The organism is Pontibacter populi (assembly GCF_019336435.1).
In the GTDB taxonomy this organism is placed as follows: domain Bacteria; phylum Bacteroidota; class Bacteroidia; order Cytophagales; family Hymenobacteraceae; genus Pontibacter; species Pontibacter humidus.
Genome location: NZ_JAHWXQ010000002.1, coordinates 403,701 through 865,073 on the forward strand (window position 1 = coordinate 403,701; position 461,373 = coordinate 865,073).

The 461,373-nt window shown below is 44.6% G+C and carries 392 protein-coding genes, 2 tRNA genes and 1 pseudogene (2 of these 395 running past the window's edge); 216 read left to right on the plus strand and 179 right to left on the minus strand.

The genetic code is table 11. The annotated features are described in order from the left end of the window. The 12 genes from KYK27_RS08305 to KYK27_RS08360 all read left to right on the plus strand — a co-directional run. Positions 1-326: the 3' portion of a hypothetical protein gene (locus KYK27_RS08305; protein WP_199109571.1), read on the plus strand. 145 nt of this gene lie to the left of the window's left edge; the window shows 326 of its 471 coding nt (coding positions 146-471); the start codon falls outside the window, past its left edge; its stop codon occupies positions 324-326. A gap of 201 nt (positions 327-527) precedes the next feature. Then, positions 528-1,076 (plus strand): DUF4142 domain-containing protein, encoded by a 549-nt coding sequence (locus KYK27_RS08310; protein WP_199109572.1) that lies wholly within the window; start codon positions 528-530, stop codon positions 1,074-1,076. Next, positions 1,073-1,420, plus strand: coding sequence for a plastocyanin/azurin family copper-binding protein (locus tag KYK27_RS08315; protein ID WP_199109573.1), 348 nt, complete (start codon positions 1,073-1,075; stop codon positions 1,418-1,420). The genes KYK27_RS08310 and KYK27_RS08315 overlap by 4 nt, the downstream gene beginning before the upstream one ends. Before the next feature lie 533 nt (positions 1,421-1,953). After that, positions 1,954-2,976 (plus strand): rod shape-determining protein, encoded by a 1,023-nt coding sequence (locus KYK27_RS08320; RefSeq protein ID WP_199109574.1) that lies wholly within the window; start codon positions 1,954-1,956, stop codon positions 2,974-2,976. A 172-nt stretch (positions 2,977-3,148) separates the two neighbouring features. Next, positions 3,149-3,571 (plus strand): RrF2 family transcriptional regulator, encoded by a 423-nt coding sequence (locus KYK27_RS08325; RefSeq protein ID WP_199109575.1) that lies wholly within the window; start codon positions 3,149-3,151, stop codon positions 3,569-3,571. A gap of 104 nt (positions 3,572-3,675) precedes the next feature. Further along, complete coding sequence (locus tag KYK27_RS08330; RefSeq protein ID WP_199109576.1) at positions 3,676-3,966, plus strand: DUF2061 domain-containing protein; 291 nt, start codon at positions 3,676-3,678, stop codon at positions 3,964-3,966. Continuing rightward, on the plus strand, positions 3,932-4,648 hold the full coding sequence (locus KYK27_RS08335) for a phosphoadenylyl-sulfate reductase (protein ID WP_199109577.1): 717 nt from the start codon (positions 3,932-3,934) through the stop codon (positions 4,646-4,648). Before KYK27_RS08330 ends, KYK27_RS08335 begins: the two co-directional genes overlap by 35 nt. A 7-nt stretch (positions 4,649-4,655) precedes the next feature. Then, positions 4,656-5,561, plus strand: a complete 906-nt coding sequence (gene cysD, locus KYK27_RS08340) for a sulfate adenylyltransferase subunit CysD (protein WP_199109578.1) — start codon at positions 4,656-4,658, stop codon at positions 5,559-5,561. A gap of 3 nt (positions 5,562-5,564) precedes the next feature. After that, positions 5,565-6,812 carry a sulfate adenylyltransferase subunit 1 gene (locus KYK27_RS08345; RefSeq protein ID WP_199109579.1) on the plus strand — a complete coding sequence of 416 codons (1,248 nt, stop codon included), beginning with the start codon at positions 5,565-5,567 and terminating at the stop codon, positions 6,810-6,812. A gap of 297 nt (positions 6,813-7,109) precedes the next feature. Continuing rightward, positions 7,110-7,337 carry a hypothetical protein gene (locus tag KYK27_RS08350; RefSeq protein WP_199109580.1) on the plus strand — a complete coding sequence of 76 codons (228 nt, stop codon included), beginning with the start codon at positions 7,110-7,112 and terminating at the stop codon, positions 7,335-7,337. A 181-nt stretch (positions 7,338-7,518) separates the two neighbouring features. Continuing rightward, on the plus strand, positions 7,519-8,022 hold the full coding sequence (locus KYK27_RS08355) for a YkgJ family cysteine cluster protein (RefSeq protein ID WP_199109581.1): 504 nt from the start codon (positions 7,519-7,521) through the stop codon (positions 8,020-8,022). Positions 8,023-8,228: 206 nt separating this feature from the next. Continuing rightward, positions 8,229-8,879, plus strand: coding sequence for a CatA-like O-acetyltransferase (locus KYK27_RS08360; protein WP_199109582.1), 651 nt, complete (start codon positions 8,229-8,231; stop codon positions 8,877-8,879). A gap of 32 nt (positions 8,880-8,911) precedes the next feature. On the opposite strand, the gene KYK27_RS08365 is transcribed toward KYK27_RS08360, so the two are convergent. Both KYK27_RS08365 and KYK27_RS08370 read right to left on the minus strand, forming a co-directional pair. Beyond that, positions 8,912-9,826, minus strand: a complete 915-nt coding sequence (locus tag KYK27_RS08365; RefSeq protein ID WP_199109583.1) for a pirin family protein — start codon at positions 9,824-9,826, stop codon at positions 8,912-8,914. 30 nt (positions 9,827-9,856) lie between these two features. Beyond that, positions 9,857-10,804 carry an aldo/keto reductase gene (locus KYK27_RS08370; protein WP_199109584.1) on the minus strand — a complete coding sequence of 316 codons (948 nt, stop codon included), beginning with the start codon at positions 10,802-10,804 and terminating at the stop codon, positions 9,857-9,859. A 1,207-nt stretch (positions 10,805-12,011) separates the two neighbouring features. Here KYK27_RS08370 and uvrA point away from each other — a divergent pair. The 4 genes from uvrA to KYK27_RS08390 all read left to right on the plus strand — a co-directional run bounded on the left by uvrA (position 12,012) and on the right by KYK27_RS08390 (position 18,383). Further along, on the plus strand, positions 12,012-14,558 hold the full coding sequence (gene uvrA / locus KYK27_RS08375; RefSeq protein ID WP_199109585.1) for an excinuclease ABC subunit UvrA: 2,547 nt from the start codon (positions 12,012-12,014) through the stop codon (positions 14,556-14,558). Between the two features lie 21 nt (positions 14,559-14,579). Next, complete coding sequence (locus tag KYK27_RS08380) at positions 14,580-15,521, plus strand: DUF808 domain-containing protein (protein ID WP_199109586.1); 942 nt, start codon at positions 14,580-14,582, stop codon at positions 15,519-15,521. 360 nt (positions 15,522-15,881) lie between these two features. Further along, positions 15,882-16,685 carry a pseudouridylate synthase gene (locus tag KYK27_RS08385; protein WP_233150340.1) on the plus strand — a complete coding sequence of 268 codons (804 nt, stop codon included), beginning with the start codon at positions 15,882-15,884 and terminating at the stop codon, positions 16,683-16,685. Positions 16,686-17,288: 603 nt separating this feature from the next. Further along, the gene (locus KYK27_RS08390) at positions 17,289-18,383 is read left to right on the plus strand and encodes an endonuclease/exonuclease/phosphatase family protein (protein ID WP_199109587.1); all 1,095 of its coding nucleotides are present in this window, start codon (positions 17,289-17,291) and stop codon (positions 18,381-18,383) included. Positions 18,384-18,392: 9 nt separating this feature from the next. Here the strand turns inward: KYK27_RS08390 and KYK27_RS08395 are convergent, their stop codons facing one another. The 4 genes from KYK27_RS08395 to KYK27_RS08410 all read right to left on the minus strand — a co-directional run bounded on the left by KYK27_RS08395 (position 18,393) and on the right by KYK27_RS08410 (position 24,945). Further along, positions 18,393-18,821 carry a response regulator gene (locus KYK27_RS08395; protein ID WP_199109588.1) on the minus strand — a complete coding sequence of 143 codons (429 nt, stop codon included), beginning with the start codon at positions 18,819-18,821 and terminating at the stop codon, positions 18,393-18,395. Positions 18,822-18,825: 4 nt separating this feature from the next. Continuing rightward, the gene (locus KYK27_RS08400; RefSeq protein WP_199109589.1) at positions 18,826-20,223 is read right to left on the minus strand and encodes a sensor histidine kinase; all 1,398 of its coding nucleotides are present in this window, start codon (positions 20,221-20,223) and stop codon (positions 18,826-18,828) included. A gap of 274 nt (positions 20,224-20,497) precedes the next feature. Further along, entirely contained in the window at positions 20,498-21,133 is a 636-nt protein-coding gene (locus KYK27_RS08405; RefSeq protein WP_199109590.1) for a response regulator transcription factor, read from the minus strand. A gap of 2 nt (positions 21,134-21,135) precedes the next feature. Then, complete coding sequence (locus tag KYK27_RS08410; RefSeq protein WP_199109591.1) at positions 21,136-24,945, minus strand: ATP-binding protein; 3,810 nt, start codon at positions 24,943-24,945, stop codon at positions 21,136-21,138. 313 nt (positions 24,946-25,258) lie between these two features. Here KYK27_RS08410 and KYK27_RS08415 point away from each other — a divergent pair, with 313 nt between their 5' ends. Beyond that, on the plus strand, positions 25,259-25,690 hold the full coding sequence (locus tag KYK27_RS08415) for a response regulator (RefSeq protein ID WP_199109592.1): 432 nt from the start codon (positions 25,259-25,261) through the stop codon (positions 25,688-25,690). Positions 25,691-25,720: 30 nt separating this feature from the next. On the opposite strand, the gene KYK27_RS08420 is transcribed toward KYK27_RS08415, so the two are convergent. Then, positions 25,721-26,953 (minus strand): serine hydrolase domain-containing protein, encoded by a 1,233-nt coding sequence (locus KYK27_RS08420; RefSeq protein WP_233150341.1) that lies wholly within the window; start codon positions 26,951-26,953, stop codon positions 25,721-25,723. Between the two features lie 239 nt (positions 26,954-27,192). Beyond that, positions 27,193-28,221 (minus strand): synaptic vesicle VAT-1 family membrane protein, encoded by a 1,029-nt coding sequence (locus KYK27_RS08425; protein ID WP_199109593.1) that lies wholly within the window; start codon positions 28,219-28,221, stop codon positions 27,193-27,195. A 237-nt stretch (positions 28,222-28,458) separates the two neighbouring features. Between KYK27_RS08425 and KYK27_RS08430 the strand changes: the two genes are divergently transcribed. Then, positions 28,459-28,872, plus strand: coding sequence for a hypothetical protein (locus KYK27_RS08430; protein ID WP_199109594.1), 414 nt, complete (start codon positions 28,459-28,461; stop codon positions 28,870-28,872). A 112-nt stretch (positions 28,873-28,984) separates the two neighbouring features. Here the strand turns inward: KYK27_RS08430 and KYK27_RS08435 are convergent, their stop codons facing one another. The 12 genes from KYK27_RS08435 to KYK27_RS08490 all read right to left on the minus strand — a co-directional run bounded on the left by KYK27_RS08435 (position 28,985) and on the right by KYK27_RS08490 (position 48,275). Beyond that, positions 28,985-30,016 (minus strand): DUF4249 domain-containing protein, encoded by a 1,032-nt coding sequence (locus tag KYK27_RS08435; RefSeq protein ID WP_199109595.1) that lies wholly within the window; start codon positions 30,014-30,016, stop codon positions 28,985-28,987. 6 nt (positions 30,017-30,022) lie between these two features. Further along, positions 30,023-32,371: a TonB-dependent receptor gene (locus tag KYK27_RS08440; protein ID WP_199109596.1), complete on the minus strand. Its 2,349-nt coding sequence runs from the start codon at positions 32,369-32,371 to the stop codon at positions 30,023-30,025. A 431-nt stretch (positions 32,372-32,802) separates the two neighbouring features. Continuing rightward, complete coding sequence (locus KYK27_RS08445) at positions 32,803-34,209, minus strand: alginate export family protein (RefSeq protein WP_199109597.1); 1,407 nt, start codon at positions 34,207-34,209, stop codon at positions 32,803-32,805. Between the two features lie 48 nt (positions 34,210-34,257). Further along, the gene (locus tag KYK27_RS08450) at positions 34,258-34,878 is read right to left on the minus strand and encodes an SCO family protein (RefSeq protein WP_199109598.1); all 621 of its coding nucleotides are present in this window, start codon (positions 34,876-34,878) and stop codon (positions 34,258-34,260) included. 41 nt (positions 34,879-34,919) lie between these two features. Continuing rightward, positions 34,920-35,621 (minus strand): formylglycine-generating enzyme family protein, encoded by a 702-nt coding sequence (locus tag KYK27_RS08455; protein ID WP_199109599.1) that lies wholly within the window; start codon positions 35,619-35,621, stop codon positions 34,920-34,922. Positions 35,622-35,713: 92 nt separating this feature from the next. Continuing rightward, positions 35,714-37,189 (minus strand): copper-containing nitrite reductase, encoded by a 1,476-nt coding sequence (nirK, locus tag KYK27_RS08460; protein WP_199109600.1) that lies wholly within the window; start codon positions 37,187-37,189, stop codon positions 35,714-35,716. 174 nt (positions 37,190-37,363) lie between these two features. After that, positions 37,364-37,669: a hypothetical protein gene (locus tag KYK27_RS08465; protein WP_199109601.1), complete on the minus strand. Its 306-nt coding sequence runs from the start codon at positions 37,667-37,669 to the stop codon at positions 37,364-37,366. Positions 37,670-37,858: 189 nt separating this feature from the next. Continuing rightward, positions 37,859-38,266: a response regulator gene (locus KYK27_RS08470; RefSeq protein ID WP_199109602.1), complete on the minus strand. Its 408-nt coding sequence runs from the start codon at positions 38,264-38,266 to the stop codon at positions 37,859-37,861. A gap of 85 nt (positions 38,267-38,351) precedes the next feature. Next, complete coding sequence (locus KYK27_RS08475) at positions 38,352-42,446, minus strand: chemotaxis protein CheB (RefSeq protein ID WP_199109603.1); 4,095 nt, start codon at positions 42,444-42,446, stop codon at positions 38,352-38,354. Positions 42,447-42,513: 67 nt separating this feature from the next. Beyond that, positions 42,514-44,067: a GAF domain-containing protein gene (locus KYK27_RS08480; RefSeq protein WP_199109604.1), complete on the minus strand. Its 1,554-nt coding sequence runs from the start codon at positions 44,065-44,067 to the stop codon at positions 42,514-42,516. A gap of 905 nt (positions 44,068-44,972) precedes the next feature. After that, positions 44,973-45,605, minus strand: coding sequence for a response regulator transcription factor (locus KYK27_RS08485; protein WP_199109605.1), 633 nt, complete (start codon positions 45,603-45,605; stop codon positions 44,973-44,975). 30 nt (positions 45,606-45,635) lie between these two features. Further along, positions 45,636-48,275, minus strand: coding sequence for a PAS domain-containing protein (locus KYK27_RS08490; protein WP_199109606.1), 2,640 nt, complete (start codon positions 48,273-48,275; stop codon positions 45,636-45,638). Positions 48,276-48,727: 452 nt separating this feature from the next. On the opposite strand from KYK27_RS08490, the gene KYK27_RS08495 reads away from it, so the two are divergent. The 4 genes from KYK27_RS08495 (at position 48,728) to KYK27_RS08510 (ending at position 50,572) form a co-directional block, all read left to right on the plus strand. Continuing rightward, positions 48,728-48,928 carry a hypothetical protein gene (locus KYK27_RS08495; protein ID WP_199109607.1) on the plus strand — a complete coding sequence of 67 codons (201 nt, stop codon included), beginning with the start codon at positions 48,728-48,730 and terminating at the stop codon, positions 48,926-48,928. Between the two features lie 24 nt (positions 48,929-48,952). Continuing rightward, the gene (locus KYK27_RS08500; RefSeq protein ID WP_199109608.1) at positions 48,953-49,690 is read left to right on the plus strand and encodes a PRC-barrel domain-containing protein; all 738 of its coding nucleotides are present in this window, start codon (positions 48,953-48,955) and stop codon (positions 49,688-49,690) included. A gap of 77 nt (positions 49,691-49,767) precedes the next feature. Beyond that, positions 49,768-49,989 carry a hypothetical protein gene (locus KYK27_RS08505; protein WP_199109609.1) on the plus strand — a complete coding sequence of 74 codons (222 nt, stop codon included), beginning with the start codon at positions 49,768-49,770 and terminating at the stop codon, positions 49,987-49,989. A 160-nt stretch (positions 49,990-50,149) separates the two neighbouring features. Further along, a complete protein-coding gene (locus tag KYK27_RS08510; RefSeq protein ID WP_199109610.1) occupies positions 50,150-50,572 on the plus strand; it encodes a hypothetical protein in 423 nt (140 codons plus the stop codon). Positions 50,573-50,766: 194 nt separating this feature from the next. Here KYK27_RS08510 and KYK27_RS08515 read toward each other — a convergent pair whose 3' ends face one another. Together KYK27_RS08515 and KYK27_RS08520 are read right to left on the minus strand one after the other, a co-directional pair. Further along, positions 50,767-50,943: a hypothetical protein gene (locus KYK27_RS08515; RefSeq protein WP_199109611.1), complete on the minus strand. Its 177-nt coding sequence runs from the start codon at positions 50,941-50,943 to the stop codon at positions 50,767-50,769. Between the two features lie 126 nt (positions 50,944-51,069). Next, positions 51,070-53,256, minus strand: a complete 2,187-nt coding sequence (locus KYK27_RS08520) for a glycoside hydrolase family 97 protein (RefSeq protein ID WP_370583622.1) — start codon at positions 53,254-53,256, stop codon at positions 51,070-51,072. A 476-nt stretch (positions 53,257-53,732) separates the two neighbouring features. Between KYK27_RS08520 and KYK27_RS08525 the strand changes: the two genes are divergently transcribed. The 14 genes from KYK27_RS08525 (at position 53,733) to KYK27_RS08590 (ending at position 72,257) form a co-directional block, all read left to right on the plus strand. Further along, positions 53,733-54,518 (plus strand): polysaccharide biosynthesis/export family protein, encoded by a 786-nt coding sequence (locus tag KYK27_RS08525; RefSeq protein ID WP_199109612.1) that lies wholly within the window; start codon positions 53,733-53,735, stop codon positions 54,516-54,518. Between the two features lie 15 nt (positions 54,519-54,533). Next, positions 54,534-56,861, plus strand: coding sequence for a GumC family protein (locus tag KYK27_RS08530; RefSeq protein WP_199109613.1), 2,328 nt, complete (start codon positions 54,534-54,536; stop codon positions 56,859-56,861). A 211-nt stretch (positions 56,862-57,072) separates the two neighbouring features. Next, on the plus strand, positions 57,073-57,591 hold the full coding sequence (locus KYK27_RS08535) for a UpxY family transcription antiterminator (protein WP_199109614.1): 519 nt from the start codon (positions 57,073-57,075) through the stop codon (positions 57,589-57,591). A gap of 6 nt (positions 57,592-57,597) precedes the next feature. Further along, positions 57,598-58,899: a hypothetical protein gene (locus KYK27_RS08540; RefSeq protein WP_199109615.1), complete on the plus strand. Its 1,302-nt coding sequence runs from the start codon at positions 57,598-57,600 to the stop codon at positions 58,897-58,899. Then, positions 58,899-60,344, plus strand: a complete 1,446-nt coding sequence (locus KYK27_RS08545; RefSeq protein ID WP_199109616.1) for a lipopolysaccharide biosynthesis protein — start codon at positions 58,899-58,901, stop codon at positions 60,342-60,344. The genes KYK27_RS08540 and KYK27_RS08545 overlap by 1 nt, the downstream gene beginning before the upstream one ends. 47 nt (positions 60,345-60,391) lie before the next feature. Next, positions 60,392-61,195 carry a hypothetical protein gene (locus KYK27_RS08550; protein WP_199109617.1) on the plus strand — a complete coding sequence of 268 codons (804 nt, stop codon included), beginning with the start codon at positions 60,392-60,394 and terminating at the stop codon, positions 61,193-61,195. Between the two features lie 50 nt (positions 61,196-61,245). Beyond that, entirely contained in the window at positions 61,246-62,136 is an 891-nt protein-coding gene (locus KYK27_RS08555; RefSeq protein WP_410524784.1) for a glycosyltransferase family 2 protein, read from the plus strand. Further along, positions 62,130-63,395 carry a hypothetical protein gene (locus KYK27_RS08560; RefSeq protein ID WP_199109619.1) on the plus strand — a complete coding sequence of 422 codons (1,266 nt, stop codon included), beginning with the start codon at positions 62,130-62,132 and terminating at the stop codon, positions 63,393-63,395. Before KYK27_RS08555 ends, KYK27_RS08560 begins: the two co-directional genes overlap by 7 nt. 89 nt (positions 63,396-63,484) lie before the next feature. Then, complete coding sequence (locus KYK27_RS08565) at positions 63,485-64,525, plus strand: glycosyltransferase (protein WP_199109620.1); 1,041 nt, start codon at positions 63,485-63,487, stop codon at positions 64,523-64,525. 133 nt (positions 64,526-64,658) lie between these two features. Beyond that, complete coding sequence (locus tag KYK27_RS08570; protein ID WP_199109621.1) at positions 64,659-65,711, plus strand: DUF354 domain-containing protein; 1,053 nt, start codon at positions 64,659-64,661, stop codon at positions 65,709-65,711. A gap of 420 nt (positions 65,712-66,131) precedes the next feature. Then, complete coding sequence (locus tag KYK27_RS08575) at positions 66,132-67,418, plus strand: GNAT family N-acetyltransferase (protein ID WP_199109622.1); 1,287 nt, start codon at positions 66,132-66,134, stop codon at positions 67,416-67,418. A gap of 131 nt (positions 67,419-67,549) precedes the next feature. Continuing rightward, complete coding sequence (asnB, locus tag KYK27_RS08580) at positions 67,550-69,463, plus strand: asparagine synthase (glutamine-hydrolyzing) (protein ID WP_199109623.1); 1,914 nt, start codon at positions 67,550-67,552, stop codon at positions 69,461-69,463. Between the two features lie 90 nt (positions 69,464-69,553). After that, entirely contained in the window at positions 69,554-71,089 is a 1,536-nt protein-coding gene (locus KYK27_RS08585) for a lipopolysaccharide biosynthesis protein (protein WP_199109624.1), read from the plus strand. A gap of 55 nt (positions 71,090-71,144) precedes the next feature. Beyond that, the gene (locus tag KYK27_RS08590) at positions 71,145-72,257 is read left to right on the plus strand and encodes a polysaccharide pyruvyl transferase family protein (protein WP_199109625.1); all 1,113 of its coding nucleotides are present in this window, start codon (positions 71,145-71,147) and stop codon (positions 72,255-72,257) included. Positions 72,258-72,339: 82 nt separating this feature from the next. Here KYK27_RS08590 and KYK27_RS08595 read toward each other — a convergent pair whose 3' ends face one another. From KYK27_RS08595 to KYK27_RS08620, 6 genes are all read right to left on the minus strand, one after another. Then, positions 72,340-74,055, minus strand: coding sequence for a GNAT family N-acetyltransferase (locus tag KYK27_RS08595; protein WP_199109626.1), 1,716 nt, complete (start codon positions 74,053-74,055; stop codon positions 72,340-72,342). Between the two features lie 73 nt (positions 74,056-74,128). Beyond that, positions 74,129-75,283, minus strand: coding sequence for a DegT/DnrJ/EryC1/StrS family aminotransferase (locus KYK27_RS08600; protein WP_199109627.1), 1,155 nt, complete (start codon positions 75,281-75,283; stop codon positions 74,129-74,131). Positions 75,284-75,366: 83 nt separating this feature from the next. Further along, positions 75,367-76,341 carry a polysaccharide deacetylase family protein gene (locus tag KYK27_RS08605; protein WP_199109628.1) on the minus strand — a complete coding sequence of 325 codons (975 nt, stop codon included), beginning with the start codon at positions 76,339-76,341 and terminating at the stop codon, positions 75,367-75,369. Between the two features lie 145 nt (positions 76,342-76,486). After that, on the minus strand, positions 76,487-77,161 hold the full coding sequence (locus KYK27_RS08610; protein ID WP_199109629.1) for a polysaccharide lyase: 675 nt from the start codon (positions 77,159-77,161) through the stop codon (positions 76,487-76,489). 296 nt (positions 77,162-77,457) lie between these two features. Next, positions 77,458-78,837, minus strand: a complete 1,380-nt coding sequence (locus KYK27_RS08615) for an undecaprenyl-phosphate glucose phosphotransferase (RefSeq protein ID WP_199109630.1) — start codon at positions 78,835-78,837, stop codon at positions 77,458-77,460. A 1,009-nt stretch (positions 78,838-79,846) separates the two neighbouring features. Further along, entirely contained in the window at positions 79,847-81,094 is a 1,248-nt protein-coding gene (locus tag KYK27_RS08620; protein ID WP_199109631.1) for a polysaccharide lyase, read from the minus strand. Positions 81,095-82,311: 1,217 nt separating this feature from the next. Between KYK27_RS08620 and KYK27_RS08625 the strand changes: the two genes are divergently transcribed. The 24 genes from KYK27_RS08625 to KYK27_RS08740 all read left to right on the plus strand — a co-directional run bounded on the left by KYK27_RS08625 (position 82,312) and on the right by KYK27_RS08740 (position 109,824). Continuing rightward, positions 82,312-83,166: an ABC transporter permease gene (locus KYK27_RS08625; protein WP_199109632.1), complete on the plus strand. Its 855-nt coding sequence runs from the start codon at positions 82,312-82,314 to the stop codon at positions 83,164-83,166. A gap of 10 nt (positions 83,167-83,176) precedes the next feature. After that, complete coding sequence (locus tag KYK27_RS08630) at positions 83,177-84,457, plus strand: ABC transporter ATP-binding protein (protein ID WP_199109633.1); 1,281 nt, start codon at positions 83,177-83,179, stop codon at positions 84,455-84,457. A gap of 18 nt (positions 84,458-84,475) precedes the next feature. Further along, the gene (locus tag KYK27_RS08635; RefSeq protein WP_199109634.1) at positions 84,476-85,732 is read left to right on the plus strand and encodes a glycosyltransferase; all 1,257 of its coding nucleotides are present in this window, start codon (positions 84,476-84,478) and stop codon (positions 85,730-85,732) included. 27 nt (positions 85,733-85,759) lie between these two features. Beyond that, positions 85,760-87,388 (plus strand): glycosyltransferase, encoded by a 1,629-nt coding sequence (locus KYK27_RS18355; protein WP_233150342.1) that lies wholly within the window; start codon positions 85,760-85,762, stop codon positions 87,386-87,388. Then, a complete protein-coding gene (locus KYK27_RS08650; RefSeq protein WP_199109635.1) occupies positions 87,385-88,404 on the plus strand; it encodes a polysaccharide deacetylase family protein in 1,020 nt (339 codons plus the stop codon). Before KYK27_RS18355 ends, KYK27_RS08650 begins: the two co-directional genes overlap by 4 nt. A 7-nt stretch (positions 88,405-88,411) precedes the next feature. Next, positions 88,412-89,344 carry a glycosyltransferase family 2 protein gene (locus KYK27_RS08655; RefSeq protein WP_199109636.1) on the plus strand — a complete coding sequence of 311 codons (933 nt, stop codon included), beginning with the start codon at positions 88,412-88,414 and terminating at the stop codon, positions 89,342-89,344. Then, positions 89,332-90,390 (plus strand): glycosyltransferase family 2 protein, encoded by a 1,059-nt coding sequence (locus tag KYK27_RS08660; RefSeq protein WP_199109637.1) that lies wholly within the window; start codon positions 89,332-89,334, stop codon positions 90,388-90,390. Before KYK27_RS08655 ends, KYK27_RS08660 begins: the two co-directional genes overlap by 13 nt. 193 nt (positions 90,391-90,583) lie before the next feature. Beyond that, the gene (locus KYK27_RS08665; RefSeq protein WP_199109638.1) at positions 90,584-91,489 is read left to right on the plus strand and encodes a glycosyltransferase family 2 protein; all 906 of its coding nucleotides are present in this window, start codon (positions 90,584-90,586) and stop codon (positions 91,487-91,489) included. After that, the gene (locus KYK27_RS08670) at positions 91,486-92,556 is read left to right on the plus strand and encodes a glycosyltransferase (protein WP_199109639.1); all 1,071 of its coding nucleotides are present in this window, start codon (positions 91,486-91,488) and stop codon (positions 92,554-92,556) included. The genes KYK27_RS08665 and KYK27_RS08670 overlap by 4 nt, the downstream gene beginning before the upstream one ends. 417 nt (positions 92,557-92,973) lie before the next feature. After that, the gene (locus KYK27_RS08675) at positions 92,974-94,401 is read left to right on the plus strand and encodes a T9SS type A sorting domain-containing protein (RefSeq protein WP_199109640.1); all 1,428 of its coding nucleotides are present in this window, start codon (positions 92,974-92,976) and stop codon (positions 94,399-94,401) included. Positions 94,402-94,684: 283 nt separating this feature from the next. After that, positions 94,685-97,297 (plus strand): LamG-like jellyroll fold domain-containing protein, encoded by a 2,613-nt coding sequence (locus KYK27_RS08680; RefSeq protein WP_199109641.1) that lies wholly within the window; start codon positions 94,685-94,687, stop codon positions 97,295-97,297. A 275-nt stretch (positions 97,298-97,572) separates the two neighbouring features. Then, the gene (locus KYK27_RS08685) at positions 97,573-98,004 is read left to right on the plus strand and encodes an HYC_CC_PP family protein (RefSeq protein ID WP_199109642.1); all 432 of its coding nucleotides are present in this window, start codon (positions 97,573-97,575) and stop codon (positions 98,002-98,004) included. Positions 98,005-98,160: 156 nt separating this feature from the next. Beyond that, positions 98,161-99,447 (plus strand): efflux RND transporter permease subunit, encoded by a 1,287-nt coding sequence (locus tag KYK27_RS08690; RefSeq protein WP_199109643.1) that lies wholly within the window; start codon positions 98,161-98,163, stop codon positions 99,445-99,447. Between the two features lie 129 nt (positions 99,448-99,576). Further along, positions 99,577-101,475 carry an efflux RND transporter permease subunit gene (locus KYK27_RS08695; RefSeq protein ID WP_199109644.1) on the plus strand — a complete coding sequence of 633 codons (1,899 nt, stop codon included), beginning with the start codon at positions 99,577-99,579 and terminating at the stop codon, positions 101,473-101,475. 10 nt (positions 101,476-101,485) lie between these two features. Next, positions 101,486-102,844, plus strand: coding sequence for a TolC family protein (locus KYK27_RS08700; protein ID WP_233150343.1), 1,359 nt, complete (start codon positions 101,486-101,488; stop codon positions 102,842-102,844). Between the two features lie 98 nt (positions 102,845-102,942). Next, a complete protein-coding gene (locus tag KYK27_RS08705) occupies positions 102,943-104,241 on the plus strand; it encodes an efflux RND transporter periplasmic adaptor subunit (protein ID WP_199109645.1) in 1,299 nt (432 codons plus the stop codon). Between the two features lie 113 nt (positions 104,242-104,354). After that, on the plus strand, positions 104,355-105,554 hold the full coding sequence (locus KYK27_RS08710; RefSeq protein WP_199109646.1) for an efflux RND transporter periplasmic adaptor subunit: 1,200 nt from the start codon (positions 104,355-104,357) through the stop codon (positions 105,552-105,554). A gap of 105 nt (positions 105,555-105,659) precedes the next feature. Next, entirely contained in the window at positions 105,660-105,785 is a 126-nt protein-coding gene (locus KYK27_RS18410; protein WP_255532020.1) for a hypothetical protein, read from the plus strand. 3 nt (positions 105,786-105,788) lie between these two features. Beyond that, positions 105,789-106,268, plus strand: coding sequence for a hypothetical protein (locus tag KYK27_RS08715; RefSeq protein ID WP_199109647.1), 480 nt, complete (start codon positions 105,789-105,791; stop codon positions 106,266-106,268). A gap of 97 nt (positions 106,269-106,365) precedes the next feature. Next, positions 106,366-106,995 (plus strand): DUF3347 domain-containing protein, encoded by a 630-nt coding sequence (locus tag KYK27_RS08720; protein ID WP_233150344.1) that lies wholly within the window; start codon positions 106,366-106,368, stop codon positions 106,993-106,995. A gap of 247 nt (positions 106,996-107,242) precedes the next feature. Beyond that, the gene (locus tag KYK27_RS08725) at positions 107,243-108,304 is read left to right on the plus strand and encodes a sialidase family protein (protein WP_233150345.1); all 1,062 of its coding nucleotides are present in this window, start codon (positions 107,243-107,245) and stop codon (positions 108,302-108,304) included. 56 nt (positions 108,305-108,360) lie between these two features. Beyond that, positions 108,361-108,696: a hypothetical protein gene (locus KYK27_RS08730; protein ID WP_199109648.1), complete on the plus strand. Its 336-nt coding sequence runs from the start codon at positions 108,361-108,363 to the stop codon at positions 108,694-108,696. Positions 108,697-108,821: 125 nt separating this feature from the next. Beyond that, on the plus strand, positions 108,822-109,064 hold the full coding sequence (locus tag KYK27_RS08735; RefSeq protein WP_233150346.1) for a DUF3820 family protein: 243 nt from the start codon (positions 108,822-108,824) through the stop codon (positions 109,062-109,064). A gap of 58 nt (positions 109,065-109,122) precedes the next feature. Further along, positions 109,123-109,824, plus strand: coding sequence for a DsbA family oxidoreductase (locus tag KYK27_RS08740; RefSeq protein ID WP_199109649.1), 702 nt, complete (start codon positions 109,123-109,125; stop codon positions 109,822-109,824). 133 nt (positions 109,825-109,957) lie between these two features. On the opposite strand, the gene KYK27_RS08745 is transcribed toward KYK27_RS08740, so the two are convergent. Continuing rightward, complete coding sequence (locus KYK27_RS08745) at positions 109,958-110,974, minus strand: NADP-dependent oxidoreductase (protein ID WP_199109650.1); 1,017 nt, start codon at positions 110,972-110,974, stop codon at positions 109,958-109,960. 232 nt (positions 110,975-111,206) lie between these two features. Here KYK27_RS08745 and KYK27_RS08750 point away from each other — a divergent pair, with 232 nt between their 5' ends. After that, positions 111,207-111,749, plus strand: coding sequence for a hypothetical protein (locus tag KYK27_RS08750; protein ID WP_199109651.1), 543 nt, complete (start codon positions 111,207-111,209; stop codon positions 111,747-111,749). 3 nt (positions 111,750-111,752) lie between these two features. Here KYK27_RS08750 and KYK27_RS08755 read toward each other — a convergent pair whose 3' ends face one another. From KYK27_RS08755 to KYK27_RS08770, 4 genes are all read right to left on the minus strand, one after another. Next, the gene (locus tag KYK27_RS08755; RefSeq protein ID WP_199109652.1) at positions 111,753-112,433 is read right to left on the minus strand and encodes an ABC transporter ATP-binding protein; all 681 of its coding nucleotides are present in this window, start codon (positions 112,431-112,433) and stop codon (positions 111,753-111,755) included. Between the two features lies 1 nt (position 112,434). Then, positions 112,435-113,694, minus strand: a complete 1,260-nt coding sequence (locus KYK27_RS08760; RefSeq protein ID WP_199109653.1) for an ABC transporter permease — start codon at positions 113,692-113,694, stop codon at positions 112,435-112,437. Next, positions 113,691-114,770 carry an efflux RND transporter periplasmic adaptor subunit gene (locus KYK27_RS08765; protein WP_199109654.1) on the minus strand — a complete coding sequence of 360 codons (1,080 nt, stop codon included), beginning with the start codon at positions 114,768-114,770 and terminating at the stop codon, positions 113,691-113,693. Before KYK27_RS08765 ends, KYK27_RS08760 begins: the two co-directional genes overlap by 4 nt. A 95-nt stretch (positions 114,771-114,865) precedes the next feature. After that, positions 114,866-115,426 (minus strand): DUF1543 domain-containing protein, encoded by a 561-nt coding sequence (locus KYK27_RS08770; protein WP_233150347.1) that lies wholly within the window; start codon positions 115,424-115,426, stop codon positions 114,866-114,868. Between the two features lie 403 nt (positions 115,427-115,829). Between KYK27_RS08770 and KYK27_RS08775 the strand changes: the two genes are divergently transcribed. The 4 genes from KYK27_RS08775 (at position 115,830) to KYK27_RS08790 (ending at position 120,688) form a co-directional block, all read left to right on the plus strand. Continuing rightward, complete coding sequence (locus tag KYK27_RS08775; protein ID WP_199109655.1) at positions 115,830-117,884, plus strand: PA14 domain-containing protein; 2,055 nt, start codon at positions 115,830-115,832, stop codon at positions 117,882-117,884. A 117-nt stretch (positions 117,885-118,001) separates the two neighbouring features. After that, on the plus strand, positions 118,002-118,496 hold the full coding sequence (locus tag KYK27_RS08780) for a VOC family protein (RefSeq protein WP_199109656.1): 495 nt from the start codon (positions 118,002-118,004) through the stop codon (positions 118,494-118,496). Positions 118,497-118,564: 68 nt separating this feature from the next. Then, on the plus strand, positions 118,565-120,046 hold the full coding sequence (locus KYK27_RS08785) for an N-acyl-D-amino-acid deacylase family protein (protein WP_199109657.1): 1,482 nt from the start codon (positions 118,565-118,567) through the stop codon (positions 120,044-120,046). A 33-nt stretch (positions 120,047-120,079) separates the two neighbouring features. Then, a complete protein-coding gene (locus KYK27_RS08790) occupies positions 120,080-120,688 on the plus strand; it encodes a pseudouridine synthase (protein ID WP_199109658.1) in 609 nt (202 codons plus the stop codon). 300 nt (positions 120,689-120,988) lie between these two features. Here KYK27_RS08790 and KYK27_RS18415 read toward each other — a convergent pair whose 3' ends face one another. From KYK27_RS18415 to KYK27_RS08815, 6 genes are all read right to left on the minus strand, one after another. Beyond that, positions 120,989-121,111 carry a hypothetical protein gene (locus KYK27_RS18415; RefSeq protein ID WP_255532022.1) on the minus strand — a complete coding sequence of 41 codons (123 nt, stop codon included), beginning with the start codon at positions 121,109-121,111 and terminating at the stop codon, positions 120,989-120,991. A gap of 217 nt (positions 121,112-121,328) precedes the next feature. Then, complete coding sequence (locus tag KYK27_RS08795) at positions 121,329-122,597, minus strand: sialidase family protein (RefSeq protein ID WP_199109659.1); 1,269 nt, start codon at positions 122,595-122,597, stop codon at positions 121,329-121,331. 18 nt (positions 122,598-122,615) lie between these two features. Further along, a complete protein-coding gene (locus KYK27_RS08800; RefSeq protein ID WP_199109660.1) occupies positions 122,616-124,907 on the minus strand; it encodes a TonB-dependent receptor in 2,292 nt (763 codons plus the stop codon). 105 nt (positions 124,908-125,012) lie between these two features. Further along, positions 125,013-125,390 (minus strand): hypothetical protein, encoded by a 378-nt coding sequence (locus tag KYK27_RS08805; protein ID WP_199109661.1) that lies wholly within the window; start codon positions 125,388-125,390, stop codon positions 125,013-125,015. A gap of 124 nt (positions 125,391-125,514) precedes the next feature. Beyond that, positions 125,515-126,417, minus strand: a complete 903-nt coding sequence (locus tag KYK27_RS08810; RefSeq protein WP_199109662.1) for a CorA family divalent cation transporter — start codon at positions 126,415-126,417, stop codon at positions 125,515-125,517. Positions 126,418-126,646: 229 nt separating this feature from the next. Further along, positions 126,647-128,299, minus strand: coding sequence for a peptide MFS transporter (locus KYK27_RS08815; RefSeq protein WP_199109663.1), 1,653 nt, complete (start codon positions 128,297-128,299; stop codon positions 126,647-126,649). Positions 128,300-128,597: 298 nt separating this feature from the next. On the opposite strand from KYK27_RS08815, the gene KYK27_RS08820 reads away from it, so the two are divergent. The 6 genes from KYK27_RS08820 to hrpB all read left to right on the plus strand — a co-directional run bounded on the left by KYK27_RS08820 (position 128,598) and on the right by hrpB (position 140,915). Next, entirely contained in the window at positions 128,598-129,251 is a 654-nt protein-coding gene (locus KYK27_RS08820) for a DedA family protein (RefSeq protein ID WP_199110216.1), read from the plus strand. A gap of 118 nt (positions 129,252-129,369) precedes the next feature. After that, entirely contained in the window at positions 129,370-131,304 is a 1,935-nt protein-coding gene (locus tag KYK27_RS08825; protein ID WP_199109664.1) for a KUP/HAK/KT family potassium transporter, read from the plus strand. A gap of 262 nt (positions 131,305-131,566) precedes the next feature. After that, a complete protein-coding gene (locus tag KYK27_RS08830; protein ID WP_199109665.1) occupies positions 131,567-133,303 on the plus strand; it encodes an amino acid permease in 1,737 nt (578 codons plus the stop codon). A gap of 495 nt (positions 133,304-133,798) precedes the next feature. Beyond that, positions 133,799-135,292 (plus strand): amino acid permease, encoded by a 1,494-nt coding sequence (locus tag KYK27_RS08835; protein WP_199109666.1) that lies wholly within the window; start codon positions 133,799-133,801, stop codon positions 135,290-135,292. A gap of 609 nt (positions 135,293-135,901) precedes the next feature. Beyond that, the gene (locus KYK27_RS08840) at positions 135,902-138,208 is read left to right on the plus strand and encodes a nitric-oxide reductase large subunit (RefSeq protein WP_199109667.1); all 2,307 of its coding nucleotides are present in this window, start codon (positions 135,902-135,904) and stop codon (positions 138,206-138,208) included. A 160-nt stretch (positions 138,209-138,368) separates the two neighbouring features. Next, positions 138,369-140,915: an ATP-dependent helicase HrpB gene (gene hrpB, locus KYK27_RS08845; protein ID WP_199109668.1), complete on the plus strand. Its 2,547-nt coding sequence runs from the start codon at positions 138,369-138,371 to the stop codon at positions 140,913-140,915. A gap of 83 nt (positions 140,916-140,998) precedes the next feature. Here hrpB and rnk read toward each other — a convergent pair whose 3' ends face one another. From rnk to ric, 10 genes are all read right to left on the minus strand, one after another. Next, positions 140,999-141,403, minus strand: a complete 405-nt coding sequence (gene rnk / locus KYK27_RS08850) for a nucleoside diphosphate kinase regulator (protein WP_199109669.1) — start codon at positions 141,401-141,403, stop codon at positions 140,999-141,001. A 6-nt stretch (positions 141,404-141,409) separates the two neighbouring features. After that, positions 141,410-142,972, minus strand: a complete 1,563-nt coding sequence (locus tag KYK27_RS08855; protein ID WP_199109670.1) for an FMN-binding glutamate synthase family protein — start codon at positions 142,970-142,972, stop codon at positions 141,410-141,412. A 362-nt stretch (positions 142,973-143,334) separates the two neighbouring features. Continuing rightward, on the minus strand, positions 143,335-144,891 hold the full coding sequence (gene nadB / locus KYK27_RS08860; RefSeq protein WP_199109671.1) for an L-aspartate oxidase: 1,557 nt from the start codon (positions 144,889-144,891) through the stop codon (positions 143,335-143,337). Then, positions 144,892-145,938 (minus strand): quinolinate synthase NadA, encoded by a 1,047-nt coding sequence (nadA, locus tag KYK27_RS08865; protein WP_199109672.1) that lies wholly within the window; start codon positions 145,936-145,938, stop codon positions 144,892-144,894. A 52-nt stretch (positions 145,939-145,990) separates the two neighbouring features. Further along, a complete protein-coding gene (locus KYK27_RS08870) occupies positions 145,991-146,473 on the minus strand; it encodes an RrF2 family transcriptional regulator (protein WP_199109673.1) in 483 nt (160 codons plus the stop codon). A gap of 44 nt (positions 146,474-146,517) precedes the next feature. Continuing rightward, complete coding sequence (locus KYK27_RS08875) at positions 146,518-146,835, minus strand: metal-sulfur cluster assembly factor (protein ID WP_199109674.1); 318 nt, start codon at positions 146,833-146,835, stop codon at positions 146,518-146,520. Further along, entirely contained in the window at positions 146,816-148,123 is a 1,308-nt protein-coding gene (locus KYK27_RS08880; protein ID WP_199109675.1) for a hypothetical protein, read from the minus strand. Before KYK27_RS08880 ends, KYK27_RS08875 begins: the two co-directional genes overlap by 20 nt. Before the next feature lie 7 nt (positions 148,124-148,130). Continuing rightward, complete coding sequence (locus tag KYK27_RS08885; protein ID WP_199109676.1) at positions 148,131-148,964, minus strand: DUF2249 domain-containing protein; 834 nt, start codon at positions 148,962-148,964, stop codon at positions 148,131-148,133. Positions 148,965-148,969: 5 nt separating this feature from the next. Next, the gene (locus tag KYK27_RS08890) at positions 148,970-149,566 is read right to left on the minus strand and encodes a hemerythrin domain-containing protein (RefSeq protein ID WP_233150348.1); all 597 of its coding nucleotides are present in this window, start codon (positions 149,564-149,566) and stop codon (positions 148,970-148,972) included. Between the two features lie 37 nt (positions 149,567-149,603). Beyond that, positions 149,604-150,566, minus strand: a complete 963-nt coding sequence (gene ric / locus KYK27_RS08895) for an iron-sulfur cluster repair di-iron protein (protein WP_199109677.1) — start codon at positions 150,564-150,566, stop codon at positions 149,604-149,606. Between the two features lie 486 nt (positions 150,567-151,052). On the opposite strand from ric, the gene KYK27_RS08900 reads away from it, so the two are divergent. The 3 genes from KYK27_RS08900 to KYK27_RS08910 all read left to right on the plus strand — a co-directional run bounded on the left by KYK27_RS08900 (position 151,053) and on the right by KYK27_RS08910 (position 155,294). Then, the gene (locus KYK27_RS08900) at positions 151,053-154,361 is read left to right on the plus strand and encodes a vitamin B12-dependent ribonucleotide reductase (RefSeq protein ID WP_199109678.1); all 3,309 of its coding nucleotides are present in this window, start codon (positions 151,053-151,055) and stop codon (positions 154,359-154,361) included. Between the two features lie 94 nt (positions 154,362-154,455). Beyond that, positions 154,456-154,851, plus strand: a complete 396-nt coding sequence (locus KYK27_RS08905) for a group III truncated hemoglobin (RefSeq protein ID WP_199109679.1) — start codon at positions 154,456-154,458, stop codon at positions 154,849-154,851. Positions 154,852-154,865: 14 nt separating this feature from the next. Continuing rightward, complete coding sequence (locus KYK27_RS08910) at positions 154,866-155,294, plus strand: hypothetical protein (RefSeq protein WP_199109680.1); 429 nt, start codon at positions 154,866-154,868, stop codon at positions 155,292-155,294. A 43-nt stretch (positions 155,295-155,337) separates the two neighbouring features. Here the strand turns inward: KYK27_RS08910 and KYK27_RS08915 are convergent, their stop codons facing one another. Genes KYK27_RS08915 through KYK27_RS08925 form a run of 3 tightly spaced genes read right to left on the minus strand, consistent with a single transcriptional unit; the run spans position 155,338 to position 157,775 of the window. Then, a complete protein-coding gene (locus KYK27_RS08915) occupies positions 155,338-156,648 on the minus strand; it encodes a hypothetical protein (RefSeq protein WP_199109681.1) in 1,311 nt (436 codons plus the stop codon). After that, complete coding sequence (locus KYK27_RS08920) at positions 156,648-157,088, minus strand: hypothetical protein (protein ID WP_199109682.1); 441 nt, start codon at positions 157,086-157,088, stop codon at positions 156,648-156,650. Before KYK27_RS08920 ends, KYK27_RS08915 begins: the two co-directional genes overlap by 1 nt. A gap of 48 nt (positions 157,089-157,136) precedes the next feature. Further along, positions 157,137-157,775 (minus strand): thioredoxin family protein, encoded by a 639-nt coding sequence (locus KYK27_RS08925; protein WP_199109683.1) that lies wholly within the window; start codon positions 157,773-157,775, stop codon positions 157,137-157,139. Positions 157,776-158,058: 283 nt separating this feature from the next. Here KYK27_RS08925 and KYK27_RS08930 point away from each other — a divergent pair, with 283 nt between their 5' ends. Beyond that, on the plus strand, positions 158,059-159,252 hold the full coding sequence (locus KYK27_RS08930) for a proline dehydrogenase family protein (protein ID WP_199109684.1): 1,194 nt from the start codon (positions 158,059-158,061) through the stop codon (positions 159,250-159,252). Between the two features lie 83 nt (positions 159,253-159,335). Continuing rightward, positions 159,336-159,590: a hypothetical protein gene (locus KYK27_RS08935; RefSeq protein ID WP_199109685.1), complete on the plus strand. Its 255-nt coding sequence runs from the start codon at positions 159,336-159,338 to the stop codon at positions 159,588-159,590. A gap of 71 nt (positions 159,591-159,661) precedes the next feature. Here KYK27_RS08935 and KYK27_RS08940 read toward each other — a convergent pair whose 3' ends face one another. From KYK27_RS08940 to KYK27_RS09005, 14 genes are all read right to left on the minus strand, one after another. Next, positions 159,662-160,429 carry an ABC transporter permease subunit gene (locus tag KYK27_RS08940; protein WP_199109686.1) on the minus strand — a complete coding sequence of 256 codons (768 nt, stop codon included), beginning with the start codon at positions 160,427-160,429 and terminating at the stop codon, positions 159,662-159,664. After that, entirely contained in the window at positions 160,426-161,139 is a 714-nt protein-coding gene (locus KYK27_RS08945) for an ABC transporter ATP-binding protein (RefSeq protein WP_199109687.1), read from the minus strand. Before KYK27_RS08945 ends, KYK27_RS08940 begins: the two co-directional genes overlap by 4 nt. Beyond that, positions 161,072-162,397: a nitrous oxide reductase family maturation protein NosD gene (locus KYK27_RS08950; protein ID WP_199109688.1), complete on the minus strand. Its 1,326-nt coding sequence runs from the start codon at positions 162,395-162,397 to the stop codon at positions 161,072-161,074. Before KYK27_RS08950 ends, KYK27_RS08945 begins: the two co-directional genes overlap by 68 nt. Beyond that, positions 162,381-162,842: a nitrous oxide reductase accessory protein NosL gene (locus tag KYK27_RS08955; protein ID WP_199109689.1), complete on the minus strand. Its 462-nt coding sequence runs from the start codon at positions 162,840-162,842 to the stop codon at positions 162,381-162,383. Before KYK27_RS08955 ends, KYK27_RS08950 begins: the two co-directional genes overlap by 17 nt. Continuing rightward, a complete protein-coding gene (locus KYK27_RS08960; RefSeq protein ID WP_199109690.1) occupies positions 162,839-163,438 on the minus strand; it encodes a hypothetical protein in 600 nt (199 codons plus the stop codon). Before KYK27_RS08960 ends, KYK27_RS08955 begins: the two co-directional genes overlap by 4 nt. A gap of 83 nt (positions 163,439-163,521) precedes the next feature. After that, the gene (gene nosZ, locus KYK27_RS08965; RefSeq protein ID WP_199109691.1) at positions 163,522-165,576 is read right to left on the minus strand and encodes a Sec-dependent nitrous-oxide reductase; all 2,055 of its coding nucleotides are present in this window, start codon (positions 165,574-165,576) and stop codon (positions 163,522-163,524) included. A 28-nt stretch (positions 165,577-165,604) separates the two neighbouring features. Next, on the minus strand, positions 165,605-166,141 hold the full coding sequence (locus KYK27_RS08970; protein ID WP_233150349.1) for a c-type cytochrome: 537 nt from the start codon (positions 166,139-166,141) through the stop codon (positions 165,605-165,607). A 193-nt stretch (positions 166,142-166,334) separates the two neighbouring features. Next, entirely contained in the window at positions 166,335-167,102 is a 768-nt protein-coding gene (locus tag KYK27_RS08975) for an ABC transporter permease subunit (protein WP_199109692.1), read from the minus strand. Between the two features lie 3 nt (positions 167,103-167,105). Continuing rightward, on the minus strand, positions 167,106-167,813 hold the full coding sequence (locus KYK27_RS08980; protein ID WP_199109693.1) for an ABC transporter ATP-binding protein: 708 nt from the start codon (positions 167,811-167,813) through the stop codon (positions 167,106-167,108). Then, positions 167,776-169,074, minus strand: a complete 1,299-nt coding sequence (locus KYK27_RS08985; RefSeq protein ID WP_233150350.1) for a nitrous oxide reductase family maturation protein NosD — start codon at positions 169,072-169,074, stop codon at positions 167,776-167,778. Before KYK27_RS08985 ends, KYK27_RS08980 begins: the two co-directional genes overlap by 38 nt. After that, complete coding sequence (locus tag KYK27_RS08990; RefSeq protein WP_199109694.1) at positions 169,055-169,519, minus strand: nitrous oxide reductase accessory protein NosL; 465 nt, start codon at positions 169,517-169,519, stop codon at positions 169,055-169,057. Before KYK27_RS08990 ends, KYK27_RS08985 begins: the two co-directional genes overlap by 20 nt. Continuing rightward, a complete protein-coding gene (locus KYK27_RS08995; RefSeq protein ID WP_199109695.1) occupies positions 169,516-170,130 on the minus strand; it encodes a hypothetical protein in 615 nt (204 codons plus the stop codon). Before KYK27_RS08995 ends, KYK27_RS08990 begins: the two co-directional genes overlap by 4 nt. Before the next feature lie 206 nt (positions 170,131-170,336). Next, a complete protein-coding gene (nosZ, locus tag KYK27_RS09000; RefSeq protein WP_199109696.1) occupies positions 170,337-172,379 on the minus strand; it encodes a Sec-dependent nitrous-oxide reductase in 2,043 nt (680 codons plus the stop codon). Positions 172,380-172,403: 24 nt separating this feature from the next. Further along, positions 172,404-172,940, minus strand: coding sequence for a c-type cytochrome (locus KYK27_RS09005; protein WP_233150351.1), 537 nt, complete (start codon positions 172,938-172,940; stop codon positions 172,404-172,406). A gap of 296 nt (positions 172,941-173,236) precedes the next feature. On the opposite strand from KYK27_RS09005, the gene KYK27_RS09010 reads away from it, so the two are divergent. Continuing rightward, the gene (locus KYK27_RS09010) at positions 173,237-173,518 is read left to right on the plus strand and encodes a hypothetical protein (protein WP_199109697.1); all 282 of its coding nucleotides are present in this window, start codon (positions 173,237-173,239) and stop codon (positions 173,516-173,518) included. 151 nt (positions 173,519-173,669) lie between these two features. Here the strand turns inward: KYK27_RS09010 and KYK27_RS09015 are convergent, their stop codons facing one another. Then, positions 173,670-174,134 (minus strand): Hsp20/alpha crystallin family protein, encoded by a 465-nt coding sequence (locus KYK27_RS09015; RefSeq protein ID WP_199109698.1) that lies wholly within the window; start codon positions 174,132-174,134, stop codon positions 173,670-173,672. Between the two features lie 525 nt (positions 174,135-174,659). Here KYK27_RS09015 and KYK27_RS09020 point away from each other — a divergent pair. Further along, a complete protein-coding gene (locus KYK27_RS09020; RefSeq protein ID WP_199109699.1) occupies positions 174,660-175,097 on the plus strand; it encodes a hypothetical protein in 438 nt (145 codons plus the stop codon). A gap of 160 nt (positions 175,098-175,257) precedes the next feature. Continuing rightward, on the plus strand, positions 175,258-175,467 hold the full coding sequence (locus KYK27_RS18580) for a response regulator transcription factor (protein WP_199109700.1): 210 nt from the start codon (positions 175,258-175,260) through the stop codon (positions 175,465-175,467). Between the two features lie 81 nt (positions 175,468-175,548). Here KYK27_RS18580 and KYK27_RS09030 read toward each other — a convergent pair whose 3' ends face one another. Then, positions 175,549-176,262 carry a LuxR C-terminal-related transcriptional regulator gene (locus KYK27_RS09030; RefSeq protein WP_233150352.1) on the minus strand — a complete coding sequence of 238 codons (714 nt, stop codon included), beginning with the start codon at positions 176,260-176,262 and terminating at the stop codon, positions 175,549-175,551. Between the two features lie 349 nt (positions 176,263-176,611). Between KYK27_RS09030 and KYK27_RS09035 the strand changes: the two genes are divergently transcribed. From KYK27_RS09035 to KYK27_RS09045, 3 genes are all read left to right on the plus strand, one after another. Then, positions 176,612-177,493 carry a DUF3575 domain-containing protein gene (locus KYK27_RS09035; protein ID WP_233150353.1) on the plus strand — a complete coding sequence of 294 codons (882 nt, stop codon included), beginning with the start codon at positions 176,612-176,614 and terminating at the stop codon, positions 177,491-177,493. 480 nt (positions 177,494-177,973) lie between these two features. Next, positions 177,974-180,412, plus strand: coding sequence for a TonB-dependent receptor family protein (locus tag KYK27_RS09040; protein WP_199109701.1), 2,439 nt, complete (start codon positions 177,974-177,976; stop codon positions 180,410-180,412). Positions 180,413-180,806: 394 nt separating this feature from the next. Further along, positions 180,807-180,998, plus strand: a complete 192-nt coding sequence (locus tag KYK27_RS09045) for a cold-shock protein (protein ID WP_162345874.1) — start codon at positions 180,807-180,809, stop codon at positions 180,996-180,998. Between the two features lie 76 nt (positions 180,999-181,074). On the opposite strand, the gene KYK27_RS09050 is transcribed toward KYK27_RS09045, so the two are convergent. From KYK27_RS09050 to KYK27_RS09070, 5 genes are all read right to left on the minus strand, one after another. Further along, positions 181,075-181,878 (minus strand): hypothetical protein, encoded by an 804-nt coding sequence (locus KYK27_RS09050; RefSeq protein ID WP_199109702.1) that lies wholly within the window; start codon positions 181,876-181,878, stop codon positions 181,075-181,077. A 70-nt stretch (positions 181,879-181,948) separates the two neighbouring features. After that, positions 181,949-182,365: a hypothetical protein gene (locus tag KYK27_RS09055; protein ID WP_199109703.1), complete on the minus strand. Its 417-nt coding sequence runs from the start codon at positions 182,363-182,365 to the stop codon at positions 181,949-181,951. 223 nt (positions 182,366-182,588) lie between these two features. After that, positions 182,589-183,023: a large conductance mechanosensitive channel protein MscL gene (gene mscL, locus KYK27_RS09060; RefSeq protein WP_199109704.1), complete on the minus strand. Its 435-nt coding sequence runs from the start codon at positions 183,021-183,023 to the stop codon at positions 182,589-182,591. Positions 183,024-183,194: 171 nt separating this feature from the next. Continuing rightward, on the minus strand, positions 183,195-183,614 hold the full coding sequence (locus KYK27_RS09065; protein ID WP_199109705.1) for a hypothetical protein: 420 nt from the start codon (positions 183,612-183,614) through the stop codon (positions 183,195-183,197). A 517-nt stretch (positions 183,615-184,131) separates the two neighbouring features. Then, a complete protein-coding gene (locus KYK27_RS09070) occupies positions 184,132-184,935 on the minus strand; it encodes a M57 family metalloprotease (protein ID WP_199109706.1) in 804 nt (267 codons plus the stop codon). A 785-nt stretch (positions 184,936-185,720) separates the two neighbouring features. Here KYK27_RS09070 and KYK27_RS09075 point away from each other — a divergent pair. Further along, entirely contained in the window at positions 185,721-186,629 is a 909-nt protein-coding gene (locus tag KYK27_RS09075) for a polysaccharide deacetylase family protein (protein ID WP_199109707.1), read from the plus strand. Positions 186,630-187,455: 826 nt separating this feature from the next. Here KYK27_RS09075 and KYK27_RS09080 read toward each other — a convergent pair. Next, positions 187,456-188,769 (minus strand): glycoside hydrolase family 2 TIM barrel-domain containing protein, encoded by a 1,314-nt coding sequence (locus KYK27_RS09080; protein WP_199109708.1) that lies wholly within the window; start codon positions 188,767-188,769, stop codon positions 187,456-187,458. 162 nt (positions 188,770-188,931) lie between these two features. Between KYK27_RS09080 and KYK27_RS09085 the strand changes: the two genes are divergently transcribed. Both KYK27_RS09085 and KYK27_RS09090 read left to right on the plus strand, forming a co-directional pair. After that, positions 188,932-190,728: a glycosyltransferase gene (locus KYK27_RS09085; protein ID WP_199109709.1), complete on the plus strand. Its 1,797-nt coding sequence runs from the start codon at positions 188,932-188,934 to the stop codon at positions 190,726-190,728. A 167-nt stretch (positions 190,729-190,895) separates the two neighbouring features. Continuing rightward, positions 190,896-195,413, plus strand: a complete 4,518-nt coding sequence (locus tag KYK27_RS09090) for an IPT/TIG domain-containing protein (protein ID WP_199109710.1) — start codon at positions 190,896-190,898, stop codon at positions 195,411-195,413. A 50-nt stretch (positions 195,414-195,463) separates the two neighbouring features. Here KYK27_RS09090 and KYK27_RS09095 read toward each other — a convergent pair whose 3' ends face one another. Together KYK27_RS09095 and KYK27_RS09100 are read right to left on the minus strand one after the other, a co-directional pair. Continuing rightward, on the minus strand, positions 195,464-196,183 hold the full coding sequence (locus KYK27_RS09095; protein ID WP_199109711.1) for a hypothetical protein: 720 nt from the start codon (positions 196,181-196,183) through the stop codon (positions 195,464-195,466). A 42-nt stretch (positions 196,184-196,225) separates the two neighbouring features. Continuing rightward, positions 196,226-198,085 carry a vWA domain-containing protein gene (locus tag KYK27_RS09100; protein ID WP_199109712.1) on the minus strand — a complete coding sequence of 620 codons (1,860 nt, stop codon included), beginning with the start codon at positions 198,083-198,085 and terminating at the stop codon, positions 196,226-196,228. Positions 198,086-198,203: 118 nt separating this feature from the next. Here KYK27_RS09100 and KYK27_RS09105 point away from each other — a divergent pair, with 118 nt between their 5' ends. The 10 genes from KYK27_RS09105 (at position 198,204) to KYK27_RS09145 (ending at position 207,087) form a co-directional block, all read left to right on the plus strand. After that, positions 198,204-198,791 carry an RNA polymerase sigma factor gene (locus KYK27_RS09105; RefSeq protein ID WP_199109713.1) on the plus strand — a complete coding sequence of 196 codons (588 nt, stop codon included), beginning with the start codon at positions 198,204-198,206 and terminating at the stop codon, positions 198,789-198,791. Continuing rightward, positions 198,778-200,121, plus strand: coding sequence for a TonB family protein (locus tag KYK27_RS09110; protein WP_199109714.1), 1,344 nt, complete (start codon positions 198,778-198,780; stop codon positions 200,119-200,121). The genes KYK27_RS09105 and KYK27_RS09110 overlap by 14 nt, the downstream gene beginning before the upstream one ends. Before the next feature lie 230 nt (positions 200,122-200,351). After that, positions 200,352-200,636: a GNAT family N-acetyltransferase gene (locus KYK27_RS09115; protein WP_199109715.1), complete on the plus strand. Its 285-nt coding sequence runs from the start codon at positions 200,352-200,354 to the stop codon at positions 200,634-200,636. A gap of 122 nt (positions 200,637-200,758) precedes the next feature. Then, entirely contained in the window at positions 200,759-202,222 is a 1,464-nt protein-coding gene (locus tag KYK27_RS09120; RefSeq protein ID WP_199109716.1) for an aminoacyl-histidine dipeptidase, read from the plus strand. Between the two features lie 69 nt (positions 202,223-202,291). Beyond that, complete coding sequence (locus KYK27_RS09125) at positions 202,292-202,936, plus strand: YczE/YyaS/YitT family protein (RefSeq protein ID WP_199109717.1); 645 nt, start codon at positions 202,292-202,294, stop codon at positions 202,934-202,936. Between the two features lie 525 nt (positions 202,937-203,461). Next, positions 203,462-203,584: a hypothetical protein gene (locus KYK27_RS18420; protein WP_255532024.1), complete on the plus strand. Its 123-nt coding sequence runs from the start codon at positions 203,462-203,464 to the stop codon at positions 203,582-203,584. A gap of 196 nt (positions 203,585-203,780) precedes the next feature. Next, a complete protein-coding gene (locus KYK27_RS09130) occupies positions 203,781-204,236 on the plus strand; it encodes a DoxX family protein (protein ID WP_199109718.1) in 456 nt (151 codons plus the stop codon). Between the two features lie 220 nt (positions 204,237-204,456). After that, positions 204,457-205,578 (plus strand): AMP-binding protein, encoded by a 1,122-nt coding sequence (locus KYK27_RS09135; protein WP_233150354.1) that lies wholly within the window; start codon positions 204,457-204,459, stop codon positions 205,576-205,578. Positions 205,579-205,640: 62 nt separating this feature from the next. Beyond that, positions 205,641-206,504 carry an SMP-30/gluconolactonase/LRE family protein gene (locus KYK27_RS09140; protein ID WP_199109719.1) on the plus strand — a complete coding sequence of 288 codons (864 nt, stop codon included), beginning with the start codon at positions 205,641-205,643 and terminating at the stop codon, positions 206,502-206,504. Positions 206,505-206,679: 175 nt separating this feature from the next. After that, positions 206,680-207,087: a T9SS type A sorting domain-containing protein gene (locus KYK27_RS09145; protein WP_199109720.1), complete on the plus strand. Its 408-nt coding sequence runs from the start codon at positions 206,680-206,682 to the stop codon at positions 207,085-207,087. 69 nt (positions 207,088-207,156) lie between these two features. Here KYK27_RS09145 and hutG read toward each other — a convergent pair whose 3' ends face one another. The 3 genes from hutG to hutU form a co-directional block, all read right to left on the minus strand. Beyond that, positions 207,157-208,131 (minus strand): formimidoylglutamase, encoded by a 975-nt coding sequence (hutG, locus tag KYK27_RS09150; protein ID WP_199109721.1) that lies wholly within the window; start codon positions 208,129-208,131, stop codon positions 207,157-207,159. Between the two features lie 164 nt (positions 208,132-208,295). Further along, a complete protein-coding gene (gene hutI / locus KYK27_RS09155; RefSeq protein ID WP_199109722.1) occupies positions 208,296-209,540 on the minus strand; it encodes an imidazolonepropionase in 1,245 nt (414 codons plus the stop codon). 119 nt (positions 209,541-209,659) lie between these two features. After that, positions 209,660-211,372, minus strand: a complete 1,713-nt coding sequence (gene hutU, locus KYK27_RS09160; RefSeq protein WP_199109723.1) for a urocanate hydratase — start codon at positions 211,370-211,372, stop codon at positions 209,660-209,662. Between the two features lie 109 nt (positions 211,373-211,481). Between hutU and KYK27_RS09165 the strand changes: the two genes are divergently transcribed. Continuing rightward, the gene (locus KYK27_RS09165; protein ID WP_199109724.1) at positions 211,482-212,105 is read left to right on the plus strand and encodes a class I SAM-dependent methyltransferase; all 624 of its coding nucleotides are present in this window, start codon (positions 211,482-211,484) and stop codon (positions 212,103-212,105) included. 363 nt (positions 212,106-212,468) lie between these two features. Here the strand turns inward: KYK27_RS09165 and KYK27_RS09170 are convergent, their stop codons facing one another. The 4 genes from KYK27_RS09170 to KYK27_RS09185 form a co-directional block, all read right to left on the minus strand. After that, entirely contained in the window at positions 212,469-212,903 is a 435-nt protein-coding gene (locus KYK27_RS09170; RefSeq protein ID WP_233150355.1) for an acyl-CoA thioesterase, read from the minus strand. Positions 212,904-212,973: 70 nt separating this feature from the next. Further along, on the minus strand, positions 212,974-214,017 hold the full coding sequence (locus KYK27_RS09175) for an NAD(P)-dependent alcohol dehydrogenase (RefSeq protein WP_199109725.1): 1,044 nt from the start codon (positions 214,015-214,017) through the stop codon (positions 212,974-212,976). 144 nt (positions 214,018-214,161) lie between these two features. Next, entirely contained in the window at positions 214,162-214,644 is a 483-nt protein-coding gene (locus KYK27_RS09180) for a c-type cytochrome (protein ID WP_199109726.1), read from the minus strand. Between the two features lie 292 nt (positions 214,645-214,936). Next, complete coding sequence (locus tag KYK27_RS09185; protein ID WP_233150356.1) at positions 214,937-215,179, minus strand: hypothetical protein; 243 nt, start codon at positions 215,177-215,179, stop codon at positions 214,937-214,939. A gap of 244 nt (positions 215,180-215,423) precedes the next feature. On the opposite strand from KYK27_RS09185, the gene KYK27_RS09190 reads away from it, so the two are divergent. The 4 genes from KYK27_RS09190 (at position 215,424) to rluF (ending at position 220,773) form a co-directional block, all read left to right on the plus strand. Continuing rightward, positions 215,424-216,980: a M20/M25/M40 family metallo-hydrolase gene (locus KYK27_RS09190; protein ID WP_199109728.1), complete on the plus strand. Its 1,557-nt coding sequence runs from the start codon at positions 215,424-215,426 to the stop codon at positions 216,978-216,980. A 183-nt stretch (positions 216,981-217,163) separates the two neighbouring features. Then, positions 217,164-218,075: a universal stress protein gene (locus KYK27_RS09195; protein ID WP_199109729.1), complete on the plus strand. Its 912-nt coding sequence runs from the start codon at positions 217,164-217,166 to the stop codon at positions 218,073-218,075. A 199-nt stretch (positions 218,076-218,274) separates the two neighbouring features. Continuing rightward, positions 218,275-219,615: a branched-chain amino acid transport system II carrier protein gene (brnQ, locus tag KYK27_RS09200; protein ID WP_255532025.1), complete on the plus strand. Its 1,341-nt coding sequence runs from the start codon at positions 218,275-218,277 to the stop codon at positions 219,613-219,615. A gap of 168 nt (positions 219,616-219,783) precedes the next feature. Next, complete coding sequence (rluF, locus tag KYK27_RS09205) at positions 219,784-220,773, plus strand: 23S rRNA pseudouridine(2604) synthase RluF (protein ID WP_199109731.1); 990 nt, start codon at positions 219,784-219,786, stop codon at positions 220,771-220,773. 236 nt (positions 220,774-221,009) lie between these two features. Here rluF and KYK27_RS09210 read toward each other — a convergent pair whose 3' ends face one another. Then, complete coding sequence (locus tag KYK27_RS09210) at positions 221,010-224,669, minus strand: T9SS type A sorting domain-containing protein (RefSeq protein WP_199109732.1); 3,660 nt, start codon at positions 224,667-224,669, stop codon at positions 221,010-221,012. A 496-nt stretch (positions 224,670-225,165) separates the two neighbouring features. Here KYK27_RS09210 and KYK27_RS09215 point away from each other — a divergent pair, with 496 nt between their 5' ends. Beyond that, entirely contained in the window at positions 225,166-226,173 is a 1,008-nt protein-coding gene (locus KYK27_RS09215) for a pseudouridine synthase (RefSeq protein WP_199109733.1), read from the plus strand. Between the two features lie 164 nt (positions 226,174-226,337). Here the strand turns inward: KYK27_RS09215 and KYK27_RS09220 are convergent, their stop codons facing one another. From KYK27_RS09220 to KYK27_RS09235, 4 genes are all read right to left on the minus strand, one after another. Continuing rightward, positions 226,338-227,189 carry a pirin family protein gene (locus KYK27_RS09220; RefSeq protein WP_199109734.1) on the minus strand — a complete coding sequence of 284 codons (852 nt, stop codon included), beginning with the start codon at positions 227,187-227,189 and terminating at the stop codon, positions 226,338-226,340. A 183-nt stretch (positions 227,190-227,372) separates the two neighbouring features. After that, positions 227,373-228,071, minus strand: a complete 699-nt coding sequence (locus tag KYK27_RS09225) for a type 1 glutamine amidotransferase domain-containing protein (protein WP_199109735.1) — start codon at positions 228,069-228,071, stop codon at positions 227,373-227,375. Positions 228,072-228,210: 139 nt separating this feature from the next. Continuing rightward, positions 228,211-229,047 (minus strand): oxidoreductase, encoded by an 837-nt coding sequence (locus tag KYK27_RS09230; RefSeq protein WP_199109736.1) that lies wholly within the window; start codon positions 229,045-229,047, stop codon positions 228,211-228,213. Between the two features lie 155 nt (positions 229,048-229,202). Beyond that, positions 229,203-231,656, minus strand: coding sequence for a TonB-dependent receptor (locus KYK27_RS09235; protein ID WP_199109737.1), 2,454 nt, complete (start codon positions 231,654-231,656; stop codon positions 229,203-229,205). Positions 231,657-232,369: 713 nt separating this feature from the next. On the opposite strand from KYK27_RS09235, the gene dinB reads away from it, so the two are divergent. The 14 genes from dinB (at position 232,370) to KYK27_RS09305 (ending at position 248,362) form a co-directional block, all read left to right on the plus strand. Further along, the gene (gene dinB, locus KYK27_RS09240) at positions 232,370-233,452 is read left to right on the plus strand and encodes a DNA polymerase IV (RefSeq protein ID WP_199109738.1); all 1,083 of its coding nucleotides are present in this window, start codon (positions 232,370-232,372) and stop codon (positions 233,450-233,452) included. Positions 233,453-234,276: 824 nt separating this feature from the next. Then, on the plus strand, positions 234,277-236,772 hold the full coding sequence (locus KYK27_RS09245) for a zinc-dependent metalloprotease (RefSeq protein ID WP_199109739.1): 2,496 nt from the start codon (positions 234,277-234,279) through the stop codon (positions 236,770-236,772). A gap of 208 nt (positions 236,773-236,980) precedes the next feature. After that, entirely contained in the window at positions 236,981-238,042 is a 1,062-nt protein-coding gene (locus tag KYK27_RS09250; RefSeq protein WP_199109740.1) for a PA0069 family radical SAM protein, read from the plus strand. A gap of 500 nt (positions 238,043-238,542) precedes the next feature. Then, on the plus strand, positions 238,543-238,704 hold the full coding sequence (locus tag KYK27_RS09255; RefSeq protein ID WP_199109741.1) for a hypothetical protein: 162 nt from the start codon (positions 238,543-238,545) through the stop codon (positions 238,702-238,704). A 345-nt stretch (positions 238,705-239,049) separates the two neighbouring features. Then, entirely contained in the window at positions 239,050-240,663 is a 1,614-nt protein-coding gene (locus KYK27_RS09260) for a CTP synthase (protein WP_199109742.1), read from the plus strand. A 27-nt stretch (positions 240,664-240,690) separates the two neighbouring features. Further along, entirely contained in the window at positions 240,691-242,529 is a 1,839-nt protein-coding gene (gene yidC, locus KYK27_RS09265) for a membrane protein insertase YidC (RefSeq protein WP_199109743.1), read from the plus strand. A gap of 111 nt (positions 242,530-242,640) precedes the next feature. Then, positions 242,641-243,222: a hypothetical protein gene (locus KYK27_RS09270; protein WP_199109744.1), complete on the plus strand. Its 582-nt coding sequence runs from the start codon at positions 242,641-242,643 to the stop codon at positions 243,220-243,222. 166 nt (positions 243,223-243,388) lie between these two features. After that, positions 243,389-243,751 (plus strand): DUF6438 domain-containing protein, encoded by a 363-nt coding sequence (locus tag KYK27_RS09275; RefSeq protein WP_199109745.1) that lies wholly within the window; start codon positions 243,389-243,391, stop codon positions 243,749-243,751. A 131-nt stretch (positions 243,752-243,882) separates the two neighbouring features. After that, positions 243,883-244,821: a DUF2971 domain-containing protein gene (locus tag KYK27_RS09280; RefSeq protein ID WP_199109746.1), complete on the plus strand. Its 939-nt coding sequence runs from the start codon at positions 243,883-243,885 to the stop codon at positions 244,819-244,821. Positions 244,822-244,933: 112 nt separating this feature from the next. Next, positions 244,934-245,263, plus strand: a complete 330-nt coding sequence (locus KYK27_RS09285) for a YnfA family protein (RefSeq protein ID WP_199109747.1) — start codon at positions 244,934-244,936, stop codon at positions 245,261-245,263. A 105-nt stretch (positions 245,264-245,368) separates the two neighbouring features. Then, entirely contained in the window at positions 245,369-245,710 is a 342-nt protein-coding gene (locus KYK27_RS09290; protein WP_233150357.1) for a zinc ribbon domain-containing protein YjdM, read from the plus strand. Between the two features lie 121 nt (positions 245,711-245,831). After that, positions 245,832-246,554 (plus strand): VIT1/CCC1 transporter family protein, encoded by a 723-nt coding sequence (locus KYK27_RS09295; RefSeq protein ID WP_199109748.1) that lies wholly within the window; start codon positions 245,832-245,834, stop codon positions 246,552-246,554. A 368-nt stretch (positions 246,555-246,922) separates the two neighbouring features. Further along, the gene (locus tag KYK27_RS09300; protein WP_233150358.1) at positions 246,923-247,432 is read left to right on the plus strand and encodes a YsnF/AvaK domain-containing protein; all 510 of its coding nucleotides are present in this window, start codon (positions 246,923-246,925) and stop codon (positions 247,430-247,432) included. Positions 247,433-247,498: 66 nt separating this feature from the next. Continuing rightward, complete coding sequence (locus KYK27_RS09305; RefSeq protein WP_199109749.1) at positions 247,499-248,362, plus strand: YsnF/AvaK domain-containing protein; 864 nt, start codon at positions 247,499-247,501, stop codon at positions 248,360-248,362. Between the two features lie 72 nt (positions 248,363-248,434). On the opposite strand, the gene KYK27_RS09310 is transcribed toward KYK27_RS09305, so the two are convergent. After that, a complete protein-coding gene (locus tag KYK27_RS09310; protein WP_199109750.1) occupies positions 248,435-250,111 on the minus strand; it encodes an ABC transporter substrate-binding protein in 1,677 nt (558 codons plus the stop codon). Between the two features lie 81 nt (positions 250,112-250,192). Between KYK27_RS09310 and KYK27_RS09315 the strand changes: the two genes are divergently transcribed. The 7 genes from KYK27_RS09315 (at position 250,193) to KYK27_RS09345 (ending at position 255,627) form a co-directional block, all read left to right on the plus strand. Continuing rightward, the gene (locus tag KYK27_RS09315) at positions 250,193-250,873 is read left to right on the plus strand and encodes a metal-dependent hydrolase (RefSeq protein ID WP_199109751.1); all 681 of its coding nucleotides are present in this window, start codon (positions 250,193-250,195) and stop codon (positions 250,871-250,873) included. Positions 250,874-250,880: 7 nt separating this feature from the next. After that, the gene (locus KYK27_RS09320; RefSeq protein ID WP_199109752.1) at positions 250,881-251,663 is read left to right on the plus strand and encodes a ParA family protein; all 783 of its coding nucleotides are present in this window, start codon (positions 250,881-250,883) and stop codon (positions 251,661-251,663) included. Positions 251,664-251,675: 12 nt separating this feature from the next. Next, positions 251,676-252,590, plus strand: a complete 915-nt coding sequence (locus KYK27_RS09325) for a ParB/RepB/Spo0J family partition protein (RefSeq protein WP_199109753.1) — start codon at positions 251,676-251,678, stop codon at positions 252,588-252,590. A gap of 9 nt (positions 252,591-252,599) precedes the next feature. Continuing rightward, positions 252,600-253,235 carry a DUF5683 domain-containing protein gene (locus tag KYK27_RS09330; protein WP_199109754.1) on the plus strand — a complete coding sequence of 212 codons (636 nt, stop codon included), beginning with the start codon at positions 252,600-252,602 and terminating at the stop codon, positions 253,233-253,235. Further along, positions 253,232-253,945, plus strand: a complete 714-nt coding sequence (dapB, locus tag KYK27_RS09335; RefSeq protein ID WP_199109755.1) for a 4-hydroxy-tetrahydrodipicolinate reductase — start codon at positions 253,232-253,234, stop codon at positions 253,943-253,945. The genes KYK27_RS09330 and dapB overlap by 4 nt, the downstream gene beginning before the upstream one ends. A gap of 19 nt (positions 253,946-253,964) precedes the next feature. Next, positions 253,965-255,071 carry a signal peptidase I gene (gene lepB, locus KYK27_RS09340; protein ID WP_199109756.1) on the plus strand — a complete coding sequence of 369 codons (1,107 nt, stop codon included), beginning with the start codon at positions 253,965-253,967 and terminating at the stop codon, positions 255,069-255,071. A gap of 208 nt (positions 255,072-255,279) precedes the next feature. Further along, a complete protein-coding gene (locus tag KYK27_RS09345; protein ID WP_199109757.1) occupies positions 255,280-255,627 on the plus strand; it encodes a DUF1622 domain-containing protein in 348 nt (115 codons plus the stop codon). A gap of 57 nt (positions 255,628-255,684) precedes the next feature. Here the strand turns inward: KYK27_RS09345 and ung are convergent, their stop codons facing one another. Continuing rightward, a complete protein-coding gene (gene ung / locus KYK27_RS09350) occupies positions 255,685-256,347 on the minus strand; it encodes a uracil-DNA glycosylase (RefSeq protein ID WP_199109758.1) in 663 nt (220 codons plus the stop codon). 99 nt (positions 256,348-256,446) lie between these two features. Here ung and apaG point away from each other — a divergent pair, with 99 nt between their 5' ends. After that, entirely contained in the window at positions 256,447-256,833 is a 387-nt protein-coding gene (apaG, locus tag KYK27_RS09355) for a Co2+/Mg2+ efflux protein ApaG (protein WP_162426885.1), read from the plus strand. A 110-nt stretch (positions 256,834-256,943) separates the two neighbouring features. After that, a complete protein-coding gene (locus KYK27_RS09360; protein ID WP_317195909.1) occupies positions 256,944-257,729 on the plus strand; it encodes an O-methyltransferase in 786 nt (261 codons plus the stop codon). A gap of 231 nt (positions 257,730-257,960) precedes the next feature. Here the strand turns inward: KYK27_RS09360 and kdsA are convergent, their stop codons facing one another. Both kdsA and KYK27_RS09370 read right to left on the minus strand, forming a co-directional pair. Continuing rightward, the gene (gene kdsA / locus KYK27_RS09365; RefSeq protein ID WP_199109759.1) at positions 257,961-258,770 is read right to left on the minus strand and encodes a 3-deoxy-8-phosphooctulonate synthase; all 810 of its coding nucleotides are present in this window, start codon (positions 258,768-258,770) and stop codon (positions 257,961-257,963) included. A 125-nt stretch (positions 258,771-258,895) separates the two neighbouring features. Beyond that, on the minus strand, positions 258,896-259,483 hold the full coding sequence (locus KYK27_RS09370) for a methyltransferase (protein WP_199109760.1): 588 nt from the start codon (positions 259,481-259,483) through the stop codon (positions 258,896-258,898). 95 nt (positions 259,484-259,578) lie between these two features. Between KYK27_RS09370 and KYK27_RS09375 the strand changes: the two genes are divergently transcribed. Further along, positions 259,579-260,520, plus strand: coding sequence for a hypothetical protein (locus KYK27_RS09375; RefSeq protein ID WP_199109761.1), 942 nt, complete (start codon positions 259,579-259,581; stop codon positions 260,518-260,520). A 799-nt stretch (positions 260,521-261,319) separates the two neighbouring features. Here KYK27_RS09375 and cphA read toward each other — a convergent pair. The 9 genes from cphA to tsaD all read right to left on the minus strand — a co-directional run bounded on the left by cphA (position 261,320) and on the right by tsaD (position 271,808). Beyond that, positions 261,320-263,947, minus strand: a complete 2,628-nt coding sequence (cphA, locus tag KYK27_RS09380; protein WP_199109762.1) for a cyanophycin synthetase — start codon at positions 263,945-263,947, stop codon at positions 261,320-261,322. A 356-nt stretch (positions 263,948-264,303) separates the two neighbouring features. Then, positions 264,304-264,374: transfer RNA gene (locus KYK27_RS09385), tRNA-Cys, on the minus strand. Between the two features lie 129 nt (positions 264,375-264,503). Beyond that, positions 264,504-265,097: a flavodoxin family protein gene (locus KYK27_RS09390; RefSeq protein WP_199109763.1), complete on the minus strand. Its 594-nt coding sequence runs from the start codon at positions 265,095-265,097 to the stop codon at positions 264,504-264,506. Between the two features lie 189 nt (positions 265,098-265,286). Next, positions 265,287-267,167 (minus strand): 30S ribosomal protein S1, encoded by a 1,881-nt coding sequence (rpsA, locus tag KYK27_RS09395; RefSeq protein WP_199109764.1) that lies wholly within the window; start codon positions 267,165-267,167, stop codon positions 265,287-265,289. Between the two features lie 1,213 nt (positions 267,168-268,380). Next, a complete protein-coding gene (locus KYK27_RS09400; RefSeq protein ID WP_199109765.1) occupies positions 268,381-268,881 on the minus strand; it encodes an HNH endonuclease in 501 nt (166 codons plus the stop codon). Positions 268,882-268,960: 79 nt separating this feature from the next. Continuing rightward, positions 268,961-269,740: a C40 family peptidase gene (locus tag KYK27_RS09405; protein WP_317195910.1), complete on the minus strand. Its 780-nt coding sequence runs from the start codon at positions 269,738-269,740 to the stop codon at positions 268,961-268,963. Between the two features lie 128 nt (positions 269,741-269,868). Continuing rightward, a complete protein-coding gene (gene smpB / locus KYK27_RS09410; RefSeq protein ID WP_199109766.1) occupies positions 269,869-270,336 on the minus strand; it encodes an SsrA-binding protein SmpB in 468 nt (155 codons plus the stop codon). Then, positions 270,336-270,731: a thioesterase family protein gene (locus KYK27_RS09415; RefSeq protein WP_199109767.1), complete on the minus strand. Its 396-nt coding sequence runs from the start codon at positions 270,729-270,731 to the stop codon at positions 270,336-270,338. Before KYK27_RS09415 ends, smpB begins: the two co-directional genes overlap by 1 nt. Before the next feature lie 69 nt (positions 270,732-270,800). Beyond that, positions 270,801-271,808: a tRNA (adenosine(37)-N6)-threonylcarbamoyltransferase complex transferase subunit TsaD gene (gene tsaD, locus KYK27_RS09420; protein WP_199109768.1), complete on the minus strand. Its 1,008-nt coding sequence runs from the start codon at positions 271,806-271,808 to the stop codon at positions 270,801-270,803. A 78-nt stretch (positions 271,809-271,886) separates the two neighbouring features. On the opposite strand from tsaD, the gene KYK27_RS09425 reads away from it, so the two are divergent. The 9 genes from KYK27_RS09425 (at position 271,887) to KYK27_RS09465 (ending at position 284,142) form a co-directional block, all read left to right on the plus strand. Further along, entirely contained in the window at positions 271,887-276,359 is a 4,473-nt protein-coding gene (locus KYK27_RS09425) for a translocation/assembly module TamB domain-containing protein (protein WP_199109769.1), read from the plus strand. Between the two features lie 103 nt (positions 276,360-276,462). Next, entirely contained in the window at positions 276,463-277,362 is a 900-nt protein-coding gene (locus KYK27_RS09430) for a cell division protein FtsX (RefSeq protein ID WP_199109770.1), read from the plus strand. A 2-nt stretch (positions 277,363-277,364) separates the two neighbouring features. After that, positions 277,365-277,580 carry a DUF3098 domain-containing protein gene (locus KYK27_RS09435; protein ID WP_162426898.1) on the plus strand — a complete coding sequence of 72 codons (216 nt, stop codon included), beginning with the start codon at positions 277,365-277,367 and terminating at the stop codon, positions 277,578-277,580. Continuing rightward, positions 277,581-278,414 carry an undecaprenyl-diphosphate phosphatase gene (locus KYK27_RS09440; protein WP_199109771.1) on the plus strand — a complete coding sequence of 278 codons (834 nt, stop codon included), beginning with the start codon at positions 277,581-277,583 and terminating at the stop codon, positions 278,412-278,414. Position 278,415: 1 nt separating this feature from the next. Continuing rightward, the gene (truB, locus tag KYK27_RS09445; protein WP_199109772.1) at positions 278,416-279,111 is read left to right on the plus strand and encodes a tRNA pseudouridine(55) synthase TruB; all 696 of its coding nucleotides are present in this window, start codon (positions 278,416-278,418) and stop codon (positions 279,109-279,111) included. Further along, positions 279,095-280,024: a bifunctional riboflavin kinase/FAD synthetase gene (locus KYK27_RS09450; protein WP_199109773.1), complete on the plus strand. Its 930-nt coding sequence runs from the start codon at positions 279,095-279,097 to the stop codon at positions 280,022-280,024. Before truB ends, KYK27_RS09450 begins: the two co-directional genes overlap by 17 nt. A 1,029-nt stretch (positions 280,025-281,053) precedes the next feature. After that, on the plus strand, positions 281,054-281,752 hold the full coding sequence (locus KYK27_RS09455) for a CoA transferase subunit A (protein ID WP_199109774.1): 699 nt from the start codon (positions 281,054-281,056) through the stop codon (positions 281,750-281,752). Positions 281,753-281,764: 12 nt separating this feature from the next. Next, entirely contained in the window at positions 281,765-282,421 is a 657-nt protein-coding gene (locus tag KYK27_RS09460; RefSeq protein WP_199109775.1) for a 3-oxoacid CoA-transferase subunit B, read from the plus strand. A gap of 161 nt (positions 282,422-282,582) precedes the next feature. Continuing rightward, positions 282,583-284,142, plus strand: a complete 1,560-nt coding sequence (locus KYK27_RS09465) for a carbon-nitrogen hydrolase family protein (protein ID WP_199109776.1) — start codon at positions 282,583-282,585, stop codon at positions 284,140-284,142. 71 nt (positions 284,143-284,213) lie between these two features. On the opposite strand, the gene KYK27_RS09470 is transcribed toward KYK27_RS09465, so the two are convergent. After that, entirely contained in the window at positions 284,214-285,119 is a 906-nt protein-coding gene (locus KYK27_RS09470) for a chain length determinant protein (RefSeq protein WP_199109777.1), read from the minus strand. Between the two features lie 456 nt (positions 285,120-285,575). Between KYK27_RS09470 and KYK27_RS09475 the strand changes: the two genes are divergently transcribed. From KYK27_RS09475 to KYK27_RS09535, 13 genes and pseudogenes are all read left to right on the plus strand, one after another. Beyond that, positions 285,576-286,877, plus strand: coding sequence for a lipopolysaccharide biosynthesis protein (locus KYK27_RS09475; RefSeq protein WP_199109778.1), 1,302 nt, complete (start codon positions 285,576-285,578; stop codon positions 286,875-286,877). A gap of 5 nt (positions 286,878-286,882) precedes the next feature. Beyond that, positions 286,883-287,617, plus strand: a complete 735-nt coding sequence (locus KYK27_RS09480; protein WP_199109779.1) for a hypothetical protein — start codon at positions 286,883-286,885, stop codon at positions 287,615-287,617. A gap of 93 nt (positions 287,618-287,710) precedes the next feature. Continuing rightward, on the plus strand, positions 287,711-288,472 hold the full coding sequence (locus KYK27_RS09485; protein WP_199109780.1) for a glycosyltransferase family 2 protein: 762 nt from the start codon (positions 287,711-287,713) through the stop codon (positions 288,470-288,472). Between the two features lie 67 nt (positions 288,473-288,539). Beyond that, entirely contained in the window at positions 288,540-289,760 is a 1,221-nt protein-coding gene (locus KYK27_RS09490; protein WP_219337358.1) for an O-antigen ligase family protein, read from the plus strand. A gap of 18 nt (positions 289,761-289,778) precedes the next feature. Continuing rightward, positions 289,779-290,870, plus strand: a complete 1,092-nt coding sequence (locus KYK27_RS09495) for a glycosyltransferase family 4 protein (protein ID WP_199109782.1) — start codon at positions 289,779-289,781, stop codon at positions 290,868-290,870. Continuing rightward, a complete protein-coding gene (locus tag KYK27_RS09500; protein ID WP_199109783.1) occupies positions 290,867-291,976 on the plus strand; it encodes a DUF1972 domain-containing protein in 1,110 nt (369 codons plus the stop codon). Before KYK27_RS09495 ends, KYK27_RS09500 begins: the two co-directional genes overlap by 4 nt. Before the next feature lie 268 nt (positions 291,977-292,244). Beyond that, a complete protein-coding gene (locus tag KYK27_RS09505; protein ID WP_199109784.1) occupies positions 292,245-293,291 on the plus strand; it encodes an O-antigen ligase family protein in 1,047 nt (348 codons plus the stop codon). A gap of 213 nt (positions 293,292-293,504) precedes the next feature. Then, on the plus strand, positions 293,505-294,884 hold the full coding sequence (locus KYK27_RS09510) for an undecaprenyl-phosphate glucose phosphotransferase (RefSeq protein WP_199109785.1): 1,380 nt from the start codon (positions 293,505-293,507) through the stop codon (positions 294,882-294,884). Positions 294,885-295,018: 134 nt separating this feature from the next. Further along, positions 295,019-296,422, plus strand: a complete 1,404-nt coding sequence (hisS, locus tag KYK27_RS09515) for a histidine--tRNA ligase (protein ID WP_199109786.1) — start codon at positions 295,019-295,021, stop codon at positions 296,420-296,422. A gap of 1 nt (position 296,423) precedes the next feature. After that, on the plus strand, positions 296,424-297,917 hold the full coding sequence (hutH, locus tag KYK27_RS09520) for a histidine ammonia-lyase (RefSeq protein ID WP_199109787.1): 1,494 nt from the start codon (positions 296,424-296,426) through the stop codon (positions 297,915-297,917). A gap of 207 nt (positions 297,918-298,124) precedes the next feature. Beyond that, positions 298,125-300,008: a gliding motility-associated C-terminal domain-containing protein gene (locus tag KYK27_RS18505; RefSeq protein WP_199109788.1), complete on the plus strand. Its 1,884-nt coding sequence runs from the start codon at positions 298,125-298,127 to the stop codon at positions 300,006-300,008. A 135-nt stretch (positions 300,009-300,143) separates the two neighbouring features. After that, a pseudogene (locus KYK27_RS09530) lies at positions 300,144-300,485 on the plus strand (YbaB/EbfC family nucleoid-associated protein); the annotation flags it as partial. Beyond that, positions 300,475-301,497: a glycosyltransferase family 2 protein gene (locus KYK27_RS09535; RefSeq protein WP_199109790.1), complete on the plus strand. Its 1,023-nt coding sequence runs from the start codon at positions 300,475-300,477 to the stop codon at positions 301,495-301,497. The pseudogene KYK27_RS09530 and the gene KYK27_RS09535, both read left to right, overlap by 11 nt. Here the strand turns inward: KYK27_RS09535 and KYK27_RS09540 are convergent. After that, positions 301,492-301,710, minus strand: a complete 219-nt coding sequence (locus KYK27_RS09540; RefSeq protein WP_162426921.1) for a PspC domain-containing protein — start codon at positions 301,708-301,710, stop codon at positions 301,492-301,494. The two genes, KYK27_RS09535 and KYK27_RS09540, sit on opposite strands and share 6 nt — an antisense overlap. 131 nt (positions 301,711-301,841) lie before the next feature. Here KYK27_RS09540 and KYK27_RS09545 point away from each other — a divergent pair, with 131 nt between their 5' ends. Next, a complete protein-coding gene (locus KYK27_RS09545) occupies positions 301,842-303,617 on the plus strand; it encodes a tetratricopeptide repeat protein (protein ID WP_199109791.1) in 1,776 nt (591 codons plus the stop codon). A 60-nt stretch (positions 303,618-303,677) separates the two neighbouring features. Further along, positions 303,678-304,685 carry a pyruvate dehydrogenase complex E1 component subunit beta gene (locus tag KYK27_RS09550; protein ID WP_255532088.1) on the plus strand — a complete coding sequence of 336 codons (1,008 nt, stop codon included), beginning with the start codon at positions 303,678-303,680 and terminating at the stop codon, positions 304,683-304,685. A gap of 30 nt (positions 304,686-304,715) precedes the next feature. Here KYK27_RS09550 and KYK27_RS09555 read toward each other — a convergent pair whose 3' ends face one another. Then, positions 304,716-305,672 carry a YihY/virulence factor BrkB family protein gene (locus KYK27_RS09555; RefSeq protein ID WP_199109793.1) on the minus strand — a complete coding sequence of 319 codons (957 nt, stop codon included), beginning with the start codon at positions 305,670-305,672 and terminating at the stop codon, positions 304,716-304,718. 332 nt (positions 305,673-306,004) lie between these two features. Continuing rightward, positions 306,005-306,718: a class I SAM-dependent methyltransferase gene (locus tag KYK27_RS09560; protein ID WP_199109794.1), complete on the minus strand. Its 714-nt coding sequence runs from the start codon at positions 306,716-306,718 to the stop codon at positions 306,005-306,007. Positions 306,719-306,951: 233 nt separating this feature from the next. Between KYK27_RS09560 and KYK27_RS09565 the strand changes: the two genes are divergently transcribed. After that, positions 306,952-307,485 (plus strand): DinB family protein, encoded by a 534-nt coding sequence (locus tag KYK27_RS09565; protein ID WP_199109795.1) that lies wholly within the window; start codon positions 306,952-306,954, stop codon positions 307,483-307,485. Between the two features lie 62 nt (positions 307,486-307,547). Further along, complete coding sequence (locus KYK27_RS09570; RefSeq protein ID WP_199109796.1) at positions 307,548-308,153, plus strand: DUF429 domain-containing protein; 606 nt, start codon at positions 307,548-307,550, stop codon at positions 308,151-308,153. Here the strand turns inward: KYK27_RS09570 and KYK27_RS09575 are convergent. Both KYK27_RS09575 and KYK27_RS09580 read right to left on the minus strand, forming a co-directional pair. Then, positions 308,150-308,758 (minus strand): hypothetical protein, encoded by a 609-nt coding sequence (locus tag KYK27_RS09575; RefSeq protein ID WP_199109797.1) that lies wholly within the window; start codon positions 308,756-308,758, stop codon positions 308,150-308,152. The two genes, KYK27_RS09570 and KYK27_RS09575, sit on opposite strands and share 4 nt — an antisense overlap. A gap of 388 nt (positions 308,759-309,146) precedes the next feature. Further along, positions 309,147-310,322 (minus strand): thioredoxin family protein, encoded by a 1,176-nt coding sequence (locus tag KYK27_RS09580; RefSeq protein ID WP_199109798.1) that lies wholly within the window; start codon positions 310,320-310,322, stop codon positions 309,147-309,149. Positions 310,323-310,529: 207 nt separating this feature from the next. Here KYK27_RS09580 and KYK27_RS09585 point away from each other — a divergent pair, with 207 nt between their 5' ends. Continuing rightward, entirely contained in the window at positions 310,530-310,985 is a 456-nt protein-coding gene (locus KYK27_RS09585; RefSeq protein WP_199109799.1) for a nucleoside deaminase, read from the plus strand. 128 nt (positions 310,986-311,113) lie between these two features. Here the strand turns inward: KYK27_RS09585 and KYK27_RS09590 are convergent, their stop codons facing one another. After that, positions 311,114-311,965 (minus strand): universal stress protein, encoded by an 852-nt coding sequence (locus tag KYK27_RS09590; RefSeq protein ID WP_199109800.1) that lies wholly within the window; start codon positions 311,963-311,965, stop codon positions 311,114-311,116. Positions 311,966-312,525: 560 nt separating this feature from the next. On the opposite strand from KYK27_RS09590, the gene KYK27_RS09595 reads away from it, so the two are divergent. Further along, the gene (locus tag KYK27_RS09595; protein ID WP_199109801.1) at positions 312,526-312,663 is read left to right on the plus strand and encodes a hypothetical protein; all 138 of its coding nucleotides are present in this window, start codon (positions 312,526-312,528) and stop codon (positions 312,661-312,663) included. On the opposite strand, the gene ffh is transcribed toward KYK27_RS09595, so the two are convergent. Further along, positions 312,641-313,978 (minus strand): signal recognition particle protein, encoded by a 1,338-nt coding sequence (ffh, locus tag KYK27_RS09600; protein WP_199109802.1) that lies wholly within the window; start codon positions 313,976-313,978, stop codon positions 312,641-312,643. The two genes, KYK27_RS09595 and ffh, sit on opposite strands and share 23 nt — an antisense overlap. A gap of 264 nt (positions 313,979-314,242) precedes the next feature. Between ffh and KYK27_RS09605 the strand changes: the two genes are divergently transcribed. Then, positions 314,243-315,556, plus strand: coding sequence for a glycosyltransferase family 4 protein (locus KYK27_RS09605; protein ID WP_233150359.1), 1,314 nt, complete (start codon positions 314,243-314,245; stop codon positions 315,554-315,556). Positions 315,557-316,198: 642 nt separating this feature from the next. On the opposite strand, the gene arsC is transcribed toward KYK27_RS09605, so the two are convergent. Further along, positions 316,199-316,540 (minus strand): arsenate reductase (glutaredoxin), encoded by a 342-nt coding sequence (arsC, locus tag KYK27_RS09610; RefSeq protein WP_199109804.1) that lies wholly within the window; start codon positions 316,538-316,540, stop codon positions 316,199-316,201. A 123-nt stretch (positions 316,541-316,663) separates the two neighbouring features. Here arsC and KYK27_RS09615 point away from each other — a divergent pair, with 123 nt between their 5' ends. From KYK27_RS09615 to KYK27_RS09630, 4 genes are all read left to right on the plus strand, one after another. Next, positions 316,664-317,458, plus strand: a complete 795-nt coding sequence (locus tag KYK27_RS09615) for an FRG domain-containing protein (protein WP_199109805.1) — start codon at positions 316,664-316,666, stop codon at positions 317,456-317,458. A 96-nt stretch (positions 317,459-317,554) separates the two neighbouring features. After that, positions 317,555-318,601 (plus strand): hypothetical protein, encoded by a 1,047-nt coding sequence (locus KYK27_RS09620; protein ID WP_233150360.1) that lies wholly within the window; start codon positions 317,555-317,557, stop codon positions 318,599-318,601. A 461-nt stretch (positions 318,602-319,062) separates the two neighbouring features. Then, a complete protein-coding gene (locus KYK27_RS09625; RefSeq protein WP_199109806.1) occupies positions 319,063-319,956 on the plus strand; it encodes a transglutaminase domain-containing protein in 894 nt (297 codons plus the stop codon). Positions 319,957-320,072: 116 nt separating this feature from the next. Continuing rightward, positions 320,073-321,242, plus strand: coding sequence for a sigma-54-dependent transcriptional regulator (locus tag KYK27_RS09630; RefSeq protein WP_199109807.1), 1,170 nt, complete (start codon positions 320,073-320,075; stop codon positions 321,240-321,242). 56 nt (positions 321,243-321,298) lie between these two features. On the opposite strand, the gene KYK27_RS09635 is transcribed toward KYK27_RS09630, so the two are convergent. Together KYK27_RS09635 and KYK27_RS09640 are read right to left on the minus strand one after the other, a co-directional pair. Continuing rightward, positions 321,299-322,219: a zinc-dependent peptidase gene (locus KYK27_RS09635; RefSeq protein WP_199109808.1), complete on the minus strand. Its 921-nt coding sequence runs from the start codon at positions 322,217-322,219 to the stop codon at positions 321,299-321,301. A gap of 34 nt (positions 322,220-322,253) precedes the next feature. Continuing rightward, a complete protein-coding gene (locus KYK27_RS09640) occupies positions 322,254-323,246 on the minus strand; it encodes an acyl transferase (protein WP_199109809.1) in 993 nt (330 codons plus the stop codon). An 85-nt stretch (positions 323,247-323,331) separates the two neighbouring features. Here KYK27_RS09640 and KYK27_RS09645 point away from each other — a divergent pair, with 85 nt between their 5' ends. Next, positions 323,332-323,892 carry a hypothetical protein gene (locus KYK27_RS09645; RefSeq protein WP_233150361.1) on the plus strand — a complete coding sequence of 187 codons (561 nt, stop codon included), beginning with the start codon at positions 323,332-323,334 and terminating at the stop codon, positions 323,890-323,892. Positions 323,893-323,968: 76 nt separating this feature from the next. On the opposite strand, the gene KYK27_RS09650 is transcribed toward KYK27_RS09645, so the two are convergent. Then, positions 323,969-326,377: a thiamine pyrophosphate-dependent enzyme gene (locus KYK27_RS09650; RefSeq protein WP_199109811.1), complete on the minus strand. Its 2,409-nt coding sequence runs from the start codon at positions 326,375-326,377 to the stop codon at positions 323,969-323,971. Between the two features lie 194 nt (positions 326,378-326,571). Between KYK27_RS09650 and KYK27_RS09655 the strand changes: the two genes are divergently transcribed. Then, the gene (locus tag KYK27_RS09655; RefSeq protein ID WP_199109812.1) at positions 326,572-327,336 is read left to right on the plus strand and encodes a DUF1573 domain-containing protein; all 765 of its coding nucleotides are present in this window, start codon (positions 326,572-326,574) and stop codon (positions 327,334-327,336) included. 238 nt (positions 327,337-327,574) lie between these two features. Further along, positions 327,575-328,687, plus strand: a complete 1,113-nt coding sequence (gene ald, locus KYK27_RS09660) for an alanine dehydrogenase (protein ID WP_199109813.1) — start codon at positions 327,575-327,577, stop codon at positions 328,685-328,687. A gap of 1,025 nt (positions 328,688-329,712) precedes the next feature. On the opposite strand, the gene KYK27_RS09665 is transcribed toward ald, so the two are convergent. Further along, positions 329,713-330,162, minus strand: a complete 450-nt coding sequence (locus tag KYK27_RS09665) for a type I restriction enzyme HsdR N-terminal domain-containing protein (RefSeq protein WP_199109814.1) — start codon at positions 330,160-330,162, stop codon at positions 329,713-329,715. Between the two features lie 89 nt (positions 330,163-330,251). Between KYK27_RS09665 and KYK27_RS09670 the strand changes: the two genes are divergently transcribed. Then, positions 330,252-331,025: an AMP nucleosidase gene (locus KYK27_RS09670; protein ID WP_199109815.1), complete on the plus strand. Its 774-nt coding sequence runs from the start codon at positions 330,252-330,254 to the stop codon at positions 331,023-331,025. 10 nt (positions 331,026-331,035) lie between these two features. Next, on the plus strand, positions 331,036-332,697 hold the full coding sequence (locus tag KYK27_RS09675) for an amidohydrolase (RefSeq protein WP_199109816.1): 1,662 nt from the start codon (positions 331,036-331,038) through the stop codon (positions 332,695-332,697). Between the two features lie 275 nt (positions 332,698-332,972). Here the strand turns inward: KYK27_RS09675 and KYK27_RS09680 are convergent, their stop codons facing one another. From KYK27_RS09680 to KYK27_RS09700, 5 genes are all read right to left on the minus strand, one after another. Continuing rightward, on the minus strand, positions 332,973-334,298 hold the full coding sequence (locus tag KYK27_RS09680; RefSeq protein WP_199109817.1) for an MFS transporter: 1,326 nt from the start codon (positions 334,296-334,298) through the stop codon (positions 332,973-332,975). Between the two features lie 62 nt (positions 334,299-334,360). Continuing rightward, positions 334,361-335,836: a hypothetical protein gene (locus tag KYK27_RS09685; RefSeq protein ID WP_199109818.1), complete on the minus strand. Its 1,476-nt coding sequence runs from the start codon at positions 335,834-335,836 to the stop codon at positions 334,361-334,363. Beyond that, on the minus strand, positions 335,806-337,314 hold the full coding sequence (locus KYK27_RS09690; protein WP_199109819.1) for a hypothetical protein: 1,509 nt from the start codon (positions 337,312-337,314) through the stop codon (positions 335,806-335,808). Before KYK27_RS09690 ends, KYK27_RS09685 begins: the two co-directional genes overlap by 31 nt. A 9-nt stretch (positions 337,315-337,323) precedes the next feature. Beyond that, positions 337,324-338,793: a hypothetical protein gene (locus tag KYK27_RS09695; RefSeq protein ID WP_199109820.1), complete on the minus strand. Its 1,470-nt coding sequence runs from the start codon at positions 338,791-338,793 to the stop codon at positions 337,324-337,326. Between the two features lie 9 nt (positions 338,794-338,802). After that, positions 338,803-340,275, minus strand: coding sequence for a hypothetical protein (locus KYK27_RS09700; RefSeq protein WP_199109821.1), 1,473 nt, complete (start codon positions 340,273-340,275; stop codon positions 338,803-338,805). 323 nt (positions 340,276-340,598) lie between these two features. Between KYK27_RS09700 and KYK27_RS09705 the strand changes: the two genes are divergently transcribed. From KYK27_RS09705 to KYK27_RS09725, 5 genes are all read left to right on the plus strand, one after another. Then, positions 340,599-340,775 carry a hypothetical protein gene (locus KYK27_RS09705; RefSeq protein ID WP_199109822.1) on the plus strand — a complete coding sequence of 59 codons (177 nt, stop codon included), beginning with the start codon at positions 340,599-340,601 and terminating at the stop codon, positions 340,773-340,775. Between the two features lie 222 nt (positions 340,776-340,997). Continuing rightward, positions 340,998-342,548, plus strand: a complete 1,551-nt coding sequence (locus KYK27_RS09710; protein ID WP_246594260.1) for an ABC transporter substrate-binding protein — start codon at positions 340,998-341,000, stop codon at positions 342,546-342,548. A gap of 11 nt (positions 342,549-342,559) precedes the next feature. Continuing rightward, positions 342,560-343,654, plus strand: coding sequence for an ABC transporter permease (locus KYK27_RS09715; RefSeq protein ID WP_199109824.1), 1,095 nt, complete (start codon positions 342,560-342,562; stop codon positions 343,652-343,654). Positions 343,655-343,662: 8 nt separating this feature from the next. Continuing rightward, entirely contained in the window at positions 343,663-344,721 is a 1,059-nt protein-coding gene (locus KYK27_RS09720; RefSeq protein ID WP_199109825.1) for an ABC transporter permease, read from the plus strand. Between the two features lie 239 nt (positions 344,722-344,960). Continuing rightward, complete coding sequence (locus KYK27_RS09725) at positions 344,961-345,209, plus strand: hypothetical protein (protein WP_199109826.1); 249 nt, start codon at positions 344,961-344,963, stop codon at positions 345,207-345,209. Between the two features lie 123 nt (positions 345,210-345,332). Here the strand turns inward: KYK27_RS09725 and KYK27_RS09730 are convergent, their stop codons facing one another. The 11 genes from KYK27_RS09730 to KYK27_RS09780 form a co-directional block, all read right to left on the minus strand. After that, complete coding sequence (locus KYK27_RS09730; RefSeq protein ID WP_199109827.1) at positions 345,333-345,764, minus strand: hypothetical protein; 432 nt, start codon at positions 345,762-345,764, stop codon at positions 345,333-345,335. Positions 345,765-345,951: 187 nt separating this feature from the next. Beyond that, positions 345,952-346,039: transfer RNA gene (locus tag KYK27_RS09735), tRNA-Ser, on the minus strand. A 68-nt stretch (positions 346,040-346,107) separates the two neighbouring features. Continuing rightward, positions 346,108-347,175 (minus strand): asparaginase, encoded by a 1,068-nt coding sequence (locus tag KYK27_RS09740; RefSeq protein WP_199109828.1) that lies wholly within the window; start codon positions 347,173-347,175, stop codon positions 346,108-346,110. A gap of 3 nt (positions 347,176-347,178) precedes the next feature. Continuing rightward, entirely contained in the window at positions 347,179-347,946 is a 768-nt protein-coding gene (locus KYK27_RS09745) for a TatD family hydrolase (RefSeq protein ID WP_199109829.1), read from the minus strand. A 220-nt stretch (positions 347,947-348,166) separates the two neighbouring features. Continuing rightward, positions 348,167-349,258: a glycosyltransferase gene (locus tag KYK27_RS09750; RefSeq protein ID WP_199109830.1), complete on the minus strand. Its 1,092-nt coding sequence runs from the start codon at positions 349,256-349,258 to the stop codon at positions 348,167-348,169. Continuing rightward, entirely contained in the window at positions 349,255-349,863 is a 609-nt protein-coding gene (locus KYK27_RS09755) for a polysaccharide deacetylase family protein (protein ID WP_199109831.1), read from the minus strand. Before KYK27_RS09755 ends, KYK27_RS09750 begins: the two co-directional genes overlap by 4 nt. A 132-nt stretch (positions 349,864-349,995) precedes the next feature. Next, complete coding sequence (locus KYK27_RS09760; RefSeq protein WP_199109832.1) at positions 349,996-351,219, minus strand: PP2C family protein-serine/threonine phosphatase; 1,224 nt, start codon at positions 351,217-351,219, stop codon at positions 349,996-349,998. Further along, positions 351,212-352,390 carry an ABC transporter permease gene (locus KYK27_RS09765; protein WP_199109833.1) on the minus strand — a complete coding sequence of 393 codons (1,179 nt, stop codon included), beginning with the start codon at positions 352,388-352,390 and terminating at the stop codon, positions 351,212-351,214. The genes KYK27_RS09760 and KYK27_RS09765 overlap by 8 nt, the downstream gene beginning before the upstream one ends. Further along, positions 352,391-352,648, minus strand: coding sequence for a hypothetical protein (locus KYK27_RS09770; RefSeq protein ID WP_199109834.1), 258 nt, complete (start codon positions 352,646-352,648; stop codon positions 352,391-352,393). It abuts the gene before it with no gap. After that, positions 352,645-353,790, minus strand: coding sequence for a glycosyltransferase family 2 protein (locus KYK27_RS09775; protein ID WP_199109835.1), 1,146 nt, complete (start codon positions 353,788-353,790; stop codon positions 352,645-352,647). The genes KYK27_RS09770 and KYK27_RS09775 overlap by 4 nt, the downstream gene beginning before the upstream one ends. Then, positions 353,787-354,776: a lysylphosphatidylglycerol synthase domain-containing protein gene (locus KYK27_RS09780; protein WP_199109836.1), complete on the minus strand. Its 990-nt coding sequence runs from the start codon at positions 354,774-354,776 to the stop codon at positions 353,787-353,789. Before KYK27_RS09780 ends, KYK27_RS09775 begins: the two co-directional genes overlap by 4 nt. 25 nt (positions 354,777-354,801) lie before the next feature. On the opposite strand from KYK27_RS09780, the gene ruvC reads away from it, so the two are divergent. The 4 genes from ruvC (at position 354,802) to KYK27_RS09800 (ending at position 359,241) form a co-directional block, all read left to right on the plus strand. Further along, positions 354,802-355,374, plus strand: coding sequence for a crossover junction endodeoxyribonuclease RuvC (gene ruvC, locus KYK27_RS09785; protein WP_162346037.1), 573 nt, complete (start codon positions 354,802-354,804; stop codon positions 355,372-355,374). Positions 355,375-356,626: 1,252 nt separating this feature from the next. Continuing rightward, a complete protein-coding gene (locus tag KYK27_RS09790; protein ID WP_199109837.1) occupies positions 356,627-357,442 on the plus strand; it encodes an MlaE family ABC transporter permease in 816 nt (271 codons plus the stop codon). A 12-nt stretch (positions 357,443-357,454) separates the two neighbouring features. Then, the gene (locus KYK27_RS09795) at positions 357,455-358,228 is read left to right on the plus strand and encodes an ABC transporter ATP-binding protein (protein ID WP_199109838.1); all 774 of its coding nucleotides are present in this window, start codon (positions 357,455-357,457) and stop codon (positions 358,226-358,228) included. Beyond that, on the plus strand, positions 358,228-359,241 hold the full coding sequence (locus KYK27_RS09800; protein WP_199109839.1) for an MlaD family protein: 1,014 nt from the start codon (positions 358,228-358,230) through the stop codon (positions 359,239-359,241). Before KYK27_RS09795 ends, KYK27_RS09800 begins: the two co-directional genes overlap by 1 nt. A gap of 244 nt (positions 359,242-359,485) precedes the next feature. Here the strand turns inward: KYK27_RS09800 and KYK27_RS09805 are convergent, their stop codons facing one another. The 6 genes from KYK27_RS09805 to rsmA form a co-directional block, all read right to left on the minus strand. After that, positions 359,486-359,647, minus strand: a complete 162-nt coding sequence (locus KYK27_RS09805) for a hypothetical protein (protein WP_199109840.1) — start codon at positions 359,645-359,647, stop codon at positions 359,486-359,488. Positions 359,648-360,283: 636 nt separating this feature from the next. Beyond that, positions 360,284-360,682: an HIT family protein gene (locus KYK27_RS09810; protein WP_199109841.1), complete on the minus strand. Its 399-nt coding sequence runs from the start codon at positions 360,680-360,682 to the stop codon at positions 360,284-360,286. 3 nt (positions 360,683-360,685) lie between these two features. Beyond that, complete coding sequence (greA, locus tag KYK27_RS09815) at positions 360,686-361,159, minus strand: transcription elongation factor GreA (RefSeq protein ID WP_199109842.1); 474 nt, start codon at positions 361,157-361,159, stop codon at positions 360,686-360,688. A gap of 295 nt (positions 361,160-361,454) precedes the next feature. Then, on the minus strand, positions 361,455-362,387 hold the full coding sequence (locus KYK27_RS09820) for an NAD(P)-dependent oxidoreductase (protein ID WP_199109843.1): 933 nt from the start codon (positions 362,385-362,387) through the stop codon (positions 361,455-361,457). Positions 362,388-362,497: 110 nt separating this feature from the next. Then, the gene (gene mgtE, locus KYK27_RS09825) at positions 362,498-363,850 is read right to left on the minus strand and encodes a magnesium transporter (protein WP_199109844.1); all 1,353 of its coding nucleotides are present in this window, start codon (positions 363,848-363,850) and stop codon (positions 362,498-362,500) included. 3 nt (positions 363,851-363,853) lie between these two features. Then, a complete protein-coding gene (gene rsmA / locus KYK27_RS09830) occupies positions 363,854-364,633 on the minus strand; it encodes a 16S rRNA (adenine(1518)-N(6)/adenine(1519)-N(6))-dimethyltransferase RsmA (RefSeq protein ID WP_199109845.1) in 780 nt (259 codons plus the stop codon). A 149-nt stretch (positions 364,634-364,782) separates the two neighbouring features. Here rsmA and KYK27_RS09835 point away from each other — a divergent pair, with 149 nt between their 5' ends. The 8 genes from KYK27_RS09835 (at position 364,783) to KYK27_RS09870 (ending at position 372,809) form a co-directional block, all read left to right on the plus strand. Continuing rightward, positions 364,783-366,216, plus strand: a complete 1,434-nt coding sequence (locus KYK27_RS09835) for a leucyl aminopeptidase family protein (protein WP_199109846.1) — start codon at positions 364,783-364,785, stop codon at positions 366,214-366,216. A 5-nt stretch (positions 366,217-366,221) separates the two neighbouring features. After that, the gene (gene pdxA, locus KYK27_RS09840) at positions 366,222-367,244 is read left to right on the plus strand and encodes a 4-hydroxythreonine-4-phosphate dehydrogenase PdxA (protein WP_199109847.1); all 1,023 of its coding nucleotides are present in this window, start codon (positions 366,222-366,224) and stop codon (positions 367,242-367,244) included. Between the two features lie 63 nt (positions 367,245-367,307). Beyond that, entirely contained in the window at positions 367,308-367,856 is a 549-nt protein-coding gene (locus KYK27_RS09845) for a YceD family protein (protein WP_199109848.1), read from the plus strand. 49 nt (positions 367,857-367,905) lie between these two features. Further along, on the plus strand, positions 367,906-368,103 hold the full coding sequence (rpmF, locus tag KYK27_RS09850) for a 50S ribosomal protein L32 (RefSeq protein ID WP_162426976.1): 198 nt from the start codon (positions 367,906-367,908) through the stop codon (positions 368,101-368,103). 46 nt (positions 368,104-368,149) lie between these two features. Then, entirely contained in the window at positions 368,150-369,091 is a 942-nt protein-coding gene (gene plsX / locus KYK27_RS09855) for a phosphate acyltransferase PlsX (RefSeq protein ID WP_162426977.1), read from the plus strand. A 136-nt stretch (positions 369,092-369,227) separates the two neighbouring features. Then, entirely contained in the window at positions 369,228-370,226 is a 999-nt protein-coding gene (locus KYK27_RS09860) for a beta-ketoacyl-ACP synthase III (protein ID WP_199109849.1), read from the plus strand. 89 nt (positions 370,227-370,315) lie between these two features. Then, positions 370,316-371,443, plus strand: a complete 1,128-nt coding sequence (locus tag KYK27_RS09865; protein WP_199109850.1) for a hypothetical protein — start codon at positions 370,316-370,318, stop codon at positions 371,441-371,443. 238 nt (positions 371,444-371,681) lie between these two features. Then, complete coding sequence (locus KYK27_RS09870; protein ID WP_199109851.1) at positions 371,682-372,809, plus strand: hypothetical protein; 1,128 nt, start codon at positions 371,682-371,684, stop codon at positions 372,807-372,809. Between the two features lie 81 nt (positions 372,810-372,890). On the opposite strand, the gene KYK27_RS09875 is transcribed toward KYK27_RS09870, so the two are convergent. Further along, positions 372,891-373,334: a tRNA (5-methylaminomethyl-2-thiouridylate)-methyltransferase gene (locus KYK27_RS09875; RefSeq protein ID WP_199109852.1), complete on the minus strand. Its 444-nt coding sequence runs from the start codon at positions 373,332-373,334 to the stop codon at positions 372,891-372,893. Between the two features lie 478 nt (positions 373,335-373,812). Here KYK27_RS09875 and efp point away from each other — a divergent pair, with 478 nt between their 5' ends. The 3 genes from efp to accC all read left to right on the plus strand — a co-directional run bounded on the left by efp (position 373,813) and on the right by accC (position 376,297). Next, positions 373,813-374,376 (plus strand): elongation factor P, encoded by a 564-nt coding sequence (gene efp / locus KYK27_RS09880; RefSeq protein WP_199109853.1) that lies wholly within the window; start codon positions 373,813-373,815, stop codon positions 374,374-374,376. A gap of 3 nt (positions 374,377-374,379) precedes the next feature. Beyond that, positions 374,380-374,856: an acetyl-CoA carboxylase biotin carboxyl carrier protein gene (gene accB / locus KYK27_RS09885; protein WP_199109854.1), complete on the plus strand. Its 477-nt coding sequence runs from the start codon at positions 374,380-374,382 to the stop codon at positions 374,854-374,856. 94 nt (positions 374,857-374,950) lie between these two features. After that, positions 374,951-376,297, plus strand: coding sequence for an acetyl-CoA carboxylase biotin carboxylase subunit (gene accC, locus KYK27_RS09890; RefSeq protein WP_199109855.1), 1,347 nt, complete (start codon positions 374,951-374,953; stop codon positions 376,295-376,297). A gap of 173 nt (positions 376,298-376,470) precedes the next feature. Here the strand turns inward: accC and KYK27_RS09895 are convergent, their stop codons facing one another. Both KYK27_RS09895 and KYK27_RS09900 read right to left on the minus strand, forming a co-directional pair. After that, positions 376,471-377,046, minus strand: coding sequence for a DUF3109 family protein (locus KYK27_RS09895; RefSeq protein WP_199109856.1), 576 nt, complete (start codon positions 377,044-377,046; stop codon positions 376,471-376,473). A gap of 1,054 nt (positions 377,047-378,100) precedes the next feature. Further along, positions 378,101-379,753, minus strand: coding sequence for an ankyrin repeat domain-containing protein (locus KYK27_RS09900; protein ID WP_199109857.1), 1,653 nt, complete (start codon positions 379,751-379,753; stop codon positions 378,101-378,103). A gap of 291 nt (positions 379,754-380,044) precedes the next feature. Here KYK27_RS09900 and KYK27_RS09905 point away from each other — a divergent pair, with 291 nt between their 5' ends. The 8 genes from KYK27_RS09905 (at position 380,045) to KYK27_RS09940 (ending at position 389,098) form a co-directional block, all read left to right on the plus strand. Further along, positions 380,045-382,297: an ATP-dependent helicase gene (locus KYK27_RS09905; protein WP_199109858.1), complete on the plus strand. Its 2,253-nt coding sequence runs from the start codon at positions 380,045-380,047 to the stop codon at positions 382,295-382,297. Positions 382,298-382,474: 177 nt separating this feature from the next. Further along, complete coding sequence (locus tag KYK27_RS09910) at positions 382,475-383,158, plus strand: DUF4290 domain-containing protein (RefSeq protein WP_199109859.1); 684 nt, start codon at positions 382,475-382,477, stop codon at positions 383,156-383,158. Positions 383,159-383,164: 6 nt separating this feature from the next. Beyond that, on the plus strand, positions 383,165-384,469 hold the full coding sequence (gene murA, locus KYK27_RS09915; protein WP_199109860.1) for a UDP-N-acetylglucosamine 1-carboxyvinyltransferase: 1,305 nt from the start codon (positions 383,165-383,167) through the stop codon (positions 384,467-384,469). Positions 384,470-384,719: 250 nt separating this feature from the next. Beyond that, positions 384,720-385,100 (plus strand): hypothetical protein, encoded by a 381-nt coding sequence (locus KYK27_RS09920; RefSeq protein ID WP_219337359.1) that lies wholly within the window; start codon positions 384,720-384,722, stop codon positions 385,098-385,100. Between the two features lie 117 nt (positions 385,101-385,217). Further along, positions 385,218-385,646, plus strand: coding sequence for a DUF1810 domain-containing protein (locus KYK27_RS09925; protein WP_199109862.1), 429 nt, complete (start codon positions 385,218-385,220; stop codon positions 385,644-385,646). A gap of 248 nt (positions 385,647-385,894) precedes the next feature. Beyond that, a complete protein-coding gene (locus KYK27_RS09930) occupies positions 385,895-386,737 on the plus strand; it encodes a 1,4-dihydroxy-2-naphthoyl-CoA synthase (protein ID WP_162426992.1) in 843 nt (280 codons plus the stop codon). A gap of 153 nt (positions 386,738-386,890) precedes the next feature. Further along, positions 386,891-387,712: a DUF4349 domain-containing protein gene (locus tag KYK27_RS09935; RefSeq protein ID WP_219337360.1), complete on the plus strand. Its 822-nt coding sequence runs from the start codon at positions 386,891-386,893 to the stop codon at positions 387,710-387,712. Positions 387,713-388,057: 345 nt separating this feature from the next. Beyond that, positions 388,058-389,098, plus strand: coding sequence for a hypothetical protein (locus KYK27_RS09940; protein ID WP_199109864.1), 1,041 nt, complete (start codon positions 388,058-388,060; stop codon positions 389,096-389,098). A 120-nt stretch (positions 389,099-389,218) separates the two neighbouring features. Here KYK27_RS09940 and KYK27_RS09945 read toward each other — a convergent pair whose 3' ends face one another. Further along, complete coding sequence (locus KYK27_RS09945; protein ID WP_199109865.1) at positions 389,219-390,418, minus strand: class I SAM-dependent RNA methyltransferase; 1,200 nt, start codon at positions 390,416-390,418, stop codon at positions 389,219-389,221. A gap of 280 nt (positions 390,419-390,698) precedes the next feature. Here KYK27_RS09945 and murB point away from each other — a divergent pair, with 280 nt between their 5' ends. The 3 genes from murB (at position 390,699) to KYK27_RS09960 (ending at position 392,959) form a co-directional block, all read left to right on the plus strand. Further along, positions 390,699-391,715, plus strand: coding sequence for a UDP-N-acetylmuramate dehydrogenase (murB, locus tag KYK27_RS09950; protein WP_199109866.1), 1,017 nt, complete (start codon positions 390,699-390,701; stop codon positions 391,713-391,715). Between the two features lie 242 nt (positions 391,716-391,957). Beyond that, positions 391,958-392,380 (plus strand): lipocalin-like domain-containing protein, encoded by a 423-nt coding sequence (locus KYK27_RS09955; protein ID WP_199109867.1) that lies wholly within the window; start codon positions 391,958-391,960, stop codon positions 392,378-392,380. A 162-nt stretch (positions 392,381-392,542) separates the two neighbouring features. After that, the gene (locus KYK27_RS09960; RefSeq protein ID WP_199109868.1) at positions 392,543-392,959 is read left to right on the plus strand and encodes a hypothetical protein; all 417 of its coding nucleotides are present in this window, start codon (positions 392,543-392,545) and stop codon (positions 392,957-392,959) included. A gap of 68 nt (positions 392,960-393,027) precedes the next feature. Here the strand turns inward: KYK27_RS09960 and KYK27_RS09965 are convergent, their stop codons facing one another. Then, on the minus strand, positions 393,028-395,427 hold the full coding sequence (locus KYK27_RS09965) for an endonuclease MutS2 (RefSeq protein WP_199109869.1): 2,400 nt from the start codon (positions 395,425-395,427) through the stop codon (positions 393,028-393,030). A 328-nt stretch (positions 395,428-395,755) separates the two neighbouring features. Between KYK27_RS09965 and KYK27_RS09970 the strand changes: the two genes are divergently transcribed. Genes KYK27_RS09970 through chrA form a run of 4 tightly spaced genes read left to right on the plus strand, consistent with a single transcriptional unit; the run spans position 395,756 to position 398,757 of the window. Beyond that, the gene (locus tag KYK27_RS09970) at positions 395,756-396,211 is read left to right on the plus strand and encodes a YhcH/YjgK/YiaL family protein (RefSeq protein ID WP_199109870.1); all 456 of its coding nucleotides are present in this window, start codon (positions 395,756-395,758) and stop codon (positions 396,209-396,211) included. A 9-nt stretch (positions 396,212-396,220) separates the two neighbouring features. Further along, positions 396,221-396,757, plus strand: coding sequence for an energy transducer TonB (locus KYK27_RS09975; protein WP_199109871.1), 537 nt, complete (start codon positions 396,221-396,223; stop codon positions 396,755-396,757). A 40-nt stretch (positions 396,758-396,797) separates the two neighbouring features. Further along, the gene (locus KYK27_RS09980; RefSeq protein ID WP_199109872.1) at positions 396,798-397,637 is read left to right on the plus strand and encodes a sulfurtransferase; all 840 of its coding nucleotides are present in this window, start codon (positions 396,798-396,800) and stop codon (positions 397,635-397,637) included. Between the two features lie 4 nt (positions 397,638-397,641). Next, positions 397,642-398,757 carry a chromate efflux transporter gene (gene chrA, locus KYK27_RS09985; RefSeq protein ID WP_199109873.1) on the plus strand — a complete coding sequence of 372 codons (1,116 nt, stop codon included), beginning with the start codon at positions 397,642-397,644 and terminating at the stop codon, positions 398,755-398,757. A 27-nt stretch (positions 398,758-398,784) separates the two neighbouring features. On the opposite strand, the gene KYK27_RS09990 is transcribed toward chrA, so the two are convergent. From KYK27_RS09990 to KYK27_RS10010, 5 genes are all read right to left on the minus strand, one after another. Continuing rightward, positions 398,785-399,087, minus strand: coding sequence for a hypothetical protein (locus KYK27_RS09990; protein ID WP_199109874.1), 303 nt, complete (start codon positions 399,085-399,087; stop codon positions 398,785-398,787). Positions 399,088-399,094: 7 nt separating this feature from the next. Next, the gene (locus KYK27_RS09995; protein ID WP_199109875.1) at positions 399,095-399,910 is read right to left on the minus strand and encodes a CPBP family intramembrane glutamic endopeptidase; all 816 of its coding nucleotides are present in this window, start codon (positions 399,908-399,910) and stop codon (positions 399,095-399,097) included. 92 nt (positions 399,911-400,002) lie between these two features. After that, positions 400,003-400,884: an ACP S-malonyltransferase gene (gene fabD, locus KYK27_RS10000; RefSeq protein ID WP_199109876.1), complete on the minus strand. Its 882-nt coding sequence runs from the start codon at positions 400,882-400,884 to the stop codon at positions 400,003-400,005. 144 nt (positions 400,885-401,028) lie between these two features. Then, positions 401,029-401,454 (minus strand): thiol-disulfide oxidoreductase DCC family protein, encoded by a 426-nt coding sequence (locus KYK27_RS10005; protein WP_199109877.1) that lies wholly within the window; start codon positions 401,452-401,454, stop codon positions 401,029-401,031. Further along, positions 401,454-404,072, minus strand: a complete 2,619-nt coding sequence (locus tag KYK27_RS10010; RefSeq protein ID WP_199109878.1) for a gliding motility-associated C-terminal domain-containing protein — start codon at positions 404,070-404,072, stop codon at positions 401,454-401,456. Before KYK27_RS10010 ends, KYK27_RS10005 begins: the two co-directional genes overlap by 1 nt. Positions 404,073-404,466: 394 nt before the next feature. On the opposite strand from KYK27_RS10010, the gene KYK27_RS10015 reads away from it, so the two are divergent. From KYK27_RS10015 to KYK27_RS10030, 4 genes are all read left to right on the plus strand, one after another. Beyond that, positions 404,467-405,141 (plus strand): succinate dehydrogenase cytochrome b subunit, encoded by a 675-nt coding sequence (locus KYK27_RS10015; RefSeq protein WP_199109879.1) that lies wholly within the window; start codon positions 404,467-404,469, stop codon positions 405,139-405,141. A 21-nt stretch (positions 405,142-405,162) separates the two neighbouring features. Beyond that, positions 405,163-407,097 (plus strand): fumarate reductase/succinate dehydrogenase flavoprotein subunit, encoded by a 1,935-nt coding sequence (locus tag KYK27_RS10020; protein WP_199109880.1) that lies wholly within the window; start codon positions 405,163-405,165, stop codon positions 407,095-407,097. 151 nt (positions 407,098-407,248) lie between these two features. Beyond that, positions 407,249-408,004 carry a succinate dehydrogenase/fumarate reductase iron-sulfur subunit gene (locus KYK27_RS10025; protein WP_199110229.1) on the plus strand — a complete coding sequence of 252 codons (756 nt, stop codon included), beginning with the start codon at positions 407,249-407,251 and terminating at the stop codon, positions 408,002-408,004. Between the two features lie 147 nt (positions 408,005-408,151). Then, positions 408,152-408,676 (plus strand): NADPH-dependent FMN reductase, encoded by a 525-nt coding sequence (locus tag KYK27_RS10030; protein ID WP_199109881.1) that lies wholly within the window; start codon positions 408,152-408,154, stop codon positions 408,674-408,676. 94 nt (positions 408,677-408,770) lie between these two features. Here KYK27_RS10030 and ftsZ read toward each other — a convergent pair whose 3' ends face one another. From ftsZ to KYK27_RS10150, 24 genes are all read right to left on the minus strand, one after another. Further along, a complete protein-coding gene (gene ftsZ, locus KYK27_RS10035; RefSeq protein ID WP_233150363.1) occupies positions 408,771-410,294 on the minus strand; it encodes a cell division protein FtsZ in 1,524 nt (507 codons plus the stop codon). Positions 410,295-410,320: 26 nt separating this feature from the next. Next, entirely contained in the window at positions 410,321-411,625 is a 1,305-nt protein-coding gene (ftsA, locus tag KYK27_RS10040; protein ID WP_162427013.1) for a cell division protein FtsA, read from the minus strand. Positions 411,626-411,635: 10 nt separating this feature from the next. Further along, on the minus strand, positions 411,636-412,283 hold the full coding sequence (locus tag KYK27_RS10045) for a cell division protein FtsQ/DivIB (protein WP_317195913.1): 648 nt from the start codon (positions 412,281-412,283) through the stop codon (positions 411,636-411,638). A gap of 115 nt (positions 412,284-412,398) precedes the next feature. Next, entirely contained in the window at positions 412,399-413,793 is a 1,395-nt protein-coding gene (gene murC, locus KYK27_RS10050) for a UDP-N-acetylmuramate--L-alanine ligase (RefSeq protein ID WP_199109883.1), read from the minus strand. After that, positions 413,790-414,902, minus strand: coding sequence for an undecaprenyldiphospho-muramoylpentapeptide beta-N-acetylglucosaminyltransferase (gene murG, locus KYK27_RS10055; protein ID WP_199109884.1), 1,113 nt, complete (start codon positions 414,900-414,902; stop codon positions 413,790-413,792). The genes murC and murG overlap by 4 nt, the downstream gene beginning before the upstream one ends. After that, positions 414,895-416,061: an FtsW/RodA/SpoVE family cell cycle protein gene (locus tag KYK27_RS10060; protein WP_199109885.1), complete on the minus strand. Its 1,167-nt coding sequence runs from the start codon at positions 416,059-416,061 to the stop codon at positions 414,895-414,897. The genes murG and KYK27_RS10060 overlap by 8 nt, the downstream gene beginning before the upstream one ends. A gap of 25 nt (positions 416,062-416,086) precedes the next feature. Further along, positions 416,087-417,430, minus strand: a complete 1,344-nt coding sequence (murD, locus tag KYK27_RS10065) for a UDP-N-acetylmuramoyl-L-alanine--D-glutamate ligase (RefSeq protein ID WP_199109886.1) — start codon at positions 417,428-417,430, stop codon at positions 416,087-416,089. An 18-nt stretch (positions 417,431-417,448) separates the two neighbouring features. Beyond that, on the minus strand, positions 417,449-418,669 hold the full coding sequence (mraY, locus tag KYK27_RS10070; RefSeq protein ID WP_199109887.1) for a phospho-N-acetylmuramoyl-pentapeptide-transferase: 1,221 nt from the start codon (positions 418,667-418,669) through the stop codon (positions 417,449-417,451). 42 nt (positions 418,670-418,711) lie between these two features. Next, positions 418,712-420,175: a UDP-N-acetylmuramoyl-L-alanyl-D-glutamate--2,6-diaminopimelate ligase gene (locus KYK27_RS10075; RefSeq protein ID WP_199109888.1), complete on the minus strand. Its 1,464-nt coding sequence runs from the start codon at positions 420,173-420,175 to the stop codon at positions 418,712-418,714. Beyond that, entirely contained in the window at positions 420,175-422,274 is a 2,100-nt protein-coding gene (locus KYK27_RS10080; RefSeq protein ID WP_199109889.1) for a penicillin-binding protein, read from the minus strand. The genes KYK27_RS10075 and KYK27_RS10080 overlap by 1 nt, the downstream gene beginning before the upstream one ends. Next, the gene (locus KYK27_RS10085; RefSeq protein ID WP_233150364.1) at positions 422,264-422,680 is read right to left on the minus strand and encodes an FtsL-like putative cell division protein; all 417 of its coding nucleotides are present in this window, start codon (positions 422,678-422,680) and stop codon (positions 422,264-422,266) included. Before KYK27_RS10085 ends, KYK27_RS10080 begins: the two co-directional genes overlap by 11 nt. A 55-nt stretch (positions 422,681-422,735) precedes the next feature. Continuing rightward, positions 422,736-423,650, minus strand: coding sequence for a 16S rRNA (cytosine(1402)-N(4))-methyltransferase RsmH (rsmH, locus tag KYK27_RS10090; protein WP_199109891.1), 915 nt, complete (start codon positions 423,648-423,650; stop codon positions 422,736-422,738). Beyond that, a complete protein-coding gene (gene mraZ, locus KYK27_RS10095; RefSeq protein WP_162427023.1) occupies positions 423,650-424,117 on the minus strand; it encodes a division/cell wall cluster transcriptional repressor MraZ in 468 nt (155 codons plus the stop codon). Before mraZ ends, rsmH begins: the two co-directional genes overlap by 1 nt. Before the next feature lie 584 nt (positions 424,118-424,701). Continuing rightward, positions 424,702-425,286 carry a hypothetical protein gene (locus tag KYK27_RS10100; RefSeq protein ID WP_199109892.1) on the minus strand — a complete coding sequence of 195 codons (585 nt, stop codon included), beginning with the start codon at positions 425,284-425,286 and terminating at the stop codon, positions 424,702-424,704. Between the two features lie 128 nt (positions 425,287-425,414). After that, positions 425,415-426,107 (minus strand): fatty acid desaturase, encoded by a 693-nt coding sequence (locus KYK27_RS10105; protein ID WP_199109893.1) that lies wholly within the window; start codon positions 426,105-426,107, stop codon positions 425,415-425,417. A gap of 21 nt (positions 426,108-426,128) precedes the next feature. After that, positions 426,129-426,980 (minus strand): 4-hydroxy-3-methylbut-2-enyl diphosphate reductase, encoded by an 852-nt coding sequence (locus tag KYK27_RS10110; protein WP_199109894.1) that lies wholly within the window; start codon positions 426,978-426,980, stop codon positions 426,129-426,131. A gap of 7 nt (positions 426,981-426,987) precedes the next feature. Beyond that, positions 426,988-427,686 carry a lycopene cyclase domain-containing protein gene (locus KYK27_RS18510; RefSeq protein WP_199109895.1) on the minus strand — a complete coding sequence of 233 codons (699 nt, stop codon included), beginning with the start codon at positions 427,684-427,686 and terminating at the stop codon, positions 426,988-426,990. 74 nt (positions 427,687-427,760) lie between these two features. Continuing rightward, positions 427,761-428,294 (minus strand): hypothetical protein, encoded by a 534-nt coding sequence (locus KYK27_RS10120; protein ID WP_199109896.1) that lies wholly within the window; start codon positions 428,292-428,294, stop codon positions 427,761-427,763. Continuing rightward, the gene (locus KYK27_RS10125; RefSeq protein ID WP_199109897.1) at positions 428,294-429,127 is read right to left on the minus strand and encodes a phytoene/squalene synthase family protein; all 834 of its coding nucleotides are present in this window, start codon (positions 429,125-429,127) and stop codon (positions 428,294-428,296) included. The genes KYK27_RS10120 and KYK27_RS10125 overlap by 1 nt, the downstream gene beginning before the upstream one ends. 21 nt (positions 429,128-429,148) lie before the next feature. Beyond that, complete coding sequence (locus tag KYK27_RS10130; RefSeq protein ID WP_199109898.1) at positions 429,149-430,639, minus strand: phytoene desaturase family protein; 1,491 nt, start codon at positions 430,637-430,639, stop codon at positions 429,149-429,151. Between the two features lie 29 nt (positions 430,640-430,668). Beyond that, complete coding sequence (locus KYK27_RS10135) at positions 430,669-431,181, minus strand: RNA polymerase sigma factor (protein ID WP_162427031.1); 513 nt, start codon at positions 431,179-431,181, stop codon at positions 430,669-430,671. A gap of 227 nt (positions 431,182-431,408) precedes the next feature. After that, positions 431,409-432,284: a MerR family transcriptional regulator gene (locus KYK27_RS10140; protein ID WP_199109899.1), complete on the minus strand. Its 876-nt coding sequence runs from the start codon at positions 432,282-432,284 to the stop codon at positions 431,409-431,411. Then, positions 432,265-432,750: a sterol desaturase family protein gene (locus KYK27_RS10145; protein ID WP_199109900.1), complete on the minus strand. Its 486-nt coding sequence runs from the start codon at positions 432,748-432,750 to the stop codon at positions 432,265-432,267. Before KYK27_RS10145 ends, KYK27_RS10140 begins: the two co-directional genes overlap by 20 nt. 49 nt (positions 432,751-432,799) lie before the next feature. Next, entirely contained in the window at positions 432,800-433,573 is a 774-nt protein-coding gene (locus KYK27_RS10150; protein WP_199110231.1) for an enoyl-CoA hydratase/isomerase family protein, read from the minus strand. Positions 433,574-434,679: 1,106 nt separating this feature from the next. Between KYK27_RS10150 and KYK27_RS10155 the strand changes: the two genes are divergently transcribed. The 5 genes from KYK27_RS10155 to paaD all read left to right on the plus strand — a co-directional run bounded on the left by KYK27_RS10155 (position 434,680) and on the right by paaD (position 438,415). Continuing rightward, a complete protein-coding gene (locus tag KYK27_RS10155; protein ID WP_233150365.1) occupies positions 434,680-435,258 on the plus strand; it encodes a TetR/AcrR family transcriptional regulator in 579 nt (192 codons plus the stop codon). An 83-nt stretch (positions 435,259-435,341) separates the two neighbouring features. Beyond that, a complete protein-coding gene (paaA, locus tag KYK27_RS10160; protein WP_199109901.1) occupies positions 435,342-436,328 on the plus strand; it encodes a 1,2-phenylacetyl-CoA epoxidase subunit PaaA in 987 nt (328 codons plus the stop codon). Between the two features lie 105 nt (positions 436,329-436,433). Next, positions 436,434-437,072 carry a phenylacetic acid degradation b gene (locus tag KYK27_RS10165; protein ID WP_199109902.1) on the plus strand — a complete coding sequence of 213 codons (639 nt, stop codon included), beginning with the start codon at positions 436,434-436,436 and terminating at the stop codon, positions 437,070-437,072. Continuing rightward, positions 437,072-437,827, plus strand: a complete 756-nt coding sequence (gene paaC / locus KYK27_RS10170; protein WP_199109903.1) for a 1,2-phenylacetyl-CoA epoxidase subunit PaaC — start codon at positions 437,072-437,074, stop codon at positions 437,825-437,827. The genes KYK27_RS10165 and paaC overlap by 1 nt, the downstream gene beginning before the upstream one ends. Positions 437,828-437,929: 102 nt before the next feature. Next, entirely contained in the window at positions 437,930-438,415 is a 486-nt protein-coding gene (paaD, locus tag KYK27_RS10175) for a 1,2-phenylacetyl-CoA epoxidase subunit PaaD (RefSeq protein ID WP_199109904.1), read from the plus strand. 66 nt (positions 438,416-438,481) lie between these two features. On the opposite strand, the gene KYK27_RS10180 is transcribed toward paaD, so the two are convergent. The 3 genes from KYK27_RS10180 to KYK27_RS10190 form a co-directional block, all read right to left on the minus strand. After that, the gene (locus KYK27_RS10180) at positions 438,482-439,267 is read right to left on the minus strand and encodes a copper resistance protein NlpE N-terminal domain-containing protein (protein ID WP_199109905.1); all 786 of its coding nucleotides are present in this window, start codon (positions 439,265-439,267) and stop codon (positions 438,482-438,484) included. Between the two features lie 98 nt (positions 439,268-439,365). Beyond that, entirely contained in the window at positions 439,366-441,096 is a 1,731-nt protein-coding gene (locus tag KYK27_RS10185) for a M3 family oligoendopeptidase (protein WP_199109906.1), read from the minus strand. 106 nt (positions 441,097-441,202) lie between these two features. Further along, the gene (locus KYK27_RS10190; RefSeq protein ID WP_199109907.1) at positions 441,203-442,282 is read right to left on the minus strand and encodes a ferredoxin--NADP reductase; all 1,080 of its coding nucleotides are present in this window, start codon (positions 442,280-442,282) and stop codon (positions 441,203-441,205) included. A gap of 267 nt (positions 442,283-442,549) precedes the next feature. Between KYK27_RS10190 and KYK27_RS10195 the strand changes: the two genes are divergently transcribed. Both KYK27_RS10195 and KYK27_RS10200 read left to right on the plus strand, forming a co-directional pair. Beyond that, positions 442,550-443,104, plus strand: a complete 555-nt coding sequence (locus KYK27_RS10195) for an HNH endonuclease (RefSeq protein ID WP_187033103.1) — start codon at positions 442,550-442,552, stop codon at positions 443,102-443,104. 49 nt (positions 443,105-443,153) lie between these two features. Then, on the plus strand, positions 443,154-443,855 hold the full coding sequence (locus KYK27_RS10200; protein WP_199109908.1) for a peptidoglycan DD-metalloendopeptidase family protein: 702 nt from the start codon (positions 443,154-443,156) through the stop codon (positions 443,853-443,855). A gap of 110 nt (positions 443,856-443,965) precedes the next feature. On the opposite strand, the gene KYK27_RS18515 is transcribed toward KYK27_RS10200, so the two are convergent. After that, positions 443,966-445,180 carry an ABC transporter permease gene (locus tag KYK27_RS18515; protein ID WP_199109909.1) on the minus strand — a complete coding sequence of 405 codons (1,215 nt, stop codon included), beginning with the start codon at positions 445,178-445,180 and terminating at the stop codon, positions 443,966-443,968. 35 nt (positions 445,181-445,215) lie between these two features. On the opposite strand from KYK27_RS18515, the gene KYK27_RS10210 reads away from it, so the two are divergent. The 3 genes from KYK27_RS10210 to KYK27_RS10220 are packed head-to-tail and all read left to right on the plus strand — an operon-like array spanning position 445,216 to position 447,892. Next, the gene (locus KYK27_RS10210) at positions 445,216-446,466 is read left to right on the plus strand and encodes an exo-beta-N-acetylmuramidase NamZ domain-containing protein (protein WP_233150366.1); all 1,251 of its coding nucleotides are present in this window, start codon (positions 445,216-445,218) and stop codon (positions 446,464-446,466) included. A gap of 4 nt (positions 446,467-446,470) precedes the next feature. Continuing rightward, on the plus strand, positions 446,471-447,400 hold the full coding sequence (gene fmt / locus KYK27_RS10215; RefSeq protein WP_199109910.1) for a methionyl-tRNA formyltransferase: 930 nt from the start codon (positions 446,471-446,473) through the stop codon (positions 447,398-447,400). Between the two features lie 3 nt (positions 447,401-447,403). Next, on the plus strand, positions 447,404-447,892 hold the full coding sequence (locus KYK27_RS10220; RefSeq protein WP_199109911.1) for a dihydrofolate reductase: 489 nt from the start codon (positions 447,404-447,406) through the stop codon (positions 447,890-447,892). A 59-nt stretch (positions 447,893-447,951) separates the two neighbouring features. On the opposite strand, the gene KYK27_RS10225 is transcribed toward KYK27_RS10220, so the two are convergent. Next, positions 447,952-453,012 (minus strand): C25 family cysteine peptidase, encoded by a 5,061-nt coding sequence (locus tag KYK27_RS10225; protein WP_199109912.1) that lies wholly within the window; start codon positions 453,010-453,012, stop codon positions 447,952-447,954. 13 nt (positions 453,013-453,025) lie between these two features. After that, complete coding sequence (locus KYK27_RS10230) at positions 453,026-454,123, minus strand: PorV/PorQ family protein (protein ID WP_199109913.1); 1,098 nt, start codon at positions 454,121-454,123, stop codon at positions 453,026-453,028. A gap of 276 nt (positions 454,124-454,399) precedes the next feature. On the opposite strand from KYK27_RS10230, the gene KYK27_RS10235 reads away from it, so the two are divergent. From KYK27_RS10235 to KYK27_RS10245, 3 genes are all read left to right on the plus strand, one after another. Beyond that, the gene (locus tag KYK27_RS10235; RefSeq protein ID WP_199109914.1) at positions 454,400-454,738 is read left to right on the plus strand and encodes a PadR family transcriptional regulator; all 339 of its coding nucleotides are present in this window, start codon (positions 454,400-454,402) and stop codon (positions 454,736-454,738) included. 2 nt (positions 454,739-454,740) lie between these two features. Continuing rightward, the gene (locus KYK27_RS10240) at positions 454,741-457,233 is read left to right on the plus strand and encodes a GIN domain-containing protein (protein WP_199109915.1); all 2,493 of its coding nucleotides are present in this window, start codon (positions 454,741-454,743) and stop codon (positions 457,231-457,233) included. 314 nt (positions 457,234-457,547) lie between these two features. After that, on the plus strand, positions 457,548-458,417 hold the full coding sequence (locus KYK27_RS10245) for a hypothetical protein (protein WP_199109916.1): 870 nt from the start codon (positions 457,548-457,550) through the stop codon (positions 458,415-458,417). Between the two features lie 41 nt (positions 458,418-458,458). On the opposite strand, the gene KYK27_RS10250 is transcribed toward KYK27_RS10245, so the two are convergent. The 3 genes from KYK27_RS10250 to mce all read right to left on the minus strand — a co-directional run bounded on the left by KYK27_RS10250 (position 458,459) and on the right by mce (position 461,119). Next, entirely contained in the window at positions 458,459-459,886 is a 1,428-nt protein-coding gene (locus KYK27_RS10250; RefSeq protein ID WP_199109917.1) for a CCA tRNA nucleotidyltransferase, read from the minus strand. 159 nt (positions 459,887-460,045) lie between these two features. Next, positions 460,046-460,618, minus strand: a complete 573-nt coding sequence (locus KYK27_RS10255) for an L-threonylcarbamoyladenylate synthase (protein WP_199109918.1) — start codon at positions 460,616-460,618, stop codon at positions 460,046-460,048. Between the two features lie 99 nt (positions 460,619-460,717). Then, the gene (gene mce / locus KYK27_RS10260) at positions 460,718-461,119 is read right to left on the minus strand and encodes a methylmalonyl-CoA epimerase (RefSeq protein WP_199109919.1); all 402 of its coding nucleotides are present in this window, start codon (positions 461,117-461,119) and stop codon (positions 460,718-460,720) included. Positions 461,120-461,230: 111 nt separating this feature from the next. Between mce and KYK27_RS10265 the strand changes: the two genes are divergently transcribed. Then, on the plus strand, positions 461,231-461,373 hold the beginning of the coding sequence (locus KYK27_RS10265) for an IscS subfamily cysteine desulfurase (RefSeq protein ID WP_199109920.1). The gene runs 1,072 nt beyond the window's last position; 143 of the gene's 1,215 nt are visible here — the first part of the coding sequence; the start codon lies at positions 461,231-461,233; its stop codon lies beyond the right edge, outside the window.

Genomic DNA, 461,373 nt, shown 5'->3' on the forward strand with positions numbered 1-461,373 from the left:
CACCCTGGCTCGGTTTCATGGCTCACTTACTAATGGGTTGGTTCTTTGCGCTGATCTATGGTGCTGCTTTTGAAAGTACCGGGATTGCCAGCTGGTGGTTTGGAGCTGCTATTGGCCTGGTACATGGTGCTTTTGTACTAACAGTCGGGCTCCAAATCATGAACTATATCCACCCCAGAATGGCAAGGCCTTACCAGGGCCCAACTCCTACCCGTCAGCTTGAGCCACCCGGTTTTCTGGCACTCAACTATGGCAAAGGAACCCCTCTGATAACATTACTTGGGCATCTGGTATACGGTGGCATACTCGGGACATTTTATTCGTGAAGTGTAATGATGTGGCTATAATCAAATGCAACGACAAAACTATATCTGTTCCTTTGCCCTCGCTTGCATCCCACGAGTGTGAGTTACCTGTGGACTCTGGCCGCTTCAAACTATAGCTGGATAAAAATAAAAATCAATTTTGTTGTAACCGCCCTCTCCTATCATCATCTAATCTATAAATCAACACTAAAACATAAAGCCATGAAAACATTAAGATCAATCAGCGCATGTGCTATCGGGATACTGTTCAGTTTTACTGCCTTTGTTACGCCGGCCGTTGCCCAGGATAACCCGAAACTTTCGGATGCAGAGGTGGCACATACCGCAGTCACAGCCAACCAGATAGACATTGATCATGCGAAGATCGCGAAGGAACGCTCTAAAAATACCGAAGTGCTGAAGTTTGCCGAAACCATGGCAAACGACCACAAAGCTGTAATTGACCAGGCCGTAGCACTGGTAACCAAACTGGGCGTCACCCCTAAGGACAATGCTGTGAGCAAACAATTACTGGCAGATGCGGCAAAGACAGATAAAATGCTGCGCACAAAATCCGGCAAAGCCTTCGACAAAGCTTATATCGACAACGAGGTAGCTTACCATAAAGCAGTTATAGCGGCTGTAGAAGGGCTGCTGATACCGGAATCTGAAAACGCGGAATTAAAAGGATTGCTGCAAAGTATAGTACCGGCCTTAAATGCCCACTTAGAGCACGCCCAGATGCTACAAAAGCAACAATCAGGAAAATGAGCCTCGCCAAAGCAACTATAAACTATAGTTTACACCTGTCTCTTTCCATTTTATTCCTAGTCTGCCTTACCTCGTTTTCTGTGTCTTATAAGCCTGTAACACATACAGTTGAAATAAGCCAGATGAAGTTTAAACCGGCAGCGCTCGACGTAAAAAAAGGAGATAAGGTCGTATTCATCAACAAGGACATCGTGTCGCATGATGTTACAGAAACTTCCGGGAAGTCATGGAAATCACCCACCCTGGCTCCCGGTAAGTCCTGGAGCCTGGTTGTAACCCAAAATCAAACCTATTATTGCAGTATTCACCCGGTCATGAAAGGCAGCATCACTGTTAAACAGTAACAACTATAGTTACACCCGCAATTTTGAGGGCAATAGTAAACCGAAACAACTCCTGCATATTCTCCTTTCTGTTACAGCAGAACCGTGTAAACACTTTAGTTTACGCCGGTTCTGTTGTTTTTTAACAAAGCATTGGTGAACTTTACATCATAAACGCTAATGCTGATTTGCTGCCACCTACTACCATATTCTGTACATCTCTTTGGCCGCTTACCGGCTATGTAGCAACATCTCACCATGTAACTTTGTGCGATAAGCTTACGGGGTATTGCCTGAATTTCCTTTCCGTACCGAAGGCTTTCAATTAACGGGCCTGCGCACTGGCCAATCCTTCACGCATGTATCAGTTCTGACTATTACAATCTTTTAAAAGTGTAACTATAGTTAGATGGGGCTTTTAACTTAAAATTTATCGAACTTCTATAGTTGGTAGGTTTGTTAGGGTTTCAATTCAGTATCAGATCAAAAAATTATAATTAAGATCACAAAACTTACCGCTGCTTTATCAGCGAAAAACGAATTATATATTATTTATGGGCTTCTTTAATTTCCTGACACAAGGCATTGCGATAGATCTTGGAACTGCTAATTTCCTGGTTCTGAAAGATGGGAAAGTAGTGGTGGATGAACCATCTATTATTGCCTTTAACCGAACTACCGGCGCAGTAATTGCCGTAGGCCGCAAGGCTGAACAAATGGAAGGGAAAGAACATGAAAATATCCGCACGATCCGTCCGCTCAAGAATGGTGTAATAGCAGATTTTCATGCGGCAGAGCACATGATGAAAGGAATGCTGAAGCTGGCTAACATCGGTAAAGGTGGCATGTCGCCCTCTTACAGAATGGTGGTGTGCGTGCCGGCTGGTATAACGGAAGTGGAGAAAAGGGCCATCCGGGATTCAGCTGTTATTGCCGGCGCTAAAGAAGTGTACCTGATACACGAACCTGTTGCAGCAGCCATCGGTATTGGCCTGGATGTGCAGGAACCTACCGGACATATGCTGGTTGATATTGGCAGTGGCATTACAGAAATAGCCGTTATAGCGCTGAGTGGTATCGTTTGCGACCAATCGGTGCGCGTAGCCGGTGATACCTTTGATGAAGATATTATTCAGTTCATGCGCAAAGAGCATAATATCCTTATCGGGCAGAGTACGGCAGAAAAGATAAAATTACAGGTTGGAGCTGCCATAGAGGAATTAGCAGACGCACCAGAGGATTATAACGTGAGAGGTCGTGACCTGATGACCGGCTTGCCGAAACAGGTTACTGTTACCTACCAGGACATTGCCGTTTGCCTCGACAAATCGATCACCAAAATAGAGGAAGCTATCCTCATTACCCTGGAACTTACCCCACCGGAACTGTCATCAGACATACACCAGTCCGGCATTTACTTAACAGGTGGCGGTGCGCTGCTACGTGGTCTGGATAAACGATTGGCGCGCAAAACCAGGCTGCCGGTGCATGTGGTGGAAGGCCCTCTGCTGGCTGTTATAAAAGGTACCGGAGTTGCGCTCAGCAACATCAACAATTTTAAATTCCTGATGCGTTAGTAAAGCGCTTAAACTATAGGTTTGGCTGCACACCATGCTATGACCTGCCTGTAAGTTTATATTTAATCTTGCTGAGGAAGCAGTATTCTGTTAAAATACTTCATAGTTTTGATACTGCATTCTCTCAGTTACCCGGATATTTTCCCGGTTAAGATTTTAATAGTTTGTATCCATGTTGTCGAAAAAGACAAAATACGCTTTTCATGCGCTTAGTTACCTGGCCGAAAACCAGGAGAAAGGCGCCATACTTATTCAGGAAATTGCAGCTGCTAAAAAAATATCGCAGAAGTTCCTGGAGTCTATCCTGCTCGATCTGAAAAAGGCTGGTGTGCTGGGCAGTAAAAAAGGAAAAGGCGGAGGCTATTACCTTATCAAAAAGCCGGAAGAGATCACCCTTGCCAAAGTGATCAGGTTACTGAACGGTCCCATTGCCTGGCTGCCCTGCGTTAGCCTGAACTATTACGAAAAATGCGGCGACTGCCCCGACGAAGCTACCTGCAACATGCACCTTATTATGTGCGAAGTGCGCGACCAGACCTTGCGTATAGTTGAGAATAAGACGGTACAGGACCTTGTAGGCAGCAAACAACTGTAATTCAGTGGCTTAATATCAGATATAGCAAATATTCTGATTTTTTTTGATCTATTACCCTACAAAGTTTATAGACTTTATATACTTTTAGCTTTCAAAACAGAGCTATGCTATTCGATCAATATCTAAAAAAGGCCTTCAACAGAAAAGGAGCATCCCGCACCGACAGCAAATTCAAGAGCATAGCCAAAGCCTTTTCGTGGCGAATGGTTGGCACTTTTGATACCATCCTTATCTCCTTTCTAATTACAGGTGAGCTTAAGATGGCTTTTTCGATCGGTGCGATTGAGGTGTTCAGCAAAATAGCGCTTTACTATGTGCATGAGCGGGTTTGGGAAAGATTTACAGTAAAAAAAGAAGTACATGAATTTGAAAGACAAGATACCGTCGCTGCTTGAAGCGATTGCCCACCTGTCCCTGACCGAAGCACTGTCATTTATAGCGCAGTCTTTTCCGGGTAAAGTAGCTTTCTCTACTGCCCTTGGCCAGGAAGACCAGGTCATCACACACGCCATCTTCACAAATAATATTCCTGTCAGGATCTTCTCTTTAGACACTGGCCGTTTGTTCCCGGAAACCTATGAACTATGGGCGGAAACTGAACAGAAATACAGAAACAAGATAGTACCCTACTACCCGAAAGCCGAAGCCGTGGAAGAACTGGTAAGCCGCAACGGCATAAACGGGTTTTATGATTCGGTAGAAAACAGGAAAGCCTGCTGCCATGTGCGCAAAGTGCAGCCCCTGGGCAGAGCCTTGCATAACGTGGACGTTTGGGTAACCGGCTTGCGATCCGGGCAGAGCGCTAACCGCAGCAGTTTCAATTTACTGGAGTGGGACGAAGCTTTCCAGGTCATCAAATTCAACCCGATCATTAACTGGTCTTTTGATGAAATGCTGGCCTACCTGAAAGAAAACGAAGTGCCTTATAACAAACTGCACGACCAGGGTTTTGTAAGCATCGGGTGCGCGCCCTGCACCAGAGCTATAGCACCGGGCGAAGAGCCGCGTGCTGGACGCTGGTGGTGGGAACAAACCCAGAAAGAGTGCGGACTACATGCAAATTACTTTAACAAATAATACTGCTATGACTATTCATGCTGGAATTTTTCCGAGAGAACTGGAAGATGAAGCGATCTATATTTTTCGTGAGGTGGCCGCGCAGTTTGAGAAACCTGTCCTCCTGTTTTCTGGCGGAAAAGACTCGATTACGCTGGTAAGGCTGGCCCAGAAAGCTTTTTACCCGGCTAAAATTCCTTTCCCTTTACTACACGTGGATACCGGCCACAACTTCGAGGAAACTATAAAATTCCGCGACGAGCTGGTAGCCGAACTAGGCCTGGAACTAATCGTGCGCTATGTGCAGGACAGCATTGACCAGCAAAAAGTGACAGAAGAAACTGGTAAATATGCCAGCCGCAATGTGCTGCAAACTGTTACCCTGCTCGATGCCATTGAAGAATTTGGATTTGACGCCTGCATTGGCGGCGCACGCCGCGACGAAGAGAAAGCCAGGGCCAAAGAAAGGATCTTTTCGGTAAGAAACGACTTCGGCCAATGGGATTCCAAAAAGCAGCGCCCGGAACTGTTTGATATGCTGAACGGCAGAATTAACCTCGGCGAGAACGTGCGCGTGTTCCCGATCAGTAACTGGATCGAACTGGATGTCTGGAACTACATAAAAGAAGAAAAGCTGGCCATTCCGTCTATTTACTACGCCCATGAGCGCGAAACTTTTGAGCGCGACGGACAGCTTCTCCCCTTCTCTTCGTTCATCAACATCACAGAAGACGAAACAATAACTACGCGTACAGTGCGCTTCCGTACGGTGGGCGATATGACCTGTACAGCTGCTGTGGAATCTGAAGCGGTGGAGATAGACCATATTATTGAAGAGATTTTAAGCGCGACGGTATCGGAGCGCGGCGCCCGCATAGATGACAAACGCTCGGAAGCGGCGATGGAAAAAAGAAAGCAAACCGGATATTTTTAAGGTATGGACGTTCTGAAAATAGCAACAGCAGGCAGCGTAGACGACGGGAAAAGCACCCTGATCGGCAGGCTCCTGTTCGAAACCAATTCAATTACAACCGATAAACTACAGGCCATTGAGGCAAGTAGTAAAAAGAAAGGCCTGGATTACATAGACCTGTCGCTGCTGACCGATGGCTTGATAGCGGAGCGGGAACAGGGTATTACGATAGATGTGGCGCATATCTATTTCTCGACGCCTACGCGCAAGTTTATCATAGCTGATACGCCAGGCCATTTTGAATATACACGAAACATGGTTACAGGCGCTTCCAATGCCAATGTATCTATGATCCTGGTGGATGCCCGAAACGGCGTAGTAGAGCAAACCTTCAGGCATTTTTACATTTCGTGTTTGCTGCGCATACCTAATGTGGTGGTGTGTATCAATAAAATGGACCTTGTCGGGTATTCGCAAACTGCTTTTGAGGAGATACAAACTAAGTTCATGGCCTTTGCCGAAAAGGTAAAGTTCGAAGGCCAGCAGATCAGTTTTATTCCTGTATCATCGCTTTACGGCGAAAACCTGACAGCGTCATCTGTGAGCATGCCGTGGTATACCGGTGCTCCGCTCCTGAGTTTGCTTGAAGAAGTAACTATAGATGAGCAATTGCCTGACGAGGAAAGCCGCTTCCCGGTGCAGTATGTGGTACGGCCAAAATCGGAGGAGTTTCATGATTACCGGGCCTATGCAGGCAAGGTAGCCAGTGGCCTGCTGCGCAAAGGCGAGCGCGTGGTAGTATTGCCAAGCGGACAGGAAACCACCATCGCTAAAATAGAGAAATTTGGCCGCGAAATAGAAGCTGCCCAGGCAAAAGAATCTGTCAGCATTTTGCTGGAAGATGATGTGGACATCAGCCGTGGTGATATGATCGTGCCATTTGCACAACTGCCAAAACAAGGCCGCCAACTGGATGCCACTATCTGCTGGATGGATAAGAAACCACTTCGCGTGGGCGGCACGTACCTGGTACAACACGGTGTAAATATCTCGAAAGCGAAGATAAGCGCCCTGACCAACCTGATAGATGTTGTTACGCTTGAGGCTAACGACACAATTAGTGCCCTGCAGCTAAACGAAATTGCCGACGTGCAGCTAAAAACTGCTAAAGAGATCTTCTACGATTCTTTTGCAGATAATAAAGCGAATGGTTCTTTTATAGTGATAGATGAGCAAACCAACGCTACAGTTGGGGTTGGGTTGATTAAGTAACTATAGTTTGAGTCTTGAGCTTGAATAGTTGAATACATTATATTATTAACAAAAAGCCGTTTCCTATTAGAGGGAGCGGCTTTTTGCATTGTGGATCAACGAACTATAGGGCTTGTGAATAGCAGCTATAGTTTAGTTTTGCTACATTGTTGAGGTAAACTTAATTGAGTCTATAGCTTAGAGTTAAATATAAATCTATTTCGTACATAGAGCAGATAAGAGTAGGTTTACTATTATACCGTAGTCAGCGGTTTTTTAATTAAAATCATACTTGTCGAGAAATAACATTCAGGAATTATGAAAGTAATAGATTTCGAGCCTCAATTCTGGTTTTTACTCCAACAAAACAATAGTTATTTTCTTGATGTAAATTGTAGTTATTCTGCCTTTGGGTATAATAGATTTATTGAGTTGAATAATTCAGAATTAGTTGACTATAAGGAAAAAGGGAAATTATATTTAAACGATTTAGGCAGGGATATCCAATATTATGGATTAGATAAAAATATCTTGAAAGACACATAGGTGGTGAATTATGTAAATTAGCTTATTCTGCCATAATGGAATTTAACAAAACAAACGACCGTTAACCCTGCACATAGGTTATACTTCGGCTACGCCTCGTCAACCTTATGTACTAACCGGTAGTACCAATTAAACATGGTACTTCAAAAGACAATAAAGAAGTATCTTAATTCAAAAAAGCGTGACTGATTCAACAAATATATGTTTGGCTTGTGGGTTATGTTGTACCGGTACCTTAATTGGATTTGTACAGCTTGGTAGTGAAGAATTACCTGCATTGAGAGAATTGCTGGATATTGAGAATACAAACGGTGAAGGTTTTTTTCTTCAGCCCTGCAAGAAGTATTGCGACGGCTGTACGATATATGCCAACAGACCGAAACATTGTGCCAAATACGAGTGCGAACTTTTAAAAGCAGTCGAACAAAATGAAATAGCTTTTGATTCGGCTGTTGAAATAGTCAATGTCGTTAAACAGAAAAAGGACACAATAGAAAAACAGCTGGCACTTCTACAGCTTGAACTGAAATCCCAATCATTCTACTTTAAAATGGTCGAATTGAACAAGTTGTTTCAAAACAGACAGTATGAATCTTCCTTAACACAAGACCATCTGAATTTAATGGCGGACCTAAAGGATTTAAATAGCCTGCTGTCAGATAAATTTGGTGTCACATTCTTTTAAAACTAAAGAATTATCGACTGGATACGACTGGATAATAGGTCTTTATCTGATCATTATTGTTAATGAAAGTTAATCAAGCATGATTACCAAAGCTGTTGACTTCCCAAAAGCTTCCGATAATCCTTCGCATATTCAGATCACTCCCCTACTTTTGCAACATCAAATGGTGCCTGTTCATCAAACAATAAAACAGGTACAGCATACTTATGGAATCTAAATACAGCAAGGAAATTATACCTTTGGAGGGTTGGGACCGGGAAGAAACATTTCGCTTTTTCAGCACTTTTAAACAGCCTTTCTTTAACGTACACACTGAAGCAGACATTACGCCGCTTTACCGGTACTGCAAAACAAACAGCTTATCCATATCTCTTGCTTACATGTATGTAACATTGCTGGCAGCCCGGGCTACCGAGAACTTTTGCTACCGGATAGAAAACGAACAGGTAGTAAAATATAACGGCCTCGACCTTTCGTCGACCGTGCTAAAAGATGACAACAACATTGCCTTTACGCACTTCCCCTACCGCGAAACGTTAGAAGACTTCTGCCGCGAAGGAGCCGAAATTATAGGTGAGGTTAAAAAGAGCCGCAAATTGTTTAACGGTTACCAAGGCAATGACCTGCTGCACATGACTACCCTGCCCTGGTTTACATACAAAGGGATGGAGCACGCTTTCTCGTTGACCCACGAAGAAACGGGCGTGCCAAGGATCGGATATGGCCGTTTAGAGTTTCAGCAGGATAAAGTAATGCTGCCGATGAGTATTGCCCTTCACCACGCCCTGGCCGATGGTTTTCACATGCACCTGTTCCTTCAGGAAATGCAAGCAGTAATCTCCAACTATAAACTATAGTTATAATCTCTGATACTATAGTTTGCGCGACATCAGGAAAGGGCTTGCGGTGCCGGATTGCCTGCCGGCCTGGACTTGTCTTCAGGGAGTGGTACAAACTCAGCGTTATCGTTAGGCGGTAAAATTATACGGCCGGCTTTCCAGTCGGCTTTGGCCTGCTCTATGCGCTCTTTCCTCGACGACACAAAATTCCACCAGATGTAGCGTTCGCCCAGCGGCTCGCCACCCAGCAACATCAGCGTGGTCGGCTCTTTGGCAACTATAACCGGCTCTGCGGTTTTATTAAATACCAGCATCTGCCCCACCGTGTAGGCACGGCCAGCTACCTCTATAATGCCTTTAGCCACATAAATTCCGCGCTCGCTGTGTTCTTTTGGTAGGCTGATACGCGCATCTTTCTGTAGTACCACATGCAGGTAAAACAGCGGCGAATGCGTTTTCACATCATTTCGCAGGCCGTAGGCATCTCCGGCGATCAAACGCATCCAAACGCCGGTGTCGGTATAAATCGGGAGTTGTTCGGGTTTATAGTTGGTAAAGGCGGGGGCGTCTTCTTCATCTTTCTCCGGTAAAGCCACCCAGGTTTGTATCATTTCCAGGTTACCTCCGGCCAGTGCACTTGGGTCTTCAAAACGTTCGGAGTGTGAAATACCGCTGCCAGCCGTCATCCAGTTTACTTCGCCGGGACGAATGATCTGCTCCACACCGAGACTGTCGCGGTGGGTCACCTGTCCGCCAAACAAGTAGCTAACTGTAGATAAACCGATATGCGGATGCGGCAGCACATCCATCGAATGCGTCAGTTCGGGAGCGACATCAACGGGGCCGGCATGATCCATAAAAATAAAGGGACCTACCATTCTGCGCAGACGAAAAGGAAGAATCCGGCGCACATCCATGCCCGGTGCAATCGCTGCTTTTCGGGCTTCAATAACTATATCCAGCATATCGGTTTATTTACGGTTTTCTATTTTTTCTTAGGATGATTCCTGGTCCAGCAACTTCATGTCTTCCTGGGTCAGGTTAACCTGGGTAGCTTCTGCGAAGGCCTGCAGGTGTTTACTTTTGGTAGCACTGGCAATTGGGGCCGTCACATCAGGGTTATTTACGAGCCAGGCAAGCGCTACACCTGCTTGCGAAATGCTGTGCTTATCTGCTATCGTATCCAATGCCGCTAAAATACGCTTTCCTCTTTCGTTCAGGTACTTTTGCATGCTACCACCTCGTACGCTTTTACCAAAATCAGCTTCTGTTCTGTACTTACCCGTCAGGAAGCCGCTGGACAGCGAGTAATAGGTTATCACGCCTAATCCTTCTGCTTTACAAATCTTTCCAACTCCTTCTTCAAATGCCTGCCTGTTATACAAATTATATTCCGGCTGAAACACTTCGTATCGTGGCAACCCGTGCTTTTTACTCGCTTCTAAAGATGCCTTTAAGCGCTCCGGCGAAAGATTGGAGGCACCAATGTATTTTACCTTACCTGCCTCGATCAGTTTCTGATAAGCTCCCAGCGTTTCTTCCACTGGTGTTTTATCATCATCCCAGTGTGTTAAATAAAGATATATCTGTTCTACCTGAAGGCGTTTTAGTGAATCTTCAGCCGCTTTCAGAATATACTTTTCAGAAATGTCTTTGTGGCCCTGTCCCATGTCGGAGCCTACCTTGGTAATCACAGTAACAGCCTCCTGATTCCCCCTGGCTTTCATCCACTTCCCGATGATCGTTTCCGACTCGCCTCCCTGATTGCCTTCCGCCCACGTAGAGTAAGCATCTGCTGTATCTATCGTGTTAAAACCGAGGTCAACAAATTCGTCCAGTATCGCGAAGGACTCTTTCTCATTCAAGGTCCAGCCAAGGACATTTCCCCCGAAAACGATGGGTGAGGTGTATAAGTCAGTGTTTCCTAATCTTCTTTTCTGCATAGTTGATACGCTTTTCTTTTGGTAAATCTATGTTTTTCTGATACGCAATTATAGTTGCAGGAGCTATTTGTTGTTTCGCTTACAAAATGGATAAGGTAACTATCTCCACGCTTATAACTAGCAGCTTGCTTTATAGTTTAGCTACATTTCTGCATTTGCTATGGTTTGTATTTCTGGTGCGAGTCCCCAGACTCAACTTGCGTGACAGGTATAGAAATTTTCTGAATCAGGATTTACTGGATTAAAGGATTAGCAGGATTGGGGTTTATGCTATAGCTGGGGTAAATGTTTTATAGTTATAGCTTCTTCGCTGCCGCAAGTTTTCAACTTGTGGTTTACTATGGTGTTGAGTTTGTAACTCAACTGCCCCGGCAGGGACAGGCATGGCAAAGGCTGTTGCTATAGTTTCATAGGTAACGTTTATCCAACCACCCCTTTATCCCCTCCTTGTCTAAGGCGGGGAGCTTTCTGCTTTTCTATAGTTAGAGCAATAGTTCTATAGTTGTCGTTTTAACCCACCCCTGCCCCTCCCGAGAGGGGAATCTCAGCTGTTGTTTCAGTTAGAGGTATAGTTCTATAGTTTCTGTTTCAACACCCCTATAGTCCCCTCAAGGGGACAATTCTACTTTTACCAATTTTTGAAATATAGTTCTACAGTTACAGCATGTGAGCAGGGACAGGTTTACCTGTCCCTTCGAAACTAACACCACGATAAAACTCGAAGCGAGCAGGATCAAACTACAGCGCAAACTATAACTATCGAACTGATCACAGTCTTTGGGTTGAGCGCCTTGTGAATATCTGGTGGCGCAGCCATTGCGAGGCATGAGCAAAAGAGATTCGCGCAGCGCGATGCCCGAAGACGGGGCCTCCCGGCCGTGAGGGCACCAATGCCAGATTGAAACGATAGGCAAGTAGAGCTCCCAGGATGATAGGAAATTTGAAAGGAAGGCTTGGTTCGGATGGCAGAGGATCAAACTATAAGTCGAAATAGATTTCTCACTTCGTTCGAAATGACAGACCGATACTATTGGGCATACCAGTTTCCTCAAGATCACTCCTAGTTTATCAGCAACCCTACAAATCCATTATCCTTACAAACCCTCAACAATACTTATAACCAGTTTATAGTAACGAACTCGTACTTTAGCCAGTAAACAGACGGAATATAAAGCGAAGGATTTTACAATCTATACCAGATTACTGCATGGCGAAAGAAACAGATAAAGCGTTGGGTAAAAACTTTACCGGTTTTGTAACCGTGAAAGGCGCACGGGAGCATAACCTCAAAAACATAGACCTTACTATACCACGCGATGCCATGGTGGTATTTACAGGAGTGTCTGGTTCGGGGAAATCTTCGCTGGCATTTGGCACTTTATACGCCGAAGCACAGCGTCGTTACCTGGAATCTGTTTCGCCTTATGCCCGACGCCTGTTTCACCAGATGGCTGTGCCGGAAGTGGACTCTATTGACGGCCTGCCACCTGCCGTTGCGCTGCAACAGCAACGAGGCACACCCACAACCCGATCATCGGTTGGTAGTGTAACCACGCTCTCTAACCTGGTGCGTATGTTATATTCACGTGCCGGCGATTACCCTCCAGGACAGTCTATCATTTATGCCGAGGCTTTCTCGCCTAACACTGCTGAGGGTGCCTGCCCGGTTTGTCATGGCTTGGGGCGCATTTATGATGTTACTGAAAAGTCTATGGTGCCGGATGATTCCTTAACTATACGGGAACGGGCCATTGCAGCATGGCCAACCGCATGGGGTGGGCAAAACCAGCGCGACATATTGGTAACTTTAGGAATTGATGTAGACAAACCGTGGCGGGAATTGCCCAAAAAAGAGCGCGACTGGATCTTGTTTACAGATGAGCAGCCTGTAGTTCCGGTTTACCCTGGCTATACGCCTGAGCAAACGCAGCGTGCCCTTAAACGCAAAGAGGAACCTAACTATATGGGCACCTTTTCCAGTGCAAGGCGGCATGTGTTTCATACGTTTGCCAATACTAACAGCCCGCTCATGAAAAAGCGGGTGATGCAATACATGCTCAGTACCGACTGTCCTAATTGCAAGGGAAAAAGACTAAGGCCAGAATCGCTTTCGGTTAAGTTTGCTGGCTATGACATTACAGAGTTATCCAGGTTACCGCTTAAACGACTGGCAACTATATTACAACCTTACGCTTCAGGAACTAATACCATTCACAAAAAACAGGAAGCCGAACACCCTGAACAAACTATAGTGGCGCAGCGCATTGCCTCAGACCTGGTGGCCCGAATAAAAGTTTTGCTCGATCTTGGCCTGGGATATTTGTCACTCGAACGCAGCACCCCAACCTTATCGCCCGGAGAACTGCAGCGCTTGCGCTTGGCCACACAGCTTCACTCCCATCTTTTTGGGGTGGTCTATGTGCTCGATGAGCCTTCCGCAGGACTGCATCCTTCTGATACCTTAGCATTGCTTACCGCGCTGGAGGGGTTAAAGAAAGCCGGTAACTCCCTGTTTATTGTAGAGCATAACCTCGACGTGATCCGGCATGCAGACTGGCTGGTGGATGTTGGCCCGGATGCCGGGCAAAAAGGCGGTGAGATACTGTATAGCGGACCACCTGAAAACCTGCACCAGGTACAAAACTCAAAAACAGCAGCTTATCTTTCCGGTACAGCGGCAATTCATGAACAAAAACCACGCACGCCTACAGGCTGGCTAAAACTAAGTGGTGTTACGAGAAATAACCTTAACAACCTCGATGCCGAATTTCCGCTGGGGGTTTTCACAACAGTTACCGGTGTATCGGGATCTGGTAAATCGAGTCTGGTTAGCCAGGTATTGGTGGAATTGGTAGCGCAGCATCTGGGCCACGACATACCAGCAGAAGAAGACGAAGGTGAAGAACTGGAAAGAGTGATATTACCTGAATCAGGCGGACAGATCACGGCTGGTATGGAAACTATAAAACGGTTGGTGCGGGTAGATCAGAAACCTATTGGCCGCACCCCGCGCTCAAATCTGGCTACTTATACCGGTTTATTTGATAATGTTCGTAAATTGTTCGCCGCAACGCCCATGGCCCGGGCCCGGAAGTATGATGCCGGAAGGTTTTCGTTTAACGTAGCGAAAGGCCGTTGCGAGAACTGCCAGGGTGAAGGCTTTGTAATGGTGGAGCTTCTCTTTTTGCCAAGCGTGTATGCGCCTTGCCCGGTTTGCCAGGGTGCCCGCTACAACGCTAAAACATTAGAGGTAACCTACCGCGACAAGAACGTAGCCGATGTGCTGGACATGACCGTAGACGCTGCTTCGGAATTCTTTGATGAAGAGCCTAATTTACAACGTGCACTGACAGTTCTACGCGAAGTTGGGTTGGGTTATCTGCGGCTGGGTCAACCGGCTACAGAGTTATCAGGTGGGGAGGCCCAGCGCATTAAACTGGCGACCGAATTACAGAAAGCACAACGGGGAAATTCACTTTACATTCTGGATGAACCAACTACCGGGTTGCACCCTGCCGATGTAGAAAAGCTGCTAGTGCAACTGGATAATTTAGTAGAAGCCGGCAACACGGTTATCGTGGTAGAGCATACCATGCGCGTAGTAGCCGCCAGCGACTGGGTGATAGATATTGGCCCGGGAGCCGGTGAGGAAGGCGGTAAAATAGTAGCAGCAGGTACGCCTGCTCAGGTGGCAAGGTCAAAACAAAGTAAGACGGCGCCTTTCCTTAAAAAAGCATTGAACAGTAACCTATAAATTAAAGCTTAAAACTATAAAATGGCTTCAGGACTTCTTGCCTTATTAGATGATGTGGCTGCCCTTGTGAAAGTGAGTGCGGCGAGTTTGGATGATGTACCTACGCAGGTAGCAAAAACCACCAGCAAGGTTTCCGGTATTGTGATAGATGATACCGCCGTAACACCTAAGTATGTAGTTGGCCTGGACCCGTCCCGCGAGCTTTCCATCATTTACCAGATCGCCAAGAAATCACTGATCAACAAACTGTTGCTCTTAAGCCCCGCTGCGCTGGTGTTAGGTTTTTTTGCGCCATGGGCCATTCCGCCGATCTTAATGGTTGGTGGTGCTTTTCTGTGTTTCGAAGGCTACGAGAAGGTACACTCCATGTTCGGTAAGCACGCTGAAGCCTGCGAGAGTACAGAAGATGAAATGGAAGTGATCACACCGCAGGAACTGGAAAAAGAACGGGTGTCAGGCGCTGTTCGCACCGACCTTATCCTTTCTGCTGAGATAGTGGCTATAACCTATGCTACTGTTGCAGATAAACCCCTGGTTATGCAGATAGCCGTAATGCTGGCCGTTGGGATTTTTATAACGATAGCGGTATATGGTTTTGTAGGGCTGATCGTAAAGGCAGATGATTTTGGAGTGCACCTGGCAAAAGCTAACAACAGCCCGCAGGTTCGGAAGTTAGGAGTAGGTATTGTAAAATTTATGCCTACGTTTTTAAAGATCCTGAGCTATGTTGGTACGGCTGCCATGCTGTGGGTTGGGGCCGAAATTATTGCGCACGGTATTCCGTTCACAAGTCACGCACTCGATAAACTGGAGCATTCACTGTCAGATATTCCTGCGTTGGCGTGGTTTGTAAAAGCATTGGTTTGCGCCATTAGCGGTTTGATCCTGGGCTTCCTGATCGAAAAAGTAGTTACGCTTGCTCGTAGGCTGTTCAAGAAATCTCCAGCCGAAAAAAGCTTGTAAACTATAGTTTCAGCAACTATAGATAACTATAATATCAGAGAGCAATCCTGCCTGGTTAGCGTGGGGTTGCTCTTTTTGCTATCTATAGCTGCCGTTTTTTAATCTTAGCATGAGCAACGTCCTCCTTTCTTCTTATCGGCTACTATAGTTGCTATCAGTACAGATACAAAGCAATATTAAGTAAAGAATAAAACTTGTTAGAAGGAAGTTAAAGCCACAACTATAAGTCACCAAGATCCTTTCAGGATGACAAATTGGTGAAACTAATTCTGAGCTCCTTTTAAAATGCTTTTCAGAAAAATGAACGAATGATGGCTTCTGTTGTTAATTTTGCCAAACTATAGTTTAATACCCCACATTTTGTCAAACCGTTTAGCTTACCCCAACGCCTGCTTCACTCCTTTTGATGATCCAATAGCGACTGATACCTTACCTGAAAAGTTTACCTATCCTTTCAACTATACGCCTCATGCTCTTAGTGTGCGTGCTGCTGAAAAGCTACAGTATTACTTAGTAAAGCAGAAAGACTGGCAGCATAACTTCGGTTTAACAGAGGACCAGGAAGGAACAGTTATTGGGAAAATGTTTGGCGTGCTGGTTGTAAGAACAGTACATAACGAGTTGGGTTTTCTGTCTGCGTTTTCGGGTAAACTGGCTGGTGGGTTTCATCATGCCGGGTTTGTGCCGCCTGTGTTCGATAGCCTGACAGCAGGAAGTTTCCTGAACATTGGTATGCAGGAACTGACGCGCATAAACCAGCAGATTAAGAAGCTTACCGAAATGGAAATGGCTGAAAACACTACTGAAATCGCGCGTCTGCAGGAAGTAAGAAGGACAAACTCTATAGCCTTGCAGGGCAAACTGTTTGACCAGTTTCAATTCCTGAACCAGGCAGGCGAAGAAAAAAGTTTACGCGACATCTTTCAGAAATCAACAAATAATAACCCTCCTGCCGGGGCCGGTGAATGTGCTGCTCCCAAGCTTCTGCATTACGCTTTCCTACATGGCATGACACCCATAGCACTTGCTGAGTTCTGGTGGGGCTTATCGCCTAAATCCGCCTCCTGGAAACATGGCCACTTTTATCCTTCCTGCCACGAAAAATGTGCACCCATCCTGGCTCATATGCTTAAAGGCATTGTTATGGATGACAAACCTGAATAGTAGGCTTTTCCTGAACAGGTTCTATACATATCGAATATCGGTGCATGTAATAAACTATAATTGGTTCTTTGATTAAATCGAGCTACAAACTCAACTTAAATTCACGAGAAGATTATATCCTGGTTTGTATCGCCGTTTCATTCTCCTTTTTATCATTCTGAAATAACTTTCTTTTTATCATTCTGAAATAACTTTCTTTGCCCTCGCTCGCGTCCCGCGAGTGTGAGTTATCATATGGCGTCCCGCCACGTTATTACCAGGTTTTAAACTATAGTTGTAACTATAAACTATAAATTAAAGCGGCCAGAGTCCGCTGGTAGCTCACACTCGCCAGAGGCGAGCGAGGGCGGCTTATTAAATAATGTTGTCAGAATGAAAACGCCCTGGGTTCCAATGGGCAATTCTTAAGAAACACGGTTACTTACTAAATAGCTACAATCGCCGGCCTACATCATAAATCATCCATACAACTACCATGTATTCAACAACTAACAGGCTTCCTTTTATCTAAATCCAACTATAAATCTCCCCTGCTAGAGTTATAACGTATCATCTTTTACTGGCAACGGTTTAGCTGAAATACCTTTATGAAAACAGTGGCGGATGGCTTATAAAATACTGATAGCGCTCACCTACTTTCTTGCCTTTGTTACGGTGCTGCCGTTGTGGCGCTATAGCGCCTGGTGGGTTCGCGGATTCGATTTCCCGAGGTTACAGTTTATGATCCTGGCTTTGCTACTGCTACTGGCTGAAATCATCTTTCTCGATTTCTCCGACTATGACTCGTGGATCGTTACAACTATAGCTTTCGGGGCATTCTGTTTTCATGGTAGCTGGATATTGCCTTTTACCAAGCTTTTTCCTGTTGAAGTTAAAGCCTCCAGGCACAACGATCCTAAAAACAAGATTACCTTCCTGACGGCAAACGTGCTTACTACTAACCAGAACTATAAAGGACTCCTAGACCTGGTAGCCAAACACCAACCCGATGTGCTGGTAGCCCTTGAAACAGACCGCTGGTGGGAAGAAAAACTATGCGAGTTAGAAACAGATTATATCCACACCTTAAAGTGCCCGCTTGATAACCGCTACGGAATGCATGTGTACTCGCGGCTTGCCTTAGAGGATACCGCTATTCAATATCTGGTGGAGCCGGATGTGCCTTCTATGCATGCGCTGGTTGTACTGCGGTCGGGTGTTCGGGTGCGTGTTCATTTTTTGCATCCTGCCCCGCCCAGCCCAACTGAAAATCCTGCCTCTTCGGAGCGTGATGCCGAACTACTGGTTGTGGCAAAAAGTGTTTCGGATGAGGCCTGCCCTATTATAGTTACCGGCGACCTGAATGATGTGGCCTGGTCTGCTACAACCCGTCTGTTCCGGAAGATAAGCGGCCTGCTGGACCCACGCATCGGAAGGGGCATGTTTAACACTTTCCATGCTGAGTTCTGGTTTGCCCGCTGGCCCCTGGACCACCTCTTCCATAGCGAACACTTTACGCTGGCCCATATCAAGAGGCTACCATACTTTGGGTCAGACCATTTCCCGATGCTGGTAGCGCTTAGCTATGACGAACCATATGGCGCTGACCAGGAAGGCCTGGTTGCTGATGAAGAAGACAAGGCCTGGGCCGAAGAGAAAATGGAAGAACATGCAGTTGAGGAATCAGACGTACATGAGCCGGGCAAGGAGAATGTCTAAAGCAGGCAGCTAACCATAGCTTCGGTCTGTAGAAGGATTATTCAGTTTATACACCAGCCTGTTCAATGCTTCCTCTGACAGTGGCTTTGTAACATAATCAATGACACTTTCATATTGCAGGGCAGCTTTTATATCGGCTTCAATATCTGACGACGACAGCATGGATATTTTAGATGGTAACTTCTCGTGAAAGCCCAGTTCATGATACAGGTTCAGGAAATGAAAACCATCCATAAAAGGCATGTTAATATCCAGTAAGATCAGGTCCGGAACCATGGAGTTGCTGTTGATACAGGCTGTCAGGTAGTCGAGCGCCTCAGGGCCACTCATGCAATAGTGCACATCTCCTGAAATGCCTGCATGTTCTATAACGATCTTGCAGAAGAGGTTATTCACTTCATCATCATCCACAATCAAAACCTGGTTTAGCTTGTTCATATAGTTAATTCTTAGGGATAAAAACACTAAAGGTTGTTCCCGATAATTCGTCGCTATTCAATTCTATAGTTGCCTGTAATTTTTCCAGAGCCTGTTTAACAATAAATAACCCAAGCCCGGAACCGGGTACATGCATGTTGCCCCGGTAAAACATGTCGTAAATTTTATCTTGTATGCCTTTGGCTATGCCGGGCCCGTTGTCCGAAACTTCCAGCACTACTTTATTAGGCTGGTCCAGTATGCCGATCAGTACAAACCGGTTTTCACCTTCAGGGTGATGGTGCAATACGGCATTGCAGATCAGGTTCTGTAAAACGGCTCGTACCAGTCCTAAATCTGCGGTTATAGTTGTTTTTGTTTGCCCGCAAACCTTTATGATAATATCTTTTGCCTGAGGCAAGAGTTGTATACCCTCTACTACCTCCCTAATTAATGAATGCAGGCAGATAGCTGTATGCTCCACTTGTTTCTGGGAGATCCGCGTTAAACTGATCAGGTCATTTACCAAAGTAGATAGCTGTTTATGAGATTTCCTGATCATTTCAAGATATGACCTGGTTGCAGGATCTTGGGTTTTAAGGAAGGCAAAATCAAGTACCCCTTCCATGGCTGCCAGCGGAGACTTTAAGTCGTGTGAGGCCCGGTACATAAACATATCAAAGTCTTTTGCTTTGGCGCTTAATTTACCCCTCACGGTTTTCAGCTCCGTAATATCACGTTCTGTCAGCACTACTCCGTTTAAATCTCCCTGTTCATCTTTAAGCGGAATAGCGTTCACCAGGTAAGTTTTAAGATAGTGTGCCTCCCTTTTTTTAATAACGATCTGGTCATAAACTGTCTCTCCTCTGAAGGCCCTCACCAACGGCAATTCATCTTCTTTAAACTCTGTTTTACCATCCTGCTTCAAGTTTATAGTTTCAGACTCCGCTTGGTCGCCGTGAGTCGTATCACTCCTCAGAGCTGCCTGGTTTATGATCGTAATGTTGCCTGCGTTATCAAAAGCAGTGATCTCGGGAGGAACACTGTCAATAACGGTTTGCAGCAGGTCATTATGCCGTTTTAGTGCCTTCTTGTTCTCTTCATGCACGGTCACGTTCTGTATCTGCAGCAGCACATAGGCAGTTGTCAATGGTATGGCTTTCGCTTCGAAGTATTGCTTTTTAGGAATTATACCCAGCGCATAATTTGCCACATGTACAGACCCTTTTTGTATGGCAGCAGTTACAGTTTCCATCACTTGGGTAACTATAGGTTCAGGCAGCATCATGCGCAGGTGTGGCCTGTTTTGGTGATGCATTACCAGATCAGCAACAAGACCGGTTTCAAACTCCTGGTAATGCCCGGTTTCAGTAACCAGTAACACCAGGTCAGTTACGGCCCTTATCATTTTATCTCCTGTCATGTACTTGTGTATTTATGCTGTGCAGCGAACCAGCCCCGGCTTAAACCTATAGTTCTGACTAAAAAGGCGGACTGGACATTATGAGGAATTGCTGCTGAATGCACAACTCATATCTTAAACAAAGAACGTAGCAGGAGGTCACACAGGCTATTTAAACCGTAAATAAATGCTGTAGCAGATACAAGGTATTGTTTCCGGAAATTTTATGACACCGTATAACAATACCCATAATATTCTAAACTAAATAAACAGCCTGTGTTAGGACGTTAAGAGATTATTCAAGTAAATGATGGGTAATACAGTATTTGGTAAGCTCCGGAATGGTTGAGATCTCCATCTTTTTATAGATCCGGTTTTTGTAAGTATGTACTGTACTGGTCGTAATATTCAGCTCCTCGGCAACGTTCTTTACACTTGTGCCTGCTGCAAGTTTACAAAGTATCTGAAACTCTTTATCTGACAACAGCTCATGTTTTTTGTCCTGGTTGCTCCCCGATCGCACTGCTTCCACTAAATATTCTGCCAGTGCCGGAGATATGTACTTACCTCCTTCGTAAATTTTGCGGATTGCTAAAATAAGCTCACGGGCGGCACCCTCTTTAGTTAAATACCCTGCAGCACCTGCCATTAACGCCCTTACGGCATACTTTTTTTCGGAGTGCATGGTTAGTATGAGCACCGGTATAGTTGGGTAATACTTGTTAATGTCTTTCAGTACATCGATTCCGTCCCGCACAGGCATGCTGATATCCAGAACGACAATGTCTACTTCATTCTTTTGCAGCAATCGTATTACCTCACCGCCGTTGATGGCTTCGGCTACTACCCGCATATCCGGCTCTCTTTTAATTACTTTTTTAAGGCCTTCCCTTATCAGCACAAAATCGTCTGCAATAAGAATTCTGATCATGTTCATATCGTTTTATTAAGAGTTGCATCCACAAGCAACTCCACCGTAGTTCCACTTCCCGGGCTGGATTTTATGTTCAGTTGCGCCTGTATATGCTGGGCACGCTCTTTTATACCAAGCATTCCGAACGACTGTTTTCCATCAAGCGCATTTTCGTCGAAACCTATCCCATTATCTACTACCAGGAATCTGAATTTATCATTTTCTTTTGAAATCTCAATACTGGCGTTTTCTGCTTTCGCGTGTTTTATAATGTTGGTCACAGATTCCTGTATCATCCGGTACACTTCAATGGCGAGGTTGGGCGGCAGTTCTATATTATCTACTTCAGACCTTACATGAATGAAAAAGCCGGTCCGTTTTTCCATATCTGCAGCCAGACGCTGTATCTCGTATACCAGTTCCAGGTCATCGGACATAGAAGGGCGAAGCTGCGATATGATCTTTCGGAGTGATACGAGGGATGCGTTCAGGGCCTGCTCCATGCCTCCTAAGCTTTCCAGCATTACCTGTTTGTACTTGCTTCTGCTATCGGCAATACGGTCATAAAGCAGCATTATCTCAATCTTAAAAGCAGAAAGTGTTTGTCCCAGTTCGTCGTGTATTTCGCGTGCTATCAGTTTGCGCTCATTTTCGCGGAGATCCTGCAAATGAGAAGTAAGCAAATGCAGCTGCTCATGCGACTTTACCAATTCCTCTTTCTTGCGTTTATTTTCTTCTATCTTACCTATAAGCCGTTCGTTGGCCAGTTGTAAGGCTGCCGTTCTGGAGGTTACTCGTTTTTCCAGTTCGCTGTTGTATTTGCTCATCAGTGATGCGGCCCACTTAAACTCCGTGATATCGGTGCAGGCCCCAATATAACCCAGCAATTGTCCGTCTTCGGTTATCCTCGGTACACCATTATTCAATAACCAGCGGTACTCCCCGTTTTTATTTAGCAAACGGTACTCTATGCTGAAGACCTGCTTGGCATCAAAAGCGTTAGCATAGGTATCCAGCAGTATCTCCATATCATCCGGGTGCACGCCTTCTGTCCAGCCGTAGCCCTTCTCTTCTTCCATGGTTCTGCCCCTGAAATGGAGCCAGCTGTCGTTAAAAAAATCGCCCAGTTTATCTGGCCCCGACATCCAGATCAGAACAGGTGCAGCATTGGCTACTTCGGCAAATCTTTTTTCTGTTTCTTTCCGGGCTTGTTCTTCCAGTTTACGATCCGTTATATCCGCAAAGTAAGCCGACGAGCCATTAACACCAGGGTAAAGCCTGCAATCAAACCACTTATCCAATACCTTATCATAGTGCTCTGTCGCTACTGGCTGCATGGTTTGCAGTGCAAACTGTATCTTCTGGTACAATTCTGTATCAGCAAGGTAAGGATACACATCAAACACTTTTCTGCCAATATGCTCTTCCCTTGTTTTGCCTGTAATCTCAATTGCTCGGTTATTGACATAAGTATATTCGAGATCCGGCGTAACATGGTAAAAGGCATCACTTATACTGCTCAGAATATTCTCGAGCAGTTCATTCCTTTGATTGGTTTCCGCTATAAGACGCTGTTCTTTCAGTTTCCACTCATTTCGTAAGGTTGCATTCCGAATCTGTGAGCTTATTCTTACCACCAGTTCTCTGGCACTGAAAGGTTTTATAAGGTAATCGTCGGCACCCACATCCAGCCCCTTAAATTTATCTTCCTCTCCTGCCCTGGCTGATAGCAAAATAAAAGGTATAGTTGCGAGAGCCGGCATGTTCCGGACTGTATGCAGCAACGAAACTCCGTCCATAAACGGCATCATTACATCTGAAAGGATCAGATCCGGCGCCTGAAGCTGTATGAGCTCCAACGCTTCCTGCCCGTTACCTGCCGTAAGTACATGATAGTTTATATCCAGCAGCCGTTTCACATAGTTCAGCATGTCCGGGTTATCATCTGCCAGCAACACAGTTGGTTTGAGTACTTTCTGATCATCCGGATTAAAAACTTCAGTTACAGGAGGCTCCATCGGCATAGGCTCAAACCACGATTCGGTTTCCGACACATAGTTTTTACTGGTGCTTATATACCTAAGTTCCTGGCTGGTTACATTGTCCGTTGGAACAGGCAACAACTGCTCGTTTACTTTGGGAATAGCAACTATAAACTGACTTCCCTGGCCGACCTTGCTCTGCACCTGTACACTGCCTTCATGTAGTTTTACGAGATCAGAAACCAGTGCTAACCCGATTCCGGAGCCCTCAAAATTGCGCCCCTGGTTCTGTTCTACCCTGTAGAATTTTTTGAACAGCATGGGCAGATCATGCTCAGGAATTCCAATCCCTGTGTCTGTAACATGTAGCTCTACGGTGTCGCTCTTCTCTATCAGCGCTACGGTTATGCTACCCGTCAGGGTATATTTAAAAGCGTTGGAGATTAGGTTCAGCACAATCATTTCCCACATATCCGGATCGACCAGAACTGGCCCAGATAAAGGCTGGCAGTTGATCGTATAGGCCAGGCCTCCCTGCTGCATCACCGTTTTAAACGTGCTGGCAAGTTCTAAAGTCAGTTGATCGAGGTTAACAGGTATAAAGCGTGCATTGTACCTGCCATCCTCTACATGCGAAAAGTTGAGCAGGTGATTGACCTGTTTCATCAGTCGCATGGCATTGCGTTGCATTATCTGAAGAATCAGTACATTCTCATCTTTCTGCTCGTCCGGATTATTCAAAAGCACTTCCAGAGGTCCCAGGATCAGTGTTAGCGGCGTCCTGAATTCGTGGCTTACATTCCGGAAGAAAGTGGTTTTGGATTTGTCGAGTTCAATGAGTTTCCGTGACAAAAGGCGTTCTTTCTCAAGAGTCCTTATTGTTGTTATCAAGCTATTTACCTGGGCCGACAGTAGCATCAGAAAATTACGATAATCGTCATCATACGGAAGTACCGGGCTTAAACCAATCACCAGGTATCCTCTTAAAAGTTGCTGCCCATTATCGGCTACAGGTATTCCTACAGCCTGCTGGGAAAGCAGGCCATGCTCCGGGGTACTTAACTTATTTCTTAACTTCTCAGGGATGACGACCGGCTGTAGAAATCTGTCTTCATTTTCCTTCAGATCAAACACGCAATCATCGATCAGGCTTTCGTCATCAGTTAACGGACCTGTAAAGGCATGTTCGGTGAAGCAGCTTAGCGTTTTCTCTTCCCCTTCAACCGTATAGAGCATCGCAAAGGATATATCTTCCGGATAGCGGCTGAGGATTTGCTTTACCTGTAGCCGTGCTTCCTCTGCTGAAAGATCAGTTGAAATCCCTGCAATACTTCTAATGGCTGAGAGTCTTCTTTTATTTAGTACCTGCGCCGTATCTTCGTAGCAAGCGCAGAAAATGCCACCTATAGTTCCATCGCCCTGGAGTATGGGGCTATAAGAATAGGTATAGTAGGTTTCTTCCTTAAAGTGCTTCCGCTGAATATAAAACAGGCTGTGCTCCTCAAAGTAAGTTTCTCCGTTCAGCAATACATTCTCCATTACCGGCCCTATCCTGTTCCATATTTCTGGCCAAACCAGCTTAGCAGGCTGCCCAAGTGCTTTCGGGTGCTTCACTCCCAACACAGGCATATAGCCATCGTTGTAAAGCATGATCATGTCAGGGCCCCACCACACAAACATGGGGTAAGCAGATGCCAGCATGATGCGTACAGAAGTTTTGAGCGTTTCAGGCCACGCAGCTACAGGCCCCAGCGCTGAATTTTCCCAGTCATATTCCCGCATAGCACTAGCCATGTTGCCTGACCCACAGAAAACATTCTCCCTAGATGCTGTAACCGCTTCTTTCATTCTGTATTGGTTTGGTAATTGGTGGCTTACTTCACAAGCAGTGTAACTATAAAACTAGGATAATTTCTCAAACTATAATGCTTGCTGATCTGTTATTAAATGCCAGCTATAGGCCTTGATAAGTACAAAAGGAGAAGCCTTATACCAGATCTCCTTCATAAAGTTGGATACTTCCACAGCCAGCAACTATAGTTTATCTTTGAATTTAGCTTTTGATATCCTTGCCAAACGATAGTTTAAACTATGCCCACAGAAAGTTTTACAACCTCCATTAAACGTCCGCGTTATTAAAAATTCGCTTAAATATGTAGTTATGAGCTCCAAACTAAGAGAAGTACTTATTATAGACGATGACCAGACTGCCAACTACATGAATGAGCGGGTAATCTCTGAAATGCAGATAGCCAGGCACGTAAAGGTATTTCTCAACGGGAAAGATGCACTGAAATATATTGTAGAGAACTGTGGCAAAGATCACGACACTTGCCCGGAGCTGATCATCCTAGATCACTACATGCCGGAAATGGATGGGTTGGAATTTATGGAAAAACTGCACGAGCACGGCTTCATAGAAAAGATGCGGACTGTTTTTCTTTTACTCGCCGTTCACACAAATATAAAAGACCTCAAGCAATTCCAGGACCTGGGGGTGCAGGAGTTTACAAGTAAACCGCTCTCCAAAAAAAGGCTACAGGAAGCATACGATAAATACTGGGCGAACGACACAGCAAAAAACAGTTCCTGAATTGATTTAAAACCTGAAACTATAGTTTAGCTATAGTTGGTTGCCAGCCGCTTTGGATTGCTTTCTAAAGTTAGCTACCATTTTAGGCTGTTCCGGGTACAGGAATTTCTGAATCTCTTTCAGATGCCTGAAACTGCCGTTTGGTACATTACTCAATACTATAAGCGCGCTATGGTCTTTGGGGTTACGGAGAAGATAGGTTGCGTAACCATGCCACAAGCCTCCGTGGTAAACGATTGTATCGCCACTTGTTACAGTTTTAATGCGCCAGCCAAAGCCGTAATCTTCGTCTCTTTTCTTTTTACGCGAGCCTATAAAAGCTTCTTCCAGTGTTTCCTGCTTCACCAGTTTTCCGGTGTATAGGGCCTGGTCCCATTTATAAAGATCCTCTACGGTAGAGTAAATTCCTTTGTCGCCAAGCACTGTATCCAGGTAATCAGGTGATCTTTTGCGCCTGCCGCCGGTGTGTCCTGTAGCTACTTTACCAGTTAAGGTGGCTACATTCTTACTATAGGTAAAGGTATTCTTCATTTTAAGAGGGCCAAAAATGCGCTTCTGAAGGAACGTTGCGTAGGGCATACCCGATGCTTTTGCCACAATAGATGCCAGCACCATGTAGCCTGTATTGCTGTAATTGAAATGCGAATCCGGATGAAAATAGACCGGGGGCTGATAGGTTGACATCAGTTGCAGTACATCCTGGTTTGTAATTGGTTTGTTACGGTCGGGCCATAGTTCATCACTGAAATAGGTATAGTTGCCCAGCCCAGACCGGTGCGTAAGCAACTGCCTGATAGTGATGCCATGGTACGGAAAGTCAGGAAGATGCTGCTGCACGCTATCGTCGTAGGCAAGTTTGCCCTTTTCCTTTAGCATCATAATGGCCATGGCCGTGAATTGCTTTGAAACCGATGCCAGCTGAAAAGCCGTTTGCGTGGTAAGTGTATCTTTCCGGGAAAAATCAGAATAGCCGAAAGCGCCTTTATAAAGTACCTGGTCGTATTTGGTAACCAGCACGGTACCGTTAAAACCACTACGTTTATGTAATTGAGTAAAAATAGAGTCGAGGTGGTTGCCTAGTTTGGTGGCGCTGTCTGCTGTAAAGTAGGCTGGGACTTCTATTTGCTGTCTTTCCTCTTCTGCTATTCTTTGTTGCTTTACCTGTTCGGTTTTCTCTGCATCCTGGCACGCAACCATCGATACTATAAGAAGCGCCGCCGCTACGCTCCTGCCCATTAAAAACTGTACTCTTGAAAAAATCATACCTGAAACTACCAACGCCAAACAAGCACTAAATATACTTTAACTTTTGAGGTTCACTTGTTATAAGAGCCGAAAAACTGTACTCCCAATTCTCTGCACAAAAACGAAGCATAACCTAAACTGGTATAGCCGCCAATTAATAATTATGCAACGACACCCTGGCTCCTACTATGTCCATGCGTTTAAGTTTACTTTAAAGTTAAAGTATCGAACTATAGTTCCGGAATTTCAGGGAAACGTTAGTCTTCGACAGTAACTACAACTTTGCCCGTTGTTTTACCTTTCTGGAACAGGCGGATGGCTTCATGCATTTTATCAAAAGGAAAAACATGGCCAATATGCTGAGGTTTAAGCTGTAGCGCCAGTAGTTCGCGGAGCAACTCGTGCATCATATCGGTTTGCTCGTAGAGGTAAATGAGATTAAAACCCATAAGCGATTTATACTCGGTTGGAAGGCGCAAAGGGTCTATTTTAGGCCTTCTCAGAAACTTCCAGATAAGGCTCGGGTAGTTGGGACGGGAACTATGGCTTGTAAAACTGGCATTGCCATATACTACCATCCTGCCCATCGGTGCCATTGTTTCCCAGCCCTGCTGCAGTATTTTACCGCCAATGCACTCCATTATCAGGTGCAAAGGCCGATCATCCAGCGCATGTTTCAGTTTTTCATCAAACCTATTATCTCTGACGATAACAGCATCGTACCCTTCTTCTTTCAACAGAAACTCAACTTTACTGGCCCGGCCTACCGTTCCGATGGTGTATGCACCGAACTTTTTGCAGATGCGGTTTGCTAAAATACCCACGCCCCCGGCTGCACTGTGTATCAGCACTGTTGCCCCATGCTGCAGATTACCGAGCGTTGTAAGCGCGTAATAAGCCGTCAGGCCCTGCACCAGGAACCCCGCTCCTTCCTCAAAACTCCACGCATCCGGTAACGGAATAACATACTGGTGATTGATATTGATACGCGAAACATAACCGCCAAACCTGGTAACTCCCATAACCCGGTCGCCAACGTTCCATTCTTTCACGCCCTCTCCCACAGCCGTTATCTCACCAGAAAACTCCAGACCGGGTATAAAGGGACCTTTGGGAGTAGCGCTGTAGAGGCCCTGCATTGCAAAAATATCAGCAAAGTTGAGTCCTATTGCTTTTACGTTAACGGTTACTTCGCCAGGCTGCAGATCACCTAATGCTTCGGTCTGCAGCGTAAGGTCGTTAATGGAGCCGGCTTTGGGCATGCGGTAAACGATGCGATCAGGCATAAAACTATAGGTTAAGTGTTGGAATGAGCTTCTCGGAACTATAGGTGCTGCTATGTTTCCGGGAAGGATGTTGGTTTGATAGTTAAAACTACTGCAATTTTATTTTCTGAAGCGAATTATCGTTTCTCTGAACTATAGCTTTAGTTGTAACCAAAGTCAAAATAGCAAAAAGGAAAATCCTACCGGAATCATTCCTATATTTGTCGTTACACCTACTTTATAGTTTGCACCTTACCAATGGTTCTTTTTGAAAACAGTATAGTAAAATTAGATTACGACCCGGCAACAGACATTATAGAAGTTGCTTATCCAGATTTACATACTTACCTCTTAGCTGAAATAAAATATACCATCGACCAGATGGTAGATATCATTAAAAGTTACGACATAAAAAAGCTGCTGCTCGACTCTTCCAAAACCAGAATTTCTGTAAGTGAGGAAGAAAGCAGAGAGATATCCACTTACCTGGCCAGGGGCCTGGCGACTACCCGTATACAAAAAGTAGCTCGTTTGCAGTCTCCCAGCCAATCCGTTGAGAAACTGGCAATAAACAACATTAAAACCTTAGAGCAGAGCAAGGTAATGCCTTTTCAGCTAATAAACTTTTCTGATAAAACGGAGGCAATAGCCTGGCTAAAAGAGAAGGCTTAATTTTTTACAGTTTTAAAACTATAGCTGCGCCCATACTTTATGCAAAAGGGCCTGAACTATAGTTCAGGCCCTTTTCTATTTCAAATTCTATTGCTGAATCATAACTATAAGTTTACCAGCCTTCGGGCATCTGTCTGGTTGCACCTTTAAGGGCCTCGCAATTATCCGGGTACTTGTATGGTGGGGCCGGGTACGTTAGCTCAGAACGGAGAATAGTAACTTGCTTCACACTCACACCTGATACATCAAAGAAGCCTAACACCTGCTCCTCCTCATTAGCCGGGTTTTTAATGTTTCCTTTTACCTCTGCCGGAGGCGGATCGAAAACAGTGCCTGTGCTGTTCTTTTGCTGCTCCAGGATGCGGAAGAAATCGTAAGCTTCCTGGGTAATTGAATGCTGGTATATGGTCAGCTTATTTTTTACAGCCAGATACTTCTCGAACGGCATAAACAATACCGCCTGGTTCTTTACATCTCTGCCATTTACAAGCCGGTCGTCGGCTACCCGTAACAGTTCTAATTTTTCGTGAAGGAAACACTGGATACAGCATTCTTTTGGGGCTGGTTGCCCGGACCATGGATCAATGAAGTCCCAGGGCTGTGTGTTCACTTCGTATTGGGTTGAGAAGGACCATCTCAAAAAGTTCTTATACTCAGCCGGGTCTTTGTAATCAACAAGTACGTTGTAGCCCATGTATAATTGATTTTCACGAACTCCCTCAAAAGCATAGGTCTGCTCATCCACCTCAAAATGAACGGAATCAATGGGTAGCGGCTCCTGCATTTTTACCGGCGCAGACTGGTATAGTTTGTTGCCAACCGATATGTTTAGCCAATACGTATTTCCCGGCACGCCATAAGCCATCGCGCCAGCTTCGGGGTAATAGTAACCTGCTTTATCGTATCTGAAACTATAGCGCTCCCCTGCATCACTGGAAACAAACACAATGGCACCTTTTTCAAACTCGTTGTAAGGTACCGAATGCGGCTGCGAGTAACTTAAGCGGACATAGTTTAGCTTGGCCTCATTTGTAAAGTAGCCTTCTACAACCAGGTGCTTTTTCTGCGTATCAAGGTCCACATCTACAGGATCGATGCAACCCATCAATAAAACAAGCGCAAAAGTTAGTATCCTTTTTAACATAGCAGGCTAAAATTTAACATTAAAGTTTATTGACGGAACAGGCGCACCAAGCACAGATAATTTGTAAGCGGACGGAGACTCGCCGTAGTAGTGCTGGTACAACATAGAATAGGCATTTTTACGACCATAGACGTTGTAAACCGATAAACTGCCGCTGTATTCTGCCTTGTCTGTTTTAATTATCTCGCGGTTCAGCGATACATCCAGGCGGTGATAATCGGGCATGCGCTGTTGGTTGCGGCCGGCATAGTTCGAGAAAATCTGGCCCTGGAACCAGTACCACGAATCGGCGGCTGTTACCGGCCGGCCAGTGTTGTAAGTAAAGTTGCCGGATACTTTCCAGTTAGGCCAAAGGTGGTAATCTACAAAAACGTTCAGGTTCAGAGGTTTGTCATAGTTCGATGGATAATACTCACCATCGTTTATAGTTTCGGCTTTGGTGGCCCCTGCAATTTTGCGAAGTGAGCGCGAGTACGTAAAACTCACCCAGCCACGCATACGGCCCAGGTTCTTCTTCACCAGCCACTCCGATCCATATGCATAACCATCGCCAAACAACAAATCCGACTCCAGCGACGGGTTTAGTAAGATGGTGGCGCCGTCTTTATAGTCTACCTGGTTGTAAAGATTTTTATAGTACACTTCCCAGCTATACTCATACATGCTTTCGGGCTCCATAAAGAAATAACCCACCGATACCTGGTCCGATACCTGGGGCTCAATGTGCTTGTTCGATAGCTTCCAGACATCGACAGGGGTAATAGCGGCCGTGTTGGAAATAAGCTGGATGTACTGGCGCGTTCGGCTATAGCCTATTTTAAAAGAAGATGCCTCAGACAACGAATACTTAACCGAAGCGCGCGGCTCTAACCCATGATAGGTCTGCACCACATTCCCCGAACTATAATACAGCGTATCTATAATGTTCAGGTCGCTGCGTGGCTGGCCTTCGGCATATACATAAGTAACCGACGGGCCAATTTTAGCGAAATGTGAATAACGAAGCCCAACTGAAACGGAAAACTTATCGTTCAGTTTGAACTCATCGTTTATGAAAGCAACTGATTCCAAGCCTTTGTCATCCTGCAATGTTCGCCGGTTAAGGCTCGAAGTGCCGTACGGTACCAGATCGCCGGGCTCGATAGCGTACAAAGACACTTCTGCACCAAAATCTACCTGGTGATTTTCTTTCCCGAAATAACCGAAATCTACTTTAAACTGGCTCAGATCTATCCCGGACCTCAGCTCAAATTCCTCACCAGTCGAGATGCCTTCTACTTTATTTTTGTAAATACTTTTAACTGCAGTAGCTGTGCCTGTAAAATCGTTGCTGAAAAGGTGATTCCACTTTAGCGTTCCGAGCGTGTTGGTCCATTGGTAGGTCGTATCGTTCGGAAATTTAAAGCCATCGCCGCTGTGATATCCTGAAAATGTCAGGCTGTTTTTCTCGTCGAGCTTGTACTTAAATTTTAGATTTCCGTCGTAAAAGTGGCCCGAGCTTTTTTTGATGTTCTTGCTTGGGAAAAGCTTCATGACATAGTTCGGGTAGGCACCTCTTAGCGCAACCAGCATCGTTAGCTTTTCCGATATCGGGCCATCCATGCTGAATTTGGCTGTAATCGGCGACAGACCAATCTCGTATTGCATCTTATCTTCGTTACCATCGCGCAGGCTTACATCCAGTATCGACGAAATACGGCTTCCGTACCGGGCTGAAATGCCACTCCGGTGCAGTGTAAAACTTTTTAAAATATCAGGGTTATAAACCGAAAAGAAGCCGAATAAGTGGTTTGAATTGAAGATCGGGGCATCGTCCATCAGTACCAGGTTCTGGTCGGCGCTGCCACCGCGCACAAAAAAACCGGATGTACCTTCGCCTGCATTTACCACACCCGGCAGCGTTGATACAGTTCTGATCACATCAGCCTCTCCGAGTAACTTGGGCATGCGGGTCATCAGTTTCTGGTCGATATAAGAGCTACCCATGTTGGTAGAATTTATACCTGTGGTAGGCCGTGCGGTAACTTCTACTACTTTCAGGTCGAAGTTGCGAGGTACCAGTGTCAGCACAATGTCTTTGTCTTCGGTAACAACTATAGTTTCTCTAAAAGGCGCCATCCCAATAAACTGGCAGTTAACCTCGTAGGTACCTTTGCTAAGCGCAATGCTAAAACGGCCCTGTTTATCGCTCAGCGCAGATTTATCCTGCGAGAAAACTACGTACGCTCCTTCCAGCCTTTCTCCCCACGCGCCTTTTACCGTACCTGTTATCTTATACTTTTTGCTGTCAGGCTGTTGTGCAAAGCCCTGCTGAACGAGCAATATGAGGAATACTATCAGGATTCTATGAAGCATATAGAAGATTTATAGGATCAAATATAAACTATAATCTATGTTTAAACAAAGACAAGATGCCTCGCTGGCAAAACTTCTGTAAACAGCCTATAAATAATTGGTATACAATCAGTAATTTTATTCAGGGAGGTAGTAACCTTACTGTTACCTCTTAAAACCGATTGTGTAAAAGGGAACTATGGACAGGGCCTTAAATTCAGCAGTACATCTATAGTATCAGACTATTTCTACTGGCTTTTAGGAGAAAAATGAGATATAAAACTGCTGTTAGAGCTGGTTGAATATAGACAGATTTTTATTTACACCTGAATTATTTTCCTTAAACTCTGCCTTAAAATATTACATAAAATCATATCTGCAGGAACAAAAAAACCGCTCCATTTACATGGAGCGGTTCCTGAAACTATAGCCTTGCTATTTTAAACTATAGTTTAGTTCTTAGCCAGAAAATCCGGGGTAAAGTTCAGCATCAGGTAAGCCCACTGGCCACGGTCCTGTTTGGTTTTAGCCGGCGCTTTTAAAACATTAAGCTTATCGGTGGCAAAAATGGTGGCGTAACCGGCTTCTATGTTCACGTTCTTAAGCAAACTATAGTTTAGTACCAGGTCCAGCTCTGTTCCCAATCTTCTGTCTGAACCAGTTGATCCGGTTGGATTTACCTCGCTGTCGGCAATTTTGTTGGCTGCATAAAATTCGTGCAGGTCCAGGGCAACTATAAGCTTATCACTTGCCTTAAACTTGTTGCGGATAAAGTAATCAACCAGGCCCGGTGAACGCGTTAAATTACCATCTACGCCAAACGGATCTGCCACATAAAAGTAATCCATGAAGCCCCAGAATTTGTGCGGCGTACCATACAGCGGATCAAAACGATGGTTCACGCTGCTCTGTTTGGTAGTGTTGTTCCCTGACAGATAATCGAAGCCTGGGTTTGTGGTGAATTTGCCAGAACTATAGCTTGCATCCGCTGTCAGATTGTAGGCATCAAGCGTATTGCCAACTCTGTCGTTGTTGCCCTGGTAATAAGCGGCTGCGTTAAAACCGATCTTATCTGATACTTTAGAGAAAACCGCGCCTCCAATTGTAATTCTGCTGTTCACACCTGCCACCGGCGTAATCATCCCATCTATAGTTTGGGTCTTCTGGAAATCGTCTTTAAACAGTAGCCCGGTCACCTTACCATATTTCATAGTTTTGGCGGCGTATAGGTACTGCATCGATTTATACATCATCCCTATTCCGTTTGTGCCCGGCACTACAGGAGCGGTTGGCGTGCCGTTATAGATGTTGCCGCTTTTGCCGGGGGTGTCTTTTCCGTGATTCTGGTTAAAGGCAAAGCCTGCATCTGCAGCCCAGCCTTTGTGACTGAATTTTAGAACTATAGCATCGTGACGCCGGGCCTGCTGCAGCCAATCCAGGTTGCCAAGTAACCGCGAGTCGTCGTACATAATCTCCTGCCGGCCGGCTTTTATGGAGAGGTTCTCTACATTTATAGTTGCAGAATCGCTCAGGATCATTTCGCCCCATGCCTGGTGCAGGAAAAGCTTGCTACCTTCGAGGTTACTTATAGTTGATTGGTCAGAGCCCCAGACACGCACATCCTGCACCGATACAAAAACACGGTACTTGCTTGCATTGTAGCCCAGGTTCAGGCGGGTGCGTTGACTAGTAAAAACACTGGCTTTGGCATCCTGGGCTGGTAAGGTTCCCTGGCCGTCGCGCAATTCGGTTCTGGTGCGTAGTTGCCCTGTAAGCGAGACTTGTGCGCTGGCTGTGTGTTGTAAAAGTATAAAGCCTGCTCCTGTAAAGAAGAGCGCTTTAAGTAGATTTCTTTTCATAAGAGAGTTGATTTTGCGCTTTCTTCTTTCGGTTGGCAGGCCTATAGTTTAAATGTTCTGGAGCAGACCGTCAATCGTTTTCACGGTTTCGTCCGGGTCTTTTCCAAGGCCTTCCTGCTGGTGAATGATCTCACCGCCGGCGTTCAGCACAGTTATGATATTAGAGTGAGCGATCTCGCCGTTACCACCATTTTTATACTTCATGTTAAGCAGCACAGCAAGTTCCTGTATGTTCAGTTCGCTGCTGGTCAGCAGAGTCCAGCGCTCCGGATCCAGGTTATTATCTGTTGCAAACTGTTGTAATTTGGCTGGCGTATCGTTTTCCGGATCCATCGTTACCAGCACAATGCCTACCTCCCCATTTTTATAGTTCTCGAGTTTGGCTTCGATGCGTTTTAAATCGGCAACAATGCGCGGGCAGGCGTAGGTACAATTGGTGTACATCATGGCCACCAGCTGCACTTTTCCATTCAGCTGCACCAGCTTTATAGTTTCATTGTTCTCGTTCTGCCACTCCGACTCCAGGTTGTAAAGCGACATATCAGAGAGCTCCGTAACTATAGTTGCTTCTGTATTTTGGTGTGCAGCAAGTGCATCAGTCGGGTTGGTCTCAGAGCAGGAGCTAAGTGTAAGGCCTAACAGTATGCTGAGTGGTAAAAGGTATTTCATAGTGGCGTTTCTTTAAATTTGATTTCTAAGTTTGGAAAGGACTAAATACTTTTGGCGCAGCGGAAACCAAGGTTAGCGACCGTATAATTGGCTTTCAGGCTGGAGCGGAAAGCGTAGCGCATAAAGGCTACATAGTTCTTTACATCCTTCGCACCGTCAGATCCTGATCCGCAGAACAGCTGTCGGTCCATGGTTACATCTGCTCTCGATTCGCCGACTACCATAGCTGAGTTAAAGTTCTGTGTCCATTCCCATACCATCCCGATCATGCCGTGCAAACCATAGTAGTTCCGGAAACCTTCCTGCACTGGTGGCAGGTAAGTTGGGTTTGGTTTGCTGTACCATTCAATGCTGCGCTGGTAAAACTTTTCATCGTTGGCGGCATTGGCTTTGGTTTCGCTGGCAAGAGCGGCATATTCCCACTCTTCTACAGTTGCCAGGCGTTTGCCCTGGCACTCGCAGTAAGCTTTGGCGGAGAACCACGACACATTAATAACCGGGCTGTTCTGAATTTTAGCAGCGTTAGGTCCTATGCTAAGGTCACCGTCCCACTTTTTCAGGTAATTCTCGTCGGCAAACAGTTTCTTGACAGCAGACTTTCGCCACTTCGGATACTTGTTTACAAACGCCAGGTATTCGGCATTGGTCACTGGGTATACATCCATCAGAAAAGTCTTCACTTTTACCGGAATGGAATCGCTCCCGTAAAGGGGCACAAAAGTACCGCCCTTTACATTTACCATGTTTTTAGGGAGAGACTTTTGTGCCTGCACATTACAGCAGACTCCTACCAACAGTATTAACAAAACAGTCTGTGGAGTATCATCTTTAATTATTAGTGTTTGAAGTTAGCCTTTGCTTTACCTACCTGGGCCGGAGTAATCTCGCCACCTTTGTTGCCCCATGTGTTCAGCACATAAGTCATCACGTTCGCAATTTCTTCGTCAGATAGTTTAAGCTTTGGCATGGTACTGTTGTATAGTTCGCCGTTCACTTTAATCTGTCCTTCCAGGCCGTGTGCTACCACACCAATGGCTCTGTTCACGTCCGCGTTCAGGTAATCAGACTTGGCAAGCGGAGGGAAAGCTCCTTTGATACCTTGTCCTTCAGCCTGGTGACAAGCCTGGCAGTTCTGGGCATAAAGTGTCTTACCTAATTCCAGGCGCATGTCTTTGTTAGATGCCAGGGCTACTGCAGGAGCTTTAGACTTAGGCATTTCCTGTACTGTAGAACCTTCCGGCTGGTAAATTTTCTGAACGATCTGGCCAGAGTAGATCTTCTTGTCTTCGTTACCTTCTACTTTCAGCATACCCAGGGCACCTTTGTTGAATGCTCTGAAGATAGAGTGATCCACCAGTACATAGTTACCCGGTACATCAGCTTTAAACTCTGTGATGGCAGCGCCACCGGCAGGCACTAAAGTGGTCTGGATGTTTTCGTTGATGGTAGAACCACCTTCTGCATACACTTTGTCGAAGATCTCACCGATCACGTGGAAGGAAGAGATCAGGTTAGGGCCACCGTTACCAACAAACAGACGAATGTTTTCTCCTACTTTAGCGGTAAGGGCATTGTCGCCGGTAAGGGCACCTACGGATCCGTTAAACACTACATAAGACGGATTTTCATCTAATGCTTTCTGCATATCAAAAGGCTGCAGACCAGGTACTCCGAAGTCTCCTTTTGTATAGAAGTCACCCTGCATTACATAGTATTCTTTATCTACTTTAGGAAGTCCTGCTTCAGGCTCTACCAGGATAAGGCCATACATACCGTTTGCAATGTGCATACCTACCGGAGCAGTAGCGCAATGGTAAACATACAAACCTGGGTTAAGCGCTTTAAAGCTGAAAACTGTTTCCTGGCCTGGAGCAGTAAAGGTAGAAGCCGCACCACCACCAGGGCCGGATACAGCGTGCAGGTCAATGTTGTGTGGGTTTTTGCTATCCGGGTGGTTCATTAAGTGAAATTCCACTTCGTCATTCTGGCGGATACGGATAAATTTACCCGGTACTGAACCACCAAATGTCCAGAAGGTGTAATTCACGCCATCGGCCATTTTCTTAACTACTTCTGTTACTTCCAGCTTAACCACTACTTTGGCAGCGTGCTTACGAGTTATGGGAGCAGGTACGTTCGGGGCGTCTGTCAGTTCTGCCATGATGGTTGGCATCTCTTTAGGAGCCGCTTCATTTGTCTGGGTGGCAGCTTCGGCCGGTGTGGTCTGGGAGCTGCAAGAACTCAGTATACCGATGCTGTAAATTCCGATTGCAAGTAGCTGTACTACTTTAGTAAGTGTAGAGGTTTTCATGATGAATCATTTAGTTGATTACTGATGCAAAGTAACTTCGCAAAATCCACTGCTGTTATGACTGTGGTCATAAACCAAAATGACTTGCATCACTAAAACCCCATATTCTGCTGATACCGGAACTATTGCTTCCGGATTTGAACACACTATTATAGTTATAGAAGGAATCGTGCTTTATTCAAAATTCAGCACAGCCACAAAGGTGCTTTCGGGGTTGTCGGTAGTGACGTGTACAGAAATGTGATCGTAGAAAACGAACTTCTTGCGGATAGCTATTGCTTCTCCGGTATGGTGTTGCGAGGGTTGCAGATGTATGCTGTAGATGGGCACATCCTTTTCATCTATAACTGTTAGTTTTAAATCTCCTTCTGAGGCTGGCCACTCCTGCACGGTTAACGTTTCAAGCTCCAGGCTCCGGGTATCTTCAGTGCCATGCAGGCGCAAGGTGGTGTTATAGTTGGTAAGTGTAATTGTTTTCATAGTTCGGTAGGTGGTACACTATATACATAAGGCTGAAACCCTTTTAAGTTACATCACACTGCCTGCCTTACTCCCAATTTAGTGTAGTACAGCTATTAAAAGTAAAAACTATAGTTGACCAAACTATAAAAACCAAAAGGCCTCTCCTACCGGAAAGGCCTTTGTATCTTGTATACTTATAGCTTTTGCTTAGTTAAAGTGCTTTTGTATCAGCAGCTCCAGGCTTTCTTTTGTAAGGGGTTTGCTTATAAACTCGTCTACACCAAGCAGCTTTACCTTCTCAATATCGCGCGGATCGAGCGACGTAGTTAGCACAGCAATGATGACCGAACTATAGTCGAAGCCTTCTATAGTTTGCAGCACCTCCAGGAACTTAAAACCATCCATCACCGGCATGTTAATATCAAGCAGGATGAGCGCAGGCACCGCTTCAGTTTCTGATGCAGTGCATCTTTCCTGCAACAGGGCTAATGCCTCTTTGCCATTCTGCGCAATTAAGAGTTCATCGGTAAGTCCTGCCCTGTTGATTATGAGCTTGCTGATGTAGTTTGTGGTCTCATCATCATCAACCAGTAATATGGATGCAATCTTTTTCATTTAAAATATCAGGCAAATAAAAACGCTAAACTATGGCTACCAAATGCGCTTACATTTTAAGTAGCTGGTTTAAAACTATAGTTTATTATGCTTTAAAATAAAGTTTAAATGTGGTTCCCTCGCCTTCCCTGCTTGTCACATCTATAGAGCCATTCGCATTGTCTATCAATCGCTTCACAATATACAAACCCATACCCGTACCGTCAACATGTGAGTGGAAACGTTTGAAAAGAATGAACAACTTTGCTATGTTTTCTTTACTGATCCCCAGGCCATTATCCTTTACACTCAGCATTACATAGCCATCGGCACGTTCTGTTTTTAAAACGATTTTGGGCGGCCTGTTCCTGGCTTTGTATTTAATGGCGTTACTAATAAGGTTATAAAGTACACTATGCAGGTTCTTCTTTGAGAAGTATATTTGCGGAGCGTCATCAAAATCAAATTCGATTTCGGCGTGCTCACTGTCAATAAACTCCCGCATATTTTCCTCTACATCTTTAAAAACCTCCTGCACATTTACCACTTCCACCTCACCGTCAATGTTACGCTGAACTTTGGCAATGTCAGTCAGGTCTTTTATCACATTTTTAAACCTGTTTATAGCGCCTTTCATCATATCGAAAACCGGCTGTGTAGGTTCACCCGGCAAAGGCCCGGCGGATTCTATCTGGTCTTCGAGCAGCAGCATTAAGCCCTCTATGTTCCCTATCGGCGATTTCAGGTCATGCGATGCGGTGTATACAAACGTATCCAGGTCTTCAATAACGCGCAACAGGTGTTCGTTGGTCTGCTGGAGTTCCTCCTGCGTATTCTTCAGGTTGGTCAGGTCAATAAAAGAGCCAAGCACACGGTACGGCATCTGGTACTCGTTGTGCATAATGTAAGCCCTGTTAGACACATACGCGTAAGAGCCATCGTACTTCTGTAGCCTGTACTCCCCTGACCACTGATCTTTACCATTATTTATAGCTTTGTTAATTCCATTGATAACTTCATCGCGTTCATCAGGATGCACCAGCTTTAACCAGCCTTCCATGCCCTGCCCCATTTCTTCGTTTTCGTAACCAAGCAATGTTTTCAGGTTATCGCTCCACCATATCTCGTTATTAACCAGGTCCCAGTCCCAAACCACATCGTTCGTAGCCATCGAAACCATCCGGAAACGCTCTTCGCTGGAAGCCAGGGCACGCGTACGCTCCCTTACTCTTACCTCCAGTTCGTTATTCAGTTTAATAAGATTTTCCTCTGCAATTTTCAGCTCTTCATAAGCCATCAGCACCTTATCTTCGCTAGTTTTCTTTTCGGTAATGTTGGCCATTGTCACGGTTAAGCCATCACCCATTTTTACCGCTCCAATCTCAAACCAGGCTTTCTCTCCTTTCACTTCCAGTTGCTGTTCCATGTGTATGGCCTGGTCAGACTCCATAACTTTAATGAACTTACGGAACAGGCCACTTTTCTTCAGGAACGGCATCGCCTGCAGCACGCTGGTGTTCAGGAGCTCAGCCTGCGACTGGCCTATCATGCTCTCTGTTTTGCTGTTCAGCATGGTCCAGGCAAAGTCTGTAATTTCCTGGTCCTCATTCCGTACAGCCCGGAAAGCCATAATGCTGTTAAGCGAACTGTTTAGTACACCCTGCACTACATTGCTAAGTGTTTTAGAGGTGGTGACATCCACAAAACTTACCACCACGCCATCTTTGTTACCATCGTGTTTCAGGTAAGGCAAAATACGCATCAGGTAAAATTTACCATCGGTGGTTTCTACTTCCTGTTCAATCTCAGCCGATGTATTATTTACCTTTTTAATATCCTCAATTAAGCGGTTGTACTTAAGGTTATGCGATAAATGATGAATCGGCCTGCCCAGGTCACTTTCTATGATATTTATCAGGCCATCTATAGAAGGCGTAAACTTTCGGATAACCAGGAAATGGTCTACAAAAAGCTGCCCCACATTGGAGCTGCGTATGTAGTTGTCCAGATCCTCGTTAAGCTCCAACAGTTCTTTTATTTTAAGCTGATGCTCAGAGTTTACCGTGTGAAGTTCTTCGTTCAGGGACTGCATTTCTTCGTTAGAGCTTTGTAGTTCCTCATTCGACGACATGAGCTCTTCGTTGGTGCTCTGCAGTTCTTCGTTGGCAGTGCTCAGGTCCTGTACCGTTAACTGAAGGCTCTCGCGGGCATCTTTCAGTTCAGTTTCAAGAGAAGTAAGCTGCTGGTAGTAATCAGTATCGGAAACAAAAGAAAGGTCCGTTACTTTCGGTAAAGGAGCCACTTCGCCCATTTCCTGTAACAGAATCAAGATAACTTTGGGCTGGTTTTTCTCCATAACTATAGGCCGGATAGAAACATGCACCATCTGTTCCTTTTTACCCAGCTTTACAGCTATCTGGCGTGCTATTACTTTGCGGTCCTGCTTTATTGCCTTCCGGATACCAACGCTCAGGGTAACAGCTAGTTCTTCGGGTACCATTTTCAGCAGATTAAAGTGTAGGCGCTTATCCGGGAACTTCAGAAAACGGTTGATGTCACCGATGCCATGCAGCAACTGGTAATTTTCATCTACATACAGGCCTGTTACTTTAAAGTCTTCGGCAACAGCATCCATAAAGCCATTATTATACTGCACCATAGGCGAGTTTTTGGTTCTGGCCATATGGTCCTGGTAGCCGGATTGGTTACTATAGTCTGAAATACCGTAGGTCTGTTTTATTCCTTTACTCTCCTTTATCTTTTTGAAAACCTTCCACTTGCGGTTCTCTTCTGAGAAGAAGGGTTTCATTTCGCCAATATGCTCGCTAGGCCCCAAAAGCAGGTAACCGCCCAGGTTAAGCGCATACGGGAAAAGCGACAATACTTTATTCTGCAGGCTGGAGTTCAGGTAAATGAGCATGTTCCGGCACGTGATCAGGTCGATCTTGCTGTAAGGAGGATCCTTCTGAAGATCGTGCTGTGCAAAAACAACCAGTTTCCGGATATCATCGTGTATGCAATAGCGGTTTGCTTTGCGTACAAAGAACTTCTCGAGCCGTGCTGCCGAAAACTGTTTGGCAATAGAAAGCGGATAACTTCCCTTAGATGCCTCATTTATGGCCTGCTGATCGATGTCAGTGGCAAAGAGCTTTATGTTCGGCACCTGCCCTAATTTATCATACGCCTCCCTGAAAAGGATGGCAAGCGAATACACCTCTTCGCCAGTACTGCAGGCTGCTACCCATACTTTTACGGCTTCGTTTATCCCTTTTCCGGCAAGGATGGAAGGAATAACTTCCTGCTCCAGTATGTCGAAGGCTTCAGGGTCGCGGAAGAAGCTGGTAACATTAATAAAGAATTCCTGGCAAAGCTTTTTGATCTCGGACGGATTATCGTGCAGAAAATTGAGGTACGATTTCATGTCTTTCACCTTCAGGTGATCCATGCGTTTGCGAATCCGGCGATTTATAGTTGCCTCTTTATAGTTAGTAAAGTCTGTTTGGGTATGGGCGCAGATAAGATCGAGTATTTCCTTAAATATTTCCTCGTCCTCGCCCTTTAAATCCTGTTCTATTAAATTCGTCACCAGCGGTATTTTACGGGTGTATTCCATTATTTCCTCAGGCATGCTTTCAGGAGGCAACACATAATCAACAAATCCGGCATCTATGGCACTGCGTGGCATACCGTCGAATTTGGCGGTGGCCGGGTCCTGTACTACTACCATCCCACCAGCTTTTTTAATTGCTTTTGCTCCTTTGGTACCATCTGTTCCGGTCCCCGAAAGTACAATACCGATAGCCAGCTTACCTCTTGCCTTGGCAATTGATTCGAAGAAAAGATCGATCGCAAAGTTTGGTTCGCGGTTGCGGGTCTTTTCTTCCAGGCGAAGCCGGCCGTGTTCTATAGTTAGCTGTTTACCGCTTGGCAACACATAAATGCAGTTTGGCCGTGTAAACATGTCATCTTCTGCCTCCTGTACCTGCATGCTGGTGTGCTTGCTCAATAGCTCAGCCATCAGGCTTTTATGGTCCGGCGAAAGGTGTTGTATGATTACAAAGGAAAAACTGGAGTTATTCGGAAAATGGTCAAACAATTTATGAATAGCTTCTAACCCACCTGCAGAGGCGCCTATACCTACCAGGTAATGATCCGTAGGTTTAGTGTCTTTGTTGGTAGTAGATGTGTTAGCTGATGTCATACAATAAGTTTATCTGATTGCTTTCCTGCGGGGCGGCGTAATAATAGCAGCGCTTTTTAATCTATAGTTAATATCTTTCTTTCAGCAGCTTTTCGAGTAACGCGTTGCGTAGTGTCTCGGCTGCGATAAGTTCTTCCTGCTGCCATGGTGCAGATGAATTCTTAACTGTTTCCTTATAGATCTGGAAAGAGTTTCGGGGGTGGTAGCTTTTTCCGTCAGGTTCCATCTGTATGGCATTGTTCGGATCTCCGCCCCAGTTAACAGTCTGTATGAGTTCAGACCTGAAACCAAGCACAAATTCTCCCTGCTCGGCATTAATGGGAATTGTAATAAGGCCACTGGCTACATTTTTATAGTCTTTACTATGCGGGTAGTCTGCCGGCAGCGAGTTGGTTATATACATTCCACCGGTTTTTGAGCGGCGCAGCCACGAGAGCAGCTCTTTTATTTCCTGTGCATCAGGCGTAATTCCTTTAGTCCAGGTATTACCTTCGTACGATACCGCAGCACCCGAAAGCGACAGCAGGTCCAGTATAGTTGTTTCGCCTTCCAGTAATCCTTCCGCAAAATTTGAAGAAGTGTATAGTTGCTCCATCAGCTTTACGTGCAAGCTCCGCAGCTCTACACGCAATTCCATGTGTTCTTCTTTCTGCTTTGCCTCCAGTTGCACCGAAAGTATACCTGTAAGCAACTCCATCGCAGCACGTAATTCGTAACTCGGGTATTTTGCCGTTTTATGATGGCAGGAAATAAGCCCCCATAGTTTATCCTCGATGATGATCGGGAGCGACATGGATGCTGTGATCTTCATGTTTGCCAGGTACTCTAAATGCACGTTGGCAACGCTGCGCAGGTTAGTTTCTGATAGATCGGTAAAACGTTGCGTAACCGGGTTAATTACCGGTATAAGTCGGACGGGCGTATAGTTGCGGTTTGGTATCAGGCGATACGGGTTACGGAAGTACAGGTCACGGGCCTGTTTGGGCACATCCGAAGCCGGAAAGCGAAGCCCCATGTAATCATCCATATCAGCTTCTTTCGCCTGGCCTATAACTATACCATTCCATTGCGTGTCGAACTGGTAGACCAGTACTTTATCAAAGCCGGTGAACTTCTTGAATTCTTCAGAAAAACGCTGTGCAAGTTCCTGTACTGTAACCGATTGTTTAAGCAGTGTGGTTACGTATTTTATATGGCGGTAAAGGCTTGCAAAATGCTCTGTTTCTATTGCAGTATTTTCTTCCAGCTCAACCAGTATATAATCATCCTGCGGCAGCACGACGGCATCAAACGTCTTTTGTATGCCCTGCGCTAAAAATGGTAAGGTAAACGGGATCTTGTCCTGGCTGGCCTGGCCTGCTATTTTAGCTACTATTTCTTCGTGCTTCTCCTGCGGAACGTAAGCTGAGAGTGGTTGCCCCAGTAATTCTTCTGCAGGAACGGACAGTAAATCTCCGGCATTCTCACTTATCTGTAAGATCCGGAAGTCAGTTTTATCCAGCACCAGCAACACGCCATGTGGCTGCACCAGGTTTACCAGATGTAGCGGTATACTTCCGCACATCTCGGAATCATAACTCTTATTTATTGTAATATTGATAGGTGCAGCTTTTTTGTCCATCGTTTTCTATAAAGGGTACTCCGCCCGGCTGCGCAAATAGGAAACACATCTACCACCCACTTCAAACTATAATCAAAGCAGTTAATAAAAATGTTTACAGTTTTACTCATACACAACAGCAAAGCAGGTTTACCCCGACCTAAAGATATTAATAAAACGAAAAAATTCAGTGGTTTTCTACCCAATTAGTAGCGTCAATTCTCGAACCAAATCTGAGAAATTGCACCTCTGTTGCCAATAAATCCTGCAACTGTTCGCCGATTTTGTCGCCAAAACTGCCCGGTTTAGCTATATGAATAAAATTCTGAAGGCCAATGCGTTTCATTTTTTGTACCCATATACGGGAAAACCAATCAATAGTATCAAACCAGACTGATTGTATTTGGCTGCAATCGTTTATCAGCGTGATGCAAGGGTTGATTTTGCATACCTGTTCCACCCAACTCATAACCGGCTCAACCTGTGTTTTGGTAGAATAACCATGCCATTCGGCAACTATAGCCTTTGGAGTAGATAGATAGGAAACCCTGCAATATATTTTGCCAAATTCGTTCCTGAACTCTTGCGCTGGTGAAGGTGCTTTGCCGGTAGGTTTTATTGGATTTTGAGGTATAGTCAGGGCGCTGAAGATTAAATTTCATAACAGGAATATGCTGCTATGTTACCGCGCTACCAGACGTTATACTACCTGCACATAATGTTTACAAAGAAGAAGCCGGAGACTGCCCGGTTAAAAAAGCTTCTGATAGCTGCTAAATACAAAGGTAACCCCACGCAGTGTAAGAAACAGGAAGGATAACATTAAAGCTGTGTCAGGAATAAATTTAAACTTGTGTCGTATTTTTCACGACACAAGTTTAATATGAGACTATAGCTTCGTTGCGAACCTAAAGTGGATAACCGAACTATGCCAGTTCGTTTTCGAGGCAATAACGGATCAGGTCTGTGTTGGATGTGAATTTCATTTTCTCGAAAATACGGTTACGATAGGTGTTAACGGTGCTTAGGGTAATGCTCAGATTCTCAGCTATACTTTTAAGCGATTCGCCTTCTGCTATTTTACACAGTATCTGGAATTCCCGGTCAGATAATACTTCATGCGCAACCTCAGGCTTGCCGTTATTTACAACCGTTTCAGCCAGCAGTTCTGCCAGCGAGGCCGAAATATACTTGCTCCCGCTCCATATTTTCTGGATGGCTACTACCAACTCTTCACCTGCACTTTCTTTCGAAAGATAACCGGATGCACCTGCTTTCAGGGATCGTAAAGCAAAGGTTTTTTCGGGGTACATGCTTAGGATCAGTACCGGTATATTCGGGTAAAGACGCTTCATGTCCAACAGTACATCGAGCCCGCTCTTAACAGGCATATTAATATCCAGCACAACAAAGTTTGCCTGGCTCTTTTTCAGTTTATTAAGTACTTCGGCCCCATTCTGAGCTTCGGCAACTACGGTAATATTTGGTTCGTCTTTCAGAACCTTCTTCAGTCCTTCCCTGATCAGCACGTAGTCATCTGCGATCAACAATTTAATCATTCTTTCTCTCTGATAATCTTATTTTTACATTTAAATAGTGGCAAGTGCAGTAAACGGTACTTCAAGTATTATTCTGGTTCCTTTATCGGGCATTGAATCAAACGTGAGGCTGGCGCCAATACGGTCGGCTCTTTCCTGCATGCCAAGAAGCCCAAACGTTCTAATTTCTGTTAGGTTGTCGGCTTGCATGCCTTTTCCGTTATCTGTTACCTCAAACCGGAAAAAATTATCAGCTTTATCTATTGTTATAGTTGCTGCAGATGCCTCCGAATGCCGTGCAATATTGGTTAGCGACTCCTGAATGATCCGGAAAACTTCGATGGATGCCTCCTGCTCTAACGGAATATATTTCAGTGTGGTGGTCAGCTCCATAGTAATAGCGGTGCGTTTCTGAAACTCCTGCGCCTGCGATTCTATCTCTGATAGTAAGCCGAAATTATCGAGCACAGTCGGGCGCAGGGTAGCCACGATCTCCCGGACAGATGTTATCGAACTGTTTATAGTTTTCATCATAGACTGCAGCTCGGCATGAAAAAGGCCTTTTTCAATCTGCCCCGCGGCCAGCATTTTCATAATAAGGGTCAGGTCAATTTTTAAGGCCGTAAAAGCCTGACCAAGTTCGTCGTGCAGTTCGCGGGCAATATACTTGCGCTCGTCTTCACGCATTACCTGTAAGTGCTTTGTTAGGGCCTGTAGTTTTTTGTGCGACTCGGACAGCGATTCTTCCGCTTTCTTATTTTCCCTGATCTGCTTTTGTAATTGCCTATTGGCCTTTTGCAGCTCTGAGGTACGCTTTTCTACCCGCAACTCCAGTTCAAAATTGTACTTGCCTAACGTATCGTTCGCTAGCTTTAGCTCCTGGTTTGTGGCAGCCAGCATTTCGGCCATGGCTTTGGCTTTGTACTCACTCTCTTCCAGGGCCTGCCGCACATATACCTGTTCTGTAATATCGGTTACCAACGTATAAAATCCACGCACTACCCCATCCCGGATGTCTGGCACATAACAGGTATGAATGTATTTCACGAAGTCTTCGCGATACGGCATGCGCGATTCAAATACGACTGATTCTCCGGCAAGCCCCTGATCAATATATCCTTTTACATTTTGATAAGGGACCTCACCAATTACATCCCTGATCTTTCTGCCGATAAGGTCTTCTGACTTGATCAAAAACCACTTCTCGTAAGCCTTATTAGCAAAGCGATATCTTTCTTCTCTATCCAGGTAACCAATAAGCACCGGGAGCGAATTCGTAACAAGTCGCAGCTGTTTTACACTAGCTTCTTCGGCCTTACGGGCTCTTACCTGCTTGGTAACTTCCAGGGCAAATACCACTACCCCATTTACCTGTTCCTGATCGTTGTAACGCGCTTGCTGTATATACCGGAAATACCTGTTTTCCATTGCCCCATTTTCGGGCCGGACAAACGGGATCAGCATTTCCTTTTCTTCATGTGTGATGCCGGTTTCATAGACCTCACGGAAGGTTCTGTAAACCTTATTATCTTTGATTTCCGGGAGGGCCTCTAAAATAGGTTTGCCTAATAACTCACGCTCCGGGAAAAGCGCTGCATATTCAGGATTAACCAGTTCATACACCAGGTCCGGGCCATCCAGAATACAGATGGCAGCCGGGGCCTGCATAAATAAACTGTTTAACCGCAGGCTTTGCCGTTCGGCCTCTCCCTGTGCCACCCGAAGTTCCTGCGTTCGCTGCTCTATCCGGTCTTCCAGTTTACGGCTGAGTTCCTGCAAAGCCATGGCATTCTTTTCTGCCTGCTGGCGTGATTTCACAAACTCGGTTACATCCAGTGAAAAGATCAACACACCGCTAACCTCTCCCTGCGCATCAAACAGGACCTGATATATAAAATTCCAGTACAAGTCTTCTGCAGGCTGACCCTGGTAACGCGATAGTGGTGCCAGCAGCTCTTTACCTTCGAATGTTTCCGCGGTATTGTATACATGCTGGATAATGTCGTAAACAGGTTGTCCTTTCAGTTCGGGCATAGCTTCAAACAGAGGCAAGCCCAGCATCTCCCGGCCCGGAAAAAGTTGCTGATAGGTTTTATTTACCACCTTAAAAACAAGTCCGGGACCTTCCAGTAAGGCAAAAGCTGCCGGCGCCTGCTCAAACAAACGCTCCAGCCTAAGCCGTTGCTGTTCGGCTTGTGCTAAAGCGATCCGTTCACGTTCCTGGCTTTCCTTTAGCTCCCGTTTGGCACAAATTTCTTCGGTGATGTTTATTGTTTTGTGGAGAATGCAGGCCACCTCCCCTTCTTCATTCAGTATAGGTATTGTGTTTGTGTTCCAGTAGCGTTCGATAAAACTCCCCGTGTTTTCAGGGTCTACAATGTCATATCGTTGGGCCTCTAGTTTATAGGGTTCGCCTTCTGTAAATACTTGCTGAAATACTTCTTTCAGGGTAGCTGTTGACGATGCATCCGGTGCACCCGGGTTGTCAGGGAATATATGAAAAACATACTGCCCTACTATGTTTTCGCGTATTGTAAGAGTTTCTTTCAGTAAAGAATCTGTAACCCCCAGTATGCGCAGGTCATGCGAAACTATAAGCCCTGCTTCAGACTGGGCTTCAAATATTTTCAATAAAGGCAGATTTTGGATGCCACTCATTTCCTGCAAAGTAGAAGTTGCACTGTGAGACATAGTTGTGTCTTTATAGTTAAACAAATCACTACTGAACACAGTCATCAAAACAGTTGAAGTGCTCGCTACTACCAGCGCTGAACGCTGCGGCTAAAAGAAAACGGATGCACGCCGAAGCAATGCGGTAAGAGGAGAGCCTTTCCGGCTCAGGAAAAAATATACTTTAACCGATATGATTTCGGCAAAAGTCTTTACCGAACAGCAAAAAGGTAAAACTAATTCATTTCAGCTTGTTTGCTACCAATGAATGCCATGTTTACAGGCAGCGCACTTCAATTTGGAAACACAAGAAACAGGCTTCTTTTTATAGTTGCAGACCGGTGTATGTTAGTATAAACAATATATACCAGCATCAACATAAACCTCATTATCAGCGTACTAAATTAACTATTGCATTTGCCGCTAATCTGTAGCAAACACAAAAATAACTATGAGAAACAACTCTTGAAAAAATGGTAGAAATAAACGTAGAAAGAAAAAAGAAACCGGTATGGCCCTGGATACTCCTGCTGCTTATAGTAGGACTTATTATATGGGCGATTGTTGAAATGACAAACGACAACAACGAGACTGTTATTGATGAAAACTCCGGCACAGGTATGGTTATTCCGGCACATCAACTACAGCCATACAACTATAAGAAAATTGCATAAAAGCACCTGTAACAAACTATAGCTATGAATGATAACGAACTAAGAAATGACAGACTGATAGCACTCAGTGCTATGAAAGACTATAAAGTGGCAAAAGATAACCCTGATGTACTGGGCTGGAGAGTAGTAGGCGCTGACGGCGAAAGCTTAGGCATTGTTCGCGACCTGATCGTGGATCCGAAGGTGATGAAGGCCCATTACCTGTCTGTGGTAGCAGACCGCAAATTTTTTAAAACCGATAGCGACCAGCACTTATTAGTACCGATAGGTGCAGCGGCCCTCGATAAAAAAGGAAGAAAGGTTTTCTTGTCGGCCATAGATTCCAATTCTATTGGCAGGTACCCGGTGTACCAGGGCGGCCCAATTACAGAAGATTACGAATATGCTGTACGGGACACCTACCAGCGGTCTCAGCGCGATGTGCTGCATGATGACCCGAACAGGTATAAGGAAGAATTTGATGAAGCGCTTAACCGAAGCGAGGAGCCCACTCAGGAAATTCGCGAAGATTTTTACAATACGGATACATACAACGAAGATCGGTTTTACACATCAGACCAGGAAGTGTACCGCGACAGGACCTACCCTACTTATGTAACTGATCAGACAAGCACAACTATAGATACGCCACAGGAGGTCAGGAACCCGCAATCTGTAGAAGACTCGATTGCAACTATAGAACGACTGGAAATGCTCCGGGAAAGAGGTGCCCTGACATCAGAAGAATTTATTACTTTGAAAAAACGTGCCCTGGACCTGTAAGCCGGAAACTATAAACGTATTGCTCCGCCTGCAAACTATAGACTGGCCGGATCTATACTATAAAAGCTGCCATACTGATGAGGGATACACTGATTAAATTGTTCGGCACTCTCCTTCTGTGTCTGTTTGTTTTAGCTGCTTTCAGGGCTCCCGTGGATTCACATTCTAAACAAACACACAGCCTGGAGGGTGCCTGGCATTTAACTGGCAACAATAAACCGAATGGCATTTCAACTATAAAGCTGGTGCAGGATGGTTACTTTACAGTGGCTGTATACGATGAGCATAATACAAACTAGAAAAGTAGATTTAACTACAGTAAATTTACTTATCTATCGCTGATAAAAAGAACGGCAATTTGAACTCTAAAGAGGTTTTAAAAAATAATGGAACTGGCAAGTACAGATTAATTGGGGAAAAGCTATATTTCAAAAAATCACTTAAAACCTGCCTTTTACCATGAAATCTTCTAAAAACCTTTTCCTTGCTTCGCTACTATTGGTTGTGAGCACTTTTGCCTGTAGTAAAGACGATGATGCTTCTGCCAGCAATGCTAAATCCTCTAAGGAAATCCTGATGGCATCTGAATGGAAAAAATCAGAATATAAAGAGAATGGTGTGATTACCCCATTTTATGGCAGCTGCGAAATGGATGACATACTTACTTTTGCAGCAAACGGCAACTACACTATAAACGATGGTGCCAATGTTTGTGAAAATAAAGGCGCTAGTACTGATTTTTACGTTATAGATCCTGATAACAAAACTATGCGTTGGGGCTTGTATGGTGCCGGCGAAATTTCATTTAACAGCACAAATACTTCTTTCACTTTTAAAAGAACAGGTGCCTACACGTTTGAGTACATCTTTGTAAAGAAATAAAACGCTTAAACAGTGATACTCCAGCAAAACTTATCTTCTTGAAGGTAAGAGCATAACCTTAGAAACCCGAATATAAGCTATTATTACATAGCTTATTAAGCTATAAAAGCCATGCAGCATATAAAACTGCATGGCTTTTATAGTTTAAGGGATTCAGCTAAAGAGACTTTATTCTATAATAGTTTCAAAAACTGTTATTCTTCCGGTTGCTTTATAGCATCATAAAACACAGGACTAAAATAACGCAGATTTTCGACTACACAGGCCATGCTATAAAACTTTTCGGGTTTCACTTCTGAGCTGTTAGCTAGTGCTTCTAAGATCGTATCAAGGGCTTGCGTATAGTTTGTTTCAAATTCTTCAGAGGTCATGGGTACGTGGCTAAAAGTTTGTATATCAAAAGATACAAACTATAAACTATAATAATTCGATTTCATGCAAAAAAAAGCGCGGAACAGTTTCCTGTCCCGCGCTTTTCTATTCGTACAAACTATAGTTTATAGTTTCTTCAGGCCTTTTGTATCCTGCTTGCTGCCTTCTTTTACGCTAACAGCTACACCACCGCCTGGGGCAATTGGCTGCTTCAGCACACTTTTAGAGTTTACAAGCACCTTGCGGATCGTGTATTTCTGTGGATTTTTATTCCAGCTGGCATCTTTTGCATCGGCATAGATAGTAGCGATATAGTTTTTACCTTTTGGCAGGTAATCAAAACGTACTGTAGCTGTACGGGCATTTTCATCTGTAATACCACCTACATACCATTCGTTTTTGCCTTTTGCTTTACGGGCTATCGTTACATAATCACCCGGCTCAGCTTCCTGCACCCAGGTATTGTCCCAGTCAACAGCTACATCTTTAATAAACTGGAACGCATCCGGGAAGCGCTCATAGTTCTCTGGCAGGTCGGCAGCCATTTGCAGCGGGCTGTACATAGTTACGTAGTAAGCCAGTTGCTTTACCAGTGTCGTGTTCACACGCTGGTTGTTATCTTTGTTGTAGTAAGACAGATCTGTCTGGAAAATACCTGGTGTATAGTCCATCGGGCCTCCCATCAGTCGAGTAAACGGAAGTATAGTAGCGTGCTCCGGTGCAAGACCGCCCATGGCTTCAAACTCAGTTCCTCTGGCAGATTCCTGCGCAAACCAGTTCGGGTACGTACGGTGCAAACCAGTCGGGCGAACCGCTTCGTGGCTGTTCACTCTGATCTTATAGTCGGCCGCTTTTTCTGCTACACGGATGTAATGGTTTATCATCCACTGGCTGTCGTGGTGTTCCCCGCGTGGTATAATCTTGCCCACATAACCTGTCTTAACAGAGTTATAGCCATTGTCTTTCATGAACTGGAAGGCATCATCCAGGCGGCGCTCATAGTTAGTCGCTGAAGCCGAAGTTTCGTGATGCATCATAATCTTTACACCTTTAGAAGCTGCGTAAGCGTTCAGTTCCTTCACATTGAAATCAGGATAAGGCGTCACAAAATCGAATACTTCTTCTTTCCAGTTACCGAACCAGTCTTCCCAGCCAATGTTCCAGCCTTCTACAAGTACTGCATCAAAACCATGCTTGGCAGCAAAGTCGATGTGCTTCTTCACGTTCTCGTTGGTAGCACCATGGCGGCCATTTGGCGTAAGTTTGGTAAAGTCGTCTGTCAGTTTTACGTTAGTTTCTTTACCATAAGCCCAGGTGCTTTTGCCAGCCACAAAGTACTCCCACCAAACGCCAATGTATTTCACAGGCTTTATCCATGAAACATCCTTGTATTTAGTAGGCTCGTTCAGGTTAAGTATAAGCTTAGACTCTAAAATATCGCCGGCATTATCGCTTACAACTATAGTTCTCCAGGGAGTGTTAAACTCTGTCTGCACATACCCTTTGTTGCCCATCGGGTCCGGGGTAAGGTGCGAGCTGAACTTGAAGGTTTTCGGATCCACGTTCAGGTTCATGGCCGGGTAGTTGATTAGCGCTGCTTCGTGTATGTTGATATAAATGCCATCAGAAGATTTCATCATAGATGGTGTTTGCACAGCCGTAGTTGTTATTGGCCACTGCGCGTGCACATCTATCGTTGCCTTTTTCATCAGGCCCGGAATTTCAGAGATCTTAGAGGTGGTGTAGGCATACTCGTTGGTATCGTAGTCGCCCGGTATCCACCAGATCTTGTGGTCGCCGGCCAGGTTAAACTCTGTATTCTCTTCTTTAATAACAAAGTAGTTTAGCTCTGGCTGCTGCGGAAACTCGTAACGGAAACCAAGCCCATCATTAAACAAACGGAAACGGATAAGAATATGGCGGTCTTTCTGATCTTTCTGGGCCAGGGTTACCAGCAGCTCGTTATAGTTGTTGCGGATAGTTTTCTGCTCTCCCAGTATTGGCTCCCAGGTATTGTTTACGCTATTCTGCTCTGTTTTAGAAACTGTGAACCCATTCATCAGCGACGGGGCATCTTTCAGTTCCAGGCCAAGTTTACTTTCTTTAATGACCGGTTTCTTTTTGTAGGTTAACTGGTAGGTTGGTACGCCATTCGCTGCCAGTTCAAACTTCATGGTAAAGTTCTTGTCAGGCGAGGTGATGACCTGCGCATTTACCAAAAAAGAAACAGTTGAAAGGAACAGGACAAGGGTTAAGCGCCGAATCATGCGACTGACAGCACCAACTGTTCCAGTTGTGTAAGGTAAAGTCATAGTATACTTAAGGTTCATTGGTTTTCAGGTTTTCTGAAACAATAATTTACAATTGGTAAGAAGATAATCTCAAAAAGGCAAATTACATTAAAAGTTCGTTTTTACCTTCTAAAAAAGGGGATTATCAAAATTACATTTCCTGTATTCACGCTTGTTGGGATTAAATAGTCAAATCTCGGACTTAATAAGTTGCTTATAAACACCAGAGGTAATACACGTATAAATTTGAGTGACTGCTCAAACTATAAATTACATTTTCAGACCTCTAGCATGATGCCTGAACTAGCTATAGTTTATAAGTGGTTCGGGAAGGGAAAACAATACTAGAAATAATAGAATATCATCTCAGATTATTCAAACCTGCCAGAATACATTTTCGTATTGTAACAAAGCACTATTTTATTAAACTTTACTAACCCTGCGTAGGTATAGTTATCATAGAACTAGTACTTATCTCCCTTAAGCGGGCTTCTGATATGAGATTACATTTATACTTTTATATATTCTTTTTCGGCTGTCTTTTATTTCAAACTTCCTGCGCCAGCAGGCAGAATGCAACATATTTCAACAACACCACCAAATCAGAATATACCCAACAAGAACAGAATCTTGAGCCAATTATTCAGAAGAACGATCTCCTGAGTATATCTGTGTACAGTCTGAACCCTGAAGCAACAGAAATATTTAATGAATCAAACGCCAATATAGGAAGGTCGTCAACTGCAACAAGCAACATTTCTCAGTCTGTTGGCTACCTGGTAGATCAGGAAGGGAATATACAGTTCCCGCTTTTGGGGCGGGTAAAGGCAGCCGGATTGAGCAAAAAGGAACTGAGAGATCATATCAGAACGGAACTGCTTAGAAGAAAGCTTTTAATAGAGCCAAGTGTAGATATCCGCTATTTGAACTATAAAGTTTCTGTACTAGGCGAAGTTGCGCGCCCTTCTGTATTGACAATCCCGAATGAAAAAATAACGCTGCTTGAGGCATTAGGCCTTGCAGGGGACTTAACGATCTATGCTAACCGCGAAAATTTATTGCTTATAAGAGAAGAGGAAGGGAAAAAAAAGCTGACACGGATAAACTTAACAACAGATGAGCTTTTCACTTCCCCTAATTACTACTTAAAGTCCAATGATATCATTTATGTGGAGCCAAATAAAACCAAGATACAAAGTGTAAGTCCGGCCAGACAGTGGCTGCCGGTTGTATTTAGCGGATTATCTATTGTTGTGATTGCTATTGATAGGTTGACGAGATAATTATTTACAAAGCGTATGAGTAAAACAGTGCCAAATGCTGCCGGAGACAACATCCTTCCTGCGTTAGTTAACAAGTATTTTCCTTATTGGCCATTGTTCGTGCTTTTAGTAGCCGTTGCCCTAACAGGTGCATGGGCTTACCTAAAATATTATGCCACGCCAACATATGAGGTCACCGCATCACTTATGATGAAGGATGAGAAAAAAGGTGTTAGCGATTCCAGGATGACAGAATCCATCGACGCTTTTATGTCAAATAAGATCGTTGAAAATGAAATAAACGTAATACATTCTAATTCCCTGATGAAAAAGGTGGTAGATAAGCTTGATCTTACTACGCCTGTTTATGAGGAAGGACAGTTCAAAGTTGTGTCTGCCTATACTTCCTCCCCTATTCGAATAACCCTGAGAAATCCTGATAAAACGACCGAGCAGGAAAAGATCTACTTCTCATTTAATAAAAATAACAATACCGTAAAGATTGGGAATACAGCTTATCCTCTTAACAGGTGGGTTAATACACCTTACGGAACTATGCAGTTCACGAAGAATAAAAACATGACCCATGATGCTGAAGACCCTTTATATTTCTCCATTATAAGTCCCGGCAGGGCATCCGACCAGTTACTACAGAAGATCACAATTGAGCCATCCGGAAAGCTTTCAACTATAGTTTACCTGTCGCTCAATGATGCTGTTCCCAAAAGAGGTGAAGATATTCTTAATGCTTTGATAGACGCTTACAGCAATTTAGCCATTTCTGAAAGGAACAAGCTGGCTATCCAGACTCTTGGTTTTGTGGAAGACAGGATAAAGCTGATAGAGAAAGAATTGGAAGAACTTGAAAGCAAGGTGGTAAAATTCAAATCTACTCGTGGGGCGGTAGACCTGAGTGAACAGGGAAGAATGTATTTACAGAATGTGGGTGATAACGATCGTAAGATAGCTGAAATAAATACGCAGCTTGCTGTGCTGGATAATGTAGAACAATATGTGATTTCTAAGAACAATGCTGCCGGTATAGTGCCCTCCACGCTGGGAGTAGATGACCCTGTACTGTCACAATTGCTACAAAAACTTTACGATTCTGAGATTCAATATAAAAGGCTGGCAAAGACCACAGCAGAGAACAACCCTGTTCTTATTTCTTTAAACAATGAAATAGAAAACGTTCGCCCAGGCATACTTGAGAATATCAGACACCAACGTGTAAACCTGCAGGCAAGCTTAAACAACCTGACCTCCACAAACAGCATGTACAATGCAGAGCTCCAAACTATACCACAGAAAGAGAAGGAGTTGCTCGATATCAGCAGGCAGCAAGCTATAAAGAATGAAGCCTATAGTTTCTTACTCCAGAAAAGAGAGGAAACGGTGCTATCATATGCCCCAAGCGAAGGCGATTTCAGGATTGTGGACCTGGCAAAATCTTCTATAAACCCTACCAGCCCGCAACCAATGTATGTGTACCTGACAGCTATTCTGCTTGCATGCGGTTTAAGCGTGGGTTTTGTTATGGGAAAAGAAATGCTTAACAGTAAAATATTGTTTAGAGCTGATATAGAAGAGTATACAAACGCGCCGATTGTGGCAGAACTTGCCTATACAAAAGGCAAACCTGAAAGGCAGTTCACTGCTCCTACTGAAGTTTCGGTCATTGAGCAATTCAGGCAGCTCAGAGCCACGATGGGATTGTATGGCCGCACTTTTTCGAAGAAGAAGATAATGGTAACATCAAACATCCCTGGAGAAGGAAAAAGTTACGTGAGCAATAACCTGGCTTATAGCCTGGCCTCTTCGGGCAAGAAAGTAGCGCTACTTGATTTCGACCTGAGGAATCCAAATACATCTCAACTATTCGACAGATACAAGGAACCCGGCATTACAGATTACTTACAAGGCAAGATCACGCCTGATGAGGTTTTGGTAAAATCAGAATACAGTAATTTGAGTATTGCATCGGCAGGGACAGATATCGGCGACCAGACCGAACTTTTGTTGAATGGGAAACTGGAAGTACTATTTATGTACCTGGAAAAAGAGTTCGACTATGTTATTATAGATACGCCACCCCTTGAGCTGGTAACTGATGCATTGTTAATCTCAGAGTACTGTGATATCACATTACTGGTAATTAGGCACGCTTTTACACCCAAAAAGCTAATACAGCGCCAGGCACAGAATAACAAACTAAAATCCCTTTACAACCTGGCTATTGTCTTTAATGGTGTAAAACCAAGAGGATTCGGCAAAGGTCAGTACGGTTACGGCTATGGCTATGGCTATGAGAACAAGTATAGTGACAAAACATACAGAACCAGGAATATAGCAGCCAAATCCTAAAATTGAAGCAAATAAGTTAGTCTATCAACTCTGCTCATTTCGTCTGTTTTTTTCAGGTCATTTGGGCAAAGCTTAAAACTTGAAAAAAAGCAGCTGTATTTTCATGATCAGCTATATTAATACCAGTACACCTTTATACCCGGTAACGCAATGTGGCTGAGGAGGGCGAAGCCGTAAAAGATCAATACAAAATAGCTTAAGATACGGTGGTATGACTCAAAACTGGTATGCGGTTTATACTAAACCCAGATGGGAAAAGAAAGTAGCTGAAACGCTTCAAAGAATGCATATAGAGAACTATTGTCCGCTGAATAAGGTCCTCAGGCAATGGAGCGACAGGAAAAAGACGGTACATGAACCTCTGTTCAAATCGTATGTTTTTGTGCACATAACCGATAGGCAACTCTCTGACATCAGGAAAGTAGATGGCATACTTAACTTTGTAAACTGGTTAGGCAGGCCGGCTGTTATTAAAGATCAGGAAATAGAAACGATTAAACACTTTCTGCGAGACCATCAGAATGTACGTCTTGAAAAAGGGCATTTCAGCAAACATGATGAAGTAAGGATTATCTCCGGATCATTAACAGATAAGACAGGTACAGTAATAGAGATTAAAAACCATTCGGTTGTAGTAGCACTCCCCTCTCTTGGCTATATTTTGCTTGCTGAAATTGAAGAATCTGATCTGGAGAAGGCTATATCTCCGGCAGTTAAGTCACATTCTTAAAAAGAAATGGAGAAACTAACGGCAGATATAGGGCTACTTGAGCAACCAGAACTAACCGTAAAAACGGCGGGATTGCTCGCTTTAATCGAAAAGCTTCACCTTGCAGGTATAAAGTATTTTCTGCTAACAGACTTCGAAAGCGATTTCAACTCAAGGGATGTGGATTTGTTTGTAGACCCGGATTATAAAGAACAGTTTGAGCAACTGCTGCTATTAACAGGTTGGTACAAAAGGAAGGAGCCGGCATACCATACAGACCATCATTTCTATTATTCACCGCACTCAGCACTATATCTTGATGTCAAATATGCTTTGTCATTTGTAAGAACAAATAACACATGCTATACCTATTCCTTTTTAGATGAGGCAGTGAATAAAGCTACCCTAAATAGCAAAGGATTGTACCGGCCAACAGGTATAGTCGCAATCACCTTATATGCTGCCCATTTAGCCTTTAAAGAGAGAGGGAAACTAGAGGAAAAACATAGACACTACTTAACTCAGTACATGCAGCTCTATCAATCTGAAACAGAGCAGTCAGATCAGGATATGCTGAACAACATAGCAAACTGGCATACTTCTCATTTTCCGGAAAACACAAATAAGTTACAGCAGATTATTCTCCCTAATTTCAGGTTACAGCAGAAGAAAATGGTTAGGCCTAAAAGCTACCTGAAATCTGGCTATGGGCTTAAGGTGCTGTTTCTTGGTACCGATGGAGCTGGAAAGTCTACCCTATTGAATGCTGTCGGAGAAAAAATACACTTCAAAACCAGCAAGTTATACCTGGGCATGGGTGAGAACGGCTGGACATCAAAGTATACAAAGCTCCTGTACAACTTTAAGAGCAAGATAAAATGGCTGAACAGGATCTTGAGCATGACTAAGTCACTCATTCTGTTACCGTTAGAGTTTTTGTTCAGAATTATACCTGTTAAACTCCGATCTAAATATTCGGTGGTGCTGATAGATAGGTTTCCGGGCTCCTTCTTACTTGAAGACGGAACTATAAGGTCGAAGCTTTACAAAGCAATACTCCCAAAGCCGGATCTAGTATTCTTTTTATATGCAGACCCGGAAATACTTGTAAAAAGGAAACCATCAGAAATCACTTTGGAAAGAAGCAAAGCAGATATCCAAAAGTTCAGGAAGGTGGCCGAAAAGGTCTCTGGTGGGCAATACATTAGTATAGACACGTCTGAACTGTCAATTACAGAGGCGACAGATCTGATACTAAACAAGATTTACAGGCACCCGAAAGTATATAAGAATTTGCTCACAGATACTTTAACATCAATCAGTTCCTGATGCCAGCAGCCAGTGTAAAATCCAGGGTTTTATCCGGACTAAAATGGAATGCTATCAGCACGATTGCTATTCGGGGAACAGATTTCGGGGTAAAGCTGATCTTAGCCAGAATCCTGTTACCCGAGGCATATGGCATTGTGGGCATGGCCATGATCATTATAAGCTTCCTGGAAGTAGTTTCTGACATGGGCTTATTTAATGCTTTAGTCCAGAAAAAAGAAGATGAGTTTTCAGAGCTGCGTTATTCCAGCGCTTTCTGGTTCTTACTTGTTCTAGCATCCATATTCGCGCTTTGCTTCTATGGTTTTATCTCGCAACTAGGTGCATCTTTCTACAACGAGCCGCTTTTGGTTCCGGTATTGAATGCCTTAAGCTTTTATCTCTTTTTCAATATACTATCAATTGTTCCAAGAGTACTTCTTACCCGGCAGTTAAACTTTAAAAGCTTGGTACAGATAACGTTCATTGGAACTGCATTAAGCTCAGTAGTTGCTATTGCCTTAGCTATTGCCGGTTATGGTGTCTGGAGTATAGTAGTAAAATACCTGGTTAGCTCCTCCACTATCTTTTTGTCTTATTGGATAAAAGTCAACTGGAGGCCACAGTTTAAATTTAACTGGCAGACGCTTAGACAATTAGCAGGTTACAGCACCTACACCCAAATCAATAATATACTCTTTTTTGTACGTAACAACATTGATTACCTTGTTATTGGCAAGCTTGTGGGGGCGCATGTTTTAGGTGTTTATACTTTAGCTTTTACTTTAAGCGAAGTTTTACGCACCCAGCTTTATTCTATTCTGAATAAAGTGCTTTTCCCGGTCTATAGTAAAATACAGGACGACACAGAGCAAATAAAGAAATATTACCTGAAAATAATGCGGTTTACCGCGATGCTCACTTTCCCTGTTTCTATAATATTTATAGGGCTTTCAGAAAACATAATACTAGCATTTTTTGGCGCAAAATGGCTTGAAGCAGCCGATCCACTTCGTATTCTGGCAGTAGCCTCTATGATTTTTGCCATTTCCGGCACTCCTGCAGAAGTACTTAAAGGTATTGGCAAGCCTTCCGTCAGTTTTTACCTGAACATGATCAACACGTTCGTGATAGCATTGCCCTTGATCTATTTAGGGCAAAAATATTTCGGACTTAATGGGGTAGCTTATGCGGTTTGTATCCATTACACAACCTCCAGGCTTGCTTTTCACTATTACATGAAAAAGTACATCCATATCACAGATGAGGAAGTATTTCTGGCGCTAAGAAAGCCTGTTATGGCTGCAATAACAATGCTGCTGGTGATAGAGGCTGGAAAGTTAACAAGCATGGAAAATAACCTTGTGCTTATAGTTGCAGGCTCACTGGGAAGCCTGGTCTATATTTTATTTTTTAAAGATGATATAAAATATGGTATAAAACTGCTTAGCAAAAAGCAGAATTAATACCCTAGCATTTATTTAACCTCTAACTCCTTTACCTAAAAGAATTAATGTTAACTCCCAAGACCATAGTTACTTCTTTCATGAGGCTTTTGGGCTGTTATTCATATATATTCCATTGGAAAGGCAGATCATACAAAGTATTTACCCCGTTTGGTAGTGTATCTAAAAAAGCGGAACTGAGGGGGAATAAGAAGGCATTACTATCTGATTTTTGGAAAGAGCATGTTATTGAGGTTAGCTCTTCCCCCCTCATTTTAGCCATGAGGAAAGGTGAACCTGTGTTACTCGAAAAAGTTGAGAGAGCAGAAGATTTCATCAACTATAAATTACAGGATATCATGAATATGCCAAGCAAAAAAGCCAGTTTAGCTTATAACTTCAACCGGCTAAATAAATTATGTGTCTTAGGCTTAAATGAAGAATTACTAAAACTGTCAGAGCAGCTGCTTTCGTCCTTATACCTCCCAGTAACAGCTTCCCACGGCGATCTGCACATAAACAACATGATCTTGGTAGCTGACGAAATAATGTTAATTGACTGGAGTATGTACAACCCTAATGGCAGCTTTGTAAACGACTATATTCACTTCTACAATTATCTGGAATCGCACAAAGAAAATCAGAGTTGGACAGTCACTATTTTAAAAGAACACGAATACCTGAAGCAACTGGCGAAAACACTCCAGACTACAGACACACTTTTAAAACTTTCTTACTCTATGAGCAGAATTAATGGAGAAGCAGGGCAGTATAGTAGCCTCAGGCTTATTCCCAAAAAACAGATCAATAAGTATAATCACGTTTTATTCCAGCTTGTAACTTTAATAGAGAGAAGCAAATGTTTAGCATAATCATTCCTCTATACAACAAAGAAAGCAGTATCGCGAAAACTTTGACATCTGTGCTTAATCAAACATTCAAAGAATTTGAAGTCCTGGTTATTGATGACGGTTCTAAAGATCAGAGTTTGTCCAGAGTTCAGACGTTTTCCGATTACCGAATAAAAGTTTATTCGAAAGCAAATGGCGGAGTTTCTGATGCACGCAACTATGGTATTGATCGAGCTTCCTATAACTATATTGCTTTTTTAGACGCAGATGATGGGTGGGATAATAACTATCTGGAAGAGATGGAAAAGCTTATTGCAAAGTATCCTGATTGCGGTATGTATAACTGCGCCTACAGAAGAGTAAAAAGCAATAAAATATATTCTGAAAGCCCTAATATACCTGATGGTATCATCCAGGAGTATTTTAAAACGACACTCACTTTAAACGATATGATTTCGTGGACTTCAGCCACGATCATAAAAAAAGAAGTTTTCGATTCAGTAGGTAAATTCCCTGTAGGTATGGTAAGTGGCGAGGACTGCTATATGTGGAGCAAGGTAGCTATTAAATATCCTGTTGCATTTACGCAAAAGATAATGGCTACTTATAATATGATGTTAAGTGATGCTTATTTAAGGGTAGCGAAACCTGATACCTGCCAGGAGTCCTGGTACGATCTGTATAACGAAAATGACCCTTACCTGAATAAATTTATCGCTACAAAAGCAATAGAAAATGGTTTAAGACATGCCTGGGCAGGGCAAAAAAAGAAAAGTAAATTAATAGAACAGCAATTTGAATTTGTTAAAGGGTTTAATGATAAATACTTCAACAGTAGATTAAAAAAGCTTTATTACCTGAACAGGCTGCCATATTTCGCAGTAAAGGTGCTTCTTCTCTATAAAAAATTAGCCACGCTCCATTTCTTCGAGCCCAGATTATTACCTGTAAGATTATGCTGATCCTTGCGTTAGGCTTGCTGCTGATAATTGTTTTTGTTACAAGGCAAAGTCTTTTCCCAATTGCTCTGGTATTTTTCTTTGTGCTGTTCGATATGTTTGACGGCTTTTACAAGGATAATCAGCTCTATGCAGCAATCCGCTACATCATTCCGCTAACACTTTTACTTAGTTACTTATACAACAAAAGGGCGTTTATAAAATCAGATGGTATTTTCCTGATTTTAGTGTTATACCTGTTATTATTGGTAATCTACAACCCAGGAGATGTAATTGTATCTGTTAAAACAACATTAGCTGTTATTATAGCCTTCCTGATGATTCCTTTGGGAAGGTATCTGGGCGGGCAGGGCGATTTTCTGAAAGATTTTGAAAAGTATAACAGAACTCTTCTGATACTTATCCCAGCTTATATTATCTATGCCAATATTTTTAATATCGGAAGATCTTACACCTTCGAGTTTACCACAGGCTTTCTCGTAGCCTCACGAATGTACCTTACCCCTATCCTTTTGTTTCTGGGCATTCATTATATCATTACAAACAAAGACAGGGGCATGTACATTAAATTGCTTGATGCTGGCCTGATTATACTTAATATCTGCATTCTGATAGTGATAACCAGAAGAACTTCTTTAGGAATGATCGTGGGCTCACTTTTTGTGTACTTACTCCTTAACAGGAAGTATTTCTTTCAGATGTTAGGGCTTGTATTAGTGCTTGGTGCTGCATTGATTCTCAGCTACCCACTTTACAAAGAAAAGCTCGATGCCCAGATGGCAAACAGGGAGCGAATACAAGATATAGATACCTACGAGGAAGAAGGCCGCTACCTGGAAACACTATATATCTTAGAATATCACGAAAAAAGTGGTGAGCTAAGTGAGCTCCTTTTCGGAGTAAAACTCTTCGATACGATTGAGTTCGGCCTCAAATATTTTGGGCGAGACCGGCCTATTCATAGCGATATCAACATGATATTTTATAGTACAGGTTTGGTAGGTATGCTACTCTTTTCCGTTTTCCTGATCCACTACTTTATTATCGGAAACAGCAAAATAACACCTGAAAACAAAAAGGTTTATTACCCGCTGCTGATCATGTTTCTCATAATTTTAATACCTGGCAGGTTTATAGGCACATTCACTTTTGCCCCTTTGTTAATGCTGCTTCTTTCTGCGATAAAATATTACATACCAGAGGATGACGAGGATGAATATCAGTTGCAGAGCGAAGAGCAACTGATGCGAACAGGAGTATAGACTACTCTTTTCAAAACTGCCAGTGCTGACCTAAAAAAAGCAGGCTACAGCAACGACCATGTGTTTATTATCTTTTTAATTCAGGCATTATGAAGGTTCTCTTTGTTTGCAGTGGTAACTCTAAAACTTTTGATGTAGTACCTTTTATAAAAGCCCAGGGTGAATCGTTAAGGAAGCTAGGCATAGACCTTGACTACTTCCCTATAGTTGGTAAAGGTTTTAAGGGATATTTGAAGGCGGGTAAGGCTTTACGTCAACATTTAAAGCGCCATTCCTACGATCTGATCCATGCACACTTCTCTTTGTCTGGGTGGTCTGCCGTTATTGGAGCAGGCAAAACACCTGTGATCTTATCTCTGATGGGTGACGACGCTCAAGGAGACTACATCGGTGTTAATAAGATTCGGTTTAGCAGCAGACTATTCATCGTTTCTTCATTTCTAATTCAACCATTTGTAAGAGCTATCATTTCGAAATCTAAAAACCTTGAAAATTTTGTCTACTTCAAAAAGAAGTCATTTATAATACCCAATGGAGTTGATACAGCCGTTTTTAAGCCGCACCCTAGAGGATTCAGAGAGGAGTTGGGTCTAAGAAAGGACAAAAAAATAGTCCTGTTTTTAGGAAGTAAAGAGCGCATCGGCAAAAATTATCCTTTGGCGCAAGAAGCGGTTGCTTACTTAAACATGCCCGAAGTTGAGCTTATAAACCCCTTTCCTCTACCACACACTGACATTCCGAAGTACCTTAATTCTGCCGACGTGCTGGTTGTTCCATCTTTCATGGAGGGCTCCCCGAATGTTGTAAAAGAGGCTATGGCCTGCAATTGCCCTATAGTAGCCACTGATGTTGGCGATATAAGCTGGGTAATGGGGAATACGGAGGGATGTTATTTGGCATCTTTTGAGGTAAAAGACTTTTCTGAGAAGATTTGGGAGGCGCTGATATTTTCAGAAACAAGAGGCAGAACAAACGGTGCAGAAAGAGTGGAGGAACTTGGTTTAGGTTCTGAAAACATCGCGCATAGAATTATAGAGGTTTACAAGAACTTCAGTGCTGTTAAGGAGCAAAAAAAGACACCTATTTTAGCCGGCACGCCTGGCATACAGAAGGTAAAATCAGTGCTATAGTTCGCATATCAGTTACACATCTTTCGGCCTGACGATATTATACAGATTCCCTTGAGTTAACTACACCTGCTCACCTCATCCAGATTTCTTTTATCAAATAGCATGTTTACACTTCTACCAGCCTACGCTTAGAATGAGAATCCTGATTGATATAAACCACCCGGCGCATGTTCATTATTTTAGAAACTTTTCTGAGATAATGAACAGACAAGGCCATACTATTCTCTTTGTATCAAGAAATAAGGAAATGGCCCATCGCTTACTTAATTTATATAACATACCATATATAGACAGGGGAAAAGGTAGCGATGGGAGACTTGGCAAGTTTCTGTACCTGGTATATGCGGAAGTTAAGCTTATACAAATAGCAGCGAAGTTTAAACCGGACATTTTTCTGAATTTCCTGCACCCGTACCCTTCACAGGTTGCCCGCTTATTTGGTATACCTTCATTAGTTTTCAGCGATACAGAACATGCCGTTTTACACCATAAGTTAACTGTACCTTTTGCAACTAAGGTTTTCACCCCATCGTGTTACCGGATTGATTTAGGGGAAAAGCACGTACGTTTTGACGGGTACATGGAACTGGCTTATTTACATCCTGCCTACTTTACGCCCGATCCCGCCATTTATAACTTTTTAGGCCTGCAACCTGGAGACAGGTATGTAATAATTCGATTTGTGTCGTGGGCAGCTGCGCATGATTTTGACCATAGCGGTATGTCACTTTCCAACAAGAGGAAAGCTGTACAGGCCATCTCAAAGCTTGCCCGGGTATTTATTACAGCAGAAGGTGAGCTTCCGGACGATCTGGAGCAGTACAGAATCAGGATCCCCTTTAATAAGATACATGATGCGCTCTACTATAGCAGCCTGCTATTTGGCGAAAGCGCTACTATGGCTTCTGAAGCTGCTGTTTTAGGCACACCATCCATTTTTATAGATAATGACGGACGAGGCTATACAGATGAGGAAGAAACAAAATATGGCTTGGTTCATAATTTCTCCGAGAGCGAAAACGATCAGTTAAAAGCAATCAGTACGGCAATCAAAATACTGGAAGAAGAACAAAACGGTAAGAGATTTAAAGAAAGCAGGAATAAGTTGCTTGCCGAATGTATAGATACAACTCAATTTATGGTGAAAGAGGTTTTGAAGTATAATAATAGCATATCCGATAACTGAGCCTGCTTTGCTTTGTTATCAGCTTAATTTGAAAGCATGCATAATGATTCCATAGTTGAACCAGAAGCTACAATGCCTGTACTTGCCAGCATTACTGAACTGTTGATTGGGAACCAGGTATTTGACCTGCTATCCGACTCATTTTTTTGTATAGGCTGGGATACACTATATAAAAACTGTATATGGAGCACTGTATTTCAGTCAAGGGGATTTGTAACAAGCTGGTATAAACATTACAGTACAGAGTATCTGCCTGTTATAGTAAAACAGACAGAAGGCAACTCCCTAACCGGGCTACTTACGCTGGCCAAGGACACACAAGGTAATATTATAGGCGCAGGTTCAAACCAGGCAGAGTACCAGGTATGGCTTACTACAGAAACAGAGAAAGGCTCATTCATTAAAGATGCGCTGCACAAGTTGCGAAACGCTTTCCCTGAAGCAGAAATCATACTGAAATATGTACCTGGCAATGCACCACTTCAGCAAGTAGTCACAGACGGTAACTGGAGCAGGTATTGTTTTAGTAAAAAGGTTAAACAGCCTCTACTAATAATTGATGAGGAACAAATAAACAAAGAGTTAAAAAAGAAGAACAGGAAAGAAAAGATCAACAGATTAAAGAGACTTGGAGATCTTAAATTTTATCAGATAACAGACCGTGAGGAGTTTATTAACATTCTTGATGAACTAGCCATACAGAGTGATTTTCGTAAGGGGGCCATGTATAACAAAACTGTTTTTATGGATGACCCTTACCGTAAATCCTTCCTCCTATCCTTATACGACAGCGCACTGCTCCATACTACTGTACTAAAACTGGACGAGAAAATCATTGCCTCTAACATTGGCGCTGCTGGCAAAGGATGGGTGCACTTGCAGGGTGTAAATACCCACTCCCCTGTTTATGCCAAGTATTCCCCTGGCATCTTACACTTTTTAATGGTGGGGAAAATATTAGCAGAAGATGGTTATAGTGCATTTGATCTCACACCAGGAACAGATGCCTACAAAGATAGCCTGGCAACATCTTATACAAATGCTTTTGAATTAACGATAGGCAACAAGCATACCTCAGCAAACAAAAGTCTGAACTATAAAATTGCTGGTTATTTAAAATATTATTCGGCTAAACTGGGAGTTCAACAAAAAACCATCCGGGATATTAAGCAAACCAGTACCATAATCAGGAGTAAGTTAAAGGCTTTACGGAAAGCAGATATATATATTTTAGCAAAATCCGGCTTGTATAGTCTGAGATGGGGAGCTAAACCGAGTTTTTACTTCTATAGAATAAAGGGACGTGCAACCTTACCTAAAATAAAGGTTAACAAAGATAATCTGGGAGACCTATTAAAGTATGACCAAACCGGCTCCACTTTTACCAGATGGGAATTTCTCATGCAAGCTATGAAGCGGTTCGAAGCAGGACAACATGTATATACCTGGTGTAAAGCCGGTCAGTTACTTGCATGTGCCTGGCAAAGTGAACATAAGAATACCTATTTACAAAGGTATGAGGTTCCAGAATTTCCTGACAAGGCGGATGTCTTACATGACTTTTACATTAAGCCGGCTGCAGCACATATAAACCACTTTGTAGAAGGTATCATACATGAAGTGATCAGGGAGTTCGGTAGTTGTTATGTAATTTCCTCATCTCATAATAGAAAGCTTTGCAAGATATTAGAAGCAATAGAAAACTAGAGCAAACTATATTACTACTCTATTACTATCGAATTATTATCATCGGAATACCTCTCCAATTCAAGGGCTAAAACATAGCTTCCCAAAGTAAACAGCATTATATATTTCAGTTTAACTAACCACTCAAGATCATGTGCGGAATAGCTGGTATTATCCATTTCAATCAAGATACACCGAAAGAATCTTCTTTACGATCTATGATGGGTCAAATGAAGCACCGGGGTCCAAACGATGATGGTCTGTTCATAGAAGATGCTGTTGGTTTGGGTTTTGTTCGCCTGAGTATTATAGACCTGACACCTGATGGACATCAACCTATGCTATCGTCTGATCAACGTTATGTTTTAGTTTTTAACGGAGAAATATTCAATTACGTCGAACTGCGAGAGGAGCTCCGCCAGCAAGGGGTTACCTTTCAGACTAAAACAGATACAGAAGTATTGTTGCAGGCATACATTCACTGGGGAGAAGACTGCATGCATCATTTCAATGGGATGTGGGCTTTCGCTATTTACGACCGGCTAAAAAAGACCATCTTTGCATCGCGCGACCGCTTTGGCATAAAGCCATTCTATTACATCCATACAGATGATTTCTTTGCATTCTGTTCTGAAATTCCACCGCTACTCACCCTGCTAGAAAAGGATCTAACAGCAAATTACCAGAGTATCTTTGATTACCTGGCCTTCAACAGGACCGACCAGACAGAGAGTACATTCTTTAATGAAGTAAAAAAACTGCAGCATGGTATGAAACTCATTGTAGAAGATGGAATGGTGAACTATAGCCATTGGTATAATCTTCGGGAGAGAGTATCTAAGGCAGCGAAATTCAAAAATGCTGCTGAATATAAATCCTTATTCACTTCAGCAGTTGGGCTAAGGCTAAGAAGCGATGTACCAGTTGGAGTATGCCTGAGCGGAGGCCTGGATTCTTCAAGTATTGTTTCTGTTCTGCTTAAAGAATTCAACAAAACTGATTTGAATACTTTTTCAGCGGTATACCAAAACGGGCAAACCGGTGATGAGAAAAAGTACATTCACGAGTATACGCCGCTGCTAAATAACATGCATTACATCTACCCTAATGCAGCAACCCTTAAAGCAGACCTGATGGAGTTTGTAAGGGCACAAGCGGAGCCAATTCCTTCTACCTCGCCGTACGCACAATACAAAGTGATGGAGCTTGCCAAAGATAAAGTAGTAGTAACACTAGACGGACAGGGAGCAGATGAAGAATTAGCCGGCTATCACTACTTTTTCGGGTTCTACTTTAAAGATTTATTAAAGAGAGGTAAAATAGGGAAGCTGACTCGTGAGATGTATCATTACCTGAAGAACCATCGAAGCCTGTATGGTCTCAAATCATTCGCATACTTCTTACTTCCCGAAGGCATGAAAACAAAGGTCAGAGTTGGGGAGAAAGGATACTTAAATACTCATTTTGTTAATAAGTACAGCCAATCAAATGCGATTGCCGGACACTTATATGGATCGAGCTCACTTAAGGATGCATTACTGAATCACTTCGAAAATAAGCTGGAACACCTGCTGAAATGGGAAGACTTAAACTCGATGCATTTTTCACTTGAAGCCCGTGTACCGTTCCTGGATTTCAGATTAGTGGAAAGAACACTTGCCAGCTCCGACGACTGGGCAATCCGCAATGGTATCACAAAATATATTCTAAGAGAGGCCATGAAAGATGTGCTGCCGGAAAAGATAAGATTGCGACAGGACAAGATAGGTTTTGGCACACCACAGGATGAATGGTTCAGAGAACCTGCCTGGAGAAAGATTGTAGAGGAGATATTAAACAGCAGCTCTTTCAGAGAGCGAAACCTCATCAACCCGGAAATAGCCAGGAGCAAGTACAAAGACCATCTTTCCGGAAAGATGAACATTGCAAAGGAAATATGGAAATGGGTGCACCTCGAACTATGGTTCAGAACATTCATAGATGCAAAACAGACTACCAACACGGTAGAAAATAGAGATACTATAGTTACAGAAACTCCTTCAGTACCTGTACTTATAAATGAGTAAAGTCCGGGCAGATCTGCAACAGTTTATCACGACGAATTTGCTGTAATACACCAGGATCAAAAGAACAGTACATTACTATCAGGAAGTAAAATGGCTATCAATCAATTAAAAGCCGGGGCACTTTTATCGTATATTTCCATAGGAATAAACAACGCAGTAGGCCTGCTTTTCACCCCTTTTATGCTGCGAATGCTGGGCAAGTCTGAATTTGGACTTTACGCACTTGTTGCATCCGTAGTCGCATATCTTACAGTATTGGATCTTGGCTTAGGAAATGCTGTTATTAGATATACTGCTAAATACCGCGCTCAGGGTAAAGAAGAAGAGCAATATGCGTTATTTGGCATGTTCCTGATACTGTATTGCGGTGTAAGCTTGTTAGTGATAATTAGCGGAACAGTTCTATACCATAACATAGAATATATTTTCGGAAACTCTCTATCAGCTGTGGAACAAGCTAAAGCTCGCGTAATGGTCATACTCTTGATCCTGAACCTGGCCCTAACCTTTCCTCTCAGTATTTTTGGCTCTATCATAACCGCTTATGAACAGTATGTTTTCCAGAAACTAATTAACATACTCCGTATCCTGATAAGCCCTTGCCTGATGATACCGTTACTGTTAATGGGTTACAAGGCCATAGGGGTAGTTATGATAATAACGGTGCTGAATATAGTTACCCTGCTAGTTAATGCCTGGTACTGTTTCTTCAGATTAAAAATTAAAATTCATTTCCAGTATCTGGAATGGGGTCTGCTTCGGGAGATATCTTCCTATTCTTTCTTTATTTTCCTGGGTGTTATTGTAGACAAGATCTACTGGAGCACTGGGCAGTTTGTGCTCGGTGTTGTGGCTGGCACTGCGGTAGTTGCAGTCTATGCCATCGCGGTACAGCTGCAAATGTATTACATGACTCTATCTACTGCTATTTCAGGTGTTTTTTTACCTAAGGTCACAGCTATGGTTGCACGCAACTCAACCGACAAAGAGTTATCAAACCTCTTTATCCGGACCGGCAGAATACAGTATGTAATCATGGCATTTGTACTAAGCGGTTTTATTTTATTTGGAAAGAGCTTTATTATACTTTGGGCCGGCCCTGAGTACGAAGGCGCTTACCTGATCTCGTTGCTTTTAATGATCCCCTTAACTATACCGCTGATCCAGACACTTGGCATTTCCATATTACAGGCCCGTAATCAGCATAAGTTCAGATCCCTGCTTTACATTGTGATAGCTACAGCCAGCTTAGCTATTAGTATACCCTTAGCAAAAGTATATGGCGGAATAGGTTGCGCTATAGGAACAGCTGCCTCACTAACAGCCGGAAATATTATTGCCATGAATTTATACTACTATAAACGTATCAACTTAGATATACCCCGCTTCTGGAAGGAAATCACCAGAATGTCGGTACCTATTGTGGTTGCGACCGTTTTTGCACTGGCCCTTAATTACCTATACCCGCACAATACCTTACTCTCGCTATTTATAAAAGGATTGATTTTCGGATTTCTATATATAAATATGATCTGGTGGAAGGGGCTAAATAGTTTCGAGAGAAACCTGTTTAGTATCCCCACTAAGAAAGTGCTCGCAAAATTCAGATTTTACTATACACACTAATGCACCTTATTAAAAAAGAAGTTTGGTTTAAACTCAATTAATACAACATCTAAAGATGAAAAAGATATTATTCGAAGGCTATTATGGGCATGAAAACACAGGTGATGATGCTTTCATTGAAGTATCGGCCTGGGGTGCAGAAACGTATTGGGGCACAAAAAACAACTTCTTTTTATCCAGATCGCTTCCGAAGATAAAGCATTCCGCAAGCTGCTTCGAAAAGCAGGCTTTTCGTGGGCAGTACAGATTAGAATGTCTGCTGCAACTAGCTGATGCAGATGCTGTAGTATCTGCAGGTGGTTCTACTTTTGAAAAAGCACCTGAAATCATGCATATCCGTAATTTATCTTTGCTAAAAAAGAAAACAAACGGATCGCTTAAGATAGGGGCAATAGGAGTTTCTTTAGGTCCTTATAAGAATATTGAACACGAAAGAGCCATTATTGAATACTTATCAAACCTGGATTTTCTGGCATTGCGCGATGAATACTCATACAAGCTGGCATTAAGTTATAACCTACCTTATAACCCAATAAATGCTTTTGACTTAGCAGCCTTGCTACCTCACATATATAATCCGGTTAGTGTTAAACCTGATCATGAAGAGAAAATATTCGGAATAAGTGCCTGTTATTTTGAGCGGTACAGGGGAATAACAAACTCAGCTTCTGAAGAACGCCGGACAAATTACTTAAAGAGTTTATTACTGGAAGTTTCGAGGAAGACGAATGTTAAGCTCAGGTTTTTTATTTTTAATGGCAATGTCATAAACGGTGATCAGCAAATAACCTATTCCATTATAAACTACCTTACAAGCAAAAATGCAACTAACATAGAAATCGTACCATACAGTACCAGAACTAACTTTATGTATAATAAAGTATCTGAGTGCGATGTGATTCTTTCAGTAAGGTTGCACGCATCTATGTTCGCATGTTTTTCTCAGATCCCGTTCTTCTTGGTAGAGTACCACAGAAAATGCGGCGACTTTTTGAACAGTATAGGGTACCATGAGAATTATAAAATTGGAGATGGCACTAAAGACATAGCAGAGACAGTAGACCAAATTACAGCTTTCCTGGAAAATAAGAATAACTATGTTCAGCCTGAAAAGCTTGTGAATTGTAGGGAGAAAGCAATGATGAATTTCACATCGGTTAAACTATAAATAGATAAACTTCAATTAACTATAATTAGCTCCTCTGAAATTCACTTAAAAACTATTAGTGGCTATAGTATGAAAGAAAGTCTTACAGTTCCCTCCCTAAAGAATGCAAAGCTCTGTTAGTTGATTTATCTGCCTCAGTGGTTATGGCATATAACTCCGCATTTTTTATCTCAGAGTGTATCATGCCGGCAACGCTTGCAATAAAACATTCCAGTTCTGCCTTACCATTCTGGTGAAAGCAAAAAATCTGTAATACTTGGGCAGTTTCGGGTAATTCTACTTCCAGAATATTGCTTTTTATCAACGTTTTAGCCTCGCTTAACCAGGCACAGGCTAACATTACCCCATCCTCGGCCCAGGTAAATGACTGCTCCCCTATCTCAAAACGGTGCATTGCATCTTCCAGAAATTCCCATCTTGTTTGTTTTGATAAACCCTGACTATAATCCAATAAGTCTTTAAAGCTATTTCTTCGCGCCTCGATAGAAAACTTGCCACCTAAATTTTCCTGACTCAGCTGATATACCTTGTAATTTTTTGCCTTGCTTTTACCTGGTAGGTTTTCAATTAGATGGCGTAGCAAACCTTTTCTCTTGAAAACCTTCAGCTTAGCTTTTAATAAGTATACTTTCCTGATCACCGAAAGCTCGACGCTCATTGGCCTTAATCCTGCCCTTATTAAAGTGTTGTGCACCGACTTTCGCAGCCCTCTTTTAATAAAGTAAGTAGGATTATTGGTCACAGTTAATTCGTAAACAAAGTCGTGGGTTGTAGCTAAGCGTTCTTTGTAAGAATCACCTCCAGGGGTGAGATCAAATGTGGCATACCCTGCCTCCGACAACCGCTGGCCTAGCATCAAGAAATGAACAAACCCAGGAGAATAATAACTTGCCTTCAAAGGGGAATGTATATTTATTCCCCCCAAATGCACCCAGTCTTTGCCGGCAAGCGCAACTATAGCCGCCAGTATCTGTTGTTCTGTTCTAAGCAAAGTCACATGAAGCAGGTTTTGCTGAAACAAGGCAATCAGGAATTCCGATTTTAGCGGGTTTTCCTTAAACCGGTTTTTATTAAACATGGCACCCTGTCTGAAATCAAACTGAACTGTTAGTTCTGGAAGGATGGCAATGAAGGTGTCAAGGTCAGTTATCTCTTCAAACTGTAGTTCGCCAAGCTTTTTCAACCTGTTGAGTTTATTCCTGAACTCACTCTTCCGGAACATTTTAGAAAGATCAGGATCATGCAAATCCATCAGAGGTCGTCGGAAAGGCTCTATTATACATCTGCTCTTCCATTGTGGATTTGTACTGGCCCACTCTACAGGAACCTGTGCAGGGATATACCTCAACAAAATATCACATTTAGGGTATTGCTCCAGAACCTTAGAAAGCGCGTTATTAATAAATTCAAAACCATCGCCATCGGCAGTAAGCCATGCCTGGTACTCGGCCTCAAAATGCCCGGCTCCTACTATGCGTACTCTTTTGTTTCTTAGATCAGTAGAAACACCAGTGCCTAGTACTTTTAATGCTAAAGTTAATAACCCTTGAAGTTGGCCATTGCTTTCAGTTTTTACCAGAATGGGCAGGTACTCTTTTTGGTAAATGTTATACCATGCCGTAACAAACTCCCTGCTCTGAAAAACGGTTGCCCAGGAACAGGCAGAATATAAAATATCCCAGCGAGCCTTAAATTCCTCGTTGGTTAATAAGCTAAAAACGTCTTGACCCACCAGTAACTCTACCTTACTTAGATGAAGAGGCTGCGGAATTGTTTTAGGTGTACTATCAGTCTGCATAGTTCAGAATCTTTTCAGCATAAGCTTACTACCGCTTAATAGTAATGGAAACATTATAGAAGAGTAATAAGCATCATACGAGAGCACCTATAGTAGCCTCTTTCTTAACCCTTACATCCATCACAGCATCCACAATCTGCTGCAGATCGACCAATGTCAGCTCCTGGTGCACAGGCAAAGCAACGAGGCCTTCTCGCAGCCTTTTGCTCCGTGGAAAATCTTCTACAGGAAGTGAAGGATGTGGATTAAGCCAGAAAAGGAGTCCCACTACTCCCCTTTTGCGTAGCTGCATCAGAAAGTTTCTGGCATCATGTACTTCTACAGGGAAAGCAAACGGACTTGCGCCATCAGGTACAGAAGCAAAAGGAGCCGGCACCATATCGATCAGGTGTTTTAGTAGGAATCTATAGTTTTCCCTCCTCCGTTCGGCTGTAGTGTCATCGAGTATTTTTGGTAACAGGTAGTTTGTTAAGGCAGATGGTGGCGAAGCAGGATTACCCATATCAAACTCAATGGTTAATTGACCACGCATGCGATGCCACTTTTTGTTCCACCACGTAACTATTGGCTTAAAGAAAAGATGTATCCTTCCCACTTCTGCACGGCGTGCTGCTATCCAGTTTACATGTCGCTTAAATGCGCGCCATCCTCCTGTTTCAGCCACAGCAGCAGGAAATGCAGGTGGTATTGTAGAAATCACGGCTCCTCCATCAGGTATGCCATACGTTTTATACAAACAGAAAACACCCATATGCCCGAAAGAACCCACCGGTTGCCCCTGGTGCGTAGCCAGAAAAGCCTGAGCAGCATCTTCAATTAAAAGCAGATTATTCCTATCGCACCATTGCCGCCAAAAGCCGGCATCCTGCGCAAATCCTAGATAGTGAATTATATACAATGCACGAACCTCCGGAGTGATTAGCGCCTGCAAGCTTTCCGGATCGGGTTCCAGCGCCTGATTTACTTCATAATACCTGATCTGCAAACCTGCTTCTATCAGAGCCTCTATTTCGGAACCATGGTGGTAAGCAGGTGCAAGAACAACGTCGCCTGACCCAAGTTGCAGTGATTGGCACGCATTCCAGATCGCATGGCGTGCAAGAGAATATACACGACACCCTTCCTGGTTTAAAGGAAAAGGAAGTTGGTCTGCTTTCTTTTTAAAATAAACACCGAGCGGTAAAGGTGGCCAGATCAGGAGGCTGCGGGAAGGGTTAGGCTTTCTCATAGTAAATTATGGTGCGTAAAGGATGTATTTTAGAAAAGTAGAGTCTTACAGGTTATAGTTGCTTAAGCTTATGCACCTATCTATTATGAAACTAGCACTTTAGGTTTTTTAGAACTATAGGCAGGAGCAGAAGCTGGTGGAATCTTCTTAAATGGTGGCAAGCTTAATTTAAGCATCATAGGTTTCCAAACCCCCATCATCCTGCACAGATTTTCTGCAAAAGATGCTCCCTCCAGTATGCCAAACCGTGGTAGGCAGTAGTTATTTTTTAAATCCTGTAACGTTAATGGCTTAGGCACACTCGAAAACGCAAGCTTATAGTTCAGATCATGTAAAGCTTTCATCTCTTTTTTACTATAATCCCCGTTAGGGTAAGCGAAGAACGAAACTTCCTTTCCAGTCCATTCCTGGAGTTTATCTTTTGATACCTTCAACTCAGCGTATAGTTGATCATTTTCGCAATTAGTAAGTATAGGGTGCGAATGAGTATGACCGGCAATAGTAATATATTCTGATTCTGATATTCTTCTGATCTGTTCGATTGTCATTGCCTCTCTTTCAATTTCAACATTACCTTTTATCTTATTAATGAGAGAGAGCCTAATATCATTCGGCACCATTTTTAAAGTTGCTTTTGGTGGTATTCTTAACTTAAGGTCTTTTGCTTTCTTCAGGTAAGACCACCAATATGCTCCTTCTTCTACTGCTTCTGTAGAAACAAATATTGCGACAGGAACCCCATACTTATTAGCTACCTCTACAATATTTTTTTCATTGTCTTTCCATCCGTCATCTACAGTTAACAGAACAGCGCCCTTTGGCAGGGGCAAATTCTGTTGAATAATCCTGTACACATCCTGAATGCTGAGAAAGGTAAAATGGTTTTCCCGGAACCACTTTACACAAGCTTCAAATTCATTTTTTGAGGGGTCGTGGAAATACATTGAAAGTATAAATTCACCACTCATAGCCCTTGCCTTAGCTCTCCGCACACAACCACAAATGATTAAAATATTTGCTAATAACCAGGTAATTACATTTCTAAGACTATACTCCATAGCAAATACTCTTTTTCACTCTTTACACTAATGCTAATTTCAAACATCAAAACTTCTGTAACATTTACCCTTGCGTTTAATTTAAATTTACAGATCGGAGGCTTGCTTAAAGGAACTTGTACCAGAAAAGTTTACCTTATATAATTTATGGTTTAGTATCAGTTTTTATCCCTTCACCGGTAACCAGGTTATGAGAATTTGGACTAGAAGAAGTCATATCGGATAGGTCGGCATACTCATCACCAACCTTAATATCATCTATATAATATATCCTTAAACTTGTGTCTGTTTTGCTTTTATTCCATTTTGCTTTATAGATTCCTACTTTCCAGTAAGGCATTTCTTTTTCTTTGAATTGGTTTCGGCCGCGGTATGTGATGAGTTGCCTGCCATTATGCCAAACCTCAATTAAAGCATCTTTACCATCAGAATGTATTATATGAAAGACAAACTCATGCCAGACATCCTTTGTTACGGGAGCTATATCTATTCTTTCCCAGGCACTGTCGTCTGAATGATGTAGTACCCTCAGGTAAAAGCGACCATTAGAAATGCGTAAAGAAATTGGCGGGCTCCCGCTCTGGTGCCATTGACTTATCAGTTCATTAGAGGCATCATTTGCATACCCCTCAGAAGGGAAAAGCGCTGCAAAACTATACCAACGTTCTTTAGATGTTATTCTATCAATTACAAATAGCTCCGACCTGGTACCTCTGTGTATCATTGGGTCAGAATCGCGTAGTTCAAACCTACCGGCCCTGGTGCCATGGTGTACCGGGTTCTCCACTAGCTTAAAACCATAATCAGTACTTGTTTGCATACTGACTACTTTAGCAAGAGCATCTTTACCTTCAAAGGTCTCTTCGAACAGTATTCTATCCGATATAGGCTTTTGAGATGAACCTTCCCAGGAACGATACCTTCGCTTCAACTCATCTTGAACAGAATAAAGAGCCAACCTTGAACGGTGATAATCTTTAAGCTGACTTATGCCTCGATCTATACTTTTATACTTTGAAGCAACCATTGAAAGAAGCAGAATACATAGTAAGAATATGGATGCAGTTCTATACATTCTGAACAATACCGATATGATTACTTCGGCAATCATCTTAATCAGAAAGCAATTGTGTGCGTCTTAGCGCTAAATATCGTCCTGTATATAATCTTAAGATCCAGGACAAAGGACCAATTCTCCATATACCACAGGTCATGCAGTGTTCTTTGGATCCTTTGCTCTTCGGTTTCAGTAGGGCCTCTCCAGCCATTTACCTGTGCCCATCCTGTAATACCCGGCTTAAAGTAGTGCCTGATCATATATTTGTCTACACTTGCCTGCAGTTGCTGGTTAAGGAAACTTCTGTGTGGTCTGGGGCCAACTACACTCATGTTGCCAATAAGTACATTCAAGAATTGCGGCAATTCATCCAGGCTATACCTTCTTAATATTCTTCCAATATTAGTTACCCTCGGATCATCCTTTTGGGTGGAAAGCAAACCTCCTGAAATAGTGTCGTTGTTGCTCATACTCCTGAACTTATAAACTTTAAATGGCTTACCACCCTTTCCTATTCTTATAGGGCAATAGAAAACAGGACCTGGTGTTTCAAACTTTATAAGTAGAGCTATGACTATAAAAAGTGGTAGCAGGCCAATAAGTGCCAATGCGGCAAAAACTTTATCAAAACTATTCTTAAGTATAAAGGCATGTGTTTCATCTAAAGGCAGTTGCCTGACGTTTACTGCATCAATCTGGCCATATTTTGTTATTTTATAGTTCTTCCCAAAAATGCCCTGGTAATCCGGAATGTACTTAACTCTTACACCATGATAATCAGCAGCTGCAATTATATTACGCACTTTTTTGGACGCTTTTATAGGTAAGGCAATAACAATTTCATCTACTGGATTTTCCCTGAGGTATTCGTGAATGTGATCCAAGTCTCCTACAACTTTATCCTTTCCTACCAGGCAGCTCTCTTTTTTCTGACAATCTATAAATCCTTTTACTTTTAGCCCTTCCTTGCCCTGGGAGTTTAGTTGCCTTTCTACACACTCAGCCAGGTTCCCTACACCGGCAATAAGTGTAAAACGCTCTTTTTTAGCTTTGTTTTTTGCAAAGTCAATATAATTAACCGCAAGCATATTTATGGAAATGCCTAAAACCTGAAAAGTAATTGCAAAGGCTATCACAGCACGAACGCTATACAGCGTAGAAGGCGAGGTAAAAAAGAATATGAGAAATATTACTAATAGAACTATAAATGCTTTAATATAGCCTGCTAACAAATTAGGTCTTTGATGAAAATTAAGGAAGTAAAGTTTTCTCCAGTAACATATTAGAAACCATAGCAGAATAAAACCGGCGAATATTTCCCAGTTTAATCTTTCTAGATTTCGATTATTAAAAAGTTGAATTGATATAATAAGGGCAATAACAAAAGTTAATATGTCACCCCCGAAATAAGAAAGCTTTATTTGTCTTGGGCTAATCATAGTCAAACTCAATTAAAAGCACTGTTAAGAATAATTCCCTTTCGATATTTTGGTAATTGACACTATGAGAGGGGGATTTTGGCGTCATTTGCCACGTGAAGGTACAGTAAGGACTATTTGCTAGTAGTAAGATACATTAGGGGCCATTTATTGCATGTTGGAATATTGTATGCGCTATCACATTAGTATTATACATGTAATACACTTTCCTCTATCCTTAATTCGAGTTTCAATGAAATCTTCTTAAGGTGTATTCTTAGATGTGGAGTATAAATTAATCATATAAAAAAAATTAGTAGTTGAATTAAATACATTTAACAACGAATAAATAAAGTACAATTTTCCAATTAGAATAATTATAGCAATTATCAGATAAAATTTATAACTTATTATACTTGATTAACTACGAAAGGATGCGGGTTTGTACTTATAAAATGTTAAATTGACATATTAAGCAGCGAACGTATGATATTTGTTAACGAAGATTTAATTTGTGGTAAGAGGCCATATAAAAAGGTGGATAGCTATTAAATTTTACCGGAAGGTGGAAGATTGTATCCAAACTATAAGTTGAGTAACTGAGCTAAATCTAAAGACTAAAAAATATTTAACTAATCTTTCTAAAACTCTAAAGGCATTTATCTATAATTGATCAACTGAAAGAAATTTCTGAGATAAAGCTAAGCATTCTCCTAATCCAAATCTCATTCAAAAAATCTATATAGTACAATTCATACAGTTGAATTATTTGTTTCATGAATGACTCGATTTATGTAATAATCTTTCATGGGCTCTGAGTAAAAGTTGCGATGCCAGCGAATCAAAAGCAAACATTCCGATAGCAATATGATTGGCTTCACAATTTCATTAAAAATTATAAGCCATAAAAAAAGCAGCTATAAGTAGCTGCTTTTTTTATGGCTTATAAATACCTTACATTAAGTAAGATTAGTATCATTCTTAAGATAAACATTTACAAACTTTTGTTCATCTCATCACGATCATCTATTTAATACTTTATAGTGAAATTAATAACTACAGGTGTTCCAGCAGTTCCAGTTCCTTTAGATCCAGAATAAGGTGTAGCTGTTAAGGTGTAGTTACCTACTGGCAAGGTTAAATTACCATAGTAATAGTTGCCTTTTCCATTATCACCAAATAGAGCAAACGGAGAAGCATTATCAGTATAGGTATGATTTTTAGCTCCGGTTAGGGCAAACTTAACGCTACCAACTGTAGCACCAAGATCTGCACGGAAGTTAAACTTTTTTGTTCCCAGCGTTTTATAGCTTAACGTAACTCCACTAGTCATCTTCAATACATCTTTCTCTGTACCAGCATCTACTAAAGTAATGCCTGTGATTTGAGAGGAGCTTGAAACCGGCTCAGTTGGAGTTGGGGTTGGAGTTGGTGAAACAACAGGTTCAGTTGTAGAAGGAACTTCAGTAGTACTGCCAGTTCTCATATCCGCCAGACTTGAATTTTCGTTTCCAACACGTACGTTATCATACAAAAGCACACGCTTTGTAGTCAGACTTTCGCCACTGTTCCAAGATGCTTTATAGATACCAATCTTCCAGTTAGGCATTTTGGTATCATACATGTTACCACCTGTATGAGTTAGTATCTTGTTTCCGTTTTTCCAAACTTCAATTAATCCGTCAGATCCATAAGAGTGGATAAAATGGAATACATATTCGTTCCATGTATCTTTTGTTATTCCACCCAGGTCTATTTCCTTCAATGAACCTGAGTTATTTCCAGTTCTTAGGATTAACCTGTCTTTACGTACTCGCAATGACGTTGCCTGTGTAGTACCAGATGATTGCCACCACTGGCTGATTACTTCACTCTCAGTATCATATGCATAATCTTTAGAAGGGAAATAAGCAGCAAAGCTATACCATCTGTTCTTATTTGTAGCCGGGTCTGCTACTATAACTTCGGCTCTTGTACCATTTGCTACAGCGCCATCTGAACTACGTAGCTCGAAACGGCCTGACTTGGCTCCGCTAAAAACCGGGTTAGTTACCATCTGGAAGGCATACGAAGTACCGAACTGTGTATGACGGCCAGAGAAAGCAGTACTGCCTTCGAAGGTTTCCTGATAAATATAATTTGCTGAAGTAGCTGCGTCTGTAGATTCAGCATTTAAAGCTGAGATTGGTGAAACTTCGTCTAGTTCTTTTTGCTCACAAGACACAACTATTGCACCCACCATCACTGGTGCCAGGATATATTTTAATAAACGATTCATTAGGATTAGGCTAAAAGTTAAAAAATTTACTCAGGCTTCCGGTGCCTTTGGAATATGCTCGAATACTAGCATCCAACCGGGATTCGCCTCTTGTTAAAAGGATAAAATTGATTGTACTTAAATTAAATGTTTACTTTTAAAAGTCTTACCATACGCCAAGCTCACTTAAGATTCAACACTCATTTATCTAATTTCTTCTACAACGTGCAACAGCAGAACGCTTTGTACATTTTTCTAAAAGCAACTTCACAAATGTAGTATAACTTGTTTCACAATTAAAAACCATTGGCCAAAAAAAGGGGCATTTTATTAGATTCACACCATGTTTTTATTAGTATACTAAAAAAAACAGCCAAATTATGTCAAAAATACAACCTTTTTTAAGTTGACCTTACGAAGATATCAATTGTACTTTTTTAATTTATCTTTAAATAAATAAATTATATAAATTCTCTATATTTGTTTACAGAATGCAATTATCAAACAAAACCAATCAGGTTTAACAAATATAGCTGTCTGTTATTAGTAAGCTGTCGATGTAAAATGCTGGCTTTTGCACTAAGTAAAGTTTAGCTCACCCGTGACCTATTAGCTCATCAGCATGATATGCCATTTCTATAGTAACCAGGTGAGAACTTTAATCCCAGAAGATCAGGTAATTAGTGATTTTGGACTCTGTTAGCTGTTTTAAAGGTAGTATTCCGGTTCAGTACTAGGCTTTCCCAAAGCACTGCCCTTACACCGATGCCAAAGTAAACTATAATGAGTAAGACTTAATAAAGAATGAAAGCAGCAAAGCTTCATGACTGCCAGCAGGTGGTTAAAGGCACTAAGCGTACTTTACGTTAACTTATGCAGATACATTAAACCGACCTTCGGAGGTAATACCGGCTCGTTACTTTTAGAGGGAGGCCCAAGGTGTTATAGTTTATAGTTTCATCTTTTGAAAGACACTTCTGTATTTAACCTCTGCAAATTGCTAATAAAACGGAAGCCGAATAGGGTAGGATAAGTAGGTCTATACTTTATAGTTGCTAGATTAGAATACAATTATAGATATAAGAACGAGAGAATAGTTAAACTTACTCTTCATCTCGAAAACCACATCCTTTTCAAAATTTACAGCCACAGTATTTTCGAAGGAATTAATACTAACTTTTATTATAATTATACAGTATTATAGATACATACCTTATCTATAACTTGTTATCTGACCTATGCCTTCAACTACTAATAAATGGGAATGGCAAATAGATAAATCAACCAGCTTCTGGAGCCATTCTCCAAAAGAGTTGTGGGCTTACCGGTTTTTATTAGCAGGTTTAATCAAGAGGCAGTTCCTGCTAAATTATCAGCAAACCATTCTAGGACCTCTATGGATATTTTTCCAGCCTATCCTGACATTGGTCACCTATGTTATGGTTTTTAATAAACTAATAGGTATAAGTACAGGCAATTTGCCCCCAGTCGTATTTTATGCTTCTGGTATAATCCTATGGAATTTTTTCAGCGACAGCTTTACAGGCAGTTCAGGCACATTTAAAGAGAATGCACATATTTTCAGTAAAGTGTATTTCCCGCGTATTGTAATGCCTGTTTCAATTGTAAGCACTCACTTTATCAGGTTTCTAATGCAATTATTACTCTTCCTGATGGTGATTATCTACTATAGCTTATTTTCTGATTTGCGGTTGCACCTTAATATCTGGATTCTTGCGTTACCAGTTTCAATAACATTTATCGGATTAATGGCTTTAGGAGTAGGTTTATTATGCTCGCTCCTAACAGCCAAATACCGGGACTTAACAAACCTGGTAACATTGGGTATCCGGCTGGTTATGTTCGTAACTCCCGTAATTTATCCGGTCACTGCTATTCCGGAGAGACTACGCTGGGTGGTGCAAATTAATCCGCTTACCCCCTTATTTGAACTCTTCCGCCTTTCCCTGTTCGGGGAAGGTTATGTTACCGTTCCTCAGGTATTTTATAGCTTAGGTATTATTGTATTGGTTCTGATCGGAGCCACATTGCTTTTTAATAAGCAGTGTGACAAGCTGATTGATGTAGTTTAACGACTTGATAATGCCAGAAGTAGTAATAACAGTAGAGCATCTTTATAAAATGTATCGCCTGGGATCCATCGGAACGGGTTCTTTCAGGCAAGATCTGCAACGCTGGTGGACTTCTTCTGTCCTAAATAAGCAGGACCCTTTTTTTCAGGTGGGAGAAGAATTCGACTCGGGGAAGTATTCACAACATATCATGGCGTTACAGGATGTGAGCTTTGAAGTAAGACAAGGTGATGCTATTGGTATAATTGGCAGTAATGGTTCCGGCAAGTCAACCTTGCTAAAGATAATTTCAAGGATTGTGCGGCCTACAGAAGGCGTTGTAAAAGGGAAAGGAAAAGTTAGCAGCCTTTTAGAAGTTGGTACAGGTTTTCACCAGGAATTGTCCGGGCGGGAGAACATATACATAAGCGGCTACATTTTAGGTATGAGCAAGCCCGAGATAAAGCGAAAGTTTGATGAAATAGTCGCATTCTCAGGAGTTGAAAAATTTGTTGACACACCTGTTAAGCGGTATTCATCCGGGATGTATGTTCGCTTAGCTTTTGCTGTTGCAGCCCACCTGGAGCCAGATATCTTAATTGTAGATGAAGTACTGGCAGTAGGCGATGCTGATTTCCAAAAGAAGTGTTTAGGCAAAATGCGGGAAGTTTCCCAATCAAGTGGAAGAACCATTTTGTTTGTCAGCCACAGCATGCAGGCCATTAAAAACCTATGTGATAAAGCACTATGGCTCAACAAAGGCCGAATGCAGGCATTTGGACATGTACCAGAAGTCATAAATAAGTACTTGAATAACAACCAGAAAACAAACTTCAGGCAGAGTTGGGATAATCCTGATGAGGCTCCTGGTAATAACTGGGTACGTATAAAGTCGGTAGAATTAATCCCAAAACTGGAGCATTCAGAAAATATCCTGGATATACGAACGCCGCTGCTGGTTAAATTTCAATTCTGGAGCATGAAAGAGGATATAGTACTAAGTGCCGGTTTACTATTATTCTCCATCAGCGGAGAGTGCATTTTCGACCTTCCCTCTCCTACCACCCTGAGCCATAAAGGTGTTATGGAGGGAGAATGCCTTATTCCAGGAGATTTCTTAAATGATGGCTCATACTATATCTCCCTGAATTTTGTAAAGGATACTTCTGTGCCTTTGTTTGATTTTGATGAGTGTTTGTCGTTTGATCTGCAAGATTACCGGGGTGAAATACAATGGTATGGAAAATGGTGGGGTACAGTACGCCCAAAATTCCCATTCTGCATTAAACAAGCAGATATGGTCCAGAAATAAAAACACTCTTTCTTGTGTATGAAAATCCACCCACCATATCACATCAAACATATCCGACTCCAGGAGGATCCGACACCAGTTTATAGTGATCCGTCTCCGACTGGCAGTTACCTTGTTTTCTGGTGGAGTGATATTGCCTTAGGAGATCTCTACCTTGAGCCAAACAAAAAGATTTCGGAGAAAGAGTATTATAGACTTATGAGGCATGCCATACTACCTGCCCTCCGATTCTATGCCACTGAACAACAGCATTTACAACCCGATTGGCAAAAGCTACTTCCTGATAACAACTATAAAGCCTGGGCCATTACTTTAGAGGCTTTGTTCTTAAATTATACTTCTACTATAGTTGCTGAGCGCGTACCTGTGTCGGTAATTATCTGCACACATAACAGAGCCTCCCAATTGCAGCAGTGTCTAACAAACCTCAGCAAACTTGCCTGCCAAGCGGTAGAAATTATAGTTGTAGATAATGCCCCTACTGATGCAGCCACTGAGATAACAGTAAAGCAATTCACATATGCAGGCAACCTGGCATATGTAAGAGAGCCTCGAAAGGGCCTCGACATTGCCCGGAATACTGGTTTAAAACATGCAGCCTATTCTGTTGTGGCTTTTGTGGATGATGATGTATCCGTACATCACCTTTGGCTACACCACGTCTGGGATTCTTTCAGGAACCCGGGGATTGCTGCCATGACGGGTTTGGTGCTAGCCTCTGAGTTACAAACCGAGGCCCAATATTTATTTGAAAAACACTGGAGCTTTAACCGGGGCTATGCGGACAAAATCTATACCAAAAGCTTCTTACTCAATACGTATGCTCAAGGACCACCGGTTTGGGAAATTGGTGCAGGAGCAAACATGGCCTTCAGAAAGGATGTGCTAGAAGCTACTGGCACTTTTAACGAATTACTGGACGCTGGAGCGGCAGGGTGTAGCGGTGATTCAGAACTATGGTACCGCCTTTTGTTGCATGGTTACACAATACACTACAACCCCAGAGCCATCGTATACCATCAGCACAGAAAGGATATCAAAAGCTTAAGAAAACAGATATTCTATTACATGCGTGGCCATGCAGCAGCAGCTCTTATTCAGCAGAAGCAATACAAAGGGGCTGCTTACACTCAGCACCTGATCAGGTTATTGCTTAAAGGGTACACTCGCTCTATACTTAGAGGTTTCCCCAGCTACCAGGCAAGGTACACAACCCTCTGGGCACAGATAAGCGGAGTATTATCAGGGCTCATATTTTACTATAAAAACAGGTAATTCCATTGCCAAGGAGTTCTACAAATTATGCAGCCAGCATCTCAAATGTCTTTTAATCCATTGGTTACGGTTATCATCCCGTGTTATAACCATGCTGTGTACCTGCATAAGGCCATAAAAAGTGTATTAAACCAGACCTATATCAACATCGAGATAATTGTGGTAGACGATGGCTCTACTGATAACACGCAGGCAGTTGCTACAAGCTACCATCCCGTCACATATGTTTACCAACAAAATCAGGGCCTTTCAGCAGCCCGGAACACAGGCATTAAAAAAAGCAATGGCGAGTGCCTGGTATTTCTAGATGCCGACGATTGGCTCTACCCGAAAGGCATAGAAATTAATGTAGGTTACATGCAGGCACATAAGGATGTTGCCTTTATATCTGGGACATTTGATGCCATTTATGTCCAGGAAAATAAGATAAGAGAGGGTGTTGTTGAAGTAAATTCAGATCACTACTGTCGTTTACTTCAATGCAACTACATAGGCATGATCGCGACGGTGCTTTTCCAACGGTGGGTATTTGAGGAATTTTCTTATGATGTCACTTTGAAGAACTGTGAAGATTATGACTTATTCCTAAAAATAGCCCGGAAATACAAGGTTTATCATCACCTGAATAAGATAGCGGCCTACAGGATACATACTTCCAACATGTCAACAAACATACCCGACATGCTTAATGGTGTATTACGTATTCAACAAAAGCAAAAAGAAAACCTGCTGGAGGAAAAGGAAATAAAAGCTTTTAAGGCTGGCCGTAGAATTTGGAAGAACTATTACTGCCACGAACTATACAGGAAATTAGTCCACAGAAAAGACCCTCCTGCAAAAGAAGAACTGGAAACTCTTCTAAAATATAAACCTGCTTATTACCTCAAATACAATATTGTTTCTAAAACTACCACGCTGAAAACTGTAGCTAAAGAACTGGCCCCGGACTATAGTTTAAAATGGCTACACAAACTAGGGATATACAAAAAATATATCCCTAAAATAAGGAAAGTTAACCTGGGCGACCTTGACCGAACAACCCCTTTCAGCACAGAGTTTGGTTATGACCGGGGCGGACCGATAGACAGGTATTACATTGAAAACTTTTTGGAACTGGAGCGAAAAAGAATAAAAGATAGAGTTCTTGAGATTGGTGACAATGAGTATACACTCCGTTTTGGAGGAGAAAGTGTTACTCAGAGTGATATTCTGCATGTAGATTCTAGCAACCCGAATGCCGCCTTCATTGGAGACATTAGCAATGCTCCGGATATCCCGGATAATTTATTTGACTGCATTATCCTTACCCAAACACTTCATCTGATTTATGATGTTCAGGGTGCACTAAGAACCTGCCATCGTATACTAAAGCCCGGAGGCACCTTAATACTCACCGTTCCAGGCATCACTCCTATTGACCATGGGCAGTGGAAAGATATCTGGTACTGGTCATTTACGGTAAAATCCATGCAGAAACTACTACAGGACACTTTCTCTGGAGATATAGCAGTTAATTCTTATGGCAATGTACTGGCGGCCACATCTTTCCTGTATGGTCTTGGTCTTCCCGAAATACCAAAAGAAAAGCTTATACCCAACGACCCTCATTATCAGGTAATCATTTCAGTCAGAGCCACTAAAAAGGATGTCTCATGAATACAGGCAGGTTCTCTTTCTTAAGCAGATTCAGATCGCCGAAGGCTCTGGTACTGATGTATCATCGCGTTGGCATACCTGATACAGATATATGGGAAATGACTGTCACTCCTGAGAATTTTGAGCAACAGCTACAGGCCTTAAAAAAAACAGGAAACGTTATTAAACTACAGGAATTGATAGATGGGCTAAAAGCTAAAAAACTAATGAACAACAGCATAGCTCTTACCTTTGACGATGGATACGCTGACAATTATGAAAACGCTAAACAGCTGCTTGAAATGTACCAGTTGCCCTGTACATTTTTCATTTCTTCGGGCCTGATAAATAAAGACGAAGAATTCTGGTGGGACGAACTAGCCAGCATCATATTCAAATCCAAGGTTTTGCCAGTCACGATATCTATAACTATAAACCATACTTTTATAAATATGCATCTGAAGGATGAGGTTGCTTTAGATGAACGCCAGATAGCAATAAACGCCTCGTGGAAAGCCTGCACAGATCCTCCACCTACGCTGCGCTGCGAACTATATCTGAAACTATGGGAGGCACTCAAACCACTGCCTTATACTGAGCAAAGAAAAGAATTAAGCAAAATACGTGCATGGGCCAATCATACTTTACCCAGGGCTCCAAAGAACAAATGCATGTCCGCCATTCAACTTCAGGATCTGGCCCGTAACGAATTGTTTGATATAGGCGCTCATACAGTTACCCATCCGTCATTAAAGTGCTACAACTATAAGATACAACAATCTGAACTTAGGGATAACAAAGAATTTCTTAATCGATTAACAGGTAGACCTATAAACCTATTAACGTATCCGTATGGCAACTATAATACCGAAACTATAAAAGCTACTGAAGAAGCTGGTTTCGACGCTGCCTTCACCACAGAGGAAATCCCAGTAAGGCATCACTCCCAACTGTATAGTTTAGGAAGGTTCCAGGTGCTGAACCTTCCGAGGCCTGGGTTCGAGCGTGCAATACACTATTGGCAACAGTTAAAGTAACCAAGTTATGCCTAATTCACCGCTGGTATCAGTTATAATTCCTTTTTTAAATGAGGAAGATTTTCTTTCAGAAGCGATAGAAAGTGTACTGGCGCAAAAATATACGCATTGGGAATTGATTCTTGTTGATGATGGCTCTACCGACACGAGTACAGCAATAGCAAAGGAATACGCAAAAAAGTCTGGAAACAAAATTCACTATACTGAACATGATACGCATAGTAACAAAGGGTTAAGCGCAAGTAGAAACCAGGGAATAAGGCATTCGAGGGGAGAACTTATCGCTTTTCTTGATGCAGATGACGCCTGGCTACCTGACAAGCTTCTGAACCAGGTAGCTATCTTTTATAAATATCCCGACGTTTCGATGGTCGCTGAAGCATCCCTTTACTGGTTCAGCTGGCGCATTCCTGACAAAAAAGATATTCCTGTAACAATTGGCGCGCCACAAAATAGAGCCTACAGGCCCATGGAATTGCTCCATTACCTGTACCCCCTGAAAAAAGGGGCTGCCCCCTGCCCTTCCGGCTTAATCGTATCAAGGCAGGCTATTAACAGGTGTGGTGGATTTGAGGAAAGCTTCGCACGAGAATACCAGTTGTATGAAGATCAGGCTTTCCTTCTTAAGATATATTTAAAAGAGAGCGTTTACATTTCCTCCTTATGCCACAACTGGTACAGGCAACGAGCCGGATCTATTGTACAGAAAGTAAAATCTGATGGACATTATGATAAGGTGCGTATGTACTTCCTAGAGTGGATGGAGAATTATTTAAACAAGGAGCGCATAACGAATCAAGACGTACATAAACTTTTAAGGGCTGCGCTTCTCCCTTACCGGAAACCAAATACTTTTTATATTACCGTTTACCTACCTGTAAAAGTGAAAGGTGTCATAAAAAAAGGGTTAAAAAAAATACTGCCATCATGCCTGCTTTAACTGTTCTTATGCCTGTTTTTAACGCTGAAAGATTTCTATCAGAAGCAATAGACAGTATTTTACAGCAGACATTTCAGGACTTTGAATTTATAATTATCGATGACGGATCCAGTGATAAAAGTGTTTCTATTATACAGTCTTATTCCGATCCGCGCATACGCTTCTATGCAAACAAGGAGAACATTGGTATTTCTGAAACACTTAATAAAGGCATAAAATTGGCTGAAGCACCATGGATAGCCCGTATGGATGCTGATGATATTAGTTACCCGGAAAGACTCGAAAAGCAAATGGCCTACCTGGAAGCTAACCCTGATTGCGGAATGGTCTCGACACAAACACGGGTAATTTCAGAAACAGGGAATGTACTAAGAATAGACCGGATCAGGAGCGAACATTTTTATTATAACATGGCTTTCATCTGCTGGATATATCATCCCACAGTATTATTCAGTAAAACGGCAGTACAGGAAGCAGGGATGTATACGGCAACTTACTCAGAGGACTTCGAGCTTTTTTGGCAGATCTCCAGAAGATATAAGATTTATAACCTACCAACTATACTGTTAGACTATCGTGTAACAGACCAAAGCCTGCACCAAATTCTAAAAAGAGCGGAATATGATAATGCACAACAAGAGCAGGTGCTAAGAAACCTGCGTTATTATGCCGGTAACAACTATAACTTGCCTTCCAGTTTTATAGCATGTTTCAGGCATAACTTCGAACCACTAAAAAAAGAGTTGAACCTTGATAAAATCATTGCCTGCGTTAAAGAATTAGACTATTTAACAGAGTGTATACTTGCAAAAGAAAACCCTAATTATGACGCTACGGCAATCAGAACAGCTGCGAAGTATAAGAAACATTACATCTTAACTAATTTATCAGATGGTCTGCCATTAGCGCAGAGAGCCTATCTTTGGCTAAGGTTGGAATCACTTAGAACTATTTTAAAGCTCCTGAAAAGTAATCTGATTAACGGTATAAAAGATCGTTCCTTCTCTAATAAAAGCCGTTCAATAATGTCCCTACATATGTTTTAAGCTCACTTATTTTATAATTTATATTATAAAATATATCCCTATAATTCTACAAGGTTCAGTATAATCCGTATAACTAGTTCAACCGTGTGCTAAGTCTGAATTAAAAGTATTGCCTTTGATGAGTATTATTACTTTAGAGCCACCTGCTATACAACCTGCACTGCAACTAAAACAGAACCCTATCCTATCTGTGATGATCCCTGTATACAATTGCGGTCAGTTTATAGCAGAAGCATTAAAGAGTGTGTTGGAGCAGGGATTTTCGGAAGAGGAAATGCAGATAGAGGTAGTTGATGATGATAGTACTGATATTGATGTTGAGGCACTGGTGAGCCAGGTTGGAAAGGGAAGAATAAGATACTTTAAACAACCAAATAACGTAGGCAGCCTTAAGAATTTTACCACCTGCATTAACCGTGCTGAAGGTAAACTGATTCATCTGTTACACGGTGATGACAAGGTTAAACCGAGGTATTATGACAAGATTCTTGAGCTGTTTAAAAAATATCCCCAGGCAGGTGCTGCCTTTACACGGTATAGTTGCATAGATGAGAACGGCACAAAACTACAGGACAAAAGCGTTGAGATGGCGCAAGAGGGAATACTAAAAAACTGGTTACTAACTATAGGAGAGCGACAGCGCATACAATACGCAGCCATAACAGTCAGGCGAGCCGTCTACGAGCAGCTTGGCGGGTTCTTAGGACCGAACTATGGCGAGGACTGGGAAATGTGGGTGAGAATTGCAAAGCACTATCCTATTGCCTACTCTCCGGCTATTTTGGCTGATTACAGGATGCATACAAGTTCTATATCAGGTAAAAAGTTCCTGACCGGAGAACACCTGCAGGACTTGTACTATGTCATGCTACTAATTCAGAAACACCTTCCGCAGGACAAAAAGCAAAGCATCCTTAACAAATCAAGAAAATACTATGCGTCCTATGGTATCAAAGTAGCAGAAAAGCTCTGGAATACGCTTCATGACAAACAAGTTGTAAAGGCACAGATAAGGCAATCTTTGAACCTGCACAGCAGCCTGAAGCTATATGTACTGATCGGAATACTTTATTACAAAATTACATTTAGCAGTGCATGAGAACAGGAATATCAGTAGTTATCTGCTCTTATAATGGCGCAGAGCTACTCCCGGAAACCATAAAGCACCTCGTTCAACAGAAAGTAAGCCTAGGTTTAAGCTGGGAGATCATTATAATAGACAATGCCTCTACCGACAATACAGCTGAAGTAGCAATTTCAGAATGGAGAAAGTATCAGATTGCTGTTAGTTTTTCCGTACTTAAACAACCTAAGCAGGGCTTAACCTTTGCCCGCGAGCTTGCTTTGGAGCAGGCAAAATATAAATTCGTTTTATTCTGCGACGATGATAATTGGCTAAGCCCTGATTATGTAAACTGCGCATACGAAATTATGGACCGGCAGCCCAATATTGGGATACTTGGAGGAAATGGCACATTGGAATTCGAGACTAACCCACCATTGTGGGCTGCCAGCCTTTCGTCATTTGCAAATGGCCCTCAAGCTATAGCATCGGGCAAAGTAGAAAATAACATTGTCTATGGTGCGGGGTTCACAATACGAAAGTCTGCTTATGAATCATTAGTCAGAGCAGGATATAAACCCCTATTATCGGATAGGTCCGGTAATTCTCTGAGTGCTGGTGGCGATTATGAACTCTGTTATGCTATTACTCTTATAGGCTATGATATCTGGTATGAAGAAAATCTGAAGTTTAAGCACTTCATGCCCGCTAAAAGAATAAACTGGAATTATTGTGTCCGCTTGTATAAGGAGGGAGCGGAATGTTTAACTGTGCTAACACCATACCGTCTGCGTGTAAATAAGAACGTCACTAGTACGCTATCATTTAACATAAACCTCTTTAAAACTTTCCTAAACCAATCGAAGAAGCTGCTTCCTTTACTGATACAGAAATTTAAACTACAGCCTGATTCGGAAGAAGCGAAGTTAAATTTATTAAAAATAACTGCTTTAAAAGCAAGAATACTTAGCCTCAGGAATATTAAAGGTATGCAACAGAATTTTTTTAAAATTCTTACAATTAAACATCAGGTTAATAGGTATAACCAAAGAATGATCACTCCTTCAAAGGCTTCATCCAAACATATAAAAAGTGCTATATAAGAACTAAAGCTCAATATGATGTCTTGATTCAACATTTCAGCAGACGAATCTCGCCCTTCATCACATCAACAGCTCCATTAAACAACACATTTACATTCTCTTCCGGATACTTTTCCCGTTTTAACCTGCTTAATGTTTTCAGGGACAAATTCTGCTATTATACGAACGATTTTAGAACACGGTAAATATAAACATTCTAAAAATTAATATAAACTATTAGCGATCATAATTATTGATATTTCGTAAATAATTGAAAGAAAGTGATTAATTATTCACCTCTTATTATACACCCCAACTTACCATACTAGTACATTAAGTTTACTCGCTGCTGTTTGTTTAGCTCCGGTTAAAGCCTAGTAAGAATTTCGTGCTTTGATGATATTATTTAGAATGCTATCAATTATTATTCTATAGGCTATGATAAAAAAATTTACCCTTCTTGTAATCGGGATGGTTCTGCTTTCAATAAATCTGCATGCACAATTCAATAGTGTCGAAAACTTAAAAAAAACAGCTATATCTGCTAGTACTGGTGAGAAGCCACAATCTAAAGTATGGACATATGCCTGCGAACATTGGGCTGTTTTTCCTAATGCAGATGGCACTTTCCTCTGGCAGTTAAACGGAACATCCTGGTCAAAAAAACTAAAGCTATCTCCTAGTACCACTTCTAAAGCCGATTGTAAGGTTATTGGTAATGTCACGCACATCCTGCTGTTTCAGGGCACTTCTTCTCAATTAGTTTCTCTTGAGTATAACACTTCCTCAAACAGCTATCGCCTATGGGGACCAAGGGCGGCAACAGTGAGTATAACGCTGGATGCTGATGTGGAAACAGCAACTATAGATGTTGATGGAAACGGGCGGATGTGGCTTGCATCAGATGGGCTGGATAAAATAAATGTGAGATGGAGTGATGCACCTTATACAGAGTGGAGCGGGGCAATAACCCTTGCAACCGGTATAAACATAGATGATATAGGAGCTGTGGTTGCGTTGCCCGGAAAAGTGGGTGTATTCTGGTCAGATCAGAACAGGAAGCAGTTCGGGTTCAGGACACATGAAGATGGTACAAACCCAACTGTGTGGTCAAAAGACGAAGTACCTGCTTCACAGGCTGCACGAGATGTAGGTAAAGGCATGGCTAACGATCATATTAACATGGCTGTTGCGAGTGATGGTACCTTGTATTGTGCCATAAAAACTGAATTTAGATTAGAATTTGAAAAATTGCCTTATCCTTTACTGGGACTTCTGGTCCGCCGGCCTTCAGGCAAATGGGATGACTTATATGACGTAACAAAAACAGGTACTAGGCCCATAGTTCTGCTGAATGAAAAACTTAACAAAATACGTGTGGTTTATACTTCGGATGACCCAGGCGGAGATATCATTTATAAAGAGTCAAGTACATCCGACATTATTTTCAGGGAGCCTATAATGCTGATTAAAGGATTTTATAATGATGTAACGAGTAGTAAGGATAGTGTTGGCTCAGAGGTGGTTATATTAGCTTCAAATAAAAACAATCTGGTTGGAGTACTTGCATCTGACATACCTGATCCTACAGACATCTGTAATATGAGAGAAATGTTTTTAGCTTACCCTAACCCATTCAATGTAACATCCACACTTCTCTTTAACTTCAAACATGAAACTGAGTATGCACTTGTTTTATATGATAGTAAAGGAGCTAAAGTAGCGACAGTAGGTAAAGGCAAATCAGGGGCTGTTATACAAAACACGTTGGAATTTAATGGTGATTCACTTGCGCGCGGATTGTACATTTTAAAGCTCCATACGTCAACTAACAACCGATACCTAAAACTTATTAAAGAGAATTAATTGAATATATCCTGTAAATACATATTCATCTTTCATCTATCTACGAAGGTATATTAACAGTTTACTAACTATTATGTTATATAACCATAATAAGACATAAAATCATACAACTTCTTAACAGATCCCACTTATAACTATTTACTCCAAACGTTTATTCCTTTGCTCCATTTATAAACATTAAACCGGGCAATGAAATATAATTTATATCAGGCTGCCAGCTGAAAGAAAAGGAGGCATGCAGTAACTTGAAATAATCGTGTTTGAGAACTATAAATAGCTAAGTATGTCAAAATATATACAATTCATTTTCTTAATAGTCCCCTTTTTTATATCAGTTAATCCAGCTTATGCCTATACCTTAAATCATTTTTCACACGCTTCGCGCAGTGTACCAGAGCTATGGCAAAATCCACAGGACGGCATACCTGGAAAAGCAGGAGTTGTAACAAAGGCTGAAAGCCAGGCATATTCTAAAGCAACAACCCCGGCAACTTCTGAAAATCTAAAGAATAAAGAAAAATCAAAGGAACAGCTCGCTGCAGACGCTGGCTCTTCTGCGGTAGCCGCGCAGGGTTTTACTACTTTAACCAAATTACAGCCGGTTTCCATTAGTACAAGTACAGGCGAAAAGCCTCAGGCTAAAGTATGGAAATATGCAGGTAAGCACTGGGCTGTTTTACCTAATGCATCCGGCACGTTTCTGTGGAGATTAGACGGTAACTCCTGGACAAATGTGCTTAAGCTCTCAACTAAGACTACCTCGAAAGCCGATTGTAAAATAGTAGGCCAGGTTGCACACATCTTGTTATTTCAGGGCAGATCTTCACAGATAGTATCTGTAGACTATTTATCTGCCCTGGGTACTTACCAACTCTGGTCAAAGAGAACATCAACAGTAGGGCTTTATTTTGAAAGTGGCGTTGAGACTGCCACAATTGATATTGATGGGACCGGGCGAATGTGGCTTGCCTCTGACGGAGCGAGCACCATACACGCAAGGTGGAGTGATTCCCCCTATACTAACTGGAGCGCCCCTGTTACTATAGCCACCGGCGTAACAAGCGACGACATAGGTGCTGTTATTGCTTTACCGGGCAAAATTGGCATATTATGGTCTAACCAAAATGCGAAACGGTTCGGATTTAAAACTCATACCGACGGAGCTAGTCCTGCCACGTGGTCTGCCGATGAAATACCCGCTTCACAGTCAGCTTTAAATATAGGTAACGGTATGGCTGATGATCATCTAAACATGTCTGTAGGGGCAGATGGCGTACTTTATTGTGGAGTCAAAACAGGATATGATGTCACAGGATATCCAGAAATAGCCTTGCTTGTTCGTCGTACATCAGGTAGCTGGGATAATTTATATCAAGTTGCACCTTTAGGCACCAGACCTGTAGTTATATTGAATGAAGCACTGGATAAAGTTAGAGTTGTTTATACTTCAAGTGATACCGGGGGGCCTATTCTCTACAGAGAATCTCCTACCTCTTCAATCCAGTTCGGCTCCCAGATGACATTGCTGGATGGAGGTACTTATAATAACTCCACGAGTACAAAAGAGAATTTCACAACAGATATAGTTGTACTTGCTTCCAGCAGTACGCAGGCAGTTGGTGTGCTTGCAACAGATGGCTCCTCCCTTCAAACAGTTCCGGCTGCTCCCGTATTAGCCGCCCCCGCCAACCAAACTACTAACATGGCGGTTCCAGTCTCCCTAAGTTGGAATAGCTCAGCAAATGCAAATTCATATGAAGCACAGGTATCTACTTCCTCGTCTTTTTCAACTACAGCTTTTAGCCAAAGCGGCATCACATCAACGGCAGTTACAGTAAACAGCCTAGCCTATAACACAACATATTACTGGCGCATAAGAGCTGGTAACGAAGCGGGAGTAAGTGCATGGTCTTCTGTATGGAGTTTCAGCACAGGCAATGAGGTAACTACGCCACCTGTTTCAGCACTTGTAGGCCACTGGAAGATGAACGAGGGGAGTGGAAACATACTTACAGATGCTTCCGGAGTGGGCAATAATGCAACAATAACTGGTACACCAACCTGGATAAGTGGAAAAGATGGTTTAGCACTACTACTAAGCGGTTCAAACCAGTATGCTACCGTTGCAGATAATTCATCTTTGGATATTTCAAATACTATTACCCTTTCAGCATGGGTAAGACCAGCTAAAGTAGCTACACAATATATCATCAAGAAATCTTCTAACGGAACAGTCAATGGCTACGAACTTTCATTAGCAAGTAGCGGCTATGTTTTCTTCCGGATCAACCAGGCATCGGCTGGAGACTCTTACAGAATCAATTCTACGGTGCTTTACCCCAGCGACGGAGTGACCTGGATGCACATAGCAGCTACTTACGATGGCTCTGTGATTAAACTATATATTAATGGAACAGAGCATGCATCTAAAGTACTTACTTCGAAACCAGCAATAAGTAGCAACTCCCTCCCCTTAGCCATTGGTGCGCAAAGCGACGGAGTATATGGATTCAGAGGAGCCATTGATGATGCCCGTGTGTATAACTCTGCTCTTGGAGCATCAGAAATAAGTGCCCTAAGAACTAATTCAGCCACTATAGTTGCATCACCTTCAGGAGAAACAAAACGTGATGCTATGGAAAAGGAATTTATAGCTTATCCTAACCCTATCTCTTCTACTGCAACTATAAAATTCAGGGCTGCTTATGAAGGAACATATTCATTAACACTGCACGATATGAAAGGCGGTCTGATCCATATTTTAGAGGACGGACACGCCACTAAGGGTGAAGTCAAGTATTTTACACTCCAGAAGTCTGCTTTATCAAAAGGTGTGTATATAGCCCGGTTACGTACTCCAAAAAGAGTCGAGACAATTAAATTAATGGTGAATTAATGCATGATAACCTTTAGCTCTAAAGGAATTGAAGACAATTCTAATTCCTTTAGAGCTAATAACTTCAACCTATACCAGAAAACTACTGGTAACTGGACATATTTCAGTATCAGTCAGATAACTTCTTATTGCTTAATAAACCTGCCCAGCTTATACTAAATAAGAGAAACAGAACCCAATGAATGCATTCACTTGGAATTCTGTAAAACTTTTAGCTATTTATGTAAGGAAAGATCCAAAACCGGGCTTACCTTTGTAAGAGGCATAACATAATCATGAAACTATACCGCCAGGTCTTACTGCTTACACTTACATTGCTGGTGCTTGTCTCCTCGACAGGTGTGGCTGTGGGTATGCATATCTGTGGTGGTGAGTTGCGCGATGTTACCTTCTTTGGGGCTAAGGCAGATTGCCCGATGGAAGCAGCAAAAGAGAAAACGCCTGCATGCCATGCACCTAAGCAAACCGATGACGACAAAGCCTGCTGCCAGGATCATCAGGTAATAATGAAGCGCTTTGATGTTGCTTCAAAGCATACGGCAATAACACTCCATAAACTTCAGGACATTAAATTCATAGCTGCTGTAAAAGTAGTTATCCTGCAATTCTTCGCTCCTGAAGCCGATCAAAATCCAACTTACGCTCTTTACGAGTCTCCCCCACTGGCCCGCGACATACCGGTGCTGGTGCAATCTTTCCTGCTATAACCTTATAGTTTACCCATGCCATAGTTTGGCTGGCGTAGCTGTGTCTTTTTACCTGGCATAGTTAAACCGGACAAAACTGTATAGTTTGGCATGCCCTTTCATCAGCTGCTTTGCTGCATTTCCTTAATTTCCTGATAAGGTTAATCTTATACTTACATGATTGCGAAATTAATTTCCTTTTCGCTCCGTAACCGTTATATCGTGCTGCTAATTTCGGCGGCGCTGTTCGGTTGGGGCTTATATTCGGTACAGACAAACAAGGTAGATGCCATTCCTGACCTGTCTGAAAACCAGGTGATCGTTTTTACCGAATGGATGGGCCGCAGCCCGCAGATCATCGAAGACCAGATCACTTACCCGCTGGTAACTAACCTGCAGGGTTTGCCCGAGGTGAAATATGTGCGCGGCAGCTCCATGTTTGGCATGAGCTTCATCTATGTCATTTTCGAGGATGAGACCGATGTGTACTGGGCCCGTGAGCGGGTATTGGAGCGCCTTAGTTCAGTTGGCAATATGCTGCCGGAAGGAGTTGCCCCTACCCTTGGTCCCGACGGAACTGGCGTAGGTCACATCTTATGGTACACGCTGGATGCACCAGGTATGGATCTGGGCGAGCAGCGCGCTATCCAAGACTGGTATGTAAAATTCGGTTTGCAAAACGTGAAAGGTGTCAGTGAAGTAGCCTCGTTTGGTGGCTTCCAAAAGCAGTACCAGATCACGCTGGACCCAAACAAACTAACCTACTATAAGCTCTCTGTTCCGCAGGTTATTCAGTCCATTCGGGCTAATAACAACGAGGCCGGCGGTCGCAAATTCGAGCTTTCCGACATCGGTTACATTATTAAAACCACCGGTTATTTACAGTCGGCTGAAGAAATACAGAACATTGCCATTGCTACAAACAACACCATACCAGTACGGGTGCGCGATGTAGCCACTGTGCAAATGACCGGCGAAAGCCGCCTGGGTATATTTGACCTGAATGGTGAAGGCGAAGCCGTAGGTGGTATAGTGGTGATGCGTTACGGCGAGAACGCGGACGAAGTGATCGACAATGTAAAACTGAAGATGACCGAAGTAGCCAAAGGCTTACCGGAAGGCGTGAAATTCAACATTGTGTACGACCGTAGCGGCCTTATCAATGAGTCTATAGATTCAATCAAAAAGACACTAATAGAGGAAATGCTGGTGGCTTCAGTGATCGTATTCCTGTTCCTTTTCCATTGGCGAAGTGCTTTGGTTATACTCATCCAGTTGCCGCTTTCTGTTGCCATCGGTTTTATACTGCTTAACGCATTTGGTATCTCCTCCAATATCATGTCGCTGACAGGTATTGCCTTATCTATAGGTGTAATTGTGGATGATGCCATTGTAATGGTAGAGAATGCTTACCGGCATTTGGCAGAAGCCCAGAAAGGCAAAGAATGGATGGAAGAAGAGTAAAGTGTATGAGCTAAAGCTGTCATTTCGAACAAAGTGAGAAATCTATTTAGAATTTGATAAAGATCTCTCCTACCGACGAGATGACAAAACCATTCAGTCATTCAACATTCAATTATTCAAAATTGAAAAATGAAATTATCAAGAGAAGAAAGAATCCGGATCATAGAGAAGGCTGCCAAACAGGTAGGGCCAAGCGTGTTCTGGAGTACCATAATCGTTATCACCTCGTTCCTGCCGGTGTTTTTACTTACCGGTCAGGAAGGCAAGCTGTTTGGACCGCTGGCCTGGACAAAGACCTTTATACTTATAGTTGATGCCATTGTAGCTATTACGCTTACACCTGTGCTCATCTCTTTTTTCCTGAAGGGGAAGGTTAAAGGCGAGAATGCTAACCCATTGAACCGGGCGCTGGAACGTGTGTACGGCCCTGTGCTGAAATGGTGCCTTAACTGGCGCAAAACCACTATAGGCGTTAATATAATTGCCCTGTTGGTTGCCATACCCATGTTATTCAGTCTTGGCACTGAATTTATGCCGCCACTGGATGAAGGTTCTATCCTTTTCATGCCTGTAACACTGCCGGATATTTCCAACGCCGAAGCCAAACGCATTCTGCAGGTGCAGGACAAGATCATTAAATCGGTGCCGGAAGTTGAAAGTGTGTTGGGCAAAGCTGGCCGGGCGAGTACTGCTACCGACAACTCTCCTATCAGCATGATCGAAACCATCATCATGCTGAAGCCACAGTCGGAGTGGCGCGAAGGCATGACCAAGCAGGACATTATCCGCGAACTCGACACAAAACTACAGATTCCTGGTGTAGTAAATGGCTGGACCCAACCGATCATCAACCGCATTAACATGCTGGCAACCGGTATCCGTACCGATGTGGGTGTGAAAGTGTATGGCCAGAACCTGGATTCTATTGCCTCGGTGTCGGAGCGGGTAAGAACAGCGCTGCGCGACGTGCCGGGTGTGAATGACCTGTACGTAGAGCCAATTACAGGAGGAAAATACCTGGAGATCGACATTAACCGCGAAGCACTTGGCCGCTATGGGTTGACGGTAGATGACGTGAACATGATCGTGGAATCTGCCTTGGGTGGTACTTCCATTGGGAATACGATCGAAGGTCGCCAGCGCTTTTCCATAAATGTGCGCCTGGCACAAGAATACCGCAACAGCATAGAGCGCATTCAACGCATCCCGATCCAGACAGCATCATCCGGAACTATACCTTTGTCTTCAGTGGCAACTATACGCTTTACGGATGGTCCGCCGATGATCAATTCTGAAAATGCACAGCTGCGTGGAGCCGTACTCTTTAACGTGCGCGACCGCGACCTGGGCAGTACCGTGAAAGAAGCGATGGAGAAGATCAGCAATGAAGTAACCGGCATACCAAGCGGCTATTACCTGGAGTGGAGCGGACAATGGGAAAACCAAGTACGTGCTACCAAAACGCTGCAACTCATCATTCCGCTGGTGGTGCTTATCATCTTCTTTATCCTGTATTTCTCTTTCAATTCAATTAAAGAAGCTTTTTTCAGCCTGATAACTATACCGTTTGCGCTGATTGGGGGTGTGTTTATCGTCTACTTCTATGGCGTGAATTTATCGGTGGCAGTGGCGGTGGGCTTTATTGCGTTGTTTGGAATGGCCATAGAAACAGGTATGCTGATGGTTGTGTACCTGAATGAAGCCATGGGGCAACTGGTAGAACTGAAAGGCAACTCCAGCGAAACCATAACCAAACAGGACATCCGCGACTTTGTATTTAAAGGTGCAGTAAAACGTCTTCGCCCAAAGATCATGACCGTATCAGTATCGCTGTTCGGACTTATTCCGATACTCTGGGCGACGGGCATTGGAACCGATGTAATGAAACCTATTGTGCTCCCGCTGATCGGGGGTGTGTTTACTTCTTCCATTCACATATTGCTGGTAACTCCGGTTGTATTTGAGATAATGAAAGAATATGAATTAAGAAAACACGGCAAACTGGATATCTACGATGTTAAGCATTAAGAAAATATTTATGACGCGAGCGACCTCGCTCGTGACAAACTATAGTTGGGCCCCTGGCTTGGTTAAGCCAGTAAAGCTGCATTCCTGCCGTAACTATAATCTGGTGAGGGGTGGTTTAATGGCTGCTATAGTTATGCTTTTCCTGCTGGCTATAGTTCCGGCTCAGGCACAGCAACAACCTCATACTATGACCCTGGACAGCGTACTGCAGCGCATCAGCAAAAATAACCCGATGCTGCAGCAGTATGACTACCGCGCCAGGGCTATGGATGCTTATGCTGAAGGCGCAAAAAGCTGGATGGCGCCTATGGTGGGCGGCGGTGTGTATATGGTGCCGTACCCGGGTACTGAAGTGATGAATGAAAGCGACAAGGGTTCGCTCATGATCTCGGCTGAGCAAAGTATACCGAACCCGGCAAAGCAGCGCGCCAAGGAAAAATACATGCAGTCGAAGGCAGGCATTGAGCAGGCTACAAAAGCTGTAACCTATAATGAGCTGCGTGCGCAGGCCAAAACAGCCTACTATAACTGGGTAGTGCTGGAGAAGCAGCTGGATGTGCTGAAAGACAACGAGCGCATTATGGAATTTATGCTGAAAGTGGCTCGCATCCGCTACCCTTACAGCCAAGGCAAACTGGGCAGTATTTACAAAGCCGAAGCCCGCCTGCACGAAGTACAGAATATGCAGGAGATGGTGTCAACGCAGATAAAACAGCAGAACACCCAGCTCAATATACTGATGGATATGCCGCAAACTACCAACTATAAAATCGATACAACTATAGTTGTGACGCTGCCCACACATCACAACCAAACGGTAGATTCTACTTACCTGGCCAGCGCCCGCAGCGACATCCGCCAGCTCGACAGGACGATAGAATCGATGAAACTGGGTGTGGAGATGGAGAAGAAAGAGCGTTTGCCGGAGTTCAGCCTGCGTTTCGACCACATGTACCCGCGCGATAAGATGATGCCGCAACAATACACCGCTATGGGCATGATCTCCATACCGCTTGCGCCGTGGTCTTCTAAAATGTATAAGGCCAATACCAAAGCCATGAACCTGGAAGTACAGGCCATGCAGCGCGAGCGAAAAGCCATGCTGAACGAAGCGGAAGGCATGGCCAAAAATATGGCACTGGAGCTTAACGCGCTACATCATCACATCGAAAAATACACAGCCAAGATCATCCCGGCCCTGAAGAAGAATTATGATGTGACCATGCTGGCTTATGAACAGAACAATGCCCAGTTACCTGAAGTGATCGATGCCTGGGAGGCCCTTAACATGGCGCAAATGGAGTACCTGCAAAACCTGCAGCAACTCTACCAGATGACCGTGAACTATGAGAAAGAGATAGAGAAGTAATTTTGAATAACTGACTTTTGAATAATTGAATGGAAAACTCACTTTCAAACATTCATTTTTATTCAGTAAATCAGTTATTCAGTCATTCAAAATTAAATATGAAACGATACCTGAACATACTTTTGCTGGTGCTGGCTATAGTTGTAGCAGCCTGCTCCGGCGAAGACCATAACCATGCAGAAGGCGCTACGGAATATACCTGCCCGATGCACCCGCAGATCGTGCAGAACAAGCCAGGCACCTGCCCAATCTGTGGCATGGATCTGGTACCCAAAACGGCGCACGGCGATGGTGTAGAGATTACAGAAGAATTGGCCTTTTTGCTGAAACCAACTAATACCACTGTAATTGCTAACATCGCAACTATAAAACCTGAGCAGAAAACAGCCGAGGCTACTGTAAAGATGGATGGTGTTATAACCTATGACCCACGCCGTGTGTATTCGGTGCCAGCAAAAGTTGGCGGACGCATAGAGAAGCTGTTTGTGAAGTATAATTTCCAGCCGATACGCAAAGGCCAGAAGTTAATGGAAATCTATAGTCCGGACCTGATCACGGCTCAGAAGGAGCTGTTGTACCTGGTGCAGTCTGCCCCGGAGGACAAGCAACTGATACAGGCTGCCAGGCAAAAACTACAGTACCTGGGTGCTACGAACGAGCAGATAAACCGCCTGATCAGAAATGGCGAAGAGAGCTATACGTTTGCAGTTTACAGCCCTTATAATGGCTATGTGATCGATCTGAATGCCAGCGCGCCAAACGCAAATGCAGCTCCCGCGCCGGCAGCAGGCACTGGAGGCGGAATGGATGCTATGGGGGGCGGAACAAGCTCTGCAGCAACACCAACTACAACTACCCCAGCAGGGCAAACTATACAGCTTCGCGAAGGCATGTATGTAACTGCTGGCCAGCCTCTGGTACGTGTGGTAAATGCGGAGCAACTATGGGCAGAGTTTAATGTGCCGGCCGGCGATAATAACCCGTTGACAAAAGGTGCCCCTGTCGTGATCTCGTTCCCGCAACTGCCCGGCGAAAAACTGGAAGCCAAAGTAGATTTCGTTCAGCCGTTTTTTAGTGAGGGCGAGAATTTTGCAAAGGTGCGCGTTTACCTGCCGGGCAGCAATAAACTGGCGATGGTGGGACAACTGGTAACCGGAGAGGCCAGCTACAAAACCGATTCAGCGCTTTGGGTGCCCAGGGAGGCGGTCCTGAATATTGGAACAAAACATGTGGCTTTCAGAAAATCGGATGGCGGCTTTGAACCCGTGGCGGTAACTATAGGCACCAATGCCGGCAAAGAAGTACAGATCATTTCCGGTTTAAAAGAGACAGATGTAATTGCCACCAACGCACAGTTCCTGGTTGATAGTGAAAGCTTTATCAAAGTCAGTAACTGACAGAGTTAAATTATGAATAACTGACTTTTGAATAATTGAATAGATGATTCCCAATCCGAACATTCTGATTCCCATTTATTCAATTATTCAGTCATCCAAAATTCAAAATTGAAATGAGACGATATCTGAACATACTTTTCGTGCTGGTAGCTATAGTTGTAGCAGCCTGCTCGATGGAAGAAAAATCACATGTAGAAGGTGAAAAGGCAACCTATACCTGTCCGATGCACCCCCAAATTGTGCAGGATAAACCCGGCACCTGTCCTATCTGCTTTATGGACCTGGTACTGGTAACGCAATCCGGGAAAGAGAACGGGGAGCTAATGCTGAGCGAAAGCCAGATAGCACTCGGCAACATTAAAACAATGCGTATCAAAACCGGTTCAGCTGGCAGTAACACTATACTTACGGGCAAACTGGTACTCGACGAAACGCAGACTGATGTGATCAGCAGCCGTGCAGCCGGACGCGTGGAGAAACTATACCTGAAAGAGAACGGGCAAACTATAAAAAAGGGCCAGCCGCTGTATGAACTATACTCCGAAGAACTCCTGACGCTGCAACGCGAGTATTTGCTGGCGTTAAAGCAGAACCAGGAACTGGGGAAAGAAAATCCAAGGTTTGCTTCGTTCCTGGAGGCTGCTAAAAAGAAGTTGCTGCTGTACGGGTTAACCGAAGGCCAGATCCGTACCCTTGCCAGAACTGAACAGCTTAGCCCCCGCGTAACGTTTGTGGCTCCTGCCAGTGGCGTAGTTACCGAAGTTGCTGCCGCCGAAGGGCAGTATGTAGCCGAAGGCAGTGTGCTTTACAGGTTAGGCAAGCTGGGCAAGATCTGGGTAGAAGCTGAACTATATCCACAGGAAGTGGCAAGTGTTAAAGAAGGAGAGCTGATCAAGGTTGCAGTTGAAGGATTCGGGCAGGAGCCTGTAACGGCAAAAGTAACTTTCATAAGCCCGGAGTTCAGGGCCGGAAGCCAGGTAGTTATTCTTCGTGCCGAATTGCCAAATGCAAACGACCAGTACCTCCCGGGCATGCAGGCCAGCGTTATGATTAAAAACGCTAACGACACTGCCTTAACTCTGCCTACCGATGCCGTGATCCGTGATGAAAAAGGTGCGCATGTATGGGTGCAATCCGGCAAGGACACTTTTAAAGCAAAGATGGTAACGATAGGAGAAGAAAGCGCGGACAACGTGGCGATACTCTCCGGTCTGAAAGAAAACGACAAAGTAGTAGTATCGGGCTCGTACCTGCTTTACAGCGAATTTGTGTTGAAAAAAGGAGCCGACCCGATGGCCGGACATCAGCACTAAACTATAATCTGGACAGCCTGACTAACCCCAACTATAAAAGCAAAATGAAATCCCAACATGCGTTTTGGTGTTGGATGAAGTAGTAACAGTAAAAAAACCACTATCATGAAAGATTGCTGCAAAACCGGAGACGAGCAGGAAGCTAAGAAAAATAACTGGCCAAAACGGCTGCTTTACCTGGCCATAGTACTGGCCCTGGCGCTGGTAATCATCGAACAGATCAATTTTTAACCCATGAAAAAGAACCTGAATTATATCGCTGTATTTGCTGCTGTGCTGCTGGTTTCCTGCTCTTCAGAAAAGGCACCTCAAACACAGGCAGCTGCAACTCCTGAACCGTTAACTGAAATGCCAGCTGAAGGCCATGCCGGCCATATGGCTGCCGCAGGTACGCAGGCGCAGCAAACAGCCGATCCAGCTGAACTGATGACTGGTGATGGATTACCCAAAGACCTGGTTTGTATGGTGAATAATGCCTATATGGGCGGCAAGAAACAGTTCCCGGTTCCTTTTGAAGAAAAGATGTACTATGGCTGCTGCGAGATGTGCGTGAAGACCATTAAAAATGAGCGCGAAGTACGCTATGCAAAAGACCCGGTAACAGGCCAGGAAATAGACAAAGCAGAAGCATTCATTGCCCTGAAACCCGGCAGTGCCAACGGCGATGTGCTGTACTTTGCATCCGAAGAGAACTATAAGAAATATGTACAGTAGCCCTGCTTGCTAGCTGCTATAGTTAAGTATAGCAGGCAAGTCCACTACTTTTCAAAATGAATCACTAACTTTAAACTTTATACCAAGTCAAACCATCATGAAGAAAACAGTTGTAGCAGCTGCTCTTGCAGCATTTGTATTTACTTCTTGTTCTGATACAAAACAGGAAAATTCTGCGGAAACCGGTAACATGGAGCACCACGAAGGCATGGCGCACGGCGACAACATGCCTGCTGAAAGCAAAGTAGTGGTAGAAACTCCGGATTATACAGCAGTAGCTGCGCCGGTAAAAGAGCAGCTAACAGTTGTAGTTGATAATTACCTGAAACTGAAAGATAACCTGGTAGCCTCTGACGCTAAAAAAGCACAGGAAGATGCCAAAGCTATAGTTGCTGCCGCAAATAAAGTAGAAGTAACCGGCCTGGAAGGCGAACAGAAGACGTTTGCTGAAGAAAGACTGAGTGAAGTAAAGCAAGCTGCTTCCGCGATGGCAGAAGCTGCTGACCTGGATCTGCAGCGCGCACAGCTGGAACTGCTTTCTGAAGCTACGTTTGCGTTATCCAAAGCTTTTGGTGCTGCCAGCCAGACACTCTACTACCAGCATTGCCCGATGGCCAACAACGACCAGGGCGCTTACTGGCTCAGCTCAAACGAGGAAATCCGTAACCCGTATTTCGGCGATCAAATGCTGAAGTGCGGAAGCAACGAAGAAGTTTTCAAAAAGTAATTTTATAGTTACTGATCAAAAAAGAGGCACTAACTAAAGTGCCTCTTTTTTTTGTGCCCAATATTTAATTTCAAACTATAGTTACCCGGCGCACTATCAGCAATCCTGTTCTGCTGCATTTCCGAAATCTGTTTTCAACTCCTTTTGAGGCCGGCAATCGATAAGCCTATAGTTGCCAGGCAGAAACTGAAAACATTACAGAAAATATACTAACTTACAAACTACAACTGCAATCATAAACCACCTGATGAAGACAACTCTACACCTGCTACCATTTGCGCTGCTGTTATTCCTGAACTTTGCCTGTAACTCCCCTGCTACCGAAACAAATACCCAACTGCTGGCAAAAGGCCGCCAGCCGCAACTTTCTGTTGATGCGGATGGCATAACCCGCGTAGTGTATGGCCTGGAGGAGAACATCTACTGCGCTACTTCCACAGACAACGGGCAGAGCTTTACAGAACCAGAATTGGTTGGCACCGTCCCGGGACTTTTGTTAGGGATGTCGATGGGTCCTCAGATCGCGAGTTCGGCCAACTATACGCTTGTTACTGCTATCGACAAAAAAGGAAATATCCACTCGTTCAGCCTGGATCATGGAACCGGGAAATGGGAGAAAGCTGCCGGTGTAAACGATGTGCCGCAGGTTGCTGCCGAAGGCCTGATGAGCATTGCCTCCGACGCAAACGACAATTTTTATGCCCTGTGGCTTGATATCAGAAATAACAAACAAAACAAGATTGCACTGGCTACTGCTTCCGGCCCTGCTACTACCTGGTCTGCAAATCGCATTGTATATGAGTCCCCGGATAGCACGGTTTGTGAATGCTGCAAGCCAAGCATCGTTGTAAATGACAGAGAAGTAAACCTGATGTTCCGTAACTGGCTGAACGGTTCGCGCGACTTTTATTTTACAAGCTCAACAAACGGCGGCAAAACCTTTACGACTCCACAGAAATTAGGCAATGAAACCTGGAAAGTGGAAGGCTGCCCGATGGATGGTGGTGGCCTGGTGTTAGACGAAAGCGACAGTGTGCATACGGCCTGGCAACGCGATGGCAACATTTATTATGCCCAGCCCGGCAAAGCCGAAGTAGCAGTTGGCAAAGGTCGTAACTGCCGCATAAGTGGTGGCACTAATCCTGCCATTACCTGGAAAGACGGCGATGACCTGAAACTTAAATTCCTGCACTCCAAAGCGGTACAAACTATAGGCGAAGGCAGCTACATCGAAACAATCGAAATGCCCGACAAACGAATCCTTTGTGTTTGGGAGAATGACAAAGAATTGTTCTTCAAAAGAATTTGAGATTTACGATAGAACCCGTTGCGGCAGGCGCGTATACTACAGTTAAAAAATAGCTGATGAATTTTGAGATCAAAGATTTCATAAATAACCTGCCTCCCCAGATTACTCGACAGGAACTTGCCACCTTAATTTACGAGGAGATTCGTGCCGCTGAAAACATGAAAGTCGGTTACCTGGACCAGGCCACTGAAAATCCGCAGTTCTATGTTACTATTACCAGGCAGCTCGACAATTATATCAACAACATGAAAGTGTTGCATAACACACTTTCACCCACAGTTATGGCGCTGGATCAGGAAGTTTATTCCTCGGAACAGACCGATCTGGACCAGATCATGGAACTGGCAAAGCGTATTGAAAAAATGGAAAGAGACCGGTTTCCCAAAGGCTGATCAAACTATAATTTTCTGTTTCTGCACAGCTTTGCAGTTTATCCTGGCACCATATTTTAAGCTATCTTTGAGTTTTAAAACACACCAACTATAGCGGCTTTTCTTACAGAAACCTGCGTTTGCTTATGGAGAATTTAGGGATGGATCCGCAACTGCTTGTGGACCTGGTTAAGATGAAAATGCCGTTCGGTAAATACAAAAACACCTTTATCAGCGATCTGCCGGTTTCTTACCTGGAGTGGTTTCAGCGTAAGGGCTTTCCGGAGGGAAAACTGGGGATGTTGCTGGCCACAGCCTACGAAATAAAACTAAATGGCCTCGAATTTTTGTTAACACCTATAAAGCGAAACAGCAGGCGAATCAGGTAAACTATAGTTTATAACATTTTGCAAACCTGCCTGTTTTGGAGTCATAAAGCATAAAGACATGAGTAAACAAAAAATAAAGATCGATATAGTTTCAGATATTAACTGCCCGTGGTGCTATGTGGGCGAACAGCGCCTGAACAGTGCCCTGGCTACAGCTAAAGACAACTATGAATTTGAGGTTGCCTTTAAACCCTTCGAACTGAACGCTGCCATTGCCCCGGAAGGTATGGACAAGGTCGAGTATTTTAAAAATAACTATGGTCCGCAGATAGTATCCCAAATCGGTGCTATGAACCAGCGCCTGGCAGATACAGGGAAAGAAGTTGGGATAGAATTTAACTTTGATAAGCAGACAAGGATCAATAACACCTTTAACGGCCACAGGCTTATCTGGCTTGCCGGCGAGTATGGCGTGCAGGATAAAGTAGCAGAAGCATTATTCTATAGTTACTTTACTGAAGGCAACAACATGAACGACACAGCCCTGCTTAAAAAGATAGGAACTGAAAACGGAATACCAGCCGACAAACTGGAGAACTTCTTTGAAAGCGAAGAAGGCAAAAAGGAAGTTCGGGAAATGGAGCAGTGGGCTCAGGCTTCGGGCATTACCGGTGTACCGGCCTTTATTATAAACGACCAGTACCTGATTAGCGGCGCCCAACCATCCGAAGTGTTCCACCAGGCATTTGCGCAGATAGCCCCTACCCTGCAACAAATCAACACCGAAGGAGACAGCTGCAGCATTGACGGCAATTGCTAAACTATAGCAAACTATAAACTATAAAAGCACCTGTAACCGGGTGCTTTTATAGTTTAAAACCTACCTCTGTTAAATGCTTTTCGGTGCATGAAAACAAGTCAGCTAAATGCAACAACTCTTATTCCGCGGCACGCTAGCTACCGCTATAGTCTGCTACTTTAACGAGCTGCTTTCCTATATTCTCCCCTGAGAACAAACCTAAGAAGGCATGTGGCAACTGGTCAAAACCTTCTGCAATTGTTTCTTCATATTTCAGCTTTCCTTCCTGTATCCAACCTGTGAGTACTGAGGCGGCTTCTACAAACCTGTCTGCGTAGTCGCTCACTATAAATCCCTTCATCAGCGACTTGGTTTTAAGTAAAATAGGTTCAACACGTGGTCCTATTGGTGGCGTAGTAGCATTGTATAAAGCGATCTGCCCGCACACTGCAATTCGGGCAAAGTTGTTCAGCAAACTATAAACAGCGTCAGATATCTCCCCTCCTACATTATCAAAATAAACATCCACCCCATCCGGGCACGCAGCTTTCAGCGCACTGCGCATATCAGAAGTACTTTTATAGTTTATCGCTTCATCAAAGCCCAATTCCTGTTTCAGGTAATCTACTTTATCATCAGAACCCGCTATGCCTATCACCCGGCACCCTTTCAGCTTCGCTATCTGCCCTACAACAGTGCCTACCGCACCAGCTGCCCCGGATACCACCACTGTCTCGTCCGGTTTAGGGTCGCCAATAAAAAGCAATCCGCAATAAGCCGTGAGACCTGGCATACCCAGGATACCTAGATAATAGCTCAATGGGGCAATGTCCGGGTCTATCGCCGTCAGTCCTCTGCCCTCAGAGATACTATAGGTTTGCCAGGGCAGATTGCCCAACACTACGCTACCTTGCGGCAGTTTTGCATGGCGGCTTTCCGTTACCTCAGCTATGATACCACCCACTATAGGCTCGTGCAGCTTATAAGGTGGCACATACGATTTTGCATCGCTCATGCGCCCCCGCATGTAAGGGTCTACAGAAATGTAAAGTGCTTTCAGCAGAACCTGTCCATCCTGCAGCTCAGGTAATTCCTCTTCCGTAAATTTAAAAGTGCTGTCGGTGGGCAGGCCCTGTGGGCGTTCGTTCAGTAAAATGGTTCTTGTTTTCATAGATGATCCTGATCGGGTTAAACTCTTTACACGCAGAAGCAAAGTCAGTAGTTATTGTTTTTAAAATATGCAGAAGCTTACGATTTTAACTTTTACTACCCGACACGATCAAAATCCAACTATAGCCTTCTTTATCAATCAATTATAATAATAAAAACATTAAATTATTGACCGCAAGTCGAACCAATACTTTTTAAACTTAGTTTTGTATACTTAAAGCAGGTTATAATCAATGGAGTATCGTTTTATTCATCATTGGCAGTATGAACCCGGCGAAAAGGAGAATTTGATCCTGGAAGAAGCTATTGCCCTTATCGACAAAGAAAGAAGCGACACCTTTCTGACTGATCTGGCTGCGTTCATTTCTGAAAAGGCGCGGGCAAAATATGTACTTATTGGCTTGCTGACCGATGATGCCCAAAAAGCCCATTCCTGTGCCTTTCTGCGGGAAAACCAGGTACTCAACAATATATCCTATCACCTGAAAGGCACTCCATGCAACGAAGTAATCACACAGCGTTTCTGCTACTTCCCGGTTGATGTTTCGGATAGTTTCCCTACAGATGTTGAATTGAAGGAACTGGGCATTGAAAGTTATCTGGGCAGTTTACTATTATCGGATGCGGGCGAAGCCATCGGGCTGATCACATTGATGGACGAAAAGCCCTTGGAGAATGCAGCTTTTGCCGAACACCTGATCCTAGTCCTGAGCCCTGCCATTGAAGAAGAATTAATCAGACTGAAAGAGAAAACTGAGCAGAAAATTGCAGGCTGATACTTAATGCCTGATAATCCTGCCATCTTCCATTTCGATGATGCGGCCGCTGCGCTCGGCAAATCCCTGGTCGTGGGTAACTATAAGCAAGGTCTGGTTATGCACATCGGCCAGTTCATGAAATATCTCAAATACCATCTCGCTGTTTTTGGTATCCAGGTTCCCGGTTGGCTCGTCGCCCATTACAATATGCGGATCATTGATCAGGGCACGGGCTATAGCTACACGCTGCTTTTCGCCACCTGATATACGGTACGCCTCTTTGGTTGCCAGGTGATCTATGCCCAGCATTTTCAATTTCTCGAGTGCCCGGTGTTCTACTTCCTGTTCGCTGTATCTGCCTAATTTTAAGCCCGGCAGCATAACATTCCGGATAACCGAGAACTCGTTGAGTAGGTAATGAAACTGGAATACAAAACCGATCTTTTCGTTACGAATTCGCGCCAGCTCCACATCACTCCTGCCGGTCATCAGTTCCTGATCTATCAGCAGCTCGCCTTTATAGTCCGTATCCATCGTTGACAGGATGTAGAGCAGCGTAGACTTGCCGCAACCCGACTTCCCGATAACAGAAACAAACTCTCCCTTGGTAATTTTAAAAGTAATATCAGTGAGCACCTGCACCGTTACCGGGTCATGAAACTCCTTTACAATGTGGCGCGCCTCCAGTATCGTATCCTGCATGTTATTTGCCTCTTATAATTTCTACAGGGTCAACCCGGCTGGCTTTTCGTGCCGGAAAAAATCCTGCAAAATACGTGGTGATCAATGAAAAGAAGCCGCCGATAAAATAAAAGATCGGGCTATAATTTACCGGGTATGTTTTTACAGTTGGCAGCGCAGCCGTAACAAATGGTATGTTATCTATAATGACCGAAAAGATAAAGCCGAACAGCAACCCGACCATCCCACCAAAGAAACCAATGCTCAGCGCAATCACCAGGAACACGCTGTTTACATCCCTACCGGAAAAACCGGTGGCTTTCAGAATCGCAATGGAATCCATTTTTTCATAGATCATCATGTTCAGGATGTTGAAAATACCAAAGCCCGCAACTATAAGCAGTGTTATTCCAACGGCATACGAGATAATAGACCGCACATTGCTGCCTGTTTCAAACTGCGAATTGGCTGTCTGAATGTCTTCGGCGTCTATGTTAAACTTTTGCCTGTATTCCTGGGCAACGGCCGGGGCCATTGCAAGGTCGTAGAGCTTTACCTGTATGTCTGTGATGTAGTTGGCTGGCTTGCCCATCAGCTTTTGAGCGGTAACTATAGAAGCATAGCTCTGCACCTTATCAATTTCCTGGATGCCCGACTGAAAATAACCAACCACCTTTAGCGGGAACCGTTCGCCCTGCACCGTGGTTACCTGCACCACATCGCCAATATCCGCGGCCAGAATGTCGGCAAGGCCTTTGCCTAAAATAATGCTGTTGGCCACGTTCTTCGCATTAATAGCATTGCCTGCGGTCACATAATCCCGGAATTTAAAAAGGCGCATCTCTTCCTCTACATCTACTCCGTTTATTACACCGGTAATATCTATAGTTCCTTCGTTAAAGAATACCTGTGTTGTTACTTTGGGGGTAGCTCCCAGCACGCGCGGGTCGTTTTTTACTGCCTGCAAAATAGGGCCGCTATTATAGATCTCCTGCCGGCTGATCCCGGATTTTATGGAACTGATGAAGTTATAAGAATCTTTAAAAGCTGCCGCTGAATTGATGGGTTGGTCTTCGCTTGGTTTGATCTCGTTGTAAAGGCGTACATGGGGCGTTCGGTTCAGGATCAGGCCATCGAGCAGGTCGTTGAGGCCATTCATGAAACTGAGCAGCGTAATGAACATGGCAATACTGAACGTAACGCCAACGGCAGCCACCAGCGTTTGTCCCAGCCTTGCCAGCAACAGCGATTTAGCTATCCCGAAAATTAGCTTTGCGTTCATTGTGCCGGTTTTACGATCACATCCTCTTTGGTCAGCCCTTCCAGTATCTCAACTTTCTGATAGTCTTTCAGCCCTGTTTTAACCTGTACTTTTTCATTGTCCTCGTTCAGCACATAAGTACCGTCAACCAGGTACTCCCGCGGAATGATAAGTGCGTTTTCTTTGCGCCGTATAACAATGTTGGCCTCAGTGGTAAGGTTGGGATAAAGTGCAGGCGGTGAGGTAACAAAACTGGCTTCCACAGTAAAGGAACGGGTTCTTTCGTTCATGGCCGGATTCACTTTAGTTACTTTTGCTTCAAACACCTGTCCTTTATAACTATCTAAGTTCAGCATCACCTGCTGGCCTGGTTTTATGCGGGCAATGTCATATTCATCCACCTGCAGTTCCAGAATAAAATCATTAGCGGCACCAATTACAGCAACCGGCATTTGCGGGCTCACCATCTCCCCTTTTTCTTTCAGGACACTATACACCTTGCCATCTGTCTCGCTTCTCACCGTGTAGTCACCCGTCACGGTCTCACTAATCTGCAAATTCTTCTGCGATTGTTTTGCCGCAAAGTCGAGCTGTTTCTTAAGGTCTCTGTAGCGTAATATGGCAGATTGCAGCGCTGTAACCGAGTTTTTATAGCTTAGCTCCCGCTGCTCGAGCTCTACGCGGGTGCCTATTTTGTTTGCCCACAGGTTGCGTTGCCGTACCAACAGAAGCGAGTCGTTTTGTTTCTTGCTTCTGGCCAGGTCTATTGTTTCCTGCAGTTCGCTTAGTTTGGCTGTGTTGGCACCTACACTAGAGTATTCGGCAGCTATGCGGGCATTTTCGGTACTTAACCGGGCGGCTTCGTTGTCTATTTTCAGCAGCGGGTCGCCCTTCTTAACAACATCGCCTTCGGTAACCAATAGCTGCTGTATTATACCGCTTACTGTCGGGAAAACCTGGTACTGATCCCTGCTTTTCACCACACCCGATGCATACACCGATTCTGTAATAGCCTCTACTGTTGGCTGGGTGGTTTCCTGCTTACCTGTGCAGGCATTCAGTAGAAGCAAAAAAACAAATGGAAAGTATCGTTTCATGTAGGGATTACATAGTTCCGGTTACCTGTTCTGCAGTTACCTGCATGCTTACAAACAGCCTGAGCCGGCATAAGTTTTATGCTGCCAAGTTAAGTTTATAGTTTATCAAACGGAAAATAACCAAGGTATAGTTTATCGGTTCCGGGGCTGTTTGTGGGTGTAATACGCAAACTATAGAGGTCTTTTAAATCAGGGGCAAGAATCTCCTTTACCTGGTGCAGATCATCTACGTCCACGCCAAACTTATCGTCTATGTGTGCTGGTGCTTCCTTAAAACCTGTATGCTTGTAAAATGCTGATTGCTTTGCTACCCGCAACGCCTCATTTTTATTTTTCGCCACCACCAGCAACCTGTAATGAAACTCATCAAACTCGCCTTGCTTATAGCCGCCCAGGTTCAGGAAATATAAACTATAGCCATCGTTCTCCATAGGTGTTTCCTGCTTTGGTAAAACCTCAATCTTCCAGGTATCAACTATAGTTATTTCGCGCCAGGCATCTACATGCATTTTGCCTGCCCCGGGCCAGAACTTTTTAAGCTGCGGTATCAGGACTTTTATAGTTTGCCCTATTCCGAAAAACACATCGTGCTGTTCAGTGTTTCTGCCAGGTGGCCGGCATCCCACCATCACCATAAATAATTTTTGCTCTGTCATACCTAAAAAACGCTGCTCCTGATTTATAGTTTTTTAACACAGATTGCTTTAAAACCTCAAACTATATAATATCCTATTTATTTAATATTATAAATTTTATTAAAATTTTATGAGAAAAAACAGTGCAATTAATATGCTGACTCCAGGGGTTTAGAAATTACACTTTAGCAAGCATAAACTATGAGTACATCCTCATTTAACTGTATATCAACATTTTATTATTTGATTCTTCGATTTAAAGTTTCGTGCAATTAGTAACCCCATAATTTTGCACTTTACTAAACATTTGCTTTAATAATTTGCATTTATTTAATTTTAAATGATAGATTTGCTACCGTTTATCATATTTTTCTAGTCTTTAATATTAGTATTGTTATATATTGTCCAACTTTACAAGTTCGCTATGGTACTGAGAAATGTGTACTCCAAAACGGTTCTTAATTTCATTTTTCACATCCGGCCGGTTCTGATCCTGGCCCTTTTACTCTCTCCAATTTATTCAAAAGCCCAGACCTACAGTGGCCCCATTGTCATTACAAAAGGCGGTACGTACACCGGTAACTGGGAGTCAACCAACTCAGATGTAGCAGCAGTCGATATCCGTACAACAGAGCCTGTCGTTATCATCAACTCCAATGTTCGGGGCGCTGGCTTCCTGATAAAAAGCTGGTACTATGCAGCCGATATAACGGTAAAGAATACGAACGGCTACGGTATTACACCTACTCCTACTTCAGACTACCCCAAGACCCGACGCTTTGTAACACTGAATGATTTCAGAAACCTGGTAGTTGAGAACTGTTACATGGAAAGCACTACCGGCATTGTGTTAGGAGATGATTATCGTGGAGACGGCTCTACAAATCAGACGATCAAGATCCGGTATAACAAAGTGAAGAACATTGACGGGCGTGTGTACGGCGGCAAAATGCACGCACAGTTTGTGCAGTTTAACTACAGAGGCCAGGTACCCCATGTAGAGGTGGCTTGGAACCAGGTGATCAATGAACCAAACAAATCTGTGAAGGAAGATAACATCAACATTTATAACTCACGTGGCACCCCATCATCACCAATCAGGATACATAATAACTACATACAGGGCGCTTACCCTGTAAATGCGCAGGCCAGCAGCTTTTCCGGTGGAGGTATTCTGACGGACAGTGATGGCAATGCTGACAGATGCCCGGCCTTTATTGAAGCATATGATAACCAGCTGGTGAACCTTGGCAACTATTCTATGGGCATTGCGGCCGGGCATAACATCCGCTATCATCATAACAGGGTTATAAACTCTGCTACCTTCGATGACGGTTCCCGCTTTAACATGTATACTTCCGGGGTGTGGAGTAAAGACTATGAAAAGACCGGGATTACCTATTCCAACTCCATCGACAACAATACCCTTGGGGTAATGGCCTGGAACTGGCCAAACGACAGAAGAGACATATCCGATATGTCGGGCGCTTCGGCAGAGAACAATACCTCTTTACCGGGTATTATTACCAAGCAGCATGAACGCGATGAGTTTACGTTGTGGCAGCAAAAACTGAGCAGCAAAGGCATTGTGGTAGGCCCGGGCGGATCTGGGGAAGGTGTACCAACTACAACTCCGGCTCCAACACCGGAACCAACGCCGACTCCTGAACCAACTCCGGAACCAGGCACTACTGTAAGTGGCACAGGGGTGATCATCAGCGAAATGTGGACGAACATCCAGATAGAAAATGTAAGTGAGATACCTGTGAACCAGGCGCCTGCCAGCACGAAAGAACTTAAAATATTTGAATCGCATAGCAATGTGGCTGATCATTATGGACAGCGTATACGAGGATATATAACAGCACCTGCCAGCGGGCAATATACTTTCTGGATTGCAGGCGACAATAACGCTGAACTCTACCTGAGCACGTCCGAAGACCCGGCACAAAAGAAAAGAATAGCTTATGTAAATGGCTATACCGGCAGCCGCGAATGGACCAAGCAATCGTCGCAAAGGTCGGTAGCCATTGTGCTGGAAGCCGGCAAACGCTATTACGTTGAAGTATTGCATGTGGAAGGAAAAGGAGAAGATAACGTAGCTGTAGGATGGCAGTTACCGGATGGCACCCTGGAAAGACCAATTGCAGGTAACAGACTGTCGCCGATGGGTTCTGCCGCCGCCCCTGCTCCCACTCCGGCACCTACGCCTCCTGTTACAGTTGTGGAGGCTACCACTTACCCCAATCCGTTTAAAAATGTATTAGTACTTGATATGGGCAACCAGCAAGTTACCTTAAAGCAGGTGGTGATCCTGACACCGGAAGGCGTGCTGAAATACAATGTACCCAATGTGCAACTGGTTGAAAACAAACTGGAAATTAACCTGGCAAAAGCAAGGCTTAACCCCGGAATGTATTTCCTGAAATACACAGACAGCACGGGTTTGAGCAAGACCATACGGATCGTAAAAGAATAAAAACTATAGACAGGCACTTCCACACAGAAGTGCCTGTTTTTTTACTGTACGGCTGGTTGTCAGTTATTACCTTTTCATCGCGCTTTATAGTATAAGGTATAAAAATGTAGCCAGTTTATGGAAGACAACTATAAAGTACCCGCAAAAACCTGTATCGGCCATGTGCATTTAAAAGTATCTGACCTGCAACGTGCCATGGACTTTTATACCGGCCTGCTTGGCTTTGAACTGATGCAGATGTATGGCAAGGAAGCAGCTTTTGTATCTGCCGGTGGTTATCATCACCACATCGGACTTAATACCTGGTACAGCAAAGGCGGAGGCCCGGCACCACGCAATACGGCTGGTCTTTTTCATGCAGCCATTCTTTACCCTACCCGTAAAGACCTTGCAGCTATAGTTAAACGGTTGCTGGAAGCCAATTATCCGCTTACAGGTGCCTCCGACCACGGTGTCTCGGAAGCCATTTACCTCAACGACCCCGACCAGAACGGCCTCGAACTATACTGGGACCGCCCGCGCGATGAATGGCCCAGAACCGAAGATGGCTCTGTAAATATGTTCACCGAACGCCTTGACCTGGAAGACCTGTTGAAAGAGTTGGAAAGATAGGCCGGTTTATAGTTTGCTTTTCAAAAATCAGTAAGTTCGTATAAGCAAATAAACAAGAGCCAACACCCATGACTTACGACCTGCTGATAACCGGCGCAACTATACACGATGGAACAGGAAAGACCCCTTATATTGCTGATGTATGGGTAAAAGAGGATGAGATCGTACTGATCGGGAAACACAACGCCACATCGTATACCGCAAAAAGGATTATTGATGGAAACGGCCTTTTGCTTACACCCGGTTTTATAGATGCACATGCCCATGGCGAGCCTTTCAAAACACCGGAGTTCGCTAATTTTCTGGCGATGGGCGTAACGACCATTTGCCTGGGCCAGGACGGTTTCAGCCCCGACCTGAGCGAAGACAGCTATAGTTCGGGAGAGCCCTTGAGCAGTTGGATGAACCGTGTAGATGAGCTGCAGCCCGGCGTAAATATTGTGATGTTTGCAGGCCACAATACCATCCGGATGCAGAGCGGGGCCAAGTATAAACCGGAACCTACGGAAGAAGACTTTGCCGAAATGGAGCAGCTGCTGCACGAAGGCATGGACCTGGGCTGTTTCGGGATGACAACCGGACTGGAATATAATCCCGGCTTCAACTGCAAAACTCCTGAACTGGACAGGCTGGCAAAAATCGTAGGCGAACGGGGCGGCATAATCATGAGCCACATGCGTAGCGAGAACGATGCAACTATAGTTCCGGCTATTGAAGAACTGCTATCGCAGGGAAAATACTGCCCGGTGCAGATATCGCATATAAAAGTGGTGTATGGCAAAGGTACCAGCCGTGCTGAAGAGATATGTAACTTATTGGATGATGCCCGCTCAAAAGGGATTAAAGCATCCGCTGATTTTTATCCTTATACCGCCAGTTACACCTCTATCGAAATCCTGTTTCCGGACTGGGCCAAACTGCCTAATAACTACGAGGAAATAAAAGCTACACGCGGTGAAGAACTGAAGCAATTCCTGAAGGAAAAGATAATTTCCCGCAATGGCCCGGAAGCTACTTTACTGGGAACCGGACCTTATGCAGGTAAAACCTTGGGGCAGGTAGCTACAGAGCTTAACAAACCATTTGAAGAAGTGCTGCGCGATGATATTGGACCTTATGGTGCATTTGGTGCTTATTTTATAATGGATGAGGCCCTGCAGGATACTTTGCTAAAATACCCACACACGATGCTTTGTACTGATGGTAGTCCATTTATGAACCATCCGCGCAGCTTCGGCTCGTTTGCGAAGATGATCGAGACCTTTGTGTTTGAAAAGCAATTATTTTCGCTGGAAGAAGGCATTCGCAAAATGACCGGCCTGACCGCTGAAACGATAGGCATACCGGATCGTGGTTTTATAATGCCCGGCTACAAAGCAGACCTGTTACTCTTCGACCCGTCAGAAATAAAAGCAAATGCCACTTATGAGGAGCCGATGCAGTTAAGTACAGGTTTCAGGTATGTTATAGTGAATGGAAAAGTGGTAAAAGAACAGGAAGATCTCACAGGCGAGCGTGCCGGCCGTGTCCTGCGAAAGCCGCAACTATAAATTGCGTAACTTGCGCCTTTATAGTTCCCTTTTATGACACACCGCCATTTTATAGTACATAAGCCCTATGGTTACCTGAGCCAGTTTGTTTGTGAGCACAAAAAGAAGAAAATGCTCGGCGAACTGCACGACTTTCCGGAAGGAACCATGGCTATTGGAAGACTGGATGAAGACAGCGAAGGGCTTCTGTTGCTGACTACTAATGGTAAAGTTAGCGAGCAGGTACGCAGCAAACATATCGAGAAAGAATACTACGCCCAAGTAGACGGCCTGATAACTGACGAAGCCATAAAACTACTACAGGAAGGCGTAGAAATCGGTATTGGCGGCGACAAGTACACGACCCTGCCATGCGCCGCTTTCAGGTTAGAGCAAGCTCCCGGCTTTCCGCAACGCAGCCGCAAAATACGCGACGACCGCCATGGCCCTACCAGTTGGGTCTCTATCACATTAACAGAAGGCAAAAACCGCCAGGTCCGCAAAATGACCGCTGCAGCCGGTTTTCCTACTTTACGTTTAGTTCGTGTAAGAATTGGCAGAATTCATTTAGGCGAGTTGCAATCCGGCGAGGTAGTGGAAGTAGAGGATTTGTCGATGGCTATGGTAGCCGATCCTGCTTATAGTTTTGAAGTAGGAAGCTAGTAGGTTTTAGAATTAGTGATTTGGCTTTCGCTATAGATGGAGCTTTAGTTTTATAGTTGCTGTTTTAACCTACCCCTACCCCTCCCGAGAGGGGAATTTCAGCTATAGTTTATAGTTCACTTATCGTTTTATAGTTGAAACCTTAACACCCCTATAGTCCCCTTAATGGGACAATTCTGTCATTCCAATTTTCAATCTATAGTTTTATAGTTAGTCTTTGTCATCCCCTGCCCCCTTCAAAGGGGGACTTTTCAACTACTGCTTCCCCACCTGTCATTTCGACGAAAGGAGAAATCTAAATCAATTATAGTTATAGCCCATAAGCAGGGCAGGTTTACCTGTCCCCTCTAAACTATAACCACGATCAAGCTCGAAGCTTTCTGATTCAAACCATACACCAACTATAGCTATCGAACTGATCACAGTCTTTGGGTTGAGCGCCTTGTAGATTTGCGGTGCTGCCAAGCATTGCGACGAAGGAGCAAAGCAAATGTACACCGCGCGATGCCCGAAGACGAGGCCTCCCGGCCGTGAGGGCACCAAAGCAAACTATAAAACTGTAGGCAACTAAAGCTCTCAGGATTACAGAAAGCCATGAAAGAAAAGGCTTGGCCCGAATGGCACAATCGTATATTAACCACTAAATCCCAGGCTTCACCAACTGCCACCACACTTCATTGCCGCTCTCCTTCTTTATAGTATATGCAACCAATAAATCCTTATCATTTATAGTAGTGATGACCGGGTACACGGCGCTGCCATTGGCTTCTGTCAGTTGGGTTGTTTTTAAGTGGGCACCGTTTTCATTCCTGATCTGTAGGCCGATGTAATTATTTGGTTTGCTGCTGTCGTTGCCTCGTTCGTCCCATACTACGGCAAGTTTACCGTTGTTAAAAGTGCTTAGTTGCGGATGCCGGGCAGCCGGAGCGTTGCTTATAGTTTCGCGGGAAGTAAAAGTCTTGCCTGCTTCTTTCTGGCTATAGTATACACCGCTGCCACCGCCCATTGTAAACCAGGCATAATGCATCCCGAATTTATTTGATACCATAGCCGGGCCTGTGTGCGGACAACCATCAATTACCCAGTTATCAGCACTGATGCGCTCCGGATTTGCAAACGTTTTGCCACCATCAACAGAAACCAGGTGCATCATATCGCGGACGCTGTCGTTCAGGATGCCGCGGTAGGCTACGTGCAGTTGCTTTTGCTGGTCTAAGTACAGATCGGTGCGGCAGCACTGGCATAGTTGCGTATCAATTACCTTCTCCCCTACAAAACCGTTGCGACCATTGGTACTGGCAAAGTACAAGCTGGAGCCTTCCTTGTCAGTATCCTTCCTGGAGTCGAGCCAGATAGCACCAACCTCACCGTTAGGCAGCATTTCTATATCGAAATAGCGTTCATCAATGCTGTTTATAGTGTCTTCTGCCAGTTGTTTTGCATTGGTCCAGCTCTTTCCGCCATCAAACGACTGGGTATAGAAAACTAGGCCGGCATAACTGTTCTTCGGGTTCGGGTTGCTAACCGGGAACATCGCCATGATATCGCCATTCTTTCTGAAAAGTATTTTGGGCAGATTCTCGTCGTGCGGATGAATGCCTTTTGTAGTTGGTATAGTTTGCGGATCGCCAAAGGTCTTTCCACCATCTGCGGATACAGCATAGGCCATCAGAAAATTACCAGTGGTATCTGTGGCCTGCACCCAACTCAACACGGCATTGCCTTTTTCATCTTTTGTCAGGTAAGGGCATAAGGCCGACATTCCCTCTGCTGAAATTCTTACTGCTGGTAAAGTCTGATCTCCAGCAATACCAGCACCTTGATTCCCTGAAGTACTTTGTTTGCAGCTCACAATTAGAAGCAGCGCTGCTAAAAACAAACTATAGAATATATTATATGATCGTAACATGATGTGTGCGGTTTGAGGTTAGTTGGCTTTTACTCCAAAAGTATAGCCAACGCCAATGTGTATAGTTCTCGGTGCGCCCTGGCGGTAGCTTTTGCCATAGCTGTACTTGTCAGCAGTGGTAGCGTATAGTTGGTTAGTCAGGTTCAGGGCGTTGGTCCATAGTTCCAGCCCGCCAACTGAGTAGCCTACACGTGCATTCAGCAGGTCGTAGCCGGTATATTTTTCTGAGTTTGCGGCATCCAGGTAATATTTACCCATGTGCTGCCACTCCAGGCTCAGGCGCAGGCCTTTTATAGTTGCGGGCTTAAAACACACTTCGGTGTTGCTGATAAAGCGCGGCGCAGTAGCCATTTCCTTGCCATCAAAATCCGTCCCCTTCTCTGTAAACTCAATGTAAGAGTGCTTCGCGTTAGTGCCGCTAAACCGGAAATTAAGCGTTTGAACAGGCGCGTATTTAAAGGTATATTCTACGCCACGGTGGCGGGTTTGTCCTGCATTCTGGTTTTCATAAGAGCCATCCTCCAGCCTAACAGCTACGATCTCATTTCTACCATCCAGTTGATAGACACTAACATCCAGGTAGCCTTTGGTTTCAGCGAAACTGATCCAGCCGCCGGCTTCGTAGTTTTTATAGTTTGATGGCTTGAGCGTAGGTACCTGCACGCCCCGGTATAGTTCTGTTATTTGCGGAGGCGTAAAACCTACGCTATAGTTGGTGTAAACGCCCATGCTTCTGCCCAGGTCGTAGCTCATGCCCAGTTTCGGCGTAAGACTTTTAAAACCGTTCTTCTCGTCAGGTGCACCCGTATAGGCGCCCGGCTCCAGGTGGTTATCAAAATAATAGTCCAGGCGGTCATATCGCAGCGCGGCAACGGCCTTCAGTCTTTCCAGCGGATTTAGCTCAAACTGGGTGTAAGCTGCCGTGTTCAGTAAGTCTACCTTATAGTTGGTAAGCGATGTGCCCATTTGACTATAGTTGGTATACTTGCCTGTCTCGCTGCGGTCAATGTCAATCAGCTCTGCCTGGTAAGTGGCAGGGCTATAGTCTGTGCTGATGCCGCTGATAAGTTGAGCATTCAGAAACGGGAACAGGATTTTATGCTGCGCAATCAATCCGTAACTCTGGAAAGCATCTTCGTTGATCTCCCCTTTCGCTTTCAGTGGGTTATCTTTTACATTCCTGATGGCATAAAAAGGATTCTGGCCGATGGCGTTGTTGCGGTAAAAAGCGGTTAACTGGGTGCTATGCTGCGTGTTCCAGTTCTGCTCCAGTGTGGTTCTTACCCGCAGCGCATTTACTTTGCGGTAGGTAAAAGTGTGCTGGCTGCTGTACTCTTTGCTGTAAAAACGGGTGCTGTCCAGGCCGCCGGTCTGGTCGGTTTGGTAATCAATTAAACTAGCCGTTGAGATCAGTTTCGTTTTGCTGTTGAAACTATAGTCTGCACGTAAAGTAAGCGCCAGTTTATCGAAATCGCTGTGCTCGATGATGCCGTTGCGCTGTGCTGCATAATATCCTGCCACATACACGCCCAGTTTACCAAAGGTATTTGATGCGCTGAAATCTGTTCGGCGGTAGCCTTTATCGCTGCCTTCGGCCTGTAGTTTGGCGGTAAATATCTGTGCGGGAGCCTGGGTAATAAAGTTGATGGCCCCGCCAATTGCTTCGCTGCCGTACATCGACGATGCCGGTCCGCGGATGACTTCAATGCTGCGAAGCGCCCCCATGTTTATCTCTATCAGCGCGTTGTGGTTAAAGTCACCGGTTGCCCGTATCGGAATGCCATCTTCCAGGTACAGGAACAAACTTTTGTACCCGATAGGCTGACGAATGGCCATGGTGTGCTGTTCGTTACCCAGGTTAACCATATACACTCCGCTCACCTTGTTCAGTACCTGTTCCAGCGACACGGCCTTGGTTTCGAGTAACACTTCTTTTGAGATGGCGCTGATGGCAACCGGCGTTTCGGTACGCACAGAAGCCTCGCGGCTGGCTGAGACTACTACCTGGTTCAGTTGATTGGCAGATGGCTGTAGCTGCACCAGCAGCTCATTGTTTTTCAAAGGCTTTCTCTGGGCATCGTAGCCTATGTAAGAGAACACCAGCGAGTCGGAAGCTATAGTTGCAGCCAGGTTAAAGGTACCATCCGCTCCGGTTATAGTTCTGGTTTTGGATTGCGTGGTACGTATGGTTACGCCGTAAAGCGGCTCTTTGGTTAAAGCATCTATTACCTGCCCTTTGGTTGCGGTTTGGGCATAGGTAGTGTGGCTGAGCGCTAGCAGGCTCACGACACAAATCAGTAAACTTCTCATGGAAGCAATGTTTATAGTTTATCCAGAATTTACGGTGTGCAGCCATAGTAGCAACAGGCCTGAACCTGCGCAAAACCATGCATAAGCGGCACACTCGCCGGCGAATTAAACTATAACCTGAGGTGGGTGGAAGATGCAGTGATAAGCAATGGAGCTATAGCTGAAGGTATAACCTGATGGGTAGGTAACTATAGTTTCCGGGATGATCGGTTTTAAGGAGAATAAATTCTGGCAATACAGGTTAACCTGCACTTCCTGTTTCTGGCCGCGCTCGTTCGCCTGTTTATCGGTGTCGTGCTGGGCTTTCAGTTTTTTGGTGAGCTGGCACTTGCCTTCGCATTTCAGTTCGGGCTTGTCGCGGTTTATACACAGGAACTCCATAATGTACTCCCTGTTCGCCTGGAAATCTACCAGCACTACCACCTTGCTAAAGATTTGCAGCAGCATAATGGCGATAAGCGATATAACAAAGAAGTTTTTCATGGATTACCTTGGTGCCAACGTAGGTACTGACTTAGACGCCAGCTTTACCTTGACGTTACAAAAGTAGACCACAATGGTTACCAAAATAATGACCTGTATCAACTATACGGCTGACCTTTATCAATCAGAGCCAGCCTTTACGCCTGAACCAGACATATACCACCAGCGTGATAAGAGCCATGGAAATAAGAACCAGCGGGTAACCATACGCAGAATGCAGCTCGGGCATAAACTCGAAGTTCATCCCGTAAATGCCAACTATAAACGTGAGCGGCATAAAGAAAACGGAGAAGATGGTTAGCACCCGCATCACATCGTTCGTTTTCTGAGACGAGAGTGAAATATAAGTATTGACCAGGTGGTTGGTGCTATCGTTCAGTTCGTCGTAAAGCGTGACCATGTGCACGTACAGGTCCTGCATATCCTGCATCTCCGTAGGCGAAAGGTGCAGCAGTTTCAGGTTATCCAGTATTACTTCCGATAATTTAAGAATGCGTTTGGACACTCCTACTTTGCGTTTTAAATGGTATAAGCCTTTAGTAAGCGAAACCGGCTTAGACTGCAGAAAGGTTTTGGTCTCATAGTAATCCAGATCGTTTGCCAGTTTATCAGCCGGGTCATCAAAGGTGCGCAACGCAGACCGGACCAGGCGGGTAAGTAAGCCCGAAGAGGTTTTGATCAGGTTTGTATCAATGTATTTTTCTTTTACTTCAGAGATAAAAGCTACCGGGTACCGGTGTATGGTAATGACAAAATTCTCGTGGTAAAAGATGGAGAGTTTATTGGTCAGTTCCTGAATGGTATCTGCTTCACGGTGGGCTTTGGTATCGTAAATACGGGTAATAATGAATACGATGTTATTTGCTATCTCGTATTTGGGCAGGTGTTCCGGCTGCAGACAGTCGCGCACCGATGCCGGATGCAACCCATACTCATCGGCTAATTTCTGCAACTCCTCCGCATTCGGATTCTCTATATCAATCCATTCCCAGCCGTACTCAGCAGAAGAAAATAACGTTTGTTGCACAGGTTTATAGTTATAGTTTTAAATCAGACAATCTGTTTACGCGCACTATAGTTTGGTGTTAGTTAGCAACTATAAGTTAAATCTGCAAAAGTCTGAAGTAAAACTCCCCGGCACCACCGAGAATATTTTTAAACTATAGTTAGAATAGCGTGCGTAAAAATTACCTGAAACAAAAGATCCGCCCGGGCCACAAGCCCGGGCGGATCTGAAATATAGCTGAAAAATAAATTTAGTTTTTACCGGTGTGCGCAAGCACGATCTGGCGCAGCCACTTTAGCATCAGGAATATAGCAAAAGCAGCCAGTAACGAACCAGCACAGTTTACAAGGAAGAAGTACGCTTTGTGGTCGTACTTATCCCACATGCTGGCCAGTACGCCGGATAATTTATTGCCGATAGAAGTAGCCAGGAACCAGCCACCCATCATCAGGGCCGTTAAGCGCGGCGGGCTCAGCTTTGATACCAGCGACAATCCCATCGGGCTCAGGAACAGCTCCCCTACCGTAATAACAGCATACGAACCAACCAGCCACATAGCAGAGCTCTTCTCAGCCCCGTTCATGCTGGCATACACAGCACCAACCATAACAAGCGTACTCAGAGCAGTAATTACAAGTCCCCACATAATTTTTGCCGGCGTTGACGGCTCTTTGCCACGTTTGCGCAGGAAGGCAAAGAACCATACCACCAGCGGCGTAAGCAGTATCACAAAGAATGGGTTAATAGACTGGAAAAGCTCCGTAGAAATAAGTGAAAGGGAGTCCCCGTCTTTTGGCCAACGCTCCTCCGGCAGGTTGTTCAGGTAAGGCGATACACCTTCTTTGGTGATCACTTTTCCTGCTTCATCCGTTCTTGCTCTGAAATTCTGGTCATAATCCGGAACGGTAGCTGTGCTCTGGTCTACTTCCTGCACCATCCCAATAGTACCGGCAGGGCCGGTTAAGCCTTCCACCATCTCGCGGTCGGTATAGTATTCAGCCCAGGTGGTAAGTGCCGTGCCATTCTGTTTGAATATCGCCCAGAAAACGATCACTACTGCAAAAATAGAAAGCAGCGCCGCAATTGGTTTTTTATCTTCTGATGCTGCACGTGCCCAAAGCGAACCATAGAACACCATGATCGGGATAGCACCGAAAATGAACGCATCTGTAGAGTTAGAACCAAAGATATCGCCTGGTATAAGTACCCAGCCTAACACACCCGCTAAAACAGCAGGCAAAATAACAATACCAAAAATACGCATCAGCGACATGTCGTTGGCTGCGGCAGGTTTGCGTACATCCGCATCTTTATAATGCTTGTTACCCATCCAGAAAATTACAACCCCCAGCAACATACCAACACCGGCAGCGGCAAACGCATAGCCCCAGCCATAGTTGTTACGCAGGTAAGAGGCTACAAACGGAGCAATAAAAGCACCCACGTTTATCCCCATGTAAAAAATATTGTAGCCGGTATCTTTCTGCTCCTGGTACTCCGGTGCGGAATATAAACCACCTAAAAGCGTTGAGATGTTTGGTTTGAAAAAACCGTTACCGATAATGATCAGGCCAAGGGCAGCTACCATCGCCAGGTCGCCGGGTAGTGCCAGGCCAATGTAACCAAGCGCCATCAATATACCACCAATGGAGATAGATAGTCTGTAACCTAATACCCTGTCGGCGAGCAGGCCGCCCACGAAAGGTGTTAAGTAGACAAATGCGATGAACGTACCGAAGATATCAGAAGCATTTTCTTTAGAAAGACCAAGTCCGCCGTTCTGCGCATCGATCATGTACAGGAAGAAAATAGCTAACATCAGGTAGAAGCCAAATCTTTCCCACATTTCGGAAAAGAACAGGTAATAGAGGCCTTTAGGGTGTTTAGATTTTGTCGTAGACATGTAGGTGTTTGATAAATAATGCTTGAAAATAAACATACTTTGCAAGCCTGCAAAATAAATGCCTGCCCGAAGGGTGCACTTTTAAACTTTTTTAGGGCAGAAGCTATTCTTTATAAACCACTTGGAAGCCTGAACTATAAAAAATCTTTTGGCTGTTAAGTTGTTTTAGATGCTGCTACTCTATTCCTTTGCGGACTTATTTGGCGCGAGCTGCTTACAGCTGAAAAAGCTACCGGTTTTGTTGACGTGTAAGGCACAGAAACCAAACCACTATTTACCCTTACAATTTTAAATTATGATGGAGCTTATCCAGCACCTAATCAGCTTTATACTACACATTGACCAGCACCTGGTAGACCTGCTTAATGAATATGAAAACTGGATATACCTGATCCTGTTCATCATTATTTTCTGCGAAACCGGTCTGGTAGTAACTCCTTTTCTGCCGGGCGACTCGCTTTTGTTTGCCTTAGGTGCACTTGCTGCACTGCCAACTTCGGGTTTAAATGTCTGGTTCCTGATGGGGCTGCTCATAGTGGCGGCCATTCTCGGTGACTCATTTAATTATTTTACCGGGCATAAGTTTGGGAAAACTATTTACAACAAAGATTACTGGTTCCTGCGCCAGTCGCACCTGCGCCAGGCCGAAAAGTTTTATGTAAAATATGGTGGCCGCACCATTATATATGCCCGCTTTGTACCTATTGTGCGCACGTTTGCTCCCTTTGTGGCTGGCATGGGCAACATGAACTATAAGCGGTTTCTTCTCTTTAATGTGGTAGGTGCTTTTGTATGGGTAGTCTTCTTTATCATGATCGGATATGTATTTGGCAACCTGCCGGGCGTACGGTCTAACTTCTCGTTACTGGTGCTGGGTATCATCGGGATATCGTTACTGCCACCAATTTATACGATTGTTAAGCAGCGCTTTGCAACCAGCAAGCAAGCTTAAGTTCTGTCCTTTTTTAATTGCTACTATTAAAATAATTGCTGGTAACTATATCGGGTGCTTTGTTCAGACAACTGTGCCCGATACTTTTTTGTACCTGAGCTTTTTTATTCTTCTTTGAATGAGTAATCCATCTAAAACCAGCGCTGTATCTACGGCAGGTGTTTTAATCTCTCTCGGCATTATTTACGGCGATATCGGTACCTCACCGCTTTATGTGATGAAGGCCATTCTGGGTAGTGCCCCTGTTTCACAGGCGTTGGTGTACGGCGGTATTTCCTGCGTTTTCTGGACCTTGACGCTGCAGACAACTATAAAGTACGTGCTTTTAACGCTGCAGGCAGATAATAACGGTGAAGGTGGTATCTTCTCTCTTTACACCCTTATCCGTCGGCGTGCTTCCTGGCTTATAGTTCCGGCCATGATCGGGGGAGCCGCTTTGCTGGCTGACGGTATCATTACACCACCTATTTCTGTTTCATCCGCTATCGAGGGCCTGCGCATCCTGAATCCGAATATCCCGACTGTTCCCATCGTGATCACCATCCTGACCCTCATTTTTCTGATGCAGAGTTTTGGTACCGAGATAGTGGGCAAGGCATTCGGGCCGATCATGCTTTTATGGTTTACGATGCTGGGTGTGCTGGGAGCTTTGTCGCTGGTGGAGCATCCGGAAATTTTGAATGCCATAAACCCCTACTATGCCTACGACCTGCTGGTAAATTACCCGGAAGGTTTCTGGGTACTGGGCGCTGTGTTCCTCTGTACCACCGGGGCAGAATCACTGTATTCGGACCTGGGCCATTGCGGCAGACCAAACATCCGGCTGAGTTGGGGATTTGTAAAGCTTTGCCTGCTGCTGAATTATTTTGGGCAGGGTGCCTGGCTAATGACCAAAGAAGGAAGTGTACTTCGTGAGAACCCTTTCTATGGTATCATGCCTTCGTGGTTCCTGGTTATCGGTATTGCCATAGCAACTATAGCCGCCGTTATTGCCTGCCAGGCGCTTATTTCAGGCTCGTTTACCCTGATCTCCGAAGCTATTCGCCTGAATTTGTGGCCACGTGTAAAACTGGTGTACCCCACCAACCAGAAAGGGCAGTTGTATGTGCCAAGTATAAACTGGCTGCTTTGGCTCGGTTGTGTGGGCGTGGTGTTATACTTCCGCGAATCGGAGCACATGGAAGCAGCTTACGGTATGGCCATTACCATGTCCATGTTGTCTACTACTATCCTGATGAGCTATTTCCTGCGCGTAAAATATAAGTCGTGGGTTGCTGTTACCCTGTTCTTAGTGGTATACATTTCCATCGAATCATCTTTCATGATAGCCAACCTGAGCAAATTCACGCAAGGTGGCTGGGTATCGGTGCTGATTGCGAGTGTGTTGTTGGCCGTAATGTACATCTGGATAAAGGCTTTTTATATTAAGCGCAGCCTGGCCGAGTATGTGCGTCTTAAAGATTACCTGCCAGCCCTGAAGGAACTGAGTGACGACGAAACTATACCAAAATATACCACCCACCTGGTGTTTATGACGAGTGCACCCAAACCGAAGGATGTGGAAACCAAGGTAATCTACTCCATCTTTCAGAAGCGCCCGAAACGAGCTGATATCTATTGGTTTGTGCACGTTGAAACTACCGACCAGCCTTTTACAACCGAATACAAGGTAAAGCAGCTGGACCCTACCGTAATCCGGATCGATTTCAGGCTTGGTTTCAGGGTAGAACAGCGTATAAACCTGTTTTTCAGGAAAGTAGTGGAAGAGCTGGTAGCAAACGGCGAAGTGGATATTACCAGCCGCTACGACTCGCTGAGCAAGCATAACCTGATAGGCGACTTCCGGTTCGTAGTGCTCGAGAAATTCCTGTCTTACGAAAACGACCTGCCACTGAAGAACCGTATGATCATGGAATGGTATTTCAACATAAAGAAATACACCAGCTCCGAAAGCAAATGGTTCGGGTTAGATACAAGCTCTGTTAAAGTTGAGAAAGTACCGCTCGTTATCAGGCCGGTAAAATTACCGGAACTAAAGCGTATCACGGCCTAATTCTATAGTTCCTGATCCGGTTTACAAACTATAGCTATAGCTTCCACACGCAAATCTCCAGCGCTATAGTTTGTAAACCGGTGGGCAGGATTTTTTCAAGGTTCTTAGTGAGAGATTCTTAACAATTAGTATCTTGCTATATTGTTTGCCTGTTTTTACTATCGGCTATGAGCTTATTTTGCTGTTTTAGCTGCATGTAAACTATAGGCTTACGCACCAAACAACCTACATTAGCTGATGGCTAATCAACACCTACTACTACATGCGTAAATTTCTACAGAACATTACCCGACGAAAAAGCGGAACGGCTTTGCTGGCCGATTACTACCTCGATGATAACATACAGGGCACTAACCTTGTGCGTACGCTTAGGCTGAAGGATCTTGTTTCTTTTGGTATTGCAGCGATCATCGGTGCTGGTATTTTCAGCACTATTGGTAACGCAAGTGCCGCCGGCGGACCGGGTGTATCGCTCCTGTTCATTTTCACGGCTATTGCCTGCGGTTTTTCGGCATTGTGTTATGCACAGTTTGCTTCATCCATTCCGGTTTCGGGGAGTGCGTATACCTATGCCTATGCTTCTTTTGGCGAGCTGGTTGCCTGGATCATCGGCTGGGATCTGCTGATGGAATATGCTATTGGTAACATCGCCGTTGCTATCTCCTGGTCCGATTATTTTACGGCTGTGCTGCAGGGCGTAGGAATCGGAATGCCCGAATACCTTACCATGGATTTTCTGAGTGCATCGCGTGGCTTTACAGAAGTATCTGCGCAACTGGCTCAAGGCAAGGCTCTTTCGGACTTCCCTAGCTACCTGCAGGAAGCTTACCTTGCCTGGTCGAATGCGCCAACTATAGCTGGTATAAAACTGGTGGCTGATATTCCTGCACTAGGAATTACAGTGCTCATCACCTACCTGGTGTATGTTGGTATCAAAGAATCAAAACGCACGGCTAACCTGCTGGTTTTGCTTAAGCTTATAGTTATACTTTTAGTAATTGCAGTGGGTGCCTTTTATGTAAACACCGATAACTGGTCACCGTTTGCTCCGAATGGCATTTCAGGTATCCTGAAAGGTGTATCGGCTGTGTTCTTTGCCTACATCGGTTTTGACGCGATCTCTACCACTGCAGAAGAATGCGAGAACCCGCAGCGTGACCTGCCGCGTGCTATGATCCTGGCACTGATCATCTGTACAACGCTTTACGTTATCCTGGCCCTGATCCTGACCGGTATGGTGCCTTATAACGAACTGGCTGTTGGCGACCCGCTGGCCTATGTTTTCTCAAGAGTTAACCTGGATGCGATGGCTGGTATAGTTGCCGTGAGTGCTATAGTTGCCATGGCCAGCGTGCTTCTTGTTTTCCAGTATGGGCAACCACGTATCTGGATGAGTATGAGCCGCGACGGCCTGCTACCTAAGATCTTCTCCAGCATTCATCCGAAACATAAAACACCGTGGTTTGCAACTATAGTTACCGGATTTGTAGTGGCAGTGCCTGCCCTTTTCATGAACCTGACCGAGGTGACCGACCTGACAAGTATTGGTACATTATTCGCGTTTGTGCTGGTGTGCGGCGGTATACTGGTGATGGAAGAAAAGCAGAAACAGCTGGAGACTATACACAAAGGCTTCAGAGTGCCTTATATAAATGCCAGGTATACGTTGCCATTGCTGTTGATCGGTTTGCTGATTATTCTCTACATCTATAACGGAGAAGCCATGACAACTTATTTAAGCACGGAAGGCGGCTGGGAGGAGTTTCAGCATAAATTACCGCTACTAGGCTTTATGATCATTGCCGCTATCATGACGGTGCTTTCTTTCACTAAGAACCTGTCGCTTATTCCGGTACTGGGCTTACTTACCAACTTGTACCTGATGACGGAGCTAGGCATTACAAACTGGGTCCGTTTCCTGGGTTGGCTGGCGCTGGGCCTGGTGTTATATTTTGTGTATGGTTACCGAAACAGTAAATTAGGCAAGCATCAGGCATAACTTCAGCGTTACAAAACTTTGAAACAGAAGCAAAACATAGCAACTACGCTCCTCCTACTGGTGTGGGCTGCTATGTTTTGCTTTTCTGTTTTAGTCACCCTCTCCAAACAGCCCCAAAAATTAGCGACAAGCTGTAGTCCAGCTTTAGAAACAAACGAAGAATTAACTTCAGACAAGCAAAGCGAGCCTGTCGCCTGGACAGAGCAAACGCAAACACACGTTGTAACAAGCCATACTGAATCTTTTTTACACCTTTACACAAGTACTTTCTGGCTTCTAAAGCTGCGTACCTGTTTCCCCGATAAAAAACCGGTTAAGGTTTTGCTGGCATTTGCATCTGCGACTTCCCGCTTCCGGATACTCCCCAACGCCCCTTAGTTTATAGTTCTAACTGTTAGAGATGCCTGCCCTACTTTATAGTTTAAAAGTATGCGCAGTTGTTCTGCCATTCCCAGGAATGGTATTGTCTTTCACTTATTAACTATACTTAACTAAATGTCAAACAATATTTTCGCGACAAAATCTGTCGATAAACTGATTAAAGAATCAGAAAGCGGTGAACACGGCCTTAAACGTACCCTGACGGCCACTAACCTTACCATGCTGGGCGTGGGTGCTATTATTGGGGCAGGTATTTTCGTGCTTACCGGTACCGCTGCCGCAAATGCTGCGGGTCCTGCTATCGTTATCTCCTTTTTAATTGCCGGGCTTGGCTGTTTGTTTGCCGGTCTGTGCTACGCCGAGTTTGCCTCCATGATACCAATTGCAGGCAGCGCTTATACCTATGGTTATGCTACGTTGGGCGAGTTTATAGCCTGGATCATTGGCTGGGACCTGATACTGGAATACTTGTTTGGTGCTGCAACAGTGGCCGTAGGCTGGAGTGGTAACTTTGTAAGCCTGCTCAAATCGATCGGCATTACGGTACCGGCTGTCATTGCTGCCGCCCCGCTTGCTTACGATGGTAACTCCTTTACTGCCACCGGTTCTATCATCAACCTGCCGGCTATCGTGCTTATACTTATCATGACGACCTTACTGGTAATCGGTATTCAGGAGTCTGCTAAATTCAACAACATCATCGTTATTGTAAAGGTAGCTATCGTGTTACTGGTTATCGCCTTCGGCTTCCAGTACATCGACCCTTCTAACTGGACCCCGTTTATCCCTGAAAAAGAAGTACTGATTGATGGCGCAACCCGATACGGATGGCAGGGCGTAGTAGCCGGTGCTGCTATCGTATTCTTCTCTTACATCGGGTTTGATGCGGTAAGTACTGCTGCACAGGAAGCTAAAAACCCGCAACGCGACATGCCGATCGGTATGCTTACATCACTTGGTATCTGTACATTATTATATGTGTTAATGTCGCTGGTAATGACTGGCCTGGTACCTTACAAAATGCTGAATGTTCCGGATCCGGTACTGGTTGCACTTTCAGCAGCGGGACCTGCGCTTAGCTGGTTATACTTCTTTACCGGTGTGGGTGCTGTAGCTGGTCTGGCTTCGGTTGTATTGGTAATGTTAATGGGTCAGCCACGTATTTTCTTTGCCATGAGCCGCGATGGTTTATTACCGTCACTATTTGGTAAAGTACATCCAAAGTTCAACACGCCTTATGTAACTACAATCATCACTGGTTTGGTAGCAGCTGTTGTGGCAGGTATTTTCCCTATCGGGTTGCTAGGTGAACTGGTAAGTATCGGAACATTGCTGGCTTTCGTAATTGTGTGTGCCGGTATCATTGTGTTGCGCCGTACCAGCCCTGAGCTAAAGCGTCCGTTTAAAACACCTTTTGTGCCACTTGTACCAATACTGGGCATCCTGATCTGCGGCTACATGATGGCAAACTTAGGTTTTGATACCTGGATGCGCCTGATCATCTGGATGGCAATTGGTATAGCTATTTATTTTTTGTATGGTCGTAAACACAGCAAACTGCGCAAGCAGAACGATGCGCTCGAAGCTGGCAAAGTACCTGTAAGTTAATTTCAATTCTAACGAATGTAATGTTATGGGAATATCCGAGTTATTCATTTTTCTGACAGCATTAACAGTGCTTACCCTCTATTTAAGGAAAGCTGCTAAAAAGAAACACAAATAAACCCTGATAGGTATTTCTTCATAAAAACCGCCTGGTAATTGCCAGGCGGTTTTTGTTTTTATAGTTTGATACTAATACTGGATCCCCAGCTGGCCACTCGCAGCGGCGCACAACGCAGTCGAACTTACGGAAGGTGCCACCCGGACAAATAGGTGGTTACTGGACTCTTATGTAGCATATGGTATCTGCAAAAACTATAATTGAGGCAATAGCAGAAGTTAGCCTGAACAAAACCCAGAAGCTGAAATCATTCAGATTCGGTTCAAACTTCTGTTTTCAGCTGCTTTATAGTTGTTATACCAAAACTTTAAGGCAGTGTCATGAAAAATAAAAGACTTTAATCTCTTTTACTCATGACGCAAGTCATTTCTCAATTTCCCTTCCCTGCTGACCTTTGATCCGGAAAAAGCCTTTGTAACAGGCATGTTTTTCAACTACCTATTTCAAAGTATAGTCACCAATTCATTTAAATATCACATTAAACATTTACATATATGAAATACAGAAATCTATGGCTTGGGTTTATTGCCGTTATAGTCGGCTCCTTTGCCGTGCTAGGGTACTATGGTATCGAAATCTATCGGGAAGCACCTCCTATTCCCAAACAGGTAGTAACCACATCCGGTAAAGTGCTTTTTAATGAGCAGGATATTAAGGACGGACAAAATGTATGGCAGTCGGTTGGCGGACAGGAATTGGGTTCTGTCTGGGGGCACGGTGCTTATGTAGCACCCGACTGGAGTGCCGACTGGTTACACAAAGAAGCAATGTATTTCCTGGATACCTGGGCGGAGCAGGAGAAAGGCGTGAACTATGAGGCGCTGGATGAAGAAACTAAGGCCATGCTGGAAGCTCGTCTGCAAAAACAGATCAGGGCAAACACCTATGATCCCGAAACTGGTGTACTGACTATTTCGGATTTACGTGCTGAGGCTATTGCAGATGTAAGCAGGCATTATACAGGTCTGTTTATGGATGACCCGGCACTGGCAAAACATCGTGATTCTTACGCCATGTCTGATAACACTGTTAAAGACCCGGTGCGGATGCAGAAACTGAATGCCTTCTTCTTCTGGACCTCTTGGGCCTGTGTTACCGAACGTCCGGGTAAAAATATTACCTACACTAACAACTGGCCTGCCGAAAAACTGGTAGCCAACGAACCAAGCAGCGACCTGATCATCTGGACAGGTTTCAGTGTCATTATCCTGATAGCTGGTGTGGGCTTGCTCGCTTATTATTATGCTTCTAACAAGGAAGATGACATAGACCTGAGCAAACTGCCAAAGAAAGATCCTTTGCTGGGTTTAAATGCCACGCCATCTATGAAAGCCACGTTAAAGTATTTCTGGATTGTGACAGCCCTTATACTGGTACAGGTTACATTGGGAGTTGTGTCGGCTCACTATGGGGTGGAAGGCCAGGCTTTGTATGGTTTCCCACTTGCTGATTACCTGCCCTACTCTATTACCAGAACCTGGCACGTGCAACTCGCCATTTTCTGGATAGCTACCTCCTGGCTGGCAACCGGTTTATACATTGCGCCTGCTGTGTCGGGCCACGAGCCAAAATTCCAGAAACTGGGGGTAAACTTCCTCTTTGTCTGCCTGCTTATTATAGTTGCTGGTTCGCTGGCTGGGCAGTGGTATGGCATCATGCAGAAACTGGGATACACTGAAAACTTCTGGTTCGGACATCAGGGGTATGAATATGTAGACTTAGGACGCTTCTGGCAGATATTCCTTTTAGTTGGCTTATTCCTGTGGCTGGGCCTGATGGTGCGTGCTATTATGCCTGCTTTCCGAAACGATGCAGAAGGTCGTCACCTGCTGGGCATGTTCCTGATCTCATCGGCTGCCATTGCTATCTTCTATGCATCCGGCCTGATGTGGGGACAGCATACCAACCTGGCCATTGCAGAGTACTGGCGCTGGTGGGTAGTTCACCTGTGGGTAGAAGGCTTCTTCGAAGTATTTGCTACCGTGGTAATTGCCTTCCTGTTTGTGCGCATGGGTTTGCTGGATACTAAAATGGCCACATCGACAGTACTTTTCTCTACCATTATCTTCCTTTTCGGAGGTATTATCGGTACGTTTCACCACTTATACTTTAGCGGTACGCCAACTGCTGTCATGGCCTTAGGTGCTACATTCAGTGCCCTGGAAGTGGTGCCGCTTGTACTGATTGGTTTTGAAGCATACCATAACCTGAAAATCAGCCGCCTTACCCAGTGGATCAAGGCGTACAAGTGGCCTATCTACTGCTTCGTGGCTGTAGCTTTCTGGAACCTGGTTGGTGCCGGTGTGTTCGGGTTCGTGATCAATCCGCCGATCGCACTTTATTACATGCAGGGGCTAAATACAACACCTGTGCACGCACACACCGCCCTTTTTGGAGTATATGGTATACTTGGTATAGGGCTGATGCTGTTTGTTCTGAAGGGTTTGTCCGGCCGTCGCCGCTGGAAAGATGGTGTGATAAGTTTTGCTTTCTGGTCTCTTAACATTGGCCTCATCCTGATGGTACTGATAAGTGTGCTTCCTATCGGGCTTATGCAGACGTGGGCAAGTGTGGAATATGGCTTATGGTATGCCCGCTCTATGGAGTTTATGCAGACAGACACTATGGAAACACTGCGCTGGCTACGGGTTATTGGTGACACGATCTTTGCTGGTGGTATTGTTGCCTTAGCCTGGTTCATCATCGGTCTTAAAACAGGCTGGTCGCTTGAGCAGGATGAAGATGTGCAGGACATAGACCTCATCCAGACACAGGAAGATGAACTAACTATAAAAAAGTAACAACTATAATTACATAAGTACATCTTGATGCACTTCCAGGAATGGCTGCCCAACTATGGGCGGCCATTCCTTTTTTTGAGGCTGATCTTCTTTTGTATTTCGTTAGTTAGCAACTATAAATTTTATGCTTTCTAGTGCATAATTCAGACCTTTACAGGTAATGTCGTCAACAACTATACTTCAGAATTTACCTGACTTACCTGTTAAGGAAGCCCTGCCGCGCCTGCTTTCTGCCCTGGAAACCAATACCAGGGTTATACTGGAAGCACCGCCCGGAGCAGGTAAAACCACGCTTGTTCCGTTAGCATTATTAGAAGCCGGCTGGCGCAACAACGGTAAAATACTGGTGCTGGAGCCCCGCCGTCTGGCAACACGTGGTGCCGCACAACGCATGTCGGATCTCATGAACGAGCCACTCGGGCAAACAGTTGGTTATTGGGTGCGCATGGAGCATGTGGTATCTGATAAAACTATAGTTGAGGTAGTAACCGAAGGCATACTGACCCGCTTGATACAGGATGACCCGGCACTGGAAGGGATTGCAGCTATTATTTTTGATGAGTTTCATGAACGAAACCTACAGGCTGACCTTGGTTTAGCTTTGGCTTTAGATGCACAGGCAGTGCTACGTCCTGATCTCCGTATTCTTGTGATGAGTGCCACGCTGGATGCTGTAACGATAGGTAAGTGGCTCGATGCACCTGTTATTACTAGCGAAGGCCGGCAATATCCTGTCGAAACGCATTACCTGCCTACTTCAGAAGTAGCTGCTGCAGGAAACAGACCAGCGGAAAGACTGAGCAACCTGGTACCCAAAGCAATACGAAAAGCACTAACCGAACAACCGGATGGCGATATACTGGTATTTTTGCCCGGCATGGGGGAAATGCGAAGAGTAGCCGCACAACTGGAAGGCAAACTGGCGCCAACTATAGACCTCCACATTTTGCACGGTGACCTGCAGCTTTCCAAACAACTGGCTGCCATACAACCTGCGCCTAAAGGCAGGCGCAAAATCGTGCTTGCCACCAGTATTGCCGAAACCAGCTTAACTATAGAAGGTGTAAAGATCGTGATCGATGGCGGCTTTTCACGTGTTCCTAAATTTGTGCCCCGCACCGGCTTAACTACGCTGGCAACTATAGCTGTTTCAAAAGCTGCCGCCGACCAGCGCCGCGGCCGTGCAGGTCGTTTAGGGCCGGGTGTATGTTATAGGCTTTGGTCTACTGCCGACCAGGCGCAGTTAGCAGACAGGCAAAACCCGGAGATCTGCGAAGCAGACCTGACCGGGCTGGCGCTGGAGCTTGCCATGTGGGGCGTAAAAGATGCTGCTGCTTTAAACTGGCTGGATGTGCCACCTGCCGCTGCCATGGCACTTGCCCGCGATCTGTTACTTCGCCTGGAAGCTATAGATAAAACCGGTAACGCTACCCCGCACGGAAAAGCACTGGCATCGCTTGGCCTTTCTCCAAGACTAGGGCACCTGGTTATTCGTGGCCGTGAGTTTGGTTTTGGAGCCACAGCCTGCGCTTTGGCTGCGTTGTTATCTGAAAAAGACATACTGAGACAACTGGAAACCGGACGAGGAAATGTATTGCCAGACCTACCTCTGCGCCTGGAAATCTTATCGGGTAAGCGTCCGCCTATTCCGGGTTTTGTGATCGACGAAAATGCCCTGCGGCGTGTAAAAGAACAGACACAGCACCTGATGCAACGCACCCGCACCACCAACGAAACTATAAAACCGGACGCAGCAGGAATCTTAACTGCCCTCACCTACCCCGACCGCCTGGCCCAACGGGAGTCATCGGGCCGGGTTAGACTTGTAACCGGACAACGGGCCGCTTTGCCAACAGAGCTTTTCAGCGAAGCAGACTTTTATAGTATAGCGCACCTCGAGATCGGGAACCAGCCGCGTATTTTGCTCGCAGCACCGCTTAACAAAACTGAGTTGCTGGAGCATTTTGAAGAACAGCTCGAAGAATTGGATGAGGTAAGGTTTGACGAAGCCACCGGCAGAGTGATAGCCCGTAAGATCACCCGGTTAGGGGCATTAATTCTGCAGGAAACCAGCCAACCAAACCCAGATCAGGAACAGGTGGCCACTCTACTTTTACAGGCACTTAAAGAGAGAGGAATTGATAAACTTCCCTGGTCTGACCAAGCTATAAAAACCCGGCAGCGCTTAGCTTTTCTGCATCAACTGGCACCTGAACTATGGCCTGATGTTTCGGATAAGATGCTGGCAGAAACGATAGAGCTATGGCTGTTGCCACATTTGCTCGGCTTACGAACTATAGAACAAGTGGCCAGGTTAGATTTTAATGAAATGCTGCTTTCGGACCTGAGTTGGGAACAACGGCAGGAAATGGACCGGCTGGCCCCAACTCACCTGGAAGTACCCAGCGGCTCCCGCATAGCCTTAAACTATACAGATCCAGCCACTCCTGTACTTGCCGTACGCCTGCAGGAAGTATTCGGGATGCTGGATACGCCCAGAATTGGTGGTGGCAAAGTGCCTTTGCTGATTCACCTGCTCTCCCCTGCTTCCCGCCCCGTGCAGGTTACCCGCGACCTGCGAAGTTTCTGGACAACCGGCTATTTTGATGTCAGGAAAGATCTCCGTGGCCGTTACCCCAAACACCACTGGCCCGACGACCCACTGGCAGCTGTTCCGACCCGCGGCATTAAAAGGCGACCTCACTAGTACATACTAATAAAGCCCAAAACCACCTTTAAACAGTGGCTTTGGGCTTTTTAAACTATAGAACTATAGTTTAAAATATCAGACTATAAAAAGAGATCCCCTGCAGCTTCTGGCTGGTAAAGGATAGATTCAATTTTGTAATACAGCATTCCCTGCGGAGCAGGCCATTCTACTTCGTCGCCTACTTTGCCACCTAAGATAGCAGTTGCAACCGGAGCCAGTACGGAAATCTTACGGGCATTAAGGTCGGCATCTTTCGGATACACAACCGTAATTTCCATTTCTTTCCCGGTTTTCAGGTCTTTCAGGCGCACTAGTGAATTCATAGTTACTACATCAGTCGGCACTTCTTCTGAGGCTACAACTTTTGCGCGCTTCAGTTCTTTACACAACCCTTCAACAGAGGCAGCGCCACCATTCTGACGTTGCAACTGCACCAGGCTATGCAGGCGTTCTTGATCTTTTTCGGTTAGATAGATGGGGTTCATACAAGTCTAGTTTAATATAAGTTGATGCTCTTTCGTGAGTATTGATCCTGGTTCTGTCGGCTTAAAGTAGATATCTTCAAAGCTCAGCGTTCTGCCGGATTCCACTCTTCTGAAAATCTTATCCGGCGTAATACTGTCTATGCTGCCAAAACCGCAGGCTTCCATCACTTCTATTGTTGATTTTATAGTATTGCCATGGAAATTTGCTACACGAACTCTCTTATCAGCAACATCCAGACCCTTATAAAGGTTTTCGTCCTGCGTAGCAATACCTACCGGGCAACGACCTGAGTCACACTGAAGCGCCTGTATACAGCCCAGTGCAAACATCATTCCGCGGGCACTATAGCAAATATCCGCACCCAGTGAGATTGCCTTAATTATATCTACGCCAGTTATGATTTTTCCGGCTGCAATCACCCGGATTTCTTTTCTGAGCTTATATTTCACCAGCATCTCCTGCACAAACGAAAGGGCATCGTAAAGCGGCATACCTAAGCTATCCGTAAATTCTAGCGGCGCTGCACCTGTTCCACCTTCTGCTCCATCTATCGTTATAAAGTCCGGGTAAATCTGGTTGTGCATCATTTCCTGGCAAAGCCGCTCAAACTCCATTTTGTTACCGATACAAAGCTTAATACCGATCGGCTTGCCCTGAGACAGCACACGAAGCTTCTCGATGAACAGCAACATAGTGAACTGGTCCTGGAAAGCAGAGTGCGCCGGTGGCGAAGCAACGGTAGTATGAGGTATAACTTTACGGATTGCAGCGATCTCCGGCGTGTTTTTAGCAGCTGGCAGAATACCTCCATGGCCTGGCTTTGCACCCTGCGATAGCTTTATTTCCACCATTTTAATGTTCGGATGGGAAACCTGCTCTTCGTATAGTTTCTCTGAGAAGTTACCCTGACCATCGCGGCATCCAAAGTAACCCGTACCGATCTGCCAGATCAGGTCGCCGCCACCTTCGATGTGGAACGGGCTTACGCCACCTTCACCAGTGTTATGTGCGAACCTGCCCAGTTTAGCTCCTCCACTTAAAGCCGTAACCGCTGTTTTACTCAGCGAGCCATAGCTCATGGCCGATATATTATATATACTGGCGCTATACGTCTGCTTACAACGGCTGCCACCTACTGTTACACGCAGGTCTTCTTCCGTAACATGCGCCGGAAACATGGTATGCGCAATCCACTCGAAACCACTCTCCTGGCTGTTGGCCTGCATACCAAATGGCACCGTCTGCCGTACGTTTTTAGCACGCTGGTAAACGATAGAGCGCTGGCGGCGGCTGAAAGGCTTCCCATCCAGGTCTGACTCAAAGAAATACTGACGCATTTCCGGGCGGATACTTTCAAAAAAGTAGCGCAAATGACCTATCACTGGGTAGTTGCGCAGGATAGAGTGCTTTGGCTGACGGATATCATGGATATAAACTGCCTGCAACGGTAGCACGAACACCAACAAAGCTCCATAAGCTATATTTTGGGAAGCCAGGTATAAAACAAGGGCATAAATGGCTGCAAAAGCAACCGCAAACAGTTGCCTTACGCTAAGTTTGATTAACATATCAGTTGTAAAAATTAATTTTCAGAGATAAAGCCAGTGTAGATAACCGCAACAACTATAAGCTGCAGGCCAGAAACACCAGATACCAGGAGGAGTTCGGTGCCGGATAGATTTCCGGCTTACTTGTTAAAGTCTTTGGGAGTAGAAAAAAAGTTAAGACAATAACCGTTCAGGTCATCGCTTAAGGAAACGTGATTCGAAGCTGCTACAAGGCTTGTAAGCGGCAATTGTAACGTATGTTGGTGTATACTGAATGGCAGCACAGCAGGTTCAAATTTGGTTAGCCAAAGTAAGCAGATATTATATAGAAATGCAACATGTTCACGGTATACGCTGCTCAACCTATATATTGTTACATAAATTTAGCAACTCACACTCTGTACCCATGCTTCGGGTTGAACAGGTTCGGATTCTATAAAATGTCCACCTACGCTTTCTCTCCTTAAAACACAGGCATCGAGAATAAGTTCGACAACAGTCAGTAAATTTCTAACTTCCTGTACCATAGCAGAATATCCCTGAAGATGTTTCAGGCTATATTTCAGTTCTGCAAGCTGATATGTTGCCTCCAGCAAGCCTTCTGCTGTACGAACTATACCTGCCTTCTCCCACATTAATACCTGCAAAGCTTTTCTGGCCTTAAGTACAATTTTATCGCTGCAGTTATCCGGCAAACTATAGACTATACTTTTGAATGATGTACAAAGTAGCTGCAGCTCTGAAACCGCAACATGCCTGGCAGCTTCCCTGGCAAAAACAACACCCTCCAGTAACGAATTACTGGCCAGCCGGTTAGCACCGTGCACGCCCGTACAAGACACCTCACCTATCGCATATAACCCAACTATAGATGTCTGCCCGTGCAGGTTGGTCTGCACGCCTCCGCACTGGTAATGCGCCGCCGGAACAATCGGGATTAACTCCATAGCAGCATCAACGCCTATGGTTTTACATTTGGTATAGATACCCGGAAAATTCTTTTGTAATACACCTTCGGGCAAACGGGTGGCATCCAGGTACAAACATTCGGAATAATGCAGGTGCATTTGTTCGTAGACGGCGCGGGCAACTATATCTCGGGGAGCAAGCGACCCCAGCGGGTGGTAATGCTGCATAAAAGCTGACCCATCCGGTAACACCAGTTCTGCCCCGGCACCGCGCAATGCCTCACTTATCAGGAACGTATCAGTAGATGTCGGATCGTAGAGGGCTGTGGGATGAAACTGGAAGAACTCCATATTTCGGATAGCGGCGCCTGCCCTGTGCGCCATGGCCAGTCCGTCGCCGGTGGCTATAGTTGGGTTGGTGGTGAATTGGTAAACCTGGCCTGCGCCGCCGGTTGCCAGCACAATAGCTTTGGCCAATATAGTTTTATAGTTGCCGCTTTCCATGTCCAGCACCTGCACACCATAGCAGACCTTCTCTTCAGCTATAGTTTGGGTCAGCAGATCAATCCCTAAATGATGCTCAAATACCGTAATATCTGGATGCTGTAGGGCTGCTTTACTTAAGGCCTGTTGAATGCTTAACCCGGTGTGGTCTTTTACGTGCGCGATGCGATGTTGTGAGTGGCCGCCTTCCAGGCCTAAGGCAATCGTTTCATTGATAGCTGTATCGAAAAGTACCCTCTGTTGCTGCAGCCATTCTATAGCTTCAGGAGCACGCGCGACCATAAACCGAACCGCTGCTTCGTCGCATAAACCGGACCCGGCAGTATGGGTGTCCTGCACATGCTGTTCAAATGAATCTGTAGCACTCAATACTGCAGCAATTCCGCCCTGGGCATAAGCCGTGTTGGTCTCCGACAATGCAGCTTTACAGAGAACCAACACTTTGCCATGCGCAGCAGCCTCCAGGGCAAATGTCAGCCCGGCAATACCGCTGCCCAGTACTACAAAATCATAATTCAGCGACTCCATTTATGCAAAAGCCAGCATGCGCTCAATTGGTATAAGGGCTCTTTTGATGATCTCTTCGTCCAGGGTAACTTCAAAAAGCTTTTCCTGCGGCGTGCCGATTGCCCGGAGTGAATCCAGTGTGCGTTGTATAGTTATCTGCTTCATGTGAGGACACTTGATGCATGGAACTATAAATTCTTTATGAGGATACATACCGCGTAAGGTTGCACCTAAATCGCATTCCGAACCCAATATAAACTGGCGACTTTCGCTCTCGCCTACAAACCGGATAATATCGGAGGTACTACCCACTATACCGCCGGCTCCTTTTAAGGCATAGGTAACGGTATCGTCCGGAACTTCCCAGTGCACCAGCACCTGCGCTTCAGGATACATCAGTTTAAGGCCGTTTATGCGCTGTGGTGTAAACTGCTCGTGCACTTCGCATTTTCCTTCCCAAAGTATCAGTTCTTTACCGGTTTCGGCTTTGATCTTGGTCTGCAGGTTGCGGCCCATGTACAGGTCCGGTAAAAAGATGAGCTTGTCGCCGCCCAGTGAGCGGGCAATATCCATGGCGTTGCGGGAGGTGCAGCAGATATCAGCCTCGGCTTTGGTCTCGGCGTAGGTGTTTATGTAAGCTACTACCGGCACGCCCGGCCATAGTTTCTTCAGCATCTGAACGTCTTCGCCGGTAATACTTTCGGCAAGCGAGCAGCCGGCTTCAAAACTTGGCAGCAACACCTGCTTTACCGGGTTCAGGATCTTGGCCGTTTCAGCCATAAACTTAACCCCGCAAAAAATAATGTAATCCGCTTCCACAGTTTTAGCCGCTACGCTCAGCCCCAGCGAGTCGCCTACAAAATCGGCAATGCCACCATCTTCGTGTTTTACCTGCAGCTCAGCGGGCATGTAAAAATGCGACAGTACCACTGCGTTATGCTTTTTCTTTAACTCACGGATCTCTTCAACCGCAGCAAGTAAGGCGGCTTCTTCTTGTTCGGGTAGGGCAACAGGTTCCATGGCTCTGAGTTTCTCAGAGAAAGCGCCCCGTGTTTGGGTAGTAAGCATGTTGGGAGTGTGTTAGGTTAAGATTCTAGGGTTATTTTGCCGGAGCTATAGTTTAATCCGTTAAACCTGCCCCAGAAATATGCTCTTTTGGAAGCTCTTCATGCAGGTTTGTGATAAAGTACTTTCCTGAATTAATTCCATCAACCAGGTCCTGTATCGTTTTAGAACTGAACACCTTCAGCAGCTGGTCGCGGTACGCTTTTATTTCGTTGTGTAGCGGGCAAGGATGAATGTCCGAACACATCTTCATGCCCATCCCGCATTTCCGGAAAGCTTCCAGGCCATCTATTGTATTCACTACTTCCAGCAGAGTAATTTCGCTGGCAGGCCTGTGCAGAAAAAATCCGCCTCCGGGCCCTTTCATGGATGCAATAATGCCTTTACGCACTAGGTCCTGCAGTATTTTGCCCATAAAATGAGCCGGCAAGTCCAGTTCTTTCGCTATTTCCTTTATGCCTGCTTTAAGCCCTTGTGCATCGCTCAGGGCGATGTACACAATAGCACGAAGCGCATATTCCGCTGTCTTCGATAACATGAGAATCTGTTTATACTTTTAACACTAACACGGCTGCAAAGGTACTATTTCCCTTCCAACTGCCGCATACCCTCTTCCGTGATCATTTCAGTAGACCAGGGCGGAGACCACACTAAGTTTACTTTTACATCCAGATTCGGAAAACGTTTTAAAAGTATCTGCTCCGTAGCAGTTGTAATAGTGCCGCTCATCGGGCAGCCAGGTGTTGTCAGGGTCAGTTCTATTTCCAGCAGATCGCCATCCAGGCTCACGCCATAGATCAGTCCCAGGTCAACTATGTTGATACCCACTTCGGGGTCGATGATATATTTTAATGTTTCGAAAACTTCATTTCCGAAGTCTTCAGACACTTGCGTTTCCATAGGAAAAAGGTTTTAGTTCCTGAACTTTATGCAGTAGCAATTGAAACACATTGGCCGTGTATAGCAACGATGTGATGGTAAAGCCGATAGCACCGGCGAGAATGATTTGTTGGTTGTGCAACAGCACGCCCGTAACCAGCAGTAAATAGCCGGCCAGGTAACTATAGTTTTGCAAGCGCTGAATGGTATGATTGTAAAGGTCTTTGGGAAGCGGCGTTTTAAATTTGCCTACATAGTCTTCGTACACATGCATCCAAACTATAAACGGCAAGGTTTTAAAGGTCTGGCCCAGGATAATGGCGGACATAAAACCCAGGAAAACCGAGATGCCATATACCAGATAAACCGCTGAAAGTAACTGTTGTGGCAACGCAACCTGGCTGCTAACTATAAACACCAGCACAATGGGTAACAACAACAGGGCAAGGGCCACAAATGTCTGTTTCATGCCCAGGTCCATGTCGTGGCGCTGGCGTGTTTTGCTGGTCTCGTAAATGAATACCAAAAACAATAGAATTCCGGCAACAACCAAAACCGCATAAACCGGCAATAACGCCGTATGAAAGAACAGGTGATCGAAGATAAAGAACACCAGTCCCGCATTGATCAGGTTATAACTCCAGTTCAGTTTCTTAGTGCTCTCGGCGTGTGCCAGCAAGAACATCGGTATCAGTTTGGCTCCTACTCCAATAATGAGCAGCAGAAACCAGCCGGCCATGCCAATGTGTGCGTGCAGCTTTAAATAATGGGTGTGCTCTACCGGCAGAAAAGCCATCGTAAAGTTCAGCACCATGATCAGCCCCACTATACCCGTAACCAGCAACCAGATAGCCGAAGTAACTATAAAGTCAGATTCGATGGTCCATTTGGGTGCCTGCCGGGCCGTCTGGATGACGTTGATATTGAAAAGGATGAAAGAGATAACTAAACTACAGGCAGCTATGTGCATGACATGCCCCAGCTCAAAATTCCAGAAGCACCAGGCTAAAATTATCGTTCCTATTCCTAAAAACCCGAAGGCTATAGTTGCCAGTTTTTCAGAATATAGTTTGCAGTCGAGCACTACCGGCAGTAACTGGTATAGCGCCCCGAAAATGAGCATGGTTGCCCAGCCAAGTGCCGCCACGTGTGTTAAGGTCAGCAGTTTCGGGTGAAAATAGTGCCCGCCAAAAGCATCGGTAGAGAAGAGCAATAAAATGCTTAACGCTACAAAGGCCAGGGCAGCAAAAGCATAATGCGGCAGCACAACCCATTTGCCCGGCGAATTCGATGTAGTGGCAGCGCTCATGGTTTGGTTATTTATAGATCAGTAAGTCAACCTGGTTAGGGCCTACTTCCTTTATAGTTATGTTAAACCCGCGCTCCTGCAATTGCGGCAGTAAGAATTGCGGCACGCGTTTATGCACCACATACAGGGCTTCCTCCTGCGGCAAAACTTCCAGCTCGCCAAGTATAGTTACCATTGGCTGCGGCATTTCCATAGCGCGTACATCAATGTGTTTTACCTTGCCTGCAAAGCCTGCCAGCACATCCTCAAAGCTGCCTGTTTCAGGTTTTATAGTTTGTTCTTCCGAAGTATCCGTTGCACCATCTTTCCAGAAATAAGTATGCACCAGGTTTGGAGCTTTCACATCGGTCCAGAAACTATAGCCTTTCTTTTTAAGGATAGCTATAAGTGGCGTTGGCTCAAACGTGTTGATGATCAGCAGGGCATTGTTTTCCTCAATCTCATCCACAGCTTTCATGATCTTTAAAAACGGATCGTTACCGGTGGCTATATCTTCACACACATCCAGGGTCAGAATATGCTGAGCTGGTAATTGCGCCAGGTATGCCGGCATGGCTGTGGTTGTGGTTTCAGGTGTTTGCATTGTGATCGGTATTTTAGTATTTCCGGTTATGTTTTCGCTGGCTGTAAACCCTAGTGGCTCCAGCTTACGGTAAAACAGTTCTATGTCGCAGCCGCCAATGCGGGCTGCATCGGCTATAGTTACCCGCGATGCCAGTATCTTGCGCAGCACCGGGTTGCGTAGCTTCTCGAAATGCCTGTTTATACTTGCTATCGCATCTATCGCTGCCGGGTTTTCCTTTATCAGCGCAGATATTTTGGTGGTAGCTGCTATATGCATGGGTATCAGGCCTGCGCTTTTACAGTCCAGAACTCGGGTGTAAAAGTATCCAGGCGAGGGTCGTGTTTATGAGACAGCAGTTTTCCGGTCAGTTCCAGTTCATCAGGGTTAGCCATTCGCTGCACATACGGAAACAGCTCTCTTTCTTCCCAGCGGATGTGGTCGTTCAGGTCTCTTTCCAGTACTTTAAACAGCTCTTTGTTCATCGGGCTGCCGGTATTTATCAGGTCAACTATAGTATGCAACAACTGATGCTCTTCCGCCAACCGCGCTCTTACAGTATCATCTGATTTCAATACTCTTTTCAGTATCCACTCTTCTTCTTCGCAATGCTCTTTCAGAATTGTCTCCCAGAAATAGCGCACATAAGCACGCATCAGTTCCAGGTCGGTTCCATTCTTCAGTCCCTGCCGGATCTTCCAGCAAAACAACAATCCGAAGTGATGTTCACGAGACAGGGGCACCAGGCTCTTATCTCTTTTCTGGGGTGCAATTGCGTTTTTCATAACAGTGGTATTTATTGTCCGAACCAGGATCTGCAGGATCTTAAGACGTTCAGGGTTATATGTCAGGAAAAGTAAAAAGCTTAAACTTCTGTCCATCCCTTAATCCTGAGAACCCTGGTTCTGACATGGTAATTTATTTTACTACTTCTTTTTCCATCTCGATCGCTTTCGGGAACAGGATGTTATTCTCTAAGTGGATGTGGCGGAAAAGATCATCTTCAAACTCCTGCAGCTTTTTGAAAGCTACGGTATAAGTAGCGCAGGCATCAGCCGGCAACGTATAGTCGTTTGTTAGCTCACGGATCATTTCAAGCTCACGGCCGGCGTGGTCGTGCTCCATTTCCATCATGTTGATCGGGTTCTGGATAGATCCGAAAGATGCCGGCTCCATTTTCACACCGCTCTTCTTGGCCTCGTCCAGCTGCTTAATGTACGGGAACAGCACGCGCTCTTCTTTCGGCATATGCGATTCCAGTTCATTGGCAACGTTGGTAAAGTGCTTCACTACTTCCAGCAATTCCGGGTGGCGCTGACCGTGTACGCGGGCAATTTTGGTAGTGTATTCGTACAGGGCAGGTATTGCTTCGCGCACATATTTATGGTGCATGTTCACGATATAATCTGCCAGGAAGCCTGGCTCCCATTTATCGTACTCAGCCTGGCGGCTCTGCTCGGCTTCGTCCATGGCAACCAGTTCAGCTTCCAGCTGATCCTGGCTAATGCCTTTTTCCTTACAAACTTGTGCTACCGACTTTTTACCACCGCAGCAGAAATCGATACCGAACTTTTTAAAGACCTGTGCCTTGCGATAATCTTTTGCTACCAGTTCGCCTACTGTTTCACCTTCTTCGGGTGTAAGTTTTGTAATGCGTACTTCCCATACTTCAGGGCCTTGCTCCAGGTAATCAAACTTAAATATGTTACCACGCTCGCCCAGTAACTGGTAATACACCGGCTTCGGATCGTGGTCGTTATGTATAATAAAAGAGTCGCCGCCTTTCATGTTGTCAAACCATTCAAAAATGGTTGGGTGCTTCATGCGTGGCTCCAGAACGGTTACATCTAATTTTCTTTCTGCGATTTGTGTGGTTTCCATATTGGTTAATTTTGTTGTTAGTATCAATCACCGGTGTAAAGGTAAACGACGATTTTTTAAAATAAAAGATAAAAAGGTATTTTATTATTTTATTAAACGCATTACCTTTACAACAGGTTCAACAACAGTATATTTAAGTTCAGAAAAAATAATTTAAGCGCCTTAAACACTAATTATAAAATTGATTTACAGGCACTTAAATTAACAATACAAGTTTACCACTATCTGCAAAGGGCGAAAATGATCGAAGTCACTTATTTGGGTGACCTTGCTCATCCTGATTGGTTTTTATAGTTGATAGCTTAGTGAACTCAAAGTATAGCTGTTTTATATATAGCCCCTTTAGTTACTGTCTTCAGACTCCGGTTATCGGTTTACAGGAGACAGCTTAACTAGAGTTACCGGCCTTTTTGGTCCAGAGCCCATCGCAGGCAAACGCGCAACAAGTATTCAGAAACCCTTAAAAAAATTTATAGAGCTACCCCTATGAAGAAAAGTAAAAGAGCAGCCGGCCTGTCCTTCGCCCGGCATTTTACCACCGCAGCGCAAAATGCCTACGACATGTTCCGTTACGAGCTCCGCTCCTCCACTATCCGCAACCCGACCGGCGATGTGGTGGCAGAGCTGAACGACGTGGAAGTACCCGCACAATGGTCGCAGATCGCGACCGATATCCTTGCTCAGAAGTACCTGCGTAAAGCGGGCGTACCTCAGGCCGATGGTAGAACCGGTTCTGAGAAATCAGCGAAGCAAGTAGTACACCGCCTGGTAAAATGCTGGCAGGACTGGGGAAGTAAGTATGGCTATTTTGCATCTGAGAAAGATGCCCAAGTGTTTTATGACGAACTGGTGTATATGCTGCTGGGCCAGTATGCCGCACCCAACTCGCCGCAATGGTTTAACACCGGCCTTTACAATTCCTATGGCATTTCAGGTAAATCGCAGGGCCATTATCATGTAGACCCTGACACAGGTAAAATGAAGGAGTCGACCTCAGCGTTTGAGCGGCCACAGCCACATGCCTGTTTCATTCTTTCGGTGCAGGACGATTTGGCGCAGAAAGGCGGCATAATGGATCTGCTGGTGCAGGAAGCGCGGGTATTTAAGTACGGCTCGGGCGTAGGCACTAACTTTTCAAACATCCGGGGCAAGGAAGAAGAACTATCCGGCGGCGGCACTTCGTCAGGACTGATGTCATTTTTAAGGGTAAGCGACCGGGCAGCCGGAGCTATAAAATCGGGTGGCACTACGCGGCGTGCTGCTAAAATGGTGTGCCTCGACCTGGACCACCCCGAGATTCAGGAATTTATAAACTGGAAGAAGGACGAAGAGAAAAAAGTAGCTGCCCTGATTGCTGCCGGCTATTCCGGCGATTTTGAAGGAGAGGCTTACAACACCGTATCAGGCCAGAACTCCAATAACTCGGTGCGTGTACCCAATACCTTCTTTAAAGCGCTGCACCAGAACGGCGACTGGCACCTGACTGCCCGAACAACTGGCAAAATCATTAAATCAATACCTGCACGTAGCTTATGGAACCAGATTGCGGATGCAGCCTGGGCTTGTGCGGACCCGGGTCTGCAGTTCGATACAACTATAAATGAGTGGCATACCTCTCCTGCTGAAGGCAGAATCAACGCTTCTAATCCGTGCTCGGAATATATGTTCCTGGACGATACAGCCTGCAACCTGGCATCGCTTAACCTGCTGCGCTTTTTTGATGAAGAAAAACAGAAATTTGACGTAGCCGCTTTTGAACATGCCTGCCGACTATGGACGGTGGTGCTGGAGATATCTGTACTGATGGCGCAGTTCCCTTCCGAAGCCGTGGCGCAACGCTCTTACGACTATAGAACCATAGGTTTAGGCTATGCCAACTTAGGTGCCTTACTGATGGTACAGGGCCTGCCCTACGACAGCGAGGAAGCCCGGGCTTTATCAGCCGGCATTACATCACTGATGACAGGCACAGCTTACCGTACTTCCGCAGAAATGGCGGCCAGCCTGGGAGCGTTTGCAAAATACGACCAGAACCGCGAAGCCATGCTCCGCGTGATCCGTAACCACCGCTTTGCCACGTACGACCAACCTGAAAACTACGATAACCTGAGTATACAACCCCATGGCCTGGACCAGAACCTTTGCCCGGATTACCTGTTAAAAGCAGCCCAAAACTCCTGGGACGATGCGTTGCAACAAGGCGAAAAATACGGCTACCGAAATGCCCAGGCCACTGTTATCGCCCCAACCGGAACGATCGGTTTGCTGATGGATTGCGACACGACGGGCGTGGAGCCTGATTATGCGTTGGTGAAGTATAAAAAACTATCGGGCGGCGGCTATTTCAAGATCATCAACCAGTCTATTCCAGGTGCGCTTACCAAACTGGGCTATAGTTCAGAAGAGATCGAAACTATAGTTAACTATGCCAAAGGCTATAGTTCGCTAAACGGCGCGCCACACATTAACCCGGAATCTCTTCTCGAAAAAGGCTTTACGGAAGAAGAAATTGGTACGCTGGAAGCAGCCTTGCCAAAAGCTTACGACCTGACCTCACTCTTTAATGTTTATACACTTGGCGAAGCTTGCTTAGAAAGATTGGGCTATAGTTCAGAGCAGTATCAAAAACCAGGTTTTAACCTGCTGCAGGTGTTGGGCTATAGTCCGAAACAGGTGGAAGAAGCGAACGACTACGTTTGCGGAACCATGACCGTGGAAGGAGCACCTTACCTGAAGCCGGAACATTACGCTGTTTTTGATTGTGCCAACCGTTGCGGCAGCAAAGGCCAGCGCTTTATTCACGCCGAAGGTCATATTAAAATGATGGCTGCCGTGCAACCGTTCATATCCGGGGCGATCTCTAAAACAATAAACCTGCCCAACGAAACAACCCGGGAAGAAGTAGCACATTGCTATGAATTGTCGTGGGAACTTGGCTTGAAAGCCTGCTCTATTTACCGTGATGGCAGCAAACTTTCGCAGCCGCTTACATCCAAAAGCAGCAGTACGGAAACTGAAGAGAAAACAGAAGAAAAGGTAACAATAACGGAAGCTCAATTTAACGCCGAGCAGGTGTTACAGGCAGCAAAAGCCATCCTTTCGGATGCCTCAAATAACGGTTTCCGGGAAGAGCTGACTCGCATGGTGGAACGACGCAAACTACCGGACAAACGCAACGGATTTACCCAGAAAGCAAAGATCGACGGACACACCGTTTACATCCGAACCGGCGAGTATGCGGATGGTTCGCTGGGCGAATTGTTCATTGACATGTACAAGGAAGGGGCTTCGTTTAGGTCTATTCTGAACTGCTTTGCCATTTCAGTGTCGCTGGGTCTGCAGTATGGTGTGCCGCTGGAGGAATTTGTGAACCGATTTACCTTTACCCGTTTCGAGCCGGCTGGCCGCGTAGAGCATCCGAATATCAAATCGGCTACATCGGTGTTCGACTACATTTTCAGGATGCTGGGCTATGAGTACCTCAACAGGAAAGACCTGGTGCACGTGCATACCGAAGAACAGGAAATTATAGCTGAGAAGCCTGTTGCTGAAAGCTTACCGGAGCAGGCAGCAACTATAGTTCCGGAAACGTCAACCACGAAAAGCTCCGGGAAAAACTATTCTGTTGTTACCCAAAGCAGAACAGTGCTGATGGAGCAGATGGAGCAGACGCAGCAGGTGCTGGCCAGCATGATGGGCGATGCGCCGATCTGTAACGTATGCGGGCACATAACTATACGCTCCGGTACCTGTTATAAATGTTTGAACTGCGGCAATAGTTTAGGCTGTAGTTAGTAAAGCAATTTGTCATCTCGACGATAGGAGAAATCTGAATCAGATCTCTCCTATCGTCGAGATGACAATACTTTTGATTTAAGTAACTTGCAACATGACGGAAAAGAAAGACATACTTAGTTTAGAGGATGTAAAACTGCTGGTGGATACCTTCTACACCAGGGTACGTGCCGATGAATTGCTGGGACCCATATTTGACGAACGCATTCAGGACAGATGGGCGAAGCACCTGGATATCATGTACCGTTTCTGGCAAACTGTTTTACTGGAAGAACTTACCTATCAAGGCAATCCGGGTGTGAAGCATATAACCTTGCCTGTAGACGAACAACATTTCGAGCGCTGGCTCCAGATCTTTTACAAAACGATAGACGAGCTTTTTACCGGCGAGAAAGCGGAAGAAGCAAAGTGGCGTGCACAGAAAATGGCTGAAATGTTTGCCAGTAAAATTGAATTCTATAAACAGAACAAAGGCAGAACCATCCTGTAAATTTTAAACTATAAATGGCACCCGAACACTACCTGATATTGCTGACCTTTTTATGGGTTGGCTTTGTGAGCGCGATCAGTTTTATGGAAGCCTGGCTGAAGTTCAGGGCACCGGGCGTAACCTTGGCAATTGGCCTGAGCATTGGCCGCCTGATCTTTAGTGGAATGAATAAAGTGGAATGGTTCTTTGGACTGGCCTCGTTGGCACTACTTTTTGTGAGCGGATTTTTCGGCGATTCGATGGCATTCTTTCTTTATATCCCGATCTTAATCCTGCTTCTACAATCCATTTGGCTGCTACCTGCCATGAATAAGCGCGCTGAACTGGTGATCTCAGGTGCAGAATTACCGAAGTCAGTCTTACACTTTTACTACATCGGAGCTGAGTTGGTAAAGGTTATTATGATAGTCAGTTTCGGTGTTACGTTACTCGGAACTCTGTAAACTACAGCAACAGGAATTAGACTAAAAATGCTGGGCTCTCAAACTATACTTTCTTGAAAGCAGATGGAGTTTTAGTTTCAGCAGTGACGCTACCAAGTAGCAGTTGTGAGATAAAAAATAGTAAAACGCCTACCGGCAAAAAGATACTTACTCCAAAAAGCATCTCGTTATAGTTCGGTATAGCTCCGGCACCAACCCAGTAGAAAGTTCCCTGCAGAAACAGCAAGGCTTCGCTACTGATAAAGCCAACTATAAACAGTCCTAGCCCCCACCGGCTTATAGTTGATCTGAGGGTTAACCAAGCTTGCTGCACACAAAACGCAACTATAAAAAAGCTTACAAACCCGATCAGAACCAAATGTAGGTACCCGATGATAAAGTTGCGCAGCTGGTATGCCAGATCTGCCATATACGGGAAAGCGGTGGAGAATTGCATCAGCGTTTTAAGCACAAAAGCAGTTGCGGCAAGCAAAACGATAGCTCTGCTCCAGTTACCAAATAAGCTTAACAGTTTACTACGGACCGGCCAAACTATAGCAACCAAAACTACCAGCGCTACTACCTGCGTCAAAGCCGCAACTCCACCCACCAGGTAAACTATAGCATTGGGTTTTATCCAGAGTACAGACAACAAATATGCTGGTAAACAAGCCCAGAACATCAGCCTGAAAAACAGCAAACTATAGTTGCGGTTAAAGCTTATCTTATACCGCTCCAAAAGCCAGAACAACAAACTAAATACAGCAAATGTCAGCCAGCCGTTGTACAGAAAATGCAGGTAAAAATAGATGGCATTATAGTATAGTTCGGTCCCGCTATGCCCGGTAGCCATGATCGGTCCCATCGCCCACGGCCCCAGCGAAGAAAGTGCCAGGAAAAACAAAGCTGCCTTCATAAAACCGAAAGACACACTATAGTTACCACCACTTACATTTGCCGCTTTTGAATCTTTTAAAAACCGGTAAATGAACCAGTAAGTAAGCAGAATATGGAGCGTTGAGAAAGTGATAGAAACCGCGCCGTAGCCTTGTACCGGGAAGCTCAATAACATACCCAACACCGCGCCCTGCGAAAGCCAGAACTGCCAGCTATAAATTGCTTTGTTCCGCAACAATGCAGGCAGGTAGGCATGTATCAGCGCTATAAAAAGCACCGGGTAAAGCCAGCCCAGCAATGCCGCATGCGAGTGTGCATGCAACAGGTATTTATAGTTCAGGCCGGAAACAGGTTGTATAAAAGTCCAGCGTAGCAGCAATCCCAGCATGGCAATTACCACCAGGCTAAGCACTGCACTCAGCAACGGCAGGCGCCATTTACCTAAAGCTATAGTTACGCTGTAATCGGTTTCAGGCACTATTTAAAGTAGATTTGATATTGGTCCAGTCTGAAAGCCAGGCGATCGCGGGCAGCAATGGCCGTTTCCAGGTTATCGGCTTTTAAAGCTTTTACATCATTCAGCATCGGCACTAAATATACGTGCAGCATGTCGTGCTCCGGCCCTTTCATGCGGCATTCTTTAAATACTTCATCAAACCCGAACTGCAGCACATGCCCTAATTCATTTATCGCTTCCAGGTTGCTGGTATCCGGCTGGCTCAGGTGCTCCTGCATCAGTTGCTGTAGCTGTTCTATGTTTGTGTTGGTAGCATCATCGGCTTGCCAGCGGTCTACTCCGTCTAGCGAAAGCTCTGTTTGCGCAGCGTGTACCTTATTATGGCCGTTTTCAAGGTCATGGTTACCAGAGCAGGAAAACAGTAATCCGGCTATAAAAAAAGCAGCAATATAAAGTTTCATAATTACTTTTTTTAAGGTTAGGGTATTTAAAAGGTAGCCGAACGTTTTTTAAACTTCAGCTATAGTTGAGGGTACTTCCAGTACTTCACGCACCAGGTTTATAAGATCCTGTTGCAAGGCCTGGCTGCGGTCTTTGGCATACCATAGTTGCACCTGCTGCACCAGTTCCTCGTGGGCTATAGCTGGGTTCTCCGCTTTTAACTGTACTACCTGTTGTTGTATGGCTGTAGGGCGTGCTCCCCAGGTAAATAAGCGCTCACCGGTTTCAGCATCTTCACAAATCAGTTTTGGAATTGCTTTGCTGCCGTTTGTGAGGCAAGTATTCATCAGTTCCGGATTTTCGTCGCGCAGCAACACAGTAAGTATTATTCCCGGTGTTTGTTCAGCAATAGCAGCTATGGCAGGCAATATCTGGGCACCATCTCCGCACCATGCTTCTACCAGTATCAGCCAGTTCCAGTTCAGGTTTTTTTGTGCCAGCAATTCGCTAAGTTCAGGCTGCATTACAAACTGTTTTTCCACGCGTTTCATGCGCTGCTGGTTCAGTTTTGTGAAGCTGATCTTTTGTTCTGTCTGCTCATCGCCGGTTGTTTTTCCCTGGACAATCAGTTCTTCGGTTAAGGATTTAAATTCCGGGTAAGTCATTGGGTTTACCAGTTCGTTATAGTAGGTTTGTGAAGGTATCATGGCGTGTAATTTATACACCGCAAGTATAGTATAACCTGTTAACTTATAAAGTGATACTTATCACTTAGCTTAAATTTTCCATCCTCTTTACGCATCACTTTTAAGAGAACCTACACTTAATGACAGAAGTCATTTTAGATACTGACACTACTCATTTTGGAGGGGCGAAACTATAGGTAACATTGCCGGATGATTCAGTGTTCATCTGCCTGCTTATGTCCGGTAAAATCTACTAGGTGGCTTAGGCCCCAGGATCAGGTAAAACAACTATAGCTTTTCAATCATGAATAATAGTATCGCACAAAAAACGACGCGCTCCTTCGATGCCACTAACATGCAGGTAGCGTTCAGCACCAAGACCGATTCAGAACTTAAGCTGGCCAATTTCCTTTTTACCATGATGGGCAAACCTGCACTGGTAAAAGTGGGCGGCGTTGCTACTAACATGGCGCTCAAACTTGGTTTACCCATAAAAGGGCTGATCCGGAAAACGATTTACAAGCATTTTTGCGGTGGCGAGACCGTGCACGAGGCGCAAACTATAGTTGCCCGGCTGGCAGCAGTAAAGGTGCACACCGTACTGGATTATGCCGCCGAAGCGCAGACCGATGAAGCCGGCTTTGATATGGTCCGGGATGAGATCCTGAGCAATATCATGCTGGCTAATAGAATGAAATCCTTTTCTTACCTCAGCATCAAGCTAACCGGTATTGGCCACAAGGATATCTTCCAGAAACTGCACGAAAACAAGCCGCTGACAGAGCAGGAAATACAGGCCTATGAAAGAACAGAAAATCGCCTGGATGCTGTCTGCAAAGCGGTAGCGGCAGCTAACCTGACCTTATACATTGATGCTGAAGAGAGCTGGATGCAGGACCCGATGGATGAGCTGGCTGAGAAGATGATGTTTGCTTACAACACCAGCCGCGCCGTGATCTTTAATACCCTGCAAATGTACCGTGTAGACCGCGTTGCCTACCTGAAAGGCTGCATAGAACGCTGCAAAAATGCCGGCGTAATAGCTGGTATAAAAATAGTGCGTGGCGCTTACCTGGAAAAAGAGCAGGAACGTGCCCGAACATACAACTATAGCTGCCCGGTATTTACCGTAAAAGAAGACACGGATGCAAGCTTTAACCAGGCCATTGATATTTGTCTGGACAACCTGGACTATGCCGAACTTTGCGCGGCCACTCACAACGAATTCAGCACAACATATTTAACACGGCGCATCCTGAAAGACGAGATTGAGAATCATCAGCATATCCATTTCTCGCAACTGTACGGCATGAGCGATAACCTGACATTTAACCTGGCAGATGCCGGCTTTAATGCCTCCAAGTACCTACCGTATGGCGATGTGGCAACGGCTGTTCCTTACCTTATCCGCAGGGCGGAAGAAAACACATCTATAGCAGGACAAATGAGCCGGGAACTGGAAATGCTGCAGGGTGAATTGAAGCGTCGCAAACTATAGTTTACCGGCTTAATCTAAGCTGGCTAAAAATGTAACCCATTGATCCATAGTTCGTTTTTTATAGTTTACTAACTACTTGAGCTATGAAAAAGATATTGATAATTGGGTTAGGATTTTTCGCGTTTGCCTGCAACGATACAAACACAACTAACAAAGAATCGGAGACCGATGCAAACAGGACCGAAGAAACCACAGGTGATAATGATGTAGAGATCGGATCAGGGGAAGAAATAAGCCCGCAACTGGAAGGCCTCGAAGACAGCGGTCGTCTGGAAGTGGATACCCTGTCCTCAGCAACCGAAGAACATCAGCGGCAGCAGAACCAGAAAAAACAATAGCAAGTAAAGCAAAACAGGAGCGCAAACTATAACCGTGGCGCTCCTGTTTTTTTAAGTCAAACTATAGTTTCCTACAGGTCTCTTTTCGAGAATATGCGCCGGGAGCTCAGCACTGGTATCAGTGCCCAGAGCATCAGCAGTCCAAAGGCAGTGGCAATTCCCCACACACTCCCGAATATACTTTTATACAAAGCCCCGGTATAGCCCATCAGCGCCGACACATCCAGGTTCAGCAAAACTATGATCCGGCCTAAATCGATCGGGTTAAGCGCCGTCATGGCCAGGGTAGCATACTCTAAAGGATAGTCACCAAAGGCATATAGGATGAACAGCACAATGCCATCGTAGATCAGGGCAAAGTAAAACCACAGCAGCAATGCAATACCAATGCCCTTGGCTTTATCCCGGGTAATCACCGATGCCAGGAAAGCCATGGCCACGAAAATAAAGGTGATAAACACGCCCGTAAGCACTAAGTATAAACCAGTTAGCCCTGGACTGAAGATGATGACCGGAATGCCTACACCAACTATAAAAGCGGCCGAAAGCGAGAATGCCACACCTAAATACTCGCTCATGAATATTTTTGTGCGGTTGATCGGCTGCGCTACCAACAGTTCTATAAACTCATAAGAGTTATAAAAGTGGGTGGTGGCAAAAACAATGCTTATCAGCGGCACGGTCAGCAGCACCAGGTTCAGCAGACTTAATATCCCTTTATCCGGGCTGCCGCCCAGGTTAAACAGGCCAATGGAAAGCAACAACAAAAACACCGTGTAAGCTATAATGATCCTGCTTTTTACGATGTCGAGCAATACATATTTTATGATCTTGTTCATGGGTGATATCCTTCGTTCATGATTTTGGCAACGGCACGGCTCAGGCGGTCTTCCTGGGTGTGCGCTTTCAGTTCAACTATAGATTCGTAGAACTTTATACTTCCATCTACCAGGCACAGCACTTCGTCGGCCACTTCTTCTATCTCACTCATAATATGCGATGTGATGAGTATCAGCTTCCCCCGCTTCTTTTCTTTCAGGATCTTGGCTTTCAGAATTTCGGCGGCAATAGGGTCCAGGCCGGCAGTGGGCTCATCTAGTATCAGGATGGGCGGATCGAACAGGAAAGCCAGCGCGGCGCTCACCTTCTGCTTGGTGCCACCCGATAAAGCACCCATGCGTTTGTCATAAATTTCTTCCAGCGCATACAGTCCGATCAGTTCCTCATCCACATTCTTTTCTTTTTTGCGGATATCGCGGATCATCTCGATCACCTGCCGGATCTTCATGTTCACGGGGTATTTGCCTATCTGAGGCATGTAGCCGATCTGGCTGCGGTAAGCATACTTTTTCAACACGCTCTCGCCGTTTAGTTGTATATCGCCGCTGTCGGGTAATACCATGCCCAGTATGCATTTGCTCATGGTGGTTTTACCCGCTCCGTTTGGTCCGATTATAGACACAACTTTTCCTGTACCAAACTCAACGTTCACGTCCCGCAGCACTTGTAGTTTGCCGTAGGACTTGTGCAAGTTCTTTATCGTTATCATGTTTAATTCTCTTCATCAAGGGTTTTTCATCTACCAGGTTCTCCGGAATGATGCTTGGCAATACTTTCTCCATGTTATCGAGCAGGTCTACCATAAAGCTACGCATCAGCATCACCGAAGGGGGCACGCGCTCTACCAGCATGGCATACAAACTAACCGGCCTGTAGGGTACATCACCCACGCCATTCTTATCCAGGTCGTAACCGGTGTATTTCTCCCAGTAGTTGTTCTCGAAATGGTTTAGCTGGCTGGTGCCGTTGGTACTAACATCAAAAGAGTTACCTGTAAAATTGTTCAGCCGGAAGGTGTCGTCCACGCAGGTAGTCATCAGTTTTATGGCCCAGCCGTTGCGCTCAAAATCGTTATTTTTTATATCCAGGCGACTGGAACTTTCCATATATATCGCAGTGGTATTGCGCTTGAAAATATTGTTGCGGATCACACTGTCACGAATATCTTTCAGCAGCAAACCATAGGCGGCCGCACCCCAGTTATCTTCAAACGTATTATGCTCCATCAGCACATCATCGGTATACATGACGGCCACACCAGCCCCATTATGGCGAAAGATATTATTGGTGTAGGTATTACCGTTGGAGAACATAAAGTGCAGACCATAGCGTTGGTTGTTGAGGCTTGAGTTGCGGTGTACCTTGCTGTTCTTCACCACTTCCAGGTAAATGCCGTCGCGATGGCCCTGCACATTATTGCCGCTTATCTCTACTTCATCTGTATAGTATAAATGGATGGCATTGCCCAGCGCAGATTCTGTTTTGCCGGTATTCTCTCCTTTTACCACATTATCCTTTATAGTTATCTTCTCTGAGTTCTGAAGGTAGATTCCATAGTAGGTGTTCAGGATGGTGTTGTTGAGGATGTGGACGTTACTGGCCCGGAAAACACGAATGGCGGCGTCATCGCGGATGTAGCTGGTGGCGATGTTTTTGAGTGTGAGCCCATCTACAGTTACATCGTCGACGGTAATTGTTATGATCTGCCCTTTATAGTTGCTGTCGATCACCGGGTTATTTTGCCCGATCAGGCGGAGAGGTTTGTTTATCTCTATCCCGGATTCCTGGTAAGTACCGCCATCTATTAGTACGGTATCGCCAGGCTTGGCTTTCTGCACAGCCTGCTTTACCGAAGTATAGGTACAGGTTTTGCATACTTTCAGGGTGGCACTAAACGCAGTATGCCCCATAAGTAATAAGGCCAGAATGTGTGCCAGCAAAAAAATCTGTTTATTCGGGTTTTTCATTTTTCTGTACAGCTAAAACAACCTCCTCCCAGTTAAGCAGGCGACCGCCATGCTCCTGTTGCATCTTTTGAGCGGCTCCCGCATCAGCATACGCAGTCAGGAACATACCCATTGGACTTGGCAACTCCCGGCTCTGCAGAAAATGAGCTTCCCGGGCATTAATGATCTGGTTGGGGTTAGTATAGTCTGTAACCATCAGGTAGGCGGCATTGTTTCCCTGTTCCGGTTGCTCGTTCACGAAAGCAGCCAGGCACTCAGAAGAGTCAAAGTAAATGGCTTTTCCTTTATCGTTCACCAGTTCGGCACCAAAGCGGTTATCGGCTACCGTCATGTTGCAGTGGGCACAATTGGTTTCGCCATAAGGGATTGGTTTAGGTTCTACTGAGCAGGCAGTAAGCAGCGCAACTGTAAGCATAAAGCTTACAAGGCTTTTTAAGGGTTTCATGTAGTTATCAGGGTCTGTTCTTTAGATTTATTTTTACGACTTACATAATAGGCTATGGCTGCAAAAATGAGCGCCAGCAATATACCCAGGCTACCGGTCGATGGCAACGAGAGTGCTTCAAAATTGAGTAATTGTTTTCGGCCCAGCAGCGGCGGAATGTAGGTCATGCCCGGTACTTTAATAGGCGCTTCCGGACTAAGATTGGTACCAAACTTTACCAGCCACAGGTAAAAGTCCAGAACACCCACGGCCCCACCAATCATCAGCAATATGACCCAGTACAAGATCAGTTTCCATTTACCTGCCAGCGCTATAATGGCACCGGTTATCATAAAGGCTATAACAATGTAGGGCATTATCTTGAGCTCTGCAAAAGACTCCGCATGGATCGGCTCCATACCAATGTAGTGGTTCAGGATGTTAAAGTTCTGCAGCACACTCTCAGAGCTACCTGATATCTTATTTACCCAGATGTGCATCTCCAGCCCTTCCGGGTATTGTGGAGCTTTCAGGTAAATCTTCCACATCGGGGAAAGAAACAGCAAACCCAGAGATAACGCAGCCAGAAACATCAGTAACCTGCTCAATTTATTCATGGTGCTATTGTTTTAGTGGAGCAATAAAAAACAACGGAGTCTGCTATATGCAAACTCCGCTGCTTTGCTCCGTTAGCATATGTTTAATTCATACCGGCACTGGAAGGACCTCCGTTTGGTGGAGGCACCGATTTTTTCTCACCACTCGAGAACTTAATCGGTACATTAGATCCTTTCGGTGATACCCGTATGTAGCCCTGCATTTCCTGGTGCAGTGCCGAGCAGAAGTCGGTACAGTAGAACGGATAAACGCCCGCCTGTTTCGGAACCCATCGCAGCGATTGGGTAGCTCCAGGCATGATCAGCGTTTCAGCATTGTCAGCACCCATCACGGCAAATCCGTGTGGCACATCCCAGTCCTGCTCCAGGTTAGTTACGTGGAAGATCACCGTATCTCCTACCTGCACGCCTTCAATGTTATCAGGCACAAAATGGCTTCGGATCGAGGTCATGTTCACTTTCACGTTTTTGCCCTGGCGCGTCACACTGGCATCAGCTTCTTTCTTCACAGCCTCTGGGTGTGTATTTTGATCCAGTTTAAAGAATTTCACGCTGTTTGGCGCCACTTTATCGGCTGGTATTCCCTGCGCGTAGTGCGGTTCTGCCAGTGTCGGGAAGTCGAGCAACATACGCATTTTATCACCGGATATATCGATCAACTGAGCAGAGTGTACCAGTTCAGGGCCGGTTGGCAGGTAACGGTCTTTGGTGATCTTGTTCATCACCACCAGGTATTTGCCATAAGGCTCCTTGGTATCACCACCCGGAATCATCAAGTGACCTGGTGAATAGTATACCGGCATTCTGTCCAAAACTTTCAGATCCTTCACATTCCACTTCACCACTTCCGACGATACGAACATGGTAGAGTATGCATTACCTTTACCATCAAACTCAGTGTGCAGTGGTCCCAGGCCTGGCTCTTTCACTTCGCCATACAGAACAGCATCATATTTAAACACAGGTATACCGTTCACTTCACCGTCAAAAGCTTTGTCTTCAATGGCTTTCTGCATTTTAGAGAAAGAGAATACCGGTAAAGTGGAAGCCAGTTTACCATTTACAACCATATACTCACCAGTTGGGTCTACGTCGATGCCGTGTGGTGATTTAGGCGCTGGCAACAGGTACATCATGCCCGGACATTCTTCCGGAAGCAGGTATCGCACTTTCTTTTTAATAGTAGAGGTGGCTTTATGCGTGCCGTGGTCCATTTTATTGTGGTAATAATTGGCCGGCATCTCGTGTGCTTTACCTTCGGCAGCGTATTTAGCGGCCAGTTTCCAGTTAATGGCTGCCAGGTAATCCTTATCGTTCTGCGAGGCACCCAGTTCTTTCATGGTTCTGGCTTTCTCGGTGTTATAAGTCGTAAAAAAAACCCAGTCTCCAGAAGGTCCTTTTCCACCGTTGGCAAGGTCGTAGTCAAAACCCGGTACCAGCACCTGGAAATCCAGCTCCATATCACCTTTATCCTTATCCACTTTTATGAATGAGATAGAGCCTCTGAATTTATCTTTATACTCTTCCAGGCTTGCATCTCCCATTCCACCTTTTGCCAGATCCAGGGGAACTGAGAAACGGGTACCTGCCAGAATGTATTCGTTGTTGTTGGTTGGATATGGGGAGCAGTGGTTACCCGCCGAGTTCGGTATCTCCATGATCTCCACGGTCTCAAAGGTGGTCAGGTCTACACGGGCTACACGCGGGGTGTTGTTACCGTTCACGAACAGCCAGCGGCCATCCGCCATACCTTCCGCTCTCGAAAGTTTCGGGTGGTGCAGGTCATCCCAGGGCACAAATCCATGTGATGTCATCAGCATCGGCCTTGTCTCTTCGTTGTATCCGTAACCGTTTTCCGGGAACTGTGAAAATACCGGAATCACCTTCAGCAATCTACCTGACGGAATACCGTAAACAGACACCTGCCCGTTAAAGCCACCAGACAGGAATGAGTAAAGTTCGTCGTGCTTACCAGGAGCTACATATACAGCTTTGGCTACATCTTCGTCTACACCTTCCGTGTTAGCAGTGCTCCTGTTGCTCTCGCTGCAGCTTTGTAAAAACAGACCAGATATAAGTGCCAGTGGCAGGCCAACACCCGCCGCTATCGTTTTCAGATTACCTAACAATTCTCTCATAGTATATCAAATTTGCTCAGAAATTGATTTAGTTTTTCATGTCATTCTGCCTCAGGTACTCCAAAATTGCTCTGGCATCTTTCTCTGATATATCCTGGTTAGTCATCTGTGTCAGGTGCTCTGCCAGCAGTTTTTTAGCAGTCGGGTCTTTTTTGGTCATTTCCTCAGGGTTTACCACCATGTTCATGATCCACTCCGACTTACGACGTTCTGTAACACCAGCCAGGCCAGGACCTACCACTTTCTGATCGGTTAGCTGATGACAAGCCGTACACTTGGCCTCGAAAATTGTCTTCCCTTCAGCAGCAAGCGCTTCATCTATTTTATCTCCTACTTCTACTGATTTAACCGGGCCAACACCCATTCCATTATCTTCAATCTCTTCACCTACTGTCTGATCAGCATCGTTTTGTGCCAGGCTTGGCTCTTCCTTCGCATCAGCGCCCTTGTTCTCGTTTTCGCCGGAACCGCAACCCCAGAGCATGGTACCACAAAACATAGCCATTACTGCCATACGCGAAGGTCTCAGTAACAGACCTCTTAATTCTTTGTGTGTCATTTTCATAATTTTGTTCATTTGGTGTGAGCCTATGTGTTATGGGCTTTGTTTACGGGCTATAATCTTTACAGTTTGAAATTCTAATATTTACCCTGTTCAGAATGAGTCTATTATGTAAAAAAAAGCGCTGGCATCCCGGCCAGCGCTCTAAAAACAAAACACCAAACAATTACTAAACTATAGCTTTAACTGCTTATCGTTACAGATCTCTCTTACTGAAAATACTTCTGGAGCTTAGTATCGGCACGAGTATCCAAAGCAGCAATAAACCAAAGGCCAAACTAATTCCCCACAGGCTGCCCAGTATACTTTTATACAGTGCACCGGTATAGCCCATCAGCGCCGACACATCCAGGTTCAGCAACACGATAATCCTACCAAGGTCTACCGGATTTAGGGCGGTCATGGCTAAGGTTGCGTTCTCTAAAGGGTAATCGGCAAAAGCGTATAGGATGAACAACACAATGCCATCGTAGATCAGGGCAAAGTAAAACCATAGCAACAGCGCAATACCAATGCCTTTGGCCTTATCGCGGGTTATAACTGATGCCAGGAAAGCAAGCGCCACAAAAATAAACGTAATGAACACGCCTGTGAGCAGCAGGTAAATTCCTGTGAGGCTGGCTCCGAAAAGCAGTACCGGCGCACCAACGCCAACTATAAATGCCCCGGACAATGACCCGGCTACGCCCAGATACTCACTCATGAATATCTTTTTACGGGTGATCGGTTGTGCTACTAACAGTTCTATAAACTCATAGGAATTATAAAAGTGTGTGGTGGCAAAAACAATGCTTATCAGCGGCACGGTCAGCAACACCAGGTTCAGCAGACTAAGTACGGCTTTGTCGGGGCTGCCACCAAGGTTAAAGAGGCCTATAGAAAGCAGCAGCAAAAACAAGGTATAAGCCAGAACGATCTTGTTCCGGATAATGTCGTAGAAAACATATTTTATGATCTTGCCCATGGCTTAGTCCTCCCCGTTCATAATTTTAGCAATCGCTTTGCTCAGGCGCGCTTCGTTTGCCTGCGCTTTAATATCTGTAATAGTGTCGTGGAATTTCACGTTGCCATCTACCAGGCACATCACTTCGTCAGCCACTTCCTCTATCTCGCTCATGATGTGGGATGTGATCAGGATCAGTTTGCCGCGTTTCTTTTCCTTCAATATCTTACACTTCAGTATCTCCGCCGAGATCGGGTCCAGACCGGCTGTCGGCTCGTCCAGGATCAGTATCTTTGGGTCGAACATAAAGGCCAGCGCCGCGCTTACTTTCTGCTTGGTACCACCCGATAGCGAGCCCATGCGCTTATCGTACATTTCCTGCAGCCGGTACAGGCCGATCAGTTCTTCATCCACAGTAGTTACATCTTTGCGAATGTCGCGGATCATCTCGATCACCTGCCGGATCTTCATGTTCTCCGGGTACTTGCCGATCTGCGGCATATACCCGATCTGGCTGCGGTAAGCGTGCTTTTTGAGTATACTTTCGCCGTTGATCTTTATGTCGCCGCTGTCAGGTAAGGCCATGCCAAGTATGCACTTGCTCATAGTTGTTTTACCAGAGCCGTTTGGCCCAATAACCGATATAACTTTACCGGCTTCAAAACTCACATTTATATCTTTCAGCACCTGCAGCTTACCGTATGATTTGCGCAAGTTTTCTATCGTTATCATGATCTATTTTGCTCATTAAAGGTTGTTCATCTACCAGGTTTTCCGGTATAAAGCTTGGCAGCACTTTTTCGATATTATCCAACATATCCACCATAAAGCTGCGCATAAACATAACTGAAGGCGGCACACGCTCTACCAGCATCGAGTATAAACTTACCGGGCGGTACGGCACATCGCCTACCTGGTCTTTGTTCAGGTCGTAGCCGCTGTACTTGTCCCAGTAGTTGTTCTCAAAATGGTTAAGCTTCGAATCTCCGTTAGTGCTTACATCAAAAGAGTTTCCGGTAAAGTTGTTCAGTTTAAACACATCGTCTGAGCAGCTGCTAAGCAGGCGTACTGCCCAACCGTTATGGTCGAAGTTGTTGCGCTGAATGTCGAGCCGGTTAGAGCTTTCCATGTAAATTCCGGTAGTATTTCGGCGAAACGTGTTGTTATGGATCACGCTGTTACTGATGTCTTTCAGCAGCAAACCATAAGCCGCCGCGCCCCAGTTATTTTCAAACGTGTTGTGCTCCATGCGTATGTCGCGGGTATACATAACAGCCACTCCTGCCCCGTTCTGGCGGAAAATATTGTGTGTATACACGTTCCGGTCAGAGAACATGAAGTGCAGGCCATAACGTAAATTGTGCTGACTCAGGTTGTTCTTTACTTCGCTGTCCTTCACAAACTCCAGATAGATACCGTCGCGGTGCCCTTTAACCTTGTTGTTGCTAATCGTTACATTGTCGCAATACCACAAGTGTATCGCATTGCCCAGTGCCGACTCGTTCAGACCGGTTACATCTTTACCTGTTACCACGTTTCCTTTCACCACGCAGTTATCAGAGTACTGCAGGTAAATTCCGAAGAAGGTGTTCAGGATGGTATTGTTCAGAATGCGGACATTGCTGCGCTCCACTACCCGGATGGCAGCATCGTCGTGGCGGTAACTGGTGGCAATATTTTTTATAGTCAGGCCTTCTATCGTTACATTGTCTGATAATACCGTAAAGATCTGCCCTTTATAGTTACCATCTATTACCGGGTTATTGCGGCCCAGTATAGTTAAGGGTTTCGTTATTTCAATTCCATATTCCTGGAACACCCCATTCTCGATCAGAACAGTTTCGCCCGGCTTTGCCTGCTTTACTGCTTGCTTTACGGACGTATAGTCGCAGGTTTTGCACACTTTAAGTGTACTGCCGAAGGCAACATTTGCCGTCAGCAGTAGCACCATCGTGCACAGTATATAATAAAGTTTATTCAGGTCTTTCATCATTTCTAACGGCTTTTGCCGCTTCTTCCCAGTTAAGCAGGCGACCGCCATACTCCTGTAGCATTTGTTTGGCAGCAGCGTTATCGGCTACTGCAGTCAGGTACATGCCCATCGGGCTTGGCAGCGCTTTGGCTTGTAAAAAAGCAGCGCTGCGTGCATCTATAAGTTCACCAGGTTTTGTAAAGTCTGATACCAGCAGGTAAGCGGCTTTTTCGCCCTGTTCCGGTTGCTCATTTACATAAGCGATCAGGCATTCTGCCGAGTCAAAGAAGTATGGTTTGCCTTTGTCGTTCACCAGCTCAGCGCCATAGCGGTTATCGGCTACGGTCATGTTGCAGTGGGCGCAGTTGGCCTGTCCATACGGTATAGTTTGTGGTTCTACAGCACAACCCGATAGCACCAGAAGTGCTACAGCCAGGCTGTAGAAGTATAGTTTTATGCTTTTCATGCTACTGCAACTTTTCCTTTTTCATGAACCGGATTTATAGTTTGGTTGCGCAGGCTGAAGATGTACGACAAGCCAGCAATTGTTATCGCCATAAAGATTCCCAGGCTACCCAAAGCCGGCAGTGATAAGGCCTCGAAGTTCAGAAGCTGTTTATTTCCCAGCAGCGGTGGTATATAGGTCATGCCCGGTACTTTAATGGCAGCCATCGGATCCAGGTTTGTTCCGAAGTTTACCAGCCACAGGTAAAAGTCAACTATACCGGCAGCACCGGCTAGCATCAGCAGGCCTGTCCAGCCCAGTACCAGCTTACGTTTGCCAACCAGGCCAACCAGCACACCGGTAACCATAAAGGCGATCACGATATAAGGCATAAACTGTAGTTCGGCAAAAGAGGCGGCATGAATCGGCTTCATGCCGATGTAGTGGTTCAGGATATTGAAGTTTTGAAGCACACTCTCAGAGCTGCCTCCAAGCTTATTTACCCAGATGTGCAGTTCCAGTCCTTCAGGATATTGTGGGGCCTTCAGGTAGATCTTCCACATTGGAAAGACAAACAGGAGGCCAAGGGACAGTGATGCCACAATCATCAGCATTTTTTGATAAGCTTTCATCCTTTTATAGTTTAAGATGATTAAAAAATGGGCTGCGGAAGGAGCTTATTCTATTTATTAGCTTCAGCACTTAACCATCCCCTATCTCTTAGTCAACCGAGAATTCAGGATGATGCTCCTGCTACACTGAAGTAATTCGCAACTCGTATTAAAAATTCAGCGGAGGTTGCGCTGGGCAACCTCCGCTGATTTCCCCAGTTAGAGCACTATTTGGTTGATGCTACTCCTGGTATGTTTTGTTTCTTTTTACCGGTCGAGAATTTGATCGGCACGTTAGATCCTTTTGGAGATACCCGGATATAACCTTGCATTTCCTGGTGCAGCGCAGAACAGAAGTCTGTGCAGTAGAACGGGAACACACCGGCTTTCTTCGGTACCCAGGTCAGGGTTTGTGTCGCGCCTGGCATGATCAGCGTTTCGGCGTTGTTGGCGCCCATCACGGCAAATCCGTGCGGTACATCCCAGTCCTGCTCCAGGTTAGTCACGTGGAAGTAAACTGTATCACCTACCTGCACCCCTTCGATGTTGTCCGGGGTCATGTGGCTTCGGATAGCTGTCATTTTCACGCGCACTTTATTCTTGCCTTCGCGGGTAACACTCACGTCTGCTTCTTTCTTCACAGCGTGTGGGTGTTTGTTCTCATCCAGCTTATAGAACTTGGTGCTGTTTGGAGCTACTTTGCTGGCAATTATAGCCTGCGCATAGTGTGGTTCAGCAACTGTAGGGAAGTCAAGCAGCATCTTCATTTTCTCACCAGAGATATCGATCAGCTGTGCAGAGTGTGCCAGTTCAGGACCAGTTGGCAGGTAGCGGTCTTTTGTAATTTTGTTCATCGCTACCAGGTACTTGCCATGCGGCTCTTTTGTATCACCACCAGGTATCATTAAGTGACCAACTGAGTAGTAAACCGGCATTCTGTCAACTACATTCAGGTCTTTCAATTTCCATTTCACGATCTCGGAAGACACGAACATAGAAGTGTAAGCGTTGCCTTTACCGTCGAATTCAGTGTGCAATGGTCCTAAGCCCGGCTCTTTCACTTCACCTTTCAGTACAGACTCGTATTTCAGCACCGGAATACCGTTTTTCTCGCCGTCGAACTGTTTGTTTTTGATAGCATCCTGCATCTTAGCAAAAGAGAATACCGGAATAGCCGAAGCAAGTTTACCACTCACCACCATGAACTCACCTGATGGATCTACGTCGATACCGTGTGGTGATTTAGGAGCTGGCAACAGGTACATCATACCAGGGCACTCTTCAGGCAGCAGGTAACGCACTTTCTTCTTTACAGTAGATTTTGCGATGTGCGAATCCTTGTCGATTTTGTTGTGGTAGTAGTTTGCTGGCATTTCGCGGGCTTTGCCTTCTTTAGCATATTTAGCTGCTAATTTCCAGTTCACTGCTGCCAGGTAGTCTCTGTCGTTCTGAGACGCACCTACTTCTTTTAAAGTACCGGCTTTTTCGGAGTTATAAGTTGTAAAGAATACCCAGTCTTCAGAAGGGCCTTTACCACCGTTCGCTAAGTCGTAGTCGAAACCCGGAACCAGGATCTGGAAATCCAGGTCCATGTCGCCTTTCTCAGGGTCTACTTTAATAAAGGAGATAGAACCACGGAATTCTTCTTCGTACTTATCCAGACTCACGTCGTTTGTACCACCTTTCATATCCAGCGGAACAGAGAAACGTGTACCGGCAATTACGTACTCGTTGTTGTTAGTTGGGTATGGAGAGCAGTGGTTACCTGCTGAGTTCGGAAGCTCCATAATCTCAACCGTTTCAAAGGTTTTCAGGTCGATACGGGCTACACGTGGCGTGTTGTTACCGTTTACGAACAACCAGCGGCCGTCTGTCTGACCATCGGTACGGGATAGTTTCGGGTGGTGCAAATCGTCCCAGGGAACAAAGCCATGAGAGGTCTGTAACATCGCCTTAGATTCTTCGCTGTAGCCGTAACCGTTCTCACCGTGCTGTGTAAACACCGGAATGATTTTCAACAATCGGCCGGAAGGCAAACCATAAACAGACACCTGTCCGTTAAAACCGCCTGACAGGAAAGAGTAGAGTTCATCGTGCTTTCCAGGTGCAACATACACTGCTTGTGCAGCATCAGAAGAAACAGCTTCGGAAGTTCCCGTGGCTCCGCCTTCTGTTTTGCTACAACCCTGTAGCACAGTACCTGCTGCCACTGCCATCAGGAGGGCGGCCTTCGGTACAAGTTTTTTCAATTTAAAAATTGAAGTTTCCATTAGAATTATGGTTGATTGTTGTTATTAGCTGTTTTTGTCGTTCAATCTCAGGAACTCAAGTAAAGCTCTTGCATCCTGCTCGGTCACGTTCTGGTTGGTCATCTGTGTTAAGTGTTCGCCCAGCAGTTTTTTGGCAGTAGGGTCTTCCTTAGTCATCTGTTCCGGGTTAATGATCATGTTCATTACCCACTCCGGCTTGCGGCGCTCTGTTACTCCGGCCAGGCCAGGACCTACTACCTTCTGGTCAGATAACTGGTGGCAGGCAGAACATTTACCTTCGAAAATAGACTTGCCGTTATCAGCAAGCGCCTGGTCTATGTCAGCTCCTATTTCTACTGTAGTAACCGGACCCACTCCTTTGCCATTATCTTCTGCAGGGGCTGCAGGAGCATCCTGTGCTAAACCACTTTCTGTTTCGTTATCTACAGCAGCAGTTTCGGCCTCGCCTGATGAGCAGCTGAAAAGTAGTGTACCACTAAATAGAGCTACAGCTCCCAGTTTCATAGCTCTCAACAAGTGGCCATTCAGTAGACTTTGGAATGTTTTACTCTGATTTTTCATCTTTTTGATTTTAGTGTAAGCGTTTAACTATAAGTTGGTGATTGTTTACAGAACAAAAGTATGCCTCATGTCATCGATATTAAAAGACCTTTATCTCTTTTAATAATGACATTTATCATCTTTCTGATATATTCACCAGGCTACAAGGCTTCTGAAGGAATGCAGTGCTTACAGGGCGGCGCTGCTGAGTAACAGAGCAGCCCTGTTTGAGGCTATTTATTCGGATTCGTAAACTTTAAAAGTCATTATCCGTTTTTTTATAGCAATTACATTTAACTATAAACCAGAAGATAACTATGGAAACACAAGAATTAAAAAACAAAGCAGACAGAATGAACCCGGAGCACAGAGAAGGTCCGGTAGCCAGAACCATTGAAGAATACACAGCTAAATTACCATCAGACCTTTTCTTATGGGCAGCACTGGGATCAATGGCAGTTTCTGCTACCTTAAAGATTATGAAAAAGGATGATGAAGCCTTATTTGTAGGCCAGTGGCCAGCTCCTTTCCTTTTACTGGGTCTTTACAACAAACTTGTAAAAGTTGAGGGACATGACAAGAAAGACAGAGGCAGATAAGCCATTTGTTTTTATAGTTGCAAGGCACAAATTATACAGTGCAGCGTAACAAAACAAAAGCCCCGGTCAGTTATGACCGGGGCTTTTGTTTTGTTAGTATCCTAGAAGCTATCTTACATAAAGACCAAACTATAGAAAAGGAAACTATAGTTTAGTCTACGTTAATGCGCTTTTTCTTCTGGACAGTCTGCTGCGCTTTTGGTACTCTTATATGCAGCACGCCATTATCATATTGCGCTTTAATGCTGTCTGCTTTTATAGTTTCAGGTAAACGAAAAGAGCGGCTGAACGAACTATAGTTGTACTCGCGTCGCTTATAGTTATCTTTGTCTTCTTTAAAGTTGTCCTCTTTCTCGCAACTGATCGAGATCATGTGCTCGTCTATCTCGATGTTAAAGTCGTCGCGTTTCATGCCGGGCACGGCCAGTTCAATGTTATATTCCTTTTCAGTTTCGCTGATGTTGGCGGCTGGCATACTTGCATTGGCCATACGGCTCATATGCATCGGCATCAGGAACATATCATCATCGAACATACGGTCAATGTCGCTAAAGAAATTCGAAAACATATTACGTTGTGCCGGGCTGCTCTCTTCTCTTCTTGCTAACGATCTCATCTTACCTCCTTTTTTAGCTTATAATTTAAAACTATAGTTATAGCTAATACATTTTTTTATACGATCTCAGAATAGTTGTTGTTAAGTATTAAGTACAGTTATACCAATGCCTGTGGTGTGTTCACGAAATTACCCGAACGTTGTAGTCAGGTTTGCCGCCCCACATTAACTATAGGTAACCTGATGGGCAGCTTCTGTTCACTTAAAATCCGGAGTAAAAGCTGATAGCAACATTGCGGGATCGTATAGGTATAGGTGCTATAGACCTGATCCGATGCAAAAGCTGCAATGAGTTTTAAAACAACATTACAGCAGTTAGGCATCGCAGCAAATTCTTCAGCACTTAATTTATGGTGGTTACTTCCTGATAATAAAGAAGTTATCTTGCGAATAAAATAATAAATTAACTATATTTACTGACTAAAATTATAGTTATATTGTGTTGCAGCTTACCTGTAACTATAAGTAAGCTATAGTGCAGTATCAATTAAATTTACAAACCTGTATAACTGTCAGTTTCTGATAATGGAGCATGTACTAACCTATTTAGAGTTCAGGATTGATACTGATAAAAAACTGCTCTACGGCAAATGGCTGCGTGATGTAAACAATGAAGAGTACAAAGCAGGGCTTGAGCAGATTTATACCTTAATAAAAAGCAACGATATCCTGCGGTGGGTGCAAAACAGCGAGTTGCTGCAACCACGCGATCTTACTGATCAGAAATGGCTGGCCGAAGAATATGGGCTTTTGCTTACGTTAAGTTCTATTAAGTATATCGCGGTTATAGTTCCGCGACAATCTCCTCATTATAATATACTTATGTCGTTGCGGGAAAAAGCCTACCGCATTTTTGGCAAATCAAAATACGTCGAGCTCTTTGAAACCGAACAGGAAGCGCTTGCCTGGCTTATTCCTAACATGCAGTTTTACCGGCTGCCATCAACTACGCTCTCTTTTTAGCTATCGTATATCCCGTTTTTCCTGTACCTGTACACAGTCATTTCCTATTAAAGACCACTGATAAAAGTGCAAAAATCATCAAAAGTGAGTATTGCACTTACTATAGTTTAAGCGCATATTTATAATCTGTACAGAAAATGGGTATTTATGAGCTTATTATATGGAAAGACATGTACAAATATTAAGCGATCGGGAAAGGCAGGTACTGGCCATGTTAGCCGACGGATATACGGAAGCCAGAATAAGTAGCGAGCTGCATATAACTGAGCAAACTGTTAGAAAACACATCCGAAATATGCTTTTTAAGCAAGGTTTTGTCAGTTCATACCAGCTCATAAACTGGGCCTACAAAGAGGCTGTTATATCATAAAAGTATTAGAAGTTAAAGTTTAGATTTTTTGACAAACCATGCGGGGTGACATTGTTACCTCGCATTTTTATTACAGGCACCTTAGATAAGATCGAAAGCGCGGGCATATTGGGTAAGTTCAAAAAAAGAGCTGGTGCCAAGTTTCTTTTTAAGATTCCGGCGATGTGTCTCTACCGTAGATACTGAAATGAATAGCTCCTCAGCACTCTCGGATGCGCTTTTACCAAGCGATATGTGCTTTAGAATTTCCTGTTCTCTTCCCGAAAGCCTGCTATAGCGGTTATAGTTCTTCCGCAGGAAATTATTTTCTTCGAGCAGCCGGGCCACTTTTGAAGTAACATGGTGCAAGGGGTCTATCGGGAAAGCAAGGGCAATTGTTAGCAGCACTTTACCTTCCTCGTCACGCATCAGTATTTTCAGTGTAGTCAGGTACCAGGCCCACGAATGCTCTTCGGAGGCACGCACCTGTTGAAAAAGGGACGCAATTTCCTCGTCACTGTTTTTCTCTAGCAGATGTTTCATTTTGGCAATCTGGTCGGGCATATCCTCCGGATTAAAAAACCTGGCGTGATACTCCTCTCCCATTTCACGGATTTCCTCCAGTGTAAAACCTAATTCCCTGGTGCCACGCGGCGAAATATACTCCACCCGCATGCCCTGCTGAAAATTATGGATGATCACCACCGCCGGCAGGTTCTCAGCAACAGCAGCAATCTCAGCTATTTTCTGCTGTATGCGCTCTTCCTGCATTTTAGCGTCATTATTGGTATCAAGTAAAGAATCCGTTCGCTTCATTAGAGATTAATAACAAATAAATATACTATATTTTATATTTATTTTCCACTTTACCTTGGAATTAAATACGAACTATACCTCTAAGCAGCTTACAAATACTCAGAAGTAGGTATTCCGATTCTATCGTAATCTCCTGACCTTTGATTCCTCTCCGGGTTATCCCGACTATGAAAAGCAATTAATAAATCACTGTATTTCAGGCAAGTATAACAAACTATAAAAAAGCAGCCTTTGGTTAGCGGCTTTCTACATCCTAAAAAACATATATAACTTTATTAATATATTTTAGTATAAGTATTTGTAAATCAGCAATTCAAGCTTCAGCAACTATAAAAAACACCCTCTGCGTATGAAACACCTGTTTACTACTCTTTTCTGCTGCCTCTCTTTTGGAGTATGTGTAGCGCAAACCGACCCATCGTCTCCTGTGCTTTCTGTTGATTCAACCACAACTATACAGACATCACTGCCTACAACAAAAGCTGCTGTAGCGCCTGTTACACCTGCCGGCAACGAGGTTTTCAGGAAGAATGGTGTAAAAATGAACCTGACATCACTGGCTTTCAGCAACTATAGTTTCAGTTATGAACGTGCCATTGCCCGCAAAATAACACTGGTTGGTGGCTACAGCTTTATTCCGGAAACAAAGCTAAGCGGCATTCCGCTGGTTGATAAAGGAATTGAATTTGCTGAACTGGAAGAGGAAGGTGAAGAAGGCGATGAAATTTCCAGGATTCTGGATGAAGCCAACTTTTCCTCGAATGCCATTACAGGCGAGGTGCGTTTCTATACTGGTAAAAAGCCGGGTGCAAGAGGCTTTTATGCATCACTTTATGGCCGTTACACTACCATGAACCTAACGCATTTATATGTGTATGAAGGGGATATGGGTACAGAATACGATCTGCCGATTAATGCCAAACTAACAGGTATTGGTGGTGGTGTAATGCTGGGCGCCCAGTGGCTGATCGCAAAACGTGTTACTTTTGACTGGTACATAGTTGGTGGCCACTACGGAAAGCTGAAGGGTGATTTTGATGCTAAAACAGACCTAAGTGCCATGCCGCAGGAAGACAAACAAGACCTGGAAAGAGAACTTGAAGACATAGCCAGCAACGGCGATAGAAAATACCTGGACGTTACCGTAAACGACAATGGCATGTTTGGTAAACTCAACGGCCCTTTTGGCGGACTTCGTGGCTTCGGATTTAATTTGGGTATAGCTTTCTAAGAATAAAAGGACCCCAACCTTTTTGCATCAGTAACTATACTTCCGCGCTGATTTTTATGCTTAAACCCTCTCAGTTAAAGGCCACCCACCGAGGGTGGTCTTTACTTTTATAGAGGTTTTGCATACATTTTTATAAAGCATACCAGCTGCCAATTTTATGTTTCACTTTCCCAAAATCACTTATTAGCCAACTATAACCTTATAGCTTTCAACAGCTTACTATTTTTTACCAACCACACAACTATAGTTACAACTGATAATTTTCAAAACTATAGTTCAGCTTCAGGCAACCCTCCTTCTCCTTTCCTCATCTTTAGCTCACCTTATTATCAGATTTCTCCCTTCTGTTCGTCCTGATATGAGGGATGTTAGCAGGCAAAAAACTATAGTTCATCTAATTTTTAAACAGTACCTTGCATAACAAAGTACCTTAGTATATATTTGCATCAGATCATCAATTACACACTCCAAAATAACACTATGAAAAAGATGTACTACTTCCTGCTTGCTATGCTGCTATACAGCTTTGCAACAAGCACTTACGCACAAACCGAAGCTATGCTTACCGGCACCGTAGCCGATGAAAACGAATTGGGGGTCGGGTTTGCCAATGTAGCAGTGCTCGATGCTGCTACGCAAGCTGTGGTTAGCGGCGCCATTGCTGATATGGACGGTAATTTCAAGATCAAGACCCCGGCAAAAGGCAGGTACCTGCTCAAAATCAATAGCCTGGGCTATGTTACTTTCCAGACACCAGTATTCGAGGTTTCGGGACCGGATATGGCAAAGGCCTTTGGTAAACTTAAGCTTGCCTCCGATGCTAAAGCTCTGAAAGAAGTTACGGTGCAGGCACTCCGCCCTACTATAGTTAATGAAGCCGATAAAATGGTGGTGAGCGTAGAAGGAACGGCACTTGCTACCGGCAGCACGGCATACGAAGTACTGGAAAAGTCGCCGGGCGTATGGGTGGACCAGGACGGAAACATTACCCTGAACGGCAAAGGCGGCGTACAGATACTGCTGAACGGAAAGCCATCTTACCTGACCGGAAAGGACCTGCAAAACCTGCTGCAGGGCATGTCTGCAGAGAACCTGAAAGACCTGGAGATCATCACCAACCCTTCCTCAAAATACGATGCAGAAGGTACATCCGGCATCATCAACATCAACCTTAAAAAGAATGAACTGTTTGGTTTGAACGGTGGCGTTTACGCAGGCTACCAGTATAATGAGTTGCACAGTTATACTACCGGTGGCAATGTGAACATAAAGACCGGTAAATGGAACACAGCCGTTAACGCTGACTTTTCGCGCCGCCCCCGCTTCCGGGACATGGAAACAGAACGGGTAGTTAACAGCAAAACCGGCAAAAAATCGCTTACACAGGATGGTCGCGAAGAAGGCTACCGCATTTCGCCTACGTTACGCCTTGCTACCGACTACGACCTGAACGATAAACACAGTGTGGGTATAGTTGCCAACCTGCAGTACTCTGATAACAACAACTCTTTTGGTACAAGAGGGCTCCTGCGCGACATGAATCCTGCCAACGATACCCTGATACTCTCTACCACTACTGCAAACGGGACCTACTATAACAGCACCTTTAACTTACACTATACCGGCAAGTTGGGTGCTCCCGGAACTACGCTCAGCGCAGATGCAGACTTTGCCAAGATAAGTAACGAGGATGAAACTGGTATGGTACACAGCTACAAACGCATAAACAGCACTGAGCCAGGCCTTACAAACCTTTTTGGAACTGAAAACCCGACAAACTATAAAATTTACTCTGCCAAAACAGATTTTGCAAAACAGCTCGGCGAAAAAAGCAAACTGGAACTGGGTGCCAAGATCAGTCACGTTATTTCTGATAACGAGCTAAACTTTTTCGAGATAAACGACGGCATCAGAACCAAAGACCTGGGTCGCAGCAGTCACTTTATCTTTACGGAAGATATTCTGGCGGGCTATGCCAACTTCTCTACCAGCATCGGCGACAAATGGAAAGTACAGACCGGCCTGCGCGCTGAACAGACCTTTGCCGAGGGCAATGCCAGAACGCTGAACAAGATCAACGACCGCAGCTACCTTAACTTCTTCCCGAGCGTATTTGTGCAGCAACAGGTAAGCGAGAACTACCAGATCGGCTACAAGTACAGCCGCCGTATAAGCAGACCATACTATGGCCACCTAAACCCGTTTGTTTTTTACATAGACCCAAACACCCTGGCAACCGGCAACCCTTACCTGAGACCACAATACACCAACTCGTTTGAGATTACCCAGATGTTTAAGCAGACCTATAACCTGGTGTTAGGCTATGCAGTTACCAAGGATTTTATTGGCGAAGTTCCGGTATTCTATAAAGAGAAGAACCAGACCATATTTGAGCGCCGCAACATGGATGACTTTACAAATATGGAAGCAACGCTTGTAGCTCCGGTTCGTGTGCTGCCGGGCAAGTGGGAGATCAACAACAACGTGAGTCTGGATTATCAGCAATTCACAGTTAAGGTTAAAGAAGTTACTGAAACGAAAGAACAGCTTAACTTCAGTGCCCAGAGCAGCAATAATATTTCGTTGCCAAAAGGTTTGCGCTTAGAGCTTACAGGTACTTACCAGGGCCCGGGCGTGTACGGTTTGTTTGAGTTTGAGGATCAGTGGTGGATCGATGCCGGCCTGAAGCGCTCTTTCCTGAACGATAAGCTGACCTTGACCATGAACGTTACCGATATTTTTAGAAGCCGCCAGCTAAAACTAAACACCGTGGTTGATGGCAATACCAACAAGATCGATCAGTACCATGGCATGCAAAGTGTGAGGCTGCACCTGCGCTACAACTTTAACAAAGGCAAAGCTTTTGAAAGCAAAAAACGCAACGTAAACCTGGAAGAACTGAACCGTACCGGCAATTAATAAAAAGTGAATAGTTAAAGTTTGTAAATGCTGAGGCCTGGCCTTTTACCTAAACAGGTAAGAGGTCAGGCCTTTGTATTTATGTGCCTCCTACGTTGGAAAACATTAAAAACATTAATCTATAGTTAGCCTGGAAACAGGGCGCATAAGCTAACCTAAAACGGCATTATAGTTCTGGAGATTTGGGTAACTATAGCTGTGTGCTACTATCTTTTAATACCACTGATTAGATGCTTTAATGGCCTGCTTAAGTCATGCATATAAAAATGTGTATAAATTTTTTGTGCCTTTGCAGCCAATAAAGGCCCTTTTTGAGATAAAATTTTAATAATTCAAAAAAAATATGAACATTTCCTAAAAGCTTAATGTAGTAGGTGTATAAATCAACAATATTATGAATAACGGAACAGTAAAATTCTTCAACAACGAAAAAGGTTTTGGTTTTATCAAGGATGAAAATTCAGAAAAAGAGTACTTTGTACACGTAACTGGATTGATTGATGAAGTTAGAGAAAACGACAGAGTAACATTTGAATTGCAGGAAGGTAGAAAAGGACTAAACGCTGTTAATGTAAAGCGTGCTTAGTATAAACATATAAATGCAAGCATCAACAATAAAGGCTTACCACGAGGTAAGCCTTTATTGTTTTCTACGGGGTCATCTACCTGCAACTATAGTTGTAGGTTGTAGTCTCTGTAGCGCCGCTCACATAATTTCTGGTAACTAATGTAGGGTAACCGGCAGTGTTATAAGTATAATTTGCAGCAAAAGATCTGAAGCCCATTTCTCCTTCGCCGTGCATTACATTATAGTTAGTAATATTACTTGTCAATAAACCGATGCCGGGTATGGTTTCGTCGCGGAACATGTACAGTAGGTGCATGGGCAGAGCTGGTATTGGCGCTTTCTTATCATCTGTAACAAGTGTTGCCAGGGAATGCCGCTCGTCCTGCTCCGATACCATCTCTATGCCGCTAAGCTTGTCGTTAGTATACGTGTACTGGTAGGTGTATATCAGGACATCTCCCTGGCTCTCAGCTGCATAATATTTTGCTTCTGTTAATTTGTTCTGGCTGTCGAAGGTGTGTAGAAGGTAGTACGTTTCATACCTGTCCGGAGCAAACTCAAACTGCCGTACCTGCTTTGTAACCTGCCCCAGTGCATTGTATTCACTTGTCCAGGTATACTTGTCAAATTCTTCTTTAGCTAAACGCTTTTGAGCATCATACTCCAGCAGGATCCTGAATGATGTGGTATCAGGTGATGCGATACGAACTAACTGGCCTTCGCCATTATAACTATACGTCAGGCTATAGTTGTAACGACTGCCCTCGTGGTTCATTAAAGTAGTGGTACTGGAAAGTAGCTGGCAAACTTCCTTCTCTGGCTCCTGTTCTGTTTCCTTTTCCAGGCAACCTGCAAGGCTTATCAAAAGCACCACAATGTATAGTAGTCTTGTTTTCATATAGCAAATCAGGCAGAAGGTTTTAATGATAAGCCCAGCGCTTTTGGCAAACAGCCTGCAGACGGTGTATTTAATTTTGATTTTCCCGAAGCCATTTAAGCGCACCTGCTTCGTCGGCAAAGTTTCGGATCTCAAATGTGATACCTAAGCGGTTATTAGTTTCCCCGACAGCATAATCAACTATGTTTTCGCGGTTCAGATCTGTTGTTGCCAATCGGGCCATTTTCTTCAGCCTTGTGCTTGTCAGGTACTCCGAAAAGCGTAGCATGAGCGCCAGGTGTTCTTCGTTGTCAAGATCAGTTTTACTTTCTCTTGAGTCGATTAAGAGGTTTTTAATGTCGTAATGCCGGAGCGTATCAATGAGCTTTTGCAACGAAAATTCGATCTCAGGCAATGTCATGCCGCTCATGTCTGGCCACTTTAAAGACAAAATATCCAGTACAACGTCGTACTTCAGTTCTATTAATCCGTCTTTGTGTAGTAACATTTGTAAAGGGTAAGCCTTGGACTGTTGTAAAGGTACTAAATAGGTGTAATGCTTGTACAAAAAGCGGGAGTAATTGCAGCTATAGTTTCAGGTTAAGCATCGCGTTACTGATTTGAGAGTACCATACTTTAACTATAAATAATTGCTGATAAGGCGCTTAGTAAACGAAAACAGCCAGCTCCTATCCTTGTAGAAGCCGGCTGTTTTTGGTATCATATTTTTGTTACCTCGACGCTATCTGGCGCAGCGCATCACGCATTTCGGTAAGCAGTACTTCTTCTTTGGTTGGCGCAGGCGGTACATCAGGTGCAGCGGCCTTTTTACGCATCATGCGGTTCATGGCTTTAATGATCATGAAAATGATGAAAGCCAAGATCAGGAAGTTTAGTAAAACTGTAATAAAGTTACCCCAGGCAAAAACTGCTCCCAGCTTCCTGGCTTCTTCCAGTGCGAGCCCTGTTGGCACTTCTGAGGCCAAAGGCACATACAGATTCGAGAAGTCCATGTCGCCGATCAGTGCACCGACGAGCGGCATAAACAGGTCGTTTACAACGGAGTTTACCAATCCACTAAACGCAGCGCCAATGATAATACCTATTGCCAGGTCCATTACATTGCCGCGCATGGCGAACTCCTTAAATTCTTTGATCATTCCCATAAGGCTGGATAGTTGGTTTTGTTTTAGTTACATACCCCATCTTTTTAGAATACATGGGTTTATGTAAATATAGCATAATCATTTTATTAGCAAATATTTATGCACAGAATTATACCTACCTTTTAATAGCAACAGAATAGATTTGCGGTAACGGTATAAGTAAACGTTATTTTAAGCAGGAATAACTTTTTCTAAAGCTAAGTCCGGAGAAAGCCAGTGGAGAGCATCCGGAATGCTATCAAAATGCTCCAGCTCTTTTATATGCCCATAAGTATCATAAATCTTATCACGCATATTCTCAGCTGCCATTTCCAGGAACATATCTTCCCGTCGCACCATCGCAATGTACTTTACCAAACTATCCCGGATCAGCAACCCAAAGGTTTCTACAGCCCAGCGCTGGTCTTCCAGGGTAATATTGCCGGAAGTAAAATCCAATAACCAGCGTTCCAGGTGGTGTTCATTTAAAAGCTTAAGCGACCTAAGCATGGCAATTTTAAATTCGTCGTGGCTGATGGGCTGGCAAATTTTAGAATACAGCAAGCTATATTCTGGTACTACTTTTCCAATGTAATACTCTTCTAGTTGCATATCAGGGCAGCGTTTATTTTTACACTTTGTTACTTATTAATTTAATTTTCCTTGTACGATGTTTTAACATTAATCGGATAGTATATTGAGGATTGATTGTAAAATTGCAACTTCATTTACAATATACTTAGAAAGCAATATATTGACAAAGACTCCTTATCAGCATCAATAATGCCCGAAAATCTACCCCTTAACATTAGGTCTTCCCATTTATTTATTCCATATCATCCGGATTATTAGGTACTTACCAGGCATTCACGGTGGAACTATAGTTTGAACTTGTCAACAAACTCAAAAGTGATCCATAACCTGCTCTGCTCCTGTCTATTAAAAGGCTGAGCCTTTAATTATACAATCTACCATCTATTAGTACTGGTAATTATCTGCAAGTCTCCTCAAACTATAAATCTGAGGCAGATCAAACTATAAACTTTCAGACTTAGCTGTATAACTATAAAAAGTAAAACCCCGGAAGGCAGGACCAACCGGGGCTTTACTACTGCACTAGCGGTAGAGGTTAGTACAGGTAATTAAGAGCAGTTTTATCGTTTGCGTTGAAGTAACGGTTCACACCAGAACCGATACAAGCCAGCATCCATGAGTTTGGATCAGCACCTGTTGGCGTGCCCGGGATATGGATAGCGCCTACTGTAGAAGCACCTTCGTTGTAGTATGAGCCACCGCAAGAATATGCACGGTTCATGTAGTCAGTGTGGCGGAAACCAATGCAGTGACCGATTTCGTGTGCCAGAATAGTAGCCAGGTAGTTTGTACCAGGGTTAGAGCCTAAGTAATCAGAGTTAACCTGTACTCTATTGTAAGGATTACCACTTGAAGGGAAACCAGCAGATGCCAGGTAAGAAGAACCTGCCGGTGCTTTTGTGATCAGAATGTTGTAACCTGAAGATACACGCTGGAACTTCAGACGAAGGTTTTCTGCATTGTAACGACGGATAGCCTCATCTACAGCTGAAACATAAGCCGTAGGAAGGCTGGTAGAAACAGCTACATAAATAGTACGGGATGTACTAACGCTAACCAGGTTAGAGGTGCGGTACTGTTCTGTTTCGCCAACGCGTAGCGCCTGTACCAAAGTAGTCTGGTTCAGATCTTTGTCAGTAAGCAGGATGTCACCTTCTACCAGGTAGCCGCCTTCTACTTTCTGCACATTGTCTTTGCTAAAGCCAAGCTGCGAAATTCTGGACAGAGCCATTTCCGAAGCTTCGTTTGCAGCTACCGCTGTTTCTTCTTTCTGCTCGCAAGATGAGAACAAAAGTGTCGCCACCAGCGCAGGCAGCAGGAGTAAATTTTTAATTTTCATGTGTTTTAAGGTGTTAAAGTGAAACATATATTAAAAGTGAAACAAATTCCGGTTGCTCCACCTCTGGCAAAACTATAGGTATGTTTAAAGCAGAAAGTCGCTTTGTGTGTAGTACAGCCGGCCCTACCTAAGGTCCGGTTATATAGCCGGGTAGTTTTATATTGGTGAACTGCCAACTAAGAGTTTTCTACATACCAAACTTATTTCTATTAATTAGTATAATAAAGGAAGGTTTTAGTATTAAAGTAACATGCTGAGGCTATACTTTCAGTAAACTATATCTTGTGTTAAGGCATGGAGAAAGCACATTTAATCATCGCATCCTCAGTCACATTGCAACCTGCAACAAATCAGATATTTAGTTAAATAACACTCCCTCCACTAATTGGTGTGAATTCAACAACAGAAGATCTCAAAATCTGCTACAAACAATGTTACACCACTGATAATCAATAGGTAAGCTATCTTAAATTCAGGTCATGGGAAGAAACACTATAGAAAGTAACATCTGACCAATGCAGAAACTATAAATTTATTTTGGGAGGACTCTCTTTGCTTAAGGTTGGTAGCAATGGCTCTTACCTAACTTTGGGACACTCATTTCACGGATTACTTTTCTATAATCCTAATTAGGCAGGCTCCATTAGAATTCCATTTCCTGTTAACCTTCTCCGGGTAGTGCCGAACTATAGCTGCACGTCATAAAATTGCTAAATAAATTACTTTGCCTCGTTCCTGGTTTCAAAGGAATTGTGTAGTATTAGGTAGCTTTTACACATATCCTTATGCTTACCTTTTTTCGCCGGCCATTTGTGCTGATCATCCTGCTTATAGTACTAGTTGCTTCCGCTTTTTTCTTTCTTTCACCCGATGCAGCACATTCCTCGGTACCACCTGTACAAGCAGAAAATATAATTACAGTAAAAGATACAACTGACATAAAACCTGTTTCTGAAACTGAACCTGTTAGCGAACTTCCTGCCGATGCCGAAACTATACTGGCCCGTAAACAGGTACCTATTTTATGTTATCACCAGCTTCGCAACTGGCGCCCGCGCGATTCTGAAATGGCGAAGACTTACATTGTGGAAGAAGAGGATTTCAGGAGCCAGATCAAAATGCTGGCCGACAGCGGTTATCACTCCATCCTCCCCGACCAGCTATATGACTACCTGCTTCACAACAAACCATTGCCCGAAAAGCCTGTTATGTTCACTTTTGACGACACAAACCTGGACCATTATACCGTTGCCGCTCCGGTATTAGAAGAGTATGGTTTTAAGGGAGTGTTTTTTGTGATGACGGTATCGCTGGGGCGGCCAAACTACATGACCAATGCGCAGGTAAAGGAATTATCAGATGCCGGTCATGTAATAGGTTCACACACCTGGGATCATCAGAACGTCAAAAAATACACAGAAGCAGACTGGCCAACCCAGATCGAAAAACCATCTCGCCAGCTGGAAGAAATAACCGGCAAGCCCACTGAATATTTTGCCTATCCCTTCGGCCTATGGAATGAAGCGGCTATACCTGAGCTCAAAAAAAGAAATATAAAAGCAGCTTTCCAGCTTGCCACATCCAGAGATACTAACGAACCGCTCTACACCATTCGCCGCATTATAGCCAGTGGTTACTGGTCACCCAAGCAACTGCATAAAAGCATGATAAACAGTTTCCAGGATGGGAAATAAGGGTAGGTTATAGTTCTTATTTATTGTGGCCGCGAATCTCCTGACTCAATTGAACTGGCAGGGATAGGAATTGTCTGAATCAGGATTTACAGGATTAGAGGATTTTCAGGATTGGGCTATTGTTTTATAGTTGCGGTGTTAACCCACCCCAGCCCCTCCCAAGAGGGGAATTTCGGCTGTGACTTTAGTTTACGCTATGGTTCTATAGTTGCCGTTTCAACACCCCTGTAGTCCCCTCAAGGGGACAATTTCTACCCTTAATTTAGTATAGGTTTCGTTCTATAGTTACAGTTTTACCCCTTCCCAACCTTCCCCTAAAAACAGGGGAAGGAGCTTGTGTATAATTTTATATCAAGTAAGGGCAGGTTTACCTGTCCCCTCGGAATTATCACCACGATTAATTTCGAAGCTTACCGCTTCAAACTATAGACAAACTATAACTATGCGAAACTTCACAGTCTTTGGGTTGAGCGCCTTGTAGATTTCTGGTGCCTGTAGGGCATTTCGAGGTACGAGAAAAAGAAATGTACACCGCGCGATGCCCGAAGACGGGGCCTCCCGGCCGTGAGGGCATCAAAGCTGGATTGAAACTGTAGGCAAGTGAAGCTCCCAAGATTAAAGAAGGCTATGAAAGAAAAGGCTTGGTTCCAGTTGCAAAAGACTTCAACTATAAGCTGAGATAGATTTCTCACTTTGTTCGAAATGACAAAAGAAGAACTTGAGGATTCAAGAGCTCTCTCGCCTGACGTTAGAAATGATAAAAGAGAAACTATAGCACATAAGGCCCTCAGCTACGCTCAGCACCTTAACCATATACAACACTACTCTACCGCTTTACAAAATAAGGAAAATTGGCTGTTGCTACGTTGCCGTCTCCATCATACAAATAGACAAACAACCTGTAAGCCCCCTCCTGCTTAGGAGTAAGAGAAATCTTGTGGCCATCTACCTGCTGTAATACACCTTTTACAGGCGTTGGCTTTACTTCTTTGCCCATATTGCCATCAGCTGGTTTAGCTTCGGGCAGCACTTCCCACTGGAGGCGGAGCGGTTTTCCTTCCGGGTCGAAGGCATAGATGCTAGCCGTTGCCGGCTCACCTGGCTTCAGGTAAACGTTATCAATGGCATGTTTATCGTTTAGAGTTAAATAAGCTACATAGGGTGCCTCGTTTTTGTCGTTTTTCTTTCCGGTCCATAGTTCATGCATTACGTGCACCAACTGTGTCTCTTCACCGGAGTCGGCGATAAGGCTGAACCAGGTTGGGGTGGTTTCCTGTTTGCTGCCCCACATAAATACATAACTGCCTAGGCATTGCCCTGAATCTGCTGCAACGGTTCGTTCGTAGCGTTCTTTACTATAGGTTGCTTTCTCAGAGCTGGTTTGCTCAATCGGGGCCAGCCATTCGGTATAAAAAGCTTCCCAGTAGCCGCGCGCACCAAATTCCGAAATGATGTAAGGTCCTTTCCAGTCGGTTTTAGCCAGTTCCTCGCGCAGGTTGTGCATCGCCCCGAAAGAGTTAATTGAAAGCACATCCAACGCAGGGCAACGCTCTGCAATCAGGTTTACATCTTTCAGGGGGACATTCATGACGGTGGTGGTAGTGGGGTGGTTCGGATCCAGTTCATGAATCATTTCCGCAATTCCGTTCACAGCGTCCCACACTTTTACATTGGCACTTTCGGAGTATAGTTCATTGCCAATTCCCCACATCAGTAAAGCAGGGTGGTCTTTATATTTGAGTACAATCTCCCGGATCTCTTCCTTTTGCTGAGCTACCATTTTTTTGTCATAGTAGTTAAAGCCGTCAACTTCTCTGGGCAACCATAAACCTAATGTTACTGTCAGCCCGTTGGCATGTGCTTCGTCTAATATGCGCTCAGCTTCGTCGGTGTGCCACACCCGTATCGAGTTGCCCCCATAAGCTTTTACCCGATCAAAATACTTGTAGCCGGCAGCGCCTTTTATAAAATAAGGCTTGCCGTGGCGGTACAGCTTATAGTTTCCGTGGGAACCGACAATTTCTACGGTGTGGCCTTTGGAAGCATATGTGCGTTCTGTGGCAGTGCCGGAACTACAGCCAGCAACACCAGATAGAATAAAAAATATATAGATTATAATACAAGAGCGATACAAGGGCATTTCTAAAAATATTTGTAGATCCAGCAGTTGAAAAATCTGCCTTAAGAGAACATATAAGCCAGAATACGAGTATAGCAGACGTAGGTTAATTTTAATTATCCGAATATTTCGATTATCCGAACCAGCAAACCCAAGCACCTTTCACCCTGATAGAGTAATATTATGCTTACGGCACCTCTACACCATACTGTACCTCCCAAATTAAAACAGCCGGCCCCGCAGGACGTCAGAACCATCCGGTTCATGATCGTGCTTGGACTTTTCTGTATGGCATCTTTCCTGTACTGGTTTATAGACAAAGACCACATTGGTTATGCGCCGCTTTACTGGCTACTTACAACTGCTCTTGGCTTTAAACTGCTACGCACCCTGCACGAGTGGTACCATTACTTTGCGGTTAGTGTACCCAAGCGCCCTAAGCTGCAAACTGCTTTTACCGTAGATGTTTTTACAACAGCGTGCCCAGGCGAGCCGCATAGCATGATCATCGAAACGCTGGAGGCCATACAGAACATACGCTACCCCCATACCACCTACCTTTGTGACGAAGGCGACGACCCCGTTCTGAAAGCTGCCTGCCAGCGGCTTGGTGTAAAGCATATTACCCGAACTATAAAAGTAAACGCCAAAGCCGGCAATGTAAATAATGCCCTGCAATACGCTACCGGTGATATTTGCCTGATACTGGATCCGGACCATGTGCCTGCACCGGAATTTATAGACGAAGTACTGCCCTTTTTCGAGGATCCGGAAATTGGTTTTGTGCAGGTAGTGCAGGCCTATAGTAACCGCAAGGAAAGCCTGGTAGCTTACGGAGCCGCCGAGCAGACTTATAGTTTTTATGGCCCCATGATGATGGGTATGAACAGCTACGGCACCGTGCAGGCCATCGGGGCAAACTGTACGTTCCGTCGTAAGGCCCTGGATAGTATTGGCGGCCATGCTGCCGGTTTAGCCGAGGACATGCACACCGCCATGCAATTGCACGCAAAAGGCTGGAAATCGGTGTATGTACCAAAAATCTTAACACGCGGGCTGGTGCCGGCCACACTGGCTGCTTACTATAAACAACAGATAAAATGGGCACGCGGTACTTTCGAACTCCTATTTGCTGTTTATCCGAAGCTGTTCAGCAAATTTACCTGGCGCCAGAAGATCCATTACTTCTCGTTACCGCTTTATTACCTGTTCGGCGTTTTTAACCTGGTTGATTTTGTCATTCCTATCCTGGCACTGGTACTGTATGAGTTTCCGTGGTATGTGCCCCTGGGCGATTTTGTGCTGATGTTTGCGCCGTTCTTCTGTATCTCGATCTGTATCCGGCATTTTGTGCAGCGCTGGTTCCACGAGACAAATGAAAATGGTTTCCATATGTTTGGTGGTATTCTGCGCACCGGCACCTGGTGGATTTTTACGCTTGGCTTGGTCTATTCCATACTTCGCATAAAAGTACCTTATATTCCAACGCCTAAAGACGACAAGCCTAAAAACAACTTCTGGCTTAGTTTGCCAAACATCATAGTTTGCGGCATCAGCATCTGGGCTATTTACTTTTGTCAGCAGATGTACGGCCATTTATATGATAACCCCTACCTGCAAATGATGGCCGGTTTTGCGCTGGTAAACGTGGCTATAGTTGGTAGCATTGTTGTGCTGGGGCAGGAAAAATTTATGAACTCTATCAGGACCAATATTATACAAGCGCCTGTGTTGCAACCGGTCTTAATGCCACTCAGGTTATTTATCTGGCGCACACGCCATAATTTTTATAACAGCATCCGGTACTTTGCTCTTACACTAACTATACTGGCTGCTATTATTGCATCTGGCTTTTTAATGGAAGAGTACAACTATACAAATATTTTTGATTTTGAGGATCAGGTGGAGGCGAAAAAGCAATCCATCCCTGAGAAGGACACAAGCGATATACATCCGGTGCTCTACAAAATCACTAGATAGTAACGTCTCCGTGTTAAAAAAACAGGCCTCAACTATAGCTAAACATTAGCTATAGTTGAGGCCTGTTTTTTTAACCTGTATCTCATAATTGGCTGGAGTATAGGTAAATTTTTATAGTTTAATTTATAGATTTACAGTGCGATAGCATTCATCTATACTTTTAGCCTATGAGAACAGCTTTACTCTATTTTATTTTTATCCTATTATTATCTACACAATTACTTGCCCAGACTACCGACCCACAAACAAAATACATAATAGGACCAACCTTAACAGCTCCTCTCGGTGTTGTAGCTGATAATTCCGGGAACATTTATGTTGCAATGGATGATATAGTCAGAGTATTTGATGTTGAGGGCAATTATATTAACGAAATTTCAGTTCCAGAAACCCCATCCAGAGGGAGAGCTCGTGCCATAGCCATCGATAAAGAAGAGAATCTGTTCATCTTTGACGCCTTAGATAGCTATGTTTATAAGGTTGATAGAGAAGGCAAACTACTTTTTAAGTTTATAACCCCTAGAACATCATTCGCAGGTTATGCTGTGGAGGGAATAGCAGTTGCACCCGACGGAAGTATATATATTACAGACTTTCTCAATAATCTTATTAGAAAATTCAATAGTGATGGTAAGTATCTATTTGAATTCAAAACAATCAAGGCTCCAGTGGATGTTGCCATAGGACCTGATGGAAATGTTTATATAGCAGACCCTGAAGATAAGAGTATCGTTAAGTATAGTGATAAAGGTGAATTTATTGTAAGTTATAAAACACCTGGTAGTGGCACACAGGGTTTTATAAGGCCAACGGGTGTTGAAGTAGGTAGTGATGGAACACTTTACGTAGCAGATGCTGGTACTACAACTGTATATACCTTTAAAGAAACAGGCGAGAAAGGCTTAACCAAAAAGTTTGACAATATACCCTTTAATCTTTATATGGGCGTAGCTCTTGACGCTTCAGGCCATGTGTTCCTATCTTTTGGTCATGTGTATGAGTATGCCAAATTTGATACTTGGTCAAGTTATGGTAAAGTTGCCAAGATATCATCAGCAGGAGAAGTTGAGAAGGAATGGGGCAAAACTGAAAACATAAATAGGATAAGAGTATCAGCTTTAGAGATAGATAAAAAGGGGCATTATATCTATGTAGGCGATGATATAAGCCGAAAGATTCTGAAGTATAATAGGCAGGGAATAAAAGTTGACGAATTTGGAAGCAATGGCTCTAATTCCGTTTTCAATTCCCGTGTACTTGATATTGCTACAGGTTTAGATGATGCCTTGTATGTCTATCAATTAGATAACCGAACCTTTAAAATAAGAAAGTATAGTTCATCAGGCAAATACATATCTACATTTGAACCTTTTCCAGAACAACAGTTTTCTTTTTACCACTCTTTTAGAGTTAAGGCAGGGTTAGATAATTATATTTATGTGCTTGGTGACAGGAAAGTTATGAAGTATGATACTGCAGGTAAGTTCATTTCTCTAATTGAGTTATCTACTCCAAATCTTACTTCTGTTGTCATTATGTCTAAAGATATCTCTGTTGACAAATCAGGTAACATTTATATTCTGTACTATTCTCCAGGCTCCCCTAGTTCCCGATCTCTCAATAATTTATTTAAATATTCTAACGACGGAGAGGTTAAACTTCAGTATAAGGCGTGGCAAAGTATTGGTTTTAACTATGATGCTAAAAGAAACATAAGTGTAGACAATAACAACAACATTTATGTTGCAAAGGAGGATGGCAGTTTTTTTTCAAACACGCTCAGAATATTTAATGATAACGGAGTACTTATTAAATCTTTACCCAATATTAATGATGATGTTTCGGTAAGTTTAGATGGTAATACAATTGTAACATTGTCATCAGAGAGAGAAGATCAAATTCTAATTATGAATACATCTTCCTCTGAAAACAAATTAAGCTATATCACAGGCTATGTGTATCTGGATGAAAATAACAACAATGTAAAGGATGCGGAGGAAACAGGATTAAAAGATTTTTTGGTGCGAGCTGAACCAGGATCCATTTTTGGAAAAACTGATAATAGCGGTAAATACAAAATCGTAGTTGATACTACCGGAACATACCAACTTACACAATTACTTCCTCAACAAAGAGGGCAAGAGATTGTACAAGTTACACCCGAAAAAGATAAGCCAAAGGTTGTTTCTGTTTCACATCTCAACAGTACGTTATCAGAAAACAACTTTGGTAATAAAGTCACCCTCTCCCCTTACCTAACCACCAGCGTTTCCTCTACGCGCCGACGTCGTTGCTTCGAAAGTACAACCAAGGTAACCTACGCCAACTCTGGCTTTGCAGCTGCCGAAAAGGCTAAAGTATACTTAAAACTTCCTAAAGAAATAGAACTGTTATCAGCAGATAAACCCTACACAAAACAGTCAAATAATATGTATGTGTTTGACGTAGGCACCGTTGCCCCCGGCGAAACGAAAACTATAACTATACAGGACAAAGTAACCTGCGGCGATGAAAGTGTTCGTGGCCTGACGGTATGTACCAAAGCATGGATATCGACGGGCAAACTTCCCGAAAAACCAATCGCTACAGTAACCGGAGAATGCGACCCTGCTACAGGCAGAGTTCGTTTTGTTATCCGCAACACTGGTCCGGAAGATATGGAAACGGGCAAGCTTTTCAGGATATACAGAGACGGTAAATTATCGACGGTAGAGCAATACAAACTGGCTGCCGGCGATAGTCTTGTACTATGGATACCTGCCGTTGGCAAAACCATCCGTTTAGAAGCCGAACAGCCGGATGGAAACGGCGATAATACGCTGGCAAGCGCAACTATAGAAGGATGCCAGGCAGGTGGAAGCAATACGCCTATCAGCACGGGTTTTGTAAATGCCCTGCCACCAGATGAGGAAGAGGCTGAAGTTGCAGAAGAATGCCTGCTGATTACGGACTCTTTTGACCCGAACGACAAACAGGTAACGCCAACAGGTCTCACTTCCGAGAACTATACACCAACCGGTGTGGCGCTCACCTATAAGATCCGTTTCCAGAATACCGGTACTGATGTGGCTTACCGTGTTGTTGTGGTGGATACCTTATCACAAAACCTGGATATCAGTACGCTGCAAATGGGATCTGCATCGCATAACTATAGATTTGATGTAAGCGGCAAAGGTAGCCCTGTTCTCACCTGGACCTTCGACAACATTCTGCTGCCAGATAGCAACAGCAACGAGCCGGGCAGCCACGGGTATATCCAGTTCAGCATTAAGCCTAAGGCAGACCTGCCAGGTAAAACACTGGTAGAGAACTTTGCAGATATCTTCTTCGACTATAACTCGCCTGTACGCACCAATATTACCGCCAACCGCATCTACGACATGCCGGAGGTTATAAACGAAGGAGACAAACTAACTGCAGATGAAATTATCGCTACTCCGGGCATCACTGGTTTTAACCCGGAAAGCGGCAAATTCGGAACAGAGGTTATTGTTAGCGGAAAGAAATTCTCACTAAACCCAGCACTTAACAAAGTGTATTTTAATGGCCTGCCGGCAACTATAGTTTCGGCTTCTGAAACAGAATTAAAAGTTATAGTGCCAGCTAACGCCACTTCCGGTATTCTAAGAATTCAGACCAACGATGGCGTAGCGCAAAGCATCACTGGCTTTGAAGTGTACCAGCCACCAGTAGTTAACAGCTTCTCACCTATTGAAGGGATAACAGGTACAACCGTAACCCTGGAAGGAAAACATTTAACTGAAGCATGGTTGCAAACTATAAAACTGGGCGATCAGGTTTGTGAGATCATCAGCAGGGAAGGCAATAAAGTAGTTGTAAAAGTACCGGAAGGCGCTGTAACAGGTAAGTTTGAGGCGTTCAGCAAAGGTGGCGAAGTGCAAACTATAAACACCTTCGTAGTATGGCATCAACCGACCATCAGCAACCTTAGCAAGCTAACTGATAAAGCCGGCGCAACTATAGAAATCAGGGGGTCTAACTTTGCTTCTGCCCCTGAACGGAACAAAGTAATGTTTGGGACTGTGTCGGCCAGGGTGCTGCAGGCAACTTCAGCTACTTTAAAAGTGCAGGTGCCAAAAGGTGCCGAAAATGGTCCGGTAACTATAGAAACGCCAGGCGGTATAGCTGAAAGCGCTGTTCACTTTACGTTTATTCCGGCGCCTGATGTACTTTCCTTTACACCTGCTATTGGCACAGTTGGCACTGATGTTACGCTAACCGGCAAGAACTTCCTGACCCTGGGAGAACAGGACACTATTACATTTAACGGCCAGAAAGCAGTAGTGCTGGAAGCTACTCCGACGCTGCTTAAAGTAAGGGTGCCGCGCTGGGCAAGTTCAGGTAAAATAAAGGTAGCCGGTATTGGTGGTTATGCTGTAACGGCTGATGATTTCAGGATTGAAGAGCTTAGTCCGGAACAGGCCATTGAAGTATACCCGAACCCTACTACAGGCAACTTTACCATCCGCTTTATGCATGCTGATTTTGAGGTGCATCAGGTGCAGTTATTTTCGGCATTAGGCCAGTTGGTTTACTCCGAAAAAGTAACCAGCCCAAGGCCTGATAAACTGGAAATAAAGCTCGCTACTCCTAAACCAGGTATGTATATCCTGCACATAAAAACCGAGCGCGGCCTCGTTATAAAAAAGCTGAATGTACTGTAACTATAGATCAATAAAAAAGAGACGCTTTCAGGCGTCTCTTTTTTATTGATCTATAGTTTGCTGAACACTTCTTTTTGCAAATAACTTTTATCGTTTGCAGGCTGGGCCGGCGTGGTGGATGTATATTGGCGCACCTCCTGTGTAGTCAGGTTAATTTGCCAGATAGCCGGATAATGTTGTTGCCCTAGGCTGTCCTGTACCAAACCTACTACCACTACTTCGTTTGCAGAGCGCCACCAGCCATCATCAAACTGGCAGGGCGTGCCACAAAACATCAGGCGCGTCTTCTCTCCTTTTGCAGGATCAACTATAGCTACTTCGCTGTCCGGCGAATCGGCAGTAACTTCCGGCTTTTTCAACCTTCTCTTTCTGAAAACCCGCTCATAACTATACAAATCCAGCACTTTACTTTTATCCGGAGATGGGAGGAACAGTTTTGGGAATTCTTTATACAGTTCATGCCAGTTCGTTGCTACCGGAAAAGTCAGCAGGTCGGTATCCCACACCTCGCGCAATACAAAAAGCGAATCTGCAGCGTTGTCATCTATTTTGTAAAACGAAAACCAGTCGCTCAGTTCCTGTTTTGCATCCTGCACCAGTGAAATCCGTTTCTGTTCTTCCTCAGCTGCTACGCCAGGATGCTTAGTCACAGTTTGCTCCTTTTCTTCCTGTCCCTGGCAACTCACCAGCCATACCAAGAGCAAACTATAGCCGAGCCACCTGGTCAAATTTATACATGCACCCATTTTGTAAAGTTTATCTGTAAGCATCTACGCACAGATTGGATGCATGTATAAAAACATAGTTTATAGTTACTTTTTGCTGGCCCGGGCATCCATAAGCTGCACAGCTTTTACCAGTTTCACAAATTCGCCGCGGTTGCCGTCTTCGTCTTTTCCGCGGGCCTGTTGCGCCAGCTCCAGTACTTTGCCGTAGTTGGCTGTTCCCTTGAATTTAGACTCACGCAGCAACATACCATAAGCCGCCACTGCAGCAGAGAATCTATAGTTGTCTGACAGTTTTTCCGGGGCAACAGTTTGGGTGGTAACTATAGTTTGCAGCAGTTTGCTTGTGTCGCCGGCTGGTTCTTTGTAGCGCAGTTTCAGGGTCAGCAATTCGTTGGTAGCAGCAGCTTTGTTGTTCAGTTTGGTCTCCTGGTACTTCAGGTCATCTATCGTTTGCAGCTCGGTTTTGTTGTTTTTAGAGGCGGCCGGCACTATTTCGTAAAGCGCGGTTACAGTATGGCCAGCGCCCATATCGCCTGCATCTTTCTGATCGTTGTTAAAGTCTTCGTTCTGTAGGGCGCGGTTCTCATAGCCGATCAGGCGGTAGGCTTTTACATGGGCCGGATTAAACTCCAGCTGCAACTTTACGTCTTTGGCAATGGTAAACAGGGTGCCGCCAAACTCATTCACGAACACCTTTTTAGCTTCCAGGATGTTATCGATGTAGGCATAGTTACCGTTGCCTTTGTTAGCCAGTTGCTCCATGCGTGAGTCTTTCAGGTTGCCGGTTCCAAAACCGAGTACAGTTAAAAACACACCGGTTTCACGTTTCTTCTCGATCAGCCTTTCCAACTCACCTGAGCTTGATACGCCTACGTTAAAATCACCGTCTGTTGCCAGTATCACCCGGTTATTACCGCCTTTAATAAAATGCTTTTCCGCTTCCTGATAAGCCTGGTTTATGCCAGCCGCACCGGCCGTTGCCCCACCCGCTTCCAACGCTTCAATTGCAGCCAGCATTTCTGCTTTTTTATTCGTTGAAGGCAAAACTAAACCCGCCGCTCCGGCATATACAACTATAGCTACCTTATCCTGCGGGCGCAACTGCTCTACCAGCATTTTAAATCCGGATTTAACTAATGGTAACTTATCCTGGCTCATCATCGATCCCGACACATCGATCAGGAACACGATGTTAGAAGCCGGCAGGTTATAGGTAGGTATATCTTTGCCCTGCAGCCCGATGTGCAGTAACAGATTCTCCTTATTCCACGGACAGGCGGCCAGCTCCGTAGTTACCGAAAACGGATGTTCATTGGTTGGTTGCGGATAATCATAATCAAAGTAGTTGATCATCTCTTCGATGCGAACTGCATCGGCAGGCGGTAATTGTCCTTCGTTAATAAAGCGGCGCACATTACTGTATGACGCATTGTCCACGTCGATGGAGAACGTAGAAAGCGGGTTCTTCTTTGCTTCCAGGAAAATGCTTTCGGGCAGGTGCTGGTATTCTTCTGTGTTGAATACAGGCGGCGCGTAGCTGAATGTTGCCTGGTCTGCCATTACGGATACCCCTGCTACTTTCCCAGCCAGAGCTCTGCTAGCCTTCTTACTATAACCGGTTACTACCACTTCCTCCAGCGCCCGATTATCAGCTTCCAGGGCAACATTTATAACTGAGTCTTTCTTTATAGTTACATCTTTGCTCTTATAACCAATGTAGCGGAATGACAGTGTCTTGTCAGAGGTAGAAACCAGCAATTTATAGTTACCGGCGGCATCGGTGGCTACGCCTTTGTTCGTTCCTTTTATAGCTACAGCTACACCAGGCAATGGCTGGGAATTTGAAGCGTCAGTTACCTTACCGGTTATAGTTCTGGTCTGCGCTATAGTTGTGAGAGATATCAGCAGGAAGCTGAAAACGAGAAAGTAGATGTGCTTTTTCATGGCTGTTTGTGTTTGGTTTCTCTCATGATGCAGCCCTCCACACGATTCCATAAAAAAATATTAAAAATTTTTAATTGATGCTTTTTGCTTTTATTTAAGGTAGCAATCCAACTATAGTATGTTTCTCAAATTCTTTAAAAAGGCCGACCCACCCGACGACATGCAGCTGGTGCAACAGTACCGGACTACAGCCGATATGGACTGCCTTGGCGAGCTTTTTGAACGACATACCGAAATGGTGTACCTGGTTTGCCTGAAGTACCTGCGCGATGAAGAAGAAAGTAAAGATGCCACCATGCAGGTTTTCGAGAGCCTGACCGAACTGCTGCTGAAACACGACATCGCTAATTTTAAAAGCTGGCTGCACGTAACTACCAAAAACCATTGCCTGATGCAGCTGCGGGCCAAAAAAGGCAAAGAACAGGTAAGCTTAGAAGATGCTTCGCCTCCATTTATGGAAAACAGCGATCTTTTTCATCTTAGTGATGCCGAGCAGAAAGAAGAGGACGAAAAGCTACTGGCACAGGGGTTGGAAACATTACCGCCAGAACAACGAACCTGTGTAGAGCTATTTTATCTGCAGCAAAAGAGTTATAAAGAGATTGCCGAACAAACAGGCTGCGACCTGAACAAAGTAAAAAGTTACATACAAAACGGGAAACGGAACCTGAAACTATACATGGAGAAACACCATGAACCACGCTAACCACCACATACACTTCGGTGCAGACGGGCACCCTACCCTGGAATTGCTGCGGCAGTACCAGGAAGGCTTGCTGTCGCCTGCCCAGAGCCACCAGTTGGAACGCCACCTGCTGGACTGTGACCTATGCGCGGACTTAGCTGAAGGAATGACCTTATCAGATGCTACCCAAACCAAAGCTGCCGTTTCCGACATTAAAAACCGTTTAACTATAGTTAAAGAAAAACGCCGTGCAGCAGCCTGGTACTCTGACTGGCGGGCCGTTGCTGCTGTGTTCGTGCTGCTCTGCTCTGCTGTAATGGTGTTTTATTACCAGTATACCAACTTACAAACTGCCCCGGAAACTATAGCTGTAGAAAAAACTGTGGAGCAACCTGAAACTATAGTTAAATTCTCTCCGCCTGCACCCATCGTTAACCAGGAAACAATAGAAGAAACGGAACTCGATCAGTCAACTATAAAACCAAATCTAAGCAAAGCAAAACCTAAAGTTAGTACTGACACCTATGCCTATTCGGATACTGATGAAGAAGACTTCTTTCCGTATGATATTACCAAAGTGATGGATGAAATGGATGCTGCTAAGGTAACGGAATCAGTAGCGCTGGAAGAAGTTACTTTTGACCTGAAAGCAGACAGCACGGCAACTATAGCTACTGCAAAACCAAAAGCCAGGGTAGCTGTAGCAGCTCCGCAAATGAGTCTTGAACGTGCCTTACAAGGTCAGGTAGCAGGAGTAGCAGTGCAGCGTAAAAAAGGTGAAGCAAATTTAGTTCAGGGTAAGGTTACAGACGATGCTGGCAATCCGTTACCAGGCGTAATGGTACAGGTAAAAGGTACCATGCTGGGCGTTTCTACAGATAAAGATGGTAACTTCTCGTTACAGGTTCCTGCAGATAAAACTGTCTTAAACTTCCGCTACATCGGTTTTGAGTCAAAGGAACAACAAATTGACAGCACAAAAACTTTACTAGCCGTTAACCTGCAACCGGATAATCGTGCTTTGTCTGAAGTGGTGGTAACCGGTTACAGCAAACGTGCCGCAGCACCAGTCATCGAAAAGCCCAAACCAACTATAGGAACCCGCGCCTACAAACTATACCTTAAATACGAGCAGCGCCCACTTACTACAAAGGCTAAAGGAAGAGTTATAGTTGGCTTTACAGTATCTGAAAGCGGTCAGTTAGAAAATGTACGGGTATTACGCAGCCTGAACCCGGAGGCAGATGCAGAAGCGGTTAGATTAATCCAGGAAGGCCCTGCCTGGGAACCCGCAAAACAGAATGGCAATCGAGTATTGCAGCAGGTAAAGGTGGTCGTTCGGTTTAGGTAAGTATTATCGGTTGCTGGTGCGAGTTTGCAACTCGTGACTTGCTATGATGTCGGATTTGTATTCCGACTGGGCCAGAGGCCCAAACTATAGTTCGACACGATCGAAGACGCTTGCGCCAGGGATAAAAAACCGTTACGCAATTCTAACAATTTAACCTTCCAACCATTTAACCATTAACAATCAACAATTCCCACCCACCGTATAGTTACAAACACAAACAAACTTAACCTATGGAACACGAAGTAAAGCACGACCAGGACGACCTGCGTTTTTATATGGAAATTGGGGACGAGGAAGCCGAACTAACCTATAGTTACACCGACGAAAACGCCATGGACTTTGACCATACCTTTGTGCCGGAGAGTGCACGCGGACAGGGTATCGCTCATAAATTAGTCCGTTGCGGACTGGATTTTGCACGCGAGAATGACTGCAAAGCCATTGCTTCCTGCCCTGCCGTAGAAGCATTCGTAAAGCGCCACCCCGAGTACAACGACATCATGCTATGGCCATAGTTTTCCAACTATAACTATCTCCAATAAAAGCGGTTTCTCTATTCAAAATTTCGGATATTTGCCTGTAATCAAATGCAAACCTGCGCTGCACTATTTATAGGGTAAGCCGCTAAAACTATACTATGAACGAAGAAATAAGAGAACTCGAGCCCAAAGCGCTCTGGAACTACTTTACCGACCTGAATGCTGTGCCGCGTCCGTCTAAAAAAGAAGAGCGCGTGATACAGTTTATGAAAGATTTTGGCAACAGCCTTGGCCTGGAAACGATGGTAGATGAGATCGGCAACGTGATCATTAAAAAACCGGCCACTGCAGGCATGGAAAACCGCCAGACCATTTTGCTGCAAAGCCACCTGGACATGGTACACCAGAAAAACGCTGAGACTAACTTCGATTTCAACTCACAGGGAATTGAGATGTTCGTGGAAGGCGACTGGGTAAAAGCAAAAGGCACTACGCTGGGCGCTGACAACGGTATTGGTGTGGCTACGATCATGGCGCTGCTGGCATCTGACAATATCCCACATCCTCCATTAGAAGCCCTGTTTACCATAGACGAAGAAACTGGCATGACCGGTGCTCTTGGATTGAAAGGTGGTATGCTGGAAGCCTCTATCATGCTGAACCTGGATACAGAAGATGATACGGAATTAACGATTGGCTGCGCTGGCGGTGTAGATGTAACCGCAACCGGAAACTATAGTTCAGAGACCGCTACTGCCAACAGCACTGGCTTTCGCTTAAGCATAAAAGGTTTAACGGGTGGTCACTCAGGAATGGATATTCACCTGGGACGTGGCAATGCGAACAAACTGATGAACCGTATACTAGCGCAGGCTGCTGAGCAGTTTGGCGTACAGGTTAGTGAGATAGATGGCGGAAGTTTGCGCAATGCAATACCGCGGGAGTCGTTTGCGGTAGTTGCTGTGACGCAGGACAAGGCAAAGGCTTTCGAAGAATTTGTTGCGACTCAGAAAGACATCCTGAAGAAGGAATACAACACCACAGACCCGAACCTGGAAGTAACGATTGAAGCTACTACTGCTCCAACTCAGGTGCTGGCTCAGGATTTCCAGAATAAATTACTACGCAGCATTTACGCCTGCCCGAACGGCATCTACCGCCTCAGCCCGGACATCGAGAACCTGGTGCAGACATCAAATAACGTGGCGCGCGTGCTGGTGAAAAATGGCGAATACAGCATTCAGTGCTTAACCCGAAGCTCCGTAGATTCTGAGAAAATGGATCTGGCCAATGCGATCAGATCAACTTTTGAACTGGCTGGCGCCGCTGTCACCTTCAAAGGCAGCTACCCGGGCTGGACACCACTTCCGGGTGCCGCTATCGTGCAGGTGATGAGCGACCTATACCGCGAGCTGTTCGACGGCGAGCCGCATGTAAACGCCTGCCACGCGGGCTTGGAGTGCGGTATAGTGGGTGGCAATTACCCGGACATGGAAATGATCTCATTTGGTCCAAACATCCGCGGTGCCCACTCTCCTGACGAAAAAGTACAGATCAGCTCGGTACAAAAATACTGGGGCTTCCTGCTGGAAACACTGGAGCGTATCCCTGTGAAAGTTTAAACCATTGCTATAAAGATTTAGTTATGAAAGCGCCTGCAACCACAGGCGCTTTCTTTTTATCTTTGCCCCATGAAAAACTGGATCATCCGTTATAGTTTCTTTTTTGCTGGTTTGTTGCTGTTTGGGTTTGCTAACGCGATGGCTGTAAAAGTGAAATACCTGGGCCTGCACCCCTGGGAAGTACTGAACGTGGCGCTCTTTCAGAAATTTGGCTTCACGATTGGTACCTGGAGTGTGCTCGTGGGCCTGGCGGTGATTGTGGTGGCCTGGTTCGTGAACCGCAAATACATTAACGTCGGTACTTTCCTGAATACCTTGCTTATCGGTCCGTTCATGGACTTTTTCCTTTGGTTGGATTTTCTACCTGAAGCTACGCATGGCTGGCAGGATTATGCGCAGCTGTTTACGGCAATACTTATCGGCAGCATTGCAGGCGGGTTGTATGTAGCAGGTGGCGTTGGTGCCGGCCCACGCGATGGGTTCATGCTATCGTTGTCGGAACGTACACGCCTTTCCGTAAGCCAGGCGCGGATAGTAGTAGAATGTATCGTATTGGTTATCGGCTTTTCATTAGGTGGCCCCATTGGTATTATCACGTTCCTTTACACCTTTATCCAAAGCCCATTATTTCAGATCACATTACGTTTCTTCCAGAAGCTTCGGATTTACTTAACCGAGGAACCCGCTCCGGAAAAAGTACAGGTTAAACATTAAGGTTTAGTTGTGCTAGGTTATAGTTGAGTTTGTAGTTTCATAGTCCGTAAAGCTGGCGCGAGTCTCTAGACTCGTGACTTAGAGTGAATGTTGAGTCTCCTGACTCGACTGGCCCGGTAGGGACAGGAATTGTCTGAATCAGGATTTACAGGATTATAGGATCTTTAGGATTAGACTTTTGCTATAGTCCAGTAAACAGTTTCATATCATCTGTTTTAACCCACCCCTACCCCTCCCGAGAGGGGAATTGCGTCTGTCGCTTTGTTCGTGGCTATAGTTTTATAGTTTCTGCTAGTCATCCCCCTGCCCCCTTCAAAGGGGGACTTTTCTGGCTACTGCTTTATATTCTGTCATTTCGACGAAAGGAGAAATCTGAATTAGCTATAGTTACAGCCCACGACCAGGACAGGTTTACCTGTCCCTTTGAAATTATAGCCACGATAAAAGTCGAAGCGAGCAGGTTCAAACTATAGATAAGCTTCTACTATGCGAAACTTCTCAGTCTTCGGGTTGAGCGCCTTGTGAATGTCTGGTGGCGTAGCCATTGCGACGCAGGAGCAAAAGAGATTCGCGCAGCGCGATGCCCAAAGACGGGGCCTCCCGGCCGTGAGGGCACCAAAGCCAACTATAATAACTATAGGTGAGTAGAGCTCCCAGGAATAAAGAAAGTTCGAAATGAAGGCTTTGATCAAAATATGAGAAGCTTCAGCTAAAAGCTGAAATAGATTTCTCCTTTCGTCGAAATGACAAAGAGGGGAACTATAAACCCCTATAACCTGTCCGAAATCAGGTATTATTCGTTTAAATAACTGATAATCAAATTATTTAACCTAACACTTAAGCCATGAACTTAACACACGATATGCACCGCGTGGAACGATGGGCAGATACCCATCATCCTATCTGGCTCGACTTTTTAAGGATCGGACTTGGTATATTCCTGATGATAAAAGGCTTTATGTTTGTGCAGGACACAGGGGCATTTTTTAGTATTATGCATAAAAGCCAGTTTCCATGGGTCTCTATTGGTCTTGCCCATTATGTGGCGTTTGCGCATTTGGTAGGTGGTTTCCTGATCGCTATTGGCCTTATTACGAGGGTGGCCATCCTGTTTCAGATACCAATACTGCTGGGGGCAGTTTTCTTTGTGAACCCGACACATGGTTTCTATTCGGAGAACACCGAACTCTGGTCATCGATCATTGTGCTGCTGTTACTGATCGGTTTCCTTATTTTCGGTTCCGGTCGCTTCTCAGTAGACCATATCATCCGTAAACCACAAAACGACTGGCTTTATTAAGTTAGAAAGTTTAGAAGTTAAAAAGTTTGGAAGTTAAAGAGTTTAGGAGTTGAAGAAAGGAACTATAGTTTTTGATCCTATAAGGGAATCCTTCATTAAACAATCTAACAATTCAATCATCCAGCCCTTTAACAATTCAGTAATTAACAATAAAACCTCTTTTTCGCATTTTTGTATAGTGCATATAGTACATTTGCGTATGTGCTAACGCCTGCAAAATATGGAAGAGATGGCTGAGAAATACCTGTTGCTGAACGGCAATAAATTCTATTACGATGAGATAGCGGAATATTCGTTCCGGAACAGCATTGAGCTGAATGGCTACGAAGCAAAAACACTTGAATTCTGCCGTAGCTGGCTCAATGGTGTGCAGGAATTCCCGATACAGACCTCCGGCTCAACAGGCACCCCAAAAACGATAAACCTTACCCGCAGGCAGCTCGAATCCAGTGCCCGCAAAACTATAAAGATACTCAATCTGCAGCCAGGCGATGCTACGCTGGTATGCCTCAATACAGAGTACATAGCAGGCATGATGATGCTGGCGCGCGGCTTTATGGCCGAAATGCAGATGACCATAGTGGAACCGATCAGTAACCCACTGAAACTGGTACCGGAAGGAATGCTGTTCGATTTCTCTTCTTTTGTTCCGATGCAGTTGCAGAAGATTCTTCAGGACACACCAGAGAACGTGCCGCTTCTGAACCATATGAAAGGCATATTATTGGGCGGAGCCCCTGTAAACTTTACCCTGCAGCGCGAATTACAGCAATTAACCGTACCAGTCTATCACACCTACGGCATGACAGAAACCGCCTCACATGTGGCGCTTCGGCTGCTAAATGGCCCTGATGCTGCTGTGTATTATGATGCGCTGGATAACATACGTCTTGGGCTTGATAACCGTGGCTGCCTGACCATACAGGGCGACGTAACCAACAACGAACTTATAGTTACCAACGACCTGGTAGAGTTACTCACTCCAAGCCGCTTCCGCTGGATTGGCCGCGTAGATAATACGATAAACTCGGGTGGCGTAAAAGTGCAGAGCGAAACAGTAGAAGTTGCCGTGGCTGAAGCCTTTGCCGACCTGGACCCTATGCCGCGCTTTTTTGTCACCTCACAGCCCGACGAGCTACTGGGCGAACATGTAATTCTAGTGATTGAAACAGAGCCACTTTCTGAAGCTGCTGAGAAAGAACTGAAAAGCCGTATAAAGCCGCTGTTGAAGAAGTTTGAACGCCCTAAAAAGTACTACTACTGCCCAGCCTTTACCGAAACAGCAACCGGAAAAATATCTAAACAGCGTACCCTCCGCAAACTAGGGCTGGAGGTACTCTAACGCACACTTTTAAACAGTTGCTTTCAGTAAGCGTAATAGCGGGTATACCAAAAGATAAAATCATGCGGCTTATACTTCGCTATACTTTCGTGCTGTTTATAGTTGCTGCCCTGCAGGGTTGCAGCACTTTATTCACCTCCAAAGGCCCTGTAGAACTCAAGCAGGTCTGGGCATCTGATAATACGCTACGCACCCCCGAGTCTGTACTATACGACCCGGAACGGAACATGCTGTACGTATCCAACATCAACCAGAGCAAAGACCGCAAAGATGGCGATGGCTTTATCTCCAAACTTAACCCGCAGGGCGAAATAGAAGAACTGCATTGGGTAACCGGACTTAACAACCCCAAAGGCATGGCCCTGCACAATAACGTGCTCTATGTTTCGGATGTGGATGAAGTGGTAACTATAGCTGTTCAAACCGGCGCCATACTTGGTCGCTACGAAGCCGAAAAGTCGGAAGCCTTAAATGACGTTACCGTGGATGAGGAAGGCAATGTATACATCTCGGATATGGAAGAGAAAGCTATTTACCAGATGCGTAACGGCCGTATTACCCATTGGCTCGACACCAAACGCGAAAAACCGAATGGCTTGTATGTTGATGGAAACCGGATGGTGGTAGCTTTTATGAGCAGTGGTGAAGTGCGCACACTGGATACGGAAAATAAGGAATTTAAAGACCTTACGGATAAGATCAGTAACGCGGATGGTATAACCAAAGCAGGCCCGGATGGCTATTTTGTATCGAACTGGGATGGTGAGATCTATTATGTGAATATGGAAGGCAAAAAATGGAAAGTACTGGACACCAAGGCTAAAAACATAAACGCCGCTGACATAACTTACTCCGAAGAGACGAAATTATTATATGTTCCCACCTTCCGGGACAATAGAGTAGTAGCTTATTCCGTTACTTACTAGAGAGTCTATTTTCATGATGAGGGGCAACTAGCGTTAGAACTGGTTGCCCTTCGTTTTTTCAGGCAGTTTATAGTGCGGCAAAGCTATCCGAAATAAATATTTGCAGAATTAAAAAACTGGCCCTAAAAATGCAATAGCGGTGGCTATACATGTACTTTAAAACTGTGAGCTATTTATGAAGATGAAACAAACATATGTATGGGCTATAGTTGCTGCAGTTCCGTTTATGATGCAGGTGTTACCGGCAAAAGCACAGTCACAGGAGAAAACGCCAGCTGCCACCGAAAAAGAACACGGACCACATACCGCCTGCACCAACGACTCCGAAACGCTATCCGGCCTGTTCCTGACACCAGCACCAAAAGGCACTTTTAAACTTGATTTTGAGCAGCAACTGAAAGAAGATGCCGTGCTTGCCATTACCAACACAAAAGGCCAGAAAGTATTTGAAAAGCCGGTGAGTACAGCCAAGCAGCAGAAAGCCTGGAGTTATAATGTAGGAAAATTAAAGGCAGACACGTACCTGGTAGAAGTGAAGACCTCCGATACCACCTATTGGACTAAATTTAAGATCGGAAAGTAATCAGAAACTATAGTTACTCTAAAAAATATGGGCCTTGCAGCGTTACTGCAAGGCCCATATTTTTTAGAGTTATACCTGGCTCCATTGCTGCACCACATGGTACAGTAGCGAGGCGCCCAGTTTTGCAGTCCGGTTATCAACATCAAGCTTCGGGTTAAGCTCCACAATATCCAGCGTCAGTAATTTGCCACTGTTGATGATCTCCTGAAGCAGCAGTAACACTATTTCCGGATTAACCCCCAACGCAGCCGGAGCACTTACACCGGGCGCATACGCCGCCGCAAACACGTCCATATCAATTGTTACATACAGCACATCTACAAGGGCCATAAACCGCTGTAATTTCTCCTGGAGGTTCTGAAAGTTATACACCTGCATGGCTGGGGCAAATACATAATCCGTTCCATAGCTTTCTGCCGTGTTAAACAACTTCTGCGTGTTACCCGATTGTTGTATACCAAGGCACAAGTAATTAAAATCAATGTTTTCAGCAGCCAGGTCGTCGGCTATCTGCAGAAAGGGTGTACCGGAACTTGCCTGCTTCTCATAACTGCGAAGGTCAAAATGTGCATCGAAATTTATGATCCCCAGTTGCTGCCCTTCGGGTAAGGCTTGTTTAATGCCTAAAAAGTGCCCATAAGCCGTTTCGTGACCACCACCCAAAACTATAGTTTTATAGGTATTAGCCAGCAAAGCATGTACTTTCTTCCCTAACTGTTTCTGGGCTTCTTCCAGGTTCTGATTTGTACAGAAAACATCGCCGGCATCAAACAGCATCACATCCTCATCCAGGTGCCACGCAAACGAAGCCATAGCCTGTCGCAGCGCTGACGGCCCTTCCACTGCCCCTTCTCTACCCTGATTACGTCGCACACCTTCGTCGCAGCAAAAACCCAGCATCGCGATAGCCTGTGTGGCATCAGCAGGTTGGGTGTCATCTGTCAGGTTCAGCAGTTTAATGCCCTGGTGCCAGCGCTTTCCTTCTTCCCCATCAAGTGCATCTACTCTTCCTTTCCAGGTTCCGGGTGCCGTTGGTTTATACATAGCTATAATGGTTGAAGGCTGAATAGTTTAATTGTTATTTGTTGTTTCCTTTTGCTGGCGCGAGTCTGCAACGCGTGTCGTTGTATGATATTGAGTTTATAACTCAACTGAACTATAGTCCAAGCTATAGTTCAACACGAGCGAGGACGCTCGCGCCATATAAACTATACCCGTTCTCCGCGCTTCCAAACTATAGTCGGTTTCAGCTTGCCCTGGAAGTATAGTATCTCTTTATAGTTACCGGTATCGAATGCGATCATATCGGCCACCTGTTCTTTTCCCAGGCATCCACGATCTTTTATATTTAATGCTTTAGCGGCACGAGTGGTTACAGCGGCAAGCGTTTCAGCTATCGTTAGCTTTTCCGATGCTCCTATCAAAGCGGCCTGCATCAACAGGTCACCCATCGGTGCAGAACCCGGGTTCCAGTCAGTAGCGATGGCTACGCAAAGACCGCCGTCCAGCATTTTACGGGCTGGGGCATAATGCATTCCCAAACCCACCGAAGCACCAGGCAGCACTGTGGCTACCACACCAGCCTCTTTTAACAACGCAATTTCTTCTTCTCCGCTGGCTTCCAGGTGATCGGCACTGATAGCACCTGCCTCCGCAGCTACGCTACTTCCATCTGTACTGAACTGATCGGCATGTACAGTAATATCAAAACCCATTTCTTTAGCAGCCATTAAATACTCCAGAGAATCTGCTTCATTAAAAGCAGTGTCCTCAATAAATATATCTACACGGTTGGCCAGGCCCTGCTCTTTAATCTGTGGTAGCAGATTTTCCAGTACATGTTGCAGGTATAGTTTAGAATCTGAGTATTCCGGCGGGCGCATATGCGCTGCCAGACACGTTGGTACCAGATCAATTTTATGGTGAGTATTTACCAGTTTAATAGCCTCCAGCATCTTCAACTCTTCTTCAACTGTCAGGCCATAGCCGCTTTTTACTTCGCAGGTGGTCACGCCTTCACTTAAATGCCTGTCGCAGCGTTTTTTAAGCAGGTCTACCAGTTCTATAACCGTCGCTTCACGGGTTTTTCGTACGCTATCCAGTATACCGCCGCCGTTTCTGGCAATCTCAAGGTACGTTTTTCCAGCCACCCGCATGGCATAGTCGTTGGCCCGGGAGCCGGCAAAACAGATGTGCGTATGCGCATCGATCAGGCCCGGTAAAAGCACCTTGGGTTCGGTTATCTTTTCAATTTTATAGTGTTCTTCCTGCGCTACTTTCAGCAGAATATTATACTTGCCTACCAGCCTTATCTTCCCATCACAAATTACAATCCCGCCATCTTCCAGCACTTCCAGTTCATCATCGGTAATTGGTCCGCTTTCCGGCAGGTTTGCCATCGTCAGTATTTGGGTAAATGGACCGATTAAGGTATAGTTTTCGTGTTGGGTCATAGTTTTGAGGGATATAACGGCAGTGTCTTTTACACTTTTACTGATTAATAATCTAAAATCTCATTCAGTCTGATAAAACAGAAAATCCCTTCCCTCTTTCAGGGGAAGGGATTTTTACCTTATAGTTTCAATCCGAATTTCTCAGCGTTTTCCTGAGCTGTTTCATAGCCAGCGTCGGCGTGGCGGAAGATACCCATCGCCGGGTCGTTATGCAGTACGCGGCTAAGGCAGCGGTCAGCGCGCTCGGTACCATCAGCCAGAATTACCATACCCGCATGCTGCGAATACCCAATTCCTACCCCACCACCGTGATGGAACGATACCCATGTGGCACCACCAGCAGTGTTCGACATCAGGTTCAGTAACGGCCAGTCAGATATGGCATCAGAACCATCCAGCATACCTTCAGTTTCGCGGTAAGGCGAAGCCACAGAGCCGCAGTCCAGGTGGTCGCGACCGATCACAATCGGTGCTTTTACTTTACCATCACGCACCAGTTGGTTGAACATCAGACCAGCTTTCTCACGCTCGCCCATACCCAGCCAGCAAATACGGCAAGGCAGTCCCTGGAACGCTACTTTCTCTTCCGCCTCATCCAGCCAGTTAATCATGTGCGTGTTCTCCGGAAACAGTTCTTTCAGGGCCGCATCGGTTACTTTTATATCTTCCGGATCGCCGGACAAAGCAGCCCAGCGGAACGGGCCTTTGCCTTCACAGAACAACGGACGCATGTATTCCGGCACAAAGCCTGGTATGTTAAACGCATTTTTCTCGCCGCCCTGCTGTGCAAACTCGCGCAGGTTATTGCCATAATCGAACGTGCGACTACCGCGCTTCTGTAATTCCAGCATAAAACCAACGTGGCGCGCCATGCTCTTCAGCGAAAGGGCTTTGTATTCCTGCGGATCGCTTTCACGCAATATTTTAGCTTCTTCCAAGGTTAAGCCGTTTGGCACATACCCATTGATCGGGTCATGGGCAGAAGTCTGGTCGGTTAAAATCTCAGGCGTAATGTTATCCTGTATCAGTCTTTCCAGTACATCACCAATATCACCTACCAGACCAATCGAGATCGCTTCGCCTTTTTCTTTAGCTTCCAGGGCCCAGCGGATAGCTTCTTCGTAGTTATAGGTCATTTTATCGATGTAGCGGGTTTCCAGGCGCTTTTTGATACGCTCCGGGTCAACATCTACACCCAGGAAAGTAGCGCCGGCTATAGTTGCCGCCAGTGGTTGCGCGCCACCCATACCGCCTAAACCGCCTGTTACCAGCAGTTTGTGGCGCAGGTCGCCGTTAAAGTGTATTCTTCCGCAGGCTGCAAACGTTTCGTACGTTCCCTGCAAAATGCCTTGTGTACCAATGTAGATCCAGCTACCGGCGGTCATCTGCCCATACATCATCAGCCCACGCTCGCGCAGCTCGTTAAAATGCTCCCAGGTGGCCCAATGCGGCACCAGGTTTGAGTTGGCAATCAGCACGCGCGGCGCTTCGGAATGCGTTCTTACTTTACCAACCGGCTTGCCCGACTGCACCAGCAAACTCTCGTCTTCTTCCAGGTTTAGCAGCACCTCAATTATTTTCTGCGCATCAGCTACCGTACGTGCTGCCTGGCCTATACCGCCGTACACAACCAAACGACTTGGGTCTTCGGCTACTTCGTCGGTCAGGTTATTCAGAAACATGCGCAGCGCGGCTTCGCACTGCCAGTTTTTGGCGTTCAGTACCGGACCAGTTGGTGGAATATAAGTGGGGTGATTGGCGTATTTTTGGATAAACTCGCTAACCGATAAACCGGAGCGCTGTATAGTTGCTGTTTCTGGTGCAGTATTCATAGTTGATTTTACCGTAGATTGTCCTTCAATATTCTTAAAAATAAAGCAAAAAGGGTAACAAAATCGTGCTTAATTTCAGCTTCGAACTAATATTCTAACCTGTAAGCTCATGTTTCACCTGCCCATCACATCACTTAAGTCCCAGTTCGGAGACATCGACATCTATTTGTTCGACCAGCTGTTGAAAGGTCGCATACAAAAAGGGATGAAACTGCTGGATGCCGGCTGCGGCAACGGTAGAAATACGTACTACCTGATGCAGGCAGGTGTGAAAGTGTTTGGTGCCGACGCCTCGGAGGCTGCCGTTCAGCGGATGAAGCAACTGGCTAAAGAACTCGCTCCTACCCTGCCCGAGCGCAATTTTATAGTTACTGACCTGGATAAGCTGCCTTTTGATGACAGCGCGTTTGATGTGGTGATCTGCAGTGCCGTACTCCATTTTGCCCGCAGCGAGAATCATTTCAAAACTATGGTTTCAGAACTATGGCAGGTGCTAAAACCCGGCGGTATGTTGTTTTGCAGGTTTAGTACCACGATAGGTCTGGAAGGAAAATTACAGCATCTGGAAAGCCGCTTTTACCGCATGGCGCACGGACCAATCTGGTTTTTAGCTGATGAACTGATGCTTCGGGAATTAGAAATCCAACTTGGTGCAGAACGCCTTGACCCACTCAAAACAACTATAGTTGAACAGGACAGAAGCATGACGACCTGGGTATTGCGGAAAGTGTAAATAAGAGCACTATATGCCGCAAGTTTAGCGTCAGTGTAACTTGCGGCATGTAGGGGAAAGAGTAGTATCATGGCGCAAGCTTCTTCGCTCGTGTCGAACTATAGTTGGGTGTCCCGCCCATTTTAAGTATATGTAATTTTCGCTGTTCCGGACATTCTTGTCTGGAACTAACTCTGCTGCGGACTTCCTAGTCCGCGTTATTCGTAACACGGGGATTAGGAAATCCCCGGCAGATGGCTTTCTGACAAGGGTGTCCGAAAGAGCGCTATGCTCAATTAACTATAGTTATAAAAAAGGGGCCAGAGGCCCCTGCTATAACAAGTCACGAGCGAAGAAGCTCTCGCCATATCAATTTCTTTATAGTTACGCTATCTCCGCAAAATCCTCGCTTCGTTTTATCTGCATAAAATGGTCAGCCAACTCTTCCGGCAACGTAGCCAATTTGCGTTTCAGCACATCAATCCAGGCGCCTTCCACTATAATTACAGCTGCTTTCACGCCGTCTGCTTTAAACAGTTCGTGGCGTATGGACCAGCGGGAGCCGTCTTTTTTTGCCTTGATAAGCTCAGTTGTTACCGTTATAGTTTCATTTACGCCTACCTCGCGCAGGTAGGTGGTTTCTTCCCGGAAAAGGATCGGGCCGATGTGCAGTTTCTGAAATGTCTTCATGTCCAGTCCCATTTCATCTAAAATTTCGATGCGGGCCTGGGCTGCAAAATCGGCGTAGGCAGAGTGGCGCATGTGCATGTTGGCATCAAGGTGCGCCCACATTACTTTGCCTTTATATGTGTGGCTCATGTTGTTTTTATAGTTGAAGAAATATCATAAAATTCCCCCTCCTTTTTTTAGGAGGGGGTTAGGGGAGGTATTACAAACTTGCCATGTCAATCACGAACCTGTACTTCACATCGCTGCGCAGCATGCGTTCGTAGGCGTTGTTTATTTCTGATATCGGGATTAGTTCGATGTCTGACATGATGTTGTGTTCGGCGCAGAAATCCAGCATTTCCTGTGTTTCGGCAATACCCCCGATCATTGAACCGGCCAGGCGCTTACGTCGCGCAATCAGACTGAAACCGGCAACAGGAGACGGCTCCGGTGGCGCTCCAAGCAGGATCATTGTTCCATCGCGCTTCAGCATCGAGAGGTATAAATTATAGTCGTGCGGAGCTGAAACGGTATCAATTATAAAATCGAAGGAATTACGGAGCTGCTTTAGCGTTTCAGGATCTTTGGTAACGGCAAAGTTATGTGCACCTAAATCCCGGGCATCCTGCTCTTTGTTTGGCGAAGTGCTCAGTACGGTAACATCGGCGCCTTTGGCAGCAGCAATTTTAACTGCCATGTGGCCCAGTCCGCCTAATCCAACTATACCAACTCTGTGGCCTTTGCCAATTTCCCATTGCATGATCGGTGAGTAGGTGGTGATGCCGGCACAAAGCAACGGAGCCGTACGGGCCAGGTCCAGATTCTTCGGCACTTTCAGCGTATAGTTCTCATCCACCACAATATGCGAGGAATAGCCGCCGTAGGTTATCGTTTTGCCATCGCGTTCGTAGCTGCTATAGGTTCCTACATTCTGCACTTCGCAGTACTGTTCCAGTCCTTCCTTGCAACTATGGCACTCGCGGCATGAGTCTACAAAACAACCAACACCGGCCAGGTCGCCTGTTTTGAATTTCTTTACTTTGCTGCCTACTTTCGTTACCACACCCACAATTTCGTGGCCCGGAACAAGCGGGTACATAGCGCCGCCCCATTCATTGCGCACCTGGTGCAGGTCTGAGTGGCAAACGCCGCAGTATTTAATCTCAATCAGTACATCGTGCTCCCCTACTTCGCGGCGCTCCAGGCTCCAGGGAGCCAACGGGCTTTCCGCATCAAAGGCAGCATAAGCTTTTGCTTGATTCATAGTTTATAGTTTAGTGGTTGATATTAACGCTAACAGGCTCGCGGCTTACTTGTTGTTGACTACTATAAAACAGGCCACAATTTATAACTGCCAACCTATCGTTAGCAGGTACAAATTGTGGCTATAGTTTTGCCTGTAAACAGGTTATTTCTTAAGCGACAGCACGTAACGGGCCATCTCTTTGGCATCGCTCTCGCTTAGGCCGGCATGCGGAGGCATTGGTATCTCGCCCCAAACACCTGCACCACCTTTAATGATCTTCTGGGCCAGGTAATCTACATTCTTATCGTTGAATTCGTATTTAGCAGCCACATCTACGTAAGCCGGACCTACCACTTTCCGGTCGTTATTGTGGCAGGCAGTACAATCAGCTTTAGAGATCAGGGTCATACCCAGCTCGTGCTCATTTTTAGGTTTGGCAGCGGCGGCAACAGCACCAGAATCGGTCATGTCGTTGATAGCAGCATCAGCACCTACTTTTGTTTGTGTCGTAACCGGCCTTTCTTTGGCAGCAGTAGCTACTGAATCTTTATAATCCTGTGTGTAATAGGCGTCGTATTCTGTTTTCTTGTTTTCGCAGGATATCAGGAGCGCAGCGCAGGCCACAGTGAGAATCACCTTCTTCATAGTTGTTCTTATTATTTTAATTGTTTTACACTTTACGTTTGTCGTTAGTGTGTGTTCAAAAATGAATGATCAGATTAGGTTTGGGGCAAGTTAGGAGGATTTAATCATTTGGAAAACTATTGCAGCCAAACTTTACCTGATAAGAGATCAGAAGCTGTAAAACCTTACTTAAATACATATAAAGCACAATCCGACCTAGAGAAAATCAGATCAGCTATAAAACATTTTAAAAACAAAACACCCCACTGAGTCTGTCTCAGCGGGGTGTTTATAGTTCTAAGTTAAACTATAGTTATGATCTCATAATTTCCTGCACGTCGATCTTATCCAGGTAAGGCTCAAAAATAGCTACTGTGTTCGCCTGCTGCCTGAATGCGCCATATACCTGGATGTTATCCCCTGACCAGAGCTCCACAAACGAGTTATTTACTTTATAAAGCGTTACCAGCCACTGGTTATAGTTGCGTTGGGCTACAACAGTACCGTTTTGGGCTATTATTTCTGCCTGCTTCCTGAACGGAAGCCTCTCAAACATGGAATATTCCAGCATCCTGCTTTGCTTAAAGTGTCTTAAAGATAAGAATCTGTTACAGAAATTAGTTTCATTCTGGTGTGTTGGCTATACGCTGCGGCATTGGTATCCGGCTCAAAATTTCAACGCCTTTTCCGGCATCAGAAAACACTAAAAACAAATATTCAGGATTCGATATTAAACCTTGTGGCTTATATTTACTCCAACCGCTGTATTAAGCTAATTTACCTAACCTTTATTAACCTGTATGAAGAAGAAATTACAATCCTTCGTCGTACTACTGCTCCTTTCCGGCAGCCTTGCCCACGCACAGGCCCCTAAGGACCCGGTAGTAGAAAACATTGTGAAAGAAGCCACCGAAAACTCGCAGCTTGAAGTGCTGGCGCACGAGTTGCTGGATGGCATTGGCCCACGCCTGGTAGGCACCCCGGAAATGCAGCAGGCCCACGATTGGGCGGTTGCCAAGTATAAAACATGGGGTATTGAAGCCCGCAACGAAAAATGGGGCGAGTGGCGCGGCTGGCAACGTGGTATTACGCACATTGATATGGTGCACCCGCGCCTGCAAACCCTGGATGGCGTGCAGCTGGCCTGGAACCCTGGCACAAAAAGCAAAGGAGTTACTGCAGAGCTGATCATACTTCCGGAGTTTAAAGATTCTATCGCTTTCCAGAAATGGCTGCCGGCAGTTAAAGGCAAACTGGTGATGATCTCGATGAACCAGCCAACAGGCCGTCCGGATTATAACTGGAAAGAGTTTGCTACGGAGGAGTCGATGAAGAAAATGCAGGAAACCAAAACTGCAGCTACCGAAAACTGGAACAACCGCATCAAAAACACGGGCAAAACAGCCCGCACGCTGCCTGCAGCATTAGAACAGGCTGGCGCTGCCGGCGTGGTAACCTCTAACTGGTCTGGTGGTTTTGGCGTGAACAAAATATTTGGCGCTTATACCAAAAAGATCCCTACTGTAGATATCGAGCTGGAAGACTACGGCATGCTGTACCGTTTGGTAGAGTCTGGCAAAAAGCCTCAGATACGCATCCAGGCTGAATCCAAGAACCTGAAAAACGCTCCAGCCTTTAACACGATTGCAGAGATAAAAGGCACTGAAAAGCCGGAAGAATATGTGATCCTGTCTGCCCACTTCGATTCATGGAATGGGGGAACAGGCGCTACTGATAACGGTACCGGTACTATAGTTATGATGGAGGCCATGCGCATCCTGAAAAAGATGTACCCTAACCCGAAGCGTACGATTCTGGCAGGTCACTGGGGCAGCGAAGAGCAGGGCCTGAACGGCTCACGCGGATTTGTTGCTGATAACCCTCAGATCGTAAAGAACACACAGGCAATATTTAACCAGGATAACGGTACCGGCCGTGTTGCCAACATTTCCGGTCAGGGCTTCCTGCACGCTTATGACTTTATGGGCCGCTGGTTGAACGCTGCTCCAAGAGAGATCACCAGCTCTATCCAGACACAATATCCTGGCTTCCCGGGTGGTGGTGGTTCTGACCATGCTTCTTTTGTAGCTGCTGGTATTCCGGCCTTTATGCTTAGCTCCCTGAGCTGGTCGTATGGCAACTATACCTGGCACACCAACCGCGACACGTATGATAAGATCGTATTTGATGATGTGCGCAGCAATGCCATCCTGGTAGCAATACTTGCCTACAGAGCCAGCGAAGAACCTGAACTGGTAAACCGTGAGCGTATTAAGTTACCGGTTAACCCAAGAACTGGTGAGCCAACTACATGGCCTGCTCTGAGAGAGCCAACCCGCAAAGGCGGACTGGACTAAGCGCTGAAACTATATTATTTTTAGAATGGGCTACCTGAAGAGGTAGCCCATTCTTGTTTAAAAGCTGATCAATCTCATCTTTTCATGCTGACCAATGGCATCGTTTAGCACTACAGCAATTTGTATTTTTGTGTTATGAATGGTTGTCCAAACAACCGTTGTTCAATACTTAGCACTTCAGCCATGAAAAAGATATTAGTTGCCATAGATTATTCTGAAAACTCCAGGAACGCCCTTCATTATGCTTTTGAGATTGCACGGTTAGCGGGTGCCGGACTTACGCTGATACATGCCTTTTACCCTGTTATGTCGCCCCCTGCGGCCCATAGCGCAACCGATGTGATACAGGCACTGGAAGAAGGAAAAGGCAGAGCATTGCTTGAGTTTGCCGATCAAAACCGCAAAGCTTTACATATGGAAAGTGGTGAGCCGGGCAGATTTGATGCGGTGCCAGTAAATGTGATTGCCAAGATGGGTGGTTCCTATGAGAAAATTCTGGAAACGATAGAGCGGCACAACATAGACCTGGTGGTTATGGGTATGCAGGGCGGTGAAGCAGTGAGCCAGGCGCTACTGGGTAGCACCACTATTTCGGTGATGCAGAAAAGCAGGGTGCCGGTGCTGGCTGTGCCGGAAGGTATACCTTTTAACCAGTTTGCAACTATAGTTTTTGCTGTTAACCTGAGTAAGCTAAGCGCCAGAGCCGACCTTCGTTTTCTGAGCAATTTTGTGGGTGCCTTTAAAGCAAACTTACAGGTACTGCACCTGTACCGGAACGAGGCGCAGCAAACTACTTTTGATACAACACAGCCGCTGCAACACCTTACAGAGCAGTTTAAGGACATCCCTTACACTATCAATTTTGGTTTGCACGCAGATGTAGCCCACGGAATCCAGCGTTTTATCCGTACCGAAAAGGCAGACCTCCTGGTATTGGTTCCGCAGAAGCATACAACACTGGAAAGACTAATGGATAAAAGTGTAACAGGCAGAATAACTGCGCATCCGTTGGTGGCGCTGCTGGCGCTTCCATCCGATACGCTGCAACCGAAAGAAACAAACCTGGAAAGCATGGTAACACAGGAGCAACTATAGGTAATACTGCCGGTAAATTTAAGCAAGCACCGGCAGCATTTCTTTCTTCTCTCCTATTCCTTTAATTCACATTTACAGCCCATTACAAGCAACACAATTTCATTGTACCTACATTAATTTATTGCCTTATTTGTAGGATTTTGGAATTATGAGTGTTTAATTGCGGTTAGAATACTATCTACTACCCAATTTTATCGTTTTGAAAAGTCCCAGCATCTCCGCAAAAGAAACCTTTTTTATTGGTTTAATGCTATTCGCCATTTTCTTTGGCGCCGGCAATCTCATCTTTCCTTTATCGCTTGGGCAGGCTGCCGGCGACCAGCTTGTACCGGCTATTCTGGGCTTTTTATTAACCGGCGTTGGCTTGCCACTACTGGGCGTAATTGCGATCGGGATGTCTAAAAACGAAGATGTACAGACCATATCGGCTAAAGTGCACCCGGTATTTGGGTTGATCTTTCCTATCATCATTTATTTAACCTTAGGGCCTTTGTTCGCTGTTCCGAGAACAGGTACTGTTTCGTATGAGATCGGTGTTGCCCCGCTCCTTCCGGAGTTCCTGCGTACGACACCATGGGGTGCGTTGCTTTACTCTGCTATTTATTTTGGAGTAACCTACATGCTTTCTCTTAACCCGGGCAAAGTAGTAGATCGTATCGGCAAAATCCTTACTCCTGTGCTGATGGTAATCCTGTTTGCTTTGCTGGTCGCCAGTATAGCTAACCCGATCGGAACGATACAGGGTCCGCTTGCTGCTTACGAGATTGCCCCGTTCTTTAAAGGTTTCCAGGAAGGTTACCTTACGATGGATACGATCGGCTCCTTTATCTTCGGCCTTATCGTGATCAATGCCATCAGGGCAAAAGGAGTAGATGAACCTAAAAGCATCGCCAAAGTTTGTATTACTGCCGGCCTGATTGCAGCAACCGGTTTAGCGTTAGTATATGTAGGACTGGGATATACCGGCGCTACCAGCGTATCTGCCTTGGGTCACGTAGAAAATGGCGGTATCATTATCAGCCAAGTATCGCATTTGCAATTTGGCATATTTGGCAACCTGATCCTGGGTATTGCCATCATTTTTGCCTGCCTTACCACCAGCGTCGGGCTTATAGTAGCCTGTGCCGCTTACTTCAACCAGATACGTCCTTCTATTTCCTACAAAACCTATGTGTTGGTTTTAACTATAGTTAGTGCTCTTATCTCCAATGTTGGCCTTACACAGATCATCTCTTTTTCGGTACCGGTACTTGTTGCCATCTACCCAATCGTTATCGTACTTATTGTGCTCTCGCTGATGGGTGCTATAGTTGGCAAACGCAACAGCATCTACACCTGGTCTGTGCTTTTCACAGGTGTTGTGAGTCTAGTGGATGGGATAAATGCTGCAGGAATTGAGCTGGAAATCAGTAAGGTATTTGCCGAATATCTTCCGCTCTTTAGCCTGGGTATGGGCTGGCTGGTGCCGGCTATAGTTGGCGGATTAATTGGTTACCTGTTTTCGTTACGAACCAGTAAAGTAGTGCTGGCAAGCGAGTAAGAATAAAGCCTATTGGCATGAACAAGGCAGTATAGCAGTGTAGGCTGTTGTACTGCCTTGTTTATTTTAGCGCAACAGCAAGGAAACAAAAGCGGGTAAACCCACCGTTTTCTGTAACTTTGATCTTTTATTCAGGATACATATAACGTATTGAAACGTCCCTGACCTATGGAACCGATCAGATTAAATAAATTTATAAGTGATTCCGGTATCTGCTCGCGCCGTGAGGCCGACAAGCTGATTGAGCAGGGCCGTGTAACCGTAAATGGAAAACAGCCGGAGGTTGGGGCTAAAGTTACTGCCAGAGATAAGGTTCGAGTGGACGGGAATCTGCTTGAAGCAGATGCGGTAGAGCCTGTTTACCTTCTGCTCAACAAACCACCAGGTATCGAGACTACCACCGACCGTTCGCAACGCGACAACATCATCAGCTTTGTAAATTACCCGGAGCGCATTTTCCCGGTAGGCCGTCTCGATAAAGACTCTGAAGGTCTGATCATCCTCACCAACAACGGCGACATTGTAAACAAGATTCTGCGGGCTGGAAACAACCACGAAAAGGAATATATAGTTACGGTTGATAAACCTATTAACCAGAACTTTGTAGACCGAATGAGCAATGGCGTTTCGATACTTGGCGTGAACACCCGGAAGTGTTTTGTAGAGCAGCTGGGGCCAAACAAGTTCCGAATTATCCTGACCCAAGGCATGAACCGCCAGATTCGCCGTATGACCGAGACCCTGGGCTACGAGGTACAAACCCTGCAGCGCACGCGCATCATGCATTTAACGCTGGCTAAAATTCCGCTGGGCCAGTGGCGCGAAATGACAACACATGAGATAGCAGAAATGATGAATCTGGTAGAAAGCTCTGCAAAAACTGAAACGGCTTCATCACCTAAGAAAAGTAACAGCTCACGGGAAAGCAGCTCAGCACCGAAAAGCAGTAAGCCTAAACCACGTGGCAGTGCAACATCCAGCGGTAAACCATCCCGTACAGGCAGCGCTCCGAAAAGCGGTGGCAAGCCAGCTGCTCCCAAACGCGATAAACCCAAAGCATCATCTAGTAACAGGGGTTCGCGTGGCGCATCAAAAAGTAATACAGGTGGGAGATCTGGTGGCAGAAGTGGCGCTCCGAAAGGTGGTAAGAGAAGGTAAGTTTATAGTTACTACATGAATAAAAAAAGGACCTGCTTTCTAGTTAGCAGGTCCTTTTTAGGTTACTGGAAGTAGTTCAGGTTTTCATAAACCTATAGTTGCCCTTTGCATTCCTCAGCTAGCAAGTGGCAACTATAGGTAACAGCCTAAACTGAGTTACTTTTCATCCCGGAAACTATAAATCCAAAATACACTTAAGGTTATAGAAGCCTGAAAGATTCGTAAGTTAACCTTCTCTACTTCTTCAGTATTACTTTTATAGTTTTAGTGTCGTTAGCGCTTACAATTCGTGCAATGTATAGTCCGCCTTTAAGGCCATTGCCGTCCAGCTCCACATTTACTAATTCTCCGGCAGTTGCATGTCCTGTTTTCAATTTCCGGATAAGATTCCCTTTCAGGTCGAATAGTTCAACAACATAGTTTCCGGTTGTGTGGAGCTTAAATTCAACCGCACCTTTACTTTCGATCGGGTTCGGGAACACCTTTGCCTGGCTGATGGCGCTTGTTTGCGTAACAGCCTGTGGTTGCACTTCGACAGTCATAGAGGCAGCACAGCCATTTTCCAGATCTGTAACAGTTAAGTTATACTCGCCTGCCACACTTACTACCGGGTTTTGCTCTCTAGAAGTATAGCCTGCAGGCCCAGACCAACTATACGTTACCCCGTCTGTAGTAGAAGAGCCGGTTAGTTGCACGGTTCCGGTTTCGCTGCTAAGCGTGCCGCCCTGGGCTGTAACATTCGGCGCTTCCATGTCAAGGGTTACCACAACTGTATCCGTAACAGTGCAGCTTGTATAACGTTTTTTCCCTGAAACAATATAAGTACCGGGCTTATCTACAACAACAGATGATACTGATCTAGATAATATATTCCCTCCATCAGAAGAATACCAGAAGTAATCGTCTACCTCAATTGAAGTTGGTGTTAATGTTACTGTCGGCTCTTTACAGGTCAGCACTTTATCAGGACCAGCATTAATCGAAATATCTGTAAAGTATGCATTTACAGTCCTTGATATACTGGCCTGACAACCAGTAGCAGGATCAGTGACGGTCAACGTATATTCGCCGGGAACAGAGGCACCCACTACATCCTTATCCGATGTAAATCCATTAGGGCCTGTCCATTTATAGATGGCATTAGCTGTTGTTGTATAGCCAAGAAGATAAACAGTCGGATTGTCACAGCTTATGTAGTCATCAAAAGCATACGAAGGCGAAATCCTAACAAATGGGGCTTCATTAGCAAGTGTTACTAGAACCGTATCTGTAATAGTGCAGCCCAAATAAGGATCTCTCCCTGAAACAATATAGGTACCAGGTTTATCTACCAGAGCAGATGATAATGTTTGAGAAACTATATGTCCATCTGAAGTACTCCATATAACTCGTTCTATATCACTAGAAATTGGTGTCAATGTAACTGTCGGCTCTTTACAGGTTAATACTTTATCAGGACCAGCATTAATGGATAAATTCGGATAAACTTCAGTTACCTTTATTGATGTAGTAGTCTCACAACCATTTTCAGGATTGATGATAGTCAGCGTATATGTGCCCGGAAGGCTAACACTTACTGTACTCTTATTACTGGTAAATCCATTAGGTCCTGTCCATTTATAAATAGCGTTATCAATATTAGTAAAACCTGTAAGTGAGACGGCATCATTATTACAAGTCAAAACTCCATCTCCAAAATTTTGAATCCGGGCAAACGGTGCTTCATAATCAAGCCTTACTATAACATCATCAGAAGCAGTTAAGCCTGTAGCCGGATCAGTAACAGTTAACGTGTAAGTTCCAGCCACATTTACTGAAGGAGTGGCTTCAGTAGATGCAAAACCATCAGGCCCTGACCAATTGAAAGTCGCTCCGGAAGTAGCCGAAGCGCCATCAAGGGTTACTTCGGTAACAGCACACGTAAGGTATTTGTCGGTTCCGGCACATACCTGTGGTCCCTCTTTTACTTCTACACAGAACCTAATGTCGTCGATGGCGCCAGAGCCGGCCAGCATTTGGTGTTCGTTAATTCCATCCAGCACTACTTTCAGCGTCATGACACCTTTTGTATTTCCCAGGTTTATTTCCTGCTGGCTCATGTTTCCCAGATTCTGAATCGGCACTTTATACAGCTCATTTCCGGCTTTGTCGTACAGGTAAACCCACGAGTTGCCTTCGTACACATCAAAGTCCAGCGCTTTCATAGAAGTCATAGTTACCGGGCCGATCTCTGAGAAATCAAGCGTCATTTCGCCACCCCAGGGGTTGTCGTTCGGTTCCGGTTTCAGGTCCTGGTTAATGATCAGCACATGTCCCCAGTCCGGCGTCCAAAGGTCAAGATCATCCCCGGTTGGATTCGCAGTATCAAATATGGAAGCATGATTTTCTGCTGCATAGCTGCCATCTGCTCGCCGTATTTTGTTAAAGATATTTACTTTGCCAGCTCCGGTGTTTACAGAAGAAATGAAACCGGTACTACTGCTCTCGAAATCAATTACATTACATGCAACTGGCGACGGCGCTTTTTCAGGCTTAAGTTTTACGATCCAGAAATCATAGTCACCTCGTGAATATCCGGTTTTATCTCCTCCCAAGCCGGAATTTGAATATCCGGCAAGTAAATAGCCATCGTCTGTTGTCTGCAAACTTTCCTTACTGTACTCAGAGCTGCGTCCGCCCAGCGTCTTATCCCATTGCCTGTTTCCCTGGTTATCTAATTTTACAACCCAATAATCGAAGCCTCCTTGTGATGCTTCGGTCTTATCACCGCCTATCCCCGAGTCCGAAAGCCCGCTCAGTAAATACCCTCCGTCACTGGTTTGCTTTACACATGCTAAACCTTCGGTTCCAGTACCGCCAACTGTCTTATCCCACACTTTGTTCCCGTTTGCATCCAGCTTCAGGATCCAGTAATCAGCCCACCCAAAGCCAGCCTGACTTTTATCACCATTTATACCAGAATAGGAATCGCCACCAACTATAATTTGTCCATCGCTTGTCTCGCACAAGGCAAAAAGCAGATCGGTACCACTCCCTCCATAGCTTTTATCCCATAATTTGGTTCCGTTCGCATCCAGTTTTACGATCCAGTAATCGGAGCCACCTCTCGAACCTTCCGTTTTATCTCCTTCAAAACCGGAGTTCGAATAGCCGCCCATCACAAAACCTCCATCCCTGGTAGCAATAATGGCACGCATAAATTCAAGAGAGCTTCCTCCAAGCGTACGGTCCCACACTTTGTTGCCATTTGCATCTACCTTTACAACCCAATAGTCATCGCTTCCTTTTGAGTTTTCGCTTTTATCGCCGCTGATGTTTGAATGAGAGCTTCCACCTAAAATATAGCCACCATCCTGCGTAATGTCCAGTGAAATCATCCATTCACTACCAGAACCTCCAAAAGTTCTATCCCATTTTATATTTCCGACAGCATCCAGTTTCACGATCCAGTAATCGTCTTCCCCCCTTGAAGGTTGGGTTTTATCACCACCTATACCTGACCCCGTAGTACCCCCTATAATATATCCGCCGTCAGGAGTCTGTTTTACTGTAGTAGCCCTAACAGATAAATTTCCGCCGATGCTACGGTCCCAATGTTTGTTTCCGGCAGCATCCAGTTTCAAAATCCAGAGGTCAGCATCTCCCTTAAGGGCTCCGGTTTTTTCACCGCTTATACCAGATGTGGAGCTGCCTAAAACTATAAAGCCACCATCAGTTGTTTGTTGAAAGGAAGAGAAAGTATCGCTGCCGCTTCCACCATATGTTTTATCCCACTCAATTTCCTGGGCATAACTATGGGAGCCTGAACTAAATAAGAATATTAGTAGAAGTTGAAGGCACCTGTTCTTGATTAATTGCCGTGCACCGGCAGCACTTACTAAGTAAAATTGTTTCATAGTTGATCATTGAATTAGAGTGTAAAAAAATATGCATATAGAATTGTCCCTAAGACAGATAGGTTAAATCATATACCCAGTAATGAGTTGTATTGATATACTTTTAATATATAGCGAAGGTTTAATTTGGCGAACAGCACATTTGAAGGTGTGAATGAAGGTGTTGTGAAAGGGAAAGTATCATTGGCGTTAAGTTGCTTATGGGAGATGCTTTTATAAGTTACACCTGAACTATAAGTCTGATAACAAAAGGAAGTATTTGCATGCGAAAGCATTCATAAACGATAGAAGTTGATAGGTAAATTCCTCAGACACAAACTATAGCATTCTTATGTTACTACATTTACCAACCTATAAATAGCTGGAAGTGCAGACTGCAAGTTTGTTTCACTCATTTCTCAATCTCATAGGTAAACCCATCCTTTTACCTTAATTTTACCGCTTGTTTTAAAATGGCGTACACCAAACAGACCAACACAACACGCCATACTTTGCCATGGAACCTAAGAGATTAAATAAATTTATAAGTGACAGCGGTTTTTGCTCCCGTCGCGAAGCAGACCGACTGATTGAAGAAGAACGCGTAACTGTAAACGGCAAACTACCAGCCCCGGGCGTACTGGTAACTCCCAAAGATAAAGTCAGGATAGACGACCAGATCGTGCGTGTGCGCGAAGAACTGCCTGCTTTCCTGGTGGTTAATAAACCTGCGGGAATGTCTGCCAAATCAGACCCTGAGATACGTGACAATGTAGTGAAAGCGATAAACTACCCGGCTTCGCTGGAGCCGGCAGGTTATATGGAACGTGGCCACGAAGGCTTAGTTATACTCAGCAACGAAACTGAGCTGGTGCGCAAGATCACCCGTTTCGATAACCGTTTCGAGAAAGAGTATATAGTTACGGTAGACAAAATGATCTCGCCTGAGTTTATTGCCAGGTTGATAGGCGGCGGCGAGAACGACAAAGGTGAGAAGCTGCAAAAAACCTTTATCTCAAAAGAAGGCTCTACCCGTTTCAGGATCGTGCTTACACCTGGTACTAACCATAACATTAAAATGCTTTGCGAAGACCTGGGTTACAAAGTCGTACACTTGCAGCGCATCCGCATCGAAACTATAACACTGGCAAAGTTGGCAGCAGGCCACTGGCGCACGCTTACTAAAACAGAGGTTGATCTCCTGAGAAGTATTGCTACAGGCAAGGCCCCGAAAGAAGAATTTGGAAGAAGTCGCGAGTCTAAATATGCCGCTGACAGGCCAGCCAGAAGAGATGGAACGCCACAAACAGCGGGGTCAAATAAAATAAGTAAAGCAGGCACAACACCACGAGTTGGCAAAAGCAAGCCTAAAGAAAGTAAAGCTGCCAAAGGTGGCGCAGCCAGTGCAAAAGGTGCCCGTGGGGCCAGCCGACCAACTTCATCCAGGCCAGGCGGACCTGGCAGAAGCAGTTCAGCACAAGGTACCAATCGCAAAAGTACATCAGGCCCGAAACGCGGCAGGTAACTATAAAAAAGGTGTGGTTTTAGCCACACCTTTTTAGTTTAAGAGTTTGGGAGTTAGAGAGTTTAAGAGTTAGAAAGTTTAGAAGTTAAAAAGTTAGAAAGTCTGAATTTCAAATGCGACACAAACTATAGTTGTTTATGGAAAATGAATTCAGAATTCATAACCTATTTCCAAACGCCCATTTTGCCTGCCTGGTAATCCCGGAAAGCTTCGTGAATTTCTTCTTCAGTATTCATTACGAATGGCCCGTGTGATACAACCGGCTCGTTAAACGGTTTGGCGTGGCCGAGTAAAATATAGCTGTCCTCTGAAGCTTCTATACTCAGTTCTTCGCCATCATTAGCAAATTCCACAAGGTTAAGTTTGTCAGCTGTTTGGCCGTTAACTTTTATACTTCCTCGCACTACATAAAAGAATATATTTCTGTCTGAAGCTATAGTTGTAGATAAGCTACCGCCAGCCAGTAGTTCTATACTTGCCATGTGTATATTGCTCAGCGACGGAACAGGTCCTTTTGTATCACCCCAACTACCAGAGATCACATTCACCTTAACCTTGCCGTTATCTTCTGAAACAACCGGGATTTCAGTTTTCTGTAGCCCGATATAGTTTGGCTTAGCCATTTTGTGTTTGGCCGGAAGGTTAAACCATAGTTGCAGTATCTCCAGCGGGCCTCCCTCCTTTTTAAATTTTTCAGAAGATACTTCGGCGTGTATCAACCCGGATCCGGCTGTCATCCACTGCACGCCACCGGCTTCTATAACATCCTGCCCGCCGCCGGTATCCTGGTGCATAATATCGCCATCCAGGATAAAAGTCAGCGTTTCGAAACCACGATGCGGATGTGGACCAAAAGGTAGCCCATTATTGCCGGGCTTATACACCTGCGGGCCATGATGGTTCAGGAAAAGGAACGGATCGATATAGTCTACTTCGTGGGTTGGCAGCGCACGGTACGTTACCAGGTCACCCATCGGGGCATGCACTGCTTTATGTATCTTTTTGATCTTTCTCATGTTAGCTGATTTACGCTTAAATGTAGGTACATAAAAATAAGCATATTCTTTAAGACTACTATTTCTGAACTATAAATTCTCACCTGAGCACCACTCTTATTTAACATAAAAATCCCACCAAACTATAATAGTTAGCCTGATGGGATCTTTCGCTACACTGATAATATAGTATACGGGTATAGTTTACTTCGCGCTAACGTGGCGTTCCTGCAGCATTTTAAGTAGTTGTTCTGCAGCCGGCTCCGACGAAGCAGGGTTCTGTCCAGTTATCAGCAGGCCATCGGTCACCACATAAGGTTTCCAGTCATCGGCTTTACTATAGTTGCCGCCCAGTTCTTTCAACTTATCTTCCACCAAAAAAGGAACAATATCGGTCAGTTGCACGGCATCTTCTTCGGAATTGGTAAAGCCGGCTACTTTTTTGCCTTTCACCAGCGGTTCGCCGTTCTGTGTTTTTACGCCTGTTAATACAGCAGGTGCATGGCAAACGGCAGCTACCGGTTTCTCCTGGCGCACAAAGTCTTCTATCAGCTTAATGGAGTCCTTGTTTGTAGCTAAGTCCCATAACGGACCATGACCGCCCGGGTAGAAAACAGCATCATAATCTTTGGCATTTACCTCACTCAGCTTGTGTGTACGCGATAGCTTGTGCTGCAGGTCTTCGTCTTCGTAAAAACGCTTGGTAGCAGGAGTCTGCGCATCGGGCTCGGTGCTTTTCGGGTCGATGGGTGGTTGTCCGCCTTTGGGAGAGGCAATATCAATTTTAACGCCTTCGTCGGAAAGAGTGTAATAAGGAGCAGCAAATTCTTCTACCCAGAAACCGGTTTTTTTGCCGGTGTCGCCAAGTTTGTCATGCGATGTGAGAACGAATAATACTTTCATAGCTTATAGTTTTAAGTTGGTTTCTTAATCAGATTATCTCCTAACTTAACCTCTGAGCTGCAGATATGTTCAGACGGCTTTCGGGAGATCTATAGATATGCTGCCTTGTTTTATAATTGCCATGTAGTGTTCTATAGAACTATACATCAAAAGAAGTATGGGCAGCGATTGATTCCCAGCTTTTAATATCCTCTTCTACCTGCTCCAGCTTTTTACGCACAGCGGTAATGGCGGTGCTGCCAAGTGGCAGGCGTAAAGGTGGGTTCTCAGCATTCACAACCTGCATTATAACCTGCGCTGCTTTCTGAGGATCGCCTTCCTGCTGGCCTGCGTAGCCTAAAATATTGTTTTTGAAGATACGAGCCGTAGCTTCATATTCGGGCATTTCCTGTTTGGCTGCTTTTATGCTCGTGCCTGCAAAATTTGTGCGGAAAGGCCCCGGCTCAACTATAGTTACCTTAATACCTAACGGAGCAACTTCCAGGGCAAGTGCTTCGCTCATGCCTTCTAAAGCAAACTTACTTGCATTATAAACGCCAAACCCGGCTGTAGCCCTGAAACCAGCTGCCGACGACATTTGGATGATCCGGCCACTCCCCTGTTTCCGCATATAAGGTAAAACGGCCTGCGTAACCTGTAGCGCCCCGAAGAAATTGGTTTCCATCACTTCCCGGTAATCTTTTATAGTTGCTTCTTCCACGGCACCCAGAAACCCAAAACCGGCATTGTTTACCAGCACATCCAGCCTTCCGAAGTGGTTAAAAGCGGCTTCTATAGTTGCCTTCACACCATCCGGGTTGGTAACATCCATCAGGTAAGCAAAGGTATTGCCCACCGATATGTTGTTAAACTCCTCCAACAGACATTGTTGGCGCACTGTTCCAATTACCTTGTCGCCGTTGCGTGCAACTTCTTCGGCCAGTGTTCGGCCAAACCCACTGGATAATCCTGTTATAAACCAGACTTTCTCGCTCATAATTGATCAATTTTATACTTCTGCAAACTATAGCTATACGGGAAGTTTTGCCATTAGAATACCTACTATTTCTAATCAACCGGAAAAGCCTGGTCATAAAAAAACAGAGCCAGCTTTACATAAAGCTGGCTCTGTTCTGTAACTGTAACTATAGTTTAGAATTTATATGATACAGTAGAAACAAACTGGCGTGGTGGAATCGGGTTCACGCTATAGTTCTCGTGCACGTAGTAATTAAGCTCGTTTGTGATGTTTGAAAGCTTGCCAAGCAACGATAGTTTTTTGTATGTATAACCCAGCGATACATCAAACGTTGTGAAGCCATCTACTTTAAACAGGCGCTCGTTCAGCGATCTTGTTTCTGTACCATCATCATTCTTTTTAACAACATGTGTGGTGTTCCAGCCGGCATTTCGCTCTCCGGTGTAGAAGCCAGATAAGCCAACTTTAAGGCCTTTAAGTGCTGTACTCTGTAGCGTATAAAATACTGATCCATTTGCAGTGTGCGCCGGGCTGCTAACCAGTCTTTCACCTTCTAAATAGCTGCCATTCAAACCTGATGTCTTAGAATAACGCATGTCGTTGTAGCTATAGCCTGCCAGGAAAGTCAGGCCGTTATCCAGTGTACCGTTCAGGTCAAGTTCTACGCCATCGCTGGTAGTTTCGCCGGTTAGTTCTTTAATGTTAGCATCGCTGTTTACAGTACCATCTGCTTTAAACTGGGCCATCTGCGCCAGGTTGCTGTTCTTAATTCTGTAAACTGTAACGTTTGCTGATAATTTGTCCTGAAACAGGTCTGTTTTGATGCCTGCCTCATACTGATCTATGATAGAAGCCTGAATTGCCTGGCCGTTTACATCAGTACCTGTGTTTGGCGTAAAGTTGTTGGAATAGCTGGAGAATATAGAGATAAAGGAAACCGGCTGGTAAACAAGACCTATACGTGGCGAAAAGGCTCTGTCGTATTTGGTTTTGGTATTCGAAGCAGGTGCTTTCGTATCTGTTTCAAAGCTATACACATCAGCTACCGGTACGCGTTGTACCGACCAGCGAATTCCACCTAACACTTTGAATTTCTCAGAAAGACTAAACAGGTTCTGAGCATAAAAACCGATGCGTTGTGTTGGTACTTCAGAGCGGGTTGACATGTTGGTTACCGGTTCATCGGTACGGGCTGTGAACTTACCAGGGTTTAGGATATTTATACTATCGTAAACACCACTCTTATCCAGGGATTCTATTTTAAATACATGGCTGATGTTCTTGTACTGTTCAGCGTCGACGCCTACTAAAAGCTGGTGTCTTATACTTCCTATTTTGAAATCTCCGTTCAGGTTTACTTGTCCTGTATAATAATCCTCGCCTATTTTAGAACGTGTAAGTTTACGTCCCCAATCGCCATCAGCATCAGCCTGAATACGCTCTGTTGAGAAATAATTTCTGTCGAAAGCCTGGTAAGAACCTACTACATTCAGTTTCCAGGTATCGTTAAAAGTATGGTTTATAGTTGCTGTGGTAGTAGCTTGCTCTACTTCGTTATAAGCCCACGGCGTGTTAAAGAAAGCGGATCTGGAGATATCTTTTGAAATGGTTTTGCCATCCAACGTACCGATACCAAAGTCAGGTGTAAAGTCGTGCGTCATATAATCGCCTTGTACTAAAATCTCAGTTTTAGCACCTAGTTTGTAAAGCAACGATGGGTTTACATAAAAGCGCTCAGACTCCACGCTATTGCGGTAGCTTTCGGCATTTTCGTAAGTACCCACTACCCGGAAGGCAAGGTTCTTTGTGATCGGGCCATATACATCGGCCATGGGTTTATATAAATTATAGCTGCCCACGCGCATCGATACTTCTCCGCCATAGTTGAATTTAGGCTGTTTGGTAACCATGTTTATCACGGCGCCACTGCTCACGTTACCATATAATAAGGCAGCACTACCTTTAAGTACTTCTACCCTCTCCAGTGTGCTGGCTTCCGGTATTACGGCAGAGTTAGAGCGCGCTCCGTTTTTCATGATGTTGTTGGCACCCAGGTTATATCCGCGGGCAAAAAACGTTTCGGAAGTAGAGCCGCGGGTAGTTCCCAACGACACACCATTCACGTTTTTGATCACATCACTCAGTTTCGAAGCCTGCTGGTTTGCAATCACTTCGCTTCCAATTACAGCCATACTTTGTGGCATATCGATCGGGTTAATGGCGATCTTACCCATCTCTACGGGCTTGCGGTTTATACTTCTGGCACCAGTCACTACTACTTCCGATAACTGGGCTGCACTCTCGTTCAGGGTAAAATCGATACGGGTAGTTTTGTCGAGTTCTACCGTTACAGATGTTTCTCGTGGCTCCAGGCCAACAGATGAACAACGTAAGGCATAAGTGCCGGGCTTAATGCCGCTAATGGTAAAACTCCCATCTTCCGCAGTAACAGTGCCTCTATTAATTTCAGGCAAAGCTATAGTTACAAAAGATGCAGGCTGCCCATCGCTGGTCGTTACTTTTCCTGAAATACTTCCTGTTTTTCCGGCTGTATCCGCAGCAGCTGATAAAGCAACATGCAGCAAGACAAAGCAAACTAGCCACTTAAGTTTATAGATATATTGCATATAGATAGTTTGTTTATTTAGACTAATTTTAAATAGCGTGACAAAACAAGCAACTATTTAGATTTATTCCAAATAAAAATAACAACATTTTACACAGGCATTGATAATCAATTATTTATAACAGATTTTTATTTGATTCTAACGACTAGATTAACTTTCTGCTTGAGAGATTATCAGTATTCTATGACTACCCCTTGGCATATTACTCTATTATTGGTGACTCTTTTGCCATATAAGCGGACTCCATTACATACCACGAGCCTTGTTCAGGAGTTGTAACACTTCTTTAAACATCCCAACCTGGCTACTAAATTCTTTCTGAAGTATAATGCTGCCGCGGGCATCCATAAGTTGTATGGTTACATCTGTCCGGTCGGGAAGTTCTACTTCCAGGTTCAGTTTATCTTTTGTCGTGTTCGGGATACTATCTCGGAATAATGTTCACACTCTCCTGACCGACAATTGCTAATGGCGGTGCTCACTAGATTTCTGTATGTTGGGCAACAGCAGGACCGGTCAACATTACACTAAAAGTAACGAGCCAGAATAACTTTCCAATTTGCCGGTTTAGCGTCATTTTCACCCAATCATGATGACCGCTTATTTCAGATCGGGCTTAACTGTTTCAAGTAAATATTCCACCAACTATAGTTGAATATCTCTGCCGGTTTATCGTTAAATTTGCACTTACACTTCAGTTATAGTATATCTTTTTGAGCCAGCCTATCCGCAAGATTATTCACATTGATATGGACGCTTTTTTTGCGTCGGTGGAGCAGCGCGATAACCCGGAGCTGCGCGGTAAACCCGTAGCTGTTGGTGGCTCACGGGCCAGAGGTGTAGTCGCCGCGGCCAGCTACGAAGCTCGTAAATATGGGGTACACTCTGCCCTGGCCTCCAAAATTGCAGCCCAGCGTTGTCCGCACCTCATCTTTGTAAAAGCCCGGTTTGATGTGTACAGTGCCGTTTCGCGCCAGATCAGGGAAATTTTCTTTGCCTATACCGATTTGGTAGAGCCGCTTTCGCTGGATGAAGCGTACCTGGATGTAACAGAAAATAAGATCGGAATGCCCTCAGCAACCATTATCGCCAACCAGATCAGGCAGCGCATTTTTGAGGAGACAGGCCTTACAGCTTCGGCGGGGGTTTCTTACAATAAATTCCTGGCCAAGATCGCTTCGGATATGAACAAGCCCAATGGTTTTACACTCATCACTCCGGATAAAGCAGAAGACCTTGTTGCAAGTTTGGATATCGGCAAGTTCCATGGCATTGGGAAGGTAACGGCAGCTAAAATGCAAAGTATGGGCATTATAACCGGTGCCGACCTGCGCGAGCGCTCCGAAGCAGAACTGATCCGGAACTTTGGCAAGGTAGGCAGCTACTACTACCGCATTGCCCGTGCCCAGGACGACCGCGACGTACAGCCCCACCGCATCCGCAAATCCATAGGTTCAGAACGTACTTTCGAGGCCGACATTGCCGAAGAAGAAGCTATGCTAGAGCACTTGCTTTACTTATCTAAAGAAGTAGCCCAGGATATGGAACGTCTGAAAGCGACAGCTAAAACGATAACGCTTAAGATCAAATACTTTGATTTTACTTTGAATACCCGCAGCAAGACTTTCCTAAGTGAGTTCAGCTCAGAAGACGCGATTTATACTGTAGCCCGCGACCTGCTACGTACACCACAATTGCCACAGTTCCCGGTTCGCTTGCTGGGCATTTCAGCCAGTTCACTCCTATACCAACACGACCGCCTGCAGGAAGGCTACCAGTTTACTCTGGAGTTTTGAGGCAAGAGTAACAAGGTCTTTGAGATTGAAATAATTATAGTTCTATGGTTAGTATTTAACCCACCCCTACCCCTCCCGAGAGGGGAATTCCGGCTACTGCCATAATTTGGTTATCAAGTTCCATAGTTATCGCTTTAACACCCCTGTAGTCCCCTCAAGGGGACAATTCTTACATTACGATAGTTTGAGTTATAGTTTTATAGTTTAAGTCCACGAACAGGACAGGTTTACCTGTCCCTTCGAAACTATCACCATGATAAATCTCGAAGCGAGCAGGTTCAAACTATAGATGCTGGTAGCTATGCGAAATATCACAGTCTTTGGGTTGAGCGCCTTTGCTTTGTTGCAGTGCCTTTAGGCAACCCGAGCAGAGCGAGGGAAGCAAGAAAGCAGCAGCGCGATGCCCGAAGACGGGGCCTCCCGGCCGTGAGGGCACCAAAGTAAACTATAGAAAGATAGGCAAGTAGAGCTCCCAGGATAAGTGTTTAATTGAAAGTATAGCTTGGTTCAGGTTGTAACTATAGTTAGATATAGCACTGTAGCTTCTCAAACTATAAGCTGAAATAGATTTCTCTCTTCGTTCGAAATGACACAAGTATAAATATAGGATGTATACAATCACTCGACAATGCATTATAACAAGGGCTGTAAATGGAATCCATTTTCTTTAATAATCTTTAATAACAGAAATTAAACCATTATACTAATTTCCAGTCTTAACAACAGCCACAGGTACTATTGCCATTCTTTAAGACTTTCCTATCTTTAAGAAAAAACACAGCTCCTGAGCTACTAACCCAATCTAACTAACTTATTTCTAACACATGAGTAAACATTTACGTTTTGCTCCTTTTGTAGCATTATTGTTAGCTGGTGCAACTATAGCACCGCCTGCTTTTGCACAGAAGAGCAAGAAAAAGAAAAAAGAAAAACAGGAAGTTGCAGCAGCCACACCTGCCCAGGCTCCTAAAAAAGACGATGGTTTACCTAAGCCATACAGCCAGGTAATAACTGAAAAAGCTGTAACCGACGAAGGTCTTTTTAAAGTACATCGCCAGGATGACAAGTACTACTACGAGATTCCGGATACGCTTTTAGGCCGCGACATGCTGATGGTAAGCCGTATCGCCAAAACAGCCACTAATATTGGCTATGGTGGCGAAGAGCTGAACACGCAAATGCTGCGCTGGGAAAAGAAAGGCAACCGCATTTTGTTGCGCGTTATTTCTTACGAGAACGTAGCAGCTGACACCCTGGAAATCTTCCACTCGGTACAAAACTCCAACCTGGCTCCTGTTATTCAGGCGTTTGATATTAAAGCATTTAATACCGGAACGTCTGTAGTAGAGGTAACTGATTTCTTCTCAAAAGATGTGCCGGCGCTGGGCCTTGACCAGCGTAACCGCGATACTTATAAAGTAAGACGTTTAGATGACAAGCGTTCGTTTGTAGAGAGCATTAAAAGCTTCCCGACTAACATCGAAGCACGTTCTTTGATGACGTATGAGGCGACCAATGCCCCATCAAACTCAAGCGCCGGAACGATTTCGTTAGAACTGAACCACTCGATGGTACTGTTGCCTAAAAAGCCGATGGCTTCGCGTAAATTCGATCAGCGTGTGGGTTTCTTCACTATTTCGCAGACAGATTATGGTACTGATGAGCAGCGTGCAGCAGCCCGCCGTTACATTGTGCGCTGGAGACTGGAGCCGAAAGACAAAGAAGCATATGCCCGCGGCGAACTGGTTGAGCCTGTGAAGCCTATCGTTTATTATATCGACCCTGCAACGCCTGTAAAATGGAGAAAATACCTGAAGCAAGGCGTGGAAGACTGGCAGAAAGCATTTGAAGCTGCCGGTTTCAAAAATGCGATCATAGCGAAAGATCCGCCATCAATTGAAGAAGATCCGGAGTTCAGCACTGAAGATGCGCGTTACTCTGTAATCCGTTATTTCTCTTCAGATGTGCAGAATGCTTACGGCCCGAACGTACATGACCCACGTTCAGGTGAGATCCTGGAAAGCCACATTGGCTGGTACCACAACGTAATGAACCTGTTGCGTAATTGGTACTTCATCCAAACAGCTGCCATCAACCCGGAGGCTCGTAAAGTACAATTCAGTGACGAGGTAATGGGCGAACTGATCCGTTTCGTATCATCGCACGAAGTTGGCCACACCCTTGGCTTGCCACACAACATGGGCTCGAGTGCTGCTTACCCGGTTGAGAAACTGCGCAATGCCGAGTTTACCAAAAAGTACGGAACCGCTCCTTCTATCATGGACTATGCCCGTTTCAACTACATCGCGCAGCCCGAAGATAACGGTGTTGCCCTAATGCCAGGTATTGGTATTTATGACAAGTATTCTGTAAAGTGGGGTTATACTTACTTCCCGGAGGCAAATGGCCGCGATAACACTGAAAAACTGAACGCCTGGATCAGACAGCATGAGAATGACCCGATGTACCGTTTCGGTCGCCAGCAAGGTAACACGATCGACCCGTCTTCGCAGACAGAGGACTTAGGTGACGATGCGATGCTTGCCAGTACCTATGGCATTGCTAACCTGAAGCGTATTATGCCAAACCTGATCACCTGGACGGCACAAGAGAATAAGGACTACACTGACCTGCAGGAAATGTATGGCCAGGTGCTGGGCCAGTGGAACCGCTATATGGGCCATGTAACGGCTAACGTAGGTGGTGTGTATGAGAACTATAAAACCTATGGTCAGAAAGGTAACGTGTATGAGCCGGTTGCAAAAGAAAAGCAGAAGCGCGCAATGAAGTTCCTGAACGAGCAGGGCCTTTCTACACCTACCTGGATGCTGGACGAAACGATCATCCGTAAGTTCGAATCAGCAGGTACCGTAGACCGCATTCGTAACGCACAGGTAAATATTGTAAACAACCTGCTGGAGCCAGGTCGTATGGCACGCCTTTTAGAAGCACAGGCAGCATTAGGTAGCAAGGCTTATACGTTACCTGAAATGATGGCCGATTTGCGAAAAGGATTGTGGGCTGAAGTTTCAACTGGTAAGTCTATTGACATCTATCGTCGTAACCTGCAGCGTGGCTATTTAGAGCGTATGGAGTTTTTGATGAAAGACCAGGAACAAACTTCAGCTGCACGTTTTGGCAGAGGCGGCACTCCTGTAAACGTAGCTCAGTCTGATATTCGTCCGATGGTACGCGGTGAATTAAGTGCATTGCGTGGCCAGATCAAAACGTCGCTTGCCAAAACCAGCGATACCATGACAAAATACCACTTGCAGGATGCCCTGGTTCGCATCGACAACATACTGAATCCAAAAAGTTAAGTCTATACTATAGCTATAGTTTTAAAGCACCGGCTCATAAGAGTCGGTGCTTTTTTATTTCCCGACTTCTAGTAAATCTGTGTTAACAACCATAATCCGACATAAACCATTATCAATCAACCCAATAGCACTTATTAGTTCTGAATAATTGAATTCGTTTACTCTACTTAATACTAAATTATTTAGTTTTTCTAATTATATTAGCACAATGAAAGCAGAGGATTTTCTGAAAGGACGGGGAGCGCAGTATAATCCTGCCAATAAATACCTGAAACAGGAGTATGTAACCGAGCATATTGAGGGGTTGGATGAGCCGATGGTTTCAGATTCCAAAACCGAGTTCCTTCCGACTCATCCTAAAACTATAGTTAACAAAATAGATAGCCCTGACCTTGGAATGGGCTATTCGCTGAACCCTTACCAGGGCTGTGAGCATGGCTGTGTGTATTGTTATGCACGCAACTCGCATCAGTATTGGGGTTATGGCGCTGGCCTGGACTTTGAGCGAAAGATCGTTGTTAAAGAAAATGCTCCGGAACTGCTAATAAAACAGCTGGAGAGTAAAAACTGGCAGGTGATGCCCATCATGCTGGCTGGCAACACCGACTGCTACCAACCCATTGAAGCCAAAAAGAAAATTACGCGCCGGATTTTAGAGATTCTGCTGCAGTATCGCCACCCAGTAAGCATTATCACCAAAAATGCCCTTATTCTCCGCGACCTCGACATCCTGACCGAACTCAACAAACTGGACCTGGTACACGTGAACATCAGTATTACTACCCTGGACGAAAAGCTGCGCCAGAAACTGGAACCAAGAACGGCCATAGGTGCCAAACGACTAGATGTGGTTAGACAACTTAGCGCAGCAGGTTTACCTGTAAATGTAATGGTAGCCCCAGTAATTCCGGGCCTGAATGATTCCGAAATTCCGCAGATCATAAAGCAGGCTGCGGAGGCAGGTGCTAAAAATGCGGCTTATACTATAGTTCGTCTGAACGGCGAGATCGGGCCTATTTTCGAGGATTGGATAACACAGGCTTTTCCGGATCGTGCCCAGAAAGTACTGAAGCAGATAGCAGATTGCCATGGTGGCCAGCTAAACGATAGCAGGTTCGGTACCCGCATGAGTGGCGAAGGCAAATTTGCTGATACTATATCCAAACTGTTCAGAATGAGTAAGCAGAAATATATGGCCGGCCGAACTATAAAACCTTACAACTATAGCCACTTTTGTAACAGCAAAGGGAAGCAGTTAGGGTTGTTTTAGGGTTTTACCCCTTTCCAATCTTTCCTAAAAACAAGGGAAGGAGCTTTAACTTAGAACTTTAGCTTGAGTTAATTTTAAATCCCAATCATATGCTGGCGCGAGCGTCCTCGCTCGTGCCTAACTATGGTGTTGAGTTTTCAACTCAACTGGCCCGGGAGGGACAGATTTTGTCTGAATCAGGATTTACAGGATTAAAAGATTTTCAGGATAAAGCTTTGATATAGGTGAGGCCATAATTCGATAGTTGCTCTTTTTCGCTGGCGCGGGTTTGCAACCCGTGTCTTAGAATGGTGTTGAGTTTGTAACTCAACTGGCCCGACAGGGACAACCAAAAGCAGTGGTGCTGGCTAAAGTTTTATAGTTGCGGTATTAACCCACCCCTGCCCCTCCCGAGAGGGGAATTTCGGCTATAGTTAGAGTTTGAGTTATAGTACTATAGTTGCATGTCATGAGCAAGACAGGTTTACCTGTCCCCGCGTAAATACACCCACGATCAAGCGATGCAACTAAAGCCCTACAAACAGGAAGAACCACAGCTATCGAACGATTTCAGTCTTTGGGTGGAGCGCCTTGTAGATTTCTGGTGCCGTCAGGCATTTCGAGGTACGAGAAAAGGAAATGTACGCCGCGCGATGCCCGAAGACGGGGCCTCCCGGCCGTGAGGGCACCAAAGCAAATTATAGCACTGTAGGCAAGTAGAGCTCCCAGGATTAAAGAGAGCTATGAAAGAAAGGCTTGGTTCAGGTTGTAATGTAGCAAACTATAGAACTGTAGAGACTCCACCTATAAGCTGTGATAGATTTCTCACTTTGTTCGAAATGACAAAAGTGGAATATACCATCCATACGCCAGCAGGAGCTACGCCCACTGCCAGGTCTTACTATACCTCCTATTCAATAAAATCCAGATTCTAAGAATCGGTATCAAAAAACAGAACAATCTCTGCGATTTACCGGATAATCAAATAAAACGTGTACCTTTGTAGCCCATAAAGTTTAACCTAACTTATGGCTACTAAATATATCTTCGTTACCGGTGGTGTAACATCCTCGCTCGGTAAAGGCATCATTTCCGCTTCTCTCGCTAAGTTGCTGCAGGCAAGAGGATTCTCTGTAACTATTCAGAAATTCGACCCCTACATTAACATAGATCCGGGTACCCTAAACCCTTATGAACACGGCGAATGCTATGTAACCGAAGATGGCGCTGAAACTGACCTGGACTTAGGGCATTACGAGCGTTTCTTGAACGTGCCTACCTCCCAGGCAAACAACGTAACTACAGGCCGCATTTATTATAACGTGATCATGCAGGAGCGCGAAGGCGCTTACCTAGGTAAGACCGTGCAGGTGATTCCGCATATTACCGATGAGATAAAGCGCCGCATGCTGCTCCTTGGCGAGACCGGGGAGTATGATATCGTTATAACTGAGATCGGTGGCTGTGTAGGTGACATTGAATCGTTACCGTTTGTAGAAGCCGTTCGCCAGTTGCGCTGGGAACTGGGCGTAAACGAGACCTGCGTGATACACCTGACGCTGGTACCTTACCTGAAAGCTGCCGGAGAACTTAAAACCAAACCTACACAACACTCTGTACGCGACCTTTCTGAGGCAGGTGTACAGCCTGATATACTTGTTTGCCGCTCGGAATACCCAATCCCGATGGATCTGCGCAAAAAAATAGCATTGTTCTGTAACGTGAAGCAAAACTCGGTTATCGAGTCGCTGGATGCGGAAACTATATACGATGTGCCATTATTGATGCGTAAAGAGAAGCTGGATGAGCGCGTGATCAGCAAGCTTAAATTACCACACAAAGCAGATCCGGAACTGGAAACCTGGAAAGAATTCCTGGGAAGACTTAAAAACCCTACTGCTGAAGTTAAAATTGGCCTGGTTGGTAAATACGTTGAGCTGCCAGACGCATATAAATCTATAGTAGAGGCCTTTATACACTCTGGTGCAGCTAACGAATGTAAAGTAAACCTGAAGTGGTTCCAGTCTGAGAACATTACCAATGAAAACGTAGCAGCTACCTTACAAGGCCTGGATGGTATACTGGTTGCTCCTGGTTTTGGTGAGCGTGGCTTTAAAGGCAAAATGGAAGCTATCCGTTTTGCGCGCGAATCAAAAATACCATTCTTCGGAATTTGCTTGGGCATGCAGTGTGCTGCCGTAGAGTTTGCCCGCAATGTGCTTGGCCTGCAGGGCGCCAATTCCACTGAAATGGATGCCGAGACGCCACATCCGATCATCGACCTGATGGAAGATCAGAAAGAAATTACCCAAAAAGGCGGTACGATGCGCCTTGGTGCTTATGCCTGTGAACTTAAAAAAGGCTCAAAAGCTTTTTCTATTTACGGTAAGGCCAAGATTTCTGAGCGCCATCGTCATCGTTACGAATTTAATAATCAGTATCTTCAGGCTTTTGAAGAAGCCGGCATGATGGCCACAGGCATTAACCCGGAAACAGGACTTGTAGAAGTTATTGAGTTACAGAACCATCCGTGGTTTGTGGCAGCACAATATCATCCGGAACTGAAAAGCACTGTGCTTAACCCGCACCCGTTATTCACTAAATTTGTGAAAGCGGCCATGAACTATACACAATCTAAGTAACCTATAACACTTTACACACTTTATTAAATGGATAGAAATCAAGCTATTGGCTTCGGACTGATTGCCCTCCTGCTACTGGCATATTCGTTCTTTTTTGCCGGAACGGATGAAAAAGCAGCAACCCGACAGGCAACAGAACAGGTAGCCAATGTAGAGCAATTGCATGATACACCTGCAGTTGAGAACGACTCGCTGGCGCAGGCGCAAAAGGCTGCCACTATGGGTTCGTTTGCAACAGCAGCAACCGGCACAGCCAGCACAAGCACCCTCGAGAACAGCAACATCCGAATTACTTTTAATACAAAAGGCGGCCAGGTAGAAGAAGTTTTACTGAAGAACTATAAAACCTACCAGGGCGAACCATTAATTCTTTTTGATAAGGAAAGTAACAAAACAGACGTCGCCTTCACAACGAATGATGGAAAGACTATAAAGCTGTCTGATCTGTACTTTACGCCTTCTGAAATTAAAAAAGGAACGGATAAAGATGTAAGTACCCAAGTAATCTCATTCCGAGCGAATGTTGGCAACGGACAGTATATCGATCAGATTTACACGCTGTATGATGAGACGTTCCAGTTAGGTTACAAGCTTGGTTTTGAAGGGCTGGAAGGCCAGGTGAGCGGCAAAAACCTTACTTATACCTGGACGGATCACATCAAGCAACTGGAGCGCGACATGAAGCACAACCGCTCCAAAACAACTATAAACTTTGCTACTGTAGAGGATGGCTACGATCACCTGTCTATCTCAGATGATAAAGAAGAAATGGCTTTGGAAGAGCCTGTTAAGTGGATTGCCAATAAGCAGAACTTCTTTACGGCTGGTATTATTGCCGAAAACAGCTTTACTGGCGCCAAACTGGCATCTGAGGCAAACCCTGCCGATACAACTATAGTTAAAACTTTGGCTTCGCAGGCGCTTATTCCTGCACAGGATGCGTTAAACGGCAAGGCTGAGTTCATGTATTATTTCGGCCCGAACGATTACAAGATCCTGAAGAACATCGGCAACGATTTCCAGAAAAACCTTGACCTTGGCTGGGGAATTTTCTCATGGGTTAACAAATGGCTGATTATCCCGGCATTTGATTTCCTGGAGAACTATATCGGCAACTATGGTATCATCATTATCCTGCTGGTACTGTATATTAAAACACTGCTTTTCCCGCTTACTTACAAGTCGTTTTATTCTATGGCAAAAATGAAGGTATTAAAGCCTGAAATTGATGCTATTAAAGAGCGTAACGACGGCGATATGCAGAAAACGCAGATGGAAACCATGAAGCTCTACAACGAGATGGGCGTAAACCCGCTGAGTGGCTGTATTCCGATGCTGTTGCAGATGCCGATCCTGTTTGCGATGTTCAACTTCTTCCCGAACTCTATTGAGCTGCGCCAGGAGCCGTTCCTGTGGGCCGCCGACCTTTCGACGTACGATGTATTTGCAAAACTGCCGTTCACGATTCCGTTCTATGGCGACCACGTAAGTATGTTTACTTTGCTGATGACGGCTTCTACGATACTTTACACCTGGTCTAACAACCAGATGAACGCCCAGATGCAGGGTGCCATGAAGTTCTATAGTTACCTGATGCCGGTTATTTTCATGTTCGTGCTTAACTCGTTCCCGGCAGGTCTTTCGTTCTATTACTTTGTATCTAACATGGTAACATTTGGCCAGCAGGCAATTATCCGCAAGTTTGTGGATGAAGGCAAAGTGCGCGCTAAACTGGAAGACAACAAAGAAAAGCGTAAGGATAAGAAGAAGACTGCTGGACCGTCGTTCACCGAGCGTATGCAGGAAGCGATGCGCGCAGCTTCAGAAAAAGAACAGCAAAAGAAAAACAAAGGCGCTAAGAAATAAGCCTGCCTTATAGTTTAACTTATTTAAAAGCCTGTCTGCCTGATGCAGACAGGCTTTTTGTTTGGCTATAGTTGCGCCTGCACCGTATGTAGGATTGTAAATAAAACAACCATGCAAAAGAACCTGAAATACCCTCTCCTGCTGCTGTCTGTAACTATAGTTTGTGCCTGTAGTTCCGGCTCCGACGAAGATAAAAACTTAGCCAGCACTCACCCCAAACTCGAAAAACAACTCGACCGTGACACGGCTAACATGTCCATGCGCAACGAAGAATATGAAGACCTTTACCAGCGCTACCGGATCACGACTGAAGAGTATGAGAACAGCGGCAATTATAATGTAAAGAACATGTTCCGGGGCAAACTAGCACCGGCCGATGAAGCCAGTCACTCCGACGCCCGCACGTACCAAACTGCTTTGCGCGAAGGAATGGCGCAGGGCGTAAACTTTGCAGGAAAATATACGGTGGTAACGATAGGCTGCGGCACCGCCTGCCAGCAGCATTTTATAGTTGATCGCGAGAATGGTAAGATCGTGGAAAAGATCCAGGGCAGCGCCGGAGCCAGATTCAGCAAGAACAGTCGTATATTTATACTTAACCCTCCCGACTCAACTATAAACTATAACGAGTGCCAAGATTGCAAGCCGCAGGCCTATGAATTGGTAGATGGTAAACTGCAGGCGATAAAATAATTCTGAACTATAGATCAACTATAAAATGGCCGTACTCAACTTCCAACTTAACATAACAAAGCAACTTGTAACTCTAACTATAGTTACGGCTGTTTTGTGTTTAGTAAGCTGTAAAAGCTCCGGCCATTCCAACACTGCGGCTGCAAAATCTGATTCGCCCTTACTTATGTTTCAAAAGACGCCCTGCTTTGGTATCTGCCCTTCTTATGAGGCGCTTATTTATAGCAATGGAACGGTGCGCTTTGTGCCCTGGGAGCATGTACCCGTTACCGACACACTTACCTTTCAGCTATCAGAAAAAGAGCTGCAAACACTGCAATCCGACATTGCTGATCTGAACTATAAAAGCCTGCAAAACTTCTATAAAACCGAATGGTCTGATATGCCTGCCACGCATTTATACTTTTATGAAGACGGCAAAGAAGTAAAACACATCAAACACGAAGAAGGCGGCCCGGAAAAGCTGGTACAGTTTAATGACAAAGTCCATCAACTGATCTGGAAATATGTGGCCACCCCGGCTAGGTAACTATAGACTTTTTATTTCCTGTATTTTCTTTAACTTGGCCGGAATAGGAAAACAGAGTAACCTCCAACTATAGCTATAGTGCAGATAAGCGTATGTTTTCGTTTAGGTGGTAGTTATGAGTAACTCTATAAATGAAAATCTTTAAATACCTAAGTCCTGAGCGAGTTGATGTTTTAGAGAATCAAGCATTAAGGTTCACTCAAGCTAACTATCTTAATGACCCATTTGAGCATTTACCGTTTGTCTCTCAACTAGTTGACGAGGCATTTACCAATCAGCTTTATAAGGAAACCTTATTTCCACTTTTACAGCAGATTGCGAAAAGAAAACTGTGTATTGATGATATCCCTGAAGAGTATAGAAATGCAATCCCTGATAATGTTAAAGAAGAAGTATTCAACTATACAATTGGTGAAGCTCTAAACTTAATACCTGCTTTTCATCCTAAAAATTTGTTAAACCTTTTCGCAATAGAGGGAAAGGATTTAGGTGTTGATTATTCAACATTGCTAAAAGATAGTTGGAATAACAAGTTTGGCGTATTAAGTCTTACTAAAAGCAATGATAACCTTACAATGTGGTCTCACTATACAAGAAACCACGAGGGCTTTGTTATCGAATTTAACCCATCAAACAATTACTTCAATAAAACTAAAACAGAGAAAGATTTATTAAGAAAGTTAAATGAAGTTAAGTACTCGGAAGCAAGGCCTAAATTAACTCTTATTGACTCCAACATCATTGAAGAGGAAATGTTAGAGTCTCTATTTCAAAACATATTACTTACAAAAAGTAAGCACTGGCAGTACGAAGAGGAAGTTCGTTTCATCCAAATTTTAGAAGATTCGGATAAAATTATAAAATCTGATGGGCAAGAAATTCATTTGTTTGGATTTGATCCTTCAGCAATTAAATGTGTCTTCTTAGGAGTAAATATTAGTACTAGCTTCAAAAACAATTTACTGCTGATACTCAATGAAGCTAGATACATGCATGTAAATATTTACCAGGGGGTATTAAGTAAGACGGAGTATAAAATCGAATTTATTGAAGAAAGAGTAAATTTATAACTGTATCTATACTCTATCTATGCCTCTTTGTAGTCCAGTACGTTAGATTCAAACCCCAATTTAAAAAGTATAACTTAGCAACAACTTAACTAAAGGATAATATCAACCCTAAATGAGTTTTCTGAAATCCATTTCCATATTTATCCTCGCTGGGCTTTGCGAAATTGGCGGAGGCTACCTGGTCTGGTTATGGCTAAAAGAGGAAAAACCGATTTGGTATGGTATTATTGGTGGGATGATTCTTGCGCTTTACGGGATTGTGGCAACATTACAAACTCAAAACTTTGCCAGAGTTTATGCTACATACGGCGGGTTTTTCATTGTCATGTCACTCCTGTGGTCCATGAAATTTGATGATTATTCCCCGGATAAATACGACATCATCGGGGCCCTGATTGCCCTGTTAGGGGTTTGCATTATTTACTACGCTCCCAGAGGCTAAGAAATCAGAAAAAGTGCAGCACAAACTATGTTGCTCCTTCAGGCTGAAATTTATACGCAACCATTGCATTACACAAATTGAGATTAATTAAAACTAAATAGTACTATGTCAGAAGAAATGAAACAATGCCCGAAATGTAATTCACCTTATGGTTACGCTTCGGGTGACGATACTTACGCTTGCCCGGAATGTAGTAACGAGTGGAACCCGAGTGAAGTGGAAGAAGAAGTAGGATTAAAGGTAATAGATGCTAACGGAAACGTGCTTCAGGATGGAGATACAGTTGTTGTGATAAAGGATCTGCCTGTAAAAGGTGCTCCAAAACCGGTAAAGGCTGGTACAAAAGTAAAAAACATACGCTTAACGGACGGCGACCATAACATCGACTGCAAAATAGACGGCTTCGGCTCAATGGGCCTTAAATCAGAATTCGTAAGAAAGGCTTAATAAACCTGTTACTGCTATTCTGCGGGCAATTCAATTTTTGCAGAAACCTGACGCTGAACTATAACAAGTTCAGCGTTATTGTTTTACAGCAAAGTATAAGTTGTTTACGTACCTTCAGACTATGGCCCACAACGAAGATACAGCACATAACCTGTTCTCAAAGTTCCAGGACTACCTGGGGCAGTTTGTGTATGGCGGTATAGATGGTTGCGTTACTACGTTTGCCGTTGTTTCGGGGGCAGTAGGTGCCAACCTCGATAGCTCTATCATTATTATACTTGGTTTTGCAAACCTGCTTGCAGATGGCTTCTCGATGTCGGTGGGTGCTTACCTGTCAGCAAAAGCGGAGCATGACAGTTATGCCAAACACGAGCGCACCGAACATTATGAAATAGAGCATTACCCCGACATAGAAAGACAGGAAGTACGGGATGCCTACCGGGCCAAAGGTTTTGAAGGCGAGTTGCTGGAGCAGGTGGTGGACGTAATTACAAAAGATAAACACCGCTGGGCTGACGACATGATGGCCAATGAACTGCAACTTATAAAAGACTCCAAATCTCCACTGACCATTGGCATTGTTACCTATAGTTCTTTTCTCCTCATCGGTATTATTCCGCTCTCCGTTTACCTCTGGGATTTCCTGATCGGCTTTCCGGGCAATGTTTTTCTGTGGGCCTGCATGCTCACATTTACAGGTTTCACCATTATTGGCTTCCTGAAAAGTTATGTAACCGGCGTTAACCCCTGGCGTGGCATAGCAGAAACAATTGTGCTTGGTGCCCTGGCAGCTGGTGTTTCATATGCCGTCGGGGATGTGCTGGAGCGCTGGATTGTAGGCTAACTATACGCGCGTTTTTTCACAATTAAGCATTGTATAGTTTACTCAAAGAGTTATAGTTTCAGCTTTCCATTTAGTATCACTAGCTACCTGCATTAAGAGATAGAACACTCGCCGGCTTGCATGGATTTTACAGGTTTCAGGAAGCAGCCCGTTATTTTTTTTCAATTTCTTTTCAGGCTACCTATAGTTTGGCTCAATCAGCCGGTTACACCTTTTCACTAAAATTTCCAACTTTTTAAACCTCCCACAAAGCGCCCTTACCCGCTAAAAAAACAACTTCACTCCCCTGCTGCCGTAAAACAATTGTATAGAATAGAAAGCAATTAATCTTTGAAAAACACTATTTAACTATATCATATTATTCAAATATGAGCAAACTGAATAAAAAAAATCAAATATCTGAATTTGAAGAAAAGCTAAGGGAGAGCGCCGCTAAAGCAGATAGCCACAGCTATGAAATGGGCCCCCAGGATGAAACGCTCCATACAGATCGCGAGGAAAGAGTGATACCTGTAATTGAAGAACAGGTACATGTAAATAAGAAAGTTGTTGAATCGGGAAAGGTTCGGATATCTAAGAATGTGCACGAAGATGAGGTGCTGATTAATGTACCTATTGTGCATGAAGAAGTAGATGTACAGCGCATTCCAATTAACCAGTATGTGGATCAGGCGCCACCTGCAGTACGTTATGAAGGCGACAAAATGATTGTCACAGTGCTGCGCGAAGAACTGGTGCTTGTAAAGCGCATAAAAGTAGTGGAAGAGTTACATATCATTAACCGCAAAATTGAAGACCATACTACCCAACCTATAAACCTGCGCCGGGAAGAAATAAATATAGAGCGGGTGCAAAACGATGAACCTGATCCCAGATAACTATAACTGTATGAGAAACAGCTACAAAACATTTTAATCAATTTTTAACACATACAATTTAAAACTATGGCACAAACAGTGATAGGAATTTTCGAGAAAGGTATAGATGCGCAAACTGCTGTGCAGAAATTGGAAAGTAACAGAATACCATCAGATCATATAGATATTTCAAACCAGAGCACAGCCGATAAAACTGCCAGCTCTACCGCAGAACGTGGTTCAGATAAAGTAAGCAGCTTTTTTGGATCGTTGTTCGGAAGCGATAAAGAAGAAACCAGAAAGTACGCCGATGTAGCCCGCAAAGGTTGGGTTGTAACCGTACATGCCGACTCTAAGCAGGAAGCAGAAGCAGCTGCCAGAACATTAGACCAGTGTGGTGCTGTGGATGTTGATGAACGGTCAAACCAGTTCAGAAGCGGTACTAGCACAGGCACAGCTCCTACCGGCAACATAAACGAAAGAAGAGACATCAATACCAACCAATCTATTCCGATTGTGGAAGAAAGCATGAACGTTGGTAAACGCGAAGTAGAAACAGGTGGTGTAAGGTTGAGAAGCCGTATAGTAGAGCGCCCGGTAGAGGAACACTTACGCCTGCGTGAAGAGCACGTAAATGTGGAGCGTAACCCGGTAAACCGACCAGCTACCGAACGTGACTTCCAGAACTTTAAGGAAGGCAGCATTGAAATGAAAGAACACGCCGAAGTGCCTGTTGTGAATAAAGAAGCCCGCGTAGTAGAAGAAGTGCGGTTAAGTAAAGAACAAACCCAGCGCGATGAAACTGTGCGTGGCACTGTCCGCAAAACAGATGTGGAAGTGGATAAGATGAATCCAAGAAACAAGCAGATCAGACCTGAGGATGATCCTAACAGAAATGATCCGAACAGAATCGATCCTGACAGAAACAATCCCTCAGGCAGAAGTTTGTAAGGCAACTATAGTCCAACGAAAAAGCCCGGCTGAAGCACCAGCCGGGCTTTTTTTATGATCGGTAAATTGAAACTATAGTTTGCGCACCCGCTCCAGTTTCAGCAAGTTCATAGGGTTGGGCTCCAGGCCTTGTATGTTGTTCTGGGTCAGGCGCAGTACTTCGTCGTAGTATAACACAATAACCGGGCATTCTTCCACCACTATCCTATCCATGGCCTGGTAAAGTTCCCAGCGCTTTTTCACGTCACGCTCCAGCTTGGCCTGCTCGTATAGTCTGTCGAATTCCTTGTTCACGAAGTGAGTTTTGTTGGGCCCCGCCGGTGAGAAATTCTTACTATAAAACAGCGCCAGGTAGTTCTCCGCATCCGGGTAATCGCCAAGCCATGATTTCATAAAGAACGGCGCGCGGCCATTATCCACGGTTTCCTGGTGCGCAGGTCCCTGGTTGATATCGATCTCTACCTGCACGCCCACCTCTGCCCATTTTTTCTGCATGTACTCTGCCAGTTCCTTATGTTCGGCTACGGTGCTCAGGCGCATTTTCAGGGGTTTCTGGTAACTATAGCCGGCAGCAGTCAGCAATTCTCTGGCTTTCTTAGGGTTGTAACTATAGCCTGGCACTTTCTCCTGGCTAAAAGATGGCAACGAGGGCGGCACTATTCCTGAATGGCCAGGTATACCAATGTTATTCCTAAAATAGGCGATCATTTCCTTTTTATTGATAGCGTAGTTCAGCGCCTGTCGCACGCGTTTGTCCTGCACAGCCGGGTTCGGGTCTTTCAGGTTCTTAGGGTCCAGCTGAAAGCCAATATATTCTGTATTCAGGTAAGGTTCTTTGCGTACGGTAAACTTGCCTTTAAAATCGTCCTGCACCGTTCCGTCATTGTTCAGTATCAAATCTCTCGACCCTTCTCTAACACCAGATAAAAAGTCCAGTTTGCCCTGCATAAAGGTCAGGAACTCAGATTTACGGTCGGTAATGAAAGAGATCTGAACGGCATCCAAATAAGGTAATTGCACTCCTATTTCATCTTTCTTCCAGTATTTCGGGTTTTTGTGCATGATAATGGCATTGCCTTCGTCCCACTGCTTAAACACGAAAGGGCCCGTACCTACCGGATTTGCCCGGAAATCTTTGCCATACTTTGCTACAGCCTCCTGCGGAACTATAAATGCATAAGGCATCGTCAGAATTTCCAGGAAAGCGATGAATGGCTCGTTCAGGTAGATCTTAAAAGTAGAATCGTTTACTGCCAGGAAAGCAGTGTCAGAAATTGCACCGTTTTTATCCGTTAAAACTTTGTCATTGAAAATCCAGGCGCCGGTGCTGGCTGTAGCGGGATCAATGATACGCTTGAAACTATAGGCTACGTCCTGCGCAGTCACTTTGCGGCCTTTTCCACCTTTAAAAACTTCATGGTCGTGGAAGTAAACATCATCCCGAAGCACGAAACTATAAGTTCTGCCATCTTCCGATACTTCCCAGCTTTTAGCGATGCTGGGACCTATTTTAAGTTCCTGGTCCAGTTCCACCAGGCCGTTGTATAGTTGCGTGGTAGCCCAGATATTGGCCTGGTTACGGGCAAAAGCCGGGTCCAGCGACGATAAAGCTTCGGGCTGGTTATACCTGAAAACAGTTTTATTCGTTCCATTTTTTCCGGCTTCAGTGCAAGACTGGCACAGGAGCAAAACGGTGGATAACAGGGCAAAAACGGTGGATAAAAAAACGTGGCGGGTTCTGATTTGCATCCGGTAAAGTGGTCAAAAAAATGTATCTTTGTGCAAGATAAAAATAACTAACGTAGATAAGTAAGCACTAATCAGTAAATCATGGAAATAACATACTACGGACAGTCTTGCTTTTTAATTAAGATCGGTAAGCACAGCGTTTTGTTCGACCCGTTCATTTCGCCCAACGAACTGGCGAAGGATATTGATGTAGACAGCATTAAAGCAGATTATATTCTGCTGTCGCATGGCCACCAGGACCACGTGCACGATGCTGAGCGAATTGCCAAAAACAACGGTTCTACTATAGTTTCTACTTTCGAGATTGCTGGCTGGTACGGCGAGAAAGGAATTGAGAAAACGCACCCGATGAACATTGGCGGAAAAGTTACACTGCCATTTGGAACGGTGAAAATGGTAACTGCCGTGCATTCGAGCTCATTGCCGGATGGCACCTATGCTGGTGTAGCATCTGGTTTTGTGGTGGAGACAGAAGATAAAGCCTTCTATTTTGCCGGCGATACCGCTTTAACTTATGACATGAAGCTGATTCCGGAGCAGTTCGACCTTGATTTTGCATTGCTGCCGATCGGTGATAACTTTACAATGGACATACACAATGCGCTTATTGCGGCTGATTTCATTCAGGTTGATAAGTTCATCGGCATGCATTACGACACGTTTCCATACATTGCCATAGACCACGAAGAAGTGAAGGAAGTAGCGCAGATGGCAGGTAAAGAGTTAATTCTGATGGAGATAGGTCAAACTATAAACCTATAAGTATAACATGGGAAAAATAATAGCGGTTGCCAATCAAAAAGGAGGCGTAGGTAAAACTACCACAGCCATAAACCTGGCGGCAAGCCTGGCAGCCTTAGAATACAGAACCCTGCTGGTAGATGCAGATCCACAGGCCAATGCCACGTCAGGCCTTGGCTTCGATCCGGCCAGCATCACTTCCAGTATTTACGAATGCATGGTAGAAGATCTGAATCCGGAAGATATTATTCTGGCTTCTCCTAACATCGAATTCCTGGACCTCATCCCATCGCACATCGACCTGGTTGGTGCTGAAGTGGAGATGATCAACTTAGATAACCGCGAAGAGAAAATGCGTGAGGCACTGAAGCCACTGCGCGAGAAGTACGATTTCATTATCATTGACTGCTCTCCTTCGCTGGGTCTGATTACGGTTAACTCGCTTACCGCTGCCGATTCGGTAGTAATTCCGGTGCAATGCGAGTACTTCGCTTTGGAAGGTCTGGGCAAGTTGCTGAACACAATCAAGATCATTCAGTCGCGCCTGAACACAGAATTGGCTATAGAAGGTATCCTTTTAACCATGTACGATGTGCGCCTGCGCCTGAGCAACCAGGTGGTGGAAGAAGTGAAAACACACTTCCAGCAAATGGTTTTTGATACGATCATTCCAAGAAATGTGAAGTTGAGTGAGTCGCCAAGCTTTGGTTTACCGGCCATTTTGCACGATGCCGAAAGTAAAGGAGCACTGAGCTACCTTAACCTGGCCCGTGAAATTGCCGAGAAAAACAGTGTGGCGCTGGAGAAATAACCCTACCCTTACATGTCTGATAACAACAATAAAACACCTAAACGCACAGGAGGCCTCGGCAGAGGTCTTGGCTCTCTTCTGGAGGGTAACAAGTACACAGGTAAAATTGATTCGAACACCATTAATGAAGTCAATACTATCGCAGATATAGCCATAGACCAGATCCAGACGAACCCCTACCAGCCGCGTACCCACTTTGATCAGGGCGCACTGGAAGAATTGGCGGAGTCTATCAGAATACAGGGCATCATTCAGCCTATTACCGTTCGCCAGCTCGACCAGAAAAGCTACCAGCTGATCTCGGGTGAGCGCCGTTACCAGGCAGCTAAAATGGCCGGACTCACAACTATACCAGCTTATATTCGCAAGGCTGACGACCAGCAGATGCTGGAAATGGCCCTGATCGAGAACATTCAGCGCGAAAACCTGAACGCGATCGAGATAGCTCTCTCCTACCAGCGTTTACTTTCGGAGTGTAGCCTGAAGCAGGAAGAACTGGGCGACCGTGTGGGTAAAAAGCGTACCACCGTAACCAACTACCTGCGCCTGCTTAAATTGCCACCGGATATCCAGATCGCCCTGCGCGATAACGTGATCTCTATGGGCCATGCGCGCGCGCTCATCAATATCGATACCATTGAAAACCAGCTGGAAGTTTTCAAGAAAGTTGTGAATGAAGAATTATCAGTGCGTAAAGTAGAGGAACTGGTTCGTAACCTGCAGAATGCTACCAAAAAGCCTGATCCGCAACACAAACTCCAGTTTAACAAGTACGAAGAAGAGATCAGGTCTGTGGAAACACGCTTATCTTCTCAGTTTGGTACTAAAATACAGGTGAAGGCAAATAACGACGGTAAAGGCGAGATCAAGATCCCCTTTGTATCTGTAGATGAGCTGAACCGTATCTTAGAATTACTTAACTATTAACAAACTATAATGAGGCTAACCGTTAGCATTGCTTTATTCTTGTTGAGTATAGGTGCTTTTGTTGCTCCTGCCCGCGCGCAGGTCATAACGGCTGGCCCCGATTCGGTTATAGTTTCCGTTCCGGATACCGCAACCGAAGACGATAACAGTTTTTTCCTGACTAAATGGGACAGGCCGGCAAAAGCTGCTTTATTTTCTGCTATAGTTCCGGGTTTAGGGCAGGCTTATAACAAAGCGTACTGGAAAGTACCAATAGTATATGCCACTGGCGGAGTATTAGCTTACTTCTGGATCACTAATCATAATAATTATAAAGATTTTGAAGAGGCCTTAAATATACGTATAAACGGTGGTGTAGATAAGTATGCAAACAGTAACAACTATGGTATAGACAGGCCAGACAAAGGAATTCCTTATCTAAAATATGCCCGAGACTACTATCGTCGTAATCGCGACTTAACTATTCTGTTATCAATTGGAGCTTATGGCTTGCAGATTGCTGAGGCCTATGTGCACGCCCACATGAAAGAATTCGATATAAGCGATAACCTTGCTTTAAGAGTGCAACCAGATATAATGCGCGTACCTACTCAACTGGCCTATACACCAGGCTTAAGCTTAACGCTTTACACTAAATCAAAATGAGAATACTGTTGATCGGCTACGGCAAAATGGGCAAAACCATTGAGCAGATGGCCTTGGCAAAAGGACACCAGATTGCCGGAACTATAGACCATACCAACACAGAAACACTTAGCAACTATACAGCAGCTAATGTTGATGTGGCCATAGAATTTACACACCCTGAGGCTGCGTTTGGAAACATCACGTATTGCCTGCAAAATAATATTCCGGTTGTAGTTGGTTCTACAGGCTGGCTCGATAAGCTGGAAGATGCCAAGCAGTTATGTGCTGATACCAATGGTGCCTTCTTTTATGCTTCTAACTTTAGCGTAGGCGTTAATTTGTTTTTCCACTTTAACGAGTATATTGCAGCTAAAATGCAGGCTTACAAGGAGTACAGTGTAGGCATACGTGAGATTCATCACCTGCAGAAAGTGGATAAGCCAAGCGGTACCGGTATAACAACCGCCGAAGGTATATTGCCTCACTTCCCTGCCCTGAGCGGCTGGGTAGCTGACCAGGAAACAGAAGGCAAACTGAACATTATTTCAGAACGCGAACCGGATGTAGTTGGCACCCATATTGTTACCTATAGTTCTGACGTTGATAAAATTGAGCTTTCACATGTGGCACATAGCCGCACCGGTTTTGCCGAAGGCGCCTTGATGGCAGCCGAATGGCTGAAGGACAAGAAAGGCGTTTACGGCATGAAAGACATGCTGAATCTGTAAAAATCATAGCGAACCCTGCATGAAAGTTAAGTTCTGGGAGAAAAAGCCAGTTACCAAAGAGCCTAAAAAGAAAAAGAGCTTTGCCCGCGAATGGGGCGATGCTATCCTGTTTGCTGTGGTGGCAGCCAGTTTAATTCGTTGGGCTACGTTTGAGGCGTACACCATTCCTACTCCATCCATGGAAAAGTCGCTGTTAGTTGGTGATTTCCTGTTTGTGAGCAAGCTGCACTATGGTCCGCGCACGCCTATTACACCATTGCAGATACCGTTAACCCACCAAACTATCTGGGGCACTAACATTCCATCTTATTCTGATGCCATTCAGCTACCATCGTACAGGTTGCCTGGTTTTTCGGAAGTAAAGCGTGGCGATGTTGTCGTTTTTAATTACCCGCCTGAGGATCAGCACCCGGCCGATTTGCGCACGAACTATATAAAACGTTGTGTAGCGGTGGCCGGAGACTCTATCGAAGTGCGTGACATGCAGGTATATGTAAACGGTACACCCTCTGCTAATCCTGAAAAACTGCAGTACAGTTACTTTATGGCTACATCCAAGATCCTGAACGAAGAATTTTTCCTGGATCATGATATGGACCTGACTAGTGTGTATGCGTGGGAAGGTGGCTTTAGGTTTAATGCTACCCCGGAGAAGGCAGCTGAGCTCGCTAAGTTGGAGTTTGTTGATGGCATAACGCTTTTGAAAGAAAGTCCAGGTGTGCAGCAACCGGATATTTTCCCGCATGTGCCTAGTAACTATAAGTGGAACCAGGACTTTTTCGGACCGCTGTATGTACCAAAAGAAGGTGCTACGGTAGCCATAACACCAGCAACGCTTCCGCTTTACGAACGCGTGATACTGGAGTATGAGCACAACGATAATGCCGAGGTACGCGACGGCAAGCTATACCTGGATGGCAAAGAAGCTAACCAGTATACCTTTAAGCAGAACTATTACTTTATGATGGGTGATAACCGCCATAACTCCATGGACTCACGCTACTGGGGTTTCGTACCGGCTGATCACATTGTAGGTAAAGCAGTTATGATCTGGATGTCGACAGACCCTTATGGCAAATTCCTGAATAAGATTCGCTGGAACCGCATTTTCAATATCATCGAATAAACTATAACTATAGTTCATATTACTCAAAAGCCAGACCTAACCGTCTGGCTTTTTGCACATTACACCTTTAAGCTGGCTAAGAGCAGGTTACACACCTTACCCCTACAAAAACTATAGAGCATTGATCCCCTTTCTTCGCTGAATGTAGCCCTGTTAATAATTACACGTATAGAAGGGCAAATTATAAAGTAGATCTTAAGCTGAGATTATGGAAATTGTTCGGACCTATATCGAATATGTTGTCGGAATTATAGAAGCTATTGGTGTTTTGATCATATCAGTCGGGGCTGCCATCGCTCTTGTCAGGTACCTGTTCCCCATGCTGACAGGCAAAACATATTACAAGGAACTCCGACAGGATTTAGGTAAAACCATTTTGCTTGGACTGGAAATACTGGTTGCGGCCGATATTATTGCTACCGTTTCTACCAAACCGGATCTGCAGGGAGTGTTGATACTTGGTATGATCATATTGATCAGAACGTTCCTGAGCATTTCGCTGCAGGTGGAGCTGGAAGGCAAATTTCCGTGGAAAAACGAAGACCCTAAACTATAGCTCAGCAAGAAATCAGCATTACCAACTGTAACCCGGCATCATTAACTCAACTATAGTTTACCAGTCAATAGGCTCTTTCCCATTCGCTATCAGGTAAGCATTTGCTTTGCTGAAATGGCGGTTTCCGAAAAATCCCCGGTCGGCGGCAAAAGGCGATGGATGCGCTGACTGAAGAACAAGGTGTTTTTGAGGGTCTATGATGGCGCCTTTTTTCTGGGCATAAGCACCCCAAAGCATAAACACGACATGCTCTTTCTCGTCGTTTACCTTCTGCACTACAGCATCTGTGAACTGCTCCCAGCCTTTTTTCTGGTGCGAACCGGCATCGCCTGCGCGTACGGTTAAGGTAGCATTCAGTAATAATACACCTTGCTTTGCCCAGCGCTCCAGGTTTCCGCTGGCTGGCAGGTCTTTGCCCAGGTCGCTTTTGATCTCTTTAAAAATATTAATTAGCGAAGGCGGCGTACGCACCTCATCGCTAACCGAAAAGGCCAGCCCGTTTGCCTGATTTGGCCCATGATAAGGGTCCTGGCCGAGTATAACTACTTTCACTTGATCGAAGGGGCACATTTTAAATGCGTTAAAGATCTGGTTACCCGGTGGATAAACTTTTTGGGAATTGTATTCGTCTTTAACAAAAGCTACAAGGTTTTTGAAATATGGCTTTTCAAATTCATCTTGCAGCACATTTTGCCAGCTTTCTTCTATCTTTACATTCATAAATGATGGATGAAGGGTGTGAAATAATCCTGAAACTTAGTTAATAATGGTAACTCTTTTACACTTCAGCAGTTTCTAATATACAATAATAACTGTAACATGGATACAAAAACGACAGAAGGAGTGAAAGTAACAGTAACCACTAACTACCTTCCAGATTATTCGAGTCCGGTACAGCAGCACTTTGTATTTGCTTACAAGATAACGATAGAAAATAAAAGCGAGTTTACAGTAAAATTACTGCGACGCCACTGGTATATACATGATGCTACGGGCACAGTGCGCGAAGTAGAAGGCGAAGGCGTAGTGGGCCAGCAACCCACCCTGGAGCCAGGCGAATCGCATGAATACGTATCGGGCTGCAACCTGAAAACCGGAATTGGCAAAATGAGCGGCACTTACTTAATGGAGCGCCTCGTAGATGGCAAGCAGTTCTATGCCACTATTCCTGAATTTACCCTGATCGTCCCTTACAAATTAAATTAGTGGTTGGATTTTAGAGGTTAAATGGCTTTCTGCAAATTAACATCCAACCATTAATTCTCCAACAATCAAACCATTCATCAATCCAACTGAAAAGCCGTCAACTTTAGCCAGTGTCTCATTTTAGCCAAGCCATAGATTACCTGCTTTACAGGGCAAAATCCTTTAAACTGCATGGCGTGCACTCCCCTTTCGTGTTTAACCTGTACAACCACGTCATACGGCACGATGGTGCCTACTATGCTTACCCACGGGTAGAAGCTGTACGCAAAAACCTGCTGGCCGAAGAACGAACGATAGAAGTGACCGATTTTGGAGCCGGATCTAAAACTATAAACTATAAAACCCGGAAAGTTTCTGATATAGCCCGCACTTCAGCAAAGCCAGCTAAATATGGGCAGCTGCTTTTCAGGTTAGTCAATCATTTTCAGCCACGGTATGTGTTTGAACTGGGCACTTCGTTGGGAATAACGACTGCTTATTTGGCTGAAGCAGCCCGTAAGGCGCAGGTGTTTACTTTTGAAGGTTGCCCAACTATAGCCGGTGTAGCAAAAGAGAACTTCGAATACCTGCATCTCCACAACATCACGCAGATAACCGGTAATTTAGATCAGACACTCCTCCCTCAGTTAGAGTTGATACCGCAACTGGATTTTGCTTTTTTTGATGGCAACCACCGATACGAGCCCACTTTACGCTACTTTACACAATGCCTTGCAAAAGCACATGAAAACAGCGTGTTTGTGATTGATGATATTTACTGGTCCCCGGAAATGAAACGTGCCTGGCAGGAGATCAAAAAGCATCCGCAGGTGGGCCAAACTATAGATCTGTACTTTGTAGGGTTGGTTTTCTTCCGGACAGCACAGCCAAAAGAGCACTTTACACTGGCATTTTAGAGTTTGTGCTTTTTATAACCAGTGAACGTCGGCACCAACTATAAAATGGTGTTATTTCCCCTGCTATAGTAGACACACCCCTGCCCCTCTCAAGAGGGGAATTGCTGCGAAGTATATATTTCTTCTCTTATTTTTAGAAGGGGCTATCGGTAGGTTAAATACCAACTATAAAACAAAAAGGACAAAAAACCGAAGTCCTTTGTCCTTTGTCTAAAAATCCTTTATCACACTTTAGCTGATCGCCTGACGGATTCTGATCAGTTTCTGCATTAAGCCTTCCAGTTGGTCTAATGGCAACATATTCGCTCCATCTGATTTGGCAATGCTTGGTTGTGGGTGCGTTTCTATGAACAGGCCGTCGGCTCCCACTGCTATGGCCGCTTTGGCTATAGTTTCGATTAGTGCTGGTTTACCACCTGTAACTCCGGAGCTTTGGTTTGGTTGCTGCAATGAGTGCGTTACGTCCATTACCACAGGTGCCCCAGTCGATTGCATTTCAGGTAAGTTTCTGAAATCAACAACCATATCAGAATAACCGAAGCTGTTACCACGATCAGTTAATATCACCTTTTCGTTGCCTGACTCGCGCACTTTATCAACAGCAAAACGCATGGCCTCCCCAGATAAAAACTGCCCTTTTTTGATGTTAACCACCTTACCCGTATTGGCTGCAGCTACTAAAAGGTCTGTCTGGCGACACAAAAAAGCCGGAATCTGCAGCACATCTACATATTCGGCAGCCATCGCCGCTTCCTGGCTCTCATGTATATCTGTAACAGTAGGCACATCAAAGGTCTGGCTTACTTTCTGCAGAATGCGCAGCGCTTTTTCATCGCCGATGCCGGTGAAAGAATCCAGGCGGGACCGGTTGGCTTTGCGGTAAGAGCCCTTAAAAATGAGCGGAATCTGTAGTTTATCTGTAATTGTCTTTAAGCGTTCTGCTATCTGCATGGCCATTTCTTCGCCTTCTATAGCGCATGGACCAGCCATTAGAAAGAAGTTGCCACTTTGTGTATGGTGTAGTTTCGGAATCTCGAACATAGCTTTTATACTTTAAATTTTGCCTTTCGGCACTGCAAAGGTAGCCTAACTATAGTTAATTATAAATTATGAATGACGAATTATGAATGGCAACTATAGTTTAAGCCGAGTTTACTCTTTGTAGTTTACTTCTTTTTCAGGTTGATAAACAGTTCCCGCCCCTGCCGTGGTGCAATAGAATTGTAAGCCTTCTCGAAATGTATTAACTTGAAATAAGGCTCAAAGTATTTCCTGTATTCGTCTGCTGAACCTCCAAATGGAGGCCCTTCGTGCGTAAATTCAGTGTCAAACAGCAGCCCAACCACTCTGCCACCCGGCGCCAGCAATTCTGCACATTTCCGGGCGTAAGATGCCCGCAGGTCAGGTGAAATCGCGCAGAAAAATGTTTGTTCAACTATAAGATCATACGGCCCCTGCAGGTCAAAAAAATTCTGTAACAGCAGCTGCTCCTTCGGGAAGTCCTGAACTCTGTCTGCAAAATTCTCAAGTGGGCTCGGTGCTACATCCGCTACAAATACATTCTTGAAACCATTCTTAAACAAATATTCGGCTTCGTAGGCATTGCCGCAACCGGGTATTAAAATTCGCAACTCTTTGTTTGTCAGCTGGTCAAAATAAGCCTTCAGGGGTGTCGTTATACCTTGTGTGTCCCAGCCTGTCTGGTTATTCTGGTAGCGTTGTTGCCAGTAGGCAGCATTAAATTCTTGTTTCATGAGGTTGAGATATATAATGCAAATGTTTTATATTTGATACTTTACATGTGCCGAATGTATACACCGGTCCTAAATCTAAAATATAATCTATACATATGTCAACGAACACTCCTGAGAACAGAGGGAACAGAAAACTCCTGATTGTAGGTTTTATCGTCATCCTGACCAGTATAAACGGTATTCTGCTTTACATGAATTATCAGAAAAAGGAGAAAGCTGAGGAGCAGGAAGAAGTTATCCGGGTGAAAAACACTGAACTTGAAAACCAGATCAAAGTTTACGAAGCCCTTAAAGCTGATTTTGAGCGCCAGAGCCAGGAGTTACAGGCAATGGGCCTCGAAAATGATTCGCTTGAGTCGAAAATCGCCGCTATTTCTGCTGACCTGGATCAGTTGCGTGGTTTCCGTAAAAGCAGCTATACGTTAGCCGACCAGCGCAAATTCCGCGACAGAGCACAGGCCTTTGAAAAGCAGCTTATTCAGAAGGATAAGGAAATTGCCAAACTGAAGGAAGACAACGAAGTGCTGTTTACAGAAAACACGACCCTGAAAACTACCCAGAACAAGCTTTCTGACAGCCTGACCACAATGAAGTCTACGAACCAGGATCTGACTGAAAAGGTAAAACTGGCATCACGCCTGGAGGCTCAGAACGTTAGCGTGAACATCATTAACCAGCGCGGGAAAGAGAAAGGCGACGATGACAGCGAGTACAGAGCCAAAAGGGTAGATAAGATCAAAGTTTCTTTTAAACTTGCTCAGAATGATGTAGCGCCAAAAGAGCCTAAAACAATTTATATGCGCTTAATTGAACCTGATGGAGCTGCATTGTACAATCTTTCTACGGGTTCAGGCACTTTCCAGATTGATGGGGAAGACATATATTATACTGCCAAGCGCGATATCGTATTTGACAACACGCAGCAGCAGGTAAGTTTTGTTTACGCTAAGAATGCAGCTTACAAAAAAGGCCAGCATACAATTGAGTTATACGCTGACGGTTTCCTTATTGGAAGAACTTCTTTTGTATTGAAATAACAGGTAACGAACTATAGTTATGGAAAGCCTCTGCCCTCGCAGGGGCTTTTTAGTTTTATAGCCTTCAATGCTATAGTTCCACTTTTGTCATTTCGAACAAAGTGAGAAATCTAAGTTCTATAGTTAGCTTCACTATCAACCGAACCAAGCCTTTTCTTTCATAGCTTTCTTTCATCCTGGGAGCTCAATTAACCTATCGTTTCAATCCAGCTTTGGTGCCCTCACGGCCGGGAGGCCCCGTCTTCGGGCATCGCGCTGTGTACATTTGCTTTGCTCTTAAAGTCGCAATGCCTTGCGGCACCACAAATCTACAAGGCGCTCAACCCAAAGACTGAGACGTTTCGCATAGCAACTGCTAACTATAGTTTGAAATTATAAGCTTCGAGATTGATCGGGATGATAATTCCTTAGGGACAGGTAAACCTGTCCTGATCATGAGTTGTAACTATAGAATTGTAAAGCCAACTATAGCAGTAGCGGAAAATTCCCCTCTCGGGAGGGGCAGGGGTGGGTTACAACGCAAACTATAAAACTATAGCGACCAACTATAGCATAAGGCCTAATCCTGCTAATCCTTTGATCCTGTAAATCCTGATTCAGACAAAACCTTTCAGGCCAGTTGAGTCAGGAGACTCAACACCATCGTAAATCACGAGTATAGAGACTCGCGCCAGCCTAAATATTAACCATCAAACTATAAACTCTCAAAAACTATAACCATAAAAAAGCCCCTTCTTTCAGGAAGGGGCCTTAGTCCATCGTTCACAAATTGATAGCGCTTTCTATACGTAAGTAAGATTTAATCAACTAACATTTTCCGGTCCTGGATAACTTTAAAGTGCTCCACCATTTTCACTGATTCAGAAATGTCTTCTGTAAAAATAGCAATGAAAGAACCAGGCTCAGCACGCTCAAGGGCATAGGCAATGGCGCGCATCTCTTCTGGTATAAGCTCAATCTTCACGTTGGCATTCGTATCTTCTATGCCTTGTATTAATGGCTGTGTAATCTCCTCAGCAGTCTTGCCGCGCAGGTCATTATCCAAGCGTATAATCACTTCGTCAAAAATATTTCCTGCAGCCTGTCCGAGTTCATAAAAGTCCTCGGTGCGGCGGTCTCCAACGCCTGCAATTATACCGACCTTATGCCTCACTTCCAGGCTCTCAATAAACTGGCCGATCGCTTTCAGCCCTCCTACGTTATGGGCATAGTCTACCAGCACCTCAAAATTAGGGAACTTGAACAGGTTCATTCGACCCGGAGTTTTAGCCGGCGATGGTATGAAAGTTCGAAGCGAAGTCTTGATATCCTCGATATCAAAGTGAGAAATGTAGCCCGCCAGGGTTGCTGCCAGTATATTCTCGATATTAAATCGGGCGCGTCCACCAAACGTAAGTGGCACATCTCCTACCCGGTCAACCCGCAGTTTATAGCTGTTCTTGAAAATAGAGATATACCCGTTCTCGAACACTGCTGCTAAACCGCCTTTAGCTATATGCTTTAGTATGCGCGGGTTATTTTCGTCCATACTAAAGAAGGCTACATTACAGGTTAACCCATCGGCCATAGCATATACCAGGTCATCATCAGCGTTCAGTACTGCATAGCCGTCAGGGCTCACACTTTTCGGAATAACAGCTTTTACCTGGGCTAGTTCTTCCAGTGTATGAATATCGCGAAGCCCCAGGTGGTCAGAGCTAACGTTGGTAACTATACCTATGTCACATTGCTGGAAACCAAGACCGGAACGCAGCAATCCACCGCGGGCGCATTCCAACACGGCGAAGTTTACTGTCGGGTCTTTTAGCACAAATTCAGCACTATACGAGCCGGTTGTATCGCCTTTCTCGAGCAGTTTATCCTGTATGTAAATGCCGTCAGTGGTAGTGTACCCAACCTGGTAGCCCTTATGCTTCACCATGTGGGCTATTAAACGTGTAGTGGTAGTTTTACCATTGGTTCCGGTTACAGCTATAATCGGAATACTTGCCGGCTGCCCACGCGGGAAGAGCATATCTATTACAGGTTCTGCTACGTTGCGTGGCAGTCCATAGGTTGGTGAAATGTGCATTCTGAACCCAGGAGCAGCATTCACCTCCAGCACCGCCCCACGGGCTTCGTTCAGCGGAATGGCAATGTCAGTGGTCATTACATCGATTCCGCAAATATCCAAACCTACAATGCCCGCAATTCGCTCTGCCATCAGTATGTTGTATGGGTCCACCAGGTCCGTAACATCAGTGGCTGTGCCGCCGGTGCTTATATTAGCCGTGCTTTTCAAAAACACCTCATACCCTGCTGGCACTACCGATTGTGTGGTGAGCTCATGACTTTTTAAGAGTGCCTGGGTATGCTTGTCAACCTTTATTCTTGTAAGCACCTTTTCGTGACCTATGCCTCGGCGGGGATCTTTATTCTCTTTATCGATCAGCTGTTTTATAGTTGATACCCCATCCCCGATTACCATGGCCGGCGTGCGTTTGGCCGCTGCCACGAACTTGCCGTTAATTACCAGTAACCTAAAATCGAAGCCAGTGATGTATTGCTCTACCATTACTGCCTGTGAGTACTTACGGGCCTCAATAAAGCCTTTTTTAGCATCATTCAGGTTGGTAATGTTGATAGTGGCTCCTTTGCCATGGTTTCCGTCCAGGGGCTTTATAACCAGCGGGAAACCCAGCCAGGTAATGGCACGCCTTAACTCTTCCTGTGAGTAAACTGTAGTGCCCTTCGGAACAGGTATACCGGCATCGCTCAGCATGTCTTTGGTAGCATTCTTATCACCGGCAATCTCTACGGCAAAGCAGGCTGTCCGGCAGGTCAAAGTAGCCTGTATCCGCTTCTGGTATTTCCCATAACCCAGCTGTATCAGCGAGTGCCTGTCAAGACGGATGTAGGGAATTCCGCGGCTTACCGCCTCTGAAACAATAGCATAGGTACTTGGGCCGAAATACTCATCTTCCCGTATCTCGTGCAGCCTTTCCAGGTCATCCCATAGTTTGTATTTGGCTTTCTTTATAAGCGCCTCGGTGATGCGTACGGCAGCATATGCGGCATACTCTCCTGCCCTTTCTTCCTGGTAAGAGAAAATGACATATACCTCGTGGGGATTACGGGTTGGGTAACAACGGCCGAAACCACTGTCCATACCTGCCATTGTCTGCAGTTCTAATGCCACATGCTGCACTACATGCCCCAGGGTAGTACCTTCTTCCACGGTCTTAAAAAAGCCACCCTCAACGCCCTCTGATGAGCGGTGGGACTGCATGCCGGGAAACATTTTACGGAGGCGGTTATAAAATTCAGGGAGTTGGTTCGTTAAAACATCGCTCTGCTCTTCCAGGTCCAGTTTCAGAACTATAATTTTCGGATGCTTCACAGACCAGTAGTTCGGCCCGCGCATCACGCGTAAATCAACGATTTTCATGTATCAGGTATTCGTAAGCGATTACATTTAGCGTTAAGAAGTGGTATTTCACTGAACTTGATCCGACAAGGTGTCTAAAATCAAATTGTTCATTTTAATAAGCTAAGAACAGGCTCTGTACGCCATTTCTATATCCAAGCTGGTGATATAAGTAAGTAAACATGTTTGTAAATGATAACCTGATTACGAAGAAATGGCACAAAAGATTAATCTGAACAGGAATATTGATGCTATTTCTGAGGACTTTGGTTTAACTGCCAGATACAGAAAAAGATACTATGTGAAGTAACGGATTAAAGAGATGGGCTGTAAAACAAAACGCCCCGGTCGTTTTCACAACCGGGGCGTTTAATAAGAGGTAACGAGCGGATTCGAACCGCTGTAGCAGCTTTTGCAGAGCTGAGCCTAGCCACTCGGCCACGTTACCCTGTTATTGGGTGTGCAAATATACACAGAGTTGTATGCTTGTCAAACTATAAGCGCAAGAAATTTTATATAACTGTACTAAGTCAGGCCTTATCAGCTAGTTAGATTTTTATAGCCGTACCAATACCTACTAAGCTTCTTTCTCCTGTTTGCTATATTTCTTCAATTGCTCCACCATTTTCTTGGCGGTTGCACTATAATCAGTTTTATACTTCGCCATTAACTCCTCCCGCGTCGTTTCGGCACTCTTCTTCTGCTTCTCCCACAGCACCGATAATGTTGCGAAAGGTGGCAACAGTATACCTATGGCATTGTAAAAGTTACTGATATTGGCAATAATATGCTGGGCTCCGTCCGAATCACCGGTAATTACAATACCGCCGGTTTTACCACTCAGCCTCGACTCCTGTCCTTCCAGTATTTCATCGTGCAATTCATCCAGTCGTTCAATCACCTTTTGTATTTCCGATGACTGATTATTCCACCAGATGGGAGTAGCTAAAATGATGATATCGGATTCCAGCACTTTCTGAAGTATACCCGGCCATTGATCTCCTGAACCCATGTTACTGTACGTTCCCGGTAGTATTGTATGCTCTACCAGCTTAATAATTGTACAGTCTATGCCGTGCTCCTTTAAAACTGAAGAAAGAAACTCTGACAAAACTTCAGTATTAGAAAGGCCTTCTTTTTTCAGCGTTCCCAGGAGAATAACTGCTTTCATAAGTAGAGCCGATTGAGTTGCTACTAAGCTCTTTAACTATAACACATAGATTAAGTTATGCTCCGGGTTACATACCTGCAGCCAAAGAGAGTAATGTCATCATTATATACTTTAAGAAGAACCACTTTGGTTAAAAACAAAAAGGCCCCGGATTGCTCCGGGGCCTTTCATTATAGGACAGGCTTAAAATTAAGCGTTGTTCTCTTCTTCAGATGCTTCTTCGTCAGAACCTTTAGACTTCTTTGCAGCAGCCTCCAGTTTCTTAACGCCAGCCTCTTTCTCGTTGTCCATCATCTTCTCTTTCAGAGCAGACAGTGCATCCAGGTCACCTAAAGTAGACTTGTCAGCTTCTTTCTGAACTTTTGGAGCTTTCTCTTTCTTCTCGCCTGTAGCAGCAGGAGCTTTCTTAGTAGCCTTAGCTACACGGGCAGCATCAGCGCTCTCAGTGTGCGTAGATGTATGAGAAAGGATGATCTTACGATCTTCTTTAGAGAATTCAGTTACTCTGAAGTCAAGGCTTTCACCTGCTTCAACCTGAGAACCGTCTTCTTTAGTTAAGCCTTTAGGGAAAGCAAAACCTTCGATACCGTAAGGTAACTCAAGTACTGCACCACGCTCAGACTTCTCAAGAACTGAAGCTTTGTGAACTGAGCCTACATTGAATACAGATTCAAAAGTATCCCAAGGGTTCTCTTCAAGCTGCTTATGACCTAATGCAAGTCTTCTGTTAGGAACATCAAGCTCCAGAACAACTACATCAAGGTTTTCACCAACTTTAACGAACTCAGACGGATGCTTGATCTTCTTAGTCCAGGAAAGGTCAGAAACGTGTACCAGACCGTCAACACCTTCTTCAAGCTCAAGGAACAGACCGAAGTTTGTCAGGTTACGAACAACACCAGTGTGCTTAGTGCCTACTGCATATTTCGTTAACACATCTTCTTTTGTCCAAGGATCTTCAGTAAGCTGCTTAATGCCCAGAGACATTTTACGCTCTTCTCTGTCTAAAGTCAATACAACTGCTTCAACCTCGTCGCCTTGCTTAATGAAGTCTTGTGGGTTGCGCAGGTGCTGAGACCATGACATTTCAGAAACGTGGATAAGACCTTCTACACCTGGCATAAGCTCAAGGAACGCGCCGTAATCAGCAACATTAACGATCTTACCTTTAACACGTGAACCAACTTCGATCTCAGCTGGAAGAGCATCCCACGGATGTGGAGTAAGCTGCTTCATACCAAGAGAGATACGCTTCTTGTCTTCATCAAAGTCAAGAACTACGATCTGTACTTTCTGGTCAAGCTGCAATACTTCTTCCGGGTGGTTGATACGTCCCCATGAAATATCTGTAATGTGAAGCAGACCGTCTACGCCACCAAGGTCGATGAACACACCGAAGTTTGTCATGTTCTTGATAACACCTTCCAGAACCTGACCTTTTTCCAGGTTGTTCAGGATGGCTGCACGCTGCTGCTCCAGGTCTTTCTCGATAAGTACTTTGTGAGATACAACCACGTTGTCGAAAGCGGCGTTGATTTTCACAACTTTCACTTCCATTTTCTTACCTACAAACACATCGAAGTCGCGGATTGGCTTAACATCGATCTGAGAACCTGGTAAGAACGCTTCAACACCGTAAAGGTCCATGATAAGACCACCTTTGGTTCTTCTCTTAACGATACCTTCCAGAATGTTATCATTCTCAAGTGCATCGTAGATTTTAGCCCAGGCAGAAACTATTTTTGCTTTCTTACGGGATAAGATAAGCTGGCCGTTTGGATCTTCCTGGTCTTCAATAAATACTTCAACTTCGTCACCGATTTTCAGATCAGGTAGATCTCTGAATTCTGAAGTAGCAACTAAGCCATCTGATTTGAAACCGATGTTCAGGATCACGTCACGATCAGTGATACCAACAACTGTTCCTTTAACAACCTCCTGCTCCTGTACGGTAGTCAGGGTGTCGTCATACATTTTTTCCATTTCAGCGCGGTCTTCTTTGCTGTAGCCGCCACCAAAACCTTGAGACTCAAACTTGTCCCAATCGAAATTTTCTGGAGAATTACTCATATTGTTTTGCTGCTCTGGAATAGCCATCAGCCTAGAGCAATGGGCTGATTTGGTTTAGTTTTACATTTCCTGCTGATTTACAGGACCATTCACCTGAATGAGCCGCAAAAGTAACTCTTTTTCAGATTAAAAACCAGCGCTAATCAGGGAAACTATAAAGTAAAGTAGCAGAGGTTGTTACAGTATGAGGGAATGTCAGTTAAATGTGGGTCGTATGAGCAGGGATTAATGGGGATTTAATGAATCTAAAGGGTTACCTCATCTCAGCTTTTCACTAAAAACTGCATAAGGGACTTGGCTATAGTCTGTTTTATAGTTTACAGTATTACCCTACCCTTACCCCTCCCAAGAGGGGATTCTGTTACTGCTATAGTTGATGTTATTGTTCTATAGTTGCTGTAATTTAAGTGTTCTTCGCTGGCGCGGGTTTGCAACCTGTGTCTACCTATGGTGTTGGGTTTGTAACTCAACTGGCCCGGCAGGGACAGGAATTGTCTGAATCAGGATTTACAGGATCAAAGGATTGGCAGGGTTGGGCTTTTGTTATAGTTGGTGGCTATAGTTCTATAGTTTCGGTATTAACCCACCCCTGCCCCCTCCCGAGAGGGGAATTTCGGTTATAGTCATAGTTGAAGCTATAGTTTTAAAGTTGTCGTCTTAACACCCCTGTAGTCCCCTCAAGGGGACAATAGTTGCTGTAGCTATAGTTAGGGTTATAGTTCTATAGTTCGCGTTTTGTCATCCCCCTACCCCCTTCAAAGGGGGACTTTATGCTGCAGCGTCGCCTACTGTCATTTCGACCAGTGGGAGAAATCTGGATCTGCGCTAGTAACAGTCCTTCGCTGTTTCGGACATCCTTGTGCGAAACCTACCTGCTGCGGACGTCCACTTCCGCGTTACACCAGTTGTTATAGTTGGGAGAAAGGGTGTTGACAGCAGATGCTCATTCGGACACAGAAGTCAGAAAAAAACATCAGAGTTAGCTACCTATAGTTGCTGTTATAGAGCTATAGTTTCAGCTCCATCACGGCCCTTTTTTCGATCTACCTCTTTAGTTTCTGGTGTGCGCAACAGGCATAATGGCGAAGGTAGTCCTAAATCTTCTAATTATACTTATCACCTATAGTTACACTTTATCTCAACAAACTGTAGACGCTGACTAACTATAACTTATATAATCAAAACTAAATATTTTAGTAGCGCTATAGTTATACTATTCTTTCACTCCAAGGTAGGTTCCCCAATCCTGGTTATACAAATTGAGGTGCATTTTAAGGAAATACTGAAGTGATGGTTTAATAGGTTTACGGAGTAATTTCAGGCCTGCTTCTTCAGGCGTGCGGTCGCCTTTGCGGGTGTTGCAGCGCGAGCAGGCAGTTACCAGATTCAACCAGTTGCTCCCTCCTCCCCTGGACCTCGGAAGCAGGTGATCTAAGGTCAGGTTTTTAACAGTGCCGCAGTACTGGCAGGTATAGTTGTCGCGGCGCATAATGTTATGGCGACTCAGGGCAATTCCATAGTAGGGCACATGCACATAGCGCTGCAACCGGATAACTGATGGAACAGGATATACTTTGGTGATGGTGCGTAATTGTTCTTCAGACTTTGTGACCATTTCAGCTTTATCGAGGTAAACCAGCAGAAAGGCCTTATGCACCGAGCAAACAGCAATGGCGCTAAAGTCCTGGTTCAGGATGAGAACTTTATCTTTCATAGGGTGCAACTGTACTAAACAATAAGCTTCTACGGAAAAACCTGTTAGCTTACGGTACTGCTGCAGAAATATTTATGCCCTATGCCTGAAAAATACGCTTGATAATGCGGAGTTTATGAGAGTAACGCTTGCGTTCTGCGTTGTAAATGCCATTGTGGTCCAGGGAATCGATGCGCACCTCACTGCTGGCATGTATGATCTTCTGGTCTTCTAAAAGGATGCCTACATGTATAATGCGGCCTTCCTCGTTATCAAAAAAGGCGAGGTCGCCGGGCTGTGTCTGGTTTACAAAATGCACTTCTTCACCACTCGTTACCTGCTGGTAAGCATCGCGCGGGAGCTGAACACCGCAGATGCCATATACCTGCTGGGCAAATCCGGAACAATCTATCCCGAACACCGATTTGCCACCCCATAGGTAAGGAGCTTTCATAAAGTTGTGGGCTACTTTTACTAACTGGGCTATAGTTGCTTCAGATTCCGGGTTGGATGCCCGGCCATTGTACAGGTAAGTTTTATCGCCTACCCGCACGTTCATGCCATCAAAAAAAGGCAAATAACACCCAATGCCCACCGGAATACGCTCATCTGCATTGCTGATGATCTGCACCAGGTCCATAGAACGCGGATGCCGGGCCTGTATCCACTCCTGGTAATACGCTGCAGACACGGTAGTGTGCTGATTTGCGTCTATCCAGCCCTGGTAGCCATCTGTGGCTAGTTGAATGCGCAGCCATTTATCCTGACGGCTGATGATCTCATAGCACTCCCCAAAGAGCACCTGCGTTACCAGCTCCGCTTTATTAGATGGTTCGGCGCGCATCGGCACCAGGCTCAGCAAACTTATTCCGTAGTCCACTCCTTATAAAATTAAAAATGATAAATTAAAAATTAGAAATGACTCATATTATTTAAACAGAAAAGAGCCACTTAGTGTGGCCCTAATTTCTAATTTTTAATTTTTAATTCATAATTGCGCGTTAGCGCTTAATAGCCGCTTCGGTCCATTTCGCGCTTCACGTCTTTTTCTTTGATGTCCTGGCGCTTATCGTATAGTTTCTTACCGCGGGCAAGAGCAACTTCTACTTTGGCAAAGCCGCGGTCGTTTATAAAAACCCGGGTTGGGATGATGGTTACGCCCTGCTCCTCCGCTCCTTTCTCGAGCTTTTTCAGTTCTTTTTTGTTCAGAAGTAGCTTTCGGGCGCGCATGGGTTCGTGATTATAGTGCGTACCTTCGGTGTAGGTAGAGATATGCGTGTTGTGCAGCCATAGCTCCCCGTTCTGGAAGATGCAGTACCCATCCTGCATGTTCACTTTGCCTTCGCGTATCGATTTGATCTCGGTACCCTTCAGCATTACACCGGCGGTATACTTATCCAGGAACTGGTACTCGAAGGAAGCCCTGCGGTTAACGATGTTTACGTGTTTCTTTATTCTATCCTTGTCTTTAGCCATTATGCTATCTTAGGTGCCAAAACTTTGGCTAATTTTTCTTTTTTCAAAATTTTCTGACCGGTTTCTCCGTCAGCTACCAACCTGTCGCCTACTCTTGCTTCGAAGCTACATACCACATTATTCCCGGTTACTTCTGAAAGCACCGCTTTTATAGTTATAGCTTCACCTTCAAAAGCAGGGCTTTTATGATTGATAGTCAGAAAGGTACCTATTCCTTCTTCATCTGATTCTTTCATCTCCAACACAAACAATCTGCCTGCCCATTCCGCAGCTTGCGCCAGCGAAAATGTTGAACAAACCGCATGCACCAGGCCATCCTCAAAACGCGCAAAATCAGCAGCAGTTACAAGCTTCTGGTATACTTTGGCATCGCCTATCTGGAAAGGTACCTTCATAGTTGATTGTTTGTCTGAATCAGGATTTACAGGATTAATAGATTTTCAGGATTCTATATTCGAACCAAACTATAGTTTCATCCTAGGATCCGGGCTGGCGTACTGGGTTGCAAAGTCGCCTTTAAGATACTGGTAATGAGCAGTCATGGCTATCATAGCTGCATTATCGGTGCAATACTGAAAGGCCGGTATGTATACGTTCCAGCTATAACGCTTAGCGTAGTCCTGAAGCGTAGCCCGAAGGCCCGAATTGGCAGATACGCCACCGGCAATGGCCACCTCTTTTATACCCAGGTCCTTGGTGGCCTGCACTACTTTCTTCAGCAAGGTCTTAATTAAGGTATACTGCACACTGGCGCAAATATCATTTATGTTTTCCTGTACAAAGTTCGGGTTCTCTTTCGTTCTATCTCTCAGGAAGTATAACACCGACGTTTTGATACCGCTGAACGAGTAGTCGTAGCCGGGCATGTTACCAACCGGGAACTCGAACGCATTCGGGTTGCCTTGTGCAGCAGCCTTATCGAGCATCGGTCCACCGGGGTAAGGCAGCCCCAGCATTTTGGCAGTCTTATCAAACGCCTCTCCTACGGCATCGTCGGTAGTTTGCCCGATGATCTCCATATCCAAGTGGTCTTTCACTAAAACGATCTGGGTGTGGCCGCCGCTAACGGTCAGGCACAGGAACGGGAAATTCGGTTTTGGGTCATCTATAAAATGAGCCAGGATGTGCGCCTGCATGTGGTTTACATCTATCAGCGGGATGTTTAAACCCAGGGCAAACGACTTGGCAAAAGTGCAGCCTACCAGCAAGGCACCTAAAAGGCCGGGGCCGCGCGTAAAAGCTACTGCACTTAACTCATTTTTAGTTACATTTGCTGTGTTCAGAGCTTCGGTTACAACAGGAATAATATTTTGCTGGTGTGCTCTCGAAGCAAGTTCTGGTACTACGCCGCCATACTTTTCGTGTATGGCCTGAGTAGCAATTATATTCGACAACACTTTGCCGCCGCGTATAACGGCTGCTGAGGTCTCGTCGCAGGAAGATTCAATAGCTAAAATTGTAGGTTCGGTCATCTTTTGGAAAAAGAACAGTCCATAAATTACTTCAAAGTTATAGGAAAAGCACTACTTCACACAGTTTTAGAGCTTTTCATGTTGCTTTTGCTGCTATTTATAGCTGTATTCTTTGCTATCCGCATCCCGGCCGTTCAAACCCACATCGCCCAGCGTGCTGCTACCTGGCTCTCAGAAGCTACAAAGCATGATGTAAGTGTAGGCCGTGTTGATATCGAGTTTTTCAGTAATGTGATACTGGAGCAGGTACAGATCCGCGATTATAAACAGAACGAGCTTTTCTATATTGGCCGCATCGAAGCAGATATTGCGGCTTTCTCAATTCTGCACCCGAACTCGCTCAGTATTGCCACCCTGGAGTTGCAGGAGCCTCGCGCCAACCTGGTTTACTACAAGGGTTCTGATACCCTTAATGCCGGCGCTTTCTTTAGTGCCCTTGGCGAACTGTTTGTAAAAGATACCACCAAAGTTTCCAAGCCTTTTAAGTTCGACCTTGCTGCCCTGATTATAAAGAACGGCCGCTTTACTTATGACGACTTTAACAAGCCACCTGCCCAGCATGGCATGGATTACGCTCACCTGACGGTGGATAGCATCTACGGTCATTTTGATGAGCTCGTACTGGCCGATACACTGAAAGCAAACATCACCAACTTCAGCGCCATCGAGAAAAGGTCGGATACACACCTGCGCCGCCTCGATACTAAAATGACTTATGCCGCAACGTTCTGGGAGTGGGCTGACCTGGACCTGAGGGTACAGGATAGTAATGTCCGGGATTTTGTGCGTTTCGATTTTAACCGGTTTAAGTACTTTACCAGTTTTAACGACAGCGTAACCATGACCGCCAACCTCCGCGACTCTTATGTGTACGCGAAGGACATCTCTAAATTCACGACGCTACTGAAAGACTATGAAGACGAGGAGATCCAGGTCAACTCGATCAACTATAAAGGAAAGGTCTCCAATTTCAGTGCCGACAGCGTGGACCTGGAATATGGGCAGAACACGCATATAGTTGGAAGCATCAGTGCCGATGGCTTACCAAACGTTAAAGAGACCTTTGCCAACCTGAAACTGAAGCCATCAACTATAGATGCCGACGATATTAAGCAGTTCCTGCCACGTAATGCTTATGAGGTTGTAGACAGGCTGGGCACCGTTAAACTGGATGGCCGCTTCCTGGGCTTTTATAACGACTTTGTAGCCAACGGTAGTTTTGCAACAGCACTGGGCAATGTACGATCTGACATTAACCTGAAAATAGACGACGACAAACGCACCTCTTCTTATAAAGGATTTGTAAGCACCAATGGCTTTAACCTGGGCAAACTCATCAACCGCACCGATCTTCTCACAACTATATCGATGAGCGGCCAGGTGGCAGGTTCCGGCTTTACCCTGGAAGATGCCAACGTGGATGTGGATGCAACTATAAACCAACTGAACTTTAAGAACTATAACTACCAGAACATTGTAGCGAACGGAAACCTGAGTCGGCAGAAGTTTATAGGACAGGTTTCTATCAACGACCCTAACCTGGTATTCGATGCTGATGGCGAGGTTTACCTGTCAAGCGATAACCAGTCCTTTAACATGGTCGCCAATTTACAGAAAGTAGACCTGCAAGCGCTCCGGTTCTCAAAAGAGCCATTAACCATAAGTGCCAATGCCAATCTTAACTTTAAAGGTCTGCGCCTGGATGACTTTGTAGGGATAGCCAGTTTCGACAGTGCAACTATAAACTATAAAGGCAAAGAGCTGGCGCTGGACTCCCTCTACATTAACTCTGAAATTGTAGAAGGACAGCGTGCCCTGAACCTGGTTTCGGATATGCTAACCCTGCAGGTAGACGGTGACTTTAACTATAGCACCCTGATTGCAGACCTGGACCAACTGGCCCACGAATACAAACTGAACTTTGAAAGCAACGACCCGGTAACGCAGGCCTACTACCGAAACAAGTCCGGAGCTCCCGCCAATGAGTACAGCCTGAACTATAAACTATACCTGAAAGATGTAAGTCCTTTGCTGGAACTGGTTGTACCGCAACTAAGCATTTCGCAGAACACAAACGTGGAAGGCTCGTTCCGACATGGCAATACGGTGATAGCAACGATGTTCGGAACGATAGATACCCTCTCCTACGACGCCTATAACCTGTATCGCAATACATTTGATATCACCTCATCCAAACTGCAACAAAGCCCGGATGTACTGGCAAGTATCATTTACACCTCGGAAGAGCAGTTGCTGCCAACAGCCGGCAGAACCCGCGACTTTTACCTGGAAGGTATCTGGAGTGAGCGTAAAATCGATTTTGCGACCAGCGTACGCCAGCCTGAGTTTAATAACCGCGCCACCATTACCGGCGACCTTAACTTTTTAGAAAACCAGATTCAGCTCGTATTTGATAAGTCGAACATTATTCTGCGCGACATGCCGTGGGCTTTTATACCGGGCAATACCATCGTTATCGGGGATGCGGGCAAAAGCTTCGACTTCGAAAATTTCGCAATCACCAACAAGGAACAGGTTATCCGGGCGCTCGGCTCCATTTCTGAAGACCCCAACAGCAAGCTTACGTTACATGTAGAACAGTTCGACCTGCGCAACCTGAATACCCTGATGACTGAGAAAATTGCCGGTACGCTCAGCGGAGAGGTAGTGGCACAAGACATCTACAACCGCGCCTTACTGAACATAAATGCCAAGGTAGACTCTTTTTTACTGGATGACTTCCTGATCGGTGATATATCGGGCAAAGCGGACTGGAACAACGCTATCAAGCAGATGGTAGTAGATGTGGGCATTGACCGGAATAATAAAAAGGTGCTCACCGTAACCGGCAACTATAACCCGAATGCTGTTGATGACCAGTTGGACCTGCTTGCCGTAATGGACCAGGCCCAGCTTAAAATGGTGGAGCCACTCCTTAAGCCTATTCTCACTGATCTGCAGGGCGACCTGGAAGGACGTGTGCGTATACTCGGTCAGCTGACTGCCCCTATACTCAAAGGTTCTGTAATGGTATCTAACGGGCAATTTAAATTTGATTACCTGAACACCACCTACCGCTTCAACGATCGCGTCTACCTTGGGCCAAACAGCATCAGCTTCCGGAACGCGCAGTTAAAAGACCTGTTTGGCAACACAGCTACTGTTACCGGCGGTATTGCCCATGACGGATTCTCAAATATGGTAATAGACCTGAGTGCCCGTTACCGCAACTTCATGATCCTGAACACCACTGCCGAGCAGAACGAACTATACTACGGAACGGCTTTCGGAACAGGAACTGCCAGCGTACTGGGTCCGGTAGAAAACCTGCGCATAAACGTAGATGCCCGCAGCGAAGAAAACACACGACTTGTAATACCGTTGGATAACCAGGAAAGTGTAGCCCGCAAGGATTTCATAAAGTTCCTGACCCGCACCCCGGATAGCCTGGCTCTGGCTGTAGATGACCAGAAAGTAGATCTCTCGGGTATTAACATGAACTTTAACCTGGATGTGACCGACGATGCCTATTTCGAGATCATTATTGACAGAACAACCGGCGACGTAATTCGTGGTTCAGGTAACGGCGATATCCGGATGACCATAGATACGCGCGGCGACTTTAACATGTATGGTGTGTTTGAGATAACCAAAGGTGCCTATAACCTGAATTTGCTGGAGGGATTGGTGACCCGTGAATTTAACGTACAGCCGGGCAGCACTATCACCTGGAACGGCGATCCCCTGGGTGGCGTCATGAACATAACCGGGCATTATAAGCAGATGGCCTCGCTTACAGACTTTACACCTCAGTCAGGTCCCAATTCATTACAAGGGCGGTACCCGGTAACTGCGATTATTGAGCTGGATGGCCCGCTCCTGACACCGCAGATAGAATTAGGACTGAATTTTGACGAGGTACCACAGACTGCTGAGACCGAATTACTGACCAGCTCCATTAAAAACGACGAAGCCGAACTGAACCGACAGGTATTTAGCCTGATGGTATTAGGCAGATTATCGCCGCAGGGTACATTTAGCACTCTGGATGCCGGAAGCACAGCCGTAGGTGGTAGTTTAGGTAGTTTATTATCGGGGCAGCTGAGTAATTTCCTGAATAGTATAGACAGCAACCTCGAAATAGACATTGGCTTAGGAAACATTAACCAGGATGCGCTTTCGTCGTTGCAGGTGCGTTTAAGCTATTCGTTTTTCCAGGGCAGGCTGCGTGTAACCAGTGAGGCCGGTTTAGGCAACAGCAACCTGGCCGGAACTACAAAAGACAACGGTTACCAGGGCGACTGGTCGCTGGAGTACTATATTACAAAGAGTGGCGAATTGCGCGGGCGCATAGAATACAGTACGATACCACGCGGCCTCATAGACAGTAGAGGCAGAACCAATAGGCAAAGTTTCAGTTTGCTGCATACCAAGCGCTTCGATAACCTGAAAGAGCTGTTTATGAGCAACCGCCGCCAGCGGAGGCTGGAAGAACAGGAACGGCAACAGATCATCCTCGACTCGGACCCACGGCTGAACCTGGAACAATAAAATTAAAGCCCTGCCAGTTACTTGTGCAGGGCTTTTTGTTTTAGAACCAACTCCTTTCCTGATTTTTAAAATATATTCCTAATTTTGTATGGAAGGAGTACCTATGGCAAAGCAACACAGATCAGTTAAAAAGAAGAAGCTCGGGAATTACCCACATACGATGGTGGTGTTCAGTATCTCACTTGCCCTGTTCGTGATCGGGCTATTTGGATTACTGCTCATACATGCTGGTAAGTTATCCGAGAAGGTAAAAGAAAGCATTGAAATGCAACTATACCTGGACAAGAACCTGACAGGCGTGCAACTGGCAAACATCCAGAAAAAATTAGCTGCCAAGGAATATGTGGCTATAAAAGGCGATACAGCCCAGGTACGTTTTGTATCGAAAGAGGAAGGTGCCAAGCAGTTCCTGGAAACGACCGGCGAAGACTTTACATCCTTTTTAGGGGAGAATCCGCTACGTGATGCCTACGTGCTGAACATTAAAGCTGAAAACACGACCCCCGTGCTTATGAAAGGCATACAAAATGACCTGGAAGGCGTGGAAGGCGTTTTTGAGGTGCAGTATGTCGAATCCAGTTTTATCGATTCTATCAACACCAACATCCAGAAGGTTAGTATTATACTGCTTGGCTTTGCAGCTATACTGCTGGTGGTAGTTACGATACTGATCAATAACACTATAAAGCTGGCCTTGTACTCGCAGCGCTTCCTGATCAGGAGCATGCAGTTGGTGGGTGCTACCGGTTACTTTATACAGCGTCCGTTCCTGAACCGTGCCGCCTGGCAGGGCGTCGTGAGTGGAATTATTGCCTCTGTCCTATTATTTGCGCTGATGCAATATGCTTATACTGAGATAGAAGAACTAAAAGAGCTTCGTAACGACGAACAAACCTACATCCTGATGGGTGCGCTGCTCGTAATTGGCTGCATTATCGGTTTCCTAAGCTCATTCCGCGCGGTGCGTAAATACCTGCGCCTTTCACTTGACGAACTATACTAACAATGGAAAATAAAGACAGACTTGCCTTTGGCAGGAAAAATTACATCCTGATGCTGGTTGGCATTGTGGTACTGGCTATCGGCTTCATCATCATGACGCTGGATACCGAACAGTATGGACTTGGCTTTATGGGTATCACCCTGGGTCCTATAGTTGTAATGGCCGGATTCATCATCGAGTTTTTTGCCATCCTTATCAAAGACAAAAACCACGAGTAAATGAGCGTTTGGCAGGCTATTATCTTAGCCATTATTGAAGGACTTACCGAATTTTTACCTATTTCCTCTACCGGCCACATGATCATCGCATCGGCCCTGATGGGAATAAACGAATTACCGATCACGAAGATCTTTACCGTAAACATACAATTCGGGGCCATCCTGTCGGTAGTAGTACTGTACTGGAGGCGTTTTCTGCAGAGCTGGAATTTTTACCTGAAACTGTTGATCGCTTTTATTCCTGCTGCCATAATCGGATTTGCTTTAGGTGATATTATAGATGCCATGCTGGAGAGTGTGGTGATTACGGCTATAATGCTGGTACTTGGTGGTGTGGTACTCTTGTTTGTAGATAAATGGTTTGCGTTCTCTGAAAAGACGTCTGTAAACTATAAAAATGCTTTCCTGATCGGTCTGGCGCAATGTGTGGCCATGATACCTGGCGTATCGCGTTCGGCGGCATCTATAGTTGGCGGTATGGCACAGGGCATCGACCGTAAAACTGCTGCGGAGTTCTCTTTCTTTTTAGCAGTACCCACTATGCTGGCGGCTTCTACTTACAAGCTTCTGACAGACCTGCTGCAACTGGAAATCTCGGACCTACTTAAGTTTGACCTGGTTAAGATCCGGAATAGCTTTGACATTATCACCGCTGATGATCTGCAACTGTTACTTGTTGGTAATTTTGTAGCCTTTATAGTTGCTATGATCGCCATCCGGTTCTTTATCAGCTTCCTGACAAAGTACGGCTTTAAAATGTTTGGCTATTACCGTATAGCTTTAGGTGTGGTACTGCTGGCGCTCCTGGCATTGGGTGTTGATTTAAGAGTTTAAAATGGCCTATAACTTTGAAGCAGGTGAAGTACTGCTTATAGATAAACCGCTTACCTGGACATCGTTTGATGTTGTAAAGAAGGTGCGCAATACATTAAGGATAAAGAAGATCGGCCATGCCGGCACGTTAGATCCCTTGGCTTCCGGGTTGCTTATCCTTTGCACCGGCAAATTCACCAAAAGCATCGATCAGATACAGGCGCAGGAAAAGGAATATACCGGCACTATCATTTTAGGGCAGTATACCCCCTCTTATGACAAGGAAACCGAAGTTACCGAAACCAAAGACATCAGCCACCTTACTCCTGAAACTATAAAAGCCGCTGCTGAAAGTTTTGTCGGAACTATAGAACAGGTGCCTCCTATCTACTCGGCGGTAATGGTAGATGGTAAACGCGCTTATGACCTGGCCCGCCGTGGCAAAGCCGCCGAACTAAAGCCCCGCACTATAACTATAAAAGCGTTTGATATTACCAATATTGAAGGCGAAGTGGTGAGCTTTAGAGTAGTATGTACTAAAGGCACCTATATCCGTAGCCTGGCACATGATCTGGGTGTGAAATTAGAAGTTGGCGGACATTTGGGCTCTTTGGTTCGCACACGTATTGGTGACTATAAACTGGAAGATGCCTTAACTATAGAGGCTATTCAGGCGATAAGAAAAGCACAGCTGGAAGCGGATGGAAGTAATACGTAACATAGCTGATTTTCCGCAACTAAGTTACCCGGTGGTTACCAGTGGCACCTTCGATGGCGTGCATGTTGGTCACCAGAAAATATTACAGCGCGTCATAGAGCGTGCAAAGCAGAATAACGGGCAGAGCGTGGTGATTACCTACTGGCCACACCCGCGCCTGGTCCTCTTTCCCGAAGACAATGACCTGAAATTACTCTCCACTATCGAGGAGCGCATAGAGCAACTCCGTAGTTATGGCATCGATTACCTACTGCTCATCCCTTTCACTAAAGAATTCTCCCGCACCAGTTCCCGCAGCTTTATTAAGGACATACTGGTAAAAGCACTGCATACCAAAGTACTGGTTATCGGCTACGACCACCGTTTCGGGAAGAACCGCGAAGGCAGCTTCGAACACCTGATGGCACACAGCAGCAAGTATGGTTTTGAGGTAGAAGAAATTCCGCGGGAAGATGTAGAAGACGTTGGCGTAAGCTCCACCAAAATAAGAAAAGCCCTCGAAAGCGGCGACCTGGAAACCGCTACCAGTTACCTGGGCAGATATTATACTTTAACCTCAACTATAGTTGAAGGCAATAAACTTGGCAGAACAATTGGCTACCCAACAGCAAATCTGGCTTTGCCCGGTCCCAATAAGCTGATACCAGCCAATGGCGTGTATGCTGTATGGGCTACAATAGCTGGTGAACGCCACCCCGGCATGATGAATATTGGTATGCGCCCAACAGTAGATGGTACTCACCTGACCCTGGAAGTAAACCTTCTGAACTTTAACCGCGATATTTACGGGCAAACTGTAACCGTAGCCTTTGTAGCTCATCTCCGTCACGAAGAGAAATTCAATGGTCTCGACGCGTTGAAGGCACAGTTAGCGAAGGATAAGGAAGCTACTGCGAGAGTGCTGGGACTATAGTTCAACTCATCATATCCATTCCTTCTGTGCCAAAGAAGGGGCTTTGTCTGAATCAGGATCTACAGGATTAAAGGACTCTCAGGAGTGGGCTTTTGCTTTGGTTATAGTTGGCGTTCTATAGTTTAGCTCCCCCGCTGGCGCGGGTTTTCAACCCGTGCCTTATTATGGTGTTGAGTTTGTAACTCAACTGGCCCGGTAGGGACAGGTTTAGCAGTAGCGTTGGCTATTGTGCTATAGTTACTGTGGTCCAACCACCCCTGTAGTCCCCTCCTTGTCTAAGGCGGGGAGCTTTTACGGCTATAGTTTAGGTTATAGTTCTATAGTTACAGTGTTAACCCACCCCTACCCCTCCCAAGAGGGGAATTTCGGCTATTGCTATAGTTGGCACCTATTGTTCTATAGTTCCAGTCTACGAGCAGGACAGGTTTACCTGTCTCCACGAAACCATAGCCACGATAAAATCTCGAAGCGAGCAGGTTCAAACTATAGATGCTGGTAACTATTGAAAGATCTCAGTCTTTGGGTTGAGCGCCTTGTAGATTTCTGGTACCGAAGGTATTGTGAGGAACGAGCAAAAGAAATGTACACCGCGCGATGCCCGAAGACGGGGCCTCCCGGCCGTGAGGGCACCAAAACCAACTATAAAACTGTAGGCAAGTTGAGCTCCCAGGATTGAAAGTAGCTATGGAAGAAAAGGCTTGGTTCCAGTTGTAGTGTGATTAACTATATAACTGTACCTTCTCTAACTTTAAGCTGAGATAGATTTCTCATGATGTTCGAAATGACAAAAGAACTATAACCTAGACGCTATCTAGAGCTGCATACTGCTAGTTCAAACCCTATTTACAACCCTGATTCAGCTAAACTCTGCAGTTCACCCCATTCAAAATCCATTTCACCTTAAAAACAAAGACTGAATTTTCATATGGCTTTTATTATATATAACTTACCTACGTATACAACCAAATTCGAAAACTGCGTTTCGGGTAAACTATAGATTTGCCGGAAACCTCAGCACTTTAAATAACTATGATCAATAAAACTGTTAAAAACGTCCAGGAAGCATTACAGGGTGTTCAGGATGGCATGACACTAATGCTTGGTGGCTTCGGTTTGTGCGGTATCCCTGAAAACTGCATACAGGAACTGCTGCGCATTGGCGTAAAGGACCTTACCTGCATCTCGAACAATGCCGGTGTTGATGATTTTGGAATTGGCCTGCTTTTGCAAAAGCGCCAGGTGAAGAAAATGATCGCCAGCTATGTTGGCGAAAATGCCGAGTTTGAGCGCCAGTTACTTTCCGGTGAACTGGAGGTAGAGCTGAATCCGCAGGGAACCCTGGCAGAGCGTATTCGTGCCGGCGGGGCTGGTATACCTGCCTTTTTTACGCCGGCTGGCTACGGAACTGAAGTAGGAGAAGGCAAAGAAAGCCGCGAATTTAACGGCAAGATGTACTTAATGGAAAGCTGGCTGAAAGCGGACTTCTCGTTTGTAAAAGCCTGGAAAGGCGACACAGCCGGAAACCTGATCTATAAAGGTACTGCCCGCAACTTTAACCCGATGATGGCCACAGCTGGAAAGATAACTGTTGCCGAAGTGGAAGAACTGGTACCTGCCGGCGAACTCGACCCGAACATGATCCATACACCGGGCATATTTGTGCAGCGCATTTTCCAGGGCGAGAAGTACGAGAAACGTATCGAACAGAGAACGGTTAGACAGGCTTAAATCAAGATTAAAATGGCTTTAGATAAAAATCAGATAGCGAAACGTATCGCACAGGAAGTTAAGAACGGGATGTATGTAAACCTGGGTATCGGTATTCCGACACTGGTGGCAAACTATATTCCGCATGGCATAGAAGTGGTGTTGCAGTCAGAGAACGGGTTACTGGGCATGGGCCCCTTCCCTACCGAAGATAAAGTAGATGCCGACCTGATCAATGCCGGAAAGCAAACTATAACTACGCTGCCGGGCTCATCTATTTTCAGCTCATCAGATAGCTTTGGAATGATACGTGGGGAGCACGTTGACTTAACTATTCTGGGTGCGATGGAGGTTTCTGAAGAAGGCGACATTGCCAACTGGAAAATTCCAGGAAAAATGGTAAAAGGCATGGGCGGCGCCATGGACTTAGTGGCATCAGCTAAAAATATTATAGTTGCTATGCAGCACACTGCCCGCGACGGATCATCAAAACTTTTAAAAGAATGTACTTTGCCTATTACTGGCCTGAAGTGCGTGAAGAAAATAGTAACTGACCTTGCCGTACTGGAAGTTACTGACAAAGGATTTAAGCTGCTGGAAAGAGCGCCCGGCGTAACCGTAGAAGACATTCAGAAAGCAACTGAAGGCACACTTATAGTAGAGGGCGATATCCCGGAAGTACAACTATAGCATTGCAAGCAATTATAGTTTAAGAAAGCGCGGCTTCGATAGCTGCGCTTTCTTTTTTATATTTGGCAATACACGTGCATTTATTCAGGATTACCTGCCTATGTATCGAAATTATAGTGCGTGCACGTATACCTGTAGCATAAAAGAGACAAAATTTACCCATGAGCGATAAGAACGAAGAAAGTACTGAACATACAGAACACAAATTATTACTACGCCAGCTCGAGCTTAAAGACTACAAGGAAGTAAAAGAGATAATGGAGACGGTTTACCGTAACATTGATGGCGCCTGGACCAGGAAAGAATTTTCTAACCTGCTTAAGAAGTTTCCGGAAGGCCAGATCTGTATTGAGGACAAAGGCAGAGTGGTAGCCGGCGCACTCAGCCTTATAGTTGATTATGCCCAATATGGCGACAAGCATACCTATGAACAAATTGTAGATCGTGGCACATTTAAGTCGCACGATCCGGAAGGCGACACCCTGTATGGTATTGACGTATTTGTTGACCCTGAATACCGTAACCTGCGTTTAGGCCGTCGTCTTTACGATGCCCGCAAAGAGATGTGTGAGAACCTGAACCTGCGCGGCATTATTGCCGGCGGCCGCATACCAGGTTATAAAGATTACGCAAACAAGCTTACGCCCGCCAAGTACATCGAGATGGTGCGTAACAAAGAGCTTTCAGATCCGGTTCTTTCGTTCCAGCTGAGCAACGAGTTCCATGTGCGTAAAATCATGAAAAACTACCTGCCTGATGATACTGATTCGCGTGCGTACGCTACATTGCTGGAGTGGGTAAACGTATACTTCGAAGAGAAGGAGAAACTGATAGGCGGTACAAAATCTATAGTTCGGATTGGCATTGTACAATGGCAGATGCGATCCGTAAAATCACTGGATGACATGATGCAGCAGATCGAGTTCTTCGTGGACACGGTGAGTTCGTACAAGTCTGATATTGTGGTGTTCCCGGAGTTCTTCAACGCACCGCTAATGGCCCTTACTAAAGAAGATTCTCCATCGGAAGCGATCCGTAGTATGGCCGAATACACTGATGAGATCCGGGAGCGCATGATACACCTGGCACTGTCGTACAACATCAATATTATTGCCGGTAGTATGCCCGAGTACTACGATAACAAACTATACAATGTGAGTTATTTATGCCGCCGCGATGGTACCTACGATAAGCAGTATAAGCTGCACGTAACGCCCGATGAGTCGCATTACTGGGGTATGCGCGGTGGCCACAAACTCAAGATCTTTGATACAGATATTGGCAAGATCGGCATTTTGATCTGTTACGACGTTGAGTTCCCGGAACTGGCCCGAATGCTCTCCGACATGGACATGAAAATCCTGTTCGTTCCTTTCTGGACAGATACCAAGAATGCTTACCTGCGGGTGCGCCTCTGCTCGCAGGCGCGCGCTATTGAGAACGAATGTTATGTGGCTATAACCGGCAGCGTGGGTAACTTACCGAAAGTAGAGAATATGGACATCCAGTACTCGCAATCAGCGGTCTTCTCCCCTTCCGACTTTGCTTTTCCGCATGATGCCGTAATTGCCGAAGCAACCCCCAATACAGAGATGACACTGATTGCCGACCTGGACCTGAACCTGCTGAAAGATTTGAATACTGCAGGCAGTGTTCGTAACCTGAAGGACCGTAGGAAAGACCTTTATAACCTGAGTTGGGTTACGCGAAAGGAGGATTAGGAACAATAGTTAATAAACAAAAAGGCTTCTCCCAATATAGGAGAAGCCTTTTTAAATACTTTTTATTAGAACTAAACTTTGATCTTTTTCTTTGAATCAAACATCTGTGCAACGATGAGCGCAATAATAAAGCCTGCTAAAGCACCTGCAGCTAAAAAAATTGGCAGAATAGGCCAGGCTGGCTTCGACTGTGGTGCAAAACCGACTACTACTTGAACGTTTTCAAGCCTTTCAAGCTCACTTTCTAGATGCGCCTGCTGCTGATACATATTTACACTTTCCTTGTATAAGTTAGTCGGGTCCAATGGTTCACCATAAACAAACCCATTTGCCGGACCACGTAGGTTTGCAACAGCAATCTTTACGCTATCTATAGACGCAATATCTTGCTTATATTTACCAATCAGTCCTTCTAATTCGCGTTGCCTGATTCGCTTTTGTTTTGAGAAATACCGGTTACTCTCCAGATATTCTGTTATGGATTCCTCCATATCATCAAAGAGTCCTTTATTATAAAGCATTAACTCTATCCTGAAGGGAGAACCAGTTAATACACTATCCTCGGAAATACGTGCCTCATCTAAATTAGAAAAGCTCATTTTCTTAATTTGCTGGGCCTCTTCAATAGGAATTTTTAAACGCTCTGACAGGGCTTCATAGTTATCATCCTTCACCAATAAAGATATCTTGTTCAAATGGTCTTCAACAAACTGGTTCCTGAAATCAGCAAGCACTAATGTCATTGAGGAAGTATAGTAAGGCTTTGTATTCTCAAATGCAAAATAGCCTACCAATACGCCCATTAAGGAAATCAACGAAATTAACTTTGTATTCCTAAAAATAAAAAGTTTAAAGTTAACTAGCCCTCTCCCAATATAAGTGAAGAGTCTATTGATTTTATTAATAATATATGACAGATCTATTTCATCTTTCTCCATCATAATTCTTTTTATGTCTTGATCCTCTTTTGTTTCCATGAGCTTAGTAGTTCCGGCACAAAACTAAAAGGAAAATATGGCATTAATAAAAGCGCAGCAACTTTTATTTAAAAAACTAACAGTAATTAACTTATTTATCAACTAAAGAACTTTTACCCCAACTAAAACATTCTAACTTAGAATATCTCTAATTCAGAATAAATGTTTTATTTTTGAGGTCCGGATTAGCATTAACTTTGATTCGGAACTTTGCAACTAAAATACACGCTATGTTGACGATCTTTACAAACTGTATACTTCCGACTTATGCACATCTACAATAATTTTACTTTTGTTTAAATACAAAGTAAATAGTCTGAATATATCTCCTAATTATTTGCTGCCTGTATTGTAGTTCTTTACATTTTACAGGAGAAAGGAGTCTCTCTTATTAATTACGTGAATAGTATAACAACCGGGCTTAAACAATTCTTCTCAGAAGGCCATGAGAGAACGTTGAAAGCAAAGAAGAATATTCTTGCCTCATTTATTATAAAGGGAGGTAGTGTTCTTACCAGCCTTGCCTTAGTATCAATAACTATAAACTATATTCCACCAGTTGAATATGGCATATGGCTCACTCTCAGTTCTATTATAGTTTGGTTTAATTTTTTCGATATTGGGCTCGGAAATGGACTTAAGAATAAAATTGCAGAAGCACTAGCAAACAACGACAAACTACTTGTAAGAATTTACATTAGCTCTACTTACTTGGTTTTAGGGTTTATAAGTATTTTGCTTTATGGCTTGTTTTTAATTTCTAACCAATTTATAAGCTGGGTAAAAGTAGTCAATACAAATCCTGTGTTGGAAAGTGAATTAAGCTTAGCGGCATTAATTTTATTTTCTGCCTTTACTATTCAGTTTGTATTGCAATTAGTAAATGTTGTTTGTGATGCAACTCAAAATTCAAAGCTTTCTGCTCTTAGTTTATTTTTTGGTAACCTCCTGAGCCTACTTTTAATATACCTTCTAACAAAAACGACGAACGGATCTATAGTTTACCTTTGTTTTGCAATAAGCGTAAGTCCCTTAATTGTTTTTAGCGTTTTTTCCGTAATCCTCTATAGCACAAAGTTCCGCGACTTTCGCCCATCACTAAAGCTGGCTAAATTTTCTTACGCTAAAGACATTGCCCGTCTGGGGCTTAAATTCTTTTTTATACAGCTGGGGCTTATTCTCTTTTATAATGCCAACAATATAATTATAGCACAAACCAGCGGTCCTGAAGCTGTAACTCCATACAATATTGCGTTTAAGTATTTTGGTGTCATAACAATGCTTTCAGGAATTATTATGACGCCATTCTGGTCTGCTTTCACTGATGCTTATACAAGACAGGATTTTAAATGGATTAAGTCCACTGTTAAACGACTGGAAAAGATATGCCTTATTCTATTAGCGTTGTGCTTGCTTATGGTAGTTATGTCTTCATATGCTTACGAGTTATGGTTAGGCGATAAAGTCTTTGTACCCTTAACTTTATCAGTGGTATTAGCATTTTACACCATAGTCAATTTGTATAGAACAATTTATTGTTTTTATTTAAATGGAATAGGTAAAATAGGCTTGCAATTATATCTAGTAATTTCTGCAGGACTTCTAAACATTCCTATAGCTTTATATTTTGGATCTTTGTGGGGGGCAACAGGAGTTATTTTAGCAACTTCCATTTTATGTGTGATCTGCGGAATATTTGAAAAAATTCAATACCATAAGCTGGTTAATGGGACTGCTTCCGGTATCTGGAATAGGTAGTTAATATGAGTGAATCAAGTAAGCCATTAATATTTTTAACAGGGTGCATTAATCCTGCCGGTATGTCACATACCGCTCTCCAGGATCCTGAGGTGCGGAAAAGTCAGTATATAGAGGCAATAAAATTTTATCTCCTTAATACAGACCTCCCTATCCTGTTTGTTGAGAACAGCAATACTCCCATTCCTATCGGAGAATTTAAAGACTTTAGCATAGACAACCGCTTAGAGTTGATAACTTTCGATGGTAATAACTATAACAAGGAGTTAGGCAAAGGCTATGGAGAAATGCTTATAATTGAGCATGCGCTAAAATTCTCTCTTTTTATCAGAACTGCAGAATTTGTCTTCAAAATTACTGGGCGATATAAGATATTAAACATTAGCTCCTTTATAATCGATTATAAAACTTCACAGTCTTATAACTTATTGATCGACTTAAAGGAAAACCTGTCTTTTTCCGATTCCAGATTTTTGGGATGTGTACCTTCTTTCTTTTCAGAAATACTTTTGAAATATAAGGATCGGGTTAACGATTCTATAGAAATCTTCTTCGAACATGCACTTTGCAATGCAACCCATGAAGCTATTATAAGAGGATATAGATTCTCATTTTTAAAATTCAAACCAAGATATTCTGGTACTTATGGAACGGACAACACAGTTTATAATGACTCCTGGACTTACTGGTTCCCACGAAACCTCAAGTATATTCTTAAATATAAGCTTTTAAACAAATAGCACCCTACACCGATAACTGCTTTATAAATTACATTATGTTTAATTTATAATCACTTATGGCAGAATACATCAAACCAAGTTGTACTAAATACTTTGGACTTCAAATTGAATTATAACCCGCTTATTACTATTATCATAGCTGTTTATAACGGAGAGCAATACATTGCTCAAACTATAGACAGTATTTTAGCTCAGGATTACAAAAATTTTGAACTAGTAGTCATTGATGGTGGCTCAACTGATAGTACCTGTAAAATATTGGAAGCTTATCAACACCACTTCTCTTATTTTATAAGTGAAGTAGATAAAGGTATTTACGATGCTTGGAATAAAGGAATAGACGGAGCAAAAGGAGATTGGATTGCATTTGTCGGCAGTGATGACATCTTGTTGAGCAGTACTTTAACTGATTATGTCGCTCATATTGCTGCCCATAAGCTTTTAGACTATGACTTTATTTCATCTAAAATTCAATTCGTAACTGCAGATTTAAAACCAAAGACGTATTTTGGCAGGGCTTGGAACTGGCCTTCCCATAAAGTAGAAATGCGCGTTGCACATGTAGGAGCCCTACATGGTAGAGAGCTTTTTAAAAGATATGGTAAGTTTAACCCTACATATAAAATTGCTGGAGATTACGAACTACTGCTGAGACCGCGAAAGAATTTAAAAGCTTCATATCTCGATAAACTTACTGTTCTGATGCGCCAAGAAGGTTTGAGTAATACAAACACTAAGGTATTTGATGAGTCATTGAGAGCAAAAATTCTTACTGCTAATCGGAACAAGCTCATCTGCAGGTTAGAATATTTTTATCTTATCTCTAAATTTTATCTTCTTAGGGTTTTAAGGTAAATTCACGAACCTTTTAAAGATCGAGAGTCGCTAAAATCAGACCTGCAATGCTATGGTCCAGGCTAAAATGAAAATAAACAAAGCATACTTATTAACCATCATCTTCTTCTTTTTTAATAGTTTTCTATTACCTATTGGCCTGCTTTATACAACCATCCTTACCCCTGTTTTTTATTTTGCCCTATTATTCAAACAATACAAGTATATACTCTTAAAGTATGTTTTTTGCATAGCACCGTTCGTGCTGATCCATCTCAAAAACGGAGTAGTGTTGCAAGACTACTTTGTCTCCCTCACCCTATATTTTACAGTTTATATTTTTATTTTTATTGTTTATGACTTCCTGAAAACAAGAACCTATCTGGATATTCTTTTTGACAGGATTACGAACATTAACTTTGCTCTTACAATTTTAGCGCTCATTTCGCTTTTTACACCATTCAAAACGCTATGGGCATTACATGCTGTATCTGCAGGAATCAGCGGACTACCAAGGTTATCCTTATTTACCTATGAGCCTTCGTATTACTCTACACTGTTGGTACCGCTCATCTTCTACTATCTGTTATCAATATCCATTCATAGGGAGAATCAAAAACTTCCTAAATTGCTGATGCTGGGATTATCGTTGTGCCTCTCATTCTCACTGGGGGTAATCGCATCTATAGCTATCGCTATTTCCTTTGTATTACTTCTAAACTTACACCGACTCAAAATAAGACGCGAAACGGTAAGCTTGCTTTTATACCTGCTACTTCTTGGTGTTCTCATTGCATTACTTCTATTCATTTTTTATCCTGAAAACGCTTTGTATAAGCGCATTTACAATGTTTTTACGGGTAATGACAGCTCAGGAAAAGGACGCACCTTTGAAGCTATAGAGATAGCCTACATACTTATCCAGAAAAAAAGCGTGATGTGGGGAATCGGATTGGGACAGATTAAGACATTAGGCTATGATGTTATTACCTCCTTTTACAAGTATGACAGAAACCTGATTAAGGTTGTAACTATCCCTAATGCATTTGCCGAAACATTAGCTATATTTGGCTTTGTAGGGGCTTTTTTAAGAATATTTCTTCAGCTTTTTCTGTTCTTCAAAACCAAAGTATACAAGAACTACTTCCAGATGCTTTGCTTTTCCTATATATTCATCTACCAGTTTACTGGTAGCTTCATTACAAACATTGCAGAATACCTTATCTGGCTATTAGCCTTTATTCCATATTTTACGCAATTCAATAAGGATAACTTATTCAAAACAGCCTCTTCGCTTAATGGGCAATAGCTTAAATCTATTTCTAACATGAGAGTACTTTTTATTTCAAGGGCTACTTTGCTCACTGCTCCCGGAGGCGATACGGTCCAGATAAGAAATACGGCAGACGCCCTGAAAGATTTAGGGGTTCAGGTAGACATAAAGCTTACCAATGAAAAAATAGATTATTCTCTATATGACCTCCTGCATTTTTTTAATGTTATAAGACCAGCTGATATTTTAGGACATATAAGACGGAGTAAAAAACCATTTGTAGTGACCCCTATTTTTGTAGACTATAAAGAGTTTGATTCATTTCAAAGAAAAGGCATAGTTCGTTTGCTCTATAAGCTTTCAGGGTCCTCGCATACTGTTGAGTATATAAAGGTTATTGCCCGTTACATTTTTAATAATGAAAAGATCAACAGCTTAGAGTTCCTCATAAAAGGTCAGAAAAAATCAATCCAATATATACTGCGAAATGCCAAGGTTTTACTTCCAAACTCAAATAGTGAATATAACCGGTTATTAGCAGCCTTCTCGGTTAATAACCGGTTTGTTGTGGTTCCCAATGCCATAGACCCTGAAAAGTTTTCGGCTGACGATAACAGTAAATTCTCTCCTGCTGACCGGACAGATGTAATAACCATTGCCCGGTTCGAAGGCCTGAAGAACCAGCATCAGATCATAAATGCCTTAAATGATACCAAGTATAATGTAAAACTTATCGGCAAGGCATCTCCAAATCAAAAGGGCTATCTGGAGCTTTGCAAAAAAATGGCAGCAAGTAACATAGAGTTTATACACCACATGGAGCAGGATAAGTTATTTGCCTTTTACCGGAGAGCAAAAGTGCACGTCTTGCCAAGCTGGTTCGAAACTACTGGCTTATCTTCTCTCGAAGCAGCAGCAATGGGTTGTAATGTAGTTATAAGTGATAAAGGTGATCAGAAAGAGTATTTCAAGCATTATGCATTTTACTGTGATCCTGCTTCACCAGAGTCGATAGCAGAACAGGTAGAAAAGGCATTTATTACTCAGCCTGATCCTGAATTTCAGCAATATGTTTTACAAAACTATACATGGAAGAAAACTGCAGAAAGAACATTAGAAGCTTATAATTTAGCACTACAAGGATGAAAATAGCAATACTAGGTACGAGAGGTATACCCAATAACTATGGTGGATTTGAGCAGTTGGCGGAGTACCTTTCTGTTGGTTTAGTTACGAAAGGTCATGATGTATATGTTTATAGCCCGCATAATCATTCATACCGGGAGAAGACATTTAAAGGGGTAAATATCTTACATCAATACGACCCTGAATATAAAATTGGTACTGCAGGCCAGTTTATCTATGACCTTAACTGTATAAGAGATACCCGCAGACATAGCTTTGACATTATTCTGCAGCTGGGTTATACAAGCAGTTCTGTCTGGAGCAGACTTTTTCCGAAATCATCTATAGTGATTACAAACATGGATGGCCTTGAATGGAAACGCACGAAGTTCAGGAACTCAGTTAAAAAATTCATAAAATATGCTGAACAACTGGCTGTTAAACACAGCGACTACTTTGTTTCTGACTCTATCGGTATACAGCAGTATCTACTGGATAACTACCAGAAAGAATCAACTTATATAGCTTATGGTGCTCATTTATTTAATGATAATTCTGTTGATGCAATCATGGAGTTTAGCGTTAAAGCTTATGAGTATGATATGCTAATTGCCCGCCTGGAGCCTGAAAATAGTATCGAAACCATATTAAAAGGAGTTGAACTGTCGAATAGTAAGCGACCATTCCTAGTTATCGGAAATCATTTGTCTAAATATGGAAATTACCTTAAAAACAAATTCAAAGATCCAAGAATTCATTTTCTTGGAGCAATTTATGATATCTATAAACTCGATAACCTAAGATATTATTCAAACCTTTATTTTCATGGACATACAGTTGGTGGAACCAACCCTTCATTGCTGGAAGCGATGGCATCAAATAGTCTCATATGTGCCAACGACAACCAGTTTAACAGATCAATACTGAATGAAGATGCTTACTACTTTACGAATGAAAAAGAGGTAAGGCATGTACTGAACTCTGTTTTGAAAACAGCACAGAATGATTTTATGATTGAAAATAACAGGCAAAAAATCAAACATGATTTTGCCTGGGATACTATAAACAATCAATATGAAGCACTATTTACCAGGTGTTTAAAGACAAGAACAAAATCAGCAAAATAATAGATAAAGAGCTCATATGTTAACCGATAGGGCATCCATCCATAAGAAGACACATAGCTTCCTGTTAATAGCATTAGGGGCTTCTTTGCCCCTATTCTTTCAACTATCCAATTACATAACTGTGCTGTTGGTTTTAAACTGGCTCATAGCAGGGAATTATTGTCATATTAAGACCCGATTCGGTAATAGCAAACTTTACTTAGCTACAATATTATTATTCTTTGGATTTCTATTCGGTCTAATACACACTTCAAACTTGTCTGAAGGCTTGAAAGACATCGAGCATAAGATCAGCTTATTATTAGTCCCCTTAGTAGTTTTCACGTCCGGAGAGGTTACAAAAGCAAAGTTAAGCCAGATTCTTTCGGCTTTTGTATGTGCCACCATACTTGCAGCGACTATTGCCTTAGGTATAAGTACCTATAAGTTTGTTAATGGTGCAGATCTCTCAACCTTTTTTTATCATCAGTTAGCAAACAATATCGGGATGCATGCAGTGTATCTCTCCTGTTACCTAGCATTCTCATTTTTTGTGGTGCTGCATTTCTTTACAAACCAGAGACACAATAAACACACAACACTAATATTCCTCTTAATTGAGGCGTACATAATCATTCTTCTTATACTTCTATCGTCTAAAACTATACTTGCTACTTTGATAGTTTCTATTGTAGTTTATGTTTTTATAACATTAGACTCGGGTAAAAAGCTATGGTATGGATCTGTGGCATCTGTGTTTATTGGTATAGTTCTGGTGGTCACATTAGTTAATACACCCTACACTAGTACCAGATTTAAGCAAATAGTTGATACAAAGTTTGATGTATTGAACGAAGAAAAATTTAATTATGATACAGAATTCAATGGTCTATCGCTAAGGCTCCTACTCTGGAAATTTGCGTTTCTGATCAACGAACGAGAAAACGCACACATATTTGGTGTAGGAACCGGAGATAGTAAGGAAAAGCTTAATGAAATTTACCGGGAGTATAACCTCTATCTAGGAAATACTAACAATGTAGGCGATACAGGATATTTTAACTACAATACACATAGTCAATTTGTAGAAACATACCTTAAAATCGGCTTGGCCGGGCTTCTCTTTTCAATAATTTACTACGTTTATCTATTATACTTTTCCATTAAGAACAAATCCCCGCTGTTTACAACATGGCTAATTATATTTATTGCTTTTAGTATTACAGAAACTACCCTAGAGGTAAATAAGGGAATCGCATATTTTGCTTTTTTCAATTCTGTTTTTATTTTTTACTTGAGAGCATCAGGCTCCGCTACTGGCGAAGCAATAACTTAAAAGTGTTAGCGTGGAAGGAGATTCGTAGTTCAAGGATTAAAATCTTTAGATTATCTTCTTCAAGTGCAATTTTGATTAATCAGTAATTCATTTCGGTATAAGTTCCACAGCCAACTATATTACTCGATTAGTATATAAAGAATTATTAATTCTTATTTTTTAATATTACTTTCGTTTTCGCAACCACAATTCCTACAAACTTAGTTCAAAGTAGTGCCGGGACTTTACTCCAAATACATTAAACCAATACACGCCATAGGCGATGCCTCTGCAATAGTAACCTCGATTATAAGTTCTTCTGTTATTTTGTTTGGCAAAGTTAATCCTACTACCACAAACAGATTCCTCGAACTAATCATATTTTCCCTGCTTACCTGGTTTGTTTGCTCCTCTTTCTTAAAATCTTATAAATTCTACAGGGTAACTAATCTAACACGTATTATCTTAAACGTGCTGAAGGTTATTGCTCTGTTCATTATTATACTGGAAGCCACACTTAATATAACTGAAGCAGAAGCAAATAGGCAATTCCTATTACTGGCTTACGCTTTACTGACTGGCTTAATTATATCCTGGCGCGTTTCAGTAGTGTTGTCGCTTAGGTATGCCCGAAAGAAAGGTTATAATTACAGGAAGGTAATAATAGTTGGCTTCAGTAAAACAGCTATAGATTTAAGACGCTTTTTTGTTTCAAGACCGGAATATGGCTATAGGTTTCTTGGCTTTTTTGATGACCATAATACCGACAAACCTTATGTAGTTGGGAGTTTCGATGAGATCCAAAACTTTGTTTTAGAGAACGGCGTAGATGAAATCTACTGTAGCCCCTTTAATTTAAAGCGGCAACAAATTGTTAATCTGCTTGATTTTGTGGATAATAACTTAGTACGAATGAAGTTTTTACCAGAGCCGGGCGAGTTACCATACCGTCAGATGAAAGTAGACTTTTATGATGTGCTTCCTGTGCTGATTTTCAGATCAATTCCGTTAGATGATGTAGTAAACAAAGTTATCAAACGCACATTTGATATCGTATTCTCACTTGCAGTTATTATACTAATATTATCCTGGTTAATTCCTATCCTTGGTATACTAATAAAGCTCAACTCTAAAGGACCAGTATTTTTTAAACAGTATCGCACTGGTCTGGATAACAAGAAATTTAAGTGCTGGAAGTTGCGTACCATGACGGCGAATGGTGAGTCTGATTCTCAACAGGCTAAGCGTGGGGATGCCAGAATTACGTCAATTGGTGCATTCTTAAGAAAGACCAGTTTAGACGAGTTCCCTCAGTTTTTTAATGTTTTGCGCGGCAATATGTCTGTTGTTGGCCCCAGGCCACACATGTTACAGCATACGGAGCAATACTCCAGGATAGTAAATAAGTTTATGGTGAGGCATTTCATTAAGCCTGGTATAACTGGCCTGTCGCAGGTAAGAGGCTTTAGAGGTGAAACTACCGAAGTACACCAGATGCGCGGCAGAATTAAGCTTGACATATTTTATCTCGAGCATTGGTCGTTCTTCCTGGATATGAAGATTATTTTTCATACCGTAATCAACATTTTTAGAGGGGAAGACAACGCTTTTTAATTCTGCCCATTGATTCACGAATTACTCAGGATGATTTATACCTCTGAGAAAGTGTAAATACCTGTTACCTATTTAATAAAAGCATCTACCCTTTTACATTGGTTTTTGTAACTTCGCCGGCAAAGTTTTTGAGCATGAGCAAAGAGAAACCAAGTTTACCAAAAGGAACCCGCGATTTTGGCCCTGCTGTTGTGGCTAAGCGTAACTATATATTCAATACCATCCGCCGCACCTTCGAGAAATTCGGCTACCTGCCCCTCGAAACCCCGGCCATGGAGCAGCTCTCAGTTCTTACCGGCAAATATGGCGACGAAGGCGACCAGTTGATCTTCAAGATCCTGAACTCCGGCGATTACCTGGGCAAAACCACACCTGCAGATATTGAGCAGGGTTCTAAACACCTGATCCGTAAGATTTCTGAAAAAGCGTTGCGTTATGACCTGACTGTACCGTTTGCCCGTTTCGTGGTGATGAACCGCAACGAGATCACCTTCCCGTTCAAGCGTTACCAGATTCAGCCGGTTTGGCGTGCCGACCGTCCGCAGAAAGGCCGCTACCGCGAGTTTTACCAGTGCGATGCTGATGTGGTAGGCACTAACTCGCTGCTTTGCGAAGCTGAAATTGTGCAGATGATCGACGAAGTACTGACTACCCTTGGCCTGACTGATTTCACGATAAAAATAAACCACCGCGGCGTGCTGGCTGGCATTGCCGAAGCCATCGGCGAGAAAGGCCGTGAAGGTGACATTTGTGTGGCCATAGATAAGCTGGATAAAATTGGTGCAGAAGGCGTGCGTAAAGAGCTGCTGGAGCGTGGCATCTCGGAAGAAGCCGTTGGTAAACTGGAGCCACTTTATAGTTTGGAAGGCGACAACCAGAATCTACTGCAACAACTGCAAACTATACTGGGCAACACCGAAGAAGGCCAGCGCGGCCTGAAAGACCTGAATGAAGTTTGGACCTACCTGGATAACCTGGGCAGCAATGCGCTAACGACAGAAAACCCATCAGGCAACCCGCGTCTGCAACTGGATGTAACCTTGGCCCGTGGCCTCTCCTACTATACCGGATGCATTTTCGAGGTGAAGGTGAACAACGTGAGCATGGGCAGCATCAGTGGTGGTGGCCGTTACGATAACCTGACAGGTATGTTCGGTTTGCCGGGTGTGTCAGGTGTGGGCTTCTCGTTTGGCGTAGACCGCATTTACGATGTGCTGGAAGAACTGGATCTTTTCCCGGCCAATGCACAAATGAGTACAAAGGTACTCATTGTGCAGTTTGATAAAGAATCTGAACTATACGCCCTGCCGTTGCTACAGAAACTACGCGATGCCGGCATCTCGTCGGAATTATACCCGGAAGCAGCCAAACTGAAAAAACAGATGGGCTACGCCGATCAGAAAAATATACCGTTCGTGCTGCTGGTTGGCTCCGAAGAAATGGCAAGCGGCAAACTAAAGCTCCGCGACATGCAGACCGGCGAACAGGACGAACTATACATTGATGACATTATTGCCCAGCTGAAAGACATAGCCTAACATGAGCAACGTACACCACATTTCCGGCGAGCACCTGAGCCTGGAACGCATACAGGAGATCATTTCCGGCAACTATAGTTTGGCCCTCTCCGAAGATGCCGAACAGCGCATCCAGAAATGCTACGACTACCTGCAGGATAAAATGAAGCAGAACGAGCAGAGCATTTACGGCATTAACACCGGCTTTGGCTCACTCTATAAAAACAAGATCTCGAACCAGGACTTGGAGCAGCTGCAACGCAACCTGATGATGTCGCACGCATGTGGCACCGGGCAGGAAGTGCCGCGGGAAGTGGTAAAACTGATGTTGCTGTTAAAAGTGCAGTCGCTGGCGTACGGGCATAGTGGTGTGCAGTTGCAGACGGTAAAAAGGCTTATCGATTTCTATAACCGCGACATTTACCCGATCGTTTACCAGCAAGGCTCGCTAGGTGCAAGCGGCGACCTGGCTCCTTTAGCGCATCTTTGCCTGCCGCTGATTGGTTTAGGCGAGGTGCATTTCCAGGGCTATAAACTCGAAAGCCGACACGTGCTGGAAATGTTTAGCTGGCAACCGATCGCGCTAAAAGCAAAAGAAGGACTGGCCCTGCTGAACGGTACGCAGTTTATGAGCGCTTACGGCGTTTACAACCTATTACAGGCACGCCGCCTTTCTGCTCAGGCTGATTTAATTGGAGCTTTGTCGCTAGATGGATTCGATGGCAGAATTGAGCCGTTTAATGAGTTAATTCATAAAGTTCGTCCGCATAAAGGACAATTACAGACTGCAGAGAACTTCAGAAACCTGCTGGAAGGCAGCGAGCTTATAGTTCAGGATAAAGTGCATGTGCAGGATCCGTATTCGTTCCGTTGCATTCCGCAGGTGCATGGTGCCAGTAAAGATGCCTTGCGATACGCCGAAGATGTGTTCCTGACCGAGATCAATTCCGTTACCGATAACCCGAACATTTTCCCCGACGAAGACGAGATCATTTCGGGCGGTAACTTCCATGGGCAGCCACTTGCGCTGGCGTTAGATTTCATGGCGATTGCAATGGCAGAACTGGGCAGTATATCCGAGCGCCGCAGTTATCTACTTATTTCAGGTACACGTGGATTGCCAGACTTTTTAGTAGCCGAGCCGGGATTAAACTCTGGTTTTATGATCACGCAGTACACCGCGGCATCTATAGTTAGCCAGAACAAACAATTTTGTACACCAGCTTCTATCGATACAATTCCATCTTCAAACGGACAGGAAGACCACGTAAGCATGGGTGCCAATGCCGCTACAAAACTATACCAGGTAGTTCAGAACGTAGAACGCGTATTGGCTATAGAGTTGATGCACGCTGCACAGGCTATTGACTTCCGTCGTCCTTTGAAAACATCAACTGTACTAGAGCAGCTTTATAGTTCATTCCGCGAGGTAGTGCCGTTTGTATCGACAGACCGCGTGCTACATGATGATATAATGAAGAGCATTGATTTTCTGAGGAAGTATAAACTATCTTAATCAGGATTTTAAGGGCAATAGGATTTCTTCTGAACCACAGAATAAAATTGAATTGACAGAGGGACCGGATCTATAGTTTGTGATCAGGTTAATCAATAAAATCCGTTTTAATCTGTGGTTCAGACATTTTTTAGGTAAATTTATAAGATCTCTATACAAACTATAGTTACCTTGAATAAGCACTTCTTTCTACTTCTTTTAACCTTAGTGCTAAGTATTACAGCGCATGCCCAGGAAAGGTGCTTCAAGGCTTATGCAGATCCAAACTATATTGTCGAGATTACCAGTTTTTGCGTTGGCCAGACAGTATATTTTAAGGATTGCGCTGGTGTGGATGCAGATAAGGAATATTATGATTACGACAAAAAAAATGGAGTTGATTTTAGCACGGTAGAAGCTAAACAAAAATCTTATAAGTTTACTGTTCCCGGACCTGTTACTGTTACCCAGTTTGCCAATTTAGAGGGAGTCAGCGACTCTTTTGAGCGATCTTTTATAGTTGTTGATACGCCCATCCCCACTTTTACAACTATAGCCTGTGCTAACCGCACCTTTACTATCACGATCACCGACACCAACTATGACTTTTATATAGTCCGGTTTGGCGATAACCAGAGTAAGGTAGTTTACAAAACAGCTACCGGCATTGCTCCCATCGTGCATAAATATGCTAAAGACGGTCCTCACCAAATAACAGTTACGGGTGGCTATGCTGGCGGCACCTGCACTTCACCGATCGCCCGGCAGACTGCTACCGATCTACCGGACTATAGTGCACCTGCCATAGCTACACTTAAAGTACAGACCCAGGATGCTATTGCCGGTAGAATAGATTTTACTTTTAATAACCTGCTTCAAGGGTACACTTACACCCTCAAAAGTAAAACTGAACAGGAAACCAACTATAAAACAGTAGCCAACATTTCACAGAATCAGGCAACCTACACGTTAACTAACTCAAACACAACCTCAACTACCGAATACATCCTGGAAGCTACAGATGCCTGCGGAACTGCTTTACCTGCCTCTGCTATATTTAACAACATACCCCTGACTACCTCCGGCGGAAACGAGCAGGTAACTATAACCTGGAATGGTAAAACGGGACAATACAGGCAATACGAACTATTTCGCAATGGTGCATTGCTGCAAACACTACCCGGAAATGCGCTAACTTTCACCGACACAGATGTGCGCTGCGGACAGCAGGTTTGCTACGAAGTGAAAGGAATTTCAGCAGATGGAAAATCAACTTCAGTTTCAGTACAAAGCTGTATTTCTGTTACTTCAACTATAACTCCGAAGGCGGGGAATCTATTTACAACCTTTAACCTGCAAAACGAAGTTGAATTGACCTTTCAGTTACCAAATGGTGAAATTCTTAAATCGGCTACCTATCAGCGAAGTTTGAACAGTACTCCTTTTACAGATCTTACCACTTCAGAGCAATTAACTCTTACTGACAAACCTGGCACTGCGACTCCGGCTTGTTACCGGGCCACCTTTATAAACCCTTGCGGTATAACCTCTGCTGTGAGCAGCCCGAGTTGCCCGATTATCCTAACTATAATGCAAAACCCAGACGAGTCTGCCAACCTCACCTGGACTAGCTACACTGGCTTCCCGGATGGTGTGGCTAGCTATAGTTTAGAAACCCTGGACGAAAGTGGAAACGTGCTGAAAACTATAACTGTAAGGGCCAACGCACAAGCCGTACGGCTAGCTGACGAACAGGAGCAGATATTCCGGTATCGTATAAAAGCAACCTCTAAAAGCAATGTTGTAACCTACTCCAACAACGAAACTATAAAACTGGAGTATGCCTTGTATGTGCCCAGCGGTTTCACACCGAATGGCGATGGACTGAACGATTTGTTTGAGGTTAAAGGGAAAAGATTTGAAGGCTTCTCTATTCGCGTGATCAGTGGTTTAGGACAGGTGGTTTATAGTTCGGAAGACCGGACTTCTGGGTGGGATGGCGCTTTTAACGGCAAACCGCAGCCGGCAGGCATCTATGCCTACGAAGTGATTCTGAAATTACAGGATGGCACTACCAAACGCCGAACAGGAACTGTAACACTCATCAGGTAACCATCTATAGTTTCCGGCTATTCTTATAATCTGCCAAGTAATCCTGCTACGTTTTCTGCTTTCTGAGAATATGCTTGTATATTTGGTATGCGATTGCGTTATAGTTAAAAAACCGCATTTAGATTTAAAAACAACACGCTTATGTTTGATATGATGGGCATGATGGGCAAAATGAAAGAAGTCCAGGCCAAACTGAAAGAAGCACAAGATAACCTGCAATATATTACTGTATCAGCCGAAGCCGGCGCCGGTTTGGTAAAAGCTACCGTGAACGGCCAGCGCAAGCTGCTTAAAATTGAGATCGACGAATCATTGCTGAACGTGAACGACCGCGAAATGGTGAATGACCTGGTTGTAGCCGCCGTGAACAACGCGATGCTGACAGCTACCGAGCGCGCGCAGGAAGAAATGAAGAAGCATACTTCCGGACTTTTACCTAACATCCCAGGCTTAGATCTCGGAAACTTTGGCTTATAGTACCAGTCGCACGGCTATTGTTATTCTTAACTGGAATGGCCAGCGCTACCTGCAGCAGTTTCTGCCATCGGTGCTCGCCAACAGCCCGGGCTGCGACATTATAGTTGCTGATAATGCCTCTTCGGATGACTCTATAGTTTACCTGGAGCAACATTTTTCGCAGGTTCGTATTATCAGGCACACACAGAATTTTGGTTTTTGCGAAGGCTATAACTTAGCGCTGCAACAGGTTGAGGCCGATTACTATGTACTGCTAAACTCGGATGTGGAAGTTACGCCGGGTTGGGTGGAGCCTATAGTTGCCATGCTGGATGCAGACCAAACGATAGCTGCTTGTCAGCCCAAGATTAATGCGCAGCAGCACCCTGCTTTTCTGGAGCATGCCGGAGCAGCAGGCGGAATGATTGATACATTTGGTTATCCCTTTTGTCGTGGCCGCCTGTTCGAAACCGTGGAAGAAGACCGCGGGCAGTATAACGATGTGCAGGAGATTTTCTGGGCAACCGGGGCCTGTATGTTTGTACGGGCTAAACTATATCACGAGTTGGGAGGGCTGGAGCCTGCTTTTTTTGCGCACATGGAGGAGATAGACCTTTGCTGGCGCGCTAAAAATGCGGGTTATAAGATCATGTATAACGGTAATAGCCGGGTTTACCATGTAGGTGGAGGCACGCTGCACAAATCAAATCCGCGTAAAACGTACCTGAATTTTAGAAACGGACTGGCATTGCTTTACAAGAATCTGCCTGGTTCGGAGCTGATACCAACTATAGTTTTGCGCATTTTAATGGATTGGCTGGCCGCTTTCAGGATGGTGATAGCCGGAGAGACAGCAGATGCACGCGCCGTGCTGGATGCGCATACCGATGTGCTGCGTAACAGCAGCTACTGGCGCAAACGCAGAAAGGCGCAGCAACCTAAAGGCAATTTTGCGCGAATGACAGGCGTTTACAAGGGCAGTATTGTATGGGAATATTTTATACGCCAGAAGCGTACCGTGCCGGAACTATAAATCCCAGACGGTGCTACGCTCACGACGCAGGCTTTTTTGTACGTTCATCCAGAAGGCAAGCATCAGGTAAATAAGTACCGGCGAGCCCATAGTCAGGAACGACACATAAATGAATGACAGGCGAATACTACTGCTGGCGATGCCGAGTTTTTCGCCCAGCATCGTGCACACGCCAAAGGCCTGAGATTCGATAAAATACTGGATCCGTTTCATTAGCATTTCCATTAAGTCTATAAAATTAAGGTATTAACTTTTTTCATCAAAATCAGCCGTCACTTTTAATATAAGCTTAACGGTAAGAAAGGGTTTTGATGTACTTCTACGAACAAACTTTATAACCAGCTATGTCCTGTTACAAAAAAAAGTCTGTAGCCCTGTTCTTTTACATCGCCCTGATAGCCTTTGTTACCAGCAGCTGCACCCTGCACAAAATGGTGCGCCTGGCAAAAAAGCAGGAAATTATAGTACAGCCAACCCCGCTTGTAGCCAACGGCCAGCAGGTAGAATTTGAGCTGAAAGTATCTATGCCACCCAACATTATAAAAGACGGGTACCGCTACAAAATGGATGTGTACTACGAGTATGGCGAGCAACAGCGCGAACAGATCGGGGCTATAAACTTCGAATTTGGTGAGTTTTTGTATGAGAACGGCTGGCCAACTATAACCAAACAATTTTCTTTCCCCTACGCTCCTAAAAAGAACAAAGGCAAGCTGTTTGTGCAGGGCATGGCCATAGAGAAAAAAACAGAAGATGTAAAGTACAGCGACGCAAAGCAGATCGCAACCGGCCTGATCACTACTCCCCTGCTGATCGTGCGTAACAACGAGATCCTTTTCATTCCTGACTCTTACGCCAGCGAAGCCGACAAACCTGCCCAGCTCACGTTTTACTTTGAAGAAAATAACGCCAAGCTGCGCAGCCACCTGGGCTCTAACCTATCCGTGCTCGACCAGTACATAATGGATAATGTAGCCACCCAGGCCGTAACTATAACCGCATCACAGTCGCCGGACGAAACGAAAGAAATGGCCCAGAAGCGGCTGGAGGCAATGGAAAGCTATTACCGCTCTAAACTGGATGCCCTGAACTATACCAACAAGAAAGTAACTATAAAGAAACTGCCGCTTAAAAGTACCTGGGAGCAACTGGTAACTAAAATTAAAGCATCTGCCCTACCAAAAGCTGTAATTCAGGAAGTAGTAACTATAGCCGGAAGCAATTTATCTGATCAGGACAAAGATGAGTCGCTGCAGAAAACACAGGCCAATGAGTATCTGCAACTATACGTATACCCTGCCCTGCGCTTTGCCGAAGTAACTATAAACTATAGCCGCGATAAAAAAGCTGATTACGAACTATACCTATTGGCCAAAAAAATATCCGAAGAAAAAGCCCCGACCGATGCTCTGACGGAACAGGAACTACAACACGCAGCCACGCTTACGCCACTGCTGGCCGAGAAAAAGCAACTCTACGAGGCAGCGGTAAAAACAACTAACAAATGGCCTGCTTACCATAACCTGGGCAAAGTTTATGTAGAGATGGCCCGCAAAGAGTACCGTACCAAAGCGAAACAGGCCTTATTGGCAAAAGCTATCCATAATCTAACCTTTGCCGGTTTCCGGAATCCTACTGCGCCGGTATACTATAGTTTGGCAAGCGCTTACCATGTGCGTGGCGATAAGCTGGAAGCGTTGCAGTATTATGATTATGCTATCAAGCTTGGTGGAAACCCTGAAGAGCTGAAACGCATTTTCGCTGACAAAGCTGCATTGGAAATAGAGATAGGCCAGTTTGATGATGCCATAGAAAGCCTGAAATACTCTGGTAACGGTTACCAGACACAAATGAACCTGGGCCTGAGCTACCTGTTAAAGGAGAACTATGAAGGTGCACAGGAATTTTACAACAGGGCACTGGAACTGCAACCAAACGATGCACTGGCTAACTATAGTTTGGCTGTAATTGCTGCCCGAACTAAAAACGAGCCCATGCTTACCACGCACCTGCGCCAGTCTATGAGAACTGATAATTCTTATACGGTAAAGGCAATTGAGGACATGGAGTTTGATGCTTACCGTACAGGACAAGCATATAAAGATGCGTTTAAACTATAACCAAACTATAAATGCCGGGGCTTGCCTTGTAAATTGAAAGACTTATCTTAATTTTACCAGCTGAACGAGAATAAAACATCTGATATGCGAAGTATACAGTTTAGAGAAGCCCTGCGCGAAGCCATGTCGGAAGAAATGCGCCGCGATAACAGCGTGTTTCTGATGGGTGAAGAAGTAGCAGAATATAACGGTGCTTACAAAGTTAGTCAAGGCATGCTGGACGAATTTGGTCCGGAGCGTGTAATAGATACCCCGATCGCTGAGCTTGGTTTTGCCGGTATCGGTGTAGGTGCATCTATGAACGGGTTACGCCCGATCATCGAATTCATGACATTCAACTTCTCACTGGTTGCTATTGACCAGGTAATTAACGCTGCGGCTAAAATGATGTCGATGTCAGGTGGCCAGTACTCCTGCCCGATCGTTTTCCGTGGCCCGACTGGTAGCGCCGGTATGTTGTCGTCACAGCACTCGCAGAACTTCGAGAACTGGTATGCCAACACGCCAGGTTTAAAGGTTGTAGTGCCTTCTAACCCTTACGATGCAAAAGGCCTGATGAAGTCTGCCATCCGCGATAAAGACCCTGTTATTTTTATGGAGTCTGAGCAGATGTACGGCGATAAAGGTGAAGTGCCTGAAGAAGAATACCTGATTCCGATCGGTGTTGCTGATATCAAGCGCGAGGGCACTGACGTAACTATAGTTTCTTTTGGTAAGATGATGAAAGTAGCCCTGGCTGCTGCTGAAGAACTGGCAAAAGATGGTATCAATGCGGAAGTAATTGACCTGCGCACGGTTCGTCCTATCGACTATAAAACCCTGATCGAGTCTGTTAAAAAGACAAACCGCATGGTGGTAGTTGAAGAAGCATGGCCGCTGGCATCTATCTCTTCTGAGCTGGCGTACCACATCCAGAGCAACGCGTTTGATTATATGGATGCTCCGGTTAAACGTGTTACCTGCCGCGACGTTCCGCTTCCGTATGCACCTACGCTTATTGAGGCATCTTTGCCAAACGTAGCGCGTACAATCGAAGCTGTTAAACAAGTAATGTACACCAAAGCATAATCAGCTTTAAACCCTGATAAGAAAGGCGACTTATAACGAGTCGCCTTTTTCTTTGCTTTTCACTTCTACTTTGCCGGTATCGGTATCAATCTCCACTTCCTTTTTTTTTACTTTAACGGCGGTATCTTCGGGCTCTATCTTTTTTTCATGGGCTTTGGAATAAACCTGCGTAAACTCGGCCCCAAACAGGAAAATAACCGCCGTATAGTACACCCAAACCAGTATCAGCACCAATGAGCCAGCTGCGCCATAGGTATCAGCCAGCGGTTCGTGTTGAAAGTAAATGTTGAGTACATATTTGCCCAGCACAAAAAGTACAGATGTAACAATAGCTCCCACCCACACATTTTTCCAGCGTATCTTGGCATCGGGCAGTACCCGGTAAATGGCAGCAAAAATGACGGTACTGATAACGAGCGACACAAGAAGGTTACCTATTGTGATGATATAAATAGCTACGCCCGAAAACTGATTTCGCAGGAACTCATACACTATGCCCAAGGCTACATCAATAGATAGCGACACCAACAACAGAAAACCCATACTGATAACCATCGCCAGCGAAAGTACACGACCAATCAGCAGTTTCAGCCAGCCCTTCTCAATTTTGGCTTTTACTTCCCACATGGCATTCAAAGAGTCTTGTAGCGCTACAAAAACGGTGGTTGCCGAGAAGATCATGGTAGCAACGCCAACTATAGTTCCGATAGTAGTAGCATCTGAAAGGGCTGCATTCTCGATGATACTTTGAAACTGCGTTGCACTGTTCTGGCCAACTATGCCGCCCAACTGTTTTACAACCTCGCCTTTTACGGCTTCCTGCCCGAAGGCTGCCCCCGCAATACGAATGGTAATGATTAGCACCGCCGGGAGCGAAAAGATGGTGTAGAAACCGATAATAGCCGCATAATCCAGCGGATTATCGTCCACGAACTCTTTAAAGGTCTGCTTAGTGATCTCCCATATAGAGGCAACACGTTTGTTCATGTGCTTATAGCTATAGTTGTAACGGCTAGTTGTTTGCTCGAAATCAGCTATAGGTACGGGAAACTATAGTTTGTTGATGCTTTAGTTTTAGGATGGACTGTAACTGCTCTCGTTCGCGTCCCGCGAGTATTGAGCTATCCTTCTGCCTTTGGCCACCTCAAACTATAGTTTAAATTAGAACACAAAAAATAAAACTACGTGGCGGGACGCCATCTGTAACTCACATTTGCTGGACGCGAGCGAGGGCAGAGTAACTATACTTTCTGAAAGAGCGAATAAATTTGTCTTGTGCCCATTTCATTGTTGAAATAAAAATCAAAGTAAGAAAAAACCTACTCCTGCAATACCAGCTTCGCCAAGTAATTACCGTTTTCACCCTCATACAGCACCTCCATTGAAAAGCCGTGTTCTTCGGCGTATTGCTCCAGCAGGCCGGCATCTATAAAGAGCCACTTAAACATGCCGCTTTCGTGGGTTTTATAGCGCATGTTATACTCCACTTCGCCATAGTAGCCAGCATTCAGGTCAAGCAGCACCGAGCCGTCTTCCTGTTCATACATGTATAGTATATCCGACGACTCCAGCAGGATCTGGCCGCCCGGGTTAAGGATAGTTTTAGCATGCACCAGGAACCTGTAAAGCCCGAATAGGTCGCCAACTATACCAATGCCGTTCATCAGCATCAGCAGGGTGTCGTATTTCTGATCTTTTAGAGTAAGTACATCAGCAAGAAGTACGTTCTCTACGCCGCGCTTCCGCATGGCTTCTACGGCTCCTTCCGAAATATCCAAGGCAGTTACCTTCAGCCCATGCTCTTGCAACAACAAACTATGGCAACCGGCTCCGGCACCCACATCCAGCACGTGGCCACGGCATTCCTGTAAGGCTATCGTTTCAAGTTCAGGCATTTCTTCTTCCTGCCTGAAAAGGTAATCTACAGGTATAATATCGTCTTCGGTCAGGTTGGAGGCAACAGTTATACTACCGTTCTTTTTACCCTGCAGGTAATCATTTATAGCAGCGCCGATCGGGTCGTTCTTAATCATCTTGTAAAGTTACGAAAAGTAAAGTTTGGCGGAATATTGGCATTAGAAAATACTTTTTTGAACTATACTAATTATATGAATCCACTAATACTATATCACTCACCTTACTATCAACCTGTTACACAAAATACCCACAGCGCACTTGTTGCATTTATTAAAAAAATATGTAGCTTTAGCAGCAATACTTGATCTTTTAGCCCATGAGTTCAGCAGTTTTTAGTCCCGTTCTATTTATGAATCCGAAACTGGAAGTTAAATACTTATACCTTGAGAAGTCGCGTAACAAGCTGCTTAACGACCTGCAAGGCATAGACGATACGTTACTCAACACCTGCCCTGCTGAAGGGAAATGGTCTATTGGGCAGATTGCCGCCCATCTGTTGCAGGTAGAGCAGCTAACGATCGGCTACATACAGAACAAGTTAAGCAAAGAGGAAGAACTGCACACAGCATCTATAAAGAATATGGTGAGTTCAGTGATACTAAAAGTGGCGCTTAACTCCGGCATGAAATTTAAAGCCCCGAAAGTTGCCGCCTCGGTTCCGGATGTGGTTTCGCTGGATAAAGTGCGTACCCAGTGGGACGAGACCAGGTATAAACTGGAAGACCTGCTAACCGAAATTCCACCTGCCATGCTGGATAAATGCCTGTTTCGCCACCCGTATGCCGGTATGTTAAACGCTTCCCAGACGCTTACATTTTTACAGGATCATTTCAACCACCATCTGCACCAGATAAACCACCTCAAGCAGCAGCTTACAAACTAAGCCAACTATAGTTATCCATTGCCGGGTAAGTACGTAAGTATCCTTATTTACAAACTCCAGGTATGGCTTCAGAAAATTTACCCACGTTTATGGGCGTGGACTATGGCTCTAAATTAGCCGGCACTACTGCGGCTGCCATGGTACAAAACGGGCAGATAGAACTATGGCAAAGCGCCCGCGGCCAGGATGCCGATGATTTTCTACTGAAACTGGTTCTGGCTAAAAGGCCTGCTACTGTTTTTATAGATGCCCCACTCACCTTACCCAACGTTTATAGCCAGGTACCATATACTTCCGGAGCCGACTTTTTTTACCGTGCCTGTGACCGGGAAGTACAAGCCATGTCGCCGATGTTTATTGGTGGCTTAACTGCCCGCGCTATAAAACTAAGGACCACCCTTGCCGAAAGCGGAATTGCTGTATTAGAGACGTATCCTACCCAACTCGCACGCTTGCTATTGCCTGACGAAAAAGGCTATAAAAAAGATCTTGCAGCGTTGCCTGTTATAGCGCAACTACTGCAAGATCAGATTAAATACTCCTTTGCGCAACCACCCGCCGACTGGCACCAGTTTGATGCGCTGTTGGCCTGGCTTAGCGGTTACCGTCACCTGTCCGGCGAAGCCAAACTATACGGCGATGCGCAGGAAGGTAGAATTATAGTTTAGTTATTACCACCCAGGTCACCGGCTGTTTCCAGGGTACGGAACTCCATTTGCAGGGCCTTTATTTTAACTTCATCATCAGTGTTCAGTCCTTCGTCCACTTCGTCTTTTCGCTCGTTCAGTGAGTTTAGAACCATTTTAGCCATTTCCCAATCCTCGTCAGTCCAGGAGCCGTGCTGGTTACGCACATTCTCTAAAAACGTAATGTAAACCTGTCGCACATTGCCTTGGGTTATAGTTGCTTTATCGGCGTAAGTACCCAGTAGCTTTTGCTCCCATTCTGCAAGGCGGGCTGCACGGCGCGTCGTTTCGTACTCTTTATCTGCCTTGTTAAACTCATCCTTCAGGTTCTGATAATCCTGCTTCAGCTCATCCGAAAAGTTCTCCTGTTTCACATCGAGTTGCTGTGTACGGGTGGCAAAGTCTTCTTTGGCACGTTTCCAGTCTTCTTCAGTCCTGTCGGCTACATTGTTTGTGGTCTGGCTAACCCAGTTTCTGAAATCGCCGAGTTCATCTTCTACTTCAGCCTCCTTTGAGGCGGAGCAACTGCTCAGCGCAGTACTTGCTGTAAATAGTAATCCGAATAAATATAAAGTAACATGTTTCATAGTTTTGCTATTGTTAAGTGTTGCCTGTTAAATGATGCTTTTAGTACGCAAATATTGCTTTTAAGATATAGTTAAGACGCACCGATAAAGACGTAAGCGATTAATAATCAACACTTTTATTAAACTCCCTGAAATCATCGCCGTACATAATTACAATCACCCTTTCTAATGTCCTGAACAGGAAACTATGTGACCTGTAGTAGTAAAGACTTTTGAGATTTGGAGACCACGCTGCCAGTTGGTGGCTCAAGATTGTAGTAACCTATACTTCGAGTATGCGCGTTTTTAATGCACAAGTGAAGTATAGGTTATTTTTGTAGATAGGGCATAAAAAAGCGGCGGCCCTTGTTTTAAAGAGCCGCCGCCTGATAGGTCAAACTATAGTTCGCTACATTTTTTTGATCTGAGCCAGCAGTTCCTCGGTTCCGGTAACATCGTCGCCGTTCTTTTTGCCTGCCGCAATAGCTTTGTTAGCTGCTTCCAGTGCTTTTTGTTTCTGGCCTAGCTTGTAAAGTAAAGCGGCGTGCGTATCTAAGTTAGCGTAGCCCGGTGCAATGCTCACCGATTTTCTAGCCCACTCCTCCGCTTTCTGCAGCATGGCTTTGTCCTCTATCGTTTCGTAGTATTTCCAGGCAATGGTGTTCAGGCGGTTGGCGTCGTTACTGAAGTACGTGTCGTATAGTTTAGTATTTGCAGCGTGGTATTTTGGTAAATCCTGCTTGCGCTCGTAGTAAACAGCATCAGCAAATAGCACCGATCTTTCTGCGTCTTTCAGGTTCAGCTTGGTAAGGTCGGTTTTCAGTTTCGTGAATTCTGCATCTTTGCCTTCGTAAGCAGCACGGTTCAGAGCCATACCATACACACTCAGTATCTTGTTATTTACAGAATCTGCCGTGTACTTCTTTGCAAAGGCTTCTCTGTTTTTAACCAGGTGTGTGAAAGTAGGGGACTCTACAGTATTGATATTCTCGTAGATCAGTTTCCAGTTGCCACGCTCCAGCAACTGATCAGACTTTTGGGTAGCAAAATAAGCTTCGGCTACTTTGCCAGCATCCAGAGCTGCTTCGTTCAGCACCTTCAGGTAACCCATCATAAAGTCAGCAGAGCGCTCACCACCTTCAAATTTCTTTTGGTAGGATGCAAAGTTCTTAGCCGGATCTTTGGCTATAGTTGCTACATCCATGAACATTTCGGCCGGGCGAGCACCAACCGTGCGGTGCATTACACTTCCATCTGCTGCTAAAAACAGGAAGCTTGGGTAAGCCTGTACTTCGTACTTTTTCGCCATTTCTATGCCTTCGCCTTTCTCCATGTCCAGTTTATAGTTCACGAAGTTGGTGTTAAAATATTCAGCTACAGCATCGTTCACAAACACGTTCTTATCCATCCACTTACACGGTCCGCACCACGTTGTATAAGCATCAATAAATATCGGTTTTTTCTCGGCTTTGGCCTGTGCCAGAATCTCGGCTACGGTACCTTTCCGAAAGTTGATTTCTTTGGTTTGCGCCCAGGCGCTGCTGCTTACCAGCAGGGCCAGCAGCCATAGTACTGATCTTTTCATATGGTTGGGTTAAGGTGTATTCTCTTGAACTGAAAGTATTTACGTACTGCTATATAGCTTAACGGAAACTATAGGTTAAATTATACTTTTTTACCGGAAAAGGTAACAAAAAGATTACTTATTATCTGAACAGGATGATTATTCAGACAAAAGACGTACATCTACAGACAAAACTCCCGTACTCAGATAAAGTTTAACCCCAGACTCATGAAACAGAAAGAAGATTTTATGCGAGAGGCCATCCGGCTGTCGGTTGAGAAAATGGAAGAAGGCTGCGGCGGGCCCTTTGGTTGCGTAATTGTGTGCAATGGCGAAATAGTTGCCCACGGCTATAACAACGTGCTCGGCTCCAACGACCCCACTGCCCATGCCGAAGTAGAAGCCATCCGCAAAGCCTGCACCAGTATGGGCACCCACCAGCTTGCTGATTGCGAACTATATACCAGTTGCGAGCCCTGCCCCATGTGCCTGGGAGCCATTTACTGGGCCCGCCCTAAAAAAGTATACTATGCCAACTCCCGCGAAGATGCTGAGCGCATCGGCTTCGACGATCGTTTTATTTACCAGGAACTGGATAAGCCAAAATCAGAACGCCAGATACCAATGGAACAGCTTTTAGGAGATGAGGCCAAAGAAGCATTTGAGAAATGGGTAGCCAGGTAGGATAAAACAAGCTGATGATTGATGCTGCTGGTTGGCATGCGTTAGCCGGAAACCTCTATAAACTAGAAATGGCTGAGAACACGAAATTCCCAGCCATTTCTAGTTATAGACAGCTATAGTTATCAGGGCTATAAGCTGCTCATTTCAACTCTGTCACTTATCTGCAGGTCCAGCAACTCACCGTTTTCTGGCAGGGCCAGCATAGGCAGTTTAAGGGTCTGGAGTAACTTTGATGTTACACTGCTGTGCAATATCTTTTCTAAGAATATCCTGTTTAGAACTGTAAAGCTCAGCAGGTCTGCTCCCTGCTCGTGCACGTAATTGGAGATACCTTCGGCGATATCTTTATGTTCCAGTTCTACGAAATTTATCTCTGCCTCCGGATACTGCTTTATCAACTCACTTTTTATATACTCGTTGTCGATGTAGTCTGGCTGTCTGCCGTTTTTGATATGCAGGAAGGTCAGACTGGCGTTCATCAGTTGTTTTAACTGCAACAACTGCATGGCAGTTAGCTGGTCACCATTCTCTAAATCGGCGGCGTAAACAATATTCTTGATTGGCTTTATTTCGGCACCTTCCGGTATGGCCAGCACCGGGCATAGCCCACGTTTCGCAATGGCTTCGGTAGTTGTGCCAAACATCTTTCTTGTGAAGTTCTTCGCACCGCCTGTACCCATCACTACCAGGGTTACATGAAGGTCTTTTATTGCTTTATTAATATCCCCTACAGGCTTACCATCTGTAATCATGTACTTTATCTGCACATTCGGCTGGCTAACCTGGTCGATCAATTTTAAAAGCTTCTGTGCCGCATCATCTGTAGCTCTGCTGTATTGCAGACCTGGCAGCATCGGAACGGTATCCAGAGCATGGAGAACTACAATTTCAGCATCTGCCTGGGCAGCCAGGCCAATAGCATATTCAAGTGCACGTACAGCGTTTTCAGAGAAATCAACAGGGACAAGGAATGTTTTCATGGTCATATAGTTTTAGTGCTACATTATTAAATTTTCAACTACACAAAATTACCTGACTCTCTGCTACTTAAGTATAACAATGATCATTAAAGAGATTGATACTTATCATCAAAGTCCTCATTTTCAGGCAGTAGCTTCAAAAGATTGCCAGCAATGTGTTTGAGTAGCCGGTTGTGAGCATTGTCAGGTGTATAAGAACACTATGCCCGAAGAGAAAACAGGAGCCAAAGGCTTGAAATACAACTGATAAGAAAGCCAGTGTACTTTAACTAGCAACACTCTTGTGCAGAATATGTTTTATCAGCCCCTGGTTAGCGGATACTTTGTAGCGCTTACTGCTTGTGGCTAGTTTGATACCAGAACATGCGCAAGACAACAGGACAGTTTTTGAAGGGAGAATTTTGTCGGTAGTGTAAAAACAATACTTTCTATAGTTTGCTTAACGGTGATGCAACCTGTAGTTCAAACACTTTTTAGAGGAGTATGGTAGACTGGGGATAGCTGGTCTCTGTAAACAGCCGGTTGGGGATATAGTTGCTGCTGCACATCTCGAAGCTGATGTGGAAGGAACTATCATTCTTTCTGGTGAAAGAACCTCGGCGCACAAGAAAGCAACTATAAAACAAAAGGCTGAGCAATTGCCCAGCCTTTCGTTTTATAGTTTACAGGTTCCGCTTAACGGCGACCCATCATTTTAGCAAGGTTACCTAAACCACCACGGGTTCCGGCCATCTTGTTCATCGACTTCATCATTTTGCGCATGTCGTTGAACTGCTTCATCAGGTTATTTACCTGTGTAATGTCGGTACCAGAACCTTTGGCGATACGGGCACGGCGGCTGCCGTTTATCATATCCGGGTTCTCGCGTTCGGCCGGCGTCATCGATTTAATAATAGCTTCGATAGGCTTGAATGCGTTGTCATCGATCTCTACATCTTTCAGGGCTTTGCCAACACCTGGTATCATACCAACCAGGTCTTTGATATCACCCATCTTTTTGATCTGCTCCAACTGTGTCAGGAAGTCGTCGAAGTTGAACTGGTTTTTGCGGATCTTTTTGTTGATACGCTTCGCCTCGTCTTCGTCAAAGGCCTGCTGTGCACGCTCTACCAGGGAAATAACGTCACCCATACCCAGGATACGCTGTGCCATACGATCCGGGTAGAACAGGTCAAGCGCTTCCATTTTCTCACCAGTCGAGATGAACTTGATCGGCTTCTCCACCACAGCGCGGATAGAAAGGGCCGCACCACCACGGGAGTCACCATCCAGTTTGGTAAGCACGACACCATCAAAGTTAATGCGCTCGTTAAAGGTCTTAGCTGTGTTCACCGCATCCTGACCCGTCATGGAATCCACCACGAACAGCGTTTCAGTTGGTTTAACAGCAGCTTTGATTTCGGCTATTTCTTTCATCATCGCCTCGTCCACGGCCAAACGACCGGCGGTATCGATGATTACTACTTTCTTATTTGTCTTTTTAGCATGCTCGATTGCGTTAAGCGCTATCTGAACCGGATTTTTGTTTTCCAGTTCGGTATATGCTTCAACGCCAACCTGCTCAGCCAGTACCTGCAGCTGGTTTATCGCAGCCGGGCGGTACACGTCGCAGGCAGCTACCAGCACGCTGCGGCCCTGCTTTTTAATATGGTTGGCCAGCTTACCAGTAAAGGTAGTTTTACCAGAACCCTGCAGACCAGCGATCAGGATAATCGCCGGATCACCTTTCAGGTTAATATCCTGCTTCTCGCCGCCCATCAGTTCGGTCAGCTCTTCATACACGATCTTCACCATTAACTGGCCCGGAGACACGGATATAAGTACATCCCGCCCCATGGCTTCGTCTTTGATCTTATCGGTTACAGTTTTGGCAACTTTATAGTTAACGTCGGCATCAACAAGGGCGCGGCGCACCTCTTTTATAGTTGCAGCAACGTTTATCTCGGTTATGCTACCCTGGCCTTTAAGGGTTTTAAAAGCGCGGTCTAGTTTGTTACTTAAATTATCAAACATCTCTTTCTTCTGGATTTACCTACAAAAATAAACAAAATTTGCTTGTCTGAACCAGTGATTAAAAATGAATTGAGCAATTTGCATCATTTTAATACCCTTCTGAGTCAGAAACTTTCCTATTTTTATCTAACAGTCTTCTTTCTATAAACCTTATTTATCTAACCAATCTCCTTCATCAGTGGTTCAGGTAATCTTATTAAGCCGTAATTAGTATATATATTTCTTATATTTGAAACGAGAGCTAAGCAAACCATAGCTTTGGAAATGACCGATACTACAAACTTACTATATATCTCCTATTACTGGCCGCCATCTGGAGGACCAGGTGTGCAGCGTGGCTTAAAATTCTGTAAATACCTGCCACAGTTTGGCGTACTTCCGGGCATACTTACCGTTGATGAAGCACAGGCTTCCTATGCGTTGTTAGACCCTACCTTTGAGAAAGAAATCCCGGAGGGGATAGAAGTTTACCGCACGCCTACTTCTGAGCCTTTTGAGTACTATAAAAAATTATCGGGCAAAAAAGAAATTCCGTACAGCGGCTTTGCCAACCAGAAGACCAAGGACACTTTTTTAGATAAGGTTTTCAAGTTTGTGCGCGGCAATTTATTTATTCCTGATGCCCGTGTTGGCTGGAACAAACATGCCCTGAAAAAAGCGGAAGAGCTTATAGTTGCAGGCAAGTACAAAGCCATTCTTACCACCAGTCCGCCGCATTCTACGCAGCTTATTGGCCTTAAGTTAAAGCAAAAATACAAGTTGCCCTGGGTTGCCGATCTTCGCGACCCCTGGACCAACATCCATTATTACGACCAGCTACTGCATACGCCTATTGCCAGACGCCTGGACGAGAAGTTTGAGCGGCAGGTACTTGAGCAAGCCGATGCCATTATAGTTACCAGCGAAGACACCAAGCGACTGTTCCTGAACAAGCCCGCCAACGTGCATGCCGACAAGATCCATGTGATTCCGAACGGGTATGATGAAGAGGATTTCCTTTTCCCGAGCAACCCGCCGCAGGATACTTTCCTGATAACTTATACCGGTACTATCACTGAAAACTATAATATTGATGTTTTCCTGAAAGTACTGGCAACACTGCTATCTACGCACAGCGAAATAAACTATAAGCTCCGGTTTGTAGGCAAAGTGTCGGAAGGTGTGAAGCTGCGCATCGAGAAGGCAGGCTTACTGGGTATTACAGAATACATCCCGTTTGTACCGCACCAGGAAGCTATCAAGTATATGATGGAGAGCACGTTATTGCTGCTCTCTATTGCAGACGTGGATACAGTATATGCCAATGTTCCGGGTAAATTGTTTGAGTATCTGGCATCCAACAAACCGATCGTTGCGCTTGGTCCGGTACATTCTGCCATGGACCAGATCATAGACGAATGTGGCGCAGGCCGCCTGTTTCATTACACTGCTTACGACCTGATGCTGGATCACCTCACGCAAATGAGCAAAGCCTGGAAGATCAATCCGAATCTAGACCTGCCATATATCAACCATGCCCGTTTCTCAAGGAGAGCATTAACAGAAGAATTGGCAAAGGTAGTGAAGGGATTAAAGTAAGGTTAAGTGGATTTGCAATGGAAGGCAGTGCCTGATTGTGATTTGGCTATCGTTTTATAGTTGCCGTTTTAACCCACCCCTGCCCCTCCCGAGAGGGGAATTGCTGCTATAGTTATAGTTGAGGTTATCGTTTTATAGTTACGGTTTTAACACCCTGTAGTCCCCTCAAGGGGACAATTGCTACCTTTACCAATTCACAAACTATAGTTCTATAGTTACAGCCCACGATAAGGACAGGTTTACCTGTCCCTACGAAAATACTACCATGATCAATCTCGAAGCTTACCGGTTAAAATACAGAAGAACTATAGCTATTGAAAGATCTCAGTCTTTGGGTTAAGCGCCTTTGATTTGTTGCGGTGCCGCCAGGCAATCCGAGGAACGAGGATAGCAAGAAAGCAGCCGCGCGATGCCCGAAGACGGGGCCTCCCGGCCGTGAGTGCACCAAAGCTAGATTAAAACTATTGTGAGTAGAGCTCCCAGGATGAAAGGAAATTTGAAAAGAAGACTTAGTTCCAGTTGCAAAAGACTTCAACTATAAGCTGAGATAGATTTCTCTCTGCGTTCGAAATGACAAAGAAGGAATAGCTATCTATAAAACATATAAGATCCTTCGACTTCGCTCGGGATGAAAAATAGCAACTATAACAAACTCAACACATTTTCCGGAGGACGACCAATAACGGCTTTATCCCCCTTCACTACAATAGGTCTTTCGATCAGAACCGGGTTTTCTACCATTGCCTGAATCCATTGTTCATCTGTTAAGCTCTTTCCCGCAAACTTCTCTTTGAATACCTTTTCACCCTTACGCACCAACTCCTCAGGTTTCATATGTAACTTCTGCAGAATGCTTTTCAGTTCGTCAGCAGTGGGTGTTGTCTTCAGGTATTCCACTACTTCAACCTCCTGGTTGTTCTCTTTCAGCAGATCGAGGGTGCACCTGCTTTTACTGCACATCTTGTTATGATAGATCGTGATCATTTTTCAGAATATTGTTTGCTGTAAAAGTATAAACTTTTACCATTTAAAGAGTATACTTATAGGCTGTTCCGTTCTTCAGTAACATCCGTAAGATTTAGTACGCAGAAAAATCAAAAATAATTTATGCAGGCAGGCACCGATATCGTAGTAAATTCATGGCTGGAGCTTCAGGCTGCCCTTTTCGACCATAGCTGGGACCCACTGCTGGGCCGTTTCCGTTCGTCCTACGTATACCGGGGTAGCTGGAACAAATCCTATGACCTGAGTACCAGCATTACACGCGTAGGTCCTCAGTTTGAGCGGCTGGAGCCGCACATTCTCCGTAACTTCCGTAAGTACGCGCACGGCACAGCCCCACAGGACGATACCATCTGGAACTGGCTTGCCCTGGCACAGCATCATGGTTTACCTACCCGCCTCCTCGACTGGAGTTATTCGCCTTATGTTGCCCTGCACTTTGTAACTGACCTGCTCGATAAATATGAGGAGGACGGCGCAGTGTGGTGTGTAGACTATGTGAAATCGAAGCAATACCTGCCCCCTGCCCTGTTGGATGCGGTAAACGACGAGGGAGCCAGCGTATTTACCCCGGAAATTCTGGCACCTGTTAGCCCGACGCTGAAAAAACTAGGCAGTTTTCAGAAAGAGGATTTTGTGCTTTTCCTGGAGCCGCCTTCACTTGATGCCCGTATTATTCAGCAATATGCCTTATTCTCGATGATGTCTGATGTGAAGTCGGAGCTTAGCTCATGGTTGCGTCAACACCCGGAGCTATTTTTCAGGGTGATCATTCCTGCAAAATTGAAGTGGGAGATACGCGACAAACTGGACCAGGCTAACATTACGGAGCGGGTACTTTTTCCGGGGCTTGCAGGGCTGAGCCAGTGGCTGAAAAGGCATTACACTCATTCTAAATAGGACAGAGAATTATTCAAATAATTGAGGGACGTTATAGTGTGTGCGTAAATATAAATTTACTAACTTAACCACAGAATACACCTTTACACTCTTTTTATGTTTACCCGCTCACGCACCTCCTCTGAATTCCCCAAAAATCGTTTTACCTTTTTACTTTGTACTACTACCCTGTTTGCCACCAGTTGCATGCAGGAGCGCGAAGCACAACAATCTGTTCAGGCCACGGCTCCCTCAGAACAGAAAACTATAGTTACCAACGATACGCTGGCTAAAGCCAAAGTAAAACCTGACACCACAGCTATAGTTGCGCAAGCCACTGCAGATACATCCTGGATATACCCTGGCCCAAAACCACTGCCAGGCGCCATTCTACCGGAAAAGCGCATACTGGCATTTTATGGAAACCCGCTTTCGAAGCGAATGGGTATTTTAGGAGAATTGCCTCCGGAACAAATGCTGCAGAAACTGGACGAAGAAGTAGCCAACTGGAGCAAGGCCGACCCGACCACACCGGTACAACCAGCGCTGCATGTTATAGTGGTAACTGCCCAGGGCCACCCGAGTGCCGGCGGCAAGTACAGGCTGCGTATGCGTCATAAAATGATCGATGAAGTGCTGGAGATAGCGAAACAACGCGATGCTATCGTTTTCCTAGATGTACAGGTGGGCCATAGTACGTTGCAGGCGGAGTTGCCGGAACTTGAGAACTACCTAAAGTTGCCTAATGTGCATTTAGGAATTGATGCCGAATTTGCCATGAAAGATGGTACTATACCGGGGCGTAAAATCGGTTCGTTTAACGCAGATGATATAAACTACGCCACCAGCTACCTTGCAGACCTGGTAACAAAAAACCAGATTCCGCCAAAGATGCTGATCGTGCATCGCTTTACCCAGGGCATGATTAAAAATACCGAAAACATTAAACTGGACCCACGCTACCAGGTAGTAATGCACATGGATGGCTGGGGCGGCCCAGCTCTCAAGAAAGACACCTACCGACGCTACATAAAAAATGAGCCGGTTCAGTTTACAGGTTTTAAGCTGTTCTATAAAAATGATACCAAAAACGGCCACCGCCTGATGACACCAGAAGAAGTTCTGGCCTTAACCCCAAAGCCAATGTATATCCAGTATCAATAGGTTGAACAACTGAATTGATTCGCTGATCATAGGTTAACCGGGCTTGTCGCTATAAAAGATGTCTATAGTTTAGTCAAACGGCCCCTGCTGTGTTTTTCACAAGGAGGAAGTATAGCTTGCTGTTGATACTACCATCAGTGGGAGAACCTTCACAACAAGGGCTGGACTTTCCCGGCTCTGCAAAACTATAAACAGTTGCTTTTTCCGGCTCCAGCTCACAAAATATGAACTATAGTTGCGCAAGGAGTATAATTCATCCAAAAGTATAAATTTCTTCCATTCACTTAATTTATCTTTTTAAAGAAAGAAATATTCCCTAACTTATGATCAAGCAGGGTGAAAGACAGAAAATTTAAAAAAGTTTGCACCTGCCGGGAGTAATAAGGCCCGGATTTTGCGTTAGGAGAATACAAATACACTGGTAACATCCAATTACCAGAATTTAGCGAGAGGGGAAATTTATGGCGCAGTTCTTACAACCTAAAATGGCAAAAGGGTTTGCCTTGCGGTTTATCCAGATCATCATTGTGTTTCCGATGGCGGTGCTACTTAGCTTTTACATACCGCCATACAAGTCAATGGAATACGAGTTACACTTCCTGTTGTGGCTTATGGTTTCGGCAGCTGTTTCGGTTATAGTTACCCGCATCAGTCCAAGATTAACGGTGTTTTCTTTCTTTACTATTATGGGGGTGTTCTTTTATAACAGCACCTTCCCGAATTATACGTTTGGCGATATCTACTCTGATTATAATGCCGCACTGGTAAACATGACCAGCAACCCGCATAAGGTATCTTACTTTAAACCTGTTAAGGGTACTTATTTCCAGGAGGAGCGTGTAAAGAACGCCATGCAGCCAACGCACCCGAAACTGCGCAACTTTGCCGTAGAGAACTCTACCCGCTATTTCCACGACGAGTATTACCGCAAGTATGGCAAGTTAACCCGTTATTTTTCGCTGTTCAAACACATCCGCCTGAACTGGAAATATGTGAACGACCCGATCAATATGGACTACTACTCCCCGCCTGTAGAAAGCATGGAGCTGCTGGCCGGCGACTGCGATGATTATGCGATCCTGATGGCGTCGTCGGTGATGGCAATTGGCGGCGAGGCACGCATAGTGATCTCAGAAAGCCATATGTATACCGAAGTTAAGGTAGGCAAATCAAAGGATATAGATGAGGTGAGCCATGTGGTGAGAACGCTGTTTCCGGATGAGGTGAACAGTGGTAAAATACACTTCCATGAAACCAACGATGAGCTTTGGATCAATTTTGATTATACAGCGCGTCATCCGGGTGGTTATTTCCTGGAGCCTGAACTATACAGTGTAATAGCCTTTAATAAATAAGCTGATACTATACCTACAGCTAAATCAGTTTTATACTCGTACAAGTGCAGCAGCCACCCTTGCCGGTGGCTGTTTTATTTTTTAATTTAGCCTGATAACCTAAACTGATTCTACCTATGCCCAAAATTCTGATTATTGATGATGAGCGGGCCATCCGTAGTACCCTGAAGGAAATTCTGGAGTTCGAGAATTATGCCGTTGACGAAGCTGAAGACGGTGAAAAGGGTCTGCAGCTCCTGAATAAGAGTAAGTACGATGTAGTGCTCTGCGACATAAAAATGCCTGGTATGGACGGACTGGAAGTACTGGAAAAAGCGATGGAGCTTTCGCCGGATACGCCATTCATCATGATATCGGCACACGGAACGATTGATACTGCCGTGGAAGCTACCAAAAAAGGCGCCTACGATTTCCTACAGAAGCCACCAGATCTGAACCGCTTGCTGGTAACCGTACGCAATGCGCTGGATAAAGCTACCCTGGTAACCGAAACCAAGATCCTGAAGAAGAAAATATCCAAAACCTACGAAATGGTTGGTACTTCGGGCGCGCTGGGACGTGTAAAACAAGCTATAGAAAAAGTAGCTCCAACCGATGCCCGCGTACTGATAACCGGTCCGAACGGATCCGGAAAGGAACTGGTAGCACGCTCTATTCATGAGTACAGCAACCGAAACAACGGACCTTTAATAGAAGTAAACTGCGCCGCCATACCCAGCGAACTGATCGAAAGTGAATTGTTTGGCCATGAAAAAGGCTCGTTCACCTCGGCAGTGAAGCAGCGCCTTGGTAAGTTCGAGCAAGCCAATGGCGGTACCTTGTTCTTGGATGAAGTGGGTGATATGAGCCTCTCGGCGCAGGCCAAAGTGCTGCGTGCCCTGCAGGAACATAAAATTACCCGTGTTGGCGGCGACAAAGATATACAGGTGGATGTACGTGTGATTGCGGCAACCAATAAAAACCTGCTGGAAGAGATCGAGGCTAAGAATTTCCGGGAAGACTTGTACCACCGTTTGGGGGTGATATTGATTCACGTGCCGCCGCTTAACGAGCGACGCGAAGATATTCCGGACCTGGTAAGAAAATTCCTGAATGACATTGCCAACGACTATGGTAACAAGCCTAAAACTATAGCTCCAGACGCCATGGAATACCTGCAGGGGCTGGATTGGCGAGGCAACGTGCGTGAACTGCGCAACGTGGTAGAGCGCCTGGTGATTATGAGCGGAAACGTAATTACGCTGGAAGATGCCAAAGCGTATGCCCGACCAGTTGTAACCTACTAAACAGTAAAAACTTAAAAAGAAAAGCCGCAGGTTATATAGTTTAACCTGCGGCTTTTTTATGCAGCTGACTTCTTACTTAAGCAGCAGTTCTTATATTTTTCGCCGCTTCCGCACGGGCAAAGTTCGTTACGGCCTAACCGCTTCCCGTATGGGTTTAATAATTCTCTGAAATTGAGACGAAACCTACGTTTAGGATTCTGCTGGAATATCTTGGTTAACAGCACGTATAGTCTGGGATGATTCTCGGCCAGCTTTTCAGGCTTCTCAAAAAAGTACTCGGTAACCACTGCAAAAAACTCGGCTTCGCTGGTAGCACCATAGTCATCTATATCCGACTCTCCTCTCTTAATGCTTTTGATCTTACGGTACATCAGTTTCCGCCATGGTTCAACCCATTCGTCTGGTAAATAGGCTTCCGGCACACCGTCAATTTCTCCGTCGGCCTGGTCGAGCATGTGCGCAAATTCGTGGATGCCTACGTTCTTACGATCGGCCATATCATTAAAGCCCCGCTCCAACGCCGGTTTAGACAAGGTAACATAATGGTCATTCTGAAATGGATTTACGCGGCCCAGCACTTCAGACACAGCCTCGCTGTCCTGGTCTTTATATTTGTGTATACTCCCCGGAAATACAAATACCTCACCTAAATTAGGATACTCCCAGTCCTGAAAACCAAAGATCGGAATAATGGCACTCGACGCGACCAGTACTTTCGTCAGGTCATCAATCTGAACATCAATGCCGGTAATGCGCTTTTCAGACAGAAACAGTTGCAACATCTTCTCGAAGCGCTGCTTTTCAGCATCTGTTTTTAAAGTATGGTAAAAGCCAACCCTGTCATTCAGTATTTTACGCCACTCCGCCGGAAAATCAGTTTTCAAAACTTTCTTCCTGTTACGCGACTTACGTGTTGCCCAACTATAGAAAAGAAGGCAGACAGCAAGAACTATAACTATAAAAACAACATATCCCATGGCAGGCTATAACGCAGTTACTGAAAGAAGGATGTTATACTACAAGCAAGTTACAACCCCGGATATCCGAATTATCAAAACGACCCAGTACTTCAAAAGTGCCATCGGTATGCATTTTGCCAATATCTTTTGTTTCGATAAAAGCGCAGGAATCTACGTTAGCCAGGTCAATCACATTCATGCCACCACTTCTGTGATGCGCTCCAATATCAAACGGATCGTTGAGGTCGCGGAGCAGGATCTGCATGGTTTGGCCAGGCTTAAAAATTCCATCCCCCATAGAATAGCCCTGCGAGAGCAGTTCGGTCATGCCATATTCTGAATGTATCTTATCTACACCAAAGCCTTTTTTAAGGAAACTATGGAGTTCTTCGCGCACCATTTCGCTATGACGTCCTTTCATGCCGCCGGTCTCCATTATAGTTACGCCGCTAAAACTATAGTTGCCTTTCAGTTCTTCCGCCCAATCCAGCAAGGCGTAGCTTACACCTATCAACAATACTTTCTTACCACCCGCCCGGGCCGCATCTATAGTTTGGTGGAGCTTTTTGCGGTTATGTAAATAGAACCCTTCTTCGCTTTGCCCGGTCTGTTTCATAAAATAGTCTGCCATTGCCACCAGGCTGGAGCCGCCCTGCTCTAAATAAGATGGCAACAGGGCCAGCACTACAAACTGCTCCAGGGGTCCGTAAAAATGCTCGAAAATATGCTTCGTAACATGATTGTACCAGGCAAGGTCTGCCACGTAATGCTTGCTGCGGTTTTGCTGTGTAGTGCCGCTGCTCTGGAAAGTAACTTCAGGCTCAAAGTTACCGGTTGCAACCTTTTGCTGCTTAAAGAACTCTATAGGTAAGAAAGGGATTTGTTCCAGTGTATTTATCTGGTCCGGATGGATGTGCAGATTTTGCAGGTATGCCTTGTAAACAACATTATGCTGGGCCTGGTACCTGAAAAGCGACAGCGCCATTTGGGTAAAATCGGAAGGTTGCCCGAGTAACTGTTGTTTGAACTGTGCCTTAAAATCCATCAAATAAACTTATAACAAATCCTATATCTAATCGTTTGATTTAGTAAATTTAGCTTCATTTTTCTGATTTTCCTGTATGAACTATATGCTAAAGTACAGCCTTGCCTGCGTGGTGCTTGTGCTTGCCCTTGCATCGTGCCGCAAAGAACCCAACTACCCTGATGAGCCTCAGATCTCATTCAAAAGGATAGAACAGGTTAGCCATGATAATGAAGGTCTGCAAATTGACAGCGTTTTTCTGGTGATAGGTTTCCAGGATGGCGATGGTAACCTGGGCTTATCAAGTGACAAACAATCGTCTGACTATGCTCCTCCTTTTAACGTAGGCTCTACTTTTGAGAATAACTTTAAGGTAAAGCTTTTGCAGCAGGTGCCGGACCCCAACAATCCCGGTCAGTTTATTTTCAGGGAGTACCAGTTCCCGGTTGCGGGCTTCGACCTGAGCGGACGTTTCCCGAGAATAAGCTCTGATGACCGTGAAGAACCGCTGGAAGGTGATATACGGTTCGGAATGGAATTTACAGAAGAGTTTTTCAGACCCGGAGAAGTGATCAAATTCGAAGTATATATTTACGACCGCGAAACACCAGTGCCACACAAAAGCAATGTGGTTGAATCTGAACCGATTACATTGTTTACAAACTAGATAATTCAACTAAAGCAACTATAAAAAAGGCCCTGCAACTATAGCTGCAGGGCCTTTTTGTTTATAAAGCTTACACTTAGTAGATCGTCGGGAATGTTTTCGGATCAGCTTCGTGCATAATGTCGTAAACGGCTTCGAATACATCATCTGTGTTTGGCTTAGAGAAGTAATCGCCATCAGAGCCATACGGTGGACGGTGCGCCTGTGCTGCCAGGCATTGTGGCTTCGAATCCAGCCATCTCCAGGCTCCCTGCTCATCAACCACCTGCTGCATCATAAAGGCAGATGCGCCGCCTGGTACGTCCTCATCGGTAAATAATACGCGGCTCGTTTTCTTGATAGAGTCGGTAATTACATGCTCAATGTCGAATGGTAACAGCGTCTGCACATCTATTACTTCCGCTGAAATGCCGAATTCTTCCAGTTGACGGGCTGCTTCCATTACAATACGGCACATCGAGCCATAGGTAACTATAGTTACATCAGATCCTTCTTTCAGGATTTCTGGCTTGCCAAGTGGCACCGTAAACTCAGCTATGTTATTCGGGATGCGCTCTTTCAGTCTGTAACCGTTTAAGCACTCAATTACCAATGCCGGCTCATCCGCTTTCAGCAAGGTATTATAGAAACCTGCTGCCTGCGTCATATCGCGCGGAACAAGCACGTGCATGCCCCGTATGCTGTTCAGAATCATACCGATCGGGGAACCTGAGTGCCAGATACCTTCTAAGCGGTGACCACGCGTACGAACTATAAGCGGCGCCTTTTGACCACCTTTTGTACGGTACTGTAAACATGCTACGTCATCAGACAGGATCTGAATTGCATACAACAGGTAGTCCAGGTACTGAATTTCAGTGATCGGGCGAAGACCGCGTAATGCAGCGCCAATTCCCTGGCCAATGATCGTACACTCACGAATACCGGTATCGGTAACGCGCAGTTCGCCATATTTCTCCTGTAAGCCGGCAAAAGCCTGGTTCACGTCGCCTATTTTACCCACGTCTTCCCCAATGGCAAATACACGCGGGTCACGGGCAAGTATAGCATCAAAAGCAGCTTGCAGCACCTCGCGGCCATCTACAACCGGAGAGTTCTCATCAAACTCAGCTTTTACTTCTTCAACTAATAATGCAGATTCTTCAGACTGGCTGTATAAATACGAATTGAAACGATCGGCATTTTCACCTATCGTTTGCTCCAACCAACCTACCAGCTCACGTTTGGCTGCGTTGCGCTCATCGCGTACATAACGCAAGGCCTTACGCACCGCTCTAACTGCATCGCTGCGGATAGGAACTGTTACTTTGCGAAGCTCTTCGGTTATAGTTGCTATTTCAGTGATATGCTTGCTGTCAGCTGCCAGGTTATCCAGTAACTGGAGTGCAACGGCATGATCTTCTTTTATACCTGCGTCAAATGCATTCCAGGCATTTGTACGGGCTATACGAACAGCTTCTTTCGCTTCGTTCTCGATCTGGTCCAGTTGCTCGGTTGTGGAGATACCATTTGTCAGTATCCACTCGCGCATCTTTTTAAGGCAGTCGAAATCTGCTTCCCAGTCCAGTCTCTCTCTTGATTTGTAGCGCTCGTGCGAACCCGACGTAGAGTGTCCCTGTGGTTGTGTTACTTCTTCTACGTGAATCAGAACCGGTACATGCTGCTCGCGGCAAACGCGCACGGCTACTTCGTAGGTTTCGCAAAGGGCAGCGTAATCCCAGCCTTTTACTTTAAATATCTCGTAGCCCTGCTCTCCTTCTGCGTTGCGCTGGAAACCGGCTAATATTTCAGAAATGCTTCCTTTGGTTGTCTGGTACTCAGCTGGCACCGAAATACCGTAACCATCATCCCAAACCGACACCAGCATCGGTACCTGTAGTACGCCACCGGCATTAATGGCTTCAAAAAACATCCCTTCAGATGTCGAGGCATTGCCAATCGTTCCGAAAGCGACTTCGTTACCGTTTACCGAGAATTGGGTTAAATGCTGTAGCTCCGGGTTCTGGCGGTATAATTTGGAGGCATAAGCCAGGCCAACAAGGCGTGGCATCTGCGAGGCAGTAGGCGAAATATCAGAGCTGGAATTTTTCTGCTCCATAATATTCTTCCAGTTGCCTTCATCATCCAAGGAACGCGTGCCAAAGTGTCCGTTCATAGCGCGACCAGCTGTGGATGGCTCTGCTTCTACATCGGTGTGGGCGTATAGTTGTGCAAAATATTGCTGCAGTGTAAGCTCGCCAATGGCAAACATAAAGGTCTGGTCGCGGTAATAGCCCGAACGAAAATCGCCGTTCTGGAAAAACTTGGCCATAGCAAGCTGCGCCACTTCTTTACCATCTCCGAAGATACCGAACTTGGCTTTGCCCATAAACACTTCCTTGCGGCCTGCAAGGCTGGCGTGGCGGCTTTCCCAACCTGTGCGGTAATCCTGAAGTATTTCTTCAGCAGTTAATTTTTGAGTTATAGATACTTCAGCGGTTTGCATGTTATATCAGGATATACTTGTGGTATAATTATAGTTCAAAAGTACAGAACATTAGCCTAAACTTCAAATTGGGCCCCTGCTTCGCTAAATTTGGCACGAAAGTGGAATCCAATTTGTAAAAGATTACTTATCTTTGTTTTGCTCTAAAAATAAAGAGCTGGTTTTTACGTTAATTTGCTTCTCAATTTTTTGAAATGAGAAAAAACATATACATTATTGCGTTACTAACTCTGCTACTGGTTAGTTTTGGTGCAAATGCACAAGGCGAACTTACGTTTGAAAAGGAAACGCATGACTTTGGCAAAATTGCAGAAGGAACCTTAGCCAGTTACGAGTTTAAGGTAAAGAACGTGGGAGATCAGCCGGTGGTTATTTCAAATGTGCAGCCATCATGCGGATGCACTACTCCTGACTGGACCAAAACGCCAATTTTGCCTGGAAAAACAGGTGTTATAAAAGCCGTTTATAACAGCGCAAGCCGCCCGGGACCGTTTTATAAGTCGATTTCGGTTGTCTCGAATGGTAAAACGCCTAATACTACCATCTACATAAAAGGTGATGTTGGGCCAAAAGATTTGAAAAACAGTTATACGCAGGAACAAAAACTGATGTCGCCGCGTTTGGCAGTTGGAAGCACAATTCACAGCTTTGGCAAACTTGAAAAAGGACAAAAAGCTGTTGCTAAATTCATCATTAAAAACACAGGTCGGCAGAACCTTGTAGTGCAGGGGGTACAGAGCAAATGCAACTGCGTTAGCTATAAAGTATCTAAGCCGGCAATAAAAGCAGGAGAACAAGCAGTTTTGGAACTTACATACATTCCGGTGATGTTAAAGGAGCAAAACGAGCAGGTAACTGTTCTTTCAAATGATATCGTAATGCCAAATCTCAGGCTAACATTAAAAGCAAATGTGGTTGAGAGCCTGGCAAACAGGAATATGTTAAGGGAAGGCGAATAGCCGGTACCTTTCAGATAGTTTTTTTCATAGTTTTATTTTGTACTAACGGCAGTGATTTTATCGCTGCCTTTTTTCATTTTATACCTTTCCGTTTCCCGCCTTTCTTATATTTCCGGTGCAATTCTATAGTTTAGACTGGGCTTAGTATTTTCAATAAAAAATGTAGTTTTTATTACTTTCATAACCTGAAGTTAGTGGTATATTTGCGCAGCTTTTCCAAAACTAAATATAGAACGACATGATTATTGGTGTTCCAAAGGAAATTAAGAATAATGAAAACCGCGTAGGTGCAACGCCTGCAGGTGTAAATGAGCTGGTACGTAACGGCCATACCGTATATGTACAGGCTACTGCCGGCGAAGGCAGCGGTTTTGCTGACGAAGAGTATGCAAATGCTGGCGCAACTATACTTCCAACTATAGCGGAGGTATATGCCATTGCTGAAATGATCGTGAAAGTAAAAGAGCCGATCGAATCTGAATACAGTCTGATCAAAGACAACCAGCTGCTTTTCACGTATTTCCACTTTGCATCGCATGAGCCACTTACGAAGGCTATGATCGAGCGCAACGCGGTTTGCCTTGCTTACGAAACAGTTGAGCGCCCGGACAGAAGCCTTCCTTTGTTAGTACCAATGTCTGAAGTTGCCGGCCGTATGTCTATCCAGGAAGGTGCTAAATACCTGGAGAAACCATTGAAAGGCCGCGGTATATTGTTAGGTGGCGTACCAGGAGTGCGTCCTGCCCAAGTACTTATTCTTGGTGGCGGTGTAGTAGGTACCAATGCGGCTAAAATGGCTGCCGGTATGGGTGCCGACGTTACGATCCTGGATACTAACCTGGCTCGTCTGCGTTACTTGGATGATGTTCTTCCTGCGAACGTTACAACACAAATGTCTAATGGCTATGTGATTCGTGAGCTGGTTAAGACACACGATCTGATTATTGGTGCCGTATTGATACCAGGTGCAAAAGCTCCAAACCTGATCACACGTGACATGTTGAAGACCATGAAGCCAGGTACTGTACTGGTTGACGTTGCTGTTGACCAAGGTGGTTGTATCGAAACTTGTAAGCCAACAACACACGAGAACCCTACTTTCATTATAGACGATGTGGTACATTACTGCGTGGCTAACATGCCAGGTGCGGTTCCGTTCACATCTACGCAGGCGCTTACCAACGCTACATTACCATATGTTGTGCAGGTTGCCAACAAAGGCTGGAAAGAGGCTTGTGCCAATAGCGAAGAACTGAAAAAAGGTTTGAATGTGGTAAATGGCAAAGTAGTGTACAAAGGTGTAGCTGAAGCGTTTGGCTTAGAATATACTGATGTAAATACAGTGCTATAGTTTACTGAAAAATAAAGTAGCAAAACGCCTTCCGGATTAATTCTGGAAGGCGTTTTTTTTGGTCTGAACCTAGATTACCTCACCCCAACCCTCTCCTAAAAACAGGAGAGGGAGTTTGGTTATAGGTAGTGGCTATAATTTTATAGTTGGTGTGCCCCCCGGCCCCTCCTTATCCAAGGTGGAAAGTTTATATGACTACTTCTCCATCTGTCATCCTGAAAGGATTCTGGTAGAAGGGAGTTAAGACCTTTGTTATAGTTGGAGTTGGAGTTATAGTTTTAGAGCTATGTCTTCTGGAGCGGGTTTGCAACCCTTGTCTACCTATAGGGTTGAGTTTGTAACTCAACTGGCCCGACAGGGACACGAATTGTCAGAATCAGGATTTTCAGGATTAAAGGATTTTCAGGATATGACTTTTGCTACAGTCCAGTAAACAGTTTGATAATCACGGTATTAACCCACCCCTGCCCCTCCCGAGAGGGGAATTTCTGTTGTTGCTATAGTTGGTGGCTACAGTTCTATAGTTAGCGATTTAACACCCCTATAGTCCCCTCAAGGGGACTATTCCGCTATAGTTATAGTTTGCGCTAAAGTTCCATAGTTGTATTCCAAGATTAAGGACAGGTTTACCTGTCCCCTCGAAACTATAATCCCGATAAAACTCGAAGCTTACCGGTTCAAACTATAGAATAACTGCAACTATCGAACTGATCGCAGTCTTTGGGTTGAGCGCCTTTGATTTGTTGCGGTGCCGCCAGGAAATCCGAGGAACGAGGATAGCAAGAAAGCAGCAGCGCGATGCCCGAAGACGGGGCCTCCCGGCCGTGAGGGCACCAAAGCCAGATTAGAAACAATAGATGAGTAAAGCTCCCAGGATCAAAGGAAGCTACGAAAGAAAAGGCTTGGTTCAATTAAATAACTATAGTGAGATATAGCATTGTAGCTTCTCAAACTATAAAACTGTACCTTCTCAAACTTTAAGTTAAGATAGATTTCTCACGTTGTTCGAAATGACAAGAGACCAACTATAATTTACTAAAAACAGGAATCTCCTGTAACGGCTCAAACTGCCTTGTTTCAAAATCGACCTGCCAGCAGTAATGCGCCAACCCATTGGTAATAACCAAGAATTTGGCTCTTATAGTCTGATTATACACCGAGACCTGCTTTACCACATCCTGCGTAACAGGCACGTAGGCAGCTTTACACTCGATCAGCATCAGCGGGTTTCCGGAATTATCGTATACACATAAATCCGTGCGTTTTTGCAGTTTGTTATAGTTAGTGCCGCGCTCTATACTGATTAGGCTTTTTGGATAACCCAGGTTATTAATCAGATAGTGCAGAAAGTGTTGACGTACCCATTCCTCGGGCGTTAAAACTATATTCTTCCGGCGCAGTATATCAAAAATGAGATAATTCGCCCCGGATTTTGTAACTTTGTGATCGAATGGTGGCAGATTGAGTGCTTCCATGCTGCAATTTAACCATTTTCTGACGCTCCGCCCCCGTAGCACCGGCTGCCAAGGCGGATTTTTTATATCTAATTGAATATATTTATTTTATGAAGACGAAAGAAGAGATCGTAAACGACTGGTTGCCTCGCTACACAGGTGTACCGCTCAATGAGTTTGGAGAATATATCCTGCTTACCAATTTTATAAACTACGTGCGCATGTTCGCCGACCGTTTTGAAGTGGAGATAAAAGGCCTGGACAAACCAATGCAAACGGCTACTGCCAATAATATTACCATCATTAACTTTGGTATGGGCAGTGCAATGGCGGCAACGGTAATGGACCTGTTATCTGCTATAAAACCTAAAGCAGCTTTATTTTTAGGCAAATGTGGTGGTCTGAAAAGAAAAACACAGATCGGTGACCTGATCCTTCCGATTGCTGCAATTCGTGGCGAAGGTACATCTGATGACTATTTACCACCAGAAATTCCGGCGTTGCCATCATTCCGTTTGCAGCGTGCGGTATCATCTATGATCAAAAAGCATGAGATGGACTACTGGACGGGTACTGTTTACACTACTAACCGCCGCGTTTGGGAGCACGACGAAGATTTTAAAGATTACCTGCGCCAGATCCGTGCGATGGGCATTGACATGGAAACAGCCACAATTTTTACGGTTGGCTTCATAAACGAGATACCGCATGGTGCGCTGCTGCTAGTATCGGATAACCCGATGATTCCGGAAGGTGTGAAGACATCGGAAAGCGACAAGCTGGTAACATCATCTTATGTAGAAAAGCACTTAAGTATTGGTATTGATTCGTTGATCGAGCTGAAAAACTCAGGCGAGTCGGTTAAACACATGCGCTTCGAATAAAAGATCATCCATGAAAAAAACCTTACGCTCCTTTGCTGTGGCCATGCTGCTTGGCACAACCCTGTTCAGCAGTTGCACCAGTACCCAAACAGCTACCGAAACTGCCGACCTTATCGTTTACAACGGTACTGTTTATACAGTTAATGATGCTTTTGATAAGGCTGAAGCTTTTGCCGTGAAAGCCGGGAAAATCCTGGCTGTCGGCACTACCGAAGAGATCCGGAACAAGTACAAAGCTACTGAAGAACTGGACGCTCAGGGTAAGGCCATTTATCCAGGCTTTAACGATGCCCATGCACACTTTTACCGGTATGGTTTATCGTTGCAGTCGGCGGATCTGGTAGGTACGGAGTCGTTTAAGGAAGTAGTGCAGAAAGTAACCGAACAGCGCGAAAAGTATCCGGATGCAGACTGGATAACCGGCCGCGGCTGGGACCAGAACGATTGGGCTGTAAAGGAATTCCCGACAAAAGATACGCTGGACGCGCTTTTCCCGAATACCCCGATCATTCTTACCCGCATAGATGGGCACGCAGCTATAGTTAACCAAAAGGCTCTTGACTTAGCAGGAATAAAACCAACTACCAAAATGGTAGGCGGCCTTGTAGAGGTGGAGAACGGTAAAATGACCGGTATTCTGATCGATAATGCTATCGATTTGGTATCAGCTAAAATTCCGGAGCCGGATGAACAGGAACAACGTCAGGCTTTAGTCAATGCACAGCAGAACTGCTTTGCAGTTGGTTTAACTTCGCTGGCTGATGCCGGACTGGATAAGAGTACTGCCGACCTTATGGATGCCATGCACAAAAGCGGCGACCTGCAGATGCGTGTGTATGTGATGCTGAACCCAACCAAAGCCAACCTGGACCATTACCTGAAGAACGGCATCTATAAAACCAACAGGCTGAATGTGCGCTCGTTTAAGATCTATGGCGATGGGGCCCTTGGCTCACGTGGGGCAGCTTTGATCAAACCTTATCACGACAAAGCTGGACACTATGGTTTCCTGCTTGCTACTGAAAAAGAGTTCAGGGATATAGCAGCCCAATTGGCTAAGTCAGACTTTCAGATGAACACCCACGCTATCGGCGATTCTACAAACCGTTTGCTGCTGGATATTTATGGTGAAGCGCTGGGTGGCAAAAATGATAAACGCTGGAGAATTGAACACTCCCAGATCATAAACCCTGCCGACATGGCAAAATTTGGCAAGTATAACATTGTGCCATCGGTGCAGCCAACACATGCTACCTCTGATATGTACTGGGCCGGCGACAGGCTGGGCAAGGAGCGTATGCCACATGCCTATCCGTTTAAAGAACTATTGCAGCAGAATGGGTGGATTCCGTTGGGCAGCGATTTCCCTGTAGAGCATATTAACCCGCTTTACACGTTCCATGCAGCAGTTGCCCGCCAGGATGCCAAGAACTACCCTACTGGTGGCTTCCAGATGGAGAATGCACTGACGCGCGAAGAAGCACTGCGCGGCATGACAATCTGGGCGGCGAAGGCAGCTTTTGAAGAGAACGAAAAAGGAACCATAGAACCAGGCAAGTTTGCTGACTTTGTGGTACTGGAAGATGACCTGATGACCGTTGCTCCGGAGAAGATGCGCAACCTTCAGGTTCTTTACACTTATGTTGATGGAAAGCAGGTTTACAAAAAGTAATCTCAACTATAAACTATAAAAAAGCCGCTGCGGATTACTGCAGCGGCTTTTTCGTTTTAGATGCTATAGTCAAAATATAGTTTGGAAGTATTTAACTGCGCCTTCGCTCTCGGCCCACGAGTGTAAGTTAGACATGGCGTCACGCCTCATTGCTCAACTATAACGACTCAGTATAAAGTAATACTATAAACTATAGTTTGACGCGGCCAGAGTCCGCTGATAGCTCACACTTGCGGGAGGCAAGCGAGGCTTGGAGATCTAAAGTTAAACTATAGTTACGACGCCACATTTATTTTCTGCTCTGCTCCTATCGCTCTTTTCCAACGCACTATCGACAGGAAGATCAGACCAAGCACAAAGAACACGATCAGGGCCAGAATGCTGTTTCGCATAGAACCGGTAAGCTGCGCCACCAGACCATATGCCAGCGTCCCTAAAACGATCGACACTTTCTCGGTTACATCATAAAAACTGAAGAAGGATGCATGATCTATAGTTGTAGCCGGAATCAGTTTGGAATAAGTAGAGCGTGACAGTGACTGCACCCCTCCCATTACGGAGCCAACTATAGCCGCCAGTACATAAAAATCCACCTCGCTGCGGATAAAATATGCCCCAATACAAATGCCGATCCAGATAATTACTGCAACTATAAGCGCCCTGATATTGCCAAACCTGCCCGACAAATAAGCAAAGGCATACGCACCGGCAATAGCTACCAGTTGTATGATAAGAATAGTCACAATAAGGGCGCTGTCAGCTAAATTCAGTTCCTCTATCCCGAAAATAGTAGCCACATACATAACCGTTTGCACGCCCATGTTATAGAAGAAGTAGGCCAGCAGATAGCGTTTCAGCATGGGTAATTCCTGCACCTGGGTCCAGACTTTCTGCAGTTCTTTAAAGCCGTTCAGCACCCAGCTACCTTTTGGTTTACGGTTGTATACATTGCCAGGTAAATGATAGAAAGAGTACTGTGCAAACCCGAACCACCACAAACCTGTTGTCAGGAAAGCGATGCGGGGCGGAAAGCTTTTATTATCAGCAGCTATGCCAAACCACTCCGGCTTCAGGATCATGGCCAGGTTAAAGACTAACAGCAACACACTGCCAATATAGCCCATCGAAAAACCACGGGCGCTCAGTTTATCAAACTGGTCCTCGGTGGCGATCTCGGGTAAATAAGCATTATAAAAAACGATACTACCGCTAAAGCCAATAGAGGCCAGTACAAAAAGGATGACTGACAAAGTAAAGGTATCACGGGTAAAAAAGAACAACCCGATGCAGGATAGCGAACCCAAGTAACAGAAAAGCTGCATAAACAGCTTTTTACGGCCACTATAGTCTGCAATGGAAGTTAAAAAAGGGCTGAGCAGCGCAATTATCAGAAATGCGCCCGAAACAGCATATGAAAACAGTACCGAACTTTCCAGTTCAAACCCTAAAAAGTTAACTATAGTAGCGTTGGTTTCGGGGTTGGTAGCTACAGCGCTATAGTATATTGGGAAAATAGTGGATGTAATAACCAGTGAGTAGACTGAATTAGCCCAGTCGTAGAAGCACCAGGCATTGGTTATTTTAGGGTTGTTCTTTTGCATGCATCAAGATATCAAAAATCTGATATATGCTGTTGTTTAACAAGTATAAAGTAAGGCTACTTTTATTCTTTATTTTCTAATTTCTGAAGTATAATTTCCCACAATTGCTCGTAAGGTATGATTTCGAGTTCGGCATAAGCATAGCCTGCAGCAGGGGTCAGCTTTAATTTATTTAAAATATAATTTCCTTTTCGTTTACAAACTTTTATGTTTTGATATTCTCTTCCTATTACTTGCAGTAATTTTAGAAATAGCTTCGTGCGGTTATCTCCCTCGCTTGTTAAGTATTTAGCAGAAAACTTTCGCAGCCTATCAATTTCACGCTCAATCAACTCAGGTTGATCTTTTTCAATTACGTATATAAAATCTAAAATCTGACTCCATACATTAAAGCCCTTCTTATCAAGGGTAACATGTTTTAATTTTTTATTTGTATAGATAGGTAGTTTAAAACCCGTGATATAGTTAAAGAACTTATAATAAAGCATCCATCTTTCCTGGGCAAAAGGATTTAAACTTGTCAAATATTTATTTGCCAGAGCTTCTTCTAATATTTGCTGTGCTTTTAGATAATTTCCAGAGTGAACTCCAAGTAGAAAGTAATTCTCCAAATGAGCAAACCAATTGTTTGTTCCAGCCTGTAACTGTTGCTTAAGTTGTTCTGCTATAGCTAACCCTTTAGTGTAATGCTTGCCTTTTAAATAATTATAGACAAGCAGAAACATATTATGGTTAACTGAGAAAAATGAGTGATGAAGCTTACCTGCGTGGTAAAGATCTAATGTATCTTTCAGGTACTGGATATATCTTTCAGTATCTCCTTCCAATTCATAATACATTAGTTTTAATTGGTGATACCTGTAAAAAACAGAACTGGCTTGGGAAGCTAGCCAATAGCTTTCTAAATCTTTAATATAACCTGATAACTTTAATTTGAATTTATGGCTTGTATCAACGCCTAATTTTATATCAAATCGTACGTCATAGTACATTGCATTTGATTTATTAATAAAGTCTTTAATAGTATAAAGCGCTTCCAGTCTTTTGGCACATTCATCTAAATTCTTCCTATTAAACTTTCCTTCTGCTATAAGTACACGTAGTTGTTCTAAGCCTTCAATTTCGTAATGTACTAAGTTTGCTTCCTGAGCTGTAGCTATTACTTTATTTAAAGTCTTCTCAGCCAAAGCAGTTTCTTCCAACTGCTTCAAAATAAATGCAAAGTACAGTAGCTTTTTACACCGTAATTCAATGCCTGCACGCTTATTTACAAACTTATTAGCGTCAATATCAAGGAAAAACAACTGGTTGTATAGTTTGCGCTTCACTCTGGATTTGAGCATTTTATAAGCGCTACTTTTATTTTCGCTACCATATAGCTCATTTGCCAATACTATCTCGTTCTTGGTTTCACTAGATTTTACCAGATTATACAAGCGGGTTTCCAGATTAGAATTATCTGAGTAATCAAGGATCGCAGTTTCTACAAACTTGCCTTTATTTTCGATTATATCGATGAGTTTACTGAGTTCTTCCATAGTTGAGTACTGGATTCAATTGAAAGTAAAACGTGCTCCCAAAGGTGCTCGTAAGGAATGATCTCTACTTCTGCATAAGCATCACCTGCAAAAGGTGTCTGCTCTAATTTCTGGAAAAGATAGCGGCTTTTACGCTGACACGTTTTAACATTGCTGTATTCGTGCCCGGCTATTAAAAGAAGCTTTAGAAACAAGCGGGTACGTGGATCTGAGGCCGCATCAAAATGCTTTGCAACATATTTTCGTAAACGCTCTACATTGCGGGCTATTAATTCCTCGTCAAGGCTTTTTAGTACCTGTATAAACTCCAGGATAAGATACCAAACGTTGTAGCCGTTTTTGTCCTGCGTTATAAATTTAAGATCAAGGTTAAGTTTATAGTTTAGCTTTTCATTTTGAGTTAAGCTATAGAATTCTTTAAACAGATACCATCGTTCCTGTGCAAACTGAGGATTATTCTTCAAATACTTATTTGAGAACACCTCTTCAAGTATTTGCTTGGCCTTCATATAATCCCTGGAATGTGTTGCCAGCAGAAAATAATTCTCCATATGCGCAAACCAGTTATTATCTACCGGACTAAGCTTGGTTTTAAGCTTTTCGGCAGTGATAAACCCCTCTATAAATTGTTTATTCTTAAGATAGGCATATGTTAAACTATAGAGGTGCCTGTAGTAAGGGAAATGGTATGGACTAATTTTGCCCTGCAAGTATAAACTTTCGGAGTCGGTCAGATACTTAATATGCTCTGTAATAGCGCCAAACGCTTCCAGGATAAAAGTTTTTACTACATAATATTTACCATAAATTACTGAAGAACCTGTATTTTTCCATAGTTCACTTATTCTTTCAACATTTTCGATGATAAATTGAGAATGTTCTAGTCTGTTTTTAACACCTATCCTCACTTCAATCATAACAGCGAGGTATAGTTCATTTGCTTCTTCTTCTTGTCTCAGAAGCTTCTGATACTTTTGTATTTCAGCTGTTAACTCGTAATACTTATTCCTATTAAATAATTTAAAACTATAAATCAACCGTTGCATATCTAAAGCCCGGATAATATGATTTGTCAATTCAGCTTCTTTCGCAATTTTAAGAGCCTGCGATATAATCTTTTCTTTTAAGTTAACGGAATCTATCTTATGAAGAATTAAGGCCTCATTTAATAGAGCATTGCATTTTATTTCTAGAGCTAATAGTGCAGGAAATTTTTCAGGATTAGTGAAATCAAGAAAATTCAGCTGATTAAATAATTTCCTTTTAACTCTAGACTTAAGCATTTTAAAAGCACCGCTTTTTGCATTGCCGCCATAAAGTTTTAATAAAGCGTCATTTTCATCATCAACTTTATCTTCTTTTACCAGATAATATAACTGAGTCTCGAGACTCGATACATCTGTAAAATCCAGAATCGCGTTAAACGAACCTTTACCACCTTCTTCTATTAATTTTACAAGCTTCTTTAACTCTTCCATTCTAAATAGCTATTTGGGCATTGCCTCCAAAATTAATTCCCAAAGGTGTTCATAGGGAATGATCTCTACTTCGGCATAAGCGTCGCCTGCAAAAGGTGTCTGCTCTAATTTCTGGAAAAGATAGCGGCTTTTACGTCTGCAGGTTTTCGCGTTGCTGTATTCGTGCCCGGCTATTAAAAGAAGCTTTAGGAACAAACGGGTACGGGGATCAGAGGCGGCATCAAAATGTTTGGCAACATATTTTCGTAAACGCTCCACATTGCGGGCTATTAGTTCTTCGTCCAGGCTTTTAAGCACCTGTATAAACTCCAGGATAAGATACCACACATTATAGCCGTTTTTATCCTGGGTTATTGCTAAGGGTTTATAGGTTAGTATAAATCCTAAATCCTTTTCTGTTAATAAAATATAAAATTGATAATAAAGGTACCAACGATCCTGAGCAACAATAGGGTTGGATTTCAACTTACTGTTAGACAGTACTTCAACTAGTATTTCTTTCGCCTTTGTATAGTTACGGGAATGAGTTGCCAACATGAAATAATTTTCCATGTGCGCAAACCAGTTGATACTGGTTGAGTCGAGTTCCTTTTTAAGTTGTTCAGCTACTACAAAACCTTCTGTAAATTGCTTATTTTTAAGATATGCATAGGTTAGTCCAAATTGATTTCTCTGATAGAAAAAATATAAGGCACTTATCTTACCATTATAAAAGAGTTGCGCAGAATCATTTAAGTGTTTTATGTGCTCTTCAACACTACCAAATGCCTCTAGCGCTGCTGATTTACCAACATAATAATAGCTATATATAGGAGAGGAATTTGTGTGCTTCCATAAAGAAAATAACTTATTAACTCCTTCAATTATGAATTCAGCATGATCAATTCTGTTCTTTACACCAACCCTGATTTCTACCATTATTTTAAGGTATAAATCTCTTGCTTCCTCCTCAACCGCATTTAACTGACGATACTTTTGTATTTCGTCTGATAATTCATAAAATCTTTTCCTATCAAAATTTCTAAAGCTAGCATTTAAACGAAGTATCTCGAGCGCTCTCACTATATGGCTAGATAACTCTGCTGTTTTAGCGATCTTAAGTGCTTGAACAGCTAACTTTTCTCTTAACTGAATGAATTCATGGTTATCTAAGATCAGTGCCTCATTAAGCAACGCATTACATTTAATCTCTTCAACAAGTGATTTTGAATATGTAATTGTCGATTCAATATCCAGGAAATTTAACTGGTTATACAGCTTTCGCTTAACCCTGGATTTAAGCATCCTGAAGGCACTATTCCTATTGCTATCCCCATAAAGCTGCTGTATTATTTCATCTTCAGATAGATTGGCCTGATCTTTTATGAGTAAATACACTTTTGTTTCCAGGTTCGTAGTGTCGGCTAAGTTGAGTAATGCCGCGCCTGAACCCTTCCCTTGCTCTTCCAGTAGTTTAACAAGCTGCTTGAGTTCCTCCATATCATTAAATTATGCTGACATTTCATCCAGTATCAATTCCCATAAATGCTCATAAGGAACAATCTCAATTTCTGCGTAGGCATCGCCTGGAGTTGGAGTTTCAATAAGCTTCTGATAGTGTTTTGCACCTTTTAACCGACAAGCTGTTACATCATAATCTTCTGTAACTATTAGCATCAAAAGCTTTAAAAACAATTTGCTCCTAAGACTGAAGGAGTCTTTCAAATGTGTAAGTATATACTTCTTTAAGCTTTCAATTCTATAGAGCAATCCCTCAGTATCCCCCTTTTTAAGAAAATACAAAAACTGTAGTATTAGGATTGCTACGTTAAAACCTTGTTTATCCTTACTATACTCCGTGATGGATGTTATAAACTTATGATAATTAAACGATTCTAATATGGGGTAAGACGGTTCTATAAAATAAAGATATGCTGTATACAGTTGCCACCTCTCTTTGGCGTCTTTTGTAATGATACTAAAACTGGCATTTGTGCGTACCCGATGCAATAAAACGGAAGCTAACTCATACTTTTTTGCATGAACTGCAAGCAGAAAATAATTCTCCATGTAAGCAAACCAGTTCTTTGTATTGGTATCAAATAAGCTGTAGAAATCATTCGCGTATCTTAGTCCATTTGTATATTCTTTCGTTCGCAGGTGAGCATAAATAAGCATGTAAGCATTTAGATTAATCTCAAAACGCTGTGCATTTATCTGCTTGTTTTTAACAAGCATTTCAGCTTCTTCAGTTATTCTTATTATTTCATTAAAGTCACCAATAAGTTCATAAAATAGCATTGATGTTCTATAGAAATAGTAAAAACAGTTGAAAGTTTTCGTTTCATCCCAAATGGTTCTGAGTCTTATAATAAGAACCGGAAGCTCCTCTAAATATGCCTTTCTGATTTTTACTGTACTTTTTAAGTGTACCATAGATTGTTGAAACAGGGAAACCGCCTCTTTCTCTAATGCTACAATCTTTGAATATTGGAGGAATTCTTCTCGGCAATTTTTAAATGATTTTAATCCACCCTGATTCGTCAGACATGCTAATTCAATTTCTACTGCCGCTAGAATCATTTCATTCAATTCATATTCCTGAGCAATAGATTTGACTTTTTTACATAACCCAAAAGCAATACTAAATTCTGTTTGCTTTAGCATTAACTTTGCTAATAGCAGCAATCTTTCGCCTTCAATTTCTCTACGCAAAGGCAACTTCTCAGAAGTAATATCTACCGTTATAAGTGTGTTATATAGTTTTTTCTTTACCCTATGTTTGAGCATCTTATAACGAACATCACTTTGATCAGAACCATAAAGCTTGGATGCCGCTTCCATATCAGACCTGAACGTTCCCAGACGAATTCCATCAACAAATACAGTTTCTAAACTTTTATTTTTACGTAAATGATTGTTTTGTACATTTCGTGTCGAAATGGCCTGAAGTACATTTAGTAACTGCTCTATTTCTTGCATATTGAGCAAAATTTCATTATTAATAATTTAATATTCCATAGTGACTAATTAGGAATAGAGCCACCTAAACACTAATTTGTTTATATTATAATCATTTAATATAAACTTTTTTAAAGCTTTAATTTGAACTATAAGTTACTTTATTTCACTTTACTAAAAAGCCACCTTTAAAACCAGGCCAATTTAGGCATTAATTTACGACAATATATATATTATACAGGAATTATATAAATATATAATAGTTACTTTCTGTGAAAAATATTCCTTTCTGTTTCGTTATTTAAAACAAATATTTGTCTCAGAAAACTTAAAAGACCGAAATCATGATAGAAATTCTTGTAGCAATAATCTTACAGGTAACGACCATCTTAAATGGTGGTAATTCAGAAAAACTGACCACTGAGCAGAAAGCTGCCATTGAGCAAAAGGCTAACCAAGAGAAAATCAATTCAGAGCAAAATTCTACTGCTGAAGGTGGTCAGGGTGGTTGGGCAGGTTAAGCAATGATATTTTCCTTATCTTGCTCTGAAATCTTTTAGCCAAAGGACTTTTGCCAGATGAGGAAATTATACCCGTTACTTTTTTGCCTATTATTCTCTCTTTCTTTTTGCTCACAACCTCAGCGACAGCCAGAGGAGGTAAGGATCCGGTTAGCATCTGAACCGCACACGCTTAGCCCTGTTAACTATAGCGACTCGGAGGGTTTGCAGGTTATTAATCTTTTGTTTCAGAGCCTGTTAGGAGTTGACTTGGAAGATGACCAACTGAAGCCCGTTTTGGTTAAGGCCCGGCCTCTTATTGAGCAAAAAGATTCTGTAACGCTGATTACCTACGAGCTTAGAGACGAGGCCAGCTGGTCGGACGGGTCTCCTGTAACATCAGATGACATTGCCTTTACCTTAAAGGTTTTAAAAGCACCGTTAGTACAAAATGAACAAGTAAAAACGCAGGTCGCCTTTATCCGTGACCTGGTTCAGGACAAAGAAAATAACAGGAAATTTACCTTCGTCTGCGATAGCTTCACCCCAGAAATGGAATTGTTATCCGGAGACTTTTTTATAATTCCGGCTTATTTATTTGACCCTGAAAATCTATTAAAGAATATACCTGTAGCCGCATTTACAGACAGCCTTTCCAAGCTTGAAAACCATACTAAAATCAAGGCTTTTGCGGCTCAATTTAATACACCTGCCTACAACAACAATGGTAAAATATTGCAAGGTAGCGCAGGATATACACTAGAGGAATGGGTGCCGGGGCAGTACATAAAGCTCCGGCAAAAAGAGGATTGGTGGGGTAAGAACACAAATGCTACTAACCTGACAGCCAACCCCGAACACATCACGCTTCATATCATACCTGATAACACTACTGCCCTGCTTGCACTTAAAAACCGACAGCTGGATGTGCTGAAAGATATCCCTGCCCATGAGTTTGATCAGCTTAAGCAAAACAAGGATTTTCAGGAAGACTTTGATCTCTTCACACCTGATTCTTATAAATCTGTATATGCTGGTATAAACAGCCGATTACCTAAATTCGCTGATAAGCAAACCCGCCAGGCCATCGCCTACTTACTTGATATTACAAACTATATAAAGGTAACACAGCAACAATACGCTATTCCCACAGCAGGCATAATCCCTCCAAAGCTTACAGAGTTCTACAATTCTGATTTAAAGCCCTATACGTTTAATCCGGCAAAGGCAAAGCAATTATTACTTGCTGCTGGCTGGCAAGAGCGCAACACAGGCTGGTTTAAAAACATAAATGGCAAAGAGCAACAACTAACTATAGTTGTAACCTATAAAGCAGGCAATAATATAGTCGAATCCACGGCGCTTATTTTTCAGCAAAGTGCGGCAGAACTGCACATACCCGTACAAATAGAAGCGCAGGAAGGAAACCTGTTCACGCAAAACTCCAGAGAACATAAATTCGAGCTGTTCTTCCGTCCACTGAGCGGCAACCCGTTTGCCTTTAACTTTGAGCCGATATTGCATACTTCGCATGCTGCTAAAGGCGGAACCAACTATACTGGCTTCGGAAACGCTGAAACAGATGCGCTGCTACAAACTATAAACAAAGCCACTGACGCAAAACAGAAAGCTACTCACCTGAAGCAATTACAGAAACTGATGCTGGAAGAGGCTACGTTCATAGTGCTGTACTATACAAAAGAGCGATTGGCTATACACAAACGTTTCCAGAACACGAAAGTATCGGGCTTATCGCCAAACTATGATGTAAGTGCATTTCTGATTAAAAAATAGTAGCTGCCTTTATGCTACGCCACTTATTCCACCGTTTGCTCTATGCCATCCCAGTTTTATGGGTAATGGTTTCTGTCATTTTTTTGCTGAGCAGAATATTGCCCGGTACTTTTGGAGAGCAGTTGTTTGCAGATGAGGCAGGATTTTACAGCAAAGGATCACAGCAACAGAAGACTATTGCCTACGAGCAGCTCCTACAACGTACCAACCAGCAATTACCCCTCTTTTATGTAGGTTTCGCATCTATAAAAGCAGCAGAGGCTCACACAGGCTATAGTTACCTACTGCCCGATCTTAACTGGAATGGCACCGGCAACCAGTATCACCTCTGGGCATCAGAAGTCTTAACCGGCAGCCTGGGACAGTCTTTTGCCAGCACAAGGCCTGTAACAGAAGTAATTACGGAAGCCGCAGGCAATACTATTTTGATCCTACTTTTTAGCATGTTTATAACTATAGCCCTGGCTTTAGTTGCAGGTATAACGATGGTGCTTTGGCAGGGTTCCAAATGGCCCCAGCTACTACTTACATTCCTTATTGTGCTGGATAGTTTACCGCTGTTTGTACTGAGCCTGCTGCTGTTGCTACTGCTGGCCAGCCCCGATGCCCTACAGCTTTTCCCGGTGTTCGGACTTGGCTATAGTTCCGTTGCAAACCAGAGCAGCATAACATCACTATTAAACCAGCTTCCTTACCTGGCCTTGCCCATTCTCTGCATGGTGTTGGCCAACCTACCATATCTTACTAACCAATTCTATAGTTCGCTGTCTGGTACCATGCAGGCTGATTATATTAAAACTGCCCGCGCAAAGGGCCTTCGCTCTTATAAAGTAGTTACTCGCCACGCCCTGCGGAATGCGCTTTTACCGGTTATTACCATCTTATCAGATATGTTGCCCGCCCTTGTGGCAGGCACAGGTATTATAGAAATCATTTTTGCGATTCCCGGTATCGGTCGCCTGCTGGTAAACAGTGTTCTTGCCCGGGACTTTCCTGTTATTGTTGGCATAGTAGTCGTAATTGCGGTCTTTAAAATGATTTCTCATGCCCTGGCGGATGTTTTATATACACTGGCAGACCCAAGAATAAGAAACTCAGCTAAATGAGGACGTTGATGTTAGATATAGCCGAGCTCTGGAGAAGAAGGTGGAGTTTTAAAATAGCACTGCTCTATTTGCTTGCACTTTTGATCCTGGTACTTGTGCTGCCTTTTCTGCCCCTCCTCTATACTCCAAACCAACTGGATCTGGAGAATGTATTTCTAAAACCTTTTGAAAGCAGTACACACGTATTTGGTACAGACCAGTTGGGGAGAGATGTACTGGTAAATACCTTACATGGTGCTCGGAATGGCTTACTGATAGCGCTGCCTGTTATGCTTATTTCTTCGTTTATAGGCACCACTATAGGGGCACTGGCAGGCTATTTTGGAAACAACAAAATAAACTCACGACGTGGGAGTTTGCTTATAGTTGTATGCTGCGTTTTACTGCTGTTATACTACGTCCTGCACGTACCCTTGCAAGTGGTAACCTATGATCTATCCGAAACTATAGTTTACATTTCCTTTATAGTGGGGACCAGCATCTGTTTATTTTTGTGGTATGCTATCCGGCCATTATTAAACAGGCTTTCCTCTCTCAGGGCGAAGGCGAAAATCCCCTTTGATAGCATTACACTACGCAGTATAGAGTTACTTACCAGTTTACCAAAATTGCTTATCCTGATAAGTGTTTCTGCTTTTGCACCGCCATCAGTCATGTTACTTTCGGTCGTTCTGATCTGCACTTACTGGACCGGAACCGCGCGCCTCTCCCGCGCTGAAATGCTCCGGATAAAACAACTACCTTACATGGAGGCGGCTTTAAGTACCGGCATGTCGCATAAACGCATCATTTTTAAAGAAGCTATCCCAAACCTGATCAGCCCGGTGGTGGTAGCGTTTATTTTTGGTGTAGGGGGACTTCTGGCTATTGAATCGACACTTTCATTTCTGGGAATCGGGCTTCCGGCAACATTCCCCAGCTGGGGGCGCACTATTGCCGGTATCCGCTCAAACCTTTCTGCCTGGTGGCTGGTAGCTTTTCCGGGAGGATTTCTGGCACTTACAGTACTTGCTTTGCAAATATGCAGCTATCATTTAGTGCGTATAACACAGGAAAGAGGAAGATAATAAATGTTACTTTTGACCCTATTTTACCCATAACTCAACCTATAGGCACATCTGTTATTCTCCTGATCAGGCACTAACCTGTTCAGCCCTAGTCTTAATCTGCTATAAGAGAGAACAAACAGCTACTCATCATGCAAAGCCTTATTGATATTACACAAGTTAACTTGAGGCAGTAGCTTTCCTGTTACACAGCATAGCTATTCGCTAATATTGTAACAAGAAACTAAAGCATACGCTGCATGAACCCAACTTATAGCATCCTGACAGACTCTGATTGCTTAAGCCAGCCAGTTTTATCTGCTTCTATTAACCTTACACTACACCAGGACGACCTGATGGAATTTGCAACTATAGATGGTGGTGTAGTAGATTATTATGCCTGCGAGGAGGCCGTAAATACAGGAGCTGGTATTTTTATTGGTGGGTATTTTGTAGGTGTTACAGACTATTCACAGTGCTACCCTCAGCAAACCTTTTTGCGTAAGTAGAGCAAAGTATTTACCTGCAAATTTTACTTTTAAGATCTTATCAAAGATATAAAAATAGTTGTTGGTTGTTTGTGTTAACAATTAGCCCTGTGGTAGCCGCTGCAGGGCTTTTGTTTTGGATATTTACGAACTATAGATCCAGTCCAGGGCAGTTTCACGATCTGTAAAGGATTGCATGCTGCACCCGAAAACAGATTCGCATTTAACTTTACTCAGTAAACTGTCAATAACGGCTTGTGTAAAAACATCGGGCTCTGTAATTCGGGCAAACTTTATAACAGAAGATGTAGTAAGCGGCAACAGGAAATTGTTTCGTATTACCTTCTGCCCTTCGTTACCTAATAAACTGAATTTGCGGGTATCTGCGAGGAGGTATAAGGGTTGTTTATCTTCTATAACTTCCAGCAAATAAGAAAGCTGAGGCTGCAGCTCATTCAAAGAAACCTGATCGTTTAGCGTAACTTCAACTAAACTGAGAGGCTCGCTGTAACGTATAGTAAACCCTGACTGATCGGTTGTGATTGTTTCGGAAATAGAGGCGTGCTGTAAAACCATAAAACACTAATACGCAACAGTTACAACAAATACTTGTACTATAACATTATAATATATTCATACGTAAAGTATTTCCTCAATTTTTAAATATTTTACGTTGCTATCAATCATCAAGCTAAACTATAGTTTGCCATAATTAAAAAACAGAAGGCCCGCTTATATTCGTAAGCGGGCCTTCTTCATTCAGCAGAGAGCAAGGGATTCGAACCCTTGATACCCTTGTGGGGTATACACACTTTCCAGGCGTGCTCCTTCGACCACTCGGACAGCTCTCTAATTGCGTGCAAAGATACACTTTAAATTTTTATAGTTGCAAACTATAGTTCCCTTATCCCGGGCCTGTTTACAGACTTATTTCACCACGCAGGTTATCAGAGAGCAATCTTATAGTTTCTTCTTTAGATAAGTTCAGGCCAAGCACAAACATCAGTTTGGTTACGGCTGCTTCAGTGGTTATATCTGCTCCGCCAATTACGCCCATGTTCAGCAGGTACTTACTGGTTTCGTAGCGGCCCTGGTCCACGCGGCCTTCATCACACTGGCTTACATTCAGTATATACACGCCCCGCTCTATCGCTTCCTTTAACAGGTTCAGGAACCAGGCAGAGGTTGGCGCATTACCGGAACCAAAGGTTTCCATTACAACCCCGCGTACACCTGGCGCCTGCAGTATACTGCGTACCACTGCTTCCGTTATGCCCGGAAACAGCTTCAGTATAACTACATTCTCTTCTAACTGATGATGCACTTTAAGAGGCTGCAACGGGCAGGGCTGTATGTTTTCGTCATAAAAATCAATGTCGATGCCGGCTTCTGCCAGGGGCGGATAGTTCTCAGATTTAAAGGCATCGAAATGGCTGCTTTCTACTTTTTTGGCCCGGTTACCGCGCAACAGCAGGTTATGGAAAAAGATACTCACTTCGGGCACCCGACATTTTACGTGCGCTTTTGTACCTGCAATCTGTAAGGCTGTAATTAAGTTCTCACGGGCATCAGTTCGTATCAAACCAATTGGCACCTGTGCTCCTGTAAAGATCACTGGCTTCTGCAGGTTCTCCAGTAAGTAACTCAGCGCCGAAGCACTATAGGCCATCGTATCGGTGCCATGCAGCACCACAAAACCATCGTAGTCGTTATAGTTCTCTTCTATCAGCTTGGCCAGCATCAGCCAGTCATTTATAGTTATGTTCGACGAATCGATAACCGGCTCAATGCTGATAACTGTAAGCAGGTAATTGAATTGCTTTAGCTCCGGCACTTTATCCGGTATCTGTGAAAAGTTGAACGGCACCAGATGCTGCGCTTCTTCATCGAATACCATCCCAACAGTGCCGCCGGTATAAATAATAAGGATAGATGCTTCCGGATCGTCTGGGGCTGCCGTGTCGATGTGTACTTTTACCGTTTGCATAAACTATAGTTTGAACAGGTTCAGGGCGTTTTGGGTAGTTATAGTTGCTACTTCTTCTTCCGGTTTTTGCATGAGCTCTGCAACACGTTTGAGTACCAGCGGAATGTAGGCAGGCTCGTTGCGTTTGCCACGGTGCGGCACAGGCGCCAGGTAAGGACAATCGGTTTCCAAGACAAGATCTTCCAGCGCTACATGCGGTAAAACTTTATCCAGTCCGCCATTTTTAAAAGTAGCTACACCGCCAATTCCCATCAAAAAGTTAAGTTCTTTAACCTTAGCCGCCTGCTCCGGGGTACCCGAAAAGCAATGGAAAATTCCACGCAAGGTTCCGTCTTGGGCAGCGGCTACCAGTTCGTAGGTTTCATCAAACGAATCGCGGGTATGCAGTACTATAGGTAGTTTATGTCTTTTAGCCAGCTCCAACTGTACTTTCAGGGCTTCCTGCTGCTGTTGCAGAAAGGTCTTGTCCCAGTACAGATCAATGCCGCACTCCCCTACCGCTGCAAATGCTCGCTTGTTCAGCCATTCTTCCACCAGGTATAGTTCGCGCTCAAAATCCTTTTTTACATAGGTGGGGTGCAGGCCCATCATCGGGATGCATTGCCCCGGAAAAGAAGCTTCAGTTTCCAGCATCGCATCGATAGAAGTATGGTCGATGTTGGGCATGTAGATCTTCTCTACTCCTGCTTCCCTGGCTTTTGCCACCGCTGCTGCCTGGTCTTCCTTAAATTCTTCGGAGTAAATATGTGCGTGCGAATCAACTAATTTCATTCTCAACTATAAATTATCATCAACTATAAGCCGATGGGTATTACAAATTAAAGCTGCAAGTTAAGTTTAATTGCTGATTGTTATTTGCTGATTGTTGAATGGTTAGTAGTTGAATTTTCTGAATCAGGATTGTTAGGATTAATAGATTGACAGGATTCTTGTTGAGTCACTCACGAACTCTTTAACTCACTAACTCTCCAACTTTCTAACTTCCAAACTCTTAGTACTTTCTCCCTTTCCAGACTGTCTTTACTGGCATAAAAAAGTAAATAATAAGCATTACAGATGAGACCACCAGGTAAAGTTCGAAAAGCACATAATAAAGCCACGGCACGGCTAGGTTCAGACGGCGCAGGCAGATATGCAGAAAAATGCTTTGCAAGAATAGCTTGAGAAAAAAAATACTCCCCATTACCCCTACCGAGGTATAAGCAAAGAACGGAATGAGCACCGGGTAATACGCTGCGTGCAGTATAAAAATGACAGCCATGTAAAGCGGCAAATGCATGGAGCCACTCATCCAGCGTTTGCGTTGGTTTATGTACTGTACAAAGTTGGCTGCCGGCAACGACAAGGCCAGTACATCCCGACTATAGATATTTCTAAAATCCCAGCCTTTGCGCAGTATTTCGTTAAAGATGGCAATGTCTTCCGTTATCGAAAACTTGATCCCTTCAAATCCGCCTACACTTTCGTATGCCTCGCGTCTCAGCAACATATTATTACCCATCGTAGTAACAGGCAACCCTTTATCTGACACTACCTGCACCAATCCAAGCGCATAAAGCCAGTCCAAGGCCTGCATTTTATGAAAGAAATGGTTGCCAGTTATAGTTGTGATACCCGTCACTACACCTACTTTTTCCGTCAACGCTGAAAGCATTTTCTGCACCCAGTTCGCCGGCACAGCAATATCGGCATCGGTATAAAAATAGTAATCAGTAGTAGCGTGATGCGCCAGCTGTGCCAGCACGTTTGCTTTACCACGGGCGTTGCCAATATTCTCCGTGATCGTAATACATTTATAGTTGGGCTTGTCCTTGATGTAGTCTTCAACTATAGCAAGCGTGTTGTCTGTTGAGGCATCGTTTCCGATCAAAACTTCTATTTTCTCTTTCGGATAAGTGAGGGCTTCAATTGCGGAAAGGCAGCGGATTATGGTGTGTTCTTCGTTGCGGGCAGCAATCAGGATACTGATGCGGGGTTGGTGTGTAAGTTTTAAACTATAGCGCTTTCGGTTAAAAACTAGCAGGTACAACAGCACCAGGAAAATGGAAAAGTAAACTATAAAATAGATTACTGAAATGGTCATAACAGTTCGAAAGTATACCCCTGATGTGTGAAATGCTCCAGAAACCGGGGTAAGGCATACCGCATGTTTCGTTCCGCTTTCAGGCTATCGTGGAAAACGATGATACTGCCGCTTTGGGTTTTGGCTATACTTTGTTTCAGGCATTCTTCCGGTGAAAGGGTGGCATCGTAATCATTGGTCAGCACATCCCACATAATCAACTCATAGGTTGGCCGTAAGGCGGTTGCCTGTTTCGTAGTTATTCTGCCATAAGGCGGCCGGAACAGTGGTTTATTTTCTGTAGTAGGCGAAACTATAGTAGCTAAGATATCCTGGCATTGCTGCACGTTCTGCAGGTACTCATCAAAAGAAGTTTGCCAGCCTTTTAAGTGGTTATAAGTATGGTTGGCAAGTTTGTGGCCGGATGCCAGTACTTGTTGCGCAATGTCAGAATGCTTTTCCAGGTTATCGCCCACACAAAAGAAAGTTGCCCTGGCGTTATAGTTGGCTAATTGCTCCAGCACAAAAGGCGTTACTTCCGGAATTGGTCCATCGTCAAACGTTAAAAACAGCTTTTTGCCCGCCACCCCCCGATGCCAGGTATAACCAGGCAAAAGCTTTTTCATAAGATAGGGCGTTTTGAAAAGGCGGAGCAAAGCCAAATTGTTGGATTGTTAAACTGCTTAATTGTTGAATCTGCTAAAGTAGCTCTTGATGACCACAAAACAATTTAACCATGCAGCCATTTAACCATTATCTTATTTAAACCTGCACGAAAGTAGCGTAATATCGTCGTTCAGGGTGGCGTCTTCGTTGTACAGGTTTATTTCGCGGAGCAGTTGCAGGTGTAGCATTTTGGAGCTCAGGAAACGGTGCGACTGCAGGAAGTTTATAGTTCGTTCGATACCAAATTCGGAGTCATCCTCATCAAAAACTTCTGTCAATCCATCGGTATAGCAAAGGAGCGTCGAGTTTTCCGGTACATCAATGCTCGTTACCGACATAAATGGTAGCACATCAAATGCACCCAGCATGGTACAGCCTTCGTTCAGGAGCTGGTGTGTGTTGTTCTCAAACAAAAGTATTGGCGAATTATGGCCGGCATTTACATAACAAAGCTCACGGGTTTTACGGTTATAAAGGCCCATAAACGAAGTGATGAACTTCTCAGCGATTGCATTTCTATAGATCAGGTTATTTAGCTCGGAAACTACAGTGTTCAGGTCAGATGTCTGGCGGAGTATAGTTCGCAAACCAGCCTGGAAATTGGACATCAGCAAAGAAGCCGGAACACCCTTACCGGATACGTCGGCTATGCAGAACAGGAACCGGTCCTGGTCAATCTCAATGTAGTCGTAATAGTCACCCCCAATAGACGAGTGCGGAATGTAGCTGGCATGAATAACCACATCCTTATCGTTTGGAAGGGCTTTCGGGAAGAGCATAGCCTGCACTTCACGGGCAATTTCTATCTCTCTTCTTATAGACTCCTGGGCAAGTCGCTGGCGGGCCATTTTGTGGTTCTCGATAGCAACCAGCATAATATTACTTACCGTCTGCACAAAGTTCAGGGCTTCTACATTGGTATAAAAAGGCTGCATTTTACCGATCATCACAAAAGCCAGTACTTTGCCATTATGCAGAACCGGAATCACGATCTCAAAGGCGCGCCACTTTTTATCTACCTGTAACTTAGAGGTATAGGTGATTTCTTTCAGCGATGTGATGGCTTCCGGAAGGTCCTGCTTTTTAAAATCCTGCTGCGTACCGAAATCGGCTTTACATTCCCACTGCTCGTCGTGCACATATAACACCAGCCTGCTGATCTGTAACTGAGCCAGCAGCGTAAAACGGTAAATCTTATACAAGGCAGCCTCGGGCAGGTTCTCATTAATAGCCTGCGTAATTTCGAGCAATGCCGAAAGTTCCAGTTTTTTCAGGTTCAGTTCCTGCAATATATTTGGTGTGCTACTCTCAGCCATTTGTCAACGGTATCTTTGGATCATATGCATCGCGGAGGCCATTGCCCAACAGGTTAAATGCCAACACCAGCACGCTAATGCATAAACTTGGTAATAGTACTAAATACAACCCAGCCTTCGCCCCTATCAGCTGAAAGCCTTCATTCACCATCATGCCCCAGCTTGGTGCGGGAGGCTGCACGCCAAGGCCCAAAAAACTAAGGCCCGCCTCAATAAGTATCGCCGACGCAAAGTTGGCAGTGGCAATAACGATTAAGGGTCCCATCATGTTCGGGAGCAAATGTCTTAAAATAATAACTCTCTCCGGAACCCCCAGAACCTGAGCAGCTTCAATGTAGGTCTTTTCTTTTAACCCGAGAATCTGACCACGTACTACACGTGCAACTTCGACCCACATAGTTAAACCAACCGCTACAAAAGCTACCCAAACTCCTTTGCTGTCCAGCGCGAGGCTTATGGCAATCACCAGCATAATACTCGGCACCGACCATACCACCGTCATCAGGAACGTCATGAGTTTATCAACCCCTCCACCAAAATAACCGCCAGCCGCTCCAACCGCAATACCTACTACTAACGATATCAGAACGGCTACAAACCCGATACCCAGCGAAATGCGCGTACCCAGAATTAAACGGCTCAGCACATCGCGCCCGGCTTTATCAGTACCCAGCCAGAATGTTTTGTTCCGGATATGTTCGTTCTGTATTGATTGCTGTAACTCCGAAACCGAACTATTGTTTTCAGAATCTCCTACTATTTCTTTCAGAGCGAACGTGCGTGGCTGATCGGCCATAGCATTATTGCTGCGTAGCGGCTGCACCTGCAGGCTGTCGCCTTTAAAACTATAGCTTTCGATGGGAATTTCGCTGTAATCTTCCGGTGCCCCGAAAAGCATAAATGCTAGCGGGTTAACATCTTCGGCAGGATTTACTTTTGTGATCCGTAGCACCTGTGTAGAGAAACCTGGATTCTTTTTCTGGATCTGTACCAGGCCGTTGTTGGCATTGGGCGTGCTGTCGGGCATAATGGCATAACCCAGGATGGCTACAACTATGGCCAGCAAAATAATGCCCAACCCAACCATGGCAGGTTTGTTCTGCAACAGGCGCTGCCTGATATAATAGGAAGGCGGCCGGTTAGCAGCTTTTTCTTTTTGTAGTACAGCCATTTAAATTGAGTTATGCACTACCAGGCCAGCCTTTGTAGCCAAGAAAAAGTAATCCTGGCAATGCTTACCAAACGTGTCAGGATCATAGGCATGTTCCGTATCCTGATCGGGGTACATAATACGGATATAGCCTTTGCCGAGCAGTGACTGCAGCCCTTCGCAAAGCTCGTCATCCGAAAGCGAAAGCGTGCTGCGCAGGTCCGGGTAGGAGGCTACAAAGTAAAGTTCGTCAAGTATATCGAATTCGTTTTCTGTCATCGGTTCTGTATTGTTCTTCCTTTCCAGCGGTAGCGCCCGGTTAAGCCTAAAATTGCCGTTACCAGCACATAAGGGATGTACACCAGTTGCAGCGGAAACATGTACCAAATGTATTGTTTCCGGCCTAAAAACCTCAGTATACGAGATAAAAATAAGAAATCTGCAGCGAACTTGACAACTAAACCGGTAATAAATACTGATACAGGAAAAATTCCGACGATCGCCATTAATAATGCCACAAAAAGTACCAGATTAACTATAAAAACGATGAGCGCAAGAAGCTTTACATCCGCATCCTGGTACGCCCGCCACTTACTTGCCCACCTGATGCGCTGGCTCAGAAAACTGTCTATAGTTTTACGTGCCTCCGTGTAAACGATGGCACCTTTATGTTTCAGGAAAAAAGCTTTGCCGGGGTATTTATGGCTGATCTTGTGGAGTAGAAATTCATCATCGCCGCTGGCTATAGTTTCATTACCTTCAAAGCCGTTCACTTCTTCGAAAACCTGTTTGGTATAGGCCAGGTTAGCGCCATTGCACATATTTGGTTTCCCCAAGCCAATGGAGGCTCCGCCAATTCCAATCAAACTTGCGAATTCCACCAGCTGCATGCGCTCCAGTAAACTTTGGGTATTCTGAAAGCTGACGGGCCCGCTGATAAATTTAGGTTGGTAGGTTTGATAACTGTAACTATAAAGCTGAAGCCATTCCGGCTGAACGCGGCAATCGCCATCGGTAAACACCAGCAACTCCCCTTCTGCTAGCTCTATTCCTGTTTTAATCGCAGCCTTTTTACCACTATAGTTAACATAAGTATTCAACTCAATAATTTTTATCTGTAGAGCCGATGCCCGAGCGTATTGCTCAACTATAGTTTTGGTTTCGTCTTCGGAATGATCATCTATAACTATAATCTCAAAAAGCGCTTTTGGATATTGCTGTTTTTCCAGATCCTGAAGTAGGTTTAGAATATTTGCTGCCTCGTTACGGACCGGAATAATAATAGAGAGCTTTATAGTTGGAGTCCAGCCTATAGGTATAGTTGGCTCCGAAATTTTTGCCCAGGCTGCCCACCTGCGAATGATAGCCCAACTATAGCTTGCCAATGAAACTATAAGCAGCAAAGTGACAGCCCAGGTCATGCCGCTACTCCTTTCCTGAAAAAGCGCAGCCGCAACACAAAGTACAACCCCACCACACTTGGCACCGCAATATTCAGCAGCCACAAACTCAGGCTCGCACTCAGTACCTGCAGCCGGTCCTGGCCCAGGAGGCCAAACAGGTACATAGCCGAAAGCTCCCGTGCCCCCAGGTCAGAAAGTAAACTAACCGACGGAACTATAGATTTGATAAAGAATGTACCGGCAACGCCACACACATATTGTAATGCACTCAGCTTTACATCATACAGGATCAGGAGCAATATAAACTGCAGCAGAAACACGGCATAGCGGCAAAGAGAAAGTATAAGCAGCCTGGAGACTTCAGCAGAACTATAACGCGCCATGATGGACACGTAGCTTACAAATTTTCGTATTGGTTTGATAGCCGAAACAACTGCTACCATGGCCTGCGCATTATACAAAAGCAACAGCGAAGCAGCAGAAACGGCTACCAGCAAAAAGATCAGACTTAAGGACACTCCCGGATAATCTGCCCAGAAGAAAGAAACTATAAAGTAAAATAACCCCACTGACCCAACTATAACCGTTGCCACCAGCTGGCAAAACCGTCCGATAAAAATGGCTCCTATAGCTTCCAGGCGCTGTTTACTTTTCAGTTCTAGCACACGACCGGCATAATCTCCCAGTCGGTTTGGGGTGATAAAGCCCAGGGTTAACCCAACCATTACAGCCCGGTAGGCACGCCAGTAAGAGATAGGCTCCAGTTTCTGGCCAAGCAATTGCCACTTCCGGGCTTCGAAGCCCCAGTTTAAAGGAATAAGCAACACGGTAACTATAAAAAGCCAGTTGTATGGGCTTGCTACAGCATTCTGTAAAATATTTCGCCAGCTTAAAAAGGTATCAGGTGCGGTAAATATGGTACTGTACAGCAGATAGAGCGTAACGATGACCACCAGCAGTTTTGTGGCGAGTAAAAGGAACCTTCTGTTTGAGGCAATGTTCAAGATATTGTCTTATTTTTGCAGACTTATGGTTTACTCTTCTGCCCTTCCGCCTAACAAACTTATTCTCGGCATCGACCCCGGCACCCAGGTTATGGGCTACGGCCTGATTGAAGTTACAGGTTCTAAAGTAAAGGTAGTGCAGTATGGCGTTATTCACCTCAAAAGTTACAGCAACCACGCCATCAAGTTAAAGAAAATTTTCGACCGCATGATACAGCTCATCGACGAATACCTCCCCGACGAGCTGGCCATCGAGTCTCCTTTCTTTGGTGTAAACGTGCAGAGTATGCTGAAACTAGGTCGTGCCCAGGGCGTTGCTATCGCCGCTGCCCTCTCCCGCGATATTCCCTATGTAGAGTACGCCCCTAAAAAAGTAAAGCAATCGGTTACCGGAAATGGTAACGCCTCTAAAGAGCAGGTTGCCAGCATGCTGGTCCAGATCCTCAAAATTCAGCCGGACCCGAAGATGTTCGATGCTACGGATGCTTTGTCAGTAGCGCTGTGCCATCATTACCAGAAGGGGAATAATGCCAAATCAGGCGCTAAATCTTGGAAAGGGTTTTTAACGGATAACCCGGACAGGGTTGCTTCGAAGTAAATTCGTTTTCAAACTTCAGATTAGTAGTAAGTTCATGTTTCACTAGCAGCGTGCGCATTTCTTGCTAGTGTCTGTGCTATAGTTCTATTGTTCCTCTTTTGTCTTTTCGAACGAAGTGAGAAATCTATCTCAGCTTATATTTGGCTACTCTTCTATTCGAACCAAGCCTTTTCTTTTATAGCCTTCTTTCAATCCTGGGAGCTTTACTTGCCTTTCGTTTCAATCCAGCTTTGGTGCCCTCACGGCCGGGAGGCCCCGTCTTCGGGCATCGCGCGGTGTACATTTCTTTTGTTCGTACCTCACAATGCCCTACAGGCACCAGAAATCTACAAGGCGCTCAACCCAAAGACTGGAATCAGTTCGATAGCTATAGTATGTCTATAGTATGAACCTGCTCGCTTCGAGCTTTATCGTGGTGATAGTTTCGAAGGGACAGGTAAACCTGCCCTGTTCGTGGTGTATAACTAATGTAGTTCTAGATTTCTCCTTCGTCGAAATGACAGATTGTAACAGGAGTAGCAAAAAGTCCCCCTTTGAAGGGGGCAGGAGGATGAAAAACGGGAACGATGAAACAATAGTTTAGGAATTAGTAAGGACAGCAACTGTCCCTCTAAGGGGACTATAGGGGTGTAAAACAGAAACTATAGAACTATAATTTAAGCTATAGTAATAGCATAAATTCCCCTCTCGGGAGGGGCAGGGGTGGGTAAAACAGAAGCTAAGAAATAATAGCCTAAACTATCGCAAAGGTCTTATCTCCCTTCTACCAGGATCCTTTCAGGATGACAGGTGGAGAAGTAGCTATTAAAGCTCCCCGCCTTAGACTACCGAGAAGCGATTTCGAAGGTAGAGAGCGTAGCTCTGAGGGGCAGGGGTGGTTGGACCACTGAACCTATAGAACATCAACCTAAACAATTGCAACAGCAGAAACTCCATTCTCAAAAACTATAGCAGTTAACTTCCGCCTAAAAAGCTTAGTACCACAAATCCTAAAACTCTGCCCAATAAACATCGAACCTGGCAAAACAAACGTTACATAAGTCCTGTTGTATCGCACCAACTATAAACTTTACTTTATCCGAAATATACTATATAAACTGCGTTACGTTAGGCATACAAATGCATTTGAATTACATTTGCGTTTTAAAACCCTGAATCTCGGGCGGCCCGTAAGATGAGTTATTAATCTAATAGCCCCTGATTCACATTTTTAAATAAAACTCTAGCAAAAATCGGCACCACAAAACAGCCAATGGATTATAGTAACAGAGATAAAACTAAAACACGCCGCCGCAAATACTTTATTACCAAAAGGCTGGATCGCCTGTTTCTGGAACTCTACCAGATCTATGCTTTCGTTTCCCGGTTTTTCCGCGAAGTCTTTTTTCCGCCTTACGAGGGCAGAGAAATCATAAAGCAGTGTTATGAGGTTGGTGTCAAGTCACTTCCGCTCATCACCATTACCGCTTTTATTATTGGTATCGTTTTTACTAACCAATCGCGCCCTTCCCTTTCGGAGTTTGGAGCAACCTCCTGGTTGCCGGCACTTATTTCGGTGGCTATAGTTCGCGCTATGGGTCCATTGGTAACTGCTATTATTGCCTCTGGTAAAGTAGGCTCAAGTATAGGGGCAGAACTTGGCTCTATGCGTGTAACAGAGCAGATAGATGCCATGGAGGTTTCGGCCACAAACCCATACAAGTTCCTGGTCGTAAGCCGTGTACTGGCAACTACATTAATGATTCCGGCCCTTACCATGTATACAACTTTTGTTGCATTGCTGGGCGGTTATGTAAACGTACATCAGAATGAGCTTACAACGCTCACCACTTTCTTTACGCAGGTTTTCGACGCTATTACGTTCCTGGATATTATTGCTTCTTCAGTAAAGTCTGTGCTGTTTGGTTTTACCATTGGTATGGTGGGTTGCTATAAAGGCTACCACTCTTCTAAGGGTACAGAGGGTGTTGGTAAAGCGGCCAATTCATCGGTGGTTACGGCTATGTTCCTTATTTTTATTGAAGAGCTGCTAACCATGCAGATTATCAATGCAATTCGTGTAATGTAACCGCCTGAGCTGATGAAAAAACCTAGTTCTAAGATAGATTTCACTCAGAAAGTGATCACCATTCAGGGCCTTACAAAAGCCTTTGATGAGTACGAAGTGCTGAAAGGCGTGGATCTTGATCTTTATAAAGGGGAGAACCTGGTGGTGCTGGGCCGTTCCGGTACCGGTAAGTCCGTTCTGATCAAGATAATTTCCGGTTTATTGCGCCAGGATGGTGGTTATGCAAATGTGCTGGGCCAGGAAGTAGATAAACTCACGCCGAAACAACTGGATGAGCTGCGTTTGAAGATTGGCTTCTCGTTTCAGAATAGTGCCCTTTACGACAGCATGACAGTAAAGGAAAACCTGGAATTCCCGCTCATACGGCACTCAAAAGACATGACTGCCCGCGACCGGTCACGTATTATTGATGTTGTGCTGGAAGCAGTTGGGCTGGCACAAACTATAAACCAGATGCCTTCGGAACTATCGGGTGGGCAGCGCAAGCGTATAGGCATTGCCCGTACATTAATTCTGAGACCAGAAATTATGCTCTATGATGAGCCAACGGCAGGTCTGGACCCGATCACAAGCCAGGACATTAATAACCTGATTAACGAAGTACAACGACGCTTTAACACGTCATCCATTATAATTACCCACGACCTTACCTGTGCAAAAGCCGTTGGCAACCGCATAGTAATGCTGCTTGACGGCCAGTTTCAGCGCCAAGGCAGTTTTGAGGAAGTGTTTGATACAGAAGATGAACGCGTAAAAGCTTTTTATAACTACAACTTTACTGAATAATGAATACGGCAGATAATAAACGCGCTATTATAGTTGGCATTTTTGTGCTCTTTGCCCTGCTTATACTAATAGTAGGTATTTTTACACTGGGCGGCCAACAGAAACGCTTTATTTCCACTATAACGGTAAAAGCTGTTTTTGATGATGTAGCCGGCCTGAAGCAGGGTAACAATGTCTGGTTCTCAGGTGTAAAGATCGGTACCATCAAATCCATCAAATTGTATGGTGATTCGCAGGTGGAGGTAATCATGAATATTGAGGAAAGTACCCAGCAGTTTATTCGTAAAGATGCTGTTGCCCGTATCAGCTCCGAAAGTTTTATCGGTAACAAAAATATCATCATCGAAAGCGGCAGTCCGCAGTCGCCGCCTGTTGAGGATGGCGACAGACTTGCAGCCGTAAACCCACTGAACACCGATGACCTGATGGAAACGTTGCAGCAAAATAACAAGAACCTGGTAGCTATTACCGGAGACTTTAAACAGCTGTCGTCTAAACTGGTGAATGGAGAAGGTACTGTAGGTGCAATGCTTACCGATACGGCTATGGCTGACAATTTCAAGGCGATGGTAGCGAACCTGCAACGCGTTTCGCAGAACACCATGCGCGCCTCTAACGACCTTAGCCGTTTCACTTCTCAGCTAAACACGCCGGGTAGCCTTGCCAGCGAGCTGCTAACTGATACGACTGTGTATAATCAGATTCAGGCGTCGATGGCTCAATTAAAGCAGGCTACTACATCGGCAGCCACGCTTACTCAAAACTTGCAGCAGGCAAGCACTAACCTGAACGACAAAAACAACGCTATGGGCGTATTGCTGACCGATAAAGAATTTGCCCGTAACCTGCAGAACACCATGCAAAACCTGGAAACCAGCACTCAGAAGTTTGACAAGAACATGGAGGCGCTGCAAAGCAATTTCCTGTTACGCGGGTTCTTTAAAAAGCAGGCGAAGGAAGAGGAAAAGCAGAAATCGCTACAACCAGCCCAGCCGGATACTACTAAACTATAAGTATAGCTACTAGTAAAAAAGCGGAGTAAGTATATGCTTACTCCGCTTTTTTGTTTTCTATTGTCATCTAACCCGGATTAGAGGGACTAAGACCTAGCAGCGTGCGCAGCTCCTGCTAGCGTCTGGGCTATAGTTCTTATTTTGTCATTTCGAACGCAGAGAGAAATCTATCTCAGCTTATAGTTGATATTACTACTATTCGAACCAAGCCTTTTCTTTCAAACTTCTTTCCATCCTGAGAGCTCTACTTGCCTACAGTTCTATAGTTGGCTTTGGTGCCCTCACGGCCGGGAGGCCCCGTCTTCGGGCATCGCGCTGCTTTCGCTTCCTTGGCTCGTGCCTCGCCATGCCTGGCGGCACCGGAACCTCTCGAGGCGCTCAACCCAAAGACTGAAAAGTTTCTCATAGCTACTAGTAATTGTAGTTTGAACCGGTAAGCTCCGAGATTGATCGGGATTATAGTTTCGAAGGGACAGGTGAACCTGTCCTTTACGCCGTATGAAAATATAGAACTATAGTTTAGAAATTGGCAATGGCAGCAATTGTCCCCTTGAGGGGACTACAGGGGTGTTAATCAGCAACTATAGAACTATAACCCTAACTATAGCAATAGCGGAGAATTCCCCTCTCGGGAGGGGCAGGGGTGGGTTAAAACGCTAACTATAAACCTACACTTTCAACTATAGCAATGACTGTGAAAAGCTCCCCGCCTTAGACAAGGAGGGGATAAAGGGGTGGTTGGAGCACGCTAACTATAAAACTTAACCTCCAACTATACCAATAACCTCAATCCTGAAAATCCTATGATCCTGCAAATCCTGATTCAGACAAAATCTGTCCCTACCGGGCCAGTTGAGTCAAGAGATTCAACACCATCCTAAGCCACGAGCGAGGGTGCTCGCGCCAGCGTTACAAACGATAAAACTATAGCTTCTATAAACTCCCTCCCTATTTTTAGTAGAGGACTCGGGTCAGTTAAAAACAAAATCGCCGGAACAAAGCTTTAGCTTCATCCCGGCGATTTTAAATGCTAAACTAATAGCTACCCTTGATAGGCAGCTTTTATCTTCTCGAGTGTTTCCTGAAATTCCTGCTGGCTGAACTGCTTTTTGTTGGAGAAATTCATATCCTGCATGCTGTTTAATGGTATTAAATGTACGTGGGCATGAGGAACTTCCAAACCAACTACAGCCACTCCGATGCGTTTGCACGGAACAGCTTTCTCAATAGCAGCAGCTACCTTTTTAGCAAAAGCCATCAGGCCCAGGTAAAGCTCATCATCCAGGTCAAAGATATAATCTGTTTGCTGCTTCGGTATAACTAAGGTGTGGCCTTTCGTTGTCGGAAATACATCCAGAAAAGCAAGGAAACGGTCATCTTCTGCTATTTTATAAGCAGGTATTTCACCATTCACAATCTTAGTAAATATCGAAGCTTCCATAGTTTATCGGCTTATTTCCAGAATTTCGAACTGTAGCTTTCCGGCTGGCACTGTTATCTCAGCCACATCCCCCACCGATAAACCTAGCAGGCCTTTACCGATCGGAGATTTTACTGATATCTTGCCAGAAGCCAGATCCGCTTCTTCCTCCGCTACCAAAGTATAGTCTACTACCATATTGTTCTTCAGGTTTTTCAACTTCACTTTAGAAAGGATCAGGGCTTTGCTTGCATCCAGTCCAGACTCATCAATCAGGCGGGCGTTGCCTACTACTTCTTCCAGTTTAGAGATCTTAAGTTCCAGGTGGCCCTGCGCATCTTTGGCAGCATCGTACTCGGCATTCTCACTTAAGTCGCCTTTATCGCGGGCTTCAGCAAGCTGGCGCGCCACTTCAGAGCGGCCTTTTGTCTTAAGCTCCTGTAATTCTTCTTTAAGTTTCTGTAAACCCTCTGCAGTGTAATAAGATAATTTGCTCATACGCTATTCTTCTTGTTTAAAACACAAAAACAAAGAGAACGGTTATGGCATGCATAACCGTTCTCTTTGTAAACTATGTAAATTATATTGGTTCTCTGTTTTAGTATAACACCACCTTTAGCGGCGTTACTTACTCTATACCATACGCTGGAACTCAGGTATTTGATTAACTCCGGCAGCTATAGTTCCGGAATGCTGTTAAGGCAAATATAATAAATTTTTAATTACAAGTACCTTTCGTTCTCATTTAAAAATTTTCTCAGAATTATACCGGTAAAACGCCTGGCACTGAATTTTATAGTTGCAGCAGCGCTTTTATCTTGGCTGTAAGTACCTGGTTTATTTTGATGTATGATTCGTGGGTCCAGCCGCCAATATGGGGAGTAAGCACTACGTTTGGCGCATGCACCAGGTAGTTATAGCTGGCCAGCTGTTTTTCGGTAAGCGTATGCAGTTTCTCGTTCTCCAGCACATCCAGGGCCGCACCTTTTAGAGTTCCTTTCTTAAGATGCTCTACCAATGCATCCTGGTCCACTACCTCACCGCGCGATGTATTCAGGAACCAAACAGGCTTTTTGAAACCACTAAAAAAGGCATCATCCGCAAAGTTATAGTTCTCCGGGATGTACGGAATATGGAAACTCACCACATCCGCTTCGGCTTGTATCACCTCCATCGGTACCTGCTCAGCCGGCACCGATACTTTTTCAGGGGCAAACTTATCGTAAGCTAAAATACGGCAGCCGAAGCTCTGCAGCAGCCTGGCAAAACTCTGGCCCATATTTCCGTAGCCAAAAATACCGATGGTCTTGCCTCCTATCTCTTCGCCACGGTTTTCTTCGCGCAACCATACTTTACTGCGCACTTCGTGGTCGCTACGAACTATATTACGGGTTAGTGACAGTAATAAGCCCAAAGTAAACTCCCCTACTGCCTGACTGTTTCCTTCGTTAGCTGACAATAAGGCTATGCCCCGTTCTTCTAGCGCATTCGCATCTATGTTATCGACTCCAGCGCCGGCGCGGGCTACAAACTTAAGCTTATCGGCATGCTTTATAGTTTCAGCAGTGATGCGCATTTTGCTCCGAACTATAAGTCCGTCGAAACCAGCCAGCGCCTCGCACACTTCTATCGGTTTTATAGTTGGTCTATAGTCCGCTTTTACCCCTATAGCTTCCAACATCGGAAAAATACTCGGGTGCATTTCGTCTATGATCAGGACAAGCATTATAAGTTAGAAAGTTTGGAAGTTAAAAAGTTAGAAAGGTTGGCAGTTAAGAGTTACGAAACATTAAACACGATCATCAAACTATAGATGTTTAGCGAATTGGTAATTCTTTACAGGTTATAGAGCAGATGCGCTACGCCAAAATAGATGGCCAGGCCAAGCAGGTCATTTGCTGTTGTTATGAACGGGCCGGCGGCAACAGCAGGGTTTATGCCTACTTTATCTAAGACCATAGGCGTTAAAGTACCCATCATGGAAGCAAGTATAACCACTGAAAACAGCGCCACCGATACTACCAGAGAAAGTTTCAGGTCTTGCCAGGACAAGTAAGTAAATGCAAAAACAAGGCTCGATATAATAATAGCATTCAGCAGCGCTACCATAATCAGCTTAAACATACGCTGGGCAAAATTATCGAACATCACTTCGTTTGACGAAAGGGTTTGAATAATGATGGACGAGGATTGAATGCCTACGTTTCCGCCCGTTGCTGTAATAAGCGGTACAAACAGTGCCAGAGCCGGAAGTATGGCAATGTCTTTCTCGAACAAGCCCATAAATTTTGCTGCCATTAAACCGCCTACCATACCAATGATAAGCCACGGAATACGCGAGCGCGAAATTCGGAACACGCTGTCATCTTCCTCCACATTCTCGGAAATACCGGTCATGAGCTGACGGCTGAGTTCAGCCTGCTCCTGCATTACGTCTACCACGTCGTCGATGGTAATACGGCCCAGCAAACGCCCTTGTATGTTCACGACAGGTATTGCTTCCAGGTCATATTTCTGCATCACGCTTACCACTTCGTTCTCGTCCCTGAAAGACTCAATCGAAATAACATCGGTACTATAGATATCCTGTACCAACTTATCGTCGCGGGAAAGTAGCAGCGCTTTCACACTTACACGCCCAACCAGGATGTCTTTGTTATCAACTACATAAACAGTATAAATGCGCTCTACATCTTCTGCCTGCCTGCGAATTTCTTCTATACACTGCCGTACGCGCCAGTTCAGGTTTACTTTTATAAGCTCTTTCGCCATCAGACCACCGGCACAGTCTTCCTCGTAGTGCAGCAGGTCCAGTATGTCTTCGGCTTTTTCTTCGTTCTCGATTAAGGCAATTACCTCTTCACGCGTCTGCACCGATTGCTCGTTAAGTATATCCACAGCATCATCGGAGTGCATCAGGTTAATGTAACGGGCAATCTCGGCTGAAGTAAAGTACTGCAGAAAATCGGTACGAATGTCGTAATCCAGGTTACTCAGTATTTCAGAACCAACTTCGGGCGGAAGCATGTCCATCACATACTTCGATTCGTTGGCATTCAGTTCGTAGAGCACCGTGGTAATATCGGCCGGGTACATGTCGGCCATCGTACTCAGAATAAATTCCGAGTCCTTGCGTTCAATGGCTTCTTCTACCTGGTCAATATACTCTCTTGTGATCTCTACCTGCATACGCTATTTGTTCTGTTCTACCAGCAGTGTTAATGCTATAAAATCCTGCACCGAAAGTTGCTCGGCACGCTTATCGAAAACGGGCTGCGCCTGTATTTCAGGCGGCAAGTTATAACTTTTGAGACAGTTACGCAGTGTTTTGCGTCGTGTTCCGAAACTCTGTTTTACCACCTCAAAGAATAGCTTCTCATTACAAGCCAGTTCTTTCACATCATTGCGGATCAGACTGATAACTCCGGACTTAACTTTTGGCGGCGGATGGAACACATGCTCATGCACCGTAAAGTTGTATTCTATTTTATAAAAGGCCTGCAAGAGCACGCTCAGGATGCCATAGGTTTTAGAGCCCGGAGGCGCTGCAATGCGCTCAGCCACTTCTTTTTGTATCATACACACCACTTCCGGCACTACATCGCGATGCTTTAAAACAGCAAAGAAAATCTGGCTGGATATGTTGTAGGGAAAGTTACCGATGATAGCGAACTTACCCGGAAACAGCTTGCTCAGATCTGTCTTCAGAAAATCGGCTGAAATGATGCGGTCTTCGAGTTGCGGAAAATGCTCTTTTAAGTAAGCGATGGATTCGCGGTCGATATCGATCACGGTGGTTCTGTATTCCTCGTGCTGCAACAGATATTGCGTGAGCACGCCCATACCCGGGCCAATTTCCAAAACATCCTGCACGCCCTCCGGCATGGTCAGTTGCTCCACTATCTTCTGGGCTATGTTCTGGTCGACCAGGAAATGCTGGCCTAAATGTTTTTTCGGACTTACTTTGCTCACATTCTATACTTTATAGTTTACGGCGCAGCATTATACTTTTTGCCGGAAACCCGTTATACCTTTATTGTGCGCTAAACGGCTATGGCTGCTTGTTTTCGCATTACGTTTTATAGTTACTATATTGCAGCCTTCAAAGATACGAACGACAAATGCCAACACAACTTAAATACGACACAAGCTTAGCTAAAAATACCGACCTGGCACTTATCATAGCTGCCGACAAGGGAAATGCGTTGCAGGAACTGCAGCCAGAAGAGCAAAACTATGTGCAACAGCAGTTACAGCAGGAAGCCAAGTTCATTTACCTGAACCGCTTTTCGCACCGCGTGTATATAGTTGTAACTCCTGATAGCAAAACAGAAGACCAGAAAAACGAAGCGCTTCGACAGGCAGGCCATAGTTTATTAAAGCAGCTTAAGACAGATAAATCGGAAAGCATAACTATAGTTGACAAGACAGGCAGCAATGACAGTCTGTACCTAGCCGAAGGCTTATACCTGAGCAACTACCAGTATTTTAAGCATAAAACCAAGGATACCAAGGAAACAACGCTTAAAACAATAACTATAGCCGACGAAACTATAGATGCAAAACAGGTTGAGGAACTGGCCAATTTACTGGAAGCCGTTTATAAAACCCGCAGCCTGATAAATGAGCCACACAGTCATCAGTCAGCATCGCAACTAAGCGAGCAACTGGAAGAACTGGCGAATGAAGCTGGCTTTAGCCTGGATGTGCTGGATGAGCTAAAGATCCAAAGCCTGAAAATGGGCGGATTACTGGCCGTGAACCAGGGCAGCGAGGAACCGGCTACCTTTAATATATTAGAGTGGAAACCAAAGAACGCTAAAAACAGCAAACCTTATGTGCTGGTAGGCAAAGGTGTAGTCTACGATACAGGTGGCCTGAGCTTAAAGCCAACACCGATGTCGATGGACTACATGAAGTCGGATATGGCAGGTGCTGCTGCAGTTACCGGTGTATTGTATGCTGCGGCTAAAAACAATTTACCACTTCATATTATCGGTTTGATTCCGGCTACAGACAACCGCCCGGGCGGACAGGCTGTGGCCCCCGGCGATGTAATTACCATGTACAATGGCATGACCGTGGAAGTACTGAACACCGATGCCGAAGGCCGTTTAATATTAGCTGACGCACTAAGCTTCGCTAAGAAATATAACCCAGAACTGGTAATTGACCTGGCAACACTAACCGGTGCGGCGCAGCGTGCGTTGGGCAAAGAAGCTTTAGCAGCCATGGGTACTGCCGGCGACGAAGTAATGGCTGATCTGAAGAAGGTCGGTAATAAAGTACACGAACGCATTGTGGATTTCCCGCTCTACGACGAGTATAAAAAGCAGCTGGAGTCTGACATTGCCGACCTGAAAAACATTGGCGGTGCCGAAGCTGGTCACATTACAGCAGGCAAATTCCTGGAAGCTTTTACCGATTACCCTTGGGTACACTTTGATATTGCCGGTACAGCCTACTTACATGCTGAAGATTCTTACCGCAGCAAACTGGCAACCGGTACAGGCGTACGCTTAGTGTATAACTTTCTTAGCACGAAAGCTAACTAAACAACATGGATAACAGATTTAAAGCCAGACTGGGCTTAACTATAGGCGACACCAACGGCATCGGCCCGGAAGTGATCATCAAAACATTATCAGACCAGCGTATCCTTAACTTTTGTACGCCGGTTATTTATGCGTCGGCAAACGTGCTAAATAGAGTGCGAAAGGCGCTAAGTGCCGAGCATTTTAATTACCAGCAGGTACAGTCAATTCAGGCTATAGTTCCTAAGAAAGTTAACCTGATCACCTGCCTGGACGAGAACCTGGAAGTACACCTGGGCAACCCGACTCCGGAATCAGGCAAAGCATCGCTGGACTCTTTAATGGCTGCCTCACGCGACCTAAAAGCCGGTTTGCTGGACGGCATCGTAACGGCGCCTATTGATAAGGAGAATATTCAGACCGAAGAATTTAAATTCCCGGGCCATACCGAGTTCCTGACCTCCTATTTTGATGCGCCCGAAAGCCTGATGTTACTGGTGAGCGGCGACCTGCGTGTAGCAACTATAACCGGCCACATGCCTGTAAAAGATGTTTCAGCCAGGATCAGTTTCGACCTGATCATACGCAAAGTAACGATACTGCTGGAGTCGCTGAAGAAGGATTTTGGTATACTGAAACCACGCATTGCTATACTGGGTCTTAACCCGCACGCCGGCGAAAACGGTTTATTGGGCACAGAGGAATTAGAAATTATCCGCCCGGCAATTATGCATCTGAAAGAAAAAGGCCACTTAGTTTTTGGCCCCTACCCTGCCGATGGCTTTTTTGGGATGCAGCAGTACAAGCAGGTGGATGCCGTCGTTTCGATGTACCACGACCAGGGACTTATTCCGTTTAAAACGCTTGCTTTTGAGAGCGGTGTTAACTTTACAGCCGGCTTGCCAATAGTTCGCACCTCGCCCGATCACGGTACTGCCTACGATATTGCCAGCAAACATACGGCCAGCGAAACTTCTTTCAGAGAAGCATTGTTCCTGGCCTGCGATATAATTAAAAAGAGAACTGCAGAACAAATGCCTGTTGTTTAAGGCGTAGGTATTTTATTTGTCAGAATAATGTTCTAATTTTGCAACTTGCAATAAAAAAAGGCAGTGAAGAAGTTAAAAGATTACGATATCAACATTGTTCAACTCAGCAATAAAACGCACCAGTTCGAGTTTGATATGGATGATTCTTTTTTTGACCTTTTCAGCGGAGAGATCATGCATGGCGGCAAACTGCACGCTGATGTAGAACTGGAAAAGACGGAAACGTTGCTGACGCTGCACTTTGATATTAAAGGGACCGTACGCTTAACCTGCGACAGAAGCCTGGAAGAGTTTGATCAGCCGGTAGATGTACAGGAAACGTTCCGCATGAAGTTTGGTCCGGAAGATAAGGAACTGGACGAAGACCTGTGGATGATAGAAAGCGATACTCAGCAGATAAACGTGGCGCAGCACCTGTACGATTACATCGGGTTGTCGCTGCCAATGAAAAAGCTGCACCCTCGGTTCCTGAAAGAAGAGGATGAAGACAGTGATGATGATATCCTGATCTACTCCTCGAAGCATGCCGGTGACACGGATAGTGACAGCGATGAAGGAGATGATGACGATGACATTGATCCACGCTGGGATGCACTGAAAAACCTGAATTAATAGTAGCTTAACGAATTATAAACACAGTAAATAAATATTTAACTAAAAAATGGCACATCCTAAACGTAAGATTTCGAAGACCAGAAGAGATAAGAGAAGAACTCATTATAAACTTTCTGAGAAAGCCATTGCGATCTGCCCTACTACGGATACACCGCACCTTTTCCACCACGCTTATGTAGTTGAAGGTGACCTGTTCCACAAAGGCAAACTTGCAATCAAAAATTATACAACTAACGCTCAGTAAGCTTTAGCTGCTATTTAGTACTGTATAGTTTAACATCAACCACTACATGAGGATCGCCTTAGACGCAATGGGTGGCGATTATGCACCGGAGGCTATAGTTAAAGGTGCCATACTTGCCGAAAAGCAGCTTCCTGAACAATATGAAATTTTGCTTATAGGCAAAGAGACTATTGTACAGCAGTTATTACAAGAATACGGGTATACTGGCAAAAGCATTAAAGTGGTTAATGCCAGCCAGGTAATTGAGATGGGCGAACACCCAACCAAAGCCCTTACCCAAAAACCGGACTCCAGCATAGCAGTCGGTTATGGATTACTGAAAGCCGGGAAAGCAGATGCTTTCTGCAGCGCAGGAAATACCGGAGCCATGCTTGTAGGGGCCATGTTCAGCGTTAAAGCTATAGAAGGAATTTTAAGACCATCTATAGCCGGGCTTGTTCCGAAATTAAAGGGTGGTTACGGCATTATGCTGGATGTTGGTGCAAATGCAGATTGCAAACCGGAAGTACTGGAGCAGTTTGCAGAACTTGGCTCAATTTACGCCAAGTATGTACTCGATATCAAAAATCCTAAAGTTGGGTTGATGAACCTGGGCGAAGAGGAAGGCAAAGGTACTGTGAACACACAGGCTGCCCACCAGCGCTTAAAGGTAAATCAAACTATAAACTTTATCGGCAACATAGAAGGCCGCGACGTTTTTAATGATAAAGCAGACGTTATTGTTTGCGACGGTTATACCGGTAACATTATCTTAAAAATGGCAGAGTCTATTTATGACATATTGAATGAGAAGAAAATGCATGATCCTTTCTTCGATAAGTTTAACTATGAAGCCGAAGGCGGAAGCCCTATTTTAGGAATAAACGGTAATGCAGTTATTGGCCACGGAGTTTCTACTCCTACTGCAATCTGCAATATGGTGCTGCAGGCCCAGAAAATGGTAGCTACTAACCTGTCTGAGCGTTTCAGAAAGAACTATAGCGAATAATATCGGTGGCGCTTGTTGCCACAATTTTAACTTGGCATAAACTTTAGCAGTTATCTTTTTAAGGTACTGAGAGTTTGTGCCAAGTTTTTTTTTGTAACTTGCCCGCCTTAATCTAACAACCTAATACCTTTTAAAGATGAGTAAAATTACTGCCGCGATTACAGGTGTAGCAGGCTACGTCCCAGAATACGTGCTTACCAACAAGGAGCTCGAAACAATGGTGGAAACCAATGACGAATGGATAACTTCCCGTACCGGCATTAAGGAAAGGCGTATCTTAAAAGGCGAAGGCAAAGGCACATCTCATATTGCAGTACCGGCAGTACTTGACTTACTAAAGAAGACGAATACAAAACCTGAAGAAGTTGATCTCCTTATCTGTGCTACCACTACCCCTGATATGGTTTTCCCGGCAACGGCTAACCTTATTACAGCAGAAGTAGGCGCAGTTAATGCATTTGGATATGACCTGCAGGCTGCCTGCTCCGGCTTCCTTTTTGCCCTGGCTACAGCATCTAAATTTGTAGAGACTGGTCAGTATAAAAAAGTGATTGTAGTTGGTGCCGATAAAATGTCTTCCATAGTAGACTATACCGACAGGGCTACCTGCATTATTTTTGGTGACGGTGGCGGTGCTGTAATGCTGGAGCCAAACACAGAAGGCCTCGGTATTATAGATTCAGTTCTAAAATCAGACGGAACAGGTGCACAGTTCCTGCACATGAAAGCAGGCGGTAGCCGCAAACCAGCAACTATAGAAACAGTGCAGGCTCGTGAGCATTATGCATACCAGGAAGGTCAGCAGGTATTTAAGTTTGCCGTTAAAGGTATGGCTGATGTATCTGCAGAAGTAATGGAGCGTAATAACCTGACCGGTGAAGATGTGGCATGGCTGGTACCGCACCAGGCTAACAAACGCATTATTGAAGCTACAGCTAACCGTATGGGGCTGAGCAACGAAAAAGTAATGCTTAACATCCATAAATATGGTAACACCACCAGCGGCACTATTCCGCTTTGCCTGTGGGAGTATGAAAGCCAGCTGAAAAAAGGTGATAACATTGTATTAGCAGCATTTGGTGGTGGCTTTACTTGGGGTGCTATTTATTTGAAGTGGGCCTACGATACGAAATAATAATTCAAAATATTGTATATTTAAAAGGTGATCATAAGATCACCTTTTTTATTGCCCTGAATTATTATTTATCCCAAACAATGCTCTAAATGAACAAACTTTTTACACTTCTTTTTATCTTCTTTTTAGTTACTTGTTTTCATGTAAATGCCCAGGTCAATCTCTTCGAAAAAGGGTATATTGTGCAGAACGGCGACACAATTTCCGGTTATATAAAAAATGCTCCTGACCTGGATTTAACCCAATCTATTGAGTTCAAAGAAAACCTGGCCGCCCCAACCATAACTACTTTTACACCACAACAAATTACCTCCTTCACTTTTGAAAGCACGGGTATAATTCATACTGCTGTAATTGCAGATATAATAAAAGGTGCTACTACACATAAGGTCGAGCGATTTGCAAAACTATTACTGAGCGGCTATACCTCTCTTTATAAATTAGAATTACCTACAAACGAACTATCTATAGAAATACAGAAGCAGAATACGTTTGTGTATGTTTTAAAAAAGGATGGTGCTTACCATACCCTAGGTGTATATGAGACATACAATAATGGAACGATAAGAACCAATAACAGGTACAGAGTTATATTGCGAGCAATTTTTGTAGACTGCGAAACCTATGAGGATAACTTAGACAGGCTGCCTTTTGACGACGAAAGTATTATAGAGGAAGTCAAAAAGTATAACACCTGCAAAGCTCCTGCTTCTATATCTAACATCTATACAATTAAACCAAAGCCACTTATTAAACATGGGTTTGAGGGTTCTTATGCAAAAGGCTCTATTTCCAAAAAGGAAGACTATGCGGGAGAAGGATATGCTTTAGGGTACTTCTGGGATGTTATGCACACAGATAAGTCCAGGCATGTATCCGGGAAATTGGGGATAGGTTTTATGCTCTATGATTATGAAGACATAAATTCTCGGGATGAGCCAATCACTGAATCGGTAATTTATCTCCGGTTTCCGGTGGCTCTACAGTATAATATTATAAAAGATCTTAAATCTGACTTTATTCCATTTATAAATTTTGGAGCTACTGCACAGGTCTCTGATGAGCTGCAAATAATGCAAAGCGTTAACATTGGGATGTTTTACGATCGGTTAAGGCTTTCGGTGGGAATTGAAAATACCAGGTTCACGAAAGGAATGACGTTGTTTAATTTTGGAGTAGGAATTAGATTGGATGATGCACTTCGAATACCACTATAACTAACTATAAAAAAGCGGCCTCACAGCCGCTTTTTCTTTTAAACCAAACCAACAACTTTAAACTAGATATTAGCAGCATTTGGTGGTGGCTTTACATGGGGTGCTATTTATTTGAAGTGGGCCTACGATACGAAATAATAATTCTAGATATTAAATATTTAATATATATTTAAAAGGTGATCATAAGATCACCTTTTTTATTGCCCTGAATTATAGTTTATCCAAAATAATGCTCTAAATGAACAAACTCTTTACACTTCTTTTCATCTTCTTTTCGGTCTCCATCATTAAAGTTAACGCCCAGACCAGTGCCTTTGAGGAAGGATATATAATAAACAGCCAGGATACGATACGGGGGTACATAAAAAGCGCTTCTGACCTGGACCTCAGCAATTCGGTACAATTTAAGACGGACATTAACTCAGAAATTGTTAAAAATTATTTGCCGGGAGATATAACTGGATTTGGATTTAACAACACAGGATTTCGTTTTACTACAGTAAGAGTGGAGATAATAAAGGGCTCCAATGTAACATACCATAAAAGGTTTGCTAAGTTAATTCTCAGTGGCTACACTGATCTGTATAAGTTGCCCATACCCCAGGAAGAGCAATCAATAATTACATCCAAAGGAAACACCTTTTTGTATGTTCTCCAAAAAGATACAACTGATTATACTTTAGGATTATATGAGACAATAATTGGCATACATGTTAGCAAGAACAAGAGGTACATTGGCATGCTGAAGGCAGCGTTTAACGATTGTGAAAATCTTAAAATTAATCTGGATAGATTAAACTTCAATGATAAGGCTATCCTTGAAGCTGTAACAGCATATAACACGTGTAAATCACCGGCTCAGCAAAGCACACTTCACGTTTATGAAGCAAAGGCTATTGTTAAACGTGGGCCAGAGCTATCTTACGCGCAACTATACATCCCCAAAGAGCCGGCTAACGTTAGCGGACAGGGGGTTTCAGTGGGTTATTTCTGGGACATCATACAACCTGGCGAAAGTAGAAAATACTCTACAAAATTAGGCCTGAACTACATGTATTATCTTCGTAAGACAGACTCAAAAGATCCTGAAATAGAAGATGTGGTTATACATTCTGTCCGGTTGCCTTTCTCAGTGCAGTATAACTTAAAAGATCCGATCATCTCTACCACTGTACCTTTTTTTAGCATCGGATTTACTACTCAGATGACTCACGAATTTAATTCAGCAGATCTTATGCCGTTCCCAAGTGTTGGAATTGGTATGTATGTAAATAAATTCAGATTCTCGGCTTTACTTGAAAACGAAGGATTTAAACTTTCAAACCCTAAAATTCTGAATGTAGCAATAGGTTTCAGAGTTAAATAACCTACCTGAATCAGGTTAACAAAAAAGCGGCCCGACAGCCGCTTTTTGTTTTAAACCAAACCAACAACATTAAACTAGATTTTACCCGATCATCTGGCCTCTGCCATAGTCTGCCCGCTCGGCCATACCGCCTTCTGGTCTATCAGCTTCAGATAGTTTAGCAAGGCAAAACGCGCCGATGGCCATCACCAGGTCACGCACCGCAACATCAAAATACTCGCCAGTAGTTATCAGGTTTATAGCTATACCCACCAGCCAGGCAGCTACAATATACCCTCCTATTCTTGGGCGCAGTAAAACTAAAACACCGGCAATAATCTCGATCACGCCAACTATAAGCATAAAAGTGTGCGGGCTAAACGGAATGATGTCGGCAACGACAGGGCTCAGGTATTTGTCCCAGTTGGTGAGCAGGTGCGTAAACTTATCTAAACCTGCCACAATGGGCACTACGGCATAAGTATACTTTAGAATCGACCACACTGTGTGTACGCGGTCTGTTGAAATACTGGTTGCTGTGTTCATGATATTACCCTCCTTTAAAATTAAAGTTCTGGTAATTAGATGTACTATAGTTATATCCGTTACAAAACAGGTACAACATCATGAAAAACAACACTTTAAACTTTAAAAGTTATATGAGGTAAACTATAGTTCAGACAGTAATGAAAGTGAGAACGGGAGACGAAACAGTATGATAAGAACTATAGAGCAAGTGCTATGAAATTACTGGCAGCGGCTTCCTGCTCAGGCACCAGTCTCCGAACATAAGTTTAAGCTTAGCCTGAAAATAGAATAGGTTTGAACTATAAATGGGCTCTACAGCTATAGTATAGAAAATATTACGCATGCATACCATATTAACTAAATGAGAGTAAAGCAACTTAAAATCATACCTTTTTTCAAAACAAATCCGGCAGATTGACTAACTTTGTTTGCAGAACATAGTTTTGCGCTATACTTTTATCGTTTCATTTAAGTACAACACGATTCAGAATACTATATGGCAACCACAGCTGATATTAAAAACGGCGTTGTGATCGAATACAACAACGACCTTTACCAGGTAATAGATTTCCAGCACGTAAAGCCAGGCAAAGGCCCTGCCTTTGTAAGAACCAAACTAAGAAATATCAGAAGTGGTAAAGTATTAGATAACACCTTTTCGGCAGGCCATAAAATTACAACTGCCCGCGTAGAGCAGCGCCCACACCAGTTCATTTACAAAGATGACATGGGCTACAACTTTATGGACATGAGCACTTTTGAGCAGTTAGCGTTACCAGAAGTGATGGTACCGTTTGCTGACCTGATGAAAGAAGGCCAGGAAGTAACGATCCTTTTCCATGCAGAAACTGAAAGCCCGCTTACCTGCGAGATACCTCCTTTTGTAGAGTTAACAATTACTTATACAGAGCCGGGTCTTAAAGGCGATACCGCAACAAACGCATCAAAACCAGCCATTGTAGAGACAGGTGCAACTATACAGGTGCCTCTTTTCATTGGTCAGGACGAAAAAATAAAAGTAGACACTCGTACTTATTCTTACGCAGAAAGAGTAAAATAACACATGAAAGCTAAAGAAATCCAGGACCTTATCGACTTCATCGCCAAATCCGGCCTGAACAAAGTCAACATTGAAACAGAAGAATTCAAGATATCGGTACAGCGTGATGCTGCCCAGAAGGTAAAGTATGTGAGTGAGCCATCTCACCATGCTCCTGCTGCTCCTGCCCCGGCTGCCGCTGCGCCGCAGGCTCCGGCCGCTGCACCAGCTGCTCCTGCTCCGGCATCCGACGACAGCAAATATGTTGCTATCAAGGCGCCAATGATCGGTACATTCTACCGTGCTGCAAGCCCGGAATCTCCTATCTTCGTGAATGTGGGTGATGAAGTAAAAAAAGGCCAGGTGATCTGTATCATCGAAGCTATGAAACTGTTCAACGAGATCGAGTCTGAAGTATCGGGTAAGATTGTGAAGGTGTTGGTAGATAACGCTACACCAGTTGAGTACGATCAGCCATTGTTCCTGGTAGATCCATCCTAATTAAAAATTAAAAATTAAAAATTATAAGCTGGGATTTAAAGACTCCATGTCCTCTCCTGGCTTTTTTCTAATTTCTAATTTCTAATTGAAAATCATGTTTAAAAAAATATTAATTGCCAACCGGGGCGAGATTGCACTGCGAATTATTCGTACGTGCAAAGAGATGGGCATAAAGACGGTAGCGGTTTATTCTACTGCCGACAAGGAAAGCCTGCACGTGCGATTTGCTGATGAAGCAGTCTGCATTGGCCCTGCACCGAGTTCACAGTCTTACCTGAATATCCCGCACATTATTGCTGCTGCCGAAATCACTAATGCAGACGCAATTCACCCGGGCTACGGTTTCCTTTCTGAGAATGCTGAGTTCTCGCGCATTTGCGCTGAAAACAACATTAAGTTTATAGGTGCCTCTCCTGACATGATCAACCAGATGGGTGATAAGTCTTCGGCGAAAGACACTATGAAAGCAGCAGGTGTACCAACTATACCAGGCTCTCCGGGCTTATTAAAGTCTTTTGAAGAAGGCATCAAGCTTGCTGCAAAGATCAAGTATCCGGTAATTATCAAAGCAACCGCCGGTGGTGGTGGCCGTGGTATGCGAATCATCAAAGACGAGTCTGAGTTCGAGAAAATGTGGAACGATGCCCGTACAGAAGCTTCCGCAGCCTTTGGTAACGATGGTATTTACCTGGAGAAATTCATTGAAGAACCGCGCCACATCGAAATTCAGCTGATCGGTGACCAGTACGGCAACGTAGCGCACCTTTCAGAACGTGACTGCTCTATCCAGCGCCGTCATCAGAAACTGGTAGAAGAAACTCCTTCTCCGTTTATTACCGATGATCTACGTGAGCGTATGGGCCAGGCAGCCATTGCCGGTGCTAAAGCTATTAACTACGAAGGTGTTGGAACTATAGAATTCCTGGTAGACAAGAACCGTGATTTCTATTTTATGGAGATGAACACGCGTATCCAGGTAGAGCACCCTATTACAGAAGAAGTTATTGATTACGACCTGATTAAGGAGCAGATTAAGGTAGCTGCCGGCGAGCGAATCTCCGGTAAAAACTACTACCCTAAAATGCACGCCATCGAGTGTCGTATTAATGCGGAAGATCCAAAGCATGGTTTCCGACCTAGCCCGGGTAAGATTACAAACCTGCATGTGCCAGGTGGCCATGGTGTTCGCGTTGACTCTCATGTATACTCAGGTTACACGATCCCGTCAAACTACGACTCTATGATCGCCAAGCTGATCGTGAGCGCACAAACCCGTGAAGAGGCATTGGTTAAAATGAAGCGTGCTCTTAGCGAGTTCGTGATCGAGGGTATCAAGACAACTGTACCTTTCCACCTGAAACTGATGGATGACCCAGGCTTTAAAGAAGGTAACTTCACAACTGCTTACCTCGACAATTTCGACTTCAAATCGCTAGACTAAGTAGTTCTAACGATAAACAAAAAAGCCGGTGCATTTGTACCGGCTTTTTTGTTAACCATTTATCTATTTAACATATAAAGCAAACTACAAGCATATAATAACTCAATGCCATAAAAAAAGCGGGATACAGTATTAAACTGCATCCCGCTCTCGGATTTTAAACTATAGCTGGGCTAAACTTTCTCTGGTTCTTCCTCCATCAGTTGTGTCAGCTCGTTGTACCAGCTTTCGCCATACTTTCGGATAAGCGGCTCTTTCAGGAACTGGTACACTCTTACGCCTAAGTCCTGACCAAAATTACAGGCTGCAGCACAAATGCTCCAACGGTCATAGTTCAGAGCTTCAAAATCATCGTATTTCGTAACCCGGATAGGGTATAAATGGCAGGATATCGGCTTTTTCCAGCTGATCTTACCATCGTAATAGGCCTGTTCAATCGCACATTTAAGGATACCTTTATCGTCATAAAGTGCGTAAGCACACTCACGGTTTTCTATAGTTGGTGTGGAGTAGTCGCCTTCAAAATCTTTGATGTAAAGCCCCTGCTCCTCCACTGCCAGTTTGCCGGCACCGGTCATGTAAGGTTTAATGTGCTCGTAACTTTCCTCCAATATCGCCAGCTCACTTTCTTCCAGCGGAGCGCCCAGGTCGCCTTCTACGCAACAGGCACCTTTGCATTTCTCAAGGTTACAAACAAAAGAGTTATCGCGGATGTCGTCGCTGATGACGGTATTCTGAAGGACTATCATATTCTACTAAAGCAATCGGAAGGGAACTGCGCTTCCTGTGTTTAAAGAGACAAAGGTAACCAGAAAATAGTTTAGAAGATGTTTAAGTTATGTGAGGTGTATTCATACTTCTTTAGTCATTCGGAGCTTCAGCCAAGAGATCTTTTATGTTCTATAGTTGCCTTACACTTTATTGTCATTTCGAACAAAGTGAGAAATATGCCTTCTATAGTTTCTCTTTTGTCATTTCGAACCAGTGAGAAATCTATCTCAGCTTATAGTTGATATTACTACAATTCGAACCAAGCCTTTTCTTTCATAGCCTTCTTTAATCCTGGGAGCTTTACTCACCTACTGTTTCAATTCAGCTTTGGTGCCCTCATGGCCGGGAGGCCTCGTCTTCGGGCATCGCGCGGTGTACATTTGCTTTGCTCCTGCGTCGCAATGCCTAACGGCACCCCAAATCTACAAGGCGCTCAACCCGAAGACTGTGATCTTTCGCATAGTTACCAGCATCTATAGTATGGAATTTCACGCTTCGAGATTTATCGTGGCAATAATTTCGAAGGGACAGGTAAACCTGTCCTGATCATGAGTTGTAACTATAGAACTATAGATACCAACTATAACTATAGCCGAAACTCCCCTCTTGGGAGGGGCAGGGGTGGGTTAAAACCGCAACTATAAAACTTTAGCCAGCGCCACTACTTTTGGCTGTCCCTATCGGGCCAGTTGAGTTACAAACTCAACACCTTAGTAAACCACAAGTTGAAAACTTGCGGCAGCAGAGAAGCAGTAACTATAAAACATTTACCCCAGTTATAGCATAAAGCCCAATCCTCCTAATCCTTTAATCCTGTAAATCCTGATTCAGACAATTCCTGTCCCTGCCGAGCCAGTTGAGTCAGGAGACTCAACACCATCCCAAGTCACGAGCGAAGACGCTCGTCAGCACTAAGTGCAACTATAAAGCTCTAAACTCAACTATAGCAACAAACATATTCCCTGCTCCCGAAAAACAAAAAAGGTGACCACACTTTCACGCAGTCACCTTTTAAGCTTTAAATCAAAACCCCTAATTCTGTTTGCCAGGCGAACCGGCAGCCATTAGAATATTGGTTACGTTTTCTTGTTTGGTATAGTCGATAGCGGTTTTACCGGACTGGTCTTTTAGTTTAGGGTCGGCACCGGCCTGTATCAGAGCCAGAATTATCTCGAAGTTTGAGTTGAGTTCACAAGCCAGTATCAGAGGTGTCTTACCTTCGTTGTTCTGCAGGTTCGGGTTTGCGCCGGAAGCCAGCAGCTTTTCAAGCTCCATAATGCCTATGTGTTGCCCGTTGGTAGACTGTAGCGCTGCTGTAAGCGCAGTGTTCCCTTCTTTATCTTTTATGTTCAGATCGGCTTTGTATTTAAGCAAGGTATCCAGCAATTGTACCTGCTCCTGCTCGAATAACTGCGAATTACTGATGCGGGCACCTGCAACGGTATGGTGAAGTGCAGTGCGGCCATCTTTATCCTGGGCATTAACATTGGCACCTTTGCGCAGCAAGATACCAGCCATGGCCGGTCGTACTTCGGGTTGATATATCACACCGTAATCTTCCAGCAACAACGGAATGTAAAGGGTATTCATCAACGGTGTTCGGCCGTGTAACTCTTCAGCTTCGTAATCATCCGGAATAGCAGTGGTATTTACATCGGCCTTGTTTTTAAGGGCACGTTCCAGCATATCAGGGTTACGGTTTATAGCAGCAATTACTAGCTTCTGGTCGGCTGACTGGTTCATGTAGCGGAGCTGCTCGTAGGCACTAACACTCCCTTTTGAAATAGCTTTTCGGTATAGGTTGCGTGCTTCATCCAGGTTTGGCTCTCCTACAGTTCCTTCTTCGTACAACAGACCAAGGGTATAAAGTGCTTCACGGTCGCCGGCTTCAACGCCTTTCTTCAACCAGAAGATCGCCTTCTCTTTATCCTGCTTTACTCCTTCCCCATCCAGGTACAAATTAGCCAGGTAGGTATACGACACCACATCACCTCTATTGGCGGCACGGTTCATATAGTTAAAGGCATAGCCAAGGTCCTTCATTTCGCCGTAGCCGGTATAATACATGCTACCCAACATGCGGTTACTAAAAGCGTCGCCTTCCACCGCTTTCTCACGGATAACTATAGCTGCTGTTCGCATTTTCTGTAAAAAGTCCTGCTTGTCTTCCTCCGTTCGGAGTATCATCAGCTCTGCCAAACCTAAATGACCCAACACACTATTTTCTTCTATCGCTCGCTCGTAGTAAAAACGGGCAGAATCGGTGTTGGCTGAGAAAAACTTTGTGCGGTTCTGGATCTCCAGCAACGTATCGATCTTGACAGAATCGTACTTCAACTCCCGGTACTGGTGCATGCGGCCCAGGAAATAAAGGGCATCGCTCTCGCCTTCCGCAAATGCTTGTTTAAATTTTACATGTGCCTGGTTAAACTGTAGCGACGTATAGTATTTCATAGCCTCCTGCATGGCTGGTGTTTGCCAGATCAGTTTTTCCAGCGCTTTCTCAGCCGATTTAGGCGCTGCTGTAGCAGTATTGGTTTTAGCAGCTGGTTTCGGAGTGGCTGCTTTCGGAGTTGTGGTGGATTTATTTATAGTTGCTTTCCCGTTTTTCGGGGTCGGTTTACTCTGTGCCGGGCTTAACTGTGCGCTAAAAACGAACAGGGCAAGCAGCAATAGGTTTTTCATGGCGGGTATGATAGTGCGATATTTTTGATATATCATCAGTAAAATTCTTCTTATTAAGGAGTTTGTTATCAGGCAAAAGTAACTATAAACAGCCTCTATTTCAAACCGGAACTATAGCTGTGGTGATACATGCAATTTCCGGGCCTTTTTATTTGGCCTGCTATAAAACGCTTTTCAAGTTAGTATTGTTCATAAGCTAACTATAGCTACCAATTTACACTGGCGGTTCTGAATACGGATTTGTATTCGTAAATTGCATAGATTTTTAAAGACGCACGCGGAAGAGAACAAATGGATTATATTAGTTTATTGAACGAGTCGCAACGCAAGGCAGTACTTCACACCGAAGGCCCGGCCATGATCATTGCGGGTGCCGGCTCAGGCAAAACAAGAGTACTTACTTACCGGATAGCCCACCTTATCAGTTTAGGGGTAGATCCGTTTAACATACTGGCCCTTACCTTTACCAACAAGGCGGCCAAAGAAATGCGTCACCGTATCGAGAAAGTGATCGGTAACGAAGCCAAAAATATCTGGATGGGTACCTTCCACTCGGTTTTCTCACGCATACTCCGTGCTGAAGCTGACAAGATAGGCTACCCGAAAAGCTTTACCATTTACGATACCGACGACTCCAAAACACTCATTCGTAACATTGTGAAAGAGATGAACCTGGATGACAAACTATACAAGGCAAACGTAGTGTTGGGCCGTATCTCTTCTGCCAAAAACAAACTGATCTCGCATAAGCAGTACATGAGCGATCCGGTGATACAAGCCGACGACGAAGCAGCCATGCGCCCGAAGATTGGCAAGATCTACGAGCAGTACCAGAACCGCTGTTTTAAGGCTGGCGCTATGGATTTCGATGACCTCTTGTTCCAGACCAACGTACTTTTCCGCGACCATCCTGATGCGCTGAACAAATACCAGAACATCTTTAAATTCGTGATGGTGGATGAGTACCAGGATACAAACTACTCACAGTACCTGATCACGCGTAAACTGGCTGCCCAGAACCGCAATATTGTAGTGGTTGGTGATGATGCACAGTCAATTTATGCGTTCCGTGGGGCTGATATTCAGAACATACTTAACTTTGAGCGCGACTACCCGGAGCTGGAAGTATTCAAACTGGAGCAGAACTATAGATCAACCAAAAATATAGTTCACGCGGCCAATTCGGTTATTAAAAACAACACGGCACAGCTGCGCAAAGATGTTTTTACAGATAACGAGCAGGGTCCGCTTATTGAAGTAATAAAGGCAAACTCGGATAACGAAGAAGGCAAACTGGTGGCCACGTCCATTTTCGAAGAGAAGATGAACAACCACCTCTCCTACGACGATTTTGCTATCCTATACCGCACCAACGCGCAGTCTAGGGCTATGGAAGAAGCCCTGCGCCGCATGAACATCAAGTACAAAATTGTAGGTGGCCTGTCGTTTTATCAGCGTAAAGAAATCAAAGACCTGATCGCTTACCTGCGCCTGACAGTAAACCATAACGATGAACAGGCGCTGCGTCGTGTAATTAACTATCCGAAACGTGGTATCGGTGAAACTACAGAATCGAAGCTTTTTGTAACAGCTGATGAAGCGAATCATTCTGTCTGGGAAGTGGTGCAGAATGCTACTGAATTTTTGGGTAACCGCGTAGGAACGGCTATCGAAAACTTCTCGATGATGATCCGTGAGTTTGCCATTATGGCCGAACAAAACGACGCCTTTGAAGTTGCCAAACACGTTGCCAAACGTTCGGGTATAGTAGATGACCTGTACCAGGATAAAACCGTAGAAGGCCTTGCCCGCTACGAAAACATACAGGAATTGCTCAACGGTATAAAGGAATATGTAGATGATCCGGAGAAGGAAGACAAAAGCCTGTCCGCATTCCTGCAGGACATTGCTCTTATTACCGATGCTGATACCAAAGCTGACCTGGATGGCGAGTTTGTAACCCTGATGACCATTCACTCAGCAAAAGGACTGGAGTTTAAGAACGTGTTTATAGTTGGTATGGAAGAAAACCTCTTCCCAAGCCAGATGATGCTGAATTCCCGCGCCGACCTGGAAGAAGAACGCCGTTTGTTCTATGTAGCTATTACGCGTGCCGAAAAGAAACTATACTTAACTTACGCTACCAGCCGCTACCAGTGGGGCAACCTGCGGGCCTGCGAAAAGAGCCGCTTCTTAGATGAGATCGATCCGAAGTACCTGAACTTTAAATATGGTGATGCTGGAAATACGGCTTCAGGCAGCATGCTGGATCGTGTTCTGCAGCGCAAGAGCAGTATCAGCAGTCTGGTGCAGGCACCGCCGCGCAAACAAGCTGCAACAGCCTACACCGCCCCTGCCGATTTTAAGCCAAGCGACACCAGCAACCTTGCAGCTGGTATGAAGGTAGAACACCCTAAATTCGGTTTTGGCGTAGTAACCCTGGTAGATACACAGGGCAACAGCGTAAAAGCAACTATAAATTTTGATGAAGTAGGTGAAAAAACCCTTCTCCTGAGCTTTGCCAAGCTACGCATACATGAGTAATTAGAAATTGTGAATTAAAAATTGGAAATTGGGGCCTGACCCGGAAGTATACTTTCCTGTACTTTTCCAGTACCGCTCATAACTTCTTGTTCAAAATCCGTAATTCATAGTTGCACTTCGTGTAATATTTACCATTTCTAATTTCTAATTCATAATTTTGAATTTATATAAAATCTAATGGAAGCAAGTACCTCCTTTAAACAAGACCTGTTGTTGCGCGAATATGGCCGTAACGTGCAGGACCTTGTGAATCATATACTAACTATAGAGGACAGAGCTGAACGCACCCGCCTTTCGCAGTTGCTGATAAACCTGATGGCCAAACTGAATCCGCAGTTGCGTGATACACAGGATTACCAGCAGAAACTCTGGAATCACTTATATGTAATGTCTGGCTCGCAGCTGGATGTAGATGCGCCTTACCCGCTGAGCGCGATGGAGTACCTGAACGACAAGCCGCAGCGCATGCATTACCCGCTCGAGACGCCTAAGTTCAAGCACTATGGCCAGAACGTGGAGTTACTTATTCAGCGTGCTACCGAGCTGGAAGATGAGAAAGAGCGCGAAGCTGCTATCATCTCTATCGGTAAACTGATGAAAACGCTGTACCGCTCTTACAACAAGGAAAGCATTACCGATGATGTGATCCTGAGCGACATCCGCCAGTTATCGAAAGGTAAACTGAACATGGATCTTGCTTATATCGAGAGCAATAACCTGTTCGAATCTAATATTGGCGGTGGCAGCAGACAGCAAGATAACCAGCAGCGCAGCCAGCAGCAAAACCGTGGTGGCGATAACCGAGGTGGAGATCGCAACCGCAACAAGAATCCCCGATCTTCCAATCAAAGAAATAAATAAGAGTACATGGCTTCATTTGAAGTAATAGGTGGTAACAAGTTAAAAGGTGAGATAGTACCTCAGGGAGCTAAAAACGAAGCATTGCAGATACTTTGTGCTGTGCTGCTGACGGCAGAACCTGTTACCATTTCCAATATCCCGGACATCAGGGATGTAAATAAGCTTATCGAGTTGCTACAGGGTTTAGGTGTGGCTGTAGAAAGAAATTCTGCGGACACCTATACATTCCGAGCAGATAATGTAGACCTGGATTACCTGGAAACAGAAGCTTTCGTAACGCAGGGCCGCGCCATTCGTGGTTCGGTTATGATCGTAGGCCCAATGCTGGCGCGTTTTGGAAAATCGAAATTGCCTAAGCCGGGTGGTGACAAAATTGGCCGCCGCCGACTGGACACACACTTCGAAGGTTTTGAAAAGCTGGGTGCTAAGTTTAAATACAATGCATCAGACAACTTCTTTAGCGTAACCGCAGATAAATTGAAAGGCGCTTACATGCTCCTGGATGAAGCCTCGGTAACCGGAACTGCTAACATTTTGATGGCAGCGGTTTTAGCGGAAGGAACAACCACTATTTACAATGCTGCTTGTGAGCCTTATGTGCAGCAGCTTTGCCGCATGCTGAATCGCATGGGTGCCAGGATCAGCGGTATCGGTTCTAACCTGTTGGTAATTGAAGGCGTGGAAAAACTGGGCGGCACAGAACACCGCATGTTGCCGGATATGATCGAGATCGGTTCGTTTATTGGTCTTGCCGCCATGACTGGCTCTGAGATAACTATAAAAGACTGTCAGATTCCTGAGCTTGGCCTTATACCTGAAACCTTTAAGCGCTTAGGTATTAAAATGGAGTTCCGTGGCGATGATATCTACATACCGGCACAGGATCATTATGAAATTGATACCTACATTGACGGTAGCATCCTGAACATATCAGACCATACCTGGCCGGGCTTAACTCCTGACCTGCTGAGCGTGGCACTGGTAGTTGCAACACAGGCAAAAGGTACAGCGCTTATCCATCAGAAAATGTTTGAAAGCCGCCTGTTCTTCGTAGATAAACTGATCGACATGGGCGCGCAGATCATTCTGTGCGATCCGCACCGCGCTACCGTTATCGGCCATAACAACAACATTCCGTTACGCGGCATCCGCATGACTTCCCCGGACATTCGCGCTGGTGTGGCTTTGCTTATTGCAGCACTTTCCGCAGAAGGTACCAGCATCATTGACAACGTAGAGCAGATTGACCGCGGCTACCAGAACATCGATGGCCGTTTAAATGCTATCGGCGCACAGATCAGAAGAATATAACAACTATAAACTATAGTTTAATACTGGAAGAGCACTCAGAAATGGGTGCTCTTTTTGTTTGTGGTGGGTTTATAGTTTGTAGTTCTTATATTAGCTAAAGTATACACGATGATGTACTTAACTATAGTAATACTGCCAGAGTTTGGGAGTTACTTACATAGTGCGGCTAAGCGTATGTTTTCGTTTATACTATAGTTACCTGTCAGTTTAATTAAAATAAAGAAATATATCAATCATGAACCCATTACAAATGGAAGAACATATGCACCCAAATTTTATTAAAGCTTCTAACCTCCTTCTGGTAACCGTTGGTCTTGGATTGCTCAACATTTTTTTTTCACATGAGACGTTGAGTAGCGTGCAGAATATTTCTGTAGCTTCTGCCTCCATATTATTCGTTGCTGCCCTTGCATATTTTGCAAGACGAGGGAAAAAATGGTTTAAATATCTATTTCTTGTAGTAATGATTTTAGGTGTTTTGGGTTTGCCTTTTATTGTTCTTAACTTTATGAATAATCCTATTGTGGGATTCATAAATATTGTTCAAACTATTTTGCAAGTATGGGCAGCTGTACTCTTATTTAAAGTCCCTAAGCATTCAGCATTAGAACCTAATCCTACCATCTATTAATTTACATCCAATCTAAGTACTTAACAGCATCGTCAGGTAACAAAATACATAAGATAAGCTACGGCTACGCCTCGTTCACCTCATGTACCAGCCATTAGGAATTAAACTCCATTTATTATGCCCGACAACTATAACCTAAACCGATTTTTAGAAGCTCAGGAAAACACCTACCAGACTGCTTTAGCTGAGATCAGGAATGGCCGGAAGCGAAGCCATTGGATGTGGTTTATATTCCCGCAGGTGGCTGGGTTGGGTTTTAGCGAAACATCTCAGTTCTATGGAATTAAAACGATAGCCGAAGCCACTGCCTATTTAAACCACCCGGTTCTAGGGAAGCGTTTAGAAGAAATTACTGAAGCATTGCTAACTATAGATGGCAAAACAGCAAACCAGATTTTCGGGAGCCCAGACGATATGAAACTGAAATCCAGTATGACCTTATTTGCAGCTGTTAGCGATGAGAAACCTGTATTTCGGAAAGTGCTGGAAAAGTATTTTAATGGCCAGGAAGATACCAAGACTTTACAGCTTCTGAAGGGCAATTAACTTCTCAAAAAGATAGAATTACTATGGCGCGAGCGTCCTCGCTCGTGTCTGGTATAGGGTGGCCTCTGGCCACTGTGATACAGTAGTATAACTGAGATGAATGGGCCGGAGGCACAACTATAGCACGTCACGAGCGAAGACGCTCGCGCCATAGCTGATAACTATAGATTATACTGCTTTTATAAGCTACTTAAAACCATTTGAGCCAAACTATAGAATACCTTACCTTTGGGGTAAATAATTGAGATATGAGCAAAGCAAATTGGAAAACCGTTAAGGAATACGAAGATATAACCTACAAAAAAGCAGACGGCGTAGCCCGAATCGCTTTTAACAGACCAAATGTGCGCAATGCGTTCCGTCCTAAAACAGTGTTCGAGCTTTTCGATGCATTTCTGGATGCCCGTGAAGACACAAGTATTGGTGTGGTGCTACTTTCTGCGGAAGGCCCGTCTACCAAAGATGGCGTGTATAGTTTCTGCAGTGGAGGCGATCAGAATGCCCGTGGTTTCCAGGGGTATGTGGATGAAGGTGGTATTCCGCGTTTGAACATTCTGGAAGTGCAGCGCCTGATCCGTTTTATGCCGAAGGTGGTGATTGCCGTAGTACCAGGCTGGGCAGTTGGTGGTGGCCATAGTTTGCACGTTGTCTGCGACCTGACCCTTGCCAGCAAAGAACACGCGATCTTTAAACAGACCGATGCCGACGTCACCAGTTTTGATGGTGGTTATGGTTCGGCTTACCTGGCTAAAATGGTAGGCCAGAAACGTGCCCGAGAGATCTTTTTCTTAGGCCGCAACTACTCTGCCCAGGAAGCTTACGACATGGGTATGGTAAACGCCGTTATCCCGCACGACGAACTGGAAGACACAGCTTACGATTGGGCACAGGAAATACTGGCCAAATCACCAACCTCTATTAAAATGCTGAAGTTTGCCTTTAATGCTACCGACGATGGCATGGTAGGTCAGCAGGTTTTTGCCGGTGAAGCAACCCGCCTGGCCTATATGACCGAGGAAGCTAAAGAAGGTAGAAATGCATTCCTGGAGAAGCGTAAGCCAAACTTCAAGAATATTCCGTGGATATCGTAACACACCTGCCCCTCTGAGAAGGGAATTTGCTAAAATTACAAAAGCCTGCTACTTTAACTGTGGCAGGCTTTTGCTTTATAGGGTGCTCCAACGCTGTGGGTTTAAAGTATCCCTAACTCACACATTTACTGTAGGGTTACCTTCTTATACTTTGTGCATAAACAGGAAACCAACCTTAACATTATGCGCCTAACCCTGTACTTTTTGTTTGCTCTTCTGCTTTTAGGCAGCGTAAGTTGCCAATCTGGAATGGAGGCTGAAGAAATGGATTCATCCGTAGCTGCCCTGGAAATTACACCTCCTCCCAATCTTTCAGACCGTAAAATAAAAAAGGAAGCAACTATACGCTTTCAGGTAAAAGATCTTGCGGAAAGCAGTACTAAAATAGAAGCCCTTTTAGAAAAGTATGGCGCCACCATTACCAATAGCCAGAACTATAACCAGGAAGAAAGTATAGAGGCCAGCTATACTATAAAAGTTGCGCCTGAAAAGTTAGATGACTTATTAAAAGCTATACAGGCCGAAAGTATTTTCCTGGATAATAAAACCGTTACCGCCGACGACGTAACAATGCAGTACGTGGATGTGGAGGCCCGGATAAAGGCTAAACAGGCAGTACAACAGAAGTACCTGGAACTGCTTACTAAAACCAGTAAAGTATCAGAAATACTTACGATCGAGGCCGAGTTACAGAAAGTGCAGGAAGAACTGGAGTCGGTTCAGGCACAAATGAAGGCATTGCAACAGCAGGTAAACTATAGCACCATTAACTTAACGATGTATCAGTTGGTGCCAGCTTCTTACTCCGATCGGACCAATTTTACAACCCGGGTTACATCCGCATTAAATGGTGGCTGGCATCTCTTTAAAGACCTACTGGTTGGAGTAGTCTACCTTTGGCCTATCCTCATCATAACTATAGCAGTGTTCTTCCTTATCCGTTGGTATAAGAATAGGCAAAGAAGTATAGTTTAGCTATTCGAGGCCTTTAAACAAAAGCCCGGTTAAAGTATGATTATTTACTTTAACCGGGCTTTTACTTTAAGCCATTCCAGTCATTTCATTCTCTCCGCAGGAGCAATATCATTATAAAGAAAGCAGAGCAGGTAGACCACGTTTACCTGAACATCTATAGTTGATTTAATGCCACGACCGCACAGTTCGGTAAGATTTAAAAAACCTAAACTATAGTTTGTTTAGAGCGGGCTCAAAGCCGGCCACTCATTTCTGACTATAAGTAAACGCTACCCGTCTTCTATCCTGTATACTCAAAATTAAAACATATATTTATAGCTATATTTAGCCTATACATCCCTTAATATGAGAAACAACTTATTACTCCTTGCCCTGTTTACACTGTTCACTACAACTGCCTTTGGCCAGATACAATCTGCGCAGGGCAAGCTAATACTTACAAATGGGCAGGAACTGAATGGTACTATCACACATTTCTATGATCTACCGTCCGAAATCATACTGCTGGCACCTGACAACACCAAGCGCAACCTGTTACCTGCCGAGGTTGCTGAAATACAGCTCTCTGACAGCAGGCGTTTCCTGTTGCGGGACCTGAATTCTGAGCGACTTGTGTTTCAGTTGCTGATCGGGTCTGAAAAGTTGATCCTGCTGAAGCGTGAAACACCCTCTCCTGAGTTTTACATCGCTAAAGAAGAACAGCTACACAAACTTGAAAACAACGAAGAAACCCTGCTGGTAAACGGGAAAAGGTACAAAAAGGAAGATAACAGTTATATAGGCATCCTTAACGTACTGATGCACGACAGGCTTGATCTGAATGAGAAAATACACAAAGAGCAGGACCTTACTGCCCTGGTACTGGCATACACCAGCGGGAATGTAACCTACTATTACCAGCCTGATGCGAAACTGGAGCGTAAACCGTATTGGGTTGCTTATGCCCAGTATAGCAACTACTACAGAGACGAAATAACAACCGGGCATTCCTTTGGTTACCAGGCAGGGGCACAGTATTACTTCTCATCCGCCGGTCGTAACTCGCTGCGTTTTGGACTGGACTATGGTAACTATACTTTTGAAAGGGCTGACATCAAAACTTACATGTTAACTATAGCTTACCAGTATGATTTTGTGAAGACAAGTAAAATGAATGCTTACCTGATGGCAACGTTCTTTGGGTTTGGATACTCCGAATATCATGACCTGGAAAGAAATGAAGATCAGGACGTATATGGGGCAGCTATCCGGATAGCCCCCGGCTTAGGCTTTGAATACAGAAGCACCGAAAAACTATCGTTGTACGCCGAGGTAAATGAGCTCTTTGTGATCGAGGGCTTGCCGAAAAACTATAGCCTGGGCATTAAATATGCGTTTAGGAAGTAAGTAACAAGTTTCTACAATACCTAAGCCTACTAAGAAGCCCACACTTATAGTTATTAATAAAACAATAGAGCGCCCAGCTAAAGGCGCTCTATTGTTTTGTACATAGTAAAGCTTAATTTTTTAACTATTACCTTCTTCTCCCCTTTTACTGCCACCGTATAGTTCGTACTTCAGCAGGCGGCAATCTATGGCGCCGTTATAAAGTGGGGTGCGGCGTGAGGCGCGCAGGCCAATACTTTTAGCAGCGTCCAGGTTACCGGTAAATACAAAAGCATCAAATCCCTGGTAATTGTTCTTCAGCGTATCGCCGATGTTCTTATAAAGTAAGTTGATGTCGTCAGACAGGATTCGCTCGTTGTAAGGCGGGTTCATTACTAAAACACCTTGCTCGGTTGGAGCGTTGGTTTTAAAGAAATCCGCTTCTTCTACTTTAATTACATTCTCCAGGCCTGCGTTAGCAATGTTGGTGCGGGCAGCTTCCACGTAATCCGGGTCAATGTCATAGCCGATGATCTCAGCCTGCGGTTCTTTCTTTTCTTTGGCTTCGGCAGTGCGCCACACCATTTCAAAAAGCTCTTTGTTATATTCTTTCCAGTTCTCAAACCCGAATGGGTCCCGACGGAAAAGGCCGGGTGCAATGTTCTGTGCCATCATAGCTGCTTCGATCAGAAAAGTACCGGAACCAGCCATCGGATCTATCAACGTAGACTTTCTATCCCAGCCGGAAAGCGAAATAATGCCAGCTGCCAGCACCTCGTTTAGCGGAGCCACGTTGGTCTGCAAACGATAGCCACGGCGGTGCAGCGAATCTCCCGAAGAATCTAAGGAGAGCGTGACCATGTTCTCGTGCATGTGCAGGTTCAGGCGTATATCCGGGCGAATACGATCCACGGAAGGGCGCTCGCCGGTCTTTTTACGGAACTGGTCAACTATAGCATCTTTGGTAAGCTGGGCCACAAAAAGTGAGTGCTCAAACGTAGAATGGCTAACCACCGCATCAATGGCAAAAGTCTGGTCCAGGTCAAAAATTTCAGACCAGTTGGTTTTCTGTACCTGCTCGTACAGGTCATCTTCGTTACGGGCCTTAAAATTACGGATCGGCTTTAAAATACGAATGGCCGTACGGCACCACAAATTAGCTTCATACAACTGGCGCAGATTGCCGGAACAAGACACCACGCGGTTCCCAACCTTTATATACTCCATGTCGAGCGCACGCAGTTCTTCAGCCAATACTTCCTCCAGGCCTGCAAGCGTGGTTACACTTATGTTAAAGTTCTCGGTTGGTTTCTGCTTTTGCTTCGGTTTCGGTCTGTGCATGATCTATCGTTTAATACTGCAAAGGTACTGTTTAATTGCTGATTGTTGAATTGCTGATTGTTGTTTGCACAAGGTTTAAGCAACATTGGAAAGAAATCCAATCTGAACTGATGCAACTCTATTGTTAAAGTTACCGCACGTACAGCTACTACTTGATCCATAGCAGGGGTGCAATGTATTGTATCTTCAAAGATCTAAATCTTTGTTTTATGACTGTATCAACAATTTAACAATTCAACAATCAACAATTTAGATTTATCTTTACGGCAAATACAAGCCTATGAAAATGCAGTCTGATTTTTCGCTTAAGCCTTATAATACCTTCGGAATTGATGTAAAAGCCAGGCTTTTTGCATGCTTCAACAGTGTGCAGGAGCTACAGGAGCTGTTGCAGATGCCGGAACTAAAGCAGGAACAGAAACTTATTCTGGGTGGCGGCAGCAACCTGCTATTCACCAAGGATTTTGATGGTGTGGTATTGCAAAATGGCATAAAGGGCATTGAGATCATTCGTGAAGATGAACACCATACGTATGTGAAAGCCGGTGGCGGCGAGGTGTGGCATGCATTTGTATTATATACGCTGGAGCATAACCTGGGCGGTGTAGAGAACCTTTCTTTAATACCAGGTACAGTGGGTGCCGCGCCTTTGCAGAATATCGGGGCCTATGGTGTAGAACTGAAAGATGTGTTTTATGAACTGGAGGCAGTTGAACTGGAAAGCGGACAGACCCAGGTTTTCACGAACGAGGACTGCCGCTTTGGCTACCGCGAAAGTGTTTTCAAGAACGAGCTGAAAGGCCGGTTTATAGTTACGTCGGTTACGTTCAGGCTGCACAAGACGCACAAGCTTAACACGAGCTACGGCGCCATAAAAACAACCCTGGAAGAGATGAACATTACGCAGCCAACCATACAGGACGTGAGCGCTGCTGTGTGTCATATTCGCCAGAGCAAACTGCCAGACCCTAAACAGATCGGCAACGCGGGTAGCTTCTTTAAAAACCCCGAAATCCCGATTATCCTGTATGATATTCTAAAAGAACAATACCCTGAAATGCCTGCTTACCCGGTGTCGGAGCTAACTGTGAAAGTGCCCGCCGGCTGGCTGATTGAGCAATGCGGCTGGAAAGGAAAAGTGATTGAGAACTATGGCGTGCACAAAAACCAGGCACTGGTGCTGGTAAACTATGGCGGCGCATCCGGCGACAAAGTCCGCCAGCTGGCTTTCGATATCATCCAGTCCGTAAAAGAGAAGTTTGGGATAAGCCTGCACCCCGAAGTTAATATTATGTAAGCTGCACTTAACAGCAACTACATTTAGAAGCCATCCTTGTGCCCTGAACTCAGGCCAAAGTATGGCTTTATAGTTTAACCAATTTGGGGCTACATCCGTATTTGCATCATTAGCTGGCAGTTCCGGTTAACGCTAATCACTATCGTATTTCTCTTTATACCGTTGGGCTTGCCTGTTTAAACCATAGCCAGGGAAGCGCTTATCCCTGACCCTGATTTCCATTTAACTCAAAATTAAAACATATGAAAAAACTAAAATTCCTGAGCTATTTATTTGCCGCCCTGTTAATGGTTACAACTGTGAGCTGCGATGACGATGATGACGATTCTGTACCGAATAACACATCACTGCTGACTGCAAGTGAATGGACAGGTGATAAGGTTTATTTCCAGGGTATGGATGTAACTAATAATCCGCTGTCTCCTATAGACGTAAAAAATGTTAAAATCACTTTCATGAGTGATGGCACCTATAGTGGGCAGATTGAAGGAATATCACAGAGTGGGACATGGGAATTTAATCAAACGGAGACCCAGATCATTATGGATAAAGGCACCGATGATGAGCTTATAGTGGATGTAAAGAAGCTTACTTCAACTGAATTATGGGCTGAAGGTGAGTTTGCAGACTTAGGTGAAGATGTTGAGATCAGGTTCGTACACTAACAATAACGACAGTATTTAAAATATAATAAAGGGCTCCCATCGGAGCCTTTTTATTTTAATATATAAAAATGGTGCATCAGCACATCAAAATCATAACATATTAAGTAAAAGCATTACAATCCAGCAATAAAACAAATCAGTTTTACTTTATACATACAGGTTATGAACAGATTTCAACTACGCTATTTTTTATGTCTCCTAGTGCTTCCATTTTTACTGGCAAGCTGTGGAAAAGATGACGACGATGATGTATCGCCTAATGTAAGCATGCTGACTGCTGGCGTCTGGGAAGGTAGTGCCATAATTATTGAAGGAGAGGATGTTACTGCTGATATTTTGGAGAGCGATGGTTTTGACTGGACGCTGTACACCACCGAATTTGAGCGTGAGGGCACCTATAATGAAAGTTATGACGGCGATCCCCAGATTGATGGTAAATGGGAATTTCAGAACAACGAAAGGATTATTGTTTTTGAAAAAGGAACTGACGATGAATACTATGTGGTAGTAGCCAAACTGGATGAGGATGAGCTGTGGTATGTGCAGGAAGGCGTAGAATTCCGTTTTATGCGGCGATAGAGCACATCAGAAAACAAAAGAGGCTCCCAATAAAGGAGCCTTTTTTGTTGAGCTATAGTTTATAGTTGCTATTTCAGAACAGCCAGTGTAGCGCCATCGCCACCGCGTTCTTCTGCTTCACTGCCCAGGCTGGCCACTTCCGGCACCGAGTACAGGTAATCGCGCACTACCTGGCGCAGTATACCGTTGCCCCTGCCGTGTATGATCTTAATCTCCGGAATGCCCAGCATAATGGCTTCATCTGTAAAGTTCATCACTTTGTTCAGCGCGTCTTCGGCGTACTCGCCCCGTATGTCTATCGTGTTTCCGAAATCCGCCATGCGTTGCGTAATGTTCATGCCACGGGTGTAGCCTTCTTCGGCTTTGGCGGCTGCTTTTTTCTGCTTGGCCACCTGTGCTTCCACACGTTCCAGGTTATCGATCTTAACTATAGTTTTAAGGCCGCCAAACATCACTTCAGCTGTCTTGCCTTTCAAGCTTACAATCTTGCCCACCGAGTCCTGACCGATAAGCCCTACGTTGTCGCCTTCTTTAAGCGGACCACTCGCAGTGATGCGTTTATGTGCCGGACGCGGTTCTTCTTTACGCACCTGCTCGTTGGCAAATGTTTCGAGGTCGCGGCGGGCTTCTTTGGTCTTTTCTTTTTCGGCCTGGGTCTGCTTAATCTGCTGTATGGTTGCTTCTATTTTCTGGTTCGCATCCTTTAACAGTAGCTTGGCTTTGCCTTTGGCTTCGCGCATTACGTCCTGCTTGCTCTCCTCCAGGAAGTTCTTCAGGTCGCTGTATTCTTTTACATTGCGCTTCAGTTTCAGTTCCAGTTTGGTGGCTTCGGCTAGTTTCTTTTCCAGCTCCTGCTTTTCGGTTTCCAGTTCTTCCAGCAAGCGGTCGTATCGAATTTTGTCTTTACCAACCAGGCTGCTGGCCTTGTCAACTATAGCTTTCGGCAAACCAATTTTACGCGCGATCTCAATGGCGAATGACGAACCCGGCTTCCCGATCTCGAGCTGGTAAAGCGGCGCCAGGTTTTTATGGTCGTAGCGCATGGCTCCGTTCACAATGCCTGGGGTTTTTTCGGCAAAGTTTTTCAGGTTGGTATAGTGCGTGGTTATCACACCGTATACTTTACTGTTATTCAGCGTCTGTAACACGGCTTCGGCAATAGCTCCACCCAGCACCGGCTCTGTACCTGTACCAAACTCATCAATCAGCACCAGGCTTTTGCTGTCCGCTACCGTCACAAATTTCTTCATGTTGGTCAGATGCGAACTATAGGTACTCAGGTCGTTCTCGATAGATTGCTCATCCCCGATGTCGATGAAAATATCATGGAAAATACCGGCTTCGGAACCGTCGGCAACCGGAATCAGCATGCCGGTTTGCAGCATATACTGCACCAGGCCTACCGTTTTTAAGCTTACCGATTTACCGCCCGCGTTTGGCCCTGAGATCAGAAGTATGCGCTGCTCGCGGCTAAGCTCCAGGTCCATGGGTATAGTTGGTTTGCCCATCTGTTTATGCGACAAATACAGCAACGGGTGTATGGCCTGCTTCCAGGCAATATGCGGATACTTATGCAGGGTTGGCATAGTTGCTTCCACACGTCTTGCAAACGCTGCCTTGGCCCTGATAAAGTCCAGCAAACCTAAATACTGATACGCCTTGCGCAGCTCTGGTATGTGGTGGCGCAGCGTATTGGTCAAGCTTGTTAAAATACGGATCAGCTCGCGGTGATAGGCATTCTCCAGGTCCTTGATATCGTTGTTGAGTTCGAAGATAGATTCCGGCTCAATGTAAACTGTTTGGCCGGTATTCGACTCATCGTGGATCAGGCCTTTGATGCGGCGCTTGTGTTCGGCTATAACCGGAATCACCAGACGGCCTCCGCGTATAGTTGGCTCTACATCGCCGGGAGTCCAGCCTTCGTTTTTAGCGTGGCGGATAATAGAGTTAATGGTTTTACGCAGTACTGCCTGCTGCGCGATCAGGTCACGTTTGAGGCGCTGTAGTTCAGGAGTCGCGTCATCGCGCACGGCACCGGCATCATCTACTACTTTATCTAAGGCAGCTATGAGCGAGCGCTCAACAGATACGTCAGCACCCAATGCTTTCAGGGCTTCAAACTTCCCTTCTTCGGTGCCCGAAATAAAGCGCTGCGAATCGCGGATGGTACGCAACGACATTTTGATCTCGAAGAACTGAATCACGTCCAGGAAAGTACCTGGAATAGCGGCTCTGTCGAGGTAAGCAGTTACGTCAAAATAGTGACTCAGCGGAATCTCAGCGTCGGACTCCAGCAGTTGTTTAAATTCGTTGGTTTGTTGTAGCAGTCGCTGCACCAGGTCGTGACGGTTCAGAAACTGCATGCGGTTTACAAACTGGCGGCCCAGGGAACTAAGACAAAGCTCCGAAAGCATTTCGCGCACCTGTGCAAACCCGATCTTTATTTCAAAATTTTCTGGATAGATCAATTGTTATCTCTTAATTTAAGGCAAATTTAGCATTTTATAACAAGTTTAAAGGGGTGTTTCGTTCGATGTAGCTACACTTTCTGACAAAGGATTTTTCAGACTTTTAGACAAAGGACTATTTGACAAAAGATTAAAGAGTTTTGGTCAAAAGGTCAGTGACACGTCCCTAGCTGGCTAACGCGGACAAGGATGTCCGCAGCAGTTATAGTTCCGGACAAAGAAGTCCGAAACAGCAACATAGAATTAAAGGTCCTTTGTCCTTTTTAACGAAGTCTTTTGTCAACATTTTAACTCCTAAACTCACAAACTCTTAAACTCATTAACTAAAATGGTTCTCGATAAACTATCCAATGCCGACCGCTACGTTTGTATGCACCCGCTTTTTGCGCAGGCTTTTAAATTTTTACAGGAAACCGACCTGGCAACTATAGCCACCGGCGTGCACGAAATTGAAGGCAAAAGGCTGTTCGCTATTGTTTCGGAAGCAGCAGGCGTTACCAAAGACAACTATAAACTGGAAGTGCACCGCAAGTACATTGATATACAATACGTAATATCCGGCACTGACCACATGGGCTGGAAAGACCTGGCTCTTTGTGCCGAACCAAACGACCCTTATAACGAAGAACGCGAAGCTGCTTTTTTTCCGGATAAGACGGATAACTGGTTTGATGTTCCGGCAGGGTCTTTCACTATTTTTTACCCGGATGATGCGCATGCCGCCATGGTGACTGGAGAATCTATAGTTCGGAAGGTGGTGTTGAAGATTGTGGTGGAAAAATAAGTATAACCAATGAAAAAGAACCTCATACTAGCAGCCCTTTTACTCCTGGGTTCTGGCTGTGCATCCCTTAAAAAAACTTCTAATTTCACATCTGATGATCTGAGTAGTGATGAACTGGCAAATCTGGATAACCTGGAACCGCCTATGGAAATGATTATGGTAGAAGAGTTGCCTCCGCCGCCAAGTGCAGATCAATATTCTTCTCCGGAAAAACAAAAGGCGAATGCATTAGCAGATACCACGGTATACTTAAGTTCACAACTAGAAGTGGGTCCCCAACTATACTATAACGGCCAGAATTTAGCTTTTTATTTAGAGGAACAAGTAAACAAAGCCAAAGCTGAAATAAAGGAAACAGGAGCTGTAACTATAAGAGCTGTAGTGGAGCGCGATGGCTCTTTAACTAACCCTGTACTAGTAAACTCAGCTTCAGAAGCACTTACAAAACACTCTCTAGCTATAGTTAATCAAATGCCGAAATTTCGTCCGGGTTCCTTAAACGGTTATCTCAAACGCGCTTATGTAACAATGTATTTTACCTGGTAGAAAAAGTCCGCCCGCTAACTAGCGCTAACATTACTTCCTTATGAAGTCACTAATCAACTCTCCGGAGCTGGCAACCATCATTTCAGATGCGAAATTGGTTCTGATTGATGCCCGAACAGGTCCGCAGGCAAAGCAAAACTATAGTTTAGAACACCTGGCTGGGGCGCTTTTTGTTGATCTCGAAACTGACTTAGCGCATAAAGCTAATGATCCTGCTGAAGGTGGCCGGCACCCGTTGCCCAACATTAGTGATTTTGCAAAGTTAGTGGGTGAGTTGGGTATTACCCCGGAAAGCGATGTGGTAGTGTATGATGACAAACAGGGCGCTAATGCTGCTGCGCGTTTCTGGTGGATGTTACGTGCTATCGGGCATACAAAAGTGCAGGTGCTGGACGGTGGCTATGCTGCCGCGCTGGCTGCCGGCGTGCCTGTAAAGTCCGGTCAGGAGGTAACTATAAAACAACCGCCTTACCCGCACACCACCTGGCAATTGCCTACTGCAACTATAGCTGAAGTAGCTAAGGCTACGCATAACCCGGATGCCTTGGTAATTGATGTGCGCGAAGCTGCCCGCTACCGTGGCGAAACAGAACCTATTGATTTAGTTGCCGGCCATATCCCGGGTGCCGTTAACATTCCTTTTGCGGGTAATCTCTCCCCTGATGGTTCCTTTCTCCCTCCTGCTGTGCTGCACACTAACTATAAACAGGTACTTGGCAAGCGTAAACCGGGCGATGTGATCGTACATTGTGGCTCCGGTGTTACTGCCTGCCATACCTTACTGGCCATGGAGCAGGCCGGACTGGGAATTCCAAAACTTTATGTAGGTTCGTGGAGCGAATGGTCGAGAAGTGGTCGGCCCATAGCTACCGAACTATAGTTGCATGCAAACAGAACTAAAAGAGCTTACAAAGCTATTCCTAAAACTGGGTTTTATCGCTTTTGGTGGACCGGCAGCGCACATTGCCATGATGCAGGATGAAGTGGTTGTAAAACGGCGCTGGATGAGCGAGCAGCACTTCCTGGACCTGATAGGCGCCACCAATCTCATACCCGGCCCGAACAGTACCGAGCTGGCCATCCATATTGGTTACGACCGGGCTGGCTGGCGGGGCTTGCTGGTGGCTGGTCTTTGCTTTATACTGCCGGCCGTGTTCATTACGGGGTGCTTTGCCTGGCTTTACAAAAGCTACGGGCAGTTGCCGGAGCTGCAGCCTTACCTGTATGGCATTAAGCCGGCCATTATCGCTATTATACTTGCTGCTGTTTTCCCGCTGGCTAAAAAATCACTAAAGTCAGTTACGCTGGGTGTGATCGGGGCTTTGGCTTTAGGCCTGGCTATAGTGGGTGTAGGCGAGATTTATGTACTGTTCGGAGCCGGTTTTGTAGCACTGCTGCTTGCCCTACTCCGCCAGAAACACCTCCCGACCAAACTGCAAAGTATAGCTATAGTTCCGCTTTGGCAAGTGGCCGTTGCTGCCAGCAACACCAAGCTGTTCTTTATCTTTCTGAAGATCGGGGCAATACTTTACGGCAGCGGTTATGTGCTTTTTGCCTTCCTGGATACCGAACTTGTTTTAACCGGGCTTCTGACCAGACAACAACTGATTGATGCCATTGCCGTGGGGCAATTTACGCCGGGTCCTGTCTTCTCGTCGGTTACATTTATTGGCTATCAACTTAATGGCTGGAGCGGTGCGGCTGTGGCAACTATAGGTATTTTTCTGCCTTCGTTTGTGTTCGTGGCCCTGCTTAAACCAATGGTAAAGTACATGCGCAACTCGTCTTTAATGGCTGCTTTCCTGGATGCCGTAAATGTGGCATCGGTGGCAGCTATAGTTGCGGTTTGCTTTGAGATGGGCAAAGACACCATCACCGACTGGCGAACTATAGTTATTGCCCTGGTAAGTGTAGCCATCACCTTCGGCTTCCGGAAAGTGAACAGTGCGCTTGTTGTTATTGGCGGCGCGTTGCTGGGGTATCTTTTAACCATGCTATAGTTGCTTTTAAAACTATAGTTTACGATCCTATACAGTTTCTATAGTTTCATCCACCAGCCCAGCAGCCTTCTCAAAATTTCCATCCGGGAAAAACTCTGCGCTCAATTTAAGAATGGCAAACAGGTGGTTCTTGAGCTTTGCTTCATTTATAGTTTCGCCTTTCAGGGCATCCTGCGTTAAGTGCAGGGCCAGGTCGGCCAGTAATAAACGTCGCTTTTCCAGCCATTCGGGAGTGCCTTTGTAAACAGCTGTTTCCGGGTAAAAAGATTCTACTTTAGCGTGCGCAGCATCAACGAGCTTTAACACTACCTTTCTGTTTTCAGTATTCATCTTTATGTCAGATAAGCTTTGTTTCAGGTAACTCAGTGGCTATTGTTTGTGCAGTTGCCCGAGCTGTAACATTCCTGTTTCGGAGCAGCAGGTACACCAACGGAAGCAGCAGTGCAGTTATAGTTAGCCCTACATACTCATACATAGCGCCGCCGGTAACATTCTCCAGTTTAAAGATTCCCCGACCATCGAAACCGGCCATAACCCGGTACAGCATATTGCTTCCAAAGTGTATGCCTATAGCCATCCAGATGGCATTTGTTTTCAGAACTGTATAGGCTAAGGCAAGGCCAAGTATGGCAGAGAAAAGCATATTCTGCCAGCCAAAGCCTTCGTTCCAGAAATCATCTGCAACATAAAGCACTGTCGTTACCAGCATAAACCATTTCAGCAGGTTCTCTTTTTTAAGATAGGCAAACCAGTAGCCCCGGATCATGATATCGTTTATAGCCGAAACCAGCAACATTCCCAGTAGCGCTTGTGCCAGCATCCCAACTATAAATCCGGTATCCATCAGGCCTGTTACATCAAACTTACCTAAGCTATAGTATATAAGGTATTTCAGTGCCCAGACAGTGGAACCAACCAGAAAACCGATTCCCAGATCGCGCATCCAGCCTTTTTGCATCGGCAAGCCAAAACTGTTCACTCCTTTTAGTCTCAGCAGGTAGCGGGCAACTAAAAAGGCAAGCAAAAAGAACCCGCCAGCATACCCCAGCCACGGTAATACGTCCAATTGGATCAGTTTGGGGATGCCGTTGAAATACAGGTTGAGGAGTATAAACCCGATGATCCAGAGCAGTAGGGAAATCTTATTTTTCATAGTTGATGAGGTTGCAGGCGAGCAATTTAAACAAAAAGTCCTTCCCTGAAAATAGCAGGAAAGGACTTTCTTATTTTATAGTTAACTATAGTTTACTCTACAGAGCTCACTTCGGCGTTACGGTCGATTTTCTTTACCAGACCCTGTAATACTTTGCCTGGTCCGCACTCTACAAAATGCGTTGCGCCGTCGGCAATCATCTGCTGTACCGACTGTGTCCAGCGAACCGGAGCGGTTAACTGCTTTATCAGGTTTTCTTTTATCTCGGTTGGTTCAGTATGCGGCATGGCATCCACGTTCTGGTAAACCGGGCAGATCCCCTTGCTGAAAGTTGTTTCGTTTATCGCTTTTGCCAGTTCTTCTTCGGCTGGCTTCATCAGCGGCGAATGGAACGCTCCGCCTACAGGTAATGGTAACGCACGCTTCGCTCCTGCTTCTTTCATTTTCTCACAGGCGATCTCGATGCCTTTGTTAGAACCTGAGATAACCAGCTGGCCCGGGCAGTTATAGTTGGCAGCCACTACTACTTCACCTTCTATAGACGCACAAACTTCCTCTACTTTCTCATCTTCCAGACCCAAAATAGCCGCCATAGTCGATGGATTTGCTTCGCAGGCTGCCTGCATCGCCAAAGCTCTTTTTGATACCAGTCTCAGGCCATCTTCAAAGCTCAACACTTTGCTTGCTACCAGCGCTGAGAATTCGCCCAGTGAGTGACCAGCTACCATATCCGGCGCAAAATCGTTGGCAACAGCTGCCTGCGCTACAGAGTGCAGGAAAATAGCCGGTTGCGTAACTTTAGTTTGCTTCAGCTCCTCGTCGGTGCCGTTAAACATGATCTCGGTGATGTTGAAGCCAAGGATCTCGTTTGCTTTATCAAACAGTTGCTTTGCTACTTCGTGCTGCTCGTACAGGTCCTTGCCCATACCTACAAACTGAGAACCCTGTCCCGGGAAAACGTATGCTTTCTTCATTCTTATTTTTAATTGATACTTGCTGATTGTTATATAGCTAAATTGCTAAAGGCTAAATTGCTAAAGGCTAAATTGCTAAATGGTTATGCAAACTAGAGTTTACTCTCTCCTCTAATAAGAATTTAACAATCAGCAATTTAACAATCAAAAATCTATAAACCTGTCCCGCTGGTGTGGTTCCGGAAGCAAACAGGCTTCGCGGCGGCCGGCAATTTTGTAGCGGTGCCTGGCTATGAAACTATAGATTTTATCGCGGAAAGATACTGGAATAAACCTGAAATAGGAAAACAGCGCGAACGGAAAATTAAGATGGCGGGCAATCCGGAGAGCTGCATCCGAAGCAAAATATAGGTTGCCTTGCTCATAAAACAGCACAGCATCGGGCAGTGGGTCAGGTATTTGCGATGGGGGCACAAGCTGTTGCAGCACCTCTCCCTGCAACGTTGCAAAGTGCAGATCCTGCTTCCGGTTATACTTTAAAATGAACTGTACGCTGGCCTGGCAAAAGCCGCAGGAGCCATCATAAAAAACAATAGCCTTATCCTGCAGCTTTTCCCGGTCAGTTTGCATTAACGTACAATCTCTACCCAGCCTTTATACTTTTTAAAGGTATTTGCCGGATCTATTGAGAAGAATTCAACCTGTGCTTCGTAATAATATACGCCATCGTTCAGTCGGTTGCCTTTAGAGTCGGTACCCGGCCAGTTGATGTCTTTATCATTGCCCTCGAATACTTTCACGCCCCAGCGGTTAAATACTGTAAACTTCACCGACTTTATAAAGCGGGCCTTTTTATCTGGCGTAAATACATCGTTCAGGTTATCGCCGTTCGGGGTAATGATGTTTGGCAGCATAAAGAAGAAGCAGTTGTCTTTGCACTCTTCGTTACTGAAATCACTCTCCACATCATTTACATCGGTAGCGGTCACTACATAGCATCCGGCAAAAGACTCCAGGCCGGTGTGCGTATAGGTCGTAATGTTAGCTGGCACCTGGGCAATTTGTGTGTAATCAGTCTGTCCCGGTCCTTTAAAGTAAACCGTATAGTGCTTGATCTCAGCTGTACAATCGCCGGTTATCTGCGGTTCCCAGGTCAGCACATTCTGATATGGTGGCTCCGTAGGACTGGCCAAGAACTCGTCGCAATTCAGCTCATCTATAGTTAGAATCGGCGGACAAACCAGTTTTGGCAGTTCCGCACATACCTGCTGGCTCTTGTTCTCTAGCGGCTCTTTTATTTCTGAGAGTTGGTAAGTGCCATTTGCCAACACATAGTAACAATAGGTTTTACCACGCTCCAGAGGTGCCGTCGCCGAACCCACATCCACAAATGTTCCACCCTTGGCTGAAGCTTTTACTGTAGCAATTGCTTTAAATTCCCCGGTTGTGCCCTCGCGCCTGAAAATGGTATGCGGCAATATCTCATTTCGCCATGGCACACTATAGGTCCAGGACAAAGTGATATTTTTATTTTCATCTTTCGATGGCGTTACTGTCAGGAACACGCTTGACGCCGAAGTTGTGTCGCGCAATACTGTTGGCGGCCCCGCCGTAGTTGCAGACTGGTAGAACTCCAGCTTGTAGCGGTAAGCTTTCTCAACTGTATTCAGGCCTGTGTCTTTAAAAATAGTATCAGAAAGCGTAGTTGTTCTCTTAACTTCCACATAACCTGTATTGGCTCCTGCTTGTCCTTCTTTGCGGTATAAACGATACTGTAAAGGAGGTGTAAGCTTATCTACTTTGCGTGGTTGAGTCCATTGTACGGTTATCTGGCCTGCTGTTGTGCTGGTGTTGGTTACCGTTACATTTGTCAGGTATGGTATATCCTGGTCTACCATGATACACACTTCGCGGCTAGCTATACTCTTGCCACGGCCCGGCGATGGGAACTCGGCATATATAATATAGCAGTACTGCACCCCGGCTTTTAACCCGGTGTCCGTATAAGTGGTTGGCCAGTTTCCATTGGCTCCTTTGCGAACTTCAGCTATAAACACATAGCCTGAACTGGCTGGCACACCGGTCTCGCACCTGTCCGGCACAAAGTTAGACGGTCCCTCTCGCCGATATATCCGCATCGTTTCCGCATTCTGGCATATGTATTTGTCCCAGTCGAGCTTAACGGTTCGGTCTCCTCCTTCGGCCCGCAGGTTTTGCGGCGGCGGCCCGACTACACGGATATTCCAGGGTTGCAGATCGGCCAGCTTTTTGCCAGCCGCCGGCTGGTCTTCCGCCCTGAAAATTACCTGGTATGGCCGCTCACGTACGTCAGCACATTCTGTTGACCATGTCAGGCGACCAGTAGCGAGACCAGGTGTTTTTGTTAGTTGTGTAAAGCTGGCGCGGGGAGCAGAACCTCCCGGGCCTGGAAGCAGAATACCACCAAAAGCTGTGATCGTGATCAGATCATCGTTCACGTCAGTGGCCCGAACTATACCGGTAAAAGTCTCACCGGCAATAATACAGGTGTCAAGTGGTTCCAGCACCGGGGGATCGTTTTCAGCATCTATGACCAGTATCTGCATGTCACGCACTACCTCACCGAGCTTGATCCTGCCACCGGTTGCCGTAACACGCCATTCTTCTACTACAAATGCAACGTTATATTCTCCCTTCCGGCAGGGAGCATCCCAAACAAGCTGCCCGTTTTCCATGTTTAGGGTAAAGGTAGCTGATCCGGTGCCTGCTGCGTTGCTGCAATTAAAAGTACGGTCAGGTAAACTATAGCCCGGCACCGGCGAAATGTTTCCGGCAATATCCGTACGCAGTGGCACGCGCAGTTTAAACGACAGGCTATCCCCTTCCGGGTCATACGCGCCCGGGTTGTGTACCCATCTTTTTCCTACAGATGCTTTATCTATAGGTGCTACTGTCAGGATTGGTGTGCTGTTAAAACCCCGCAGGGCGCTCACGTTTATAGTTGTAGAGATGTAAAAAGTAAGCTGGTCTGATGGAGGAGTGATGTTAAGAATGCCCGGGTTTCTGTTGATACCATTCCAGGCAACGGTATATGTTCCGTCAGCTCCATACGTATATTCCCAGGTAAATACTTCCTTATCTATCAGGTCAGAAGGGTCACCAATAGGTGTAACAGATTTACGCGGAACAATTATAGTATTGCCATCGCCAAGAGAAATTGTTACCTCCGGATCATCAGCCAAAGAGGCGCGGTCCGTATACATAATCATAGTGAAGAAAAACCGGCGGGGTTTAGGGTCTGGGGTCGTATCACGTCTAGCAGTGATGTCTCCAGCTCTAATGTGTGTAGCCTGTGCCTCAGTAAGTGAACCCAACAGCAGTATCAACACCCACAACAAACCACCCGGCAACAGGTACCTTAAGCGTAAACTTTTTGGCATATAGGTAGGATTAGGCGGTAAACAAAGGTATAACTTTAACTTAAATTTTCACTTTTTATTGCTAACTATTGCAGGTAAAGCGTGTTATAAAGGTATGATTCTTTGTCGTACGCATTGCAATTTAGATTGATTCAAAATACGATATTAAAATTGTTTTATATAAGGTGCACATGTACCTTTGAGAATTAAAAACGCTTATTAACTTAACCTTTAATTAATACAGATGAATTGGTTTACTAAAACGTTTTCCAGTACACTCGGACGCAAGTTCATCATGTCGATCACGGGTCTGTTCCTCTGCTCATTCCTGGTGGTTCACCTGGTAGGTAACCTCACTTTATTCAGACAGGATGGCGGCGAGGCTTTTAACATCTATTCGCATTTCATGGCTAACAACCCGATTATCCGCACCATGGAATTCGTATTAGTAGCAGGTTTCCTGTTCCATATTTACGATGCTATTGTGCTTACCCGCCGCAATAAGGCTGCCCGCCCTGTGGGTTACGCAAACAGCCATCCTGAGCAGAACAGCACCTGGTCATCTCGTAACATGGGGCTACTGGGTACCATTATCCTTGTGTTCCTGTTGGTGCACCTTTGGAATTTCTTCGTACCTGCCCGTTTTGGCGAATTAGAAGGTGTTCCGAACGCTGATTACCTGAACCTTTACAGCGAAGTTGTTTTAGCTTTTAAAAACCCGATCTATGTGGCATTATACGTAATCGCAATGGTTGCGCTTGCTTACCACCTGATTCATGGTTTCCAGAGCGCGTTCCAGTCGCTGGGCCTGACGCACAAAAAGTACACACCATTTATCCAGAAGTTCGGTTACGCATTCTCAGTTTTGATTTGCCTTGGCTTTGCTGCCATTCCGCTCTACTTCTTTTTCTTCGTGTAACATCCAGATTCTATAGTTGATATGATATTAGATTCTAAAATCCCTGAAGGGCCATTGGCTGAAAAATGGGACAAGCATAAATTTAATGTGAAGCTGGTTAACCCGGCTAACAAACGTAAATACGATGTAATTGTGGTAGGTACCGGTCTTGCCGGTGCATCTGCTGCTGCAACCCTGGGCGAGCTTGGCTATAACGTTAAAGCGTTCTGCTTCCAGGATTCTCCTCGCCGTGCACACTCTATTGCGGCGCAGGGTGGTATAAATGCTGCTAAAAACTACCAAAACGACGGTGACTCTATTTTCCGTCTGTTCTATGATACTATAAAAGGTGGTGACTACCGTGCCCGTGAAGCGAACGTTTACCGTCTGGCACAAGTGTCTGTTAATATTATTGACCAGTGCGTTGCGCAGGGTGTTCCTTTTGCACGTGAGTATGGTGGTCTGCTTGCAAACCGTTCGTTCGGTGGCGCTCAGGTATCGCGTACGTTCTACGCACGTGGCCAGACCGGCCAGCAGCTGCTTTTAGGTGCTTACTCAGCACTTAACCGCCAGATTGCTTACGGTAAAGTAAAAATGTATCCACGCACTGAGATGCTTGACCTGGTAATGGTAGATGGCAAAGCACGTGGTATAGTTGTTCGTAACCTGATCACAGGTAAAATTGAATCACATAGCGCGCATGCTGTCGTATTGGCAACGGGTGGTTACGGTAACGTATTCTTCCTTTCTACCAATGCAATGGGCTCTAACGCTACGGCGGCCTGGAGAGCACACAAGAAAGGTGCTTTGTTTGCTAACCCTTGCTTTACCCAGATTCACCCTACCTGTATCCCGGTTTCAGGCGAGTACCAGTCTAAGCTTACGCTGATGTCTGAGTCGCTTCGTAACGATGGCCGTGTATGGGTTCCTAAAACAGTTGAGATCGCGCAGCGCCTTCGTAAAGGTGAGATCAGAGTTAGCGATATTAAAGAAGAAGACCGCGATTACTACCTGGAGCGTAAGTATCCTGCCTTTGGTAACCTTGTTCCTCGTGACGTGGCTTCGCGTAACGCGAAACTGATGTGCGACGAAGGCCGTGGTGTTGGTGCTTCCGGACTTGCTGTATTCCTTGACTTTGCCGATGCGATCAAACGCGAAGGTCAGCCAGCGATTGCTGCGAAATATGGTAACCTGTTTGAGATGTATCAGAAGATCACAGACGAGAATCCATACGAAAACCCAATGCGTATTTACCCGGCTGTGCACTATACCATGGGTGGCCTTTGGGTAGACTATAACCTGATGACCAACATCCCTGGTTTATATGCTACAGGTGAGTGTAACTTCTCTGATCACGGTGCAAACCGTTTGGGTGCTTCTGCGCTGATGCAGGGTCTTGCTGATGGTTACTTTGTGATTCCTTATACTATAGGCGATTACCTGGCTCAGAATCCGACAGCAAAAGTTACTACAGACCACCCTGCCTTTAAAGAAGCAGAGCAGGCTGTAATAGCTAAAAACAACCAGCTGCTTTCTATCAATGGTTCCCGTACCGTAGATGATTTCCATAAGCAGCTTGGCCATATTATGTGGGATTACTGTGGTATGGCCCGAAACGCAGAAGGTCTTCAGTTTGCAAAAGGAGAGATCCGTAAGCTGCGTGAAGAGTTCTGGAGAGATGTGAAGGTTGTTGGTGTAAACGAAGAACTGAACATCACTTTAGAGAAAGCCAACCGTGTTGCCGACTTCCTGGAACTTGGTGAACTGATGGTAGAAGATGCACTACAGAGAAACGAGTCTTGTGGTGGTCACTTCCGTGAAGAATACCAGACACCTGAGAACGAAGCTCTTCGTGACGATGAGAACTATGCTTATGTAGCTGCCTGGGAGTTTACAGGTGTTGGCAATGAGCCGGTACTTCATAAAGAAGAACTGAAGTTCGAGAACGTGAAGCTAACACAGCGTAGCTATAAATAATTGATTGTGATAATTAAAAATTAGAAATGAGAAATTAGAAATGATCAGCTGTAACTATAAAAGGATGAGCTTCTTTCTAATAATTTCTAATTCATAATTTATAATTTCTAATTTAAAAGAAATGGCTGGAAGTAATCCAAATGCTAAACCAATGGACCTGACACTAAAGGTTTGGCGCCAAAAAAATAGAGAATCAGCAGGTAGTATGGTAACATACCCTGTAAAAGGCATTTCCCCGGACATGTCGTTCCTGGAGATGCTGGATGTGCTGAACGAAGACCTGCTGCGTGGCGGCCAGGACCCTATCGCTTTCGACCACGATTGCCGTGAAGGTATCTGCGGTATGTGCAGCCTGTACATTAACGGTCGTCCGCATGGTCCGGAGCGTGGTACCACTACGTGCCAGCTACACATGCGTCACTTCAATGATGGTGATACGATAACTATAGAGCCTTGGAGAGCAGCTGCTTTCCCGGTTCATAAAGACCTTGTCGTGGATCGTTCTGCTTTTGATCGTATTCAGCAGGCTGGTGGTTATGTATCTGTAAATACAGGTGGTGTACCGGATGCGAACGCTATCCCGATCGGAAAGTCTATCGCTGATAAAGCGTTCGATGCTGCGACCTGTATTGGTTGTGGTGCCTGTGTAGCAGCCTGTAAAAATGCTTCAGCTATGCTGTTCGTTTCTGCTAAGGTGTCTCAGATGGCTATGTTGCCACAAGGCAAGGTAGAGGCTAAAACTCGTGTAGAGAACATGGTTGCCCAGATGGATGTGGAAGGCTTTGGTGCCTGCTCTAATACTGGTGCCTGTGCTGCCGAGTGCCCTGTAGGCATTTCTCTTGAGAACATTGCCATCATGAATAGAGAGTATCTTTCAGCGAAAGCCACGTCAGAGCACGTAGCCTAATAGCTTTAAATGACTTTAAAAGGCGGGGCAGCAATGTTCCCGCCTTTTTTGTTTTAAATCGCTTTGTGCTTAATATTGTTGCCACATCACCAAACTATAACCTTACCTGCTACTCCCGGTTTAAGGAGTAACTATAAACTATAGCACATGATCACACTTATTTCAGGAACAAACAGGCCTGAATCTAATAGTATAGCTATTGTAAATATGTATGCCGCGCTCTTGCAAAAGCACGGCGTGCCTTACCAAATACTGGACCTGGCAGCGCTACCTGCTGACTTTATAGTTTCCGCGCTTTACGATAACACCGGTAAGAATGAGCAATTCAATCAACTGGCCGGTATGATCGCCGACTCCGATAAGTTTGTGTTTGTGGTACCTGAATATAACTCTTCCTACCCGGGCGTGCTGAAAGCATTTATTGATGGGCTCTCCTACCCTAATACATTCAAAAACAAGAAAGGAGCTTTAATAGGCTTATCATCTGGCATGCAGGGCAGCGGACTGGCACTTAGCCATCTCTCTGATGTATTGAACTACCTTGGCATGCATATCATGGCTATGCGCCTTAAACTGGCTCATATCGAAAAGAACTTTGACGGCACACAGCTTACCAACAAACTATACAACGAACTCCTGGAGCAGCATGTGGAGGAGTTTCTGAATTTCTAAGTATAGCCTGAACTATAGCTATAGTTTGGGAATAGTATAAAAACAGAAAGGGCTCCCAAAACTGGAAGCCCTTTCTGTTTTTATAGTTGATCACTTAGTCAACGTTATCGTGCAGGAAACGATTATCACCTAAGATCTCATTATCATCATTCAGGTTAAAGCGGGAGATGTTACGCTCTGAAGAATGCGCTACTGACTCCAGCGCTACATTACGACGCAGGTAAGCAGGAACTTCAAGCTTCTCTTTTATAGCTTCAGTTGTGATCTCAGAACTCAGTCTGCGAAGACGCTCACGGCGCTCTTCCTGTCTGCGCTTCATCAGCTCGCGCTCTTCCAGTTCACGGGCTACACGATCATCTGCCTTTGGCGGGTAAAAGCTTTCTGGTGTATCTGTAGCACCCAGATCGAACACGATACGGGTTGGCTGCTGCTCAACTGGCTTGCGTACTGCCTCATACTGCGGAGCAGGTACCGGTGCCGGGATTGGCGCAGGAGCCGGAGCCTGAACTATAGGAGCTGGGGCTACAACCTGTTTAGGTACAAATGTAGTTACCTCAATAACCTCTGGTCTGGCTGGCTCAGCTACTTCAATTTTTTTTTGGCTCTCCAGGTCAAACACCGTCTTTTTAGGCTCCATCAGGTTATCGGTATTGCTGGCAAAACCTGTAGCAATAACTGTAACGCGAATGCTCTGGCCTAAGTCAGAATCAATACCATGACCGAAGATAACTTCAGCTTCCTGGCCGGCTTTGTCCTGGATATATTCTGTGATCTCAGTTAACTCATCCATTTCAAGCTCTGCCTGCTCACCAGACATAATTGAAAGAAGGATTTTCTGAGCACCATGAATGTCAGTGTTGTTCAATAACGGAGAAGAAAGTGCTTCTTCGGCAGCACGTAACGCACGGCCTTCGCCTTCTGTTATCGCAGAACCCATCACTGCGGCACCAGAGTCTTTCATTACCGTTTTAACGTCTTCAAAGTCAACGTTCACTTCAGCTGTAACTGTAATAATCTCAGCTATAGATTTAGCAGCCGTGGTTAACACGTTATCTGCTTTTGCAAATGCTTCACGGATGGTCAGGTTACCAAACATCTCGCGCAGCTTGTCGTTCAGGATCACCAGGATCGTGTCGCAGTTTTCGCTCAGTTCTCTAACACCATCTTCAGCAGCCTGCTTTTTCTTGCGGCCTTCGAAACCGAAGGGAGCTGTAACTATACCAACTGTAAGTATACCCAGCTCTTTTGCAACTTTTGCAATTACAGGAGCAGCACCAGTACCAGTACCACCACCCATACCTGCTGTAATAAATACCATTTTGGTATCGTTGCTCAGCATTTCACGGATTTCTTCCTTACTTTCAAGAGCTGCCTGCTTGCCTTTTTCAGGGTTTGCTCCTGCTCCAAGGCCTTCTGTCAGGTTTTGACCAAGTGCCAGTCTTGTAGGAACGCTGCTGCTTTTAAGGGCTTGTGCATCGGTATTACATATGATAAACTCAACATCTTTAATGCCCTGGTTATACATATGGTTCACAGCGTTGCTTCCACCGCCCCCGACACCAATCACCTTAATGATAGACTTACTGCTTGACGGTAAGTCGAAAGTGTACATGCTCATGCTAATTTCTCCTGCTCTGTTATGGGTTAATAACTTTGTTTGTTGTCGTCTATATCATCAGATAAGAAGCCTTTTATCATACTGATGATACCGCCTTCTTTACCTCCGGCTTTAGGGGCCGGCTTTTTATATTCAATTCTTTCCGGTGCTTCAGATACTCTCTCGGCACTGCGATTATCCAGCGACTGGAAACCGGCAAGTACAAGGCCTACACTGGTTGCATACATCGGGCTCTTCACAGCATCAATCTTCGATTTGCCAAGGTGCTCATTCGGGTAACCGATACGCGTATCCATCCCTGAAATGTATTCTACCAACTGCACCAGGTTCTGAAGCTGTGCTCCACCACCTGTAATAACTATACCGGCTGCCAGGCTGTTTGCATATCCTGATCTTACGATCTCGGCATATACCAGCTCCACTATCTCTTCCATTCTTGCTTCGATAATAAAAGCAAGGTTCTTCAAAGATATCTCTTTTGGCGTACGATCTCTTAATCCGGGGATAGAAACTATCTCATTTTCTGAAGCTTCGTCTGCAATAGCTTTGCCAAATTTCACTTTCAGTTGCTCGGCCTGGTTTTGCATTACCATGCAGCCCTGCTTTATATCTGATGTGATGATATTGCCGCCGAAAGGTAAAACAGCTGTATGACGGATAATATTGTCTTTAAAGATCGCTATATCTGTAGTGCCACCACCAATATCAACCAATGCCACACCTGCTTCACGCTCCTCGTCGCTCAGCACCGACATGCAGGATGCCAACGGCTCCAGTATCAGCTGATCAATTTCCAGCCCGGCACGGGTAACGCATTTATTGATGTTGCTGATAGCGTTTGACTGTGCTGTAATGATATGGAAGTTCCCTTCCAGACGCACACCAGACATACCTACCGGATCAACTATTCCTTCTTCGTAATCAACCTTGTACTCCTGCGGCATCACATGAATGATCTCGCTCCCCGGAGGTGTTACCAAACGGTACATGTCGTTAGTGAGGCGATTCACGTCTTCAACAGTAATCTCGTTATCAGTCACGGCACGTGTAATACTGCCATTGTGCTGTAAACTTTTAATATGCTGACCGGCAATCCCTACGTTCACTACGCCAATGTTGATGTCTGCCTGCGCCTCTGCCTGGCTTACTGCCTTTCTGATCGCTTCTACCGTTTTATCGATATTGCTGACCATACCACGCACAACCCCCTCAGAAGCTGCTTTTCCCATTCCCAGGATCTCCAGCTTACCATACTCGTTTCTCCGACCTACAAGTGCGCAAACTTTGGTTGTGCCAATGTCCAAGCCTACTACTATTTTGTCGTTCTGCATATCTGTATATTTATTCGCAAATTATCTGATCTTCAAACTCTACATTTACTCTTTTATATTTGTCCCACCCCATCACAGGCAGCACTTCTTTATAAAAGATCATTAGTTTCTTAAACTTCTGCTCTGCATTTGCCGGCCTGCCAAACTCTATCGTATGGTCGCCAACCTGCGGCAAAAAAGAAACTTTACCCTTGCCATCTATATGCATCTGGGCTAATTGTGCTTTCCAAAACTCATCATTCTCAATGAACTGAAGTAGTGAAAGGTAGTTCTGGCCAACCGAATCCTGGAAAAACTCCTGGTTAAGAGGTTTTAAAAGAGCCGATTTGGTAATTGGGATTACACGAGCGGTGTATCTTTCTGAGAGAGGCAGGATGTGCCCTTCTAAATCGATGTATACATCTTGATCTGGTCGTATAATTCTTGCAATAGGCCTGTTCTGTTTTACTTGCACATGGATATTGCCATCCAGTCCCCGATAAACATCTGCATCTGCCACAAATTTGTGTGATTCGATGCGTTTTTCAAGGTTCTTCAGGTCAATATTTTTATTGGAAACACCTTCAATCTTTCGATCTCCGTCGCGGGTCAGTAAGTCCTTTACTTCCTTATCCCCAATAAAGTAATTATTGTACTCATTATCAATTTTTATTGCCACTTTCTGACAAATTTTTTCATTTTGTCTAGAATTGGCAAAGCCCGCTAAGCCTCCGATTGTAACGATGCTACAACCTGCAAAAATTAAAGATTTTATTTTACTATTCAAGCCCATGCTACACTTTTTCTAAAATATTTTTGATAGGCTTCACTAATGTATCAATATCACCTGCTCCAACGGTTGCCAACACGTCAAAATCAGTGTTCAGAGCTAAATTATCCACAATTTCAGCCTTGCTTATCAACGATTTTGCAGGGCATGAAATCCGCTCCAAAAGCATTGCTGAAGTAACGCCTGGAATAGGTTTTTCGCGGGCAGGGTAAATATCCAGTAACACCACTTCATCTGCCTTACTCAGGCTCTCTGCGAACTCATGTGCGAAGTCGCGGGTACGCGTGAAAAGGTGTGGCTGAAATATCACTTTAATTCTTTTGTTCGGGTACAGCGCACGCAGCGACGACATGAACGCATCGATCTCTTTCGGATGGTGTGCATAGTCATCGAGGTATACTTTTCCATTGCCTTCGTACACAAATTCGAAGCGACGCTTTACACCTTTGTAAGACTCAACGCCACTACGTATCTGATCTTCAGGCACCTGCAGAATTTGCGCGGCAAGGGTGGCTGCCAGCACGTTCTCCGCATTATGAAAACCAGGCACTCCCAGTTGCAGCGAACCTATGTTATGAAGCGGGCTTACCACATCAAATTTGAACCAACGACCATCAATGCTAAGGTTCTGAATATGAGCATCTCCGGAGTCTAAACTATAGGAAATAACATGCACACCAGGCTGAATCTGAGCTGTTAATCGTGGATCTGTATTTTTGTTCAGTAACAAGTAGCCGCCTGGTTTTATCTGACTCATGAACCTCTGAAATGTACGTATCAGTTCCTCGCCATCACCATAAATATCCAAATGGTCTGGGTCTGCGGAAGTTACGATTGCAATATCCGGAAAAAGGGTCAGGAAAGAACGGTCATATTCATCTGCTTCCACTACTACCAGTTCCTGCTCCCGCTCTCCTTTACTGATCAGCAGGTTAGAATTAATGTTCGTAGCAATACCCCCTAAAAAGGCAGAAGCATCTACGCCGGCATGGTGCAACAAGTGCGTAACCATAGACGAAGTAGTAGTTTTGCCATGTGTACCGGCTACGGCAATTGTAAAGGCATTTGCTGTAATGATGCCTAATACCTCAGAGCGTTTTTTTATAGTATAGCCCTGTGATTTCAGGTAATTCCATTCGGAATGCTCGGCAGGAATCGCAGGAGTTAAGATGACCAGTGTATTTTCCTTATCCTCCAGAATTTCCTGTGGCAGGTTTGCCATGTCATCATCGTAATGAACTATAATCCCTTCCTGCTCCAGTGCTTCGGTAAGCGGAGTTCTGGTTTTATCGTAACCCCAAACCGGGAATCCTTTGGCATGGAACCACCGGGCAATAGCGCTCATACCAATGCCGCCAATGCCTAAGAAGTAGATATACCTGTAGTCTTCCAGTCTCACTTTATCAGTTTTACAAGTTCGTTCACAATTTCGGCCGCCGCATTAGGGCGTGCCATTTTCTTTATATTGTCAGAAAGCCGCTTCTGCTCCTGCTCATCCTGTGCCAGCTGCAAGGTTGCCGGAATCAGTTTCTGCGCCGCTTCTACATCTTTCACCAGTATGGCCGCATGCTGCTGCACCAAGGCCATCGCATTTTTAGTCTGATGATCTTCCGCCACATTCGGTGAAGGTACCAGTATACATGGTTTTGCAGCCAGGCATAGTTCAGAGATCGACAGCGCACCCGCTCTGGAAACAACTATATCAGCGGCAGCATAGGCCAGGTCCATGCGCTTGATAAAGTCAAAAACACGGATGCCTTTCTCTGTATAGTTTGCTTCCAGTTCTTTGGCTTCAGTATAGAACCCTTTGCCAGTTTGCCAGATCAGCTGATATCCAGCTTCTGCCAGTTGCGCCAGGCCACCGGCAATACTATGGTTTATAGTTCTGGCACCAAGACTACCGCCAATTACCAGTATTGTTTTCTTTTCTGATGTAAGGCCGAAATGCAAAAGTGCTTCTCTCCTTTTCTCAGTTATGTCCAGTATATCCTGGCGAACAGGGTTGCCGGTCAGTACAAGCTTCTCTGCCGGAAAGAAACCTTCCATGTTTTCATAAGCCACGCATACTTTTCCGACTCTTTTTGCCAGTAACTTATTCGTGATGCCCGCATAGGAATTCTGTTCCTGGATAAGCGACGGAATACCTTTAGCTGTGGCAGCATATAACAATGGCCCACTGGCATACCCACCCACGCCAACTACAGCATCTGGCTTAAATTCCTTTATGATTTTGTGTGATGCCCGTATACTTGAAAGCACTTTCAGCGGGAATGACAGGTTATCCAGGGTTAACCGGCGCTGCAAACCACTGATCCAGAGCCCTACAATCTTGTAACCTGCTTCCGGCACACGCGTCATTTCCATGCGGCCTTTGGCGCCCACAAACAATATCTCAGATTTTGGACTGATAGCCTTGATCTGGTTAGCAATGGCGACTGCCGGATAAATGTGTCCGCCAGTGCCACCGCCACTGATAATGATGCGATATGGTCTGTGCGTATTAGGCATTTACCGGTACTTTAGCATTTATACCTGCTGCAGCACCAACGGCTGCACTTTTAAATTCACTATCGGTGCGGCTCACACTAAGGATAATCCCCAGCGAAATGCCTGTAAAAATCAACGATGTACCACCCATACTTAAGAGCGGCAACGGCAAACCGGTGATCGGACCTAAGCCAACAGCTACGCCCATGTTGATCATACCCTGTATCACCAAACTAAAACTTAAGCCGGCAGAAAGTAAGCCTCCGAAGGCTCCTGTACTATTTACCACCGTAACCATGCCACGGTAGAGCAAGGCCAGGTAAAGGAACAACACGGCAGCCCCTCCGATCAAACCATATTCTTCTAAAATGATTGCAAAGATAAAATCTGAGTAAGGGTGCGGAAGGATGTCGCGCTGATCGCTGTTTCCAGGGCCTTTACCCACCACACCACCTGTGGCAATAGCAATGTAAGACTGCTCTAACTGGAAAGGTGTTTCCGATTTATCCAGGAAAGCTTCTACACGACTAACCGCTGTACCTAATCGCTGGCCAACTGCCAGTGCTCCGCCACCAACTATAATTACGATCACGAAAACTGTAGCCAGGTACTTGAATGGCACACGACCGATGAACATGAGCAGCATACAAGTAGCAAATAGCAAAACAGCTGTTGATGTATTCGTCAGCGCGATCAAAGCGCAGATTGCCACCGTCCAGATCATCATCGGGACCAGCGTTTTACGCCAGTCTTTTACCTGTAACTGTACTTTGGCCAGCATACTTGCCAGGTAAGAGATCAGGGCCAGCTTTGCTAAATCCGAAGGCTGGAATGTCTGGTTAATAACCGGTATCGTGATCCAGCGCGAAGCATCGTTGATGTTAGAACCCCAGAAAAAGGCAAAAAGCAGCAACGGTACAGAAAGCACCAACGCCACCAGCGATAACCTGGAATAATAACGGTAATTGATCTTATGTGCAGCCCACATGAACGCCAAGCCCAGAAAGATCAGTGCCGAGTGTTTCAGCAGGAAATACTCGGTATTGCCTTCATGCGATTTATAGGCAAGCGTACCTGTGGCAGAATACACCACCGCCACGCTCAAAAGCGAGAACATCAGAACGATACCCCACAATACAGGATCGCCCTTCAGGTTTTTCTGTAACCACTGCTTTACCATAACCTTTGGCTAAAAATTGTTATGCTTATTTCTTTAAAACTATTTTATCAACCGCTTCTTTAAAGCGCTGCCCTCTGTGCTCATAGTTATTGAACAGGTCGAAACTGGCGCAAGCTGGCGAAAGCAACACTACATCTCCGGGTACAGCCAGTAATTTTGCCATGCGCACGGCATATTCAATCGAGTCTGTCTCAGCAATGATCGGAACCACCTTGTTAAAAGAACGCTCCAGTTTTTTATTATCCTTGCCTAGGCAGATCAGTACTTTTACTTTTTCACGGGCCAGTTCTTCCAGCGTACTATAGTCATTGCCTTTGTCCACACCGCCTGCAATCCAGATAATCGGTTGCTTTATGCCTTCCAGGGCGTACCAAACTGCTTCCACATTGGTCGCTTTTGAGTCATTTATGTAGCTTACATCTTTGGCTACGCCCACCAACTGCAAACGGTGATCGGCATTCTGAAATGTTTCCAATGCCTGGGCTATAGTTTCGTCAGATACCTGGAGCAGTTTTGCAACCGCGGCAGCTGCCATGGTATTGTACTGGTTATGCTTCCCGATCAGGCTGGATTTAGATGCATCCACCTTTCCTTCAAAGAAGTTGATATCCAGTTTTATAGTTGATCCCTCAAAATACACTTTAGCGCCTACTGCGCCTTCCAACGAGAATGGTATAGTTGTACCGCCAAATGCAGCCGAATTGAATGTCTTTCTGATATTCTGGTCATCTGCATTATAGATGAAATAATCGCTGCCCGTCATATTCTGGGCTACCCGCAGTTTTGAGGCTGCATAGTTTTCCATACTATAGCCATAGCGATCCAGGTGATCCGGCGTAATGTTCAGGAGAACAGCGATGTGCGCTTTAAACTGATACATGTTATCCAGTTGAAAGCTACTTAACTCCACCACGTAGTAATCGTGCTTGTTATCGATCACTTTCTCTGCCAGGCTCTCCCCTATGTTACCTGCCAGGCCAACATTCAGGCCGGCACTTTTTAACAGGTGATAAGTCAGCAGTGTAGTGGTTGTTTTACCGTTGGTGCCGGTAATGCAGATGAATTTTGCATCGGTATAGCGGCCTGCAAACTCTATTTCAGAAATGACCGGTATCTGTCTTTTGGCTGCTTCTTGTATAACTGGAGCTTTATCAGGAATGCCAGGACTTTTAACGATTTCGTTAGCATCTAGAATATTGGTTAGGGTGTGTGTGCCTTCTTCAAATGGTATGGCTGCTGTTGCCAGCTTTGCTTTATACTCGACTTTGATCTGCCCCATATCCGACACAAACACGTCAAGCCCTTTGGCCTGTGCCAGTAATGCGGCTCCAACGCCACTTTCTCCCGCTCCAAGTATAGCTATCTTCATTTTTCTCTTTTATTCTGATTAGCGAAGTTTCAAAGTTGCCAGTGTTAAAATCGCCAGCATGATGCCCACAATCCAGAAACGGCCAACAATTTTAGACTCGTGGTAACCCAGCTTCTGGTAATGGTGGTGTAACGGTGACATTTTAAAGATGCGGCGGCCTTCGCCATACTTCCTTTTGGTATACTTAAAGTAACTCACCTGTAGCATCACTGAAAGGTTCTCGACCAGGAAAATGCCGCAAAGGATAGGTATAAGCAGCTCCTTACGAACTATAAGTGCAAGTACTGCAATGATACCGCCAATGGATAAACTGCCTGTATCGCCCATAAATACCTGCGCCGGGTAGGTGTTGTACCACAGGAAACCAACGCATGCTCCCACGAAAGCCAGACAGAAAATGGTCAACTCACCGGAGTTAGGAATGAACATGATATCCAGGTAATCGGCGAAAATAGTGTTACCTGATACCCAGGCAAAAATTGCCAGCGTTAGCCCAATGATTGCCGAAGTACCTGCTGCCAGACCATCAATACCATCTGTAATGTTAGCCCCGTTTGATACCGCTGTAATAACCAGAATCACAAAAGGAATGTACAGGTAACAAGACCAGCCCTGGAAAAGCGGACCGGCAAATGAGAACAGGTTGCAGTAATCTAATTCGTTGTTTTTGCGGAACGGTATCGTGGTGATCATGCTGTGCACATCCACATATTGCTTGGATGCATTTACAGCCGAGGTTCCGCCATCAGCAAAGATGTACTGGCGTACCACCACATCGTCGTTAAAATAAAGCGTAAGGCCAACTATAAGCCCTAGCCCGATCTGACCCAGAATCTTGAAACGACCGGCCAGCCCTTCCTTGTTCTTCTTGAAAACCTTGATATAGTCATCCAGGAAGCCGATAGCGCCTAACCAAACGGTAGACACCAGCATCAGGATAATGTAGATGTTATCAAGTCTTGCAAACAAAAGTGTAGGAACCAGAATAGCCAACAGAATGATCAGACCGCCCATAGTTGGCGTACCTTTCTTTTCCAGCTGTCCTTCCAGACCCAGGTCGCGGATGCTTTCACCCACCTGCTTGCGCTGCAATACTCTTATCAGCTTACCGCCAAAAATCATCGCGATCAGCAGCGATACCAGAACGGCCATACCTGCACGGAAGGAAATGTACTGGAACACGCCGGCTCCAAACAGATCATATTCCCTATCAAGGTAAGTAAAGAGGTAGTATAACATTTAAATTTATTCGTTACTCTTGGCTAAAAGATGTAGTTCGTTTTATTTCCCCAGTTGCTGAAAGGTTTCCTGTAGCACCTGCTTGTCATCAAAAGGATATTTTACCCCTTGTATTTCCTGGTATGTTTCATGGCCTTTCCCAGCAACCAGAATGATATCGTCCGGCTCGGCCAGCATACAAGCTGTTTTAATCGCTTCTTTCCGGTCCAGCACCGATAATGTTTTTTTATAGTCCAGTGGCTTCACACCTTTCTGCATGTCGGCCAGTATAGTTTGCGGCTCTTCAAAGCGCGGATTATCCGAAGTCAGGATAACTTTGTCGCTCAGGCGGCAGGCAATATCTGCCATAACCGGGCGTTTGGCTGCATCGCGGTTACCGCCACAACCAACTATAGTTATTACTTTCTGCAACGGCGTACGGATCTGCTGAATCGTGTTCAATACATTTTCCAGCGCATCCGGCGTGTGCGCATAGTCCACTATTCCGGTTATCTGTGCGTCAGAAACGATGTAATCGAAACGGCCAGCTGCTGAATCGAGGGCAGAAAGAACCGTTAAAGTCTCCGTCGGATCTTCGCCTAACAACACAGCCACGCCATAAGCACCCAGCAGGTTGTAAGCGTTAAAAGCACCGATCAGTTTGCACCAGATCTCGTTTCCGTCTATGTCCAGGTGTAAGCCCTGAATGGTGTTATCAATAATGCGGGCCTTGAACTCTGTGGCTTTGCGAAGCGAGAATTCGTGGATGCCGGCCTTGGTATTCTGCACCATCACCGAACCACGTTTATCATCGGCATTCACCAAAGCAAAAGCGCCTTTCGGCAGCATATCAAAGAATGATTTCTTTGCTCTAATATACTCGTCGAAACTTCCGTGGTAGTCTAAATGATCGTGGGTGATATTTGTAAAAACGCCACCTGCAAAGGTTAACCCGGCAACACGTTGCTGTACCATCGCATGCGAACTCACTTCCATAAAGCAATGCGTGCAACCGGCCTTTACCATCTTTGCCAGCAGCTCATTAAGTGTTACAGCATCTGGTGTAGTATGCGTAGCCGGAATAATCTCCTCGTCAATCTGGTTCTGTACCGTTGAAAGCAAGCCTACATGGTACCCAAGTTCGCGGAACAGTTTATGCAGCAGGGTTACGGATGTAGTCTTGCCATTTGTGCCGGTAACACCTACCAACTGCAGTTTGGCCGAAGGGTTATCGTAAAAATTGGAAGCCAGTTGTCCTAAAACTTCTGCACTGTTGTTAACCATCACATAGGTAACGGCAGGGTTTTTCTCCTCCGGCAGTTCTTCGCAAACTATAGCTACGGCATTTGCTTCAGCGGCTTTTGTGATATAAGCATGACCATCCGCCTGCACTCCGCGCACCGCAACAAACAACACACCTGCCTGCACTTTACGTGAGTCAAAAGTTATACTTTCAACAGGCACATCAAGCGAGCCGATCGTGTTCAGTACCTGAACGTTGTGTAATAATGTCTGCAGCAACTGCATTAGCTTAAAACTATAGTTATCTGTTTAATTTTACTTATCGTTGACCCAGCCTCCAACGACTGTTTCTGTACATGTTTGCCTACCCCCTGAACATTCACTTTCAGGTTTTGATTACCCAGAATAAACAAGGCATCACGTAGCGTTAGACCTACCACATCAGGCACTTTTCCATCCAGAACTGGGTTCGGAACAAAATCCAGTGAGCGGCGGCCCGGCTGTACTTTCACCCATTCTTCGTCTGTCGTTTTAGGGTGATTACTGATGCCAAGACGATTGCAGATCGTAGACAGATCATCCAGGCTACCGGCTTTTACCAAAGGCAGACTTTCTTTATTTGGTGTTACACGCTCACGCAGCGACTTATGCATTTCCAGATCGCGGGCGTAGGCTTTGTCGGCCAGTTCTTTAAAAACAGGCGCAGCTACATCCGAACCATACACGTTCACCCCTTTCGGGCTGTCAATGATCACAATGCAACTGTATTTTGGATTATCAGCCGGGAAGTAACCTGCAAAAGAAGTGGAGTATTCCCGCACGTATTTGCCCTCCTTTACCTTACGGGCTGTACCGGTTTTACCAGCTACAGTGTAGTCAGCACTTTTAATGTTTCTGGCAGTTCCATTCTCTACCACTCCTTCCAGCATACCTCGTACTTTTTTCAGCGTAGCATCGGAGCAAACTTTCTCAACCAACACACGCGTTTTAAAAGACTGAACCACTTTGTCTGCCTTGCGGATCTCTTTTACAATGATCGGCTGGATCTTAGTACCATTGTTGGCAACAGCGTTATACAAAGCCAGTATTTGCAGCGGCGAAAATTTGGTTTCATATCCAATAGCCATAGATGTAAGCGTGGTACCGTACCAGGTTCTGTCCTGAGGGTGCTTTATGAACGGACGGGCCTCGCCATCTAACTGAAAACCCAGCGTATTACCAAGACCAAATTTATCCAGGTAATCCACATAGGCCTGCTGGTTGCTACCAAAGTGCGTCTCCATCAGCTTGGCAACCCCGATATTAGAAGACTTCTCGAACACCTGCTGCACAGTGATCTTACCATAACCGTTGATCTTGGCATCGGTCATGTATGTATCTTTAATGCGGTATCTTCCGTCACCGGTATCAATAGTATCAGTCAGGTTTACCTCCGGAGCGTATTCAAATAAGGCCATCATGGAAGCAAGCTTAAAGGTAGAACCCGGCTCTGTACGCCCCTGAGCTCCAACAGCATAGTTATAGTCTTCAATGTAGCCGCCTTTGGTTTTACCCAGGTTAGCCATTGCCTTTATTTCACCGGTCTTTACTTCCATCATGATCACAGTACCATAATCGGCATCTGTTTTCTCAAGGGCTTTGTAAAGGGCATTTTCTGCAACGTCCTGCAGGTTAATATCTATCGTTGTTTTGATATCGTATCCGTGCTGTGGCTTAACTTCGGTGCCATCATAAATAGGCTTGCTACCTCCGGCAATGCGTTCAAAAAGTGCTTCTCCATCCGTACCGGCCAGATTGTTGTTAAAACTATACTCCAGTCCGGCTCCGTTCTTATCTTCATTTATAAAACCGATGGTACGCTCTGCCAGCATACCAAATGGCTTAAAGCGCTTTTCTACTTTCTCAAAAATTACCCCGCCTTTGTTTTTACCACCTCTGAAGACCGGCCATTTCGCCATCATCTTTTTATCCTGGTAGTTGATCTGTCGGCTGTTCAGACGGATATACTGACGTCCGGCGTGGCGTGCATTCTTGATCTTACGACGATAATAATCCTCAGACTTATCGCCATAAAAACGCGAAAGCAACATCGAAAGAGAATCTATGCCTGCGTTAAAGGCCTGAGCATCGGCAATTGTAGGGTCAAAAGCTACGCGGTAAAACGGCAGCGACGTTGCCATAATACTCTCGTTATCGGAGTAAATATTACCACGCGTGGCAAAAACCGGCCGGTAATAAATGCGGCGCTCTTTAGAGATCGCTTTCCACTTTTCGCCGTCCGTGATCTGGATTACACAGATCTTGTAAACTATAGCGCACGCAAAAAAACAGATAACCAAAAAGGCTACCCGCACACGCAGTACTATGGATTTCTTAATATTCATCTTCCGAAACGATAACCTGATAGGGTGGAGATGAACTTTCTTCGAGGCCAAGCGGAGCCACATTACGGGCAACTTCTGATTGCTTGCTGGCCTCCATGTAATCCGACTTCAGGGTAGTGTAGTCGGCGCGCAGGTCTTCGGTTTCAACCTTAACCTTGTCTATTCTGCGGATGGTTTTTTCGGCGTAATGGGTATTGCCGATATAGAATAGCGTGAGCAGTGTTAAAAATAAAATGCGGGGAAGATACTTAAGGGGTACACCTTCTTCAAAAAGAGCATCAACGTTGGCATATTTTTCCAGTAACCCAAAGATACTGAAACCTTTACGCCTTCTCGGCTTTGGAGCCTCCTCTTCTGGCTTCAGACGCACCGTGTTTGCTCTGGGTGCGCTTGCTCTCTTAGTCATAAGGTTAGAAGCCATAGTTACACTTTTAAAAAATTCGGCTTATTAAGCCAGGTGTTTAATCATCTAAATCTCTTTTCGCTGCTATTCTTAGCTTTGCGCTCCTGGAGCGACTGTTAATCAGTAATTCTTCTTCTGTTGGCACCACCGGTTTCCGGCTGACTGCATCCAGCGGTTTTATTTCGTTACCAAACAGGTCTTTCTCAACTTCCCCGAAAAACTTGCCCTTGGCTATAAAGTTCTTTACCAACCGGTCTTCGAGAGAATGATAAGAGATCACTGCCAATCGTCCGCCCGGTTTCAGCACTTCGGCTGCCTGTACCAGCATCTCTTCCAGCGCCTTCATCTCGTCGTTTACTTCGATGCGGAGCGCCTGGAAAACCTGCGCCAGATATTTATTTTCTTTGCCTTTCGGCGTACAGGAACGTATTGCCTGTTTAAAGTCTTCTATCGTCTCGATCGGCTTGCGAGCCCGTTGTTCTACTATAGTTCTGGCCAATGTTTTGGCGTTTTTCACTTCGCCGTATATGCCAAAAATGCGGTGCAGCTGCTCTTCAGAGTAATTCTCTACTACTTCCTTCGCCGAATTGCCCTGATCATAGTCCATGCGCATATCCAGCGGGCCGTCAAAGCGGGTAGAAAAACCTCTGCTGCCTTCGTTAAACTGGTGCGATGAAACACCAAGGTCAGCCAAAATGCCATCCACTTCTTTTACACGATGCAGGCGCAGGTACTTTTTCAGGTCGCGGAAGTTGGCACGCACAAACTGAAAGTTTGGTCCCTCCAGCTTCTTCGACTGCTCTTCTGCATCCCGGTCCTGGTCAAAACTATAGAGCTTACCGGTTGTAAGCCTGCTAACTATAAGTGCTGAATGTCCGCCACCACCAAAGGTCACATCTACATACACACCGTCGGGTTTTATTGCCAGGGCATCAACCGACTCTTCCAACATTACGGGGCGATGGTATTCCATTACAGCAACGGCTCCTTTTCTTCTTTATCTCCTAAGAACTTCTGCGCCAGCTGCGAGAAATTCTGCTGATCCTTGATCAGGAACTCTTCATATTTATCCGGGTTCCAGATCTCTACACGGTTACCCAGACCAACTATAATTACCTCTTTATCCAGTTCAGCGAAGCGGGCCATAGTACGTGGCAGCACAAATCTCCCTGTTCCGTCCAGTTCAATCTCAGTGTTACCTCTAAAGAAGTTACGCTGAAAATGACGGTACTCTTCGTTAAACTCATTCAGGCCGGCCACCTTATCGTAAATCACTTTCCACTCTGCCTTTGGGTATAATACCAGGCAAGGCTCAAAACCCCTCATCAGCACCACATGATTGCCAGACGCCTCCGGCAGGTTAGCTTTTATCTTTGCAGGTAAAACTAACCTTCCCTTTGGGTCAATTTTGCATTCAAATTCGCCAGACAGGAAGTTCATGTTTTTCTTTAATTGGTCCGTATAGTTTTCGGAGTATACAAATGTAACGATTCAACAAAACTCCGCAACCACAATCTCCCACTTTTTACCACTTTGTGGATAAATTACGGTAATCCACACCACTTATCCACATTATCCACATACGTATCAACCCACTTTGGGTATAACTATATTTGAATATTTGAATGTAATCCACTATTATACGAGGCACAGCAAGTGTAAAAGACTATAAATCAATTTGTTAGCCATAACACAAAATCATCACCGGCAAGTGGTGTGGATTTCCACAGTAAAAGTGGAAGAAAGTGGGAGGCGTGGGGGAAAGTGGAAGACTTTACCCGAAAGCGTGGGGAAAGAGGGCAAAGTTTGCCAATTATAAGTAATACACTAACTATAAACAGGTTAGCAAAAACAGCAGCACTCTTGCGCTGGTGGCTTAACAACTATAGCTGTGAAACAGGGAAAAACACTCTACCTCCAGCGCAGAATCAACTATAAAACCAACAGAAACAGACAACTATAAACTAAAAAGGGGAGCTTTTGCAGCTCCCCTTTTTAGTTTATAGTTTGATCGTATCGTTTATCTAAAATTTGAACCCGACATGCACGCCAATGGCAAATATGGGAGTACCATTTGTATAGTAATTATACCCAATCCGCCAGCCGGCTACCCCGCTTCTCAGGAAGTTAAAATCGTTTTCCATAAATCCATTAAAACCGATATCTGACGTACGAATGTGAGCAACCGATCCGTCTACAGTACCTTCTTCGGCATCAGAGTTAATTTCAGAACGGTGCCTTGCCGCCCCTCCTACTCCTAAACGCAGGTTTATAGTTTCTTTCTGTATCAGATCGACGCTGGTTTCTAAGCCGCCCATGTAAAAGGTGTTTTTAATGGAATAGATCTCTTTGCCCTTGTCGTAACGGGAAGCAGTGAGCAACCCAAGGTTAAGACCTACTGCCACGCGCTCGCCTAGGTAATGGCTAAACTTATTATGAAACATAAGTCCCTGGCTGTCAAACTCCGATAGCCAGACAAAGCTTATGCCTGATACAAAGGTATTGGGATCTTTGCTGGTGGCACGTTTATACCCATCGGCATAGCCGTTAAAACTGGCTAAAACAAAGAAACACAGCAAAGCAAAAGAAACTACTATAGATTGGCGCATAAAGCTGCTGATAAGGATTAAAACGAGTTGATGAAGGTTCAGGCAAAGTTGCTAGTCATACGCAATCCAGATACCCACTGTTACACCCTGCTACATTAAAATATCCGACTATTTCAATGTAGCTATTTTCAGCGAATCTTTGCTTTGTATAATTGCCACCAGGGCAGGTAGGGTTTATCGTGATGCTCGTAGTGATACCCGAAAAAATAGCAGCTCAGAAATGCCCATAAGTGATTTTTACGCTGCGTTCCTGATTTATGCGGATTATCGGCTTCGTGTTCGCCACGGTGTGGCAGGTAGGTACCAAAGTAAAAGAGCTGAAACGTAGCAAATACGGCCGGCAACATCCAAAACATAATCACATTCTCCACCGGGAAAAAATACTTCAGCACATTAAATGTTATGGCCATCAGTAGAAGCTGCCACCATGTTATGTATTGCTTTAGAAAACTAACATACCATGGCCAGAAGGAGCCCTGATGATAATCCGGATCCTGCTCGGTAGCTACATGCTTGTGGTGCTGGTGATGGCGTGGCAGTAAACGTGGATACCAGTTATAGGCAAAAAGAAAAGCCGTTATAGTTCCTATAGTTCGGTTAAGCTTCGGCCGGCCGGGGGCAGCAACGCCGTGCATGGCATCGTGGGCAGTAATAAAAAGGCCGGTATATAAGTGCATCTGCACCAGCATGAAAAGGTAAGGCAGCGGCGAGGCAAAATCTATAGTATAGTTGGTCAGCAGAAAAACCAGCAATCCAACCCAGCAACAAACTATAGTTGCTGCAATTACAATCCCACGGGTATCTCTTTTTAAAGCTGGCATGTGCGCTCGTGCAGAACCTGTTTATACTTCAAGTTTAAGCAAACTATCTCTAACCTGCTCCATCAGCCACATTGGTGTAGATGTTGCTCCGCAAATACCAACTGTATCGCCGGCTTTAAACCAGTCCTGCTGCAACTCTTCTGCTTTCGAAATAAAGTACGAATCCGGATTGGTGTTCTTGCACACCTGGTACAGCACCTTTCCATTGGATGACTTGGTACCTGACACAAAAACGATCTTAGTGAACTGCGCAGCAAACTTACGGAGTTCTTTATCGCGATTAGAAACCTGCCGGCAAATAGTGTCATTAGCATCTACTTCATACCCTTTGGTTTCGAGCTGATCCTTGATACTATAGAAATTATCAGTGCTTTTGGTGGTCTGGCTGTAGAGCGTGATTTTAGAGGGCAACTCATGCTGAAGCAGTTCATCTATATTCTCGAAAACAACAGCCTTGTTATTTGTTTGCCCTAAAAGCCCCAGCACCTCTGCATGGCCGTGTTTGCCATAAATAAAAATGCGGTCGTCTTTATCGTATGAGGATTTGATACGGTTCTGAAGTTTTAATACCACCGGGCAACTGGCATCGATCAGCGTCAGGTTATTGTTTAAGGCAGTCTGATACGTCTCAGGTGGCTCGCCATGCGCCCTGATCAGCACAGCTTCGTTTTGCAATTCCCTGAATTGTGTGTGGTCTATTATCCGTAAGCCGCGGTGCTGCAGACGTTGCACTTCCTCATCGTTATGTACAATATCGCCTAGACAATACAAATAGCCTTTCTCGTCCAGGATATCTTCAGCCATCTGGATGGCATACACTACCCCAAAGCAAAATCCGGAGTTAGAATCGATGGTTACGTTAAGGCGCTGCATATACAGATTATACAGCTGATGGCTGATATTGTTTTAAACTCAACTTATCACGCAAACCCTCATACATAGAGATAGTTAACAGCAGCATCAGCATAGAATACATGGTATCTTCAATGGGGATAGAAACAAGGCGCAAACCAAGGTTATAGTTATCGTTATACCACACTACCGGAAGATAAGTCAACACACCGTTTACTATCAGAAATGGCAGCAGATGCACCAGGTACGCCAGGTAAAAACGCCCAAGATACCTTGTACCGAAATAACGTAAATGTACCAGGTGCAAAATTGCGAGCAGCATAAACGTGATAGACGTGTACCACTTTGCCATATTAAACACAGCTATAGCTGGCAACACAACCATCAACCCTAAGGCTATAGTTTTGACATAAGGCTGCAGCAGATCTCTGGTGATATAGGCATTGAGTACATCATAGATAAAAACGCAGGCATAGGGCACGGTGATAAAGAAAAGAACTTCCTCGAGGGGCAGGTTGAACAGGTAAATACCAGTCAGGTATTCTTCGTTAAATCCCCAGATACCGTTTTTTGTAAACTGTACATCCCAAACTATAAATAACACCGCATTCACGAGTATAGCAGGCAGCAAAGCCGGCCAGTTCCTGTAAAATGCCACCTTCTTATCAAAAGATAAGAGCAGCGGAAACAGGATCGTAAAAATGTTCAGGTATAGATAGATGTACACTTTATTTAATTATGAATTATGAATTATGAATTACGAATGTGTGGAATTAATCATTACTCATTCTTCATTAGCCATTATATTTTCAGGCTTTTTAGCAGCTCTTTTTCTTCCGGAGTGCAGCGTTCTTTCTCTAACAGTACATTTCGCATCGTCTGGGCAAGTGCCGTATTTATTCCGGATTTCGGGTGTTCCACCAAGCCTTCAATAACTATAGCTTTGTCTTCAACCATGTGCTGACTCATGTTAAGATAACCCGGGATGTGGTACTCCACTATGAAGCGCAGAAACCTGATCTCGGGATTTTCCCTGTTCAGCGACACAGCTTCTTCAAACAAGTCCATGGCAGCGTTCAGGTGCTTCATTTTAAAATATGGATTCCAGACATACTTTGCCATTACAGCTTCTGAGGCGGCCTTATAGCTTAAAACCACCGGCTCCTGTCCAGTGTACTTTTCCATTTTGGCATAAAACTCCTTTGCAGCGTCTTCATCTTTACTGGCAGCCAGATATTCTACACGGAGTTCAGACAATTTATAGTTTGTAGCTTTTGCAGCCTGAACTGCCGGCATGCACACTATAAGAAGGATGAATAGTAAAAGTCTGCTCATTAAATTGCGTTTAGTTGATACCTGAGATATGAACTGACCAATAGCGCCAGTTTTGTGTTATCAGGTACTCTTACGCGTTCAGTGAGAATGTGGGTTGCCGGCAGGTTCTGTATTTTGCGGAAAAGCTTCAGGTAATACTTGTACGCCAGGTACACGCCAAGGCGGGCTGTGCGGGGCAATTCCATAATCCCTTTGTAAGCGTCTTCAAAATCTTTGCAGATATCGGCTTCAATTTCTGACTTACTAATGTTATCGAATTGCTTAAAATCTACTTTCGGAAAATATACGCGGCCACGGTCCAGGTAGTCGCTCTGCATGTCGCGCAGGAAGTTTACTTTCTGGAAGGCTGATCCCAAACTACAGGCTGATCCTTTCAGGCGCTCAAACATGGTATCGTCGCCTTCACAGAACACTTTCAGGCACATCAGCCCTACAACTTCGGCTGAGCCATAAATATAGTTGTCGTATAGTTGGTGGTCGTATTGCTGCTCTTCCAGGTCCATTTCCATGCTTCTCAGAAAGGCCTCGATGTACTCCAGGTCGATTTTATACTCATTTACCACACACTGAAAGGCATGCAGTACGGGGTTCAGGCTGATGCCTGTCGCTATGCTTTTATAGGTTTGTTCTTTAAACTCCTGCAGTAACTCCTTTTTATTATGTTCATGAAAAGTATCTACAATCTCATCGGCGCAGCGTACGAAACCATAAATGGCATAAATCGGGAAGTGGAATTTCTGATGCAGCGTTCTGATGCCCAGCGTAAACGATGTGCTGTAAGCTTCAGTAAAGACTTTGCTGCATTTCAGGCAGGTCTGTTTAAATAAATCCATAGGCAGGCGTTAAGTACTTGATTAAACTATAACAGGTGCTTTAAATTCTTTTGCGACTTCATTGGCTACTACCTGCCCTGATATAAGACTTGGCGGCACCCCTGGCCCCGGAACTGTAAGCTGGCCGGTATAAAACAGGTTCTTTACTTTTTTGCTTTTAAGGCTGGGCTTCAGAAGCGCGGTTTGGAGCAGGGTGTTTGCCAAACCATAGGCATTACCTTTAAAAGCATTGTAATCTTGTATAAAATCGTTGTGTGCGTAACTGCGCTTGTAACTTACGAAGGGGCGTATCTCCTGGTTCGTCAGTTTCTCCAGCCTGTCCATCACCAGGTTATAGTATTTCTCTCTAACTTCTTCAGTATCCTTCAGCCCTGGCGCTACCGGTATCAATATAAACAGGTTCTCGCAGCCCTCAGGTGCTACAGTTGGGTCGGTTACAGATGGTGCCGATACATAAAATAAGGGTTTCGTTGGCCACGCCGGGTTGGTGTAGATTTCGTTGGCATGCGGTCCGAAATCTTCATCAAAGAACAAATTATGATGGTGCAGCTTTTTCAGACGCTTACTGATGCCCAGGTAAAAGATCAGAGAAGATGGTGCCATCACCCGCGTATTCCAATATTCATCCGAGTAGCTTTGGTATTGCGCAGGCAACAGGTTCTTTTCTACATGATGGTAATCAGCGCTGGCAACTATAACTTCGGCTTCAAATACGTCGGTAGAAGTAACTATAGTTTTAGCCTCACTGTGTTCAACTATAATTTTCTGTACATCCTGGTTATACTTAAACGTTACTCCTTTCTCTTCTGCCAACTGTACCATGCCTTCTATAATTTTATGCATACCACCCATCGGGTACCAGGTACCAAGGCTGATATCAGCATAGTTCATTAAACTATAAAGGGCGGGTGTATTTTCAGGCAGAGCTCCCAGAAACAGTATCGGAAACTCCATCAGTTTGATGATCTTCGGGTGAGAAAAGAAACGCCGGATATGTTTATGGAAAGACTGAAAAACATCCAGCCTGAGTACATCCAGCAATAATCGCAGGTTTATAAATTCGGTAACGGAACGGCCCGGCTTGTAAACCAGCTGGTTTATACCAACTTCATATTTGTAAGCAGCCTGCTCCAGAAACCTGTCCAGCTGATGCGCGCTGCCTGGCTCCCACTTCTCAAAAAGGGCTTTGAGTTCATCTAAAGAGGCAGGCACATCTACAAAATCATCTTCCCCGAAAACTACAGTGTAGGACGGATCGAGCCTGACCAGATCATAGTAAGCTGCCGTACTTTTACCAAACTTCCGGAAGTAAGACTCGAACACATCGGGCATCCAGTACCAGCTGGGGCCCATATCAAATGTGAAACCCTGTGCAGTAAAACTACGAGCGCGGCCACCAGGCGTACTGTTCTTTTCAAGTACAGTTACGTTGTAACCCTGGTTAGCCAAACTGGTAGCCGCGGATAATCCGGAGAAACCTGACCCAATTACAATTATATTTTTTTCATTCATAAAAGGAATTCAGGCGCTTGTGTTATCTGTTAGTTCTGCTGGTAAACTTTAAGCGATTGCTTCAGTTCTTTGCGCGCTATGTGAATCCTGTTTTTTACTGTCCCGATCGGGATCTGCAGTTTTTCAGCGATCTCGGTATACTTGTAGCCCACATAGTACATCATAAAAGGGGTACGATGCTCTTCGTTAAGGCTGGCAATGGCTTTGTTAATATCGTTCATGACGAAAGTTGCTGTGCCTTTGTTCTGGGTGATGTAGTTTTCGTCAGTATTCAGGTACTGCAGGTACTCTGAGCTGTCGATGTTGCTGCTGCGCTTGGTTATTTTGTTATAGTTGTTGATGAACGTGTTACGCATGATGGTATAAAGCCAGGCCTTCAGGTTAGTTCCTGTTTTAAACTTCTCGCGGTTCATCAAAGCTTTCAGAACGGTTTCCTGTACCAGGTCTTTTGCATCGTCAGTATCGCGGGTGAGGTTAAAAGCCACAGGCCGCAAAGACTGAGCAACTCGTTGTATTACGTTGCTAAATTCTATTGCTGTCATACTTTTTGTTTATACTTTTATCTAAAACTATAAACAAATATACGTAGCTTTCTGAAAATAAAAAGCATTTTGTTTAATTATTTTGTCAAAACGGTTAAACAAAGTTACAACTTCGGCTTTTTATCTAGTAATACTATTGAAATGAGGGGGTTAACGGACAAAAAAAATATGCCTGCCTGTACTCTAAACGGTACGGGCAGGCATTAGTGTATGTGGTAGGTATAAATTTAGCGAAAGAGCTCTGTAAATTCGCGCATGCAGGCCAGTCGTTTCACATTACCAGGGAACACTAACTGCTCCTGCTGTACCAGTATACCATAGATATAAATGGTAGCTTCCGGAAAGGCTTCGCTTAGTTTCTTCAGATAATTCTGCATCTGGTCGCGGTCCGGCGCTGAAGTAAGCACCGTACAGATATATTTAGGCTTGGTAAGTGCATACGTCAATTCCAGATCACTAAACGGCAGGTTCTGCCCCATGTAGATCACCGGGAAATTATGCGACCTTACCACATAGTTCATGTATAGTAACGCCAACTCGTGCAGTTCGCCCTCGGGCAAATATAAAAGGTAAGATGGTGTATCGGGCTTCCTTCGTACTACCTGCCCATCAATGGCAACTATAAGTTTCTGGCGGATCAGGTTGCTTACAAAGTGCTCGTGTGCCGGCGTTATGTTACCGGTTTGCCAGAGTATCCCGATCTTATGCAGGAAGGGATAGACCAGGCGATTCATCGCTTCGGCAAAGCCCAGCTGTAAGGCTACAGTGGAGATGGCCTTATCAAACGCTTCCTCGTCCAGGTCCAGCATAGCCGACATCATGTTGTTGATGTGCTGCGAGCACTCCCCGGGAATCTCGCAAAGCTGCTGCACCTTCTGAATTACCTGATCGGGCTGCATCTGGGCTATTTTTGAGATCTTATAGCCTTTCTCGTTCAGCAACGATACATTCAGGAGTGTTTTCAGATCCTTGTCATCGTAATATCTGATGTTTGTTTCCGTACGTTTGGGGCACAGGATATTATACCGCTGCTCCCAAATCCGGATGGTATGGGCTTTGATGCCCGAAAGATGTTCCAGTTCTTTAATGGTGTACTGCGCCACGTTTATCCTTTTTATTTACTACTTCACTTGCTGCCTTAAAATACCTCGGCGACACCCACAACATTCCAAACGACTCTGAGCCATCTTTCCCGGATGATTTATGATGTACCCTGTGCGCCATGTTTAATGCTTTAAAATAAACATTAGACGTACGACCAAACGCTTTTATACGCCTGTGAATAAATACATCATGAATCAGAAAGTAAGCAACCCCATATAAGGTAATGCCCGCTCCTATCCAGAACCTGTAGTCCAGCGGCTCGCTGCCAAAAATAAAGAACAGCATAGCCAGTGTGCCATACCAGGCAAAAAACAGGTCGTTTAGCTCAAATGCATGATTGTGCCGGGTGTGGTGCGACTTGTGCAGGAACCATAAAAAACCATGTAGTACATATTTGTGCATGACCCAGGCCACGACTTCCATAACTACAAAGGTTAAGAGCATGATTCCGATTCCTGTCAGCATACCCAAGAAACAGCAAGTTTAAGAAATAGTTTTAAAAGTTAAACAGATTTTACCAATTGATAGGCTCTTTGTTGAGGAAAGCGGCAATACCGCGCTGGCAATCTTCGGAGCTTCTTGCCACTGCATTCATCTCGACCGCATATTGCAAACCACCTTCCAGGCTCATTTCCTGCACGCGCGCAATCATCTCCTTAGTTACTTCCATAGATTGCTTGGAATTCTCTACGCATAGTTTCTGTGCGAACGCAAACACACGTTGCTCCAGTTCTTCAGCAGGTACCACATAGTTTACCAAACCATATTGCTCCGCTTCAGCAGCTGAAATCAAATCTCCGGTAAGTAATAATTGCTTGGCCCTGGACTCTCCTATTTTGCGTAACAGAAATACTTTAACGATGGCAGGTATAAAGCCGATTTTTACCTCGGTGTAGCCAAACTTCGCTTCCGGTACTGCAAACCCGAAATCGCAGATCGCAGCCAGCCCGCATCCACCAGCAATAGCATGCCCGTGTATCTGGGCAATTACTACTTTCTTTAAGGTATAGATCAGCCTGAAAAGCTCCATTAAGTGTGTAGAGTCGGCCAGGTTTTCGTGGTAGTCGTTGTCCTGCAGTTTCTGAATGTATTCTAAATCAGCGCCCGCGCAAAACACTTTACCTTCTGCGCGAAGCACTACAACTTTACAGGCTTCATCTTCTTCGGCATAGGCAAAAGCCTGCTTTAGTTCCGACACTACTTCGTAGTTCAGGGCATTTCTTTTTTCTGCTCTTGCCAGGGTGACATAACCTACTCTATCATGAACTTCATAATGCACAAAGTCCATTTTCAGTTTTTCAGCAGATGTGGCAGTATCATTCATATAACTACTATTTATAGTTTGATTGGGTAAGGGTTGGAATTCAAATATACGTAAGACTTGATGTAATGCTCGGGAGATTATGAAGAAAGTCATGAAGCATTGTGGTGCTATTCTTCTAAATATCATTTCGACCTTTAGTATTGGGGATTAATGTCATTCTTATTTTCTCATTATGAGTATTTGATCGAGACGCGAGTAGAAAAGAGCCTTTGCAGTTGTGAGAAATCTTATACAACTATAATTTCTCTTTTGTCAGTCTCTCTTATGTCATTCCGAGTGTAGCGAGAAATCTATCTCAGCTTCATCTCAGCTTCTAGTTCGATTCATTACTATCCGAACCTAGCCTTCCTTTCATAGCTTTCTTTAATCCTGGGAACTCTACTTGCCTATCGTTTCAATTCAGCCTTGGTGCCCTCACGGCCGGGAGGCCCCGTCTTTGGGCATCGCGCGGTGTACATTTCCTTTTCTCGTACCTCGAAATGCCTGCGGCACCAGAAATCTACAAGGCGCTCAACCCAAAGACTGAAACATTTCTCATATTACTATTAAACTATAGTTTGAACTTGCTCGCTTCGAGATTTATCGTGGTGATAATTTTCGAAGGGACAGGTAAACCTGCCCTGCTCGTGGGCATAGACTATAAAACTATATTTCGAAAATTGGTATAGGCAGCAATTGTCCCCTTGAGGGGACTATAGGGGTGTTAAAGCGGCAACTATAAAATGATAGCCACTAACTATAGCAAAGCCGAAATTCCCCTCTCGGGAGGGGCAGGGGTGGGTTAAAACCGTAACTACAGAACTATCTGATGAACCATAGCAAAGGTCTTACCGACCCTCTACCAAGATCCTTTCAGGATGACAGACGCAGAAGTAGCAGAAAAAACTCCCCGCCTTAGATAAGGAGGGGATAAAGGGGTGGTTGGACCACCTTAACTATGAACTATAACCGACAACTCGCTCCAATCCATCAATCCCCTAGATACCATTTTAAACCAAAACCCTCACCTATAAAACCTCGTTATAAAATTTGCTAACGAACGTTAGGTTGTTTACATTTGTTAGTTATATATGGAAGTAATTTTGAGCAGGAAAGAACAAATAGAACAAACAGCTACAGCACTCTTTAAAAACAGGGGGTTTTCGGCTACGTCTATGCGCGACCTGGCAAACCAGCTGGGTATCGAAGCTGCCAGTATTTACTCTCATATCAAGTCTAAAGAAGAGATTCTGCAGCGTGTTTGCTTCCGGATGGCAAATGAGTTTTTCGAAGCTATTGACCAGGCTGATGTACGCAATGCTTCTGCTTCTGAAAGATTGCAAGCAGCCATTATAGCGCATGTAAAAGTGCTGACCAAAAACACGGAAGCATCGGCAGTATTCCTGCACGAGTGGCGCCACTTAAGCGAACCGCACCATGCTGAATTCTTAGCATTGCGTAACCGCTACGAAGTACACTTTAGAGAAATAATTCGCGAAGGTATTAAAGCCGGCGAGTTTAAAGTGCCTGATGAGAAATTTGCTGTCTTAACTATACTTTCGGCCCTGAACTGGATACATACCTGGTATAAGCCCGAAGGGAAAATGAACGCTGAAGAAATTGCCACTAACCTGGCAACTATGCTACTTAACGGACTTAAACAAACTTAATACGCGCCAAATACAAACTAACTAATCGCCGGACCGCCACCTACGGTCCGGCACCTTTACTGAACCTTTAAACTATAAATATTATGTACGGAGGAGGAAACGTTTTTGAAGCGACTAAATTCGATGATGTGCAGGTCGAAGATCCTGCAAAATTAGAAGAATTTGAAGCACGCATTGCCCGCGGCGAAAAGATTGAACCAACCGATTGGATGCCCGAACTATACCGCAAGCAGCTGATCCGCATGATCGAGCAGCACGCGCACTCGGAGATCATTGGCGCATTGCCTGAAGGCACCTGGATCACTCGTGCTCCGGGCTTCCGTCGTAAAATGGCGCAGATGGCTAAAGTGCAGGACGAAGTAGGCCACGCACAGTTGTTATACTCTGCCGCTGAAACACTCGGCAAGTCACGCGAGCAAATGCTGACTGACCTGATCAGCGGAAAATCAAAATACTCTAACGTATTTAACTACCCTGCTTTTACCTGGGCAGACTCTAATATTATTTCCTGGCTAATTGATGCGGGTGCTATAGTTAACCAAATGGCAAATGCCAAAGGTTCTTACGGTCCTTATTCAAGAGCTTTGGAGCGTATCTGTGCTGAAGAAGCTTTCCACCTGAAGTATGGCCACGATGCTGTAGTACATATGGCAACCGGTTCACCAAAGCAGCGCGAGATGATTCAGGCTGCGCTTAACCGCTGGTGGCCACCGATCATGACGTTCTTCGGTCCGTCTGATAAAATGAGCACGCACACCGAAACGCTGATGCGCTGGAAAGTGAAGATGGCGTCGAATGACGAGTGCCGTCAGCAGTTCTTGGATATGTATGTGCCAAAGATCTGGGAACTTGGTTTAACTGTTCCGGATCCGAAACTGAAAAAGAACATGGAAACCGGCCAGTGGGAATTCACCGAACCGGATTGGGATGAGTTTAAGCGCGTGATCAATGGTGATGGCCCCTGCAACGCGGAGCGCCTTGCCGTTCGCCGTACCGCCGAAGAGCGCGGTGCATGGGTACGCAGAGCCCTGCTTAACCCGAAAGCAAAATACGTTCGTCCATTGGCATAGCCAATGCATATTAGAAATTATGAATTAGAAATTGATCTGGATTGCCAAACTATAGTTTGAAACACCCATTTCTAATTTCTAATTTTTAATTCATAATTAAAGACTATGAGCTTAAAGTCACTTGACCCAAGAGTAACGAGATTGAACCTGCCGGAAGGTGAAGTTCCTGCTATGGAGCCGAAACCGGAGCTGGATCAGTTTGAAACATATGAAGCCTTCCATCAGAAAAAGGAAGGTACTGCTTATACTTATGTTGGCCCCGTTCATGCGCCTAACGAAGACGTGGCATTCCTGTTTGCGAAAGAGCAGTATAGCCGCCGTTTTGCCTGCACAGGCCTTTGGATTGCGCGCACCGAGAACATTCAGGTAACCCCTTATGGGAATGATAACGAGAATGTGTACGACACTATTCAGTTCGACGAGCCAACTCAGCGCAGCGAACAACCCGAGCCTTACGAGATCTTCCACCTGAAGAAGCGCGGCAAAGCGCATACGCATGCCGGACGTGTGATGGCAACATCTTACCCGGAAGCATTAGCTGAAGCAAAAAGCGCTTTCGGTGAGAAAGGTCCGATTGTGAACGTGTGGGTAGTAAAATCGAAAGATGTGCTGCAGTCTGCGGAAGAAGACAAGGATATGTGGACTACCATTCCGGAGAAGAAATACCGCGAAGCCATTGCCTACAAAGTAATGGACAAGATCACGAAGTATAAAGAAGAGAACAAACCTACAACTGCGCAATAATGAACGAGCTAGCGATAAAAGACCTGTTATACAAACTGGCAGACGACCAGCTTATACTTGGCCACCGCAACTCTGAGTGGACTGGCTTTGGCCCAATACTGGAAGAGGATATTGCTTTCTCGTCGATGGCTCAGGATAAGATCGGCCATAGTCTGGCATTTTACACCTTGCTGCAGGAACTTGGCGAAGCGGATCCGGATACAGTTGCTTTTACCCGAAATGCCAACCAGTTTCATAATAGCCAGTTGGTTGAATTGCCAAACGGTGAATACGATTTCAGTCTGATCCGCCACTTTTTGTATGACAACGCTGAGATCATCCGTTTTGAGATGCTTTCGCAATCAAGCTACGAGCCTATTGCCAAGGTTGCTACCAAACTGAAAGGCGAAGTAAAGTACCACGTGCTGCACGCTAATACCTGGATCAAAAACCTGGGTTCCTCTACCGAAGAAGCTATCCTTCGTTTACAATCTTCTTTGAATGAAGCATTGCCTTATGCCTTAGCAATGTTCGAGAACTCGAAGTATGAGCAGGAGTTGATCGATGCTGGTGTGTATGCTGGCGAGGAAGCTGTGAAAACTGAGTGGTTGAAGCGTATTCAGGCTGTAATAGATAAAACTGACCTGAAACTTCCTGACCTGGCAACTATAGAACCTAAGTTTGGTGGACGTTATGGAGAGCATACAGAGCACTTGCAACCGCTGCTGGACGAGATGGCCGAAGTATTTAAGATAGACCCAACTGCTGAATGGTAATTTTTTTGACAAAGGATTTTTTGACAAAAGATAAATGACCCTATTCATAATTAATATACCTCTTTTGTCCTTTGTCAAATAGTCTTTCGTCATCACAAAAACATGAGCTTAACTAAGGAAAACATATTAACCCTGCTGGAGGAAGTAAAAGACCCTGAGATACCGGTGTTGTCGCTGGTGGATCTTGGTGTGATTACGGGTGTAGAAGTTTCTGGAGATGACCACGTAACGGTGAACATGACGCCTACTTTTGCCGGTTGCCCTGCCATGGACTACATGAAGAAAGATGTGGAACGTACGCTGGAGAAACATGGTATCAGCAACTATATGGTTAACATGACCTTCGATAGTCCCTGGGACAGTAACAAACTAAGTGAGAAAGGCCGTCAGCATTTGAAAGAGTTTGGCCTGGCACCGCCACCAAAGTATGACCTGATACTTGATCTCGATATTCTGGAACATGTAAAGTGTCCGTACTGCGATAGCGATAACACAGATATGAGAACACCATTCGGCCCGACACTTTGCCGCTCGATGCACTACTGCAACAACTGTAAACAGATGTTTGAGCAGTTTAAACCGCTTTAAGCAAATTAATGTAAAACAGAAAAGCCAGCTATAGTTTAGCTGGCTTTTCTGTTTTAAAGGTGCAGGTTATTTCTCTTCACTCTTCGTATTCAGAAACATTCCGCAGCCGTTAAACTCTATTCCCTTAGCTTTTACCCGAACCGTGTGCGTAGACATTTTCCCCGACATGGTGTCTTCGCAGGGCTGTGCAGTTAATTCAACTATAAGGTCGCCGGTTTCAGCAGTGGCTTTATAGGTGATGGTTTTACCCTTATTTACGATCTCGGGTATGGCTGTTTCTATAGCTATAGTTTCGGAAGGCAGCGTTTTAAAGTACATGCCTTTCTCCTGGTCAATTTCCAATGCCCAGCCTGGTTCATTGCCGGTTGCTACAAAATCTACACCCAGCCTGCGTTTCTCATTCCATAGTTCCGGGCTCGCTTGTGATAGGTTATCGTCTTTCCGAAGCCTGTATTTGTCGGCCAGGTTGGTCGTTATTCTTTTGCCGGATTGGTCCAGCATGTGCAGTTCCCCACCTATCGATAAGTCGAATTGGGTACGGGTTGTGTCTTGGGCAACAAGTGTAAGTGTGCCATCGGTGATGTTCCAGGTTCCGGTTCGGCTAAAGGGTTCTACGTCACGCTCCTGGTAAGTCATCATTTCTTCAAACGTATTGTCCTCGTTCAGGCTCAGGTTATAGTTTATGCCCGGGCAATCGGCGCATGGTATTACGCCACGCCACACACCTATTACACTACAGGGTAATCTGCTCTCTCCAACCGCCACATCTACAGGCTCTGTCGACAACTCACTTGTTGTGCAACCAGAAACTATAGTTACCAACACCAGAAACACCCAAAACCTATTCATCATACTATAACTTTACGACCTAAACTTAGCGCCGATCTTCTACTTAAACTAAAAAGCCCTGCTATTGCTAGCAGGGCTCAAAATTAGTCAAATTTTATAGTTTATAGTTGCTCCATTTCGTGCTGCACAAAATCAACCAGGCTTTTGATATACGCTGTGCTGAAATCGAATTTGATACCAGCTGCTTCGTACACTTCCCCGATCGAAACAGTATAACCTAAGCTCAACGCACGCTTGTAAGCTGCCAATCCTTCAGCAGGGTTCTCCTTATAGTTCTTCCAGACAGCAATTGCGCCCAGCTGCGCCATGGCATACTCTACGTAATAGAATGGTACTTCAAAAATGTGCAGCTGCTTTTGCCACATGTACGGTTTGTACTGCTCCAGTCCGGTCCAGTCAACTAACTGGTGATTAAACTGGTCGAAAATGTTCACCCATTCCTGCTTGCGCTCTTCCGTTGTCTGCTCCGGATGCTCGTAAATCCAGTGCTGGAATTTATCAACTGTAGCCACCCACGGGAATGTCTCCAGTACACTTTCCAGATGCGATTTTTTGGCCCTGCGCAGTTCGTCTTCGTCATCAAAGAACGTATCCCAGTAATCCATCGAGATCAGCTCCATCGACATCGACGCCAGCTCAGCTACTTCTGAAGGCGGGTGTTTGAATGAGTTAAGCGTCAGCTCACGGGTCAGGAAAGAATGCACAGCGTGGCCACCTTCGTGTAACATGGTGATCACATCACGCAGGCTGGTAGTTGCATTCATAAAGATGAACGGTACTCCGATCTCATCCAACGGATAGTTATAACCGCCCGGAGCTTTTCCTTTTCTTGATTCCAGGTCCAGGTGGCCCATGGCGCGCATCGTAGCAAGGCAATCACCTAAATACGTATCCAATTTATAGAATACCTGAACAGTTTTTTCCAGCAGTTCTTCGCCGGAAGTAAAAGGCTCCAACGGTTTTCTACCAGACGGGTCCACATCCAGATCCCAGGGCTTCAATTCATCTACACCCAGTTTCTGCTTGCGCTCCTGATCTATAGTTGTAAGCAGCGGAACTATAGTTTCTTTGATAGAAGTATGGAAATCGAAGCAATCCTGTGGGGTATAATCGAAGCGGCCAAGTGCGGCAAACATGTAATCCCGGAAGTTATCGAAATCAGCGTTTTTAGCAACTTGCGTGCGTAGCTTCAGCAGTTCGTTAAACAGTTCATCCAGTTTGTCTTTGTCCTGAATGCGTCGATCCTGTATCGTTCTCCAGGCAGTTTCGCGCACAGTTCTGTCGTTCTGCTTCATGCGGTCGGCAGCGCGCTGTAGGGTCATTTCTTCGCCATCCAGCGTTACAGTCATGGTGCCGGTTATAGCGGCATATTGTTGCTGTTTGGTACTGATCTCAGTGTTTAGCGGAATGTTCTCTTCCCTGAAAATTTCCAGAGCACGCTCTACACCACGCAGGTAAATTCTATACTTGTTCTTATCCAGCGCATTCACATAAGGCGAGTGCATCAGCTTTTTGTTCAGTTCGTGGTCGTAAGGCGCAATCTTTGGGTCGATCTCAGAAACAAAATACTGAAAGGCTTTGGTACTTTCTTCGTTCTGTGTGTCGCAGGTCATGCGAATGTAGCGCCAGCCCATGTCTTCCGACAACATGCTTTCCAGCTCGCTGCGGTCAGCCATCCACCTTTCAAGCTCTTCTACATTAGTAATTTCCCTGTTCTTCAGTTCTTCAAAAGAAGGTTGCAGGGCTTCCCAGGTTTCTACTTTAAAATCTTCAGGCAGGTAGGTGCGTCGCTTTCGCTTAGGTATAATTAAGTTTGCAGATACATTGGTCATAATGCTAACATATATTATAAAAGTGTAATATAGGTACTTCCGCTGAAAGTACAAAAAAAGCCATATCTACAAAAGATATGGCTCTTATTTTATACGTGAATTTTAACTATCCGATCTCGATAACAACATCGCTGGTGAGCGGGTGGCCAACGCAGTTCAGTACATATCCCTCATCCAGTTCGGCATCCGACAAACCTTCGCGCTCATCCAGGTGCACTTTTCCGCTCAGGCATTTGCCACGACAAGCCGTACATAACCCAGCCTGGCAAGAGTAAGGCAGGTCTACATCCTGATCTAAAGCAGCTTCCAGTATAGTTTGGTCCGGGTTTACAGTTACGCTGTATTCTGAACCTTCGTAAATGATGGTTACGGTTTGGGTGGTTATCTCGTCTTCGTCGGTAGCGCTCACGTTGCCGTGCTCATTCGAATCAGGTTCGCCGGTTAGTTTGCTGCTCACAAAGCTTTCCCTGAAAACCTTATCAGATGGCACATGCAATACGTTCAGAGCTTTCTTTACTTCGTCCATCATGCCTTCCGGCCCGCACATAAAGTACAATCCGTTGCTGATCCTGGACAGCTGCAAGCGCTCCAGAATTTTAATCATCAGACTCTGGTTCATGCGGCCACGATACTCGCAATTCTGCTTTGGCTGGCTATAGATGTAAGCAATCTGTAAACGGTCCGGGTTCTCGGCACGCAGCTGCTCCAGCTGGTCTTTAAAGATCACGGAATTCTCGTCGCGGTTACCGTATAGCAGTGTTACTTTACTGTTTGGCTCTTCGCGCAACACGCCTTTAAGTATAGACATAAGCGGCGTAATACCACTACCAGCACCCAGCAATATAACATTGCGGGTTTCGGCGGCATCGCAGGTAATACAGAAGTTACCAAGCGGCTCCATTATCTCAATCTCCTGCCCTACTGCTGCATTATCAAGTAAGTAATTAGATACTTTACCACCTGGCACACGCTTTATAGTTACCGATAACGTGTTCTCGTGCGGGGTGCTGCTAAGCGAGTAAGAGCGTCGTTCTTTTTTACCTTCGAACGGAATAATTAAGGTAAGGAACTGGCCGGGCTTATAGTTTATAGTTTGATTCTGTGGTTGTTCAAAATGAAGGGTAACAGCATCTGAAGTTTCGCGGGTGATGTCCGCAATTTTCAGTGTGTGGTAAGAGTTACTCATTTTAGTTTATAGTTTATATTGATGATGTATGCTTTAGAGCCTGTTTACAAGTGGAAAGTTACAATAAACTTAGTTGTTGTCAGAAAGTTTTTATTAAAACACAACGCTTTTCTATAAAGTATACGTACAAGACCAAAACTGAAAACAGCGTGTATAAAGATTGAGGAAAAAACTGCAACTTTGTGCTGTTGAGCTGTTTCAGAAACAAAATGGGTAAAAGACCCCAGCTCAATTACCGTTCTAACACCTTACTACAATAAAACTGTGATGCTTTATAAACTCACGCTCAAAAACTGTGAAAAAACCGTAGTGGTAGATGACCACACTTACGAGTACATTCAGAAAAACGCATATCTGCAGCAGATCGAATTCTTAAAGCACCTGCGCATCCACTCTAACGGCTATGCCTTCTTCCAGAAGAACTGGCCGCTAAAGAATGGCAAGTACCGCAACGAGACGATCTATTTGCATAAACTTATCGGCGAACAGCTCCTGGAGAAGCAGGAAAGCAACATAAAGCTTTACGTGCACTTCAAAAACGGCAACAAATTAGACTGCCGCCGCGAGAACCTGGAATGGGCACCGCTTTGCAAAATTGTGCGCAACACTACCAAAACCGAGAACAAACTTGGCGTACGTGGTGTGCATAAAGAAGCTCAGAAATACAGAGCCATCATCCACCATAACAAGCAGCGTATCAACCTGGGTACTTTCGAGACCCTGCAGGAAGCCGCCATGGCCTATAGCCGTAAATCGGAAGAGCTGTTTGGTAAAACTAAAAGTTTAAAAACACTCTCTAAGTTTGTGGAAGAAGTAAATTAACTTCTTATACTTGCGCCCGCAGCTACAAATTGGCTGCACTATAGAGTGAATGAAAACAACAACAGAACTTAGCGAACTGCTGAGACGGCACACTACTGCCTTTGCCCCGGTTATCGACGCCAACCTGCAAAGTAATGTAGTGTGCCGTCTTGATTTTACGGCTGCCAACACCTTGCTGCAGCAAACCGATTTGGTTGATACCGCGACTTTTAACGAAGCCGTAAACCAGATGCTAGCTGAGCAAAAAGCAACTATAGGCGTAGGTGGTTACTTTGAAGACCGGTCTATTTACAGACGCAGCTCACACTTCGATGCCGCTGCCGAAAGCCGCAACCTGCACTTAGGAATAGATATCTGGATGGAAGCTGAAAAACCGATATTTACACCGCTGGATGCTATAGTTCATAGTTTCCAGGACAATAATAACTTTGGGGATTACGGCCCAACTATAATCCTGCAACACGAACTGGAAGGCGTTACTTTTTATACCTTGTATGGCCATCTGAGCCGCAAATCGTTGGAAGGACTGGAAGTTGGAAAGGCATTTAAGAAAGGCGACCGCATTGCCTGGCTTGGCAACTACCCGGAGAACGGAGACTGGCCGCCGCACCTGCATTTCCAGGTAATGGCAACTATGGAAGGCCGCTCAGGCGATTTCCCGGGTGTAGCTGCTGCATCAGACAGAGCACATTTTGAGCAGATCTGCCCGAATCCCAATATCATACTTCAGTGTCCTTTGCTGCCATTGTAGCAGTCAGACGCTAGCAGGAGCTGCGCACACTGCTAGGTCTTAATAGGTAACTATAAAACAGAGAAGCCATACTTGCGGGTATGGCTTTCCTGTTTTATAGTTGGTTACCCTTAATCAAACTTGATAGCTTTTACTGGTTTAATGCGGGCTACCATGGCGGCAGGTATAAGTATAGCCAGCATCGTCATACCTAGGGTAATGATGTTCAGCACAACTATAATCCCGAAGTTCCAACTGATCGGCACTGTATCCATGTAGTAGTTTTCAGGGTCGAGCGGGATAATTTTGAAGTAATATTGAATGGCGCAAAAACCTAATCCAACTATATTTCCCCACAGCATACCACGCAGCGTTAAATGTAGTCCCCGGAAATAAAAGACCTTCCGAATTTGGTTGTCAGTTGCCCCGACGGCTTTCAGTACCCCGATCATATTTATCCGCTCAATGATCATGATAAATACCGTAGATACCATATTGAACGTGGCGACAAAAATGATGAGCACCAGGAAAATAATCACGTTTTTGCGCAGCAGTTTCAGCCAGTCAAAAAGCTGCGCATGGCGGTCGGTTATTTTTTCCAGCTGCAGGTCATAGTTCATGCGTTCAAACACTTCGTCTGCCACCTGGTCAATCTGGTCGAAATTCGTGATCATGATCTCCATCCCGCCCGAAATAGAATCCGGCCAGTTGTTCAGTTCACGAATCAGCTTTATATCTCCTATCACAAATACTTCGTCAAACTCTTCCAGACCCGTGTTAAAAATGCCGGATACTTTTAGTTTTCGTGCACGCGGTGGATTCTGGATAAAATAGAAAATAGCCTCATCGCCAACTTTTAAACGCAGTTTTTCGGCCACGCGCCGGCTCATCATTACTTCTTTTGATGACGCAGTATCGTTATAGGAGAGCAGTCTTCCGGCATCCAGGTTTTTCTGCATCGAGCTCAGGTCATAGTCTTTGCCTACGCCTTTCAGCACCACGCCCAGCACTTCTTCTTCGGATTTCACGATAGCGGTTTTGCGGGCAAATGCCTGTATCTGCTTTATACCGGGAATAGAATCTGCTTCCGAAAGGCCAATATTGTTGCTGATTGGGGCACCTTCGTAAGAGTTGTTGGTATCGTATTTGTTAACTTGCAGGTGCGCTCCAAAGCTGAATATCTTGTCGCGGATCTCGTTACGGAAGCCTTCCAGAATTGCGAATGACACAATCATGATGGCAATGCCGGCAGCTATACTTATAATTGCTATTTTTGTAACCGACGCCGTAAACGAACCGGATTTAACCCCTGATATTTTTTCGGATATGTACTTGGATATGTTCACGCGTTAAAACAGGATAAACTGCCTTAAAGATAGGTATGAAATTTGACTTCTTCTCAATTATGATACAGCCACTGTTTATACTTTATACTTCGTTGCTGCTGGCTATGGGCAGTTGCGCACCCAAGCAAACCCCAACCCAGCAACCGGAACAGCAAAAGCCAGCTATAGTTGAAACAACTCCCGAAGTAGCAAAGCCACTGCAGACCGGTGCCGAACAACTGGACCTATACCTGCCAAAACTGCAGGGTAAACGTGTAGGCATGGTGGTAAACCAGACATCTATAGTTGGCGAAAGTCATCTGGTGGATACCCTATTGAGCCGTGGTGTTAAGATCACAACTATTTTTGCACCGGAGCATGGTTTCCGTGGTGAAGCCGATGCAGGCGCCTATGTAAAAGATGCAAAAGACACCAAAACCGGTCTACCAATTATCTCGCTGTACGGCAAAAACAAAAAGCCACTTCCCGAGCAACTTACCAATGTCGATGTCCTTATTTTTGATATCCAGGATGTGGGCGCACGCTTTTACACCTACATCAGCACCATGCATTATGTAATGGAAGCTGCTGCCGAGCAAAACAAAGAAGTACTTATTCTTGACCGCCCTAACCCGAATGGTAATTATATAGATGGACCTGTGCTGGAGCCGGAACATCGGTCGTTTGTAGGCATGCACCCGATTCCGATCGTTCATGGACTTACGGTTGGCGAACTGGCAAACATGATAAACGGTGAGAAATGGCTGGAAGGTCAGCGTCAGGCCAAAATCACGGTTATACCTGTTGCCAACTATAACCATAGTTTACCTTATAGTTTGCCGGTAAAACCATCACCAAATTTGCCTAACCAGCAGGCCATTATTCTTTACCCGTCGCTTTGCCTCTTCGAAGGTACCAATGTAAGCGTTGGTCGTGGCACACCTACGCCTTTCCAGGTTATCGGTAGCCCCAACTATAAATTCAAGGATTTCTCGTTTACGCCGGTTAGCACGCCGGGTGCAACCGAGCCGCCTTATAAAAACCAGGTTTGCTATGGCAAGAACTTAACAGACCCGGCTACGGCGCAGCCTTTTACATTGGCCTACCTGATCGATTTTTATAAGAACTCTGCCCAGCAGGATAAATTCTTCAACAACTTTTTCGAGAACCTGGCCGGTACTTCAGAACTAAGAAAGCAGATCGTAGCCGGAAAAACCGAAGCAGAAATCCGGGCCAGTTGGGAGCCTGCTTTAGCAAACTATAAAACCTTACGCAAAAAATACCTGCTTTACCCCGACGCTGAATAAGACTATGCCGAAAGACCTACGCATTATTTTTATGGGTACACCCGATTTTGCTGTGCCCACTTTACAGATCTTAGTTGAACACAACTATAACGTAGTTGCTGTAGTTACCGCTCCCGATAAACCAGCAGGCCGCGGCCAGAAAATTCACCAATCACCGGTAAAGGATTACGCCGTTTCGCAGAACATTCCGGTATTACAGCCTACTAACCTAAAGTCTGAAGCTTTCCTGGAAGAACTCCGCAGCTACCAGGCCGACCTGCAGACTATAGTTGCCTTCAGAATGTTGCCGGAAGTTGTCTGGGATATGCCGCCGCTGGGTTCGTTCAACATTCATGGTTCGTTATTACCTCAGTACCGTGGTGCTGCTCCTATTAACTGGGCCATCATCAATGGCGAAAAAGAGACCGGCGTTACATCCTTTTTCCTGAAACATGAGATCGACACCGGAGACTTGCTGCTTCAAACACGTGTGCCAATATTGGAAGAAGATGATTTTGGCTCGATGTACGAAAAGCTGAAGCATGAAGGCGCAAAACTGGCGCTTCAAACAGTTCAGGCTATAGAGCAGGACGATGTGAAGCCGATGCCGCAACCTCAATCTGAGGAACTGAAACATGCACCAAAGATATTTAAAGAAACCTGCGAGATCAACTGGGATCAGCCGGCGGAACAGGTTCGTAATTTTGTGCGTGGCCTCTCCCCTTACCCAACCGCCTGGACCCGTTTAGGCGATAAAACCTTCAAGATCTTTAAAGTAGAAGTATTGGAAAATGCTGGATACGATGGTGCTCCCGGAACAGTTTATACCGACAACAAGACCTTTGTGCATATAAAAACTTCAGATTGCGCTATATCTATAGTTGACCTGCAAATGGAAGGCAAAAAACGCATGCCGCTTGCTGATTTGTTGCGTGGCTATACTTTTAACCTGTAAAATATGATCGCTATAGTTGTAGCCGTTGCCGAAAATAACGTAATCGGGAAAGATAACCAGCTTATCTGGCACCTGCCCGCCGACCTGCGTTATTTCAAAAACCTGACCATAGGTCACCCGATCTTAATGGGTCGTAAAACTTACGAGTCAATCGGAAAGCCATTGCCGGGCCGTACCACCGTTATCATTACCCGTCAGCAGGACTTTGAAGCCTCAGGTTGTATCGTTGTCAACTCCATTGATGAAGCTATTGCCGAAGCCCAAACTATAGATCAGGACGTGTACATAATCGGCGGGGCTGAAATATACAAACAAGCCTTAGCTAAAACAGATACTATCTACCTCACGCGCGTGCACCATTCGTTTGCAGGCGATACGTTCTTTCCTAAAATTGATGAAAACAACTGGGAAGTAACATCCGAAGAAAAACACGAGCCAGACGAGAAGAATAAGTATAGCTATAGTTTTATAACCCTGAAACGGAAACTATAAAAACAGAAAAGGAGCAACTATAGAGCTGCTCCTTTTCTGTTTTTATAGTTGGTTATCGTTTAACGCAAGATGTATATCTTGCCGTAGCCGTTTTTAAAGGCTTTGTCGCCAAACTTTTGCTTATGGTACATCATCTCATCGCCCCGGCTAACTACCACACGGTATAAGTATACCCCGTTCGCCAGTTTATCGCCGTACATATCGGTACCATCCCAGGCATATTCGGTTTTGTTGTTACCAATGCGCAGCGGCCCCAGCTCTTCCTTCATAATCTCTTTTACCACCTTACCGGTTATAGTTAAGATCTGTATCTTGATATGATCCGGAATGGTAGCGCCAGTCAGTGTAAATATGAAGTTGGTTTTGGTTGAGAACGGGTTCGGGAATGGGTAGAAATTGGTTATGGCTGATCTGTTCTCCACTTCGAAATTGATGCGATACGGCGAAATACCTGACTGCTTGCCTGCTACGTCCTTTGCACGAATTTCCATTCTGTAGAGTCCGTCTTCCAACTTTGTAGGTTTAAACTCAACCCTGAAATCACTCTTCTCTGTTGCCGGGAAAATTTCCACGTGCTCAACTAACTCTGAAGTTTTATCAAGCGCAAGTTCCTGCTCACCTTTATCAGGGTAAACAAGCACTATCGACATCCCGGAAGCATCACCCAGGAACGCTTGCCTGTTTTCGTCTTTTACAGTTACGCTAACCATCGGACTAGGCGATATCAATTCCCCATCCATGATATGTACCCCATCAAAAGCCACATCCATAATCGGGTGTAACCTGGACTTTACTTTAAATGGTACTACATAGATATTATTGAAGTAATGCTGCTCTGGTTGAATCCGTGGGTTCACATACATGCTCAACTTATAGTTGCCGTCCAGGATATGAGTATCCATTTCGAAATTGAAAGTAGCCGAGGTATTACCTGCAAGCGGGGCAAGCTTCAAGCGTTTCTGTATTGGATCAATCCCATCCCCGGTTACGGTCACATCAACAGCAAGTGAGTCTTTAAAGGCAAAGGGAGAAACATTTTGAAAGATCATCGGAACCTTCATTTTCCCTTTATTCGCCTGATCCGAAATTATAGTTGAACTTGCTTCTACCAGATCAGGACGAATCACACCTTCAGGTGCTACTTCATAAAGAACAAGCCACTGGTCCAGTTGAGGAGCAGAGCGATCTGTTGCATCAGAGAGAGCGGCCTGTAATTGCAGATGCGGGTATACCTTCGCATCAATGTTAGAAATGTCGAAGTTTTTAGATGTAACATTATCAGCTAATACTGTCGCAGCACCTTCCGCATTTATACCGATCACGCGAAGTGTATAGTCATCGTTACCAGCCTGATACTTTTCGATATTGTGGTGTACTGAACCCCAGCTAAGGGCAGGCCCGATTATAGGAGAAGTTATTTCTCCGGCTTGCTGGTTTGATAAAATCCTCGTTTTTAAAACAATTTCCTGCTGATTTGCCGGAATACCCTCACCGCTAATAGCTGTTACTTCATAGGCTTTACCGGCAGCCAACCCTTTCTGCCCAACTATAGCGAAAGGGTCTCCTGTCTTAAGTGAGTTAATCAATTCTGATCCGATCTTGCCTAATGCGGCCTTTTGTGTAGAAGTAAAATCATTGAATGGCACATTATTAATGCTGATAGCAGCTACATAAAAGTTTTCTGGTACTGCATTTATAAATGTTTCAAGCTTTGCTCTATTGGCTGCCGTACGCAAGTCTCCAAAATCATACATAAATGGCTCAGCAGCACACGCATAAGCAGGAACCAAGCTCTCTACCAGTTTCAGGGTTTTATTATTGATCACAACCATGATCAGACGTGGTGTAGCACTTCCAGCCGGATTACTACAGCCTTGATGTATCATTGGCCGTCCATCAATAATTAAGTTGTAGTCTGGAGTTTTAAATTGTTTACTACCACCTAAAGTCCTTATTTCAATATCGCTTTTTATAGATGTAAATTCCCATAGTGGTTTCTTCGTTTGTAGCGCAAAACCACTTAAATCCGTTTCTTGAAACTGTCCCACATGGCTCTGCGACCAACCTGTTTTTGAATCACTTATTACCCTAAAAGAACTGGTCGCATACACGGTATCTTCCCCTTCGCTATAATTTTGAAAACGGGCTCGCCAATAGTATACAGTGCTATCTGGAAGGTTACCTAAAGAAGCCAGGTTCAAATCCCATGTTGAAAGCATTCCAAGTGGTTGTGCAAATGCTTTCTTTAAGTTACTGTTGAAATGATGCGTTGTATCAACTTCCAGATAAAAGCCCTGCCTACTTTCCTCTATTTGAGTGGTTTGTACCACTACTCTTACATTCTTGCTATTCACTATACTATACTTGACAGGTGCAAGTGCAATTAAACCAGATGCTGGAAAAAAGTGCTGAAAGCTAGCCGTATTATTCATTTCATTCAACTCATCAACTTCAAAGGCCCCATCTAATGTTACTTCAAACCTGTTCATTCCCCGTGCCGCTATGCCACGGTTATCTATAGGTATGTTCAGTACATCGCTATACATAATAGGTGCTACTTTCACTTTTAACGACTCCATTTCAGTATTGTCAGCAAGAATACGCTTTACTGTAACTGTAACGGAATCGGTAATAGCTTTGCCCCAGTTCCGGACACCAAGTATAATATTGAACGATTCAGCTGAAGCTGTCAGGTTTTCGCCCTGCACTGTACTTGTTATATCAGCTTCACTTTCTATAGCAGCATAATCAGGTTTAGCTGGAGCATACAACCTAACCGCCGGATCGCCCTGCAACACCATTTCCATTGCCATGGCAATCACAATATTGCTTTGGCTGCTTTGCATTGCTCTTTCAGCTGTTTTCTGTAGTACCTCACCTAAATTTTTACCGTAATATTGAGGATCCTGAAAAGCAGTAGTGTAAAAATTGGATGAATAATAGTTCAGATAACCGACTTCTCCTGCATCAGAATGAGCGATAAAGGCAACTGCTCCCTTTTCCGGAGTATTTATCCAGTCTTCCCCAAATGACCTGTTATTCGGGATAAATGCATCTCCTGAGTTACACCCATTCATGAGAATAACCGGATACTTTCCTTTGTTACTATATCCATTGATTGGGCTTGATACCAAACCAATGTCTAAGTCTGTTGTGCCTGGCGAGCTATGGCCATAAAAGGTGAGCAGCGAGAGACCGTTATTGACCTCGTTGGACACGTTTATATTTTCAACTACCTCACTTACATTTTGCCTGTACTTTTCAATTACGTTAGCACCTAGATATGGACCTTCGGCAATGGACTTGTAAATTCTGAGATAGTTTGCAATTTGATTTATTTGAGGAAGACTACTCCCACCCCCTAACTGCAATATATTTTTTCTCCAAGGTAATCCTTCCGGAATTGCATCATACTCCTTAACCTTATTTAGGTAATTGATCACATCCTCCGGACGCGTAGCCGCAAGCCTGCCAGTAGGTATTTTGGGGATATAAGAGTTATTATGAAAATCGGCTGTAAAGAATACATCTGATGAGGGCGTTATACCAGTAGGAATCAGATCAATTTCATGCACTTTTGGATTACGGCCACCTATATGGTAATAACTGAATTTGCTTCCGTAAGTTACTCTATACTCATCTGAAGCATATTTTACTCCTTTACCAATTATAAATAGTTGTTTAGGCCTTGCAGAGGAGCTCATAAATTTCATAAACTTACGGATAGAGTTTGATGAGAATTCCCCATAATGAAATTGATCCACTACCTGATCCATATGCACCAGTAATGTATCGTAACCGCCTCCTGCTTGGGAGGCCCGGTAAGCAGCATATTGTTCAGGAGCTCTTAACTCAGTTCCTGACACCTTTTTCATTAGCCGTTTATTAGTTAAAACAATATAATTGTGCGCGTTCGGAACAATCTTCCTGAAACGTATATTTTTTTCTAATCCAGCCGGTTTGTATATTTTATCAGCATTAGCAACAACGATTTTCTTCATAAAGCCATTGTTTTTTACTACAATACCTTTAGTGTTTGTTGAGACAGGGACAACAGCAATACGCACAACATTTTGAGGATCAGTCACATCATACGCAACTATATTGCTAGTTATATTTGGAAACTCGAAATAAAAATCCCCAGTCCTCAGAGAATCTGTGTAAAAAATATGTTGATTATTATTAAAGTTGAATTTTTGCGGGTAAGTAACCCGCCCGTATGAAATTACAATAGCATTACCTTTGGTTTCCGTAACATCTGGTGCTATTTGCATCGTAATACTGCCGTCAGTATTTATCTCATTAAAATTAATTGGCTTAATATCTCTTGCACTAGAGTAAAAGTCATACTCATATCTACCCAAGTTTCTGATGGTACCATTTGGAGCAACTATGTTTACAGCTAATTTGTGGTATTCTTTATATGCACCAACTGTCCTAAAATCAACATAAGGTGTCGGCCCAGAATTATAAATATTGCTTATGCCTGTTATTTTATAGTTTGCTATTGCTATAGTTCTAGGGCCGGAAGTATATCCCTCACCTTCATCCATCCAGGGCATCTTTGCTATTAAACCGTAAACCTTTTCCTGGTAGAACCAATTAGTAAAAAGCTGCAGGGCCTTCTGCATAAAGTATGGTTCAGGTGTTAGTCCATTTGCTACAGTATTTTCCTGGTTAACTCTTTTCCCTTTAACCGAAGAGTAAGTCAGAAAATAAGAAGCAGTATCAGTATAAAGACTAAAGAACTGATGATGCTGGTGCGAAGGGTCTTTGTATAGTTCGGCATCCAGTGCTCCGTCATTTCGTTCCCCGTAAAACTCCAGGTAATCCTGTGGGTCCAGCTTTCCGTCCTGTTCTCCGGCTATGTACACGGCAACTTCTTTTCCCCTACGGAATAATTGCAGGTTTTGCGGATTAACACCTTCCAGGCCTAGCTGACTTAAATAAGTATAATTAAGCTGGTGCAGGCCGGTAGTGGTTACTTTTATCTTATGATAGGTCTGCTCATAGTTAATCCATTCGTTGCCATAGTTGGTTTGCGCCTTGGCCGTAACTATAGATATAACGATAAAAAGAGATAAGAGACAGAAGCGTTTTAAAGCGGCGGATATATACATGGCTACAAGTACCTTATCTGAATGAATATCCCATTGAAATGATAACCGAAGACGTATTGGCATTGGCTATGGAGTTCTTCTCCCGATCGCTCATGCGTGAGAGTGCAAGGTCCAGGTTAAAGCCATTTGATACGAAACCAACCCCAAAATTAGGCTGTACTTGTGTAGCCGTGCTGCCGTCGAAGCGGGTAGTTTGCTGATAATTGCTTAGTCCGCCCCTGATAAATACCGATTTGGAGTAAACCAGCTCAACCCCAATGTGCGGATCTACTGACATCAGGTTTGACTTGAAAAGCACATTCCGTTTACCATCAAACGTAAAGTCTATGTCCGTAGAAACAAGAGCTGAGAACTTATCATTGATCTGAAAATTTCTTCCGGCGCCAACTATAATACGTGGCAAGGTAAGCTCTGCAGAATTCTCAGGAAGGTCGTTCCCGGTCTGGGCATACGCATCTTCCAGTTCTTCTACATTATGTGTCCAGGCAGTGAAGGTGGTTGTAATATCTTTACCCATTACGCCAAACTGCCAGTTGCCACGCTGAAGCTGTGCGCCTGCATCTACTCCAAATCCCCAGGCATTGGCAAAATTACCTACGTTGCGGTAAACGATCTTTGCACTCGCTCCCAGTTGCAGCCCTTCTATCAGCTTGCTTCGGCGCGCATACGATAACAGCACAGCATAATCAGCCACTGAAAAGAACTTTACACTATCGTACTGAATATAGCCGAACTCATTCTGAAGGCGGCGGGTATCGGCAATATCATCCACACCAAGCCTGATTACAGAAACTGCCAATGCGCTGTTGGTATCTATGGGCATCGCAAAACTTGCGAAATCATTTTTGGCAATACCGGCAAACAACTCGGAGTGCATTAAGGCTATGTTATACTTGTCGGGGAGGCGGAGCAAGCCGGCCGGGTTCCAGTAACCGGAAGTAGCATCGCTGGTAATGGCTACCTGTACATTACCCATACCCAATGCACGTGCACCTACACCAAGGTTCAAAAATTCATTACTGTATTTGGGGGCAGACACCTGGGCTTCCGCACTAAAGCAGGAAACAAGCAGCAAGGCTGCTAGCAAACACTTAAGAGTAATTTTGTGCATAGGCCAAAACTGTCGGTACGAAATTATCTAGAGCAGCAGCACGGGGTTGTGCCACCTTAAAAACCAATTTACCTGATTTGATCCACTAACACGACTTTCGATAAATAAGTTGTGCTGGCACCAAATATATTTTAAAGACAAAAATACACTATAAAAATATAAATTTTCCTGTCTACTTAACCCTTTTTAAAAAGTTACGTAATTATTTTTAAACAGTACCTTGCTTTACATAGTACCTTATATTATATTTGCTTCATCAATATAAACATCACCATCATGAAAGTAGAAAACACACAAGTGCAGATGCGGAAGGGAATTCTGGAATTCTGCATCCTTGAGATTATCTCTCGTGGTGAAGTATATGCGTCCGATATGTTGGAAGAGCTAACAGCAGCCAAGATGATCGTTGTGGAGGGAACCCTTTACCCGTTACTAACCCGCCTCAAAAACGCGTCGCTTCTCGACTACAGCTGGGTAGAATCCACTTCAGGGCCTCCCCGCAAGTACTACACCCTAACCGAAACAGGGAAAGCCTTTCTGGAGCAACTTCGCGACACATGGCAGGAACTGGTAGAATCCACCGACTTCATCATTCAAAACAAGAAAGCTAATTAGTCATGAAAAAGAATATAAGCATCAACTTACAAGGCATCATCTTCCATATTGAAGAAGATGGCTATGAGCAGCTGAGCAGATATTTGGCTTCTATCCGCACGTACTTCTCCAACTATGAGGGGCACGATGAAATAGTTGCTGATATTGAGCTGCGAATTGCGGAGATCTTTTCTGCACGGCTTTCTGCTGGCAAACAGGTTATCTCGCAGGAAGATGTGCAGTACCTGATCGCCAGAATGGGTAATGTTACGGAGTTCGAAATATCTGAGCCAGAAGAGGAAGAGATTCCAAACTATAATGCAGGTGGAGCCGCTGGTGCGTCTTCTGCTTATGCAATACCGGGTACTAAAAAACTATACCGCGATGTAAACCGCAAAGTAGTAAGCGGTGTGTGCGCCGGTATAGCCAACTACCTTACCATTGATGTTGTCTGGATACGTTTGTTCTTCATTCTGTTTGTCGTGCTGGGTGTATTATCGGCTGGTATCTCGGCAATAGCAGCATTTATAATATACATCGTGTTATGGATTGGTATGCCTGAGAGCCATGAGTTACCTGAAACCAATGTAAAAAGGCTTTTCAGAGACCCTGATGACAAGAAATTAGGCGGCGTGGCCAGCGGTATTGCCAAGTATTTTGGAGTTGATATAGCTGTGGTACGCATTCTGTTCCTTATTTCCATCTTTCTGGGCGGCTTCGGGTTACTGTTATACATCGTTTTATGGATAGCGGTACCCGAAGCGGTAACGCTCACAGAACGCATGCAGATGCAGGGTAACCCCGTTACACTGGCAGGCATAGAACAAACCCTGAAAGATAACCTGAACATGAAGGACCAGTATGGTCAGGAGAATACGCTTGCCAAGATCATCTTATTACCTATCCGCCTTATATCCCAGATCATAAACTGGTTAGGCACTGCCCTGGGCCCGGTTTTAGGCTTCCTGATCGCACTTATCCGTGTGGCAGCCGGCATTATGCTGTTGCTGGTTTCGGCATCGCTTATAGTTGGTCTTTTTGCGGCCTTCTTCCAGGGCATAGGCTGGATTTCCGATAACACCGTTATGCAAATGGAGCCTTTTGACTCAACTATCTGGCTGGGTGGATTTCCCAGATTCGGATTGGTTGCAGGTCTTATTGTAGGCCTAATCCCCCTTCTGTTCCTAATGTTGCTTGCAATCGGCTTACTTGCTAAACGCTTCTTTATGCGCCCTACCCTGGGCTGGTCATTATTCGGAGTTTGGGTACTGGCACTTATAGTTATGATCGCCTCTATTATCTCTTACAGCGGCAACTTTAAGCGCAGCGGCGAAATTACGATCACTAAAACTGTGCCTGCAGCAGGCGTAAGCGTACTGGATGCTTATGACATGGACCTGGAGTATAATAACCTGTATGTAGATGTGCGTGAGCATAACGGACCTAACATCGAGATTCTGCAACAGATAGAAGCAAAAGGCCGCACCGAAGAAGAAGCCAAGAAGAATGCCCGGATGGTGACTTATCGTATAGTGCAACTGGATTCAACGCTACGTTTCGACAACAGCTACGAATTTAAAAAGGGAGCCAGCTTCCGCGATCAGGACCTGACCATCGTACTTCGATTGCCTAAGGATAAACCGTTCCGCCTGACCCGTGAGTTTGTGTACCTGTTGCCAAGTGCTACTTTCGACAAGGATTACGGTTATGATAAGATCGTGAGAAACACCTGGAAAGCGAAAGGCGACATGCTGGAGTGTATAACTTGCGCCAGTGATACCTTGGACACCGAAGAGCCGGGAGCTGATTTTAATGATGGCGCTGTTTACGAAGCCAATGAGATTGGCAACCATGAAAGCGTTCTTGATAATGAGAGAGAGTACGGTTCCAACACTAAAACATTTCCTTTCAGCAATTTCGACCATATCAATATTGCCGGACATTACCATGTGCAGATTAAGCAGGGTAACCGCCACCAGGTAACAGTACGTGGCAGCCAGCGCGAAATCAATAAAATGGAAGTAAGAGAAAACGGCGGCGAGCTGACTATAGAATCTGAAGACAAAGTATTTAACTTGTTTGAAGACCATGAGCCGGTACTTATTCAGATCACAGTGCCAGATCTGCAACGTCTGGAACTTAGTGGTGCCATTAAAGCAGATGTGATAGGCATAAATACCAACGAACTTGACCTTGAACTTGCCGGCGCAGTTAAAGCGGCCATCAATGTAAGAGCAAGAACAATACGCGCTGATATTGCTGGAGCAACAAGCACACGCTTTACCGGAACTACCGACCGGCTCGAACTGGATGCTGCTGGTGCCTGCAAAGTGAATGCAGAGCAGTTACGCGCCAGCGATGTTCGAGTGGAGGCTAGCGGAGCCAACAAAATAGATGTGTATGCTACGTCAAGCCTTACTGCTGATGCATCGGGAGCAAGCCGAATTAGCTACAAAGGCAACCCTGCCAGTAAGCAGATAAATGCCGATGGAGCCAGCAAAGTAGAACGTCAGTAGAACTATAGACTATAATTTTACTAAATAAAAAGCGGGCTAAATCTTTCTTACCTGATTTAGCCCGCTCATAACACTGCCTGAGTACATTATAAAACTATACACATTACCTTAAGTTTAGCACGTTTACTTTAGTATCACCCTTGTTTAGTTGTTTGATAATTCTGCAAGGCTTCTCCCACCCCAGGGAGAAGCTGAAGCAGCAAACCACATCCCTCCCACTTCCAGTCAGCTTGCCGTTACTTACTGCTACCTTTTACAAGCTGAACTATAGTTTATAACACCCGCCATTTTATTAACTCAACCGATCCTGAACTATGAAAAAATTATTCCTGGTACTCATACCTGTTTTCCTGATTCTTCATGCTGATGTTCACGCTCAGGGTCAGCTGGAAGAATCCTGCGAACAAAAGTTAATCTCTTACTTAAACTGGAAAGAGACCCCAAACACAAAATGGTCTTTAATACTAAACGGACCTACTGGCACGAAGCTGAACTATATCGGAGCCCGGCATTCTGACGATGCCGCTGATCCGCAGTTTAAAGTTATAAGAGAAGCCTGGCAGGCTCAGAAACCCACCCTTGCTTTTTTTGAAGGTCCGGATCGCGGAACAGCTGACTCTGAAACTGAAACTATAAAGCAATTCGGGGAGTCGGGCTATGTACGGTATCTGGCTAAAGAAGCAGGCATCAAAACACAATCGCTGGAACCCAGCCCACAGGATGAAGTGCGGTACCTGCTTTCTCTGAAGAAATTTACGCCCGAGCAGATAAAGCTGTTTTTTATACTCCGGGAAGCCAGCCGCCTGCGCGACCGAAAAGGCCTGAATGAAGAAGAACTGAAAGCAACTATAGCCCAGCTCCTTGTTAAAGCCAATAAACTATTACCAGACCTTGCAACGGTGATTCCGGATACAAATGCCCTGCAAACAGCTTATGAAAAATACTGGACAACACCGGCAAACTGGTGGCAGGCACCTGCCGGTTGGTTCGACCCACTAAAGAATGGCGCCGAAACCGGTGGGAAGTTTACAAACGATATAAACAGGCACAATAGTGAATTCCGGAATCTGCACATGTACCGGATAATAACTGAAGCCGTTTCGCGTGGCGAAAAAGTTTTTGCAGTTGTTGGCCGAAACCATGTACCCATGCAGGCAGCGGCTATCAGCTGTGCACTCAGGTAAAATAAAAAAGGAGCGTAACATTGTTGCTACACTCCTTTTCATTACAAAGCCTTCTTATTTACAACCTGAAGCCCTTTTTGCTCGCCAACCTGTAGCAGGTAATTATAGGCTTCATCAAATTCATTTTTCACTTTCCCTTCCAGTATCGCTTCGGTTAACACTTCTTTCAGGTCACCAACTGTTTTGGAAGGTTTCAGGTCGAAGGTTTCCATGATGATCTCCCCGGTAATGACTGGCTGGAAGTTTCGAAGCTTATCGCTTTCTTCTACTTCAACCAGGCGTTTTTCAACCTTATCGAAGTTCTGAATGTAGCGCTTTACTTTTACATCATTCTTAGAGGTGATGTCGGCGCGGCACAAGGCCATTAGCGCATCAATATCATCCCCGGTTTCAAACAATAACCTTCGTAACGCAGAATCTGTAACCGTATCTTTTACCAACGCGATCGGGCGTAAATGCAGCTTTACCAATTTCTGCACAAAGCGCATATGCTCGTTCAGGGGCAGTTTAAGGTCTTTAAAAAGCTTGGGAACCATCCGTGCGCCGCGGTCTTCGTGCCCGTGAAAGGTCCAGCCAACTTTTGGGGAGTAGCGTTTTGTATCGGGTTTGGCAATGTCGTGCAGTATAGCTGCCCAGCGCAACCACAGATCATCCGAAACCTGCGCAACGTTATCTAATACCTGCAGTGTATGGTAAAAATTATCTTTATGCGAGTTGCCGTTCCTGGTTTCCACACCATGCAGCTCCACCATTTTCGGGAAGATGAGCTGCAGTAAGCCGGAAGTAAAAAGCAGCTTAAAGCCATAACTTGGTGTTGCTGCAAGTATGATCTTATTCAGTTCATCTGTTATCCGCTCCTGCGACACGATTTTAATACGTTCTTTATTATCTGTGATCGCATCAAACGTATCCGGGTCAATGTCAAAGCCAAGCTGTGTAGCAAAACGGATGGCGCGCATCATGCGCAGGGGATCATCAGAAAAGGTGATGCCGGGCTCCAAAGGCGTACGGATGATCTTCCGTTTCATATCCTTCAGGCCGTTAAACTCATCTATCAGCTGGCCATAGTCGGTTTTGTTCAGACTGATTCCCAGCGCGTTAATGGTAAAGTCTCTGCGTTTCAGGTCATCATCCAACGTGCCCAGTTCCACTTCTGGTTTGCGCGAATGTTCTCTATATGATTCCTTCCGGGCTCCTACAAACTCTACTTCCCAATCATTAAAACGAAGCATGGCTGTACCAAAATTCTTAAAAACAGAGACTTTGGGTTTATGGGGCAGGTTTTTAGAAACTAACTCTGCCAGCGCTATTCCGTCCCCTATACAGACAACGTCTATATCTTTGGAAGGCCGTTTTAACACCAGGTCGCGCACAAAGCCACCGATAACGTAAGCATCCACACCAAGCTCTGCCGCTGCAGAAGCTACCACATCAAAAACAGGATTATCGGGTAGTTTTATTGTTTCCATCAAAAAATAACGCCTCAGGTGGTTTTGCCACACCTGAGGCGCAAAAATAATGTATTAATTCGAAAGCACCTTAGCAGGAGAACAGACAAATAGTTAAAATAACTACAGGCCAATCTATATTTAGTACTTCGTTCTATCTAAAATAGTGGCTGGCTATAGTTACTCTCTTATAGTTTCTATTTCGCCGTTGGCCTTTATTTTTACGATACGTGATGGCCTGGCTTCTGATTCTTCATCCTGTCGCCAGCGAACTACATAATCAACCCGTTTTTTCACTTCTTCATCTATATCAGCAAAGGTAGCCGGTGATTTACCGCCACTCAGGTTAGCTGATGTAGAAACCAAAGGTCTGTCGAGCTGGCGTATCAGTTTATGGCAGAACTCATCCTTCACCACCCGTATAGCTATAGTTCCGTCAGGGGCAATTACTTCTTCTGGCAGATTCTGTGCTCCTTCAAAAATATAAGTAGTTGGCTGTTCCTGCTCTTCCAGCATCTTTTCAAATGCATCCGGAACATTCTCTACATAGTGCTTCACCATACCTATATCAGCAACCAATATGATCATAGATTTGGAAGGATCGCGCTCTTTTATTTTAAAGACTTTTTGTACTGCCTTAGCTTCGTGCGCATCGCAGCCTATACCCCAAACCGTATCAGTCGGGTACAGAATTACATTGCCCATCAGTAATTCTTCCTCAGCCGCCTGCACTTCCCTTACTAAGTCTTTCATAGTTTCAATTATTTAATTTTTGATAGTTAATTCTTGGTCGACCTGCTAACTATAACTCTTTAATTCCAAAGAAAACAATCAGCAGTAAACAACCAGCAATTACTTCATTTCCTGTGTCAGTTCAATCAGTACGCCGTTGGCACTTTTGGGGTGCACAAAGCAAACCAGTTTATTATCAGCGCCCTTCTTAGGTTGTTCGTTCAGTAAAATAAAACCATCCTGTTTCAGGCGCTCCATTTCCGCTATAATATCTTCTACTTCAAATGCGATATGATGGATGCCTTCGCCACGCTTTTCTATAAACTTTGCAATGGCACTGTCCGGGTTGGTGGCTTCCAGTAACTCAATTTTGGTTTCGCCTACCCTGAAGAACGAAGTATTAACTCCCTCCGACTCCACATACTCTGCCTTATACGGTTCTACGCCAAGTAATTTATAGTATAAACTGTTTGCCTCACTAAAATTTTTAACAGCTATACCGATGTGTTCTACCTTCTTCATTTTTAATTTGTAATTAGTCTAAGTAAGTAAAATTTCGTATTTTTGCACCGAATCAAAACTAATCAATTCTGCCGACTGTTATGGTAGCAGAGTTATAAGAGATAAAGTGCTATGCTAACATTTCCGATATATTTAGACAACAACGCTACTACGCCGCTGGACCCGCGCGTACTGGATGCTATGATGCCTTACCTGACCAATAAGTTTGGTAATGCGGCTTCCCGTAACCACGCTTTTGGCTGGCATGCAGAAGA

Excerpts from the sequence above, each read along its gene's own strand:
- KYK27_RS08310 (WP_199109572.1), top strand. The coding sequence starts at position 528 with ATGAAAACATTAAGATCAATCAGCGCATGTGCTATCGGGATACTGTTC.
- KYK27_RS08315 (WP_199109573.1), top strand. The coding sequence starts at position 1,073 with ATGAGCCTCGCCAAAGCAACTATAAACTATAGTTTACACCTGTCTCTT.
- KYK27_RS08320 (WP_199109574.1), top strand. The coding sequence starts at position 1,954 with ATGGGCTTCTTTAATTTCCTGACACAAGGCATTGCGATAGATCTTGGA.
- KYK27_RS08325 (WP_199109575.1), top strand. The coding sequence starts at position 3,149 with ATGTTGTCGAAAAAGACAAAATACGCTTTTCATGCGCTTAGTTACCTG.
- KYK27_RS08330 (WP_199109576.1), top strand. The coding sequence starts at position 3,676 with ATGCTATTCGATCAATATCTAAAAAAGGCCTTCAACAGAAAAGGAGCA.
- KYK27_RS08335 (WP_199109577.1), top strand. The coding sequence starts at position 3,932 with ATGAATTTGAAAGACAAGATACCGTCGCTGCTTGAAGCGATTGCCCAC.
- cysD (WP_199109578.1), top strand. The coding sequence starts at position 4,656 with ATGACTATTCATGCTGGAATTTTTCCGAGAGAACTGGAAGATGAAGCG.
- KYK27_RS08345 (WP_199109579.1), top strand. The coding sequence starts at position 5,565 with ATGGACGTTCTGAAAATAGCAACAGCAGGCAGCGTAGACGACGGGAAA.
- KYK27_RS08350 (WP_199109580.1), top strand. The coding sequence starts at position 7,110 with ATGAAAGTAATAGATTTCGAGCCTCAATTCTGGTTTTTACTCCAACAA.
- KYK27_RS08360 (WP_199109582.1), top strand. The coding sequence starts at position 8,229 with ATGGAATCTAAATACAGCAAGGAAATTATACCTTTGGAGGGTTGGGAC.
- KYK27_RS08365 (WP_199109583.1), bottom strand. The coding sequence starts at position 9,826 with ATGCTGGATATAGTTATTGAAGCCCGAAAAGCAGCGATTGCACCGGGC.
- KYK27_RS08370 (WP_199109584.1), bottom strand. The coding sequence starts at position 10,804 with ATGCAGAAAAGAAGATTAGGAAACACTGACTTATACACCTCACCCATC.
- uvrA (WP_199109585.1), top strand. The coding sequence starts at position 12,012 with ATGGCGAAAGAAACAGATAAAGCGTTGGGTAAAAACTTTACCGGTTTT.
- KYK27_RS08380 (WP_199109586.1), top strand. The coding sequence starts at position 14,580 with ATGGCTTCAGGACTTCTTGCCTTATTAGATGATGTGGCTGCCCTTGTG.
- KYK27_RS08390 (WP_199109587.1), top strand. The coding sequence starts at position 17,289 with ATGGCTTATAAAATACTGATAGCGCTCACCTACTTTCTTGCCTTTGTT.
- KYK27_RS08395 (WP_199109588.1), bottom strand. The coding sequence starts at position 18,821 with ATGAACAAGCTAAACCAGGTTTTGATTGTGGATGATGATGAAGTGAAT.
- KYK27_RS08400 (WP_199109589.1), bottom strand. The coding sequence starts at position 20,223 with ATGACAGGAGATAAAATGATAAGGGCCGTAACTGACCTGGTGTTACTG.
- KYK27_RS08405 (WP_199109590.1), bottom strand. The coding sequence starts at position 21,133 with ATGATCAGAATTCTTATTGCAGACGATTTTGTGCTGATAAGGGAAGGC.
- KYK27_RS08410 (WP_199109591.1), bottom strand. The coding sequence starts at position 24,945 with ATGAAAGAAGCGGTTACAGCATCTAGGGAGAATGTTTTCTGTGGGTCA.
- KYK27_RS08415 (WP_199109592.1), top strand. The coding sequence starts at position 25,259 with ATGAGCTCCAAACTAAGAGAAGTACTTATTATAGACGATGACCAGACT.
- KYK27_RS08420 (WP_233150341.1), bottom strand. The coding sequence starts at position 26,953 with ATGATTTTTTCAAGAGTACAGTTTTTAATGGGCAGGAGCGTAGCGGCG.
- KYK27_RS08425 (WP_199109593.1), bottom strand. The coding sequence starts at position 28,221 with ATGCCTGATCGCATCGTTTACCGCATGCCCAAAGCCGGCTCCATTAAC.
- KYK27_RS08430 (WP_199109594.1), top strand. The coding sequence starts at position 28,459 with ATGGTTCTTTTTGAAAACAGTATAGTAAAATTAGATTACGACCCGGCA.
- KYK27_RS08435 (WP_199109595.1), bottom strand. The coding sequence starts at position 30,016 with ATGTTAAAAAGGATACTAACTTTTGCGCTTGTTTTATTGATGGGTTGC.
- KYK27_RS08440 (WP_199109596.1), bottom strand. The coding sequence starts at position 32,371 with ATGCTTCATAGAATCCTGATAGTATTCCTCATATTGCTCGTTCAGCAG.
- KYK27_RS08445 (WP_199109597.1), bottom strand. The coding sequence starts at position 34,209 with ATGAAAAGAAATCTACTTAAAGCGCTCTTCTTTACAGGAGCAGGCTTT.
- KYK27_RS08450 (WP_199109598.1), bottom strand. The coding sequence starts at position 34,878 with ATGAAATACCTTTTACCACTCAGCATACTGTTAGGCCTTACACTTAGC.
- KYK27_RS08455 (WP_199109599.1), bottom strand. The coding sequence starts at position 35,621 with ATGGTAAATGTAAAGGGCGGTACTTTTGTGCCCCTTTACGGGAGCGAT.
- nirK (WP_199109600.1), bottom strand. The coding sequence starts at position 37,189 with ATGAAAACCTCTACACTTACTAAAGTAGTACAGCTACTTGCAATCGGA.
- KYK27_RS08465 (WP_199109601.1), bottom strand. The coding sequence starts at position 37,669 with ATGAAAACAATTACACTTACCAACTATAACACCACCTTGCGCCTGCAT.
- KYK27_RS08470 (WP_199109602.1), bottom strand. The coding sequence starts at position 38,266 with ATGAAAAAGATTGCATCCATATTACTGGTTGATGATGATGAGACCACA.
- KYK27_RS08475 (WP_199109603.1), bottom strand. The coding sequence starts at position 42,446 with ATGACATCAGCTAACACATCTACTACCAACAAAGACACTAAACCTACG.
- KYK27_RS08480 (WP_199109604.1), bottom strand. The coding sequence starts at position 44,067 with ATGGACAAAAAAGCTGCACCTATCAATATTACAATAAATAAGAGTTAT.
- KYK27_RS08485 (WP_199109605.1), bottom strand. The coding sequence starts at position 45,605 with ATGATTAAATTGTTGATCGCAGATGACTACGTGCTGATCAGGGAAGGA.
- KYK27_RS08490 (WP_199109606.1), bottom strand. The coding sequence starts at position 48,275 with ATGTCTCACAGTGCAACTTCTACTTTGCAGGAAATGAGTGGCATCCAA.
- KYK27_RS08495 (WP_199109607.1), top strand. The coding sequence starts at position 48,728 with ATGGTAGAAATAAACGTAGAAAGAAAAAAGAAACCGGTATGGCCCTGG.
- KYK27_RS08500 (WP_199109608.1), top strand. The coding sequence starts at position 48,953 with ATGAATGATAACGAACTAAGAAATGACAGACTGATAGCACTCAGTGCT.
- KYK27_RS08505 (WP_199109609.1), top strand. The coding sequence starts at position 49,768 with ATGAGGGATACACTGATTAAATTGTTCGGCACTCTCCTTCTGTGTCTG.
- KYK27_RS08510 (WP_199109610.1), top strand. The coding sequence starts at position 50,150 with ATGAAATCTTCTAAAAACCTTTTCCTTGCTTCGCTACTATTGGTTGTG.
- KYK27_RS08515 (WP_199109611.1), bottom strand. The coding sequence starts at position 50,943 with ATGACCTCTGAAGAATTTGAAACAAACTATACGCAAGCCCTTGATACG.
- KYK27_RS08520 (WP_370583622.1), bottom strand. The coding sequence starts at position 53,256 with ATGACTTTACCTTACACAACTGGAACAGTTGGTGCTGTCAGTCGCATG.
- KYK27_RS08525 (WP_199109612.1), top strand. The coding sequence starts at position 53,733 with ATGAGATTACATTTATACTTTTATATATTCTTTTTCGGCTGTCTTTTA.
- KYK27_RS08530 (WP_199109613.1), top strand. The coding sequence starts at position 54,534 with ATGAGTAAAACAGTGCCAAATGCTGCCGGAGACAACATCCTTCCTGCG.
- KYK27_RS08535 (WP_199109614.1), top strand. The coding sequence starts at position 57,073 with ATGACTCAAAACTGGTATGCGGTTTATACTAAACCCAGATGGGAAAAG.
- KYK27_RS08540 (WP_199109615.1), top strand. The coding sequence starts at position 57,598 with ATGGAGAAACTAACGGCAGATATAGGGCTACTTGAGCAACCAGAACTA.
- KYK27_RS08545 (WP_199109616.1), top strand. The coding sequence starts at position 58,899 with ATGCCAGCAGCCAGTGTAAAATCCAGGGTTTTATCCGGACTAAAATGG.
- KYK27_RS08550 (WP_199109617.1), top strand. The coding sequence starts at position 60,392 with ATGTTAACTCCCAAGACCATAGTTACTTCTTTCATGAGGCTTTTGGGC.
- KYK27_RS08560 (WP_199109619.1), top strand. The coding sequence starts at position 62,130 with ATGCTGATCCTTGCGTTAGGCTTGCTGCTGATAATTGTTTTTGTTACA.
- KYK27_RS08565 (WP_199109620.1), top strand. The coding sequence starts at position 63,485 with ATGAAGGTTCTCTTTGTTTGCAGTGGTAACTCTAAAACTTTTGATGTA.
- KYK27_RS08570 (WP_199109621.1), top strand. The coding sequence starts at position 64,659 with ATGAGAATCCTGATTGATATAAACCACCCGGCGCATGTTCATTATTTT.
- asnB (WP_199109623.1), top strand. The coding sequence starts at position 67,550 with ATGTGCGGAATAGCTGGTATTATCCATTTCAATCAAGATACACCGAAA.
- KYK27_RS08585 (WP_199109624.1), top strand. The coding sequence starts at position 69,554 with ATGGCTATCAATCAATTAAAAGCCGGGGCACTTTTATCGTATATTTCC.
- KYK27_RS08590 (WP_199109625.1), top strand. The coding sequence starts at position 71,145 with ATGAAAAAGATATTATTCGAAGGCTATTATGGGCATGAAAACACAGGT.
- KYK27_RS08595 (WP_199109626.1), bottom strand. The coding sequence starts at position 74,055 with ATGCAGACTGATAGTACACCTAAAACAATTCCGCAGCCTCTTCATCTA.
- KYK27_RS08600 (WP_199109627.1), bottom strand. The coding sequence starts at position 75,283 with ATGAGAAAGCCTAACCCTTCCCGCAGCCTCCTGATCTGGCCACCTTTA.
- KYK27_RS08605 (WP_199109628.1), bottom strand. The coding sequence starts at position 76,341 with ATGGAGTATAGTCTTAGAAATGTAATTACCTGGTTATTAGCAAATATT.
- KYK27_RS08610 (WP_199109629.1), bottom strand. The coding sequence starts at position 77,161 with ATGCAAACAAGTACTGATTATGGTTTTAAGCTAGTGGAGAACCCGGTA.
- KYK27_RS08615 (WP_199109630.1), bottom strand. The coding sequence starts at position 78,837 with ATGATTAGCCCAAGACAAATAAAGCTTTCTTATTTCGGGGGTGACATA.
- KYK27_RS08620 (WP_199109631.1), bottom strand. The coding sequence starts at position 81,094 with ATGAATCGTTTATTAAAATATATCCTGGCACCAGTGATGGTGGGTGCA.
- KYK27_RS08625 (WP_199109632.1), top strand. The coding sequence starts at position 82,312 with ATGCCTTCAACTACTAATAAATGGGAATGGCAAATAGATAAATCAACC.
- KYK27_RS08630 (WP_199109633.1), top strand. The coding sequence starts at position 83,177 with ATGCCAGAAGTAGTAATAACAGTAGAGCATCTTTATAAAATGTATCGC.
- KYK27_RS08635 (WP_199109634.1), top strand. The coding sequence starts at position 84,476 with ATGAAAATCCACCCACCATATCACATCAAACATATCCGACTCCAGGAG.
- KYK27_RS18355 (WP_233150342.1), top strand. The coding sequence starts at position 85,760 with ATGCAGCCAGCATCTCAAATGTCTTTTAATCCATTGGTTACGGTTATC.
- KYK27_RS08650 (WP_199109635.1), top strand. The coding sequence starts at position 87,385 with ATGAATACAGGCAGGTTCTCTTTCTTAAGCAGATTCAGATCGCCGAAG.
- KYK27_RS08655 (WP_199109636.1), top strand. The coding sequence starts at position 88,412 with ATGCCTAATTCACCGCTGGTATCAGTTATAATTCCTTTTTTAAATGAG.
- KYK27_RS08660 (WP_199109637.1), top strand. The coding sequence starts at position 89,332 with ATGCCTGCTTTAACTGTTCTTATGCCTGTTTTTAACGCTGAAAGATTT.
- KYK27_RS08665 (WP_199109638.1), top strand. The coding sequence starts at position 90,584 with ATGATCCCTGTATACAATTGCGGTCAGTTTATAGCAGAAGCATTAAAG.
- KYK27_RS08670 (WP_199109639.1), top strand. The coding sequence starts at position 91,486 with ATGAGAACAGGAATATCAGTAGTTATCTGCTCTTATAATGGCGCAGAG.
- KYK27_RS08675 (WP_199109640.1), top strand. The coding sequence starts at position 92,974 with ATGATAAAAAAATTTACCCTTCTTGTAATCGGGATGGTTCTGCTTTCA.
- KYK27_RS08680 (WP_199109641.1), top strand. The coding sequence starts at position 94,685 with ATGTCAAAATATATACAATTCATTTTCTTAATAGTCCCCTTTTTTATA.
- KYK27_RS08685 (WP_199109642.1), top strand. The coding sequence starts at position 97,573 with ATGAAACTATACCGCCAGGTCTTACTGCTTACACTTACATTGCTGGTG.
- KYK27_RS08690 (WP_199109643.1), top strand. The coding sequence starts at position 98,161 with ATGATTGCGAAATTAATTTCCTTTTCGCTCCGTAACCGTTATATCGTG.
- KYK27_RS08695 (WP_199109644.1), top strand. The coding sequence starts at position 99,577 with ATGAAATTATCAAGAGAAGAAAGAATCCGGATCATAGAGAAGGCTGCC.
- KYK27_RS08700 (WP_233150343.1), top strand. The coding sequence starts at position 101,486 with ATGACGCGAGCGACCTCGCTCGTGACAAACTATAGTTGGGCCCCTGGC.
- KYK27_RS08705 (WP_199109645.1), top strand. The coding sequence starts at position 102,943 with ATGAAACGATACCTGAACATACTTTTGCTGGTGCTGGCTATAGTTGTA.
- KYK27_RS08710 (WP_199109646.1), top strand. The coding sequence starts at position 104,355 with ATGAGACGATATCTGAACATACTTTTCGTGCTGGTAGCTATAGTTGTA.
- KYK27_RS18410 (WP_255532020.1), top strand. The coding sequence starts at position 105,660 with ATGAAAGATTGCTGCAAAACCGGAGACGAGCAGGAAGCTAAGAAAAAT.
- KYK27_RS08715 (WP_199109647.1), top strand. The coding sequence starts at position 105,789 with ATGAAAAAGAACCTGAATTATATCGCTGTATTTGCTGCTGTGCTGCTG.
- KYK27_RS08720 (WP_233150344.1), top strand. The coding sequence starts at position 106,366 with ATGAAGAAAACAGTTGTAGCAGCTGCTCTTGCAGCATTTGTATTTACT.
- KYK27_RS08725 (WP_233150345.1), top strand. The coding sequence starts at position 107,243 with ATGAAGACAACTCTACACCTGCTACCATTTGCGCTGCTGTTATTCCTG.
- KYK27_RS08730 (WP_199109648.1), top strand. The coding sequence starts at position 108,361 with ATGAATTTTGAGATCAAAGATTTCATAAATAACCTGCCTCCCCAGATT.
- KYK27_RS08735 (WP_233150346.1), top strand. The coding sequence starts at position 108,822 with ATGGAGAATTTAGGGATGGATCCGCAACTGCTTGTGGACCTGGTTAAG.
- KYK27_RS08740 (WP_199109649.1), top strand. The coding sequence starts at position 109,123 with ATGAGTAAACAAAAAATAAAGATCGATATAGTTTCAGATATTAACTGC.
- KYK27_RS08745 (WP_199109650.1), bottom strand. The coding sequence starts at position 110,974 with ATGAAAACAAGAACCATTTTACTGAACGAACGCCCACAGGGCCTGCCC.
- KYK27_RS08750 (WP_199109651.1), top strand. The coding sequence starts at position 111,207 with ATGGAGTATCGTTTTATTCATCATTGGCAGTATGAACCCGGCGAAAAG.
- KYK27_RS08755 (WP_199109652.1), bottom strand. The coding sequence starts at position 112,433 with ATGCAGGATACGATACTGGAGGCGCGCCACATTGTAAAGGAGTTTCAT.
- KYK27_RS08760 (WP_199109653.1), bottom strand. The coding sequence starts at position 113,694 with ATGAACGCAAAGCTAATTTTCGGGATAGCTAAATCGCTGTTGCTGGCA.
- KYK27_RS08765 (WP_199109654.1), bottom strand. The coding sequence starts at position 114,770 with ATGAAACGATACTTTCCATTTGTTTTTTTGCTTCTACTGAATGCCTGC.
- KYK27_RS08770 (WP_233150347.1), bottom strand. The coding sequence starts at position 115,426 with ATGACAGAGCAAAAATTATTTATGGTGATGGTGGGATGCCGGCCACCT.
- KYK27_RS08775 (WP_199109655.1), top strand. The coding sequence starts at position 115,830 with ATGGTACTGAGAAATGTGTACTCCAAAACGGTTCTTAATTTCATTTTT.
- KYK27_RS08780 (WP_199109656.1), top strand. The coding sequence starts at position 118,002 with ATGGAAGACAACTATAAAGTACCCGCAAAAACCTGTATCGGCCATGTG.
- KYK27_RS08785 (WP_199109657.1), top strand. The coding sequence starts at position 118,565 with ATGACTTACGACCTGCTGATAACCGGCGCAACTATACACGATGGAACA.
- KYK27_RS08790 (WP_199109658.1), top strand. The coding sequence starts at position 120,080 with ATGACACACCGCCATTTTATAGTACATAAGCCCTATGGTTACCTGAGC.
- KYK27_RS08795 (WP_199109659.1), bottom strand. The coding sequence starts at position 122,597 with ATGTTACGATCATATAATATATTCTATAGTTTGTTTTTAGCAGCGCTG.
- KYK27_RS08800 (WP_199109660.1), bottom strand. The coding sequence starts at position 124,907 with ATGAGAAGTTTACTGATTTGTGTCGTGAGCCTGCTAGCGCTCAGCCAC.
- KYK27_RS08805 (WP_199109661.1), bottom strand. The coding sequence starts at position 125,390 with ATGAAAAACTTCTTTGTTATATCGCTTATCGCCATTATGCTGCTGCAA.
- KYK27_RS08815 (WP_199109663.1), bottom strand. The coding sequence starts at position 128,299 with ATGTCTACGACAAAATCTAAACACCCTAAAGGCCTCTATTACCTGTTC.
- KYK27_RS08820 (WP_199110216.1), top strand. The coding sequence starts at position 128,598 with ATGGAGCTTATCCAGCACCTAATCAGCTTTATACTACACATTGACCAG.
- KYK27_RS08825 (WP_199109664.1), top strand. The coding sequence starts at position 129,370 with ATGAGTAATCCATCTAAAACCAGCGCTGTATCTACGGCAGGTGTTTTA.
- KYK27_RS08830 (WP_199109665.1), top strand. The coding sequence starts at position 131,567 with ATGCGTAAATTTCTACAGAACATTACCCGACGAAAAAGCGGAACGGCT.
- KYK27_RS08835 (WP_199109666.1), top strand. The coding sequence starts at position 133,799 with ATGTCAAACAATATTTTCGCGACAAAATCTGTCGATAAACTGATTAAA.
- KYK27_RS08840 (WP_199109667.1), top strand. The coding sequence starts at position 135,902 with ATGAAATACAGAAATCTATGGCTTGGGTTTATTGCCGTTATAGTCGGC.
- hrpB (WP_199109668.1), top strand. The coding sequence starts at position 138,369 with ATGTCGTCAACAACTATACTTCAGAATTTACCTGACTTACCTGTTAAG.
- rnk (WP_199109669.1), bottom strand. The coding sequence starts at position 141,403 with ATGAACCCCATCTATCTAACCGAAAAAGATCAAGAACGCCTGCATAGC.
- KYK27_RS08855 (WP_199109670.1), bottom strand. The coding sequence starts at position 142,972 with ATGTTAATCAAACTTAGCGTAAGGCAACTGTTTGCGGTTGCTTTTGCA.
- nadB (WP_199109671.1), bottom strand. The coding sequence starts at position 144,891 with ATGGAGTCGCTGAATTATGATTTTGTAGTACTGGGCAGCGGTATTGCC.
- nadA (WP_199109672.1), bottom strand. The coding sequence starts at position 145,938 with ATGCTTACTACCCAAACACGGGGCGCTTTCTCTGAGAAACTCAGAGCC.
- KYK27_RS08870 (WP_199109673.1), bottom strand. The coding sequence starts at position 146,473 with ATGTTATCGAAGACAGCGGAATATGCGCTTCGTGCTATTGTGTACATC.
- KYK27_RS08875 (WP_199109674.1), bottom strand. The coding sequence starts at position 146,835 with ATGGAAACGCAAGTGTCTGAAGACTTCGGAAATGAAGTTTTCGAAACA.
- KYK27_RS08880 (WP_199109675.1), bottom strand. The coding sequence starts at position 148,123 with ATGAGCGCTGCCACTACATCGAATTCGCCGGGCAAATGGGTTGTGCTG.
- KYK27_RS08885 (WP_199109676.1), bottom strand. The coding sequence starts at position 148,964 with ATGCATATAGCAGCTACCACCAAAATATCTGCGCTGATAAAGGAAAAC.
- KYK27_RS08890 (WP_233150348.1), bottom strand. The coding sequence starts at position 149,566 with ATGGACAGAAGTTTAAGCTTTTTACTTTTCCTGACATATAACCCTGAA.
- ric (WP_199109677.1), bottom strand. The coding sequence starts at position 150,566 with ATGGAAACCACACAAATCGCAGAAAGAAAATTAGATGTAACCGTTCTG.
- KYK27_RS08900 (WP_199109678.1), top strand. The coding sequence starts at position 151,053 with ATGAAGAAAAGTAAAAGAGCAGCCGGCCTGTCCTTCGCCCGGCATTTT.
- KYK27_RS08905 (WP_199109679.1), top strand. The coding sequence starts at position 154,456 with ATGACGGAAAAGAAAGACATACTTAGTTTAGAGGATGTAAAACTGCTG.
- KYK27_RS08910 (WP_199109680.1), top strand. The coding sequence starts at position 154,866 with ATGGCACCCGAACACTACCTGATATTGCTGACCTTTTTATGGGTTGGC.
- KYK27_RS08920 (WP_199109682.1), bottom strand. The coding sequence starts at position 157,088 with ATGAAACTTTATATTGCTGCTTTTTTTATAGCCGGATTACTGTTTTCC.
- KYK27_RS08925 (WP_199109683.1), bottom strand. The coding sequence starts at position 157,775 with ATGATACCTTCACAAACCTACTATAACGAACTGGTAAACCCAATGACT.
- KYK27_RS08930 (WP_199109684.1), top strand. The coding sequence starts at position 158,059 with ATGAATAATAGTATCGCACAAAAAACGACGCGCTCCTTCGATGCCACT.
- KYK27_RS08935 (WP_199109685.1), top strand. The coding sequence starts at position 159,336 with ATGAAAAAGATATTGATAATTGGGTTAGGATTTTTCGCGTTTGCCTGC.
- KYK27_RS08940 (WP_199109686.1), bottom strand. The coding sequence starts at position 160,429 with ATGAACAAGATCATAAAATATGTATTGCTCGACATCGTAAAAAGCAGG.
- KYK27_RS08945 (WP_199109687.1), bottom strand. The coding sequence starts at position 161,139 with ATGATAACGATAAAGAACTTGCACAAGTCCTACGGCAAACTACAAGTG.
- KYK27_RS08950 (WP_199109688.1), bottom strand. The coding sequence starts at position 162,397 with ATGAAAAACCCGAATAAACAGATTTTTTTGCTGGCACACATTCTGGCC.
- KYK27_RS08955 (WP_199109689.1), bottom strand. The coding sequence starts at position 162,842 with ATGAAACCCTTAAAAAGCCTTGTAAGCTTTATGCTTACAGTTGCGCTG.
- KYK27_RS08960 (WP_199109690.1), bottom strand. The coding sequence starts at position 163,438 with ATGAATAAATTGAGCAGGTTACTGATGTTTCTGGCTGCGTTATCTCTG.
- nosZ (WP_199109691.1), bottom strand. The coding sequence starts at position 165,576 with ATGAGAGAATTGTTAGGTAATCTGAAAACGATAGCGGCGGGTGTTGGC.
- KYK27_RS08970 (WP_233150349.1), bottom strand. The coding sequence starts at position 166,141 with ATGAAAATGACACACAAAGAATTAAGAGGTCTGTTACTGAGACCTTCG.
- KYK27_RS08975 (WP_199109692.1), bottom strand. The coding sequence starts at position 167,102 with ATGGGCAAGATCATAAAATATGTTTTCTACGACATTATCCGGAACAAG.
- KYK27_RS08980 (WP_199109693.1), bottom strand. The coding sequence starts at position 167,813 with ATGATAACGATAGAAAACTTGCGCAAATCATACGGTAAGCTGCAGGTG.
- KYK27_RS08985 (WP_233150350.1), bottom strand. The coding sequence starts at position 169,074 with ATGATGAAAGACCTGAATAAACTTTATTATATACTGTGCACGATGGTG.
- KYK27_RS08990 (WP_199109694.1), bottom strand. The coding sequence starts at position 169,519 with ATGAAAAGCATAAAACTATACTTCTACAGCCTGGCTGTAGCACTTCTG.
- KYK27_RS08995 (WP_199109695.1), bottom strand. The coding sequence starts at position 170,130 with ATGAAAGCTTATCAAAAAATGCTGATGATTGTGGCATCACTGTCCCTT.
- nosZ (WP_199109696.1), bottom strand. The coding sequence starts at position 172,379 with ATGGAAACTTCAATTTTTAAATTGAAAAAACTTGTACCGAAGGCCGCC.
- KYK27_RS09005 (WP_233150351.1), bottom strand. The coding sequence starts at position 172,940 with ATGAAAAATCAGAGTAAAACATTCCAAAGTCTACTGAATGGCCACTTG.
- KYK27_RS09010 (WP_199109697.1), top strand. The coding sequence starts at position 173,237 with ATGGAAACACAAGAATTAAAAAACAAAGCAGACAGAATGAACCCGGAG.
- KYK27_RS09015 (WP_199109698.1), bottom strand. The coding sequence starts at position 174,134 with ATGAGATCGTTAGCAAGAAGAGAAGAGAGCAGCCCGGCACAACGTAAT.
- KYK27_RS09020 (WP_199109699.1), top strand. The coding sequence starts at position 174,660 with ATGGAGCATGTACTAACCTATTTAGAGTTCAGGATTGATACTGATAAA.
- KYK27_RS18580 (WP_199109700.1), top strand. The coding sequence starts at position 175,258 with ATGGAAAGACATGTACAAATATTAAGCGATCGGGAAAGGCAGGTACTG.
- KYK27_RS09030 (WP_233150352.1), bottom strand. The coding sequence starts at position 176,262 with ATGAAGCGAACGGATTCTTTACTTGATACCAATAATGACGCTAAAATG.
- KYK27_RS09035 (WP_233150353.1), top strand. The coding sequence starts at position 176,612 with ATGAAACACCTGTTTACTACTCTTTTCTGCTGCCTCTCTTTTGGAGTA.
- KYK27_RS09040 (WP_199109701.1), top strand. The coding sequence starts at position 177,974 with ATGAAAAAGATGTACTACTTCCTGCTTGCTATGCTGCTATACAGCTTT.
- KYK27_RS09045 (WP_162345874.1), top strand. The coding sequence starts at position 180,807 with ATGAATAACGGAACAGTAAAATTCTTCAACAACGAAAAAGGTTTTGGT.
- KYK27_RS09050 (WP_199109702.1), bottom strand. The coding sequence starts at position 181,878 with ATGAAAACAAGACTACTATACATTGTGGTGCTTTTGATAAGCCTTGCA.
- KYK27_RS09055 (WP_199109703.1), bottom strand. The coding sequence starts at position 182,365 with ATGTTACTACACAAAGACGGATTAATAGAACTGAAGTACGACGTTGTA.
- mscL (WP_199109704.1), bottom strand. The coding sequence starts at position 183,023 with ATGGGAATGATCAAAGAATTTAAGGAGTTCGCCATGCGCGGCAATGTA.
- KYK27_RS09065 (WP_199109705.1), bottom strand. The coding sequence starts at position 183,614 with ATGCAACTAGAAGAGTATTACATTGGAAAAGTAGTACCAGAATATAGC.
- KYK27_RS09070 (WP_199109706.1), bottom strand. The coding sequence starts at position 184,935 with ATGAAAATTAAAAATTTACTCCTGCTGCCTGCGCTGGTGGCGACACTT.
- KYK27_RS09075 (WP_199109707.1), top strand. The coding sequence starts at position 185,721 with ATGCTTACCTTTTTTCGCCGGCCATTTGTGCTGATCATCCTGCTTATA.
- KYK27_RS09080 (WP_199109708.1), bottom strand. The coding sequence starts at position 188,769 with ATGCCCTTGTATCGCTCTTGTATTATAATCTATATATTTTTTATTCTA.
- KYK27_RS09085 (WP_199109709.1), top strand. The coding sequence starts at position 188,932 with ATGCTTACGGCACCTCTACACCATACTGTACCTCCCAAATTAAAACAG.
- KYK27_RS09090 (WP_199109710.1), top strand. The coding sequence starts at position 190,896 with ATGAGAACAGCTTTACTCTATTTTATTTTTATCCTATTATTATCTACA.
- KYK27_RS09095 (WP_199109711.1), bottom strand. The coding sequence starts at position 196,183 with ATGCTTACAGATAAACTTTACAAAATGGGTGCATGTATAAATTTGACC.
- KYK27_RS09100 (WP_199109712.1), bottom strand. The coding sequence starts at position 198,085 with ATGAAAAAGCACATCTACTTTCTCGTTTTCAGCTTCCTGCTGATATCT.
- KYK27_RS09105 (WP_199109713.1), top strand. The coding sequence starts at position 198,204 with ATGTTTCTCAAATTCTTTAAAAAGGCCGACCCACCCGACGACATGCAG.
- KYK27_RS09110 (WP_199109714.1), top strand. The coding sequence starts at position 198,778 with ATGAACCACGCTAACCACCACATACACTTCGGTGCAGACGGGCACCCT.
- KYK27_RS09115 (WP_199109715.1), top strand. The coding sequence starts at position 200,352 with ATGGAACACGAAGTAAAGCACGACCAGGACGACCTGCGTTTTTATATG.
- KYK27_RS09120 (WP_199109716.1), top strand. The coding sequence starts at position 200,759 with ATGAACGAAGAAATAAGAGAACTCGAGCCCAAAGCGCTCTGGAACTAC.
- KYK27_RS09125 (WP_199109717.1), top strand. The coding sequence starts at position 202,292 with ATGAAAAACTGGATCATCCGTTATAGTTTCTTTTTTGCTGGTTTGTTG.
- KYK27_RS18420 (WP_255532024.1), top strand. The coding sequence starts at position 203,462 with ATGTCTGGTGGCGTAGCCATTGCGACGCAGGAGCAAAAGAGATTCGCG.
- KYK27_RS09130 (WP_199109718.1), top strand. The coding sequence starts at position 203,781 with ATGAACTTAACACACGATATGCACCGCGTGGAACGATGGGCAGATACC.
- KYK27_RS09135 (WP_233150354.1), top strand. The coding sequence starts at position 204,457 with ATGGAAGAGATGGCTGAGAAATACCTGTTGCTGAACGGCAATAAATTC.
- KYK27_RS09140 (WP_199109719.1), top strand. The coding sequence starts at position 205,641 with ATGCGGCTTATACTTCGCTATACTTTCGTGCTGTTTATAGTTGCTGCC.
- KYK27_RS09145 (WP_199109720.1), top strand. The coding sequence starts at position 206,680 with ATGAAGATGAAACAAACATATGTATGGGCTATAGTTGCTGCAGTTCCG.
- hutG (WP_199109721.1), bottom strand. The coding sequence starts at position 208,131 with ATGTATAAACCAACGGCACCCGGAACCTGGAAAGGAAGAGTAGATGCA.
- hutI (WP_199109722.1), bottom strand. The coding sequence starts at position 209,540 with ATGACCCAACACGAAAACTATACCTTAATCGGTCCATTTACCCAAATA.
- hutU (WP_199109723.1), bottom strand. The coding sequence starts at position 211,372 with ATGAATACTGCACCAGAAACAGCAACTATACAGCGCTCCGGTTTATCG.
- KYK27_RS09165 (WP_199109724.1), top strand. The coding sequence starts at position 211,482 with ATGTTTCACCTGCCCATCACATCACTTAAGTCCCAGTTCGGAGACATC.
- KYK27_RS09170 (WP_233150355.1), bottom strand. The coding sequence starts at position 212,903 with ATGAGCCACACATATAAAGGCAAAGTAATGTGGGCGCACCTTGATGCC.
- KYK27_RS09175 (WP_199109725.1), bottom strand. The coding sequence starts at position 214,017 with ATGAATCAAGCAAAAGCTTATGCTGCCTTTGATGCGGAAAGCCCGTTG.
- KYK27_RS09180 (WP_199109726.1), bottom strand. The coding sequence starts at position 214,644 with ATGAAGAAGGTGATTCTCACTGTGGCCTGCGCTGCGCTCCTGATATCC.
- KYK27_RS09185 (WP_233150356.1), bottom strand. The coding sequence starts at position 215,179 with ATGTTTGAGAGGCTTCCGTTCAGGAAGCAGGCAGAAATAATAGCCCAA.
- KYK27_RS09190 (WP_199109728.1), top strand. The coding sequence starts at position 215,424 with ATGAAGAAGAAATTACAATCCTTCGTCGTACTACTGCTCCTTTCCGGC.
- KYK27_RS09195 (WP_199109729.1), top strand. The coding sequence starts at position 217,164 with ATGAAAAAGATATTAGTTGCCATAGATTATTCTGAAAACTCCAGGAAC.
- rluF (WP_199109731.1), top strand. The coding sequence starts at position 219,784 with ATGGAACCGATCAGATTAAATAAATTTATAAGTGATTCCGGTATCTGC.
- KYK27_RS09210 (WP_199109732.1), bottom strand. The coding sequence starts at position 224,669 with ATGAAACAATTTTACTTAGTAAGTGCTGCCGGTGCACGGCAATTAATC.
- KYK27_RS09215 (WP_199109733.1), top strand. The coding sequence starts at position 225,166 with ATGGAACCTAAGAGATTAAATAAATTTATAAGTGACAGCGGTTTTTGC.
- KYK27_RS09220 (WP_199109734.1), bottom strand. The coding sequence starts at position 227,189 with ATGAGAAAGATCAAAAAGATACATAAAGCAGTGCATGCCCCGATGGGT.
- KYK27_RS09225 (WP_199109735.1), bottom strand. The coding sequence starts at position 228,071 with ATGAAAGTATTATTCGTTCTCACATCGCATGACAAACTTGGCGACACC.
- KYK27_RS09230 (WP_199109736.1), bottom strand. The coding sequence starts at position 229,047 with ATGAGCGAGAAAGTCTGGTTTATAACAGGATTATCCAGTGGGTTTGGC.
- KYK27_RS09235 (WP_199109737.1), bottom strand. The coding sequence starts at position 231,656 with ATGCAATATATCTATAAACTTAAGTGGCTAGTTTGCTTTGTCTTGCTG.
- KYK27_RS09245 (WP_199109739.1), top strand. The coding sequence starts at position 234,277 with ATGAGTAAACATTTACGTTTTGCTCCTTTTGTAGCATTATTGTTAGCT.
- KYK27_RS09250 (WP_199109740.1), top strand. The coding sequence starts at position 236,981 with ATGAAAGCAGAGGATTTTCTGAAAGGACGGGGAGCGCAGTATAATCCT.
- KYK27_RS09255 (WP_199109741.1), top strand. The coding sequence starts at position 238,543 with ATGCAACTAAAGCCCTACAAACAGGAAGAACCACAGCTATCGAACGAT.
- KYK27_RS09260 (WP_199109742.1), top strand. The coding sequence starts at position 239,050 with ATGGCTACTAAATATATCTTCGTTACCGGTGGTGTAACATCCTCGCTC.
- yidC (WP_199109743.1), top strand. The coding sequence starts at position 240,691 with ATGGATAGAAATCAAGCTATTGGCTTCGGACTGATTGCCCTCCTGCTA.
- KYK27_RS09270 (WP_199109744.1), top strand. The coding sequence starts at position 242,641 with ATGCAAAAGAACCTGAAATACCCTCTCCTGCTGCTGTCTGTAACTATA.
- KYK27_RS09275 (WP_199109745.1), top strand. The coding sequence starts at position 243,389 with ATGTTTCAAAAGACGCCCTGCTTTGGTATCTGCCCTTCTTATGAGGCG.
- KYK27_RS09280 (WP_199109746.1), top strand. The coding sequence starts at position 243,883 with ATGAAAATCTTTAAATACCTAAGTCCTGAGCGAGTTGATGTTTTAGAG.
- KYK27_RS09285 (WP_199109747.1), top strand. The coding sequence starts at position 244,934 with ATGAGTTTTCTGAAATCCATTTCCATATTTATCCTCGCTGGGCTTTGC.
- KYK27_RS09290 (WP_233150357.1), top strand. The coding sequence starts at position 245,369 with ATGTCAGAAGAAATGAAACAATGCCCGAAATGTAATTCACCTTATGGT.
- KYK27_RS09295 (WP_199109748.1), top strand. The coding sequence starts at position 245,832 with ATGGCCCACAACGAAGATACAGCACATAACCTGTTCTCAAAGTTCCAG.
- KYK27_RS09300 (WP_233150358.1), top strand. The coding sequence starts at position 246,923 with ATGAGCAAACTGAATAAAAAAAATCAAATATCTGAATTTGAAGAAAAG.
- KYK27_RS09305 (WP_199109749.1), top strand. The coding sequence starts at position 247,499 with ATGGCACAAACAGTGATAGGAATTTTCGAGAAAGGTATAGATGCGCAA.
- KYK27_RS09310 (WP_199109750.1), bottom strand. The coding sequence starts at position 250,111 with ATGCAAATCAGAACCCGCCACGTTTTTTTATCCACCGTTTTTGCCCTG.
- KYK27_RS09315 (WP_199109751.1), top strand. The coding sequence starts at position 250,193 with ATGGAAATAACATACTACGGACAGTCTTGCTTTTTAATTAAGATCGGT.
- KYK27_RS09320 (WP_199109752.1), top strand. The coding sequence starts at position 250,881 with ATGGGAAAAATAATAGCGGTTGCCAATCAAAAAGGAGGCGTAGGTAAA.
- KYK27_RS09325 (WP_199109753.1), top strand. The coding sequence starts at position 251,676 with ATGTCTGATAACAACAATAAAACACCTAAACGCACAGGAGGCCTCGGC.
- KYK27_RS09330 (WP_199109754.1), top strand. The coding sequence starts at position 252,600 with ATGAGGCTAACCGTTAGCATTGCTTTATTCTTGTTGAGTATAGGTGCT.
- dapB (WP_199109755.1), top strand. The coding sequence starts at position 253,232 with ATGAGAATACTGTTGATCGGCTACGGCAAAATGGGCAAAACCATTGAG.
- lepB (WP_199109756.1), top strand. The coding sequence starts at position 253,965 with ATGAAAGTTAAGTTCTGGGAGAAAAAGCCAGTTACCAAAGAGCCTAAA.
- KYK27_RS09345 (WP_199109757.1), top strand. The coding sequence starts at position 255,280 with ATGGAAATTGTTCGGACCTATATCGAATATGTTGTCGGAATTATAGAA.
- ung (WP_199109758.1), bottom strand. The coding sequence starts at position 256,347 with ATGAATGTAAAGATAGAAGAAAGCTGGCAAAATGTGCTGCAAGATGAA.
- apaG (WP_162426885.1), top strand. The coding sequence starts at position 256,447 with ATGGATACAAAAACGACAGAAGGAGTGAAAGTAACAGTAACCACTAAC.
- kdsA (WP_199109759.1), bottom strand. The coding sequence starts at position 258,770 with ATGTTCGAGATTCCGAAACTACACCATACACAAAGTGGCAACTTCTTT.
- KYK27_RS09370 (WP_199109760.1), bottom strand. The coding sequence starts at position 259,483 with ATGAAACAAGAATTTAATGCTGCCTACTGGCAACAACGCTACCAGAAT.
- KYK27_RS09375 (WP_199109761.1), top strand. The coding sequence starts at position 259,579 with ATGTCAACGAACACTCCTGAGAACAGAGGGAACAGAAAACTCCTGATT.
- cphA (WP_199109762.1), bottom strand. The coding sequence starts at position 263,947 with ATGAAAATCGTTGATTTACGCGTGATGCGCGGGCCGAACTACTGGTCT.
- KYK27_RS09390 (WP_199109763.1), bottom strand. The coding sequence starts at position 265,097 with ATGAAAGCAGTTATTCTCCTGGGAACGCTGAAAAAAGAAGGCCTTTCT.
- rpsA (WP_199109764.1), bottom strand. The coding sequence starts at position 267,167 with ATGAGTAATTCTCCAGAAAATTTCGATTGGGACAAGTTTGAGTCTCAA.
- KYK27_RS09400 (WP_199109765.1), bottom strand. The coding sequence starts at position 268,881 with ATGAAAGATAAAGTTCTCATCCTGAACCAGGACTTTAGCGCCATTGCT.
- smpB (WP_199109766.1), bottom strand. The coding sequence starts at position 270,336 with ATGGCTAAAGACAAGGATAGAATAAAGAAACACGTAAACATCGTTAAC.
- KYK27_RS09415 (WP_199109767.1), bottom strand. The coding sequence starts at position 270,731 with ATGAAGGTACCTTTCCAGATAGGCGATGCCAAAGTATACCAGAAGCTT.
- tsaD (WP_199109768.1), bottom strand. The coding sequence starts at position 271,808 with ATGACCGAACCTACAATTTTAGCTATTGAATCTTCCTGCGACGAGACC.
- KYK27_RS09425 (WP_199109769.1), top strand. The coding sequence starts at position 271,887 with ATGTTGCTTTTGCTGCTATTTATAGCTGTATTCTTTGCTATCCGCATC.
- KYK27_RS09430 (WP_199109770.1), top strand. The coding sequence starts at position 276,463 with ATGGCAAAGCAACACAGATCAGTTAAAAAGAAGAAGCTCGGGAATTAC.
- KYK27_RS09435 (WP_162426898.1), top strand. The coding sequence starts at position 277,365 with ATGGAAAATAAAGACAGACTTGCCTTTGGCAGGAAAAATTACATCCTG.
- KYK27_RS09440 (WP_199109771.1), top strand. The coding sequence starts at position 277,581 with ATGAGCGTTTGGCAGGCTATTATCTTAGCCATTATTGAAGGACTTACC.
- truB (WP_199109772.1), top strand. The coding sequence starts at position 278,416 with ATGGCCTATAACTTTGAAGCAGGTGAAGTACTGCTTATAGATAAACCG.
- KYK27_RS09450 (WP_199109773.1), top strand. The coding sequence starts at position 279,095 with ATGGAAGTAATACGTAACATAGCTGATTTTCCGCAACTAAGTTACCCG.
- KYK27_RS09455 (WP_199109774.1), top strand. The coding sequence starts at position 281,054 with ATGATCAATAAAACTGTTAAAAACGTCCAGGAAGCATTACAGGGTGTT.
- KYK27_RS09460 (WP_199109775.1), top strand. The coding sequence starts at position 281,765 with ATGGCTTTAGATAAAAATCAGATAGCGAAACGTATCGCACAGGAAGTT.
- KYK27_RS09465 (WP_199109776.1), top strand. The coding sequence starts at position 282,583 with ATGAGCGATAAGAACGAAGAAAGTACTGAACATACAGAACACAAATTA.
- KYK27_RS09470 (WP_199109777.1), bottom strand. The coding sequence starts at position 285,119 with ATGGAAACAAAAGAGGATCAAGACATAAAAAGAATTATGATGGAGAAA.
- KYK27_RS09480 (WP_199109779.1), top strand. The coding sequence starts at position 286,883 with ATGAGTGAATCAAGTAAGCCATTAATATTTTTAACAGGGTGCATTAAT.
- KYK27_RS09490 (WP_219337358.1), top strand. The coding sequence starts at position 288,540 with ATGAAAATAAACAAAGCATACTTATTAACCATCATCTTCTTCTTTTTT.
- KYK27_RS09495 (WP_199109782.1), top strand. The coding sequence starts at position 289,779 with ATGAGAGTACTTTTTATTTCAAGGGCTACTTTGCTCACTGCTCCCGGA.
- KYK27_RS09500 (WP_199109783.1), top strand. The coding sequence starts at position 290,867 with ATGAAAATAGCAATACTAGGTACGAGAGGTATACCCAATAACTATGGT.
- hisS (WP_199109786.1), top strand. The coding sequence starts at position 295,019 with ATGAGCAAAGAGAAACCAAGTTTACCAAAAGGAACCCGCGATTTTGGC.
- hutH (WP_199109787.1), top strand. The coding sequence starts at position 296,424 with ATGAGCAACGTACACCACATTTCCGGCGAGCACCTGAGCCTGGAACGC.
- KYK27_RS09540 (WP_162426921.1), bottom strand. The coding sequence starts at position 301,710 with ATGAAACGGATCCAGTATTTTATCGAATCTCAGGCCTTTGGCGTGTGC.
- KYK27_RS09545 (WP_199109791.1), top strand. The coding sequence starts at position 301,842 with ATGTCCTGTTACAAAAAAAAGTCTGTAGCCCTGTTCTTTTACATCGCC.
- KYK27_RS09555 (WP_199109793.1), bottom strand. The coding sequence starts at position 305,672 with ATGAACAAACGTGTTGCCTCTATATGGGAGATCACTAAGCAGACCTTT.
- KYK27_RS09560 (WP_199109794.1), bottom strand. The coding sequence starts at position 306,718 with ATGATTAAGAACGACCCGATCGGCGCTGCTATAAATGATTACCTGCAG.
- KYK27_RS09565 (WP_199109795.1), top strand. The coding sequence starts at position 306,952 with ATGAATCCGAAACTGGAAGTTAAATACTTATACCTTGAGAAGTCGCGT.
- KYK27_RS09570 (WP_199109796.1), top strand. The coding sequence starts at position 307,548 with ATGGCTTCAGAAAATTTACCCACGTTTATGGGCGTGGACTATGGCTCT.
- KYK27_RS09575 (WP_199109797.1), bottom strand. The coding sequence starts at position 308,758 with ATGAAACATGTTACTTTATATTTATTCGGATTACTATTTACAGCAAGT.
- KYK27_RS09580 (WP_199109798.1), bottom strand. The coding sequence starts at position 310,322 with ATGAAAAGATCAGTACTATGGCTGCTGGCCCTGCTGGTAAGCAGCAGC.
- KYK27_RS09585 (WP_199109799.1), top strand. The coding sequence starts at position 310,530 with ATGAAACAGAAAGAAGATTTTATGCGAGAGGCCATCCGGCTGTCGGTT.
- KYK27_RS09590 (WP_199109800.1), bottom strand. The coding sequence starts at position 311,965 with ATGAAAACATTCCTTGTCCCTGTTGATTTCTCTGAAAACGCTGTACGT.
- ffh (WP_199109802.1), bottom strand. The coding sequence starts at position 313,978 with ATGTTTGATAATTTAAGTAACAAACTAGACCGCGCTTTTAAAACCCTT.
- KYK27_RS09605 (WP_233150359.1), top strand. The coding sequence starts at position 314,243 with ATGACCGATACTACAAACTTACTATATATCTCCTATTACTGGCCGCCA.
- arsC (WP_199109804.1), bottom strand. The coding sequence starts at position 316,540 with ATGATCACGATCTATCATAACAAGATGTGCAGTAAAAGCAGGTGCACC.
- KYK27_RS09615 (WP_199109805.1), top strand. The coding sequence starts at position 316,664 with ATGCAGGCAGGCACCGATATCGTAGTAAATTCATGGCTGGAGCTTCAG.
- KYK27_RS09620 (WP_233150360.1), top strand. The coding sequence starts at position 317,555 with ATGTTTACCCGCTCACGCACCTCCTCTGAATTCCCCAAAAATCGTTTT.
- KYK27_RS09625 (WP_199109806.1), top strand. The coding sequence starts at position 319,063 with ATGGCGCAGTTCTTACAACCTAAAATGGCAAAAGGGTTTGCCTTGCGG.
- KYK27_RS09630 (WP_199109807.1), top strand. The coding sequence starts at position 320,073 with ATGCCCAAAATTCTGATTATTGATGATGAGCGGGCCATCCGTAGTACC.
- KYK27_RS09635 (WP_199109808.1), bottom strand. The coding sequence starts at position 322,219 with ATGGGATATGTTGTTTTTATAGTTATAGTTCTTGCTGTCTGCCTTCTT.
- KYK27_RS09640 (WP_199109809.1), bottom strand. The coding sequence starts at position 323,246 with ATGGATTTTAAGGCACAGTTCAAACAACAGTTACTCGGGCAACCTTCC.
- KYK27_RS09645 (WP_233150361.1), top strand. The coding sequence starts at position 323,332 with ATGCTAAAGTACAGCCTTGCCTGCGTGGTGCTTGTGCTTGCCCTTGCA.
- KYK27_RS09650 (WP_199109811.1), bottom strand. The coding sequence starts at position 326,377 with ATGCAAACCGCTGAAGTATCTATAACTCAAAAATTAACTGCTGAAGAA.
- KYK27_RS09655 (WP_199109812.1), top strand. The coding sequence starts at position 326,572 with ATGAGAAAAAACATATACATTATTGCGTTACTAACTCTGCTACTGGTT.
- ald (WP_199109813.1), top strand. The coding sequence starts at position 327,575 with ATGATTATTGGTGTTCCAAAGGAAATTAAGAATAATGAAAACCGCGTA.
- KYK27_RS09665 (WP_199109814.1), bottom strand. The coding sequence starts at position 330,162 with ATGGAAGCACTCAATCTGCCACCATTCGATCACAAAGTTACAAAATCC.
- KYK27_RS09670 (WP_199109815.1), top strand. The coding sequence starts at position 330,252 with ATGAAGACGAAAGAAGAGATCGTAAACGACTGGTTGCCTCGCTACACA.
- KYK27_RS09675 (WP_199109816.1), top strand. The coding sequence starts at position 331,036 with ATGAAAAAAACCTTACGCTCCTTTGCTGTGGCCATGCTGCTTGGCACA.
- KYK27_RS09680 (WP_199109817.1), bottom strand. The coding sequence starts at position 334,298 with ATGCAAAAGAACAACCCTAAAATAACCAATGCCTGGTGCTTCTACGAC.
- KYK27_RS09685 (WP_199109818.1), bottom strand. The coding sequence starts at position 335,836 with ATGGAAGAACTCAGTAAACTCATCGATATAATCGAAAATAAAGGCAAG.
- KYK27_RS09690 (WP_199109819.1), bottom strand. The coding sequence starts at position 337,314 with ATGGAAGAGTTAAAGAAGCTTGTAAAATTAATAGAAGAAGGTGGTAAA.
- KYK27_RS09695 (WP_199109820.1), bottom strand. The coding sequence starts at position 338,793 with ATGGAGGAACTCAAGCAGCTTGTTAAACTACTGGAAGAGCAAGGGAAG.
- KYK27_RS09700 (WP_199109821.1), bottom strand. The coding sequence starts at position 340,275 with ATGCAAGAAATAGAGCAGTTACTAAATGTACTTCAGGCCATTTCGACA.
- KYK27_RS09705 (WP_199109822.1), top strand. The coding sequence starts at position 340,599 with ATGATAGAAATTCTTGTAGCAATAATCTTACAGGTAACGACCATCTTA.
- KYK27_RS09715 (WP_199109824.1), top strand. The coding sequence starts at position 342,560 with ATGCTACGCCACTTATTCCACCGTTTGCTCTATGCCATCCCAGTTTTA.
- KYK27_RS09720 (WP_199109825.1), top strand. The coding sequence starts at position 343,663 with ATGTTAGATATAGCCGAGCTCTGGAGAAGAAGGTGGAGTTTTAAAATA.
- KYK27_RS09725 (WP_199109826.1), top strand. The coding sequence starts at position 344,961 with ATGAACCCAACTTATAGCATCCTGACAGACTCTGATTGCTTAAGCCAG.
- KYK27_RS09730 (WP_199109827.1), bottom strand. The coding sequence starts at position 345,764 with ATGGTTTTACAGCACGCCTCTATTTCCGAAACAATCACAACCGATCAG.
- KYK27_RS09740 (WP_199109828.1), bottom strand. The coding sequence starts at position 347,175 with ATGCAAACGGTAAAAGTACACATCGACACGGCAGCCCCAGACGATCCG.
- KYK27_RS09745 (WP_199109829.1), bottom strand. The coding sequence starts at position 347,946 with ATGAAATTAGTTGATTCGCACGCACATATTTACTCCGAAGAATTTAAG.
- KYK27_RS09750 (WP_199109830.1), bottom strand. The coding sequence starts at position 349,258 with ATGACCATTTCAGTAATCTATTTTATAGTTTACTTTTCCATTTTCCTG.
- KYK27_RS09755 (WP_199109831.1), bottom strand. The coding sequence starts at position 349,863 with ATGAAAAAGCTTTTGCCTGGTTATACCTGGCATCGGGGGGTGGCGGGC.
- KYK27_RS09760 (WP_199109832.1), bottom strand. The coding sequence starts at position 351,219 with ATGGCTGAGAGTAGCACACCAAATATATTGCAGGAACTGAACCTGAAA.
- KYK27_RS09765 (WP_199109833.1), bottom strand. The coding sequence starts at position 352,390 with ATGGCTGTACTACAAAAAGAAAAAGCTGCTAACCGGCCGCCTTCCTAT.
- KYK27_RS09770 (WP_199109834.1), bottom strand. The coding sequence starts at position 352,648 with ATGACAGAAAACGAATTCGATATACTTGACGAACTTTACTTTGTAGCC.
- KYK27_RS09775 (WP_199109835.1), bottom strand. The coding sequence starts at position 353,790 with ATGACCTGGGCTGTCACTTTGCTGCTTATAGTTTCATTGGCAAGCTAT.
- ruvC (WP_162346037.1), top strand. The coding sequence starts at position 354,802 with ATGGTTTACTCTTCTGCCCTTCCGCCTAACAAACTTATTCTCGGCATC.
- KYK27_RS09790 (WP_199109837.1), top strand. The coding sequence starts at position 356,627 with ATGGATTATAGTAACAGAGATAAAACTAAAACACGCCGCCGCAAATAC.
- KYK27_RS09795 (WP_199109838.1), top strand. The coding sequence starts at position 357,455 with ATGAAAAAACCTAGTTCTAAGATAGATTTCACTCAGAAAGTGATCACC.
- KYK27_RS09800 (WP_199109839.1), top strand. The coding sequence starts at position 358,228 with ATGAATACGGCAGATAATAAACGCGCTATTATAGTTGGCATTTTTGTG.
- KYK27_RS09805 (WP_199109840.1), bottom strand. The coding sequence starts at position 359,647 with ATGAGAAACTTTTCAGTCTTTGGGTTGAGCGCCTCGAGAGGTTCCGGT.
- KYK27_RS09810 (WP_199109841.1), bottom strand. The coding sequence starts at position 360,682 with ATGGAAGCTTCGATATTTACTAAGATTGTGAATGGTGAAATACCTGCT.
- greA (WP_199109842.1), bottom strand. The coding sequence starts at position 361,159 with ATGAGCAAATTATCTTATTACACTGCAGAGGGTTTACAGAAACTTAAA.
- KYK27_RS09820 (WP_199109843.1), bottom strand. The coding sequence starts at position 362,387 with ATGCTTGTCCTGATCATAGACGAAATGCACCCGAGTATTTTTCCGATG.
- mgtE (WP_199109844.1), bottom strand. The coding sequence starts at position 363,850 with ATGCAGGTAGAGATCACAAGAGAGTATATTGACCAGGTAGAAGAAGCC.
- KYK27_RS09835 (WP_199109846.1), top strand. The coding sequence starts at position 364,783 with ATGCCAACACAACTTAAATACGACACAAGCTTAGCTAAAAATACCGAC.
- pdxA (WP_199109847.1), top strand. The coding sequence starts at position 366,222 with ATGGATAACAGATTTAAAGCCAGACTGGGCTTAACTATAGGCGACACC.
- rpmF (WP_162426976.1), top strand. The coding sequence starts at position 367,906 with ATGGCACATCCTAAACGTAAGATTTCGAAGACCAGAAGAGATAAGAGA.
- plsX (WP_162426977.1), top strand. The coding sequence starts at position 368,150 with ATGAGGATCGCCTTAGACGCAATGGGTGGCGATTATGCACCGGAGGCT.
- KYK27_RS09860 (WP_199109849.1), top strand. The coding sequence starts at position 369,228 with ATGAGTAAAATTACTGCCGCGATTACAGGTGTAGCAGGCTACGTCCCA.
- KYK27_RS09865 (WP_199109850.1), top strand. The coding sequence starts at position 370,316 with ATGAACAAACTTTTTACACTTCTTTTTATCTTCTTTTTAGTTACTTGT.
- KYK27_RS09870 (WP_199109851.1), top strand. The coding sequence starts at position 371,682 with ATGAACAAACTCTTTACACTTCTTTTCATCTTCTTTTCGGTCTCCATC.
- KYK27_RS09875 (WP_199109852.1), bottom strand. The coding sequence starts at position 373,334 with ATGAACACAGCAACCAGTATTTCAACAGACCGCGTACACACAGTGTGG.
- efp (WP_199109853.1), top strand. The coding sequence starts at position 373,813 with ATGGCAACCACAGCTGATATTAAAAACGGCGTTGTGATCGAATACAAC.
- accB (WP_199109854.1), top strand. The coding sequence starts at position 374,380 with ATGAAAGCTAAAGAAATCCAGGACCTTATCGACTTCATCGCCAAATCC.
- accC (WP_199109855.1), top strand. The coding sequence starts at position 374,951 with ATGTTTAAAAAAATATTAATTGCCAACCGGGGCGAGATTGCACTGCGA.
- KYK27_RS09895 (WP_199109856.1), bottom strand. The coding sequence starts at position 377,046 with ATGATAGTCCTTCAGAATACCGTCATCAGCGACGACATCCGCGATAAC.
- KYK27_RS09900 (WP_199109857.1), bottom strand. The coding sequence starts at position 379,753 with ATGAAAAACCTATTGCTGCTTGCCCTGTTCGTTTTTAGCGCACAGTTA.
- KYK27_RS09905 (WP_199109858.1), top strand. The coding sequence starts at position 380,045 with ATGGATTATATTAGTTTATTGAACGAGTCGCAACGCAAGGCAGTACTT.
- KYK27_RS09910 (WP_199109859.1), top strand. The coding sequence starts at position 382,475 with ATGGAAGCAAGTACCTCCTTTAAACAAGACCTGTTGTTGCGCGAATAT.
- murA (WP_199109860.1), top strand. The coding sequence starts at position 383,165 with ATGGCTTCATTTGAAGTAATAGGTGGTAACAAGTTAAAAGGTGAGATA.
- KYK27_RS09920 (WP_219337359.1), top strand. The coding sequence starts at position 384,720 with ATGGAAGAACATATGCACCCAAATTTTATTAAAGCTTCTAACCTCCTT.
- KYK27_RS09925 (WP_199109862.1), top strand. The coding sequence starts at position 385,218 with ATGCCCGACAACTATAACCTAAACCGATTTTTAGAAGCTCAGGAAAAC.
- KYK27_RS09930 (WP_162426992.1), top strand. The coding sequence starts at position 385,895 with ATGAGCAAAGCAAATTGGAAAACCGTTAAGGAATACGAAGATATAACC.
- KYK27_RS09940 (WP_199109864.1), top strand. The coding sequence starts at position 388,058 with ATGAGAAACAACTTATTACTCCTTGCCCTGTTTACACTGTTCACTACA.
- KYK27_RS09945 (WP_199109865.1), bottom strand. The coding sequence starts at position 390,418 with ATGCACAGACCGAAACCGAAGCAAAAGCAGAAACCAACCGAGAACTTT.
- murB (WP_199109866.1), top strand. The coding sequence starts at position 390,699 with ATGAAAATGCAGTCTGATTTTTCGCTTAAGCCTTATAATACCTTCGGA.
- KYK27_RS09955 (WP_199109867.1), top strand. The coding sequence starts at position 391,958 with ATGAAAAAACTAAAATTCCTGAGCTATTTATTTGCCGCCCTGTTAATG.
- KYK27_RS09960 (WP_199109868.1), top strand. The coding sequence starts at position 392,543 with ATGAACAGATTTCAACTACGCTATTTTTTATGTCTCCTAGTGCTTCCA.
- KYK27_RS09970 (WP_199109870.1), top strand. The coding sequence starts at position 395,756 with ATGGTTCTCGATAAACTATCCAATGCCGACCGCTACGTTTGTATGCAC.
- KYK27_RS09975 (WP_199109871.1), top strand. The coding sequence starts at position 396,221 with ATGAAAAAGAACCTCATACTAGCAGCCCTTTTACTCCTGGGTTCTGGC.
- KYK27_RS09980 (WP_199109872.1), top strand. The coding sequence starts at position 396,798 with ATGAAGTCACTAATCAACTCTCCGGAGCTGGCAACCATCATTTCAGAT.
- chrA (WP_199109873.1), top strand. The coding sequence starts at position 397,642 with ATGCAAACAGAACTAAAAGAGCTTACAAAGCTATTCCTAAAACTGGGT.
- KYK27_RS09990 (WP_199109874.1), bottom strand. The coding sequence starts at position 399,087 with ATGAATACTGAAAACAGAAAGGTAGTGTTAAAGCTCGTTGATGCTGCG.
- KYK27_RS09995 (WP_199109875.1), bottom strand. The coding sequence starts at position 399,910 with ATGAAAAATAAGATTTCCCTACTGCTCTGGATCATCGGGTTTATACTC.
- fabD (WP_199109876.1), bottom strand. The coding sequence starts at position 400,884 with ATGAAGAAAGCATACGTTTTCCCGGGACAGGGTTCTCAGTTTGTAGGT.
- KYK27_RS10005 (WP_199109877.1), bottom strand. The coding sequence starts at position 401,454 with ATGCAAACTGACCGGGAAAAGCTGCAGGATAAGGCTATTGTTTTTTAT.
- KYK27_RS10010 (WP_199109878.1), bottom strand. The coding sequence starts at position 404,072 with ATGATTATGTATACGGACCGCGCCTCTTTGGCTGATGATCCGGAGGTA.
- KYK27_RS10015 (WP_199109879.1), top strand. The coding sequence starts at position 404,467 with ATGAATTGGTTTACTAAAACGTTTTCCAGTACACTCGGACGCAAGTTC.
- KYK27_RS10020 (WP_199109880.1), top strand. The coding sequence starts at position 405,163 with ATGATATTAGATTCTAAAATCCCTGAAGGGCCATTGGCTGAAAAATGG.
- KYK27_RS10025 (WP_199110229.1), top strand. The coding sequence starts at position 407,249 with ATGGACCTGACACTAAAGGTTTGGCGCCAAAAAAATAGAGAATCAGCA.
- KYK27_RS10030 (WP_199109881.1), top strand. The coding sequence starts at position 408,152 with ATGATCACACTTATTTCAGGAACAAACAGGCCTGAATCTAATAGTATA.
- ftsZ (WP_233150363.1), bottom strand. The coding sequence starts at position 410,294 with ATGAGCATGTACACTTTCGACTTACCGTCAAGCAGTAAGTCTATCATT.
- ftsA (WP_162427013.1), bottom strand. The coding sequence starts at position 411,625 with ATGCAGAACGACAAAATAGTAGTAGGCTTGGACATTGGCACAACCAAA.
- murG (WP_199109884.1), bottom strand. The coding sequence starts at position 414,902 with ATGCCTAATACGCACAGACCATATCGCATCATTATCAGTGGCGGTGGC.
- KYK27_RS10060 (WP_199109885.1), bottom strand. The coding sequence starts at position 416,061 with ATGGTAAAGCAGTGGTTACAGAAAAACCTGAAGGGCGATCCTGTATTG.
- murD (WP_199109886.1), bottom strand. The coding sequence starts at position 417,430 with ATGAAGATAGCTATACTTGGAGCGGGAGAAAGTGGCGTTGGAGCCGCA.
- mraY (WP_199109887.1), bottom strand. The coding sequence starts at position 418,669 with ATGTTATACTACCTCTTTACTTACCTTGATAGGGAATATGATCTGTTT.
- KYK27_RS10075 (WP_199109888.1), bottom strand. The coding sequence starts at position 420,175 with ATGCAGTTGCTGCAGACATTATTACACAACGTTCAGGTACTGAACACG.
- KYK27_RS10080 (WP_199109889.1), bottom strand. The coding sequence starts at position 422,274 with ATGAATATTAAGAAATCCATAGTACTGCGTGTGCGGGTAGCCTTTTTG.
- KYK27_RS10085 (WP_233150364.1), bottom strand. The coding sequence starts at position 422,680 with ATGACTAAGAGAGCAAGCGCACCCAGAGCAAACACGGTGCGTCTGAAG.
- rsmH (WP_199109891.1), bottom strand. The coding sequence starts at position 423,650 with ATGGAATACCATCGCCCCGTAATGTTGGAAGAGTCGGTTGATGCCCTG.
- mraZ (WP_162427023.1), bottom strand. The coding sequence starts at position 424,117 with ATGAACTTCCTGTCTGGCGAATTTGAATGCAAAATTGACCCAAAGGGA.
- KYK27_RS10100 (WP_199109892.1), bottom strand. The coding sequence starts at position 425,286 with ATGCGCCAATCTATAGTAGTTTCTTTTGCTTTGCTGTGTTTCTTTGTT.
- KYK27_RS10105 (WP_199109893.1), bottom strand. The coding sequence starts at position 426,107 with ATGCCAGCTTTAAAAAGAGATACCCGTGGGATTGTAATTGCAGCAACT.
- KYK27_RS10110 (WP_199109894.1), bottom strand. The coding sequence starts at position 426,980 with ATGCAGCGCCTTAACGTAACCATCGATTCTAACTCCGGATTTTGCTTT.
- KYK27_RS10120 (WP_199109896.1), bottom strand. The coding sequence starts at position 428,294 with ATGAGCAGACTTTTACTATTCATCCTTCTTATAGTGTGCATGCCGGCA.
- KYK27_RS10125 (WP_199109897.1), bottom strand. The coding sequence starts at position 429,127 with ATGGATTTATTTAAACAGACCTGCCTGAAATGCAGCAAAGTCTTTACT.
- KYK27_RS10130 (WP_199109898.1), bottom strand. The coding sequence starts at position 430,639 with ATGAATGAAAAAAATATAATTGTAATTGGGTCAGGTTTCTCCGGATTA.
- KYK27_RS10135 (WP_162427031.1), bottom strand. The coding sequence starts at position 431,181 with ATGACAGCAATAGAATTTAGCAACGTAATACAACGAGTTGCTCAGTCT.
- KYK27_RS10145 (WP_199109900.1), bottom strand. The coding sequence starts at position 432,750 with ATGCTGACAGGAATCGGAATCATGCTCTTAACCTTTGTAGTTATGGAA.
- KYK27_RS10150 (WP_199110231.1), bottom strand. The coding sequence starts at position 433,573 with ATGGACTTTGTGCATTATGAAGTTCATGATAGAGTAGGTTATGTCACC.
- KYK27_RS10155 (WP_233150365.1), top strand. The coding sequence starts at position 434,680 with ATGGAAGTAATTTTGAGCAGGAAAGAACAAATAGAACAAACAGCTACA.
- paaA (WP_199109901.1), top strand. The coding sequence starts at position 435,342 with ATGTACGGAGGAGGAAACGTTTTTGAAGCGACTAAATTCGATGATGTG.
- KYK27_RS10165 (WP_199109902.1), top strand. The coding sequence starts at position 436,434 with ATGAGCTTAAAGTCACTTGACCCAAGAGTAACGAGATTGAACCTGCCG.
- paaC (WP_199109903.1), top strand. The coding sequence starts at position 437,072 with ATGAACGAGCTAGCGATAAAAGACCTGTTATACAAACTGGCAGACGAC.
- paaD (WP_199109904.1), top strand. The coding sequence starts at position 437,930 with ATGAGCTTAACTAAGGAAAACATATTAACCCTGCTGGAGGAAGTAAAA.
- KYK27_RS10180 (WP_199109905.1), bottom strand. The coding sequence starts at position 439,267 with ATGATGAATAGGTTTTGGGTGTTTCTGGTGTTGGTAACTATAGTTTCT.
- KYK27_RS10185 (WP_199109906.1), bottom strand. The coding sequence starts at position 441,096 with ATGACCAATGTATCTGCAAACTTAATTATACCTAAGCGAAAGCGACGC.
- KYK27_RS10190 (WP_199109907.1), bottom strand. The coding sequence starts at position 442,282 with ATGAGTAACTCTTACCACACACTGAAAATTGCGGACATCACCCGCGAA.
- KYK27_RS10195 (WP_187033103.1), top strand. The coding sequence starts at position 442,550 with ATGCTTTATAAACTCACGCTCAAAAACTGTGAAAAAACCGTAGTGGTA.
- KYK27_RS10200 (WP_199109908.1), top strand. The coding sequence starts at position 443,154 with ATGAAAACAACAACAGAACTTAGCGAACTGCTGAGACGGCACACTACT.
- KYK27_RS10210 (WP_233150366.1), top strand. The coding sequence starts at position 445,216 with ATGAAATTTGACTTCTTCTCAATTATGATACAGCCACTGTTTATACTT.
- fmt (WP_199109910.1), top strand. The coding sequence starts at position 446,471 with ATGCCGAAAGACCTACGCATTATTTTTATGGGTACACCCGATTTTGCT.
- KYK27_RS10220 (WP_199109911.1), top strand. The coding sequence starts at position 447,404 with ATGATCGCTATAGTTGTAGCCGTTGCCGAAAATAACGTAATCGGGAAA.
- KYK27_RS10225 (WP_199109912.1), bottom strand. The coding sequence starts at position 453,012 with ATGTATATATCCGCCGCTTTAAAACGCTTCTGTCTCTTATCTCTTTTT.
- KYK27_RS10230 (WP_199109913.1), bottom strand. The coding sequence starts at position 454,123 with ATGCACAAAATTACTCTTAAGTGTTTGCTAGCAGCCTTGCTGCTTGTT.
- KYK27_RS10235 (WP_199109914.1), top strand. The coding sequence starts at position 454,400 with ATGAAAGTAGAAAACACACAAGTGCAGATGCGGAAGGGAATTCTGGAA.
- KYK27_RS10240 (WP_199109915.1), top strand. The coding sequence starts at position 454,741 with ATGAAAAAGAATATAAGCATCAACTTACAAGGCATCATCTTCCATATT.
- KYK27_RS10245 (WP_199109916.1), top strand. The coding sequence starts at position 457,548 with ATGAAAAAATTATTCCTGGTACTCATACCTGTTTTCCTGATTCTTCAT.
- KYK27_RS10250 (WP_199109917.1), bottom strand. The coding sequence starts at position 459,886 with ATGGAAACAATAAAACTACCCGATAATCCTGTTTTTGATGTGGTAGCT.
- KYK27_RS10255 (WP_199109918.1), bottom strand. The coding sequence starts at position 460,618 with ATGAAAGACTTAGTAAGGGAAGTGCAGGCGGCTGAGGAAGAATTACTG.
- mce (WP_199109919.1), bottom strand. The coding sequence starts at position 461,119 with ATGAAGAAGGTAGAACACATCGGTATAGCTGTTAAAAATTTTAGTGAG.